Origin of the sequence: Curtobacterium caseinilyticum (assembly GCF_030363035.1) — a bacterium.
Lineage (GTDB): Bacteria > Actinomycetota > Actinomycetes > Actinomycetales > Microbacteriaceae > Curtobacterium > Curtobacterium caseinilyticum.
In genome coordinates, this window is record NZ_JAUCMN010000002.1 from 1 (window position 1) to 461373 (window position 461373).

At 72.3% G+C, this 461373-nt stretch carries 420 protein-coding genes, 7 tRNA genes, 2 pseudogenes and 1 riboswitch (1 of these 430 only partly in view); of the genes and pseudogenes, 237 read left to right on the forward strand and 192 right to left on the reverse strand.

From position 1 onward, the window contains the following. Positions 1-301: 301 nt before the first annotated feature. On the reverse strand, positions 302-1495 hold the full coding sequence (locus QUG93_RS02580; protein ID WP_289472068.1) for a helix-turn-helix transcriptional regulator: 1194 nt from the start codon (positions 1493-1495) through the stop codon (positions 302-304). A 271-nt stretch (positions 1496-1766) separates the two neighbouring features. Here QUG93_RS02580 and QUG93_RS02585 point away from each other — a divergent pair, with 271 nt between their 5' ends. The 4 genes from QUG93_RS02585 (at position 1767) to pgi (ending at position 6406) form a co-directional block, all read left to right on the forward strand. Next, entirely contained in the window at positions 1767-2063 is a 297-nt protein-coding gene (locus tag QUG93_RS02585) for a metal-sensitive transcriptional regulator (protein ID WP_289472069.1), read from the forward strand. Positions 2064-2109: 46 nt separating this feature from the next. Beyond that, positions 2110-2328: a heavy-metal-associated domain-containing protein gene (locus QUG93_RS02590; RefSeq protein ID WP_289472070.1), complete on the forward strand. Its 219-nt coding sequence runs from the start codon at positions 2110-2112 to the stop codon at positions 2326-2328. Next, a complete protein-coding gene (locus tag QUG93_RS02595; protein WP_289472071.1) occupies positions 2325-4580 on the forward strand; it encodes a heavy metal translocating P-type ATPase in 2256 nt (751 codons plus the stop codon). Before QUG93_RS02590 ends, QUG93_RS02595 begins: the two co-directional genes overlap by 4 nt. Before the next feature lie 116 nt (positions 4581-4696). Then, positions 4697-6406, forward strand: coding sequence for a glucose-6-phosphate isomerase (pgi, locus tag QUG93_RS02600; RefSeq protein ID WP_289472072.1), 1710 nt, complete (start codon positions 4697-4699; stop codon positions 6404-6406). A gap of 188 nt (positions 6407-6594) precedes the next feature. Here the strand turns inward: pgi and QUG93_RS02605 are convergent, their stop codons facing one another. Beyond that, complete coding sequence (locus QUG93_RS02605) at positions 6595-7506, reverse strand: LysM domain-containing protein (protein WP_289472073.1); 912 nt, start codon at positions 7504-7506, stop codon at positions 6595-6597. Positions 7507-7616: 110 nt separating this feature from the next. Between QUG93_RS02605 and QUG93_RS02610 the strand changes: the two genes are divergently transcribed. From QUG93_RS02610 to QUG93_RS02620, 3 genes are all read left to right on the forward strand, one after another. Further along, on the forward strand, positions 7617-8126 hold the full coding sequence (locus QUG93_RS02610) for a hypothetical protein (RefSeq protein ID WP_289472074.1): 510 nt from the start codon (positions 7617-7619) through the stop codon (positions 8124-8126). A gap of 201 nt (positions 8127-8327) precedes the next feature. Beyond that, entirely contained in the window at positions 8328-9785 is a 1458-nt protein-coding gene (locus QUG93_RS02615) for a sugar porter family MFS transporter (protein WP_289472075.1), read from the forward strand. A gap of 158 nt (positions 9786-9943) precedes the next feature. Beyond that, on the forward strand, positions 9944-10648 hold the full coding sequence (locus tag QUG93_RS02620; protein ID WP_289472076.1) for a DUF4396 domain-containing protein: 705 nt from the start codon (positions 9944-9946) through the stop codon (positions 10646-10648). A gap of 79 nt (positions 10649-10727) precedes the next feature. Here the strand turns inward: QUG93_RS02620 and QUG93_RS02625 are convergent, their stop codons facing one another. From QUG93_RS02625 to QUG93_RS02640, 4 genes are all read right to left on the reverse strand, one after another. Continuing rightward, entirely contained in the window at positions 10728-11702 is a 975-nt protein-coding gene (locus tag QUG93_RS02625; protein ID WP_289472594.1) for a zinc-binding dehydrogenase, read from the reverse strand. Positions 11703-11729: 27 nt separating this feature from the next. After that, positions 11730-12152: an organic hydroperoxide resistance protein gene (locus QUG93_RS02630; RefSeq protein WP_289472077.1), complete on the reverse strand. Its 423-nt coding sequence runs from the start codon at positions 12150-12152 to the stop codon at positions 11730-11732. Between the two features lie 107 nt (positions 12153-12259). Further along, positions 12260-12724, reverse strand: a complete 465-nt coding sequence (locus QUG93_RS02635) for a MarR family winged helix-turn-helix transcriptional regulator (RefSeq protein ID WP_289472596.1) — start codon at positions 12722-12724, stop codon at positions 12260-12262. A 59-nt stretch (positions 12725-12783) separates the two neighbouring features. Then, complete coding sequence (locus QUG93_RS02640; protein ID WP_434533073.1) at positions 12784-14328, reverse strand: Mur ligase family protein; 1545 nt, start codon at positions 14326-14328, stop codon at positions 12784-12786. Positions 14329-14442: 114 nt separating this feature from the next. Here QUG93_RS02640 and mvk point away from each other — a divergent pair, with 114 nt between their 5' ends. From mvk to QUG93_RS02675, 7 genes are all read left to right on the forward strand, one after another. Further along, the gene (mvk, locus tag QUG93_RS02645) at positions 14443-15444 is read left to right on the forward strand and encodes a mevalonate kinase (protein WP_289472079.1); all 1002 of its coding nucleotides are present in this window, start codon (positions 14443-14445) and stop codon (positions 15442-15444) included. Next, positions 15444-16451: a diphosphomevalonate decarboxylase gene (mvaD, locus tag QUG93_RS02650; protein WP_353067757.1), complete on the forward strand. Its 1008-nt coding sequence runs from the start codon at positions 15444-15446 to the stop codon at positions 16449-16451. Before mvk ends, mvaD begins: the two co-directional genes overlap by 1 nt. Beyond that, a complete protein-coding gene (locus QUG93_RS02655) occupies positions 16448-17527 on the forward strand; it encodes a phosphomevalonate kinase (RefSeq protein WP_289472081.1) in 1080 nt (359 codons plus the stop codon). Before mvaD ends, QUG93_RS02655 begins: the two co-directional genes overlap by 4 nt. Continuing rightward, positions 17524-18588: a hydroxymethylglutaryl-CoA reductase gene (locus QUG93_RS02660; RefSeq protein ID WP_289472082.1), complete on the forward strand. Its 1065-nt coding sequence runs from the start codon at positions 17524-17526 to the stop codon at positions 18586-18588. The genes QUG93_RS02655 and QUG93_RS02660 overlap by 4 nt, the downstream gene beginning before the upstream one ends. Beyond that, positions 18585-19808, forward strand: coding sequence for a hydroxymethylglutaryl-CoA synthase (locus tag QUG93_RS02665; RefSeq protein WP_289472083.1), 1224 nt, complete (start codon positions 18585-18587; stop codon positions 19806-19808). The genes QUG93_RS02660 and QUG93_RS02665 overlap by 4 nt, the downstream gene beginning before the upstream one ends. A gap of 116 nt (positions 19809-19924) precedes the next feature. After that, complete coding sequence (locus QUG93_RS02670; protein WP_289472084.1) at positions 19925-20308, forward strand: DUF7882 family protein; 384 nt, start codon at positions 19925-19927, stop codon at positions 20306-20308. A 131-nt stretch (positions 20309-20439) separates the two neighbouring features. Next, a complete protein-coding gene (locus QUG93_RS02675) occupies positions 20440-20607 on the forward strand; it encodes a hypothetical protein (protein ID WP_289472085.1) in 168 nt (55 codons plus the stop codon). A gap of 187 nt (positions 20608-20794) precedes the next feature. Here the strand turns inward: QUG93_RS02675 and QUG93_RS02680 are convergent, their stop codons facing one another. From QUG93_RS02680 to QUG93_RS02715, 8 genes are all read right to left on the reverse strand, one after another. Further along, on the reverse strand, positions 20795-22597 hold the full coding sequence (locus QUG93_RS02680; protein WP_289472086.1) for a sulfite reductase subunit alpha: 1803 nt from the start codon (positions 22595-22597) through the stop codon (positions 20795-20797). Further along, positions 22594-28209 carry a glutamate synthase-related protein gene (locus QUG93_RS02685; protein ID WP_289472087.1) on the reverse strand — a complete coding sequence of 1872 codons (5616 nt, stop codon included), beginning with the start codon at positions 28207-28209 and terminating at the stop codon, positions 22594-22596. The genes QUG93_RS02680 and QUG93_RS02685 overlap by 4 nt, the downstream gene beginning before the upstream one ends. 314 nt (positions 28210-28523) lie before the next feature. Then, positions 28524-29804, reverse strand: coding sequence for a bifunctional glycosyltransferase family 2/GtrA family protein (locus QUG93_RS02690; RefSeq protein ID WP_289472088.1), 1281 nt, complete (start codon positions 29802-29804; stop codon positions 28524-28526). Positions 29805-29930: 126 nt separating this feature from the next. After that, the gene (locus tag QUG93_RS02695) at positions 29931-30200 is read right to left on the reverse strand and encodes a hypothetical protein (RefSeq protein WP_289472089.1); all 270 of its coding nucleotides are present in this window, start codon (positions 30198-30200) and stop codon (positions 29931-29933) included. Between the two features lie 113 nt (positions 30201-30313). Continuing rightward, positions 30314-31816: a sensor histidine kinase gene (locus tag QUG93_RS02700; RefSeq protein ID WP_289472090.1), complete on the reverse strand. Its 1503-nt coding sequence runs from the start codon at positions 31814-31816 to the stop codon at positions 30314-30316. Positions 31817-31890: 74 nt separating this feature from the next. Beyond that, positions 31891-32613 (reverse strand): response regulator transcription factor, encoded by a 723-nt coding sequence (locus QUG93_RS02705; RefSeq protein WP_289472091.1) that lies wholly within the window; start codon positions 32611-32613, stop codon positions 31891-31893. 38 nt (positions 32614-32651) lie between these two features. Then, positions 32652-34886, reverse strand: a complete 2235-nt coding sequence (locus QUG93_RS02710) for an ArnT family glycosyltransferase (protein ID WP_289472092.1) — start codon at positions 34884-34886, stop codon at positions 32652-32654. 84 nt (positions 34887-34970) lie between these two features. Continuing rightward, complete coding sequence (locus tag QUG93_RS02715; RefSeq protein ID WP_289472093.1) at positions 34971-36836, reverse strand: sugar-binding domain-containing protein; 1866 nt, start codon at positions 36834-36836, stop codon at positions 34971-34973. Positions 36837-36888: 52 nt separating this feature from the next. Here QUG93_RS02715 and QUG93_RS02720 point away from each other — a divergent pair, with 52 nt between their 5' ends. Next, the gene (locus QUG93_RS02720; RefSeq protein WP_289472094.1) at positions 36889-37914 is read left to right on the forward strand and encodes a LacI family DNA-binding transcriptional regulator; all 1026 of its coding nucleotides are present in this window, start codon (positions 36889-36891) and stop codon (positions 37912-37914) included. Here QUG93_RS02720 and QUG93_RS02725 read toward each other — a convergent pair. The 9 genes from QUG93_RS02725 to QUG93_RS02765 all read right to left on the reverse strand — a co-directional run bounded on the left by QUG93_RS02725 (position 37890) and on the right by QUG93_RS02765 (position 48272). Continuing rightward, a complete protein-coding gene (locus tag QUG93_RS02725; protein ID WP_289472095.1) occupies positions 37890-38687 on the reverse strand; it encodes an HAD family hydrolase in 798 nt (265 codons plus the stop codon). The two genes, QUG93_RS02720 and QUG93_RS02725, sit on opposite strands and share 25 nt — an antisense overlap. Before the next feature lie 171 nt (positions 38688-38858). After that, positions 38859-41243, reverse strand: a complete 2385-nt coding sequence (locus QUG93_RS02730; protein ID WP_289472096.1) for a glycoside hydrolase family 31 protein — start codon at positions 41241-41243, stop codon at positions 38859-38861. Positions 41244-41297: 54 nt separating this feature from the next. Further along, on the reverse strand, positions 41298-42188 hold the full coding sequence (locus QUG93_RS02735) for a carbohydrate ABC transporter permease (protein WP_289472097.1): 891 nt from the start codon (positions 42186-42188) through the stop codon (positions 41298-41300). After that, positions 42185-43150, reverse strand: coding sequence for a carbohydrate ABC transporter permease (locus QUG93_RS02740; protein ID WP_289472098.1), 966 nt, complete (start codon positions 43148-43150; stop codon positions 42185-42187). Before QUG93_RS02740 ends, QUG93_RS02735 begins: the two co-directional genes overlap by 4 nt. Positions 43151-43194: 44 nt before the next feature. Continuing rightward, the gene (locus tag QUG93_RS02745; protein ID WP_289472099.1) at positions 43195-44505 is read right to left on the reverse strand and encodes an ABC transporter substrate-binding protein; all 1311 of its coding nucleotides are present in this window, start codon (positions 44503-44505) and stop codon (positions 43195-43197) included. A 99-nt stretch (positions 44506-44604) separates the two neighbouring features. Then, positions 44605-45417, reverse strand: a complete 813-nt coding sequence (locus QUG93_RS02750; protein WP_289472100.1) for a fructosamine kinase family protein — start codon at positions 45415-45417, stop codon at positions 44605-44607. Positions 45418-45450: 33 nt separating this feature from the next. Beyond that, positions 45451-46143, reverse strand: coding sequence for a response regulator transcription factor (locus QUG93_RS02755; RefSeq protein WP_289472101.1), 693 nt, complete (start codon positions 46141-46143; stop codon positions 45451-45453). Beyond that, on the reverse strand, positions 46131-47354 hold the full coding sequence (locus tag QUG93_RS02760; RefSeq protein WP_289472102.1) for a sensor histidine kinase: 1224 nt from the start codon (positions 47352-47354) through the stop codon (positions 46131-46133). Before QUG93_RS02760 ends, QUG93_RS02755 begins: the two co-directional genes overlap by 13 nt. Before the next feature lie 69 nt (positions 47355-47423). Then, a complete protein-coding gene (locus QUG93_RS02765; protein WP_289472103.1) occupies positions 47424-48272 on the reverse strand; it encodes a LysR family transcriptional regulator in 849 nt (282 codons plus the stop codon). A gap of 70 nt (positions 48273-48342) precedes the next feature. Here QUG93_RS02765 and QUG93_RS02770 point away from each other — a divergent pair, with 70 nt between their 5' ends. Then, on the forward strand, positions 48343-49272 hold the full coding sequence (locus QUG93_RS02770) for a DMT family transporter (protein WP_289472104.1): 930 nt from the start codon (positions 48343-48345) through the stop codon (positions 49270-49272). Here the strand turns inward: QUG93_RS02770 and QUG93_RS02775 are convergent. Together QUG93_RS02775 and QUG93_RS02780 are read right to left on the reverse strand one after the other, a co-directional pair. Next, complete coding sequence (locus QUG93_RS02775; protein ID WP_289472105.1) at positions 49259-50107, reverse strand: phosphotransferase; 849 nt, start codon at positions 50105-50107, stop codon at positions 49259-49261. The genes QUG93_RS02770 and QUG93_RS02775 overlap by 14 nt on opposite strands. 40 nt (positions 50108-50147) lie before the next feature. Beyond that, a complete protein-coding gene (locus QUG93_RS02780) occupies positions 50148-51500 on the reverse strand; it encodes an MFS transporter (protein ID WP_289472106.1) in 1353 nt (450 codons plus the stop codon). 159 nt (positions 51501-51659) lie between these two features. Here QUG93_RS02780 and QUG93_RS02785 point away from each other — a divergent pair, with 159 nt between their 5' ends. Beyond that, entirely contained in the window at positions 51660-52529 is an 870-nt protein-coding gene (locus tag QUG93_RS02785) for a UbiA family prenyltransferase (protein WP_289472107.1), read from the forward strand. A 30-nt stretch (positions 52530-52559) separates the two neighbouring features. On the opposite strand, the gene QUG93_RS02790 is transcribed toward QUG93_RS02785, so the two are convergent. The 3 genes from QUG93_RS02790 to QUG93_RS02800 form a co-directional block, all read right to left on the reverse strand. Beyond that, on the reverse strand, positions 52560-53735 hold the full coding sequence (locus QUG93_RS02790; protein ID WP_289472108.1) for an FAD-dependent oxidoreductase: 1176 nt from the start codon (positions 53733-53735) through the stop codon (positions 52560-52562). A gap of 112 nt (positions 53736-53847) precedes the next feature. After that, the gene (locus tag QUG93_RS02795) at positions 53848-55068 is read right to left on the reverse strand and encodes an acyltransferase family protein (RefSeq protein WP_289472109.1); all 1221 of its coding nucleotides are present in this window, start codon (positions 55066-55068) and stop codon (positions 53848-53850) included. A 67-nt stretch (positions 55069-55135) separates the two neighbouring features. After that, positions 55136-55708: a TetR/AcrR family transcriptional regulator gene (locus QUG93_RS02800; RefSeq protein ID WP_289472110.1), complete on the reverse strand. Its 573-nt coding sequence runs from the start codon at positions 55706-55708 to the stop codon at positions 55136-55138. A 94-nt stretch (positions 55709-55802) separates the two neighbouring features. On the opposite strand from QUG93_RS02800, the gene QUG93_RS02805 reads away from it, so the two are divergent. Continuing rightward, positions 55803-56708: an SDR family oxidoreductase gene (locus QUG93_RS02805; protein WP_289472111.1), complete on the forward strand. Its 906-nt coding sequence runs from the start codon at positions 55803-55805 to the stop codon at positions 56706-56708. 105 nt (positions 56709-56813) lie between these two features. Here QUG93_RS02805 and QUG93_RS02810 read toward each other — a convergent pair whose 3' ends face one another. Both QUG93_RS02810 and QUG93_RS02815 read right to left on the reverse strand, forming a co-directional pair. Continuing rightward, positions 56814-58145 (reverse strand): NAD(P)/FAD-dependent oxidoreductase, encoded by a 1332-nt coding sequence (locus QUG93_RS02810; RefSeq protein WP_289472112.1) that lies wholly within the window; start codon positions 58143-58145, stop codon positions 56814-56816. Positions 58146-58293: 148 nt separating this feature from the next. Further along, positions 58294-58842 carry a dihydrofolate reductase family protein gene (locus QUG93_RS02815; RefSeq protein ID WP_289472114.1) on the reverse strand — a complete coding sequence of 183 codons (549 nt, stop codon included), beginning with the start codon at positions 58840-58842 and terminating at the stop codon, positions 58294-58296. A gap of 81 nt (positions 58843-58923) precedes the next feature. On the opposite strand from QUG93_RS02815, the gene QUG93_RS02820 reads away from it, so the two are divergent. Next, a complete protein-coding gene (locus tag QUG93_RS02820) occupies positions 58924-59712 on the forward strand; it encodes an alpha/beta fold hydrolase (protein WP_289472116.1) in 789 nt (262 codons plus the stop codon). Beyond that, positions 59709-60437 carry an esterase/lipase family protein gene (locus QUG93_RS02825; protein ID WP_289472117.1) on the forward strand — a complete coding sequence of 243 codons (729 nt, stop codon included), beginning with the start codon at positions 59709-59711 and terminating at the stop codon, positions 60435-60437. The genes QUG93_RS02820 and QUG93_RS02825 overlap by 4 nt, the downstream gene beginning before the upstream one ends. 119 nt (positions 60438-60556) lie before the next feature. Here QUG93_RS02825 and QUG93_RS02830 read toward each other — a convergent pair whose 3' ends face one another. The 5 genes from QUG93_RS02830 to QUG93_RS02850 all read right to left on the reverse strand — a co-directional run bounded on the left by QUG93_RS02830 (position 60557) and on the right by QUG93_RS02850 (position 65509). Beyond that, positions 60557-60946, reverse strand: a complete 390-nt coding sequence (locus QUG93_RS02830) for a VOC family protein (RefSeq protein WP_289472118.1) — start codon at positions 60944-60946, stop codon at positions 60557-60559. 67 nt (positions 60947-61013) lie between these two features. Beyond that, on the reverse strand, positions 61014-62021 hold the full coding sequence (locus QUG93_RS02835) for a LacI family DNA-binding transcriptional regulator (RefSeq protein WP_289472119.1): 1008 nt from the start codon (positions 62019-62021) through the stop codon (positions 61014-61016). A 230-nt stretch (positions 62022-62251) separates the two neighbouring features. After that, positions 62252-63772, reverse strand: a complete 1521-nt coding sequence (locus QUG93_RS02840; protein ID WP_289472120.1) for a tripartite tricarboxylate transporter permease — start codon at positions 63770-63772, stop codon at positions 62252-62254. A gap of 1 nt (position 63773) precedes the next feature. Further along, entirely contained in the window at positions 63774-64418 is a 645-nt protein-coding gene (locus QUG93_RS02845) for a tripartite tricarboxylate transporter TctB family protein (protein ID WP_289472121.1), read from the reverse strand. Beyond that, positions 64415-65509 (reverse strand): tripartite tricarboxylate transporter substrate binding protein, encoded by a 1095-nt coding sequence (locus QUG93_RS02850; protein WP_289472122.1) that lies wholly within the window; start codon positions 65507-65509, stop codon positions 64415-64417. Before QUG93_RS02850 ends, QUG93_RS02845 begins: the two co-directional genes overlap by 4 nt. Before the next feature lie 135 nt (positions 65510-65644). Here QUG93_RS02850 and QUG93_RS02855 point away from each other — a divergent pair, with 135 nt between their 5' ends. Then, the gene (locus tag QUG93_RS02855) at positions 65645-66922 is read left to right on the forward strand and encodes an ATP-binding protein (protein ID WP_289472123.1); all 1278 of its coding nucleotides are present in this window, start codon (positions 65645-65647) and stop codon (positions 66920-66922) included. Further along, complete coding sequence (locus QUG93_RS02860) at positions 66919-67644, forward strand: response regulator (protein WP_289472124.1); 726 nt, start codon at positions 66919-66921, stop codon at positions 67642-67644. Before QUG93_RS02855 ends, QUG93_RS02860 begins: the two co-directional genes overlap by 4 nt. A gap of 138 nt (positions 67645-67782) precedes the next feature. Here QUG93_RS02860 and QUG93_RS02865 read toward each other — a convergent pair whose 3' ends face one another. Continuing rightward, entirely contained in the window at positions 67783-68433 is a 651-nt protein-coding gene (locus QUG93_RS02865; protein ID WP_289472125.1) for a CatA-like O-acetyltransferase, read from the reverse strand. A gap of 165 nt (positions 68434-68598) precedes the next feature. On the opposite strand from QUG93_RS02865, the gene QUG93_RS02870 reads away from it, so the two are divergent. Beyond that, the gene (locus QUG93_RS02870) at positions 68599-69141 is read left to right on the forward strand and encodes a YbaK/EbsC family protein (RefSeq protein ID WP_289472126.1); all 543 of its coding nucleotides are present in this window, start codon (positions 68599-68601) and stop codon (positions 69139-69141) included. A 40-nt stretch (positions 69142-69181) separates the two neighbouring features. Here the strand turns inward: QUG93_RS02870 and QUG93_RS02875 are convergent, their stop codons facing one another. The 7 genes from QUG93_RS02875 to QUG93_RS02905 all read right to left on the reverse strand — a co-directional run bounded on the left by QUG93_RS02875 (position 69182) and on the right by QUG93_RS02905 (position 81948). Next, entirely contained in the window at positions 69182-71434 is a 2253-nt protein-coding gene (locus QUG93_RS02875; RefSeq protein WP_289472127.1) for an acyltransferase family protein, read from the reverse strand. 90 nt (positions 71435-71524) lie between these two features. Then, positions 71525-75382 carry an ATP-dependent RNA helicase HrpA gene (hrpA, locus tag QUG93_RS02880; protein ID WP_289472128.1) on the reverse strand — a complete coding sequence of 1286 codons (3858 nt, stop codon included), beginning with the start codon at positions 75380-75382 and terminating at the stop codon, positions 71525-71527. Between the two features lie 185 nt (positions 75383-75567). Beyond that, positions 75568-77427 carry a thioredoxin domain-containing protein gene (locus QUG93_RS02885; RefSeq protein WP_289472129.1) on the reverse strand — a complete coding sequence of 620 codons (1860 nt, stop codon included), beginning with the start codon at positions 77425-77427 and terminating at the stop codon, positions 75568-75570. A 79-nt stretch (positions 77428-77506) separates the two neighbouring features. Beyond that, entirely contained in the window at positions 77507-78040 is a 534-nt protein-coding gene (locus tag QUG93_RS02890; protein WP_289472130.1) for a P-loop NTPase family protein, read from the reverse strand. 1 nt (position 78041) lies between these two features. Continuing rightward, positions 78042-79109, reverse strand: a complete 1068-nt coding sequence (locus QUG93_RS02895) for an NAD-dependent epimerase/dehydratase family protein (RefSeq protein ID WP_289472131.1) — start codon at positions 79107-79109, stop codon at positions 78042-78044. Between the two features lie 162 nt (positions 79110-79271). Next, a complete protein-coding gene (locus tag QUG93_RS02900) occupies positions 79272-80132 on the reverse strand; it encodes a sulfurtransferase (RefSeq protein ID WP_289472132.1) in 861 nt (286 codons plus the stop codon). 256 nt (positions 80133-80388) lie between these two features. Then, the gene (locus QUG93_RS02905) at positions 80389-81948 is read right to left on the reverse strand and encodes an MFS transporter (protein ID WP_289472133.1); all 1560 of its coding nucleotides are present in this window, start codon (positions 81946-81948) and stop codon (positions 80389-80391) included. A 163-nt stretch (positions 81949-82111) separates the two neighbouring features. Here QUG93_RS02905 and QUG93_RS02910 point away from each other — a divergent pair, with 163 nt between their 5' ends. Next, entirely contained in the window at positions 82112-82771 is a 660-nt protein-coding gene (locus QUG93_RS02910) for a TetR/AcrR family transcriptional regulator (protein WP_289472134.1), read from the forward strand. A 212-nt stretch (positions 82772-82983) separates the two neighbouring features. Here QUG93_RS02910 and QUG93_RS02915 read toward each other — a convergent pair whose 3' ends face one another. Beyond that, positions 82984-84615, reverse strand: coding sequence for a dolichyl-phosphate-mannose--protein mannosyltransferase (locus QUG93_RS02915; protein WP_289472135.1), 1632 nt, complete (start codon positions 84613-84615; stop codon positions 82984-82986). 53 nt (positions 84616-84668) lie between these two features. On the opposite strand from QUG93_RS02915, the gene rsmI reads away from it, so the two are divergent. The 5 genes from rsmI to QUG93_RS02940 all read left to right on the forward strand — a co-directional run bounded on the left by rsmI (position 84669) and on the right by QUG93_RS02940 (position 89692). Beyond that, positions 84669-85490 (forward strand): 16S rRNA (cytidine(1402)-2'-O)-methyltransferase, encoded by an 822-nt coding sequence (gene rsmI, locus QUG93_RS02920; RefSeq protein ID WP_289472137.1) that lies wholly within the window; start codon positions 84669-84671, stop codon positions 85488-85490. A gap of 120 nt (positions 85491-85610) precedes the next feature. Then, the gene (gene metG / locus QUG93_RS02925) at positions 85611-87191 is read left to right on the forward strand and encodes a methionine--tRNA ligase (protein WP_289472138.1); all 1581 of its coding nucleotides are present in this window, start codon (positions 85611-85613) and stop codon (positions 87189-87191) included. Then, positions 87188-88126, forward strand: a complete 939-nt coding sequence (locus tag QUG93_RS02930; RefSeq protein ID WP_289472139.1) for a TatD family hydrolase — start codon at positions 87188-87190, stop codon at positions 88124-88126. Before metG ends, QUG93_RS02930 begins: the two co-directional genes overlap by 4 nt. A gap of 2 nt (positions 88127-88128) precedes the next feature. Beyond that, positions 88129-88977, forward strand: coding sequence for a 16S rRNA (adenine(1518)-N(6)/adenine(1519)-N(6))-dimethyltransferase RsmA (rsmA, locus tag QUG93_RS02935; RefSeq protein ID WP_289472141.1), 849 nt, complete (start codon positions 88129-88131; stop codon positions 88975-88977). A 292-nt stretch (positions 88978-89269) separates the two neighbouring features. Then, positions 89270-89692 (forward strand): hypothetical protein, encoded by a 423-nt coding sequence (locus QUG93_RS02940; RefSeq protein WP_289472142.1) that lies wholly within the window; start codon positions 89270-89272, stop codon positions 89690-89692. 143 nt (positions 89693-89835) lie between these two features. Here QUG93_RS02940 and QUG93_RS02945 read toward each other — a convergent pair whose 3' ends face one another. Further along, positions 89836-90576, reverse strand: coding sequence for an SDR family oxidoreductase (locus QUG93_RS02945; RefSeq protein WP_289472143.1), 741 nt, complete (start codon positions 90574-90576; stop codon positions 89836-89838). A gap of 101 nt (positions 90577-90677) precedes the next feature. Between QUG93_RS02945 and QUG93_RS02950 the strand changes: the two genes are divergently transcribed. Continuing rightward, positions 90678-91535, forward strand: a complete 858-nt coding sequence (locus tag QUG93_RS02950; protein ID WP_289472144.1) for a helix-turn-helix transcriptional regulator — start codon at positions 90678-90680, stop codon at positions 91533-91535. A gap of 3 nt (positions 91536-91538) precedes the next feature. Here the strand turns inward: QUG93_RS02950 and QUG93_RS02955 are convergent, their stop codons facing one another. Further along, a complete protein-coding gene (locus QUG93_RS02955; protein WP_289472145.1) occupies positions 91539-92039 on the reverse strand; it encodes a hypothetical protein in 501 nt (166 codons plus the stop codon). 115 nt (positions 92040-92154) lie between these two features. Between QUG93_RS02955 and QUG93_RS02960 the strand changes: the two genes are divergently transcribed. From QUG93_RS02960 to QUG93_RS02975, 4 genes are all read left to right on the forward strand, one after another. Further along, positions 92155-93177 (forward strand): ATP-grasp domain-containing protein, encoded by a 1023-nt coding sequence (locus QUG93_RS02960; protein WP_289472146.1) that lies wholly within the window; start codon positions 92155-92157, stop codon positions 93175-93177. A gap of 83 nt (positions 93178-93260) precedes the next feature. Further along, positions 93261-94307: an LLM class flavin-dependent oxidoreductase gene (locus QUG93_RS02965; RefSeq protein ID WP_289472147.1), complete on the forward strand. Its 1047-nt coding sequence runs from the start codon at positions 93261-93263 to the stop codon at positions 94305-94307. Further along, positions 94307-95611, forward strand: coding sequence for an O-acetylhomoserine aminocarboxypropyltransferase/cysteine synthase family protein (locus QUG93_RS02970; protein WP_289472148.1), 1305 nt, complete (start codon positions 94307-94309; stop codon positions 95609-95611). The genes QUG93_RS02965 and QUG93_RS02970 overlap by 1 nt, the downstream gene beginning before the upstream one ends. Positions 95612-95620: 9 nt before the next feature. Then, positions 95621-96553 (forward strand): 4-(cytidine 5'-diphospho)-2-C-methyl-D-erythritol kinase, encoded by a 933-nt coding sequence (locus QUG93_RS02975; RefSeq protein ID WP_289472149.1) that lies wholly within the window; start codon positions 95621-95623, stop codon positions 96551-96553. A gap of 33 nt (positions 96554-96586) precedes the next feature. Here QUG93_RS02975 and QUG93_RS02980 read toward each other — a convergent pair whose 3' ends face one another. After that, positions 96587-98239 carry a glycosyltransferase family 39 protein gene (locus QUG93_RS02980; protein WP_289472150.1) on the reverse strand — a complete coding sequence of 551 codons (1653 nt, stop codon included), beginning with the start codon at positions 98237-98239 and terminating at the stop codon, positions 96587-96589. A gap of 91 nt (positions 98240-98330) precedes the next feature. Between QUG93_RS02980 and QUG93_RS02985 the strand changes: the two genes are divergently transcribed. The 5 genes from QUG93_RS02985 to QUG93_RS03005 are packed head-to-tail and all read left to right on the forward strand — an operon-like array spanning position 98331 to position 102528. After that, complete coding sequence (locus QUG93_RS02985; protein ID WP_289472151.1) at positions 98331-98744, forward strand: TOBE domain-containing protein; 414 nt, start codon at positions 98331-98333, stop codon at positions 98742-98744. After that, positions 98741-99823, forward strand: coding sequence for a ThiF family adenylyltransferase (locus tag QUG93_RS02990; protein ID WP_289472152.1), 1083 nt, complete (start codon positions 98741-98743; stop codon positions 99821-99823). The genes QUG93_RS02985 and QUG93_RS02990 overlap by 4 nt, the downstream gene beginning before the upstream one ends. Before the next feature lie 25 nt (positions 99824-99848). Beyond that, a complete protein-coding gene (gene modA, locus QUG93_RS02995; protein ID WP_289472153.1) occupies positions 99849-100661 on the forward strand; it encodes a molybdate ABC transporter substrate-binding protein in 813 nt (270 codons plus the stop codon). A 2-nt stretch (positions 100662-100663) separates the two neighbouring features. After that, on the forward strand, positions 100664-101503 hold the full coding sequence (locus QUG93_RS03000) for an ABC transporter permease (protein WP_289472154.1): 840 nt from the start codon (positions 100664-100666) through the stop codon (positions 101501-101503). Then, on the forward strand, positions 101500-102528 hold the full coding sequence (locus QUG93_RS03005) for an ABC transporter ATP-binding protein (protein WP_289472155.1): 1029 nt from the start codon (positions 101500-101502) through the stop codon (positions 102526-102528). The genes QUG93_RS03000 and QUG93_RS03005 overlap by 4 nt, the downstream gene beginning before the upstream one ends. 1 nt (position 102529) lies before the next feature. Here the strand turns inward: QUG93_RS03005 and QUG93_RS03010 are convergent, their stop codons facing one another. The 3 genes from QUG93_RS03010 to QUG93_RS03020 are packed head-to-tail and all read right to left on the reverse strand — an operon-like array spanning position 102530 to position 105319. After that, the gene (locus QUG93_RS03010) at positions 102530-102775 is read right to left on the reverse strand and encodes a MoaD/ThiS family protein (protein ID WP_289472156.1); all 246 of its coding nucleotides are present in this window, start codon (positions 102773-102775) and stop codon (positions 102530-102532) included. Continuing rightward, entirely contained in the window at positions 102772-103818 is a 1047-nt protein-coding gene (moaA, locus tag QUG93_RS03015; protein WP_434533076.1) for a GTP 3',8-cyclase MoaA, read from the reverse strand. Before moaA ends, QUG93_RS03010 begins: the two co-directional genes overlap by 4 nt. A gap of 43 nt (positions 103819-103861) precedes the next feature. Then, a complete protein-coding gene (locus QUG93_RS03020) occupies positions 103862-105319 on the reverse strand; it encodes a glycosyltransferase family 87 protein (RefSeq protein WP_289472157.1) in 1458 nt (485 codons plus the stop codon). A gap of 54 nt (positions 105320-105373) precedes the next feature. On the opposite strand from QUG93_RS03020, the gene QUG93_RS03025 reads away from it, so the two are divergent. Genes QUG93_RS03025 through pheA form a run of 4 tightly spaced genes read left to right on the forward strand, consistent with a single transcriptional unit; the run spans position 105374 to position 109297 of the window. Then, positions 105374-106795, forward strand: a complete 1422-nt coding sequence (locus tag QUG93_RS03025) for a molybdopterin-dependent oxidoreductase (protein ID WP_289472158.1) — start codon at positions 105374-105376, stop codon at positions 106793-106795. Further along, the gene (locus QUG93_RS03030) at positions 106792-107247 is read left to right on the forward strand and encodes a hypothetical protein (protein WP_289472159.1); all 456 of its coding nucleotides are present in this window, start codon (positions 106792-106794) and stop codon (positions 107245-107247) included. Before QUG93_RS03025 ends, QUG93_RS03030 begins: the two co-directional genes overlap by 4 nt. Positions 107248-107256: 9 nt before the next feature. Then, a complete protein-coding gene (locus tag QUG93_RS16005) occupies positions 107257-108291 on the forward strand; it encodes a GNAT family N-acetyltransferase (protein WP_353067758.1) in 1035 nt (344 codons plus the stop codon). A 49-nt stretch (positions 108292-108340) separates the two neighbouring features. Then, positions 108341-109297, forward strand: coding sequence for a prephenate dehydratase (gene pheA, locus QUG93_RS03045; RefSeq protein ID WP_289472160.1), 957 nt, complete (start codon positions 108341-108343; stop codon positions 109295-109297). 112 nt (positions 109298-109409) lie between these two features. On the opposite strand, the gene QUG93_RS03050 is transcribed toward pheA, so the two are convergent. After that, entirely contained in the window at positions 109410-110492 is a 1083-nt protein-coding gene (locus QUG93_RS03050; RefSeq protein WP_289472161.1) for a diacylglycerol/lipid kinase family protein, read from the reverse strand. Positions 110493-110595: 103 nt separating this feature from the next. Then, positions 110596-110961 (reverse strand): VOC family protein, encoded by a 366-nt coding sequence (locus tag QUG93_RS03055; protein WP_289472162.1) that lies wholly within the window; start codon positions 110959-110961, stop codon positions 110596-110598. 60 nt (positions 110962-111021) lie between these two features. Here QUG93_RS03055 and QUG93_RS03060 point away from each other — a divergent pair, with 60 nt between their 5' ends. The 5 genes from QUG93_RS03060 to QUG93_RS03080 all read left to right on the forward strand — a co-directional run bounded on the left by QUG93_RS03060 (position 111022) and on the right by QUG93_RS03080 (position 114403). After that, complete coding sequence (locus tag QUG93_RS03060) at positions 111022-111483, forward strand: MarR family winged helix-turn-helix transcriptional regulator (RefSeq protein ID WP_289472163.1); 462 nt, start codon at positions 111022-111024, stop codon at positions 111481-111483. A gap of 88 nt (positions 111484-111571) precedes the next feature. Further along, positions 111572-112840 carry a serine--tRNA ligase gene (gene serS, locus QUG93_RS03065; protein ID WP_289472164.1) on the forward strand — a complete coding sequence of 423 codons (1269 nt, stop codon included), beginning with the start codon at positions 111572-111574 and terminating at the stop codon, positions 112838-112840. Further along, entirely contained in the window at positions 112837-113721 is an 885-nt protein-coding gene (locus tag QUG93_RS03070) for an HAD family hydrolase (protein ID WP_289472165.1), read from the forward strand. Before serS ends, QUG93_RS03070 begins: the two co-directional genes overlap by 4 nt. 62 nt (positions 113722-113783) lie before the next feature. Continuing rightward, a tRNA-Ser gene (locus QUG93_RS03075) sits at positions 113784-113868 on the forward strand. Positions 113869-113872: 4 nt separating this feature from the next. After that, positions 113873-114403, forward strand: coding sequence for a GNAT family N-acetyltransferase (locus tag QUG93_RS03080; protein WP_289472166.1), 531 nt, complete (start codon positions 113873-113875; stop codon positions 114401-114403). Between the two features lie 7 nt (positions 114404-114410). On the opposite strand, the gene QUG93_RS03085 is transcribed toward QUG93_RS03080, so the two are convergent. Next, entirely contained in the window at positions 114411-115238 is an 828-nt protein-coding gene (locus tag QUG93_RS03085) for a helix-turn-helix transcriptional regulator (protein WP_289472167.1), read from the reverse strand. A 111-nt stretch (positions 115239-115349) separates the two neighbouring features. Between QUG93_RS03085 and hxlB the strand changes: the two genes are divergently transcribed. Beyond that, positions 115350-115922: a 6-phospho-3-hexuloisomerase gene (hxlB, locus tag QUG93_RS03090; protein ID WP_289472168.1), complete on the forward strand. Its 573-nt coding sequence runs from the start codon at positions 115350-115352 to the stop codon at positions 115920-115922. A 69-nt stretch (positions 115923-115991) separates the two neighbouring features. Beyond that, positions 115992-116630 (forward strand): 3-hexulose-6-phosphate synthase, encoded by a 639-nt coding sequence (hxlA, locus tag QUG93_RS03095; RefSeq protein ID WP_289472169.1) that lies wholly within the window; start codon positions 115992-115994, stop codon positions 116628-116630. A gap of 66 nt (positions 116631-116696) precedes the next feature. On the opposite strand, the gene QUG93_RS03100 is transcribed toward hxlA, so the two are convergent. Continuing rightward, positions 116697-118094, reverse strand: a complete 1398-nt coding sequence (locus QUG93_RS03100) for a PepSY-associated TM helix domain-containing protein (RefSeq protein WP_289472170.1) — start codon at positions 118092-118094, stop codon at positions 116697-116699. 182 nt (positions 118095-118276) lie between these two features. Between QUG93_RS03100 and QUG93_RS03105 the strand changes: the two genes are divergently transcribed. Continuing rightward, on the forward strand, positions 118277-118747 hold the full coding sequence (locus tag QUG93_RS03105) for a BLUF domain-containing protein (RefSeq protein ID WP_289472171.1): 471 nt from the start codon (positions 118277-118279) through the stop codon (positions 118745-118747). Between the two features lie 70 nt (positions 118748-118817). Further along, a complete protein-coding gene (locus QUG93_RS03110; protein WP_289472172.1) occupies positions 118818-119426 on the forward strand; it encodes a ScbR family autoregulator-binding transcription factor in 609 nt (202 codons plus the stop codon). Positions 119427-119472: 46 nt separating this feature from the next. Here the strand turns inward: QUG93_RS03110 and QUG93_RS03115 are convergent, their stop codons facing one another. Then, a complete protein-coding gene (locus QUG93_RS03115; RefSeq protein WP_289472173.1) occupies positions 119473-119901 on the reverse strand; it encodes a BLUF domain-containing protein in 429 nt (142 codons plus the stop codon). A gap of 89 nt (positions 119902-119990) precedes the next feature. Here QUG93_RS03115 and QUG93_RS03120 point away from each other — a divergent pair, with 89 nt between their 5' ends. The 3 genes from QUG93_RS03120 (at position 119991) to QUG93_RS03130 (ending at position 122104) form a co-directional block, all read left to right on the forward strand. Then, entirely contained in the window at positions 119991-120701 is a 711-nt protein-coding gene (locus tag QUG93_RS03120) for an MSMEG_4193 family putative phosphomutase (protein ID WP_289472174.1), read from the forward strand. 33 nt (positions 120702-120734) lie between these two features. Then, entirely contained in the window at positions 120735-121262 is a 528-nt protein-coding gene (locus QUG93_RS03125; protein WP_289472176.1) for a DUF3090 domain-containing protein, read from the forward strand. A gap of 83 nt (positions 121263-121345) precedes the next feature. After that, positions 121346-122104, forward strand: coding sequence for an SCO1664 family protein (locus QUG93_RS03130; protein ID WP_289472602.1), 759 nt, complete (start codon positions 121346-121348; stop codon positions 122102-122104). Positions 122105-122284: 180 nt separating this feature from the next. Here QUG93_RS03130 and QUG93_RS03135 read toward each other — a convergent pair whose 3' ends face one another. From QUG93_RS03135 to QUG93_RS03145, 3 genes are all read right to left on the reverse strand, one after another. Then, complete coding sequence (locus QUG93_RS03135) at positions 122285-124303, reverse strand: vWA domain-containing protein (RefSeq protein ID WP_289472177.1); 2019 nt, start codon at positions 124301-124303, stop codon at positions 122285-122287. Continuing rightward, entirely contained in the window at positions 124296-125681 is a 1386-nt protein-coding gene (locus QUG93_RS03140; protein ID WP_289472178.1) for a MoxR family ATPase, read from the reverse strand. The genes QUG93_RS03135 and QUG93_RS03140 overlap by 8 nt, the downstream gene beginning before the upstream one ends. 174 nt (positions 125682-125855) lie before the next feature. After that, the gene (locus QUG93_RS03145; RefSeq protein ID WP_289472179.1) at positions 125856-127055 is read right to left on the reverse strand and encodes a cobalamin-independent methionine synthase II family protein; all 1200 of its coding nucleotides are present in this window, start codon (positions 127053-127055) and stop codon (positions 125856-125858) included. Between the two features lie 204 nt (positions 127056-127259). On the opposite strand from QUG93_RS03145, the gene QUG93_RS03150 reads away from it, so the two are divergent. The 3 genes from QUG93_RS03150 to QUG93_RS03160 all read left to right on the forward strand — a co-directional run bounded on the left by QUG93_RS03150 (position 127260) and on the right by QUG93_RS03160 (position 130016). Further along, positions 127260-128708, forward strand: a complete 1449-nt coding sequence (locus tag QUG93_RS03150) for an MFS transporter (protein ID WP_434533074.1) — start codon at positions 127260-127262, stop codon at positions 128706-128708. Positions 128709-128857: 149 nt separating this feature from the next. Then, the gene (locus tag QUG93_RS03155; RefSeq protein WP_289472180.1) at positions 128858-129532 is read left to right on the forward strand and encodes a GntR family transcriptional regulator; all 675 of its coding nucleotides are present in this window, start codon (positions 128858-128860) and stop codon (positions 129530-129532) included. 394 nt (positions 129533-129926) lie between these two features. Beyond that, positions 129927-130016 (forward strand) — tRNA-Ser (locus tag QUG93_RS03160). A 296-nt stretch (positions 130017-130312) separates the two neighbouring features. Here the strand turns inward: QUG93_RS03160 and QUG93_RS03165 are convergent. Together QUG93_RS03165 and QUG93_RS03170 are read right to left on the reverse strand one after the other, a co-directional pair. After that, complete coding sequence (locus QUG93_RS03165) at positions 130313-133117, reverse strand: DNA methyltransferase (protein WP_289472181.1); 2805 nt, start codon at positions 133115-133117, stop codon at positions 130313-130315. Between the two features lie 240 nt (positions 133118-133357). After that, positions 133358-134185 (reverse strand): PIN domain-containing protein, encoded by an 828-nt coding sequence (locus QUG93_RS03170; protein ID WP_289472182.1) that lies wholly within the window; start codon positions 134183-134185, stop codon positions 133358-133360. 437 nt (positions 134186-134622) lie between these two features. Between QUG93_RS03170 and QUG93_RS03175 the strand changes: the two genes are divergently transcribed. From QUG93_RS03175 to QUG93_RS03190, 4 genes are all read left to right on the forward strand, one after another. Further along, complete coding sequence (locus QUG93_RS03175; RefSeq protein ID WP_289472184.1) at positions 134623-135327, forward strand: hypothetical protein; 705 nt, start codon at positions 134623-134625, stop codon at positions 135325-135327. Between the two features lie 381 nt (positions 135328-135708). Next, a complete protein-coding gene (locus QUG93_RS03180) occupies positions 135709-136578 on the forward strand; it encodes a hypothetical protein (protein ID WP_289472185.1) in 870 nt (289 codons plus the stop codon). Beyond that, positions 136578-138308, forward strand: a complete 1731-nt coding sequence (locus QUG93_RS03185) for a hypothetical protein (RefSeq protein ID WP_289472186.1) — start codon at positions 136578-136580, stop codon at positions 138306-138308. Before QUG93_RS03180 ends, QUG93_RS03185 begins: the two co-directional genes overlap by 1 nt. Positions 138309-138531: 223 nt before the next feature. Next, positions 138532-139542 (forward strand): site-specific integrase, encoded by a 1011-nt coding sequence (locus QUG93_RS03190; protein ID WP_289472187.1) that lies wholly within the window; start codon positions 138532-138534, stop codon positions 139540-139542. 31 nt (positions 139543-139573) lie between these two features. Here QUG93_RS03190 and QUG93_RS03195 read toward each other — a convergent pair whose 3' ends face one another. Next, the gene (locus QUG93_RS03195; protein WP_289472188.1) at positions 139574-140455 is read right to left on the reverse strand and encodes a metallophosphoesterase family protein; all 882 of its coding nucleotides are present in this window, start codon (positions 140453-140455) and stop codon (positions 139574-139576) included. Between the two features lie 325 nt (positions 140456-140780). Continuing rightward, positions 140781-141140 carry a hypothetical protein gene (locus tag QUG93_RS03200; RefSeq protein WP_289472189.1) on the reverse strand — a complete coding sequence of 120 codons (360 nt, stop codon included), beginning with the start codon at positions 141138-141140 and terminating at the stop codon, positions 140781-140783. Positions 141141-141344: 204 nt separating this feature from the next. Here QUG93_RS03200 and QUG93_RS16010 point away from each other — a divergent pair, with 204 nt between their 5' ends. The 5 genes from QUG93_RS16010 (at position 141345) to QUG93_RS03220 (ending at position 148310) form a co-directional block, all read left to right on the forward strand. Beyond that, positions 141345-141605 carry a GIY-YIG nuclease family protein gene (locus QUG93_RS16010; RefSeq protein ID WP_353067759.1) on the forward strand — a complete coding sequence of 87 codons (261 nt, stop codon included), beginning with the start codon at positions 141345-141347 and terminating at the stop codon, positions 141603-141605. Between the two features lie 373 nt (positions 141606-141978). Beyond that, entirely contained in the window at positions 141979-145608 is a 3630-nt protein-coding gene (locus QUG93_RS03205; RefSeq protein WP_289472190.1) for a DUF4365 domain-containing protein, read from the forward strand. A 556-nt stretch (positions 145609-146164) separates the two neighbouring features. Beyond that, on the forward strand, positions 146165-146623 hold the full coding sequence (locus QUG93_RS03210; protein ID WP_289472192.1) for a hypothetical protein: 459 nt from the start codon (positions 146165-146167) through the stop codon (positions 146621-146623). Then, on the forward strand, positions 146599-147294 hold the full coding sequence (locus QUG93_RS03215) for a hypothetical protein (RefSeq protein ID WP_289472193.1): 696 nt from the start codon (positions 146599-146601) through the stop codon (positions 147292-147294). The genes QUG93_RS03210 and QUG93_RS03215 overlap by 25 nt, the downstream gene beginning before the upstream one ends. 2 nt (positions 147295-147296) lie before the next feature. Then, positions 147297-148310, forward strand: a complete 1014-nt coding sequence (locus tag QUG93_RS03220) for a hypothetical protein (RefSeq protein WP_289472194.1) — start codon at positions 147297-147299, stop codon at positions 148308-148310. 309 nt (positions 148311-148619) lie between these two features. Here QUG93_RS03220 and QUG93_RS03225 read toward each other — a convergent pair whose 3' ends face one another. From QUG93_RS03225 to QUG93_RS03235, 3 genes are all read right to left on the reverse strand, one after another. Beyond that, positions 148620-149720, reverse strand: a complete 1101-nt coding sequence (locus QUG93_RS03225) for a Rossmann-fold NAD(P)-binding domain-containing protein (protein WP_289472195.1) — start codon at positions 149718-149720, stop codon at positions 148620-148622. Between the two features lie 52 nt (positions 149721-149772). Beyond that, positions 149773-150591 carry a hypothetical protein gene (locus QUG93_RS03230; protein ID WP_289472197.1) on the reverse strand — a complete coding sequence of 273 codons (819 nt, stop codon included), beginning with the start codon at positions 150589-150591 and terminating at the stop codon, positions 149773-149775. 76 nt (positions 150592-150667) lie between these two features. After that, positions 150668-151756 (reverse strand): DUF5677 domain-containing protein, encoded by a 1089-nt coding sequence (locus QUG93_RS03235; RefSeq protein WP_289472198.1) that lies wholly within the window; start codon positions 151754-151756, stop codon positions 150668-150670. Between the two features lie 243 nt (positions 151757-151999). On the opposite strand from QUG93_RS03235, the gene QUG93_RS03240 reads away from it, so the two are divergent. Beyond that, complete coding sequence (locus QUG93_RS03240) at positions 152000-153004, forward strand: glycosyl hydrolase family 18 protein (protein ID WP_289472199.1); 1005 nt, start codon at positions 152000-152002, stop codon at positions 153002-153004. 184 nt (positions 153005-153188) lie between these two features. Here QUG93_RS03240 and QUG93_RS03245 read toward each other — a convergent pair whose 3' ends face one another. Continuing rightward, positions 153189-154190 (reverse strand): LacI family DNA-binding transcriptional regulator, encoded by a 1002-nt coding sequence (locus QUG93_RS03245; protein ID WP_289472200.1) that lies wholly within the window; start codon positions 154188-154190, stop codon positions 153189-153191. A 117-nt stretch (positions 154191-154307) separates the two neighbouring features. On the opposite strand from QUG93_RS03245, the gene QUG93_RS03250 reads away from it, so the two are divergent. From QUG93_RS03250 to QUG93_RS03270, 5 genes are all read left to right on the forward strand, one after another. Next, the gene (locus QUG93_RS03250) at positions 154308-155627 is read left to right on the forward strand and encodes a Gfo/Idh/MocA family protein (RefSeq protein ID WP_289472201.1); all 1320 of its coding nucleotides are present in this window, start codon (positions 154308-154310) and stop codon (positions 155625-155627) included. Then, positions 155624-156658: a sugar phosphate isomerase/epimerase family protein gene (locus tag QUG93_RS03255; RefSeq protein ID WP_289472203.1), complete on the forward strand. Its 1035-nt coding sequence runs from the start codon at positions 155624-155626 to the stop codon at positions 156656-156658. The genes QUG93_RS03250 and QUG93_RS03255 overlap by 4 nt, the downstream gene beginning before the upstream one ends. A 171-nt stretch (positions 156659-156829) precedes the next feature. After that, the gene (locus tag QUG93_RS03260; RefSeq protein ID WP_289472205.1) at positions 156830-157822 is read left to right on the forward strand and encodes an AAA family ATPase; all 993 of its coding nucleotides are present in this window, start codon (positions 156830-156832) and stop codon (positions 157820-157822) included. Further along, positions 157822-159153 carry a DUF58 domain-containing protein gene (locus QUG93_RS03265; protein ID WP_289472206.1) on the forward strand — a complete coding sequence of 444 codons (1332 nt, stop codon included), beginning with the start codon at positions 157822-157824 and terminating at the stop codon, positions 159151-159153. Before QUG93_RS03260 ends, QUG93_RS03265 begins: the two co-directional genes overlap by 1 nt. Beyond that, positions 159150-161501 (forward strand): transglutaminaseTgpA domain-containing protein, encoded by a 2352-nt coding sequence (locus tag QUG93_RS03270; protein WP_289472207.1) that lies wholly within the window; start codon positions 159150-159152, stop codon positions 161499-161501. The genes QUG93_RS03265 and QUG93_RS03270 overlap by 4 nt, the downstream gene beginning before the upstream one ends. Positions 161502-161625: 124 nt before the next feature. Here QUG93_RS03270 and QUG93_RS03275 read toward each other — a convergent pair whose 3' ends face one another. Together QUG93_RS03275 and QUG93_RS03280 are read right to left on the reverse strand one after the other, a co-directional pair. Further along, positions 161626-162234, reverse strand: a complete 609-nt coding sequence (locus tag QUG93_RS03275; protein ID WP_289472208.1) for a TetR/AcrR family transcriptional regulator — start codon at positions 162232-162234, stop codon at positions 161626-161628. 383 nt (positions 162235-162617) lie between these two features. After that, the gene (locus QUG93_RS03280) at positions 162618-163391 is read right to left on the reverse strand and encodes a trimeric intracellular cation channel family protein (RefSeq protein WP_289472209.1); all 774 of its coding nucleotides are present in this window, start codon (positions 163389-163391) and stop codon (positions 162618-162620) included. A 69-nt stretch (positions 163392-163460) separates the two neighbouring features. On the opposite strand from QUG93_RS03280, the gene efeU reads away from it, so the two are divergent. The 3 genes from efeU to QUG93_RS03295 are packed head-to-tail and all read left to right on the forward strand — an operon-like array spanning position 163461 to position 167567. Continuing rightward, positions 163461-165050 carry an iron uptake transporter permease EfeU gene (efeU, locus tag QUG93_RS03285; protein ID WP_289472210.1) on the forward strand — a complete coding sequence of 530 codons (1590 nt, stop codon included), beginning with the start codon at positions 163461-163463 and terminating at the stop codon, positions 165048-165050. Then, positions 165037-166287: an iron uptake system protein EfeO gene (gene efeO / locus QUG93_RS03290; RefSeq protein ID WP_289472211.1), complete on the forward strand. Its 1251-nt coding sequence runs from the start codon at positions 165037-165039 to the stop codon at positions 166285-166287. Before efeU ends, efeO begins: the two co-directional genes overlap by 14 nt. Next, complete coding sequence (locus QUG93_RS03295; protein WP_289472213.1) at positions 166284-167567, forward strand: Dyp-type peroxidase; 1284 nt, start codon at positions 166284-166286, stop codon at positions 167565-167567. Before efeO ends, QUG93_RS03295 begins: the two co-directional genes overlap by 4 nt. Positions 167568-167883: 316 nt before the next feature. Here QUG93_RS03295 and QUG93_RS03300 read toward each other — a convergent pair whose 3' ends face one another. The 4 genes from QUG93_RS03300 to QUG93_RS03315 all read right to left on the reverse strand — a co-directional run bounded on the left by QUG93_RS03300 (position 167884) and on the right by QUG93_RS03315 (position 174345). Next, a complete protein-coding gene (locus QUG93_RS03300; protein ID WP_289472214.1) occupies positions 167884-170292 on the reverse strand; it encodes a bifunctional metallophosphatase/5'-nucleotidase in 2409 nt (802 codons plus the stop codon). Between the two features lie 112 nt (positions 170293-170404). Next, positions 170405-172219 carry a thiamine pyrophosphate-requiring protein gene (locus tag QUG93_RS03305; RefSeq protein WP_289472216.1) on the reverse strand — a complete coding sequence of 605 codons (1815 nt, stop codon included), beginning with the start codon at positions 172217-172219 and terminating at the stop codon, positions 170405-170407. A gap of 33 nt (positions 172220-172252) precedes the next feature. Beyond that, entirely contained in the window at positions 172253-173179 is a 927-nt protein-coding gene (locus QUG93_RS03310; protein WP_289472217.1) for a sugar phosphate isomerase/epimerase family protein, read from the reverse strand. Beyond that, on the reverse strand, positions 173176-174345 hold the full coding sequence (locus QUG93_RS03315) for a Gfo/Idh/MocA family protein (RefSeq protein ID WP_289472218.1): 1170 nt from the start codon (positions 174343-174345) through the stop codon (positions 173176-173178). Before QUG93_RS03315 ends, QUG93_RS03310 begins: the two co-directional genes overlap by 4 nt. An 80-nt stretch (positions 174346-174425) precedes the next feature. Here QUG93_RS03315 and QUG93_RS03320 point away from each other — a divergent pair, with 80 nt between their 5' ends. From QUG93_RS03320 to QUG93_RS03335, 4 genes are all read left to right on the forward strand, one after another. Next, complete coding sequence (locus QUG93_RS03320; RefSeq protein ID WP_289472219.1) at positions 174426-175847, forward strand: glucose-6-phosphate dehydrogenase; 1422 nt, start codon at positions 174426-174428, stop codon at positions 175845-175847. Between the two features lie 135 nt (positions 175848-175982). Further along, a complete protein-coding gene (locus QUG93_RS03325) occupies positions 175983-176768 on the forward strand; it encodes a dienelactone hydrolase family protein (protein WP_289472220.1) in 786 nt (261 codons plus the stop codon). 110 nt (positions 176769-176878) lie between these two features. Next, positions 176879-176951 (forward strand) — tRNA-Arg (locus QUG93_RS03330). A 202-nt stretch (positions 176952-177153) separates the two neighbouring features. Then, positions 177154-177531, forward strand: a complete 378-nt coding sequence (locus tag QUG93_RS03335; RefSeq protein WP_289472221.1) for a hypothetical protein — start codon at positions 177154-177156, stop codon at positions 177529-177531. 146 nt (positions 177532-177677) lie between these two features. On the opposite strand, the gene QUG93_RS03340 is transcribed toward QUG93_RS03335, so the two are convergent. The 7 genes from QUG93_RS03340 to QUG93_RS03370 all read right to left on the reverse strand — a co-directional run bounded on the left by QUG93_RS03340 (position 177678) and on the right by QUG93_RS03370 (position 185165). Beyond that, the gene (locus tag QUG93_RS03340) at positions 177678-178292 is read right to left on the reverse strand and encodes a pyridoxamine 5'-phosphate oxidase family protein (RefSeq protein ID WP_289472222.1); all 615 of its coding nucleotides are present in this window, start codon (positions 178290-178292) and stop codon (positions 177678-177680) included. After that, positions 178289-179212 carry a creatininase family protein gene (locus QUG93_RS03345; RefSeq protein ID WP_289472223.1) on the reverse strand — a complete coding sequence of 308 codons (924 nt, stop codon included), beginning with the start codon at positions 179210-179212 and terminating at the stop codon, positions 178289-178291. The genes QUG93_RS03340 and QUG93_RS03345 overlap by 4 nt, the downstream gene beginning before the upstream one ends. A gap of 53 nt (positions 179213-179265) precedes the next feature. After that, a complete protein-coding gene (locus tag QUG93_RS03350) occupies positions 179266-180651 on the reverse strand; it encodes an FAD-binding oxidoreductase (protein ID WP_289472225.1) in 1386 nt (461 codons plus the stop codon). Positions 180652-180816: 165 nt separating this feature from the next. Then, entirely contained in the window at positions 180817-182013 is a 1197-nt protein-coding gene (locus QUG93_RS03355) for an ABC transporter substrate-binding protein (protein WP_289472226.1), read from the reverse strand. Between the two features lie 165 nt (positions 182014-182178). Continuing rightward, the gene (locus QUG93_RS03360) at positions 182179-183048 is read right to left on the reverse strand and encodes an ABC transporter permease (protein WP_289472227.1); all 870 of its coding nucleotides are present in this window, start codon (positions 183046-183048) and stop codon (positions 182179-182181) included. Beyond that, the gene (locus QUG93_RS03365; protein WP_289472228.1) at positions 183048-183815 is read right to left on the reverse strand and encodes an ABC transporter ATP-binding protein; all 768 of its coding nucleotides are present in this window, start codon (positions 183813-183815) and stop codon (positions 183048-183050) included. Before QUG93_RS03365 ends, QUG93_RS03360 begins: the two co-directional genes overlap by 1 nt. 48 nt (positions 183816-183863) lie before the next feature. Next, positions 183864-185165, reverse strand: a complete 1302-nt coding sequence (locus tag QUG93_RS03370; RefSeq protein WP_289472229.1) for an amidohydrolase family protein — start codon at positions 185163-185165, stop codon at positions 183864-183866. A gap of 210 nt (positions 185166-185375) precedes the next feature. Between QUG93_RS03370 and QUG93_RS03375 the strand changes: the two genes are divergently transcribed. Both QUG93_RS03375 and QUG93_RS03380 read left to right on the forward strand, forming a co-directional pair. Continuing rightward, positions 185376-186029 (forward strand): helix-turn-helix domain-containing protein, encoded by a 654-nt coding sequence (locus tag QUG93_RS03375; protein ID WP_289472230.1) that lies wholly within the window; start codon positions 185376-185378, stop codon positions 186027-186029. A gap of 23 nt (positions 186030-186052) precedes the next feature. Then, complete coding sequence (locus QUG93_RS03380; RefSeq protein WP_289472232.1) at positions 186053-186979, forward strand: PDR/VanB family oxidoreductase; 927 nt, start codon at positions 186053-186055, stop codon at positions 186977-186979. Between the two features lie 98 nt (positions 186980-187077). Here QUG93_RS03380 and QUG93_RS03385 read toward each other — a convergent pair whose 3' ends face one another. Then, on the reverse strand, positions 187078-188475 hold the full coding sequence (locus QUG93_RS03385; protein ID WP_289472233.1) for an amidohydrolase family protein: 1398 nt from the start codon (positions 188473-188475) through the stop codon (positions 187078-187080). Positions 188476-188567: 92 nt separating this feature from the next. On the opposite strand from QUG93_RS03385, the gene QUG93_RS03390 reads away from it, so the two are divergent. Further along, positions 188568-190364, forward strand: a complete 1797-nt coding sequence (locus QUG93_RS03390; protein ID WP_289472235.1) for an endo-1,4-beta-xylanase — start codon at positions 188568-188570, stop codon at positions 190362-190364. 12 nt (positions 190365-190376) lie between these two features. Here the strand turns inward: QUG93_RS03390 and QUG93_RS03395 are convergent, their stop codons facing one another. After that, positions 190377-191822, reverse strand: coding sequence for a glycosyltransferase family 39 protein (locus tag QUG93_RS03395; protein ID WP_289472236.1), 1446 nt, complete (start codon positions 191820-191822; stop codon positions 190377-190379). Positions 191823-191931: 109 nt separating this feature from the next. Between QUG93_RS03395 and QUG93_RS03400 the strand changes: the two genes are divergently transcribed. Continuing rightward, a complete protein-coding gene (locus tag QUG93_RS03400) occupies positions 191932-193227 on the forward strand; it encodes an amidohydrolase family protein (RefSeq protein WP_289472237.1) in 1296 nt (431 codons plus the stop codon). Positions 193228-193392: 165 nt separating this feature from the next. On the opposite strand, the gene QUG93_RS03405 is transcribed toward QUG93_RS03400, so the two are convergent. Genes QUG93_RS03405 through QUG93_RS03415 form a run of 3 tightly spaced genes read right to left on the reverse strand, consistent with a single transcriptional unit; the run spans position 193393 to position 198019 of the window. Then, positions 193393-194397, reverse strand: a complete 1005-nt coding sequence (locus QUG93_RS03405) for an XdhC family protein (protein WP_289472238.1) — start codon at positions 194395-194397, stop codon at positions 193393-193395. Continuing rightward, complete coding sequence (locus QUG93_RS03410) at positions 194397-197198, reverse strand: molybdopterin-dependent oxidoreductase (protein ID WP_289472239.1); 2802 nt, start codon at positions 197196-197198, stop codon at positions 194397-194399. Before QUG93_RS03410 ends, QUG93_RS03405 begins: the two co-directional genes overlap by 1 nt. Beyond that, positions 197195-198019 (reverse strand): FAD binding domain-containing protein, encoded by an 825-nt coding sequence (locus QUG93_RS03415; RefSeq protein ID WP_289472240.1) that lies wholly within the window; start codon positions 198017-198019, stop codon positions 197195-197197. The genes QUG93_RS03410 and QUG93_RS03415 overlap by 4 nt, the downstream gene beginning before the upstream one ends. A gap of 327 nt (positions 198020-198346) precedes the next feature. Between QUG93_RS03415 and pucL the strand changes: the two genes are divergently transcribed. Further along, a complete protein-coding gene (pucL, locus tag QUG93_RS03420; RefSeq protein WP_289472241.1) occupies positions 198347-199291 on the forward strand; it encodes a factor-independent urate hydroxylase in 945 nt (314 codons plus the stop codon). Then, the gene (locus QUG93_RS03425; protein WP_289472242.1) at positions 199264-199905 is read left to right on the forward strand and encodes a nucleotidyltransferase family protein; all 642 of its coding nucleotides are present in this window, start codon (positions 199264-199266) and stop codon (positions 199903-199905) included. The genes pucL and QUG93_RS03425 overlap by 28 nt, the downstream gene beginning before the upstream one ends. A 97-nt stretch (positions 199906-200002) precedes the next feature. On the opposite strand, the gene QUG93_RS03430 is transcribed toward QUG93_RS03425, so the two are convergent. The 6 genes from QUG93_RS03430 to QUG93_RS03455 all read right to left on the reverse strand — a co-directional run bounded on the left by QUG93_RS03430 (position 200003) and on the right by QUG93_RS03455 (position 206945). After that, positions 200003-201232 (reverse strand): mannosyltransferase family protein, encoded by a 1230-nt coding sequence (locus tag QUG93_RS03430; RefSeq protein WP_289472243.1) that lies wholly within the window; start codon positions 201230-201232, stop codon positions 200003-200005. 109 nt (positions 201233-201341) lie between these two features. Further along, on the reverse strand, positions 201342-202436 hold the full coding sequence (locus QUG93_RS03435) for an alkene reductase (protein WP_289472245.1): 1095 nt from the start codon (positions 202434-202436) through the stop codon (positions 201342-201344). Between the two features lie 53 nt (positions 202437-202489). Beyond that, positions 202490-202702, reverse strand: coding sequence for a hypothetical protein (locus QUG93_RS03440; protein WP_289472246.1), 213 nt, complete (start codon positions 202700-202702; stop codon positions 202490-202492). A 49-nt stretch (positions 202703-202751) separates the two neighbouring features. Further along, positions 202752-203198, reverse strand: a complete 447-nt coding sequence (locus QUG93_RS03445) for a MarR family winged helix-turn-helix transcriptional regulator (protein ID WP_289472248.1) — start codon at positions 203196-203198, stop codon at positions 202752-202754. 378 nt (positions 203199-203576) lie between these two features. Then, positions 203577-206237: an MMPL family transporter gene (locus QUG93_RS03450; protein WP_289472249.1), complete on the reverse strand. Its 2661-nt coding sequence runs from the start codon at positions 206235-206237 to the stop codon at positions 203577-203579. 72 nt (positions 206238-206309) lie between these two features. Beyond that, complete coding sequence (locus tag QUG93_RS03455) at positions 206310-206945, reverse strand: TetR/AcrR family transcriptional regulator (protein ID WP_289472250.1); 636 nt, start codon at positions 206943-206945, stop codon at positions 206310-206312. Between the two features lie 171 nt (positions 206946-207116). Here QUG93_RS03455 and QUG93_RS03460 point away from each other — a divergent pair, with 171 nt between their 5' ends. Next, a complete protein-coding gene (locus tag QUG93_RS03460) occupies positions 207117-208598 on the forward strand; it encodes a mannitol dehydrogenase family protein (RefSeq protein WP_289472251.1) in 1482 nt (493 codons plus the stop codon). Positions 208599-208710: 112 nt separating this feature from the next. On the opposite strand, the gene QUG93_RS03465 is transcribed toward QUG93_RS03460, so the two are convergent. Both QUG93_RS03465 and QUG93_RS03470 read right to left on the reverse strand, forming a co-directional pair. Next, positions 208711-209238 (reverse strand): GNAT family N-acetyltransferase, encoded by a 528-nt coding sequence (locus QUG93_RS03465; protein ID WP_289472606.1) that lies wholly within the window; start codon positions 209236-209238, stop codon positions 208711-208713. Between the two features lie 53 nt (positions 209239-209291). Then, complete coding sequence (locus QUG93_RS03470) at positions 209292-210296, reverse strand: alpha/beta hydrolase (protein ID WP_289472252.1); 1005 nt, start codon at positions 210294-210296, stop codon at positions 209292-209294. Positions 210297-210391: 95 nt separating this feature from the next. On the opposite strand from QUG93_RS03470, the gene bla reads away from it, so the two are divergent. Together bla and QUG93_RS03480 are read left to right on the forward strand one after the other, a co-directional pair. Then, on the forward strand, positions 210392-211330 hold the full coding sequence (gene bla / locus QUG93_RS03475; protein ID WP_434533077.1) for a class A beta-lactamase: 939 nt from the start codon (positions 210392-210394) through the stop codon (positions 211328-211330). 223 nt (positions 211331-211553) lie between these two features. Continuing rightward, complete coding sequence (locus QUG93_RS03480; RefSeq protein WP_289472254.1) at positions 211554-213614, forward strand: transglycosylase domain-containing protein; 2061 nt, start codon at positions 211554-211556, stop codon at positions 213612-213614. A 245-nt stretch (positions 213615-213859) separates the two neighbouring features. On the opposite strand, the gene QUG93_RS03485 is transcribed toward QUG93_RS03480, so the two are convergent. The 4 genes from QUG93_RS03485 to QUG93_RS03500 form a co-directional block, all read right to left on the reverse strand. Continuing rightward, the gene (locus QUG93_RS03485) at positions 213860-214885 is read right to left on the reverse strand and encodes an ABC transporter substrate-binding protein (protein ID WP_289472255.1); all 1026 of its coding nucleotides are present in this window, start codon (positions 214883-214885) and stop codon (positions 213860-213862) included. Positions 214886-214962: 77 nt separating this feature from the next. Further along, positions 214963-215871 carry an ABC transporter ATP-binding protein gene (locus QUG93_RS03490; protein ID WP_289472256.1) on the reverse strand — a complete coding sequence of 303 codons (909 nt, stop codon included), beginning with the start codon at positions 215869-215871 and terminating at the stop codon, positions 214963-214965. After that, positions 215868-217007: a FecCD family ABC transporter permease gene (locus tag QUG93_RS03495; protein ID WP_289472257.1), complete on the reverse strand. Its 1140-nt coding sequence runs from the start codon at positions 217005-217007 to the stop codon at positions 215868-215870. The genes QUG93_RS03490 and QUG93_RS03495 overlap by 4 nt, the downstream gene beginning before the upstream one ends. After that, positions 217004-218083 carry a FecCD family ABC transporter permease gene (locus QUG93_RS03500; RefSeq protein ID WP_289472258.1) on the reverse strand — a complete coding sequence of 360 codons (1080 nt, stop codon included), beginning with the start codon at positions 218081-218083 and terminating at the stop codon, positions 217004-217006. The genes QUG93_RS03495 and QUG93_RS03500 overlap by 4 nt, the downstream gene beginning before the upstream one ends. A 28-nt stretch (positions 218084-218111) precedes the next feature. Here QUG93_RS03500 and QUG93_RS03505 point away from each other — a divergent pair, with 28 nt between their 5' ends. Then, complete coding sequence (locus tag QUG93_RS03505) at positions 218112-218939, forward strand: siderophore-interacting protein (protein WP_289472259.1); 828 nt, start codon at positions 218112-218114, stop codon at positions 218937-218939. A 36-nt stretch (positions 218940-218975) separates the two neighbouring features. After that, positions 218976-219353, forward strand: coding sequence for a VOC family protein (locus QUG93_RS03510; protein WP_289472260.1), 378 nt, complete (start codon positions 218976-218978; stop codon positions 219351-219353). Between the two features lie 265 nt (positions 219354-219618). Here QUG93_RS03510 and QUG93_RS03515 read toward each other — a convergent pair whose 3' ends face one another. From QUG93_RS03515 to QUG93_RS03525, 3 genes are read right to left on the reverse strand one after another with little or no spacing between them, the layout of a single operon-like run. Then, positions 219619-220536, reverse strand: a complete 918-nt coding sequence (locus tag QUG93_RS03515) for a carbohydrate ABC transporter permease (protein ID WP_289472261.1) — start codon at positions 220534-220536, stop codon at positions 219619-219621. A gap of 1 nt (position 220537) precedes the next feature. Further along, positions 220538-221503 carry a carbohydrate ABC transporter permease gene (locus QUG93_RS03520; RefSeq protein ID WP_289472263.1) on the reverse strand — a complete coding sequence of 322 codons (966 nt, stop codon included), beginning with the start codon at positions 221501-221503 and terminating at the stop codon, positions 220538-220540. A 54-nt stretch (positions 221504-221557) separates the two neighbouring features. Next, complete coding sequence (locus QUG93_RS03525; protein ID WP_289472264.1) at positions 221558-222928, reverse strand: extracellular solute-binding protein; 1371 nt, start codon at positions 222926-222928, stop codon at positions 221558-221560. 233 nt (positions 222929-223161) lie between these two features. On the opposite strand from QUG93_RS03525, the gene arfA reads away from it, so the two are divergent. Continuing rightward, positions 223162-224664 (forward strand): arabinosylfuranosidase ArfA, encoded by a 1503-nt coding sequence (gene arfA, locus QUG93_RS03530; RefSeq protein WP_289472265.1) that lies wholly within the window; start codon positions 223162-223164, stop codon positions 224662-224664. A 236-nt stretch (positions 224665-224900) separates the two neighbouring features. On the opposite strand, the gene QUG93_RS03535 is transcribed toward arfA, so the two are convergent. From QUG93_RS03535 to QUG93_RS03545, 3 genes are all read right to left on the reverse strand, one after another. Next, positions 224901-226409 (reverse strand): GNAT family N-acetyltransferase, encoded by a 1509-nt coding sequence (locus tag QUG93_RS03535; RefSeq protein ID WP_289472266.1) that lies wholly within the window; start codon positions 226407-226409, stop codon positions 224901-224903. Positions 226410-226433: 24 nt separating this feature from the next. Beyond that, a complete protein-coding gene (locus tag QUG93_RS03540) occupies positions 226434-227291 on the reverse strand; it encodes a 3-hydroxyacyl-CoA dehydrogenase (RefSeq protein WP_289472267.1) in 858 nt (285 codons plus the stop codon). A 526-nt stretch (positions 227292-227817) separates the two neighbouring features. After that, a complete protein-coding gene (locus QUG93_RS03545; protein WP_434533078.1) occupies positions 227818-228801 on the reverse strand; it encodes a LacI family DNA-binding transcriptional regulator in 984 nt (327 codons plus the stop codon). A 239-nt stretch (positions 228802-229040) separates the two neighbouring features. Between QUG93_RS03545 and QUG93_RS03550 the strand changes: the two genes are divergently transcribed. The 4 genes from QUG93_RS03550 to QUG93_RS03565 all read left to right on the forward strand — a co-directional run bounded on the left by QUG93_RS03550 (position 229041) and on the right by QUG93_RS03565 (position 234315). Further along, positions 229041-229976: a carbohydrate ABC transporter permease gene (locus tag QUG93_RS03550; RefSeq protein WP_289472269.1), complete on the forward strand. Its 936-nt coding sequence runs from the start codon at positions 229041-229043 to the stop codon at positions 229974-229976. Beyond that, positions 229973-230950 (forward strand): carbohydrate ABC transporter permease, encoded by a 978-nt coding sequence (locus tag QUG93_RS03555; RefSeq protein WP_289472270.1) that lies wholly within the window; start codon positions 229973-229975, stop codon positions 230948-230950. The genes QUG93_RS03550 and QUG93_RS03555 overlap by 4 nt, the downstream gene beginning before the upstream one ends. Before the next feature lie 134 nt (positions 230951-231084). After that, a complete protein-coding gene (locus QUG93_RS03560; protein ID WP_289472271.1) occupies positions 231085-232419 on the forward strand; it encodes an ABC transporter substrate-binding protein in 1335 nt (444 codons plus the stop codon). A gap of 72 nt (positions 232420-232491) precedes the next feature. Beyond that, complete coding sequence (locus tag QUG93_RS03565) at positions 232492-234315, forward strand: glycoside hydrolase family 35 protein (RefSeq protein ID WP_289472272.1); 1824 nt, start codon at positions 232492-232494, stop codon at positions 234313-234315. A 186-nt stretch (positions 234316-234501) separates the two neighbouring features. Here QUG93_RS03565 and QUG93_RS03570 read toward each other — a convergent pair whose 3' ends face one another. Next, entirely contained in the window at positions 234502-234804 is a 303-nt protein-coding gene (locus QUG93_RS03570; RefSeq protein WP_289472273.1) for a biopolymer transporter Tol, read from the reverse strand. A gap of 45 nt (positions 234805-234849) precedes the next feature. Here QUG93_RS03570 and QUG93_RS03575 point away from each other — a divergent pair, with 45 nt between their 5' ends. Next, on the forward strand, positions 234850-235923 hold the full coding sequence (locus tag QUG93_RS03575; RefSeq protein WP_289472274.1) for a spore photoproduct lyase family protein: 1074 nt from the start codon (positions 234850-234852) through the stop codon (positions 235921-235923). Positions 235924-236076: 153 nt separating this feature from the next. Here the strand turns inward: QUG93_RS03575 and QUG93_RS03580 are convergent, their stop codons facing one another. The 3 genes from QUG93_RS03580 to QUG93_RS03590 all read right to left on the reverse strand — a co-directional run bounded on the left by QUG93_RS03580 (position 236077) and on the right by QUG93_RS03590 (position 237923). Then, on the reverse strand, positions 236077-236253 hold the full coding sequence (locus QUG93_RS03580; RefSeq protein ID WP_152999032.1) for a CsbD family protein: 177 nt from the start codon (positions 236251-236253) through the stop codon (positions 236077-236079). Positions 236254-236394: 141 nt separating this feature from the next. After that, entirely contained in the window at positions 236395-237489 is a 1095-nt protein-coding gene (locus QUG93_RS03585; RefSeq protein ID WP_289472275.1) for an SDR family oxidoreductase, read from the reverse strand. 35 nt (positions 237490-237524) lie between these two features. Beyond that, positions 237525-237923, reverse strand: coding sequence for a DUF3253 domain-containing protein (locus QUG93_RS03590; protein ID WP_289472276.1), 399 nt, complete (start codon positions 237921-237923; stop codon positions 237525-237527). 124 nt (positions 237924-238047) lie between these two features. On the opposite strand from QUG93_RS03590, the gene QUG93_RS03595 reads away from it, so the two are divergent. Continuing rightward, positions 238048-239328, forward strand: a complete 1281-nt coding sequence (locus QUG93_RS03595; RefSeq protein WP_289472608.1) for an alpha-amylase family glycosyl hydrolase — start codon at positions 238048-238050, stop codon at positions 239326-239328. 106 nt (positions 239329-239434) lie between these two features. On the opposite strand, the gene mmsB is transcribed toward QUG93_RS03595, so the two are convergent. The 3 genes from mmsB to chvE form a co-directional block, all read right to left on the reverse strand. Further along, complete coding sequence (mmsB, locus tag QUG93_RS03600; RefSeq protein ID WP_289472277.1) at positions 239435-240616, reverse strand: multiple monosaccharide ABC transporter permease; 1182 nt, start codon at positions 240614-240616, stop codon at positions 239435-239437. Continuing rightward, positions 240603-242156 (reverse strand): multiple monosaccharide ABC transporter ATP-binding protein, encoded by a 1554-nt coding sequence (gene mmsA, locus QUG93_RS03605; protein WP_289472278.1) that lies wholly within the window; start codon positions 242154-242156, stop codon positions 240603-240605. Before mmsA ends, mmsB begins: the two co-directional genes overlap by 14 nt. 149 nt (positions 242157-242305) lie before the next feature. Beyond that, positions 242306-243436: a multiple monosaccharide ABC transporter substrate-binding protein gene (gene chvE, locus QUG93_RS03610; protein ID WP_289472279.1), complete on the reverse strand. Its 1131-nt coding sequence runs from the start codon at positions 243434-243436 to the stop codon at positions 242306-242308. A 181-nt stretch (positions 243437-243617) separates the two neighbouring features. Here chvE and QUG93_RS03615 point away from each other — a divergent pair, with 181 nt between their 5' ends. Next, positions 243618-244667, forward strand: coding sequence for a LacI family DNA-binding transcriptional regulator (locus QUG93_RS03615; RefSeq protein ID WP_289472280.1), 1050 nt, complete (start codon positions 243618-243620; stop codon positions 244665-244667). Positions 244668-244960: 293 nt separating this feature from the next. On the opposite strand, the gene QUG93_RS03620 is transcribed toward QUG93_RS03615, so the two are convergent. Beyond that, positions 244961-246979, reverse strand: coding sequence for a glycoside hydrolase family 127 protein (locus QUG93_RS03620; protein ID WP_289472281.1), 2019 nt, complete (start codon positions 246977-246979; stop codon positions 244961-244963). A 129-nt stretch (positions 246980-247108) separates the two neighbouring features. Here QUG93_RS03620 and QUG93_RS03625 point away from each other — a divergent pair, with 129 nt between their 5' ends. From QUG93_RS03625 to QUG93_RS03650, 6 genes are all read left to right on the forward strand, one after another. After that, complete coding sequence (locus QUG93_RS03625) at positions 247109-248167, forward strand: LacI family DNA-binding transcriptional regulator (RefSeq protein WP_289472282.1); 1059 nt, start codon at positions 247109-247111, stop codon at positions 248165-248167. A 591-nt stretch (positions 248168-248758) separates the two neighbouring features. Further along, positions 248759-250516: a xylulokinase gene (locus tag QUG93_RS03630; RefSeq protein WP_289472283.1), complete on the forward strand. Its 1758-nt coding sequence runs from the start codon at positions 248759-248761 to the stop codon at positions 250514-250516. Next, positions 250513-251256, forward strand: coding sequence for an L-ribulose-5-phosphate 4-epimerase (locus tag QUG93_RS03635; protein ID WP_289472284.1), 744 nt, complete (start codon positions 250513-250515; stop codon positions 251254-251256). Before QUG93_RS03630 ends, QUG93_RS03635 begins: the two co-directional genes overlap by 4 nt. After that, a complete protein-coding gene (araA, locus tag QUG93_RS03640) occupies positions 251253-252770 on the forward strand; it encodes an L-arabinose isomerase (RefSeq protein WP_289472285.1) in 1518 nt (505 codons plus the stop codon). Before QUG93_RS03635 ends, araA begins: the two co-directional genes overlap by 4 nt. A 10-nt stretch (positions 252771-252780) precedes the next feature. Further along, on the forward strand, positions 252781-254040 hold the full coding sequence (locus QUG93_RS03645) for a D-arabinono-1,4-lactone oxidase (protein WP_289472286.1): 1260 nt from the start codon (positions 252781-252783) through the stop codon (positions 254038-254040). A 129-nt stretch (positions 254041-254169) separates the two neighbouring features. Next, on the forward strand, positions 254170-255096 hold the full coding sequence (locus tag QUG93_RS03650) for a hypothetical protein (protein WP_289472287.1): 927 nt from the start codon (positions 254170-254172) through the stop codon (positions 255094-255096). 18 nt (positions 255097-255114) lie between these two features. Here the strand turns inward: QUG93_RS03650 and QUG93_RS03655 are convergent, their stop codons facing one another. Both QUG93_RS03655 and QUG93_RS03660 read right to left on the reverse strand, forming a co-directional pair. Next, positions 255115-255258 carry a hypothetical protein gene (locus QUG93_RS03655; protein ID WP_289472288.1) on the reverse strand — a complete coding sequence of 48 codons (144 nt, stop codon included), beginning with the start codon at positions 255256-255258 and terminating at the stop codon, positions 255115-255117. A 187-nt stretch (positions 255259-255445) separates the two neighbouring features. Continuing rightward, positions 255446-256162 (reverse strand): annotated as a pseudogene (locus QUG93_RS03660) (hypothetical protein); the annotation flags it as partial. On the opposite strand from QUG93_RS03660, the gene QUG93_RS03665 reads away from it, so the two are divergent. From QUG93_RS03665 to QUG93_RS03685, 5 genes are all read left to right on the forward strand, one after another. Then, positions 256125-257405 carry an MFS transporter gene (locus QUG93_RS03665; RefSeq protein ID WP_289472289.1) on the forward strand — a complete coding sequence of 427 codons (1281 nt, stop codon included), beginning with the start codon at positions 256125-256127 and terminating at the stop codon, positions 257403-257405. The pseudogene QUG93_RS03660 and the gene QUG93_RS03665 overlap by 38 nt on opposite strands. Before the next feature lie 290 nt (positions 257406-257695). Then, on the forward strand, positions 257696-259366 hold the full coding sequence (locus QUG93_RS03670; RefSeq protein WP_289472290.1) for an ABC transporter substrate-binding protein: 1671 nt from the start codon (positions 257696-257698) through the stop codon (positions 259364-259366). Further along, positions 259363-261120 carry a dipeptide ABC transporter ATP-binding protein gene (locus QUG93_RS03675; protein WP_289472291.1) on the forward strand — a complete coding sequence of 586 codons (1758 nt, stop codon included), beginning with the start codon at positions 259363-259365 and terminating at the stop codon, positions 261118-261120. Before QUG93_RS03670 ends, QUG93_RS03675 begins: the two co-directional genes overlap by 4 nt. Further along, complete coding sequence (locus tag QUG93_RS03680) at positions 261117-262055, forward strand: ABC transporter permease (protein ID WP_289472292.1); 939 nt, start codon at positions 261117-261119, stop codon at positions 262053-262055. The genes QUG93_RS03675 and QUG93_RS03680 overlap by 4 nt, the downstream gene beginning before the upstream one ends. Further along, on the forward strand, positions 262052-263050 hold the full coding sequence (locus tag QUG93_RS03685; protein ID WP_289472293.1) for an ABC transporter permease: 999 nt from the start codon (positions 262052-262054) through the stop codon (positions 263048-263050). The genes QUG93_RS03680 and QUG93_RS03685 overlap by 4 nt, the downstream gene beginning before the upstream one ends. 42 nt (positions 263051-263092) lie before the next feature. On the opposite strand, the gene QUG93_RS03690 is transcribed toward QUG93_RS03685, so the two are convergent. After that, positions 263093-264289 (reverse strand): glycosyltransferase, encoded by a 1197-nt coding sequence (locus QUG93_RS03690; protein ID WP_289472294.1) that lies wholly within the window; start codon positions 264287-264289, stop codon positions 263093-263095. 61 nt (positions 264290-264350) lie between these two features. Between QUG93_RS03690 and QUG93_RS03695 the strand changes: the two genes are divergently transcribed. After that, complete coding sequence (locus QUG93_RS03695; protein WP_289472295.1) at positions 264351-265247, forward strand: UbiA family prenyltransferase; 897 nt, start codon at positions 264351-264353, stop codon at positions 265245-265247. Then, a complete protein-coding gene (locus QUG93_RS03700; RefSeq protein ID WP_289472296.1) occupies positions 265244-266677 on the forward strand; it encodes a phytoene desaturase family protein in 1434 nt (477 codons plus the stop codon). The genes QUG93_RS03695 and QUG93_RS03700 overlap by 4 nt, the downstream gene beginning before the upstream one ends. Before the next feature lie 11 nt (positions 266678-266688). On the opposite strand, the gene QUG93_RS03705 is transcribed toward QUG93_RS03700, so the two are convergent. From QUG93_RS03705 to QUG93_RS03720, 4 genes are all read right to left on the reverse strand, one after another. Next, a complete protein-coding gene (locus tag QUG93_RS03705; protein ID WP_289472297.1) occupies positions 266689-267171 on the reverse strand; it encodes a DUF2087 domain-containing protein in 483 nt (160 codons plus the stop codon). Then, the gene (locus tag QUG93_RS03710; protein WP_289472298.1) at positions 267171-268499 is read right to left on the reverse strand and encodes a GNAT family N-acetyltransferase; all 1329 of its coding nucleotides are present in this window, start codon (positions 268497-268499) and stop codon (positions 267171-267173) included. Before QUG93_RS03710 ends, QUG93_RS03705 begins: the two co-directional genes overlap by 1 nt. Positions 268500-268710: 211 nt before the next feature. Further along, positions 268711-270201 (reverse strand): cryptochrome/photolyase family protein, encoded by a 1491-nt coding sequence (locus QUG93_RS03715; RefSeq protein ID WP_289472299.1) that lies wholly within the window; start codon positions 270199-270201, stop codon positions 268711-268713. Positions 270202-270410: 209 nt separating this feature from the next. After that, a complete protein-coding gene (locus QUG93_RS03720) occupies positions 270411-272180 on the reverse strand; it encodes a pectate lyase-like domain-containing protein (RefSeq protein WP_289472300.1) in 1770 nt (589 codons plus the stop codon). Between the two features lie 197 nt (positions 272181-272377). On the opposite strand from QUG93_RS03720, the gene QUG93_RS03725 reads away from it, so the two are divergent. Then, positions 272378-273262 (forward strand): aminoglycoside phosphotransferase family protein, encoded by an 885-nt coding sequence (locus QUG93_RS03725; RefSeq protein ID WP_289472301.1) that lies wholly within the window; start codon positions 272378-272380, stop codon positions 273260-273262. A gap of 12 nt (positions 273263-273274) precedes the next feature. On the opposite strand, the gene QUG93_RS03730 is transcribed toward QUG93_RS03725, so the two are convergent. Together QUG93_RS03730 and QUG93_RS03735 are read right to left on the reverse strand one after the other, a co-directional pair. Then, positions 273275-273610 (reverse strand): hypothetical protein, encoded by a 336-nt coding sequence (locus QUG93_RS03730; protein ID WP_289472302.1) that lies wholly within the window; start codon positions 273608-273610, stop codon positions 273275-273277. A gap of 60 nt (positions 273611-273670) precedes the next feature. Then, complete coding sequence (locus QUG93_RS03735) at positions 273671-274534, reverse strand: NAD(P)H-binding protein (protein WP_289472303.1); 864 nt, start codon at positions 274532-274534, stop codon at positions 273671-273673. Positions 274535-274619: 85 nt separating this feature from the next. Here QUG93_RS03735 and QUG93_RS03740 point away from each other — a divergent pair, with 85 nt between their 5' ends. Continuing rightward, the gene (locus QUG93_RS03740) at positions 274620-275375 is read left to right on the forward strand and encodes a TetR/AcrR family transcriptional regulator (protein WP_289472304.1); all 756 of its coding nucleotides are present in this window, start codon (positions 274620-274622) and stop codon (positions 275373-275375) included. Between the two features lie 25 nt (positions 275376-275400). Here the strand turns inward: QUG93_RS03740 and QUG93_RS03745 are convergent, their stop codons facing one another. Further along, positions 275401-275943 (reverse strand): hypothetical protein, encoded by a 543-nt coding sequence (locus QUG93_RS03745; RefSeq protein ID WP_289472305.1) that lies wholly within the window; start codon positions 275941-275943, stop codon positions 275401-275403. Positions 275944-276043: 100 nt separating this feature from the next. Here QUG93_RS03745 and pnuC point away from each other — a divergent pair, with 100 nt between their 5' ends. Next, positions 276044-276709, forward strand: coding sequence for a nicotinamide riboside transporter PnuC (pnuC, locus tag QUG93_RS03750; RefSeq protein WP_289472306.1), 666 nt, complete (start codon positions 276044-276046; stop codon positions 276707-276709). A gap of 73 nt (positions 276710-276782) precedes the next feature. Continuing rightward, entirely contained in the window at positions 276783-277415 is a 633-nt protein-coding gene (locus QUG93_RS03755; protein ID WP_289472307.1) for a hypothetical protein, read from the forward strand. 84 nt (positions 277416-277499) lie between these two features. On the opposite strand, the gene QUG93_RS03760 is transcribed toward QUG93_RS03755, so the two are convergent. From QUG93_RS03760 to QUG93_RS03785, 6 genes are all read right to left on the reverse strand, one after another. After that, the gene (locus tag QUG93_RS03760) at positions 277500-278726 is read right to left on the reverse strand and encodes an ABC transporter permease (protein ID WP_289472308.1); all 1227 of its coding nucleotides are present in this window, start codon (positions 278724-278726) and stop codon (positions 277500-277502) included. Continuing rightward, positions 278723-279691 carry an ABC transporter ATP-binding protein gene (locus QUG93_RS03765; RefSeq protein ID WP_289472309.1) on the reverse strand — a complete coding sequence of 323 codons (969 nt, stop codon included), beginning with the start codon at positions 279689-279691 and terminating at the stop codon, positions 278723-278725. The genes QUG93_RS03760 and QUG93_RS03765 overlap by 4 nt, the downstream gene beginning before the upstream one ends. 292 nt (positions 279692-279983) lie before the next feature. After that, positions 279984-281645 carry a glycoside hydrolase family 13 protein gene (locus QUG93_RS03770; RefSeq protein WP_289472609.1) on the reverse strand — a complete coding sequence of 554 codons (1662 nt, stop codon included), beginning with the start codon at positions 281643-281645 and terminating at the stop codon, positions 279984-279986. A gap of 104 nt (positions 281646-281749) precedes the next feature. Then, the gene (locus QUG93_RS03775) at positions 281750-282655 is read right to left on the reverse strand and encodes a carbohydrate ABC transporter permease (protein ID WP_289472310.1); all 906 of its coding nucleotides are present in this window, start codon (positions 282653-282655) and stop codon (positions 281750-281752) included. Then, on the reverse strand, positions 282655-283605 hold the full coding sequence (locus tag QUG93_RS03780) for a carbohydrate ABC transporter permease (RefSeq protein WP_289472311.1): 951 nt from the start codon (positions 283603-283605) through the stop codon (positions 282655-282657). The genes QUG93_RS03775 and QUG93_RS03780 overlap by 1 nt, the downstream gene beginning before the upstream one ends. A 10-nt stretch (positions 283606-283615) precedes the next feature. Beyond that, positions 283616-284914, reverse strand: coding sequence for an ABC transporter substrate-binding protein (locus QUG93_RS03785; protein ID WP_289472312.1), 1299 nt, complete (start codon positions 284912-284914; stop codon positions 283616-283618). Between the two features lie 134 nt (positions 284915-285048). Here QUG93_RS03785 and QUG93_RS03790 point away from each other — a divergent pair, with 134 nt between their 5' ends. Both QUG93_RS03790 and QUG93_RS03795 read left to right on the forward strand, forming a co-directional pair. Then, positions 285049-286257 (forward strand): ROK family protein, encoded by a 1209-nt coding sequence (locus QUG93_RS03790; protein WP_289472313.1) that lies wholly within the window; start codon positions 285049-285051, stop codon positions 286255-286257. 69 nt (positions 286258-286326) lie between these two features. Continuing rightward, a complete protein-coding gene (locus QUG93_RS03795) occupies positions 286327-286812 on the forward strand; it encodes a hypothetical protein (RefSeq protein WP_289472314.1) in 486 nt (161 codons plus the stop codon). A 17-nt stretch (positions 286813-286829) separates the two neighbouring features. On the opposite strand, the gene QUG93_RS03800 is transcribed toward QUG93_RS03795, so the two are convergent. Together QUG93_RS03800 and QUG93_RS03805 are read right to left on the reverse strand one after the other, a co-directional pair. Further along, entirely contained in the window at positions 286830-287222 is a 393-nt protein-coding gene (locus QUG93_RS03800; RefSeq protein ID WP_289472315.1) for a hypothetical protein, read from the reverse strand. 248 nt (positions 287223-287470) lie between these two features. Next, entirely contained in the window at positions 287471-288481 is a 1011-nt protein-coding gene (locus QUG93_RS03805; protein WP_289472316.1) for a threonine aldolase family protein, read from the reverse strand. Positions 288482-288540: 59 nt separating this feature from the next. Between QUG93_RS03805 and QUG93_RS03810 the strand changes: the two genes are divergently transcribed. Next, entirely contained in the window at positions 288541-289461 is a 921-nt protein-coding gene (locus tag QUG93_RS03810; protein WP_289472317.1) for a metallophosphoesterase, read from the forward strand. Between the two features lie 239 nt (positions 289462-289700). Then, positions 289701-290762 carry an NADP-dependent oxidoreductase gene (locus tag QUG93_RS03815; RefSeq protein WP_289472318.1) on the forward strand — a complete coding sequence of 354 codons (1062 nt, stop codon included), beginning with the start codon at positions 289701-289703 and terminating at the stop codon, positions 290760-290762. 72 nt (positions 290763-290834) lie between these two features. On the opposite strand, the gene QUG93_RS03820 is transcribed toward QUG93_RS03815, so the two are convergent. The 7 genes from QUG93_RS03820 to QUG93_RS03850 all read right to left on the reverse strand — a co-directional run bounded on the left by QUG93_RS03820 (position 290835) and on the right by QUG93_RS03850 (position 298818). After that, a complete protein-coding gene (locus QUG93_RS03820) occupies positions 290835-291677 on the reverse strand; it encodes an ABC transporter permease (RefSeq protein WP_289472319.1) in 843 nt (280 codons plus the stop codon). Further along, positions 291664-292644 carry an ABC transporter ATP-binding protein gene (locus tag QUG93_RS03825; RefSeq protein ID WP_289472320.1) on the reverse strand — a complete coding sequence of 327 codons (981 nt, stop codon included), beginning with the start codon at positions 292642-292644 and terminating at the stop codon, positions 291664-291666. Before QUG93_RS03825 ends, QUG93_RS03820 begins: the two co-directional genes overlap by 14 nt. Next, the gene (locus QUG93_RS03830; RefSeq protein ID WP_289472321.1) at positions 292641-293723 is read right to left on the reverse strand and encodes a LolA family protein; all 1083 of its coding nucleotides are present in this window, start codon (positions 293721-293723) and stop codon (positions 292641-292643) included. Before QUG93_RS03830 ends, QUG93_RS03825 begins: the two co-directional genes overlap by 4 nt. Positions 293724-293815: 92 nt before the next feature. Next, entirely contained in the window at positions 293816-294319 is a 504-nt protein-coding gene (locus QUG93_RS03835; RefSeq protein ID WP_289472322.1) for a ribose-5-phosphate isomerase, read from the reverse strand. Beyond that, positions 294316-296058 carry a dihydroxyacetone kinase family protein gene (locus QUG93_RS03840; protein WP_289472323.1) on the reverse strand — a complete coding sequence of 581 codons (1743 nt, stop codon included), beginning with the start codon at positions 296056-296058 and terminating at the stop codon, positions 294316-294318. The genes QUG93_RS03835 and QUG93_RS03840 overlap by 4 nt, the downstream gene beginning before the upstream one ends. Before the next feature lie 223 nt (positions 296059-296281). Then, positions 296282-297610, reverse strand: a complete 1329-nt coding sequence (locus QUG93_RS03845; RefSeq protein WP_289472324.1) for an RbtT/DalT/CsbX family MFS transporter — start codon at positions 297608-297610, stop codon at positions 296282-296284. A gap of 20 nt (positions 297611-297630) precedes the next feature. Continuing rightward, entirely contained in the window at positions 297631-298818 is a 1188-nt protein-coding gene (locus tag QUG93_RS03850) for a zinc-binding dehydrogenase (RefSeq protein ID WP_353067760.1), read from the reverse strand. A 142-nt stretch (positions 298819-298960) separates the two neighbouring features. Between QUG93_RS03850 and QUG93_RS03855 the strand changes: the two genes are divergently transcribed. Both QUG93_RS03855 and QUG93_RS03860 read left to right on the forward strand, forming a co-directional pair. Beyond that, a complete protein-coding gene (locus tag QUG93_RS03855) occupies positions 298961-299767 on the forward strand; it encodes a GolD/DthD family dehydrogenase (protein ID WP_289472325.1) in 807 nt (268 codons plus the stop codon). 53 nt (positions 299768-299820) lie between these two features. Further along, positions 299821-300786 (forward strand): sugar-binding transcriptional regulator, encoded by a 966-nt coding sequence (locus QUG93_RS03860; protein ID WP_289472326.1) that lies wholly within the window; start codon positions 299821-299823, stop codon positions 300784-300786. Positions 300787-300912: 126 nt separating this feature from the next. Here the strand turns inward: QUG93_RS03860 and QUG93_RS03865 are convergent, their stop codons facing one another. Then, positions 300913-301449: a DinB family protein gene (locus tag QUG93_RS03865; RefSeq protein WP_289472327.1), complete on the reverse strand. Its 537-nt coding sequence runs from the start codon at positions 301447-301449 to the stop codon at positions 300913-300915. Positions 301450-301640: 191 nt separating this feature from the next. Between QUG93_RS03865 and QUG93_RS03870 the strand changes: the two genes are divergently transcribed. Then, a complete protein-coding gene (locus tag QUG93_RS03870) occupies positions 301641-303140 on the forward strand; it encodes an MFS transporter (RefSeq protein ID WP_289472329.1) in 1500 nt (499 codons plus the stop codon). Between the two features lie 155 nt (positions 303141-303295). Here QUG93_RS03870 and QUG93_RS03875 read toward each other — a convergent pair whose 3' ends face one another. After that, on the reverse strand, positions 303296-304339 hold the full coding sequence (locus QUG93_RS03875; RefSeq protein ID WP_289472330.1) for a GTP-binding protein: 1044 nt from the start codon (positions 304337-304339) through the stop codon (positions 303296-303298). A gap of 58 nt (positions 304340-304397) precedes the next feature. Between QUG93_RS03875 and ykgO the strand changes: the two genes are divergently transcribed. Both ykgO and QUG93_RS03885 read left to right on the forward strand, forming a co-directional pair. Further along, the gene (ykgO, locus tag QUG93_RS03880; RefSeq protein ID WP_289472331.1) at positions 304398-304520 is read left to right on the forward strand and encodes a type B 50S ribosomal protein L36; all 123 of its coding nucleotides are present in this window, start codon (positions 304398-304400) and stop codon (positions 304518-304520) included. Between the two features lie 27 nt (positions 304521-304547). Further along, positions 304548-305204, forward strand: a complete 657-nt coding sequence (locus QUG93_RS03885; protein ID WP_289472332.1) for a histidine phosphatase family protein — start codon at positions 304548-304550, stop codon at positions 305202-305204. A gap of 165 nt (positions 305205-305369) precedes the next feature. On the opposite strand, the gene QUG93_RS03890 is transcribed toward QUG93_RS03885, so the two are convergent. Beyond that, entirely contained in the window at positions 305370-307112 is a 1743-nt protein-coding gene (locus QUG93_RS03890; protein ID WP_289472333.1) for a glycerol-3-phosphate dehydrogenase/oxidase, read from the reverse strand. 188 nt (positions 307113-307300) lie between these two features. Here QUG93_RS03890 and QUG93_RS03895 point away from each other — a divergent pair, with 188 nt between their 5' ends. From QUG93_RS03895 to ald, 3 genes are all read left to right on the forward strand, one after another. Continuing rightward, the gene (locus tag QUG93_RS03895; protein WP_289472334.1) at positions 307301-308263 is read left to right on the forward strand and encodes a sugar-binding transcriptional regulator; all 963 of its coding nucleotides are present in this window, start codon (positions 307301-307303) and stop codon (positions 308261-308263) included. Between the two features lie 48 nt (positions 308264-308311). Further along, the gene (locus QUG93_RS03900; protein ID WP_289472335.1) at positions 308312-309325 is read left to right on the forward strand and encodes a helix-turn-helix transcriptional regulator; all 1014 of its coding nucleotides are present in this window, start codon (positions 308312-308314) and stop codon (positions 309323-309325) included. 154 nt (positions 309326-309479) lie between these two features. Next, positions 309480-310580, forward strand: coding sequence for an alanine dehydrogenase (gene ald, locus QUG93_RS03905; RefSeq protein ID WP_289472336.1), 1101 nt, complete (start codon positions 309480-309482; stop codon positions 310578-310580). A 165-nt stretch (positions 310581-310745) separates the two neighbouring features. Here ald and QUG93_RS03910 read toward each other — a convergent pair whose 3' ends face one another. Next, on the reverse strand, positions 310746-311564 hold the full coding sequence (locus QUG93_RS03910; RefSeq protein WP_289472337.1) for a TspO-related membrane protein: 819 nt from the start codon (positions 311562-311564) through the stop codon (positions 310746-310748). A gap of 109 nt (positions 311565-311673) precedes the next feature. Here QUG93_RS03910 and QUG93_RS03915 point away from each other — a divergent pair, with 109 nt between their 5' ends. The 6 genes from QUG93_RS03915 (at position 311674) to sufU (ending at position 318491) form a co-directional block, all read left to right on the forward strand. Further along, positions 311674-312657: a magnesium and cobalt transport protein CorA gene (locus tag QUG93_RS03915; protein ID WP_289472338.1), complete on the forward strand. Its 984-nt coding sequence runs from the start codon at positions 311674-311676 to the stop codon at positions 312655-312657. An 80-nt stretch (positions 312658-312737) separates the two neighbouring features. Then, the gene (locus tag QUG93_RS03920) at positions 312738-314867 is read left to right on the forward strand and encodes an alpha-galactosidase (RefSeq protein ID WP_289472339.1); all 2130 of its coding nucleotides are present in this window, start codon (positions 312738-312740) and stop codon (positions 314865-314867) included. A 120-nt stretch (positions 314868-314987) separates the two neighbouring features. Next, a complete protein-coding gene (locus QUG93_RS03925) occupies positions 314988-316283 on the forward strand; it encodes a chloride channel protein (RefSeq protein ID WP_289472340.1) in 1296 nt (431 codons plus the stop codon). A gap of 182 nt (positions 316284-316465) precedes the next feature. Further along, positions 316466-316678 carry an Rv0909 family putative TA system antitoxin gene (locus QUG93_RS03930; protein ID WP_069713393.1) on the forward strand — a complete coding sequence of 71 codons (213 nt, stop codon included), beginning with the start codon at positions 316466-316468 and terminating at the stop codon, positions 316676-316678. A gap of 62 nt (positions 316679-316740) precedes the next feature. Next, positions 316741-318042, forward strand: coding sequence for a SufS family cysteine desulfurase (locus QUG93_RS03935; protein ID WP_289472342.1), 1302 nt, complete (start codon positions 316741-316743; stop codon positions 318040-318042). Next, complete coding sequence (gene sufU / locus QUG93_RS03940; RefSeq protein ID WP_289472343.1) at positions 318039-318491, forward strand: Fe-S cluster assembly sulfur transfer protein SufU; 453 nt, start codon at positions 318039-318041, stop codon at positions 318489-318491. The genes QUG93_RS03935 and sufU overlap by 4 nt, the downstream gene beginning before the upstream one ends. A gap of 33 nt (positions 318492-318524) precedes the next feature. Here sufU and QUG93_RS03945 read toward each other — a convergent pair whose 3' ends face one another. After that, positions 318525-319013 carry an SRPBCC family protein gene (locus QUG93_RS03945; RefSeq protein WP_289472344.1) on the reverse strand — a complete coding sequence of 163 codons (489 nt, stop codon included), beginning with the start codon at positions 319011-319013 and terminating at the stop codon, positions 318525-318527. Positions 319014-319107: 94 nt separating this feature from the next. Between QUG93_RS03945 and QUG93_RS03950 the strand changes: the two genes are divergently transcribed. The 3 genes from QUG93_RS03950 (at position 319108) to QUG93_RS03960 (ending at position 321880) form a co-directional block, all read left to right on the forward strand. Then, entirely contained in the window at positions 319108-320514 is a 1407-nt protein-coding gene (locus tag QUG93_RS03950) for an LLM class flavin-dependent oxidoreductase (protein ID WP_289472345.1), read from the forward strand. A 34-nt stretch (positions 320515-320548) separates the two neighbouring features. Next, entirely contained in the window at positions 320549-321070 is a 522-nt protein-coding gene (locus QUG93_RS03955) for a GNAT family N-acetyltransferase (RefSeq protein ID WP_289472346.1), read from the forward strand. 87 nt (positions 321071-321157) lie between these two features. Next, the gene (locus tag QUG93_RS03960; RefSeq protein ID WP_289472347.1) at positions 321158-321880 is read left to right on the forward strand and encodes a VIT1/CCC1 transporter family protein; all 723 of its coding nucleotides are present in this window, start codon (positions 321158-321160) and stop codon (positions 321878-321880) included. Here QUG93_RS03960 and QUG93_RS16060 read toward each other — a convergent pair. Both QUG93_RS16060 and QUG93_RS03965 read right to left on the reverse strand, forming a co-directional pair. Next, positions 321831-322694 carry an immunity protein CdiI family protein gene (locus QUG93_RS16060; protein WP_491700595.1) on the reverse strand — a complete coding sequence of 288 codons (864 nt, stop codon included), beginning with the start codon at positions 322692-322694 and terminating at the stop codon, positions 321831-321833. The two genes, QUG93_RS03960 and QUG93_RS16060, sit on opposite strands and share 50 nt — an antisense overlap. A gap of 164 nt (positions 322695-322858) precedes the next feature. Then, entirely contained in the window at positions 322859-323413 is a 555-nt protein-coding gene (locus QUG93_RS03965; RefSeq protein WP_289472348.1) for a VOC family protein, read from the reverse strand. A 235-nt stretch (positions 323414-323648) separates the two neighbouring features. On the opposite strand from QUG93_RS03965, the gene QUG93_RS03970 reads away from it, so the two are divergent. The 6 genes from QUG93_RS03970 (at position 323649) to QUG93_RS03995 (ending at position 330903) form a co-directional block, all read left to right on the forward strand. After that, entirely contained in the window at positions 323649-325211 is a 1563-nt protein-coding gene (locus QUG93_RS03970) for an NCS1 family nucleobase:cation symporter-1 (RefSeq protein ID WP_289472349.1), read from the forward strand. Between the two features lie 122 nt (positions 325212-325333). Next, entirely contained in the window at positions 325334-326113 is a 780-nt protein-coding gene (locus QUG93_RS03975) for an aspartate/glutamate racemase family protein (RefSeq protein WP_289472350.1), read from the forward strand. Continuing rightward, entirely contained in the window at positions 326110-327513 is a 1404-nt protein-coding gene (gene allB / locus QUG93_RS03980) for an allantoinase AllB (protein ID WP_289472351.1), read from the forward strand. Before QUG93_RS03975 ends, allB begins: the two co-directional genes overlap by 4 nt. Beyond that, positions 327510-328769 (forward strand): pyridoxal-phosphate-dependent aminotransferase family protein, encoded by a 1260-nt coding sequence (locus tag QUG93_RS03985; RefSeq protein WP_289472352.1) that lies wholly within the window; start codon positions 327510-327512, stop codon positions 328767-328769. The genes allB and QUG93_RS03985 overlap by 4 nt, the downstream gene beginning before the upstream one ends. Further along, positions 328766-330076 (forward strand): allantoate amidohydrolase, encoded by a 1311-nt coding sequence (locus QUG93_RS03990; RefSeq protein WP_289472353.1) that lies wholly within the window; start codon positions 328766-328768, stop codon positions 330074-330076. Before QUG93_RS03985 ends, QUG93_RS03990 begins: the two co-directional genes overlap by 4 nt. Continuing rightward, positions 330073-330903, forward strand: coding sequence for a MurR/RpiR family transcriptional regulator (locus QUG93_RS03995; protein WP_289472354.1), 831 nt, complete (start codon positions 330073-330075; stop codon positions 330901-330903). Before QUG93_RS03990 ends, QUG93_RS03995 begins: the two co-directional genes overlap by 4 nt. On the opposite strand, the gene QUG93_RS04000 is transcribed toward QUG93_RS03995, so the two are convergent. Together QUG93_RS04000 and QUG93_RS04005 are read right to left on the reverse strand one after the other, a co-directional pair. Further along, positions 330870-331427: an SRPBCC family protein gene (locus QUG93_RS04000; RefSeq protein WP_289472355.1), complete on the reverse strand. Its 558-nt coding sequence runs from the start codon at positions 331425-331427 to the stop codon at positions 330870-330872. The genes QUG93_RS03995 and QUG93_RS04000 overlap by 34 nt on opposite strands. Further along, positions 331424-331999 carry a GNAT family N-acetyltransferase gene (locus QUG93_RS04005; RefSeq protein ID WP_289472356.1) on the reverse strand — a complete coding sequence of 192 codons (576 nt, stop codon included), beginning with the start codon at positions 331997-331999 and terminating at the stop codon, positions 331424-331426. Before QUG93_RS04005 ends, QUG93_RS04000 begins: the two co-directional genes overlap by 4 nt. Positions 332000-332044: 45 nt before the next feature. Between QUG93_RS04005 and QUG93_RS04010 the strand changes: the two genes are divergently transcribed. From QUG93_RS04010 to epsC, 4 genes are all read left to right on the forward strand, one after another. Then, on the forward strand, positions 332045-333079 hold the full coding sequence (locus QUG93_RS04010; protein WP_289472357.1) for a dipeptidase: 1035 nt from the start codon (positions 332045-332047) through the stop codon (positions 333077-333079). Positions 333080-333230: 151 nt separating this feature from the next. Beyond that, positions 333231-334400: a hypothetical protein gene (locus tag QUG93_RS04015; RefSeq protein ID WP_289472358.1), complete on the forward strand. Its 1170-nt coding sequence runs from the start codon at positions 333231-333233 to the stop codon at positions 334398-334400. Positions 334401-334579: 179 nt separating this feature from the next. Beyond that, positions 334580-335518 carry a cysteine synthase A gene (cysK, locus tag QUG93_RS04020; RefSeq protein ID WP_289472359.1) on the forward strand — a complete coding sequence of 313 codons (939 nt, stop codon included), beginning with the start codon at positions 334580-334582 and terminating at the stop codon, positions 335516-335518. Further along, positions 335515-336108, forward strand: coding sequence for a serine O-acetyltransferase EpsC (gene epsC / locus QUG93_RS04025; RefSeq protein WP_289472360.1), 594 nt, complete (start codon positions 335515-335517; stop codon positions 336106-336108). The genes cysK and epsC overlap by 4 nt, the downstream gene beginning before the upstream one ends. Before the next feature lie 8 nt (positions 336109-336116). Here the strand turns inward: epsC and QUG93_RS04030 are convergent, their stop codons facing one another. Continuing rightward, positions 336117-336416, reverse strand: a complete 300-nt coding sequence (locus QUG93_RS04030) for an excalibur calcium-binding domain-containing protein (protein ID WP_289472361.1) — start codon at positions 336414-336416, stop codon at positions 336117-336119. Positions 336417-336547: 131 nt separating this feature from the next. On the opposite strand from QUG93_RS04030, the gene QUG93_RS04035 reads away from it, so the two are divergent. From QUG93_RS04035 to QUG93_RS04055, 5 genes are all read left to right on the forward strand, one after another. After that, positions 336548-336934, forward strand: a complete 387-nt coding sequence (locus QUG93_RS04035) for an MmcQ/YjbR family DNA-binding protein (protein ID WP_289472362.1) — start codon at positions 336548-336550, stop codon at positions 336932-336934. Between the two features lie 86 nt (positions 336935-337020). Further along, the gene (locus QUG93_RS04040) at positions 337021-337179 is read left to right on the forward strand and encodes a hypothetical protein (protein ID WP_289472364.1); all 159 of its coding nucleotides are present in this window, start codon (positions 337021-337023) and stop codon (positions 337177-337179) included. A gap of 16 nt (positions 337180-337195) precedes the next feature. Continuing rightward, complete coding sequence (locus QUG93_RS04045; RefSeq protein WP_289472366.1) at positions 337196-337750, forward strand: RNA polymerase sigma factor; 555 nt, start codon at positions 337196-337198, stop codon at positions 337748-337750. Then, complete coding sequence (locus QUG93_RS04050; protein ID WP_289472368.1) at positions 337741-338394, forward strand: Asp23/Gls24 family envelope stress response protein; 654 nt, start codon at positions 337741-337743, stop codon at positions 338392-338394. The genes QUG93_RS04045 and QUG93_RS04050 overlap by 10 nt, the downstream gene beginning before the upstream one ends. Beyond that, entirely contained in the window at positions 338391-338699 is a 309-nt protein-coding gene (locus QUG93_RS04055; protein ID WP_289472369.1) for a hypothetical protein, read from the forward strand. The genes QUG93_RS04050 and QUG93_RS04055 overlap by 4 nt, the downstream gene beginning before the upstream one ends. A gap of 107 nt (positions 338700-338806) precedes the next feature. Here the strand turns inward: QUG93_RS04055 and QUG93_RS04060 are convergent, their stop codons facing one another. The 7 genes from QUG93_RS04060 to QUG93_RS04090 form a co-directional block, all read right to left on the reverse strand. Then, positions 338807-339700 (reverse strand): aggregation-promoting factor C-terminal-like domain-containing protein, encoded by an 894-nt coding sequence (locus QUG93_RS04060; protein WP_289472370.1) that lies wholly within the window; start codon positions 339698-339700, stop codon positions 338807-338809. A gap of 274 nt (positions 339701-339974) precedes the next feature. Further along, a complete protein-coding gene (locus tag QUG93_RS04065) occupies positions 339975-340436 on the reverse strand; it encodes a MarR family winged helix-turn-helix transcriptional regulator (RefSeq protein ID WP_289472371.1) in 462 nt (153 codons plus the stop codon). A gap of 154 nt (positions 340437-340590) precedes the next feature. Continuing rightward, positions 340591-341253, reverse strand: coding sequence for a GntR family transcriptional regulator (locus QUG93_RS04070; RefSeq protein ID WP_289472372.1), 663 nt, complete (start codon positions 341251-341253; stop codon positions 340591-340593). A 111-nt stretch (positions 341254-341364) separates the two neighbouring features. Beyond that, complete coding sequence (locus QUG93_RS04075; RefSeq protein WP_289472373.1) at positions 341365-341793, reverse strand: DUF1810 domain-containing protein; 429 nt, start codon at positions 341791-341793, stop codon at positions 341365-341367. Further along, the gene (locus QUG93_RS04080; RefSeq protein WP_289472374.1) at positions 341790-342581 is read right to left on the reverse strand and encodes a DUF2071 domain-containing protein; all 792 of its coding nucleotides are present in this window, start codon (positions 342579-342581) and stop codon (positions 341790-341792) included. The genes QUG93_RS04075 and QUG93_RS04080 overlap by 4 nt, the downstream gene beginning before the upstream one ends. Continuing rightward, positions 342578-342976 (reverse strand): DoxX family protein, encoded by a 399-nt coding sequence (locus tag QUG93_RS04085; protein WP_289472375.1) that lies wholly within the window; start codon positions 342974-342976, stop codon positions 342578-342580. The genes QUG93_RS04080 and QUG93_RS04085 overlap by 4 nt, the downstream gene beginning before the upstream one ends. A gap of 55 nt (positions 342977-343031) precedes the next feature. After that, complete coding sequence (locus tag QUG93_RS04090) at positions 343032-344324, reverse strand: bifunctional phosphopantothenoylcysteine decarboxylase/phosphopantothenate synthase (protein ID WP_289472613.1); 1293 nt, start codon at positions 344322-344324, stop codon at positions 343032-343034. 66 nt (positions 344325-344390) lie between these two features. On the opposite strand from QUG93_RS04090, the gene QUG93_RS04095 reads away from it, so the two are divergent. Together QUG93_RS04095 and QUG93_RS04100 are read left to right on the forward strand one after the other, a co-directional pair. Further along, entirely contained in the window at positions 344391-345179 is a 789-nt protein-coding gene (locus tag QUG93_RS04095) for an NRDE family protein (RefSeq protein ID WP_289472376.1), read from the forward strand. Positions 345180-345390: 211 nt separating this feature from the next. Further along, the gene (locus QUG93_RS04100; RefSeq protein WP_289472377.1) at positions 345391-346158 is read left to right on the forward strand and encodes an SGNH/GDSL hydrolase family protein; all 768 of its coding nucleotides are present in this window, start codon (positions 345391-345393) and stop codon (positions 346156-346158) included. Positions 346159-346312: 154 nt separating this feature from the next. Here QUG93_RS04100 and QUG93_RS04105 read toward each other — a convergent pair whose 3' ends face one another. Then, the gene (locus QUG93_RS04105; protein WP_289472378.1) at positions 346313-347239 is read right to left on the reverse strand and encodes an SDR family oxidoreductase; all 927 of its coding nucleotides are present in this window, start codon (positions 347237-347239) and stop codon (positions 346313-346315) included. Between the two features lie 82 nt (positions 347240-347321). On the opposite strand from QUG93_RS04105, the gene QUG93_RS04110 reads away from it, so the two are divergent. From QUG93_RS04110 to QUG93_RS04120, 3 genes are all read left to right on the forward strand, one after another. Further along, positions 347322-348431 (forward strand): LLM class flavin-dependent oxidoreductase, encoded by a 1110-nt coding sequence (locus QUG93_RS04110; RefSeq protein WP_289472379.1) that lies wholly within the window; start codon positions 347322-347324, stop codon positions 348429-348431. Positions 348432-348556: 125 nt separating this feature from the next. Beyond that, a complete protein-coding gene (locus QUG93_RS04115; RefSeq protein WP_289472380.1) occupies positions 348557-349183 on the forward strand; it encodes a hypothetical protein in 627 nt (208 codons plus the stop codon). A 384-nt stretch (positions 349184-349567) separates the two neighbouring features. After that, positions 349568-350059 carry a pyridoxamine 5'-phosphate oxidase family protein gene (locus QUG93_RS04120; RefSeq protein ID WP_289472381.1) on the forward strand — a complete coding sequence of 164 codons (492 nt, stop codon included), beginning with the start codon at positions 349568-349570 and terminating at the stop codon, positions 350057-350059. A gap of 116 nt (positions 350060-350175) precedes the next feature. Here QUG93_RS04120 and QUG93_RS04125 read toward each other — a convergent pair whose 3' ends face one another. After that, positions 350176-351429, reverse strand: a complete 1254-nt coding sequence (locus QUG93_RS04125; RefSeq protein WP_289472382.1) for a glycosyltransferase family protein — start codon at positions 351427-351429, stop codon at positions 350176-350178. Between the two features lie 424 nt (positions 351430-351853). Here QUG93_RS04125 and QUG93_RS04130 point away from each other — a divergent pair, with 424 nt between their 5' ends. Beyond that, positions 351854-353275, forward strand: a complete 1422-nt coding sequence (locus QUG93_RS04130; protein WP_289472383.1) for an MFS transporter — start codon at positions 351854-351856, stop codon at positions 353273-353275. Between the two features lie 127 nt (positions 353276-353402). Continuing rightward, positions 353403-354182, forward strand: a complete 780-nt coding sequence (locus QUG93_RS04135) for an endonuclease/exonuclease/phosphatase family protein (RefSeq protein ID WP_289472384.1) — start codon at positions 353403-353405, stop codon at positions 354180-354182. A gap of 200 nt (positions 354183-354382) precedes the next feature. Here QUG93_RS04135 and QUG93_RS04140 read toward each other — a convergent pair whose 3' ends face one another. The 3 genes from QUG93_RS04140 to QUG93_RS04150 are packed head-to-tail and all read right to left on the reverse strand — an operon-like array spanning position 354383 to position 357044. Further along, positions 354383-355057, reverse strand: coding sequence for a methionine ABC transporter permease (locus QUG93_RS04140; protein WP_289472385.1), 675 nt, complete (start codon positions 355055-355057; stop codon positions 354383-354385). Next, positions 355054-356094, reverse strand: a complete 1041-nt coding sequence (locus QUG93_RS04145) for a methionine ABC transporter ATP-binding protein (protein ID WP_289472386.1) — start codon at positions 356092-356094, stop codon at positions 355054-355056. Before QUG93_RS04145 ends, QUG93_RS04140 begins: the two co-directional genes overlap by 4 nt. Beyond that, complete coding sequence (locus QUG93_RS04150) at positions 356094-357044, reverse strand: MetQ/NlpA family ABC transporter substrate-binding protein (protein ID WP_289472387.1); 951 nt, start codon at positions 357042-357044, stop codon at positions 356094-356096. Before QUG93_RS04150 ends, QUG93_RS04145 begins: the two co-directional genes overlap by 1 nt. 173 nt (positions 357045-357217) lie before the next feature. Between QUG93_RS04150 and QUG93_RS04155 the strand changes: the two genes are divergently transcribed. After that, complete coding sequence (locus QUG93_RS04155) at positions 357218-357709, forward strand: 2'-5' RNA ligase family protein (RefSeq protein ID WP_289472388.1); 492 nt, start codon at positions 357218-357220, stop codon at positions 357707-357709. 124 nt (positions 357710-357833) lie between these two features. Here QUG93_RS04155 and QUG93_RS04160 read toward each other — a convergent pair whose 3' ends face one another. From QUG93_RS04160 to QUG93_RS04170, 3 genes are all read right to left on the reverse strand, one after another. Continuing rightward, positions 357834-359081, reverse strand: a complete 1248-nt coding sequence (locus QUG93_RS04160) for a D-arabinono-1,4-lactone oxidase (RefSeq protein ID WP_289472389.1) — start codon at positions 359079-359081, stop codon at positions 357834-357836. A 70-nt stretch (positions 359082-359151) separates the two neighbouring features. Next, a complete protein-coding gene (locus QUG93_RS04165) occupies positions 359152-360636 on the reverse strand; it encodes an MDR family MFS transporter (RefSeq protein WP_289472390.1) in 1485 nt (494 codons plus the stop codon). Between the two features lie 127 nt (positions 360637-360763). Next, positions 360764-361045, reverse strand: coding sequence for an acylphosphatase (locus tag QUG93_RS04170; protein WP_289472391.1), 282 nt, complete (start codon positions 361043-361045; stop codon positions 360764-360766). Positions 361046-361145: 100 nt separating this feature from the next. On the opposite strand from QUG93_RS04170, the gene QUG93_RS04175 reads away from it, so the two are divergent. The 6 genes from QUG93_RS04175 to QUG93_RS04200 all read left to right on the forward strand — a co-directional run bounded on the left by QUG93_RS04175 (position 361146) and on the right by QUG93_RS04200 (position 367382). Next, on the forward strand, positions 361146-361865 hold the full coding sequence (locus tag QUG93_RS04175) for an NUDIX hydrolase (RefSeq protein WP_289472392.1): 720 nt from the start codon (positions 361146-361148) through the stop codon (positions 361863-361865). Continuing rightward, positions 361850-363121 carry a quinolinate synthase NadA gene (gene nadA, locus QUG93_RS04180; RefSeq protein WP_289472393.1) on the forward strand — a complete coding sequence of 424 codons (1272 nt, stop codon included), beginning with the start codon at positions 361850-361852 and terminating at the stop codon, positions 363119-363121. The genes QUG93_RS04175 and nadA overlap by 16 nt, the downstream gene beginning before the upstream one ends. A 31-nt stretch (positions 363122-363152) precedes the next feature. Further along, on the forward strand, positions 363153-364847 hold the full coding sequence (locus QUG93_RS04185; RefSeq protein WP_289472394.1) for an L-aspartate oxidase: 1695 nt from the start codon (positions 363153-363155) through the stop codon (positions 364845-364847). Beyond that, positions 364844-365764: a carboxylating nicotinate-nucleotide diphosphorylase gene (gene nadC, locus QUG93_RS04190; RefSeq protein ID WP_289472395.1), complete on the forward strand. Its 921-nt coding sequence runs from the start codon at positions 364844-364846 to the stop codon at positions 365762-365764. The genes QUG93_RS04185 and nadC overlap by 4 nt, the downstream gene beginning before the upstream one ends. A 7-nt stretch (positions 365765-365771) precedes the next feature. Beyond that, positions 365772-366986: a cysteine desulfurase family protein gene (locus tag QUG93_RS04195; protein ID WP_289472396.1), complete on the forward strand. Its 1215-nt coding sequence runs from the start codon at positions 365772-365774 to the stop codon at positions 366984-366986. 93 nt (positions 366987-367079) lie between these two features. After that, positions 367080-367382, forward strand: a complete 303-nt coding sequence (locus QUG93_RS04200) for a hypothetical protein (RefSeq protein ID WP_289472397.1) — start codon at positions 367080-367082, stop codon at positions 367380-367382. A gap of 200 nt (positions 367383-367582) precedes the next feature. Here the strand turns inward: QUG93_RS04200 and QUG93_RS04205 are convergent, their stop codons facing one another. Beyond that, positions 367583-368074: an MSMEG_6728 family protein gene (locus QUG93_RS04205; protein WP_289472398.1), complete on the reverse strand. Its 492-nt coding sequence runs from the start codon at positions 368072-368074 to the stop codon at positions 367583-367585. A gap of 86 nt (positions 368075-368160) precedes the next feature. Between QUG93_RS04205 and QUG93_RS04210 the strand changes: the two genes are divergently transcribed. Beyond that, positions 368161-368757 (forward strand): NAD(P)H-dependent oxidoreductase, encoded by a 597-nt coding sequence (locus tag QUG93_RS04210; RefSeq protein WP_289472399.1) that lies wholly within the window; start codon positions 368161-368163, stop codon positions 368755-368757. 36 nt (positions 368758-368793) lie between these two features. On the opposite strand, the gene aroQ is transcribed toward QUG93_RS04210, so the two are convergent. Further along, positions 368794-369279: a type II 3-dehydroquinate dehydratase gene (gene aroQ, locus QUG93_RS04215; RefSeq protein ID WP_289472400.1), complete on the reverse strand. Its 486-nt coding sequence runs from the start codon at positions 369277-369279 to the stop codon at positions 368794-368796. A gap of 134 nt (positions 369280-369413) precedes the next feature. Here aroQ and QUG93_RS04220 point away from each other — a divergent pair, with 134 nt between their 5' ends. The 4 genes from QUG93_RS04220 to QUG93_RS04235 all read left to right on the forward strand — a co-directional run bounded on the left by QUG93_RS04220 (position 369414) and on the right by QUG93_RS04235 (position 372739). Beyond that, positions 369414-371084: a sodium:solute symporter family protein gene (locus tag QUG93_RS04220; RefSeq protein WP_289472401.1), complete on the forward strand. Its 1671-nt coding sequence runs from the start codon at positions 369414-369416 to the stop codon at positions 371082-371084. A gap of 24 nt (positions 371085-371108) precedes the next feature. Beyond that, positions 371109-371435: a hypothetical protein gene (locus QUG93_RS04225; RefSeq protein ID WP_289472402.1), complete on the forward strand. Its 327-nt coding sequence runs from the start codon at positions 371109-371111 to the stop codon at positions 371433-371435. Positions 371436-371680: 245 nt separating this feature from the next. Further along, positions 371681-372088, forward strand: coding sequence for a VOC family protein (locus tag QUG93_RS04230; RefSeq protein WP_289472615.1), 408 nt, complete (start codon positions 371681-371683; stop codon positions 372086-372088). Positions 372089-372124: 36 nt separating this feature from the next. Next, positions 372125-372739 (forward strand): DNA-3-methyladenine glycosylase I, encoded by a 615-nt coding sequence (locus tag QUG93_RS04235; protein WP_289472403.1) that lies wholly within the window; start codon positions 372125-372127, stop codon positions 372737-372739. 12 nt (positions 372740-372751) lie between these two features. Here the strand turns inward: QUG93_RS04235 and QUG93_RS04240 are convergent, their stop codons facing one another. Beyond that, positions 372752-373222: a GNAT family N-acetyltransferase gene (locus QUG93_RS04240; RefSeq protein ID WP_289472404.1), complete on the reverse strand. Its 471-nt coding sequence runs from the start codon at positions 373220-373222 to the stop codon at positions 372752-372754. Further along, entirely contained in the window at positions 373219-373995 is a 777-nt protein-coding gene (locus tag QUG93_RS04245; RefSeq protein ID WP_289472405.1) for a LysR family substrate-binding domain-containing protein, read from the reverse strand. Before QUG93_RS04245 ends, QUG93_RS04240 begins: the two co-directional genes overlap by 4 nt. 33 nt (positions 373996-374028) lie before the next feature. On the opposite strand from QUG93_RS04245, the gene QUG93_RS04250 reads away from it, so the two are divergent. Genes QUG93_RS04250 through QUG93_RS04260 form a run of 3 tightly spaced genes read left to right on the forward strand, consistent with a single transcriptional unit; the run spans position 374029 to position 375542 of the window. Next, positions 374029-374418: a DUF5997 family protein gene (locus QUG93_RS04250; RefSeq protein ID WP_289472406.1), complete on the forward strand. Its 390-nt coding sequence runs from the start codon at positions 374029-374031 to the stop codon at positions 374416-374418. 46 nt (positions 374419-374464) lie between these two features. Further along, positions 374465-374980, forward strand: a complete 516-nt coding sequence (locus tag QUG93_RS04255; RefSeq protein WP_289472407.1) for a hypothetical protein — start codon at positions 374465-374467, stop codon at positions 374978-374980. A gap of 34 nt (positions 374981-375014) precedes the next feature. Beyond that, on the forward strand, positions 375015-375542 hold the full coding sequence (locus tag QUG93_RS04260) for an Lrp/AsnC family transcriptional regulator (protein ID WP_289472408.1): 528 nt from the start codon (positions 375015-375017) through the stop codon (positions 375540-375542). Between the two features lie 61 nt (positions 375543-375603). Here QUG93_RS04260 and QUG93_RS04265 read toward each other — a convergent pair whose 3' ends face one another. After that, positions 375604-376035 carry a GNAT family N-acetyltransferase gene (locus tag QUG93_RS04265; protein ID WP_289472410.1) on the reverse strand — a complete coding sequence of 144 codons (432 nt, stop codon included), beginning with the start codon at positions 376033-376035 and terminating at the stop codon, positions 375604-375606. A 111-nt stretch (positions 376036-376146) separates the two neighbouring features. On the opposite strand from QUG93_RS04265, the gene QUG93_RS04270 reads away from it, so the two are divergent. The 7 genes and pseudogenes from QUG93_RS04270 to ribH all read left to right on the forward strand — a co-directional run bounded on the left by QUG93_RS04270 (position 376147) and on the right by ribH (position 385544). Then, the gene (locus QUG93_RS04270; protein ID WP_289472411.1) at positions 376147-377529 is read left to right on the forward strand and encodes a hypothetical protein; all 1383 of its coding nucleotides are present in this window, start codon (positions 376147-376149) and stop codon (positions 377527-377529) included. An 87-nt stretch (positions 377530-377616) separates the two neighbouring features. Continuing rightward, the gene (locus QUG93_RS04275; protein WP_289472413.1) at positions 377617-379371 is read left to right on the forward strand and encodes a hypothetical protein; all 1755 of its coding nucleotides are present in this window, start codon (positions 377617-377619) and stop codon (positions 379369-379371) included. Positions 379372-379542: 171 nt separating this feature from the next. Further along, on the forward strand, positions 379543-380871 hold the full coding sequence (locus tag QUG93_RS04280) for an alpha/beta hydrolase (protein ID WP_289472415.1): 1329 nt from the start codon (positions 379543-379545) through the stop codon (positions 380869-380871). Then, on the forward strand, positions 380868-383312 hold the full coding sequence (locus tag QUG93_RS04285; RefSeq protein ID WP_289472416.1) for a bifunctional lysylphosphatidylglycerol flippase/synthetase MprF: 2445 nt from the start codon (positions 380868-380870) through the stop codon (positions 383310-383312). The genes QUG93_RS04280 and QUG93_RS04285 overlap by 4 nt, the downstream gene beginning before the upstream one ends. A gap of 192 nt (positions 383313-383504) precedes the next feature. After that, positions 383505-383638: riboswitch (FMN riboswitch) on the forward strand. 96 nt (positions 383639-383734) lie between these two features. Continuing rightward, positions 383735-384376 carry a riboflavin synthase gene (locus tag QUG93_RS04290; protein ID WP_289472417.1) on the forward strand — a complete coding sequence of 214 codons (642 nt, stop codon included), beginning with the start codon at positions 383735-383737 and terminating at the stop codon, positions 384374-384376. Between the two features lie 44 nt (positions 384377-384420). Continuing rightward, positions 384421-385035: pseudogene (gene ribB / locus QUG93_RS04295) on the forward strand (3,4-dihydroxy-2-butanone-4-phosphate synthase); the annotation flags it as partial. Between the two features lie 29 nt (positions 385036-385064). Continuing rightward, positions 385065-385544, forward strand: coding sequence for a 6,7-dimethyl-8-ribityllumazine synthase (gene ribH / locus QUG93_RS04300; protein ID WP_289472419.1), 480 nt, complete (start codon positions 385065-385067; stop codon positions 385542-385544). Between the two features lie 204 nt (positions 385545-385748). Here the strand turns inward: ribH and QUG93_RS04305 are convergent, their stop codons facing one another. Both QUG93_RS04305 and QUG93_RS04310 read right to left on the reverse strand, forming a co-directional pair. Further along, positions 385749-385919: a hypothetical protein gene (locus QUG93_RS04305; RefSeq protein WP_289472420.1), complete on the reverse strand. Its 171-nt coding sequence runs from the start codon at positions 385917-385919 to the stop codon at positions 385749-385751. A 91-nt stretch (positions 385920-386010) separates the two neighbouring features. Beyond that, on the reverse strand, positions 386011-386565 hold the full coding sequence (locus QUG93_RS04310) for a TetR/AcrR family transcriptional regulator (protein ID WP_289472421.1): 555 nt from the start codon (positions 386563-386565) through the stop codon (positions 386011-386013). 136 nt (positions 386566-386701) lie between these two features. Between QUG93_RS04310 and QUG93_RS04315 the strand changes: the two genes are divergently transcribed. From QUG93_RS04315 to QUG93_RS04335, 5 genes are all read left to right on the forward strand, one after another. Then, positions 386702-388735, forward strand: a complete 2034-nt coding sequence (locus QUG93_RS04315) for an aldo/keto reductase (protein ID WP_289472422.1) — start codon at positions 386702-386704, stop codon at positions 388733-388735. Next, positions 388714-389808: a LacI family DNA-binding transcriptional regulator gene (locus QUG93_RS04320; protein ID WP_289472423.1), complete on the forward strand. Its 1095-nt coding sequence runs from the start codon at positions 388714-388716 to the stop codon at positions 389806-389808. The genes QUG93_RS04315 and QUG93_RS04320 overlap by 22 nt, the downstream gene beginning before the upstream one ends. Before the next feature lie 224 nt (positions 389809-390032). Next, positions 390033-391556, forward strand: a complete 1524-nt coding sequence (locus tag QUG93_RS04325) for an MFS transporter (RefSeq protein ID WP_289472424.1) — start codon at positions 390033-390035, stop codon at positions 391554-391556. A 383-nt stretch (positions 391557-391939) separates the two neighbouring features. After that, positions 391940-392449 carry a flavin reductase family protein gene (locus QUG93_RS04330; protein WP_289472425.1) on the forward strand — a complete coding sequence of 170 codons (510 nt, stop codon included), beginning with the start codon at positions 391940-391942 and terminating at the stop codon, positions 392447-392449. A 47-nt stretch (positions 392450-392496) separates the two neighbouring features. Further along, complete coding sequence (locus QUG93_RS04335; RefSeq protein ID WP_058725055.1) at positions 392497-393111, forward strand: superoxide dismutase; 615 nt, start codon at positions 392497-392499, stop codon at positions 393109-393111. A 100-nt stretch (positions 393112-393211) separates the two neighbouring features. On the opposite strand, the gene QUG93_RS04340 is transcribed toward QUG93_RS04335, so the two are convergent. Then, on the reverse strand, positions 393212-393784 hold the full coding sequence (locus tag QUG93_RS04340) for a TetR/AcrR family transcriptional regulator (RefSeq protein WP_289472426.1): 573 nt from the start codon (positions 393782-393784) through the stop codon (positions 393212-393214). A gap of 155 nt (positions 393785-393939) precedes the next feature. Here QUG93_RS04340 and QUG93_RS04345 point away from each other — a divergent pair, with 155 nt between their 5' ends. After that, entirely contained in the window at positions 393940-394914 is a 975-nt protein-coding gene (locus tag QUG93_RS04345; RefSeq protein ID WP_289472427.1) for a carbohydrate kinase family protein, read from the forward strand. Here QUG93_RS04345 and QUG93_RS04350 read toward each other — a convergent pair. The 5 genes from QUG93_RS04350 to upp all read right to left on the reverse strand — a co-directional run bounded on the left by QUG93_RS04350 (position 394911) and on the right by upp (position 400499). Continuing rightward, the gene (locus tag QUG93_RS04350; RefSeq protein WP_289472428.1) at positions 394911-396389 is read right to left on the reverse strand and encodes a serine hydrolase domain-containing protein; all 1479 of its coding nucleotides are present in this window, start codon (positions 396387-396389) and stop codon (positions 394911-394913) included. The two genes, QUG93_RS04345 and QUG93_RS04350, sit on opposite strands and share 4 nt — an antisense overlap. Beyond that, positions 396386-397735 (reverse strand): cryptochrome/photolyase family protein, encoded by a 1350-nt coding sequence (locus QUG93_RS04355; RefSeq protein WP_289472430.1) that lies wholly within the window; start codon positions 397733-397735, stop codon positions 396386-396388. Before QUG93_RS04355 ends, QUG93_RS04350 begins: the two co-directional genes overlap by 4 nt. Next, positions 397732-398247, reverse strand: a complete 516-nt coding sequence (locus QUG93_RS04360; RefSeq protein WP_289472431.1) for a MarR family winged helix-turn-helix transcriptional regulator — start codon at positions 398245-398247, stop codon at positions 397732-397734. The genes QUG93_RS04355 and QUG93_RS04360 overlap by 4 nt, the downstream gene beginning before the upstream one ends. A 297-nt stretch (positions 398248-398544) precedes the next feature. Then, a complete protein-coding gene (locus tag QUG93_RS04365) occupies positions 398545-399315 on the reverse strand; it encodes a winged helix-turn-helix domain-containing protein (RefSeq protein WP_289472433.1) in 771 nt (256 codons plus the stop codon). 548 nt (positions 399316-399863) lie between these two features. Then, positions 399864-400499, reverse strand: coding sequence for a uracil phosphoribosyltransferase (gene upp / locus QUG93_RS04370; RefSeq protein ID WP_289472434.1), 636 nt, complete (start codon positions 400497-400499; stop codon positions 399864-399866). 75 nt (positions 400500-400574) lie between these two features. Between upp and QUG93_RS04375 the strand changes: the two genes are divergently transcribed. Beyond that, on the forward strand, positions 400575-401006 hold the full coding sequence (locus QUG93_RS04375) for a nucleoside deaminase (protein WP_289472617.1): 432 nt from the start codon (positions 400575-400577) through the stop codon (positions 401004-401006). A 23-nt stretch (positions 401007-401029) separates the two neighbouring features. On the opposite strand, the gene QUG93_RS04380 is transcribed toward QUG93_RS04375, so the two are convergent. Beyond that, positions 401030-401986, reverse strand: a complete 957-nt coding sequence (locus QUG93_RS04380) for a cation diffusion facilitator family transporter (protein WP_289472435.1) — start codon at positions 401984-401986, stop codon at positions 401030-401032. A gap of 61 nt (positions 401987-402047) precedes the next feature. On the opposite strand from QUG93_RS04380, the gene proC reads away from it, so the two are divergent. Beyond that, positions 402048-402878, forward strand: a complete 831-nt coding sequence (proC, locus tag QUG93_RS04385; protein ID WP_289472436.1) for a pyrroline-5-carboxylate reductase — start codon at positions 402048-402050, stop codon at positions 402876-402878. Between the two features lie 84 nt (positions 402879-402962). On the opposite strand, the gene QUG93_RS04390 is transcribed toward proC, so the two are convergent. Together QUG93_RS04390 and QUG93_RS04395 are read right to left on the reverse strand one after the other, a co-directional pair. Beyond that, complete coding sequence (locus tag QUG93_RS04390; protein WP_289472619.1) at positions 402963-403619, reverse strand: potassium channel family protein; 657 nt, start codon at positions 403617-403619, stop codon at positions 402963-402965. A 49-nt stretch (positions 403620-403668) separates the two neighbouring features. Further along, on the reverse strand, positions 403669-405108 hold the full coding sequence (locus QUG93_RS04395; protein ID WP_289472437.1) for a TrkH family potassium uptake protein: 1440 nt from the start codon (positions 405106-405108) through the stop codon (positions 403669-403671). A gap of 71 nt (positions 405109-405179) precedes the next feature. Here QUG93_RS04395 and QUG93_RS04400 point away from each other — a divergent pair, with 71 nt between their 5' ends. The 5 genes from QUG93_RS04400 to QUG93_RS04420 all read left to right on the forward strand — a co-directional run bounded on the left by QUG93_RS04400 (position 405180) and on the right by QUG93_RS04420 (position 406851). Further along, entirely contained in the window at positions 405180-405695 is a 516-nt protein-coding gene (locus tag QUG93_RS04400; protein ID WP_289472439.1) for an ArsR/SmtB family transcription factor, read from the forward strand. A gap of 124 nt (positions 405696-405819) precedes the next feature. Beyond that, the gene (locus QUG93_RS04405) at positions 405820-406014 is read left to right on the forward strand and encodes a helix-turn-helix domain-containing protein (RefSeq protein ID WP_058729786.1); all 195 of its coding nucleotides are present in this window, start codon (positions 405820-405822) and stop codon (positions 406012-406014) included. Between the two features lie 110 nt (positions 406015-406124). Then, a complete protein-coding gene (locus tag QUG93_RS04410; RefSeq protein WP_003792170.1) occupies positions 406125-406223 on the forward strand; it encodes a 30S ribosomal protein bS22 in 99 nt (32 codons plus the stop codon). Between the two features lie 83 nt (positions 406224-406306). Next, complete coding sequence (locus QUG93_RS04415) at positions 406307-406561, forward strand: glutaredoxin family protein (protein ID WP_289472440.1); 255 nt, start codon at positions 406307-406309, stop codon at positions 406559-406561. Then, complete coding sequence (locus QUG93_RS04420) at positions 406558-406851, forward strand: Dabb family protein (RefSeq protein WP_289472441.1); 294 nt, start codon at positions 406558-406560, stop codon at positions 406849-406851. The genes QUG93_RS04415 and QUG93_RS04420 overlap by 4 nt, the downstream gene beginning before the upstream one ends. Before the next feature lie 136 nt (positions 406852-406987). On the opposite strand, the gene aspS is transcribed toward QUG93_RS04420, so the two are convergent. Beyond that, positions 406988-408328, reverse strand: a complete 1341-nt coding sequence (gene aspS / locus QUG93_RS04425; RefSeq protein WP_289472442.1) for an aspartate--tRNA(Asn) ligase — start codon at positions 408326-408328, stop codon at positions 406988-406990. Positions 408329-408468: 140 nt separating this feature from the next. Between aspS and QUG93_RS04430 the strand changes: the two genes are divergently transcribed. Both QUG93_RS04430 and QUG93_RS04435 read left to right on the forward strand, forming a co-directional pair. Further along, a complete protein-coding gene (locus QUG93_RS04430) occupies positions 408469-408849 on the forward strand; it encodes a hypothetical protein (protein WP_289472443.1) in 381 nt (126 codons plus the stop codon). Next, positions 408803-409015: a hypothetical protein gene (locus tag QUG93_RS04435; protein WP_289472444.1), complete on the forward strand. Its 213-nt coding sequence runs from the start codon at positions 408803-408805 to the stop codon at positions 409013-409015. Before QUG93_RS04430 ends, QUG93_RS04435 begins: the two co-directional genes overlap by 47 nt. Before the next feature lie 21 nt (positions 409016-409036). Here QUG93_RS04435 and QUG93_RS04440 read toward each other — a convergent pair whose 3' ends face one another. Further along, positions 409037-409411 carry a MerR family transcriptional regulator gene (locus QUG93_RS04440; RefSeq protein WP_289472621.1) on the reverse strand — a complete coding sequence of 125 codons (375 nt, stop codon included), beginning with the start codon at positions 409409-409411 and terminating at the stop codon, positions 409037-409039. Positions 409412-409543: 132 nt separating this feature from the next. Here QUG93_RS04440 and QUG93_RS04445 point away from each other — a divergent pair, with 132 nt between their 5' ends. The 6 genes from QUG93_RS04445 (at position 409544) to ccsB (ending at position 415878) form a co-directional block, all read left to right on the forward strand. Next, positions 409544-411034, forward strand: coding sequence for a SulP family inorganic anion transporter (locus QUG93_RS04445; protein WP_289472445.1), 1491 nt, complete (start codon positions 409544-409546; stop codon positions 411032-411034). Between the two features lie 96 nt (positions 411035-411130). Next, complete coding sequence (locus QUG93_RS04450) at positions 411131-411787, forward strand: histidine phosphatase family protein (protein ID WP_289472446.1); 657 nt, start codon at positions 411131-411133, stop codon at positions 411785-411787. After that, positions 411787-412398, forward strand: coding sequence for a TlpA family protein disulfide reductase (locus QUG93_RS04455; RefSeq protein ID WP_289472447.1), 612 nt, complete (start codon positions 411787-411789; stop codon positions 412396-412398). The genes QUG93_RS04450 and QUG93_RS04455 overlap by 1 nt, the downstream gene beginning before the upstream one ends. A 45-nt stretch (positions 412399-412443) precedes the next feature. Then, positions 412444-413142: a cytochrome c biogenesis CcdA family protein gene (locus QUG93_RS04460; RefSeq protein WP_289472624.1), complete on the forward strand. Its 699-nt coding sequence runs from the start codon at positions 412444-412446 to the stop codon at positions 413140-413142. Between the two features lie 73 nt (positions 413143-413215). Continuing rightward, the gene (gene resB / locus QUG93_RS04465) at positions 413216-414889 is read left to right on the forward strand and encodes a cytochrome c biogenesis protein ResB (RefSeq protein ID WP_289472626.1); all 1674 of its coding nucleotides are present in this window, start codon (positions 413216-413218) and stop codon (positions 414887-414889) included. Positions 414890-414897: 8 nt separating this feature from the next. Next, complete coding sequence (ccsB, locus tag QUG93_RS04470) at positions 414898-415878, forward strand: c-type cytochrome biogenesis protein CcsB (RefSeq protein WP_289472628.1); 981 nt, start codon at positions 414898-414900, stop codon at positions 415876-415878. 306 nt (positions 415879-416184) lie between these two features. Here the strand turns inward: ccsB and QUG93_RS04475 are convergent, their stop codons facing one another. Next, the gene (locus QUG93_RS04475) at positions 416185-417165 is read right to left on the reverse strand and encodes an o-succinylbenzoate synthase (protein ID WP_289472449.1); all 981 of its coding nucleotides are present in this window, start codon (positions 417163-417165) and stop codon (positions 416185-416187) included. Between the two features lie 279 nt (positions 417166-417444). Between QUG93_RS04475 and QUG93_RS04480 the strand changes: the two genes are divergently transcribed. From QUG93_RS04480 to QUG93_RS04495, 4 genes are read left to right on the forward strand one after another with little or no spacing between them, the layout of a single operon-like run. After that, positions 417445-418050: a hypothetical protein gene (locus tag QUG93_RS04480; RefSeq protein ID WP_289472451.1), complete on the forward strand. Its 606-nt coding sequence runs from the start codon at positions 417445-417447 to the stop codon at positions 418048-418050. 21 nt (positions 418051-418071) lie between these two features. Then, complete coding sequence (locus tag QUG93_RS04485; protein ID WP_289472452.1) at positions 418072-419001, forward strand: 1,4-dihydroxy-2-naphthoyl-CoA synthase; 930 nt, start codon at positions 418072-418074, stop codon at positions 418999-419001. 16 nt (positions 419002-419017) lie between these two features. Beyond that, positions 419018-420169, forward strand: a complete 1152-nt coding sequence (locus QUG93_RS04490) for an AMP-binding protein (protein ID WP_289472453.1) — start codon at positions 419018-419020, stop codon at positions 420167-420169. Between the two features lie 24 nt (positions 420170-420193). Beyond that, entirely contained in the window at positions 420194-421189 is a 996-nt protein-coding gene (locus QUG93_RS04495; protein ID WP_289472454.1) for a 1,4-dihydroxy-2-naphthoate polyprenyltransferase, read from the forward strand. A gap of 42 nt (positions 421190-421231) precedes the next feature. On the opposite strand, the gene QUG93_RS04500 is transcribed toward QUG93_RS04495, so the two are convergent. Then, on the reverse strand, positions 421232-421555 hold the full coding sequence (locus QUG93_RS04500) for a DUF4229 domain-containing protein (protein ID WP_289472456.1): 324 nt from the start codon (positions 421553-421555) through the stop codon (positions 421232-421234). Positions 421556-421633: 78 nt separating this feature from the next. Between QUG93_RS04500 and QUG93_RS04505 the strand changes: the two genes are divergently transcribed. Together QUG93_RS04505 and menD are read left to right on the forward strand one after the other, a co-directional pair. Further along, positions 421634-421999 (forward strand): PLDc N-terminal domain-containing protein, encoded by a 366-nt coding sequence (locus QUG93_RS04505; RefSeq protein WP_289472457.1) that lies wholly within the window; start codon positions 421634-421636, stop codon positions 421997-421999. After that, positions 421992-423731 (forward strand): 2-succinyl-5-enolpyruvyl-6-hydroxy-3-cyclohexene-1-carboxylic-acid synthase, encoded by a 1740-nt coding sequence (gene menD / locus QUG93_RS04510; RefSeq protein WP_289472629.1) that lies wholly within the window; start codon positions 421992-421994, stop codon positions 423729-423731. The genes QUG93_RS04505 and menD overlap by 8 nt, the downstream gene beginning before the upstream one ends. Positions 423732-423838: 107 nt before the next feature. Here the strand turns inward: menD and QUG93_RS04515 are convergent, their stop codons facing one another. Next, positions 423839-425098: an isochorismate synthase gene (locus QUG93_RS04515; protein WP_289472458.1), complete on the reverse strand. Its 1260-nt coding sequence runs from the start codon at positions 425096-425098 to the stop codon at positions 423839-423841. Between the two features lie 118 nt (positions 425099-425216). Between QUG93_RS04515 and QUG93_RS04520 the strand changes: the two genes are divergently transcribed. From QUG93_RS04520 to QUG93_RS04535, 4 genes are read left to right on the forward strand one after another with little or no spacing between them, the layout of a single operon-like run. Then, positions 425217-426008, forward strand: a complete 792-nt coding sequence (locus QUG93_RS04520) for a demethylmenaquinone methyltransferase (protein ID WP_289472460.1) — start codon at positions 425217-425219, stop codon at positions 426006-426008. Between the two features lie 32 nt (positions 426009-426040). Continuing rightward, a complete protein-coding gene (locus QUG93_RS04525; protein WP_289472461.1) occupies positions 426041-427117 on the forward strand; it encodes a polyprenyl synthetase family protein in 1077 nt (358 codons plus the stop codon). 40 nt (positions 427118-427157) lie between these two features. Beyond that, entirely contained in the window at positions 427158-428528 is a 1371-nt protein-coding gene (locus QUG93_RS04530) for an FAD-dependent oxidoreductase (RefSeq protein ID WP_289472463.1), read from the forward strand. Between the two features lie 10 nt (positions 428529-428538). Next, the gene (locus QUG93_RS04535) at positions 428539-429657 is read left to right on the forward strand and encodes a heparan-alpha-glucosaminide N-acetyltransferase domain-containing protein (RefSeq protein WP_289472465.1); all 1119 of its coding nucleotides are present in this window, start codon (positions 428539-428541) and stop codon (positions 429655-429657) included. 60 nt (positions 429658-429717) lie between these two features. On the opposite strand, the gene cls is transcribed toward QUG93_RS04535, so the two are convergent. Continuing rightward, the gene (cls, locus tag QUG93_RS04540) at positions 429718-431178 is read right to left on the reverse strand and encodes a cardiolipin synthase (protein ID WP_289472467.1); all 1461 of its coding nucleotides are present in this window, start codon (positions 431176-431178) and stop codon (positions 429718-429720) included. Positions 431179-431189: 11 nt separating this feature from the next. Continuing rightward, the gene (locus QUG93_RS04545) at positions 431190-431678 is read right to left on the reverse strand and encodes a YajQ family cyclic di-GMP-binding protein (protein ID WP_022906448.1); all 489 of its coding nucleotides are present in this window, start codon (positions 431676-431678) and stop codon (positions 431190-431192) included. Positions 431679-431872: 194 nt separating this feature from the next. Here QUG93_RS04545 and QUG93_RS04550 point away from each other — a divergent pair. From QUG93_RS04550 to QUG93_RS04570, 5 genes are all read left to right on the forward strand, one after another. Then, a tRNA-Tyr gene (locus QUG93_RS04550) sits at positions 431873-431954 on the forward strand. Positions 431955-432035: 81 nt separating this feature from the next. Next, on the forward strand, positions 432036-432857 hold the full coding sequence (locus tag QUG93_RS04555) for an inositol monophosphatase family protein (RefSeq protein WP_289472469.1): 822 nt from the start codon (positions 432036-432038) through the stop codon (positions 432855-432857). 167 nt (positions 432858-433024) lie between these two features. Next, entirely contained in the window at positions 433025-434197 is a 1173-nt protein-coding gene (locus QUG93_RS04560; RefSeq protein ID WP_289472471.1) for a M23 family metallopeptidase, read from the forward strand. Positions 434198-434289: 92 nt separating this feature from the next. Further along, a tRNA-Thr gene (locus tag QUG93_RS04565) sits at positions 434290-434361 on the forward strand. A 32-nt stretch (positions 434362-434393) separates the two neighbouring features. Beyond that, positions 434394-434470 (forward strand) — tRNA-Met (locus tag QUG93_RS04570). A 557-nt stretch (positions 434471-435027) separates the two neighbouring features. Here QUG93_RS04570 and QUG93_RS04575 read toward each other — a convergent pair. After that, the gene (locus QUG93_RS04575) at positions 435028-435405 is read right to left on the reverse strand and encodes a hypothetical protein (protein WP_289472472.1); all 378 of its coding nucleotides are present in this window, start codon (positions 435403-435405) and stop codon (positions 435028-435030) included. Between the two features lie 120 nt (positions 435406-435525). Between QUG93_RS04575 and QUG93_RS04580 the strand changes: the two genes are divergently transcribed. From QUG93_RS04580 to QUG93_RS04590, 3 genes are read left to right on the forward strand one after another with little or no spacing between them, the layout of a single operon-like run. Further along, positions 435526-435975: a MaoC family dehydratase N-terminal domain-containing protein gene (locus QUG93_RS04580; RefSeq protein ID WP_289472474.1), complete on the forward strand. Its 450-nt coding sequence runs from the start codon at positions 435526-435528 to the stop codon at positions 435973-435975. Then, positions 435972-436394: a MaoC/PaaZ C-terminal domain-containing protein gene (locus QUG93_RS04585; RefSeq protein ID WP_289472476.1), complete on the forward strand. Its 423-nt coding sequence runs from the start codon at positions 435972-435974 to the stop codon at positions 436392-436394. Before QUG93_RS04580 ends, QUG93_RS04585 begins: the two co-directional genes overlap by 4 nt. A 2-nt stretch (positions 436395-436396) precedes the next feature. Beyond that, a complete protein-coding gene (locus tag QUG93_RS04590; protein WP_289472477.1) occupies positions 436397-437428 on the forward strand; it encodes a UDP-N-acetylmuramate dehydrogenase in 1032 nt (343 codons plus the stop codon). A gap of 135 nt (positions 437429-437563) precedes the next feature. Here QUG93_RS04590 and QUG93_RS04595 read toward each other — a convergent pair whose 3' ends face one another. Further along, positions 437564-438748, reverse strand: a complete 1185-nt coding sequence (locus tag QUG93_RS04595; protein WP_289472631.1) for a pyridoxal phosphate-dependent aminotransferase — start codon at positions 438746-438748, stop codon at positions 437564-437566. A gap of 212 nt (positions 438749-438960) precedes the next feature. Here QUG93_RS04595 and QUG93_RS04600 point away from each other — a divergent pair. The 6 genes from QUG93_RS04600 to QUG93_RS04625 all read left to right on the forward strand — a co-directional run bounded on the left by QUG93_RS04600 (position 438961) and on the right by QUG93_RS04625 (position 442586). Beyond that, positions 438961-439033 (forward strand) — tRNA-Trp (locus QUG93_RS04600). A 14-nt stretch (positions 439034-439047) separates the two neighbouring features. After that, positions 439048-439332, forward strand: a complete 285-nt coding sequence (secE, locus tag QUG93_RS04605) for a preprotein translocase subunit SecE (protein WP_289472479.1) — start codon at positions 439048-439050, stop codon at positions 439330-439332. Positions 439333-439464: 132 nt separating this feature from the next. Next, a complete protein-coding gene (gene nusG, locus QUG93_RS04610) occupies positions 439465-440520 on the forward strand; it encodes a transcription termination/antitermination protein NusG (protein WP_289472481.1) in 1056 nt (351 codons plus the stop codon). A gap of 156 nt (positions 440521-440676) precedes the next feature. Beyond that, positions 440677-441108, forward strand: a complete 432-nt coding sequence (rplK, locus tag QUG93_RS04615) for a 50S ribosomal protein L11 (RefSeq protein WP_017888638.1) — start codon at positions 440677-440679, stop codon at positions 441106-441108. 88 nt (positions 441109-441196) lie between these two features. Continuing rightward, positions 441197-441886, forward strand: a complete 690-nt coding sequence (gene rplA / locus QUG93_RS04620) for a 50S ribosomal protein L1 (protein WP_126891273.1) — start codon at positions 441197-441199, stop codon at positions 441884-441886. Positions 441887-441977: 91 nt separating this feature from the next. Further along, entirely contained in the window at positions 441978-442586 is a 609-nt protein-coding gene (locus QUG93_RS04625; protein WP_289472482.1) for a Pr6Pr family membrane protein, read from the forward strand. Here the strand turns inward: QUG93_RS04625 and QUG93_RS04630 are convergent. Together QUG93_RS04630 and QUG93_RS04635 are read right to left on the reverse strand one after the other, a co-directional pair. Beyond that, the gene (locus QUG93_RS04630) at positions 442583-443161 is read right to left on the reverse strand and encodes a YqaJ viral recombinase family protein (RefSeq protein ID WP_289472633.1); all 579 of its coding nucleotides are present in this window, start codon (positions 443159-443161) and stop codon (positions 442583-442585) included. The two genes, QUG93_RS04625 and QUG93_RS04630, sit on opposite strands and share 4 nt — an antisense overlap. A gap of 286 nt (positions 443162-443447) precedes the next feature. After that, positions 443448-444659 carry an ROK family transcriptional regulator gene (locus QUG93_RS04635; protein ID WP_289472484.1) on the reverse strand — a complete coding sequence of 404 codons (1212 nt, stop codon included), beginning with the start codon at positions 444657-444659 and terminating at the stop codon, positions 443448-443450. 143 nt (positions 444660-444802) lie between these two features. Between QUG93_RS04635 and QUG93_RS04640 the strand changes: the two genes are divergently transcribed. The 6 genes from QUG93_RS04640 (at position 444803) to QUG93_RS04665 (ending at position 451197) form a co-directional block, all read left to right on the forward strand. Next, positions 444803-445549, forward strand: coding sequence for a sugar phosphate isomerase/epimerase family protein (locus QUG93_RS04640; RefSeq protein WP_289472485.1), 747 nt, complete (start codon positions 444803-444805; stop codon positions 445547-445549). Beyond that, positions 445546-446703: a Gfo/Idh/MocA family protein gene (locus tag QUG93_RS04645; RefSeq protein WP_289472487.1), complete on the forward strand. Its 1158-nt coding sequence runs from the start codon at positions 445546-445548 to the stop codon at positions 446701-446703. Before QUG93_RS04640 ends, QUG93_RS04645 begins: the two co-directional genes overlap by 4 nt. Positions 446704-446821: 118 nt before the next feature. Continuing rightward, complete coding sequence (locus tag QUG93_RS04650) at positions 446822-448123, forward strand: ABC transporter substrate-binding protein (RefSeq protein ID WP_289472489.1); 1302 nt, start codon at positions 446822-446824, stop codon at positions 448121-448123. A gap of 173 nt (positions 448124-448296) precedes the next feature. Then, positions 448297-449292, forward strand: a complete 996-nt coding sequence (locus tag QUG93_RS04655; protein WP_289472491.1) for a carbohydrate ABC transporter permease — start codon at positions 448297-448299, stop codon at positions 449290-449292. Further along, positions 449285-450124 (forward strand): carbohydrate ABC transporter permease, encoded by an 840-nt coding sequence (locus QUG93_RS04660; protein WP_289472492.1) that lies wholly within the window; start codon positions 449285-449287, stop codon positions 450122-450124. Before QUG93_RS04655 ends, QUG93_RS04660 begins: the two co-directional genes overlap by 8 nt. 125 nt (positions 450125-450249) lie before the next feature. Continuing rightward, positions 450250-451197 carry a TolB family protein gene (locus QUG93_RS04665; protein ID WP_289472494.1) on the forward strand — a complete coding sequence of 316 codons (948 nt, stop codon included), beginning with the start codon at positions 450250-450252 and terminating at the stop codon, positions 451195-451197. A gap of 9 nt (positions 451198-451206) precedes the next feature. Here QUG93_RS04665 and QUG93_RS04670 read toward each other — a convergent pair whose 3' ends face one another. The 3 genes from QUG93_RS04670 to QUG93_RS04680 are packed head-to-tail and all read right to left on the reverse strand — an operon-like array spanning position 451207 to position 454366. Further along, the gene (locus tag QUG93_RS04670; RefSeq protein ID WP_289472496.1) at positions 451207-451938 is read right to left on the reverse strand and encodes a glycosyltransferase family 2 protein; all 732 of its coding nucleotides are present in this window, start codon (positions 451936-451938) and stop codon (positions 451207-451209) included. Further along, on the reverse strand, positions 451935-453284 hold the full coding sequence (locus QUG93_RS04675; RefSeq protein ID WP_289472498.1) for a bifunctional PIG-L family deacetylase/class I SAM-dependent methyltransferase: 1350 nt from the start codon (positions 453282-453284) through the stop codon (positions 451935-451937). Before QUG93_RS04675 ends, QUG93_RS04670 begins: the two co-directional genes overlap by 4 nt. Then, entirely contained in the window at positions 453281-454366 is a 1086-nt protein-coding gene (locus tag QUG93_RS04680; protein WP_289472499.1) for an acyl-CoA dehydrogenase family protein, read from the reverse strand. The genes QUG93_RS04675 and QUG93_RS04680 overlap by 4 nt, the downstream gene beginning before the upstream one ends. A 111-nt stretch (positions 454367-454477) precedes the next feature. On the opposite strand from QUG93_RS04680, the gene QUG93_RS04685 reads away from it, so the two are divergent. From QUG93_RS04685 to rplL, 4 genes are all read left to right on the forward strand, one after another. Next, the gene (locus QUG93_RS04685; protein WP_491700596.1) at positions 454478-455212 is read left to right on the forward strand and encodes a response regulator transcription factor; all 735 of its coding nucleotides are present in this window, start codon (positions 454478-454480) and stop codon (positions 455210-455212) included. A 10-nt stretch (positions 455213-455222) separates the two neighbouring features. Beyond that, entirely contained in the window at positions 455223-456686 is a 1464-nt protein-coding gene (locus QUG93_RS04690; protein WP_289472502.1) for a sensor histidine kinase, read from the forward strand. Between the two features lie 268 nt (positions 456687-456954). Further along, positions 456955-457470: a 50S ribosomal protein L10 gene (rplJ, locus tag QUG93_RS04695; RefSeq protein WP_022904852.1), complete on the forward strand. Its 516-nt coding sequence runs from the start codon at positions 456955-456957 to the stop codon at positions 457468-457470. Between the two features lie 51 nt (positions 457471-457521). Further along, positions 457522-457905: a 50S ribosomal protein L7/L12 gene (gene rplL, locus QUG93_RS04700; protein WP_066655204.1), complete on the forward strand. Its 384-nt coding sequence runs from the start codon at positions 457522-457524 to the stop codon at positions 457903-457905. A 124-nt stretch (positions 457906-458029) separates the two neighbouring features. On the opposite strand, the gene QUG93_RS04705 is transcribed toward rplL, so the two are convergent. Both QUG93_RS04705 and QUG93_RS04710 read right to left on the reverse strand, forming a co-directional pair. Next, positions 458030-458782: a hypothetical protein gene (locus QUG93_RS04705; RefSeq protein WP_289472504.1), complete on the reverse strand. Its 753-nt coding sequence runs from the start codon at positions 458780-458782 to the stop codon at positions 458030-458032. A gap of 378 nt (positions 458783-459160) precedes the next feature. Then, on the reverse strand, positions 459161-460585 hold the full coding sequence (locus tag QUG93_RS04710) for an APC family permease (protein WP_289472505.1): 1425 nt from the start codon (positions 460583-460585) through the stop codon (positions 459161-459163). A 117-nt stretch (positions 460586-460702) separates the two neighbouring features. On the opposite strand from QUG93_RS04710, the gene QUG93_RS04715 reads away from it, so the two are divergent. Continuing rightward, positions 460703-461373, forward strand: partial view of an ABC transporter ATP-binding protein gene (locus QUG93_RS04715; RefSeq protein ID WP_289472635.1) — the start only. Its footprint extends 1261 nt past the window's final position; 671 of the gene's 1932 nt are visible here — the first part of the coding sequence; its start codon is at positions 460703-460705; its stop codon lies beyond the right edge, outside the window.

A 461373-nucleotide genomic window follows, 5' to 3' on the forward strand; every position in this document is an offset into this window, starting at 1 on the left:
CCGTTGACCTCACGAGCAGCGATGCCCGCGACCTTCGACACGACGGTGTCGTCGATCGTGGTCTTGCCCGCGGTGCCGGAGGCGTGGGTGCCGGTCGAGCGGGTCGATGCCGGGGTGGTCGTGGTGGTGTCAGCCATGGTGTGCTCCCTTCGATGCCCGCCAGGACACGTTCCCAGCGGTTGCTGTTCACGGATGGGACGGGCTGGCACCGAGGTTCGTCACGCCACCGTCACGGGATCCAGCGCACTTCCAGGAAAAATGCCAGAACGCCGGTTCTCCGTGTACCCCGGAGGGACACGGCTCAGGCGCGGCCGCCGATTCCGGCTTCGGTGTTGCGGGGGGCGGCGTCGCGCACGGACCGCACGTAGGCCATCGGGGACTGCCCGCACTCCTCCTGGAACAGCTGCTGCAGCCGACGGGGTCGGACGCCCGCTGCGGCGGCGATGGCCTCCACGGTCAGGTCGGTGCCCGCGTGTTCGGTGATGTACGCGATCGCGCGACGCACCCGCCACGACGTCCGCCCGGCCTCCGGGCGGGCGGCCCGTGACGTCCGGAGCGTCGCCGCCGGGTCCTCGCCGAAGCGGTCCCGGTAGGCCGCGGCGAAGCGGCCCGGGTTCGTGAAGCCCCACCGGCGGGCGATCGGCGTGACGCCGTCATCGCCGGGCGCCCGCAGGAGCTCGCGGCGCACGCAGTCCAGGCGGTGGTCGCGGAGGAACCGGTTCGGGGTCGTTCCGAGCGTCCGCGCGAAGACGTCCTGCAGGCCGCGTTGGCTGAGCCCGCAGGCGGCGGCGATGTCCGGCACCGAGGGGCGGTCCTGCGCGTGCGCCTCGATGTACCGCACGGCGTCGCGGAGTCGGTTCGCGACCGGGACGTCCTCGCCGCGGTTCCGGATCGGGAAGGTGTCGAGGACGACGACCGCCAACCGGCGGTTCAGTGCCGTCCGCATCTTCCCCACGACGCGGTCGTCGAGCAGTGCGGGCGCGAGGTCCTGCACGAGTCGACGGAGGGGTTCCTGCTGGGCGACCGCGGCGTCCTGTTGGTCGAACAGCAGCGGGCCGCTCGGCATGCGGTACCCGAGCTCCTCGCCGACGGAGCGCAGGAACGAGTCGGAGAGGTGCAGGCCGTTGTAGACGGTGTCGGCGGACGCGAACCGGTACGCCTCGGATGCCGAGGCGATGTAGGGACTGCCGGGCTCGATCACCCGCGTGCGGTCCGCGAAGTGCATCTCGAGGCGCCCCCTGGTGAGCCAGAACACGACGTGGTCCGTCCGCGGTCCGATCAGGCCACCACGACGTCCGCCCTCGGAGCGCATCGTGCGGAGCGTGACGTCGTCGTCCCCGACGATCGTGTACTCGTACCGCGTCCCGTCGGTGACGAAGGTGTCGGAGCCGAGGTCGCTGCCGTTGTACTCGGCCGAGAAGATGCGCGCGTAGTCGGTGCCGTCGCCGTCGGTGAACCGCAGTCGGCGGAATCCGTTCGTCGACGAGGTGCTCACCGGGGCATCATCGCAGCCCTGTCCGGGAAGCGCGCTCCTGCGGGACGCGACCGCGGCCGGACGGGAGGCGCAGGGGGACGCACACCGCGCCTCCCGTCCGGTGCGGCACCCGCCGATCCGCGCGCCGGAGCGGATCGCGCGAGCACGGCGGAGGTCTCCGTCGTCCGGCACCAGCGGTGCAGTGTGCTGACACATTCTCAGGGAGCAGTACAGGTTTCGGTGCTCGAAATACCCCAGGGGGGTACCCTGTTGCACGAGGACGGAGGGCACCGTGACGGAACACACGCACGTCGGGTACATCGACGACAAGGACGACCTGCTCAAGCGACTGCGCCGCGCCGAGGGGCAGGTGCGCGGCATCGCGCGCATGGTCGAGGACGAGACCTACTGCATCGACGTCCTCACGCAGATCTCCGCGGCGAACCGAGCGCTCGAGCGTGTGGCGCTCTCGCTGCTCGAGGACCACCTGCGCCACTGCGTCGCCGAAGCCGTCGCCGAGGGCGGCGAGGCCGCCGACGCCAAGGTGCGCGAGGCGAGCGACGCGATCGCCCGGCTCGTCCGCTCCTGACGTGACGCCCGCTCCACACCACCACCACCACCACGAGGAGGACCCCATGACCACCGAGACCGTCGCCGTGACCGGGATGACGTGCGAGCACTGCGTGGCGAGTGTGACCGAGGAGGTCTCCGAGCTCGCCGGCGTCACCGACGTCGCGGTCGCACTCGTGCCGGGCGGCTCGTCGTCCGTCACCGTCACCTCGGACCGTCCGCTGGACGACGAGGCCCTCCGCGGCGCGATCGCCGAGGCAGGGTACGAGGTCGTGGACCGGTGAACGAGAGCGTCGTCGAGCTCGACATCACGGGGATGACCTGCGCCTCGTGCGCGAACCGCATCGAGCGGAAGCTCGGCAAGCTGCCGGGCGTCAGCGCGACCGTGAACTACGCGACCGAGCAGGCGCAGGTCACGGTCACCGAACCCGACTCGGTCGACCCGACGGCGCTCGTCTCCGCCGTCGAGTCGGCCGGCTACGGCGCGACCGTTCGCGTGCAGCGGCCGGAGCCCGACGCGCCCGACGACACCGCTCCCGCCGACCCCACCGCGCCGCTCCGCCAGCGACTCGTGGTCTCGGCGGCCCTCGCCCTGCCGGTCGTCCTGCTGTCGATGGTGACCGCGCTGCAGTTCCCGAACTGGCAGTGGGCGGCCCTGGCACTGGCCGCACCCGTCGCCGTGTGGGGTGCCCTGCCGTTCCACCGGGCCGCGTGGGTGAACGCCCGCCACGGTGCCGCCACGATGGACACCCTGGTGAGCGTCGGCGTCCTCGCTGCGTTCGGGTGGTCGCTGTACGCCCTGTTCCTCGGTGACGCCGGACGTGCCGGCATGCACATGACCTTCTCGTGGTTCGCGACCGACCCCGAGGCGAGCGACCTCTACCTCGAGGTCGCCTCGGCCGTGACGGTCTTCATCCTCGCCGGTCGGTACATGGAGGCCCGGGCGAAGCAGCAGTCCGGTGCCGCACTCCGTGCGCTCCTCGAACTCGGGGCCAAGGACGCCGCGGTGCTCCGCGACGGTCCCACCGGCACGGTCGAGCGCCGGGTGCCGACCGCGTCGCTCGTCGTCGGCGACCTCGTGGTCGTGCGCCCGGGGGAGCGGATCCCCAGCGACGGCGTCGTGCGAGAGGGGTCCTCCGCGGTCGACCTCAGCATGCTCACGGGCGAGTCCGTCCCGGTCGAGGTCCGGCCCGGTGACCGGGTCACCGGAGCGACCATCGACGTCGGCGGCCGGCTCGTGGTCGAGGTGACGGCGGTCGGTGCCGACACCGAACTCGCCCGGATGGGTCGGCTCGTCGAGGAGGCACAGACCGGCAAGGCCGCGGTGCAGCGTCTGGCCGACCGGGTCTCCGGGGTCTTCGTCCCGATCGTGATCGGCCTGGCCGTGCTCGCCTTCGTCGGGTGGCTCGTGGCCGGCGGCTCGCTGACCGCGGCGTTCACCGCGGCCGTCGCGACGCTCATCATCGCCTGCCCCTGCGCGCTCGGCCTCGCGACGCCCACGGCGCTCCTGGTCGGCACCGGGCGGGGGTCGCAGCTCGGCATCCTGATCGGCGGACCGCAGGCGCTCGAGCGCACCCGCACGGTGGACACGATCGTGCTCGACAAGACCGGCACCGTGACCACGGGGGAGATGCGCGTCGCGGCGGTGTCGGTGGTCCCCGACGCCGGTGTCGACGAGGGCGAGCTGCTGACGCTGGCCGCCGCCGTCGAGGACGGGTCCGAACACCCCGTCGCGCGGGCGGTCGTCCTGGCCGCGCAGTCGCGGGACCTCGACGTCCCCACGGCGGAGCAGTTCGCCGCGACGCCCGGCGCGGGGGTGCAGGCCGTGGTCGACGGCGAGGTCGTCGTCGTCGGCACCGCGCGCTGGCTCGCCGGGTCGTGGGCCGTCACCGTGCCCGGGGCGCTGGCGGCACAGGTCGCTGCGGCCGAGGACGGCGGCGGAACCGTGGTCCTCGTCGCTCGGGGCGGGACGGTGCTCGGCGCGGTCGTCGTCGGCGACACCGTGAAGCCCGAGGCGGCGGACGCGGTCCGGCGCTTCGTCTCCCTCGACCTCCGCCCGGTGCTGTTGACCGGCGACAACGAGGGCGCCGCCCGCTCCGTCGCTGCGCAGGTCGGGATCGACGAGGTCCACGCCCGCGCGACCCCCGCTTCGAAGCTCGACACGGTCCGCGGGCTGCAGGCCGAGGGACGGACCGTCGCGATGGTCGGCGACGGCGTGAACGACGCGGCAGCCCTGGCGGCGGCAGACCTCGGCATCGCCATGGGGGCGGGGACGGACGCGGCGATCGCGGCGAGCGACATCACGGTCGTCAGCGGTCGGCTGACCGTCGTGGCCGACGCGGTCCGACTGTCGCGGGCGACCCTGCGGACGATCCGGGGCAACCTGTTCTGGGCGTTCGCGTACAACGTCGCGGCGATCCCGCTCGCGATGGCCGGACTGCTCAACCCCGTGCTGGCCGGCGCGGCGATGGCGTTCTCGTCGGTGTTCGTCGTCACGAACAGCCTGCGACTCCGTCGCTTCGCCCCCACCGCGTGACCCGGTGGCCTGTGCGCGGCGACACCGCGACGGCACTACGCTCGGACGTGGTCCGCGACGCAGCGCTGCGGTGACCCGCGGTCCAGTACGTCTTGAAGGTACCCAGGAGGACCGAAGTGACCGAATCCGCTCCCGTCGACCCCACATCGACCGACGGCTGGAAGACGCTCGCCGGCATCGCCGACGGCTTCACCCCGGACCTGCGCGGCTGGTTCGACAGCGACCCCGGTCGCGCCGAGCGCTACACGTTCCAGGCCGCCGACCTGACCGTCGACCTGTCGAAGGGCCTGGTCGACGACGAGATCCTCGGCGCCCTGCTGCAGGTCGCGAAGGACACGAACGTCGCCGAGCGCTTCCAGGCGATGCTCGCCGGTGAGCACATCAACGTGACCGAGGACCGCGCCGTGCTGCACACCGCGCTCCGTCGTCCGAAGGGCATCGAGCCCGCGCTCGTCGTCGACGGCCAGGACGTCGACGCCGACGTGCACGCCACCCTCGACAAGGTCTACGCCTTCGCGTCGAAGGTGCGGGACGGCTCGTGGACCGGTGTCACCGGCAAGCGCATCGAGACCGTCGTCAACATCGGCATCGGCGGCTCGGACCTCGGCCCGGTCATGGTCTACGAAGCACTCAAGCCGTACGTCCAGCCCGGTCTCGAGGCGCGCTTCGTCTCGAACATCGACCCCGCGGACATCTACGAGAAGACCGCGGACCTCGACCCCGAGACCACGCTGTTCATCGTCGCGTCGAAGACCTTCGGCACGCTCGAGACCCTCACCAACGCCCGCCTGGCCCGCCAGTGGCTGTGGGAGAAGCTGGGCCTGACCGGTGCGAGCGACGACGAGAAGTCCGATGCCGTCGCGAAGCACTTCGTCGCCGTCTCGACCGCGCTCGACAAGGTCGCCGCGTTCGGCATCGACCCGGAGAACGCCTTCGGCTTCTGGGACTGGGTGGGCGGCCGCTACTCGGTCGACTCGGCCATCGGCACGAGCGTCATCATCGCGATCGGCCAGGAGAACTGGGAGCAGTTCCTCGCGGGCTTCCACGCGATCGACGAGCACGTCCGCACCACGCCGCTCGAGCAGAACGTCCCCGTGCTGATGGGTCTGCTCAACGTCTGGTACACGAACTTCCTCGGGGCGCAGAGCCACGCGGTGCTGCCGTACACGCAGTACCTGCACCGCTTCGCCGCGTACCTGCAGCAGCTCACGATGGAGTCGAACGGCAAGCGCGTCCGCTGGGACGGCACCCCGGTCACGACCGACACCGGCGAGGTCTTCTGGGGAGAGCCGGGCACGAACGGCCAGCACGCGTTCTACCAGCTGATCCACCAGGGCACGCGCCTGATCCCGGCGGACTTCATCACCGTCGCGAAGCCGGCCCGCCCGCTGAAGGACGAGTCCGGCGACGGGAAGGCCGTGCAGCCCGGGCAGGACGTCCACGCGCTGTTCCTCGCGAACTTCTTCGCGCAGACCAAGGCGCTGGCGTTCGGCAAGACCGCCGACGAGGTCCGCGCCGAGGGCACCACCGACGAGGGGATCGTCGCGGCCCGCACCTTCACGGGCAACAAGCCGTCGACGTCGATCCTCGCGCCGGAGCTCACCCCGAGCGTGCTCGGCCAGCTCATCGCGCTCTACGAGCACATCGTGTTCACCGAGGGCACCATCTGGGGCATCGACTCGTTCGACCAGTGGGGCGTCGAGCTCGGCAAGCAGCTCGCGCTGCAGATCGCCCCGGCGGTCGACGGCGACCAGGACGCCCTCGCGTCGCAGGACTCGTCCACGAAGGCGCTCATCGCCAAGTACCTGGAGCTGCGCGGCGCGTAGCGACGCATCCACGGGACGGACGGGAGGCGCGGTGCCGGCTGGCACCGCGCCTCCCGTCCGTCCTCGCGCTGGCACCTGAGCGACCCGGCCCCGAGACTCGGCCCCGCGGACGTCTTCGCGGCTCGCGGGCCGCGAACTTGTCCGCCTGCGCGAGACTCGGCAAGCGCGTGCTCGGGCGAGCGCGCGCCTCAGCGGGCGAGCGGGTCGAGGTTGAGCGACGTGCCCTCGTAGAGGTACTGGTCGTCGCCGAAGACCTGCACGCCCTCGTTCAGCCAGACCAACGCCTTCACGCTGATGCCGAAGCGGGCGGCGACGTCGCCGATCAGGTCGTTCCGCGCCACCGTGTAGGAGCGCGGCGCGCCCGATGCCGTCGCGGCGGTCAGCTGTCCCGCGGCGTTCGCCCGGGCACCCCCGTCGACCGGGTGCACGTTCGTCTGCCGCGCCGGGACGGACCACCGCACCGGCGCCACCGCGAGCACCTTGTCCGTCGCGATCTCGACGGGCACGTCCGCCTGGCCGGGCTGTGCGGCCGAGGACACCACGAGTGTGACGAGCCCGGACGGGTCCACCCCGGAACCGTCGAGCGGCACCGACGTCGCCAGGGGTGCCGAGGTCGGACCGCCGAGCACGACGTCGCCGACGCCGTGGTAGGTCAACCCGTCGCCGACCTGGCGTGACCGCTCGAAGAACCCGACGTCGATCGGCACCGGCAGCGTCGACGTGACGCCGCTGTACTGCGCCGTGAAGGTGTCGTCCCCGTCGGCGACGACGCGGTAGTGGAAGTGGATGCTCCCCTTCGGCGAGGCGACGTCGCCCTCGCTCAGGACGGTGCCCGCGGGGATGGCGGTGAGCACCGGGTCGGGGAGCGCGGCCTCGGTGGGGACCGGGGTCGGCGCGACCGGGGTGGCCGACGCCTCGAGCAGGTCGGCGTCGGATCCGCCGTCCGGCGTCGCGGTCGGGGTCGCCTCGGCGGTGCGGGTCGCCGTCGGCGGGTCCGAGGGCGCCGGGAGCGCTCCGTCGGACCCGCGCAACAGCGAGCAACCGGACAGCGCGACGACGGTGACCAGGCAGGCGGCGCCGGTCGCAACGGTTCGGTTCATGATTCCCCCTCGGGTCCCGATGGTACTGCCGGAGACGGAGCGACCGGCTCGTCGGGGGCCGGGATGTGTCCTGAGGTGGAGCTGTCGGTCCGAGCGGCTAGCGTCGAGGCATGGACCGCCACGAGATCCTCGCCGCAGCAGCCGCCGCCCACGCCGCGCGCATCGCCGAAGCAGGAGGGGACGACACCGCCGCCCGGCAGCGAGCGGCAGCGGTCGACGGGCGGCAGCACGGTGGCGACGAGGGCGCGGCGGATGCGGCACGGGCCGTCGAGCGTCGACGCGCCGGCGAGGTCGAGCGGGCGGCCGAGCGCACCGAGGGCGCCCTGTCCGACTGGCACCGCATGGGCACCCGCCGCGGTGTGACGCCGGATGAGCAGCTCCGGAGCGCCTGGACGGTCACGGGGGTGCCGGAGCCGGGGGCCGCCCGCGCCCTGGCGAACGTGCTCCTGTCCACCGCCGGGCACGCCGGTCGCGTGGCGGACGCAGCACGGCGGAACCCGGCCCTCGGCGGTGCCGCGAGTGCGGCTGCGCGCCGGACCGTCCGCCGGTACACCGACCACGGTGCCGGCATGGCCTCCCTGGGGGACGTCCTCGGTGACGGGCCCGGCGGTACGGACTGACGCCCACCGCCACCAGCCCGCGCCCGGTGCTGCGCCATGATGGTGTCGGGCCGTGACACATTGGACCGCTCCCTCGCTGACCAGGTGTTTCGTGGACCGGTCCAAACGTCACATCGACAGAATGTCCAATTGACAGGACATGGATTCGGGTTACGATCGGCTCACGCGAAGACGCGATCACCCGACGAAGGAGTCATCCGAATGGTCGACATCAAGCCGACGCAACCGAGCGTCGCACTGCCCCCGGTCGGCGAGGGGCCGCACCGCCGCCGTCTCGGCGTCCTCGCCCTGGTCGCGACCTTCGGCGGGTTGCTCTTCGGCTACGACACGGGCGTGATCAACGGCGCCCTGCTCCCCATGAAGGAGGAGCTCGGCCTGACGAACCTGACCGAGGGCGTCGTCACGAGTTCGCTGCTCTTCGGCGCGGCGATCGGTGCGATGCTCGGCGGCCGGATCGCCGACGGCTGGGGGCGTCGCAAGACGATCATCCTGCTCGCGGTGGTCTTCTTCGTCGGGACCCTGACCTGCGTCTTCGCGCCGGCCTTCGGCGTCATGGTCGTCGGACGTGTCCTGCTCGGCCTCGCGGTCGGCGGTGCGTCGACGGTGGTCCCGGTGTTCCTCGCCGAGCTCGCCCCGTACGAGATCCGCGGGTCGCTGTCCGGCCGCAACGAGCTCATGATCGTCGTCGGTCAGCTCGCCGCCTTCGTGGTGAACGCGATCATCGGCAACCTCTGGGGCGAGGGCAACGGCGTGTGGCGCGTCATGCTCGCCGTGTGCGCCCTGCCCGCGATCGCGCTCTTCGTCGGCATGCTCCGGGTCCCGGAGTCGCCGCGGTGGCTCGCCTCGAAGGGGCGCTACGGCGAGGCCCTCGGGGTCCTCTCGCAGATCCGCTCGGAGGAGCGCGCGAAGGCCGAGCTCGACGACATCAAGCGGACGAACGAGCTCGAGGCGAAGGTCCAGCGCGAGAGCGGCTGGCGGGTGCTGCTCGGCAACAAGTGGCTCATCCGCATCGTGCTGATCGGCGCGGGCCTCGGCGTCGCGCAGCAGCTCACCGGCATCAACTCGATCATGTACTACGGCCAGACGGTGCTCATCGAGTCCGGGTTCCAGGCGTCGGCGGCCCTCATCGCGAACATCGCCCCCGGTGTCATCGCCGTGATCGGTGGCTTCATCGCGATCTACAACATGGAGAAGATCAACCGCCGCACGACGCTGATCCTCGGGTTCTCGCTCACGACGGTCTGCCACTTCCTCATCGGCATCGCGTCGATGACCCTGGTCGACGGCAACCCGGCTCGTCCGTGGGTGATCCTGTTCCTCGTCGTCGCGTTCGTCGGCTCGATGCAGACCTTCCTCAACATCGCGGTCTGGGTCCTGCTCTCGGAGATCTTCCCGACGCAGATCCGGGCGCTCGGCATGGGCATCGCGGTCTTCTGCCTCTGGATCGCCAACGCGTTCCTCGGCCTGTACTTCCCGACGATCGTCGCGGCGACCGGCATCACCGGCACCTTCTTCGGCTTCGCCGCCGTCGGGGTCCTCGCGCTCCTCTTCATCTGGAAGTTCGTGCCCGAGAGCCGCGGCCGCACCCTGGAGGAGGTCGAGGAGGGCGTCACCACCGGCAACATCTTCACGGTCCCCGCGAAGCAGTCGCGGCGGTAGCAGCCCACACGACGGGACGGGAGGCACGGTGCCAGCGGGCACCGTGCCTCCCGTCGCGTCGTGTGGTGGCCGGGGGACACGTCACTGACCCCGGGCGCTCGCCGGGTCGGTAGCCTGCACGGTCGTCAGGGGACGACGATCACCGGGAGGCGTGCACGATGACGGAACTGCAGGTGGGAGACCTGCCGACGGCGCTGACGGTCGTCTGCGCGGTGCTGCTGGCCGTCGCGATCGGGTGCGCGGTGTTCGTCACGGTCGACGTCCTCCGGCACCCGCCGCACATGCGCGTGATGACCCTGGTCTGGCCGCTGACGATGCTGTTCGGCAGCGTGGTGTGGCTGGTCTTCTACCTGCGCCGGGGCCGTGCGACGGTGGACGGTCACGGGCGCTCGGCGGGGACGGCGATCGACACGAGCCACTGCGGGGCCGGGTGCGCGCTCGGTGACCTCGTGGGCGAGTTCGGGCTCGTCGCCTTCCCGGCACTGGGCACGCTCGTCGGGCTCGGGACGCTCTACCAGGACCGCATCGTCGCGGGGTGGATCATCGACTTCGTCATCGCCTTCGCGGTGGGCATCGCGTTCCAGTACGCGGCGATCGCGCCGATGCGGGGACTGGGCTGGCGCGCCGGGATCGTCGCCGCGCTCAAGGCCGACACGCTCAGCATCACGGCATGGCAGGTCGGCATGTACGGCGCGATGGCCGTGCTGCAGTTCGCGATGCTGCCCGCCCTGCTCGGCGGCCGGGTGGGCGTGCTGACGCCCGAGTACTGGGTCGCCATGCAGGTCGCGATGGTCGCGGGGTTCGTCTGCTCGTACCCGATGAACGCGCTGCTCGTGCGGAAGGGGCTGAAGGAGGCGATGTGACGTCGCCTGCGCGCCCGGTGGCGGACGGGAGGCCCGTGGCGGTGTCGCCACGGGCCTCCCGTCGGTCGTGTGGTCGCGTCTACGGGCGCAGGAGCACCTTGCCGACGCGGCCGGCGGTGTCGCTGGCACGCGCGGCGTCGCGGGCGTCCTCGAAGACGAAGGTCTCGGAGACGGGGAGCGTCAGCGAGCCGTCGAGCACACGGGTGATGAGCTCGCCGAAGAGCTGCCCCTTGGTCTCGGCCGGCATGGTCTTGCTGACGACCGCGCCCCAGAAGCCCTTGATGGTGAGCTGGCCGAAGATGACCTTGCCGGACGGGATCTCGAGCGTCGGCGACGCCATGGCGCCGAAGACGACGAGCGTGCCGTCCTCGCCCATGACCGACGCGATGTCACCCGCGGCCTTGCCGCCGACGGACTCGACGCCCGCGACGATCGGCGCTCCACCGGTGAGCTCGCGGACCTGGTCCTGCCAGCCCTCGGCGTCGGTGGCGACGATGCGGTCGATGCCCTGCTCGCGGAGCTCCTCGACCCCCTCGGCACGACGGACCAGGCCGATCACGTTGATGCCGCGGGCCTTGCCGAGCTGCGCGACCATGCGGCCGACGGCACCGTTCGCGGCGTTCTGGATGATCCAGTCGCCCTCGTGCAGGTCGAGCGAGTGCAGCAGGCTGATCGCGCTGAACGGCATCGAGACGAGCTGCGATGCGGCCTCGTCGGGCATGGCGTCCGGCACGGGGACGAGCCCGGCGGCGTCGGCGACGTAGTACTCGGCCCAGACGCCGAAGGTGCCGCCGGCGACGCGCTGGCCGACCTGGAGCCGGTCGACGCCCTCGCCGAGCGCCTCGACGACGCCGAGCGCCTCGGTGCCGCTGGCGGCGGGGAGCTCGGGCTTGAAGCCGTAGGTGCCGCGGATGGTCCACAGGTCGTGGTTGTGGATCGGGGAGAGGACCGTGCGGACGAGCACCTGGCCGGGGCCGGGCTGCGGGACGGGCCGCTCGGCGACGGTCAGGACGTCGGCCGGCTCGCCGAAGGTCTCGTGCACCACGGCACGCATGGTGGTGGGGACGGAGTCGGTCACGGGTCAGTCCTCCGAGACGACGATGGTGACGTCGATGTTGCCGCGGGTGGCGTTCGAGTACGGGCAGACCTGGTGCGCAGCGTCCGCGAGGGCCTGTGCCTGGTCGTGCTCCATGTCGGGGATGACGACCTCGAGCATGACGGCGAGCTGGTAGCCGCCCTGGCCGTTCGGACCGATCGAGACGCGACCGCCGACGGTCGAGTCGGCGATCTTCACCTTCTGCGCGCGGGCGACGCCCTGCAGTGCGGAGTGGAAGCACGCGGCGTAACCGGCGGCGAACAGCTGCTCGGGGTTCGCGCCGTTGCCGGATCCGCCCATCTCCTTCGGGATGGCGAGGTCGTGCTCGACGCGGCCGTCGCTGGTGGCGACGTGGCCGTTGCGGCCTTCGCCCGTGGCGAGGGCCTCGGCGGTGTAGAGGACGTCCATGTGGGTCCTTCCTTCCTTCGTGGGGTCAGTGGGCCGGCGCGGCCGGGGCCGGGGCCGGGGCCGGGGCCGGGGGTGAGTCTCGGGCTGGGCGACCGGTCTCGCGGCGATCAGCCCGAGGACGGTCGCTGGGCGCGGGACTCGGGGGCGGCGCCCGGGGCAGGTGCCACGGCGGCGTGCATGGTCGCGGTGAGGCGCTGCAGCGTCGCGATGAGCTCGAGGGCGGCCTGCTCGTCGGGCAGGCCCATCCCCGTGGCGATCTGCGCCGGGACGTGGGCGAGTTCGGCGCGGATCGTGCGGCCGCGCTCGCCGAGGGTGACGGTGACGACGCGCTCGTCGGTACTGCGACGTTCGCGACGGACCAGGCCCGCCTGCTCCATCCGGCGGAGCAGCGGCGACAGGGTGCCGGAGTCGAGCTGCAGGTGGTCGCCGAGACCGGACACGGTCTGGTCGCCCTCGATCCAAAGGGTCACGAGGACGAGGTACTGCGGGTACGTCAGCCCCCAGGGCTCGAGCAGGGCCCGGTACGCCTGGGTGGTGGCCCGGGACGCCGCGTAGAGCGAAAAGCACACCATCTCGTCGGTCACCGGCACGTCGCAAGTGTTGCACGCAAGCCGGTTGTGCACAACTCTTCTCAGCGCGCGGCCAGCTCGCACGACTCCTGCGGGTGACCCGCCTCGACCAGGGCACGCTGCGCGTCGCGGAACGACGAGTACGGCACGTGCGCGCCGGCCACGTCCCGGTAGTCGGTGAGTCCCGGTCCGGCCCAGTACACGGCCCCGTCGTCGCCGACCGCTCCGATCGCCAGGCGGATCGCGCGCGCCGGGTCGGGCTCCTCGACGACCACGGCCCCGGTGCTGACCGAGCGTGCTCCGGCGAGGATCGCCGCCCGGATCGGGTCGGGAGCCTCGGTCCGCGGGTGGTGGTCCGCCACGACGACCACGTCCGCCGCCGTCGCCGCGACGACGCCCATCGCGTGTCGCTTGCTCGGGTCACGGTCGCCGTCCGCACCGAGGACGATCGCGACGGTGCCCGGGACGACGGCCCGCACGGCCGCGAGGCTCTTCGCGAACGCGTCGGGCGTGTGCGCGAAGTCGACCCAGACCCGCGGCCCGGTCGGAGCCGAGGCGTCCGCCATCCGCCCGGGCACGTCGACGTCGAGCGGCCGCGCGGTGGCCGCCAGCAGCTCGTCGAACGGCACGCCGGACACCGCGAGCACCACCAGCGCGAGGCCCGTGTCCGCGGCGGCGTGCACCCCGAGCAGCGGTACCGAGAAGCGCAGGACGGAGCCGTCCGGCGCGGTCAGCGTCGCGCTGGTGCCCTCCGCCCGCAGGTCGGTGACGCGGACGGTCCAGTCGGCGGCCGCGTCCGCACGGGTGCTCACGGTCGTCACCGGGACGCCGGCACCCGCGACGATGCGGCGTCCGGCGGGGGAGTCGAGCGAGACGACCGCCGCTCGTGAGCGTTCCGGGGTGAAGAGCTCGGCCTTCGCCGCCAGGTAGGCGTCCATGTCGGCGTAGTCGTCCAGGTGGTCGTGCGACAGGTTCGTGAACGCGGCGACGTCCACCACGACGCCGTCCGTGCGGTGCCGGGTGAGCGCCTGTGCGCTGACCTCCAGCGCGACCCCGCCGACCCCGGCCTCGGCAGCTGCCGCCAGGAACGCGTGCAGTTCGGGCGCCTCGGGCGTGGTCAGGGCGCTCGCCGCGGCGGTGTCGCCGATCCGGCGGTCGACCGTCGAGCTGTGCGCGGTACGGCGTCCGAGGCGCCGCAGCAGGGCGTCCAGGACGTGCACGGTGGTCGTCTTGCCGTTCGTGCCGGTGACGCCGAACACCGGGAAGGGCAGGACGGCCGTGCCGTACACCGTCGCGGCGACCGCCCCGAGCACCGCTCGCGGGTCGGGGACGACGAGCACCGGGAGGCCGGTGCCGCCCGCAGGCGCCGCGCCCTCGGCGTCCGTCAGCACCGCGACGGCACCGGCTGCGACTGCGACGGACACGTGGTCCGCGCCGTGCGCGCGGCGTCCGGGCAGTGCGGCGAAGAGGCCGCCGGGCCGGACGTCGGCGGCCGAGACCGCGACCCCCGTCACCTGCTCGTCGCCGTCGTGGGCGGTGCCCGCGGCGGTCGCCACGACGTGCAGCGGCACGGGGAACGGCCGGCGTGGTTCGAACACGTGCGTCATCGGAGCCTTCCGTCGGGTCCGTCGATGGTGCACCGCGCGAGCCGTGCTCCCGCCCAGCCAGGACGAGCGACGCGACGCGCGACGGACGGTCCGGTTAGGCTGACCCGAGCCACGATGACCAACCACGACACCGACAGCACCGCGGACCACGCCGCGACCCCGGGAGCAGGAACCACCCTCCGCACCGGCACCGCGTCGTCCCACGGCAAGACGATCCTGATCGGCGAGCACGCCGTGGTCTACGGCGTCCCCGCGCTCGTGCTCCCGGTGCTCGACGTCCGTGTGACGGCCACCGCGACACCCGTGGCCCTCGACGCGGGCAGCCGGCTCGAGTCCACCGTGCACACCGGGCCGCTCGACACCGCGCCGGCGGCCGTGCTGCCGACCGTGACCGCGGTGACCGCCACCCTCCGCCACCTCGGTGCCCCCGAGCAGCACCTGCACGTGGTCGTCGACAGCGCGGTCCCGACCGCGCGCGGCATGGGGTCGAGCGCCGCCGTGGCCGCCGCCGTCACGGCAGCCGTCGCGGACGTCTTCGGTCGGACGCTCGACGTCGAGGAGCACCACGAGCTCGTGCAGGAGTGCGAGCGCGTCGCGCACGGTCGCCCGTCCGGACTCGACGCCCGGGGCGTGGTCGCGGACGTCCCGGTCTGGTTCGAGGACGGCGTGGTCGAGCCCGTGCCGCTCGGGGCCGTCTTCACCTTCGTCGTCGCCGACACCGGCGTCCCCGGGCACACGCGGCAGGCAGTGGCCGCCGTCCGTGCCGAGCACGACCGGGACCCGCAGGCGGTCGATGCCGTGATCGCAGCGATCGGCGACCTCGCGCGACGCGCACGGGGGACACTCGTGGATGGCGATGCACAGGCCCTCGGTGCCACCATGGACGCCGCGCACGAACTGCTCACCGCGCTCGACGTGTCGAGCGCGGACCTCGACCGGCTCGTCGACGCCGCACGCCGTGCGGACGCCCTCGGCGCGAAGCTCACCGGAGGTGGGCGCGGCGGATGCGTCCTCGCGCTCGCCGCGGACGGGGAGCACGCCGACCGCGTGGCCGCCGCACTCCGCGCCGCCGGTGCGACGGAGACCTGGACCACCACGATCGGAGCCCGCGCTTGATGACCGCCACCGCCGTCGCGCACCCCAACATCGCGCTCGTGAAGTACTGGGGCAAGGCCGACGCACGGCTCGCCCTGCCGGCGACGGGCAGCGTCTCGATGGGGCTCGACGTGTTCCCGACGACGACCACGGTGACGCTCGACACCGCGGCGGACGCCGACTCGCTCGTGCTGAACGGCGGGGCCGCACCCGACGGCGCCCTGCTGCGGGTCCAGCAGTTCCTCGACCTCGTGCGGGAGCTCGCCGGGTCGCCGGTCCGCGCCACGGTCGACTCCGAGAACACCGTGCCGACCGGCGCCGGCCTGGCGTCGAGCGCCTCGGGCTTCGCGGCGCTCGCGACGGCGGCTTCGGCCGCGTACGGGCTCGACCTGTCCGAGCGCGACCTGTCCCGCCTCGCCCGTCGGGGCTCCGGCTCCGCCACCCGGTCGATCCCGGGCGGCGTGTCCGTCTGGCACGCCGGTGACGACCAGGGCTCGTACGCCGAGCGCATCGCCGCGCCGCCCATGGCCATGGTCGTCGTGACGATCTCCGCCGGCGAGAAGGCGATCGGGTCCCGCGAGGCGATGCGGCGCACGATCGCGACGTCGCCGTTCTACCCCGCGTGGGTGACGAGCACGACCGAGACCGTCGGCGAGATGGTGGACGCCTGTGCCGCCGGCGACTTCACCCGCATCGGTGAGCTCACCGAGAGCAACGCGCTCCGCATGCACGCCACGATCGAGGGTGCGTTCCCGCCCATCCGCTACCTGAACGCCCGCAGCGTCGCCGTGTTCGACGCCGTCGCGGCGCTCCGCGCCGCCGGGACCGAGGCGTACGCCACCGCCGACGCCGGTCCGAACGTCGTCGTGCTCACGAAGCCGGAGGACCGGGCCGCCGTCGCGACCGCGCTCGCCGACCTCGGCGACGTCATCGAGTCGGGCACCGGACCAGGCGCGCGGGTCGTCCGCTCCGAAGGGACGGAGGCGCCCGGAGCGGGCGCCGCCCGACCGGAGGAGACCGCCGAGTGATCGAGTTCCGCGCCCACGGCAAGCTGTTCGTCGCGGGCGAGTACGCCGTCGTGGAGCCCGGGCAGCCGTCCGTGCTCATCGCACTGGACCGTGCGATCACCGCCCGGGTCGCCGAAGGGCACGGAGCCGGCAGCGTGCACTCCGAGGAGTACGGGCACCTGCCGCTCACGTGGACGCGCGACGAGGACGGCCTCGCGCTCGACCGCGAGCACCACCCGTACGACTACGTCATGGCGACGATCGACCTGGTCGAGAAGCTCCGTGCCGAGCGCGGGATCGCCCCGCGGTTCCACGACCTGCGCATCGAGAGCCAGCTCGACGACGCCAGCGGGCGGAAGTTCGGGCTCGGCTCGTCCGCCGCGGTGACCGTGGCGACCGTCGGGGCCCTCGACCGCTTCTACGGCATCGGCCTGTCACAGCGCGACCGGTTCCGCGTCGCCCTCCTCGCGACGGTCCGGGTCAACCCGCGCGCCTCGGGCGGCGACCTCGCGGCGAGCACCTTCGGCGGGTGGCTCCGCTACAGCGCACCCGACCGCGAGCGCCTGGTGGGCATGCTCGACGCCCGCAGCGTGACCGCGATCCTCGACGACGTCGACGCGTGGGCGGGGTTCGACGTGCAGCGTCTGCCCGCTCCGACGGACCTCGAACTGCTCGTCGGCTGGACCGGGTCACCGGCGTCGACGACGAAGCTGGTCAGCGTGGTCCGGAAGCACCGCAACGGCGGGTACCAGGCGTTCCTCGACGACAGCCGCGCCTGCGTCGACGACCTGACCACGGGCCTCCAAACCGGCGACGCGTCGATGACGCTCGACGCGCTCCGTCGCGCGCGCACGCTCCTGCAGCGCCTCGGCGCGTCCGTCGGCTCGAAGATCGAGACCGAGCGTCTCGCCACCCTGTGCGACGTCGTCGAGGCGGCCGGTGGGGCGGCGAAGCCGTCCGGCGCCGGCGGCGGCGACTGCGGCATCGCGCTCGTCCCGGCGGACACCGACCTCGCCGGCATCCACCGCGCCTGGGAGGCGCACGACATCAGACACCTCAGCGTCGCGGTGCAAGCACCCGAAGGGAGCGTCGAATGACCGACCTGCTGACCCCGATCCCCACGAAGTGGGTGGGGCCGATCCGCGTGAGCGGCAACGCCGTCGAGGGCGAGCACGAGGTGCCCCTCGCCACGTACGAGTCGCCGCTGTGGCCGTCCGTCGGTCGCGGAGCCCGCATCTCGCGCATGGTCGAGGGCGGCATCGTCGCGACCGTCGTCGACGAGCGGATGACCCGTTCGGTCGTCGTGAAGGCCGACAGCGCCGCCGCGGCGCACATCGCCGCCGGTCGCATCCTGGCGCGTCAGGACGAGCTCGAGCAGATCGTCGCCGGGCAGAGCCGGTTCGCGAAGCTCATCGAGGTGCACCCCGAGATCGTCGGCGACCTGCTGTTCCTGCGCTTCGCGTTCACCACGGGCGACGCGTCCGGCCACAACATGGTGACGCAGGCGGCGGACAAGCTGCTGCCGGCGATCCTCACCTGGGAGCCGGGCCTGCGGTACGTCAGCGTCTCCGGCAACTTCTGCACGGACAAGAAGGCGACCGCGGTGAACGGCATCCGTGGTCGCGGCCGGAACACCATCGCCGAGATCGTCGTCCCCGGTGAGATCGTCGAGAAGCGCCTGCGCTCGTCCGCCGCACGGATCGCCGAGCTGAACGTCGCGAAGAACCTGGTCGGCTCGACCATCGCCGGTGCCCTGCGCTCCGCGAACGCGCACTACGCGAACATGCTGCTCGGCTTCTACCTCGCGACCGGGCAGGACGCCGCGAACATCGTCGAGGGCTCCCAGGGCATCACGTACGCCGAGGCCCGTGGCGACGACCTGTACTTCTCCACCGCCCTGCCGCACCTGATCGTCGGCACGGTCGGCAACGGCAAGGGTGGCGACCTGCCCGTCGTCGAGGACGCCCTCGTGCGCCTCGGCTGCCGCGAGGACCGCGAGCCCGGTGCGAACGCCCGGCGCCTGGCCGCCCTGTGCGCGGCGACGGTGCTCTGCGGTGAGCTGTCGCTGCTCGCCGCGCAGACCAACCCGGGGGAGCTGATGGCGGCGCACGTCGCCATGGAACGTCGCGGGTCGAAGCCCGCCGGAGGTGCAGCATGACCGCCCAGCAGCAGCCCGCCCAGCAGCAGCCCGCCCAGCAGCAGCCCGCCCAGCAGCAGCCGCTGTCCGTCGGCATCCACGACATCGCGATCGCGACCGGCCACCACGTCCTCGAGCTCGACGACCTGGCCGAACGCCTCGGCGTCGACCCGGCGAAGTACCACGTCGGCATCGGCCAGGACGCCTTCAGCGTGCCCGCCCCCGACGAGGACATCGTCACGATGGGCGCCGCCGCCGCGAAGGAGGTCATCGACCGCCACGGCGTCGAGGGCATCCGCACGGTGCTGTTCGCCACCGAGTCCGGCGTCGACCAGTCGAAGGCCGCGGGCGTCTACGTGCACGGGCTGCTCGGCCTGCCGCAGAACGTCCGCGTCGTCGAGCTGAAGCAGGCCTGCTACGGCGGGACCGCCGCGGTGCAACTCGCCCTCGGCATCATCGCCCGAGCCCCGCACGAGCGCGTGCTCGTCATCGCCGCCGACGTCGCCCGGTACGACGTCGACACCGCCGCTGAGCCCACGCAGGGCGCCGGCGCCGCCGCCATCCTGGTCTCCGCCGACCCCGACCTGGTCGAGATCGAGCCGGCCGCGGGCGTCTTCACCGCCGACGTCGACGACTTCTGGCGGCCGAACGACCGCTCCACCGCGCTCGTCGACGGGCGCTTGTCCGTCAGCGCCTACGTCGACGCCTTCGTCGGTGCGTGGGACGACCTGGCGGCGCAGGGCGGCCCGGCGTACGAGGACATCGTCCGGTTCGTCCACCACCAGCCGTTCACGAAGATGGCGCTCAAGGCCCACCGGAAGCTCACGCAGCACGTCGGTGTGCCCTTCGACGAGTCGGAGCTCGCGACCGGCTTCACGTACAACCGGCAGACGGGCAACACGTACACGGCGTCGCTCTGGATCGGGCTCGCCGCGCTGCTCGACCTCGACGACGACCTCGGGGGCGAGCGGATCGCGCTGTTCAGCTACGGCTCGGGCAGCGTCGGCGAGCTCGTCACCGGCATCGTGCGACCCGACTACCGCGACCACCGTCGGCAGGGCCGGGTCGGCGCCCTGCTCGCGGCGCGCGTGCCGCTGTCGGTCGACGCCTACCGGGAGCTCCACGCCTCGGGCGCGGCGACGAGCGTGGACGTCGAGCGTCCCCGGGTCACCGCTGCGCCGTACCGCTTCGTCGGTGTGCGCGGCGGCGCACGGCACTACGAGGCGACCGGGCAGGACTGAGCGACCCGTCACCGAGGCACGGCCGGTGGCGGACGGGAGGCCCGTGGCGACCCCGCCACGGGCCTCCCGACGGTCTGACCGCGCGACGCCAGCCGGGTCGGTGTAGACGGAGGCTCATGGGTCAGTTCATCTACGACGGCGAGGTGCTCGACCTCCGCGTCGACGACCGCTCGCTCACGCACCTGCAGATCGTCATCGTGAACATGCTGCGGCGCGACCACCGCTTCGTGTTCTCGTGGAAGGACGACGTGCTGCACGGGGACGGCCGGAGCTCCGTCTGGCTGCACCCGAACGTCAGCCTGCGCTTCACGTTCTCGGGCAGCCGCGTGCCCTCGATCAACCGCAGTTGGCTCGAGGACCTCTACGCCACCGCGACGTCGGGATCGGGACTCGTGCTCACCCCGGAGCCGATCGACACGAGCACCGCCGGTGACTCGGCGTGGTCCGACGCGGTGGTCCCTGGCGACGAGGAGTCCTCGACCGCCGGCGACAGGGAGTAGCACAGCCTCCGGCGCGGGTCAACGGGTACCGACGGTTCCGTCGGGCTCCGTACCCTCTCTGTACCGCGGGTCGTGCTCCCCGGGTCGGCGACAGGGCGCCGCCGGGCACGGCCGCGAGGGGAGGGAACCGCATGTCCGCGCCGGAGAGCTCGCACGACGACCGTGTCGGGACGGTCGTCGCCGCGGAGGATCGGCACGAGGTCTGGATCAGGGGCCTCCTCGTCGAGCCGGACGGGTGCACGCTGTACTCGGACTTCTTCGTCGACGGACGTGCGGAAGCGCCGGCCGTCACCGGGTGACGGTGCCCCTCCTGCGCTCCGGCCGTCGTGCCCCCTTCGACGGCCGGAGCGCGTGCACTGCGGGCGCGGCGCGCCCGCCCGGTCCTTCCCGTGCCGGTCGGGACGGGGAGCGGGAACGGGCGTGCCTGGTCGATCGGGTCGATCAGGTACGCCCGTCCTCGTCAGGGACGCCCGCCCGCTCGGCGGCTCAGTACACGTCGCGCACGTAGCGCTTCGCGCGCCGCAGGTCCGCCAGGTACGCCTGTGCGTCGTCCTCGCCGCGACCGCGCCCCGTCCGGATGACCTGCAGGAGCGCCGCCTCGACGTCCTTCGCCATCCGTGATGCGTCACCGCACACGTACACGTGCGCGCCCTCCTCGAGCCAGGCGTACAGCTCCGCCGCCCGCTCGGCCATCCGGGTCTGCACGTACACCTTCTCGGCCTGGTCGCGCGAGAACGCCAGGTCCAGCCGGTCGAGCACGCCCTGCTCCTGCAGCGCGGTCAGCTCGTCCTCGTACACGAAGTCGGTGTCGCGGTGCTGGTCGCCGAAGAACAGCCAGTTCCGCCCGGTCGCTCCCGTCGCCGCCCGCTCGTGCAGGAACCCGCGGAAGGGCGCGACTCCGGTGCCCGGACCGATCATGACCATCGGTGCACCCGGTTCGGACGGCACGCCGAACGCCGCGTTCGGCTGCAGGTACACGCCGACCTCGCCGTCGGCCTGCACGCGGTCCGCCAGGTACGTGGACGCCACACCGCCGTGGGTGCGTCGAGCGTCGCCGTACCGGACGCTCGCGGTCGTCAGGTGCACGCGTCCCGGGTGCGCGGCCGGGCTCGACGAGATCGAGTACTGCCGTGCCTGCAGCCCGCGCAGGTTCGGCAGCAGCTCGTCGAGCGACGGTGCGGCCGGACCGGCGTCCTCGAGCAGGTCGAGCACGTCGCGTCCCCACAGCCAGCGGTCCAGCTCCTGCTTGTCGCCGTGCGCCACGACCGCCGCGAGCTCCGACGCGGGGGCTCGCTGCACGAGGTCGGCGACGAGGTCCTTCGACGGCGTCCGGATCTCGCGGTCGACGCGCAGCACCTCGGCGAGCTGCCGACCGTCGAACTCCTCGGACCCGTCCGCACCGAGGTGTCCGAGCAGCCGGTCGACGAGCACCGGGTCGTTGTGCGGCACGACGGCGAGGGCGTCTCCGGCGGTGTACTCGATGCCCGAGTCGCCGAGGTCGAACTCGAGGTGTCGGATCTCCTTCGCGCTGCGCGGCGACGAGAGCAGTCGGTTCTCGACGAGGCGTGCCGGGTACGGGTTGCGCTTGTTCCACTGCGCACCCGGCCGGGAGGCACGTCCCGCGCCCGCCCCGCCCGTCGCGGTCGCGGACGCGGCCGGGCCGGTGCCGGTGGCACCCGCCGGTGCGGCTCCGGCGACGGGCACGGCTCCGGCCTCGGCCGCGAGCCGGTCGAGCACGGCAGCGGTCCACAGCGCGGCGGGGTCCTCGAAGTCGACGTCGCAGTCCACCCGGTCGTGCACCCGGGTGGCACCGAGCTGCTCGAAGCGCAGGTCGATGAGCTTGCCGGCCTGGCAGAACTCGTCGTAGCTCGTGTCCCCGAGCCCGAGCACCGCGTACTGCAGTCCCTCGAGCCGCGGGACGGTCGTGGCCTGGATCGCGTCCCAGAAGAGGCCGGCGTTGTCGGGCATCTCGCCCTCGCCGTACGTCGAGGTGACGACGAGCACGTGCGACATCGCGGCGAGCTGCTCGGGCGTGACCGCGTCGAGCGGTGTCGCCCGGCCGCCGAGACCGCGGGCCCGCGCACCGGCCACGAGCTCGTCGGCCAGGGCCTCGGCGTTGCCGGTCTGCGTGCCGAACAGCACGTCGACGGTCGTGGTCGGCGCAGGGGCCGTCGCCCGCTTGCCGGCGGCGGCGATGCCCGCGATGAAGCCGGCGAGCCACGACTCCTGCGCGGCGGAGAACGGGGCGTCGACCGGGATCAGCGAGCCGGTCGGGGGCAGGGTGCTCACGCCGTCACCGCCTCGGTCGGCGCCTGCGGGGCGCGGCGGGCGATGTCCTCGAGCGCCGCGGTCGCGAGCAGCTCGTCGAAGCGGGCACGGCGCACGCGGCCGTCGTTCTTGGCGTTCTGGTGCATGATCCACCCGGTGGTGCTCGGTGCTTCCGTGCTGCGGTTGTTCCGCTGCGCGAGCGCACGCTTGTGGTCGCCGAGGCGCTTGACGGCGATGAGGGTCGCGAGCTCGTCGTCGGCGAACCGGTCGAGCGTGCCGCGCAGGTACTTCACGACGCGCTGCTGCACCGCGAAGTCCTCGGTGAGCACCAGGTTGCGGACGGCCTCGGCGACGCGGGGGTCGTCCGCCCCGAGCGCGCCCGGCACCCGCTCGAGCGCGACGTCCTGCGCCACTCCGAGCACGGTGTACGAGGACAGCAGCGAGAACATGTCCTCGCCCTGGTCGCCGAGCGCCGGGGCCCGGCCGTCGAGCACGGTCCGCTGGTCGCGGTACGCCACCTTGAACGAGCGGATCCGGTCCGTCGCGGTCGAGGTCGCGAGCTCGTCGAGGAGCTCGTTCCGGGTCGCGGCGGCGAGGATCTCGTCGGCGTCCTGGGCGAGCAGGAGCGCGCGCGGCATGCCCACGTACACGTGCTCGCGGGCGGTGTCCCAGTCGGCGAGCAGGCGCGCGGCCTCGGCCGAACCCGTCGCCTCGAGGTGCCACTCGAGCAGCAGCCGAGCGCACGCCTCGTGGAAGGCACCACGGTCGGTGTCGGTGACCGGGAACACCAGGAGCGAGTCCGTGCTCGCGCGCCCGGTGACCTGGCCGGTGGGGTCGTACTGGTAGAGGAAACCACCGGACATGCCGTTGCCGAGGCCCTTGCCGAAGGCGCCGAGGTTGAACACGGTGCCGCCGGTCATGTACTCGCAGCCGAAGTCGCCGAGCCCCTCGACCACGGCGGTCGCGCCGGAGTTCCGGACCGCGAAGCGGTCGCCCGCCTCGCCCTCGACGAAGGTGCGGCCGCCGGTCGCGCCGAACAGTGCGAAGTTGCCGACGAGGACGTTGCCGCCCCGCGTGCCGCTCCCGCCGCCGGGTGCACGGACGACGATCCGCCCGCCGCTCTGGCTCTTCCCGACGCCGTCGTTCGCGGTGCCGGTGTGCTCGAGCGTGATGCCGTCGTTCGTGAACACGCCGTACGACTGACCCGCCGACCCCGAGGTGCGGATCGTGACCGCGCCGTCCACGAGTCGCCGGCGGCCGCGGTCGTCCGTGGCGATCGCCGGGTGCGCCGACAGGTCGACGCCGCGCAGCTCGTGGTTGAGCAGCCGCTCGACGTCGATGCCGAGCTGCCCGCCGACCGACTTGTCCGCGTTGCCGAGCACCAGGCCGTCCACGTGCAGGGTGTGGTCGTGCCCGTCGACGAGGGCCGCGCGGACCCGCTCGATCAGGGCGTCGTCGGTGCGGTAGTCCTTCTCCAGGTACTCCGGGTCGGTCACGACCTTCTCCGGCACCTGCGCGAGGAGTGCCCGCACGTCGAGCCGCCCGACGGAGGCCGGGTGGTCGAGGAGCTGGAGCAGGTCCGTGCGGCCCCGCGCCTCGCGGAGCGAGTGCAGACCGAGGCGCGCGAGGATCTGCCGGACGTCGTGCGCGATGTTGAGCAGGTACTGCGCGAGCGCACGCGGGTCGCCCTCGAACGCCTCGGCGTTCGTGGTCAGGCCCGCCGGGCACTTCACGTTGCAGTTCTTCGCCATGACGCAGCCGAGCATCATGAGCGCCGTCGTCCCGAACTCGAACGAGTCGCCGCCGAGCAGCGCGCTCGTCACGACGTCCGAGCCGGTCTGGTGCGCGCCGGAGCAGCGCAGCGTGACCTTCTGGCGCAGGCCGTTCGCGACGAGGGCCTGGTGCACCTCGGCCACGCCGATCTCCGCGGAACGGCCGGCGTACTTCAGGCTCGTGACGGCCGCGGCGCCCGTGCCGCCGGTGTTGCCCGCGACGTTGATGACGTCGGCGCCGGCCTTGGCGACGCCGACCGCGATGGTGCCGATGCCCTCGGAGGACACCAGCTTCACGACCACCCGGACGCGCGCGGCCTTGCAGTCGTGGATGAGCTGCGCGAGGTCCTCGATCGAGTAGGTGTCGTGGTGCGGCGGCGGCGAGATCAGTTCGACCCCGGGGGTGCCGCCTCGGGCCGCGGCGATGTCCACCGTGACCTTCGGCGCGGGCAGCTGCCCGCCCTCGCCGGGCTTGGCGCCCTGGCCGATCTTGATCTCGAGCTCCTCGAGCATCGGGTCGGCGAGGTAGCCCGCCCAGATGCCGAACCGGCCCGATGCGAACTGCTTGATGCGGGAGCCGCGGATCGTGCCGTAGCGGGAGTGGTGCTCGCCGCCCTCGCCGGAGTTCGACATGCCGCCGACCATGTTCGTGCCGTGCGCCACGGCCTCGTGCGCGGTGGCGACGAGGGCACCGTGGCTCATCGCGCCGGACGCCAGCGTGCGGGTGATCTCGTGCGCCGGCTGCACCGTGTCGAGGTCGACGCTGGCGGGCGCGCTCTCGAGCAGGGCGAGCAGTTCCGCGGCGCGGCCGGTGGCGCGGAGCGTCACCCGGGTGTCGTCGACGGCGTCGACGTCGACCTGGCCGGGGTGCAGCAGGGCGAGCCCGTCCGCGAGGGCGCGGTGGCGCTGTGCACCCGTCGCGCCGGTCGAGGTGAGCTGCAGCTCGAAGCGCGTCCCCACCGGCACGGCCGGTCCGCCGCTGGCGCGTCGACCCGGAACCGGCGGCGTGGGCCCTGTCCCTCCCGGCAGACCCTCGGACGACGTCGGACGCGAACCGGACAGGCCGCGCACCGTGATGCTGGCGTTGCCGGAGGTCGCGAAGCGGCCGAGCTCGCGGGCGAAGTCCTCGGCCTCGTCGATGCCGGTGACGTCGGCGGGCAGGGCGAGCACGTCACGGAGCGCCGCGGGGCGACGCGACCGCTCGTCGTGCGTGGTCTGCAGGAACGTCACGTAGCCGGGGGTGATCCGGTGGGCGTCGACCTCGGCGTCGCTCAGCCGGTCGTAGCCGGTGTTCCGGTACGCCGTGTCGGAGATGCCGAAGGCGTCGTCCAGCTGACCGAGCGTGAGCAGGCGCAGCGCCTCGGAGTCGCCCGAGCGCTCGAAGGCCGGGCGCTCCTCGGTCATGCCGCCGAAGCCCCGCACACTCGCGACGCCGAACGAGTGCCCGGCACCGTCCGAGCGCTCCTTGAACAGGCCGAGCAGGGGGATCTGCCCCTCGGTCTGCACGCTGCGGGCGCGCTCGTGCCACTCGGTCGACGCCTGGGCGATGCGCGCGAAGCCGACGCCGCCGACCGGGGCGTCCATGTGCGGGAAGACGCGGGCGAACAGGTCGTCCCGGGTGTCGAGGTAGTTCGGTTCGAAGAACTCGCCGCCGATGTAGCTCTCCGCGGTGCACAGTCCGACCCGACCCATCGTCTTCGCGAGGGCCTTCTCGGCGGCCTTGCGGAAGCGCTTCAGCGCGGCGTCGGTCTCGGTGAGCTGCCCGGCGGGCGCGGGGGCGGCAGGGTACTTCTCCTCCGCACGGAGCCGCGCGGACAAGCTGTACACAGCCGAGGCGCCGAACCCGAGAGCGGTGGCGACGTGGTGTGACGACGGCAGCTGACCGGACTCCGCGACCACGGACACCCGCAGGCGCAGACCGGTCTCGATCAGCCGCTGGTTCACGGCGGCCACGGCGAGGATGACGGGGAGGGGCGCGTGCGTCGACGACACCGAGCGGTCGGTCAGGACCGCGATCCCGCCCTGGCGCTCGGCGAAGGCCGCCACGGCGTCGGCGAGCTGCTCGGTCGCGTCACGCACCGCGGCGGCGTTCGCCTGCTCGTCGCCGAGGACCGGCACGTAGAGCATGTCGAAGCGCTCGAGGGGCACGATCGTCTGGTCGCGCAGGCGGACCATGTCCAGATGGCCGAGGACCGGCGAGTCCACGACGATCTGGCGGCTCGTGCTGCCCGTCCCGTCCGGCTTGGCCCCGAGCGCGACGCGCATCGACATGCCGTCGGCCTCGCGGATCGAGTCGAGCGGCGGGTTCGTCACCTGGGCGAAGCGCTGCGAGAAGTACTTCGCCATGCCGCCCTCGGTGTCGCTGAGCGCGTTGATGGCGTTGCCGTAGCCCATCGCCGAGATCCGCTCGGTCCCGTTCGCGAGCATCGGGTCGAGCATGAACCGGAAGCTCTCCTGGTTCAGTGAGTACGCGACGTAGCGGCCCGCGAGCGACAGGTCGCCGTCGTAGCCGAGGGTGTCCGTGCCGCGGTCGTAGTCGGGCGCGGGCAGGTCGTCGAGGTGCACGCGGGCGGCCTCGAGCAGGTCCGCGTAGGACCGGCGGGCGGCGAGCATCCGCAGGACGTCGTCGGTGCGCATGATCGTGCCGGACCGGTGGTCGACGACGAGCATCCCGCCCGCCTCGATGCGTCCGCGGTGCACGACCTCGTCGGCGGGGAAGGTCACCTGGCCGGCCTCGGACGCCACCATCAGGTACTCGGCGGTCTGCACGGTACGCAGCGGACGCAGACCCAGGCGGTCCAGACGGGCCCCGACGACGTCGCCGTCGCTGAAGATGACCGCGGCGGGTCCGTCGTTCTTCTCCTCGTAGAGCGAGAAGTACTCGAGCATGTCCCGCACGTCCGGCGTCAGCGTGCGGTCGTTCTCCCACGCCGGCGGCATGAGCGAGACGACCGCCTCGACGATCTCGAGCCCGTCGTCGAACACCCGGCTCTGCAGGGTCTGGTCGAGCCGGCTCGAGTCTGACTGGCCGGGCGGCCGGACGATGCTGCGCGTGCGGGCCGCGGCGAGCGCCTCGTCCGACAGCCGGTTCTTCCGGTCGGTGTTGAGCTCGCCGTTGTGCGCCATCAGGCGGAACGGCTGCGCCATCGTCGGGTGCGGCTCGGTGTTCGTCGAGAAGCGGGTGTGGAAGTACAGCGTGCGGACCGAGTGGCGCGGGTCCCGCAGGTCGCGGAAGTACCCGATGACCTCGCCGGAGTTCAGGCGCCCCTTGAGGATCTGCGTGCGGGCGCTGAGCGACAGCGGGTACAGGGCAGCGTGCGCGGCGTGCTGCTCGGCGGCCTGGGCGTACGAGACGGCCTCGACCGCGAGCAGGGCACGGTTCGCCGCCGCGTCGACCTCGGTGCGCGTCCAGTCCTCGGGGGCGCGGAACACCCACTGCATGATCGGCAGCTGGTACTGCTCCGCCTCCGGCCGGGCGACGGAGTGGTCCACGGGCACGTCACGGACGAGCAGGAGCGCGAACCCCTCGTGCTCGATCGCGGTCGTCACGGTCTGCACGGCCGCGGCACGTTCATCGGTGTCGGCCGGCACGAAGCAGTTCGCGACGCCGAAGTGGCCGGCGCGCAGGAGCTCGCCGGTGATCGCGCTGAAGAACTCGACCGACAGGTCGATGCTCACCCCGGCACCGTCGCCGACACCCTCGGCGGACTTGCCGCCGCGGTGGGGGATGGAGCACAGGGCTTCGTCGCCGCGGACGATGACGTCATGGCTCGGGGTGCCGTCGAGTCGGGTGATGAAGCCGACGCCGCAGTCGCTCGACTCGCGGGCAGGGTCGTACAGACCGAAGGGAGAGGGGTTCACGTGCGGGTCCAGTGGGGCGTAGCCAGCAGCGGACGGCCAGGCTGCATCGGTGGAGCGCTCGCCGCGGGCGGACCGGTGGTGGCAGTCGTGGCCCTGTGGGGGTGGTGCGGTGAGCCGATGCTACGGGTTGGTATACCGCGCACGCAACAGACCGACCGGACGGGAGGCGCGTGGCGGCCCCGGCCACGTGCCTCCCGTCCGCCGCGGTGCCGGTGCCGGTTCCGCAAGACGCAACGTCGGCGGCTGCTCGCAGCGGTACTCCGCTGCGAGCAGCCGCCCACGTTGCGTTCTGCGGGGCGGGACGGACAGGGCGATCAGCTCGCGCGTTCCTCGAGGACCGGGCGCCCGTCGGTGGGCGCGGGCGCGGTCGCGGCCGTGGGAGCGGTGGAGTCGCCCGGCCGCACGAGCACGGGGCGACGCCGCGTGCGGAACACCCACGCCTTGAACAGCACGAAGCGGACGCCCGTGGCGACGAGGTTCGCGCCCGTGAGCACCAGGACCTCGGCACCGTGCGAGGCGCCGGGCGTGCTCGTGTGGAGGAGCACGAGGGACCCGGACGTGATCGCCCACGCGATGCCGAACACCACGAGCCCCTGCACGTGGTGTCGTCCCGCGCCGGCCCGACCGCGGACGCCGAACGTGAACCGACGGTTGAGCGCGGTGTTGCCGATCGCCGTCACGAGGAGCGCGAGGAAGTCCGCCGACTGCGCACCGATCGCCGGGCGGAACAGCGCGTAGAGCAGGGCGAACGCGACCGTGCTGAGGACGCCGATCGCGCCGAAGCGCAGGACCTGTCCGACGATGCCCACGTGCGGCGTCGCGAACGGTCGTCGTCCGATCGCGTCGTACACCGGCGTGATCGGGATGCGCCCGCTCGCCAGTCCGCGCGAGACCCGCCACATGCCCTTGAGGTCCTCGGTCGCGGTGGACGCGATGTGCACCGACGAGTTCACGTCGTCCACCCAGTCCACCGGCACCTCGTGGATGCGCAGGCCCGCGTGCTCGGCCAGCACGAGGAGCTCCGTGTCGAAGAACCACGCCTCGTCCTCGCACAGGGGGAGCAGGTGCTCGGCGGCCTCGCGGGTGACGGCCTTGAAGCCGCACTGCGCATCCGAGAACGAGACGCCCATCGTGCTGCGGAGGAGCAGGTTGTACGAGCGGGAGATGAACTCGCGCTTGCCGCCCCGGACGACCCGCGACGAGCCCGCCAACCGGGTGCCGATCGCGACGTCGGAGTGTCCGGACAGCAACGGTGCGACGAGCGGCTCGAGGGCCGCGAGGTCCGTCGACAGGTCCTCGTCCACGTAGACGAGCACGGATGCCGGCGACTCGCCCCACACCGCCTTGAGCGCGCGCCCGCGTCCCTTGAGCGGCAGGTGCACGGCGTGCACCTCGGGGAGCATGGCGGCGAGGTCGTCTGCGATCCGAGCGGTGTCGTCGGTCGAGGCGTTGTCGGCGATCGTGATCCGCCACGAGTGCTGCAACGAGGTCCGGCAGAACTGGTGCAGCCGCCGGACGTGGGCGGCGAGCGTGTCCTGCTCGTTGTAGCAGGGCACGACGATGTCGATGTCGAGGGTCTGGTCCGGTTCCGTCATGCCGCCAAGGCTCGGCAGCGCCCCGATGCGCCCCGCAGCAGGACCCTGTGGTCCCCCTAAGAAGCGCGCGGCGCCGACGCCGACGCCGACGCCGACGCCGCTCCCGCTGCCGACGCGGCCGGTCGGTCAGTCGCCGAGCAGGACCTGCACGACCGCGATCACGGCGAGCGCGGCGATCGGCACCCCGGCGATCCACGCCCCTGCGCGCATCTGCGTCCGCCGGATCGTCGGCGCCGCGTGCGAGGTCTGCGCGATCCGCGTCGCCGCGACGAGCTCCGGCGCGGCCGCCGGCGGCTCGGGTTCGGGCTGGGGGCGGTCGTCCTCGAACGCGGGGACCTCGATGACCAGGTCCTCGGGCCGCGCGCGCTCCGGGAGGTGTCCGTACCGCTGGTCCATGGCGTTCCCCTTCCGCTGGTGTCCGCAGCGTACCGCTGTGCGTCGCGCAGGGCACCGGTGCCGGGATGTGACCGTCCTGGTCACGGAACGCCGGGGGTCGCCGACCCGTACGGTCAGGCGTCGGACGGGGCCGCGGTCTCCGGCAGCTCGACGGTGAACGCGGTCCGGCCGGGCTCCGAGACGACCCGGACCGTGCCGTCGTGCGCCGACACGACCGCCCGGACGATCGCGAGTCCGAGGCCGCTCGTCCCGTGGTCCCGGCTGCGCGACGACGACCCCCGGGTGAAGCGGTCGAACAGGACCGGCAGCACCTCGGGGTCGACCGGCGGCCCGTCGTTCGCCACGACGACCCGAACGGCACCGCGCTGCCCGGCACCGGCGTGCACGGCACCGGCCTGTCCGGCACCGACCGTGGCCGGTACTCGTTGCAGCGACACCACGACGGTCGTCCCGGACGGCGTGTGGGTCCGCGCGTTCACGAGCAGGTTGACGACCGCACGACGGAGCTGGGCGGCGTCGCCGGACACCCGGAGCGGGTGGTCGTCGGCCACCTGCAGCACCCACCTGTGGTCGGGGGTGGTGGTGCGGGCGTCCACCGTCGCCTCGACGACGAGCGCGGTGAGGTCGACGTCCTCGCGCACGGGCTCCGGGCCGGACGCGAGCGCGGTGGCGTCGAGCCGGGCCAGGAGCAGGAGCTCCTCGACCAGGTCGCCCATGCGCAGGGCCTCGCGTTCGATCCGCTCGGCGTTCCGGTGCAGTGCGCCGACGTCGTCGGACGAGCGGGAGAGCTCGGCGTACGCGCGGACGGTCGCGATCGGCGTGCGGAGCTCGTGCGAGGCGTCCGCGACGAAGGTCCGCATGCCCCGCTCGGCGTCGCGGCGGACGGTCAGCGCGCGGGCGACGTGGCCGAGCAGGCGGTTCAGTGCCGTCCCGACCTGCCCGACCTCGCGGTTCGCAGCGAGGTCGGCAGGGTGCACACGGGCGGGGATCTCCGGGTCGCCGCGTTCGAGGTCGAGCGCCGTGACGCCCGACGCGACCGCGGCGACGTGTTCCAGCGGCCGCAGTGCACGACGAACCGTCAGGGTGAGGGCCGATGCAGCGATCAGGAGTCCGAGCAGTGTCACGCCGCCGATCAGCAGGACCAGCCGCACGATCGAGGCCTGCAGGTCGCCGAGCGGCAACGCCGTCACGAAGACGTCGCCGTCCCGCGCGACCGCCTGCGCCCGGTAGGCGCCGAGCCCGCCGAGCGATACCGTCGCCGGGTCGGCGCCGGGGGTGACGTCCGCCAGCACGGCCTGCTGCGTCCGGGTCAGCCGGTGCTGCTCGCCCGCGCTGTCGGTGTACCCGGCGAGGACGGCGTCCCCGTCCCGGAGGATCGCGACGACGGTGTCGGCGGCCTGTCCCGGCGCACCGATGAAGCGGTTCTCCGGATCTTGCGCCGACCCGGACGACCCCGGCGGCGGCCCCGTGGGCGCTCCGCTCGGCGGCTCGCCTCCCGGCGTCCGTCCGGCCGCTGTCGCGAGCTCCGCGTCCAGTCGCCCGACCAGGTACCCGCGGTACGCGACGACGGTCACCGCGCCGACGACGACGTTGGTCGCGACGAGCAGCAGCGCCACGGCCCCGACGATCCGCCACCGCAGCGACGGGGTGCGTACCGGCCGGGAGGCCCGCCCCGCCCGGTCCGGGCGGCTCACGTCGTCGGCCGCAGCACGTAGCCGGCACCGCGGACCGTCTGCACCATCGGCTCGCGTCCGGCGTCGAGCTTCCGCCGCAGGTACGACACGTACATGTCGACGAGGTTCGACGACGTGCCGAAGTCCATGCCCCACACGCTCGCCAGGATCTGCTCGCGGGACAGCACCCGGTTCGCGTTGCGGGCGAGGTGGCGGAGGAGCTCGTACTCGGTCGGTGTGAGCTCGATCGGCTCACCGTCGCGCAGCACCGAGCGGTCCTCCTCGTCGAGCCGGAGGTCGCCGACGACGACCGCGGACGACCCCGGCGCCGCGACCACCTGGGGTGCGGTCCGGGCCAGGATGCGGGCGCGGACGAGCAGCTCGTCGATGCCGAAGGGCTTCGTCAGGTAGTCGTCCCCACCGCCGGTGAGCCCGGCGAGGCGGTCCTCGGGGGCGTCCCGCGCGGTGAGGAACAGCACCCGCACCGGGTTGCGAGCGTCCCGGAGCCGCTCGAGCACCTCGAAGCCGTCGATGTCCGGCAGCATCACGTCGAGCACGACCACGTCCGGCAGGAAGTCCCGCGCCGCGAAGAGCACGTCCCGCCCCTGGTGCACTGCCCGCACGGCCCAGCCGTCGCCCTCGAACGCGAGGGCGACGGCATCGGCCAGGGCGTGCTCGTCGTCGACGACGAGGACACGGGCGGGCGAGCCGTCGGCGCGCTGCAGCGATCGGTCCGACATGTCCCGGAGCCTAGCTGCCGCCGTGTCCTCGTCGTCGGTCACTTCGACGTGCTCAGGTCGTAGACGGTCTGGCCGCCGACGGTCGTCGCCTCGTAGTTCGCGGCCACCCACTCCTGGATGGCGCTCGCGGTGGAGGACCCGCCGCCCATCCCACCGCCGCCGGAGCCCGAGGAGACGTAGTACCCGATGTCACCCGCGGCGACCCAGGCCTGGAACTCGGCCAGGGTCGGGGCGGGGTCGCTCGACCAGCCGCCGATGGCCATCACGGCGGTGTCGGTGTCGAGCTCGAGCTGTGCGGCGGACTGCGAGCCGTTCACCGCGGCGGACCACTTCGCGTCCGAGGCGGCGAGCAGCTTCGTCAGCGCGGACGAGGTCGTCGCACCGCCCATGCCGCCCGTGCCGCGCTCGGAGGTCGAGTCCGAGCCGCTCCCGGTCGAGCCGGTCCCACCCTCGGAGGTCGCGCCGTCCGGCATCGTGGGCATCTCACCGGTCATGCCCTCCGGTACAGAGCCGCTCGGCGGCTGGCCGCCGCTGCCCGGACCCTGCTGGCCGTCCTCGGTACCGCCCTGCTGGGTGCCGTCCGTGCCCCCGAACCCACCGTCCTGAGCCCCGCCGTCCTCGGAACCGTCGGCCGATCCGCCGGGGCCTCCCGCGCCTCCCGGCTGTCCGCCGCCACCGGGGAAGCCGCCCGTCCCGCCGGAACCGCTGCCCGCCGGGCCGACGCTCGGGATGGACCCGGAGTGCGCGACGGTCGTCGTGGCGAGGGCGTAGGCCGTCGTGCCGGCCAGCCCGAACAGGGTGCCGGCGAGGACACCGACCGTGACGGCCTTGCGGAGCGTGGGGACGCTGCCGACGACGATCGCCGCGGCGGACAGGAGCCCGCCGGCCAGCATCACCCAGCGCAGCCACGGCAGCCAGGTCGGGTTCTCGTTCAGCAGGCACCAGCCCCAGAACGCCGTCACCGCGATCATCGCGGCGAGGCCGAGGCGACCGGTGATGCGCTCGCGGGCGTGCCAGAGCAGCGCGCCGCCGGTGCCGACCAGGCCGGCGATCGCCGGAGCGAGGGCGACGGTGTAGTACGGGTGGATCGTGCCGGACATGTACGAGAAGACGAGTCCGGTGACGAGCAGCCAGCCGCCCCAGAGCACCAGGCCGGCGCGGGCGGGGTCCGCCAGGTGCCGACGGCCGACGACGACCAGGCCGAGGACGAGCGCGATGAGCGCGGCGGGCAGGAGCCAGGAGATCTCGAGGCCCATCTCGGACGAGAACAGGCGGTTCAACCCGGTCGAGCCGCCGAAGGACGAGCCCGCGGTGCCGCCGCCCATACCGCCGCCCCCGCCGCCGCCGTTGCCGGAGCCGCCGAAGATCCGGCCGAGCCCGTTGTAGCCGAACACCAGGTCGAGGACGGTGTTGTCCGTCGACCCGCCGATGTACGGACGGGACTCCGCGGGCCAGAGCGCCACGGCGACCACCCACCACCCGGCGGCCACGACGAGCGACACCGCGGCGATGCCGAGGCCGATCGCGCGCCGGCCCCAGCTCGTGCGCGCAGCGAACAGGTAGACCAGGCCGAACGCCGGCAGGACGAGCAGCCCCTGGAGCATCTTCGTCAGGAACGCGAAGCCGAGGGCGACACCGGCGAGGGCGATCCACCGCCAGCTGCCCTTCGGGAGCGCTCGGACGGTGCAGTACGCGCCCGCGGTCATGAGCAGGACGAGGAGCGCGTCCGGGTTGTCGAAGCGGAACATGAGCGCGGCCGCCGGGGTGGCCGCGACGACGAAGCCCGCGAGCAGCGCGCCGACGTTCGCCGTCGTCGCACCGAGGCGCCGGAGGGTCCGGCGGACGGTGCCCCACACGAGGGCGACCGACGCCACGGCCATGAGCGCCTGCGGGAGCAGCAGGCTGGACGACGAGAAGCCGAACACGCGCGCCGACAGCACCATCACCCAGAGCGAGGCCGGTGGCTTGTCGACCGTGATGAAGTTCGAGGAGTCGAGGGATCCGAAGAAGAACGCCTCCCACGACTTCGTGCCGGCCTGCACGGCCGCGGCGTAGAAGCTGTTCGCGTACCCGGACACGCTGAGGTCCCAGAGGTACACGACGGCGGTCAGGACGAGGAGCGCCCAGAACGCCGGGCGGAGCCAGCGGGCGTCCTCGCGCTCACCGGCGAAGAGGCGGAGGAGGGGCGGCCGACGCCCACCCCGCGCGGCGGTGCTGCCGCCGGGGTGGGCGCGGCCCGGACGGTCGGTCACGGGGGTCGGGTACGTGGTCATGCGGCTGAGCATCACGGGCCCGGACCGACACTCCCGATGAGACGGCTTGGCGGTTCCTAAGACCGTGCGGGCCCGACCTCGACGTCAGGCACCCGTGACCGCGCGGCGGATCTGTTCGATCGGGACCTTCGGTGACCGGTCGGCGTGGACCAGGCCGTTCGTCTCCTGCATCGTGTCGGTCAGTTGCGTCCAGCACGACCCGGCGAGGAACGAGCTCGCCCGCACGCCGTCGTAGAGCGCCGTGATCCGCGCCACCCAGTCGTCGCCGTCGGTGGCGGCCGTGTACCCCCAGCCCTCCGTCCGGTGCCCGCTGGCCTGGTAGCGGACGCCGCCGAACTCGGTCAGCATGACCGGCTGGCCGCGGTCGACCGCGCCACCGACGAACTGCGGGTGGCCGGACGGCGCGAGGCCCTCGAGGGCACGGGCGCGCGCGGCGTCGTCGGCGTAGGTGCCGGCGAGCACGGCCCCGTCGCCCTCGTAGTCGTGGATCGTCACGACGTCGGTGTCCTGCTGCTCCCAGCCGTCGTTCCCGATCACCGGTCGGGACGGGTCGAGCGCCCGGGTCAGGTCGACGAGCGCCCGCGCGTACGCCTGCTGCGCCGGGTCGGAGACGACGTGCTGGATGCCCCACGACTCGTTGAACGGGACCCAGGTGACGATCGCCGGGTGCGAGGCGTCCCGTTCGACGGCCGCGGTCCACTCGGCCGTGAAGCGTCGGACGGCCGTCGGGGAGAACTCGTAGGCCGCCGGTGCCTCGCCCCAGACCATGAGTCCGAGGCGGTCGGCCCAGTACAGGAACCGCGGGTCCTCGATCTTCTGGTGCATGCGGGCGGCGTTGAACCCGAGGGACTTGATCAGCTCGACCTCCTGCCGGTGGGCGAGCGGGTGCGGGGCCGCCAGGTGCGACTCGGGCCAGAACGCCTGGTCGAGCACGCTGCGCACCGGGTAGGGCTGTCGGTTGAGCAGGAACCGGCCACCGCCGACCCCGACGCTGCGCATGCCGAGGTAGCTGGCGACGACGTCGAGGACCGAGCCGGACGCGTCGACCAGGGTGAGCACGGCGTCGACCAGTCGCGGGGTCTCCGGTGACCAGGTCAGCTCGTCCTCCGCCTGCCCGTTCCGCTGCCGGGCGACCGGCACCGTGACGTCCAGCGTGGGACGGCTGGCGGTGGCGTCCCACTCGGTCGTGCCGAGGTCCTCGTCGCGTTCGTCGAACCGCAGGGCGACCCGGAGGCGGGCACCGGCGGGGACCCGACCGCGGAAGCGGACGGTCAGGGCCGTCGCAGCAGGGGAGGTGGGCGTCCACCGGAGCGCGTCGATCGCGGTGGTGGGCACGGCCTCCAGCCACACCGGCTGCCAGATGCCGGTCGTGCGCCGGTACCAGATCGCGTGCGCCTCCTCGTGCCAGTCCTGCTTGCCGCGCGGCTGGGTCACGTCGTGGGGGTCGTCCTCCGCCCGCACGACGAGCACGTGCTCGGTCGCTCCGTCCGGGGCGTCGACCAGCAGTGCCGTGACGTCGAAGGTGAAGGGGGTGTGGCCGCCCTCGTGCTCGCCGACGAACCTGCCGTCGATCCAGACCTGAGCGCGGTGGTCGACCGCGCCGAAGTGCAGCAGCAGGCGGGGCCGTCCGGCGCCGTGCCCGGCCGCTGCGAGCTCGGCCCGGCCGATCGTGCGGCTGTACCAGACGACCGGGTGGAATCCGGGCTCGGCGACGCCGGACGCCTCGGACTCGGGCGGGAAGGGCACGGTGATGGTGCGCGGTGCCGGCAGTCCGGCGGGCCAGGCGGCGTCGAGCCCCGTGTCCTCGTCGTCGTGACGGAAGTCCCAGGGTCCGCTGAGGTCGACCCAGTCCGGACGGAGCAGCTGCGGACGCGGGTACCGCCCGTCCTGCCGGCTCGCGAGGGGGACCACGGTGGCGGCAGCGGACGGGGCAGGGGCGACAGTGCTCATGCTCCGGCAATTTACAGCGCTGTAAAGCCCTCGTCAACGATACGGTGAGCGCGTGGACCGGGTCACGCTGCAGGACGTCGCGGAGCACGCGGGTGTCTCGATGAAGACCGTGTCGAACGTCGTCCGCGGGTACCGGCACGTCAGCGACGCCATGCGAACGCGGGTGCAGGCGTCCGTGGACGCACTCGGGTACCGGCCCAACGTGTCCGGGCGACGCCTGGCGACCGGCCGGACGGACATGCTCGCCTTCGCCTTCCCAGACCTCCGCCGGCCCTACTTCGCCGAACTCGCGCACGTGTTCTCCGAGGTGTGCGCCGCCCGCGGATACCAGCTCCTGCTCGAGGAGACCGCCGGGGTGCCGGGCGCTGAGCTCTCGGCCGTGCGTGGGCGCGAGGCAGGGGTCGTGGACGGCGTCGTCATCCACCCGCAGGTGCTGACCCCGGCCGAGATCGACCGCGAACGCGGGGACACCGCCGTCGTGTTCCTCGGCGAGGACGTCCGGCCGGAGGGCGCCGACCTCGTGGCGATCGACAACGTGCGGGCCGCGGCCGAGGCCGTCGCGCACCTCGCGGCCCTCGGGCGGCACCGGATCGGCTTCCTCGGCCACGAGGTGGGCGAGCAGTCCCGCACCTCGGCCTTCCGGACGGAGGGCTACCGCGACGGCCTCTCCGCGGTCGGGCTACCGTTCGACCCGTCGCTCATGGTGGCGCGGGAGATCGGTGACGCCCGCGGGGCGGAGGAGGCCTTCGGCCGTGCCCTCGACGACGGGCTCCGGATCGACGGCCTGCTCTGCCGTGACGACCTGGCCGCGGTCGGTGCCCTGCGGGCGATGCGCCTGCGTGGACTCGAGGCGCCCCGGGACGTGGCGGTGGTCGGGTGGGACGCGATCGGGCTGGCCGCCAGTCTGGTGCCGAGCCTGACCTCGGTCGCGCCGGACACGGTCGCGCTCGCCGAGGCCGCGCTCGACCGGTTGCAGGAGCGCATCGAGGGACGCCCGGGCGAGGGGCGGGCGGTGACGGTCGGCCACCGGCTGCTGGTGGGGGAGAGCGCGCCCTACCCGGACGGCTCGGTCGACTGATCCCCGCGGACCGTCGTCCGGCCGTCGTGCCGGTGGGACGCCTCCGGAGCCTCCCGTCGGACCCGGCGCCGGGCCTCCCTGATGCTCGTGCGCTGCAGTCGCATCGTCGGCCACCCCGCCGCCCGCGCGTGGGCGGCGAGCCCCTGGTCCGGGTCGACCACCACGGGGTTCCCGACGAGCGACAGCAGGGGGATGTCGTGGCGGGAGTCCGAGTACGCCCAGCAGTGCTCGGGGTCCGCGCCGGTCCGGGCCAGGAGCGCACGCGCGGCGACCGCCTCGTGCTCCCCGTGCAGGAACGCCCCGTCGAGGAGGCCCGTGTGTGCGCCGTCCTCCACCTCGAACACGCTGCCCAGCGCGCCGGTCAGGCCGAGGCTGCGTGCGATCACGTCGGCCAGGAACGTCGGTGTCGCCGTGACGAGCCACACCTGGTGGCCCTTCGCGAGGTGCTCCCGCGCGAGGGCGGCGGTCTCCGGCCACACGGACGGCTCGGTGTGGCGGGCCCGGACGTCGTCGGACAGCGCCGCCATGTCGGCGACCGTGATGCCCGTGATCACTTCGAGTCCACGGGTCTGTGCGGCGGCCAGGTGCCGGTCGTCCTCGCCACGGACCGTGAAGCGGGCGTGCTTCCAGCCGGCGCTGACGATGTCGCGCAGGGTGGTGAGGCGGGCGGCGCGGAGGCCGCGCACGAGGTGGAAGGCGCTCGCACCGTGGACGAGGGTGTCGTCCACGTCGAAGAACGCGAGGACCGGGGTGCCCGCCTGCTCGTCCGCCACCGGACCAGGCCAGGCGACGGGGCTGCGGGCCACGACCCGCGGCCGGGGGCGGGCTGCCGGACGGGGTGGGCTGCCGGTCGGGCGGGCTGCCGGTCGGGCGGGCTGCCGGCTCGGCTGCGACGTTCCGCGTGTCGATCGACGCGTGCGATGTCGCACGACGTGCAGCCGCCGTCACCGCTCCCCGGGGTGCACGCTCCCGAGCAGCTCGACCAGGGCGCTCCGCAGCGACCCGGGCAGCGCGACGGTCTCGAGCTCGGCGATCCGGTCGGCGCGGGGTGCGTCGCGGTCGACGACCTCCCACGCGGTGAGCTTCTCCGCATTGCCCGCCTGGGCACCCTCGAGGAGCTCGCGTGCGGCGTCGCGGGCGTCCACACCGATCGTGGGTGCCCCGGCGAGGGTCAGGACCGCGCCGGCGTCCGTCGCGACGTCCAGGTCGACCGAGAACCGGTCGGCCGACACCGCGTCGACCTCCTGCCCGGCCGCGGGCACCCCGAGGAACGTGACGCGCCACCGACGCCGGGCCGGCACGCTGCCGAGGTCGCCCTCGGCCGGGTCGATCCGGAACACGCCGCCGTCGTGGTCCCACGTGAGCGTGGTCCGGCACACGCCGTCCGTGCCCGTGCCCGTACCGACGTCGGTCCGCTCCTCCCGGTCCTCCACGAGGGTGAACGCTCCCGATGCGCCCGGGGCGACGACCACCTCGAGCGCGGCGGGGTTCACCGTCACGTCCGGCTCGTCCGGAGCGGCGAGCGGCAGGATCCCGCCGGCGCGCAGCAGTACGGGGATCGTGTCGAGCGTCCGGTGCAGGTCGACGAACCGGTCGCCGGCGTACGTCGTGCCGGTGAAGACGTCGGTCCAGGTGCCCGGCGGCAGCCACGCCGACGCCCGGCCCCGCAGCGTCACCGGGTCACGCGGCTCGACGATCGGCGCGACGAGCAGCTCCGACCCGAAGGCGTACTCGTTCGGCACCCGGTACGCCTCGTCGCGGTGCGGCTCGAGGTGGTACACCGGCCGGACGAGCGCGGTCCCGGCGGCGGCCCGGTGGTTCATCGTGTGCAGGTAGGGCACGAGCCGGTGGCGGAAGCGCAGGGCGTCGCCCATCGCGGCCCGGGGCTCGGCCGGGAACAGCCACGGCTCCTTCCGGATGAACGGGTTGTTCGCCGAGTGCAGGCGCATGATCGGCGAGAACACGCCGAACTGCACCCAGCGGGTGGCGAGTTCGTCGTCGCGTACCCCGCGCGTGTGGCCGCCGATGTCGTGGCTCCACCAGGGGTACCCGATGTTGGCGGCGGTCGCGGTGAACTCCGGTTGGAAGGCCAGCGAGGCCCACGAGACCACGGCGTCGCCGGAGAACCCCACCGCGTACCGGTGGCTGCCGGGCCCGGCGTAGCGCGAGAACGTCATGCCGGCCCCGCCGTCGCGCGCCGAGTCGAGCAGGTGGAAGTGGTTGAGCACCCAGAGCGGGTCGACTCCGGGGATGCCGGACGTCCGGCCCTGCTGCCAGTCGATCCACCAGAAGTCGACGCCCTGCTCCTCGAGCGGCCGGTGCAGCACCGCGAAGTACGCACGCAGGAAGTCCGGGTCCGTGGGGTCGAACGCGACCGTCTGCTCGGTGTCGGGGTCGATCCCCGTCGCAGCGGCCATCGCCGGGTAGGCGTCCTCGAACGCCCGCACGCCGTCCGCGGGGTGGAGGTTGAGCGTGGTCCGCATCCCGCGCCGGTGCAGCTCGGCCAGGAAGGCCGGCGGGTCCGGGAAGAGCGACGGCTCCCACGAGTACCCCGTCCAGCCGTTGCCGAAGCGCGGAGGGACGGAGTCGACGCGGTGCCAGTCCATGTCGATCACCGCGACGGAGAACGGCAGTCCCTCCTCGTCGAACCGGTCGAGCAGGGCCGTGTACGAGGCGTCCGAGTACGGGTGGTACCGGCTCCACCAGTTCCCGAGCGCCCACCGGGGCAGCAGGGTCGGCGGCCCGGAGACGGCGTGCAGGGCACCGAGCGCGGCGTCGTAGTCGCGTCCGTACGCGAAGACGCTCACGTCGCGCCGCCCGGAGACACGGCTGCCGACCCACCCGTCGTCCTCGAACAGGAACGAGTCGCTGTCGTCGAGCGCCACGATGCCGTCGCGGGCGAGCACCCCGGACTCGAGCGGCATCCGCCCGTCGACGTCGTCGAGGGTCCGACCGGTGCCGCCGAGGTCGCGGGGTTCCTGCCCCCACCGCCACCGGTTCGCGTCGGGACCGGAGGTCTCGACCACGAGCCCGGTGGCGCTGAAGGGGCGACCGTCGTAGCGGAGGGTGGCGCGGTCCGTGGTCACCTCGACGCCGTCGCCCCGCCGCACGACGGTGTACTCGGGCACCGGGAGACGTCGACGGACGGCGAAGGTCGACGCGCGGTCCTCGAAGCCGCCGTCGTCGCTCCACTCGATCCGGAAGAGCCCGTCCTGCAGCACGGTCACCCGCCAGTGGTCGCCCCGCACCACGGCGTCGTCGTCGGCGACGGGGTCGGAACCCGGGAACGGGCGGATGGTCGGCAGCGGGCCGTCGGTGGGGGTGTGCACGTCGGTTCGGTCCTGTCTCGGCCGTTCCGGCCGGTGTCGGTGGGGAGGCTCGGGTCAGCTCTTGACGGCGCCCTGCGTCACACCGCTGATCACCCAGCGCTGTGCGAACAGGTAGACGACGATCGTCGGGGCCATCGCCATGAGGTACGAGGCGAAGGCGACGTTGTAGTTCGTGCCGAACTGGCTCTGGAAGATGTTCTGGACGACGGGGAGGGTCTGCAGACCGGGGTCCGCGGTGATGAGCGACGGCATCATGAAGTCGTTCCAGGAGGCCAGGAACGCGAAGATGCCGACGGTGGCGTTCATCGGCCCGAGCAGCGGCAGGATGACGCGCCAGAAGATCTGCCACGTCGAGGCCCCGTCGATGCGTGCGCTCTCCTCGAGCTCGACCGGGATCGAGCGCAGGAACGCCGAGTAGAGCAGCACGCTGAACGACAGTTGGAACATGGCGTGCAGGATCGCGACGCCGACCGGGCTGTCGAGCGAGATCATCGCGGTGAGCTTGATCTGCGGCAGGGCGACCACCGGGAACGGCAGGAACATCGCCGCCAGCAGGTAGACGAAGGACCAGCGGAAGAAACGGCGGTGCCAGTTCCGCACGATCGCGTACGAGGCGAGCGAGCTGAGGAGCAGCGTCGCGACGACGGTGAGGGCTGCGACGCCGAGCGAGACCGAGAACGACACCGGGAAGCGGGTGAGCGTCCAGGCCTCGGCGAAGCTGGCGGGGTTGAACGGGAACGGCAGGGACAGCGCGTTGCCGTCGACGGCCTGGGCACTCGTCTTGAACGCCATGGCGACGGTGACGTAGAGCGGGACCAGGACGGTGAGGGACGCGATCGCCAGGACGATCGTCAGCGGGACGTCGACACGACCGAGCCGGCGTCGGCGGGGTTGGTCGGGCGTGGTGCGTGCGGCGGCGGGGGACCGGGTGTCGATGGCGCTCATGCGAGTCGGAGGTTCCTTCCGCGGGTCACTGCGAGCTGCAGGACCGAGATGAGGACGGTGATGACGAAGAAGACGGTCGCGTTGGCCATCTGGTAGGCGTAGTCGCCGCTCGTGAAGCCCGTGAAGATGGTCATCGCGACGCTGCTCGTCGCCGAGCCCGGTCCGCCGTTCGTCAGGCCGACGATGACGTCGTAGGCGCCGAGGTAGCCCTTCACGCCGAGCACCGTGTTGATGACGATGAAGCCGCCGATCAGCGGCAGCGTGATCGACCGGAGCTGCTTCCAGGCGCCGGCGCCGTCGAGCGAGCTGGCCTCGTAGACGTCGGTCGGGATGGAGGTGAGTCCGGCGGTGTAGACGAGGAGCGCGCCGGGGATCGTCTGCCAGGCGGACACGACCACGATCGCGAGCCAGGCGAGGTCCGGGTCGCCGAGGATGCTCTGCTCGAGCGGGCCGAAGCCGACCGAGGTCGCCAGGGCCGGCAGGGTGTTCGAGAACAGGAAGTTGAAGACGTAGGCGACGATGATGCCGGAGACGACCATCGGGATGACGAACACGGCGCGGAGCCCGCTCGCGAACCGCACGCGCTTCGTCAGCGCGATGGCCAGTGCCAGGGCGATCACCTGCGTGACGATCACCGTCACCACGGCGAAGCCGAGGGTGAAGCCGTACGAGCCCAGGATCGCCGGGTCGGACACGAGCGCACGGTAGTTCTCGAGCCCGAGGAAGTGCCACTGCCCGAAGCCGAGGTAGTCGGTGAAGCTGTAGAAGACGCCGACGCACGCGGGGGCGACGACGAACGCCGTGAACAGCACGAGGGCGGGCACGAGGAAGAGGTAGTAGACGCCCTCGGTGCGGCGCAGCGAGCCGACGCGACGGTGCACGCGGGACGCGACGGTCGCGGGTCCGGGGCGGGGTCCACCGGTGTCCGGTGTGCCGGGGGTCAGCGGGGTCTGGACGGTCATGAGCGCTCCTGGGGTCCTGGTCGGCGGTGCCGGGGTCGCGGCGGTCAGACCGTCGCCGAGCGGCCGGCGAGGCGTCGCCAGTCGGTGTCGAGCCGCCGCAGCATCGACTCGAAGTCGCCGCTGCGGATCGCCGTCTGCAGGTAGTTGCCGAGGGGGATGGAGGTGGGGATGAAGGTGCCGGCGCCCTGGTAGAAGGCGCCGCTGTCGACGTACTGCTGCAGGCCGGCCACGCGCTCGTCGGTCTGGGGAGCCGCGTCCTCGGTGGTCGCGAACGCGAGGTTGTCGAGGTTGTAGGCGTTGATGACGTCGGGCTGCATGAGGAACTCGACGAGCTCCCGCGCCTCGTCGAGGTGCGTCGTGGTCGTGGGGATCCACAGCCCGAGGTCGATGTTGACGCGTGCCTGCCGGTCGTCGGGGTCGTCGGACACCGGCAGCGCGAAGGTCCCGACGGGCAGCTCCGGATCGACGAGCGCGATCTGGCTGAGCGCCCACGGTCCCTGCAGGTACATCGCGACCTTCCCCTGTCCGAACGCCAGGTTGCCGTCGGCGTAGGAGCGGGTCGCGTGGTCCGGGTTGAAGAACGTCGAGATCGTCTTCGCGCGCTCCATCGGCACGGCGAAGTCGCGCTCGAAGGAGACCTCGGCGTCGGGTCCGACGTCCGTGCCGAGCGCCTTCATCTTGCGGAAGAACGCCCCGGTGTCGACCAGGCTGCCCACGGAGTAGTCGAACAGGCCCTGCCACAGCGTCCAGGTGTCGCGGTCGGTCGCGTACACAGGGGTGACGTCCGTCTTCGAGAGTGCCGTGCAGACGTCGACGAACTCGCTCCAGGTCGTCGGGACCGGGAGGTCCTGCTCGGCGAAGATCCGCTTGTTGTAGATGACGCCCGCGGCGGCGAGCGAGAAGGGCAGGACGCTGGTGCGGTCCTCGAAGGTCGCGTACTGGTTCGTCAGGCCGTCGATGCTCTTCCGGACCCTGCCCGCCGACGGCAGGTCGCCGAGGTCGCGGAGCACCCCGCGCTCGATGTAGCGGGCGAGCTCGAGGTTGTCGTTGAAGCAGCCGACGTCGGCCGGTTCGCCGCGGACGAACTGCGGCGCGATGGCGGTCGTGCTGTCGTGGACGACCCGGAGGCCGCGGTGCTCCCGCTCGAACCGTCGGAGGAGGTCGTCGAAGTAGGCGATCACCTCCTGCTTCTGCTCGTAGAAGCGCAGCGTCGTCCCGCCCGCCGCCGCGGTGCCCGAGGACGGCGCCGAGCAGCCGGTGAGCGCCAGCGCACCGAGGCCGATCCCGCCCGCGGCGCCCGTGAGGAACCCGCGGCGGCTGAGCGCCGCACGTGCCGTCGTCCTGCTGGTGACCATCGTTGCTCCCTCTCGCGCTCCGTCGCGCTCGCTCTGTTTTACAGCGCTGTAAACGCAAAGTCAACGGACGACGAGCAGTGCTCACCCGCAGGAGGGTCCTCAGGCGTAGCGGCGTGCGGCGCGCAGTGCGTGCTCGGTGTACGAGCCGCCGAACAGGAACACGTGCAGCAGCAGCGGCGCGAGCTGGTGGAGCTCGACGCGCTCCTGCCAGCCGTCCGCCAACCGCGACTCGGCGTCGTACCCGGCGAGCACCGTCTCGAGCCGGGGGAGCCCGAACAACGCCAGCAGCGCGAGGTCGGTCTCGGCGTGCCCGCCGTGCGGCGTCGCGTCGATGAGCACGGCGCCCGTCGGCTCCGAGGCGTCCGTCGGCCACAGCACGTTGCCCGCCCAGAGGTCGCCGTGGATCCGCGCCGGTGCGTCACCGACGAGCGCGGGCTGCGGCGAGCCGAGCGTGCCGTCCTCGAGCCGGTCGGCCACGCGGTCGAACACCGCGGCCTCGGCGGCGTCGAAGCCACCGCGGTCGACGATGCGCTGCACGAAGTCCCGGATGCGGTACTCGGCGAAGAACGCGCCCCAGGTCGCCGGTGCGTCGGCGGCGCTCGTGAAGGGCGTCCGCGACCGGCCCATCCGCAGGCCCCCGCGCGTCGGGAACCCGGGTGACGGCGCGCCCCAGTGGGCGGCACCGGCCGCGTGGGTCCGTGCGAGCGACCGTCCGAAGCGCTCGGCCTGGGCCTTCGTCGGGCTGCCGTCACGGATCTGCTCGAGGTGGAGCAGGGTCGGCTCCGGGTGGTCGAGCACACGGGCGATCCGGGTGCCGCCGGTCCCCTCGGCCTCGGCGAGCCAGGCCAGTCCGGCGGCCTCGGCGGTCGCCTCGTCGGGGTCGCGGAACGTCTTCACGTGGATCTCGGGCACGTGCCCATCCTGCCGACGGCGCTCGTCGGGCGTTCAGGCTCCCCGGCGGGCAGCGTGCACGACCAGGGCGAGCTGCACCCGGTTGTCGACGCCGAACTTCTCGTACACGTGCCCGACGTGCGTCTTGACGGTCGCGAGGGTCACGAACAGGTCGGCGGCGATCTGCGCGTTCGAGGCGCCGGCGGCCACGGCGAGCGCGACCTCGGTCTCCCGCTCGGTCAGGGTCGCCAGGAGTCGCCGTTCGTGCGCGCCGTCGGTCGGGGTCGCACCGGCGCCCGGCCCGGAGCCGTTCCCGGCGGCGACCGCGATAACCCGGTCGAGCACGGACGGCGACAGGATCGACCGGCCGGCGGCCACGGCCCGGACCGCCTGGACGAGCTCGTGCGGTGGCGTGTCCTTGAGCAGGAACCCGCGGGCTCCCCGGTGCAGGGCGCCGAGCACCAGCTCGTCGTCCTGGAACGTGGTCAGCACCAGCACGGCGAGCTCCGGACGCCTCCGGAGTTCCCGCTCGGTCGCGACCAGGCCGTCGCACCGGGGCATGCGGATGTCCATCAGCACGACGTCCGGTCCGGCCGCGGCGATGACGTCCTCGGCCTCCAGCCCGTCGCCGGCCTCGCCCACGACCTCGATGCCGTCGCCCCCGCTCAGGAGCAGTCGGAGACCGGCCCGGACGAGCTGGTCGTCGTCGACCAGGACGACGCGCACGGGCGCGGTCACGCCGTCCACGGGAGCACCGCCTCGACGACGTGCGTGCCGGAGGCGTTCCGACCGGCGGAGAAGGACCCGCCGAGGAGCCTCGCCCGCTCGGCCAGCCCGCGCAGGCCGTGCCCCGCCGGAGCCGCGTCGGGCGCCGCCGTGTCGGGCGTCGGCGTGTCGTGCTCGGCAAGCTGCGACGTCGGGTTCGTCACCCGGACCCGGAGCGCCGGCCCGCGCACGACGTCCACCGTGACGGTGACCGGCTGTCCGGTCGCGTGCCGCCGGGCGTTGGTCAGGCCCTCCTGCACGACCCGGTACGCGTGACGGCCGACGGCGTCCGGTGCGTCGGCGCTCGCCGGGTCCGTCGTCGCCGCGACGTCGGCGCCCGAGCGGCGCGCTTCGTCGAGCAGGGCCGGCAGGTCCCGCAGCGTCGGCTGCGGGGGTGCGGTGCCCGTCGTCGCGTCGGCCGGGTCACGCAGGACACCGAGCACGTCGCGGAGCTCGGTCAGCGCGGAGTGCGCCTCGGCACGGACCACGCCGGCGGCCTCGACGGTCTCCTCGGGCGAGAGCGAGCGACCGCGGTACTCGAGCGCCCCGGCGTGCAGGGCGACGAGGGAGAGCCGGTGCCCGAGCACGTCGTGCATCTCCCGAGCGAGGTGCGCGCGCTCCTGTCCGCGGGCTCGGTCCTCGCGGAGCTGTTGGTCCCGCTCGAGCAGGGCGGCACGTTCGCGCAGCCCGTCCAGCAGGGCCCGCCGCTGCCCGATGGCGATGCCGATCGCGACGAGCAGCGCGGTGCACACGACGGCCGCGATCGCGACCTGCCAGAGCGGGGTCGCCTCCTGGTCGGGGAACAGGTCCTCGCCGGCCATCGACGCGGCGACGAGCGCAGCGCTGCCGATCGCGATCTCCACCGGCCGACGACGGGTGACGAGCGACACGAGGGCCAGCGCGGCCGCACCGACCGCGAGCGTCGACACGGTACTGGCGGCGACGACGAGCACGCCGACGAGGAGCGGTGCCCGGTGGCGGAACGGCACGAGGACGACGGCGACGACCCCGACGGCGAAGTCGACGAGCAGGTGGGCGCCGAGGCGGCTGTCGCTGATCGTGCCGACATCCGTCGTCGACCAGACCGTGGCGAACAGGAACAGCCCGACGAGCACGACGACGACGAGCCGCCACGTCTCGGCCCAGACGCGGCGCGCAACGGGCACGGGTGGGCGGATCACGGTCGTCGTCATGCCCTCGAGCCTAGGAACACCCGGGTCGGCGCGGATCGTCCGAAGGTCGTAAGAAGCGAACGGGTGCCGTCAGACCGCGTCGACCAGTGCCTGCGCCAACGGGTGCCACGGACGCGACGCCGGCCCGCTCAGCACCAGCGTCCGCACGTACCGGGGCTCCACCGGCAGCATCACCAGGTCGTCCGGCAGCATCACCCGCCCGAGCGTCGGCACGATCGACACGCCCTCGCCCCGCTGGATCATGCCGAACATCGTGCTCATCTCCCGGACCCGGTGCGCCCACCGGAACGGCTGGCCGGCGAGCTCGTGCATCCGCTGGATCTGGTGCTCGCACCCGCCGCCGCCCGCGACCAGGCCGTCCTCGTGCAGGTCGTCGAGCGTGAGCGCCGCCGTCGCCGCGAGCGGGTGGTCCCGTCGCACGACGGCCCCCATCTCGTCCCGTGCGACGACCACGCCGCCCTCGGGCACGGGCGACGGGTCGACGAGGACGGCGGCGTCGACCGTGCCGCCCTCGAGCCACTCGGACATCTCGTCGTCGTCGCCCTCGTAGACCTGCACGTCGACGTCGGGCAGCGTGACAGTCCACAGCTCGCGGAGCCGCGGCAGCAGGCCCTGGCAGACCGTCGGGACGGCGGCGAGACGCACGGTGCCGCGGGCCGTGGCGGGCCGCACCACTGCCTCCAGTGCGTCGACGGAGGCGAGCACGCTGCGGGCGTGGGCCAGCATGCGGTCGCCGAGCGGCGTGACGAGCGCGGCGCCGCCGCGGCGCAGGACGGGACCGCCGACCTCGCGCTCGAGGCCCGCCACGGCGTGGGACACGGCGGACTGGCCGACGCCGAGCGCGACCGCCGCCCCGGTGAAGGAGCCGGCGTCCGCCGCGGCGACGAACGCGCGGAGCTGGGCGATCGACAGCGGCATGCGTACTCCTCATGGGCTCATGCAGCCCATTCGTTTGCCGCATGGGCCGTCGGTGTCGACACTAGGCGTTGTGAACGCCCTCCTCTACGTCCTGGTCGCCCTCACCTGGGGCTCGAGCTTCTTCTTCGCGAAGATCGGGCTCGAGGGACTCGCGCCACAGCAGGTCGCCACGGTGCGGACCGTGCTCGGGGCGGTCACACTCGTCGTCGTGCTGCTCGTGACCCGGCGCCGGTGGCCGCGGGACCGTCGGGTCTGGGGACACCTCCTCGTCGTCGCGGTGTTCCTCAACGCGGTGCCGTCGTCGCTGATGGCATGGGCGGAGCAGACGGTGCCGTCGGGACTGGCGAGCATCTACAACGCGACGACGCCGATCATGACGCTGCTCGCACTCGCGGTCCTCGTGCCGTCGGAACGACTCGACCGGCGGCAGCTCGGCGGGATCGCGCTCGGGGTGGTCGGCGTGCTCGTGCTCGTCGGGCCGTGGGACCTCGTCGGCGACCCGGCCGTCCTCGCGACCCTACCGGGGCAGCTCGCCCTGCTCGGCATGACGGCCTCGTACGGCATCGGCCTCGCCTGGCTCCGCCGCTTCGGCGTCGGCAGCGGGCAAGACCCGACGACCGTCGCGACGGTGCAGCTCACCCTGGCAGCGGTGCTCATGCTGCTGGTCGCGCCCGTCATCGCGACCGGTCCGGTCCGGCTGGACTGGAGGATCGTGGCCGCGATGGTCGCGCTCGGTGCGGTCGGCACCGGGCTGGCCTACGCCTGGAACACGCGCCTGGTCGGCGCGTGGGGCGCCGGTCGCGCGTCGACCGTGACGTACCTCACGCCCGTCGTCGGGGTGGCACTCGGCGTCCTCGTGCTCGGGGAGCCGCTGCGGTGGAACGAGCCCGTGGGCGGTCTGGTGGTGCTGCTCGGGATCGCGCTCGCGTCCGGGGTGCTCGGCCGCCGGCGCACATCGTCACCTGCCGCGGGAGCGGCCGCGCCGGTCAGAACGCGCTGAGGGCGTCCTGCAGCATCCGCCTGCCCTGCGCCTCGAACGCCCCGTCGCCGACGGTGAACGCCCACACGGCCGTCCCGACCGCCTCGCGCAGCTGCAGCCACCGCCAGTCGTCGGCGTCCCGCGGGTCGTCGCCGTAGCCGTCGAAGAAGGCCCGTTCGAGTCCGGGTGACCGGTCCCAGTGCAGGACCGCCAGCCGGGTCAGGTCGGACGCGGCCGGGCGGAGCGCGAAGCGGCCGAAGTCGATCGCGTGCAGGCGCCCCTCGTGCACGATCCAGTTGCGCGGGTGCCAGTCACCGTGCGTCGGGACGAGCGTGACCGGGTGCGGCTCGGCGGACCGCAGCAGCGCGCGAGCGCGGTCGGCGGTGGCCGGGTCGATCCGGTGCGGCGCGTCCAGCGCGCGGAGGGACTTCGCGGTCTCGGCACGCAGGTGCTCGGCGTCGAGCCGGGCGGTCTGGTCGTGGAAGCGGCGAAGGATCCGCCCGGCCTGCCGGTGCACGTCCGCGGACGTCTCCTCGGTACTGCCCAGGGCGAGGTGGCCGGGAACGCGTCGGAGGACGAGCACCCGGGCGCCGGGGTCCGCCGCCACCAGCGGAGGGGTGTCGCCGTCCCGGACCAGGTCACCGGTCCACTCGCGGTGGGCGAGCAGTTCGCGGGGGAAGTGCGAGTTGTCCGGGCCGGACGCCTTGACGGTGTGGTCCCCGTGTTCGCTCCGGACGTGCAGCACCCGGGTGTCGAGCAGACCCCACGAGTCGTCCGACGCGATCACCGCGCCGGGCAGCGTGCGCGTGATGAACGCGATCTGCGCCGCGTCCAGTCCGCTCTCGTCCCACTCCACGAGGGCATCCTCGCAGGTACCTGCTCGCCCGTCCGGGCGGTCAGCGTGCGGTGGGCACCTTCGCCTGCTGGCGCAATGGCTGGGTGCTCGTGTCGTGCAGACCCTTCCCCGTCGTCTCCGGCGCCATGACCTGCGACAGGACGGCACCGACGACGCAGACCGCGGCGGCGATGAGCATGCAGGGTCCGATGCCGATGGCGTCGATGCCGACCGGCAGCAGGAACGTCCCCGCGGCCGCGCCGATCCGGCTGCACGCCGCCGCGAAGCCGACGCCCGTCGAACGCACCTCGGTCGGCAGCACCTCGATCGGGTAGACCGCCGTCAGGTTGCCCTGCGCGGCGTTCATGAACGAGAACACCGCGAAGCACAGCACGACGACGATGCCGGGTGCCGAGCCCCAGAGCCCGACGACGGCCAGGGCGCCGGCCATGATCCAGAACGGTGGGACGAGCTGTCGGCGTCGGCCGATCCGCTCGATGGTCAGCATGCCGACCAGGGCGCCGATCGCCGCCATGGCGTTGACGATGATCGTGCCCGTCGCCTCGTCGCGCAGCTGCAGGGACTCCAGGACGGTCGGCGCGAACGTGAAGATGGCGAAGTACGGCGCGACGTTGCACGCCCAGAAGAGCGAGATGAACGCCAGGCGCTGCCGGTTCTCCTTCGAGAACAGCACGCGGTACCCGCCGCTGCGTTGTTCCTCGGCCGCGTACTGCTCCTGACGGAAGTAGGCATCCCCGCCGAGGTGCTCGGCGACGATCGCCCGCGCCTCGTCGACGCGGCCGCGGGAGAGCAGCCACCGCGGCGACTCCGGGAAGCCGATCCGGGCGATGGCCGTGACGATCGCCGGGACGCCGCTCACGACCAGGACCCAACGCCAGCTGATGCCCGCCCAGTCGATCATCGCGTACGCCGTCACGACGGCCACGAGGTAGCCGCCGTACCAGCACACGAGCAACCCGGACAGTCGTCGGCCGCGGTCCCGCGAGGGGGCGAACTCGGCGAGCATCGCGGCGCCGATCGCGTACTCCGCACCGATCGCGATGCCGAGGAGCACCCGGACGACGAAGAGCTGCCAGCCGTCGGCCACGAACGCCTGCGCGAACCCGAGCACGATGAAGGCCAGGACGTCGATCGTGAAGACGCGCTTCCTGCCGAACCGGTCGGTCAGCCAGCCCGCGAGCGGGGCGCCGACGAAGATGCCGATGAGCGAGCTCGCCCCGATCAGACCGGCGAGGACGGGGTCGAGACCGAGTGCGATGGTCAGCGACGGCAGCACGACGCTGATCAGCCCGAGGTCGAAGCCGTCGAGGCCCTCGCCCCAGGCGCACGCGAAGGTCATGCGGCGCAGGAACCCGGCGCGGCCCGGGGCCTCGGTGGTCGAGCTGATCGTCATCGTCGTCGCTCCTCCTGCGTCGGCAGGGGTCGGCGCCCGTCGGACCGTAGGCCGGGTGTGCCCGAGCAGGGCACAGGAAGTCCGTCAGGACGCGTCGCCGACGTCCCGAGGGTCTCCGCCCGTCGCGCCCGTGCAGCCGTCCCTCCGTACGCTCGCGGTGTGAGCGACACCCGACGGCCCTCGACCCTCCGCCTGCTGTTCGCCTCGTCGCACCCCGGCCCGACCGTCACCGTGACGGTCCTGGCCGCGGTCGTCGCCGCCGCGGTCCGGCACCCGTGGTGGCTCGTGCTCCTGGTGGCGCTCGCCGTGGTCGCCGGGCAGCTGTCGATCGGTCTGGCGAACGACTGGATCGACGCCGACCGCGACCGCGCCGTCGGCCGGAGCGACAAGCCCGTCGCGCGGGGGCTCGTCGCGGTCTCGACCGTCCGGACCGCGGCGGTCGTCACGGCGGCTGCGGCGGTCGTGCTCAGCGTGTTCCTCGGCCCCGTCGCCGCGGTCGCGCACGTCGTCCTGGTGGCGGCCGGGTGGGCCTACGACGCCGGGCTCAAGCGCACGGTGTGGTCGGTCGTGCCCTTCGTGGTCGCGTTCGGGCTCCTGCCCGTGGTCGCGGTCGCGGCGGGCGGCGACGGTTCGTGGCCGGCGTGGTGGGCGATCGCGACCGGTGCGGTCTTCGGCATCGCGATCCACTGCACGAACGTCCTGCCCGACCTGCTCGACGACGCCGCCACCGGGGTCAGGGGGTTCCCGCACCGCCTGGGGTTGCGGGGAGCGGGCACGCTCGCGTTCGCGTCGCTCGTGGTCGCCGCCGCGCTCGTGCTCGGCGGGCAGCTGCTCGGGGACGACCCGGCGCGGGGGACCGGCGTGGTGCTGGCGGTCGTCGGGGCCGTCGTGGTGGTCGTCCTGGCAGCGGCCGGTGTCCGCCTGGTGTTCGCCGGTCGTCCGACGCGGGCGCTCTTCCGGCTCGTGATCGCGTCGTCGCTCGTGCTCGTCGTGGAGCTCGGTGTGGCCGGCGCGCGACTCGTCGCCTGACCCCCGCCGGTCCGCAGCGCGGGGACCCGCTCAGGCCCACCGCATCGCGTAGACGGCGGCCAGGCCGTGCGCCGCGCTCGGGACCGCCAGGACGGACCGGAGCACCGCCTCCCGCCCGACCGAGCCGAGCACCCCGGTCGGTCGGCCGAGCGCCATGTTCGCCTCCGCCTGCCGCGCCGCCCGCCGCGCGGCCGTCTGCCGTCGTGCGGCGTACTCCGGCCAGGGCCCGGCGACGCCGGTCGCCACCGCGTCCGCGAGCACCGGGGCGAGCTCGGCGACGTCGAGCCAGCCGAGGTTCATGCCCTGCCCGCCGATCGGGCTGATCTCGTGCGCGGCGTCCCCGACGAGCACGACGCGACCGACGCCGATCCGTGCGGCCTGGCGCCGCCGCACCCGGAACCCACTGGTCATCGTGCAGGTCCGGGGGTCCGGTGTCGCGCCCGTACGCTCCGTGACGATCGCGGCGAGCCGCGCCGCCACCTCCTGGTCGGGCGCGCCGCCGCGGGCCGCGGGTGCGACGTCGTCCGGCACGAGCGCGACGTACCGCCGCCGGCCGTCGGGGAGCGGGAACGACTCGACCACGCCGTCCGGCCCGACGTCGACGAGCGCCGTGGACCGGGCACCGACCGGTTCCGGGTCCGCGAAGTCGCCCATCACGTACCGGTCGCGGTAGTCCCGCCCGGTCGCAGCGATGCCGAGCAGGTCCCGCACGGCGCTCCGTGCACCGTCGGCGCCGACGACGAACGCGGCCTCGACGACGACGGGCTCGCCGCCGGGTCCGGTGCCGTGGGCGCGGACGTGCGTCCGGTGCCGGTCCAGACCGGTCAGGCTCGTCCCGGTGCGCAGCACGCCCAGCTCGAGCCGATCGCGCAGCAGCGTCTCGGTGCGGTGCTGGTCGAGCGTCGCGACGTACGGGTGGGTGGCGGACGCCCGGTCGAACGACAGGGTCCCGAGCACCCGTCCGCGGCTCCTGGCGACACCGGTGCGCACGAGCACGGCCTCGGCCAGCACGGCGGTGTCGAGACCGATCGCGGCGAACGCGTCGAGCGACGGCGCGTGGATGCCGATCGCACGCGAGCCGACGGGCGGCGCGTCACGCCGCTCCCACACGGCGACGACGAGCCCCCGCGCGCGCAGCAGGGCGGCAGCGAACAGGCCGACGGGCCCACCGCCGACGACGAGGACGTCGACGCGCTCCGTGGTCACGCAGGCGAGCCTACGGAACGTCGCGATGCGGTCGCCCAGGCGTGCCGTCGGACGGGAGGCACGTGGCGGGACCGCGACGTGCCTCCCGTCCGGTGTCTGGTCCCGCCGTCCGTCAAGTGGTGACGTGGCTGCGTGCCGCGCGGTCCGCGGCCACCAGCCGGCGGGCTTCGCGGAAGCGCTTCTGTGCCTTCTCGACCGGCACCTCGACGGCGTGTGCGGCACCGACGGCGACGACGACGGCGACCCCGAGCAGCCAGACCTTGCCCCAGGGGCCGACCGCGAAGGGGTCGAGCAGCGCGATGACGAGCGGGTGCCACAGGTAGGCGGCGTACGAGACGCGCCGGCCGAACCACGAGACGGGCGACCAGGCGAGCGCGGCGGACAGCGGTGACCGGACCGAGACGAGCCCGCCGATGAGCACGGCGGAGACGACGCCGGTCAGGGGCAGGACGACGCTGAAGGTCCAGGCGTGCTGGGCCCAGTCGTCGCCGATCCAGACCATCACGCCGGCGAGCATCGCGATGCCTGCCCATGTCGCGACGTGACCGGTCAGACCGGCGGCCCAGGTGCGGACGCGCTCGTCGTCGAGGAGCAGCGCGAGCAGGCACCCGGTCGCGAGCGGTACGACCCCGAGCACGGGGGAGAAGTACACGTCGGGCGTCGCGCCGCCGTTCGGCGTGCGGTAGACCAGTCCGGCCACGACCGAGCAGCCGACGACCACGGTGGCGAGACCGGCGATCAGCCACCGTCGACGCGTGCGGAGCAGGAACAGCAGCACGAGGACCGGGGGCCAGACCAGGTAGAACTGCTCCTCCATCGACAGCGACCAGGTGTGTGCGAACACGCCCTGCGTCGTGTCCCAGAACGAGCGGAACAGGTTGCCGGTGTAGGTCAGCGCGATGAACGCGGCCTCGCCGGGGCCGAAGGACGCGCCCTTGTAGTCGCCGACCCAGTTCCACAGCAGCAGGCCGACCACGACGAGGGCGACGAGTGCCGGGTAGAGACGGAGGAGTCGCTTGAGCCAGAAGTTCCCGAGCCGGATCCGGCCGGTCTTCCGGTGCTCGCCGAGCAGCAGCGTCGTGATGAGGAACCCGGACAGCGCGAAGAACACGGTGACGCCGATGAAGCCGCCCTCGAACTGCGGCACGTGCAGGTGGTAGAGGATCACCATGAGGATGGCGATCGTGCGCAGGCCGTCGAGGGCCGGAGCGCGGTGGGTCAGCGGCGGCGGCGGGGTCGTCCGGGCAGCGCCGCCCCCGCGACCGACCGGCGTGCTGCGGTCGGTCGTCCGGGCGGTGCGGGCCTGCTCGGGCGCGAGGGTGTTCGTCGCCACGGTTCCTCCCTGTGAGGATCGTTCGTACGGATGACGACCAGCGTGCCCCCCTCGGGTAAGAGGACGCTCAAGATGCGGGGTGCACGACCTCGGTCAGGGCCTCGAGCCGCTCGTGCACGATGGTCGCGAAGTCGCGGTCCTCGCCGTCCGCGATCCACTGCGCGAAGGACAGGTGGAACACCGTGACCGCCGTCTCCGCGGCGATCGTGGCGGCCGGTTCGCCGATCCCGTGCGTGCGCAGGGAGGTCCCGAGGTGGACCTTCAGGTTCGCGAGCTTGCCGAGTTCGCGCTCACCGAGTGCGGGGACGCCGTCGATCACCCGTTGCCGGCTGCGGGACCACGCGCGGCGGTCGTCGGGGAAGAACCCGGCGGCCGAGTCGAGGGCGCGGCGGACCAGGGTGAACGGCGGCGTGCCGGCGGGGGCGTCGGTGACCGGGCCGGTGAACATGCCGACGAAGTCGTCCTGGCCGGCGAACAGGACCTCGCGTTTGTCGACGAAGTGCCGGAAGAACGTCCGCTCGGTGACGTCGGCGGCCGCGGCGATCTCGGCGACGGTCGTCTCGTCGTACCCGTGCTCGGTGAAGAGCTGCAGCGCGGTCGCCTGCAGTCGCTCCCGGGTCCCCGGTTGCCATCGCACCATGGGTCGAGTCTACTGATGACAGTCGCTGACATCGAGTGCTACGGTGATGTCAGTTCGTGACATCACGCCACGGACACCTGTGAAGGGACAACTCATGCACGTGTTCGTCACCGGGGCCTCCGGTTGGATCGGCTCCCACACCGTCGACGACCTGCTCGCCGCCGGACACGACGTCACCGGCCTCGCCCGGTCCGACGCCTCCGCCGCCGCGCTCGAGGCGAAGGGCGTCACCGTCCTGCGCGGCCACCTCGACGACCTCGACGCGCTCCGCCGGGGCGCGGACGGCTCCGAGGGCGTCCTGCACCTGGCGAACAAGCACGACTGGTCCGACCAAGCGGCGACGAACGCCGCGGAGCGGGCCGCCGTCGAGGCCCTCGGGACGGCGCTGGTGGGCAGCGACCGCCCGCTCGTCGTCGCCTCCGGCATCGCCGCGCTCGCCCCCGACCGCCCCGCCACGGAGCACGACCCGTCGCCGTTCACCGGTGTCGACAGCCCCCGTGGCGGCAGCGAGAACCGCGGCTTCGACTTCGTCGACCAGGGCGTGCGGAGCATCGCGGCGCGGTTCAGCCCCACCACGCACGGGGTCGGCGACCACGGCTTCATCGCGTACCTCGCCGGCGTCGCGCAGGAGCGGGGCGTGTCCGGCTACGTCGGCGAGGGCACGAACCGCTGGGCCGCCGTGCACGTGACGGACGCCGCGCGACTCGTGCGGCTCGGACTCGAGCTGGCTCCCGCCGGCACCCGGTTGCACGCCGTCGCCGAGGAGGGCATCGCGACACGGGACGTCGCGGCCGCGATCGGTGAGGCGCTGGGCGTGCCCGTCGCGAGCATCGACCCGGCTGACGCGGCCGGTCACTTCGGCTTCATCGGCGGGTTCTTCGCGATGGAGATGTCCGGGACCTCCGGGGCCACCCGCGAGCTGCTCGGGTGGGAGCCCACCGGGCCGACGCTGCTCGAGGACATCGCCGCCGGGGCGTACGCGCACGTGGCCGAGCGCTGACGCCGGCGACACCGAGGCTCGGCTCAGCGGACACGTTCGCGACTCGTCGGCCGCGAACGTGTCCGCATGGCCGAGTCTCGGCGGCCGTCGGCCGGGCAGCCGGCGCTACTCGGCCTTCTGCATCTGCCACGGCTCGGGCTCGCGGTCGCCGTTCGGGCGCACGGGCCGGACGTCGCCGACGATCGGGATCGAACGCTTCCGCATGAACCACAGGTAGCGGACGAAGAAGTGGGACAGGGTCGACAGCCGGTTGCCGTTCCCGAGGAGCGACGCGATGTGCACGCCCACCCACGCCAGCCACGCCACCGGCCCGACCATCGTGATGCCGCCGCGCAGCTGGGCGACCGCGGCGTTCGTGCCGATCGTCGCCATCGTGCCCTTGTCGAAGTACCGCAGGTGCTCGGTCGGCTTGCCCTCGAGCTGCCGGACGATCTGTCGGGCGGCGTGCTTGCCGCCCTGCAGCGCGGGCTGGGCGAGCTGGGCGAGCGCGTCGTCCTGCGCGGCGATGTCCCCGGCCGAGAAGATGCGCTCGACGCCCTTCACGCTGAGGTCGTCGTTCACCTGGATGCGCCCGCCGTGGGTCTGCGGCAGGCCCCAGCCCGAGACCTCCTTGTGCGCCGCGACGCCGGTCGCCCAGATCACCTGCGACGCCGGGATGAACTCGCCGGACGCCGTGACGACGCCGTCGGGCTTGACCTCGGCGACACCCGTGTTCAACCGGAGGGTCACCCCGCGCTTCCGGAGGATCTTCGCCGCGTACCGACGCAGGCGCGGGGCGAACGGCTTGAGCAGCTCACCGCTGCGGTGCACGAGCGTGATCGAGATGTTGCCGCGCTCGATCTCGGGGTAGGCGCCGACGAGCGCCTGGTCGCGGAGCTCGGCCAGGGCACCGGCCATCTCGACCCCGGTCGCCCCGCCGCCGACGATCACCACGCGGATCTCGTCGGGCCCCTGCTTCGCCGCGGCCTGCTCGAGCCTGGTGAACAGCTCGTCGCGGATGCGGAGCGCCTGCGAGCGGGAGTACATCGAGTACGCGTACTCGTAGGCGCCGGGTGTCCCGAAGTAGCTCGTGTTGACGCCGTTCGCCAGGATGAGCCAGTCGTAGTGGAGGTGCTCGCCGTCGGACATCTCCGCGACGCGGTGCTCGGTGTCGATGCCGGTCAGCAGCCCGTGCCGGAAGTCGGCGTTGGCCTGCTTGGCGCGGAGGCTCCGCAGGAAGTACGTCACGTCCCCGGCGTTCAGACCACCCGTCGCCACCTGGTACATGAGCGGCTGGAACATGTTGTAGACGTGGCGGTCGACCAGGGTCACCCGGACCGGGGCGTCCGCGAGCTCGCGCATGGCGGCGATGCCCGCGAAGCCACCCCCGACGATGACGACGTGCGGGCGGGTGTCCTCGGACATGGTGTTCTCCAGGGTGGTGCGGTCGACGGCCACCCAGAAGGGTACGCCGGTCCGGCACCCGCTCCGTCCACCTGCCCGTCCCGCTGCCGATGGAGCGGTCCCGCTCCTCCGGACCGGCACCCGGCTCGCCGTCCGTCGCTCGGGTCCCGCTGCGCCGGCCTGGAGGCTCGGCTCGCCTCTGTCAGTCGGCGAACGGCGCGTAGGTGCTCAGCACGTTGCCCTTGCTGGTCACCACGCTCTGCACCAGTCGCAGGCGCGTGGGCGGGTCGGTGGGCTCGAAGAGCTTCCGACCGGCGCCGGCGATCGCCGGGTGCACCATGAGCTGCAGTTCGTCGAGCAGCCCCGCGAACAGCAGGTGGCGCACCAGCGTGACGCTGCCGGTGACCGCGATGTCCCCGCCGTCCCCGGCCTTGAGCTCGCGTACGAAGTCGTCGACGTCGCCCTGGATCCGGTGGGCGTTCTGCCACGTCAGGTCGTCGCCGAGCGTGGTCGACGCGACGTGCTTCTCGATCGGGTTGATCCACTGCCCGAAGGGGTCGTCGGCGTGCGACGGCCACCACTCCGACCACTCCAGGTAGCTCTGCTTGCCGAGCAGGACGGTCGCGGTCCGGTCCATCCACGCCGTCATGGCCGTGCCGAGCTCGGCGTCGAACGAGTCGTACTGGAACGTGTACGGATCCTGCACGACGCCGTCCACCGACGTGAAGAGGCCCGAGGTCACCTTGCGCATGCTGCGGAGCATAGGGCTGCCACGGCTCGGCGTCGAGAGCAGGCTGGTTGCGCGTTGCGGACCGGCGGGTAGGTTCGCAGCGTGCGAGCACGGGTGGAGTCCTTCGAGATCGGCGGCCTGCCCGTGCGGCTGCGCACCCTGGCCCCGGCCGGCCGGCTGCGCGACGCACTCGCGCCGACCGTCGTGCTCGTGCACGGCATCGGGATGTCGCACCGGTCCTTCGCCCGGTCGCAGCAGCACCTCGCGCGGACGCACCGCACGGTCGCGGTGGACCTGCCCGGTTTCGGTGGACTTCCGCCGGCCGGTCGGACGCTGCGGCTCGAGGAGCTCGGCGACCTCGTGGTCGAGGCGGTCCGCTCCCGTGGCGCCGGGGACCTCGTGCTCGTCGGGCAGTCGATGGGGACCCAGGTCGTCGTCGAGGCCGGCCGACGCCACCCCGACGCGGTGACGGCACTGGTGCTCGTCGGACCCGTCGTGGACCCGGCCCGTCGGACGCTCGTGCAGCAGGCGCTCGACCTGGGCCGCGACCTGTTCGCCGAGGACCTCCGGATGAACGCCGTGGTGCTGACCGACTACCTCCGGAGTGCCCGACAGTACGTCCGGCAGCTCCGGCCGATGCTCCGCCACCGGCTCGAGGACGCCGTCCCGACCCTCGGCCAGCCGGTGCTCGTCGTCCGCGGCGACCAGGACCCGATCGGCCGCCGTGACTGGGCAGCGGCGCTCGCCGGCTCGGCCCGGCGCGGTGCGCTCGTCGAGCTGCCGGGCGGCCACCACGTCCAGGAGCGGCAGCCAGCCGCCTTCGCGCGGCTGGTCGACGAGTTCCGACGGGTGCAGACGACGGAGGACGCGATGACGGACGACGCACGGTGACGGAGCCGACCGCTCCGGGGACCGGAGCAGCGCGGGCGACGCGGCACGGGCCTCCCGTCCGGGTGCCGCTGCTCCGGCGCGCGTGGTGGGCCGTCCTGGACTGGTGGTACGCGGCCAGGTGGCAGCTGCGGAGCGCCGGACCGACGACGGCCGAGGACTACCGGACCGGCGACGGGCAGCCCGTCGTCGTCGTGCCGGGCGTCTACGAGACCTGGCACTTCATGCGTCCGCTGATGGACGCCCTGCACGACGCCGGGCACCCGGTGCACGTGCTGCCCGTCCTCCGCCACAACCTGCGGCCCGTGCCGGAGTCGGCTCGCGAGGTGCTCGCCCACCTGGACGAGCACGACCTGCGTGACGTCCTGGTCGTCGCGCACAGCAAGGGCGGCCTGATCGGGAAGTACGCGATGACGCTGCCCGAGGGGGAGCGCATCGACCGGATGGTCGCGGTGTCGACCCCCTTCGGCGGATCGGTCTACGCGCGCCTCGCACCGGTGCCGCACCTGCGGGCCTTCCGGGCGGCGGACCCGGTGCTCGCGGCGCTCGGACGGGACCTGGCGGTGAACGCGCGGATCACCTCGGTGTACGGGGTGTTCGACACGCTCATCCCCGGGGGCAGCGAGCTGGCCGGGGCCACGAACGTGCGGGTCCCCGTCGGCGGGCACTTCCGGATCCTCGGCGCCCAGCAGACCCGTGACGCCGTGCTCGACGCGGCCGCGGGCTGACAGCGCGCGCCGTCGCCGTCGTCGCGAGTCTCGCGCTGGCGGACACTTCCCCGCGCCAGGGCCGCGAGGGTCGTCCGCTCGGCCGAGTCTCGCGCCGCCCACCGGGCACGCTGGTCCGCTCAGGCGCCCGGCAGGAACAGGCAGAACGGGTGCCCGTCCGGGTCGAGCAGCACGCGCACGTCGTCCTGCGGCTGGAACGCGGCCTCCGTCGCACCGAGCTCCACGGCGCGGGCGGTCGCCGCCGCCAGGTCCTCCACCTGCAGGTCGAGGTGCAGCTGCATGCCCTGTGCGCCCGGGGCCGGCGGCCAGGTCGGCGACTCGTAGGCGTCGTCGTACTGCACCGAGAGCCCGACCCCGCCGTCGTCGGGACGCACCCGCAGCCAGGTCGGGCCGTCCTCGTGCACCGTCCAACCGGTCAGCGCGCCCCAGAAGCGCGCGAGGCGCACCGGATCGGGGGACTGCAGGACGGTCGCGGTCAGCACGGGCATCGCGGGGTCGTCGGCACTCATGCGGCGGACCGTACCCGGCTCCGGCGGCGCGACGACCCAGCAGCGCGAGGACCGGACGGACGACGGTTCAGCGGTCGGTGACGCTCGCGCGCTCGACGATCCGGTGCGGCACGACGACGGTCTCGGGCGCCGCGGTCGGGTCGGCGATGCGTCGGGTGAGCAGGTCGAGGGCCGCGTCCGCGAAGGCCCGCCGGTCGAACGACACCGTCGTCAGCGCGGGGATCGCGAAGGCGGCGGCGTCGACGTCGTCGAACCCCACGACGCTGACCTGCTCGGGCACGCGCACACCTCGTGCTGCCAGGACGTGCAGCACGCCGAACGCGATCGAGTCCGTGTACGCGAAGACCGCGTCCGGTAGCGGGTGCTCGTCGAGCCACGCGTCGAAGGTCGTCGCCGCGGCACTCGTCGTCCACGCGGGCAGCGGCACGCGCAGGTCCGGGTCGACGGCGAGCCCTGCCGCCCGCAGTGCCGCTGCGTGCCCCTGGTCGCGGAGCTCGCTCGTGGCGGTGGCGTCCGTCGGACGCGCTGCTCCGACGACGGCGATCCGCCGGTGCCCGCGGCCGTGCAGGTACGTCGTGACCTCGTGGGCGGCGCGACGACTGTCCACGTGCACCTGGTCGACGTGCTCGGGCTCGACCTCACCGATGACGACGGTCGGCGGGAGACCCTCGGTCTCGGCCAGGACGCTCGCGCTGAGGGACACCGGGTTCAGCACGAGTCCGTCCACCAGGTGCGCCCGGGCACGCGAGACGAGGTCGCGTTCCCGGTCGGGATCGTTGCCCGTCTGGTCGAGCTGCACCGTCCAGCCACGCTCGCGCGCCAGCTCGACGAACCACTGCGCGAGCTCCGCGGAGTACGCGTTGCCGAGTTCCGGCAGCGTCAGCGCGATCGCACCCGAGCGTCCGTTGCGCAGGCCGCGCGCGGACAGGTTCGGCACGTAGCCGAGCTCGGCCAGCGCCCGCTCGACGCGGTCCCTGGTCGCAGGTCGCACGGGCACGCCGCCGTTCACCACGTTGGAGACGGTCTTCGGGGAGACCCCGGCGAGGGCCGCCACGTCCCGCACGGTCGCGCGCACCGGTCGAGCGTAGCGCGCCGCCCGTCGACGGGAGGATCCGTGCGGAGCCGCTGCCTGCCCGCTGGCCGGGTACTCCGGACGGGAGGCACGGTGCGGTGCCGCCACGCGCCTCCCGTCCGGTGCGGTGCCGGACGGGAGGCGCGGTGCGGTGCCGCCACGCGCCTCCCGTCCGACGCGGTGCCGCTCGCGGCGGCACCGGACGTCCCGGAGTCGACGCCCGTCGGACGCGTCTACGCGTCGACCAGCTCGCGCCGCGCCGCACGGCGCGCCCGGACGCGCCCGGTCACCGTGACCGCGACCACGACCGCCAGCACGGCGTAGAGCACGATCGGGATCGGTCCGGCCACCAGTACCGAGAAGTCACCGTCAGCGCTCAGCGCCGCGTCACGCAGGCTCGTCTCGGCGAGCGGCCCGAGCACCATGCCGATGATGAGCGGCGCGAGCGGCACGTCGAGCGCCCGCATGAGGAAGCCGACCAGGCCGATCCCGAGCAGCATGAGCAGGTCGAACACCGAGCCGCTCGTGGCGTAGATGCCGAGCCCGCAGAAGACCGCGATGCCCGCGTACAGGTACGCCCGCGGGATGCGGAGCAGCTTCGCCCAGAGCATCGCGAACGGCAGGTTGATGACGAGCAGCACCACCATGGCGATGAAGAACGACGCGAGCAGTGCCCACACGAGGTCGGGCGACCGGTCGAACAGCAGCGGGCCCGGCTGCAGGCCGTACTGGCGGAACGCGGCGAGCATGATCGCGGCGGTCGCCGACACGGGCAGGCCGAGCGAGAGCAGCGCGCCCATCGCCATGCCGGTCGTCGAGTTGCCGGCCGCCTCGGGCGCCGCCAGGCCGCGGATCGCACCCTTGCCGAACTGCGGGTCCTTCCGACGGGCGTCGAGTCGCTTCTCGAGCCCGAAGGCCAGGAAGGTCGGGATCTCGGACCCGCCGGCCGGCACGACGCCGAAGGGCAGGCCGATCGCGGTGCCGCGCAGCCAGGCGGGAGCGGCCTCGCGCAGCTCCTTCCGCGACAACCACGGGCGCCCGGTGGCCTGCACCATCCGTCCGTCCTTCAGGTGGCGGGCGAGGCAGGCGACGTAGATGACCTCGCCGAGCGCGAGGACCGCGACCGTCACGGTGACGAGCGAGATCCCGTCGAACAGCTCCGGCACGCCCATCGTGAAGCGCGGGGCGCCGGAGATGCCGTCGACGCCGATCACCGCGATGCCGAGGCCGAGGCACAGCGACCCGAGTCCCTTCAGCGCGTCGTCGGTCACGACCGACGAGGTCGTCACGAACGCGAAGAGTGCGAGGGCGAAGAACTCCGCCGGACCGAAGCTCGACGAGAACGTGGCGAGCGCGGGCGCGAGGAAGACGACGAGGGCCGACGCGATCATTCCGCCGACGAACGCGCCGATCGCGGCGGTCGCGAGCGCCTGCGCTGCCCGCCCGTTCAGCGCCATCTTGTGGCCCTCGAACGTCGAAGCGATGGCCGAGGCCTGCCCCGGCGTGTTCATCAGGATGCCCATCGTCGAGTCGCCGAAGAGCCCGCCGAAGTACACGCCGGCGAACATGATGAACGCCGCCGTGGGGTCGAGCGAGAACGTCACGGGCAGCAGCAGCGCCACCGCCATCGACGAGCCGAGGCCGGGGAGCACGCCGACGGCGGTGCCGAGGAGGCACCCGACGACGACCCAGAGCAGGTTGGCGGGGGTCAGGGCGCCGGCGAACCCGTCGCCGAGGAGACCGAGCACGTCCACGTCAGAACTCCCATCCGACGATGCCCGAGGGCAGCGACAGGTCGAGCAGCATGTCGAAGGCGATGTAGCTGATCGCGCTCACCGTCAGCCCGACGACGAGCGGACGCAGCCAGCCGGGGGCGCCGAGCCCCTTCGCGACACCGAGGAACAGCAACCCGGCGCCGACGATCCAGCCGAGCACGCCGAGCAGCAGGGCGAAGGCGGCGAAGGACAGGACGACCCAGGCGAGGGAGCGCCAGTCGACGCGGACCGAGCGCTGTTCGACCGAGGTGCCGGTCGTGTCGGCGACGGTGCCGGGACCGGAGTCGGCGGCTGCGGCAGCCGCGTCGAGGGCCTCCGGCAGCGTCCCGACGGACCCGACCCGTCGCCCGCGCGCGGCCCGGACGGACCGCACGACCAGCAGCGCCGCGAGCAGCAGGAGTGCCGCGGCGACGAGCCCGGGGAAGACCGCTGGCCCGGGGAATGCGGTGCCGTCGGGGACCTCCATCGTCACGATGCCGACGACGAGGTAGACCGCGAAGGCGGTGAAGAGCGCGGGGGTGGTCAGCTCCTTCGCGACCGCGGCGATCCGGCCGGGATCCGCCCGCAGCGTGAGCCGCTGCCCGACGACCGCGGAGGACGACGTGGGGTTGCTCGGACGGGTCACCGGCCCAGCTCCTCGTACAGTGCGGTGATGCGCGCGCGCTCCTCGTCGATGAACGCGTCGAGGTCGTCGCCGGTGATGATCCGTTCGGTCCAGTGGTACCGCTCCATCGCGTCCGCCCACTCGGGGGTGTCGAGCGTGTCCAGCACGATGTCGGTGAGCTGCGCCCGTTGCTCGCGGTCGAGTCCGCCGGGGGCGGCGATCTCGCGCCAGTTCGTCAGCGTGACGTCGTGTCCCTGCTCGACGGCCGTGGGGATGTCGATGCCCTCGACCGGTTCCGCTGCGACGAGCGCGAGCGCCCGCAGCCGACCGGACTCGATCTGGTCGATGTTGTCCGGGTAGCCGCCCGAGGCCGCGGCGGCCGTGCCGTTGAGCAACGCCTGGATCGCTTCGCCGCCACCGTCCGAGGGGATGTAGTTCGTGTCCTTCGGGTCGATCCCGGCCGAGACGGCGAGGTCCGTCACGACGAGCTGGTCGAACGACCCGCCGCCCGTCCACGGCACCGACCCGGGACGCTCGCGCCAGGCGCTGACGAGGTCGTCGAGCGTCTCGTAGGGCGAGTCGGCGGGGACGACGATCACGTCGTACTCCTCGACGGTGACCGCGAGCGGCGTGATGTCGTCGTGGGTGACCGCGGAGCCGAACTGGATCTCGGCGGCGAGGAGCCCCGTGCCGCCGACGAGCAGGGTGTCGGTCTGCCCCGCGAGCCGCGCGACGTTGCCGAGCGCGATGGTGCCGCCGGCGCCGGGCATGTTCACGACCTGGACGGAGTTCACGATGCCGTTCGCGCGCTGCGCCTGCTGCATCGACCGTGCGACGCCGTCCCAACCACCGCCGGCCGCGGCGGGCGCGACGAGCGTCACGGAACGGGTGGGGTCGCCGCCGGCGGCGGCCGACGTCACCGAGCCGAACGCGGCGACGGCGATGGACACCGCGGCGACGGCCGCGCCGACTCCGCGGGCGACGGGGCGACGGGCTCGCGGCCGGGCCGACGTGGCCGTCGTCGACTGCCGTGGCACGGACTGCTGTGGCGCTGCCTGCTGTGGCGCTGCCTGCTCGTGCACGGACTGCTGTGGCACTGGCTGCTCTGGCATGGACGACTCCCTCCTGCGCACGTCGTCGTGGCGCAGGTCGAGAAGTACGATGGCAGCCGCCGACCGGACGAGCAGCCGGCGGCGGAGATGTGCTCATTGACGCTCACGGCGTCGCGGCCGGAGGAGGACGCCACGGTGACCAGGGCACGTGCCGGGCGGCTGCGGCGCACCGCGGTGCTCGCGTTGCCGAGCGTCATCGTGCTCGCGGCGACGGGCGTCACGACGGGGGTCGCCGCGGTGGTGCAGGAACGCAGCATCCGCTCCTCCGTGGTCGAGCAGGTGTCCGGCGTCGCATCGAGCCTGGCCGAGCTGCCCGAGGTGCGCGATGCGGTGGCGTCGGTGGTCGACCGGGGCGCTCCCGGCGCGCTCGCCGACGCCGACGACCTCGCCCCGGCCACCACGGCGCTGCAACCGATCGCGACGCTCGTCGAGGGTGCCTCCGGCGTCTCCTACGTCGTGGTCACCGACGACGACGGCGTGCGCATCACCCACCCGGACCCGGCGGAACGCGGCGAGCCCGTGGCGACGACGATCGCACCCGTGCTCCGCGGCGAGCGGTTCGTCGGGACCGAGACGGGCCCGTCCGGGACGACCCTCCGCGCGAAGGTGCCGGTCGTCGACACGGACGGCCGGGTCGTGGGGGTCGTGGCGGTCGGCGTGCTCGAGTCGACGATCGCCGCCGACCGCGAGCGTGCGCTCGGCACCCTGCTGCCGTGGAGCACCGGTGCCCTCGTCGCGGCGACGCTGGCGAGCGTGCTGCTCTCGCTCGTGATCGCCCGTCGGCTGCGCCGCGCCGACGTGGTCGACGCGGAGAGCCGGCAGGTGCGCAGGACGACGGATGCGCTGCGCGAGCAGGCGCACGAGTTCGGCACCCGTCTGCACGTCGTGCGCGGGCTCGTCGCACAGGGGGACGACGAGGACGCCGTGGCGTACATCGACGCGGTGGCGCCGGGCCTGACCAGCGGCGGAGGTGCCGGATCGCCACGGCGCGGTGCCGTGGCGACGGCGTCCGTCGCGGCGGTGCGCTCCGAGCTCGCCGCCGCCGGGACCACGCTCGACCTGCGGGTCGCCGACGACGTCGTGCTCGACGACGCGGTGCTGCTCGTCATCGCCAACCTCTGCCGCAACGCCGCCGAGGCCGGAGCGACGACCGTGGCCTGCACCGTCGCGGTGCACGACGGCTCGGTGGCGATCACGGTCGAGGACGACGGGCCCGGCATCGCCCCGGCGGACGCCCACCGTGTCCTGAACCGCGGATGGTCGTCGAAGACCGACGACACCGGCCTCGGGCGCGGCATCGGGCTGGCCGTCGTCCGACGCACGGCCACCGACCGCGGCGGCTCGGTCGTCGTCGGACGCTCGGCCGCGCTGGGCGGTGCCCGCCTGGACGTCGAGATGGCGGTGGAGCCGTGACCGCGGCGCTCCGCGTCCTCGTGGTCGACGACGACGCCGGCGCGCGGGCCCTGCACACCCGCTGGGTGGCCGCCACCGAGGGCTTCACGGTCGTCGGTGCGGTGGCGTCCGGCGGTGCCGCGCTCGCCTCCGTGGAGCGGGGCGTCGACCTCGTGCTGCTCGACATGCGGCTGCCCGACATCAGCGGCGTCGAGGTGCTGCACCGCATGCACGTCGCCGGTGTCGACGACACCGACGTCCTCGTCGTCAGCTCGTCCCGCGACCAGGTCACCGTCCGGCAGGCGCTCGCGGCGCACCCGGTCGGCTACCTGCTGAAGCCGTTCGACCGTGACGTCCTGCAGGACCGGCTCCGTGCCTACGCTGCCGAGCGTCGGTCCGCGGACGGACCGCAGCACGACGTCCCGATGGGACAGGGCGACGTCGACCGGCTCGTCGCCACGGGGTCGGTGCGGGTCGTCGGGCCGGCACGAGGGACGTCGCGGGACCCGCAGCGGGACCTGCCGAAGGGGGTGAGCGCGACGACGCTCGGCCGGGTCGTGGCCGCGCTCGACCCCGTCGTCGCTCGCTCGGTGGACGAGGTCGCGGCGGCGACGGGCACGTCACGCGCCACTGCTCGGCGGTACCTCGACCACCTCGTCGCGACGGGCGCGATCGACCTGGCCCACCGGTACGGCCGCCGCGGGCGGCCGCAGGTGCTCTACCGACTGACGCCGGCTCCCTGAGACCGGGTCACCGCGGTGGTCGCGCCGTGTGCCGGACGGGAGGCCCGTGGCGGCGCCGCCACGGGCCTCCCGTCCGGTGGTGCTCGCCCTCCTGCTCGCGCGACGCGGCGACGAGGGGACGGTCGGGCACTGCGCGCGTCAGCCGAGCCAGGACGGGTCGGCGAACAGGTCCTCGACCTCGGTGACGAAGCGCGATGCGTGGAAGCCGTCGACCGCGGCGTGGTCGATCCGCAGCGCCAGGGGCATGCGCGTGCGGCCCTCGACCCGGCGGTACCGACCGAGGGTGACGATCGGCAGCAGGTGGTCCTCGGCACCCGTGAGGTGCAGCGCGAAGCCCGTGAACGAGGTGCGGGGGATCGTCGACACGTCGAACGTGTCCGTGCGGCCGGTGCCCTGCGGGAACATCCGGTGGTCGTCGCGGTACCGCTCCGTCGTCGCGACCACGGCGTCGTGGAACGTCCGGGGGTCGGGGTCGTGCTCGACGACGAGCACCGAGAACGTCTCGGTGTCCGCGTGGAAGACGGTGAACGTCGGGTGGACGGTGTCCCACACGGCGGGTCGGCCGTCGTCGGTGAGCTGCATCCGGAACTCGTCGTGCCGGTTGACCACGGTCGAGAGCACCCAGATCTGCGACGGGTAGGTCTTCACGCCCGCCGTCCGGGCGGCGTCGACGAAGGCGGTGACGTCGACGTCGACGGTCATCTCCCAGGCGCAGGGCTCTCGGCGGTAGTGCGCGAAGTGCTCGCGGCGGGGCCATGAGTCGAGGTCGATCGGGCGGAGTTCGTTCACCCCGTCAGTCTCGTCCCCCGGGCGGCCGGTGGCGGACGGCGGGCGGCGGGCGGCGGGCGGCGGGTGGCGGACGGCGGACGGCGGAGCGCGTGCTCGGGCGGATCCGAGGACCGCGGCGGCACGCTCCTGATCGCTCTCGCGAAGCGTCTTCCCTAGGCTCGGGGGATGCCGACGCTCGACCGTTCCCCCGCCCTCGTCGCCACCGGGTTCCTCGCGATCCCCGTCGCCCAGGCCCTCGTCGCGTTGCCCAGCGATGTGCTCGCCGGCATCCAGGCGGCACCCATCGACCCGGAGCTCGCGGACACCGCGGCCTTCTCCGAGGCGTACGGCTACCCGCTCGAGGGCGGCGCGAACTGCATCGTCGTCGCGGGGAAGCGTGGTGACGAGGTGCGGTACGCGGCGTGCGTGGTGCTCGCGTCGACGAAGCTCGACGTGAACCGTGTGGTGAAGCAGCTGCTCGACGTGCGGAAGGCGAGCTTCGCGCCGATGGACCAGGCCGTGGCGCTGACCGGCATGGAGTACGGCGGCATCACGCCGATCGGGTTGCCTGCCGACTGGCCGGTCTACGTGGACGCCCGGGTGCTCGACGCCCCGGAGGTCGTGATCGGTGCCGGGCTGCGCGGCGCGAAGGTGTTCCTGCCCGGTGCGCTCCTGGCGTCGCTGCCCGACGTCACCGTGGTCGAGGGACTCGCCGTCGCAGCAGCCTGAGGACCGCCGTCCCCGGTCAGGACGGCCCGCTGCGGTCGCCTCAGCCGGCCCGGGCGGCGTCGACCGCTGCGACGACCTCCGGCTCGATGAACGGGGCCATCGAGCGCGAGTACGTGCGGGTGACGTGCTGGACCTGCCGGTAGACCACCACACCACCGATGACCGCAGGACAGGTGCCGTCCGCGCAGAACAACGGGGTCGTGTCGAGCAACCGGACGCCCGGAGTGGTGGCGGCCGCGCGTGCCACCGGGTCGTCGAGCAGGCCGGCTGCCTCGCTGACGTCGCACGCGGCACCGTCACCGTGCTGTTCGACGCAGCTCGGGACGTCACCGACACCTGCGAGCCCGGCGTCCGGGTTGTCGCGGATCGCGACGACGGCGGACCCCGCCTGCTGCAGCTGCTTCCAGGCCGCCGAGTACGCGGCAGCGGAGTCGTCACGGACCACCGGGGTGAGCTGCGACGCCTCGTGCACCATGCCGTGCGGCCACGGCGTCCGCGACATCGCGGCGACGAACACCACGTCGTAGCGCTGCCGTTCGAGTTCCTGCAGCGTCGCGTCCTTCCACGTGTTGCACGCTGCGGCGATCGGCGCCGTCGTCAGGGGACACCCGGAGTGCAGGTACGTCGTCAGGCTCCAGTGGTGCGCCTTCGCGATGAGCGAGAGCGCCGGCACGTGGTTCGCGGCGTGCGAGTCGCCCACGACCGCGACGCGGACGGTGCCGTCGGGGTCGCCCGCCTGGCAGGTCGTGACCGAGACGTCGGTGCCCTGGACCTGGCACCCCGTGCCGTCCTGGTCGGCGAAGGAGTCGTCCACCGCCTGCACGGGGCTCGGGGTGATGTCGGCCGCGTCGACCTGCGGGCAGTCCGCCCCCGGCTGCATCGCGGCGGCGCCGTGGCACGCGGCGGTGGTCAGCGTGCCGTCCGCCGCCGTCCGGACGTCGGGCACGGCCGCGGCCGGCGCCGACCGCTCCCGCACCACCGAGCCGTACATCGCCGCGGCGGGCACCGCGACGACGAGCATGCCGGCCACCGCCAGGACCAGGACGCCGCGGTGGCGCGGCCGTGGGGCGCGCATCCGGGTGTCCGCGAAGGCGATGACGGGCAGCTCGACCAGGCGGCGTGAGAAGTGCGCGAGCACCAGGGCGATCGCCAGCACCAGGAGCTTCGCCCACACCGGTGTCGGGTCGCCCGCGGTCAGCCCGATGACGAAGGGCACGACGACGAGCAGCGGCCAGTGCCAGAGGTACAGCGAGTACGAGACGTCACCGAGCCACTGCACGGCCCGCGTCCGGTAGAGCGCAGCCGGACCCCACCGGACCTCGGGCATGCCGCCGGCGATCACCAGCGCGACGCCCGTGACCGGGACGATCGCCGTCCACCCGGGGAACGGCGTCGAGGCGTCGAAGGTCAGCGTGGTCGTGGCGATGAGCGCCAGCCCCGCCCAGCTCATCGCCGCGGCGGTCCGGTCAGCGATGCGGACGAAGTGCAACCCGAGCCAGAGCAACCCACCGGCGGCGAACTCCCACGCTCGCGTCGTGGTCGCGAAGTACGCCGCGGGGGAGAGCTCGGTGAGGACGATCGAGTGCGTCAGGGACAGCAGGAACACCGCGGCCAGGGCGACGGCGATCGCGGGCACGAGCGACCTGCCGCCGCGTCGACGGCGGCCGTACCGCAGCCGCGCGCAGAGCCACAGGGCGACCGGCCAGAACAGGTAGAACTGCTCCTCGGTCGACAGCGACCAGAAGTGCTGCACGATGCTCGAGTCCGATGCCAGCGCGGAGTAGTCCACCGCGTTGCTCGCGAGCGCCCAGTTCTCGACGTAGAGGGACGACGCGATGATCTGCTGGGTGAAGTCCTGCCACAGTGTCTTCGGCACGAACACGGCGGTCAGCACCACGGTCACGAGCAGGGTCGCGAGCGAGGCCGGCAGGAGCCGCCACGCACGCCTGGCGTAGAAGGTCCGGAAGCTGAACCGGCCCGCCGCGAGGGGCTTCGCGATGTGCGCGGTGATCAGGAAGCCGGAGATGACGAAGAAGACGTCGACGCCGACGTAGCCACCGGGCACGAGGTCCGGGAACAGGTGGTACAGGACGACCGAGGCGATCGCGACGGCACGGGCCGCCTGGATCTCCAGTCGCAGGTTCTTCGTGGTGGCTGCGGCGCCGGGGTGGCGGCGGGAGCGGCCGGCGCGGCCGGCGCGGTGACGGGCGATCGGGGAGACGGAGCCGGTGACGGACTCGACGAGGGAGTCGGCGACCCTGCGAGCGCGCGGACGCGACGGCGCGACGGTCACGAGACCCCTCTTCCACTCCCGGAGCGCGGACAGCACGCGCACGACGAACCTACCCCGTCCTGCGGGTCTCCGAGGACACACCGACCGAGGTCAGCGGGCGGCCGCCAGGGCCTTCGTGATGCGCTGCAGTGACACCGTCTCCGCCGTCCCCAGCTCCTGGGCGAACAGGCTGAGGCGGAACTCCTCGAGCATCCACCGGGCGTGCACGAGCGCGGGGTGCGCACCGACCGTCGGCGGGAAGGTCCCACCGGCGTCGGTGTAGCGGTCGGTGGCGACCGTGACCTCGCGCATCCACGTGGCGTCGCGGCCGGGGTTCTGCAGCAGCTTCTGCACGCGGGCGTCGATCCCCTGCAGGGAGACGCGGACGCGTCGGAGCCGGTCGAGACCGGTGACGGCGACGAAGCCCGGGAAGACCAGGCGCTCCACCTGCTGCCGCATGTCGGTCAGCGCAGGCAGCAGTGCCATCGTGTTCGCCTGCTTCATCGCCTTGTCGGCCGCTCGCTGCGCGGTGAGCACGGCGGCGACCTCGGACACGGCGGTGAACATCGTGTCGACGACGGTGGAGGAGACGGCGTCCCGCACCGCCTCGAACTCCGCCTTGGTGAAGACCAGACCGTCCGGGTGCGTCCGACGGATGCCGGCGTCCACGACGGCCGCGAGCACGTCGTCGAACAACGCCGCGGTCGACGGGTAGGGGCTCGCCGCGAGCGCGAGCTTCTCCTGCGCCGTGAGGTGCGACTGGACGTAGGACACCGGTGACGGCACGGCGTGCATGACGAGGCGTCGGACACCCGCGGGCATGCCCACTGCGCGGTCACCGGGAGTCGCCAGGAGCCGGACACCGACGGTGGCCTTCGGGCCCTCGCCCTCCTCGACCAGTGACGGGTAGGCGCGGATCACGCCGCCTGCCTGCTTCGTGTCGAGGACCTGCGGCAGGTCCTGCGGGGGCCACGCGGTGAGGCCCGACCGTTCCACCTGCGCGCCGGAGGACGCCCCGGCGACGCGAGCCGCGCCTCCCGGCCGTGCCGCGCCCTTCGCCGTGGCGGCCGCGACGCTCTCCTGCGTGCGGTCCTTCAGCTTCGTCTGGAGCGCCGACAGGTCCTTACCGGACTCGACCCGGCGGCCCCGCTCGTCCACGACCGCCCAGGTCGGCTGCAGGTGTGCGGGGACGCGGGACAGGTCGAAGTCGGACTCCTCGACCGGCACGTAGGTCAGTCGCTGGATGGCCTTGGCGAGGGTCGCGCGGAACGACTCCGTCGGTTCGGTGGGTGCGTCGTCGGGCAGCTCGGCGACGATCTTCTCGGCCCAGTCGGCAGCGGGGACGACGTTCTTCCGGATCTGCTTCGGCAGCGACTTGATGAGCGCGGTGACGAGCTCCTTCCGCAGGCCGCGGACCTGCCAGTCGAACCCCTCTTCGCGCATGCGGGGGAGCAGTGCCAGCGGCACCTGCACGCTGACGCCGTCGTCCTGTGCGCCCGGCTCGAAGCGGTACTTGATCGCCAGGCGCTGGTCTCCGGAGCGCCACTGCGTCGGGTACTCCTGCTCGTCCTGGGCGGCCTCGGCGGCGTCCTCGTCGAGCAGGTCCTGCCGGCGCATCGTGAGCAGGTCCGGCTGCTCGCGACGGGTCGATCGCCACCAGCCCTCGAAGTCGCGCGTGGTGGCGACGTCGGCGGGGATCCGGGCGTCGTAGAACTCGTACACGCGCTCGTCGTCGAACAGGATGTCGCGCCGTCGGGTGCGTTCCTCGAGCTGTTCGAGCTCGCGCCGCAGCTTCCGGTTCGCCCGGTCGAACGCCTGCTGCGCGTCCCACTCACCCTCGACCAGGGCGTGCCGGATGAACAGCTCACGCGAGTGCTCGGGGTCGACGCGCTTGTACTGCACGCGGCGGCGCTGCACGATCGGGACGCCGAACAGGGTCACGCGCTCGTACGCGACGACCGCACCCTGCTTCTTCTCCCAGTGGGGCTCGCCGTACGTCCGCTTGAGCAGGTCCCCGGCGAGCGGTTCGACCCACGCGGGGTCGATCCGGCCGACGGTGCGGGCGAAGAGCCGGCTCGTCTCGACGAGCTCGGCGGCCATCACGGCGTCCGGCTGCTTCTTCGCCAGGACGCTGCCGGGGAACACCACGAAGCGGACGTTGCGCGCACCGAGGTAGTCGCGCTTCTCCTTGTCCCGCAGTCCGATCTGGCTGAGGAGCCCGGCGAGCAGGGACCGGTGCACGGCGTCCCCGTCCTCGGAGCGGGACTGCCCGACGCGGACGTCGACCTGCTTCGCGGCACGGGACAGCTGGCGGTACAGGTCCTGCCACTCGCGGATCCGGAGGTGGTTGAGGAACTCGGCCTTGCACAGGCGCCGGAACGCGCTCGACGAGAGCTCGTCCTGCTTGTCCTCGAGGTGGTTCCAGAGGTTCAGCAGGGTGAGGAAGTCGCTCGTCGGGTCCGCGAAGCGCGCGTGCAGCTGGTCGGCGTGCGCGCGCTTCTCGAGCGGACGTTCCCGAGGGTCCTGGATGCTCAGGGCGCTGACGATCGCGATGACCTCGCGTCCGACGCCCTGGCGTCCCGCTTCGAGCACCATGCGGCCGAGGCGCGGATCGATCGGCAGCCGGGTGAGTTGCCGTCCGGTCTTCGTGATGCGCCCGTCGCCGTCGACCGCACGGAGCTCGCGGAGCAGGTCGAGTCCGTCCTTCACGCCGCGGGAGTCCGGCGGCTGCAGGAACGGGAAGCGCTCGATGTCGCCGAAGCCGAGCGAGATCATCTGCAGGATCACCGCGGCGAGGTTGGTCCGCAGGATCTCCGGGTCGGTGAACTCGGGGCGGCGGTCGAAGTCGTCCTCGGAGTACAGCCGGATCGCGATGCCCGCACTGGTGCGGCCGGCGCGACCCGATCGCTGGTTCGCGCTCGCCTGGCTGATCGCCTCGATCGGCAGGCGCTGCACCTTCGCCCGAGGGGAGTACCGCGAGATGCGGGCGGTGCCGGTGTCGATCACGTACTTGATGCCCGGCACGGTCAGGCTCGTCTCCGCCACGTTCGTGGCGAGGACGACGCGGCGACGGACGCCCTGGGTGCTGCGCCGCTCGAAGACGCGGTGCTGGTCGGCGGCCGACAGACGGCCGTAGAGCGGCAGGACCTCGGTGCCCGGGTAGCGCTTGCCCTCGATGGCGTCCTGCGCGTCGCGGATCTCGTTCTCGCCGGAGAGGAACACGAGGACGTCGCCCGGGTCCTCGCGCGCCAGTTCGTCGAGCGCGTCGGTGATGCCCTGCACGACGTCACGGTCGTCGGCGGTGCCGCTCCTGCTGCCGCTGTCGTCGGTCCGCGGGTCGGTCTCGTCGGCGTCGTCCGCATCCGCGTCCGCGTCGGCCACGAGCGGACGGTAGCGGACCTCGACCGGGTAGGTGCGACCGGACACCTCGATGATCGGCGCACCGCCGAAGTGCTGCGAGAACGACTCCGGGTCGATCGTCGCACTCGTGATGATCACCTTGAGGTCCGGACGGCGGGGGAGCAGCCGCTTCAGGTACCCGAGCAGGAAGTCGATCGTCAGGGAACGCTCGTGGGCCTCGTCGATGATGATCGTGTCGTAGCGCGTCAGGTCGCGGTCGAAGTGGATCTCGTTGAGGAGGATCCCGTCGGTCATGAGCTTGATCCGGGTGTTGCCCGACACCTTGTCGGTGAACCGCACCTGGTAGCCGACGAGGTCGCCGAGCTCGCTGCCGAGCTCCTCGGACACCCGTTCCGCGATGGTCCGCGCGGCGATCCGGCGGGGCTGGGTGTGCCCGATGGACCCGCGACCGAGCTCGAGGCAGATCTTCGGCAGCTGCGTGGTCTTGCCGGACCCGGTGGCACCCGCGACGATCACGACCTGGTGGTCGCGGATCGCTGCGGCGATGTCGTCCCGCCGCTGCGACACCGGCAGTTCGGGCGGGTACGTGATGACGGGCGTGGCAGACATGAGCATTCCAGGATAGCGGTCCGGGTGGTGGCGGTGCGGCAGTCCGCTTGCGGCGGAACCCAGCCCGCCGACCGGCGAGCAAGGGCGCTGGGTGGTTCGGCCGGGCGAGTGGGGCGGTCGGGCGAGTGGGGCGGTCGGGCGAGTGGGGCGGTCGGGCGAGCGGGGCGGTCGGGCGAGCGGGTCGGTCAGGCGAGCTGGTCGGCGAGCTCGGCTGCCGAGTGCGCGGGCAGTGCGCACACGTGGTCGTGGCACACGAAGGCCGTCGGTGCGGCGCCGTCACGACCGGCGAACAACGAGAAGCCGGCGTCCGCCCACGCTCGGGCCTGTTCGGGCAGGACCGTCGCGATCACCGTGCCGGGCCGCCGGGCGCTGCGCGCGGTCGCGCGCAGCGGGTCCTCCGGTCCGGACACGACGACGATCTCCCGCGACGGACGGTGCAGCGCCAGGGCGATCCCCAGGGCGTCCGCGTGCCCGAGCGGCCGCTCGGTGCCGGTCCGGGCACGGTCGGCGACCAGGGTGGCCGCCGCGCCCCGCAGCTGGTCGTCACCGGTCAGCGCCGCCAGCAGTGCTGCTGCCGCCGCCAGCCCCGCGGTCCCGGAGCGCATCGCGGTCTGCGGTTGCTCCCCGGTCGCGGTCCCCGCCGCCTGCAGCACCGGGTCCGCGTCGAACCGGCCGGCGAGGCCGACCTCGACCAGCGACCGTGCGGTCGTCGCGTACCCGACCTCGCCGGTGACCAGTGCGAGCTCGAGCAGCCCCTCGGCCAGCAGCCCGACGTCCTCGACGGTGGGCGGTGCTGACGACGTGCCGTGGCCGGTGCTCGAGCGCACGACCACCCGGCCGTCCCGCACGTGCGCGGCGAGCACCGCGTCGGCAGCGCTGCGGGCGAGCGCGATCATCTCGTCGTCACCGTGTCGTGCGCCCGCGATCGCGAGCCCGCGGATCGCCAACCCGTTCCACCCGGTCAGCACCTGGTCGTCGAGGGGCGGGGCGTCGAACCGACCGCGCTGGTCGAGCGGCAGCCGGTACCAGTCACCCTCGACCCGGCGACCGTCGATCGTCGACTCGCTGTCCTGCGCTGCCACGAAGGCACCGTCAGGACGCCGCAGGGTGTCGCGGAGGAAGTCCGCGATGCCGCGCGCCTGCTCCGCCCCGGCGACGGCGAGCAGCCCCGCGTTGTCGTAGAGCATGCGCTCGTAGTGCGGGACGCTCCAGTCGCGCTTGGTGGCGTAGCGGAAGACGCCGCCGTCGGCATCGGTCAGCTCGGTCGACCGGATCGCGTGCAGGCTCCGGTCGAGCAGCGCGCGGGCGACGTCGTCGCCGTCCGCACCGACGTCGCCGAGGAACTCCAACAGCGGGGCGCTGGGGAACTTCGGCGCACCACCGAAGCCGCCGTACGTGGTGTCCTCCGCCGAGACCAGCTGCGCGGTCACCGCCCGGATGGCGTCGACGGACGGGAGGCGCGGCTCGCCCCCGTCCGTCGCCGCACCACCCTGAGCCGCACCACCTCGTGCCGTACCACCCTGTGCGGCCGTGTCCGCCTCGGCCCCCTGCCGGATCGCCGTGGCGATCGCACCGGCGTTCGCGTCGACCTCGGCCCGGCGCTGCTGCCAGGCGTCGAGCACCGCCGCCAGGACCTGACGGAAGGACCCGACCTGACCGACCTGGGTGGGCGGGTAGTAGGTGCCCGCGAAGAACACGCGCCCCTCGGGCGTCGTGAACGCCGTCAACGGCCACCCGAGCTGCTGGGTGAACGCACTGGCCGACGCCATCAGGCTGGCGTCCACGTCGGGACGTTCCTCACGGTCGACCTTGATCGCGACGAAGTCCCGCCGCAGCAGTTCGCCGATCTCCGGGTCGGAGAAGCTCTCGCGCGCCATGACGTGGCACCAGTGGCAGGTGGCGTACCCGACGGAGACGAGCACGGGCACGTCGCGCTCACGAGCCTCGGCGAAGGCGTCCGGGCCCCACTCGCGCCAGTCGACGGGGTTGTCGGCGTGCAGTCGGAGGTACGGGCTGACCGCGGTCCCGAGCCGGTTGTCGTCCATGGCTCCAGCGTGCCCCGCCAGGGCTGGGCGGTCCGCCTGGCGGGACGATCAGTGGACAGTTCGCTCCTGTCCACAGCGGTCAGGCGGGGAGCCACCCCGTCAGCGACGCGAGCAGACGTGCGAGGTCCCGCGGCGTCCGCTCGTCGGTGTCCACCCGCGTGACCGCGCTCGCGACGGCCGCGTCGAGCCTCCCTGCCGTCGCCGTGCTGTGCACGAGCTGCGCCTGCGGTACCGGGCCGCCCGCCCGTCGGCCGAGCCGGTCCGCGGTGGTCGTGTCCGAGGCCCGGAGCAGGACGGCGGTGACCAGGGGGTCGTCGCCCATCGCCGCGGCGAGCCGCGCGTGTTCGAGCACGGCCACGGTGTTCGTGGACACCAGCCGGTGGTGCCCGAGTTCCCGGTACGCGGCCCACATCGTCCGCAGGTTCCGTTCCGCGAGCCGCACTCCGGGGTGCGCCACGTGCGGTGCCGGGTGGGCCAGGTCGAGCAGGTCGCCCTCGATGACCGCGTGCGGCACGTCCGCCTCGACGAGCAGGTCGTGCAGTGCCTCGGCGGCGGTCGACTTCCCGACGCCCGAGCGGCCGCCGATGAACAGCACCTCCGACCGCGGGGTCACGTCAGTCGCGGCCGAGGGAGAGCAACGCCAGGGCGGCGTCCTCCGGACCGTAGTCGAACATGCGGTCCCAGAACGGGTCGCCGGCCCACGGGACGTCGCCACCGGCCGGGACGGCGTGCGCGGTCTCGAGCAGCCAGTCGACCGCGGGACGGACCGCCTCGGCGTACTGCGGCGGTTCCCACCCGAGCGCCCGTGCCGCCGAGGTGTCGAGGACGAACGGGGACGGCGAGCTCCACGGGGTGGTGCCCACGAACGCCGGGGCGTCCTGGTCGAGCAGGACCTCGTCGAAGCGGTGGTCGACCAGGCGGGCGAGGGTCCGGACGATCTCGAGGACGCTCGGCGCGGTCTCGTCCGCGACGTTGAGGATGCGGCGGTCCGGGGCGTCGGCGACGAGGTGCACGAGCGACGCGATCCCGCTCGCGGCGGTGGTGTGGTCGACTCCGCGGCCGTGGTCGGCGAGCAGGATGCGCTCCCGACCGTCCAGCGCCCGGCGCACCACGAACCACTCCCGCGGCCGTCCGGCGCCCGGGCCGTGGACCTTCGAGGGACGGAGCACCGTGACGGGTGCGCCGTGGTCGAGCAGGACCTGCTCGGCCGCGACCTTCGCAGCGCCGTAACCGTCACGGGAGGTCGGGTCGCCGTCACCGGCGGTGACGGTCGGCTGCAGCTCGGTGACCGCGCCGCCGAACACCGGGCGGTCGACCGAGTTCGCGTGCCGGCCCCGGTCGTCGACGTACACGGCCTTCGACGACACGAACACCGTCGAGCCGACGTCGTCGAGGAACGGTCGGAGCTGCAGGGCATCGTCGCGGGAGGTGCCCACGGTGTCGACGAGCAGGTCGGCGCCGGGGCGCAGGAGGTCGCGGAGCACACTCGTGTCCCGTCGGTCGCCGGCGACGAAGGTGGCGCCCGTGGCGGTCAGGGTGTCGGCAGCGGGGCCGCCGCGTCGCGCGACGGCGTCCACCTGCCAGTCGTCCCCGCCGCGCCCGGACTGGTCGAGCAGGTGTCGGGCCACCGCCGATCCGATGCCGCCGGTACCGCCGAGGACGACCGCGCGTCTGGTGCTCATGCGCTCACGCTAGCGGTGGTCGTCGCCCGCCTGGGTCGTCGACCGCGTCGAGCGTCGCCGTCCGCCGTCGGCGCCGTTCGTCGCAGCGCCGTTCGACGTCCGAAACCGTTCGTCGCAGCGCCGTTCGTCGCCCGCGCCGTGCACCGACGGCGACGCCGTCCGTCAGGACGCGAGGAGCTCCGGCTCCAGCCGCCACCACTCCGCAAGGGACCCGTCGTAGACCTTGACCCCGTCGTGGCCGAGCACCGTGAGCGCGAGCGCGTCGACGCACGCGGCACTGCCCACCCCGCAGTACGTCACGATCTCGTCGGCGTCGAGCACGGGTGCGAACACCTCGGCCAGGGCGGTACGGCGACGGAGGGTGTTCGAGTCCGGGTCGACGACGTCGTCCGTCGTGATCGCCGTGCTGCCCGGCACGACACCCGGGTGGTCGCTCCCGAGGGCGGACGGCGGGGCGGCGAGCACGACCGCTGCGGGCTCCGTGCCCTGCACGGCACGCAGCACCCGGTCGTGGTCGGCCCAGACCGGTCGTTCCTCGCCCGCCAGGAACGGAGCGGCACCGTCGGACGAGGCCTCGGTGCGCAGGGGACCGACGCGGACGGGCCGTCCCTCGTCGCGCCACTTCGCGAAGCCGCCGTCGAGGACCGCGACCTCGTCGAAGCCGAAGGCACGGAAGATCCACCACAGCCGCGCGGCCCACTCGCCGATGCCGTCGTCGTAGACCACGACCGTGCAGGTGTTGGTGACGCCGAGGGCCCGCGCCGCGGCTTCGAAGCGCTCGGCGCTGGGGCGGGAGAAGGGCAGACCGGTGTCGGGGGCCGAGAAGGCGTCGACGAGGTCTGCGTACCGGGCGCCGGGGACGTGCCCGCGCTGCTCGTACGCGTCGCGGGCGCCCTGCCACTGCATCGCCGTGCCGACCCCGGCCGTGTGCACCGAGGCGTCGAGGACGACGAGCTCGTCGGCACCGATGTGGTCGGCGAGCCACTGCGTCGACACGAGCGGCGAGGTCAGGACGGGGGCCATGGCGCTCACGATAACCGGGTCCCCTGACGCGGCCCACGAGGATCGACACAGTGCGCAACGCCACTGTCCGGACCACGAGGACACCGAACCACGTGGGACGAGAACGGGCTCTCGGAACGCAGTCGTTCGGTGTGCGGGCCCGGCGAGACGACATCCCACGCGTCGATCGACGCGTGGGATGTCGCAGGACCTGCACCGGTCGCTGGCCGGCTGCGTGCTAGTGCGCTGCCGCCGGCGGCCGCCGGCCGGCCGCGTGCTAGTGCGCTGCCGCCGGGATGCTGCCCGTCGTGGCGGACGACGCGTGCTCGAGCTTCGCCAGCCGGACCGACTGCCGGTTGATCAGCAGTCCGCCGGCGAGGGCGACCAGCACGAGCACGCCCGCCGAGATGCCGAAGGCGACGTGGTAGCCGTCGATCACCGCCTGTGCCTGCTGGAGCTTCGTCGGTGCCGTGGACAGCCCCGACAGGCTGTCCTTCACGACGTCCGCGAAGATCGTCGACAGCAGCGCGGTGCCGATCGAGCCACCGATCTGCTGCATGGTGTTCACGGTCGCCGAGGCCACGCCCGCGTCGGCGCGGGCAACGCCGGTCGTCGCGGTGTTCATCGCGGACGAGAAGATCGTGCCCATGCCGAGCCCGATCACGACGAGTGCCGGCAGGACCGTCCCGGCGTAGGTGCTGTCGACGTCCGTGCGGAGGAGGAGCAGGAGCCCGGTCGCCGCGACCAGACCGCCGGCGAAGACGAGCACCTTCGGTCCGACCCGGGGGAGCAGACGCCCGCCGATCTGCGTCGCCGAGATCATGATCGACAGCGGCATCGGCAGGAAGGCCAGGCCCGTCTGCAGCGAGCTGAACCCGAGGGTCTGCTCGAGGTAGTAGGTCAGGAACAGGAAGATCCCGAACATGCCGATCGCCACGAGACCGATCGCGATGAACGCGCCGCCACGGTCACGGTCGAGCACGACGCGCAGGGGGAGCAGCGGGTGCGCGACCCGCGTCTCGATGAACACGAAGGCGGCCACGAGCACGACGCCACCCGCGAGCATCGCGATCGTGAGCGGGGCGTCCCAGCCGTTCGACTCGGCGTTCGAGAAGCCGTAGACGATGCCGACCAGGCCGGCGGTGATCGTGAGGACGCCGGCGACGTCGATGCGGGGGCGTTCGACCTTCGGCGGCTTCGCCATGAAGACGAGCGCACCGATGACGCCGAGGACCGCGAACACGACGTTCACGTACAGGCACCAGCGCCACGAGGCGTACTCCGTGAGCACCCCGCCGAGCAGGAGGCCGATGGCCGCACCCGAGCCGGCGATCGAGCCGAAGATGCCGAACGCGCGGCCGCGCTCCTTCGGGTCGCGGAAGGTCGTCGTCAGCATGCCGAGCGCCGACGGGGCCAGCAGCGCGCCGAACACGCCCTGCAGCGCACGAGCGGCGACGAGCAGGCCGAAGGAGTCGGCGAGACCGCCCAGGACCGACGCCAGCGCGAAGCCGACCAGGCCGATGATGAACGTGTTCTTCCGACCGAAGAGGTCACCGAGTCGTCCGCCCAGCAGGAGCAGCGAGCCGAACGCCAGCGAGTAGGCGGTGACGATCCACTGCCGCTGGTCGGTACCGAAGCCGAGGTCGGACTGGGCCGACGGGAGCGCGATGTTCACGATGGTCGCGTCGAGCACGACCATGAGCTGGGCGAGGGCGATGACCGCCAGGGCGATCCAGCGGTGGTCGGGTCGGCCCGCGGCGGGACCGGTGCCGGCGGTGGGGCCGGTCGTCGTGGGTGCCGACCCGGTCGGGGTCGGCACGGTGTGTTCTGCCGTCACGGCAGCCTCCTTCTTGGGAAGGGTGGAGGTGGCGGAGCACGCGCCGTCGAGCGCTTCGCGAGGAGGTGGAACCGGATGCTCGGCATCCGCTTGTGGTCAGTGTAGACCGAAACGGAGCAGGTGCATCCGTTTGTTCCCAGAATCGTCAACTACCGTCGACCTCGTGAGCACCACCGACTCGGCGTCCGACCTCGAGCGTCCCCTGCGCGCCGATGCCGCGCGCAACCGCGAGCTGATCCTCCAGACCGCACGCAAGTGCTTCGCGGAACGCGGGTTGTCGGTCACGCTCAACGACATCGCGCACGAGGCCGGTGTCGGCGTCGGCACGGTCTACCGCCGCTTCGCCGACAAGGACGCCCTGATCGAGGCGCTGCTCGCCACGAAGTTCGAGGCGATGAACGCCGCCGCCGCCCGTGCCGCGCAGGAGACCGATCCGCGCGAGGCCCTCCGCGTCTACCTGATGGGCGTGTTCGAGTTCCGCGCGCGCGACCGCGCCCTGGCCGACGCCATCGTCCGCGCGGGGAAGGCGCGGCCGTCGATCGTCAGCGAGCGGGACCGGCTCGAGCGCCAGGTCGCGACGATCATCGAGCGCGCCACCGCGGCCGGGGTGGTGCGGGCCGGGTTCAGCTACGCCGACCTCCCGATGCTCACCACCATGGTCGGCGCCGTCGCCGACACCACCCGGGCCACCGACCCCGACGCCTGGCGGCGCTACGCCGAGGTCGTGCTCGAGGGCGTGCTGCCGGGCGGCACCACCGCACCGATGATCGGCAGCCCGCTCGACCGCACCGCCATCGAGCGCGCACTGCACGGTCAGCCCTGAACCGACCGGCAAGCAGTCGTCAGGCCCGACCCGGCGCTGACGGCGCGCGAGCCGGCGACGGACGGGAGGCGCGTGGCGGCACCGCCACGCGCCTCCCGTCCGCCACCGACCGGCGCGACCGTGACCGCGAGCCGGCCCGCCGGCCCGCGCGACAGCCCGCCGGCCCGCGCGACCGCCCGCCGGCCCGCGCGACCGCCCGCCGGCCCGCGCGGCTACAGCCAGCTCGGCAGCCAGTAGTGCGACCGGATGAAGTCCCACGGCATCTGGAGGCCGGTCCACATCGGGTACCAGTACGCCGACGCCAGCACGACCACGCCGAGGTACACGCCGATCCACACGAGCGCCCTCGTCCGGCGCGGCCGCGGGTCGTCACGCGACCCGGCCACGAGCCCGATCGCGGCCGCGAGCGCCATCACCATGTAGGGCTCGAACGCCACCGTGTAGAACTGGAACACCGTCCGGTCCGTGTACATCAGCCACGGCAGGTAGCCACCGGCGACGCCGATCAGGACGAAGCCGTACTCCCACCGCCGGCGCAGCACCCAGAGCACGAGCAGGGCAACCACGGCGATGACCGACGCGTACCAGATGAACGGGTTCGCGATGCCGGTGATCGCCTCGCCGCACCGGCTGGCCGAGCAGCCGTCCTGGCCCGCGTTCGTCCCGACGTAGTACATCGAGGTCGGGCGCTGCATGACGAGCCAGAGCAGCGGGTTCGCCTGGTACGAGTGCGGCGTGTGCAGGCCGATGTTGAAGCCGTAGATCTCGGACTGGTAGTGCCACCAGTTCTGCAACGAGTCCGGCACCCACGCCAGCACGCCCGTCCAGCGTTCCCCGCCGGTGGCGATCCAGTTCCGGTCCCAGCCGCCCGACGTGCGGAACCACCCCGTCCACGACGCCAGGTAGGTCACGGCGGCGATCGGCACGGTGAGCAGGAACGACACGGGTGCCTGCTGCAGGAACGCGCTCGACGACCAGAAGGTCACACCGGCCCGGCGGCGCATCATCATGTCGCTCAGCACGGAGTACAGCGCGAAGAACGCCAGGAAGTACAGCCCGGACCACTTCGTCGCGGACGCCAGCCCGAGGGCGAGCCCCATGGCGAGGAGCCACGGCCGCCACAGCAGCACCGGACCCCAGAGCGTGTCGCGGCCGGCGACCGCGCGACGCTCCACCCACGCGTCGAGCCGTCGTTGCGCCCACCTCCGGTCGAGCAGCAGGGCACCGGCCCCGAGCAGGACGAAGAACGTCACGATGCCGTCGAGCAGCGTCACGCGCGAGAGCACGATCGCCTGCCCGTCGATCGCGAGCAGGAGGCCCGCGAGCGTGCCGATCGCGGTCGACCGGAACAACGAGCGCGCGATCACGGCCGTCAGGAACACCGTCGCGATGCCGAGCACGGCGACGGTGATCCGCCATCCGGACGAGCTGTCCGGGCCCAGCAGCAGCATGCCCAGGCCGATCAGGTACTTGCCGAGCGGCGGGTGCGCGATGAACTCGGCCGCCCGCGAGTACAGGTCGGTCTCACCGTCCGCGAAGCGCTGGTCCGTGGTCGGAGCGCCGTCCTCCGACGAGTTCGCCGGCCACGTGCCCTCGTACCCGAGGTGCACGATCGACCAGCCGTCCTTGACGTAGTACGTCTCGTCGAACACCAGCGTGTGCGGGTGCCCGAGCCCGACCAGCCGCAGCACGGCGGCCAGCAGCGTCACCGCGAGCGGCCCCGTCCAGCGCCACACGGCCACCCGGCGGGACGTCGAGAGCACCCGGCCCCACCAGTCGTCGAGGCGGGAGCCGACCGGTCCGTCGACGAGGGCGGTGCGGTCGTCGGTCAGCTCGCTGGTCATCGGCGTCATCCTACGGATCGCCCCGATGACGGACCTGCCACCAGAATGGGGACGTGATCGTCCTCGCAGCAACGCCCATCGGCAACCTCGGCGACGCGTCGCGCCGACTCGTCGAGACCCTGTCGAACGCGAGCGTCGTCGCCGCCGAGGACACCCGCACCGCGATCCACCTGATGCGGGCGCTCGGCATCGAGAACCGGCCGCGGCTCATCGCGCTGCACGAGCACAACGAGCGGGCGAAGGCGTCCGAGGTCGTCGAACTCGCCCGCGACGAGGACGTGGTCGTCCTCACCGACGCCGGCATGCCCGCGATCAGCGACCCGGGCTTCCCGCTCGTCGAGGCCGCCGCGGCCGCCGGGGTCACCGTCACCGCCCTGCCGGGTCCGTCCGCCGTGCTCATGGCGCTCGCCGTGTCGGGCCTGCCGACGGACCGGTTCAGCTTCGAGGGCTTCCCGACACGGAAGGGCGGCGAGCGTCGTCGGCTGTTCGCGTCCCTCGCCGGGGAGCAGCGCACGATGGTCTTCTTCGAGTCGCCGCACCGGCTCGCCGACACGCTCGCCGACATGGCCGCCGGGTTCGGTGACGACCGCCGCGCGGTCGTCTGCCGGGAGCTCACGAAGCTGCACGAGGAGGTCCGCCGCGACTCGCTCGCCGCGCTCGCCTCGTGGGCGGCCGACGGGGTGCGCGGGGAGATCTGCGTCGTCGTCGAGGGCTCGACCGGCGCGCTCGACGTCACGAGCATCGAGGACGGGGTCCGCCTGGTGCTCGAGCGGGTCGCCGCCGGGTCGCGCATGAAGGAGGCCGCGGCAGCGGTCGCGGACGCGACCGGGCTGTCGAAGCGCGACCTCTACGAGGGCGCGCTGGCGGCCCGGTAGGGCCGACCAGCGTCGGTCTGGAGGCGCGGGGTGGCCCCGTCACGTTCCTCCCGTCCGGTTCTCCACAGGCGGCGCGCGGGGCGCGTCATGCGCCCGCCGCCCGCCCGTAGGATGGTCCGCATGTCCGACGGGTCCTCGTTCAGCATCACCACGCCGATCTTCTACGTGAACGACGTGCCGCACATCGGGCACGCCTACACCGAGGTGGCCGCGGACTTCATGGCGCGTTGGCACCGGCAGCGCGGCGACGACACCTGGTTGCTCACGGGCACCGACGAGCACGGACAGAAGATCCTCCGCACCGCCAGCGCGAACGACGTGTCGCCGAAGGAGTGGGCGGACCGACTGGTCACCGATGCGTGGAAGCCGCTGCTCGACACCGTCGACGTCGCGAACGACGACTTCATCCGCACCACCGACGAACGCCACGAGCGTGGTGTGACCGCGTTCCTGCAGAAGCTGTACGACGACGGCTTCATCTACGCCGGCGAGTTCGAGGGCTTCTACTGCGTCGGGTGCGAGGAGTACAAGCAGCCGAGCGACCTCGTGCCCGGCACCGGCGCGTACGAGGGGCAGCAGGTCTGCGCGATCCACTCGATCCCGGTCGAGGTGCTGGCCGAGCGCAACTACTTCTTCCGCATGAGCGACTTCGAGCAGCGCCTGCTCGACCTGTACGAGTCGAACCCGCAGTTCATCCAGCCCGAGAGCGTCCGCAACGAGATCGTCTCCTTCGTCAAGCAGGGGCTGCGCGACCTGTCGATCTCGCGGTCGAGCTTCGACTGGGGCATCCAGATCCCGTGGGACCACGACCACGTGCTGTACGTGTGGTTCGACGCCCTGCTGAACTACGTGACCGCCCTCGGGTACGGGACCGACGACGACGAGGCCTTCCGGCGCCTCTGGCCGAGCGTGCACATCGTGGGCAAGGACATCGCCCGGTTCCACGCGGTGATCTGGCCCGCGATGCTCATGGCGGCGGACCTGCCGGTCCCGGAGCGCGTCTTCGGCCACGGTTGGCTGCTCGTCGGCGGCGAGAAGATGTCCAAGTCGAAGCTGACCGGCATCGCGCCGTCGGAGATCACCGACACCTTCGGCTCCGATGCGTTCCGGTACTACTTCCTCCGCGCGATCACCTTCGGGCAGGACGGCAACTTCAGCTGGGAGGACATCTCGGCGCGCTACTCGGCCGACCTCGCGAACGGGTTCGGCAACCTGGCATCGCGCCTCGTCGCGATGTTGCAGAAGTACTTCGACGGTGCCGTACCGTCCCGCGGTGCACTGACCGACTCCGACGAGGCGATCGACGCGCTGGCGGTGGCCGTCACCGAGCGCGCCGACGCCGCTGTCCAGGCGTTCGCCCCGCACGAGGCGATCGCCGCCGTGTGGGAGCTCGTCGACGCCCTGAACGGGTACATCACCGAGCAGGAGCCGTGGGCCCTGGCGAAGGACGAGGCGAAGCGCGAGCGCCTCGGGACCGTGCTCGCGACCGCGCTGCGGGGCCTCGGCACCGTGAACGTCCTCGTCTCCCCGGTGATGCCGAAGGCGACGGAGAAGCTCTGGGCGTCCATCGGTGCCGGCGGTTCCGTCACCGAGCAGCGCGTCGACCGGGCGTACGAGTGGCAGGGCGCCGAGACGGTCGTGCCGCTCGGGTCGGGGCTGTTCCCGCGCATCGAGCAGCAGCCCGAGCAGGGCGCGGCGTGACCGACGCGGCCGACGCGTCGCACGTCCGGGCCCGGGGCGAGGGATCGTCCGGCGGCTCGAAGCGCGACCTGAGCTACCCGCCCCTGCCGCAGGCGCTCGTCGTGCCCGTGTACGACAACCACACGCACATGGAGATCGCCGATGGTGTCGGCGAGGGCGGCGACGGTCCGCTCGACTACCGGGAGCACCTCGACCGCGCGTCGAGCGTCGGCGTCCGCGGTGTCGTGCAGGTCGGCACCGACCTGGCGACGTCGGAGTGGTCGGCGCAGATCGCCGCTCGGGAACCCCGCGTGCTGGCCGCGGTCGCGCTGCACCCGAACGAGGCGCCCGTGCTCGACGAGCAGGGGCTCCTCGACGAGCACCTCGCCGGCATCGAGCGGCTGGCGGCGCTGCCCCGCGTCCGGGCGATCGGCGAGACCGGGCTCGACTTCTTCCGCACCGGCGAGGACGGCCGCGCGGCCCAGGTCCGCTCGTTCGAGGAGCACATCCGCATCGCGAAGGAGCACGACCTCGCACTGACGATCCACGACCGTGACGCGCACGACGCCGTGGTCGAGGTCCTCGACCGCGTCGGCGCTCCGGAGCGGACGGTGTTCCACTGCTTCTCCGGCGGGCCGGACCTCGCCCGGCTCTGCGCCGAGCGCGGGTGGTACATGTCGTTCGCCGGTACCGTGACGTTCAAGAACGCCGAGCCCCTGCGCGAGGCACTGCGGGTCGCTCCGCGCCACCTCGTCATGATCGAGACCGACGCACCGTTCCTCACGCCGACGCCGTACCGGGGTCGGCCGAACGCGCCGTACCTCGTCCCGCTCACGCTGCGGTCGATGGCCGAGACCCTGGGCACCGACGCCTCGATGCTCGCGGCGCAGATCGCCTCGACCACCGAGCTCGTCTACGGCGCGTGGGACGCCGAGCCGGTCACGGTGGACCAGTAGTCGTGGGCGCACTGCTCGGCCCGGCGGAGATCCGGGACCTCGCGGCGAAGCTCGACGTCACCCCGACGAAGAAGCTCGGCCAGAACTTCGTGCACGACGCCAACACGGTCCGTCGCATCGTCACGGCCGGCCGGGTCACGTCCGACTCGCGCGTGCTCGAGATCGGTCCCGGCCTCGGCTCGCTCACCCTCGGACTGACCGAGACCGGCGCATCCGTGACCGCGGTCGAGATCGACGGTCGGCTCGCGGCGCAGCTGCCCGCGACCGTCGCGGCGATGCAGCCCGAGGCGCGGCTGCAGGTCGTACACCAGGACGCGCTCGCCGTCACCGCGGACGAGTTGCCCGAGGCCCCGACGCACGTCGTGGCGAACCTGCCGTACAACGTCTCCGTCCCCGTGCTCCTGCACCTGCTCGCGACCTTCCCGACGATCGAGCGCGTGCTCGTGATGGTGCAGGCCGAGGTCGGCTACCGCATCGCCGCCGGGCCGGGCAGCAAGGTCTACGGCGCGCCCAGCGTCAAGGCCGCCTGGTACGGCTCGTGGTCGACCGCGGGGCAGATCAGCCGCCAGGTCTTCTGGCCGGTGCCGAACGTCGACAGTGTGCTCGTGGGCTTCGACCGACGAGAGCGCCCGGGTGACGAGGCCCTGCGGGAACAGGTGTTCGCGCTCGTCGACGGTGCCTTCCAGCAGCGCCGGAAGATGCTCCGGCAGAGCCTGTCCGGTGTGCTCGGGTCCAGCGCCCGTGCGTCGGAGCTGCTGACCGCCGCCGGTCTCGACCCGACCGCCCGGGGCGAGGCGCTGTCGCCGGACGACTTCGTCCAGCTCGGACGGACGGTCCTCGCCGCCGGCTGACGGTGCGCCTGCGGGACACGAAGTGTTGGGCGTTGCGGCACGGCGCGATCGTCGGACGATCACGATCGTTCGACGCTGAGGCGGGCACGCAGGCAATCGGCCGCAGCCGCGTGCTCCGGCAGAGCCTCGCCGTCGACATGAGCTTCGTGGCGAGTTGCCTGGGTCGATCCAGCCACACTTCCCCGCTTCGTCCGGGATCGCGTCCGTCCTCGCTGCACGTTCATCGGCCGTCGTGCGGACGTGCCGCCTTCTGGGGATCGGTCGGCCGCCCAGGGAGCCCTAGGCTGACCGTGTGCACGCTCCGACCTCCCGCCTCGCCCTGGCGATCACGCTCCTCGTCCTTGCGGGCGGTGCGCTCGTCGTGGTCTTCGCCGTCGTCGCCCTCGTCCGTGACGCCGGCGACGATGCCGCCTGGGCAGCCGCACTGTTCGGAGCAGGCCTGGCAGCGTGGGGACTCTGGTTCAACCAGCTCGCGGACGCGGACGAGGGCCGGGCGTCCACCGGGGATGAGCCGCGAGCCGCGAGGAGCTCCATCGGGACCCTCGCGATGGTCGCTGTCCTGGCCGGAGGTGCCTTCTGGGTGCTCCGTGGACCGCTGGACCGGACGCTGGCCGAGTCGCTCCTCGTGACCGCCATCGTGCTGGGGCTCTGGGCACTGAACCGGGGTCTCGACGCTCGGATCCGGCGTCGGCGCGCCGCCGGCGAGGTCGACTGACGGAGCAGCATGCTCCCGCTCGCCCCGACTACGGTCTGGCAGTCGACATGCACACGAGCTCGCCGTCGCCGTCGCTGAGCTGCGGGAGCGCGTCGAGCGGGGGACTTCCCCTGCTCGACGCGCTCCCGCCCGTGGTGCACGGCTCAGTGGCCGCGGCCGGCCATCGCCTCGAGGATCTGCTGGTGCGTCCCGTCACGCTCGGCCCAGCGCAGCGGCTGCACGTTCTGCACGAGGATCTCGGGCGCGGCACCGGACCCGAGCAGGCCCATCACCTCGTCGGTGAACTCGTCGAGGGGCATCCCGCCGAAGTCCGCCCCGCCCATCAGGTCCGTCTGCACGGCCGGCGGCGCGAGTTCCAGCACCTCCACCGAGCTGCCGACGAGCTGCTGCCGGAGCGCCTGCGTGTAGGAGTGCACGGCCGCCTTCGTGGCGCTGTAGGTCGGGGTGGCGGTGAGCGGCACGAAGGCCAGCCCGGACGACACCGTGATGAGCGTGGCCGCGGGGCGCGCGAGCAGGTGCGGCAGGAACGCGTCGATCAGGCGGATCGTGCCGACCAGGTTCGTCTGGACGGTCTCGAGTGCGTCATCGATGTGACCGGGATCGCGGAGGTCCTCGTTCCGCATGATCCCCGACATCGTCACGACCGCGTCGAGCGACGGGAAGCGGTCGACCACGTCGGCTGCGGCAGAGGCGATCGAGTCCGCGTCGGCGACGTCGATCGCCACGGTGCCGAAGCCGTGCTCGGCGGCGAGGGCGTCCAGACGGTCCTGGCGTCGGCCGCCGATCACGACGGTGCTGCCCGCGGCCTGCAGCCGCTGGGCGAGGGCGAGCCCGAGGCCCGATGTGGCGCCGGAGATGAAGACGGTGCTGTTCGTGGTGTCCATGGCGTCCACGATGCTCCCGTGGCGTCCCGGCCACCAGGACGCGTGCATCGGGGGACCGCCGATCCCTGGCTCGCGTGAGCGGTACGCGGCACGATGGGGGCATGGACCGACCTGCCCTCGCCGACTTCCTGCGCCGCCGCCGCGAGTTGCTGCGTCCGGAGGACGTCGGCCTCGGCGCCGGCGCTCGCAGGCGGACGCCGGGCCTCCGGCGCGAGGAGGTCGCCGCGCTCGCCGGGATGAGCGTCGACTACTACACGCGGCTCGAGCAGCAGCGTGGACCCCAGCCGTCCGAGCAGATGGTCGCAGCGATCGCGCGGGCGCTCCGGTGCAGCCTCGACGAACGCGACCACCTGTTCCACCTCGCCGGGCACACCGCCCCGGTCCGGATGCACCGCGCCGACCACGTCGACCCGGCGATCCTGCGCGTGCTCGACCGGCTCGAGGACACCCCGGCCATCGTGGTGAGCCACCTCGGCGAGACCCTCGTGGAGAACCGGCTCGCCCGTGCGCTGCTGGGGGGATCCGTCGACCTGCCGGGGAACGAGCGCTACCAGGCCTGGCGGTGGTTCGTGACCGGCACCGAGCTGGCGAAGTACGCGCCGGAACAGCACGAGCGGCTCGCCCGGGTGGTGGTCGCATCGCTCCGGGCGGCCGTGGGCCTGGCGGGGCCGAAGGACCGCCGGGCGACCGAGCTCGTCACCGAGCTGCAACGCCGCAGCCCGGCCTTCCGCGAGATCTGGGAGCGGCACGAGGTCGCGACCCGCTGGTCGGACAACAAGACGATCGTGCAGCCCGAACTCGGACGGATCACCGTCGACTGCCAGGTGCTGCACACGGACGACCAGACGCAGGCACTCCTGCTCTTCACCGCGCCGCCCGGCAGCGAGGACGCACAGAAGCTCGAGCTGCTCGGCGTCGTCGGCACGCAGCAGTTCGGCGCGGACAGCGTCGCGCGCTGATCCTCAGTCGACCGACGCGCCCCGGGCCCGCAGCGCCTCGACGACGACCTCGGGGTCGTTGCACCGGAACCGCAGCGACCGTGCCCCGGCGACCTCGACCTGCACGCCCGGTCCACCGTCGAGCAGCACGGCGGTCCCGCCCGGCACGAGCCGGATGCCCCACCCGCCCGAGTTCGCGCCGGTCATCTGGACGACGGTCGCCGAGGTGATCTGCGTGGGCGCAATCCGGCGTCGGTACCAGAGCGGGCGCACGCGCACCTCGAGCACCTGGTCGACGCGGACCTGGATGCGCATCAGAGCGGTCCCGACGCCGACCGCGAGGGTGAGGGCGAGCGTCACGACGAGGACGCCCACGTCGGAGGCCGACGGCGGCCACTCCTGCCACCCCGAGGGCGCCGCGACGACGAGCGCCGCGATCGCCAGGACGAGCCCGACGGTGGACAGGCCGATGACGATCATGAAACGTCCGGATCGGACGGTCTCCTGGTGGACGTCGTCGTGCATGCCCTCCACCCTCGCACAGACCACCAGCGCGCTCGACCCTGCCCCCGGGGGCACCGAGCGCAACCCCGCGTCACACACCTGGCACGCCCAGGCTCGGCGTGCCTAGGGTGGCCCGGTGACAACTCAGCGCGTGTACGTCATCCACGAGAACCCCGAGTGGTTCCCGCCGTTCGCCGCTGCCTTCGAGGCGGAGGGCGTCCCGGTCGAGGAACTCCTGCTCACCGACGGTGGCGCCCTGGGCAGCATCGACCTGACCGCCGAGCCCGCTCCCGGCGTCTACTGGTCGCGCATGTCCGCCTCGAGCCACACCCGCGGCAACGAGCACAGCAAGGAGTACGCCCGCGCGCTGCTCGGCTGGCTCGAGCGCGCTGGCCGCACGGTCGTGAACGGCAGCCACGTGCTCGAACTCGAGGTGTCGAAGGTCGCCCAGCACGGGCTGCTCCGCGACGCTGGGTTCGACGTGCCACGGACGACCGCGGTCTTCGGGTCGGCGTCGCTCAAGGCCGCCGCGCGCACCTTCACCGACGGGCAGGACGTCCCCTTCATCACGAAGCACAACCAGGGCGGCAAGGGCCTCGGCGTCCGTCGCTTCGACACCCTCGCCGAGTTCGACGCGTACGTCGACGGCCCCGAGTTCGAGGCCCCGGTCGACGGCATCACCCTGCTGCAGGAGCTGCTCACCGCTCGCGAGCCGTTCATCACCCGCGCCGAGTTCGTCGGCGGCGAGTTCGTCTACGCCGTCCGCGTCGACACGAGCGCCGGCAGCTTCGAGCTCTGCCCGGCGGACGCGTGCGAGGTCCCGCAGGTCATCGCCGGAGCCGTCTGCGACGTGCCCGGTACCGAGACACCGGGCGCACCGGCGGCGTTCAGCATCCGCGACGAGGTCACCGCCGAGCACCCGCTCGTGCAGCAGCTCCGGACGTTCCTCGCCGACCAGCGCATCCAGGTCGCCGGGGTCGAGTTCATGGAGACCACGGACGGCCGCACGGTCGTCTACGACGTGAACACGAACACGAACTACAACCCCGCCGTCGAGGCGGTCGCGCCGGTCTCCGGCCCGCGCGCGATCGCGCGCTTCACCGGCGCGCTCCTCGAGCGCGAGTACGCAGCGTCCGCCGCAGCGGCGACCACGGCCTGAGACGACACCACCCACCGGCCTGGAGGCTCGTGGCGGGCCCGCCCGCGCCTCCAGACCGTCACGACCCACCTGAGGAACCACACGTGCGATTCGGATACTGGACCCCGCTCTTCGGCGGCTGGCTGCGCAACGTCGAGGACGAGGACATGCCCGTCACCTTCGACTACGTGAAGCGGCTCGCACAGCGAGCCGAACGGATCGGCTTCGACCTGACGCTCGTCCCGGAGCTCAACCTCAACGACATCAAGGGCACGGCGGCGCCGAGCCTCGAGGCGTGGTCGCTCGCGGCCGCGCTGGCGGCGACGACCGAGCGCCTCGAGATCATGGCGGCCATGCGGCCCGGCTACCACCTGCCGGCCGTGACGGCGAAGCAGGCGGCGACCATCGACGAGATCTCGTGTGGGCGTTTCACCTTCAACGTGGTGAGCGCCTGGTGGGCGGAGGAGGCGCGCCAGTACGGCGGGATCTTCTCGGAGCACGACGACCGCTACGCGCGGACCGAGGAGTTCGTCGCGATCCTCAAGGGGCTGTGGGCGGAGACGCCGTTCTCGTTCACGGGTGACTACTACGACGTGCAGAACACGCACCTCGAGCCGAAGCCGCGGGTGACGCCGCGCATCTACGCGGGTGGCGAGAGCGAGGCGGGCAAGAGCTCGATCACGCGGTTCGCCGACGCGTACCTGACGCACGGCGGCACGGTGGACGAGCTCCGCACGAAGATCGACGAGATGAAGCGCCGCCGCGAGGACGCCGGTGCGGCCCCGTTCGAGGCGTTCGGGATGGCCGCCTACGTGATCGTCCGCGAGACCGAGGAGGAGGCGCAGGCCGAACTGGCGCGCATCACCGACGTGCAGCACGGGAAGGCGTACGAGTCGTACCAGGACTTCATCTCGAAGTCGCAGCTCGAGCACGTCCCGTCCCTCGAGGACTACTCCGTGTCGAACCGCGGCCTGCGCCCGGGCTTCGTGGGCACGCCGCAGCAGGTCGCGGACCGCATCCGCGAGTTCGAGGACGCCGGGGTCGACACGCTCCTGCTCCAGTTCTCGCCGCAGGCCGAGGAGATGGAGCGCTTCGGCGAGGAGGTCATCCCGCTCGTGCGCTCGTCCGTCCCCGCCGAGCCGGTCGCCTGATGGCCGCCGAGGACGACTGGGCCTTCGAGACCCGGCAGATCCGCGCGGGCTACAAGGCCGACCCGGGCTTCGGCGGCAACGTCCCGCCGATCGCGCAGACCGCCGCGTTCGTCTACCCGTCGGGCGAGGACGCCGCGGCGCGGTTCATGCTCGACGCGCCGGGGCACACCTACTCGCGCGTGAACAACCCGTCGGCGGCGGCGCTGGAGCGACGCATCGCGGACCTCGAGGGTGGCATCGGCGCACTCGCGCTGGCCTCCGGGCAGGCAGCGACGTCGTTGGCCGTGCTCGGCGTCGCCCGCGCAGGTGACCACGTCGTGTCGAGCGCCTCGCTGTACGGGGCGACCTACACCCTCTTCGCGTCGACGCTCCGCGACCTCGGCATCTCCTTCACCTTCGTGCAGGACCCGACCGACCTGGACGAGTGGGCAGCGGCGGTCCGCCCGGAGACGCGCGCGTTCTTCGGGGAGTCGATCCCGAACCCGCGCGGCGACGTGCTCGATTTCGCGGGCGTGGCGGGCGTCGCGCACGAGGCCGGGGTGCCGCTCATCGTCGACAACACCATCGCGACGCCGTACCTGGTCCGGCCGATCGAGCACGGCGCGGACATCGTCGTGCACTCGGCGACGAAGTACCTGGCCGGGCACGGCAGCACGATCGCCGGGCTCGTCGTCGACAGCGGGAACTTCGACTGGGCGGCGCACCCGGAGAAGTACCCGCAGCTGACGACCGTCGAGCAGTCCGGGTTCGCGGGGACGGCCTTCACCGAGAAGTTCGGGCGTCGGGCGTTCATCCAGCGCACCCGGTCGAAGCTGTCCGCCGACCTCGGCCCGGCGATCGCACCGTTCAACGCCTTCCTCGTCCTGCAGGGCATCCAGACCCTGTCGCTCCGCATGGACCGGCACGTGGCGAACGCCGCGACCGTGGCGACGTGGTTGGACGGCCACGACCAGGTGACCGGCGTGCACTACGCCGGGCTGCCGTCCTCGCCGTGGCACCACCTGCAGCAGCGCTACGTGCCGAAGGGGCCGTCCGCGGTGCTGGCGTTCGACCTGGCGGGCGGCGTCGAGGCCGGTCGCCGGTTCGTCGCGGCGCTCGAGCTCTTCGACCACGTGTCGAACATCGGTGACGTGCGCTCGCTCGTCGTCCACCCGGCGTCGACGACGCACGTGCAGATGACACCCGAGGAACGTGCCGCTGCCGGTGTCGGCGAGGGGCTCATCCGCCTGTCGATCGGCCTGGAACACGTCGACGACATCCTCGCCGACCTGGCCCGGGGGTTCGCGGCGGCCGCAGCGGGATAGGTTGGGGGCATGACCTCGCTGGCCGCACCGACCCGCGTGCGGGTGCGCGCTCCCGGCAAGATCAACGTGTTCCTGTCGGTCGGTGCGCTGCAGGACGACGGCTACCACGACGTCGCCACGGCGTACCAGGCGGTCTCGCTGTACGAGGACGTGACGGCCGAGCCGGCCGACGACTTCTCGATCCGGTTCACCGGTCCGATCGACACGAGCGCCGTGCCGACCGACGGCTCGAACCTCGCGATCCGGGCCGCCCGACTCGTCGCCGAGGCCGCGGGGCACCGCGGCGGCGTCCGGTTGACGATCGACAAGCAGGTCCCCGTCGCCGGCGGGATGGGTGGGGGGTCGGCCGACGCCGCTGCCACCCTGCTCGCGTGCGACACGCTCTGGGGCACCGGCCTCGGGCGCGACGAACTCCTGCGCCTCGCCGCCCGGCTCGGTGCGGACGTGCCGTTCGCCTTCGCCGGGGGCACCGCCGTCGGTACGGGTCGCGGCGACGAGCTCAGCCCGGCGTTGGCGAAGGGGGAGTTCCACTGGGTGCTCGCCCTGAGCGACTCGGGCCTGTCGACCCCCGCGGTCTACCGGGCCCTCGACGAGCACCGGGAGCGGTACCGCGCCGACATCCGCCCGGCGCCGACGACGCCCGTGGTCGAGGCCAACGTGCTGCAGGCCCTCCGTGCCGGTGACCCCGACCTGCTCGCGGACTGCCTGCACAACGACCTGCAGGCCCCGGCGATGCGGCTGCAGCCCGGCCTGGCGACGACGCTCGAGATCGGCGAGAAGGCGGGGGCGCTCGCGGGGCTGGTGTCCGGCAGCGGGCCGACGGTGGCGTTCCTGGTCGCCGACCGCGACGCCGCGCTCGAGGTGCAGGTGGAGCTCAGCGCCGCCGGGCTGGTCGCGCTCCGGGCGACGGGCCCGGTGCACGGCGCGCGCGTCGTGCACTGAGGCGAGCACGCACCGGGGTGCGCAGCACGCCCCTCAGCCGCGGACGTACTCCGTGATGACGACGCGACCGGTGCGGAACCGCTGCTCCGCGTGGAACCCGTGCTCGGCGAGGACCGAGGCCGTCTCGGGCTGGATGTTCCGCGCCTTCGGGGTGCCGCCGACGAACCAGACGGTGTCGATCGAGCCGAGGCGGGCCGGGATGGTGCTCGCCAGGTCGCCGTTCTGGTTCCACAGCACGCCGGTCTCCGCGCCGTCCTTCCGGACCCCCAGGTCCGTGAGACCGGTGAACGCCCACGGGTAGGACACCCGGATGATCTCGGCCGTGGCCCCCGGGTGGCCGTAGACGCTGCCGAAGACGACGCCCTCGTTGGCGCCCGGGTTACCGCTGCGCTCGGCGCTGATGATCGACGCGGCATCCGCCCACGTCGACTCCTGCTTCGATCGGGGGGTCTTCACGTCGATCGCACTCGGCACGCTGATCACGAGGAACACCGCGAGGACGACGGCGAGCACCGCCCGTGGGCGCACCATCGTGATCGCAAGGGCGATGAGCAGGGCGACGAACGGCAGGCTGAGCGACGCGTACTTCGGCGAGTACAGGTGCTTCCCGAGCGCCGTGGCGAGGAGCAGCACCGCGGTCGGCAGGACGGCGAGGGGCAGCCCGACCCGGACCGCCTGCGCTCGGAGCACGGACCGGACCGAGGCGGACCGGCGGCGGACGGCGACCAGCGCGCCGACCACGCCGACGACCAGGAGCACCCAGGCGACGGCCGCGAAGGCGTCGATGCCGCCGAACCAGGACGTCGCGAACACCTGGGAGAACGTGCGGGGGCCGATGCCGGAGATCCACGCGACCTGCTTCGACTGCGCGATCACCTCGAGGACGAGCGGTGACGCGACCAGTGCGGCAGCGCCGGCCGCCACGACCCAGCGGACCAGGACCCCACGGGTGACGAGCGGCGCACGGACGTCACGCTCGGACCACTGCTCCGCCCGACGGGCCGACCGCTGGGCGAGCAGCGTCCACGCGAGGGTCACCGCGTGGGCGACGACCGCGAGCGACAGGTAGACGTTGAACGTGACGGCCACGAGCGCCAGCGCGCCGTAGGTGATCCACCACCGCCGACCGGACGACGACCGGGTGCGCCGGACGGCGGTGATTCCGACGAGCGTCAGCGCCACGGCGAGGGCGGTGATCGTGGCGTACGGCCGACCCTCGGAACCAGCCCACTGCACACGGGGGAGTGCGAGGAAGACGAGGCCGGCCGTGACGCCGAGACGACGGCCGCCGAGCCGTCGGCCGAGCGCGACGACGAGTCCGGCGGCGACGCCGATCGCCAGGGCGCTCGGGAAGCGGAGCGTGAACGGCGTGTAGCCGACGAGCCAGAACCAGACGTGGACCAGTGCGTAGTACAGCCCGTGCACGGCGTCGACGTTCTGCAACTCGGCCCAGAGCTGCGGCCAGCTGCGCTGGGCGCTCGTGACCGTTGCTGCCTCGTCGTACCAGACCGACGGCACCCAGGCGAAGAGGGCACCGGAGACGACCCCGAGTGCGCCGACGGTGAGTTCGGGGGTGCGGACGGCAGCGACGCGGACCGCCGACGAGGCGGACCGGAGGCGGGCACGGACCGGCGCGACCCCTGCGGATGCGGGGACGTGGATGGTGCCGGTCTGAGGTGCAGTCACGGTGGCGACGGTAGCGTCCACGGCTGGACGGGTGCCCGGTGCGCGCCGCCCCGTCCTTGAGAGTTCGTGATGCCGTAGGGTCGCGGACACCATGACGACACTCCGCATCCGAGACGCCGCGCGGTACCTCGGCGTCAGCGACGACACCGTCCGACGACTCGTCGACGCCGGGACGCTGCCCCGGTCCGAGGATGCCGGGGGCCGTACCGTCGTCGAGGGGCGGGACCTCGCCGCGTACGTGCGCGGCCGAGACGCCGGACTCGACGACCCCTCCGGTGTGCGCAGTTCGGCGAGGAACCGGTTCGTCGGCATCGTCACCGAACTGGTGGTGGAGGGCGTCGTGGCGCAGGTCGAGCTGCAGGCGGGTCCGAACCGGGTGGTGTCGCTGATGACGGCCGAGGCGGTCCGCGACCTCGGGCTCGAGGTCGGCTCCGTCGCGGTGGCGTCGGTCAAGGCGACGATGGTGACGGTCGAGGTGCCCGAGCACCCGGAGCGGGCACGATGAGCGGGACCACGCCCGTCCAGGCGGCGCACGACGCCGCGGCACGCGACGCCCGCCGCCGGATCACCTCCCGCACCGCTGCGCTCGCCGGTGCGGGGCAGCCCGCGGTCGACGCCCTGGCCGCGGCCCGCGTGCTCGTCGTCGGCGCCGGCGGCCTCGGTGCCCCCGTCCTCACGTACCTGGCCGGGTCGGGACTCGGTCGGATCACGATCGTCGACCACGACGTGGTGGACACGTCGAACCTCGCCCGCCAGACCCTGTTCGCCTCCGGTGACGTCGGCCGACAGAAGGCCGTGGTCGCCGCCGAGCGCGTCCGCGGCGTGGACCCGGTGGTCGAGGTCGTCGCCCTGGCGGAGCGCTTCCGCCCCGAGCACGTCGCCGGGCACGATGTGGTGGTCGACGCCGCAGACAGCGTCGAGGTCACCCGCGCGGTGTCCGACGCCTGCGCCGACGCCGGGTTGCCGTTCGTCTGGGGGACCGCGCTCGGGTACGACGGGCAGGTCTCGGTCTTCCACGACGCCGCCCCGGAGCCGGTCGACTTCCACGACCTGCACCCCGAGGCCCTGCCGGACGAGGGCTCCTGTGCGGCCGACGGCGTGCTGCCGGCGCTGTGCGGTGCCGTCGGTGCCGTGATGGCGGCGCAGGTCACGGCGCTCGTGGCCGGACTCGGCGCCCCGCTGCTCGGCCGGGTGCTCACCGTCGACGCCCGCCGGTGGCGGTGGACCGAGAGCCCGCTCCGCCGCGGCCCCGGTTCCGTCCGTCCGTCGGCCCCGGCGCTCGTCGAGCCCCCGCGGATCGCGCCAGCGGCACTCGACGCCCGCCTCCGTACCGGCGCGCCCGTGGTGCTGGTCGACGTCCGGACCGACCAGGAGCGCGCGTCCGGTGTCGTCCCCGGCTCCCGCACGCCGGACACCGTGGACGTCGCGGGCGAGGACGCCGAGCTCGTGGTCGTCTGCGCGTCCGGGGTGCGTGCCACCGCCTGGGCGCGGACGGTCGCGGCGGCTCGGCCCGACGGTGCGGTACCGCTCGTCCTGGACGGTGGCATCACCGCGTGGCGCAGCGAAGGCCTCCCGACGGTCTGACCGCACCTGCGGCTAGGATCACGGCGTGAAGCCGCTCCTGCGTCCTGCCGTCCTCGCGATCGTCGTCGCGGCGGCGCTGACCCTGGCAGCGTGCTCGACGAGCCCCGCCGGCAACGCTCCTCCGGGCCGGGGGAGCGCGACGAGTGCGACGGGCACCGGGCCGACGGGCTCGATCACCGTCTTCGCAGCCGCCTCGCTGCAACGGACCTTCACCGAGCTCGGCGAGCAGTACGAGCAGGAGCACCCGGGCACGACGATCCGGTTCTCGTTCGCGGGGTCGAGCGACCTCGTGTCGCAGATCGCCAACGGCGCCCCCGCGGACGTGTTCGCCTCGGCCGACCAGGCGAACATGGCGAAGCTCGCGCCGACCGACCTGGCCAGCGGGTGGCCGCGCGACTTCGCCACGAACGTGCTCGAGATCGCCGTCGCGCCGGGCAACCCCGAGCACATCCGCAGCCTGCGGGACCTGACGTCGTCGGGGGTGCAGCTCGTGACGTGTGCCGCTCCGGTGCCGTGCGGTGCCGCCACCGCGGAGGTCGAGCGCGCGGCCGGCATCGACCTCCGCCCGGTGAGCGAGGAGCAGTCCGTCACCGACGTCCTCGGCAAGGTCGAGTCAGGGCAGGCGGACGCCGGACTGGTCTACGTCACGGACGTCCGCGGTGCCGGGGGGAAGGTCGACGGCGTGCCGTTCGACGAGGCGGCGGAGGCCGTCAACACCTACCCGATCGGCGTGCTGGAGGAGTCGGCGGACCCGGAGCTCGCCGCCTCGTTCGCCGCCTTCGTCCGCTCCGACCCGGGTCGCACGGTGCTCACCGACGCCGGCTTCGGCACCCCCTGACGATGCCCACGCAGGACGACACGGCGTACCACCGCGCGGCAGACCACCGCGCGGCACACCACCGCACGCCCGTCCCGTGGTGGCTGCCCGTCCCGGCCGTGGTCGGCGGGCTCTTCGTCGTCGTCCCGGTCCTCGCGATGGTCGGTCGCGTCGACTGGACCTCGTTCGTCGCACTGGTGACGTCGCCCGCGTCGACCACCGCCCTCGGGCTCAGCCTCGGCACCGCCGCCGCAGCGACCGGGGTGGCGTTCGTCCTCGGCTACCCCCTCGCCGTCCTGTTCGCCCGCTCGACGTCGCGCTGGGTCGGCGTGCTCCGCGCGCTCGTCCTGCTGCCGCTCGTGCTCCCGCCCGTCGTCGGCGGCCTCGCGCTCCTGGCGGTCTTCGGGCGGCTCGGCGTGCTCGGTGCGCTCCTCGACGAGCACGGCCTGCGCATCGCGTTCACGACCACCGCGGTCGTGATGGCGCAGGTCTTCGTGTCGATGCCCTTCCTGGTGTCGTCGATCGAGGGCTCGCTCCGCACCGGCGGCGACCGGGCTGAACGCATCGCCGCGACGCTCGGCGCCGGGCCGACGCGCACCTTCCTCACCGTGACGACGCCCCGGGTGCTGCCCGGCATCACCGCGGGCCTGGTGCTCTGCGGCGCACGGGCGCTCGGCGAGTTCGGGGCGACGCTGACCTTCGCCGGCAGCCTGCAGGGCGTCACGCGGACGCTCCCGCTCGAGGTGTACCTGCAGCGCGAGGTCGACCCGGACACCGCCGTCGCCCTGGCGCTGGTGCTGGTCGTGGTCGCGCTGGTCGTCATCGGGACGACGACCCTGCGGACGAGGCCGGTGGTCGCGTGAGCGCCGACACCGGCGGTCTGCGCGCCCACGTCGTCGTCCCGGCACGCGGCGTCGACGTCCGCCTGGCGATCGACCCCGACGAGTGCGTCGCCCTGGTCGGTCCGAACGGCGCCGGCAAGTCGACCGTGGTCGAGGCACTCGCCGGACTCCTCCGGATGCGCGCGGGCAGCGTCGTGCTCGGTGGACGCGACCTGACGGCCGTGCCGACGCACCGCCGACGGGTCGGGCTGGTCGCCCAGCGCCCGGACCTGTTCGCGCACCGGACGGTCGCCGGCAACGTCGCCTTCGGTCCGCGGGCCACGGGCGCGAGCGGACGGGAGGCGCGACACCGGTCCGCCGCGGCCCTCGCCGCCGTCGGTGCGTCCGGTCTCGCCGACCGCTCACCGACGACGTTGTCCGGCGGGCAGGCGCAGCGCGTCGCCGTGGCCCGGGCGCTCGCCACCGCCCCCGCGCTCCTGCTCCTCGACGAGCCCACGACGGCGCTCGACGTCGATGCCCGCGCCGAGGTGCGCGACGCCCTCCGCACGGCCCGGGCCGGCCGGCCGACGCTCCTGGTGACGCACGACCCGCTCGAGGCCGTCGCGCTCGCCGACCGGATCGTCGTGCTGCAGGACGGACGGGTGGTCGAGCAGGGCGCGACCGACGCGGTCCTCCGCCGTCCGTGCACGCCGTTCTCGGCGTCCTTCTCGGGGCTCGTGCTCGTGCCGGGGACCGCCACCGCGACCGGGATCGCGCCCGACGGCGGGGGCGAGCTGGCGTCGGCGACGCACGCCGTGCCTCCCGGCCGTCGCGTCGTCGCTGCGGTGCACCCGACGGCCGCACGCATCAGCGGGGCCGGCGCCGGGCTCGCGCGGATCGTGACCGGGGTGGAGCCGCGGGACGGACTCGTGCGCGTGCGTGCCGGCGACCTGGTGGCGGACGTGACCGTGGCGAGGGCCGCGGCGCTCGGCGTCGCGCCCGGGGTGCCGGTGCGGATCGCGGTCGACCCCGACGAGGTCGCCGTCTACGAGCCCGAGGTCGCCTGACCTAGCCGCCGGCGAAGGGCGGCATCACGTCGACCGTGCCGACCCCGTCGAGCGACGTGGAGCGGTCGCGGGTGGTGACCCCGTCGACCAGGTAGGAGCACCGCTCCTGTAGCGCCGTCCACCGGGCCGGGTCGGCCGCCGTGACGCTCCGCAGGGCGTCGTCGAGCGTCGGGCCGTCGACCGTGACCTCGTCGTGTCCGACGGCCGCGCGGGCCGCCGCGAAGAACCGCATCGACGTCACGGTCACCCTCCGATCGCACTCATGCCGCGGGCCGGGTGCACGATGCCGTCCGCGTCGTCGCCGTGGTCGCGGGGCTTCGCCCACATCGCCTGCCGCCAGGTGTCGAGCAGCACGTCGTCGTCCGCGCCGGCGCGCAGGGGACCGAGCAGGTCGACCTCGTCGTCCGAGAACAGGCAGGACCGGACGTGCCCCTCGGCCGTCAGGCGCGTGCGGGTGCAGTCGGCGCAGAACGACTCGGTGATGCTCGCGATGACCCCGACCGTGCCGAGGGGCTCGCCCGCCGGGGTCGACACCCGGTACCGCTCGGCGGGGGCGCCGTCGCGCGGGGCCTCGTCGGGCTCGAGCCGGTAGTGCTCGCCGAGCAGCGCGCGGGTCTCCTCGGCGGTGACCATCGTCGCGCCGTCCCAGGCGTGACCCGGGTCGAGCGGCATCTGCTCGATGAACCGCAGCTCGTGGCCGCGCTCGAGGCACCAGGCGAGCAGGTCGACCGCCAGGTGGTCGTTCACCCCGCGGAGCAGGACGGCGTTCACCTTCACCCCGAGTCCCGCGTCAGCTGCGGCGGCGATGCCCTCGAGCACGCGGTCGAGGAACGGACGCCGGGTGACCTCGGCGAAGACGTCCGGGTCGACGGTGTCGAGCGAGACGTTGACGCGACGGAGTCCAGCATCGGCGAGGGCCTGTGCGCGGTTCGCGAGCCCGATCGCGTTCGTGGTGATCGAGAGCTCGACGTCGTGCGCGGAGCAGCGACGGACGATGTCGACCAGGTCGGCGCGCAGGAGCGGCTCGCCGCCGGTGAAGCGGACCTTGCGGACGCCGAGCGTCCCCGCGGCGAGGCCGACCAGTCGGTCGATCTCCTCGGCGGTCATGAGCGCGTCCGACGGGATGACCGGCAGGCCCTCCGCCGGCATGCAGTAGGTGCAGCGGAGGTTGCACCGCTCGGTCAGCGACACCCGCAGGTCGACGGCGCGCCGGGCGAACCGGTCGACCAGCCCCGGGTCGTCACCGGGACGCCGGGGCAGGACCGGCGACTCGCTGCGCACCCGGCGCAGCAGGCCGGTCGAGGGCAGGATCCGCGCCGTCACCCGGCCGATGCTACCTCGCGTCGACGGGGCGTCGCGGCTCGGGGTCGGTGCTCCGCCGCCTGCGCGGGTCGAGCCGCCGGCCCCAGCGCCGCCAGTCCTCGCGCCGGGTGCGCACGAGGGTGACGACCAGGATGACGAGGACCGCGGCGAGGAGCCACCAGCGGAACGCGGGTGCCGACGGCCACACCCCGCGCAGGGCGATCGCCAGGTTCAGGGCCATCCACTCCCACCGGCCGGAGAGCACGACGAACGGGATGAGGAGCAGCGCGTACCAGGGGTAGCGCGGGGTCACGGCGAGGAACGTCACGCCGATCATGAGCACCTCGGCCGACCACGGACGTGCCGGGTCCGCGAGCCGCCAGGACACGACGGCGGCGAGGAGCACCACGAGCCCGACGACGACCGTCGCGGCGTCGCCGGGGAACACGAGCGAGACCAGGGCGAAGCGGGAGCCGTCCTCGTAGCCCTCCTCGGACAGGTAGCCGGGCAGGTACCCGAGGACCTTCACCCCGGTCGTGAGCACGTAGGGCACGTAGAGCAGCCCGAACGCGGCGATGCCGACGGGGACCGCCCACCAGTGCCGCCACCGACCGAGCAGCGGCGGGTACACGATCGCGGGGATGAGCTTCGTCGCCGTCGCGGCGCCCAGGGCGATGCCGCCCCAGATCGGTCGACCGAAGGCGACGAGCACGACGCCCGCGGTGGCGAGGGCGGCGCCGACGACGTCGACGTGCGAGTTCGTGACCGCCTCGGACGCGACGAGCGGCGACCAGGCCCAGAGCGCGGCCCACCACGTCGGGCGGCCGGTGCGGCGGAGCACCATCACCAGACCGACGGTGACGCCGAGCGAGACGAGGAGTCCGGCGACCTGGAACGGCAGGTACTGCGCGGTCGCCGGCACGAACGCGCGCACACCGGCGAACCACAGCTGCGCCATCGGCGGGTAGATCGTCACGACGTCCGGCCGGTTGATCGCGACGCAGTGCCCGTCGGCCCCGTCACCGAGCCCCCGCATCCGTGGCTCGAGCGGCTTGCACGTGCCGTCGATCTTGTCCGGGAACAGCCAGTCGGGACGCAGACCGGCCAGTGTGTCCGACTGCGGCGTGTGCGCGTACGGGGAGATGCCCGCGTGCTGCACGATGCCGTCCCAGGCGTACCGGGCAGAGTCGGTGCTGGTGTTCGGCGGACCGACGAGCGCCGCGACCCCGACCACCACTGCGCCGCCGAGGACGATCCGGGTCATCCACTCGCGGGGCACGAAGCGCAACGCGAGGGCCGCTCCGGCGAAGACCGCCCAAGCGATGAGCGTCCATGCAACGAATGGTGCACGATGACCGGCACGGAGGAACCCCAGATGCGTGATGCCGAAGGCGATGACACCCGCCAGCGCCAGCACGCCGACGACGGACAGGACGGTCGACACGACCGCGGTCGTCGGGACGGAGGCGGCGCGCGGTCGTCTGCTCATGGTTCCCCGAGGCTATCCATCGTCCGGCGGCTCCTGCTGGACGCCCGGGCGACGATGGCGTCCCCGAACCGCAACGCCCGCTCCGCCGTCGTCTGGGGTCGCCTGCTCGGCGTCGCGTTCGTCGTCTGCTTCGGCACCGGCGTGTACAGCCACCTGCTGCAGGACCCGCTGCCGTGGATGCGGTTCCCGACCCGGCCGGTGCAGCTGTACCAGTTCACGCAGGGCCTGCACATCACCGCGGGCATCGCGATCATCCCGCTGCTGCTCGCCAAGCTGAACGTCGTCATGCCGGCGCTCGCCCAGGTGCCGCCGGTGCGCGGCGTGCTCCACCTGCTCGAGCGGCTGTCGATCGCGGTGCTCGTGTCGGCGTCGATCGTGCAGGTCGGCACGGGGCTCCTCAACACGTACCAGTGGTACCCGTGGCCCTTCCCGTTCCGGCAGGTCCACTACGCACTGTCGTACCTGATCATCGGATCGCTGATCCTGCACGTCGCGTCGAAGCTGCCCGTGATCGTGCGCTACTGGCGGGCGCGGGACGCCTACGACGCCGAGGGTCGGTTCGTCGCGGACCCGACGGTGGGCAGCGAGCTGCTGCCGGACGGCCGGGAGGCCCGCCCCGCGGTGGGCGAGCGCAGCGCGGCCGCGCAGACGGCCGGCTCCTACCCCCGTGGCCTGACCGGCCGCCTGCTGCGGTGGGTGGACGGCCCGGCCGCGCCGGCTGCTCGCGCGGAGCGCGAGGCTCGCCCTGGCGGACAGGTTCGCGATCTCGGGACCGTGAACGTGTCCGCGGAGCCGAGACTCGGGGACGGCGCCGACGCGGCGGAGGCGGGGCGTGCCTCCCGGCCGGAGCAGGACGACGCGCTCAGCGGGCCGCGCCAGCGGATCGCCCGCCGCGGGTTCGTGGCGGGCGTCACCGCCGCGACCGTCGGCGTCGTCGCGCTCACCGCGGGGCAGTCGAACCGGCTGCTCGAGCCGCTCAACCTCTTCGGGGCGCGACAGCGGCACGTCGGACCGCAGAGCCTGCCGGTGAACCGCACCGCGCGGGCCGCCGGGGTGCTGGCGACCGCGACGGCAGCCGACTGGACGCTCACCGTCGTCGGGAAGGACGTCACGCGGACGTTCTCCCGTGCCGAGCTCGTCGCCCTCGGGACCGCCACGGCGGACCTGCCGATCTCGTGCGTCGAGGGGTGGAGCCAGGTGGCCTCGTGGCGCGGGGTCCGGATGCGCGACCTGCTCGCGTCGGTGCAGGCCGACCCGGCGTCGGCGCTGCGGATCACGAGCCTCGAGAAGAGCGGTGGCTACCGCGTCACCGAGATGGGGGCGGAGTACGCCGCCGACCCGACGACCCTCGTGGCGCTCGAGGTGAACGGCGAGACGCTCGACCTGGACCACGGGTTCCCCGCCCGGGTCATCGCACCCGGACGACCGGGCGTGCTGCAGACCAAGTGGATCGGGAAGATCGAGGTGATCCGATGAGGACCGCGAGGATCGTGCTCGTCGTGCTGGGCGTGCTCGTGATGGCGTTCGGAGCGTACGTGCTCGTCACGACCGTGCGGCCGCAGCGCATCTGGGGCCTGGCGACGTGGTTGCTCGCCGCGGTCGTCCTGCACGACGCGGTGCTCTCGCCGTTCGTGGTCGGCGCCGGACTCCTGCTCCGCCGGACCGGCCGGACACTCGGAGCCGGCGTGCTCGTCGTCGTGCAGACCGCCGTCGTGCTGGGGTGCGTGCTCGCCCTCGTCGTCCTGCCGGAGATCGCCGCGAAGCACCACGGGCAGAAGAACCCGACCGTGCTGCCGTTCGACTACACCACGCGGTTGCTCGTGGTCGAGGGTGTCCTGCTCGCCGTGGTGGTGGTCGCCCTCGTCATCGGCGTCGCGCGGGCCCGTCGATCGCCGCGAACACTGGTTGCATCGACAACCAATGGCTAGCATGGGCGCATGACGGACGACACCCCCTGGCTCACGCGCGACCAGCTGCGCGCGTGGATGAAGCTCGTCGCCGTCATGGAGCTCCTGCCCGCGGCGCTCGACCAGCAGCTGCAGCGCGACGCCGACCTGACGCACTTCGACTACATGGTCGTGGCGATGCTGTCCGAGACCGAGGGGTGGACGCTGCGGATGTCGGCGCTCGCCGCGGCCACGAACGCATCGCTGCCCCGGCTGTCGCACGTCGTGTCGCGGCTCGAGAAGCGCGGGCTGGTCACGCGCTGCCCGTCCGTCGACGACCGCCGCGCCACCGACGTCCGCCTGACGGACGCCGGGTACGACGCCATCGTGACCGCGGCGCCGGAGCACGTGCGGACCGCTCGCCGCTTCGTCATCGACGCGCTGGACGACGAGCAGGTCGGCCAGCTCGACGGGATCACCCGCGCACTGCTCGGACGGCTCGACCCGGAGGGACGCTTCGCCGCGCTGACCTACCCGCGCGACGAGGACGACCAGGTGCTCTGCGAGGACCGCCTGACCGGCGCCGAGGCCGGAGCTGCCGCCCCCGCCGGGGCGCTCTTCCGGGACGTCACCGCGGACGACGCGGCGCTGCTCCGACACGCGACGCTCGCGGCGATGAACTGGCGGACCGAGACCTTCTCGGACGCCGACCTCGACCGTCCCGACTTCGCGCACTACTTCACCGGCTACGACCCGTCGCGCGACGGCGGCCTCGTCGCGGTGGACGGCGAGGGACCGGTCGGCGTCGCCTGGGTGCGGTTCCTGCCGGCCGACGACCCGGGCTACGGGTTCGTGTCCGAGGACGTGCCGGAGCTCACGATGGCCGTGGAGCCCCGCGGCCGTGGGCGGGGCATCGGCACGGCGCTGCTGACACGCCTGCTCGCCGCGGGGCGTTCGGCCGGGTGGCCCGGGGTCAGCCTGAGCGTCGAGGACGGCAACACCGGGGCACGGATCCTGTACGAGCGGGTCGGGTTCCGCACCGTCGGGCGGAACGGCGACTCGGACACGATGCTCACCCGGCTCTGAGGCGCTCGGCACGGAGGGGCCGGCGCTGGTACACCAGTAGGCTCGGCGCATGACCGACCGTGCCACGCCGTCCGACACGTACTCCTACCTCGGACCCGCCGGCACCTTCACCGAGGCCGCGCTCAAGCTCGTCGAGGCGGCGGCCGGCAAGCCGTGGCGCAGCGTCAACAACGTCGGCGAGGCGCTCGACGACGTCGTCACCGGACGGTCCGTCGGCGCGGTGATCGCCATCGAGAACAGCGTCGACGGCGGGGTCAGTGCCACGCAGGACGCGCTCGCGCGGATCCCCGGCGTGCGGATCGTGGGGGAGTACCTGGTCCCCGTCGACTTCGTGCTCGTCGCCCGCCACGGCACCGCCCTGGCCGACGTGCGGACCGTGAACGCGCACCCGGTGGCGTACGCCCAGACCCGCAGGTGGCTCGAGGCGAACGTCCGCGGGCACGGGCACATCCCGGCCTCGTCGAACGTGGCGGCGGCCACCGCCCTCCTCGAGGAACACCCGGTCGCGGACGCGGCCGTCGCGCCGCCCGGTATCACCGACCACCACGACCTGGCGGTGCTCGCGTCGTCCATCGGCGACAACGCCTCGGCGGTCACCCGCTTCGTGCTCGTGTCGCGCACGCTGGCGATCCCGGAGCGCACCGGAGCGGACAAGACGAGCGTCATCGTCGAGCTGCCGAGCGAGCACCCCGGTGCCCTGGTCGACATGCTCGAGCAGTTCGCGACGCGGGGCATCAACATGGGGCTGCTGTCCTCGCGGCCGATCGGCGACGAGCTCGGGCGGTACCGCTTCGTCATCGACCTCGACGGGCACGTGCACGACGAGCGCGTGGCGGACGCGCTGCTGGGTCTGCGCCGCTTCAGCCCGCGCGTGACCTTCCTCGGGTCCTACCCGCGGGCAGACGGTTTCCGCCCCGAGGTCTCGGCGCGCTACTCGGACGAGGCGTTCGTCGAGGCCCGGGACTGGCTCCGCGCGATCGTCTCCGGCGAGCCCGACGCCGGCTGACCCCGGCCCGGCCCCACCCCACCTCCGCAAGACGCAACGTCAGCGACTCGTCGCAGCGGTACAGCGCTGCGCACTGCCGCCGGTGTTGCGTCCCGCGGAGGAGGGCGCCCCGTCAGCTGTGGGCGTTCTCGACCCGGCGCGTGTTCCGGGTCTGGTCCTGCGGGCCGGCCACACGGACGCGCAGGCCGCCGGCGTCGATCTTCGCCTTGAACGCGACGACCTCACCCACGGGGTCGCCGTCGATCTCGAACTCATCCGGACGCTCGAGCCGCGCGACGAACTCCTGCCCGCGGATGTAGCGCAGCGGGCGTTCCTCGCGGGCCTTCGACGTGATGCGTTTCCCGACCTCGGTCTGTCCGGCCCTCGACCGGCGGAACGAGCGCAGGATCGCGTTCTCCCAGAACACCCGGGCTCCGATCCGGACCCAGCCGAGGAAGCCACGCGGCCGCATGACGACGACGTCGAAGACCCCGTCGTCGATCTCGGCGTCGGGCAGCAGGGTCGCGCCGGCCTGCAGCATGCCGCAGTTCCCCACGATCAACGAGTGCGCGCGGGCCGAGTGGTTGCCGTCGTCGTCGAGCCGGTACCGGAACTCGAACGCGTCGGCGTCGCGGACCGAGCGGAAGAGCGAGTCGACGTAGGCGAGCCAGCCGACCTTCTTCTTCAGGTCGTCGTTCGTGTTGACCAGCATCCGTGCGTCGAGCCCGAGCCCCGCCATCACGACGAAGCCGAACTGCTCCCGCTCGCCGTCGGGACGCTCGACCTCGAGCTGCCCGAAGTCGATCGCGCGGTCCTCGCCGCGGAAGATCGTCCGGACGCTCGCGCCGATGTCGTCGATCGGGGCGGGGATGTTGCGGGCGAGCAGGTTGCCCGTGCCGCTCGGCAGCAGGGCGAGGGCGGCGTCGGACCCGTGCACGACCTCGGCGACGGCGCGGACGGTGCCGTCCCCGCCGGCTGCGGCCACGACGTCGGCTCCGGCCTCGAGCGCGGCCTTCGCCATGCCGCCGCCCGGGTCCTCCTCCGAGGTCTCGAACCACAGGGTCTCGGCCCAGCCGGCCTCCTGCTGGTGCTTCGTCACGGTGCTCTTCAAGGTCTCCAGGTGCACCTTGACCGGGTTGTAGACGACCGCGGCCGTCTTCTGCTCGGTCGGGAGGGCGTCCTGGTCCGCGGGCGCGGTCTCCGATGGTGTCGACATGGTCCCGACGTTACCGACGAACGCCTGCGAGCGACCAGCCGCACGGGCCGGCGTCGCACGGACGCTCGCGAGCGATCAGCCGCACGGGCGGCGGCCGACCGGCTCACCGCCGGTCGTGCAGCGTGACGGGGTAGCCGTCCGGGTCGGCGAACGTGAACGTGCGGCCGAACGGCCCGTCGACGGGTGCGGTGACGATGCTGTGGCCGTCGGCGACGAGTGCGTCGTGGATCGCCTGCACGTCGGTGGCGTGGAACCAGAGCGCGACGCCGAGTGCGGGCTGCCCGGCGGACAGGTCCGTCCCGGGCACGAGGTCGCGCAGCGCGAAGGCGATCGGCTCGGTCGCGAACACCACGGCGTGCGGCGGACCCGCGGGGGAGCGGACGAGGCCGAGGTACCGCTCGTAGAACGCCTGCGAGGCGTCGAGGTCGCGGACCTGCAGTGAGGTGAAGTCGATCCCGGTGGCGGGCATGGTGTGCTCCTTCGTACGTGTCAGATGCCTGACACGAGCAGTATGTGTCAGACTCCTGACATGCGTCAAGCGCGGATCGACCTCGACAGCTCGGTCGGCTACGCCCTCAAGGAAGCCGCGAGCGCCCTCCGCGCCGCCATGGAGGACGCCCTCCGGCCCCTCGGCATGACGGTGACGCACTACTCGTGCCTCGAACTGCTCGCTCAGCGCCCCGGCATGTCGAACTCCGAGCTCGCGCGCGGCACCTTCGTCACGAGGCAGTCGATGAACACGCTCCTGCAGCAGCTCGAACGCGACGGCATCGTCAGCCGCCCGTCCGCCCCGACGACGGGCAAGGTGCTCCCCACCACGCTCACCGACGCCGGACGACGACAGCGCGAGGCGGCGAGCGCAGCGGTCCGGCAGGTCGAGCTCCGGATGACCAGGGACCTCGACGACGAGGGCCGCGCCGCGGCCTTCCGCCTGCTCCGCGGGATGGTCGACGCCCTGCGCAACCAGCCGCCGTCGGACGCGACCGCCTGACGGACGGGAGGCGCGGCGCCGCCCCGCCACGGGCCTCCCGTCCGGTGCGGACACCGCTCGCGCAACGGGCGCTGGCTAGGATGAGCCGGTGATCGATCTCCAGCTCCTGCGCGACCACCCGGACGTCATCAAGGCCTCGCAGGAGGCGCGCGGCGCCTCCGTCTCCGTCGTCGACGACGCGGTGTCCGCAGATGCAGCGCGACGCAGCGCGATCACCGCGTTCGAGGCCCTCCGCGCTGAGCAGAACGCCTTCGGCAAGACCGTCGCGAAGGCCCCGAAGGACGAGAAGGCCGCCCTCGTGCAGCAGGCGCAGGCCCTCGCCGCGAAGGTCAAGGAGGCCCAGGCCGAGGTCACCGCGGCCGAGGAGACGTTCGACCGCGTCGTCCGCTCCATCCCGAACGTGGTGCTGCCGGACGTGCCGAAGGGTGGCGAGGACGACTTCGTCACGCTCCGAACCGTCGGCACGAAGCCCGAGTTCGACTTCGAGCCGAAGGACCACGCCGACCTCGGCGAGCACCTCGGCATCATCGACATCCCCCGCGGGGTGAAGGTCTCCGGCTCGCGCTTCTACTTCCTGCGCGGCCTCGGCGCCCGGCTCGAGATCGCGCTCATGAACCTCGGGCTCGACCGTGCGATCGAGCACGGGTTCGAACCGCTCATCACCCCGACCCTCGTGCGTCCGGAGACGATGGCGGGCACCGGGTTCCTCGGCGAGCACGCTGCCGAGGTCTACCGGCTCGAGGCGGACGACCTGTACCTGACGGGCACGAGCGAGGTCGCCCTCGCGGGCTTCCACGCCGACGAGATCCTGTCGTTCCCGGAGTCGGGCGAGGGCATCCGCTACGCCGGCTGGTCCACCTGCTACCGGCGCGAGGCCGGTTCGGCGGGCAAGGACAACCGCGGCATCCTCCGCGTGCACCAGTTCAACAAGCTCGAGATGTTCGCGTACGTCCTGCCCGAGCACGCTGAGGCCGAGCACCAGCGGCTCGTCGCGATGCAGGAGTCGATGATGCAGGACCTCGGGCTGCACTACCGCGTCATCGACGTCGCGGGCGGTGACCTCGGCACGAGTGCCGCGCGCAAGTACGACATCGAGGCGTGGGTCCCGACGCAGGGCACCTTCCGCGAGCTCACGTCGACCTCGAACTGCACGACGTTCCAGGCCCGCCGTCTCGACACCCGGTACCGCACCGAGAGCGGCAAGACCGCTCCGGTCGCGACGCTGAACGGCACCCTCGCCACCACGCGCTGGATCGTCGCGATCCTCGAGACCCACCAGCAGGCCGACGGCTCGGTGGTGGTGCCCGAGGTGCTGCGTCCGTACCTCGGCGGCGTCGAGGTCATCGAGCCCCGATGAGCGCGCACGAGCGGTTCGTCGACGGATCGGCCCAGGGCGGGTCCTCTGCCTCCTCGCAGGACGCCGGCTCGGCACCGGCGCGCGTCAAGCGCTGGCTCGTCGCGCTCGACGTCGACGGCACCACGATGCGCGAGGACGGCGTGATCACCGACACCGTGATCGCGGCGGTGCAGCAGGCGGAGGCCGCCGGGCACGAGGTCATGCTCTCCACCGGCCGCAGCGAGGGCATGACGATCCCGCTGCTCGAACGACTCGGCCTGCGGTCGAAGTACGTCGTCTGCGCGAACGGTGCGTTGACCCTCGCGCGTCGGGACGACGGGTCGTACGAGCGCGTGCACGTCGAGCGCTTCGACCCCACCGAGGTCCTGCAGGTCATCCACGGCGCCCTCACGAACGCGGCCTTCGGCGTCGAGGACGAGACCGGCCACTTCCTGCTGTCCGGCGAGTTCCCCGACGACACCATGACGGTATCGGGCGAACACGTGCCGTTCGAACAGCTGCTCGGTACCGAGGCGACCCGCGTGGTCGTCATCTCGCCCGGCCACGACACCGAGGACTTCCTGCAGGTCGTCGAGCGCATGGGCCTGTCGAAGGTGTCGTACTCGGTCGGCTGGACGTCGTGGCTCGACATCGCCCCCGAGGGCGTCACGAAGGCCACCGCCATGGAGCGCGTCCGCGAGTGGCTCGACATCCCGCGCTCCCGCGTCCTGGCCGCCGGCGACGGTCGGAACGACATCGACATGCTGCGCTGGGCGTCGACCTCCGGGCGCGGCGTCGTCATGGGGCAGGCGCCGGACGACGTGGTCGAGGCCGGCAACGAGCTCACCGGCGGGGTCACCGACGACGGCCTCGCGGCCGCCCTCGACACGCTCCCGCGCTGACGGTCGGGAGGCCCGGTAGACTTCCCGGGACGCGGTCACGTCTCGCCACGTGGTCGCGTCACGGAGGGTTGTCCGAGCGGCCGATGGAGCCTGTCTTGAAAACAGGTGGGCAGAGATGTCTCGTGGGTTCGAATCCCACACCCTCCGCACCATGAGCGCCGGCACCCGCATCCGCCTGGTCGACCTCGCGGACGCCGCCGAGATCGCCGCGATCGTCAGCGCGAGCGCCGAGCACCTGCGGCCGTGGGAGCCGACGCGTCCGCCGGCGTACTTCACCGAGGCGGGCCCGCGTGCCACGCTCGGCGCCGCGCTGGCGTCGGCAGCGAACGAATCCTCGGTGCCGTTCACGATCCTGGGGGACGACGACGAGGTGCTCGGGCGGATCACCCTGAGCGGCGTCACGCGCGGCGCGCTCCAGTCGTGTGCGCTCGGGTACTGGATCCGCGCCGACCGCACCCGCGAGGGACACGCGACCCGGGCGGTCGGCCTCGCGGTGGAGCACGCGTTCCGGGAGCTCGGGCTGCACCGTGTGCAGGCGGAGACCCTGCCGGAGAACGCGGCGTCGCAGCGGGCGCTCGAGCGCAACGGGTTCGAGCGCTACGGCTTCGCGCGGCGGTACATCCAGATCGCCGGGGAGTGGCGGGACCACGTCATGTTCCAGGTGCTCGCGCCGGGCGGCTGACCGCTGGTCAGGCGCGGGCGCCGAGCGCGGCGAGCTCCGCGCGGGTGCGGGCGCCGTGCTTCCGCAGCAGGTTCGCCACGTGGTACTTCACCGTGTTCGGGCTGATCCCGAGCCCCTCGGCGATCTCGCGGTTGCCCACGCCCGTCACGACGAGTCGCAGCACGTCGCGCTCCCGTTCGGTGAGTCCGGTGTCCTCGGGTACCTCGACGACGCCGGGCGCGGGGTCGAGGGGCAGCGAGATGTCGAGCGTCGAGCCCCAGCCGGGCGTCGAGTCGACGTGCACCGTGCCGTCGAGCGCGACGACCCGCTCGGCGATCGGCCGGACCGCGTCGTCGTGGGTGTCGAGCGTGCCGGCACCGTCGTCGCGGAGCTGCATGAGCAGGTTCCGCCCGTCGCAGTCCCACTGGATGCGGACGCGTCGCGCGACGCCGTCGTCGACCAGGGCGAGCACGGCCGTCCGGACGATGGCACGGGCGCTGTGCGCGACGTCGCCGGGGAGCGCACGGCCGGTGGCGGGCGGTTCGACGAACTGCACGTCGAGGTCGCCGAACCGGACGAGCGGCCGGAGGTCCGCGCGGAGCCGTGAGAACGCGCCGGTGACCGGCTCGAGCAGGGTGCTGCGCTGCCGGTCGGTCACGGTCCGGAGTTCGACCAGCGCGGCCGAGGCGATCTCCACGGCCTCGGCCCGGGCGGCAGCGTCGGACAGTCGCGAGGCCCGCAGCGCGGCGAGCACCGACTCGAGCGTCAGGGCGTGCCGGTCGGCCTGCTCGGCGACGGTCCGGGCGTGCTCGGATGCCGCGGTCCGGCTGGCTGGTGCGTCCGGTTCCCTCTCCACGAGGACTGAACGTACCCGTCCCACCCGGACGGGCGGTCCCACCCGATCGGGTGAGCGGACCGCCTGCGTGGGCAGCGGCGCTCGTGACGACGCACGAGGAGCATCGACGACATGGCCACCACGACCACCGCCGACGCCCTCGGGCTGATCGGCGACGAGCTCCAGGACCTGATCGCGACCGTTCGCCGTGCCGACCAGGCACCGTTCGAGCGTGCCATCGGCCTGCTCGCCGACGCCGATCGCGTCTTCGTGCACGGCGCGGGACGCTCCGGTCTCGCGCTGCGGATGACGGCGATGCGCCTCATGCACCTCGGGCTCGACGTGCACGTCGTCGGCGAGGTCACGACCCCGGCCATCCGGCGGGGCGACCTGCTCCTCGTGGCGAGCGGCTCCGGGACCACCGGCGGCATCGTCCAGGCGGCCCGCACCGCGGCGGAGGTCGGCGCGCAGGTCCTCGCCGTGAGCACCACGGACGACTCCCCGCTGGCCGAGACGGCCGCCGCCACGCTCGTGCTCCCCGCTGCGACGAAGACCGACCGCTCCGGCACCGCATCGGCACAGTACGCGGGGAGCCTGTTCGAGCAGGGCGTCGCGTTGCTCGGTGACGCGCTGTTCCACGCGCTCTGGCAGCGCAGCGGGCACTCCGCCGACGACCTGTGGCCGCGGCACGCCAACCTCGAGTGACCCCGAGCGCGCCGTCGAGCGCGTGAACGCCACCGAGACCCCACGAACCACCACCGGAAGGACACCACCATGCAGCTCCAGTTCGCCATGGACACCCTGACCACCGAGGCCGCCCTCGACCTCGCCGGCAAGGCCGCGCCGTACGTCGACGTCATCGAGCTCGGCACGCCCCTCATCAAGAGCGCGGGGCTCTCCGCGATCACCGCGATCAAGGAGGCGCACCCGGACAAGGTCGTGTTCGCCGACCTCAAGACGATGGACGCCGGCGAGCTCGAGGCCGACATCGCCTTCTCGGCCGGCGCCGACCTGGTCACCGTGCTCGGCGTCGCCGGCGACTCGACCATCGCCGGCGCCGTGAAGGCCGCCGAGGCGCACGGCAAGGGCATCGTCGTCGACCTGATCGGCGTGCCGGACAAGGCTGCCCGCGCGAAGGAGGTCGTCGCGCTCGGCGCCGAGTTCGTCGAGATGCACGCCGGCCTCGACGAGCAGGCCGAGGAGGGCTTCACCTTCGAGACGCTCCTGCGCGACGGCGAGGCCTCTGGCGTCCCGTTCTCGGTCGCCGGTGGCATCACCACCGACACGATCGGTTCCGTGCAGGCCTCCGGCGCCCGCATCGCGGTCGCCGGCAGTGCGATCTACAGCGCCGACGACGTGGCTGCCGCCGCGTCCGCGCTCCGCGACGCGATCTCGGAGTCGGCCTCGGCCTGATCTGCACCACACGACGGACGGGAGGCACGGTGCCAGCGGGCACCGCGCCTCCCGTCCGTCACGTGGTCACCGGGTGCGGCGGCCGAACGTGGTGACCAACGCGTCGACCAGCAGGAACCCGAGCAGGGTGACCCCGACGACGGGCAGCAGCAGCGCGAGGCCGACGGCGACGACGACCACGGCGGTGGTGCCCCACCACGGGGCCCGGGCCAGCGCCCCCGCCGCGGGAGCACGACCGACGCGGGCACCGGGGGCCCGACGCTGCCACCACATCAGGTAGCCGAAGACGACCATCGCCGCGATCCCCAGCGCCGCCAGGAGCAGCACGAGCTGGTTCGGCAGCCCGAACAGCGCGCCCATGTGCGTGTTGATGCCGAGCTTCGCGGCCTTCGCCATCAGCGGGTAGTCGGACCACGTGACCTGCGACACCGCGGTCATCGTGCCCGGGTCGACCGCGACGGCGTTCATCGCGACGGGCCAGCTCAGCTTGATCTCCTCGACGGTCCACGCGGTGTCGGTCGTCGCCGGAGGGCGGATCCGGACCTCGGCGGCGTGCACGTCGGCAGTCCGGGCGACCGCCAGCACCTGGTCGAACTGCTCGGGTGTCACGGTCGCCGCAGCCCCGGAGGTCGTCGAGCCGCCGCCGTGGTGCCCCGCGTGCTCCCCGCCCATCGCGGGCATCGCGCCGCCGAGCGCGGTGTCGACGGCGGGCGCCTGCCAGCTGAGCGCCGAGCGGAGCGCGGTCACGTTGTCGCCCGCGAAGTGCGACCACGTGATGCCCGTCGCCGACAGGAACACCGCACCGAGGAGCACCCACGCACCGGTCGCGGCGTGCCACGAGAACGTCCGCCGGTACCCCGTCACCCGGTTGTCCGGCAGCACGAGGTCGCGCTTCCGCCGCGCGCGCCGGATGCGGAACGCCCAGAGGCCGATGCCGGCCAGGGAGACGATGCCGAGCCACGACGCCGCGGTCTCGCTGTAGAGCCGTCCGACGTCGCCGAGGAACAGGCTGCGGTGGAACGTGCTGATCCACGTGCGGAACGGCAGCGATCCCGAGGTGCCGTAGACGGGCAGGTCGCCGCGGACCTCGGTGTCGCCCGGGTCGACGAACACCGCGCGGGTCTGCGACTCGAGCAGCCCGGCCTCGCTGAACATCACGCGTGTGGTCTCGCCGGCGGCGGGAGCGGGGCGGACCTCGACGACGGTGTCGCCGGGGTGGTGCCGGTCGACCCACTGCTGCGCGGCCTCGACCTGGTCGGCCAGGGGGCGTGCGCTCGCGGTCGACGGTGCCGTCAACTCGTGCTGGTACGCGACCCGCTCGATGGTCGGCGCGACGGCGTAGACCGCGCCGGACAGTGCGGCGACCAGGATCAAGGGGCCGACGAAGAGCCCGGCCAGGAAGTGCAGGCGGAGGAGGAGCTGGGCGAACCAGCCCCGAGACGGCGGCGGAGCGGTGCTGGGCATCGGGGCGCGGGTCCTGTCGGGGTCGAGCGCGACAGCGTGTCGCACGAGCCTCGACTCTACAAGACGTAGAAGCACCTGGGTGACGCCGTCCGTCCGGCGCGTCCGTCCGCTCTGCGCACACCGTTGCGGTGTGCGGATGACCGCGTTGACCCGATCGTGGAGCGCGACACAGACTGGCGCCGATGACCCAACTCACCTCACTCGTGTACATGTCCGTCGCCGTCGACGAGATGACCGACGACCAGCTGGTCGCCATGCTCCGTGAAGCCCGCCTGCGCAACGACGCGCTCGGCGTCTCCGGGCTCCTGCTGGCCAAGGGCGGCCGGTTCATGCAGGTGCTCGAGGGTCCGGCCTGGAGCGTCGAGGACCGCTACGCCGCCATCGAACGCGACCCGCGGCACCGGGACGTGAAGTCCCTCTCCCGCGAGTCCATCGAGACGCGACGCTTCGACGGCTGGTCGATGGCGTTCGGCAACCCGTCCGACGCCGACGTCCGCGACGAACCCGGCTTCAACACCTTCCTGACCGGACGCTCCGGGCTCCCCGCGGAGCTCGCCGGCTCGCCCGCCGACTGGCTGCTCCGCTGGTTCCGCGGACGCGACCTGCAGGACGTGCCGGAGGAGCAGATGACCCTGGCGCGTCACGCCGCGTAGACGCGACCGCGTCCGGACGGGAGGGACGGTGCCGGCTGGCACCGTCCCTCCCGTCCGTCACACTGGTGACGTGGAACGACGTGAGCAGATCCTGGTCGCCGCGGCCGAGGAGTTCGACCGTGTCGGCTACGCCGCCACGGCGATCGCCGCGGTGGCCCGCCGCGCCGGCGTCGCGCAGGGCACCCTGCACTTCCACTTCCCGACCAAGCTCGCCCTCGCGCTCGGGGTCATCGACGAGCAGAACGCCCGGACGTTCGCCGTCGTCAGTCACACCGACGCGTCGCCGCTCGCAGCGTTGGTCGGCGCGTCGAAGGGGATCGCGGACCTGCTGCGCACCGACCCGATCGTGCGGGCAGGGATCCGGCTGTCGCTCGAGCGCGGCGAGTTCGCGGGTGCGACGTCGTCGTTCTACGAGCAGTGGATCGGCGGCATCGTCGACGTGTTCCGGCTGGCGCTCGGCTCCGGGGAGCTCAGCACCGACCTGACGGCCGAGGAACTCGGCGGGTCGGTCGTGCCGTACTTCACGGGCGTCCAGCTCGTCGCCGAGGTCCGCAGCGGCCGGGCCGACCTCGACCCCGCCCTCGCCGTGATGTGGCGCATGGTCGTCCACGCGATCGCGGCCCCCGCGCACCGGGAACGGCTGCTCGGCGTGGTCGCGGAGACGTTCCGCACGCGCTGAGCGACAGCGCTCTGCCCGTGTCGGCCGGGTCCGCGGGGTGCGAGCGTCAGCGGTCGAGCAGCTCGCGGTCGCGGAACCACTTCAGCAGCCATGCGGCGCTCGTGCCGTCGAACTCCGGCGCGAAGTCCATCGTGCCGGACAGGAACGGGCTGAAGCCCGCCTCGGTCGCCACGTCGGTCTCGTCGAGCGACCGGTACGCCATCGACCAGCCGTCGAACCGTCGGCGCTCGATGTCCTCACGGACGAGCGACTTGACCTCGTTGTGCCGGGGATCGCGCGCGATCGCCCCGAAGCGGTCGTCGACGCTCCACGCCGGACCCTCGAGCAGCTGCATGAAGCGCCCGCCCTTCGCCACCAGGAGCCCGGACACGCCGAGTGCCTCGTTGCGGAGTCGGGACTCGCGCAGCAGCTCGGCGAGCGCGTCGTCGTCGAAGGGGACGACGGACCGGCTCATGTAGACGATGGAGACGAGCACCGGACCATCCTGGTGCATCGGCCGGGGGACACCGATCCCTGTCCACTATCCGCTCTCCGCGTCCCGGCCCCGCCCGTAGGATCGACCGCATGGCGACCGTCCTCCTCCTCCGGCACGGGCGCACCACGGCCAACGCGACCGGTGTGCTCGCCGGTCGGACCGCCGGGGTCGCACTCGACCGCGTCGGCCGCGACCAGGCTGACCGGGCCGCTGCCCGCATCGCACCGATCCCCCTCGCCGCCCTCGTCACCAGCCCGCTCGAGCGCTGCCGGCAGACCGCCCGCGCGGTGCTCGCGCAGCAGCAGGGGAGCCCGGAGGTCCGTGTCGAGCGCGCCATCACCGAGGCCGACTACGGGCAGTGGCAGGGACGGAAGCTCGCCGACCTGGCGAAGGAGCCGCTCTGGCGGACCGTCCAGGCGAACCCCAGCGCCGTGGTCTTCCCCGGCGGTGAGTCGATGCAGACGATGCAGTCGCGGGCGGTGGCTGCGGTCCGGCGCATCGACGCCGAGGTCGAGGCGGCCCACGGTCCGTCGGCCGTCTGGGTCGCGGTGAGCCACGGCGACATCGTCAAGTCCGTGCTCGCCGACGCCCTCGGGATGCACCTCGACCTGTTCCAGCGGATCGCGGTCGGCCCGGCCTCGGTGTCCGTCGTGCGCTACGGCGAGCACCGGCCCGAGGTCGTCGCGACGAACACCGATTCCGGCGACCTGTCCTGGCTCGCAGCCGCCCCCGCGCCGACGGGCGACGCCGCGGTCGGCGGGGGAGCGGGCCACGACGAGCCAGGGAGCGCCCGAGCCTGAACGGGCGTCGGCAGCCCCTCCTACAATCGGGTCATGCCCACCATCGTGCACGGCTTCGACTGGCCGGAACGTCTCGTCGTCGGGACGGTCGGCCGCCCGGGCGAGCGCGCCTTCTACCTGCAGGCGCGCGACGGCAAGCGGGTGACCAGCGTCGCCCTCGAGAAGGAGCAGTCCGCGGTGCTCGCGGACAAGGTCGCCGAGCTCCTGGACGAGGTCGCGACCGTCGAGGACAACCGGTTCAGCGTCCCCGAGGCGGCACCGTCCGAGCTCCGCGACGCCGCCCCGCTCGACCAGCCGGTGGAACCCGAGTTCCGCGCCGGCGCCCTCAGCCTGGGGTTCGACCCCGCGACCGCCCAGGTCGTCATCGAGGCGTACCCGATCGAGGAAGAGCTCGAGGTCCTGACGGAGACGGACGAGGACGGTGACGAGGTCGAGACGGTGGTCGAGATCCCCGAACCGGCCGAGGTCTTCCAGGTGAAGATCCCCGTCGGCAGCGCTCGCGCGTTCGTCGAGCGCACGCGCGAGGTCGTCGCAGCCGGTCGTCGCCCCGGCGACGCATGAGCGACGCCACAGCGCAGGACGGCGGCGTGGTGCCGGACGGCGGCGCGGTGCAGGACGGCGGCCCGGTCCCGGACGGCGGCGCGGTGCCGGACGGCTCGTTGACGATCCGGGCGCGCATCCGCGAGGCCTCGAACGCCACCTTCTTGGCGGACCTCGACGGCGAGTCCGTCGTCTACAAGCCCGTCGAGGGCGAACGGCCGCTCTGGGACTTCCCCGACGGCACGCTCGCCGGCCGCGAGGTCGCCGCGCACCTGGTGTCCGAGGCGTTCGGCTGGGGGATCGTGCCGCCGACGTGGATCGGCGACGGTCCGTTCGGACCCGGCATGGTGCAGCGCTGGCAGCACGTCGACCCGGAGCAGGACGCCGTCGACCTCGTGCCGACCGAGGACGCCGAGGCCGAGGACACCCCGTGGCTGCCCGTGCTCGAAGCGATCGACGAGCACGACCGGCCCGTCACGCTCGTGCACGAGGACACCGCGGCGCTCCGACGCATGGCGGTGTTCGACGTCGTGGTGAACAACGCGGACCGCAAGGGCGGACACGTGCTCGCCATGCCCGACGGGCACCGGTACGGCGTCGACCACGGGCTGACCTTCCACGTCGAGCACAAGCTCCGGACCGTGCTCTGGGGGTGGATCGGGGAGCCGCTCGACCCGGACGAGCTCGAGGGCCTGGACCGGGTGTCCGAGGCGCTCCGCGGCGACCTCGGCGTCGCGCTGGCCGAGCACCTGACGCGGGCCGAGATCGACAACACCCGGGCGCGCTGCGCAGCCCTGCGCGCCGTCGGGATGTTCCCGCCGCCGCCCGGGAACGGCCCGGCCGTCCCCTGGCCCCTGTTCTGACGGACGTGACGGTCTGACGGACGTGACGGTCTGACGGACGTGACGGTCTGACGGACGGGAGGCACGGTGCGGGCTCCTGCCGCCGGTTCCCTCCGCAAGACGCAACGTTGCCGTCAGCTCGCAGTGGTGTTCTGCTGCGAGCTGCCGCCGACGTTGCGTCTTGCGAGAAGTCCGGTCCCGTCAGCCGGACCAGCCGTCGCTGAACAGGGATGCTCCGCCCCGACGCGCGCCCAGGTACGAGCCGACCACGGCGACCCCGAGGTCGTCGTTCTCCGGTGCCACCACCGAGCCGTCCACGCGCCGGGCCATCGCGTCGATGAACCGTGCCAGGCCCGGGTCGTCCCCGAGCCGGAAGAACGTCGTCTGCGCGCCGAGGCGTCCGGCGTTCTCGAGCTCGCGCACCGTCACCGCGATCGTCACCGGGTCGGGCGGGTAGCCGAACCACACCTGGCCGTTCGGCTCGAGGTGCGACGTCGGCTCGCCGTCGGTCACGATCAGCAGCACGGGCTGCGCCGTCGGGTGCTTCCGGAAGTGCCGGTTCGCCAGGAGCAGGGCGTGGTGCAGGTTCGTGCCCTTGTCCCACATCGCGTCGAGCCCGACGAGCTGCTCGACGTCCATCACCTCGGCCTCGCGGCCGAATGCGATGAGCTGCAGGTCGTCCCCCCGGAACCTCGTGCTCACGAGGGTGTGCAGCGCGAGGGCGGTGCGCTTCATCGGGACCCAGCGGTCCTCCATCGCCATCGAGAACGACGTGTCCACGAGCAGCGCCACGCAGGCCTGCGTCCGCGCCTCGGTCTCCTGCACCTCGACGTCGTCGATCGTCAAGCGGACGCCGGGGCCGGACCGACCGTCGGCGGCGGTGCGCACGAGTGCGTTCGTGATCGACCGGGGGAGGTCCCACGGCTCGGTGTCGCCGAACGCCCAGGGCCGGGTGGCTCCGGACGGCTCACCGGACGCGCCGGACCGGCGCAGGTCACGAGCGCCCTGGCGGCCGGACATCCGCTCGGCCACGTCCTTGAGCAGGCTCTTGCCGAGCTGGCGCATCGCCTTCGGGGTCAGGCGCAGCTGTCCGTCGGTGCCGCGCTTGACGGCACCCGAGTTCCGCAGGGCCTGCTCCAGGCGCTGCAGGGTCCGCGCGTCGACGGTCGCCTCGTCGCCGAGCTGCCGCTGCAGGGCGTCGAGGTCGAGGTCGGCGAGGTCGGAGCCGGGTCCGGACTGCGCGAGCTGCTCGGCGAGGGCGTCGAGGTCGGCGATGCCCTGGAACACGCCCGTGCCGTCGCCGAGCCCGAGCCCCTGCTCGCCGTCCATCCGCTCGGAGCTGCCCCAGTCCTCACCGGGCCGGAGTGCGCGCAGGTTGTCGTCGAGCTGCCCGAGTTGGCCCATCAGGTCCGGCGAGCCGAACGCCTGCTGGGCGAGGGCGTCGAGTTCGTCCCGCTGCTCCTGGGTCATCGAGTTCCGCATCCGCTGGGCTGCGGCGGCCCGGGCGGCGAGGTCGTCGAGCAGTTCCTCGACGTTCTGCGGGTCGGAGGGGAAGTGCTGCCCGTGCTGCGCCATGAACGCGTCGAACTGCTCCGGCGTGTCCGTGCCGCGGCGGTGGTCCTCGAGCAGCTGGTTCAGGTCGCGCATCATCGCCGAGACGGCGGCGCGGTCCTCGTCGCTCGCGTCCTCGAGCGCCTGCTTCATGCCCGCGAACCGCTGGTCGAGCACCTCGCGGCCGAGCAGGTCCTTGATCTCGTCGTACTTCTGCCGCGCGGTCGGGCTCGTCCAGTCGTAGCCGCCGAGTTCCTGCACGGCGGCAGCGGGCGACGGCGGCAGGCTGTCGAGCTGCATCTCGGCGAGGGCACGGTCGCCGTCGTCGAGGTCGACGTTCCGGGCGAGCTCGCCGCGCTCGGCGAGCAGGGCCTGGTCGAGGAGCTCCTTGACCTGCTGCAGGGTGCCGTCGAGGTTGTTCCGGCTGGTGAGCTCGCGACGCCGCTCGGCGACCCGGCGCATCAGGTCGTCGAGCCCGCGTTGGGTCTGGCCGCCGCGGCGGAGGAACTCGCGGAGCGCGCGCTCGGGCGAGGTCCCGCCCATGACGTCCTCGCCGATGGCATCGAGCGCCTCGGACAGGTCGACCGGGGGAGCGAGCGGGTCCGGCCCGCCCTCGTACCTCCCGTACCGGGCGTCGCGGGTCAGGCGGCGGTTCTGCCGACTAGCCATAGACGGCCTCGCCGCCCCCCGACTCCTTGCTGATCCGTCGCGCGAGGAACAGCCCCTCGAGCGCGAGCTCGATCGCGCCGGCCCGCTCGCCGTCGTCGGTCGCCCCGAGTCGCTCGCACACCTGGTCGTAGACGTCGGACTCGCCGATCGAGGGCAGGCCCTCGAGGAACGCCCGAGCGCTGACCTGCTCGCCGGTGGTCACCATCGTGCCGCCGTCGAGCGCCTCGACGAGGACGCCGAAGTCGATCCCGCGGAACCGGGAGCGGACCGTCTCGGCGGTCGCGGTCCGGAGCAGGTGCTCGAGGACCTCGTCGGCACGGTCCTCTTCGCCGTTCTCGAACTCGATCTTGCCGCCGAGCACGTCGACCGCGGTCTCGAGGTCGATCGGGCGGGCGACGGCGTGCTCCTCGCCCTGCCGCGCGGCGCGGTGCACGGCGGCCGCGGAGATGGTCTCGGCACCGGCGATCGCGAACCGCGCGCTGACGCCGCTTCGCTGGTCGACCGCGCTCGACTGCCGGAGCGCACGCGTGAACCGGGCGAGGATCTCGATGAGCGCGTCCGGCACGTCGGCGGTGAGCTGGGCCTCCTGGCGGATGACGGCGATCTCGTCGGCCAGCTCGATCGGGTAGTGCGTGCGGATCTCGGCGCCGAAGCGGTCCTTCAGCGGGGTGATGATCCGGCCGCGGTTCGTGTAGTCCTCGGGGTTGGCGCTCGCGACGACGAGCACGTCGAGCGGCAGGCGCAGCACGTAGCCGCGGATCTGCACGTCGCGCTCCTCCATCACGTTGAGCATCGCGACCTGGATGCGCTCGGCGAGGTCCGGGAGTTCGTTGATCGCGACGATGCCGCGGTGGCCGCGGGGGATCAGGCCGAAGTGGATGGTCTCCGGGTCGCCGAGGCTGCGTCCCTCCGCGACCTTCATCGGGTCGACGTCGCCGATCAGGTCCGCGACGCTGGTGTCCGGCGTCGCCAGCTTCTCGACGTAGCGCTCGTCGCGGTGCACCCACGAGACCGGCAGGGCGTCGCCGAGGTCCTCGGCCCGCCGCTGGCTCGCGGTGGTGATGGGCTCGAACGGGTGCTCGCCGAGCTCGGACCCGGTGATCACCGGGGTCCACTCGTCCATCAGGCCGGTCAGGGTGCGGAGCAGGCGCGTCTTGCCCTGCCCGCGCTCGCCGAGCAGCACGACGTCGTGCCCGGCGATGAGGGCCCGTTCGAGCTGCGGGATGACCGTGGTCTCGAAGCCGTGGAGACCGGGCCACGGGTCGCGGCCCTCGCGGAGGGCCTGGAGGAGGTTGTCGCGGATCTCGGCGCGGACCGACTTCTGGACGTGCCCAGCAGCGCGGAGCTCGCCGACCGTGTGGATGTCTGGTCGGGTCACGGTGCGCACGCTACGCCCGCGCACCGACAGACGGACGGGAGCCGTGCGTCTCCGCGAAACGCAACCCCGGCGGTTCCTCGCAGCGCTGTACCGCTGCGAGGAACCGCCAGGGTTGCGTCTTGCGGAATTGCGTTGCGGAAGGAGCGGGCTGCGACGGACCGGCTGGCGGGAGCGTCAGCCGAACAGGCGGCCCGAGGCGATCTCGGCGCCCTCGACGAGCGAGCGGAGCTTCGCCCAGGCCACGTCCGAGGCCACGAACTCGTAGCTCGCGAAGGTCGCCAGGCCGCAGTCCGTCCCGGCGACGATGCGCGTGGGGTCACCGACGGCCTCGGCGGCCTCGACGATCCGGTTCGCGACGAGCTGCGGGTGCTCGAGGTAGTTCGTCGTGACGTCGATGACCCCGGGGACGAGCACGGCGTCCGCCGGCAGCGGCAGCTCCCGGAACGCCGGGAACTCGTGCGCGTGCCGCGGGTTGCCGAACGGGATGCTGAAGGACCCGACCTCTGCCCGGTACAGGTGCGGGAGCAGCACGTCGACGGGGACGTCGTCCTGGTGCGGGCCCTGCCAGTTGCCGTAGCAGACGTGCAGCCGGGTCTGCTCCTTCGGGATGTTCCGCAGCGCGTGGTTGAGCGCGTCGACGTGCAGGTCGACGGCAGCCAGGAACTCGTCGAGCGACGCGTCGCCGAAGTGGATCACCCGTTCCATCGCCAGGTCCGGGGCGTCGAGCTGCAGGACGTGCCCGCGGGCCACGATCTCCTCGTACTCGACGCGCAGCTGCTCGGCCAGCGCGAAGACGTACTCGCCGTGGTCGGCGTAGTGCGGGTTCTCGTCGTCGAGCAGCAGGGTCGTCGCGACGATCCCGGGCGTCGCAGCCGAGATGAAGGTGCCGGCGGGCGTGCGGCCGGCGGCGGCGTTGCGCGCGAGTTCGCGGTCGAAGCCGTCGAGGTCCTCACGGATGCCGGCGCGCTCCTCGTCGTACTGCAGCAGGCCCTGTGCCACGGGGGTGTCCCAGACCCGGGCGAACTCGGCACCCTCGTCGATCTGGCGCGCCTGGAACGCGGCGTACTCGGGGAACTCCAGCGAGTCGAGGGTGGGCTTGCGGTGTGCGGTCCCGCCGAAGCCGGACAGGCGTTCGCGGATGTAGGTGGAGAAACCGACGCGCGGGACCTCGCCGTCGTTGACGACGTCGATCCCCGCGTCGAGCTGCGCGTCGACGGTCCGGGCGAGCACGGCGGCGATCTCCTCGCGCAGCGACTGCTCGTCGTACGGCTTCCCCTGGTCGCGGGCGACCAGGAGTGCCGTGAGCTCGGGCGTCCGGGGGAGCGACCCGGTGTGGGTGGTCAGGATGCGGTCGGTCGAGCGCTGGAGCGACATCCCGCCACCGTACCGACGCACGGCCCGGCAGCGTGCGGACGTGATCTCGCGGGTCGCGTGGTGAGACAGGAGACGGACGGGAGGCGCGGGACGGGCCGGCACCGCGCCTCCCGTCCGCCTGCACACCTTCCTGAATCTGTGAGGTTGTAAAGCTGCGGCGCTACTGGGAACCTGCCTGGAATCTCCGGAGTACGGTCCGCTCTCGTGAGCAGCACGACGAACGGGGCGATCAAGAGCCTGGTGCCCGCCAGGATGGACCGACTGCCGTGGACGAGGTTCCACTGGAGCGTGGTGGTGGGTCTGGGGGTGTCCTGGATCCTCGACGGCCTCGAGATCCAGATCGTCTCCAATGCCGGTTTCCAGGCGGACCTGGACCTGTCGACCCAGCAGGTGACCACTCTCGGCACCATCTACCTGTTCGGTCAGGTGATCGGTGCACTCGTCTTCGGTCGGATGTCCGACCGGCTGGGTCGGCGCAAGCTGTTCATCCTGACGCTCGCGATCTACCTGATCGGTTCCGGCATCGCCGGGCTCGCGCAGGACTTCTGGTTCCTCGCGGTGTTCCGCTTCGTCGCCGGCCTCGGCATCGGTGGCGAGTACGCGGCGATCAACTCCGCGATCGACGAACTCATCCCGTCGAAGTACCGCGGCCACGTCGACATCGCGATCAACGGCACGTACTGGGGCGGTGCCGCGCTCGGCGCCTTCGCCAACATCTACCTGCTCGACACGTCGATCTTCGCCGAGGACATCGGCTGGCGCATCGGGTTCTTCCTCGGCCCGGTGCTCGGCATCGCGATCATCTTCCTGCGGCGGCACATCCCGGAGAGCCCCCGGTGGCTCATGACCCACGGGCGCGAGGAGGAGGCCGAGCGCACGGTCTCCGAGATCGAGGCCTCGGTCGAGAAGTCGACCGGTCACCGGCTGCCGGAGGTCGACCAGTCGAAGGCCATGACCGTCACGCCGCTGGACAAGGTCGGGTTCCCCACCATCGCCAAGGTGCTGCTGAAGCAGTACCCGACGCGCACCCTGGTCGGCGCGACGATGATGATCACGCAGGCGTTCCTCTACAACGCCATCTTCTTCACGTACGCCCTGGTGCTCACGAACTTCTTCGGGCTGAAGACCGCGGAGACGGCCGTCTACTTCTTCCCGTTCGCGATCGGCAACCTGCTCGGGCCGATCCTGCTCGGCCGGTTCTTCGACACGTGGGGCCGTCGCCAGATGATCTTCCTGACCTACCTGGTGTCGGGGCTGGTGCTCGCGACCTCGGCGTTCCTGTTCCGTGCCGACGCGATCAGCGCAACCGTCCAGGTCGTGTTCTGGTGCGTGTCGTTCTTCTTCGCCTCCGCCGGCGCCTCGAGCGCGTACCTGACGGTGAGCGAGATCTTCCCGCTCGAGCTGCGATCGCAGGCGATCTCGTACTTCTTCGCCCTCGCGCAGGTCTTCGGTGCGATCGCGCCCACCATCTACGGCGCGTTCATCGGCGACGGCTCGTCCCGCGAGCCGCTGTTCTGGGGCTACCTGCTCGGCTCCGGGGTGATGATCATCGGCGGCATCGTCGCCCTGGTGTTCGGGGTGGACGCGGCGCGCAAGGGCCTCGAGGACATCACGCAGCCGCTGTCCGTGCTCACCGGCGAATCGAAGAAGTAGCATTTCGTATACGTGATGTTTAGAGCCGGGGTCCGACCGCTGGGAAGGTCTCGGCATGGCACTCCTCCACATCCCGACACCGACCGGGACGGTCCACCGGTCGACCGCTCCCGGAACCCCCGGCGGACACCGTGCGTGACGCTGGGTGGATGGAACCGTCTTCGTCCTCGGGGAGCGGCCGGGTCCCCGACCCGAGCGGCATCCGTCGCAGCCTGCTGCGCGACGCCGTCTTCCTGAAGCTGCTCGAGAACGTCCTGCGGGGCGTGTACCGGAGGGGGCAGCGGCTCCGACTCGACGACATCGCGAAGGACATGCAGGTGTCGCGGACACCGGTGCGTGAAGCGCTCGTCCCGCTCGAGTCGCTGCGGCTCGTGAGCGTGCAGCGGTACGTCGGGGTCGTCGTGGCGCCGTGGTCGGTCGGGCAGATGGTCGAGCGGCTCCGGGTCGCGCGGGCCATGATCGCCGAACCGGCCGCCTGTGGGCAGGGATCGGGCGAGCCGTTCGACGCACACGTCCTCCGGTCCTGCCTGACCGAGGCCGGCGCGTTCGTCGAGCTCGGGGCGTGGTACCTGCGGCGGCGCGGCGCGGTCGTGAGCGCCGACTGGATGATCGCCCAACGCCCGGTGCTCGACGCCTTCTTCACCGACGACGTCGCCGCGGCGAACGGCATCGACGCGGTCGTGGGGCGCCGTGCCCGGGTGCGGCAGGTCGAACGGGCGGTGGCGGCGGCGGAGCACGACCGGCTCGATGTGTGCGCGAGCGAGCTGGTGGGCCTCGCGGACGACCTCATCGCGTTGCCGGACCGCTTCCGCTCGGCTGCGTGATCGGAGCTGTTCCGGCCCGGTGGCCAGCAGGGCGGGACACGCTGTGCTCGGCACCCAGAGCGGGGGCGCGGACCGGGTCCGCGCCCCCTGGTCGTCCCCGTCCGAGCTCCTCGCGATCGGGCGCGTCGGGCTCGGCAGAAGGGGGGATGACGTCTGGTGCTGTGTCGCGACTGCGGAGGAGGCCCTCCGGAACGTGATCGCCGCGTCCCGTCGATGCTAGGCGTCGGGGTACGACCCGACAACCCCCCTGTGTCCCCACTTCAGGGGACCGCCCGTGCAGACGGTCACCGGTCCGCGTTCCGAGGGCACCACCGCTCCGCGTGTCCAATCTGCCGTGAGGTCGAGACGGGGCTCGTCCTCCTGTATGGTGGGGTGCGCGCTCGCAAGAGCGCACGGAGACGTCGCATAGTCCGGCCGAGTGCACCACCCTGCTAAGGTGGAGTCCCCTTTGAGGGGACCGAGGGTTCAAATCCCTCCGTCTCCGCACTGGGGATGTTAACGACCTCGACCCGTCCGCATTGATGGGTCGAGGCCGCACATCCCTTTGGCTTTGCGGATCTGAGCAGCGCTTTTTGGATGCTTGCGGCGTCCCGTTCATTCGCAGTTCTGGCGCGTGTCACAGAAGTTCCTAGGCCGCGAGCGGAGCCGCGGCTGTGCCTTGCGCCGGCAAGGAGAGCGTTTGATCGCAATCCATCGACGGACAGCGCTGCGTGGCGACCAAAGCGAAGTGCCCGCTGCCTGCCAGGCAGCGGGCACTCTGCTGTCCCGGACGCTCGGTGTCTACGCGGCGAGCTGCCCCTGCTGGGTCATCTGCACGTACCGCTCGAAAAGGCGCTGCGCCCGAGCCTGCTCGGAGGGTACCTTCGCAAATCCGAACAGCCGATCGATGATCTTGTCCAGATGCATGTGCGCCTTCAGCAGCTCGGCGTCCATCGCGATCGGGTTGTACATCTGCGCCAGGGACTGTCCGGCGAGTGACTCTCGGGCGTCGAGCACCGCTTGCCCTGCCGTGATGATCCGTTCGCGCTCGGCCGCGGAGATGCTCGGGAACGGGAACGTGTTCCAGGTGGACGTGTTGCCGAAGCGAAGGTCGGACTTGATGCGGCCCCCGACAAGGCGCTGCCACGCGAGAAACATCTTTGACGAGATGACGGCGAAGAGCAGTCCGTCGGGGTCGACAGCGGTGAAGTTGGCGTTGCTGGCGACGACGTTCGGCTCGAAGCGGGCCACGGTCGCGTAGTCGCGCGCTGCGGTGAAGTGTGCAGGGATGCAGATGTACGGGACGCTCGGCTGCTGGTCGTTCCAGAACAGGTGAGGGGTCTGCGCCATCGCGAGGGTCGAGGGGTAGGTGCTGGCCTCGCGCATCTCGCGCACCTTCGCGAGCCGGTCTGCGATGAACGGGCTGCGCAGTGCTTCCGCGAGGTCCGCGTTGCGGAGCCACAAGCACCACCGCCCCTTGTTGGAGATCAGCTCGTCCGCGCCGACGTATCGCTGGACGTAGGGTGCCGCGATCGGGTCGCGGAGGGCCTCGTCGCGAGCTTCGGCGTCGAGCAGGAGATTTCCTCCGTCGCTCGGCTGCGACCCGACCATCGCGGGGCTCAGCGCCGGGCTCAGCGGGGTCATCCGCTTCGTCACCGGGATTTGAGCACCCTCGGTGAGGTAGGGGCTGATCTCCTGTACCCACTCCTCGCGGTCGCCGGACGCCGTGGCGGTGAAGATGCGGCGGGGGTCGCTCGGGTTGCGGTCGCACCCAATGATGACGCAGTGGACGGCGGCGGCTCCCGCGGCTTCCGATGTCCAGGCGAAGTTCCGGTAGGCGAAGCGGATGTGCCAACCGAGTCTGCGCATGGTTCCGAAGAGAGACTCGACGGGTTCGCCTTGCGTGACCGAGTTCGTTGCCACGAAGGCAAAGTGGCCGCCTCCCTGCGCGCGGGGGTCTTGGAAGTACGTCATCGCGGCCGCGAACCAGGAGGTGACGAAGTCCATCTGCTTGCTGTATTTGCCGTGCTTGGACCAGACGCGGTCCATCGTGTCGCGCTGCGCCGCGGTGCGGACCTTCTTGCCAAGGAAGGGCGGGTTGCCGAACACGTAGACGTGCGGCGAGGGAGTGAACAGGTCGACCCACTCGACGGTCAGGGCGTCAGCGTGGACGATCTTCGGCGCGAGCTTGATCGGCAGACGTTCCGGCGCGGCGCCGAGCGATTCTGCCATGCGCTGGTTCGCCTGGTGGTCGACAAGGAACATGGCCGTTTCAGCGATCTTCGCGGGCCACCAGTTGATTTCGATGCCGCCGAACTGATCGGGGCTGACCTTCAGGTCCCAGGTGCCGTCGAGCGTATAAGCGGTGGTCTCGCCGCGGAGTTCACGGAGCCGTTCGAGGAGCCGCAGCTCGATGTCGCGCATCTCGCGGTAGGCAATGATGATGAAGTTCCCGCAGCCCATCGCCGGGTCCATGTAGCGCATTGCCTCGAAGGAGTCGTGCAGCTTCAGGAGGGCCGCTTCCGATGGCCAGGCAGCCTTCAGCTGCTCTTCAATGGCGTCGAGGAACAGGGGCCGCAGGGTCTTCAGGATGTTCGTCTCGGTCGTGTAGTGCTCGCCCTGCTTCCGGCGCGCCTCACGGCTCGACATGCCCTGGAACAGGGAGCCGAAGATGGCGGGCGAGACGCCGCTCCACTCCTCCCGGCATGCGACCAGGAGGGCGGCACGCATATCGCGGTTGAAGGTGGGGATGTCAACTCGATCCTGGAACAGGCCGCCGTTCACATACGGGAAAGCAAGGTAGATGTCATCGAGGTGCGGGGAGCGACGCTGCTTCGGTGTGTCGAGCACTTGGAAGAGCTGCGTGATGAGTGCGCCGCAGTCGGAGCCGTCTTCGGCGGTGTGGTCGAGGACAAAGCGCTCGAACAGGCCCTGGTCCCAGAGTCCGCCCGCGTCGTCGCCGTAGAGCAAGAACAGCAGGCGGGTCATGAACACCGCTGCCTGCTCGGAGTCATGCCCCTCGGCCATAGCGTCTACATCGCCGAGGAGCGTGTCGTAGAGGGCGCCCATGGTGCGCGCCGCCTGTACCGTGACTGCTTCCTGCTTCTCGATCGCGCGTTTCGGTGCTCGGTAACCGGAGAGGAACGCGAAGTGGCGGATGTTCTTCGTCAGGTCCTGCACCCGGAACTGGATCGGGTCGTCGGAGGGTGATTCGAGGTCGCGGATGCGGATGACGTCGAAGTCCGAGGCGACGACGTAGCGCGGCATCTCAGCCGGGGTGATGTCGCCGGTGGCGAGGTAGTCGAGTGCCTGGTCCTCGGCGGCCTGGAGGTCCTTCCCGAGGCTCTTCGACTCGCCGATCATCACGCCGGGCATGAAGATGTCGATGCGGCCGCGTTCGCCTGTTGAGGCTCGCTTGGCGCGCTGCTCGAAGACGGCGACGGTGCGACGGTCGAGCCCGAACGTCTCAAAGAGGTCGTTCCACCAGGTCTGGGAGTCGGCCTGCTCGCTACTTGCACCCTTCCAGGTCGCGACGAACTTCTGGGCACGGCGGGTCATCTCCGTGGTGGAGAGTACTTTCGGCTTGGCGCTGGGCTTCGATGCCATGGGGTCCGTTCTCGGTCGCGCGGGGCCGAAGCCGGGAACCCCCGCTCGGCAGTGGTCTTACGGTACCGGCAGCGCTGAGTCGTCCGGCGACCTACGCTCCCGTCACCGACTTACCACCAAATCTATAATTTCTATAATCGGGGCGGGACCTTCCGTCACCCATCGGCACTCCTTCTCGATGGGCACCGTGGGGAGAAGGTAGACCTACGGGTCGTCGACACCGAATTGGACGCGCGGCCGTCAGGACTGCCCTTCAGTACGGGCCGGGATGTCTTCTTCTGTGACGAGAACAGCGTCGACACCGTACGCCCTGGCTCGCAGGATCATGCTTTGATCCATTGAAGCGATGACGGTGCGCTTCGTCATCATCGCCAGTTGTTGTGCGCGGTCGATGATGTCGCGGTCAGGTTCAGGCAGCGGAGGCCGGCGGTTGTCGTCCACCCATACTCGGAGGGTTGTGCCTGGGGCCTGGGTCTTGAACGGACGCGGTGTCGGCGAGTCGGCCAGGAGTTGCCGGAGCCACTTCAGAGCGTAGATGGCTCTACCTCGCGTATCCGAACTGCGATTCAACTTGAGCTTGTCGAGTTCTTCCACGGCAACAATCGGGATGGCAAACGCGACGTTGCTCGTCGGATGCCGAAGCAGTGCATCCCAGTCGATTCCTGCGAGTCGGGGTCCAGCATGCATGAGCAGGTTGGTGTCAAGGAGAACGGCAACGGCCTCGTGGCCCCAATACTTCAGCGCGTCCTCAATTTCGGCAGTTGCGTGAGCGATACGACCTCGAAGCTCATCGAGTTCCGAGTCGATGAGGACGGCGAGGCTAGCGCCTTGGACGGCGGGAGCAATCTCATGGAGCATCGCGTACCGAGGACCTCGCACAATCGAATCCACGGTTCTCTGGCTGAGAGCGCTCCCGGCGCGGAGAGCAGCTCGAGGGGACCAACTGCGCCAAGCATCCAGGCGCTCGACTGCTTGCGTGCCATTCGACAGATTCGCCGCTTCGCGAGCAAGGTCTCTGAGAAGGGCACGCGCGGCCGCGAGTGGTACGCCAGGCCTGAGATCGATCATCGGCCCAATCTAAGCCGCGCCGGTTCCTCGGGACTCTGGCTACTCAGCAGACCCCTATCAGCTCGAACGACGTGTGCCGCCTGAACACGATGTTCGCGTGCGCGGGCGGCAGTCCGAAGCATCAAGCCCGCGGGTGAAGGTTGTGATCGCAAGACGCGACACCAGCGCAGATCATCGAGAGCAGAACGCCTTACTGAGTACGACGTCCACGCGCCGCATCCCCTCGGAGATTATTGTTGTAGGCAACAAGGATGCTGTGTCTCTGGGCCACAGCTTGTTGTGACTTGTTGTGGTGTTGCTGACAGACTGGCGTCATGGAACAAGGTGGGTGGCCCTTCGAGGTTGCCCTCCACCACCGGATGCAGTGGCCCTGCGTAGATCCGTGGTGCGAGCGCTGTGAAGCCATCGGGTCGGAGTTCCAGGCGGTCGGGGTCGTAGTGCAATACATCCGCCATGCGGAGCAGCGTCTCAACGTTTCAGGCAGCAGGCACGAGACTGCAGCGCTTCGGGTCGCTCTCCGCCGAGAACTTGGTCTTACCGAAGATCAGTTCAACAACCTGCGCAAGGGCGAACGCTGGTTGCAGCCGTCGGACTACGCCCGGCTCCTCCGCCACAGCATCCTCGGGCTTCGACTACAGGCGGTGCTCTCGGGATCTGTGGTGCTACACAAAGCGGTCCAGGACGTGCGGCTTTCAATCCGCAGCCCCTTCACACAACTGATGCAACAAGCAATCGTGGAGACCGTGAAAGCGCGAACGATGCACGACGTGCACGAGCAGGAGGAACGACTCGGTCATGTGGCCGAGACGATCCGCACGCTCATGAGCGTTGCGGCGGAGTTGCAGCGCGCTGTCACCGAGCAAGGCGGCGACCCGGGGCCCGAGTCCTGGGAAGCAGAACGGCTGCGCTTGGATCGAGGCTCACTCGGAGCCACCTCGCTCGCACGCATGCCACTGCGGCAACGCGTTCTGCGGTTGGTCACCGCAGAAGGCACCGCAACCGGAGCAATCCGGACAACGCTGCACGCGCGAGGAATCGAATGCACCGCCACCCAGATCGCGCAAGCGATCAGCGGACTACGTCGCTCGGGTCTGATCGAACGAACCGACGTCCGCGGCGTTTGGCGGCGCACCAGCCCCTGAAAGGAAGACGCTTCATCTCATGAATCACCGTCGTTACGACGGCGGAACCAGAAAAGCCACCAACCGCCCCCTGGTCGGGAGAGTGACTGATGGCCTTCGAGGAACTGTGGTAAGTCACCTCGATGCTAATGGCGTGCGCCCCTGCACGCAAGAGCTGGTTCCACCGCATCCGCATCTGAGTACCAGCACGTCACCTCCCGGTCCGCTGGCCCCGCCCTGCAATGTGCCTCACCGCACCCGACGCGCACCCCTTCGAGTGCAGCGCCGCCCAGCGGCGCCACGGCCTGCCCGTCGGACGCGGAGGACCTCATGGTGAGCCGCGCTTGGGTGGGCGGAGCTTGGGTCTACTCTGCCGCCGAGGTCATCGATCGGTACCGCTCTGTGCACGCCCATGAACCGACATGGAAGCAGCAGAACGCGTTCGTCCGGCCGCTCGTCGCCGCACTAGGACTGCAGACTCCCACGGCTGCGTACAAGGCCATGGTCGCCGCTTGTGATTACGTGCGTTGGCTGAGTGCCCAGGACGTTCCGCTCGAGGCCGAAGCGGTGTTCACACCGGAAAACGTCGAGTGGTACTGCGCCACACAACTGCAGCGTCTCGGGGAGCACTCTCGCTCCACGAAACGCGGCGCCCTGCGGCAGATTGGGCGCGCCAGCACACGGCGCGCCGCCTGGTCGCCCCCGGACACGCGCTTTAGAAAGCCCCCGGCCGCGGAGCCGTACTGCACCGACGAGCGACGCGGGCTTCGTTGCCTCGTTCCCGTGCAGCCCACTGAAGCGCGGCGTCGCTTCTTCGCTGGCGTTCTCGGACTTGGATTCGGATTCGGGTTGCGTGGCGTCGAGATGCGCTACGTGCATGCCACTGACCTGTTCGAGCACCGCGGGGCGCTCCACCTTCGGGTTCGAGGGGAGTATCCCCGGACCGTGCCTGCGCGCGCTGAGTTGACGCAGTCGATACTGCAGCTCGCCCTGGATTATCCCGAGGGGCCGCTGCTCGGGCCCTACCGGGATGAGCAGAAAGCGCCGATGTCGCGGATGAAAGCGAGGCTGATCATCCCCGACAACGCCCCTGCGCTGTCGCTGCGGCGGCTCCGCATGTCGTGGATGGTCGACGTGCTCAACGACGGCGTTCCCCTCGGCGACTTCGCCCCAGCCGCAGGCGTCACCGACCTGCGCCTTGGGTCTCTACTTCCGCACCTACACCGAGAGGACACCGCGGCTGTCATCGCGCAGCTGACGGGTACCAACTGATGATCGACTCCACGCTCCCAGAGGGCTTCCGACGGATGCCCGGACATCTTCCCCAAGGCGTCATCCCCACTAACGCGGAAGCGATCCGCATCGCTGTCGAGGTACTCGAATGGTCTGGAATGCGACCAGTCCTCGACCGACTACAGCACTCTCGCCCCGGACTGACCGCCACGGTGCCGATGGCCACAGTTCTGCAGCTCGGGATCGCGTTCAAGGTGCAGGACCCCAAGCGGGACTTCCTGCTCTCCGACCTCACCCGGTGGGCGGCAACCTTGAATCGCGCGCAACGACGCCGCATCGGCTTGTCCAACCGATTCACGTACAACCGCTTGCAGGTGCCGTGGCGGCAACTGTGCGCAGCACTCGATCCGGAAGACAGCATCTTCCGCCTCGACGACGACGGAGCACTCCTCACGCCGCGGCTGGGCTGGCTACCGAGCCTCGACGTCTTCGCCAATGCCCTTGTCGGCGCCTCGTGTCGCTTGCCCGGCTGGCGAGAAATCCTCCCACCCACTCCGGTACAGGCGATGGACTCCACCGACGTCGAGACCAGCGCGAAATCTCGGGCATGGACTGCCACCCCGGACGGCCCTGACCCAGTCGCCCCCAACGACGCCGCGCCCAGCAGTGAGTGGACCCACGACGCAGCGATCTGGCCGAAAACCGGAGCCGACGGCCGAGCGATTGTCAGCGCCGACCTGGAGGCCCGCATCGGATGGCGGACCAAGACCATGGAACGCGGAGCAAACTCCTTCAACGGCCGAGACGGGCACCTCATCGTCGACGCCGGCGAACCCGGAAGCCGCTTCTGGGTTCCACTGATCCGCGGTGTCCTGCTGCGCGCAGCCGGCAGCTACAAAGCTGCGGCCGGCATCGCACTGCTGGACTCACTTCTGGGCGGCATCACCTTCAACACCCTCGTCGTCGACCGCGGATACAGCTACGCCGTCCCCGAAGCATGGGCCCAGCAGATCCGCACGCGCGGCCTGCGCATCGTGCATGACCTGCACACCGCACAACGCCGACCACACCCAGCAGACACGCTGCTCGGCGCATTCTGGCTGGACGGATCACTGTTCCCCGCTTCGCTGCCGCAGCGGATGCGAAAGCTCCCCGGCTTCAAAGCGCGCACCTCCGCCGAAAAGCGCGACAAACTCCACGCCGCATACGACGAACGCGCCACCTGGGCCTTCGTTCCCAACCGCCGTTACCCCGACGGCAGCGTCCAACTGAAGGGTCCCGCACGAGCCCTCCACGTCCGCTGCGTCAACTACCCGCCCTCGACTCGATTGGGCAGCGAAATCCCACGCACAGCCTGCGAACCCGGGGCGCCGTGCGTCTGCGCCAAGACAGTCGTCATCTCAGCCACCGAAGCGGAGTGGGAGCGACAGACGTTCGTTTACGGCACCACCAAGTGGGCCGCCCACTACGGACTCCGGAACCTCGTCGAGAGTCAAAACGCTCAGCTCAAGTATTGGCGAGGGTCCATGCGCCGCAACAGCACGGCGATGTTCGGAACCACGGCGAACACGCTCGTGTTCGCGTTGAACAGCATCGCGGTGAACATCAGCATGCTCCGCGACGCCTACGGCGACATCGACCCCACCAGCACCACCTCCACGTCGCACACCGCTCCGCGTCGCCGCCGCACTCCCGCCGTCGTCGCACGCCACCTCCGCAGCACGCCACGACGCCAGCGCACCACCACGAGAACGGACACTCCCGCATGACCGCACCAAGCCACCTGCAGCGCGCTGCTCGCATCCTGCAACGCAGCACCGGCAGCACCACCACCAAGTACACGGCCGCGCTCCGCGAAGCAACCGAACGAGAGGCAGCCGACCCAGGGTGGGCTCGCCGCACGGTCGTCGCACACGCCGCCGCGCGGGACAGTGCGCGGGCACTCGGCGATGACCCCGGCCGCTTCGGTTCGACACCGCCCGGACCAATCGCATGAGCGAACACACGTCACCGCGAAATGCGGCACCGACAACCGCCGAGGAGCCGGAAGAAGCGTCGCCAGTCTACCGGGGCCCGCACTCGGCGACCGTTCTCGCAACCATCGATGGGTTCCCGCGTGTTCAGCAAGCTGTGCTCTGGGAGGCGCAGCACATCGAGTTCGTCCGCAACGCTGTCCGCGCAGTCGACCCCAAGACCCCGAAAACCGCCTACAAGCTCCTCACTGCCCTTGCCGGCTTCACCACCTGGGCGCTGGGGCAGGACCTTCCCCTCGCACCCGATCGCGTCCTCACCCCAGACCGCGTCGACGAGTACCTCTCAACCGGACGCCGACGTGACCTTGCACCAGGCACCCGCGCGACGCTGCGCACGCAGTTACGTCGCGTCGCGCGGGCTACCACCCGCACGGCCCCCTGGCCCGCCGAGACCGATCACGCTTACCTGCGTCCAAACCGCTTCCTTCCGCCATATTCCCCGGCGCAAATTGAGCACTACTGGGACGCTGCATTGCTGCAACCGACCGTACGGCTGCGGCAATACATGATGTGTCTTCTGATCTTCGCGCACGGGGCGGGGCTCCGCAGCATCGAGATTCGGGCACTCACCGCTGCGGACATCACCCCAGGCGCTTCGGAAGAGGTCGGATGGCTGGTTCATGCCCGCCCACGGGGGACTGATCGGGGGAGGACCGTCCCGATCCTCCGCCGCTACGACCGAGCCGTAGCTCAGCTACGGATCGACCGACCGGCGGGAGCTCTCGCAGGACGATACAACGACGACCCAGACGATCCGCTGGCAAAAATCCGGGGGCAACTGCGACTCCCGACTTCCTTGCCGCCGCTGGATCCTCGGCGACTTCGGAACACCTGGTTGTGCGAGCATCTCGACAGAGGTGTGGCGCTCCTCCCGCTCCTTCAAGCAGCGGGAGTGAGAAGCTTGCGTGTCAGCGAGATGCTGCCCTACCTGCGGGAGGTCAACGCAACCGCCCGCCTTGCTGGCAACTAGCTACTGCGACTGAGACCGTCGGTCTAGTCGGTCACGATGAGCCCAGGTCGGTAGTTGGGGACTCAGGCGCTGCGAGCCATCGAACGTTCAGGTCCGAAAGCCTGAGCGCTATGAGATTGCCCGCCTGCTGATTCTGGTTCAACGAGTACACCGAGCGGCCATCACCGTGGTGCCCCTCGGCCTGTAGGTGATGGTGTCCGTGGAATAGCAGTTGTGGGCGGACACCCTCCCACAGCTCGGTGATGCGCTGACGTCCCTGGCCCGTGTACACGTCATCCTCGACGTTTCGGAGTGGGCGGCGCGCAAGCAGCGCGTCAACGCGTTTCGTACCCCCGACCGGTGCTTCATGGGTCAGAACAATGTCGGCGCTGCCACCGAGGACGCTTGCCGCCACCTCGGCGGCGGTCGGCATCTCACGGGGCCACCAGGCGCGCCCCTCCGCCTCGGGCGGTCGCCGAATCGAACCGGCGCCGCCAAAGGAGAGCACGCTGCGCCCTCCGACGCGGAACCGAAAGCCGCGCGGCAGGGCCCACACTTGTTCAGCCAGCTGGGTGGGCGTGCCCGCGGCGAAGTCAGAACGGGAGTCCAAGCGTCCCCAACTGTCGTGATTGCCCGGGGTGATCAAGATGCGGAAACCCCGTACCGCAGCGAGTTCGGCGGCTTTTCGGAGAAACCGCTTGGCGCCTCGCGAACCGGAACCAATGGAAAAGTCACCGAGATGGAGCATCGTCGTCGGTCGAGCAGCATGCGGCGGGAAGTGCGCGTCAAGTACCGCCGGGATCACGCTCGTTATGTGTATGAGGTCGGAATGCCAGTCACCCGCGACCAGGATCAGTTCCTCGGTACTGTCCGCGTCAAATGCATGCGCTGGGCGGTAGATTGGCGCCGAGTCGAATGATCGCCCGTCCGGCATGATGCACCTCCTCCTAAAAGCCATCAAAGCACATCGCTGGTCTGCAAGACAGCCCGCTCCGTTAGAGCTCGTGGAACGCGAGTAACGTACGCGGATAGGCCGCCGGAGAACGCGCGTATACAATACGCAAGTGCGACCCAAGTACGCACACAGCGTAGGCTAGCTATCATCTCTCACGGGCGAATGCACATTGCCTGCTAGTCAAATCTCCGCGGATGGCGGCGATGCCCATGCTCTCGTCGGCGCACCCCACGGGAGAGCGTTGATCTCCTCAACAGCTCATGATGGCGGCCGATGGGAGGCCCCCGCGCCCCAGGATGATTCGTCACATCGCCGTTGCGTCGACCGTCATCGAGATCGGCGCCAGGAAGTAGGGGAGCGACATCGGAAGCGGCAGATCGAACGTCGCCGACGCATCCGATAGAGCCGGAGGCAACCACTCGTCGTAGACCGCCGGGTACATGGTGGCGTTCGAGAAAGGATCCAGTACCTCTGCTCGTACCACGATCCTCAGCCCACGTTCCGCGACCGCAGCCGGAAGCGCATCGAGCACGACACGGAACGCACCGCCGCCCGGCTTCAACCCAGAAACCACCTCCACTCCGCTGACCACGAGATCATCGTGGGCTGCGACATCGACAGGGAAGGGCACCTGAGAGGCAGCAACGAAGCCAGTGAGCATCATGCTTGGACACTAAGGGTCCGCCCCGCGCATCGCTAGGTGAGCCCATCAACACCAGCTGCTTTCGGTGCGCCCAGCCGGCTCCTCAGCTCCCCGGCCGCTACCGTCCAGCCACGAACTCGCCACGCGTGCCTAGGCCGCGCACACGCACTCGACGCGGCAATCCTTCGCCATCACAGCGGCAGAAACTGTCCCCGTAAATTAAGGGTGTACGCCAATTGGGGCGACGAGCCAGCGTGGCGCCAGCTGAGCCTCACCTTTCACGACTCTACACCGCTCTACATTGGCAAAGCCAAACGCACTCTCCGCGGACGAGAGATTAACATTCACTTCGATGCAGGCAGCGGCACGGCCTCAAAGACGGGCTCCTCCACCGTCCGACGATCGTTCGCCGCACTGTTGGCTGCAACACTCGATCTGCGCGGCGTCCCGAGGAACACGCAGCGGCCCAGTCAATTTGCGCACTAGGCGCTGGACCCGCACGATGACGCGAAACTCACCGCCTGGATGCACGAGCACCTGACCCTGTCCGTGTGGCCCTACCCACCGGACGCAACAGCACGGCTCACGGACGTCAAAACTGTGCTCATCCATAAGAGGGATCCCCCATCAACATCGACAAAGCGCCAACCAGCCGAGCAGCCCGCTCCATGCTCGCGGCGCAAGCTGCCCGATGGCAGCGCCACGAGTAACTGCTCCTTATGCGCCTCACGACCGCGCGCGAGTCGCGACCCGGCTGGTCCGTCACAGGCGACGATGTGCGACCGGGTGCGTCCGCGGTCGACGTTAGGCTGCCCACATCCGATCAGGTGCTCTGCACCTTCCCGGCTGGAGGGCAACGATGACGCAGGCAACAGATCTTCTCGCGCAGCGCGGCGTCAATCTGCTTGCGCAAGCGGTCATGAAGCGCGGATGGATCTTCCGAGAGACAAGCGCAATCGACCAGGGCATCGACGGGCAGATCGAGATCGGCACCGACGGCATCGGCGAAGGGCAGCTCATCGCCGTGCAAGTGAAGACGGGACCGTCCTACTTCAGTGAACCAACCGCTAGTGGATGGCGGTATCGGCCCTCACAACGTCACGCCACCTATTGGACGCAGGGAACCCTGCCGGTGATCCTGGTGCTCGTTGACCTCGATCGGGATGAAGCATTCTGGCAAGAAGTCACTCCCGCCGCGTTGCGCGGCACCGGGAAGGGCGTCGCGATCGACGTCCCCGAGACACACTCCGTCCGACACGAGTCAACCTGGAATCGTCTCGAGGAACTCGCGCGCTGGAGCGCCGAGTACAGAACCTTCACTGACGACCTCACGAAGCTTCCGCCGGTTGCCGCTCACCGTCTCCGCGACGCGGAGCAATACGATCGGCGCAGTGCAGAACGACTCACCAGGCTGCTGTCCACAGCCGACAACCCGGCAGCAATCTGCCGGTCCCTCGCCGATCAGCCGCCACATTGGCTCACCGCTCACGCCGCCCCACTGTGGGCAGCGATCGCCGGCTACGCAGAAGAGCACGGCCTGTGGGATGACGCTCGTCGCACGCTCGAACGGATCGGGACGGGCAGCGATCGCGACGCCGCGGACCGCGCCAATATCCGGCTAGCAACCCTCGAGATGGACAACAGTCCAAAGCAAGTAGTCCGCATCCTCGACCGTCTCAGCGCCGCCGCCGCCGATGGGGTGTGGGCTCGGATTCTCCGCCTCTGGGCTGAGGAACCTGAACACGGGGAGCGAGCCTTCGACGCCGTTGATCTCACCACTCCCGAGGCGCTGGAGAACATTCATATCCTCGCGATGCGCGCAGAATTCGCCTACCGCGCCGGCAATGTCAACGACGCAGTGCGATACGCGAACGACGCGCTCCGCCGAGCACCGTTCAGCAGCCCCACGATGCGGATGCTGGCACAATTTCTCCTTGCCCGGTCCCGAACAGTGCACGCCGAACGCACCGACGTAGCGCAGGCAATCGACGCGTTGCAGGCAGCGGTCGATCAACGGCGGTCCTGGCATGGCAGCACCGCCGGCTACCTCGACCTCCTCGCGCGCCTGTACGGGCTGAACGGACGCAACGACGCGGTCCTCCGTCTGTGCTGCCTTCCCCCGGTCGGACAAGCGCACCCTGAAGAAGCAATCCGGCCAGAGGTCGCGCAGATGGCCATGGCGGCGGCGACCAACCTGGGCCGGTGTGATCTTCGGCCAGCGATCATCGGCGCAGTCGGCGATCGTGACGCCGCTCGACGTATCGAACTCACGTTCGAGCCTGCCCCACACGGAAGCGATCAGTACGTGGCGTACTGGGTGGAACAGCTCGACGCTGCTGTCCGCGGCGGTGAAATCGCTCAGGCGTTCGACATTGTTCAAGAGCTGGCCTGGGCCGGACAAAATCACACCCTCGCGTTGCAACCATTCGTCGACGCGGGCCAGATAGAGGCCACCCTCGTCGAGATTGTGGGCGCTGACGCCGACGCGGTAGCAGGGAAGCCCGGCGGTCGAGCGCACCTCCGAAGACTCGCCCGTGAGCGACTGGAAGCAGCCTCCAACCTCGTGATCCTCCACCAGCGCGAAGGCAAGCTGGCTGAGCTGTGTTCGGTGGCACGAGCCGCGGCGGTGCGGTTCGACACAGTCGAGCTGGTCGACCTCGAAGTGAAAGCGCTTCTCCACCTCGGCCGTATCGATGACGCCGCGACCGTGGCTTCGGGCGCGTTGCAGACCGGACGGGTCGTTCCCGAGGTACGTCCGACGTTGCACCGCGCGCTCGCCCAACGCGCTGCCGCCAAGGGACAGTGGGGCGCCGCCGAAGCTCACTATCTCGATTCGCGAGCTGAACAGCCGGTCCTCGCGGTCGAGGACGCTTGGAATCTCGTCCTCGTCCGGCTGCGCCTTTACCGATACGACCGAGCAGCCGAACTCATCGATGAAGAACGCCTTGAGCCCGCCACGGACTACCAGGCTGAACTCTGGCTGTCCGCACGTATGGCATCCGAGTGGCAACTCGCGGACGCGCGCACCGCAATCCGTGCCGCCGAAGCGCATTCCGACCAGCAGATCGCGGCGACGCTCACGTCTAATGTGGTCACTCGAGTCGACCTCAGCGACGCAGGTTGGGACGAAGTCGAACCTGGCGCAGCTTCCTCGTGGCGAGACCGTTTCGTAGCGCTGGTCACGCAGCATGCAACGTCAACGGAAGGAGCACCGCTTCGCCCGGTCCCGAACCTGTCGGAAGAACTTGCTGCGGCCACGGATCAAGCGCAGCAAGATCAGGAACGTCGGCGCCGCGTGCAACGGACGCTCCGACGCGGAGCCCCCATCGGGTTCGTCGCGGACGCCGAACGCGAGCCCTACAGCGCCTACTACGACCGAACATCACTACCGGGGTACCCGGTCGGTGCCGGCGACGACGACACCCACCAAACCGAAGTCACCGTTGCACGCGATGCGCTCGACGAAGCCGTCGTCGTCGACGCCTCAGCGCTGATCATCGGCCACCGACTTGAGCGGTGGGCAGAACTGCGCAGCTTGTTCTCGTCGGCGCTCGTAACCCCGTCCGTAGTCCACGATCTGTTCGCTTCCGCCAACAACCGCCGGCTCGACGCTCATAATGATGGTGTCCTTGCGTACGACCACCGAATCGGCGGAATGATCTGGATCGACAATACGGAGGCGCAGCGGGTCAAGTGCCGTTCTGATGCGAGTCTCTACGCCGGAATCGTGAACGCGCTCGACATCGACTCTCGAGAACTCACCGCCACCCTCAAGCTCCCCACCGACGACCCTGCCCCCTGGTCGGATGCGCTGCTGCTCGCTGCTCAGCGCGATGCGCCGCTGTGGTCTGATGACGCCGGTCAACGGGCCATAGCGCGCCAACTCGGCATCGCCGCATTCGGTACTGACGCCGTTCTCGAAGCCGCAGCCGAAGCACAACCCCACCCAACCACGACCGATCACTACAAACTGGACCGCGACAACCGCCTCTCTCTGATCAGCCTCGGCGCCACCGGCATCGCCCTCAGCCGGGAGGAGTTCAACGAGCTTGGCGAGGCCGAAGCCTGGTCCGGTACGACTGCGGCACCACAGATGTCTCGCCCAGCATGGTGGCTCGCCACCAAGAGACCATTCCAGTGGCTTCAACACGCTCTCACCGGCGCAGCTGCTCACCAGGAACCCGAAGCTCTCGCGCGGTGGGAGTTGTGCGCCAGCGAAGGACTCGCGACCGTCACCATCGGAGGAAACACCTCACCCATCGTCCACATCGCTGTGGTCCTTGTCATGAGTTGGACGGCGAACCCGGACCCGCAGCGGCTGGAAGGAATGCTGCAACGTGCTCGAGCGGTGGCGTGGATCTACGGAGGTGGTGACCCGGCGAAGAAGGTTCTGACGGCCGCAACACTCCTCGGTGGCGCCTCGCTATCCACGGACTACCTTCCGCACGCCACGACTCTCTTCAGCGCCATCACCGCCGCGAAACTCTGACATCGTCAGCACTTCGAGGACTGCGTTCTGTCGCTCGTAGGGGGGATCAAACTGCCGTGGGTACTCGTCAAGGATTGTGGTGGGCGCTGCGGCGTGTGCAGCAGCGCTCATACGGAACATCCCATTATTCAGCGCAATGCGCGCGTGGGCGGCATCGCAGACGCGCGAAGGAGGCCACATCCCGCTCGTCGGATTAGCGTGCCCGCTTGATTGCTACACGAAGAGGCGGGTAAGCGCCTGCAGATTTTCCCAGATGGAGGGTTCTCACCCAGCAGGCGGTCACAGCGCTGCCGGTGCTGCAGGCGACTGTGCCGGCCGGCGGCCACAACGGCCTGCGGTCGATTGATATGTCGTTCACCTACGTCTGAGAATCATCGAAGAAACATAGACCAGGCAATTTTTCTTGTACCGCCCAAAGATTCGAGGGGGACTCTGGACCAGTACGGGCCACTCCACCGCCGGTGTACCGGCCGTCGGGTAACGGACGTGAGGTGAACTTGACACGCGCGGCGCGATCAGGGTTTTCCCCGGGACACTAGGAGATGACAGGGGTTCGATGCAGTATATGTTCGTGGTCAGTCAGGCAGTGCTTCAGCGCGAGGGGGACACCGCTGCTGTTCGCCTGCCGAGGGGCACGGGAGAGCACCCGGGGAGCGCGGAGAGCTTTCACCTTGGGTCCCAGGACCTGATCCGCCTCGCTGGATTCGCTCAGGAAAACGGCTTCCAAGTGTCGCAGTTCTTCGTCGCGGACCCGTACCTTTCTCCGCTCGATAGCGAGGAAGAGCGGTTTATCTCGGAGCGCATGATCCAGCTGCTCAACACCTATGGAGCACGCGAATTACGTAGTGCCATGGAAGATGAGTTCGACGGTTTTTACGTCGTCGGCGTGGCCCTGATTTCCAAGCGTTCTGGCATGCGCATAACGGTTCGTCGACGCGGTTTTGTCGACACATCAATCGTCGAAGAAGCGGAGAGCTTGCTTACTTCGGCGTGGAAAGAGCGAAGTCTGAGGTGAAAACCAGATGGGGGGTCATCGCTTCTGAATCAGCGAAAGTCGCGGTCTTAGTTTGGGTTGTTTCTTTTCTGGACCCGTTTGTAGAGCAGGTTCTACCGAAGCTCGGGCTGGGATTTCGATATCTGCTTAGCGCGCTTGTAAGTGCCTTCGTGTTGGAGGTCGTGCTCCAATTAGTTTTCGGCTGGCCGAAACTCACAATAAGGTGGGTTGAACAAGGTGAGCCCGTAGTTCCCAGGCGTGAACTGATCGCTCGGATGACCTTGCGTAAGAAGGTTACCGGGGTGATGCGTCTGAATGTCACTGCCTCCAGCGATGGATGGTTGGGGCACTTTCTGCTCCGCCTGCTCGTCGGTGGGGAATCTGTTTTGCGTGTTGAGCTGAACGAGTCGTCATTGCGTCCGTTTGTCGACGGTAGCTCTGAGCAAAATGAGGCTGACACTGTGGTCCCCAATGATGGAACTCACGGATTCGATGTTGACCTCGGCTCCGTCCCGAGGCGCGCCGGCGAGTGGCATTGGGCGCGCGTTCGCTGGGAAGCAGACGCAATACCGGATGACGTGCCGTTCAACATATATCTAAGCCTGCATCATGAGTCCCGAGTACGACGGCTGCTGATGATGTTTGTTATCAAATCGTCCAACGTCCGCCTTTTACGCGTCATTAGGAAATAGGTATGCCGACCATTAGTGCATCGTCGGTTAAGGTGCAGCCCGTCATGAGTTCATCAAAGATGAGTCTGTCTGAGATTCGTCAAGAGATGATGGTCCGCCGCCCGGACTTGAGCGCACACGCTGGGGGATGGGCAAGCAACGACGACGCGCAGTCGAATATTGGTCTACCTAACGTAGCCCCGCCGGTGTCGGATCCCGAGATTGTGCAGTCGAACGGCGTTGTGCCCGAAACTCTTCGCGCGCGTTTCTATTATTGGAAACCAGCACCGGCCGGACTGCAACAGCAGCAGTCAAATCTTAGCCAGCATCTCGTCCGGCGTCTCGATGCCATTGATGTGATCCTTCACAAGCCGGACGCCGATCATGTAAGCATACTTGTCACGTCTCGGAGCGCGGTATTGACGCACCGGAAAGATGGCGCAGTGGTATCGCTGCAGAAAATCTTTCAGACCAAGGACTCAGCAGTGAAAGTCGATTGGCGTTCGTCCGCATTCGAGCTGTCTAGTGCTGATGTTTTTCTCTGGCTGGCCGTCCGAGTTCGTGATAATGCGCAAATTGCTCCCGAACTGAGGTTGGATTCGGTGCTTGGTATCAGTGGCACGGATTCCTTTGACCGGGTTGCCGATCTGCGGTCAGGGGTCGATTTCACCCGCCCAAATTTCTTGACGGCGGTCGCCGAATCGGACACGCTGGGACCTATCGAACTGTCGTTTGTACACACCTACGGCTCAGAGCAGAGGACTTATTCACTGAAGCTCTGGCTCGATGGTGGATTCTCGATTTATGACAGTGGTCTCCACTTTGGCGCAGTGCTCGACCTTCGAGACAAGATGATTTTAGCGACAACAGAGTTGGCGTTCCGCCTGATTCCTCGTATGAATGAGCTGTTTAAGCAATACCAAGCCTGGCCTCAGAAGAAGTTTGATGTTATTGAGGCCGCTATGGAGGAACTCGAGGATCGCTATAAGGGCTTGCGCGCCGCCCTGAATAGCAGGAAGCCGAAGTCGCGACCCTAGCTGGCTGAAGTAGCGTTCGGTCGCTTTTCCGTTATACGTTCTACGCCACCCGCCACTCCGCCATGCCCGTACCGCTCGCGTGGTTGTTCTTTCGCCTCACTCGACCATTAGTGCATCACCGATTGCTCCGCGCGAGTGGAGCCCGCGGGGACCTGCGCAAAGAGGAGACCCCGAACAATCTCACTTTCCTGGTCATGCCCCTCCAGGGGGTTCTGCCCCGGATCGGGAAGAGTGGTCATAACTCAGCGCTCGCTCGCTCCTCAGCGTCGAAGTGCCCAGGGATGGAACAGCGACTGCACGCCATCCGACTCAATAGCGCCGCCACGCTCGAAGCGCGTCGGAGAGCTTCGTCAGGAGGTGCACGACGTCTGCTTCGACCTCTGTGTACCTTGATGCACCCGAGGTCGTCGCTTCCACAAGGCCGTACGCAGGTTTGCTTGCAGCGAGTCCAGTCATGGACTTCGGAACACCGTAATGCATGGAGCGGTTGCGCAGGGAGCGCATGTTGAGGACTCGGGTGGCCTGCTCTGATTGCAGGACTGCTCTCACTTGCTGCTGGGCAGTTGAGCCGGCGTCGGCGCCAAAGCGTTCGAAGATTTGGGTGAGCGCACTCAGTGCGTGCGTGGCCACGACGAAGCGGACGCGGAAAAGGCTTGACCGGTGCGTGGTGGCCGTGGGGGCGAACACCCACAGTGCGGCGTTCACCGAGCACTCCACCATCAGTAGGAGGTCCTTCACGGACGTGGATCCGAAGTCGCGATAGGAGGTCGCGTCGAACAGGACGGCTGTCGTGTCGACGAGGCGAGGCTCAGCAACCGTTGGCAACGTGACCTGACGAATGACGGGATCGCCCATGCCGAAGGCGCGTTGAAGCTCAACCGTGCGCTGCCCCATCGTCTGCCCCAGGTTGAACGACCGTGAGTCCTCGTCAGTGGCCCACCGGTCGTTGAGGTTAGCGGCCGCCTGATAGGACGCTAATCGGGTGGAGGCAAGCGCACGCCCGTCGCTTTCCAGCAACGCGAAGTCGTTCAGTGACGAGAACGCCGCCGTGTGCTCGGCGGCAATCGATGCGAACTGGTCGAGCACGGAGTCCACAGATTTCTTGTCGTCATCGAGGAGCTTCACCGTGTGTCGAGCTGTGGCGATGTCCACGTCCCAACCTGCGGTGACGCGGTCGATGGCTCCAGGGTCAACGCGCTTCAGCTGGTCCAGTCCTTCATGGAGAACGCGTGCCACCTGCGGGAGGATTGACAACCCGACCGTCGGTTCCCAGTCCGTGCCGACCGCCGATGTCACCAACGAGGTCCACCAGGACACATCGTCGCGGAGCATCACCGCGTCCAACTCACGCCGCTGCTCAGCTGTCTCCACCACGGACTTTCGCTTGGCCTTGGCCGACTTCCCACTCACAGGTTCCATCTTGCCGCTTCAGGCGCGTCTGATTGAAGAGGTGACCACCACCTCACCCGCGACGGTTCAGCGATCCGCTCGAGAAGAGCTGGACGAGCGTCACCGAGAGGATCACGGCCGTCTCCGCCTCGCCCTGCGATGGCCTGCGGTATCCGTTCCCACCATGGCGGGACTCCTGCCCACTCCAAAGCGCTTCAGCCAAGGGGATCGCGACGTCTGTCGCACGACCCGGAAGGTCGATCGACCAATCTTGCTGAGCCTTCATGTCTCGGATGATGGTGCCGAGCGTCGTCAACGAGTTCTTCGGACTCACCACGGGCGCGGCCGCTTCTTCAACCGCCTTGACGGCCTTCTCGTACGCTTCCTCGGGATCGGGCACCCGGCCGTACGCAGCCGCCCACGCCTCGCCGAGCAGCCTCCCCGATGAGCTGCGCGAGATAGCCGCGTCGACGGCCACCTGCACGCTCTCCGGCATGCGTCGAACGAGTCCATCGCTACGGTTTCGCTTGCCGATCGTCCACGCCGATCCAGCCGCTTCAAGAATGCGGTCGAGACTCTGGGCGACCGCGCGGTTGTTTTGATGCACGACCCAGTCGGCGACGTCGAGAAGCTCTTCCTCCGGCAGCCGGTTGAAGAAGCCTGGCCAGGATGTGCCGTCGAGACGATCGACGTACGACGGCCGAAGGCGCGCAACGAGGTCGAACATCATCAGCGATTCGCGCCGAAAGTACCAAGTGTCTGTGACGCTCGATGCCCTCGCGAAGTGCGGCTTCAGGAACTCCAGGAGAGCGGGTTTCATGTAGGACGGAACACCGTCCACGAGAACCTCGCGCGTGGCGGGATCCTCGCCGCGCGGTATCCACTGCGTCATCGCGTATGCCTCAATAGCCTTCAGTGTTCGGGCGGGACTCGCCGCCGCGCCGCGCCTGGTCGGTCTCGGCTGCAGACTATCGCGAAGCAGACTCTGTGCCGTCTGGCCCCGCCGACCTTTGGCCGAGCGCTGCTTCCGCAGCGAGAATTGCCTCCTCCGCCGTCTTAATTGCTTGCATGCCTATGTCACGGAAGTGCTCGACGCCTGCGAGTAGGAAGGCCCCGGACACGTCAACACGCTGCCCGGTCACGACGCGCGAGGGCACAGTCGCGTCGAGGACGTGCAGCAGCAGGAGGGATGCAACCTCCGCGGGTAGACCAAGCCCAAGATTTGTCATGCCCGCCGAGAAGACGACTTCCTCGCCATCACGCACAATCGCGCTGTGCCATCCGTCCGAATCCGCATGTACTGGATGGCTCGCCATTGAGTAGTAGAACTCGAAGCGTGGAGACACGAGCTTCATCAGCGCGCTTATCGTGATGCGCGTCTTCGGCTTGAAGAGCGGTGCAGCCCAACCGTTCGGCTGTACGAAATCCTTCCCGTACTGCTCCGCCAGCTCATGCCGACGCGCGTCCAAGCCCACCAGCATTTCCTCATCAAGAATGTCGGTAGCTTCGCGCATCCCCGACGCAACGAGCGAGCGCGCGAATCTTGGCACCATCGCCTCGCGGTGGGTTACGAAGCGATCGACAAGCTCCGGGTGCTTGCGACCGGGGCCGCCGTACACGGCGATCACGGTGATGGTCACAGCGATCTCATGGAGCGTCCGAACGCGCGCCGTGGCGCCATCCGGGTAGCCGCCCTTGAGTAGCCACAGCACCTCCCCGAAGGTTTTCAACGCCCGAGCGCATAATCCTTTGATCACTGCGTAGTACTGCTCTTGTTGACCGTCACCAGCGTCTGCATGCAGGCCGTCCATCGCCGAAGACGCCCAATCAGCGGCATCCATCGCCTCGTCGAGCATCCGCTCCAAGAATCGGAATCCGTCCGCGTACCTGCTGCCGAGTCGGTTCCGGAATGCGTCGGCCTGATCCACGCGGTCATCGGCGGAGGCCCACATCGCATCGAGCCTGACCAGGTACGCCCTCAGCTCATCCTGCTCGACCCGCTTCGCGCGGCCCCCGAAGCTCGCCACCGGGAGCTGCTCTTTCCTGCCGTCGGTCACCCCCCGATTCTGCAGGACGCCCGGCCATTCGACGATGCCTGGCTGTTGGCTGCTCGTCGGTTCGGATGGCCACGCTGTGCCAGAAGGGCAAGCAAGGCTGTGCCAGGGACTTCCAAGCAGAGCGGGAAAGTCCCGCAGACACAGCGATCGAAGGCACTCATTAACTACCCGCACTGACCGAGACCCCCGCCGAGTGCGGGGGTCTCGTCGTCGGAGCCTCCGGCGGTCGACTACCGTTGGCGCGTGCTGCGTCGGTCTGTCCTCGTCACCGCCCTCGTCCTGGCCGGCACGGTGCTCGCGGGCTGTGCTGCGACGACCGACGACCGCCCGGTGGTCGAGGCGTACACCGAGACCGGCGACGACGCTGCCACCCGGGTCCGCGCCGCGACCGAGCACGCCGCGACGATCGGCATCGACGGGGTCACCCTGACCGAGGACGGCACCGGGCTGGACGCCCTGCCCGACGGGATCGACTCCCTCGTCCGGACGGCGACCCGCGGCGGAGCGGTACCGGAGCTGCTCGTCAGCAACTACTCCGAGTCGCTCGGTGACTTCTCGCCCGCGATCGGCACGGCGCTGCTCGGCGACGCAGCCACCCGCACGGAGATCGCCCACGAGCTCGCCGCCCTCGCCGCGGCGCACCACCTGGACGGCGTGCAGATCGACCTCGAGTCCCTGCGCGGACGGGACCGTGCCGGACTCGTCGCCTTCGCCGCCGCCCTCGAGACGGCCGTGCACGACGAGCTCGGGGACGACGCACCCGTGTCCATGGCGGTGATGGCGTCCACGTCGGCCTCGGGCTTCCGGGACACCGGTTACGACCTGCGTGCTCTCGGCGAGCACGTCGACCGCTTCGTGCTCATGACCTACGACGAGCACGGCCCGTGGAGCGAGCCGGGCACGATCGGCGCCCTGCCGTGGGCGCAGCGTGTCGTCGAGGCCGCGGAGCACGAGGGGGTGTCGGCCGACCGGATCGACCTCGGCATCGCGGGCTACGGGTACGTGTGGGGCGGTGACGAGCGTTCCGCCGACGTGGGTCAGGTGTCACCCGCCCGTGCTCGCGACCTCGCCGGCGCCGCCGCGCGCTGGTCCGACCACTCGGGGGAGTGGTCCGCGGTCCTCGACGACGGTCGCCAGCTGCACTGGTCGGACGCCCGGTCCTACCGCGCGCGGGTGGCGCTGGCGCGCACGCTCGGGCTCCACGGCGTCGCCTACTGGTCCCTCGGCACGCAGGCCCTGCCCGCCTGACGAGACCGCCCAGCCGCGCCGACGCCCAGACCAGACCCGGGCTCGCGCCGATGCGCAGGCCCGAGTTCGCGCCGTCGAGCAGGCCGGACTCCGCGCCGACGCACAGGGTCGAGGCCGCGTCGACCTGCACGCGGGCCACGCGCGGGCCGGGCCCGGCCTGGCTGCCCGGGTCCGGCGCGCCGTGTCAGCCGCGCGGCGGCGCCGTCGTCGACCGCACGACGAGGGACGGGGCCACGAGGGTCCGCATCGGGGAGGTCCCGCTGGCCGGAACGCCGAGCAACGCGACGAGCCGCTCGGCCGCGAGCCGCCCGACCTCGTCGTTGTGCGGGTCCACCGTCGTCAGGCGGAGCAGTGGCGAGGACGCGAGCGGTGTCTCGTCGTTCCCGACCACGGACACGTCCTCGGGCACGCGGAGACCGGCGTCGCGCACCGCGGCGATCGCACCCATCGCCATGACGTCGTTCGCGGCGAACACCGCCGTCGTCTCGGGGTGCTCGGCCAGTGCGCGGCGGGTGCCCTCGTACCCGGTCGACTCGGCGGTCGGACCGCCGCCGTAGACGAGCGGCGCGGATCCCGACGCGACCATCCGCTCGACGGCGGCTGCGCGCCGGGCGGCAGCCGGGCCTCCCGAGCCGGTGACGTGGACGATGTGCCGGTGACCCAGCGCGAGGAGGTGGTCGGTCGCCAGGCGGCCGCCTGCGGCCTCGTCGGAGGCGACGACGTCGAGGCCCGCGGGCACGGTGACCCGCTCACCGGCGACGACCACGGGGGTGTCCGGCGGGACCACGGAGTCGGCGACGCCCTCGGCGGCGAGGAGGACGCCGTCGACGCGCAGGGCGAGCAGGTCGTCGAGCGGAGAGGTACCGAGGTGTGCGTTCGCCTGCGTGTCCGCCAGGGTGAGCCGCAGCCCGTGCGGTGCCAGCGCCGCCCGGACGCCGTCGAGCATCGGCACGAACCACGGGTTGCGGAAGTCGTCGACGACGATGCCGACCGTGCGGGTCCGGGTGCCGGCGAGGATCGCGGCGGCGCGGTTCGGCCGGTAGCCGAGTTCCTCGGCGGCAGCGAGCACGGCGGCACGGCGCGCGGCCGAGACGCCCGGGTCGTCGCGCATCACCATCGAGACGAGCGACTTCGACACCCCGGCCCGGGCGGCGACGTCGATGATCGTCGGCGGACGGTGCGGCACGGAGGCTCCGATCGTACGGCAGGGCTTGACAGGACATGGTCGCCTGCGGCTACAGTCTAGTGCGCTCTGGAACGTTCCAGAGCAAACACCAACACCACGTCTCGAAGGAGAGCACGCATGGTCGACAGCATCGGTGTCGCCGTCATCGGCGCCGGCATGGCCGGGAAGGCGCACGCAGCAGCGTGGCGCAACGCTCCGTCCCTCTTCGCCCCGACACTGCCGCCCGTGCGGCTCGTCTCGGTGTGCGACGCGTACGAGCCCGTCGCCGAGGAGTCCGCGCGACGCTTCGGCTACGAGCTGCACGACACCGACTGGCGGGCCGTCGCCGCAGCGGACGACGTCGACGTCGTGAGCGTCGTCGTCGCGAACCACCTGCACCGCGAGGTGGTCGCGGGACTGCTCGACGCGGGCAAGCACGTGCTCTGCGAGAAGCCCCTGTCCGACACCCTCGACGACGCCCGGGCGATGGCCGACGCGGCCGGTCGAGCGGCTGCCCGTGGGCTCGTCGCCCGCGTAGGGTTCACCTACCGTCGGGCCCCCGGACTCGCGGCGATCGAGCAGCTCGTCGGCGACGGCACCCTCGGCCGCGTCCTGCACGTCTCGGGTCGGTACTGGACGGACTACGGCGCCTCGCCCGACGTCCCGACCTCGTGGCGCTTCACGGGTGCTCCGGGCACCGGTGCGCTCGCCGACGTCGGCTCGCACCTGACGTACGTCGCGGAGTTCCTCGCCGGTCCGGTCCGGAGCGTCAGCGGCGGGACCTTCACGACGGCGATCACCGAGCGTCCCGTCGCCGCGGGCTTCGCGCTCCGCGGCCAGGACGTCCCGCTGACCGGCGAGCGTGCGGCGGTCGGCAACGACGACTACGCCACGTTCTCGGCGCGGTTCGGCGACGGCTCCGTGGTCGGGTCGCTCGAGGTGTCCCGCGTCGCCGCCGGCCACCCGAACGGTCTCGTCGTCGAGGTCTTCTGCGAGCACGGTGCCGCGCGCTGGGACCAGGAGCGGCCGTCCGAGATCGGCCTCGCGCTGCAGTCCGACGGGCCGCGCACCGGCGGGTACCGGCAGGTCGTGCTCGGGCCGGACCACCCGTACGTCGCCGGCGGCATGGCGATGGACGCCCCGGGCGTCGGGTGGGGCCAGAACCAGATGTTCGAGTACCAGGCGCGCGCCTTCCTCGACGAGGTCGCGGGCGTCGCCGACCCGCTGCCGCGCAACGCCACGTTCGACGACGGCGTGCACAACATGGAGGTCCTCGACGCCGTGGCGCGGTCCGCCGCGGCCGGCGGGGCGACCGTCACCGTCCCCGCCGCGAGCGGCGCGACCGCCACCGTCCCCGCCGCGAGCGGCGCGAAGAGCCGCCCCACGACCGGCGGCACGCCGAACACCCCGGCAACTCCTGCCACGACCACCCCCGACACCCAGGAGCAGCACGCATGAAGCTCGGTCTCTACAACGCGGTCTTCCACGACCGGCCCCTCGCCGACGCGCTCTCCGCGATCGCCGCGAACGGCCTGACCGGCATCGAGTTGAACACCGGCGGGTTCCTGCCCCCGGTGCACGTGCCCGACATCGACGCGATCCTCGAGGACGACGACGCCCGCGACGCCTTCCTCGCGCAGTTCGACGGCACGGGGGTGGCGATCGCCGGGCTCAACTGCAACGGCAACCCGCTCCACCCCGACCCCGCCATCGGTCCCGCGCACGCCGAGGACGTCCGGCGCAGCATCCGACTCGCGGCCCGTCTGGGACAGACGCGCGTGGTCACGATGTCCGGCCTGCCCGCGGGGGAGCCCGGCGGCACGCGGCCGAACTGGATCGTCAACGCGTGGAACTCGGCGGCGCTCGACGTGCTCGAGCACCAGTGGAGCGTGGCCGTGCCGTTCTGGCAGGAGGTCGACGCCCTGGCGCGGGAGCACGGCGTGCACGTCGCGCTCGAGCTGCACCCGCAGAACCTCGTGTTCAACGTCGCCACGATCCGCGAGCTCGTCGAGCGCGGTGGACTGACGAACGTCGGCGTGGAGCTCGACGCATCGCACCTGTTCTGGCAGCAGATGGACCCGGTCGCCGTGGTCCGGGAGCTCGGTCCGCTGGTCCTCCACGCAGCGGCGAAGGACGTCCGGGTGAACCCCGCGGTCGCGCTGAACGGCGTGCTCGACAACTCCTTCCGACGGCTGTCCCCCGAGGAGCCGCGGACGAACCTCGGCGGCGACGAGTGGGCGAACGCATGGCCGTCGCCCTCGTCGTGGGACTTCGTCGCCCTCGGCAAGGGGCACCCGACGGAGTACTGGACGGCGTTCCTGCGGGCGCTCCACGAGGTGGACCCCGACATGCTCGTCAACATCGAGCACGAGGACACCGAGCTGGGGCGCGAGGAGGGGGTCGCGGTCGCTGCGGAGGTCCTCCTCGCCGCCGAGGCGGCGCGCGTCGCGGGTGACGCGCCGGGTGGCACGGAGCGACCCGCGTCCTGAGGTGACCGAGACCGGACGGGAGGCACGGTGCGGGCCCGCACCGCGCCTCCCGTCCGGCCGGTGGTCACGTGGGCACCCGTGCCTCCCGGATGACCGGTGACACATCCTCCGGTGCCTGTCACCGCGCCGTTGTAGCATGCACGACACCTGTCCCGAGACGAGGAGGCCTGCGTGCAGGACCCGACCGACCAAGGCTTCCCGATCGACCACGTGCGAGCGGTCGGCGACGACGTCGTGGCGGCCGTCTCCACCGTCGTCGACGGCAAGGTCGACGTGATCCGCACCGCCTTCACGGTGATGCTCGCCGAGGGGCACCTGCTCGTCGAGGACGTGCCGGGCGTCGGCAAGACCGTCCTGGCCAAGGCCCTCGGCGCGTCGGTCGGTGGATCGGTGAACCGCATCCAGTTCACCTCGGACATGCTGCCGTCCGACGTGACCGGTGTGAACATCTACGACCAGTCGTCCGGCACGTTCCGGTTCTCACCCGGGCCCGTCTTCGCGAACGTCGTCATCGGCGACGAGATCAACCGCACCAGCCCGAAGACCCAGTCCGCCCTGCTCGAGGCGATGGCCGAGTCGCAGGTGACCGTCGACGGGGTCACCCGGCCGCTCGAGTCGCCGTTCATGATCGTCGCGACCCAGAACCCCATCGACATGGAGGGCACCTACCCGCTGCCCGAGGCCCAGCGTGACCGCTTCATGGCTCGCATCACCATGGGGTACCCGAGCGCCGACGCGGAGCGGCAGATGCTCGCCGACCGCGGTGTCCGCGACCCCCTGTCGGCGCTGCGCCCGATCGTCGACGTGCAGACCCTGCGAGCCGTCGTGCAGACCGTGCGCGCGGTGCACGTCGCGCCGGACGTCGAGGCCTACATCGTCGCGATCGTCCGCGCCACACGCTCGCACCCCGACCTCGTGCTCGGCGCGAGCCCGCGTGCGACGCTGCACCTGGCGCAGGCCGCCCGGGCGCACGCCGCGCTGCTCGGCCGACCGTTCGTCACCCCGGACGACGTCGCCCAGCTCGCCCCGGTGATCCTCGCCCACCGCCTGGTGCCGGTGGCCCGCGGGCTCGGCGGTGGGGCCGAGGACACCGCACGCGACGTCGTGGTCCGGATCGTCTCCGACACCGCCGTGCCCTTCACCGCGGCCGCCGTCCGGTCCTGATGGCCGACGATCCGGGCCCCTCGACACTCGCGCTGCGCGCCGGCGCGGTGCGGTCCTGGGCGACCCGGTACGGACGACGGGGCGCGGCGCTCCTGCGTCGGACCCCCTTCCCACGGCCGACGGCCCGCGGCTGGACGGTCCTCGGGTCCGGGGTCGCGCTGGTGGGCGGTGGACTCGTCGCCACGACGAGCATCGCCGTCTCCGCGGGGCTGCTGCTGCTCGTCCTGCTCGTGCTCGGCGTCGTGATGGCGTTCGTGGTCGCAGCGCCGCTCCGCGCCACCCGGGCCAGCGCGCGTGCGGTCGTGCAGGTCGGTGAGGTCTACCGCGAGCGGATCACGCTGCGCGGCACCTCGCTCCCGATCGGGCCGCGGACCACGCTGCTCGTGCGCGAACAGCTCGAGGACGCCTTCGCCAGCGTGACGGACGCCGAGACGTACGCGCTCGTCGGACCCCACGAGCCGCCGGCGGTGCTCGACGTCGAGGCCCTGGCGATGCACCGTGGACGGACCCTCGTCGGCCCGGTGACGATCCGCGTCGAGGACCCCTTCGGCCTGCTGCGCATCGACCGCCCGGTCGTCCCCGCGGAGGAGGTCGTGGTCGTCCCGACGTCGACCACCCTCGGCGCGATCGACACCGGGGCACTGGCCGGCGCGGTGTCCGCCGACGAGGGGCGGGTCGGTCAGGGCGGCTCCGCGGACGACAGCGAACTCCGTCCCTACCGTCAGGGCGACCCGATCCGCCGCGTGCACTGGGGCCAGAGCGCCCGCCGCGGGGAACTCCACGTCCGGCAGACCACCCAGGCGCAGCCGCCGGAGGCCGTCATCGCGATCGACGTCCGGCGCGAGTCGTACCAGGCGCTCGGGCGCGACGACCTGGCCGAGCTGTCCGACCTGGGCGGCGACGCGGCGTTCGAGCACGCCGTCGTGGTGGCCGCGAGCGTCGCCCGCGCCCTGAGCGCGCGGACCTCGCGCGTCGTGCTCGTCAGCGACGACCGGCTCGACGGTCCCCGGCACGCCGGCGACGCGGGCAGCCTGACCGACGTGCTCGTCGGGCTGGCGGACGTCCGGGTGCGTTCCGACGCCCGCCCGGTGACCGAGGTGCTGCCCGACGTCCGCGGCCGCGACGTGCACGGGATGACCGCGGTCGTCACTGGTCGGTGCACCGCGGAGCAGGCCGCCGGACTCGTCGCCGCGACGAGCGGGTCGAGCCGCGGGATCCTGGCCACCATCGTGCCGCCCGACCCGGTCGTCCGCGGGATCCTCGACCGCGCCGGTTGGCGGACCCTCGTCGTGCCGGTGCCCGGCGCGCAGCACCAGGGGAGCACCCGGTGACCGGGACGACGACCACCGACCGCCCCGGCACGTGGCAGCAGCTGCCCGGCGCTGACCGCCCCGCCGAGCGCCCGGACACCCCGAGCGCCTGGGTCGTGGCACTCGCGCCGTTGCCCGTGCTGATCGGCGCGCTCGCGATGCGACCACTCGTGCAGGGGATCGCGTGGTGGGTCTCCGGGGTGGTGTTCGCGGCTGTGCTCGTCTGCGTCGTGCTCGCCGTCCGGCGTCGTGCACCCGGCGTGCGGTTCATCGCCCTCGTGACCACGCTCGTGATCGGGTCCTGCGTCGCCGCGGTCGCGAACGACGTGCACCCGCTCGGCTGGCTCGACCGCGAGGGCGCGCTGGGCGAGGCCCTCGCGGCGATCCGTCTCAACCCGGCGCCACTGCCGCAGACCGATGCGGTCCGGCTCGTCGTGACCATCGCCATCGGCTGGGTCGCGGGCGTGTCGCTCTTCCTGGCCGCGATCGCCCCGACGGTGGCGCTCGCGGCCGTCCCGGCGCTCGTCGTGCTCATCGTGCCGGGCGTCGTCACCGGCGAACCCGCGTCGCCGGTGCTCGTCGTCCTGGTCGGCGCGGCCTTCCTCGGGCTCCTGTGGCTCTCGGTGCGTCCCGTGCAACGAGCCTTCCCGGCAGCCGTCGTCGGGGCCATCGGACTCGTCGTCGCCGTGGGGCTGCCCGCGCTCGTACCGCTCAACGCGAGTTGGCTGTCGGGGGTGACCGGTGCGCTGCAGTCCCCGGTCCAGCCGGGGCGTCCGGGCACGCTGCTCGAGCTCGGCCGTGACCTGCGGCAGCCGAACGAGCTCGAGGTGCTGCGGTACCGCACCGCCGACGGGCAACCCGAGTACCTCAAGCTCGCCGACCTGGACGAGTTCGGTAGCGGCGACTGGGTGCCGACCGTCACCGACGCGAGCACCTCCGACACGGCCGACCGCCCGCAGTGGGCCGTCGGCGTGAACCCCCGACTCGCGAGCCGCGGCGACCTGACCGTGCGGATCACCGGGTTGTCGAGCAACTACCTGCCGGTGCCGGCCGGGGCGGCGTCGCTCGAGTCGCAGTCCACGAACCTCGACCTCGCACAGTGGCGGTGGATGGGGAACTCGAGCACCGTCCGGTCGACCGGACCGACCACGCAGCGCGGATCGACGTACGAGGCGTTCGGCGCCTCGACGTCCTCGGGGGAGTACCTCGACGCCATCGCCGCGAGCGGGCTCCTCGGCCGCGGCGGCGGTCGCGGGTTCCAGCAGCCGAGCGCCGCCCAGCTCCGCACCGACCTGTCGCTCCCCGACGACCTGCCGGAGGACATCGCCGCGGCCGCCCGACGGGTCGCCGGCAGCGGGTCGACCGACTACGAGGAGGCCAGGGCGCTCGAGCAGTGGTTCCGCAGCGACCTGTTCACCTACTCGGAGACGGCTCCCGTCGAGCAGGGCTACGACGGCGACAGCATGGACGTCGTCGACACGTTCCTGCGCGTCCGGCAGGGGTACTGCGTGCACTTCGCGTCGTCGATGGCCGTGATGGCCCGCACGCTCGGTATCCCCTCGCGCATCGCGGTCGGCTACCGGGCCAGCAGCGAGCAGACCGAGGACGGCGAGTACACCGTCTCGAACCGGCAGCTGCACTCGTGGCCGGAGCTGTACATCCGCGGCGCGGGCTGGGTGTCGTTCGAGCCCACCCCCAGCTCGGACGCGGCGGCCCAGGCGGCGGACCAGTCGACGGCGACCCCGGCGCCGGCGCCGACGGAGACGCCGTTGCCCGCTCCCGGCGAGACCGCGACCGACCAGGCGTCGCCGACCCCGACCCCGTCGGCGTCGGCGGAGCCGGGAGCGTCCGCGCCGACGAACGGCTCCGGCACCGGGCCCCTCGGGCTCGTGGTGGGCCTGGTGCTCCTGCTGGCGGTGCTCGTCGCCCCCGGGGCGGTGCGTGCCCTGCGCCGCAGGCAGCGCCTCGCCGCGGTGCGGGCCGGCCGGTCGCCCGCCGTGCACGCCTGGCGTGAGGTGCTCGACGACGTGGCCGACCACGGCTACGCCCCGGGGCTCGCGCCGCCGGGCGACCCAGCGGCAGCGGCGCGCACGGCCCGTGCGGTGCTCGGTCGGCTGGCCGGGACCGTGCCCTCGACGGTGCTCCCGCACCTGAGGGCGGTGGTCGACGCGGTCGACGTGGAGCGCTTCGCGGCGGACGGGGCGGCGCGGGTGGACACGGCCGCGCTGGACCGCGCCGTCCGAGAGGCACGGATCGCCCTCGACGCTTCCGTCCCCCGTGTACGCGTGCTGCGGTCGCGCCTGTTCCCGCCGAGCCTGCTGCCGTCGTCCGCGTGGTCCCACGAGGGCAGGCGCCGCCGCACGGCGTAGCGCGCGGGGCTGCCCGTGCGAGTCGTCCCACGAGGGCAGGCGCCGCCGCACGGAGTAGCGCGCGGGGCTGCCCGCACCACTCGTGGCCGCGCGGTGTGAAGACACCGGCGGACGGCGTGGCACGTCAGCGACGCGGCCGCACCACCGCCTCGACGACGCCGGCGATCACGGCGCCCGGGTCCACCCCGGGCAGGGCCGGGGCGTCGAACACGATGCCCACGTTCGCCCCGACCAGCACCGCCGCGAAGTCCTCCAGCGCCATGCCGGGCTCGACCTCCGGGTGCGCTCCGAACCACAGCCGGACCAGGTCGAGCACGCCGTCGTGCAGCTCCCGCCGCTGCCGCACGAACTCGGGCATGAACTCCGGGTGCCGCATCGCGTACCCGCGGAACTCGGAGACCAGGGCGAACTGGCGGCCCTGGTCGTGCCCGCCGAACGCGGCGCGCACGACGTCGGCGATGCGGTCGGCGTCGACGTCGGCGCGCACGACCTCCTGCAGCGAGGCGAGCACCATGTTCGTCGAGCGCTGCATGACCTGGGCGACGAGGTCCTGCTTGGACGAGAAGTTCGAGTAGACGGCACCCTTGCTGAAGCCCGCCCGAGCGGCGACGTCGTCGAGCCGTGCGCCGTGCACGCCGGACTCGGCGAAGACGTCGGCGCCCGCGACGAGCAACCGTTCACGCACCTCGGCTCGTGGTGTCCTGGGGGTGGGGGCGGAGGCGTCGTCGCTCATGTGGTCCTGATCCCTGGTCGTCGCGGTCGTGCGGTGGTTCGCCGTACTGTCGATCCCCGCTCGTCGGTGGCGTGCGGGTTCCGTCACACCGCGGACGGTGCGTCACCGGGCGGCTGGTCCGACCACGCCGCGAGCGCTGCGACCGTCACACCCGTGGTGCGACCGTCGGGGACCTGCCGTGCCGCGCGCTGTGACCGCGCACGGCACCAGCGAAGCCCCCGCCACGTCGGTCTGTGGACCGGCACGTTCGGGTCGTGTCGGTGCATCGGCTGACGTGGTCGCCGGGTCGATACCCGGCGGTAGCGATCGTACCGCGCGACCTGCTCCGGGCACAGGTCGAGACCACCCCACCAGCCGCAGGGCGCGGGATCCGCACGGCGGCGTCAAACGTCGTCGGGCGTGTCCCGGTTGCTCCGGACACTGCCGCGGCCGGTGCGTCGACCGGGCCGGCGGAGCAGTCGGATCGCGTCCGGCCGCAGGCGGCGTCCGCGTTGCAACAGCGCACCGAGCGTCGACTGCGGCTGCCAGTCGCGCCCGTTCGGCAGTCCCCAGCCGCGCTTGACGGCGCCGTACCGGAGCCCGAGCGACAGCACGATGGCGGCGATGATGCCGATCGTGGGCGAGCCGAGGTGCGAGGCGACGACCATGACCGCCGAGGCCGCGACCGCGACGGTCGCGTAGAGCGCGTTGCCGCCGAACACCGCCGGCACGCGACGGAGCAGCAGGTCGCGCATCGCCCCTCCGCCGACCGCCGTCACCGTGCCCATGATGATCGCGGCCGGCCACCCGAGTCCGGCGTCGAAGGTCCGCTGCACGCCGACCACGGACCAGAACCCGATCACGGCGGCGTCGAGCACGGTGAACAACCGGTCCCAGGTGAGCTCGGAGAACGACACGAGGAACGCGATGAGCGAGCCGGCGATCGCGACGGGCAGGTAGAGCGGGTCGACGAGCGCGACGGGCGGGCCGTTCTGCAGCAGGGTGTCGCGGAGGATGCCGCCACCGAGCCCCGAGACGAACCCGACGACGAGGAAGCCGAACAGGTCGAAGTCCATCGTGCGCGCGAGCGAACCGCCGAGCAGGGCCGAGGCGAACACGCCGGCGAGGTCGAGCACGTTGGTGACCGACGCCAGGCCCTCGGGGGTCAGCAGGTTCATGAGAACAATCAAACCCCACACCGCAGGAGTGGCGGGTCGCGCCGCGGTTAGGTTAGCCTCACCTTCGCCATGATCGCCACACTCGTCATCGGCCTCCGCGAAGGCCTCGAAGCGACGCTCATCGTCGGCATCATCGCCGCGTTCCTGCGTCGCAACCGCGCGCCCCTCGCTCCGATGTGGGCGGGCGTCGGCCTCGCGGTCCTGCTGAGCATCGCCGTCGGCTTCGGTCTGCAGGCCGTCGAGCAGGCCCTGCCGCAGGCGGAGCAGGAGGGGATGGAGACCGTCATCGGCGCCGTCGCCGTGGTCTTCGTCACCGGCATGATCGTCTGGATGCGCACCCACGCGCGCACCCTGTCGCGCGACCTGCAGGCGAGCGCGTCCGCCGCTCTGGGGCGCGGCACGGCGTGGGCCCTCGCCGGCATGGCGTTCCTCGCCGTCCTCAAGGAGGGCTTCGAGACCTCGGTCTTCCTGCTCGCGACCTTCCAGGCGTCGTCGGACACCGGCGCTGCAGCCCTGGGGGCGGTGCTCGGCATCGCCGTGGCGGTCGTCATCGGGTACGGCATCTACACCGGCGGCGTGCGGCTCGACCTCGGCAGGTTCTTCACCGCCACGGGTGTGTTCCTCGTCTTCGTCGCCGGTGGCCTCGTGCTCACCGCCCTCCGCCACGCGCACGAGGCGGGGTGGGTCGTGATCGGCCAGCAGCGCACCGTGGACCTCGGTTGGCTCGCGCCGAACGGGTCCCTGCGCGGTGCACTCGTGACCGGCGTGCTCGGCATCCCCGCCGACCCGCGGGTGATCGAGGTGCTCGGGTGGGTCCTCTACGTCGTCCCCGTCCTGGCCCTCGCCGTCTGGCCGCGCGCCTGGCGACCGGCTCCCGCGCGCGTCCCGACCGTGCGTGCGCTCGTCGCCGGCGGCCTGGCCGTCACCGCCGCGGCACTCGCCGTGGGCGTGCCGACCGGCGGCGCCGACCTGCCCCGGACCGCGACCGTCAGCGGCGACGCCCGGTCCGTCACGGCCACCGTCGACGGCGCGGCCGCTGTCCTGCGCGTGGCCGGCACCGGACGGGAGGCACGGGTCACCCTGCCCGCGTCGGCCCACCGCCGCGTCACCCGCTCCGGCGTCGCGGCCGACCGCTGGCAGGTGACCGAGGACGTCGCGCGTCCGGACCGACCGACCACACTGACGCTCGACGACCTGGTCGACCTGTTCGAACGCGTCCCGGTGGGCATCTCCCCGAGCACGAACCCCGGCCCGTTCACCGCGCGCTGGGTCGTCCGCGACACCGTCGCCCTGACGACCGTCGGTGGGGGAGTCCTGGACGCGACCCGGTCGGAACGCGACGTGCTCACGCTGCGCGGTGGGGGCCTCCCGGCCGCCCGGACGACCACGCTGGAACGCACCGTCTGGGGCGTCCCCGCCGACCGCGCCGACCAGGCGGTCGCGACCGTGGCCGCGGCGCAGGCACGCGCCGCCGAGCTGCGCCTCTGGGACACCTGGCTGCCGATCGCCCTGCTCGTCGTCGCTGCTGCCCAGGCGCTGCTCGCCGTCCGTGACACGCGCCGCAACGCGGCACCCCGTACCACCACCCCCGGAACCGACCCGTCGCGCGGCCCACCCGCCGACGTCCCTGCAAGGAGCCTCGACCATGCCGTTCGGTAGGAACGCCAGCCCCCTGACCGCCCGCCCGCTGTTCGCCCGCCCCCTGTTCGCTCTGGGTGCCGTCACCGCCACCGCCCTCGCCCTGACCGGCTGCTCGGCCGGCGGTCCGCACGCCGACGACGCGTCCGGCCGTGCCGGCAAGGTGTCCCGCGTCACCATCACCCTGACCAACGACGGATCCGACGCCTGCACCGTGTCGACCACGAAGGTCCCCGCTGGTCCCGTCACGTTCACGGTGAAGAACGAGTCGTCCACCGCGATCACCGAGGTGGAGCTGCTGCAGGACCAGCGGATCCTGGGCGAGAAGGAGAACCTCGCACCGGGGCTCGACGCCGTCCGCTTCACCGCGACGCTGACCGGCGGCGACTACCAGGTGTACTGCCCCGGCGCGACGAAGGAGCTCACCGACCTCACGGTGACCGGCAAGGTCGCGTCGACCGCGAACGGCAGTGCCGCGACCCTGCTCGCCGACGGGGCGACGGGCTACGCGACCTACGTCGACGGCCAGGTGACCGACATGGTGGCCGCCGTGCAGCAGCTGCAGCACGACGTCGACGCCGGCGACCTGGACGCGGCGAAGCGCGACTACGCGGCGGCCCGCCCGTTCTACGAGCACGTCGAGAGCGACGTCGACGGCTTCGTCAAGAAGGGCTTCACGGCCACCGACAACGCCGGCAACCTCGACTACCTGATCGACATGCGCGCCTCGAACCTCGACACCGCGGTCGGGTGGAGCGGCTTCCACGCCGTCGAGAAGGACCTGTTCGAGGCCGGCGCGATCACCGCGTCGACGAAGGAGACCGCCGCCGCGCTGACCGCGGACGTGCAGCTGCTCGCACAGCGCGTGCCGTCGATCCGGTACAAGCCCGAGGACCTGGCGAACGGCGCCGCCGGGCTGCTCGAGGAGGTCCAGTCGAACAAGATCACCGGGGAGGAAGAGGCGTACAGCCACATCGACCTCGTCGACCTCGCCGCCAACGTCGAGGGCGCCCGGCAGGCGTTCGCGTACCTCAAGCCGGGACTCACGAAGGTCGACCCGACGCTGACGAAGCAGATCGCCGCGCAGTTCGACGCCACGAACACGCTCATGGACGGCTTCCGCGACGCGGACTCCCTCGGTGGGTTCGCCACGTGGGACGCGGCGGCGAAGGCGGAGGACGCCAACCGGCTCTCGCAGCAGGTCCAGGCGCTGCAGGACCCCCTGTCCCGACTGGCCGAGAAGGTCGCGACGGCGTGAGCGCCTCCCGCTTCTCGCGCCGGGGGCTGATCGGCGCCGGTCTCGCCGCCGCCGGTGCCGGCGTCGGTGCGGTCGCGGGCGTCGCGGGCTCCGCGGTCGCCACCGGCGTCGACCCGTTCACGGCGGCGGCGAACGGCGACGAGTCGATCGACCTGTCGCAGTCGGTGCCCTTCTACGCGACCGCAGCGCGGCAGCCGCAGGGCGGGATCCGCACGACCCCGCAGCGGCACTGCGTGTTCATGGTGTTCGACCTGACCGCGTCGACCGCCACCGAGCTCCAGGTGCTGCTCGCCCGCTGGTCGGCGGCGATCGCGCAGCTGCAGGCCGGTCGCACCGTCGGGAGCGTCGAACCCGCGCACGGGAACGGTGTCGGCCAGGACACCGGCGAGGCGCTCGACCTCGGCCCGGCGTCGCTCACCGTCACGGTCGGCCTCGGCCCGGGCGTCTTCGACGACCGCTTCGGGCTCGCGGCGAAGCGCCCGGCGCACCTGTCGGCGATCCCGTCCCTGCCGAGCGACAACCTCGACGAGCAGCTGACCGGCGGCGACCTGTCGCTGCAGGCCTGCGCGGACGACCCCCAGGTGGCGTACCACGCGGTGCGGGACCTGGCACGGATGGCGCGGGGCACCGCGACCGTCCGGTGGACCGTGATCGGCTTCGGTCGGGCCTCGGCGGGACCGACGCAGTCGACGCCGCGGAACCTGATGGGGTTCAAGGACGGCACCCGCAACGTCACGACCGACGAGGAGTACGACCGGTTCGTCTGGCTCGACCGGAGCGCCGGATGGATGGCGGGCGGCACGTACCAGGTGGTCCGGAAGATCCGGATGAACCTGGAGACCTGGGACGCCGACGTCGTCAGCGACCAGCAGCGCGTGTTCGGCCGGACGAAGGTCGAGGGCGCGCCCCTGTCCGGTGGGTCCGAGCACACCACGCCGGACTTCCACGCGCGCGCGCCGCACGGGGCGGACGGCGACGGCGGGACCGCGATCGACCCGCGCTCGCACATCGCGCTCGCCGCGCACGAGGCGAACGGCGGGGTGAAGATCCTGCGCCGCGGGTACAACTACACGGACGGCCTGAACCAGTACGGCCAGCTCGACGCCGGGCTGCTGTTCGCTGCCTACACGAAGGACCCGGAGCACTTCACGCGCATCCAGCGGCGGCTCGGTGCCTCCGACCGTCTGAACGAGTACGTGTCGCACATCGGGTCCGGGGTGTTCGCGGTGCCGCCCGCGCCCCGGAAGGGCTCGTACGTGGGGGAGCAGCTCTTCCGCTGACACCGAGGCGGTGAGACGGGTGCCCTCCGTCGTTTCCCTGGAGACGGAGAGCACCCGCGCCGCGGGGTCCGACGGGCGGAACCACCGCCCGGCCCTGGGGGCGACCCGGCGCGACGCGTCGCGATGCGACAGGGGGAGCGTACCTCGCAGGGCCGTGCCGCAGCAGGGGCCTTCTGGGAACGGACAGCGAGACGGGCCGCCCCACTGTCGGTGGAGCGGCCCGTCTGCTGCTGCTGGCGCCGTTCGGTGCTGGTCGCGACGTTCGCGCTGGTCGCGCCGTCGGCGCTGGTCGCGTCGTCGGCCTGGAGGCGCGGGGTCAGTCAGTCAGGACGGTCCCGTCCTGCTCGGCGCGCTTCCGGCGAGCCAGCACCAGCGCCACGGCACCGGCGAGCAGCAGGACACCTGCGGCGATGCCCGGGACGACCAGGTCCGCACCGGTGTACGCGAGGTCGCCACCGGCGGTGTCCGGCTGGTCACCGTCCGCGACACCGTTGCCGGTGCCGTCGGAACCGTCGGCGACGCCGTCGCCGTCCGTGTCGCCGGCGCCCGGCACGCCGGCACCCGGGGTGGTCGGGTCGGTCGGGTCACCGGTACCGGGGTCGGCCGGGTCCGTGGGCTCGACCGGGGTGGTGGGGTCGGTCGGGTCCGTCGGCTCGGCGGCGGTCTCGATCGGCACCGTCACCGCGAGGGTGATCGTCTGGCCGCTCGGCAGCGTGACGACGAGGGGCTCGTCGGTCGTCGCGGTCGGGGCGGCCTCGGCGGCGAGCGCGGTGGCACGCAGGGCGTCGCCGGTCGGCTCCGCAGCGGGGGTCTCGTCAGCGGGGGCGCCCGGGACGGTGAACGTCAGGGTCGCGCGACCCTGCTCGTCACGCTTGTCGACGATGGTCGGGTCGATGGCGGACTCGGCCAGGACGACATCGCCGGCACTGACGGACACGGAGCCCGCGGCGGCCGGGTCGTCGCTGCTGAAGACCAGCGAGGACAGCGAGACCGAGACCTCGTCGCCCGGCTGGAAGCCCTCGGCGGGGACCGGGGTGGTCACGACGCCCACGGCGCGCTGGTCGGTCGGCGGGGTGACGACGGGGTTCGCGACGAAGTAGTCCACCTGCGCCTGCAGGTCGACGGTGCCGGAGTCGGCCTTGTTCGTGCCCGAGGCGAACGCGGCGAAGTTGTCGCCGCCGGTCGACAGGAACGAGTTGACCGTCACCTTCACCGTGTCGTCGAGGGCGATCGCGTCGCCGTCGAGCGTCATGGCGGTGATGTGCGAGCCGCGAGCCGCGTCCGGGTCGTAGGTGTAGGCGAACCCGTCGGAGACGCCGAGCTTCAGGAACGGACGCTCGAGGCCGTCCGGCTGCCACTGCTGTTCGAGGGCGTCCTTGATCTGCTGGCCGGTCATGTCCTGCGTCACCAGCGTGTTGGCGAACGGCTGGACGAGGGCGGCTTCCTTGTAGGTCACCTGCCCGTCCGGGTCGTTCGCGCCGCTCGACGCGAACAGCATGTCCGTGCGGAGGCCGCCGGGGTTCATGAAGGCGACCTGCGAGCCCTGTCGGCTCGTCGCGGCGCGCTGCACCTCGGCGATGTAGTTCCCGAGGACGGACTCGCCGCCGCGGTTCTCGGCCTTGCGGTCCGACTGCACGGCTCGGCGCAGGTCGGCGGTGATGTCGCCGAGCTTCTTCGCACCCTCGACGTCGGCCTTCGCCTTCGCGGCCGTGACGATGCCGGACACGGCCTGCACCGAGGACTGGTCGGCGGGTACACGGGACGAGCCGTTCACCGACTGCACCTCGGAGGTGATCGTCTTCAGCTTCTTGTCGGCACCCACGGTGAGCTGCAGGTGTCCGTAGTTGACCCCGTACGACCCGGTCTGGATGACCGGGCGCAGGGTGCCGTCGGGGCCAGCGATCTCGTGGTCGTACGTCGCGTGGGTGTGCGCCGAGACGATCGCGGACACCTTCGACGAGACGCCCGACGTGATCTTGCCGAAGGCGCCGGTGCCGGTCGCGTCGGAGAGCGCACTGGTCGTGGCGCCCTCGTGGACGAGCAGCACGAGCACGTCGGCCTCGCCGTTCTCGGCCTTGCCGTCGGTGAGCTCGTCCGCGTACCGGTTGACCTGGCTGACGATCGGGGCCATCGCGAGGCCCTGCACACCGCCGGGGCTGACCAGCCCGGGGATCAGGTCCTCGGTGGTGGCACCGATGAAGCCGACCTTGACCCCGCCGCGCTCGACGATCGACCACGGCGTGAAGGCCGGGTCCGTCGTGCCGGCCCTCACGATGTTCGACGAGACGTAGGGCCACTCGGCACGGTCCTCGATGCGCCCGGTCAGGTCGTCCTGACCCTTGTCGAGCTCGTGGTTGCCGATGGCGCTGACGTCGAGGTCCATCGCGTTGAGGGCGTCGATCGTCGGGGCGTCCTGCTGGATCAGCGACGTGAAGGTCGAGGCGCCGACGTTGTCGCCGACGCTGGCGAAGATCGTGTTGGGGTTGGCCTCGCGGTAGGACTGCACGACGCCGGCGAGCTTCGCAGCACCGGCGGCCTTGTCGGCGGCGGTGCCCTCGGACTCGATGCGACCGTGGAAGTCGTTGACGTCGATGATGTCGATCGTCGTGTCGCCCTCGGCGGCGAGGGCTGCGGACGGGACGGCGAATGCGGAGAGGACGCCGGCGGCGACCAGGGCGGAGGCCCCGGCCAGGCGCCGGCGGCGTGGGGAAGTGTGAGCGTTCATCGGCGCCGAACCTACGAAACCGCACAGGCGGCGCGCCAGGCGTTGCCGCAACACGTCATGTGTTGTTCACACCACGGGGGACGGTCCTCCCGATCGGGGGACAACCGCCGGGTCAGTCGCGACCGAGCGCGCCCTTGACCCGCTCGACCGCCTCGGCGGCCATCGCCTTGGCCGAGTCCTTGATGACGCCGAGCTCCGCCGGGTCGCCCTTGAGCAGGCTCTTCGCGGTGTTGACGGCGTACTCCGCGGTGATGTGCGGGGGCAGCGGCGGGACGTTGCGGCTGACGTGGGCGTCGATGAGCGTCACGCCCGGGTTCGCGAAGGCTCGCTCGACCGCTGCCTCGACCTCGTCGTCGCTGTGGACGGCGATGCCCTCGAAGCCGAGCAGCCGCGCGTACCCGGCGTAGTCCATCGACTCGACGTCCTGCGACCCGGACCACATCGGGTTGCCGTCCTCGGTCCGCATCTCCCACGAGACCTGACCGAGGTCGTCGTTGTGCATGACGACGATGACGAGCTGCTGGTTCGGCCACTGGGCCATGTACTTCTTCACGGTGATCAGCTCGTTCATGCCGAGCATCTGGAACGCGCCGTCGCCGATCGTGCACACCGCCGGGGCATCCGGGAAGGCGAACTTCGCCGTGACGGCGTAGGGCATCGCCGCGAGCATGGTCGCGAGGCGGCCGGACATGTCGCCGTGCATGCCGCGGCGCAACCGGATGTGGTGGCCGTACCAGTCGGCGGTCGTCCCGGCGTCGCAGGTGACCGTGACCCCTTCGGGCAGTCGCTCGTTCACCGCACGGATCACCCGGCGCGGGTTGACGCCGTCGTCGTAGGCGACCTCGGCCTGGCGGCCCATCTCCGCCTCCCACTCGCGCATCTCGTCGGCGAGCTTGTCCTGCCACGCCGTGTCCTGCTTGTCGCGCAGCAGCGGCAGGACGGCTTCGAGCGTCGCACCGACGTCCCCCCAGAGGTTGAGCTCGGTCGGGTAGCGCAGCCCCATCTGCTCGGGCTTGATGTCGACCTGCACACCGCGGGCCTGGCCGGAGGCGGGCAGGTACTCGCCGTAGGGGTAGTTCGAGCCGAGGAGCACGATCGTGTCGCACTCCTTGATCTGGGTCAGGCTGGGGCGCGATCCGAGCAGCCCGACCTGCTGCGTGTGGTACGGCACGTCTGACGGCACGACGTCCTTGCCGCGCAGCGCGGTGATGATGCCGGCGCCGGTCTTCTCGGCGGCGGCGAGCACGAGGTCCGTCGCTCCACGCGCACCGGCACCCACCAGGAACGTGACGCGCTCACCCGCGTTGAGGATCTCGGCGAACCGGGCGATCTCGTCCTGCGGCGGCACGATCCGGGTCGACGGGGCGGCATCGCTCGACCGCGACACCCAGTGCTCGGCGGCCGGTGCCTCGTACGTCATCGCCTGCACGTCGTGGGGGAGCACGACCACGGCCGGCTGCTTCCGGAGCATCGCCGTGCGGAAGGCCGTGTCGACGACCACGCCGACCGCGTCCGGGGTGGCGACGGTCTCGACGTAGCAGGCGACGTCGGCGAAGACCCGTTCCAGGTTCGACTCCTGCTGCGTGAAGGTGCCGATCGAGGCCAGGCCCTGCTGCCCGACGATCGCGACGACCGGCTGGTTGTCCATCTGCGCGTCGTACAGGCCGTTGAGCAGGTGGAAGGCGCCCGGGCTCGACGTCGCGACGCAGACACCCACCTCGCCGGTGAACTTGGCGTGAGCGGTCGCCATCAGCGCGGCGATCTCCTCGTGCGTCGGCCGGACGTACTCGAGCTCGCGCTCGCTGCCGTCGGCCTTGCCGAGGGCACCGTCGAAGGCGCCGATGCCGTCACCGGGGTAGCCGAACACGCGGGAGACGCCCCACGCCTTGATGCGGTCGATGACGAAGTCGCTCACGGTCGTGCTCATGCGACCACCGTGCTCGGTCGATCCTGTACGCGCTCAGGCTTCCTCGGCGATGAGCGGACGCAGGGTGCGGTGGGCGATCCGGAGGCCCTCGAGGACCTTCTCGTCCGTGCCGCCCCACAGCGGGTCCTCGTGCTCGACGCTCAGCGTGCCGGTGAAGCCCGCCTCGTACAGCCGGTCGACGACGTGCGGCCAGTCGACGACCCCGCGGCCGGGCACCCGGAAGCGCCACCACCCCATGTCCCACGGGTCGCCCTGCTTGTCGACCTTGCCGAAGAACCCGTACTCGTTCCGCTTGCTCGGGAACAGCTCGAGGTCCTTCGCCTGGGCGTGCACGATGTGCTCCGCGAACGGCAGGATCGTCTCGACCGGGTCGATGCCGATCCAGGTCAGGTGCGACGGGTCCCAGTTCAGCCCGAACCCGAGTCCGGTCACCCAGTGCCAGAGCTCCGGCGAGTACGCCAGGTTGCCCGGGTAGCCGTCCGGGTGCCAGCCCTCCATCACGCAGTTCTCGATGATGAGCCGTACGCCGCGTTCGCCGGCGTACTCGACGAGCTCGGGCAGCACCCGGTCGCCGAGTCGCATGTTCTCGCGGACGGAGAGCGTGTTGTCACGGCCGATGAACGTCCCGACGTACGGCACGCCGAGCACCGCGGCGGTGTCGACCGCGCGGAACAGGTGCTCCTTGACGGCGGCGCGGTGCTCGAGATCGTGGTGCAGGTTGTTCTCGTAGTACGCGAGCGCCGAGATCGACAGTCCGTGCCGGTCGAGCAGCTGCTGGGTGGCCTCGGCGTCGGACTCGGTGAACGTGGCGACGGGCAGGTGCGCCGCCTCGAAGTCGCGCGACCCCGTACCGGGCCACACCGCGACCTCGAGCCGCTCGTAGCCCTGCCCGGCCGCGAACGCCGCGATCCGGTCGAGCGACCAACCGGGCAGGCACGCCGTGAGCATCCCGAGCTTCACCGGATCTCCCTCCACGCCCCGTCGGCAGCGCTGCCGACGACGGCCTCGATGACCGACGCGGCGCGCGCCCCGTCGGCGAACGTCGGCAGGCCCTCGGGCCACGACGACGGACCGCCCTCGCTCCGGACCGCCGCGTAGGTGTCGGCGACGAAGGCGGCGAACGCGTCGAGGTACCCCTGCGGGTGCCCGGCCGGCACGACCGCCAGACGACGCTGGTCGGGGAACCCGAGCGAGGGGTCGCGGACGACGATCTGCGCACCCCGCTCGTTGCCGAACCACGCCGACTCGGGCTGCTCCTGGTCGAAGGCCGCGGACCCGAGGGTGCCGTCGACCTCGAACCACAGGCGGTTCTTCCGCCCGGCGGCGACCTGCGAGATGACGACGTTGCCGATCCGGCCGGAGGCGGTGCGGAAGGTCGCGACCGCGGTGTCCTCGGTGGTGACCTCGGACCGCCGCCCGGCGTCCGCCACCGGGTCGGGGTCGGGCGAGCCGGAGAACGACGGGCCCGAGGCCGCCGGACGGGTCGGGTAGACGATGTCGGTCGCCGCGGAGACCGAGGCGAACGGCTGACTGGTGACGAACTCGACCAGGTCGCACCAGTGCGAGCCGATGTCGGCGAACGCCCGCGACGCACCGCCGGCGCCGGCGTCGACGCGCCAGCTCGACGCGTCCTCGTCCAGCATCCAGTCCTGCAGGTAGTGTCCGTGCACCGCGAGCAGGCGACCGAGCTCGCCGGCCCCGATCCGGCCCCGGATCTCCCGCACGACCGGGTGGTAGCGGTACACGAACGGCACGGTCGCGACGACCCCGGCCTCGTCGGCGGCGGCGACGAGCTCGGCGGCCTGCGCGGCGCTGATCGCGAGCGGCTTCTCGCACACGACGTTGATGCCGGCGCGGATCACCGCGAGGGCCTGCGGGTGGTGCTGGTCGTTCGGGGTGCACACGTGCACGACGTCGGGCGCGTCCGCGATCACCTCGTCGAGGGAGGCGTACCCGCGGGGGACGTCGAGCTGCGCCGCGACCTGCTCCGAGCGGGACGGCGTCCGGCCGAGCACGCCGACCACCTCGGCCCCGGCGGCGCGGGCCGCCCGCGCGTGGACGCCGGCGATCATGCCGGTCCCGACCACGGCGACGCGGATGCGTCGCCCTCCGTACCCACTGCTCATGGTGCTCCCTCGCGCCGGACAGCACCACCGTACCGACGCAACCCGGCCACGTGCCGGAACCGATGAGTACGGTCTGGGGCATGTCGAGCCTCCAGACCAGTCTGCTCATCCTCGGTGCCAGCGGTGACCTGTCCAAGCGGCTGCTGCTGCCCGGTCTCGCGACCCTCCTCGACGTCAAGGACGACTGGGACGTCCAGCTCGTCGGCGCCGGAGTCGAGGACATCTCGGACGCGGACTGGAAGGCGCAGGTGCGCGAGTCCTTCGAGAACGCGCAGGCGTCGAAGAACGAGGAGGACGAGGGCGCCGAGGGCGAGAGCCGGATCAGCGCACGGCTGCAGGCGGTCATCGACGCGTCGACCTACCGCAAGGCCGACGTGACCGACGCGGACGACCTGAAGGCCCTGCTCGCTGCATGCGAGCAGGACCCCGCGATCTACTTCGCGCTGCCGCCGGCCGTGACCGAGAAGAGCTGCGCCGTGCTCGAGGACCTCGACCTGCCGGCGGGCACCCGCCTGGCGCTCGAGAAGCCGTTCGGCACCGACGCCGAGAGCGCCGAGCACCTCAACGACGTGCTGCACTCGTTCCTGCCCGAGGAGCGCATCCACCGCGTCGACCACTTCCTCGGGCGCTCGACGGTGCTCAACCTGCTCGGCCTGCGCTTCGCGAACCGCATCATCGAGCCCCTGCTGTCGTCGCAGCACGTCGCCCGCGTCGACATCGTCTACGACGAGACCCTCGGGCTCGAGGGCCGCGCCCGCTACTACGACAAGGCCGGCGCGCTCGTCGACATGATCCAGAGCCATCTGCTCCAGGTGATGGCCGTCGTCGCGATGGAGGCCCCGGCCTCGATCGACGCGGACGACCTCCGCACGCAGAAGGAGCTCGTGCTCCGCGCGGTCCGACCGTGGGGCGGCGACGTCGCGACGGCCGGCAAGCGCGCTCGGTACACGGCGGGGACCGTCGGGGACCGGTCGCTGCCGTCCTACGTCGACGAGGACGGGGTCGACCCCTCGCTCGGCACCGAGACGCTCGCGCAGCTCACGCTCGAGGTCGCGAACTGGCGCTGGGCCGGCGTGCCGTTCACGCTCCGCTCGGGCAAGGCGCTCGAGCAGCAGCGCCGCGAGATCGTGATCACGTTCAAGGACTCACCGCACGTGCCGAACGGGCTGACCGGTGCCGAACGGCCGGACAAGCTGCGGATCTGGATCGCCCCCGACGAGATGCAGCTCGAGCTCAACGTCAACGGCCCCGGCGACCCGTACACGATCGACCACACGGCCCTGTCGACGACCTTCAACCCGGGGCGCCTGAGCGCGTACGGCGAGGTCCTGGCCGGTGTGCTCGAGGGCGACGCGACGCTCTCGGTGCGCGGCGACAGCGCCGTGCAGGGGTGGAGGGTCGTCGAGCCGTTCCTGCAGGCCTGGCGTGACGGGAAGACGCCGCTCGACGAGTACGCGGCGGGCTCCGCCGGTCCCGACAACTGGGACAACATCGACTGCTGACCCCGCGGCGGACGGGAGGCGCGGTGCCAGCTGGCACCGCGCCTCCCGTCCGTCTGCTGGTCGCGCGAGGGACGCGTCCCGGCGGGTGGGCGGCGTCCCGACGCATCGGAGCCCGGCGGCGTAGCGTCCGGTGACGTGAAGACCACCGACGACGTCCTGTCCACCGTCCCCGCACCCGCCGGCTCCGACGTCCGCGTCGAGCCCGTCCGCTACGACCACGAGGGCACGGCATTGCTCGGGGTCCTCGCGAAGGACGACGCCGTGTCCGGCCCGCGCCCGGGGGTGCTCGTGATCCACGACTGGCACGGCGTCAACGAGCACGTCGAGGCCCGCGTCACCATGCTCGCCCGCCTCGGCTACGTCGCGTTCGGCGCCGACGTCTACGGCGAGGGCGTCCGTCCCGGCGACGACACCGCCGGGCAGGTCGCGGGCTCCTACTACCAGGACCTGCCGCTCTTCCGTGCCCGCCTGACCGCCGGACTCGAGCAGCTCCGCGCCGACCCCGACGTCGACCACTCGCGGATCGTCGTCATGGGGTACTGCTTCGGCGGTTCGGGTGCGATCGAGCTCGCGCGCACCGGTGCCGACCTGGCCGGGGCGGTCTCGTTCCACGGTGGGCTGATCGTGCACGAGCCGTCCGATGCGTCCGCGATCCGGGCGAAGCTCCTCGTGCTCACCGGGGGAGCGGACCCGATGGTGCCGGACACGAAGATCGCCGAGTGGCAGGACGAGATGCGGGCCGTGCCGTCCGTCGACTGGCAGGTCGTGACGTACGCGGTCGCCATGCACGCGTTCGCGGTACCGGGCACCGACGCGCCGGACCACGGGGCGCAGTACCAGGAGCGGGCGGACCGTCGGTCGTGGCAGGCGCTGCAGGTGTTCCTGGCCGAGGTGTTCGACGAGGAGCCGACCGTCGCCTGAGGCCGCGACACGCCGAAGGCTCTGGTCGGGCCGGCTCGATTCGCGTTCCCCGCCGCACCTGTTGTAGAGTCTTCCACGGCCGCAAGGCCGGATCGGTCGGAAGACCGGATGCGCTCGTAGCTCAATGGATAGAGCATCTGACTACGGATCAGAAGGTTGGGGGTTCGAGTCCCTTCGAGCGCACATCTGAGAAGGCCCCGTCGCACTGCGGCGGGGCCTTCGTCGTTCCCGGGCAGGGGTCCGCGTGCTCCCGCGTCTGCGTGGTCCTCCGTCGATGGAGCAGTCGTTGTCGGGTCGGCCGCGCGCAGTCGACGTCTTCTGCTCCACCGTCGCGGTTTCGCCGGGCGCTCGGCGGCGACCGGCGTGCGAGGAGCACCATGAGTGCATGAGGACACGCATCGTCGCAGCCACGGCCGCCGCGTTCGTCCTCGTCGCGCTCGCCGGCTGCACCCAGCCGTCCCCGCTGCGGGGCGTCGCGCAGGCGGCGTGCGAGAAGAAGGTCGGACCGGCGATCGTCGTCTGGTGGCGTGACCAGTACGGCGAGACACCGTGGAAGGTGCTCGACGTCCACTCGACCGACGTCGAGCAGGAGTCGGGGAGTCCGAGCGGGGCGGCCGTGTTCTCCGTGTCCGGCGAGTCCTCGGTCCAGCGGGACGAGGACAGGACGGCGACGGAAGCGGTCCGGTGGTCGTGCTCGGCGCAGACCAGGGTCGACGACTCGACGAGCGTGGAGGCGTCGATCCAGGAGGTCGCGTTCCGCTGACCCCGGTGCTCCGTCGACCACCTCCTCGCGAGGTCGAGCGGCGTGGTGCCGCTCGCCCGCGCAGCCGCCGCTCGCTGCGCGCTCTCGGAGCGCCAGGTGGAGATCGCGCCGTCGGCCTGAACCGCCACGACCGAGCCTCGGCAGGGTCAGCCCGGCCAGGACTCCTGCGACCACCCGCCGTCCGGGTGCCGCTCGTAGGCGAGCCGGTTGCTCGCGGCGTCGGTCGAGCCACGCCAGAACAGCATCCGCACCGGCGTCAGCGCGAACCCCACCCACGAGTCCGGCGGCTCGAGCTCCGGACGGTCCTGTTCGAACGCCGCCCACAGCTCCCGTCGCCGGTCGGCCGTGTCGGCGGCGGCCTCGTGATCGTTCACCCAGGCGAGCACCTGCAGGTACCGGGTCCGCGCGGCGTAGGCGGCGCGGGCCTCGGCATCGGTGACGCGTGCCACGTCGCCGACGACCACGAGCTGCCGCGCCACCTCGGGCCAGACGAGGGTGACGGCGGCGCGGGGGAGTGCGGCGAGCTCGGCGGCCTTGCGGCTCCGGCTGTCGGTGTGGAAGTGCAGGCGCTCCCCGTCGAACCGGGAGAGCAGCACGGTCCGGGCAGCCGGGTACCCGTCGAGCCCGAGCGTGGACAGCGTCATGGTCGGACCCGGGCCGTCCTCGGTGGACGGTAACCAGGACGCTGCCAGCACGAGCGGGTCAGCCGGGGCAGCGGCGCCGTCGGTCGATGCCGCCACCTGCCCCGGCAGCACGGTCACGACACCGCCACCGCGTCGGACGCGAGCGCACCCGCGCCGGCGACACTCGCGCCGGCAGCACTCGCGCCGGCAGCACTCGCGCCGGCAGCACCGGCAGCTGGCTTCGCCACCGCGGGGTCGAACCGGGCGATCTCGTGCAGGGACGCCACGGCCTCGTCGAGGGACCGGTCCCACAGCGCCTGCCCGTACGCGGCGGTCGCCCGGCTGGCGTCACCGACGACCCCGGGGGTGCCGAAGTCGTTCGACAACCACCCGAACGACACCGGTCCTCCGTTGAACCGGATCTTCTCGAACTCCGCCAGGTGGTCCGGCACCCAGCGCTCGGCGAGCGACATGTCGACCAGGTCGGGCCGCAGGTGCAGGATCATCGACGTCTCCGCCGCTCCACCGTGGATGCCGAGCCCGCGCTCGTCGGCGTCCTCGCCGTCGGGGCCGGGCATCCGCGCGAGCGTCGGCATCAGGAACGTCTTCAGCCCGTACCGCTTCCGGATCTCCCGGAGCGCCACCTGCAGCAGCGCGACGTTGCCGCCGTGCCCGTTCGCGAAGACGAGCGACCCGGCACCCGTCAGCGCGACGGCCCGGCCGATCTGCACGGCGGTGTCGAACATCGTCGACTCGTCGAGCCACACGGTGCCCGGCGCCCAGCTGTGCTCGTCGGACTTCGTGAACGCCAGCGTGGGCAGCTGCCAGACGTCGAGCCCCTCGGCAGCGGCACGCTCGACGGCCGCGCCGCCGATGCGGTCGGCGAGCAGGAAGTCGGTGACCAACGGCAGGTGCGGACCGTGGTGCTCGACGGCCCCGGTCGGCTGCACGACGATCGAGTCGGGACCGAGCCCGGCGGCGACCGCCGGACCCGACAGCTCGGCGAGCAGACGCGAGCGTCCGGTCGTGCGCGGTCCGGCCGTGCCCGAGCCAGCCACGCCCGAGCCGTCCACGCCCGAGCCGTCCACGCCCGAGCGAGCAGCCCCGCCGCTCACTTGCCGAACCCCGGCACGACAGGCTGCGCCGATGCGGTCGAACCACCGCTGACGACGAGCGACGGATCGATCACGTGCCCCGGGTTGAGCAGCCCGTCCGGGTCGGTGCGCCGCTTGAGCGCCACGAGCTCCTCGACCCCGTGGTCGACGTAGTACTGGTGCGGGCTGTGCACCCGGACGCCCAGGTCGCGGAGCAGCGGGTAGCCGGCGTAGACGTCCTCGGCCCCGGTGTACGGGGCGGTGAGCATGCCGATCGGGCCGACGTGCGCCGCCTCGATGTGCAGCATGCCGCCCGGGTACACCGCCTCGACCTCGGCGATCCGGTCGATCAGCGCCTCGCCACCGACCTCGACGTGGAAGTACTCGGTGTCCGGGGTGTTCCGCTTGAGCCACCAGATCGGGTGGTTGTAGGAGAGCATCGACACCTTGGTGGTCTGCTGGAGTCCCTCGCGGACGTCCGACACGGTCCCGCCGGCCTGCTCGATCAGCATGCGCGCTTCGTCGAGGACGACGTCGTCGATGATCGCGCGGAGGCTCGCCCGGTCGTCCGGGATCGCCGTGTCCGACGGCAGGGTCGCGGCGACCTCGGCCCGGTCGGCGCTGACGAGCCGGGGGACCGGGTCGAGACCGCGGAGGGTGCGCACCGCGACCAGGGCGTCCTCGAAGGTCGGGAAGGACGCGTACACGGCACGCCACTCCTGCAGCGGCTCGAGCCGGACGGTCGCCCGGGCGATGACGCCGGCGGTGCCGTAGGTGTGCACGAAGGGCTGCGCCTCGTCGCCCTCGACGTGCAGCAGCTCGTCGGAGCCGGGCAGTGCGACGTCGAGCGCGGTGACGAAGCCCTGCCAGTTCGACCCGTGCGCGATCGAGCCGGTGCCGCCGGAGCCCCCGGACAGGAAGCCGCCGATGGTGGACTGGGCGGTCGACGGGTACATCCAGAGCTGCTGGCCGGTGGCGGCCGCGGCCTGCTCCATGGCGACCATCGAGGCGCCGGCCTCGGCGGTGACCCAGCCGTCCCCGACCTCGACGACGGCGCGGGCGCGCGAGGTGTCGAGCACCAGGCCGCCGTGCAGCGGGATGCCCTGGCCGTAGTTGCCGGTGCCCTTGCCGCGGGTCGTGACGGGCACGTTGTGCCGGACGGCGGCCTGCAGCGTGGCCGCGATGTCGTCCGCCGACGCCGGGTACGCGACGAGGTCGGCGAGCCCGAGCGGCAGCTGCGCGCTGAGGATCGGGCTCATGGTCGCCTCGTCGACGGAGGCACGGGCGCGGGTGCGCTCGTCGGCGCTCACGCCGCGCTCGCCGAGGAGGTCGACGAGGTCGGCGCGCAGCGCCGCGAGGTTCTCGGGGGCGACGGTGGTGGAGGCGGGGGTGACGGTGGTCATGCTGACTCCTGTGGGGTGGGTGGTGCGGAGACGGAGGACGGGGCCCACGCCGCCGGTTCCGGTGCGACGCGCCAGCGGCGGACCGGCCGTGCCGGTGGGGGGAGGCGCGGGGCGGGCGTGCCCCGCGCCTCCCGTCCGGTGGTCGGTCGGCTCAGCCGACCCGGGTCACTTCCCCAGACCGATGGACTTGTCGAGGAACTCGTTGGTGAACAGGTCGGACGGCTGGAGGTCGCTCTTCACGTCACCGGTACCGGCGAAGACCGGGGTGGCCTTCTCGATGAAGTCCTGCATGCGCTGCTCGTCCATCGAGCCGATGTAGCCGTCGGTGTCCTTCGCGAGCCCGAGCTCGACCAGCTGCTTCGCCGCGAACGCGCCGACCTTCGAGTCGTAGGTCCAGCCGTTGTTGTACTGCTGCACGAGCCGCGTGATGAGGTCGTTCGTGGCCTGCGGCGCCTTCAGGTAGTCGACGTCCGCCTGCTGCATGACGGGCACGAGCTTCTTCAGGCAGGGCGTGAGCTTCGACAGGTCGCCGGTGCGGACCGACATCGCCTCGGGGTACGGGTTCCAGCCGGTGCTCGAGATCGGCTTGTACGCGACCTTCTTGCCCCAGGCCGCGACCTGGTTCTGGTAGATGTACGGCTCCGCGGTGGCGAAGCCCTGCTGGGCGTCCTTGCCGCCGGCGGAGACGAACTTCGACGGGGTGCCGTCGTAGCTGCCGTCGAGGACCTTCTTCGGCAGGATGCCGGACTGCTCGAGGTACGTCATGTACGCGGCGCCGTTGAAGTAGCGGACGACGCCGCCGTTCTTCTCGAGCTCCTTGCCGAGGTCCTCGATGCTGTCGACGTCGGGGTAGGTCTTCGGGTCCCACATGATCGACATCGGCGACGAGTCGTTCTCGGCGAACACCGCGGTGGTGGGCAGGTTGCCGGAGAACTGGACCTGCTCGTCGGTGGACATGTAGCCGAGGGTGATCGACTTGTCCTGGTACATCTGCGAGGCGACCTTCGTGTAGCCGATCGCCGGGCCGCCGGCGCGGATCTCGAGCTTCACGCCCGTGCTCTTGCCGTTGGCGTACAGGTCGCCCGTGACGGTCTTGCCCGAGGCGTCGATGGAGGGGTCCGGGCCGAGCATCTCGTACAGGTGGCCGTGCTCGCCCTCGGGGTTCCAGTCGGTCTGGACGACGACGGTCGACGGGCAGACGCCCGACAGGTCGATCGCGGGGCCGGACGCGGCCTTCGCGGGGGCGCTCGACGCGGCGGTGCCGGCGGACGAGCCGGCGGCGCATCCGGTGAGGGCGAGCGCGGTCGCGGCGAGGGCTGCGGTCGCGACGCCGATCCGCGTCGTGGTTCGGGTGGTGCGCATGGAGGCTCCGTTCGTGGTGCGGGTCTCGTGGTGCTGTCGGGTCGGGATGGGGTGGTGGGACCGGGCACGTCGACGGTGCGGGGCGCTGTGGCCGCGGACGTGCCCGGGGGTCTGGAGGGGGCGACCCGGGCCGCGGCGACCGGGGGGAGGTTGCCGCGACGCGGGTCAGCTGAAGTCGTGCCAGCGACCGACGGCCAGACGGCCGACCAGTCCGAACACGAGGAAGACGGCGACGCCGTAGAGCGAGGCGATGATGATCGTTGCGTAGAGCTCCGGTCCCATCAGGCGCGAGGCGGTCACCTGGATGAGCACGCCGAGGCCGGGGTTGCCGCGCTGGAAGAACTGGTCGCCGACGATGGCGCCGATGACGCTCAGGCCGGCCGAGGTCCGCAGGCCGACGAAGATCGACGGCAGGGCGGCGGGGAACTGGAGCTTCACGAGCTGGGCGAAGCGGCTCGCCCGCTGCAGCCGGAAGAGCTCGCGCTGCGCCCGGTCCGCGGACTGCAGCCCGAACAGGGTGTTCGACACCATCGGGAACAGGGCGATCATCACGGTGACGATGACCCGGCTGGCGAACTCGTACCCGAACAGGGCGCCGATGAGCGGGACGAGCGCCAGGATCGGCACGCACTGCAGCACCACCGCGTACGGGTAGAGCGAGCGCTCGAGCCACTTCGCCTGCGCCATGGCCATCGCCCAGACGACGCCGATCACGATCGCGAAGCCGAGGCCGACCAGGGACACCACGGTGGTGCGGCCGAGGGCGGACCACAGGTCGGACCCGAAGGTCGAGGGGGAGCCGTCCGGCATCGTCGGGGCGACGATCGCCTTCGCCACGAGGTGCGGGTAGGGCACCAGGAACGCGAGCCCGCGGACGTGGTCGTAGTAGGCGGCTGCGGCGTACCAGACGCCGACGAGCGCGGCGAGGACGACGAGCGGCTGCCACCACGACACGGTGCGGCGCGCACGAGGGGTGGAGCGACGGGCAGCGGTCCGGACGGCGCGGGTCTCCGCGACCTCCTGCAGGGTGACCATCAGCGGTGTCCTTCCCGGAGCGCGTGCGAGACCTCGCCGACCAGTTCGGCGAACTCGGGGGTGAAGCGGATGTCGGGGTCGCGGGGCATCGGGAACGGCACCTCGAACCGGCCGACGATGCTGCCCGGGCGGCCGGACATGACGACGACCTCGGTGGACAGGTACACGGCCTCGGACACCGAGTGGGTGATGAACAGCCCGGCGAACTGCTGCTCCACGAAGAGCCGGAGGAGTTCGTCGTTGAGGCGTTCGCGGGTGATCTCGTCGAGGGCACCGAACGGCTCGTCGAACAGGAACAGCTCGGGGTCGAGCGTCAGCGACCGGGCGAGCGAGACGCGCATCCGCATGCCGCCGGACAGCTGCTTCGGCAGGTTCGTCTCGAAGCCGTTCAGCCCGACCAGGTCGATGGCGTGGGCGGCCTTGGCGGCACGCTCGGCCTTCGGCACGTGTCCGAGTTCGGCGAGCAGCTCGACGTTGCCCTGCACCGAGCGCCAGGGCAGCAGGGTGGCGTCCTGGAAGACGTAGCCGATGCGGTCGGCGGCCACCTCGGCGGTGCCGTGCGACGCCGACTCGAGGCCGGAGGCGATCCGGAGCAGGGTCGACTTGCCGCAGCCGGAGGGGCCGACGACCGAGACGAACTGGCCGCGGTCGACGGTCAGGTCGACGCCCTGCAGGGCGACGGTGCCGTTCGGGAAGGTCATCTCGACGTCGCGGAAGTCGAGCAGCGTGTCCGTCGTGGTGACGGGCGGCGGGGCGGTGGTGGTCACGGGCACCTCGGGTTCTCGGGTCACGGGTTCGCGGGGATGGGGCGAGGGTCAGGCGGGGACGGCGGCGGTCGCACGGACGGGCGCCGGGGCGGCGACGGTCGTGCGGACCTCGGTGCGGGCGACGAGCCGCCCGCGGGACAGGACGATGCGGTCGACCGGGGCGTTCGCGACCGCGTCGGTGACGCTGGTCGCGGCGATCGCGAGCAGGTCGGCTCGCCGTCCGGGGACGGGGCCGGCGGCCGGGAGGCCCATCACGCTCCGAGCGGTGTCGCTCACCATCGCGTACGCCTGGTCCGGCGTCACGTGGCCGGCCGTCACGAGCAGGCTCGCGGTCTCCAGGGCGTCGCTCCGCCCCACCGGGTTGAACGGGTCGCGGACGTTGTCCGCGCCCGCGGCGACCCGCACGCCGGCCTCGGTCAGGGCGCGGATCGCGGTGAGTCCCCGCGGGGTGGACACCGGGTGCTGCCACCCCTGCAGGTACAGGTTGGTGATCGGCAGGGTGATGACGCCGAGGTCGGCCGCGGCGACGTCGGCGACGACCTCGGCCAGGCGCTCCGGGCCGAGCGTGCCGAGCCGGACGCAGTGCCCGGCGGAGTACTGGTGCCCGTCGGGCCGTCGGGAGCGCAGGAGGCTGACCGCCCGGGCGTAGTGGTCGAGGGTGACCGGTCCGTCCAGGCTCTCGTCGGTGTGCAGGTCGACGCCGACCCCGTGCCGCTCGGCGATCGCGAGCAGTCGGTCGACGTCGGCGAGCGGGTCCTCGGCGAGGTGCGGAGCGCCCCCGACCAGGTCGACGCCGCAGTCGAGCACGGCCTCGACGTGGGCATCCGGGGCGAGCGGACCGGCGAGGGCGACGAGTTCGATGTCCATGAGGCCGGCGAGTTCCTCGCGGACCTGCACCAGCGCTCGTGCGCCGCGGGTGGCTGCCTCGACCGGGGCGGCGGGGTCGGCCGCGGTCCGACGGCCGCTCAGGACGTCGACGTGGCTGCGGACCGCGGTGGTGCCCGCGGCGAGCAACGTCAGGGCCGCCGTCCGTGTACGGTCGGCGATCTCGTCGACGGTCATCGTGGTGGCGTACGCGGACCACGACGCGATCGCGGCACCGAGGTCCCCGAGCGGCGGCCGGATCGCGTCGGCGCTCAGGGCCTTGTCGAGGTGCGCGTGCGGTTCCGCCGGGGCGGTGAGCAGCAGGCGCCCGTCGAGGTCGAGCACGGCGTCGGCTGGTGCGGTGAGCGTGCCGGCGGGAGCGACGGCGGAAACGGTGTCACCGTCGATGGCGACGTCGACCAGGCGACCGTCCGGCAGCAGCGCGGACCGCAGGAGCCCGACCGGGCGGGGTGCTGACGAGTCCATCCGGAGCCTCTCGGTCGTGTGTGAGAATGTTGATCGCATCAACATCTCCGATGCTAGGGCGGCAGTGTTTCCCTCTCGTTTCGAGGCGGTTGCCGTGTGTGACACCCGTCCCGGTCCGACCCGGGAGCCGGAACGACGGTTCCGGATCGGGCTCGTCGGACCAGCCGCAGACCGCGCCGGAGACCCCGTCCAGGCCGAGAGGAGTGCGCCGTGACCACCGGCACCACCACCGAGACCGACCGCGTCGTCGACGACCAGACCCAGCGCATCGGCGAGCACATCCGCGCCCGCCGCCGCGCCGCACGGCTGACCCTCGTGCAGGTCGCCGAGCAGACCGGACTGTCGCACCCGTTCCTCAGCCAGGTCGAACGAGGGCACTCCCGCGCGAGCATGGTGTCCCTCGAGAAGATCGCCGCGGCCCTCGGGACGACACAGGTCGAGCTGCTCGCCGCCGGTGCCCCGGAACGACCGGACCACGACGTGCGCGCCCCCGAGGTCATCCGCGCCGGGGAGGGTGCCCGCGGCCCGTTCTCGAGCGGCGAGGCCCGGCTGCTCGTGCACGCCGGACCGCACGCCTTCGAGCCGCTCGAGTGGACGGGGGACAACACGGACCTCGGCGACTACTTCGAGCACCGCGAGGACGAGTTCCTCACCGTGCTCGCCGGCGACGTCCTGCTCGACCTGCGCGGGCAGGATCCCCTGCGCCTCGGGCCGGGTGACTCCGCGTACTACCGCGGCGGCACCGGGCACCGCTGGTGCAGCGCGGACGGCAGCCGCTTCCACATGATCGTGGTCAAGGAGACCCCGCGCGCCGTCGCGGTCCCGAACGCCGCAGCGGGCCCGAGCGCCGGAGTGGTCGCGTGACCGCCGCGCCGGAGCGTCGTCGCATGCGGATCGCCGCACGCCACGCGGTCGCCACCGACGTCGTCGCACTCGACCTCGCACCGCTCGACGGCACACCGCTGCCGGACTGGGAGCCCGGGGCGCACGTGGACGTCGAGGTCGTGCCGGGCACCGAGCGGCAGTACTCGCTCGTCACGACCACGCCCGAGGGCAACTGGCGGATCGCCGTGCTCCGGGAGCCGGACGGCCGCGGGGGATCGCTCGCCGTGCACGAGGCTCTCACCGTGGGTGCCGAGGTCGTGGTCGCCGGGCCGCGCAACCACTTCGGCTTCGACCCGACCAGGCCCGCCGTGTTCGTCGCCGGCGGCATCGGGATCACCCCCCTCGTGGCGATGATCGGCGCCGCGGAGCGCGCCGGCACGCCCTGGGAGCTCCACTACGCCGGTCGCAGCCGGAGCCGGATGGCGTTCGTCGACGAGCTCGTGGCGGCACACCCCGAACGGGTCGTCGTCGCCGCGGCGGACGAGCACCCGCGGTTGGACGTGGTCGGCATCCTCGCCGGACCGCGGGACGCCGTCGTGTACTGCTGCGGCCCGCGCGCACTCATGGACGCGGTCGAGACGGCCGCCGCGCACTGGCCCGCTGGGAGCGTCCGGGTCGAGCGGTTCGAACCGGTCGCCGACGTCGACGCCCCCGGCGAACCGTTCGAGGTCGAGCTCGCCGTCACCGGCGTCACCGTGACCGTGCCGTCCGACCGCACGCTGCTCGAGGTCGCCGAGGAGGCCGGTGCCTTCGTCCTGTCGTCGTGCCGTGAGGGCACGTGCGGCACCTGCGAGACCCCCGTCCTCGAGGGCGCGGTGGAGCACCGGGACACCGTGCTCAGCCCCGAGGAACAGGCCGACGACCGCACGATGATGGTGTGCGTCTCGCGCGCCCGGCGCGGCTGCCCGCGCCTGGTGCTGGAACTGTGACGGGTCGCCGCCCGGTGGCGTGACGGACGGGAGGCGGTGCGCACGACGCGCGCACCGCCTCCCGTCCGGACCGTCCCCGACCCGGACCGTGTGCGCCGCTAGGGACGCTCGGTGTCGTCGAGCGCGCCGCCGGTGAGCGCCGACAGACGCTCCAGCCCCGCCTCGGCGACCAGCTGGCGGGCCAGCGGACGCGCCCGCGCGACCGCCTCGCGCACGTCCACCTTCGTGACGTCGCCGTCCGCGACGCTGAGGTCGCCGTCCACCCAGACGTCGCGGACCTCGCGGCTGCCCGCGACGAACACGACCGCCTGGTAGGGGTCGTGCACGTTCGCCAGGGTGGGGGAGTCGCCGTCGAGGACGACCAGGTCCGCACGCTTGCCCGGCTCGAGCGACCCGATCTCGTGCTCCATCCGCAGCGCTCGGGCGCCCCCGATGGTGCCCATCTCGAACGCCTCGCGGGCGCTCATCGCGGTCGCCTGCAGGTCGCGGACGCGGGCGAGCAGCGCCGCGGTCTTCATCGCCTGCAGGAAGTCCTGCGAGTCGTTCGACGCCGGGCCGTCGACGCCGATGCCGACCGGGATCCCCAGCGCACGGAGCTCGGCGACCGGCGCGATGCCGCTCGCCAGGATGCCGTTCGCGACCGGGTTGTGGGCGACGCCGACCCCGTGCGCGGCGTAGCACTCGCGGTCCTCGCGGTCCACCCACACGCTGTGCGCCGCGATCACGGGCACCTGGAACATGCCCGTCGCCTCGGCGTGCCCGATCGCCGTGCGGCCGGTGCGCTGCCGGGCCGCGGTGACCTCCTCGCGGACCTCGTGGAAGTGCACGTGCACGCCGTGCCCGCCCGCGACGGCGTAGTCGACGTGCTCCTGCCAGGTGTCGTCGGTGTACCGGCCGATCGACGAGACCCCGACGCGGAACGTGCTGTACCGGCTGGCGGCGGCGGCCTCGCGCAGGGCCTCGAACTCCTCGAGGATCGGCGTCGCGCCGAAGTCGCGGTCGACGTCCCCGGAGCCGAACGACACGACACCCCGCAGCCCGAGGTCCTCGAGCGCCTGCACCACACCGGGGGTCGCCGGCTCGTCCGGCACCGGGTCGGCGCAGAACATGTCGTTCGCGGTCGTCACCCCGCTCCGCAGCAGCTGGATCCCCTGCAGGACGGTGCCGGCGTACGCCTTGTCGCGGGTCATCACCGGGTTGACGCGACCGATCAGCGCCGTGAGCCACTCCCACAGCGTGTACTGCGAGCCGATGCCGGTGATGAGGCCCTCGCTGAAGTGCCCGTGCGTGTTCACGAAGCCGGGTGTGACGATGTCGTACGCACCCCCGCGGACCGCGGCGTCGGGGTGCGCGGCGGACAGCTCGGCGAAGGTGCCGACGGCGGCGATCCGGTCCCCGTCGAGCAGGACGGCCCCGTCACGGATCGCGGCGGGCGTGGGGGCTTCGTCCGGCGCGGCGGTGAGCACCCAGCCGGCGCGGATCAGGGTCTGCGTCATGGGGTGAACCTAGGGTGCCCGTGTTTCGCGGGTGTCACCGCGGGGTTTCCCGCCGGGGCCGGGCGGGGCGGTCGGAACGCTACGGTCCTCTCATGCGTGATCTCCTCCGCCGTGCGACGGCACCGGTCTCCGCCGCCGGAGCGTCCGGTACCGCGTCCGGTCCCGCCGCGGCGGAGGCGTCCGGTACCGCCGTGGCGGTCCGCGCGGTCCGCGGGGTCGTGTGCGCGACGGTCGTCGGCGTCCTCCTCACCGTCGCGGGGTGCAGCTCGGCGGACCGGCCGCCCGAGCACGGCACCGTCGTCGACCTGGTGCGGCAGGACTGGGCGCACGTCCCCGGGGTCGACGCACGCGACGGGGTCCTGCACGTCACCGCGACCGGACGGCGCATCGTCGAGCAGGACGGCAGCGGTGGCGTGCCGGACCCGCCCGTCGACCTCGCGGGCACGCACCTCGTCGCCCCGGGGGACGTCACGGTCGCCGCATCGTTCCGGGACGTCACCGCCGACGCCACCCTGGCGGTCCTCGACGCTCCGCCGGTGATCGCCGACGAGTTCCGGATCGAGTCTGCGGGGGTGACCCTCACCCTGCGCGGACACGACCTGCGGATCGCGGTCTCGGACGGCGCGGAGGACCAGGACGTGCGCGATCTCGAGCCGGTGCACGAGGAACACGTGCGGGTCGACGACCCCGAGGCGGAGCTGGCCGTGCACCGTTCGGGCGACCGGCTCGAGGTGACGAGCGACGGAGCGACGGTGGCGTCCCTGCCGTCCGGCGACGTCCTCGACCCGGGCACGCTCTGGCTGGGGCTGTCGAGCGAGCGCGGGTCCTTCACCGTCGACTCGTTGCACGCCTCTGCGCCCGTCGGCACCCGTCTGGCGACCGCGGGGCCCGTGGTCGAGCACGCGGAACGCGATCCGGAGGGGCTGCAGGCGCTCGCCGCCCGGTCCCGCCCCGACTTCCTGGTCGGCGCGGCGGTCGCCCTCGGGCCGCTCGCCGCGGACGAGGACCTGGCGCGTGACCTCGTGCGGAACTTCGGCGCCCTCACGCCCGAGAACGCGATGAAGCCGCAGGCGCTCTCCCCGCGGCAGGGCGAGTACACCTTCCAGGAGGCCGATGCGCTCCTCGACGTCGCGGAACGGAAGGGCATGGCGGTGCACGGGCACACCATCGCCTTCTCGGAGGCGATGCCGCGGTGGATGCGCGACCTGCCCACCGGGTCCGAGCAGGAGCGGTCCGCGAGCGCCGATGCGCTGCTCGGCTACGTCTCGACCGTCGTCACGCACTTCCGCGGTCGGCTCGCCTCGCTCGACGTCGTGAACGAGCCCTTCGACGTCGACCAGGGGACCGAGCTGCAGGAGAACGTCTGGTACCGCGTCTTCGGGGCGTCCTACCCCGTGGTCGTCTCGCGGGCGGTCCACGACGCCGATCCGGACGTCCGGCAGTTCGTCAACGAGAACGGCGCCGACGTCCCGGGCCCGCGACAGGACGCCCTGCTCCGGCTCGTCCTCGACACGAACGCGCACGGCGGGCACATCGACGGGGTCGGCCTGCAGACGCACGTCTACGACCTCGACACCGACACGGTGACCGCGGACGACCTCGCGCAGACCCTCGACACCTTCGCCGACGCCGGGCTGCTCGTCCGGATCTCCGAGACCGACGTCGACGACAGCGAGGGGCAGGACGCCCAGGCGGAGCAGTACGCCACGATCCTCGACACCTGCTTCCACTCGGACGCCTGCGTCTCGTGGACGACGTGGGGCGTCGACGACCGGTACGACCGGTGGCTCGACGATGCCGGCGACCTGCACCAGGGGCACGACCTGCTGTTCAGCGACGGCGAGCCCACCCCGGCGTACGACGCCGTGCGCCGCGTGCTCGGCGGGTGATCGGTGGGGGCGTCACCGCGAGACGCCGAGCACCCCGCCCTCGTTGCGGATCTCGCCGTCCTCGGGTGCGTACACCCGCAGCCCGTCGAGGTCGGTCGCCTCGAGCGACCCCCGCTCCTGCCGCAGGAACGTCGTCACGGCGCCGGGCGCGGGGAAACGGACGTCGCTGCCGACGACCACCGCGACGAACGGCCCGGCGCCGGGGTCCATGGTGCCGCGGCCGAGGAAGTACGGGTTGTAGAGCGTCGGCGTCGCCGAGACGAAGAGCACCCTGCCGCCGTTGATGCCCTGCGACCGGAGCCAGCCGTCGACCCGGGCGATCCCCGTCGGTCGTTCCGTCCACGCGACGTGGCTGACCCGCGCGGCGGGCACGACGCTCAGGAGCACGAGCACCGTGGCGAGGGACGACCACCAGACGCGGGGCCGCAACGACGCCAGTCGCGCGTACCCGATCGCGGTGAGGAGCAGGGTGAGCGGCATCCACGCCTCGTAGTACGTCGGCAGCGCGATCCGCGCGACGACCACGTAGAAGACGACGAGCAGCCCGAGCGCGGTGCCGAGGTACGCGACCAACCGGTCCGGCCGGACGACGAAGGCCGCGACGAGTCCGACGACGATCACCACCACCATGACCGCACCGACCCCGTCGCCGAAGAAGCGCAGGTTCGCCCACCAGGGTGCGAACGTGAAGACGTGCCCGTCGATGCTGATCGGGTGCCCGTTCGTGTTCTGCCCGTCCTGGAAGTCGATCATGTAGGTGATGGCCGAGCGGATCCCCATCGGCAGGTAGAGCAGGACGACGACGACGCCGAACGTCAGGGCCCACACGAGCCCTCCGACGACGAGTCGGCGCACGTCGCGGTGCAGGAGCGGGAGCAGCAGGAACGCCGGCAGCAGCACGACCGTCGACACCTTCGACGTCACCGACATCGCCATGAGCGTCGCGGACACCGGGACGAGCCACCACCGCCCCGAGCGGATCCACGCCCACGCGGCACCGAGGGCGAGGAGCGCGAACACCGCCATCACCGGGTCGAGCAGCGCGAGGTGGTCCAGTCGCGGGCCGGGGCCGGCACCGTCGCGGGGGGTCAGGAGCCACAGCCCGGCGGCCGAGAGTCCCGCCCAGAAACCGATGTGCCGGCGCAACCACACGAACATCGCCGCACCCGCGACGAGCACCAGGACGGCGACGACGATGCGGGGCCCGAGGACGCCCTGCCCGAAGACGAGCTGCGCGGCGCCGAACAGGTACTTGGCGAACGGCGGGTGCTCGCGGTTCGCGCTGAGGTCGCCGTGCACGTAGGCCCACCCTGAGCGCACGTAGATCGCCTCGTCACCGGTGACGTTCGCGCCGAGCAGGTTCCAGGTGCACTGGTACAGGCCCCAGATCGCGACGACCACGAAGGCGACGACACGGACCCGCGGATCCGCGGTGAGGGACGTGGGTCGGCGCGGCACCGTACGAGCGTACCGACGACGGGGCGCGACTGGTGCGGACGAGGGCGGACGACGGCGTGCGACACGTCCTCGTCACGACCCGGAAACAGCGCCCTGTCAGCATTCGGTCATGCTGACCGTCACCGGTGCCCTCCGCGTCCTCGTCGACCCTCGGACCGAACGGGACGGCGACGTCGTGGTCGACGACGGCAGCGAGGTCGCGACCACGCTCGACGCCTCCGGGTGCGTCGTCACGCCGGGCTTGGTGAACGCGCACCACCACCTGCTGCAGACCGCCTTCCGCACCCTGCCCGGCACCCGCGGCGTGCCGATGGCCGACTGGCTGCCGACGATGGCGGCGGCGTACGGCCGGGTGGGCCACGACCCCGAGCTCTACGGACTGGCGGCGTCCGCCGGAGCCGCGGAGGGCCTCCTGTCCGGTGTCACGACGATCGCCGACCACCACCTGAACTGGCCCGCCGACGCGACCACCGACGACACCGTGGCGCTCGCCGCGGCCACCGTCGACGCCGTGCGCGGCGTCGGTGGACGACTCGTGTTCGTCCGCGGGTCGGCGCGGGACGACGCCGAGCGGGCCGCCGCGTCGGCGGACGCGATCGCCTCGCGCCTGCTCCACGAGGACGCCGTCGGCGGTGTCGACCCCGACGGCATGCTGCAGGTCGCCGTCGGGCCCGCTGGCGTGCACTCCGACGGCGAGGCCACCTTCCGTGCGCTCGGCGAGGTCGCGGCGCAGCACGGCCTCCGCCGACGGACCCAGGCCAACGAGCAGGTCGACACCGTGATCGCGCTCGAGCGGTACGGGCGGCGGCCGCTCGACCTGCTCGAGGCGTGGGGCTGGCTCGCCCCCGACGTCACGATCGCGCACCTGTGCGACGTCACCGACGACGAGATCGCCCGGCTCGCGGCCGCCGGCGTGTGCGCGACGCACGCCCCGGGGTGCGACGTCCCGATGGGCTGGGGGATTGCACCGGTCGCCCGGCTCGCCGCCGCCGGCGTGCCCGTCGGCCTCGGGACGAGCGGCGGGGGCAGCAACGACGCCGGACACCTGCTGGCCGACGCCCGCCTCGCGATGCAGGTCTCCGCGCTGGTCGGCCCGCAGCTGCCAGCCCGCCAGGTGCTCGGCACGGCGACGGAGGGCTCCGCGGTGGGGCTCGGGCGGCCGGACCTCGGCCACCTCGGCGCGGGCAGCGCGGGCGACCTCTGCGTGTGGGACGTCTCCGGCGTCGCCGACGCCGGCGTGGCGGACCCCGTGGCCGGGCTCCTGTGGGCGTCTCCCGGGCGCCGGCCCCGGCACGTCGTCGTCGGTGGGCGCGTGGTGGTGCGGGACGGGAGGCTCGTCACGGCTGACGAGCGCGAGCTGGCGGCCCGCCTCGGGGAGCGGCTCGCGCGCACTCCCGTCGGTTGACCGGCGCGCTGCGGCCGGGCCGGGGGCGCCGGCGCCGGGCGGTCATGTCGTGTCGTGTCGTGTCGAACCACGTTCCCGACGTCGAACCAGGGCGCGGGGCTGGTTCGACGTCGTGTCCGTGGTTCGATCTCGGCGGCGGCGTCGACCACCGCGCGGGCGGCGCGGTCAGGCGGTGCGGGCCGGGGCCGGCGTGGGACGGCGGTGGATCGGGCCGGAGCCACCGGTGAGCGCGCTGCCGGGGGAGCCCGTCCGGGCTGCGATGACCTCGGCCATGACGGCGACGGCCAGCTCCGACGGGGTGCGGGCTCCGATGTCGAGGCCGATCGGGGAGCGCAGTCGGTGGAGGTCGGGCGTCCCGAGCGCTCGCAGCTCCGCCGAGCGCCGGTCGTGCGTGCTCCGCGATCCCATCGCCCCGACGTAGCCGGCACCCCGGCGGAGCGCCTGGTCGACCACCTCGGCGTCGAACCGGTCGTCGTGCGAGAGCACCACGACCACCGTCGTCGCGTCGACCGGCAGGCCCGCGAGCACCCGGGGCGGCCAGCCCACGATCCGCTCGTCGGCGGCGGGGAAGCGCTCGTCGGTCAGGAACACCGGTCGCGGGTCGACCACGGTCACGGCGTACCCGAGCACCGCGGCGGCGTTCGTCACGGCGACGGCGGTCTCCACGGCTCCGACGACGACGCACCGCGGCCGGTGGTCCGCCCGCTCGACGAAGACGCGACCGCGACAGCCGTCGGGCGCGGTGACGACCGCTCCGAGCGTGACCGCGTCGAGCGAGAGCGCGACCGACGTCGGCACGCCGGCTGCGGCGTCGCGCAGCGCACCGACGAGCACGGCGTCGTGCGGAGTGACCCGCCGGACCAGGACCTCGACCCGGCCTCCGCACCGCAGCGCGGGTGCCCACACGGCGTCCGGGTCGTCCGGGTCGACGTCGAAGCCGAAGCGTTCCAGCACCGGCACACCCGTCTCGAGCACCTGCTCCGCGGTGCCGAACAGCGCCCCCTCGACGCAGCCACCGGAGATCGTCCCGACGACCTGACCGCCGGGCAGCACCGCCATCGAGGTGCCGACCCCGCTGGGCGCACTGCCGGTCATCGAGACGGCGGTGGCCACGACCACCGGGTCGCCGCCGTCGAGGACGGCCAGGAGGCGCGGTGCCAGTTCGAACATCACGCGCCTCCGGCGTCGGTCGGGTCGGTCGGGTCCACCACCGGGTCCTGCAGCAACGCCCAGACCCGGTCACGGGTCATCGGCAACCGGTACGGACGGACCCCGATCGCGTCGCGCACGGCGTTCGCGACGGCCGGCGCGACCGGGTTGTAGGGCGCCTCGCTCATCGACTTCGCGCCGAGGGGGCCGAGCGGGTCGTGGGTCACCGCGAAGCGGACCTCGGTGCGGGGCACGTCGGAGATCTTCGGCAACCGGTACGAGCGGAACGCGTCGGTGGTGACTCGGCCCGTGTCGTCGAGGACGACCTCCTCGTAGAGGGTCGAGCCCATCGCCTGCGCGGCACCGCCCTCGACCTGGCCTCGGAGCTGCTCGGGGTTGAGGACGGTACCGGCGTCGACCGCCTGCACGCTGTGCAGCACGCGGACCTCGCCCGTCGGCCGGTGCACCGCGACGCGGGCGCCGTGCACCGTGAAGGCGAGGGAGCGCGGCGTGCCGTCGTGGCTGGCGTGTGCCACGAGCGGTCCGTCGGCCAGCAGCTCGGCGTGCCCGACCAGTTCGTCGCCGATCCGGACGCCGTCCGGCAGGACCTCGACGGCGGGACCGAGCACCCCGGACGCGGTGCGCGGCGTGCGTGCGGCCACGAGGGTCAGTGCCCGCGCGGTCAGCTGCTCGTGGAGGTCCTGCGCGGCGGCGTACAGGGCCTTGCCCGCGACGACGACGCCCGCCGAGCCGAAGGCGCCCGTGTCGTGGCGGGCGGCGTCGGTGTCCGACTGGTGGACGTCGATCCGGTCCGGTGTGGTGCCGAGCGCGGTGGCGACGAGCTGCGTGTGCACGGTCGTCGTCCCGTTGCCGAACTCGGCGGTGCCGACGCCGATGCGGTACCGGCCGTCGGCGGTGGCCTCGACCGACACGTGCGCGTGGTGTCCGCGGGGCGGCATGGTCGCGATCGCGGCGAGGGCGACCCCGGTACCGAACGCCCAGTCCCCGGAGGTCGGGTCCATCACGGGGCCGTCCATCGCGGGGACCTCGGGGAGCGGTGCGCGCAGGGCGTCCTCCACCAGGTCGAGGCACTGGTCGAGGCCGTAGCTGCCCTCCCACCGTAGGTCGTCCTGCTCGTCGGGGTCGGTCACGACGAGCGGGTCGCCCGGCACGACGACGTTCCGCCGCCGGAGCTCGATCGGGTCGATGCCGACCCGCCGCGCGAGCTCGTCCATCGCCGACTCGATCGCGAACACGACCTGCCCGAGGCCGTAGCCGCGGAACGCCCCCGACGGCAGGTTGTTCGTGTACACGGACTCCGCGTCGACGCGCTTCGACGGGCAGCGGTAGACGGCGACCGACTCGCTCACCGAGTGGAACATGACGCCGACACCGTGGTTGCCGTACGCGCCGGTGTCCATCGTCTGGTCGACGTGCAGCGCGGTCAACCGGCCGTCCGCGTCGGCGCCCAGCCGGACCCGCACGCGCATCGGGTGCCGGGTCGGCGCGATCGTGAACTCGTCACGGCGGGTGTACTCGTACTGCACGCTCCGGCGGGTGCGCAGCACCGCCAGGGTGACGAGGTCCTCGGTGAGGAGCTCCTGCTTGCCGCCGAACCCGCCGCCGACGCGCTTGGCGACCACGCGGACACGTGACGGGTCGAGACCGAAGACGTGCGCGATCTCGTCCCGGACCAGGAACGGGACCTGCGTGGCGGTCCGCAGCACGAGCCTCCCGTCCCGGTCCAGCGAACCGCGCGTTGCGTGCGTCTCGAGCGCGGCGTGCGAGACCCGGCTCGTCGTCCAGGTGCCCTCGACGGTCGCGGCGGACGCTGCCAGCGCGCCCTCGACGTCACCGGTCTCGCCGTGCAGCGCGGCGACCACGTTGCGGTCCGGCTCAGCGATCCGGTGCTCCTCGGTCGTCTTGTCACCGTGCAGGAGCGGAGCGCCCGGCAGCCGGGCGGCGTCGACGTCGTGCACGCTCGGCAGGACCTCGTAGTCGACGCGGAGGAGTGCGCACGCCTGCTCGGCGATCCGGACGCTGTCCGCGACGACGGCCGCGACGCGCTGTCCGCGGAACCGGAGCACCCGGTCGAACACGCGGGTGTCGTCCGGGTCGTCGAGTCGCGACTCGTGCCGCCCGGTCGAGAAGAGCACGCCGGGGTCGTCCCGGTGGGTGAGCACCGCGTGGACGCCCGGGAGCGCCTCGGCGGCGCTGGTGTCGATCGCGGTGACGCGCGCGTGCGGGTGCGGGCTGCCGAGGACGGCGACGTGCAGCAGCGCCTCGGTCGGTCGGACGTCGAGCGTGTACTCCTCCTGCCCGGTCACGATGCGCATCGCGGCCGGTGCGGCGACCGAGGTGCCGACGGCGTCGCCGGCACTCGCGCACGCGGTGTTCCGGACCCCGTCGAGGGCGTCCTCGATCGCGCGGTACCCCGTGCAGCGGCAGAGGTTGCCCTTCAGGGCGCGGTGCCGGTCGGTCAGCTGGTCGTCCTCGAGGGCGGAGGCGGTCACGACGTACCCGGCGGTGCAGAAACCGCACTGGAAGCCGGGCGCCTCGGCGAAGGCGCGTTGCACCGGGTGCGGGTCCTCCGGCGTGCCGAGCCCGGCGGCGGTGGTCACGGACCGGCCGTCCATGCGGTGTGCCGGGGTGATGCAGGAGTGCACGGGCGTGCCGTCGACGAGGACCGAGCAGGCGCCGCAGTCCCCGGCGTCACAGCCCTTCTTGACCGAGGTGACGCCGTGTTCCCGCAGGAGCGTGCGGAGGACCTGGCCGGGCTGCGGGTCCGCGTCCACCGTCGTGCCGTCGACCTCGAACCTCATGCCGCACCCCCTGCACGCACGGCGGCCGACCGCTCCGCCACGAGTTCCGCGGCGAAGCGGCGCGAGACACCCCGGCGCCAGGCCGGCGAGCCGTGCGGGTCGTCGTACCAGTCGTCGTGGGCGGCCAGGCGGGCGTCGACCTCGGCTGCGTCGGGGACCGCGGGCAGCCGGAGGACGAGCGGCCTGGGCGTCCCCCCGGTCACGACGAGCACCGACCCCGCGTCCGACCAACGCGCGGTGACGAGCGTGCCGGTCCGACCGTGCGGGCTGAGCGACACCCGGCGGTACCCGGTGGTCGCGGTGAGCGCGGACTCCGGCAGGTCGAACGCCCGGATGACCTCACCCGGGGTGAGCGTGGTCGTGCGCGGACCGGTGACGAGGTCGGCGACCCGCTCGCGGCGCTCCCCGCCGTCCGGCGTCCAGACGAGCGCGGTCGCGTCGAGCGTGACGAGCAGGGCGGTGAGTGCTCCGGCGGGCAGGGCCGTCGCGACGTTCCCGCCGACGGTGGCCGCGTTCCACACCTTGAACGACGCGAGCAGGGCGTTCGCGCACCGGTCGACGAGCGGCCACGCGTGCCACCCGGGGTCCGGTGTCGCGCGGAGCAGCGCGGCGATCGTGCACGTCGCGGCGACGCGCAGGGCCCCCGGCAGCCGTTCGGTGTCCGGCCAGCCGAGCGTCGTCAGGTCGACGAGGCCGGTGATCCCTGGCTGCTCCTCGGAGTACAGCCAGGTGCCCCCGGCGAGCAGGTGCTCACCGGTGGCGAGGTCGAGGTCGTCGCGGTGCGACGGTGTCCGCACGGTGCGGACGGAGACGAGGTCCATGCAGGGGTCCGATCGGGGTGGCGGGACGGGAGGCGGTGGTGCCGTCGGACCGTCGGCCGTGCGCGATCATCCCGCGGTTCCACGCCGAGCAGGGCCGGGGTGCGGTGGGGTGCGCCACGGGGACCTCCTGTCGTGCTGCGCGTGCGACTGCGAGCGCTGGTGCGGTGTGGAGCGCGTCGGGTGCGCTGTGGCGGCAACGCTAGGGAACGGGTGTTTCGGCGTCGTTTCGGGCGTTCGACGGCCGCGTCACGACCGGACGGGCACCGCGGTGGGAGCTCGTGACCTGTTCGACCCACCCCGGTAACACGCGGCTGTCATCGTCGCCCCATGGAGATCACCGACGCACTGCCCGCCCCCACCACCACGTCCGTCCGCCTCGGTGCGAACCAGTACGGCAAGGCCGAGGTCCGGCTCGTCCGGGTCACCCGCGACAGCGACCGGCACGAGATCGAGGACCTCACCGTCACGACCCAGCTGCGCGGTGTGGCGCTCGCCGACTCGTACACCGAGGGTGACAACGGCAAGGTGGTCGCGACCGACACCCAGAAGAACACCGTCTACGCCTTCGCGAAGGAACACGGCGTCGGCACGCCGGAGGAGTTCCTGCTGCGCCTCGGTCGGCACTTCACGACCGCGTTCGACTGGTACGACGGGGCGACCCTGTCCGCCGAGCAGCACAGCTGGGAGCGGATCGCGGTCGACGGTCGCGAGCACGACCACTCCTTCGTGCGCGCCGGCCGGGGGACCCGCACGGCCGTGGTGCAGGTCGACGGCGAGGACGTGCACGTGCTCGCCGGCGTCACCGACCTGACGGTGCTGAAGTCGACCGGCAGCGAGTTCCACGGGTTCCCGCGCGACGGCTACACGACCCTCGCCGAGACGGACGACCGGATCCTCGCGACCTCGGTGACGGCTCGCTGGCGCTACACGCCCGAGGCCGTGGCGGCGGGCATCGACTACGACGCCGTGTACGCCGGGGTCCTCGACCGGATGCTCGCGACCTTCGCCGACCTGCACTCGCTCGCACTCCAGCAGACCCTGTTCGCGATGGGACGCACGGCGATCGAGGCGTTCCCGGAGATCGCCGAGGTCCGCTTCTCGATGCCGAACAAGCACCACTTCCTGGTCGACCTCGCCCCGTTCGGGCTCGAGAACCCGGGCGAGGTGTTCTTCGCGGCGGACCGCCCGTACGGCCTGATCTCCGGGACCGTCGTCCGCGACGGCGTCGCCGATGCCCCGGCAGCATGGGCCTCGGTGCCGGCGTTCGTCTGACCGCGGCAGCCGTGCCGGTCGGTCCGGTGGCGCGGCCCACGGTCGTCGGCGTCCTGCTCGCGGCCGGGGCGGGCACGCGGATGGGGCGTCCCAAGGCCCTCGTCCGTGACCCGTCTGGCACGCCGTGGGTGGTGCTCGGCGTCGACGCCCTGCTCGACGGCGGGTGCGACGAGGTCGTCGTCGTGCTCGGCGCCGCTGCCGAGGCCGCTCGGGAGCTCGTACCGGCACGGCCGGACGTGCGGATCGTCGTCGCGCCGGACTGGGCGGACGGCCCCGGAGCGTCGCTCGCCGCCGGGCTCCGTGCGCTCCCGGACGGGACCGCCGCGTGCATCTCGCTCGTCGACCTGCCCGGCCTGCCGGCCGAGGTGGTGCGGCGGGTGCTGGCCGGTCCCTGGACCGAGGGCGTCCTGCGTCGGGCCGTGCACGCCGGGCACCCGGGGCACCCGGTGCTGGTCGGACCGGGGCACCGCGCGCGTCTGCTCGCCGCCGTGCTGCGGGAACCGGGGGACCGGAGTGCGGGCGCCTGGCTCCGTGGTGCCGGTGTCGAAGCGGTGCCGTGCGACGACCTGTGGGACGGCGCCGACCAGGACCGACCCGGTTCCGACGTCCCCTGACGCTGCCGGCCGGACCACTCCCGCCAGCCGGACCACTCCCGCCAGCCGGACCACCCGCCGGCCGGACCACCCGGCCGGCCGCACGACCGCGCGGGACTCAGTCGCCCCAGTCGCCGAGCGCGAACCGGTACGACTGGTACGTCGCGTCGACGATGCCGATCCCGAGCACCACCCAGAACACCCACCGGGACCGGCGTCCCCGCAGCGTGGTCGCCACCAGGATCATCAGCGGGAACTGCACGGAGCTCTCGCGGGCCATCGACGTCCACGCGTGACTGGTGCCCATCGAGACGAGCATCAAGCCGGTGTAGACGAGCTCCGGCCACCACCGCTTCGCGACGAGGAACCCGACCGCGACCACGTAGACGGCCACCATCACGATGTCCGACCACTCCTGGAACTGTCCGGACCCCGTCGTCCCGGTGGCGATGCGCAACGTGTTCTGGAAGGTCTCCCACGGCCAGAGCGTCTCGCGCTTCCAGCCGAGCTTCTGCACCAGGAACCAGTGGGTGGGATCGCCGGTCTTGTGCCACAACCACGCCAGGTAGTACGTCAGGCCGAGCGACCCGATCGCCCCGAAGACGACCGCGCGCCACAGCCGGGACGCGAACGGGCGGACGCGCGGGCCGATCAGCTGCGCGACGACGAGCGCCGCCACCAGGTACACGGTCTCGACGCGGATCGCCCCGGCCACGGCGCAGAGCAGCGCCCCGGTGAGCCAGCGACCGCGCTGCACGAGCAGCCACGCCCCGATCGCCAGGGCCAGGTACGGGGAGCCGGCGTACGGCGCGACGAGGAAGTGCGCGTAGGGCCCGGCGACGAGGATCGCGACCGCTCCCGCGGCGACCACGGGGTCGAACCGGTCGCGGACTGTCTTCCACAGCAGCACGGCAGCGACGGCTGCGCCGACCCCGGTGACGAGCCACATCGCCGCCGCGATCTGGGTCGGGTTGGGCGTGACGGTGAAGAACAGCCCCTCGGCGACGAACCGCGACAGGAAGGGGTAGCCGGGCAGGAAGGCCTCTTCGTAGGGCACCTGCCCGAACGTGCGGTACCCGAACTGCGCGACGTGCGCGAACCGCTCGCTGTCCCAGTGGTGCAGCACCGTCGGGAAGGTCGTCAGGCGGAGCTGCCCGGGGCGTTCGACCAGCCAGGCGATGACGGCGGCACCCTCGAGCACGATGCGCGCGGCCGCCCAGATCGCGAGCGCGACCAGCGTGCCGCGGACACCGCGCAGGCGGCGCTCGTCGCGGGCTGCCGCCCGGTCCGACAGCGGGTCGTCACCCGTCCGGTCGAGGATCGTCGGCGGTGCGGTGGCGGTGCTCACCAGGAGATCCTAGGCGGGGTGGGTGGCGGGCCCGGGACGCCTGTGGAGACGGACGGAAGGCGCGGTGCCGGCTGGCACCGCGCCTTCCGTCCGTCAGGAGTCGCGTCGACTAGGCGACGCGCTCGCGCACCTCGGCCAGCGTCGGGTAGTCGGTGTAGCCCTCGGCCGACGCGCCGTAGAACAGCTCCGGACGCGGCTCGTTGAGCTCTGCGTCCTGCTCCCACCGGTCGGCGAGGTCCGGGTTCGCGATCGCCGCGCGGCCCACCGCGACGGCGTCGGCGAGTCCCTCGTCGAGCAGGGTGATGGCCTCGTCGCGCGTCGTCATCGCCGAGAAGCCCGAGTTGGCGATGAACGGCGCACCGGCGGTCCGGCGGATGTGCTGCACGAGCTCGCTGCCCGGCTCGGCGTGCAGGACGTCGACGAAGGCGAGTCCGAGCGGCGCCAGGCCCTCGGCGACGGCGGTGTACGTCGCGCGGACGTCGGCGTCGTCCTCCTCGAGCACGCCCTGGATGTCGTGCTGCGGGGACAGGCGGATGCCGACGCGGTCCGCGCCGATCGCCTCGGCGACGGCCGTGGTGACCTCGACGGCGAAGCGCGCGCGGTTCTCCGGGGAGCCGCCGTACTCGTCGGTGCGGGTGTTCGACACGGGGGAGAGGAACTCGTGCACCAGGTACCCGTTGGCGCCGTGCACCTCGACGCCGTCGAGCCCGGCGGCGATCGCGTTGCGGGCGGCCTGGGCGAAGCCCTGGACGGCCTCGCGGACCTCGGCGGTGGTCAGCTCGTGCGGGACGGGCATGTCGGCCTTGGAGCCGTCCGCCAGGTGGGTCTGGCCGGGGGCGGCGACCGCCGAGGGGCCGACGATGCGCGGGGTCTGGGAGATGTCGGTGTGCGAGACGCGTCCACCGTGCATGATCTGCATGACGATCGTGCCGCCGCGCTCGTGCACGGCGTCGGTCACACGCCGCCAACCGGCGACCTGCTCATCGGTCTCGATGCCGGGCTGACCGGGGTAGGAGCGGCCCTCCTGCACGGGCCAGGTCCCCTCGGTGATGATCATGCCGAGACCGGCGCGCTGCGCGTAGTGCTCGACGAGGAGGTCGTTCGGGATGCCCTGCTCACCGGCGCGCGTCCGGGTGAGGGGCGCCATGACGATGCGGTTGCGGAGGTGGAGTGCGCCGAGGTCGGCGGCTTCGAAGAGCTTCACACCTCCGTTGAACCACGTGTTGCGCGGAGCAATTCCGACTGTGCGGTGGATGCTCAGCGTCCGGGGCACACCAGGGTGCTCGACCGGACCTGTCCCTCGGGCCGGATCACGCGGTGCTGCGAGAGTGGCTGCCGGCAGATCGGGCACGGTCGGTCGACGGTGCGGTCGTCGACGCCCTCGGCGTGCCCGGCACCGATCTGCGACGGGCCCATCTTCTCGATGAGCGTGCGGTTCCAGCGGTCGTACCAGCTGCCGAAGCGACCCACGGTCCGTCCTTTCGTTCGTACACGAATCATTGTGCCACGAAGTACCGCGTCAGTCGAGGGCGTCGACGCGGACGAGCAGCTCGGTGAGCTCGTCCTTCAGGCGCTCGAGGCGCTCGACGGGCCAGCCGAGGCGGTCGGCGACGGCGACCGGGACGGCCCGGGCCTGCTCGCGGAGCGCCCGCCCTGCGGTGGTGAGCGACACCTCGAGCTGGCGTTCGTCGGCGGTGCTCCGCAGTCGGCGGACGTAGCCGGACGCCTCGAGGCGCTTCAGCAGTGGGCTCAGGGTGGCCGAGTCGAGCCGGAGCTCACGGGCGATCGCGCGGACGGATCGCGGATCGTGCTCCCACAGGGCGAGCATGACGAGGTACTGCGGGTGCGTCAGGCCCATGGGGTCGAGCAGGTCGCGGTAGAGCCCGATGACGCTGCGGCTCGTCGCGGCCAACGCGAAGCAGAGCTGCCGGTCGAGGGCGAGGGGGTCGACGTCGGTCGCGGTCATGCCCCCACGGTACTTCGTCCACGAACGATCCGCAGTGCCCGGGTCGCTCCGCGAGTGCTGATGCTCGTGGGGAGCGCCCGATCCTTCCCACAACACCCGCGATGGAAAGTCGGAACGGGCGTACCTGGTCGTTCGGGATGACCAGGCACGCCCGTTCCCGCCCGGTACGCCCGTTCCCGCCCGGTACGCCCGTTCCCGCCCGGTACGCCCGTTCCCACCAGGCACGCCCGTTCCCACCAGGCACGCCCGTTCCCGCCAGGTGCGCCCGTTCCCACCAGGTGCGCCTGGAGCGGCAGGGACGCCTGGAACGGCCGGGAGACCCGGTGCCGGTCTCGTGGACCGGCACCGGGCCTCCAGGCGGTGCCGCGGGGCTGGCGCCTACGCGCGGTGCGTCGGCGTGTGACCCTCGTGCGGGTTCGCGTCCGGCTCCACCGGAGCGGCGTGCGCGCCGTGGTGCCCCGAACCGTCCGCGTGCGCGGCGTCGGCGTGCGTGCCACGGGCGTCGCCGGGGTGCGACCGCTCGAGCTTCGCGCCCTCGACGTCGACGTCCGGCAGGATCCGGTCGAGCCACTTCGGGATCCACCACGCGCTCTTCCCGAGCAGGTGCATGACCGCCGGGATGAGCAGCATCCGGACGACGAAGGCGTCGACGAGGACACCGAACGCCAGGCCGAAGCCGATCGGCTTGATGGTCGAGGACTCCGAGAAGATGAAGCCCGCGAACACCGAGATCATGATGATCGCGGCCGCCGTGACCACCGCGCGTCCGGCGTGCAGACCGCGCTGGACCGCCACCTTCGCCGACGCCCCGTGCGCGTAGGCCTCGCGCATGCCCGACACGAGGAACAGCTGGTAGTCCATCGCGAGCCCGAACAGGATGCCGATCTCGATGATGGGCAGGAAGCTCAGGATCGGCGCCGGGTCGTGCACGCCGAACACCGAACCGAGCCACCCGAACTGGTAGATGGCCGTCAAGCCACCGAACGACGCGAGGACGGACAGGATGAAGCCCGCCGTCGCGGTGATCGGGACGAGGAACGACCGGAACACGATGATCAGGATGATGAGCGACAGGCCGACGACCACCACGAGGTAGAGCGGCAGCACGTTCGCGAGCTTCTCGGACACGTCGATGTTCGCACTCGCGTTGCCGGCGACGCCGAGGGTGACCGTCCCGTCGTCGGTCTGCACGGTCTGCTCGCGCAGGTCCTTGACGAGGTCCTCGGTCGAGACGCTGTCCGGGCCGCCGGCGGGCTTGACCTGGAACGCGATGATGTCGCGGTCCTCCGATGCTCCGATCGGGAGCACGGCCTCCACGTCGTCGTTCTTCGCCAGCGCCTGCCCGATGGTGACCTCGGTCGCCGTGACGTCGTCCTTCGCCACCGACTCCGGCAGGTCGGCCACGACGAGCAGCGGGCCGTTCTGACCGGCACCGAACTCGTCCTCGAGCGCCTTGTACGCCTTGTACTGCGACGAGTCGGTGGCCTCGGACGCACCGGTCGGCAGGCCGAGGCGCATCTGGGTCGCGGGCAGGGCGATCGTGCCGAGCACCGCGACACCGGCGACGAGCGTGATCACGGCGCGCCAGGTCGACATCGGCTTGTTCGGCACCCGCACCGAGCCGGTGTGCCCGATCTGCTGGCGCTCCTTCTTGCGCAGGATCCGCATCCCGAGCAGGGAGAGCAGCGCCGGGGTGAACGACGTCGCGATGAGGATCGCGAACAGCACGGCGACCGCGCCGACCGTGCCCATCAGGCCGAGGAACGGGATGCCGGTGATGTTCAGGGCGAGCAGGGCGACGATGACGGTCGTGCCCGCGAACACCACGGCGTTGCCGGAGGTGCCGTTCGCGAGCCCGATGGACTCGTGCACGCTCATGCCGGCCTTCAGCTGGGTCCGGTGTCGGTTCAGGATGAAGAGCGAGTAGTCGATGCCGACCGCCAGGCCGAGCATCACCCCCAGCACCGGCGTGACCGAGATGAACTCGACCAGGCTCGAGAACGACAGCGAGGCGAGGGTCGCGACGCCGACACCGAGCACGGCGGACAGCAGCGGGATCGCGGCGCCGATGATCGTGCGGAGCATCAGGAAGAGCACGAGCGCGGCGATGATGACGCCGACGATCTCGCCGGGTCCGAGGATCGACGGGACGCCCTGGGCGATGTCGTTCGAGACGTACACCTCGACGCCGTCGATGTCCGCGCTCTCGGCCCGGTCGGAGATGGTCTGCTTCGTCTCCTGGGGGACCTCGTAGGTCGACTTCGTGAACTGCACCGTGCCGATCGCCGCGGAGTCGTTCGACGACACGAAGCGGATGTCCTTCGACAGTTCGAGCAGGTCGGAGCCCTGCTCGAGCTCCTTCGTGCTGTCGTCGATCTTCTGCTGGGCCTGGGCGAGCTGCTGCTCACCCGAGGTGATCTGCTGCTGCTGGGCGTCGATCTGCGCCTGCGCCTGGGCGAGCTGCTGCTGACCCGCCTGGGCCTGCGCCCGGGCTGCTGCGCTCGCGGCGGCTGCCGCCCCGGCTGCCTGTGCCTGTGCCTGTGCCTGGGCCTTCTGCTGGTCGAGCTGCGCCTGGGCTGCCTCGATCTGCTGCTTGCCGGACTCGAGCTCCGCCTTCTGCTGGTCGAGCTGGGCCTGGCCGTCCTCGATCTGCTTGCGTCCGTCGACGATCTTCTGCCGCTGCTCGTCGAGCTGGGCCTGGGTGGTGAAGCCGTCGCGGACCTCCTTCACCCCGTCCAGGTCGGCGATGCCGTCGAGGAACTCCTTGACGTCGTCCTTCTGCGCGCTGGTGAACGCCTTCCCGTCGGTCGTCTCGAACACCAGCGTGCCGTTGCCGCCGTTCGCCGACGGGAACTTGTCGGCGAGCTGGTCCTGCACCTGGCTGGTCTTGGTCCCGGGGATGGTGATGGACGACGAGATCGTGCCGGCGAACAGGCTGTAGGTCAGGCCGGCGATGCCCATGATGACGACCCAGGCGATGATCACCAGCCAGTGGCGTCGTGCGGAGAACCGTCCGAGACGGTAGAGGAGACCGGCCATGCGGTTGCCCCGTCCTTTCGTGTCAGGTGCTGTGGAGGTGCGGGGTGCGCCGGTGGACCCCGAGGGGAGTGGTCAGGAGGTGGGCATGTAGCCCGAGCGGACGCTGTGCACGAGTCTGCTCAGCAGCGCGTCCCAGGCGGCCAGGGTGGTCGGGGTGACCTCGGGTCCGTCGTGCGTGAGCCAGTGGTCGGCGATGACGACGATCCCGCTCATCAGCGAGTCGACGAGCAGCGCGGTGTCGAGGGTGTCTGCCCCCGGGTGCCGCCGGGCGACCTCGTCGCGGAGCCGCTCGGTGACCCGTGAGAACGCCGTCTGGGTGAGGACGGCCGCCTTCGGGTCCTCGTGCCCGGGCTCGCCGATGATCCGGTACATGCCGGAGATCGCCGGGGCGAGGTCGGCACCGCGGGCCGCGGACTCGAGCTCCTCGAACATCGAGGCCCGGCTGCCGTCTCCGACCGGGGTCCGCGCCATGTCGGCCAGGAACCGGTCGATGATCACCGACAGCTCCTGCTCGCACACGGCCAACAGGACCTCGTCGAGCGAGGCGAAGTGGTTGAAGACGGTGCGCCGGGCGACGTCCGCCCGGGTGGCGAGGTCGTCGACGCCGAACCCGCGGCCCCCTCGCTCGTCGACGAGGTCGCGAGCGGCCTGCAGGATCGCCGCACGGTGCTTCGCCTTCAGGGCGGCGCGGCGGTCGGTGGTGGTCACGTGTGCCAACACTAGGTGCATCGATGCACTCGGTGCACCATCTGTGGGTGCTTCCCCAGGTTCGTCCCCCACCCGGAGCGCTCCACCGTGGCGTCCTGGGAACAACGGTTCCGCACAGGCGTTCCGAGTGTCAGACTGGGCACCCGCGACCGTCGTACGAAGGAGTACCCGATGCCCGTCCGCCTCAGCCCGGAGACCCTCGACGAGATCGCCGCGAGCGGTGTCGCCGTCCCCACCTACGACCGGCAGGCGGTGACCACGGGCATCGTGCACTTCGGCGTCGGCGGCTTCCACCGGGCACACCAGGCGATGGTCGTCGACCGGCTCCTGCAGCAGGGCGAGGCACGGTCCTACGGGATCTGCGGCGTGGGCGTGCTCGAGCAGGACCGTCGGATGGCCACCGCGATGGCTGAGCAGGGCGGGCTGTACACGCTCGTCCTCAAGCACCCGGACGGCACGCGCGAGTCCCGCGTCGTCGGCAGCATCGTCGAGTACCTGCTCGCCGTCGACGACGCGGACGCCGTGATCGAGAAGATGGCGCACCCGGACACCCGGATCGTCAGCCTCACCATCACCGAGGGCGGCTACAACTTCGACCACGTCACCGGCGAGTTCGTCGCCGACGAGCCCGGGGTGGCCGCGGACCTCCGTGGGGACGCCTCGCCGCGCACGGTGTTCGGCCTCGTCGTCGAGGCGCTCCGTCGCCGACGGGACCGCGGACTCGCCCCGTTCACGGTGATGTCCTGCGACAACATCCAGGGCAACGGGCACGTCGCCCGGCAGATGTTCACGTCCTACGCCCGGTTGCAGGACCCCGCGTTCGCCGAGTGGATGGACGAGCACGTGTCGTTCCCGAACTCGATGGTCGACCGCATCACGCCGGTCACCACGGACGAGGACCGGGCCTGGGTCCGTGACGAGCTCGGCATCGAGGACGCCTGGCCGGTCGTGGCCGAGCCGTTCTTCCAGTGGGTGCTCGAGGACGACCACCCCGCCGGACGCCCGCCGTACGAGCAGGCCGACGTGCAGCTCGTCGCGGACGTCGAGCCCTACGAGCTGATGAAGCTGCGCCTGCTCAACGCCAGCCACCAGGGCCTGTGCTACTTCGGGTACCTGTCCGGGTACCGGTACGCGCACGAGGCCACGCAGGACGAGGCGATCGCCACCTTCCTCCGCCGCTACATGGACGAGGAGGCGACGCCCACGCTGCACCCCGTGCCCGGCATCGACCTCGACGACTACAAGGCGACGCTCATCGAGCGGTTCCGGAACCCCGAGGTCCGCGACACCCTCGCCAGGCTCTGCGCGGAGTCCAGCGACCGCATCCCGAAGTGGCTGCTCCCGGTCGTGCGCGAGAACCTCGCGTCCGGTGGACCGGTCACGCTGTCCGCCGGCATCGTCGCCTCGTGGGCGCGCTACGCCGAGGGCACCGACGAGGACGGCGCCCCGATCCAGGTCGTCGACCGGCTCGCCGACCGCCTGACCGCGACGGCGCAGCGGCAGCGCGATGACCGGCTCGCCTTCCTGGAGGACCGGCAGGTCTTCGGCGACCTGGTCGACGACGCCCGGTTCGTCGCCGCGTACCGCGACGCCCTCGACGGACTCATCGCCGACGGCGCGCACACGACCGTCACGCGCCTGTCGCGGACCTGAGCCGGCCCACGGTCGGACGGGAGGCGCGGGGCGGCCCCGCCACGCGCCTCCAGACCGCGGACGGTCACTCCGGAGGCACGTTGCCGGCCCGCCACGCGCCTCCAGACCGCGGTCACGCCGTCGTCGGCGGCCACGGCACCGGGGTCGTGGTGCCCGTCTCCCAGTCGCGCCGGAGCATCCCGTAGCCGACGGAACCGACCGGGTCACCGCCCTCGACCGGCCACGCCTCGCGGTAGTGCGCCTCCTGCACCCAGCCGGCGCGGTCGAAGACGCGCCGCATCGCGGTGTTGTCCTCGCGGGTCTGCCCCTCGAACCGCGTGACGGCCGGCATCGTCCCGAAGACGTGCGCGGTCGTCGCGCGGAGCGCCGGGACACCGAGCCCGCGGCCACGGGACCGTCCAGCGATGCGGAGGTCGAACAGCGGGACCGGGTCGGCGAGGTCCTCGAGCCGGACCATGCCGATCCGGCCGGACGTGTCGTGTTCCAGCCACCACGAGTCGTGCTCGTCGTCGCGGAACGCTCCCGCGTCGACCGCGGCGGCGGCGTCCTCGCGGGCGATCGTGCGGCGGACGTGGAACGGGAACTCCTCGGTGGTGAGGAAGGCGAGCAGATCGTCGCGGTCGGCCCCGGTCGGGTCCATCCGCACGAGCCGGACGGTCCCGACGGTCGCGTGACGTCTGGTTCGTCGTCCGGTCACGGCCCGTCCTGTCGTTCGTCGTCGTGGGGGAGTGATCGCGACCAGCGGGCGATCGCGTCGTAGACGTGCTCGCGGACCTCCGGCGCGGAGAGCACCACGTCGTGGACGGCGTCGCGGACCCGGCGGACCGTGACCTCTGAGCCGAGGGAGAGCGCCCGGTGGGCGACGACGTCGACGTTCAGCGCGACGTCCGCCCGGGCCATGCCGTCATCCCACCGCGGCTGCAGCATGCTCTTGTCGCTGAGCAGCACGAGCACCGGCACCGCGATGCCGAGTCCCGCCTCGACCCTGGCCTGCCCGTCGAAGACCGCCGCGAGCCACCCCGGGTGCAGCGGGAAGCCGCGGTCCGGGCGCCAGTGCTGGTCGTAGGTCCACGTCTCCGAGACCGTCCGTGTGTAGAAGCCGGGGTCGACGGCGGGCATCGGCGCGAGGGGGTTCCGCCGCGCCCCGAGCTTGATCACCGGCGCGACCAGGGCCCGGCCGACCGCGCTCGCCTGGAACTCCAGCCACGGACTGTTCAGCACGAGCCCGTCCACCAGCTCCGGGTGGCGAGCCGCCCACAGGGACAGTGTCAGGCCGCCGGTGGAGTGACCCATCGGCACGAGACGTCGGCGCGGGCCACCCCTGTGCTCGGCGAAGATCGCGTCGAGGGCGGCGGCGATGTCCTCGTCGTACACGGTGAGGTCGTCGACGAAGCCGGGGGTCTGGTGCGGGCGGAGGCTGCGGCCGTACTTCCGCAGGTCGAGGGCGTGGAAGCGCGCGCCGAGGGCCTCGACGCGTTCTGCGAGCTCGACCTGGAAGAAGTAGTCGGACCAGCCGTGCACGTAGAGGACGTCGACGCCGTGCAACGGGCCGTGCGCGTGCAGGAGCAGGTCCGTGGGGGATCGACGGCGGCGGACGAGGGTGGCGACGACCTCGCCCTCGCGGTCCGGGGCCAGCGGGAGCTCGAGGCGCTCGAAGGGCGTGCCGAGGACGTCCTCGTGCCACCCCGCGAGCCCCATGCCGGCCACCGTAGTCGGATCACGGACACGGAGCACGGGTGACCACGACGTGCAGGCAGGTCGCGGTCGGACCCGGCATGCTCGTCGTCGTGCGGATGACGAGGACGGTCCTGACCACCACCGCGGTGGCGGTCACGCTGGCCCTCGCCGGGTGCAGCACGAGTGCACCGACGGCGACGGGCACCGCGTCCGGCGGCACCCGTCCATCGACGAGCGCGACGCCGACGACGAGCGCGACGCCGAGCGCCGCGGCGGGGACGACACGAGCGTTCGCCGCCCTCGAGCAGCGGTACGGCGCACGCGTCGGGGTCGTCGCGCTCGACACCGCCGACGGCAGCACGATCGCCTACCGGGCCGACGAACGGTTCGCCTTCGCCTCGACGAACAAGGCGTTCATCGCCGCCGCGGTCCTCGACGCAGCGAGCACCGCGGACCTGGACGAGGTCGTGCACTACGACCGCGGCGACCTGCTCGCGTACGCGCCCGTGACGAGCCGGCACGTGGGCGAGGGGATGACGGTCCGCGCGCTCGTCGACGCCGCGGTGCGGGAGAGCGACAACACGGCGGCGAACCTGCTCGTGGAGCGCCTGGGCGGTGTGGACGGGGTGACCCGGTGCCTCCGGGGCATCGGGGACGACGTCACACGGGTGGACCGGGTCGAACCGGAGCTCAACACGGCCGTGCCCGGCGACCCGCGGGACACCACCACGCCCGCGCAGTCCGCCGCGGACCTCCGGTCGGTGCTCGTCGGGGACGCCCTCGGAGCGGACGACCGGGCGCTGCTCCGCTCGGCGATGGCGGGCACGACGACCGGCGACGGCACGATCCGGGCCGGCGTGCCCGGCGGCTGGTCGGTGGCGGACAAGACCGGGACGGCGTCGTACGGCGTGCGGAACGACATCGCCCTCGTGCGGCCGCCGGGTCGGGATCCGGTCGTGCTCGTCGTCTTCACCACCCACGACCGCGAGGACGCCGAGCCGTCGGACGTGGTCGTGGCGGCGGCGACGCGCTTGGTGGTGCAGCGGCTGGGCTGACGGCAGGACCGGCGGTGGCCCGGTCAGGGTCACGGCCCGGTCACGAGGGGATCACGGCACGGTGACGATCGGGGTGCGGTCGGTAACGATCCGTGCCGACTCGGGCACTTCCCAGCGCTCGTGCCGTTCCTGCACCGGGAACGCGAGGTGGACGTCCCGGGAGCGTTGGGAGGGTCGCCCGGACGCCGCCGGACCACCGGGGCGGGACGACGAGGGGGACGACGTGACGGTACGACGGGTGACGGGGGCCGCGCTGGGCTTCGTGGGCGGCAGTGTGCTGGCAGGGCTGCTGGTGGGGGTCGGTGTGACGCCGGTGCTCGCGGCCGCCGGCGTGGGGACGACGTCGGCGATCGACCTGTTCGACTCGATGCCCGAGTACATCGAGATCGGCGAACTTCCGGCGCGGAACGAGATCTGGGCGTACCAGGATGGGAATCCCGTGCACCTGGTCGACGTGTGGGACCAGAACCGGCAGGAGCTCACCCTCGACCAGATCAGCGACACGCTCGAGCACGCCGCGATCGACGGCGAGGACAAGCGCTTCCGCGAGACCGGCGGTGTCGACGCCACCAGCCTGGTGCGCTCGGTCGTGAGCGTCATCGCCTCGGGCGGGAAGGGCGGCTCCGGCGGGTCGACGCTGACGATGCAGCTCGTGCGGAACATCAAGATCCAGCAGGCCAGCGAGCTCCCCACCGCCGAGGAGCGCGAGGCCGGGTACCGCGAGGCGACGCGGAAGAGCCCCGACCGGAAGCTCGCCGAGGTCAAGCTCGCGATCGGGCTCGCGAAGGAGTACTCGAAGGACGAGATCCTGGCGGCGTACCTCAACATCGCGTACTTCGGCGACCAGACCTACGGCGTGCAGGCGGCGTCCCAGCACTACTACGGCAAGGACGCCACCGACCTGAGCCCGGCCGAGGCGGCGTCGTTGATCGCGATCGTGCAGTGGCCCGAGCGCCGCGACCTGTCGACGCCCGCGCACCACGCCGACAACCAGGCGCGTCGGGACGTCATCCTGCGCTCGATGCACGAGCAGGGGCACCTGAGCGACGCCGACCTCGCCACCGCACTCGCGTCGCGACCGGCCGACCACGTCCGCCTCACCCCGCCGCGGCAGGGCTGCGAGTCGGCGGTGCGCGGTGCCGAGTTCTTCTGCGCGTACGCCGAGCAGGTCGCGCGGGACCTGCCGCAGCTCGGCGCCGACGCGGACGCCCGAGCAGCCGCGTGGCGGACCGGCGGGTACCGCGTGCAGACCACGCTCGACCTCGACCTGAACGCACAGCAGAAGAGCCTGCTCGACCGCCACGACCCGGCATCCGAGTCGCGTCTCGCCCTCGGTGCGACGCTCGACACGGTCGAGGCGGGGACGGGTCGGGTGCTGACGATGGCGCAGAACAAGCACTTCGACCGCTCCGCAGCGGCACCGGCGACGGCGACGTCGTTGAACTACGCCACCGACGAGTCGAACGGCGGCTCGAAGGGGTTCCAGGTCGGGTCGACCTACAAGATGTTCACCCTGCTGCAGTGGCTCGAGTCGGGTCGGAGCGCGGACACGGTCGTCGACGGGACGCGGAAGGCGCGCAGCACGTGGACGCAGTGCGGGGAGCGGATCACGCTCGACGTGCCGTACGACCCGAAGAACGACTCGCCGGGCCAGACCGGTCCGTACTCGGTCCGGTCTGCGACGGCTCAGTCCGTCAACGCCGCCTACGCCGACATGGCGTCGCGACTGGACCTGTGCGACATCCGCGACACGGCTGCGCGGCTCGGGGTGCACCCGGCGACCGGAGGCGACCTGCCCGCCAACCCGGCAGCGATCCTCGGGACGACGAGCATCGCCCCGCTCACCATGGCGGCTGCGTACGCGGGCGTTGCGAACGGCGGTGTGTACTGCGCACCGGTCGTCGTCGACCAGCTGACCGGACCGGACGGCACCGAGCTCGGCGGCCAGGCACGGTCCTGCACCCGAGCGGTCCCGGCGACGGTCGCGGCACAGGCCGTCGAGGTGATGCAGGGAGCCTTCCGCGGCGGCACGGCGACGGGTGGACAGACGCCCGACGGCGCGACGCTCTTCGGCAAGACCGGCACCACTGACGCGGCGGACCAGATCTGGCTCGTCGGCGGGACCTCGCGGGCGGTCACCGCGTACTGGCAGGGCAACACCGACGGTGGGCAGACGAGCCTGCGGACGGTCGGCAGCGGGCAGGGCGGTACGTACGCCGGGTCGCGCGCGGCCGTGTGGCGCGAGGCGCAGACCGCGATCAACGCCGCACTGCCCGCCGGCTGACCGCCGTGCGTGCTGGCCCGCGTGCGTCCGGCTCGCCGTCGTCGGTGGTGCAGAAGACGTCGGGTGCGTGCCCACGACCCGACGTCTTCTGCACCACCGACGTGCGGACGTGGGCGCGCGTGCGGTCGGGCGCGTGCGTGCGGACGGAGGCGGGCGGGCGAGCGCGCGGAGGGCGCGACCCCCGGACGGACGGGAGGCGCGGTGCCAGCTGGCACCGCGCCTCCCGTCCGTCACCCGGTTGCGGGCTACGAGACCTTCTTGCTGTCCTCGAGCCAGCCCGCGAGCTTCGTCATGTAGTCGGCCTGCGACGCGTAGTCGAGGGCCGGGAAGGTCCAGCTGTGGACCTGGCCCGCCTGGAGCGCCGCGTTGTCGGCGAAGGTCGGCTGCTTCTCGAGGTCGGCGACCTGGTAGCCCTGCTGCGACAGCAGGAGGACGTCCCCGGAGATCTGGCCGGCGTTCTCCCACGAGTAGATGCCCCAGTAGAAGCCCTTCGGCTTCGGGGTGACGAAGTCGACCCCGAAGGACGAGTACATCTGCAGGGTCGGCTCGTCGGACGGGCGGGTGACGTACGCACCGGAGCCGTCGGCGAACATCGAGACGACGGAGACCTTGCTCTGCTCGGCGGCCTGCTCGAGGGTCTCCTCGGCGGCGTCGAAGCGCTTCTCGGCCGCCTCGATCGTCGACTCCGGCGCACCGAGCGACTCGGCGAGACCGGCGATCTTCTCGATGACGTCCTCGCCCTTGCCGCCCCACTTCACCTGGACGACCGGGGCGATGGCCTCGATCTGCTGCTGCTGCTCCTTGTCCTTGAAGCCGTAGCCGGGCTGGGTGTCGTCGAGCGTGCCCTGCTCGTCCTTCGGGTAGACCGACGTGACGACGAGGTCGGGCTTGAGCGCAGCCAGCTCCTCGAGGTCGATGTCGCCGTAGGCCTCGCCGAGCTGCGCGATGCCGGACGTGTCGAGGTCCGTGAAGCGCTTGTCCTTGGCCATCGTCAGCTGTCCGAAGGTGCCGACCGGCTTCAGCCCGTACTCGATGAAGGAGATGGCGACGTCGTTGAGGACGACGACGCGCTTCGGCGTGCTGTCCTCCTCGACGGTCTTGCCGGTCGCGTCCGTGTAGGACCAGGGGCCGGACGCAGCCGAGCTGGCACCGGCGGTCTCGCCGGAGCCGGCGGAGCCGTTCGTACCGGAGCAGCCGGTCAGGAGCAGGGCCGAGACGGCCACGGAGGTCACGAGGGCGGCGCGCAGGGAGCCGCGGCGGGGGATCTTCACGTTAGGAGAGGCTAACCTAAGTCTGTGCGTTCCGCCAGCCTGAGACCGCATCGGATGCTCTCGGTCGGCCTTCGGGGTCAGGCGGGCGGGAGCGTCTCGTGCTCGTCGGCCTCGGGCACGATCATCGGCGCGCCGGTCACCGGGTCCGGCACGATGCGGGCGTGCAGGCCGAACGCGGTCTCGAGCACCGCGGGCGTCAGGACGTCGTGCGGCGTCCCGTCCGCGACCACGCCACCGTCGTGCAGCACGACGAGCCGGTCGGAGTACCGCGCGGCGAGCGACAGGTCGTGCAGCACCATCACGACCGTCGACCCCTGCTCGCGGTTCAGGCGCCGGACCAGGCGCAGCACGTCCAGCTGGTGCGCGAGGTCGAGGTACGTCGTCGGCTCGTCGAGCAGCAGCGTCTCGGCCTGCTGCGCCACGACGAGCGCGATCCAGGCGCGCTGCCGCTGCCCGCCGGACAGGCTCGCCACGTCGCGGTGCGCGACCTCGGTCAGGCCGGTCGCGGCGATCGCCTGCTCGGCGACGTCGGCGTCCTCGGCGGTCCACGGCTTCGCCCACGACTGGTGGGGGTTCCGCCCGCGCATCACCAGGTCGAGGACGCTCGTGCCGGCGGGCGCGACGGGGGTCTGCGGCAGGATCGCCAGGCGGCGCGCGACGGCCCGGTTCGGCTCCTTGCGGATCGGCACCCCGTCGAGCAGGACCTCGCCGGCCTGCGGCTTGAGCACGCGTCCGAAGGCCTTCAGGAGCGTCGACTTGCCGCAGCCGTTCGCGCCGAGGAACGTCGTCACGCTGCCGCGCTCGATGCGCAGGTCCAGGTCGCGGAGCACGGGATCGCGGTCGTAGCCGACCGAGAGCCCGCGGGCCTCCAGGACGGGAGGCACGGTGCCGGTCACGCCGTCGGCTCCGGCCCGGTGAGGACCGGCTGCGGTCGCGTCCGTCCCCGGGGTGCGTGCGTCACGTCGGTTCGCGGTGGTGGCGGTCATCGGGACATCTCCTTGCGGTGGCGGACGAGGAGCCAGATCAGGTACGGCGCGCCCACCACGGTGGTCACGATGCCCACGGGCACCTGCCACGGGAAGGCGGAGCGGGCGAGCAGGTCGGCACCGAGCACGAGGACCGTGCCGAGTGCGCCGGCGAGCAGCAGCGGCGGACGGTTCGTGCCGGCCAGCCGCAGGGCGACCTGCGGGACGACGAACGCGACGAAGCCGATCGGCCCGGCGGCGGCGACCGCGGCGGCGGTGAGCACGACGGCGAGGGCGAGCACGAGCAGCCGGTGTCGCTGGACGCCGAGACCGACGCCCGTGGCGACCTCGTCCCCGAGCTGGCCGATGCCGAGTGCGGCGCTCGTGGCGAGGGCGATCGGCACGCAGACGGCGGCGACCACGAGGAGCGGCCAGACGGTCGACCACGACGTGCTCGACAGGCTGCCGACGAGCCACTGCGACGCGGCGGTCGCGACGGTGATCTTCGCGCGGACGAGCAGGTAGCTGGTCAGGGCGTCGAGCGTCGCGCTCACCCCGATGCCGACGAGCACCAACCGGTAGCTCTGCACACCGCCGCGCCACCCGAGGCCGTACACCGCGGCGGCGGCGACGAGGGCACCGATGGTCGCGGCGACCGGGATGCCGCCGCTGAGCACGACGGCGGAGACCGAGTACGTGCCGCCACCGAGCACGATCGCGGCGACCGCGCCGACGCTCGCGCCCGAGGTCACGCCGATGATGTCCGGCGTGCCGAGGGGGTTCCGCGTGACGGTCTGGGTCAGCGCGCCCGCGGTGCCGAGCACCAGTCCCACCAGGGCACCGGTGAGGACGCGGGGGAGGCGGAGCGTCGTGACGATGAAGCCGTCCGGACCGTCCTCGGCGCCGAGGAGCGCACGGACGACGGTGCCCGGCGCGATCCACGTGCTGCCGACCGCGACGCCGAGCACCACGAGGACGAGTGCCAGGGCGACCGTGCCGACGGTGTACCCGAACACGCGGGGGCGCCAGGCGAGGCCGACCGGCCCGACGCGGATGCCGCGCCGGCCCGGGGCCGCGCGGCCGGTCGGGGGTTCGGCGTCGGGGCCGATCGGGCCCTGCGGCTTCACCGCGCGTCCGGTGTCGGTCGCGGCGCTCACAGCGACACCAGCGATCGGCGACGGGCGACGGCGACGAACACCGGGCCGCCGAGCACGGCGAGCACGATGCCGACCTCGACCTCGGAGAACCCGCCGACCAGCCGTCCGACCACGTCGGCGACGAGCACGAGGGCAGCGCCGACGAGGGCGGACACCGGCAGGGTCCACCGGTGTCCGGTGCCCACGAGGGCCCGGGCGACGTGCGGCACGGTGAGCCCGACGAAGCCGATCGGCCCCGCAGCCGCCGTCGCGCCGGCGGCCAGGAGCGTGATGCCGCCGAGTCCGACGAGTCGAGCGACGAGGACGTTCTCACCCACGCCCCGGGCGAGCTCCGCGCCGAGCCCGAGCGCGTCGAGCGCCCGGACGTTCCAGACCGCGAGGGCCGCGCCGACGAGCAGGAACGGTGCCGCGGCGGTGAGCACGTCGAGCTGTCGTGCCGCGAGCGAGCCGACGACCCACAGGCGGTAGGCGTCGAGGGAGTCCTGGTCGGTCAGCACGATGAACGACGTGATCGCACCGAGCAGCGCGGAGACGGCGGCCCCGGCGAGGGCGAGCGGCACCGGGCTCGCGGTCCCGCTGCCCGCGACGGTCACCGAGAAGACGACCACGCTGGCGACGACCGCGCCGGCCAGGGCGAACCACACCGTCGCACCGGTGCTCGTCACGCCGAAGACGTAGACGCCGAGCACGACCGCGAGCCCCGCGCCGGAGGAGACGCCGAACAGGCCGGGGTCGGCGAGCGGGTTGCGCGTGTGTCCCTGCATCAGCAGGCCCGCGACGCCGAGGGCCGCGCCGACGGCTGCGCCGATGAGCGTGCGCGGGATGCGTGAGCCCCACACGACCGCCTCGGCGGTGCTCGACCCCGTGCGGGTCAGTCCCGCGACGACCTGGTCGGCGCCCAGTCGGTTGCTCCCGAACAGCATGCTCGCTACGGCGGCACCGACCAGCGCGACGACGAGCACCACGACGACCAGCAGCCGTCGGCGGACCGCTGCGCGGTGCACACCGTCGGGACGCGCGGAGGCAGCGTCACGGGCGGCCCGAGCGGGCGTCAGGACGGTTTCTGGGGATGGCACGCGGACCAGCTTAGGGTAGCCTTGCCTCATGGCGAAGATCCCGCGGCTGATGCCCGAGGCGCCCCGGCTCTTCCGCGCCCGGGTGCTCCGCTCCGTCCGGCACACGCCGTCGGTGCAACGGGTGACGGTCACGGGCGACGACCTGCACGAGTTCCCCTTCCTCGGGTTCGACCACTGGTTCCGCCTGTTCGTCCCGCGGCCCGACCAGGACGCCTTCCGGATGCCCGACCTGGACGGCCGCCGCTGGTGGCCCTCGTTCCTCGCCATCCCCGAGGCCGTCCGTCCCCACTGCGCGAACTACACGGTCGCGGCCTTCCGTCCCGAGACCGGCGAGCTCGACGTCGACTTCGTCGTGCACTGCGACCACGACGGCGAGCCCGAGGGCCGAGCGGCGATCTGGGCGTGCGGCGCCCGGCCCGGCGACGAGCTCGCGATGCTCGACCAGGGCTGCATCTTCGACTGCCCGGACGATGCCAGCGAGGTCGTCGTCGCCGCCGAGGAGACCGGCCTGCCCGCCGTCGTCGGCATCGCCGCATCGCTGCCCCGGGACGCCGTCGGCCGGATCATCCAGGAGGTCCCGACCGCCGCCGACGTCCGCGTGCTCGACGCCCCGACCGGCGTCACCGTGACGTGGATCGTCCGTGCGGACACCGAGCACGACGTCCCCGGACGCGCGGCGCTCGCCGAACTGCAGCGGTACGTGCCCGCGGACGACCGCGGCTACGCCTTCGTCGTCGGGGAGTCGCGGCTCGCGACCGAGGGTCGACGGCACCTGCACCGCGCCGGGCTCCCGAAGACCCGGATCACGTTCTCGGGCTTCTGGAAGCACGACGCCCGCCAGGCCGTCCCCGCCTGACGACCTCGTCCGGCGCGGACCGCGTAGCGTGCGGGCATGAGCGTCCGACTGAGCGAACTCGTCCTGAACTGCCACGACCCCGAGGAACTGTCCCGGTTCTGGTGCGGCGTGCTCGACTACGTCGAACTCGGCAAGGACGAGGACGGCATCGAGATCGGCCCCGAGTCGGGCTTCGGCGGTGCCACGCCGACGATCATCCTGGCGAAGGTCGAGCACGCGAAGGCGCAGCCCCTGCGCCTGCACATCGATCTGTCCCCGGTCGACCAGGACCAGGACGCGGAGCTCGAACGGCTGCTCACCCTCGGTGCCCGCCCGGCCGACGTCGGGCAGACGGGGGAGGAGTCCTGGCACGTGCTGCAGGACCCCGAGGGCAACGAGTTCTGCCTGCTGCGCAGCCGCGTCGCCCCCCTCTGACCCGCGCGCCGCGGTGCCCGTTCCTTCCCGTCGCGCGTGCAGTGGGAAGCGTTCCCGGGCGTACCAGGTCGTTCGGGCACATCAGGTACGCCCGCTCCGGCCAGGGACGCCCGTTCCGACCAGGGACGCCCGTTTCGACCAGGGACGCCCGCTCCGACCAGGGACGCCCGCTCCGACCAGGGACGCCCGCCTCGACCAGGCGCGGGACGGACGGGAGGCACGGTGCCAGCTGGCACCGTGCCTCCCGTCCGTCGACGCGGAGCGTCTAGCCCTTGAGGCCGGAGCCCGTCACGCCCTCCACGATCTGCCGCTGGAAGACCAGGTAGAGGATGATCAGCGGCAGCGCGGCCAGGATGGCGCCGGCCTGGATGTCGGCGTAGCGCTGACCGAAGCTGCCCTGGACCGTGGCGAGCCCGACCGGGATCGTCATGAGGTCCGGGTTCGACAGCACGAACAGCGGCAGGAGCAGGTTGTTCCAGACGCCCACGAAGGTCAGGATCGTCACCGCGGCGATCACCGGACGTGACAGCGGCAGGATCACCGACCAGTAGATCTTCCACATGCCCGCACCGTCGATGCGCGCGGCCTCCTCGAGCTCCTTCGGGATGCCGTCGAAGAACTGCTTGAAGATGAACACCGCGATGACGGCCGGCACCTGCGGGAAGATCACCGACCAGTAGGTGTTGAGCAGGCCGACGGCGTTCAGCTCCTGGAAGATCGGGATGATCAGGACCTGCGTCGGGATCATGATGCCCAGGATGATCAGCAGGAACGCCACGTTCCGGCCGCGGAACACCAGGCGCGACAGCGCGAAGGCGGCCATCGACGCGAACAGCACGGTCAGGGCGGCGGTCACGAGGCTCGTGATGCCGCTCGCGAGGTACCAGTTCCAGATGTCGCCGGCCTGGAACAGCGACGCGTAGGAGTGCAGCGTCGGGTTCCAGTTCGACAGGATGGCGTTCGCGCCGAGCGCGGCGACGCCGTTGTCGGACAGCGACGTCTTCAGGGCGAACAGGCTCGGGATGAGCCAGATGATCGCGAACACCGTCAGGATGACCGCTGCCACGACGTTGAAGCCCCTGCCGGAGACGCCGATCTTCGCGGCGTTCGCCGGTGCGGCGGCCGAGACGCCGGACCGCTGCTTCCGCGGCCGCGACGTCGTGATGCTCTCGGTGGCGGTCATGTCAGGCCCCGATCTCTCGCTTGGCGGCAGCGCGCTCGACGAGCTGCCGGATGACCGCGATCGCGACGATCACGATGAACAGGAGTACCGACGCGGCGGACGCTGCGCCGAGGCGGTTGTCGGTGAAGCCGACGCCGGTGATGAGCTGCAGTGAGACCTGGGTCGAGATGCCCGGGCCTCCGTTCGTCATCAGGTAGACCTGGTCGAAGATCTTCAGGCTCGCGATGATCTGCAGCAGGATGACGAGCGTCGTCGTCCGGCCGAGCAGCGGGAGCGTGATCGACTTGATCTGCTGCCAGCTCGACGCCCCGTCGACGGCCGCGGCCTCGTAGAGTTCGCGGGGGATCTCCTGCAGGCCGGCCAGGTACAGCACGAAGTTGAAGCCGAGGGTCCACCAGATCGTGGCGATGGCGACGCCGATCATCGCGGTGTTCGGGCTGGACAGCATGCCGGACCCGGGCGTCATGCCGAGCGCGGTCTGCAGGCTCGCCCAGAGGCCGGTCGCCGGCGTGAAGATGAACACCCAGATGAGCGAGATCGTCGCCGACGGCAGGATGAACGGCAGGAAGAACGCCAGGCGGAAGAACCACTGGCCGCGGTTCATCCGGTTCGTCAGCACGGCGAACACGAACGCCAGGACCACGAGCGGCGGGGTCGTGTACAGCGTGAACTGCAGGGTGTGCCAGAGCGACGACCAGAAGTCGCTGCGCCCGAGCATCTCGGCGTAGTTGGCGAACCCGGCGAAGCTGCCGAGCCCGGTGCGCACGGTCGAGGTGTTGAAGAAGCTCGTGACGATCATCCAGACCGTCGGGCCGAGCAGGAAGGCCACGTAGAACAGCCCGAACGGCGCGAGGAAGAGCCAGCCGGAGCGGCCCTGCCCGCGGTTCGTCGAGTTCGCGCGGGGTCGCGCACGACGGGTGACGGTCGCGGCGTCCGTGGGGCGGGTGAGAACTGGTGCAGCGGTCACGTCATCGTGCCTCTCGTGCGGGGTCCACGGGGATCAGGGAGGTGGTGCGGCGGGTCACAGCGGGCTCGGGGTGTTGAGGTACGTCGCGAGCTGGCCCTTGATCGCCGAGAGCGCCTGGGCGGGGGAGCTGCTGCCCTGCTGGACGAGGGCGAGCTGCGCGCCGACGATGCCCTCGAACGTCGAGCCCGAGCCGCCGTACCAGGCCGGGTCGTCGAAGACGGCGGACTCGGCGGCCGACGCGTAGTTCGACTGCGGCTTGAGGTCCTTGTACTGCTTGCTGTCGAAGGTCGGCATGTAGGCCGGCACGTGTCCGCCCTCGGCCCAGGTCAGGCTCTGCTCGAGCATCTGCTTGATGAAGAGCATGTGCGCCTTGCGCTGCTCGGGCGTCCGGGCCTTCTTCGGCAGGATGAAGGTGTGCGAGTCGGCCTGGGTGGCCGGCTTGTCGAAGAGCTGCGGGAGCGGCACCATGCCGAACTCCAGGCCCTTGATCGACTGGGCGGTGCTGATCTCCCACTCGCCCTGCATGAAGAAGCCGGCCTTGCCGTCGAACATCAGCGACTGCGCCGTGGCGTAGTCGAGCGCCTTGTTCAGCCAGCCGTTCTTCACCCACTTCTGGGTCATCTCGGTCACCTTGCCGTAGGCGTCCTCGTTGACCGTGAGCTTCGCTCCGCCGTCGCTGATGAACGGCGTCGCGCCCTCGATCTGGTTGTACATCGACCAGAAGAACCGCCATGGGGTCGCGGTCTCCGGCACGACGTTCGCCACGTTGAGGGCGGTGCCGCCGGTGACCTTCGCGACGGCGGCCATCGCGGCCTCGAAGTTCTCGAGCCCGTTCAGGTCCTTGAGCGTGCCGTCGGCGTCGATCAGCCCCGCCTTCCGGCACACGTCGACGTTGTAGAAGAGCACGAACGGGTGCGTGTCGAGCGGGATGCAGATGTTCTTGCCGTCGGTCTTCTGCGCGGTCCACGCCTTCTGGTTGAAGTCGCTGGCGCTCAGGCCGACGCTCGCCAGGTCGTCCTCGGTGATCGGGTCGAGCAGGTCGCCGTCCCACAGCGGCTTCGCGCGGGTGAGGTGGGCGATGGCGACGTCCGGCGGCTTGTTCCCGACGGTGGCCAGTGTCACCTTCGAGTAGTACGGGTTGCCCCACGCGAACGTGGTGGCCTGCAGCGCGGACGAGCCGCCGTGCTGCTTCGCGTACCCGTCCTCCATCGTCTGCATGCGGACTCCGTCGCCGCCGCCGAACAGGTTCCAGAAGACGAGGGTCTCCGGGTTGAGCGGGGCACCGGCGATGCCGGCGGCGAGCGGGCTCGAGCAGGCCGCGAGCGGCAGGACCGCGGCGCCGGCGGCAGCGCCGGCGAGCAGGGTCCGCCTGGTGAAGGCACCACCGCGGGACTGCGGGGTGGGTACAGCTGGTCGGATCGGCATGGCATCACTCCATCGGGACGGGCCGAGTCGGAGCAGGGTCGGTGCTCCGTGAGCGCTCACATTAGTGCTCGACCGGGGTGACCGCCACCCCTTCCGTGAACGTCACGACACCGGCGCGGTGCCGCTTCCCCAACCGGGCGGAACCCGCTAGCGTTCTCAGGGACGTGAGCGCTCACTCTCGTGACGGGCCGCTCACGACACCGCACGAGCCGCCAGCAGATCGAAGGAGATCCATGCCCCGCACACACCTCGTCCTCGACAGCGCGTTCACCGTGGGGCCGGTGCGTCGTCGCCTGTTCGGCGGCTTCGTCGAGCACCTCGGCCGCCACGTCTACGACGGCATCCACGAGCCCGCGCACGAGACCGCCGACGAGCACGGCTTCCGGAAGGACGTCGTCGAGCTCGTCAAGGAGCTGAACGTCTCCGCCATCCGCTACCCCGGCGGCAACTTCGTCTCCGGCTACAAGTGGGAGGACGGCGTCGGCCCCGTCGAGCAGCGCCCCCGCCGCCTCGACCTCGCGTGGCACTCCACCGAGACGAACGAGGTCGGCCTGCACGAGTTCCAGCACTGGCTCGACCAGGTCGGCTCGGAGCTCATGCTCGCCGTGAACCTCGGCACCCGCGGCACGCAGGAGGCCATCGAGCTCCTCGAGTACGCGAACATCGACGCCGGCACCGCGCTGAGCGAGTACCGCCGGTCGAACGGTCGGCAGGAGCCCTTCGCCGTCAAGATGTGGTGCCTCGGCAACGAGATGGACGGCCCGTGGCAGCTCGGTCACAAGAACGCGGAGGACTACGGCAAGCTCGCCGCGATGACCGCGAAGGCCATGCGCCAGATCCAGCCCGACCTCGAGCTCGTCGCCTGCGGATCGTCCGGCGCGTCGATGCCGACGTTCGGCGAGTGGGAGCGCACCGTCCTCGAGCACACCTACGACGACGTCGACTACATCTCGGCGCACGCGTACTACGAGGAGGACGACGACATGCCGTCGTTCCTGGCCTCCGGTGTCAACATGGACCACTTCATCGACACCGTCACCACGGCTGCCGACCACGTCAAGGCGCACAAGAAGTCGGACAAGCGCATCGACATCTCGTTCGACGAGTGGAACGTCTGGTCGATCAAGCGCTGGGAGGCGCAGGCCAAGACCTTCACCCTCGACGAGTGGCCCGTCGCGCCGCGCCTGCTCGAGGACGTCTACACCGTCGCGGACGCCGTCGTCGTCGGTGGGCTGCTCATCTCGCTGCTCCGGCACGCCGACCGCGTCGCCTCGGCGAGCCTCGCGCAGCTCGTCAACGTGATCGGCCCGATCATGACCGAGCCGGGCGGCCCGGCGTGGCGCCAGACGACGTTCTTCCCGTTCTCGCTCACCTCGCGCCTGGCGAACGGCACGTCCCTGCAGGTCAAGGCCTCGGGCGACACCGTCGACGGCGGCAAGTACGGCGAGGTCCCGGTCGTCGACTCGGCCGCCACGGTCGAGGACGGCAAGGCCGCGGTGTTCCTCGTGAACCGCCACCAGACCGAGTCCACCACCGTGACGATCGACCTCGCCGGCCTGGCCGTCGAGGGCGACGTGCACGCCGAGGGCGTGTGGGACGACGACGTGCACGCCGTGAACGACCTCGGGAACCGTGAGCGCGTCGGTCTCCGCACGAACGAGACCGTCCGCCGCGAGGGCGACACCATCACGATCGAGCTGCCGCCGGTCTCCTGGACCGCGGTGTCGATCGGCTGAACCAGCAGGGGGCAGAGCGCCTCGGCGAGCGCCACGGTGAGCGTCGAGTGAGCACGGAGGGCGTCGGTCCGCGAGAGCGGGCCGGCGCCCTCCGCTCGTGTCCGGACCGTGACGGCGTGGCCGGTCCGTGTCGGACGGGAGGCGCGGTGCGGCGCCACCACGGGCCTCCCGTCCCGAGCAACACCGGACGCACGGCACGGCGCGGTCCGGCCGCGCGCCTCCCGTCCGCCGGTCGGTCAGTCCGCGGACGGCCGCATGTCGTAGGTGATCCACGGGGTCGCCGCGGCGACGCGGTCGTACACCGCCCGCGCGGTCGCGTTGTCCGCGGCGGTGATCCACCGGACGACGCTCGCGCCCTCGGCGGCTGCGGTCGCGGCGACCTCGTGCAGCAGCGCGGTCGCGACACCGCGGCCCCGGGCGTGGGGAGCCGTGAACAGGTCGTCGAGGTACAGGCCGGTCGTCGCCGACGACGGGCGGGCGAACCGGCGCACGTTCGCCAGCCCGAGCAGGCGGCCGTCGGCGTCCTCGGCGACCAGACCGCTCAGCCCGTGCGCACCCGTGGAGATCCACTCCCAGGTGGTGCGGACGGCCTCGGCGTCCTCGGGGAGACGGTGAAACGCACGGTAGCCGTCGTACCGGGCCTGCCAGGCGTCGGCGTCCGTCGACCGGACCGGTCGGACCCGGACCGTCGCGGCACGTGCACGAGCCCTGATGTCCTCGATGACGCCGGTCTTCGCGTCGGCGTACGCGTTCGTGTCGTCCCACGACTGCTCCATGAGCGCACGTTTGGTGTCCTCGTAGCGCTGCCGGTCGGTGTCGTCACGGCGCAGCTGGTCGCGGAGCAGCAGGTAGTGGTCGAGCTCGGGGGCGCCGTGCTCGTAGACGTGCACGTGTGCATCACGCTCGGCCGTGCGGACGAGCCGGTGACCGGGTTCGCGGACCCGGAGCTCGTACCCGGCCTCGAGCAGCGGGGTGAGGTACGCGGCCTCGTCGGTGACGTCCGGTACGGCGACCGCGACGTCGACGATCGGCTTCGCGGCGAGTCCGGGTACGGAGGTCGACCCGATGTGCTCGATCGTGACGTGCTGGCCGTCCAGGGCGTGGGCGATCCGGGCGCGGTGCTCCTCGTAGCGGGTCGGCCAGGCGGGGTCGTACTCGTGGAGCCCGACGGTGAGCGGCTCGGGGCCGCCGACGACGTCCACGTCGGTGACGTCGGGCTGCGCGTGTGCACCGGTGCGGATCCAGTGGTGGAGCAGGGTGTGCCCGTCCGGGTCGACGACCCGGCGTTCGTACCGGCCGCCGGCGTGTTCGATGACCCGGCGGGACGCGGGGTTCGTCGCGTCGCACGTCAGCACCACCTCGGGCATCCCGCGATCGGCTGCGGTGCGGACGACCTCGGCCAGGGCCGCGGACGCCAGGCCCCGGCCCCGGGCGGACGGACGGACGCTGTAGCCCACGTGCCCGCCGTACGAGCGGAGGAAGTCGTTCAGCTCGTGCCGCAGGGCGATGCTGCCGAGGTACTCGTCCCCCTCGACCATCCAGCGGTACGTGCAGGTGACGTGCGCCGGCGAGGCCGGGACGGTCTCCTCCGCCAGCAGCTGGCCGACCCAGCGCTCGAAGCCCGCGCGGTCGGCGAGCTCGGCGGCGTCGCGGATGCCGGCACCGTCCTGGTGCGCGCCGTCCCACTCCTGCAGCGCACGGCGGAAGGACGGGTGGTACTCGGGGGAGGGGGCGACGAGTTCCATCCCGAGATCCTAGGGGTGCTCAGGTCAGCGGTAGCGGTAGAACCCCTCGCCGGACTCCACGCCGTACTTGCCCTGGTCGAGGTACTCGGTGCGCAGGTACTCCGCCCAGGCACGCGCGCCCGGTTCGGGGGAGGCGCTCGCCACGGCGTGCGCCGTGCGGAGACCGATCACGTCGTACATCTGGAACGGACCGACCGGTGCCCCGGTGCCGATGCGCCAGGTCGTGTCGATCGTCTCCGGGTCCGCGACCCCGCGGAGGACCAGCCCGGCGGCGGCGTCGAGGAGCGGGACGAGCAGCGAGTTGAGCACGTACCCCGGCTGCTCCTTGCGCAGGCGGATCGGCACCATGCCGATCTCCTCGGCGAAGGCGACCACGCGGTCGACCACCGCGGGATCGGTCTGCTCGGTGCCCATCACCTCGGCCGTGTTCTGCCGCCAGACGTGGTTCGCGAAGTGCAGCGCGAGGAAGCGGTCCGGGCGGCCGGTGGCGTCGGCGATCGCACTCGGCAGCAGCGTCGAGGAGTTCGTGGCGAACACGGTGTCGGCGGGTGCGACCTCGGCGAGCCGTGCGTACACGTCCCGCTTGAGGTCGAGTCGCTCCGGGACCGCTTCGATCACCAGGTCGGCCTGGGCGACGGCCTCGGCGAGGTCGGTGGCGAAGGAGATCCGGTCGACGGCGGCCTCGGCGTCGGGGCGTGCGTCCTGGCCGGCGTCGCCGAGGTACTGCTCGACGATGCCGGCCAGGCGCTCACGCCCGGCGGCGACGGCGTCGTCACTGATGTCGTACACGACGACGGGGATGCCGTGCCGCGCGGTCTGCAGGGCGATCTGGGTGCCGAGGACACCGGCGCCGAGCACGCTCACGGTGGAGAAGGTGGTCATGCGCCCAGTCTGCTCCGCGGTGGGCGGTGTCCGGCCGGGCGGTGTCCGGCCAGGCGCCAGGCGCCGGGCGCGGGGCGCGGGGCGCGGGGCGCCGGGCGCGGGGCGCGGGGCGGTGTCCGGCCGGGCGCGGGGCGCGGGGCGCGAAGCGCGGGGCGGTGTCCGGCCAGGCGCGGGGCGCGAAGCGCGGGGCGGAGTGATCGGCGCGGTCAGGCGGGCGGGCGGCGACGCGGGCGTGCCGGGCGTGCCGGGCTCACCAGGTGGGATCGGGCGTACCTGGCGGATTCGGGCGTACCTGGTCGTCCTGGAGGACCAGGTACGCCCGGAACGACCCGGTACGCCTGGATCCACCAGGCCGCCGCCGGGCCCGGCCGCGCCCGGAACGACCCGGTACGCCCGGAACGATCTGGTACGCCCGGTTCGGCCGGGCAGCCGCGAGGCCCGGTCTCGCCCGAAAGGAGCTGGTACGCCCGGTTCGACCAGGAAGCCGCGAGTCCGGGCCGCGCCCGGCACCGGGAGCGGGGGATGGTCAGGCAGGCGGCGCCGTGCTCGCGCGCTCCACCAGACGCACCGGCACGAGGTCGGTCGACGGTCCGGCCGGCGCGCCCTCGATCTGCGCCAGGAGCGTCGCGACGGCACGGCGGCCGACCTCGTCGAACGACTGGTGCACGGTGGTGAGCGGCGGCCAGAAGGACTCCGACTCGGGGAAGTCGTCGAAGCCGACCACGCTGAGCGAGCCCGGCACGGACCGACCGGCCTCGTGCGCGGCGCGGAGCACCCCGAGCGCCGTCTGGTCGTTCACCGCGAAGACAGCCGTGACCTCCGGCCGTGCCGCGATCTCCTGCCCTGCCCGGTAGCCGTCCGAGCTCGCCCAGCCGCCGGTGAAGACCGGGGGGACCGCTCGTCCGGCGTGCTCGAGGGTGTCGCGCCAGGCGGCGAGCCGTCGGTCTGCGGAGTACGACCCGACCGGGCCGGCGACGTGCCAGACGGTCTCGTGGCCCAGGTCGAGCAGGTGCTGGGTCGCGAGCCGGGCACCCTCGGCCTGGTCGATGTCGATGGACGGCCGGTCGGTGGTGCCCGTGGAGTCGACGACGACCAGGGGGACGCCGTCGGGCAGCGCGACCTCGGCGGTGTCGATGATGTGCGACTCGATCACGATCACGACACCGTCGACGGCCTGCTCGTGCAGCCGGGACAGTGCCGAGCGGACACCCTCGCCGGTACGGGACGCCATCGGGAGCAGCGTGATGGTGAAGTCCGCGGCGGCCGCTGCGGCGGAGATGGCCTCAAGCGTGCGCATGTTGCCGAAGGACGCGAGCGTGAACATGACCACGCCGATGGTCCGGAATCGTCCGGACCGTAGAGCCCGCGCGGCCCGGTTCGGTCGGTAGCCGAGTTCGGCCATGGCGCGCTGCACCCGGTCGCGCGTCTCCGGGCTGACGTTGTCGAAGCCGCGCGCCACCCGCGAGACGGTCTGCATGGAGACGCCGGCGGCATCGGCGACGGCGGCCATCGACGGAGCGCGTCGCGCAGCGGTCAGCTCGGTGCTCAACGCACGCTCCTCCCCGGTCCGCCGGTCGCGGGGACGACGACCGGGATGCCCGCACGCTAGCGCATGTTGACGTTGCCATGCTACGGTGACGTCGTTCGATGTTGACGTCAACATCGACGTCCCTCCGGATCGCCGCCACCGCGCGGACGAGCGCAGCCGCTCGACCCGGAGGACCCGAACGCAGCAGACAAGGGAGTCACATGAGCACGCTCGCAGCGCGCCCGGCCGAGGCGGCGTCCGCCCCGCGGCCGACCGCACGCCGCCCGAAGCCCCGGGGGCGGTACACCGGCTGGCTCTTCGTCGGTCCCTTCGTCGTGGTCCTCGTGGCGATGCTCATCGTCCCGATCGGGTACGCCCTCTGGCTCAGCCTGTTCCGCGACCAGCTCGTCGGCGGCAACCAGTTCGTCTGGTTCGCCAACTACGTGACGCTCTTCCAGGACAGCAAGTTCTGGGAGGGCCTCGGCCGGGTCACGCTCTTCCTGCTCGTGCAGGTGCCGATCATGCTCGGCCTGGCGCTCGTCGCCGCCCTCGCGCTCGACAGTGCACGTCTGTGGGGCACCGGGTTCTTCCGCATCGCGGTGTTCCTGCCCTACGCGGTCCCCGGCGTCGTCGCAGCGCTGATCTGGGGCTTCATCTACGGCAACCAGTTCGGCCTCACCGGCGCCGCGAACAGTGCGCTCGGCATCGACCTGCTCCAGCCGTTCAGCCCGACCTGGGTGCTCACGTCGATCGGCAACGTGGTCACGTGGGAGTTCCTCGGCTACAACATGCTGATCTTCTACGCGGCCCTCCGCGTCGTCCCCGGCGAGCTGTACGAGGCCGCCGAGCTCGACGGCGCCGGCCCGCTCCGCACCGTCTTCTCGATCAAGCTGCCCGCGCTCCGTGGCCCGATGGTCATCGCCACGATCTTCTCGATCATCGGCAGCTTCCAGCTCTTCAACGAGCCGAACCTGCTGAAGACCCTCGCCCCGAACGTCATCGGCAGCGCCTTCACCCCGAACATGTACGCCTACTCGCTGTCCTTCAGCGGTCAGCAGTTCAACTACTCCGCCACCGTCGCCATCGTCATGGGTGTCATCACCGCCGTGATCGCGTACGTCGTCCAGGTCCGCGGAACCCGCCAGGAGAACCGATGAGCACCCTGCAGCAGCCCGCCGCCGGCGCGACCACCCCGGCCACGGTCACCGAGGCGACCACGACGCAGCGCGACCCGCGCGACCGGTCGCCCCGTGCCTCCAGGAAGAACCGCAAGCCCGTCGACGGACGCAAGGTCAAGCGCTCCGGTCTCCTGACCGCGGTGATGGTCGTCTTCGTCGTCTACTCGTTCGCCCCGCTCTTCTACCTGCTCGTGAACAGCACGAAGACGCAGGCGTCGCTGCTGTCGACGTTCGGCCTGTGGTTCGGCGGCGACTTCACCCTCTGGCAGAACATCGTCGACACCGTCACGTACAACGACGGCATCTTCATGCAGTGGCTCGGCAACACGCTGCTGTACGTGGTCGTCGGTGCCGGCGGCGCGACGCTGCTCGCCACGGTGGCGGGATACGGCATGGCGAAGTTCCAGTTCCCGGGTCGCCGCGCGGTGTTCGCCGTGGTCCTCGGTGCGATCGCCGTCCCCGGCACCGCCCTGGCCGTCCCGACGTTCCTGCTGTTCTCGCAGTTCGGCCTGACGAACACCCCGTGGGCGATCATCCTGCCCTCGCTCATCAGCCCGTTCGGCATGTACCTCATCTGGACGTACGCGATCGACGCGATCCCGACCGAGCTCATCGAGGCCGCCCGCATGGACGGTGCCGGCGAGTTCCGGATCTTCTTCACCATCGCGCTGAAGCTCCTCACCCCCGGTGTCGTCACCGTCCTGCTCTTCGCGGTCGTCGCGACCTGGAACAACTACTTCCTGCCGCTCATCATGCTGAGCGACCCGAAGTGGTACCCCCTGACTGTCGGCCTCAACCAGTGGAACGCGCAGGCCACCGGCTCCGGCGCGCAGCCGATCTACAACCTCGTCGTCACCGGATCGCTCCTCACGATCATCCCGATCGTGGTCGCGTTCCTCTTCCTGCAGCGCTTCTGGCAGTCCGGCCTCGCGGCCGGGTCCGTCAAGGCCTGACCCCGCCGCCCGGCCGCCGGTCCGCCGCCAGGACCGTCCGGCCGGGAGGCACGGTGCGCGTCCGCCACGGACTGCCCGCCGGTCCCACCCCCAGCACCACAGCACACCCCCATCACGAAGAAGTGGAAGGCACCATGCACAAGCGCATCCGGCGCGGGCTCAGCGCCCTCGCCATCGGCGTCACCGCCGCCATCGCCCTCGCGGCCTGCGCCTCCGGCGGCTCGTCCTCCGGCGGCTCGTCCGACGACATCGACAAGGCGCTCAAGGACGGCGGCACGCTGACCTACTGGTCCTGGACCCCGTCCGCCAAGGACCAGATCGCCGCCTTCGAGAAGCAGTACCCGAAGGTCAAGGTCAAGCTCGTGAACGCCGGTACCGGTGCCGACCAGTACACGAAGCTGCAGAACACGATCAAGGCCGGCTCGGGCGCCCCCGACGTCGCCCAGGTCGAGTACTACGCCCTGCCGCAGTTCGCGCTGTCCGACTCGCTCGTCGACCTGTCGTCGTACGGCTTCGACGACCTCGAGAGCAAGTTCTCGAAGGGCACCTGGAGCAACGTCTCGATGGACGGCAAGGTCTACGGCCTGCCGCAGGACTCCGGCCCCATGGCGCTGTTCTACAACAAGAAGGTCTTCGACGAGTACGGCATCGCCGTCCCGAAGACGTGGGACGAGTACATCGCGGCGGCGAAGAAGCTGCACGCCGCAGACCCGTCGAAGTACATCGCGGCGGACTCCGGCGACGCCGGCTTCACCACGAGCATGATCGCCCAGGCCGGTGGCACGCCGTTCACGACCGACGGCGACAAGGTCACGATCAACCTCGCCGACGAGGGCACGAAGAAGTGGACGAAGACCTGGGACCAGCTCGTCGAGGGCGGTCTGCTCTCGAAGACCACCGGCTGGACCGACGACTGGTACAAGCAGCTCGGCAACGGCCAGATCGCCACGATGGTCACCGGTGCCTGGATGCCCGGCAACCTGATGGCCAGCGTGCCGGACGCCGAGGGCGACTGGCGCGTCGCCCCGATGCCGACCTACGACGGCGGCAAGGCCCAGACGGCCAGCAACGGCGGCAGCTCGCAGGTCGTCATGAAGCAGTCGAAGAACCCGGCACTCGCCGCGGGCTTCCTCAAGTGGCTCAACTCGTCGACCGAGTCGACCAAGGTCTTCATGGAGTCCGGTGGCTTCCCGTCGACCACCGCCGACCTCGACTCGAGCGCGTTCCTGCAGGAGAAGCCGGCGTACTTCGGCGGCCAGGAGATCAACGAGGTGCTCGTCGACGCGTCGAAGACCTCGGCCAACGACTTCACCTACCTGCCGTACCAGGTCTACGCGAACAGCGTCTACGCGGACACCGTCGGCCAGTCGTACCAGAACGGCACCTCGCTCGAGAGCGGTCTCGAGGCCTGGCAGAAGGCCCTCGTGAAGTACGGCAACGACCAGGGCTTCACGGTCACCTCGAAGTAGTCGCCCGACTCGTCAACCTCCGGGGCCGTGCGGATCATCCGCACGGCCCCGACCCCTGAAAGGCTCCAGTCCATGCGCTTCGCCATCGGCGACACCGACTTCCTGCTCGACGGCGAGCCGCACCGGGTCCTCTCCGGCGCGATCCACTACTTCCGCGTGCACCCGGACCTCTGGCAGGACCGGATCCGCAAGGCCAAGCTCATGGGCCTGAACACCATCGAGACCTACGTCGCGTGGAACGCGCACGCGCCGTCCCGCGGCGCGTTCAGCTTCGACGGCGGGCTCGACCTCGGCCGCTTCCTCGACCTCGTCGCCGCGGAGGGCATGCACGCCATCGTCCGCCCCGGCCCGTACATCTGCGCCGAGTGGTCGAACGGTGGCCTGCCGTACTGGCTCTTCACCGACGGCACCGTCGGCGTCCGCCGGAACGAGCCGGGCTTCCTCGCCGCCGTCCGCGGCTACCTCGAGCAGCTCGCGCCGGTGCTCGTCCCGCGACAGATCGACCAGGGCGGGCCGATCGTGCTCGTGCAGGTCGAGAACGAGTACGGCGCGTACGGCTCGGACCCGTCGTACCTGCGGGAGCTCGAGCAGATGCACCGCGACATCGGACTCACGGTGCCGTTCACGAGCGTCGACCAGCCGATGGGCACCATGCTCGAGGACGGCTCGCTGCCCTCGCTCCACAAGACCGGCTCGTTCGGGTCCCGCTCCGTCGAGCGCCTCGCGCGCCTCCGCCAGGCGCAGCCGACCGGCCCGCTCATGTGCTCCGAGTTCTGGGACGGCTGGTTCGACAGCTGGGGCGAGCACCACCACACGACGCCGGCCTCGGCCTCGGCTGCGGACCTCGACGACCTGCTCGCCGCCGGTGGCTCCGTCAACATCTACATGTTCCACGGCGGCACGAACTTCGGCTTCACGAACGGCGCGAACGACAAGGGGGTGTACCGGCCCATCTCGACGTCGTACGACTACGACGCCCCGCTCGACGAGGCCGGCCGCCCGACGGAGAAGTTCCACGCGTTCCGGTCGGTGATCGAGCGCTACGCACCGGTCCCGCCGCTGCCTGCTGCGATGCAGCCGGGTGGGTCGGGTCGCCTCGACGTCGCCGTCGACGCAGGCCGGGAGGCACGCCCCGCCCCCGTCGCGGACGTCGCCGTCCGCCTCGACCGGGCCGCGTCGCTGGGATCCCTGCTGCCCGCGCTCACGGACTGGTCGGCGCACGACGAGCCGCCGACCTTCGACGCGCTCGGGGCCGCCAGCGGCTTCGTGCTCTACCGGACCGAGGTCGACCTGCCCTCCGGCGGCGTCCTGACCGTCGGCACCGAGGTCCGCGACCGCGCGGTGGTCTCGGTCGACGGGGTCGTCGTCGGGGTGCTCGAGCGCGAGCACCACGACCGGGCGATCACGCTCCCGCCGGTCACCGGCACGCTCGAGTTGCTCGTCGAGGACCAGGGCCGCGTCGACTACGGCCCCCGTATCGGCGAGCCGAAGGGTCTCATCGGCGCCGTGGCCGTCGACGGTGTCCCGCTCGCCCGGTGGACCGCGTCACCGCTCGCCCTCGACCCGATCGCCCCCGCGGCGCTGTCGGTGCTGGCCGCGACCGAACCGACCGACGGCGACGTGCTGGCCGGTCCGGCGTTCGCGGCGGGGTCGTTCGACCTCGCGGCGCCGGGGGACCGGTACCTGTCGCTCGACGGCTTCCGCAAGGGCGTCGCCTGGGTGAACGGGTTCTGCCTCGGTCGCTACTGGTCGCGCGGGCCGCAGAAGACCCTGGCCGTGCCGGGGCCGGTGCTCCGCGCCGGTCGGAACGAGGTCGTCGTGTTGGAGCTGCACGCGAGTGCATCCCGCACGGTGTGCCTGCTCGTCGAGCCCGACCTCGGCCACACCGAGGCGTAGCCCGCGCCGGGCGCTCGAGGGCGCCGGGTGCTTCCGGGGGTACCGGGCGCTCAGGGGCACCGGGTGCTTCCGGGCGTACCTGGCGAGAACGGGCGTACCTGGTCAGAACTTCTGACCAGGTACGCCCGTTCTCGCTTCCCATCGTGGGCGTTCTGGGAAGGACCGGGTGGGCGACATCGAGCGAGGTCAGGCGTCGAGGGCGTCGAGGTCGGCCAGGGCGCGGCGGGCGTCGGCGATGCGGTCGGCCTCGGGGCGCGTCCACCACTCGGGGCCGCGCTCGCCGAGCCCGTGCTTCGCCAGGCCGTTGCGGTGCCGAGCGTCGGCCAGGGCGTCCTCGTCGCCCGCGCGCTTCGCCTGCCGGGCGCTGCTCCGCCCGCGGCCGAGGTGGGAGCGCAGCGCGGCGGCGAGGTCCTCGGGCAGCGCGGGGTCGGTGCGGCGCCAGCGGCGGCCGTCGACGACGAAGAAGTGGTCGTCGGGTTCGGCGGTCATGCTCCCGAGTCTGCACCGTCGGTGGTCGGCGGTAGACAGGTGCGGATGACCGAAGCGCGCACCCGTCCGATGCTCGACGTCAAGCGGATCTACGCCGAGGACGCCGCCCTCGAGCTCCCGCGGGGGCAGGAGGTGCTCGGGCGCTGGCCGGACGCCGAGATCGTGCCCGTCGCGTCGCACTGGAACATCCCCGAGGTCCACGGCGACGAGCGCAACGTGCAGCGCTGGGTCCGGATCAAGACCGAGGCGCTCGTCCTCGGCGTCAAGAAGTCGCTCGTCACCCGGCCGAACGGGCGGTCGGCGGACTTCATCGCCCCGTCCACCGCGAACGGCTGCGCGATGGCGTGCGCCTACTGCTACGTGCCCCGGCGCAAGGGGTACTCGAACCCGGTCACGGTGTTCGCGAACATCGAGCAGATCACCAAGCACGTGGCGCGGAACATCGCCAAGCAGGGCCCGAAGGCCGAGCCGAACCAGTGCGACCCCGATGCCTGGGTGTACGACATCGGCGAGAACAGCGACTGCTCGGTGGACGCGATGATCAGCGACAACGTGCGCGACCTCTGCGACCTGTTCCGGATGACGCCGACGGCGAAGGCGTCGTTCGCCACGAAGTACGTCAACCGCGACCTGCTCGACTGGGACCCGATGGGGCGCACCCGCATCCGGTTCTCCCTCATGCCGCACGAGACGGCGAAGGTGACGGACATCCGCACGAGTCCGATCGCCGAGCGCATCGCCGCCGTGAACGACTTCGTGGACGCCGGGTACGAGGTCCATCTCAACTTCTCACCGGTCATCCTCACCCCGACGTGGGAGTCCGACTGGGCCGAGCTCCTGCGGCAGGTCGACGACGTCCTGTCGCCGGCGGCCAAGGCACAGCTCGCGGCCGAGGTCATCTTCCTCACGCACAACGAGCCCCTGCACCAGGTGAACCTCGGCTGGCACCCGAAGGCCGAGGACCTGCTGTGGCGTCCGGACCTGCAGGAGCAGAAGGTGTCGCAGAACGGTGCCGTGAACGTGCGCTACCGGTCCGGCATGAAGGGCCAGCTCGTCGAGCGCTTCCGCGAGCTCGTCGCCGAGCACCTGCCGTCCTGCCGCATCCGCTACGCCTTCTGACACGGTCGCGGTCATGACCCCGGCCGCCCGCGAACGACGACCGGCCGCGAACGACGACCGCCGGCGAACGACGACCGCCCACGAACGACGAACGCCCACGAACGACGAACGCCCGCACCGACGGGCGGTGCGGGCGTCAGTGGATCGCGACGATCACTTGCCGTCGAACGCGTCCTTGGCCTTCTCCTTGTCGAGGCGTCCCTCGCCCATGACCTGGTCCTTCTGGCCCTGGTGGGTGAGCTCGGCGTCGTCGGTCTTCTTGCCGACGGCCTCCTCGACCTTGCCGACGACCTTCTGCGTGACGTCCTTGGCCTTGTCTCCGAGCGACATGGTGTCTTCCTTCCTCCGGGAACCGCCGAGGGCTCCCGGCGTCTGTGGCACCGACACAACCAGGGCGCGCACCGCGTTTCGCGGCTGGGGCTGAGGTTCTCGTACCCCGCTCCACTCCGGCGGGGTACGGCCTGCTGCGCCCTACGGGATGAGGCGCTCGGCTCGGTAGCGGTCGAACAGCTCCGTGAACGCCCGCTCCGTCCGTCGGAAGGCGGTGAACCCGGCCTCGCGGCTCTTGCCCATGTCGGTGACGACCTCCATCGCCCGGCCGAGGTCCGCGTCCGTGTGCCACCACGACGCCAGGCGGGTGATGTCCGACTCGGCCAGGCCGTGGCGTTCGGCGATCCCGGCCCACGCGGACTCGTACGGCGCCATCTGCTCCTCGAGCGGCCGTGCGCGGTCCTGGAACCCCACGACGCGCGCCGGGTCGACCCCGAGGTGCGCGGCCAGGCGCGGCCACATCCACCGCCAGCGGAACACGTCGCCGTTCACGACGTTGAAGGGTTCGTCGGCGCCCTCCGGGCTGGTCGCCGCCCAGACCATGTGCTCGGCGAGGATGCCGGCGTCGGTCATGTCGGTGAGCCCGTTCCACTGCGCCTCGCTGCCGGGGAACACGAAGTCGAGGCCGAGCTCCTTCGCGAGGGTGGCCTGCACGGCGATCGTCAGCCCCATGTTCATCGCGTTGCCGACCGCGTGCCCGATGACCGTGTGGGAGCGGTGCACGGACCACGTGAACCCCTGGCGCTCGGCGGCGGCGAAGAGCTCGTCCTCCTGCGCGTAGTAGAAGTTCGGGGTGTCGAGACGGGGCTCCTCCTCGTGGAAGGGCGTGTCCGGCATCTCCCCGGCGGCGTACGCCTCGAACGGCCCGAGGTAGTGCTTGAGCCCGGTGACCAGGGCGACGTGCTCGAGCGGCGCGTGAGCCAGGGCGGCGAGCAGGTCGCGCACCATGCCGCCGTTCACGCGGATGTTCTCGGACTCGGTCTCCTGCCGCTGCCACGCGGTGAAGAACACGTGCGTCGGTCGTTCTCCGGCCAGTGCCACGCGCAGGGACTCCGGGTCACGCAGGTCGGCGGCGACGGTGCGGACGCCGTCGCGGGCGAGGGGTCGTCGGGACAGCGCGGTCACGGACCAGCCGAGCGCGAGCAGGTGGTCGACGAGGGCGGACCCGGTGATGCCGCTGGCACCCACGACGAGGGCTTCGGGACGGGTGGGAGTCGGTTCTGTGGTGGTCGTCATCGTCGGGTGCAACACCCGCGGACGACAGGTGTTCCCTACCGGGGTCGACGGATCCGGATCGGTCCCTTGGCCGTGGACGGGTCGACGACGCTGCCGCCCTGGGTGATCTCGACCTCACCGCGCGCCACCATCCGGCGCGCGGCCCGACGAGCCGGCTCCATGAGCGGACGCCAGTCGTCCGGCGCGATCGACCGGGCGACCTCGGACGGGCAGATGCTCGACGTCCGCGCACGTGCGGCCAGCAGCTCGTCGATCCGCTGCTCGAGTGCCCGGTCGGTGTCGTCGAGGCCGTGCCCGCGGCAGGCGGCGGAGCAGTACTTCGCGTCGGCTGCGGCGGAGGACGGCATCCGTCGACCGCACGAGGCGCAGGTGCGCTCCGCGTGCGCCTGCTCCGATGCCGACGCGTCCACTGCCGTCCTGATCGCTCTGCCCATGGCGTCCATCCTGGTCCCGCTGTCCGGTCCCGCGCACAGCCCAGGCACGGCTGGCAGCATCGGACCGGTGAACCCGGACCCGAACAGCTCCCGCCCGCCCGAGCCCGCCTGGGTCGAGCACGTGATGTGGTGGCACGTCTACCCGCTCGGCGCCGTCGGCGCCGAGGTCCGTCCGACGACACCGGTCGACGAGCGGCCAGTCGAGCACCGGTTGCAGCGGCTCGTGCCGTGGCTCGACCACGTGGTCGCCCTCGGACTGAACGGCCTGCTGCTCGGCCCGGTCTTCGCGAGCTCGACGCACGGCTACGACACGGTCGACCACTTCCGCATCGACCCACGTCTCGGTGACGACGCCGACCTCGACGCGCTCGTCGCCGCCGCCCACGAGCGCGGCGTCCGCGTTGTGCTCGACGGCGTCTTCAACCACGTGGGCAGGGAGCACCCGGCGTTCCGGGCACTCGAGGAACACGGCCGCGAGGCACCGACCGCCGACCTGTTCGCCGTCGACTGGTCCGCTTGGCATCCGGGGCAGCCCGTCCCGGTGGGGGACTTCGAGGGCCACGACATCCTCGTCGCACTCGACCACGGCTCCCCGGCCGCCGAGGACCTGGTCGTCGAGGTGATGACGTACTGGCTCGGCCGGGGCGTCGACGGGTGGCGGCTCGACGCGGCGTACGCGGTCCCGCCGGAGTTCTGGGCCCGGGTGCTGCCCCGCGTGCGCGAGCGGTTCCCGGACGCCTGGTTCAGCGGCGAGGTCATCCACGGCGACGCGGCCGCGATCGTCGGGGCGTCGACGATGGACTCGACGACGCAGTACGAGCTGTGGCAGGCGGTCTGGCACGGGATCGCCGACCGGAACTGCTTCGAGCTCGCGCACGCCGTCGAGCGCCACGACGCCCTGCTCGCCACGTTCGTCCCCACCACGTTCGTCGGCAACCACGACGTCACCCGGATCGCCAGCGCGGTGGGGGAGCGGTTCGCCGGCCACGCCGCCGCGGTGCTGTTCACCGTCGCCGGCACGCCGGTCGTCTACGCGGGCGACGAGTACGGCTGGACGGCGGTCAAGGAGGAGCGCGAGGGCGGCGACGACGCGGTCCGCCCGGAACTCCCGGCGGACCCGCCGGAACCGACCGACCTGACCCACGCGGTCGAGGCGCTCGTCGCCCTGCGGCGGCGCAACCCCTGGCTGCACCGCGCGCACACCGACGTCGCGCACCTGACCAACACGGCGGTGGTCCTGCGCACCGCGACGGCCGACGCTGCGGTGGTGACCGCCCTGAACCTGGCGGACGACCCCGTCGAGGTGCCCGCGGCCGACGCGACGCGGGTGGAGGCGGGCGGGGGCGACCTGCGGGACGGGACCCTGCGCCTCCCGGCCGGCGGGTGGGCCGTCCTGACGGCCTGACCGGACGAGGCCCGACGGAACGAGACTCGGGCTGGGCGACCGTTCTCGCGCCGATCGGCGTGAGATGTGTCGCCCAGCCCGAGTCTCGGGGCAGGGAAGCCGGACGCTACTTGCGCGCGGACGCCGCCCGGCGCTTGTTGAACACGTCGAACGCGACGGCGGCGAGCAGCACCAGGCCCTTGATGAGCGACTGGTACTCGGTGCCGACACCGAGGATCGACATGCCGTTGTTGAGCAGACCGATGATCAGACCACCGATGATCGCGCCCGGCACCGTGCCGATGCCGCCGGTGACCGCTGCGCCACCGATGAACACGGCCGCGATGGCGTCGAGCTCGAAGCCGTTGCCGGCACCCGGAGCGGCGAGGTTGAGCTGGCCGGTAAAGACCACGCCCGCCAGCGCCGCGATGACGCCCATGTTGACGAAGAGCATGAAGGTCACGCGCTTCGTCTTGACACCGGACAGCTGCGCCGCCAGGACGTTGCCGCCGATGGCGTACACGTGGCGGCCGAAGACCGCGCTCCGCATGACGACCGAGTACACGACGACGAGCAGGCCGAGGACGACGAGCACGATCGGGGTGCCGTTGTAGCTGGCGAGCAGCAGGGCCACGTAGACGACGAGCGCGACACCGAAGGCGAGCTTCACGATGAACCAGACGAACGGCTCGCTCTCGAGCTGGTACTTGCGACGGGTGGCACGACCACGGAGCGAGACGACGACCATGATCGCCGCGGCGGCGAGGCCGAGGATCATCGTCAGCGGCTCGTAGCCCGAGGTGCCGAACGACGGCAGGAAGCCCGAGCCGAGCGAGCGGAAGCCGTCCGGGAAGGGCGAGATCTGCTGGTTCTGCAGGACGATCTGCGCGGCACCGCGGAAGGCGAGCATGCCCGCCAGGGTCACGATGAAGGCCGGGATGCCGAAGTAGGCGATCCAGAAGCCCTGCCACGCGCCGACGAGACCGCCGATGACCAGGCAGAGCACGACCGCGATCGGCCACGGGATGCCCCACTGGGTGATCATCACACCGGCCATGGCGCCGGTGAAGGCGACGACCGAACCGACGGACAGGTCGATGTGGCCGGCGATGATCACCATCACCATGCCGATGGCGAGGATCAGGATGTAGCTGTTCTGGACGATCAGGTTCGAGACGTTGATCGGGGCCAGCGTGATGCCGCTCGTCGTCACCTGGAAGAAGATGACGATGACGATCAGCGCGATGAACAGGCCGATCTGTCGGAGCTGCCCGGTGAGGTAGCTGGCGGCGGACTTAAGCGCGTTCATTGACAGGGGTCTCCCGTTCCTGGGTCATGTACTGCATGAGGACCTCTGGGGTGGCCTCGGAGCGGGGCACGTCGGCGGTGATGGTGCCCTCGGAGAGTGTGTAGATGCGGTCGCAGATGCCGAGCAGCTCGGGCAGCTCGGACGAGATCACGATGACGCCCTTGCCCTGGTCGGCCAGGCTGTTGATGAGCGTGTAGATCTCGTACTTCGCGCCGACGTCGATGCCGCGGGTGGGCTCGTCGAGGATGAGCACGTCGGGGTCGGCGTACATCCACTTCGACAGGACGACCTTCTGCTGGTTGCCGCCGGAGAGCTTGCCCGTGACGGCGTTCACCGACGGGGCCTTGATGTTCATGCTCTTCAGGAACGACCCGGCGACCGTGGTCTCCTTCGAGGCGTTCACGAAGCCCCAGTCGGCGAGCTTGCCGAGCGCCGACCCGGAGATGTTCCGCTTGATGTCGTCGATCAGGTTCAAGCCGTAGCGCTTGCGGTCCTCGGTGGCGTAGGCGATGCCGTTGTCGATCGCCCGCGTGACGGTGTTCGTCTTGATCGGGACGCCGCGCTTGTAGACGGTGCCGGAGATCCCGGTGCCGTACGAGTGCCCGAACACGCTCATCGCGAGCTCGGTTCGACCGGCGCCCATGAGCCCGGCGATGCCGACGACCTCGCCCGCGCGGACGTTGAGGTTCGCCTGGTGGATGATCTCGCGCGAGCCGTCGAGCGGGTGGTGGACGGTCCAGTCCTCGATGCGCAGGAGCTCCTCGCCGATGACGGGGTTCTCGCGCTCCGGGTAGCGACTCGACAGGTCGCGGCCGACCATGCCGCGGATGATGCGGTCCTCGGAGACCTCGTCGCCGTGCATGTCGAGCGTCTCGATGGTCTTGCCGTCACGGATGATCGTGACCTTGTCCGCGATCGCCTTGATCTCGTTCAGCTTGTGGCTGATGATGATCGCCGTCATGCCCTCGGCCTGCAGCGAGCGGATGAGCTCGAGCAGGTGCTCGGAGTCGTCGTCGTTCAGCGCGGCGGTCGGCTCGTCGAGGATGAGGAGCTTGACCTCCTTGGAGAGCGCCTTCGCGATCTCGACGAGCTGCTGCTTCCCGACGCCGATGTCGACGATCTTCGTGACGGGGTTGTCCTTGAGGCCGACGCGCTTGAGGAGCGCCGCCGCCTCGAGGTTCGTCTGGTTCCAGTCGATGAGCCCGCCCTTGACGCGCTCGTTGCCGAGGAAGATGTTCTCGGCGATCGACAGGAACGGGCTGAGGGCGAGCTCCTGGTGGATGATGACCACGCCAGCTGCCTCGGAGTCGTTGATGGTGCCGAACTTCACCGGCTGACCGTCGAGCAGGATCTCGCCGTCGAAGGAGCCGTGCGGGTAGACGCCCGACAGCACCTTCATCAGGGTCGACTTGCCTGCGCCGTTCTCGCCGCAGATCGCGTGGACCTGGCCGCGTTCCACCTCGATGGAGACGCCCTGCAGCGCCTTCACACCGGGGAAGGTCTTGGTGATGTCCCGCATCTCGAGGATGGTGTCCGCCATGTGGGACCGCCTTTCCGTCGTCCGCGCGTGCGCGCGGGTGGAGACGGACTGGAGGCGCGGTGCGGGCGTGCACCGCGCCTCCCGTCCTGTGGGTGGTTGCGACCGTGTCGCTCCCGCGGCCGGCGTGCGCCGGCCGCGGGTCGAGGGACCTACTTGAGGTCGGCCTCGGTGTAGTACCCGCTGTCGACGAGGACTTCCTTGTAGTTGTCCTTGGTCACGACGGTGGGCTGGAACAGGTAGGTCGGGACGACCTTGACCTTGTTGTCGTAGCTCTTGGTGTCGTTCACCTCGGGCTTCTTGCCGCTGAGCAGGTCCTCGGCCATCGTGACGGACTGCTTCGCGAGCTTGCGGGTGTCCTTGTAGATGGTGGAGTACTGCTGGCCGGCGATGATCGACTTGACCGAGGCGGCCTCGGCGTCCTGACCGGTGACGATCGGGAGCGGGCGGTCCGAGGTGCCGTAGCCGGCGCCCTGGAGGGCCGAGATGATGCCGATCGAGATGCCGTCGTAGGGCGAGAGCACGCCGTTCAGCGTGGTGCCGCCGGAGTACGACTTCGCGACGAGGTTCTGCATGCGGGCCTTGGCGGTCGCCGGGTCCCACTGCTGCGTCGCGGCCTGCGAGAGCTGGTCCTGGCCGGACTGGATCTTCAGCGTGCCGTCCTCGAGGTACGGCTTGAGGGTGTCCATCGCGCCGTTGAAGAAGAAGCCCGCGTTGTTGTCGTCGAGCGAGCCGGCGAAGACCTCGATGTTGAAGGGGCCCTTCTTGTCGGTCTTCTCGCCCTTGTCGTCGAGGACGCCCAGGCCCGTGAGGAGCGAGGTGGCCTGGTCGACGCCGACCTTGTAGTTGTCGAACGACACGTAGTAGTCGACGTTCTTGTTGCCGGTGAGCAGGCGGTCGTACGAGATGACCTTGATGCCGGCCTTGGCGGCCTGGTCGAGCTGGTCGGACAGGGCCCCGCCGTCGATCGACGCGATGATCAGGACCTTGGCGCCCTTGGTGATCATGTTGGAGACCTGCTGGGCCTGCTGCTGGACCTTGTTGTCGCCGTACTCGAGGTCGACCTTGTAGCCGGCCTTCTCGAGGTCGCTCTTGACGGCGTCGCCGTCCTTGATCCACCGCTCGGAGACCTTGGTCGGCATGGCGACGCCGACGAGGGCGCCCTTGTTGTCGCCGCCGCCGTCACCGCTGCCGGTGGCGCCGCGTCCGCCGGCGGAGCAGCCGGCCAGTGCGATGGCGATGCCGAAGGCTGCGACGCCCGCGACGATCCTGCGCTTCATCATCGAAGTTCCTCTGTTCCTGCGCGTCGACATCGACGCACTCGGGTGCCGGGGCTGCTGTGCCCCGTGGGATTGTGCTCGTGTGAGCGCTCACATACTGAGGGTTCCGTACCGGGGTGTCAACTCGTCGTGACCGTTTCGGGATCTTGCCTCGCCGAGCGACCCGGACGGTACGCTCTGCCACGTGACGACCACGACCGCGCTCGGGGGGCCCGGCGGCAGACGCCGCAAGGCCCCGACGATCTTCGACGTCGCCGAGCGTGCCGGGGTCTCCCACCAGACCGTCTCCCGCGTGATCAACGGCGACCCCACCGTGCGGGAGGCCTACCGGTCGCAGGTGACCGACGCCGTCGCGGCGCTCGGGTACCGCCCGCGCGCAGCCGCCCGGGCGCTCGCCGGCGGCCGGAGCCGGGCACTCGGCATCATCACCGCCGGTGATGCGCTCTACGGTCCGTCGAGCACCGCGGTCGGCTTCGAGCGGGCCGCCCGGTCGGCCGGCTACCACGTGCTGCTCTCGACGCTGCCCGACGACCCCCGCCCGGTCGACCTGTCCGGCGCGCTCACGACACTGCTCGCGCAGGACGTCGCCGCGATCGTCCTGGTCGCCGCGGACAACCGGGTGCTCGAGGCGCTGGCGTCGCTGACGATCCCGGTCAGCGTGCCCGTCGTCGTCGCCAACGCCGTGCAGCGCGACGCCGCCCGCACGCCCGCAGCGACGAGCGTCGCCGCGGTGTCGATCGACCAGGCGGCCGGCACCACCCTCGCGATGGACCACCTGTTCGCTCGCGGCCACCGACGGATCGTGCACATCACCGGGCCGTCGGTCTCGCAGGAGGCCGAGGTCCGTCGCGAGACGTACGCGCGGACGATGCGCGACGCCGGGCTCGAACCGGTGGTGCTCGACGGTGACTGGACCCCGGCCAGCGGCTACGCGGCTGCGCGGTCGCTCGACGTGCACGCGGTCGACGCGGTCCTGGCCGGCAACGACCAGATGGCGCTCGGGGTGCTGCACGCCTTCGCGGAGGAGGGGCTCCGGGTCCCGGACGACATCGCCGTCATCGGGTTCGACGACATCCCGGAGGCCGCGCACTTCACCCCGCCGCTGACCACCGTCCGCCAGGACTTCATGGCGATGGGGCAGCGGGTGCTCGAGGCCGTGCGCGCGCTGGTCGAGGGGGAACCGCGGGACGAGACGCTGCTGCTGCCCGAGCTCGTGGTGCGTCGCTCCGCCTGACCTGCACCCGGCTCGGCGGCCGAGGTTCCGGGACTTCGGCATCTGGGCGGGATGAACGTGCTCCAGTGCGACCTCGACGGACGTGAGCGGCGAGTCGTGGGACCTCCGAGCGCGCCGGACGGGCGTGGGGCGCCCGCCCCGGGCGGGGGGGCCCCCCCCCCGGGGGGGGCGGGGGGGGGTGGCGCCGGCGCCACCCGCCCCGCGCCGCGGGGCGCGGGGGGGCGGGGCCCCCCCCCGCGCCCGGGGGGGGGGGGCCGCTCCGGGGGGGCGTGCCCCCCCACGCCCGTAGGCGGTCAGGCTCGGTGTTCCAGCGGCAGCCAGACGCGCATCGGCGCGGGACCGCGGTTCGCCCAGGCGTAGTAGGGCACGGCGACCGCGGTCACCGCGGTGCTGCCGCCGCCGGACGGGAGGCCCGTGGTCGCGTCGTCGACGTCGGCTGCGGTCGTGGAGCCGGCCCCGTCACGGACGGTGGGTGCGTCGGTGAGGTGAGTCGCGCCTCCCGGCTGGTCCAGCCGACGGTACGGCCAGGCCGGCTGCTCGTGCGTCGCCGGGGCGTGCCCGGACACGCGCAGCGTCACCACGCCGTCGAGCAGGTCGTCGCGGCGCTCCTCGGTGATCGCGGCGTGCGCGTCGACCGTCAGGTCGTCGACGGTGAAACCCTGCTGGTCCGCCTGCTCGACCGCGTACACGAGCGGGCCGCGCTCGACCGCGACCTGGCCGCGGGCCGCGTCGATGCGGGTGTCGGCGACGTACCGGTGCGGGGTGGTGTCGAAGACGAGCTCGATCGTGTCACCCGCCGTCCACACGCGCTCGACGACGTGCAGCGTGCCGGGGGCCGGGCTCGCCGCACCGCCGGCGCCCGTCACCGTCGTGGTGTCCGACCACGCGGGGATGCGCAGGCCGAGCGCGAGCGGACCGTCCTGCGTGACCGTGACGACCACGCGACCGTCGTGCGGGTAGCCGGTCTCGATGGACACCGGCCCGACCTCGGCGGTGGCGTACTGGTGCACCTGCAGGCCGCCGTCGGTCTCGGTCGCCAGGTACCCGTCCAGGCTCGCGAAGGTCCGCATGATGTTCGGCGGGCAGCAGGCGCAGTCGAACCAGCCGCGGCGGCCGTGCGCGGGGGAGCGGTTCTCGTCGCGGTGTGCGCCGTCGCGGTGCTGCAGCGGGTTCACGTAGAAGTACTCCGTGCCCGCGAGGCTCACCCCGGCGAGGAACGCGTTCCACAGCAGGCGCTCGATGGCGTCGGCGTACACCGGCCTGCCGGTCGCGAGCAGCAGGCGCCAGGCCCACTGGATCCCGCCGATCGCCGCACAGGTCTCCGCGTAGCCCCGGTCGGTCGGGAGCTCGTACGGGTCACCGAACGCCTCCCAGTCCCACCGCGCGCCGAGGCCGCCGGTGATGAAGGCCTTCGTCGACATCATGTCCGCGAACTGCCGCTCGCTCGCGGCCAGCAGCTCGGAGTCGCCGGTCTCGATCGCGACGTCCACCGCCCCGGCGGCCAGGTACACGGCGCGGACGGCGTGGCCCTCGACGGTCGTGGCCTCGCGCACCGGCACGCGGTCGGAGAAGTAGGTCGGTTCGCCGCCGGCGCGCTCGATGATGCCGTGCCCGCGGGCGTCGACGAACCAGTGCGCCAGGTCGAGGTAGGCGCGGGTGCCGGTCTCGCGGTACAGCTCGACCAGGCCCATCTCGACCACGGGGTGGCCGTCGATGTCCTGGGTCCGGTCGGCACCGGGGCCGAACGTGCGCACGAGGTGGTCAGCGTTCCGGACGGCGACGTCGAGCAGGGCCGTGTCGCCCGTGGCACGGTGCTGCGCGACGGCTGCCTGGTACAGGTGCCCCGCGCAGTACATCTCGTGGCTCCACTTGAGGTCGGTGTACCGCTCGCCACCACCGCGGACCTGCTGGACCGAGTCGACGTACCCGTCCTCGGCCTGCGCCCGGGCGTACAGGGCGGTGACCTCGCGCTGGAGCTCGAGCAGGTCGTCGGCGGGAGCACGGCCGTACTCCCACGCGACGGCCTCGAGCCACTTCGTCACGTCCGAGTCCATGAAGACCGGGCCGACGGCTTCGCCCTGCTCGTCGCCGGCGGCGATGCGCAGGTTGCGGAAGTTGCCCGCCGCGTCGAGCTGGTGGTGGCCACTGCGGACCGCGTCGCGGCCGTTGCGCTCCTGGCGCAGTGCCCAGGTGCCACCCGTGATCCGTGCTGCTCCCGTCGGCAGCGGACGGAACGCCACGTGGGCGTCGCCGGTCGGGAGGACCGGGGTCGCGGTGCGTGCGCGGCTGTCGGTCGCGGTGGTGGTGGTCATGGCGCCTCCTTGCGTCTGACTGGCCTTGCGGTGTGGCTGGCGCCCATCGGTACGGAAAGCGCTTTCCGATTCAGACGCTACGGCAGGGTGCGGGACTGCGCAACCCCCGGTGTGCGTATGCTCGTACCGGTGCCGACCACCGGAAAGGACGTTGCCGTGCCGCACGCGCGCAGTGGCCGCCCCGTCCGCATCACCGACGTCGCCGCGCTCGCCGGGGTGTCGATCGGGACGGCCTCGAAGGCACTCAACGACACCGGGCAGCTGCGGGACGAGACCCGTGCACGGGTGAAGGACGCCGCCGAGAAGCTCGGGTTCGTCGGGGACGCCCGGGCTCGTGCGCTGTCGTCCGGGCGCACGTACACGGTGGGCATGATCACCACGGACTCGTTCGGGCGGTTCACGATGCCGGTGCTCCTCGGTGCGGAGGACGCCCTGTCTGCCGGCGAGGTCATGGTCCTGGTCTGCGACACCCGCGACGACCACGTGCGCGAGGCCCACTACCTCCGCTCGCTCGTCGCCCGCGGCGTCGACGGGATCATCGTCACCGGGCGTTCGGCCGACGCGAGGCCGCCCATCGACGTGCCCGTGCCCGTGCCGGTCGTCTACGCGCTGACCCCCTCGACCGCGGCGTCCGACGTGTCGGTCACCCTCGACGACGCCGGGGGTGCCGCCGCGGCAGCGTCGCACCTGGTCGCGCTCGGGCGGCGGCGCGTGGCCGTCGTCACCGGTCCGACCGGGGCCCGCTCCGCCGTGAGTCGGGCGGAGGGAGCGCGCGTGGCGCTCGGCGACCGGATGGTGGGCGAGCCGATGCACGGCGAGTGGTCGGAGCGGTGGGGGCGGCAGGTAGTCGACCTGCTCGACCAGGGTCCCGGGGTCGGTGCTGGTGCTGCTGCTGGTGGTGCCGTCGACGCCGTCCTGTGCGGGAACGACCAGATCGCCCGCGGGGTGTGCGACCGGCTGCGGGAGACCGGGCGGAGCGTTCCCGGCGACGTCGCCGTCACCGGGTACGACGACTGGGACGTCGTGGCGCTCGCGAGCCGACCACCCCTGACGACGGTCGACATGCGGCTCGACGAGCTCGGCCGGATCGCCGGGAGGGCACTGCTCGAGCTCGTCGCCGGCGGACACCCCGCGTCGGTGTCGGTCACGCCGTCGCTGGTGGTGCGCGAGAGCACCCTCGGCGCGTAGCCCGGCCAGCGTCCTCGCCCTCCAGGTTCCGCAATTGCGGCATCTCGGCGACGCGCGCGCCCCTCCTCGGAACCTCGACGTCGCGCGAGCGGCGAGTCGCGGGACCTCGGCGAGCAGGACCCGGACGTGTCGGGCGAGGGCGAGGGCGAGGGCGAGGCGATCGTCGAGCGGTCGGGACGTGCCGCGAGGCGATCGGCGGGCGGGCGGGACGTGCGGCATGCCGATCGTCGAGCGGGCAGGACGTGCCGCATGCCGATGGTCGAGCGGGCGGGAGCCGTCGTCGCGCGGCGCCGGGCGTGACGAGAACGGCCCGCTCGACGGGGGTTCGGCCGTCGCACCGACGGTCCCGGACGTACGTGCGGCGATCGGCGAGCGGGCAGGACACGCCACGCGCGGGTCGTGTGCGGGTGGGATCGGGCACCCTGCCGTGTCGAGCGTGACGGAACCGGCCCGCTCGACGCGGTGCACAGCCGCCCCGTCGACCGCGACCGCGACCCCGCACGGCACGGCACGCCGCCGCGTTGCACGCGTGAGCGCTCACCTGCCATGATGTGAGCGCTCACGCAGGACGACGAGGTCTCGGGAGGACACATGAGCGACGACCGCCGACAGCAGGTCGAACACGGCCGCACCACCCTCGGCATCGAGCTCGGCTCGACCCGGATCAAGGCCGTCCTGGTCGACGAGGACCTCCGCCCGATCGCGAGCGGTTCCCACGAGTGGGAGAACGAGTACGTCGACGGGCGCTGGACCTACCCGCTGCTGGCCGTCGAGACCGGCGTCCGCGCGGCCTACGCCGACCTGGTCGCCGACGTCGAGCGGCAGTTCGGCGTCCGCCCCACGACCTTCCGCGCCGCCGGCGTCTCGGCGATGATGCACGGGTACCTGGCGTTCGACGCCGACGGTGACCTGCTCGTGCCGTTCCGGACCTGGCGCAACACCTCGACCGGCCCGGCAGCGGAGCAGCTCAGCGCCGCGCTCGACTTCAACGTCCCGCAGCGGTGGTCGATCGCGCACCTCGCGCAGGCCGTCCTGGACGACGAGCCGCACGTGGCGCAGGTCGCCGGGATCACCACGCTCGCGGGGTACGTGCACCGCATGCTCACCGGTCGCGACGTCCTCGGCGTCGGCGACGCGAGCGGGATGTTCCCGATCGACTCGTCGCCGGTCGACAGCGCCCCGGGGGAGCCCGGCCGACGCGACTACGACGCCGGGATGCTCGCCACGACGCAGGACCTGCTCGGCAAGCGCGTCCCCGACCTGCGCGCCCTGCTGCCCGAGGTGCTCGTCGCCGGCGAGGACGCCGGTGCGCTCACCGCCGAGGGGGCCGCGTGGCTCGACCCGACCGGCACCCTGCAGCCCGGTGTCGCGTTCTGCCCGCCCGAGGGCGACGCGGGTACCGGCATGGTGGCGACGAACGCCGTCGCTCCCCGGACCGGCAACGTCAGTGTCGGCACGAGCATCTTCGCGATGGTCGTGCTCGAACGCGCGCTCGGCACCGCGCACGAGGAACTCGACGTGGTCACGACCCCCGCCGGTGACGCCGTCGCGATGGTGCACTGCAACAACGGCGCGAGCGAGATCGCCGCGTGGGCCCGCGTGTTCGGCCGCTTCGCCGAGGCGGCGGGCGAGCGCGCCGGCACGACCCCGCCGAGCATCGACGACGTCTACGCCACGCTCCTGGCCGAGGCGGCAGACGCCGACCCGGACGCCGGTGGCCTGCTGTCCTTCAACTACCTGGCGGGTGAGCCGGTGACCGGCGTCGTCGACGGCCGACCCCTGCTGCTCCGCACCCCCGGTGCCCGGTTCACCCTCGGCAACCTCGTCCGCTCCGAGGTGCACGGGGCGTTCGCCACGCTCGCGATCGGCATGGACGTCCTGCACGGCGAGCACGTCGCCGTCGACCGGATGACCGCGCACGGCGGGCTCTTCCGCACCCCCGGCGCACCCCAGCGCCTGCTCGCCGCCGCGCTCCGGGTGCCGGTGGCGCTCGAGGAGACCGCGGGTGAGGGCGGTGCCTGGGGCATCGCGGTGCTCGCGGCCTACCTGGAGCACACCGACCGTTCCCTCGCCGACTTCCTCGCCGAGACGGTGTTCGGCGGCGACGCCGTCCACGTCGCCGAGCCCGAGGAGCGCGACGTCGAGGGCTTCCAGGACTACCTCGCCCGGTACCGCGCGGCCCTGCCCGTGCAGGACGTGGCGGCAGCGGCGACCCGGACCGGCGCGCCCGCCGAGCAGGACGCCGACACCGACCAGGACGCACCGGACCCGGCGGTACCGACCGACCAGGGCGAGCCGAGCGACGAGGCCGAGCCGAGCCTCCAGACCGAGAAGGAGCCGACCGCATGACGGACGCGACCGCATCCGCGAACCCAGCCACCCCGGACGGGACGACCGACGAGACGGCGGCCGCCGTCGCCCGGGCCCGCGAGCGCGTCGCGTCCCTGCACGGCGAGCTCGTCCGCTACGGCCTGGTGATCTGGACCGGCGGCAACGTCTCCGAGCGCGTCCCCGGCACCGACCTGTTCGTCATCAAGCCGAGCGGGGTCTCGAGCGACGACCTGACGCCGGCGAACCAGGTCGTCTGCACCCTCGACGGCGTGCCCGCCGAGGGCTGGGGCAACGCCCACGGCCCGTCGAGCGACACCGCCGCGCACGCCTACGTGTACCGGAACATGCCCGAGGTGAACGGCGTCGTGCACACGCACTCGACCTACGCGACCGCGTGGGCGGCCCGTGCCGAGGAGATCCCGTGCGTCATCACCGCGATGGCGGACGAGTTCGGCGGGCCGATCCCGGTCGGCCCGTTCGCGATCATCGGCGACGACACCATCGGCCGCGGCATCGTCGAGACGCTGTCCGGCCACCGATCGCGTGCGGTGCTCATGCAGAACCACGGCGTCTTCACGATCGGCAAGGACGCGAAGGACGCCGTGAAGGCCGCGGTGATGTGCGAGGACGTCGCGCGCACCGTGCACATCGCGAAGCAGGGCGGCGAGCTCGTGCCGATCGCGCCCGAGAACATCGATCGACTCTTCGATCGCTACCAGAACGTCTACGGACAGAACCCCGAAGGAGCCATGCGATGACGCAGGTGAACCCCCAGGCCACCCTCGACAGCTACGAGGTCTGGTTCCTCACCGGCTCCCAGGGCCTGTACGGCGAGGAGACCCTCCGCCAGGTCGAGGAGCAGTCGCGTGCCGTGCACGCCGAACTCGCACCGCACGTGCCGGTGAAGCTCGTCTGGAAGCCCGTCCTCACGGACGCCGACGGCATCCGCCGCGCGCTCATCGAGGCCAGCGCCGACGACCGGGTCATCGGCGTCACGACGTGGATGCACACGTTCAGCCCGGCCAAGATGTGGATCGGCGGCCTCCAGGCGCTGACGAAGCCGCTGCTGCACCTGCACACGCAGGCCAACGTGGCGCTGCCGTGGGGCGACATCGACTTCGACTTCATGAACCTCAACCAGGCCGCGCACGGCGACCGCGAGTTCGGGTACGCCCTGGCCCGCCTGGGCGTGCGGCACGCGACGGCCGTCGGGCACGTGTCCGACGAGCGGGTGCAGCAGCGGGTCGCGAACTGGACCCGCGCGGCAGCCGGCGCCGCGGCCGTCCGCGAGCTCAAGCTGACCCGTTTCGGCGACAACATGCGCTACGTCGCCGTCACCGAGGGCGACAAGACCGAGGCCGAGATCGAGCTCGGCGTGCAGGTGAACACCTGGGCGGTGAACGAGCTGGCCGAGGCCGTGTCCGCCGCGACCGAGCAGGACGTCGACGCGCTCGTCGCCGTCTACGACGAGTCGTACGACCTCGTCCCGGAACTGCAGGACGGTGGCGCGCGGCGCAGCGCGCTCCGCGACGGCGCCGCGATCGAGCTCGGTCTCCGCGCCCTGCTCGAGCAGAACGGGTCCGCTGCGTTCACCACGAACTTCGAGGACCTCGGCACGCTCAAGCAGCTGCCCGGCCTCGCGGTCCAGCGGCTGATGGCCGACGGCTACGGCTTCGGCGCGGAGGGCGACTGGAAGACCGCCGTGCTCGTCCGGGCGATGAACGTCGCCGGCGCGGGCCTGCCCGGTGGCGCCTCCCTGATGGAGGACTACACGTACGACCTCACCCCGGGGGCCGAGAAGATCCTCGGTGCGCACATGCTCGAGGTCTCGCCGACGCTCACCACCACGAAGCCGACGCTCGAGATCCACCCGCTCGGCATCGGCGGCAAGGACGACCCGGTCCGCCTGGTCTTCACCGCCGACGCCGGCGAGGCCGTGGTCGTCGCGCTCTCCGACACCCGCGACGGCTTCCGCCTCACGGCGAACGTCGTCGACGTGGTGCCGCCGACCGAGGCGCTCCCGAAGCTCCCCGTCGGCCGTGCCGTCTGGGAGCCGCGTCCGTCGTTCCCGGTCGCCGCGGAGGCCTGGCTCACCGCCGGTGCCGCGCACCACACCGTGATGACGACGGCTGTCGGCCTGCAGGTCGTCGAGGACCTCGCGACCATGGTCGGCACCGAGTTCCTCGTCATCGACGAGCACACCACGGCTCGTGGGTTCCGCGACGAGCTGCGCCTGCAGCAGGCGTGGCACCGTCTCGACCGCGGGTTCTAGGACCGTGACCGTGGCCGCGACGACCCGCACCAACTGGGCGGGGAACGTCACCTACCGTGCCTCCGCGCTGGAACGTCCCACCTCGGTGGACCATCTGCAGCAGCTCGTCGCGGCCACGCCGCGCCTGACGGCGCTCGGGTCGACGCACTCGTTCAACGAGATCGCCGACACCGACGCCGTCCAGGTCACCCTGGCCGGCCTGCCCCCGGTGCTCGAGGTCGACGAGACGCGTCGGGTCGTGCGGGTCGCCGCCGGCATGACGCACAGTCAGGTCGCGGCCGGACTGGAGGCCCGTGGCTGGGCCCTCGCGAACCTCGCCTCCCTGCCGCACATCTCCGTCGCCGGCGCGGTCGCGACCGGCACGCACGGTTCCGGTGTGCGGAACCCGTCCCTCGCGCAGGCGGTGGTCGGTCTGGAGGTCGTCCGCGCATCCGGCGACCTGGCGTCGGTCGACGCGTCCACGCCCGATGGCGCCCTCGACGCGCACCGCGTGGCACTCGGAGCGTTGGGCGTCGTGACCGCCGTCGAGCTCGCGATCGAGCCGACGTTCCAGGTCGCGACGACCGTGCACCTCGACCTGCCGTGGGACGCGGTGTCCGCACGCTTCGACGAGGTGATGTCCGACGCGTACTCGGTGTCGATGTTCACCTCGTTCGACGACCGCGGCGCCCGCCAGGTCTGGACGAAGCACCGGGTGGACGAAGCAGCACCCACCGTCGACCTGGTCGCACTCGGTGCGCGTACCGCCGACGGCCCCGTGCACCCGGGCGAGAACGACGCGGCGAGCGTCACCGAGCAGGGCGGCGTGCCCGGTCCCTGGGCCGAACGGCTGCCGCACTTCCGGTCGACCTTCACGCCGTCGACGGGCGCGGAGATCCAGGCGGAGTACCTGATCCCGGCGGGGCACGCCGTCGCGGCGCTCCAGGCGCTCCGACCCCTCGCCGACGTGTTCGCCCCGCTGCTCATCGCGGCCGAGGTACGCACGATCGCGGCCGACACTGCGTGGCTGGCGCCCTCCGCCGGACGGCAGTCGGTCGGCATCCACTTCACCTTCCGGCGGGACCCCGCGGCCGTCGCGGCGGCGGTCGAGCGGATCGAGGAGGTCCTCGCACCGTTCGACCCCCGGCCGCACTGGGGCAAGGTGTCGGCGGCGAGCGTCGAGCGGCTGCACGAGGCGTACCCGCGGCTCGACGACTTCGCGGCGCTGGCACGGGACCTCGACCCGGCGGGGCGGTTCCGGAACGCGTTCCTGGCGCGGCTGCTCGCCTGACCGACGGGGTGCCCCTCGCCGCCGGCTGCGACGAGGGCACCCGCGTTCCCAGGGTTCTCGGACGTGATCGACGGCTGGCGTCGTGCTGCGTCGCTGAGTGCTCACATGTGTGATCACAAAGGTTGGTGCATGGCGAACCTCAACCGGATCCTCGGCATGGCCTCGAAGGTCATCGACAAGCAGATGCAGAAGCAGCGCGGGCAGGGGAACGCCGCCGCTGGGAACCAGCAGCCGTCGGGTGGGAGCGACTGGCGGGACATCGTGCGCACCGCGGCGGACAAGCTGACCGGCGACGATCGGTCGCGATCGCAACAGCCCGGACAGCAGCCACAGCAGCAGTACGGTCAGCCGGGCCAGCAGCAGTACGGTCAGCCGGGCCAGCAGCAGTACGGGCAGCAGCAGTACGGCGGGCCGCAGGCGCACCAGCGCGGACCGGCCGACCCGGACAAGGTCGCCCTGGCGAAGTACGACTACCTGCTCCGCACGTCGAACCCCGACCAGCTCGAGCAGGTCCACCACGACGCCTTCGCTCGACTGACCCCGGCGCAGCGACAGCAGGTCCGCGACCGCCTGAACTCCGAGCTGCCGCCGCACGAGCACGTGCGCGACGACTCGTCCGGCGGCATGGCCCGGGCGATGACGCGCGGGGAGATGTCGCGTCCGGGGCTCATCCGGCGTGTGCTCGGTGGATCGGGCCGGTCGGGGAGCGGTCGCGCGGGCTCGTTCGCCGGCGGGGCCGCGGTGGGTGCCGGCGCGATGGCCGTCGGCGGGCTCGCGGTCGCGGTGGCCGGTGGCGCGGTCGTCAGCGCTGCCGCTGCACCGGTCCTGGCCGGGGCAGCCGACCTCGGCGTCGACTTCGAGGGGATCGCCTCGGGCATCGGCGACCTCGGACTGGCCGACCTGGGCGGTGGTGTCGAGGGCTTCGCGGCCGAGGGCGAGCAGTTCCTCGGCGGCCTGGGCGAGCAGGCGAGCGGGCTGAGCGAGCAGGCGAGCGGGTTGGGCGAGCAAGCCTCGAACCTCGGCAACGACTTCCTCGGCGGGCTGTTCGACCGCTGACCGGAGCCGGCGACGCGCTCACTCCCGACGGACGAGCGCGTCGCCGACCGTGCTGCGGTAGTAGAGCACCGATCGCCCGTACCGCGTGCGGTTCAGCAGGCCGCCGCGCTCCATCACCCGCAGGTGCTGGTTGACGGCGGACGTCGACACCCCGAACCGCATCGCCAGGTCCGTCGACGACGACGGTTCGCCGAGTGCCTCGAGCAGCGGCCCGCGTCCGGCCGAGCAGGTCCTGGACCGCGCCGATGTCCGGGTGCGACGCCGTCGACCACATCGCGCCCTGGCCGCGAGCCGGGTACATCACGGTCGGCGGCAGGTCGTCGTCGATCGGGGTGGATGCCCGCACCACGAACACCGACGGCACGAGCGTCACCCCTTCGCCCTGCACGGGCCGGTCGCGGGCGATCGGGCTGTGCAACCGGACGTCGAGGTGCCGACCGTCGAACCGCACCGACTCCGACAGCCCGCCGAGCACCGCACCGACGCCCTCGTGTGCGGCGATCCGGCCGCGGTGGGTCACGTCGGCCTGCAGCACGCGACGCATCCGGGGCCAGTACGGCGCGAAGCAGAGTTCCCACGTCGTCGCGAGGGCACGCTGCAGGCGCCCGACCACGTCCTCGTGCCGACCGAGGAAGGCGTCCGGCACGGTGCCGTGCACCCGCTCCAGGTCGTCGCGCAGCCGTGACGGCGTGATCCGGCCGAGCACGCGGAGTTCGTGGTCGAACGAGGTCAACGGTGACTCCGGTCGCGGGTTCACGAAGTCGGCGACCCACCGACGCTCGTCGACCAGGCCCGCGAGGACCGGACGGTCGAGCACGGGCAGCGCGCCCGCGATCCGCTCGAGCCAGGGCTGCTGCAGGGGGTAGCGCTCGGGGGCGCGGAACGCGCGGAGCCCGAGACCCAGCTCGGACAGCGGCGAGATGCCGAAACGGACGGCGGAGACGTCGCCTGGCTCCAGTCGGTACCGGATCATGAAGCCAGAACCTACATCCGTTCGCTCCGACGCCGTGTGCTGGGAGAACGGTGTGGTGAGCACCACCGCGCAGCAGACGTCGATCCGCACCATGGTCCGGCAGGACGTGACCCTCCGCAGGCTCCTCACGGTGACGCTCGTGGACACGCTCGGGCGTGGCGCGTTCTTCACCCTGACGTCGCTGTACCTCATCACGATCGTCGGCATCCCCGCGGTCGCCGTCGGGCTCGGCCTCACGGTCGCCGGGGCCGTCGGCGTGGCTGCGTCACTGGTGTTCGGGCACCTGGCCGACCGGTACAGCGCCCGCCGAATGCTCGTCGCGCTGCACGTCGTCCAGGGACTCGCACTCGTCGCGTACGTGCTCGTGCACGACCTGCCGACGCTGATCGTCACCGCCTCGGTCGTCACCCTCGCGCAGCAGGGCGGCGGATCCGTGCGGAGCGCCGCGATCGGACGCGCCTTCCCCGGCCCCGACCGCGTGCGGGTGCGGGCGACCATGCGGACCGTGACCAACGTCGGCATCGGCGTCGGCACCGCGCTCGCCGCGATCCCGCTCGCCGTCGGCACCGGGGACGCCTACCGGGTGACGATGGTGCTCTCCGGGCTGCTCTTCGTCTCCTCGGCGTTCCTGGTGGCCGGACTGTCGGGTGCCCGCGTCGACCCGGCCCCCGCCGACCGGACGGACACCGGCACGATCGTGCGCCGGGAGCCCGCGGGTCGGAGCCCCTACCGCGACCTGCGCTTCCTGGCGGTCTCGGCGCTGACCGGCGTGTTCGGCATGCAGTTCGGGCTCTTCGAGGTCGCCGTGCCCCTCTGGGTCGTCCAGCACACCGTCGCACCGGACGTGCTCGTGTCCCCGCTCCTCCTCGTCAACACGGTCGTGGTCGTCCTGCTCCAGGTGCGGATGAGCCGGGGCACCGACACGGTCGCCGGAGCCGCGCGGGTGATGCGCCACGCGGGGTGGGTGATGGCACTGGCCTGCGCGCTGTGGGCGGCTGCGGGCTGGGTGCGCGGCGACGACTGGGTCCCCGCTGCCGTCGCCACGGTCGTCCTGGTGCTCGCCGCGGTCGCGCACTCGCTCGCCGAGATCACCTCGAGCGCCGCGGGGTGGGCGCTGAGCTTCGAGCTGGCGCCGGCCGACCGGATCGGCGCGTACCAGGGCGTGTACGGCACGGGCTACGCGGTCGCCGCCATGCTCGCGCCCGCCGTGGTCACGCTGACGGCGATCGACCTCGGCACCCCCGGTTGGGCGGTCCTCGCCGTGGTGTTCCTGGGCGCCGCACTCGGGACGGCGGCGATCGCCGGGAGGGTGGCGCGCACGACCGCGGCCGCCTGACGGGCGCGGGTCGTGCCTCCATCCCGGGTCCCGGGACGCACCGCGGGAATACGCTCGGGCTGCAGGCGTTGTCCTGCTCCGGCACGCACGGTTGCACCATGCAATGTTGCGCCGCGTGTCATCCGGACCCCGCGGGCGTTCGGACCCGCGGGCCGACCGGTGCCACGATGGACCGCCCGGCCACCCGCGCCGGCTCGACCGCCGGGCGGACCGGCGACGGTCCGGATGCCGACCGGTCGTCCGCGGACCACGCACGACACCACCACCCCCCCCACGAGGAGCAGCACGCCATGCACCGCCCCAAGCGCCTGACCATCACCGCGGCCGCCGTCGCTGCCGCCGCAGCACTCGTGCTGACCGGCTGCTCGGGTGGCGGAGCGTCGGACGACGCCTCGTCGGGCACGAGCAAGGGCGGCACGCTCAACATCCTCACGCCGCAGACCGCGCTGCACTTCGACCCGGCGACGAGCCAGAGCCTCGGGATCACGTCGATGGGCCTGGTCGCCCGTCGCCTCACCACCTGGGACGTCGAGCCCGGCAAGACGGCGAAGGTCGTCCCCGACCTGGCGACCACCACGGGCGAGTCGAGCGACGGCGGCAAGACCTGGACGTACACGCTCAAGGACGGCCTGAAGTTCCAGGACGGCACCCCGATCACCACGAAGGACATCAAGTGGGGGATCGAGCGCTCGTTCGCACCGAACCTCACCGGTGGCCTGAGCTACCACAAGTCGCTGCTCGTCGGCGGCTCCGACTACCAGGGACCGTTCGAGGGGAAGACGCTCGACAGCATCGAGACGCCGGACGACAAGACGATCGTCTTCAAGCTCGACGCCCCCTACGGCGACTGGCCGTGGCTCGCCTCGATGCCGGCCTTCGCGCCGGTCCCCGAGGGCGACGGCAAGGACACCGGCGCGTACGACGCGAAGCCCGTGTCCTCCGGCCCGTACCAGGTCGAGTCGAACACGCAGGGCTCGCAGGTGACGCTCGTCCGGAACAAGGAGTGGTCCGCGAAGACCGACGCGATCCGCACCGCCGGCCCGTCGAAGATCGTCTTCAAGGAGAGCCAGGACGCGTCGACCACGACGCAGAGCCTGATCGCCGACAACGGCGACGCGAAGGACTCCTTCGGCGCCATCTACCTCGGTGCCGCCGAGCTCAACCAGGTGCGCGCGAACCCGTCCGCCCAGGACCGCCTCGCGACGAGCAAGGCCGGCCCGATCACGTACATGGCCATCAACACCCAGCGCGGCCAACTCAAGGACCTCAAGGTCCGCCAGGCCCTGCAGTACGCCGTCGACCGCAAGTCCTTCCGCATCGCGGCGGGCGGCGCGCTCGCCGGTGAGTACGCCTCCACCCTGATCACGCCCGGCATCGCGGGGCGCCAGGACTACGACCTGTACGAGACGAGCGCCACCGGTGACGTCGACAAGGCGAAGGCGCTCCTGAAGGAGGCCGGGGCCGAGGACCTGAAGCTCACGCTGGTCACCCAGAACGACCCGACGTACCTGTCCCAGGCGCAGGCCCTGCAGGCCGGCCTGAAGCGTGCCGGCATCACGGTCACGCTCAAGCCGCTCGACTACGACTCGTTCACCCAGGCCACGACGAACGGCACCGACTTCGACCTGTCGCTGTCGAGCTGGCAGCCGGACTTCCCGAGCGCGAACGCGAACCTGCAGCCGCTGTACGACTCGTCGCAGATCGGCGGGGGCGGCTACAACGTCTCGAAGTACAGCAACCCCGAGGTGGACGCGCTGATCGCGAAGGCCACCGGCACCGTCGACCAGTCCGAGGCGCAGAAGGTCTGGGCGCAGGCCGACCGCCGCATCATGGAGGACGCCCCCGTCGTCCCGCTGATCTACGCGAAGCAGTCGTTCCTGGCCGGCTCGAACGTCGAGAACTTCCGGATCGCGGACTTCCCGGCGTACCCGAACTACCTCAAGGTCTCGCTCGCCCAGTGAGTGCACCGCTGCTCGAGGTCGAGGGGCTCCGCGTCGCGTTCGGCGACGCGGAGCCCGTCGTCCGTGACGTCTCCTTCAGTCTGACGCCCGGCCGGGTGCTCGCCCTCGTGGGCGAGTCCGGGTCGGGCAAGTCGGTCAGCGCCATGAGCGTGCTCGGGCTCCTGCCGCCGGGCGCGCAGGTGTCCGGCAGCGCACGGTTCCAGGGCACCGAGCTCATCGGTGCGTCCGCTGACGTCCTGCGTGCGGTCCGCGGGGCCGGTATCGGCGTGGTGTTCCAGGAGCCGATGAACTCCTTCACCCCCGTGCTCTCGATCGGCACGCAGGTGGCCGAGGCCGTGCGGGCGCACCCCACGGACCTCGACCGCGCCGGCGTCTCGGCGCGCGTCGACGAGCTGCTGCGCGCCGCGGGCCTGACCGATCCGGCACGGATCCGGAAGGCGTACCCGCACGAGCTGTCCGGCGGGCAGCTCCAGCGGGCCATGATCGCGATGGCGCTCGCCGGCGACCCGGTCGCCCTGATGGCGGACGAGCCGACGACCGCGCTCGACGTGACCGTGCAGGCCGGGATCCTCGACCTGCTGCGTCGGCTCGGGCGTGAGCGCGGGCTGGCCGTGCTCCTCATCACCCACGACATGGGCGTGGTCGCGGACGTCGCGGACGAGGTCCTGGTCATGCGCCGCGGCGACCCCGTCGAGCACGGGGCCGTCGCCGAGGTCTTCGCCCACCCGGGCGCCGACTACACGCGCGAGCTCCTGGCAGCGGTCCCCGCACTGGAGGCGCGACCCGCCCCCGCCACGCAGCCTGCGGTCGCCGACGGCGCGGCCGGGGACGAGTCGCGGTCCGAGCGACGGTCCTCGCGCTCCGGGACGCGAGCGGCGTCGCCCAGCACGGGCCCCGCGGCCGCAGCGGGCGCGGACGACGCGAGCCGCGCCTCCCGGCCGGTGGTCGCGCGCCTGCGCGACGTCGCCGTGCGGTACGCGCGCCGCGGTGACCCGACGGTGTCCGGCGTCGACCTCGAGCTGCACGCGGGGGAGACCCTGGGTCTGGTGGGGGAGTCGGGCTCCGGCAAGTCCACCATCGGGCGTGCGCTCGCCGGCCTCGTCCCCGTCGTCGCGGGCACGGTCGAGGTGGACGGCAGCGACCTCCGCACCGCGCGCGGGAGACGCCTCCGTGAGCTCCGCAGCCGCGTCGGGATCGTGTTCCAGGACCCCGCGTCGTCGCTCAACCCGCGGCAGACCATCGGCTGGAGCATCGCCGAACCGCTGCTCGTGCACGGCGAGGGCGACGCTGCCTCGCGCGCAGCCCGCGCCCGCGAGCTCCTGACCGCCGTGCAGCTCGACCCGACGTGGGCCGAGCGGTTCCCGCACCAGCTCTCCGGTGGGCAGCGCCAGCGGGTCGCGGTCGCCCGTGCCCTGGCGCTCCGGCCCGCCCTGGTGATCGCCGACGAGCCGACGAGTGCCCTCGACGTCACCGTGCAGGCCGCCGTGCTCGACCTCCTCGCAGACCTGCAGGACGAGTTCGGGTTCGGCATGCTGCTCATCAGCCACGACCTCGCCGTCGTCCGGCAGCTCGCGGACGCCGTCGTCGTCCTGCACGAGGGCCGCATCGTCGAGCGCGGTGCCACGTCCGCGGTGCTCGACGACCCGCAGCAGGACTACACGCGCATGCTGCTCGCGGCGGCGCCCGTCGCCGACCCGACACGACAGGCGGAACGCCGAGCCGCGTGGCGGGCCTGGGAAGGAGTCGCACCGTGACCGCGAACGTCGTCGACCGTCCGGTGCCGGCCGCGGCCGGCCGGACCACCGGGTTCCGCGCCGTCGTGCGCCGCGTCCGGCAGGACCGCTGGGCCGTGGCCGCCGCGGTCGTCATCGCCGTGTTCGTCGTCGTGGCGATCGGCGCACCGCTCATCGCCGCGGTGACCGGGCAGGACCCGTACGGTTACAACGTCGACGCGTTGAACGACTTCGGTGCACCGCGCGGTGCCGCCGGTGGCGTCAGCGCCGAGCACTGGTTCGGGGTCGAGCCGCTGACCGGCCGCGACCTGTTCGCCATCGTGACGTACGGTGCGCGGACCTCGCTCGGCATCGGCCTCGCCGCCACCGTCCTGTCCATCGTGATCGGCGTGCTCGTCGGCGTGACGACCGGGTTCCTCGGCGGCTGGTACGACCGGGTGCTCTCGCGCGTGGTCGACGTGATCTTCGGGTTCCCGTCCCTGGTCTTCATGATCGCGCTCACCGCGGTCGTGCCGACGTCGTTCCCGAAGCCGGTGCTCGTCGTGCTGGTCATCGGGTTCTTCGGGTGGCCGGCGGTCGCCCGTGTCGTGCGCGGTCAGACGCTCTCGCTGGTCAGCCGGAACTACGTCGTGGCGTCGACCGCGATGGGCGCGGGACGCTGGCACGTCATCCGGAAGCAGCTCCTGCCGAACCTCGCCGCGACCATCACCGTCTACGCGACCATCTCGATCCCGTCGATGATCGGCGCCGAGGCGGCGCTGTCCTTCCTGGCCGTCGGGGTGAACCCGCCGACGCCCTCGTGGGGCCGCAGCATCGGCGACGCGATCGGCTGGGTGCAGACCGACCCGATGTACCTCGTCTTCCCCGGAGCCGCACTGTTCCTCATCACCCTGGCCTTCAACGTGCTCGGTGACGCCCTGCGCGACGCACTCGACCCGCGGGGGAGCGACCGGTGAACACCTTCCGCTTCCTGGCCGTCCGCATCGTCGGTGCGGTCGTCGTGCTGTTCGTCGTCGCGGCCATCACGTACGCACTGTTCATGCTGCTCCCGACGAACCCGGCCCGGGCGATCTGCGACAAGCCGTGCACTCCGGAGCGGCTGGCCGACGTGCAGGCGTTCCTCGGTACGGACAAGCCCTGGTTCGCGCAGTTCGGCGCGTACCTCGCGGGCATCTTCACCGGGCGCACGTTCGGTTCCGGTGCCTCGACCGTGACGTGCGCAGCGCCGTGCTTCGGGTACTCGTTCCAGCTCCACGACAGCGTGACGAACCTGATCGTCTCGCGCCTGCCCGTCACTGCGTCCATCGCGGTCGGCGCCGCCCTGCTCTGGCTCGTCACCGGGGTCGCCGGCGGAGCCGCGTCCGCTCTCAGGCGCGGGACGCTCGTCGACCGGGCCGTGATGACGGTGGCGGTCGCGGGTGTGTCCTCGCCGGCGTACCTGATCGGGCTGCTGGCGATCCTGCTGTTCGGGTTCACGCTCGGCTGGCTGCCGACGAGCGGCTACGTGCCGTTCGCCGAGGACCCGGTCGGCTGGGTGACCCACCTGGTGCTGCCGTGGTGCGTGCTCGCCTTCATCAGCGCGGCGATCTACGCGCGTCTGACCCGGGGCGAGATGCTCGAGTCGATGTCGCAGGACTTCGTGCGGACCGCCCGCGCGAAGGGCCTGCGTGAACGCCAGGTCGTCGTGCGGCACGGGCTGCGGACGGCGATCCTGCCGGTGGTCACCCTGTTCGGGCTCGACCTCGGGTCGCTGCTCGGCGGTGCGGTCATCACCGAGAAGGTGTTCTCCATGCAGGGCCTCGGCGCACTGCTCATCGACGCGGTGCACACGCTCGACCTGCAGGTGGTCGTCGGGTTCACGGTGTTCTCGGCGCTGCTCATCGTCACGGCGAACGTGGTGGTGGACATCGTCTACGCGTTCGTCGACCCGCGGGTGCGCCGCCGGGCGTAGCCGTCGGTCGTCGTCGGGAGAGCGGCTGCCCCGACGGTCGCCTCAGAGCGACTCGAGCACGTCGACCGCCCGCCGCACCCCGTGCTCACGCCGTACCAGCCGACCCACCTCGGACGCCCGCTCGCGACGGGACAGGGCGTCGCCCATCGCGGACGCCAGCGCGCCGCCGGACGCGCGGCGCAGCGGGACCGGGGCGGCGGCCACCCCCTGTCGGTGCAGCCGGGCGGCCCAGAACGGCTGGTCCGCGGTGACGGGCACGACGACGGCGGGTACGCCGGCTCGCGCCACCGCGTGTGCGGTGCCGGCCCCACCGTGGTGCACCGCGATGGTCGCGCTCGGCAGCACGGCGTCGAAGGGCACCGACCGCACCGCCAGGACGTCCGGACCGCGGCACTCCGCGGGCAGCGCGAGCCCGCCCCATCCGGTGACGAGCAGGACCCGCAGGCCGTGGGAGCGCGCGGCCGTGACGACCGCGCGCCCACGGCCGTCAGCGTCCCCGGCGGACATCGAGCCGAACGAGGCGACCACGAAGGGGCCGTCGTCGAGGAACCCGGCGACGGCGGGGTCGAGGGACGCTGCCGGCGACTCCCCGTACCAGGCCCCGGTCTGGTGCACCCGCTCGGGCCAGTCGTCGGGCCGCGGCAGCAGCGCAGGGCTCACGGCCATGAGCGTCGCGCTCGACGGCGACCGCCGCGCGGGACGACGACCGCCCGGCAGCTCGGCAGCGGCACGTCCGACGTCGCCGTCGAAGCAGCGTGCGACGGCGCGCGGGACGGCGTAGGTGAACCGGTTGGCCGAGCCGAGGTCGCGGGTCGCTGTCGGACCGCCGGCGGCGGGGAAGCGCTCGCTCGGCGTCGCGACCGGCGCGAACTCCGCCAGGACGCGGGGGACTCCGAGTGCTCCTGCGGCCATCGGCGCGCTGAGGACCAGCGGGTGGTGCACCACCACGTCGGGATCGAAGGCGACGGTCTCCCGGACCGCGGAGGCCAACATGCGTCGCATCGCGGGCCGTACCTCGGTGCGCAGGTGACGAGCGAGCGCCAGCGGGGTGCGCCCTGCGGGCGACGACATCCGCCGGACGTCGAGTCCGAGCGGCACGGTGTCCACCCCGTCGAGTGGCTCCGCGTCGTCGGGAAGCGCCAGCCGGACGTCGTGACCACGCGACGCGGCGTGTCGCGCGAGGGCTGCGAACGGCTCGACGTCGCCCCGGGTGCCGGCGGTGAGCAGCATCAGGCGCATCGATCCAGTCTGACCGGGGAAGATCACCCGACGCCCATCGGCGGCGGGTACTGTCGGCGTGGTGACCGACGGTGCCGAGCGGATGTCGAGCGTCGCGCCGTCGGGAGTGGGTGTCTCCCTGCGTCGCCTCGTGCTCGTCTCGCGCCCGGTGCTCTGGATCAACACCATCGGCTCCGGTCTCGTCGCCGTCTGGCTGACCGGCACGCTGTTCGACCTGCGGGCGCTGCCGGTCCTGCTGTGGCTGACCCTGCCGTTCAACCTGCTCATCTACGGCGTGAACGACATCTACGACCAGGACACCGACGCGACGAACCCGCGGAAGGGCTCGATCGAGGGTGCCAGGATCCACCGGTCCGAGGTGCGGCTCATCGCCTGGGCGGTCGCAGCCGTCAACGCCCCGTTCCTCGTCGTCTTCCTCATGGTGCTGCCGCCGCTCGCGAACGCCGCGATCCTGCTCTACGTCGGTGTCTTCGTCTTCTACTCCGCACCACCGCTGCGGTTCAAGGCCCGGCCGTTCCTCGATTCGCTGAGCAACGCGGCCTACGCGCTGCCGCTGGTCATCGTGCCCGCGGCCCTGTCGGTGACGCCGGTCTGGCCCGCCGCCCTCGGCCTGATGGCCTGGAGCGTGGCCAAGCACGCGTTCGATGCGGTGCAGGACATCGTCGAGGACCGGGACGCGGGCATCACCACGACGGCGGTGCGACTCGGTGCGCGCGGGACGGCGCTGTGGAGCGGTGCCTGGTGGGTCGTGTCCGCGGCCTCGTTCGCGGTGGTGAGCGTGCCGGTCGCGGTCGTCGACCTGCTGATCGCCGGCGTCCTCGTGGTACGCCTGCTGCGGGACCCGACACCGGAGACCGGTCACCGTCTGTACCGGCTGTCCGTCGCCTTCCCGTACATCGCCGGAACGTTCGCCGGGGTGCTGCTCATGGTCTCGATCGTGCTGGGGGACGCCCGGTGAGCCGCATCGTCGTGGTCGGTGGCGGGATCGGCGGGCTCGCCGCCGCCGCGCTGCTCGCGAACGCGGGCCACCGGGTCACCCTGCTCGAGGCCGGTGCCGAGCTCGGCGGCAAGAGCCGTCGCATCCTCCTGGGGTCGGACCGCATCGACACCGGCCCGTCGCTGGTGACGTTCCCGGCGGTGTGGGACGAGCTGCTGCGGCGGCTCGGCGACGGCGCGCGGACCCCGGGACGTCCCGACGACGACGGCCACCTCGACCTGGTGCGGATGCCCGAGGTCGGTCGCTACTACCACCGCGGCGAGGAGACGTCCCTGCCGGTGGCGCCCGACCACCCCTGGTACCCCGCGTGGCGACGGTTCTCCGACCTGCACGCGCCCCTCGCCGACGACGTGACCGAGCTGCTGCTCGCGGACCCGCTCGACCGGGCCGCCCTGCCGGCACTCCGCCGCATGCTGGCCGTCTACGGCTCACGCCTCACCACGCGCGCGTACCTCGACGGCCTGGCCTGGCTGCCGGACGGCCTGCGCGAGGTCATCGCGATCCACACCCTGAACGCGGGCGTCTCGCCGGCCCGCACCCCCGCGCTCTACGCGAGCATGCCGGCGATCATGGCGGAGACCGGTGCCTGGGTCCCGCGTGGCGGCGTGTACGAGGTCGTGCTCGCGCTCGGCCGACTGGCCGAGGCGGCCGGGGTCGAGGTGCGCACCAGCGAGGCCGTCACCCGCATCGAGCGCGGCTCGGTCACGACCGACGTCGGACACCACCACGCCGACATCGTCGTCAGCGCCGTCGACGCCGATCGGCTCACCGCACTGACGGGGCCGTCACGGCTCCCGGCGGTCCCGCGTCGGCGCCCGCGCACCCTGTCCTGCTCGGCCGTCGCGGTCTACGGCGTGCTGCGCGAGGAGCTGCCGGCGCACCTGTCGGCGCACAGCGTGGTCCTCCCGACGAAGCCCGATGCGCTCCACCGCAGCCTCGAGGCGGGCGACGAACCGGCGGACACCATGGTGTTCGTCAACCAGTACCGCGCGGGCGAGGTCTACCCGAACGCGCGCAGCACCGCGGGCATCCTGCTCACGGCGCCCGCCGACGGCGAGCACTACACGGTCGAGCACCCGTTCGTGCGTCGTGAGGTCGACCGCGTCTCGCGGGCGATGGGACTCGACGGGCCCCTCACGGACCTCCTCGACGAGCAGGTGGTGCTCGATCCGCAGTACTACGGGGCCGGCGGCGAACCGCACGGCGCGCTGTACGGTGCAGCGCGGCCGCCGTGGCTGAGCGGGCCCTTCCACCGACCGTCGTACAACGACCCCTGGCGCCCCTGGCTGTGGCGGGTCGGCGCTTCGGTGCACCCCGGTGGCGGCGTCCCCGCGGTGGTGGGCGGCGCCATGATCGCCGTGCGGCGGCTGCTGCGGTCGAACCCGGTCTGACCCGGGATCGGTCAGCGGGCAGCCCCCCGCTCCTCCACGAACCGGTACGCGGAGCCGTCGTCCGTGCGTTCGAGCACGCCGAGGTCGACCGCGTCACGCCGCACGATCGCGACGTCCGCGCAGACCATCGCGATCGCCGCGTTCAGCTCACGCTCCGACACCGGCCGCGAGCGCCCGAGCCGTTCGGCGACGATGCGCACGATCCGGACCGAGAGCGGGTGCCGCTGGTCCTCCGGCACGGGCATCCGCTCGATCCGGTCGAACTCCAGGAGCGCGGCTGCGCCCTGCAGGCGCCGGAGGTCCTCCGCGGTCCGTCCGAGCGCCGCGCTGTCCGGACCGTCGTCGCCCAGCCAGTCGAACGCCGCCAGCGACGCCCGGGTGCGGTCGTCGAGCTCCGCACCGCCGATGAGGGCCGCACGGAGCGTCGGAGCGGCCAGGACGGCGACGGCCTGCCGCGCCCGCCCGACCGAGGTGCGCAGTCCCTCTGCGGACATCAGAAGTACGTGATGCCGTGCGGCGTCCGTGCCGGCGTCAGCATCGCCCGGAGCAGCGCGGGTGCCGCCGGGTCCGCCGCACGCACGAGGCCCGCCGCCGCGAGCGTCACCGGCGACACCGACCCGATGAGCACCGCGCCGAGGTCCGCCACGTCGAGCCGGAGGTCGGCCTCGCCGCCGTCGTCCGCAGCGGTCCGGGTCACGGTGCCCTGCCCGTCGACGACGTCGAGCCGGTAGGTGCCCGTCGCGAAGCCCATCGCGTCGGACACCGCGAGGACGATCGAGCCGTCGACCGCGTACGGGCGCGAGGTCAGCACCGCCGCCACGTCCAGCACCCGGAGCCAGACGTGGTCCTCCTCGTGGTCGACGTCGTACGCGCGGTTGTCGCCGAGCGCCGCGACGATCGGGTCGTCCAGTCGCGACCGGTTGTACGTGACCACGTCGTTCAGGTCGATCGAGAGCAGGAACTCCCACAGGGACAGGTACGCCTCGTCGGTCGCGTACACGAGGTCGACGATCTCGAGCACGGTGTCGCTCTTGCCCTCCTTCATCCGCCAGGTCACGTAGCCGTCGACCTCGTCGGAGCCGGACCCGGCGCCCTCGGGACGGTGCACCGCGGCACGGACGTCCTTCGCCGGCTTGCCCTCGCCGTCGCGGAGCCCGAACACGATCGGCCACGTACCGGCGTTCCGGACCATGGAACCGGGGGTGCGGGCATCGAACCGGTCGAAGACGGCGCGCCCGGTGCCCTCGGCGAGCCACTCGGGCGTGACGATCGTGACGGTGCCGGTGGTCGGCGCGAGGAACGGCAGCGCGCGCTCGCGACGGACCCGCACCGCGCGCTCGCGGATCGCGCAGCCGAAGCCGAAGCGGCGGTAGATCGTGCCCTCGGAGGCGGTGAGCGACGCGACGGCGTACCCCTCGGCGACGCCGCGCTCGAGGGCGTGGGTCATCATCCGACGGAGGATCCCACGTCGGCGTTCGGTCGGTCGCACGGTCACGGCGGAGATCGCCTGCGTGTCGATCGTCGCTCCGTCACCCCAGCTGAGCCGCTTGCGGAACCACGTGAAGGTGCCGGCCGGCCACGTCTCGTCGACGGAGCCGGGGAGCGGGTCGCGCAGGTACACGCCGAGGAACGTCTCCTGGTCCTCGAGGAAGTGCGCCGCCATCCGCGCCGCGCCCTCGGCATCGGGGTGGGGCTCGTGGAAGCCGAACCCGACGGAGCGCATCCACGCCTCGGTCTCCGGCGTCGGTGCCCCCTCGGCATCGGTCGTCGGCGCGAACTCGCGCAGGTCGTAGCGGTCGTCGAATGCGTCGTTGCTGCCCACGAGCCGACCCTACCGGTGCGCCCCGGGTGGCCGCCTCCCTCGGTCGGTGGAGCAGGAACCGTCGGGTGGACGGGGGCGACCCGACGTCTGCTGCGCCGTGGACGCACGCGGGTTGCGAGCGCGGTGGTGACGGGCGGCGGACGGGAGGCGCGTGGCGGCGCCGCCACGCGCCTCCCGTCCGACGCCTGGTCACGACGGGACGCGTGAGCGGTCATGGCGTGCCGCGTCGCGCCTCCTGCGCCACCACCTCGTCCAGGTCCGCGAGCCGGCGCATCTGCTGGAGCGGTCGCACCATCCGGTTGTTGTCCCGCAGCGCGGGCTCGGCACGGGACAGGAACGCCCAGTAGCCCGCGGTGAACGGGCAGGCGTCCGCACCGACGCGCTTGGTCGGGTCGTACCGGCACCCACCGCAGTGGTCCGACATCCGGTCGATGTACCGGCCGCCGGACGCGTAGGGCTTGGTCGCGACCAAGCCGCCGTCGGCGTGCTGGGACATCCCGATGATGTTCGCGGGCATCACCCAGTCGGTGCCGTCGACGAACACGTCGGTGAACCACTCGGTGAGGTGCACCGGGTCGTAGCCGCGCTGCAACGCCCAGTTGCCGAGCACCATGAGCCGCTGGATGTGGTGCAGCCAGCCGTGGTCGTGCAGCCCCTCGATGGCGGTGGACAGGCAGACCGCGTCGATGTCGGACGCATCGAGCTCCTGCCACCAGCGGGGGAGTCGCTCGTGCGCGCCGAGTGCGTTCTCGGACGCACCGTAGTCGTCGCCGAACCACCAGTAGAGGTGCCAGACGTAGTCGCGCCAGCCGGCCACCTGGCGGACGAAGCCCTCGACGCTCGCGAGCGGGGCGTCGTGGTCGCGGTGTGCGGTCAGCGCTGCCTCGACGACCTCGAACGGGTCGAGCACGCCGAGGTTCATCGGCACGCTGAGCAGCGAGTGCGCCATCGTCCAGTCGTTCGTGAGCGTGGCGTCCTCGAACGGGCCGAAGTCTCCGAGCCGGACCTGCACGAAGTCGTCGAGGGCCTGCCGGGCCTCGTCGGCGGTGACCGCGAAGCGGCGAGTGTCGTCGCGCCCCACGAACCGAGCCGTGCCGTCGCGCTCCCAGCGGTCGAGGTCGTGTCGGACCTCGTCGTCGATGTCGTCCTCGGTGGGCCACCAGGGTTCCGGCAGGCCGAGGGTCGTCGCCCCCTTGGGTGGCGGCTCGCGGTTCTGGTGGTCGAGGCTGAACGTCCCGCCGATCGGCTGCTCGGACTGCATCAGCCAGCCCTCGCGACGGCGGACCCGCTCGTAGTGGGTCTCCATCCGGAAGCGTCCGGTGCCCTGCGCCGCCCACTCGGCGAACTCGGCCTCGTCGGTGATGAAGCCGCGGCTCGGCAGGATCTCGGTCCCGCGTCCCCAGTGCCGGACCTGCGCGCGGAGGGTCCGGGAGGGCGGGTCGACCACGTCGAGGTCGTCGCGGCCGACCAGGGCGTCCTGCAGGGAGTCGACCTGCACGTGCTCGGCCCGGTCGCCGAGCTCGCGCACCCGGTGCCGCAGGGCGCTCAGCCAGAGGTGGGCCTTGGCGCGGTGCACCGGGCGGGCGGTGAAGAACTCGCGGGCCTCGACGACGAGGGCGGGGCCGCCGTCGTCGAACAGCGGGCCGTACTGACCGGGCAGGACGAGCCTGGTGCGTCCGGTGCTGCCGCGGTCGGGTGTCATGCCCGGACGCTACCGGCGACGCGTGTCGACCGGCTGACGGAGCGTGTGCCCCGACGACCAGCTGCCGGCGCCCGGTGGTGCGCCCGGCGTCCTGGTCGCACGACGTGCGGCGCGTCGTGCGACCGGAACGTCCGCGGACGGCAGGTCCTGCGACCGGGGCCGCCGACGACCGGTGTCGTCGACGGCCCCGCTGCGGCCGGACGACCCGCTCAGTTGTAGGACACGAGCCGGTTCGGCGCGGTGTTGCCGGCCGGTGTCGGCACCGATCCACCGACCCCGTTGATGACGCTCGAGATCGTGCCGGTGTCACCGAGCGAGACCGTCACGAGCCCGTGCGCCCGGATGCCCGAGGTGATCGGCGTCTCGAAGGCCCGGTCGGCGTGCACGGCCGGGTTGGTGTTGAAGAAGCAGTACACGCCACCGCCCCAGATCTCGTGGTTCGTCACACCCGACGCCACCTTGTACGCCGCGTACCCGGCCCCGGTCGGGCTCTGCCACGAGGCGTTGTCCGGCACGTCGTACGGCATCTCGTTCTGGAAGAAGATCGTCCGACCGCGGTTGCCGTTCCAGAGCACCTCGTACTTCTGGTAGTGCTCGACGAACAGCCCGGTGGCCAGGACGTCGTCGCCGTTCACCTCGACGCCGGTCGCACCGGTGTTGACCGTCCAGCCCGTGGCCGCTCCGCCGTGGTCGGCGCGCCAGGCCCAGATGTGGTCGATCAGGGTGTCGTCGGCGTTGACCTGCAGCGTCGTCGACGCCTTGCCCTGGATGCTCGACCCCACCCGGAAGAACACGTCCTGGATGCTCTGCGGGTCGGCCGCGTGGTCGACGTGCGAGCCGCTCGTGCCGAGGCGGACGAGCTGCGCGCTGTTCTGCGTGCCCGCGTCGACGACGAGGTTCGACACGTTGACGCCGGCGACGTCGTTCGACGTGATGACCGCGTTGCCGGCCGTCGGCACGAGCGTCGGGAAGCCGATCCCGGTCACGACGGTGTCGGCCCGCGTCACGTTGAGCGCCGCGTTCAACTGGTAGGTGCCCGGCGTGAAGAACAGGTTGAGCCCCTGCGCGAGCGCGCTGTTGATCGTGGCCGCCGAGTCACCCGGGTGCGCGACGTAGAAGTTCCGCATCGGGATGTCGGTGCCGGCGGTGTTCGGCCACGTGACCCCGGCGGAGTTCGTCCGCAGCGACGGGACGAACACGTGGTACTTGTTCGACGAGTCGACGTACAGGTAGGGCTTCTCGCGGGTGACCGGCGTGCTCGCCAGCGTGGTGTAGCTCTTCGAGAAGTCGTTCGCCGGGGCGCCCTGCACGCCCGAGAACGTCATGTTCCAGTTGCCGCCCTGCCACGAACCGAGCGTCGAGTTGCGGGTGTACCACTGCTGCTGCGACCCGGAGGTGACGGTGCCGTCGACCTTCGTGTCGGCGATGTAGCCACCGGACGAGTAGCCCTGACCGCCGTCCTGGTTCGACGGCCCCATCGTCAGGTTGCCCTTGACGTGCACGCGCCGCATCGGCGCGGCCTGCGACACGGCCCAGCGGTCGGTGCCGCCCTCGGGCACGATCGCCAGGTTCTCGACCGACCGCCAGAAGTTCTGCGTCGCGTTCTTCTCGTCGCCGGCGTTCCAGCCCGAGTCGACGTTGACCGCGCCGTTGATCGTGACGTCGTCCGGGTTCTTCCCGAGGCCGGCGACCGACGTGTAGAACCCGAGGTTCGCCCAGACGCGTCCGTAGCTCCCGGGCTTGAACAGGAACGCGTACCGCTGGGACCCGAACTGCGCGGTGGTGCTGCGGAGCTGCGCGGTGAACGCCGCGTCGACGTCGGCCTGGATGGTCGAGGTCGGTGTCGACGGGCTGTAGACCTTGACGTTGCTGCCGAGGTCCGGGGTGTCGCTGGTCGGCAGGGCCGCCTGGGCCTGCAGTGCCGGCGCGAGGGCGCCGACCAGGCCGACCGCCGTGATCGTCGCGAGGAGCGTGCTCATCCGTCGTTGCATGATGCTCGATTCGTCGTCGGGCGGCCCCGTTGCCGCCCGCAACAGACGGTAGACCCGAGTCCGGGTCGCGGCAGTCGGTGCTCGGGTGGACAAGTCCGTACCCCGAACGGAGGGGGCGACACGGTCGGGAGGCGCGGTGCGGCTCCGTCCCGCGGCTCGCTCTCCGCCATCGGTACGCTCACCGCATGTGGCCGACCGAGCAGGACTGGCGTGCGTCCGTCCCGCGGCTGCTCCGGCGTGCGGTGGACCGCTGGGACCTGCGGCCGAGCGCACCGTACCCGGGTGGCAGCGTCTCGCACGTCGTTCCCGTGCGGCTGCCCGACGGCGACGACGCCGTGCTCAAGCTCTCGTACCCGCACCGCGAGGCCGAGCACGAGGCAGCGGCCCTCGCGTGGTGGGACGGTGCCGGATCCGTCCGCCTGCTCGACGTCGGTCCGGACGACCCCTTCGTGCTCCTGCTCGAGCACTGCCGCCCCGGCACTCCGCTCGTCGACCGGGACGACCTGCCGGCGGCCGAGCGCCTGCGCACCGCATCCGGCCTGCTCACCCGGCTCTGGGCGACGGGTGTGCCGTCCGAGGCCCCCTTCGAGTCCGTCGCCGACGTCACGGCCGAGTGGGCGGCGCTCGCCGAGGTCCGGATGCACGAGCTCGCACCGCCGTTCGACCCCGGACTCGTCCGCCGCGGCGTCGACCTGCTCCGTGCCCTGCCGCGCGACGCCGCGCGATCGGTCGTCGTGCACGGCGACGCGAACCCCGGCAACGTGCTCGCCGCGGCGCGGGCACCGTGGCTCGTCATCGACCCGAAACCGATGGTCGGCGACCCGGCGTACGACCTGTGCCCGTTGCTCGCGCAGGTCGACCACCCGTTCCGTGCGGACGACCCCCTGCGCGTCGTCCGGCACCGGCTCGCCGTGCTCGCGGACGCGACCGGCGAACCCGCGGACCGGGTCGCCGCCTGGTGCACGGCGCGGCTGGTCGAGTCGGCGCTGTGGTCAGCGAGCAGGGGAGCGATGGGTGACGGTCTCGATGCGATGGCCCGTGCGGCGGTGGTCGATCGTCACGTTGGCTGACCCCCTCGGGGTTCACCTCCGCGGGAGCCCGGCGACGTAGGCCGTGAGCACCGCGGTCGGATCGACGGCCGCGACCGCGCCGACCGAGTGGAGCAGCAGGGCGCCGACGGTCCCGACGAGGTCCTGTGCGGAGCCGTCCGGGTCCACCACACCGATGCTGTCGAGCAGGCACCGTGCGGCCCGGACGAGGTCGTCACGCACGGGGTCGGCGCCGGTCAGGGGAGCGCGGAGCTCGGTGTCGTCCCGCAGCTCGACGAGGAGTGCGAGCCGGGCGCGCTCCTGCCGGACGTGGGCACGGAGCTGGTCGGACCGTCCTTCGACGAGTGGCTCTCCGCTCGGCCGCGTCACTGATGCCCCTCGGCCGGGGCGTCGCGCGCGCGGCAGGCCGACCGGTACGGCGGCGTCCGCTCAACGGGTGGCGGCGACGACGGCGTCGAGCGCGTCGTCCGCGGGCCGCGGTTCGCGACCGAGCAGCGTCCGCAGTGTCGGGTCGGTGCCCGCGAACCACCCGTCGCCCGCCGCCTGGTACATGCCGAGCAGGAAGCGGACCATCCGCTCGTCCTGCCCGGCCCCGACGGCGCGCTCGACCCAGCGCTCGGGGTCCACGAGCGTGAAGCCGACGTCGCGTCCGACGCGCTCGGCCAGCCGGTCCGTCAGCTCGGCGAAGGTCGGCGCCGCGGACGCGGTGATGGTCAGCGGACCCTCGGCCGGCGCTTCCTGCAACAGCAGGGCGGCGGCAGCCTCGGCTGCGTCCTCGCGAGCGGTCCACGAGACCGGTCCGTCAGCGGGCAGGGCGACCATCCCGGTCGCTGCCCACGGCCCGAGCAGCCACTGCAGGCTGTGCGCGTAGAAGCCGTTCCGGAGCGAGGTCCAGCGGAGGCCGGACGCGGCGAGCACGGACTCGGTGGCAGCGTGGTGCTGCGCGGGGACGAACGGTGATCCCGCTCCTGCGCCCTGGTGGCTCGTGTAGAAGACGTGGCCGACGCCCGCGTCCGTCGCTGCCTGCACGGCGTTCCGGTGCTGCGCGACGGTGTCCCCGGCGGGGTCGTTCGACGAGACGAGCAGCAGGCGGTCCGTGCCCGCGAAGGCTGTGGTCAGACCCGCCGGATCGTCGTAGTCGCCCTGTCGGACCGTCGCACCGCGCTCGGCGAAACGAGCCGCGCGGGCGGGATCCCGGGTCACGACGACGAGCTCGGAGGCCGGGAGTCGTCGGAGGAGGTGGTCGGCGGTCGCGCCGTTGAGGGCGCCGGTCGCCCCGGTGATCGTGATCATGGCTCGCTCATTCCTGTTATCGGTGGAAACACTTGAACCGTAGCGCTGGTTTCCGGCGGAAGCAAGCGCCTGTTAGCGTTGCTCCGTGAGCAGTACTGCCCCGAAACCCGACGGTCGTCAGGACGTCCGCGACCGCGTCGTGCTCGCCGCTGCCGACCTCCTGCACGACGACGGCGTCGACGCGGTCACGACTCGAGCGGTCGCCGCGCGGGCAGGCGTGCAGGCGCCCACGATCTACCGGCTCTTCGGCGACAAGGACGGACTGCTCGACGCGGTCGCCGAACACGTCATGGCGGTGTTCAGCACCGAGAAGGCTGCGATGGTCGATGCCGCCGGTGCGAACGGCACCGATCCGGTCGAAGCGCTCCGCGCGGGGTGGGATGCGACCATCGCCTTCGGGCTCGCCAATCCCGACCTGTTCGTCATCATGAGCGACCCGCGTCGCGGACGAGGGTCGCCCGCTGTGGCAGCCGGGCTGCGTGTGCTCGCGGAACGGTTGCGACGGGTCGCGGCGGCCGGACGCCTCCTCGTCCGTGAGTCCGATGCGATCCGGCTGGTGCATGCGGCCGGTACCGGTGCCGTGCTCGCGATCCTCGGGGAACCGGAGGGCGCACGCGACCCTGCGTTGGCCGACGCGGTGTGGGCGGCGGTCGAGGCGCAGGTCCTCGTCCCCGAGCGCGACGACGTCCCCGGTGCCGACCGGGCGCTCCGCACGGCGGCGTTGACCCTGCGGGCCGGCGTCGAGGAACTCCACCGACTGACGGCAGCCGAGCGCGCCGTCCTCGCGGAGTGGCTGGACCGCGTGGTGGAGGCACCGGCCCCCGTGCCCGGACAGGCCTGACGCACCGTCGAGCCGGTCCGGAGCGTCAGTCGGTCGCGCCCCGCGGCGGGTCGACCAGCAGGGCGATGCGGTCGCGCAGGTACGCCTCGAGCGGCACCGTCGCGCCGGCGACGGGGGACCAGCGGACGACCGGCTCGTCGTCCACCACGGCGAGCACCCCGTCGGCCCCGACGAGCGAGGCGTCGAGGGGGATCGGCACCGTGCCGTGGTTGACCGTGTCGCCGTCGCGGAAGTGCCCCTTCGTCGCGGCCGCCCGGTAGGCGCGACGCACCTCGGCGGACACCGACACGAACTGCTGGCGCCCCGGATCGGTGACCCGCGTGATCCGTCCGGTCGCCCAGACCCGGCCGGACGTCTCCGGCGAGGACCCGAGGAGCAGGGCCCCGACGCGCCAGACACGACCGAGGGACCGGATCGTCGGCTCACGCCGGATCCCGAGGACGGCGCGCGGCTCGACGTACTCGCCGAGCGCCTCGTCGCGGACGCTCGCGTCCCGGAGCCGTGCCGCCGCCGCGTCGAGCAGCTCCCGCGTCCGCCGCACCGCGTCCGCCACGACCTCGTCCGTCACGACCCCCGAGCCTAGACCGCGGTGTCACACAGGGTCGTCGGGTCGGCGGAATGCCGGGCGGGGCCCTACCGTTGCACCGTCGCGGAACGAGGAGGACCCCATGGGGATCGTGCGCTGGCTGTTCGACGCGCAGCTCGTCATCGGCGACCAGACCGTGCTCTGGCGCGAGGTGATCGGCAACGTCTTCGGCCTGCTCAGCGCCCTGGGTGGCATGCGTCGCCGGGTGTGGGCGTGGCCGGTGGGCATCCTCGGCAACGCGCTGCTCTTCACCGTCTTCATGGGTGTGCTCTTCGACACCCCGAACCCGGTCAACCTGCTCGGCCAGGCGGGCCGGCAGGTCATGTTCATCGTGGTGAGCGTCTACGGCTGGTACCGGTGGACGCACCGCGCCGACGAGGCGACGACCGTGATCGAGCCGAGGTGGGCCTCCTGGCCGACCCGCGGACTGCTGGTGCTCGCCCTGGTCGGTGGCACCGCCGTCCTGACCCCGCTGTTCCGCGCCCTCGGGTCCTACGAGCCGGTGTGGAGCGACGCGTGGATCTTCGTCGGGTCGGTCCTGGCGACGTACGGGATGGCGAAGGGCTGGGTCGAGTTCTGGCTGATCTGGGTCGCGGTCGACCTGGTCGGCGTGCCGCTGCTGTTCTCGGCCGGGTACTACGCGTCCGGGCTGATGTACGTGTTCTACGGTGCGTTCACCCTGACCGGGTTCTTCGTGTGGATGCTGCAGGGCCGGAAGCCCGCCGCCGCCCCGGTGACCGTCGGCTGACCTGCTCGACAGGTGTCGCTTGCCCCCCACACGGGGTGGAGACACCTGACCGTCGATCCTGTGGACTGTGGTGGTGACTGACACGCGTGGCGGGATGGTCGAGGACGACGCCTCCCTTGCAGAGCGCATCGTCCGGGGGGCGATCCGCGCCTACCGGCTGCACCCGTACCACGAGGTCGACGGGCCGGTGGTGGCGGAGACGTGCGGACTCGCACCGGAGGTCGTCGACCGGCTCTTCCCCACCTGGGACGCACTGCTCCTCGTCACCTACGACCGGTGGACGCAGCTGCGCGGGACGCGCCGGGCCGCCGTGCCGACCTGCACCGTCGACCACGTGCGGATGACCCTGGCGGAGGACGTCGCCGACCCGGGGCTCGTGCGGGTCCTCGCCGGCGTCGTCACCATCGCCGCGTCGGAGCGTGACTTCGCGGAGCTGTTCCGGAAGCGCTTCGAGGAGCACGTCGAGGAGATCACCGTCGGGCTGCAGCGTGACGTCGACGCCGGGACCGAGCACATCGGCATCCCGACGTACCAGGCGGCGACCCAGCTGCTGGCGGTCCAGGAGGGGCTGCAGGTGCAGATGCTCGTCCGGCCGTACATCGACGTCCTGGTGGAGTTCGACCGCACCGTGCGGACGCTCCGGCAGGGCTGGCGCGAGCCGGAGCACGCGTCGTGGGACCTCGACGCGGCGCTCGCCCGGGGCTGACGGCCGGACGAGGACGGCCGCGGCCGGACGGCGCAGGCGGTCTGCTGCGGTGGCCGCGCCAGGGTGCCCGCCGCGGCCTCCGTGTCAGCGTGCCCGTGACCGTCCGCGGCGCCACCCGGCGACCTGCCGCAGCGTGACCTTCGACCCGTACTGGGCGACGGAGTGCCGGAACAGGTACTCCGCGAACCACAGCAGGACGGCGGCGGTCACGAAGACCTCGACGATGCAGACCACCGACTCCGTCACGCTCAGCGTGCCGACGGCGTTCCGGACCATCGCCGTGATCGGGGTGAAGGTCGGGAAGTACGTGAAGAACGCCGCCACCGGCGAGGAGGGCGTCGTCATCACGAAGAACGCCGCGTAGAGCGGGATGATCAGGGCGAAGATCGCTGCCGACTGCAGCGTCGAGGCGTCCTTGATCGACGGCACCGCCGCCCCGACCGCGACGAACAGGCCGCAGGCGAGGAGGACCCCGCCGACCAGCAGGAGCGCGCCCACCACCATGCGCCACGGGTCGACCGCCAGACCACCGAGTCGCGACGCCACCAACGGCAACGCCGCCAGCGCGACGGCGAGCCCGGGGACGAGGACCACGCCGACCTGCACGAGCCCGACGAGCAGCATCGCGAGCACCTTGCCGCGGATGAGGTCGCCGGCCGTCACGGTCGTCAGGATCATCTCGGAGATGCGGTTCTCCTTCTCCTCGACCACCACCGTCACCATGCGGGTGGCGAGCAGGATCACGATCCCGAAGAAGGCGGCGACGTAGAGGAAGGGCGGCAGGATCGACAGCCATCCCGGGGCGATCCGCCCGTCGGCGTACGCGGTGAGCTCGGTCGACGGCGGGGAGCGGAGGAGGGCGACCGCCTCGTCGTCGTCGACCGATGCCGCGACGCTCCGTTCGAGCACCCGTTCGGCCAGCGACGAGTACCCGCCGTTCTCGAAGAGCCCCCGGTCCGCGGCGTCGATGCGGATGGTCTGGTTCGACGGCTTCGCCGGGTACTCGACGAACGCCTCGAGCGTCCCGGCTCGGACGGCGGCACGGTCGGCGGAAGGGTCCTGTGAGGGGGAGCCGCCCCACTGCGCGGCGACCGAGGCGGAGACCAGCCCCGAGTGGTCGACGTAGCGGAACGGGGTCTTCGCCGCCGAGGTGCTCGACGAGATCGAGTCCGACCCGGCGGCCTGTCCGACGCCGACGAGCACCGAGACGAGGACCACCACGATCGGCAGCGCGAGGGTGCCGATCCAGAACGCGGGCTTCTTGACGGCGCGCACGAACTCGAAGCGCACGACCGTCCCGAGGCGGCTCATGCGGCGGCCCCGGCGCGGGTCGGTCCCGGCACCCGGACGGGCCCGGGCGTGCCGTCGTCGGCGCCGGCATCGTGGCCGTACACCTGCACGAAGATCTCGTCGAGGGGGATGCGGCGCATCTCGAACCCGGTGACGTGCACGCCGGCGGACACGAGCGAGGCCAGGATGTCGGACCCGTCCGCGGCCGCAGCAGGCGTGGGCACGAGGTAGGCGACGTGCCCTTCGTGCCGGGCCAGGCGGTACAGCTCGGACCGGGGGACGCTGCCGTCCAGCAGGACCCGGGCGACGGCGCCGCCGAAGGCCTCCTGCACGTCGGGGATCGTGCCGTAGGCGGCGGACCGTCCGTCCTTGAGCAGGAGGATCCGGTCGCACAGCCGCTCGACCTCGTCCATGTGGTGCGTCACCAGGACCACGGTCGCGCCGTCGGCCTTCCGCTCGTCCACCAGGTCGAGCAGCAACCGCCGGTTCACCGGGTCGAGGCCCTTCGTCGGTTCGTCGAGGATCAGCAGCCGCGGGCGGTCCATGATCGTGATGCCGAGCTGCACCTTCTGCTGCTGGCCGCCGGAGAGCTTGTCGACGCGGAGCTTCGCACGGTCGGCGAGCCCGACCCGCGCCAAGTACTCCGTGCTCCACGCCGTGGCCTCGGATCGGCGCAGCCCGCGGAGCATCCCGAAGTACGTCATCACGTCGACGACGGACTCCTTGCGGTAGAGCCCGCGCTCCTCGGGCAGGTACCCGATGCCCCCGGTGGCCGGCCGGTACGGCACCCCGTCGATCGTCAGGGTGCCCGCGGTCGGCGTCGTGATGCCGAGCAGGGCACGGATCGTGGTGGTCTTGCCCGAGCCGTTGCTGCCGAGCAGCCCGAAGGTCTCGCCGGGAGCGACGTCGAAGGAGAGTCCGTCGACGACGTCGCGGTCGCCGAAGCGCATCACGAAGTCCCGCACGCTGATGCTGGCACCGCTCATGCCGCCGACCCTACCGGCGGCGGCAGCGAGTTCCGCCTGCCCGTTCCTTCCCATCCCGTCCGCGGTGGGAAGCGAGAACGGGCGTACCTGGTCGTTTCGTTCGACCAGGTACGCCCGTTCCCACCTGGTACGCCCGGTTCCGCCCGGCGCGCGAGGGCCGACGGGACCCCACGACGGACGGGAGGCGCGGTGCCTGCCCGCACCGTCCTCCCTCGCAGGCTCGGTCGGCGCGCCCGGCACGACGCTCCGCGTCGCCACCCAGCCGGGCGCGCCCGTCCGCCAGCCGCTTGCGTCAGGAACGCAACCAGGCGGTCCCCACACCCGACAGTGCGCCGTCTGCCACCGGCGCGGAGGCGAGCAGGAGCTCGCCGGCGGGGAGTGCGTACGGCTCGTCACCGAACACCGTCACGCTCGTCCAACCGTTCGGCCGACGGAAGGCGAGCACGTCGTCGCGACCGGTCTCGAGCCACTCGAGGTGCTCCTCGGACTGCAGCTGGCCGCGCAGCCCGAGGGCCTTGCGGTACAGGTTGAGCGTCGAGTCCGGGTCGGCGTCCTCCGCCTCGACCGAGACTTGCGCGAACCACGACGGCTGCGGCAGGTGCGACCCGCCGGGGCCGAACCCGAAGCTCTCGCCGGTCCTGGTCCACGGGATCGGGACGCGGCAGCCGTCACGGCCGACGTCGACGCCCGGGTTCCGGAAGAACGCGGGGTCCTGGCGCTCGGCCTCGGGGATGTCGCCGACCTCGTGGAGGCCGAGCTCCTCGCCCTGGTACAGGTAGGCGGACCCGGGCAGTGCGAGCTCGAGCAGTGTCGCGGCCTGCGCACGCCGGAGACCGAGCGCGCGGTCGAGGTCGTCCTGCGACCCGCCGGCGAGCAGCCACGCGGCGCCCTGCTTCTGCTCCGACCCGTTGCGCGCGGGCAGCGCGTAGCGGGTGGCGTGCCGGACGACGTCGTGGTTGGAGAAGACCCACGTGGTCGACGAGCCGGACTGTTCCGCCAGGCCGAGGTTGAACTCGATGATGGTGCGGAACTGCTGCGCGTCGAAGTCGGCCTCGAGCAGGTCGAAGTTGAACGCCTGGCCGAGCCCCTCGGCGCTGGCGTAGCGGGCACGACGATCGGCGGCCACCCATGCCTCGGCGACGGCGGTGCGGGCGGGGGTGTACTCGTCGAAGACCTGCCGCCACTCGGCGTAGATCTCGTGCACGTCGTCGCGGTCCCAGAGGATGTGCGTCCCGTCCTTCGGCGCGGCGAGCACCTCGGCCCAGCTCGGCAGGGGCCCGTCGGGCAGGCCCTTCGCCAGACCGTGCGCGACGTCGATGCGGAACCCGTCGACCCCGCGGTCGGACCAGAAGCGCAGCGTGTGCAGGAAGTCGTCGCGGACCTCGCGGTTCGCCCAGTTCAGGTCGGGCTGCTCCTTCGCGAAGTTGTGCAGGTACCACTGGCCGTCGCCGACCGCCGTCCACGCCGGGCCGCCGAAGATCGACACCCAGTCCGCGGGCGGCTCGGAACCGTCGGGGCCGGTACCGTCGCGGAAGACGTAGCGGTTGCGGGCCGCGCTGCCCTTCGGGGACGCCAGGGCCTCCTGGAACCAGGCGTGCCGGTCGCTCGTGTGGTTCGGCACGATGTCGACGATCACGCGGATGCCGGCGCCGTGCAGGGCCTCGACCATGGCGTCGAAGTCGTCCAGGGTGCCGAGGCGCGGGTCGACGTCACGGTAGTCGTCCACGTCGTAGCCGCCGTCGGCGAGGGCGGACGGGTAGAACGGGCTGAGCCAGACCGCCTCGATGCCGAGCGAGGCGAGGTACGGCACGCGGGACGTGACGCCGGGCAGGTCGCCGATGCCGTCGCCGTCCGCGTCCGCGAAGGAGCGGGGGTAGACCTGGTAGACGCTCGCCTGGCGCCACCAGGTCTCGGCGTCGGTGGGTGCTGCGGGCTGGACGAGCGTGTCGGTCACGTCGGGCCTTTCGTTGGTCGTGCGGGTGGTGATGGTCGTGGTGGTGTCGGACGTGCCGGTCGCGGTGGCGGCCGCGGTTTCGCTCGTGGCCGCGGTGGCGGGAATCACTTGATGGCGCCCTGGGTCACACCGGCCATCACCCATCGCTGGGTGACCAGGTAGACGATGATCGCGGGGGCCATCGCCATCAGGTACGAGGCGAACGACACGTTGTAGTTGTTGCTGAACTGCGTCTGGAACATCTGCTGCAGCACCGGCAGGGTCTGCAGCGCCGGGTCGGAGGTGATCAGCGACGGCATCACGAAGTCGTTCCAGGACGCCAGGAACGCGAAGATGCCGACGGTGGCGCTCATCGGTGCGAGGAGCGGGAACACCAGTCGCCAGAACACCTGCCCCGTGCTCGCACCGTCGATGCGTGCACTCTCCTCCAGCTCGGCCGGGATCGACCGCAGGAAGGCGGTGAAGAGCAGCACGCTGAACGACAGCTGGAACATGACGTGCAGGATCGCGACGCCGAACGGGTTGTCGAGTCCGGCCAGACCGGTGAGCTTCACCTGCGACAGTGCGAGCACCGGGAACGGCAGGAACATCGCCGCGAGCAGGTAGAAGAACGACCAGCGGAAGAACCGGCGGTCCCAGTTCCGGGCGATGGCGTACGCGGTGAACGAGGCGAGCAGGATCGTGCCGACGACCGTGATCGCGGCGACGAGCACGGAGACGCCGAAGGCCCGCGGGAAGTCCGTCAGCTCCCAGGCCTGCACGAAGCCGTCGACGCTGAACGGCGCCGGCAGTGAGAAGGCGTTGCCGTCGACCGCCTGCGAGGTCGTCTTGAACGCCATCGTCACGGTGACGTACAGCGGGACCAGGACGGACAGCGTGCACAGCGTCAGGACGATCGTGACCGGCCAGTTGGAGCGCTCGCCGCGGCGCCCGGCGGTGCGGTCGGCGTCGACCGACCGGATGGTGCCCGTGGCGGTCGTGCCCGGGCGGAGGGGTGCTTGCATGGTCATCAGAGCGCTGCCTTCCCGCGGGTCGCCCGCAGCTGGATCACGGCGATGACCACGGCGATCACGAAGAAGATCGTCGCGTTCGCCATCTGGTACGCGTAGTCGCCGCCGCTGAAGCCCTTGAAGATCGACATCGCGACCGACGTGGTCGAGGTGCCCGGGCCGCCGTCGGTCAGGCCGACGATGATGTCGTAGGAGTTCAGGAAGTTCTTGAACCCGATGACGAGGTTGATGAGGATGTAGCCCGCCGTCAGCGGCGCGGTGATCGAGACCAGCTGCCGCCACGCGCTGGCACCGTCGAGTGACGCGGCCTCGTAGACCTCGCCCGGGATCGACAGCACGCCGGCGATGTAGATGAGGAGCGTCGAGGGGATCGCCTGCCACGCGGTCACGACGACGATCGCGACCCACGCCAGGTCGGGGTTCGCCAGGATGCTCTGCTCGAGCGGGGCGAAGCCGAGTGTGGTCGCCAGTGCCGGCAGGGAGTTCGCGAACAGGAACGAGAACACGTAGGCGATGACGATGCCGGAGATGACCATCGGCAGCACGAAGACCGCGCGGAGCGCGATCTTGCCGCGGATCTTCGACGTCAGCGCGATCGCGAGCAGGAACGCGACCGCGTTCACCAGGAGCACGGTGACGAGCGAGAACCCGATCGTGAACAGGTACGCCTGCAGGATCGCGGGATCGGAGAACACCGCGACGTAGTTCGTCAGGCCGGTGAACCGGAACTCGCCGAAGCCGACGGAGTTCGTGAAGCTCAGCACGATGCCCATCACCGCGGGGAGCGTGATGGCGAGCGTGAAGAGCACGAGCGTGGGGACGAGGAACACGAGGAAGAGCGGGTCGACGCGCTTCCCGCGTCCGCGGCTGCCGGCCTGGAGGCGCGGTGCGGCTCCGCCCCGTCGGCGGCGGTCCGCCGTCGTGATCGATTCGGTGGTCGTGGTGGCCAAGGTCGTCTCCTTACGCGGCCGACCGGAGCGCGAGTCGCGCCCAGTCGCCGTCGAGGGTGCGGAGTTGCGGTTCGGGCGCACCGCCGAAGGCGATGGACTGCAGGTAGTTCGCCACCGGGATCTCGGCGGGGATGAGCTGCGAGGCGCCGAGGTAGAAGGCGGCGCGGTCGTACGAGTCCTGCATGCCGCGGAGTGCGGGGTTCGACACCGGCGGCGAGTCCTTGCGGACACCGAAGCCGTTGTTGTCGGCGTTGTACTGGTCGCTGACCGCCGGGCTCATCAGGAACGACAGGAACTCGCGCGCCGCCTCCTGCTTGCGGGACGCCTCGGGGATCCACAGCCCGAGGTCGACGTTCACGCGGACCTTGTTGTCGGCGGCGTCGTCGGTCGCCGGGAACGGGAAGGTGCCGAGGTCGGCCTCCGGGTTCGTCTTCGCGATCTCACCGAGTGCCCACGGCCCCTGCAGGTACATCGCGGCCTTGCCCTGCGCGAACGCCAGGTTGCCGTCGCCGTACGCGCGGCTCGCGGCACCGGGCTGGTGCCACTGCAGCAGGTCCACCATCCGGTCGACCGGTGCGGCGAAGTCCTGCTCGAACGAGACCTCCGAGCCCCGACCGACCGAGGTGCCCTCGCGGTCGAGGGCGGCGAAGGTGGCCGGAACGTCGAGCATGCCGCCGACCGAGTAGTCGAACATGCCCTGGGCGATCGTCCAGTTGTCCTTGTAGGTGCCGTACATCGGCGTGATGCCGGCTGCGACGAGCCGTTCGCAGACGGCCCGGAACTCGCTCCACGTGGTCGGCACCTCGAGCCCCTGCCGGGCGAACACGGTCTTGTCGTAGATCACCGACGCGGCGGTCACCGAGTACGGCAGGACGCTCGTGCGACCCGGGTACTCGGCGGTCTGCCGCATGAGCGGCCACAGGTCCGGGTTGATCGTGTCCTTCTCGGGCATGTCCGACAGGTCGGTGAGTGCCCCGTGCTCGACGAACGACACCATCGCGTAGTTGTAGTTCAGGCACCCGAGGTCCGGCGGCCGGTTCCGGACGAAGTTCGCGGACATGTTCGACGTCGAGTCGCGGACGACCCGGATCTTCGACTGGCTGTCGTGGAACTTCGCGATGACGTCGTCGAAGTACCCGATGACCTCGGGCTTCGACACGTAGAAGGTGATGGTCTCGGGTCGGCTGCTCGATCCTCCGAGCGGGGCGCACCCGGCGAGTGCCAGGCCGGCGCCGATGCCGCCCGCACCGAGCAGGAACCCGCGGCGGGTGACCCCGGCCGTGCCCCTGGTAATGGCGTGTGCTTGCACGTCGTCTCCGTCCGTCCGGACCCGGCGTCCCTGCCGTTCCGGTCCGCGTGCCGGCGTCTGTGTCGGCTCGCGGGACTAAATGTACTCAGAAAATCTAATCGCGCAAGCAAGTCGGTGCGCGGTAGGGTCACCGCATGCCACAGCGCCGTGAGACCACCCGCGCGACCAGCGCCGAGACGGTCCTGGCCTTCGCGTTCGACACTGCCGCGTCCGGCGCCGGGGCCTTCACCGCGACCGAGGCGATCGACGCGACGGGCCTGACCCGGTCGACCGTGCTCGCCGCCTGCACCGAGCTCACCCGGCTCGGGTGGCTGCGTGACCTCGACGACGCCCGCGCCGCGGGGGAGTACCGGAAGGGCCGCCCTGCACGCCGCTACGAGCTCGACGCGCGCGCCGGGTTCGTCGTCGGCGTCGACGCGGGGCAGCACCGCGTCACGGCGCTCGTCGCCGACCTGCGCGGCCGGGTGCTCGGTCGGAGCGAGGGCGCGCTCGGCGAGTCGGGCCTCGACGTCCCCGTCCGGCTCCGGACCACGGCGGAGACCATCGCGTCGGCGCTCGCCGCGGCCGCCGTCGACCCGGAGCGCGTGCTCGTCACCGTCGTCGGGATCCCGGCGCCCGTGGACGCCGCAGGGATCTCGCCCGACGACGGCGGCTTCTGGGACAGCATGAACCCCGGCTTCGCGGACGTCGTGCCGCACGGGCTCGTCGTGGTGGAGAACGACGCGAACGCCGCCGCGCTCGCCGAACGGCCGTCCTCGGGGGACGCGTCGTTCGCCGCGCTCCTGTCCGGCGAGCGGTTCGGAGCCGGCCTGGTCGTCGACGGCGTGCTGCTCCGCGGCGCCCGTGGTGGTGCCGGGGAGCTCCGCGTGCTCGACCTGGTCGACGGCGTGTCGTCGTCCGACGGCATCGGGCGCACGGCCCGCACGCTCGTCCGCGAGGCACGCGCCGAGGGGCGCGTCGACGCGGGGTCCCTGCTCGGTGGTGACGAGGAGCCCGGGGCCGAGGCGGTGTTCGCCGCAGCGGCGCTGCTCGACCCGGTCGCGCTCGAGGTCGTCGACCGCCTGGGCGACCGCCTCGCCCGCGTCTGCGTGCTGCTCGCGAGCCTGCTCGACATCGACCGCGTGGTCGTGGCCGGAGCGATCGCGGATGCCGCGGCCCCCGTGATCGAGCGCGCCCGCGAGCAGCTGGCCACGGGCGGGTACGACCCGACGCCCGAGGTCGTGGCCTCCCGGCTCGGCGGCGACGTCGTCGTGCTCGGCACCGTCACCCGGGCGCTCGACGTCGTGCACGCCGACCCGTTCGCGTTCCCGCTCCCGGTGGCCCGCTCGACCGTTCCCGCCTGAGCGTCCCTCGGGTGATCCTGGCGGGCTGAGCCGGTGCGTCCTCGCCCTGATCACTCGACCGTCCGCACGATGCTCCTGTCGGGTCTCCTGTTCGGCCTGCCGTGGTTCGTCGCCGTGCGGCTGGTGCTGCCCGACGTCCCCACGCTGCAGCTCGCGCTCGGTACGGTCGTCGCGGCGGTGTTCTTCGGCGTGGTGTTCGGCGGCTGGACCGCCGGACAGCGACGTGCCGCCGGTCCTGCGGCGGGTGACCGGTCGCTCCGCCGTGCGCTGCGCACCGGAGTGTTGCCGCCGGACGTCGACGTGGTCGCTTGGCGTCGCGCGGTCGAGCACCGTCGCACGGTCACCCTCCGACAGCGGTGGTCCGCACCCCTCTCCTTCGGCGCCGCGACCGTGCTGTACGTGGTGCTGGCGGTGACCTCGCACCCGCTCTGGTGGCTCGCCGCGGTGGCGTTCTGCGGGCTCCTCGTGGCCGTGCTCGTCCTGACACCGAGGACCCTGCGCACGACCTCGACCCTGCTCGACGAGCTCGATCGTCGTCAGTCGGTCACTGCCTGACGCCGGTCCGCTCCTGCTCAGCGGATCGTGACCGGCACATCGGCACCCGAGCCGTCGCCGTCGTGGGAGTGCACGCCCAGGACCGCCTCGCCGCGTGCCAGGTCCGCGGGCAGGGCGAAGCGGCCCGACACCGTGAAGGCGGGTCCCTCCGGTCTCGGTCGGCCGAGCAACACGCTGCGACCCGTGGCCGCGGGGGTGATCGTCACGGTCACGTCGTCCGAGGCGCGGGCGGTCCCACCGGTGTCCTCGCACGTCCGGTACAGCCAGTCCACCGTCAGCTGCACGGAGCCTCCTGGCCGCAGGTCCGAGTCGCCGAGCTCGACCTCGTTCGCCGCGCAGGACCCGGCGGAACTGCTCGCCTCGGTGCACCCCGTCAGGAGCAGCGCCGTCGTCGCGAGGGCCGAAGCCACGGCCGCCACCGCTCTCCGTCGTCGCCGCATGCGTCCAGTCGAGCACGACCCGAGTCCGTCCGGCGTCTCGATCCGGTGACGATCCTTCCCCGGACGCGTGCGATGGAAGGCGGATCCGGGCACACCCGACGGAACAGTTCGACCAGGCAAGCCCGGTTCGACCGAGTTCGCCCGGTTCGACCCGGTACGCCCGTTTCGACCAGGTACGCCCGGTCCGCCGCGGCCCTGCCCGCCTGACCCACCCGGCGTCAGCGGGGGAGCGCCGCCAGGACCTCGGCGGCGCGGGCGGCGTCCTCGGCGGAGACGTCGAGGTGCGTCACGAGCCGGACGCTGCGCGGCCCGAGCTGCATCACGCGGACGCCCCGCTCGGCAGCAGCGGTGACGAACGCCGCCGGGTCGGACACCTCGGCGAACACGATGTTCGTGTCCACCGTCGCCGGGTCGACGTCGAGCGCGGCGGCGAGCACGCGGGCGTTCGCGTGGTCCTCGGCGAGCCGGTCGACGTGGTGCCGGAGCGCGTACCGCCCGGCCGCCGCCAGGAAGCCCGTCTGCCGCATGCCGCCGCCGTAGCGCTTCCGCCAGATCCGGGCCGCCGCGACGTGCTCACGGGAGCCGACCAGCACCGAGCCCACCGGCGCGCCGAGCCCCTTCGACAGGCAGACGGACACCGTGTCGAAGCCGGCGGCGAGCTCGCGGAGCGGGGTGCCCGACGCGACGTGCGCGTTCCACAGCCGGGCGCCGTCGAGGTGGACCGCGATGCCCTGCTCGCGCGCGAAGGACTGCACCGCACGGACCTCGTCGACCGGCTGGACGGTCCCGCCGCCGAAGTTGTGCGTGTTCTCGATCGCGATCGCCGTCGTCGACACGCTGTAGGCACCGGCGTTCGGTTCCGCGACCTCGGCGACCGCGGCCGCGACGAGCCGTCCGCGCTCCGACGGCCACGTGCGCGTCGTGATGCCTGAGAACACCGCGGCCGCACCGAGTTCGGCACGGACCACGTGCGCGCGGACGTCAGCGAGCAGCTCCTCGCCGGGGGCGACGTGCAGCCGCAGCCCGAGCTGGTTGGCCATCGACCCGGTGGGGGTGAACAGGCCGGCCTCGTGCCCGAGCAGGTCGGCGACCTCGCGCTCGAGAGCGTTCGTCTCCGGGTCCTCGCCGAAGACGTCGTCGCCGACCTCGGCCTCGGCCATCGCCCGGCGCATCGCGGGCGTGGGGCGGGTGACGGTGTCGGAGCGCAGGTCGATCGTGGCGTCGGTCACCAGGCAACGCTAACGCGCCGCCCAGACCGCTGGTGACCGGCGTCGCTAGCGTGTGCCGCATGCAGCCGCCAGCAGCCGGGACCCTCCGCATCCTCCACCTGTCCGACACGCACCTGACCGGTGACGGCGCCCTGCACCAGGGGTCGGTCGACACGACCGCTGCGCTCGACGCCGTGCTCGCCCACGTCGACGGCGTGCCCGGCGTCGGACTCGTCGTCGTCTCGGGCGACGTGTCCGAGGACGGCAGCCCCGAGTCCTACCGGTCCGTGCGCGAGCGCGTCGGCGGTTGGGCCGAGCGGCACGGGGCCGCGTTCGTCGTGGTGCCGGGCAACCACGACCAGCGCGAGGGGTTCCGACAGGTGTTCGCGAACGGCCACGTGCTCGGCGAGGGCGGTCACCCGCTCGCCCACACGATGGAGTACCTGCCGCCGAGCGTCCCGGTGTCCGGCCGGACGACGGTCGCGGGCTTCCGTGTCGTCACGGTGGACACGAGCGTCCCCGGGGCGGGCTACGGCGAGGTCAGCGAGACCGCCCTCGAACGCCTGCGCGCGGCCCTGACGGGCGACCCCGTCCCGAACGGCACGATCGTGGTGCTCCACCACCCGCCGCTGCCGTCCCCGACGCTGCTGCACGAGGCGCTCCGGTTGCAGAACCCGGAGGACCTCGCCGAGGTGCTCGCGGGATCGGACGTCCGGGTCGTGCTCGGCGGTCACCAGCACCACCACGCAGCGGGCACCCTGGCCGGCGTCCCGGTGCTGGTCGCGCCGGCCGTCGCGAACGACACCGACGTGGTCGGACCGTACGACGAGGAGTCCGCGCACGTCGCCGCGGGCGCCCTCGTGGTCGACGTCGCGGCGGACGGTTCGGTCTGGTCGACGCCGGTCCGCGTGCCGCGGCCCGACTCGGACCCGCTCGCGTTCGTGCTCGACGCCGAGACGGTGGCGCGCATCGCGCGGCAGGCCGGACCCGGCTTGCGCTGACCGCGCGCCGACCGGCGGGCGGTCGACGACCGGAGGACGCTCGGTGACCGGCGCGCGGCGAGGACCCACCACCTGACGGACGGGAGGCGCGGTGTCGGCCCGCACCGTGCCTCCCGTCCGTCCTCCGCACCGGTCGCACCGCGACCGGTGCCGCGCGTCCCGGAGCAGTACCCCTGCTTCACGGACGCCGCCCCGGAGCCGCGAGTACACCGGAGCCATGCCCACGGAAGGAGTCACCCATGCGCATCGGTAGTGCAGTGCAGTACGACCGGTACGGCGGGTTCGACGTCGTCGACCTCGTCCCGCAGGAACGTCCCGAACCCGGACCCGGCGACGTCGTCGTCGAGGTCGTCGCGGCCGGTCTCAACCACGTCGAACGCTTCCTCCGTGAGGGGAAGCTGCGCGACCACATCGACCTCGAGTTCCCGGCCCACCAGGGCGTCGACTTCGCCGGCATCGTCCGTGCGCGCGGCGCCGAGGTCCGCGACCTCAAGGTCGGCGACGAGGTCATGGGCCACGCCCCGGACGGCGGCGCGCACGCGACGTGGGTCCGCGTGCCGCGCGGAGCGGTCGTGAAGAAGCCCGAACACGTCGGGTGGGAGGTCGCCGGTGGGCTGTACCTGGCCGGTGCGACGGCGGTGACGGTCGTCCGCGGCCTGCGGCTGGGACCGGACGACACGGTCGTGGTCTCCGCGGCGGCGGGCGGCGTCGGGCACATCGAGTGCCAGCTCGCCCACGACGCCGGCGCGACCGTCATCGCACTCGGCAGCCCGCGGAACCACGACTACCTGCGTCAGATCGGCACGCTGCCGGTGGCGTACGGCGACGGCGAGGAGGACCGCATCCGTCAGATCGCGGGCGGTCGACCGATCACCGCCTTCATCGACAACCACGGCGGCGGCGGTGCGGCGGACCTCGCCGCGCGGCTCGGCGTGCCCTCGGACCGCCTCGTGACCTCCGAGGAACGGCGGGACATCGAGATCCGCTTCCTCCGAGCACCGGCGGAGGACGAGGAGGCCCGCGACCTGCTCACCATGCTCGCGAAGGCCGTGCAGGACCGCCGCGTCCAGGTGCTGATCTCGGGCTTCTACCCGTTCGAGTACATCGTCGACGCGTACGAGGACCTGGCGGAGATGCGCTCGCGCGGCAAGGTCGTCATCGGCATGCAGACGGTGGAGACCGGCGCGCGGCTCGACTGGTACCGGTCGGAGAAGGCCCGCGACCTGCGGGACCGCTACGCCGACCAGCGCGGCGCGGACACGGAGACGATGGCCGGCGGGTCGGCGAGCCCGCAGGCCTGAGCCAGCCCCCCGCACGATCGGGCCCGGTCTCCTGCAGGAGGCCGGGCCCGATCCGTGCGCGGACGGCGGTGGTCAGCTGAGGACGTCCTTGGTGGCGAACCGGCCGTACGCCAGCGCACCGAAGACCGCGACGTACCCGAGCTGCAGCAGCGCGTTCGCGCCGAACGAGTCGAACGAGACCGGGTCGCGGAGCAGGTCGCCGAACCCGAGCCACAGGTGCGAGAACAGGAACGGGTGCAACCAGTCGAGCTGGGGGAGCTGGTCGAGCACCTGCGACACCCCGGCGAGCACGACCGTCGCTGCCATCGCACCGACGGGCACCGTCGTGAGGCTCGAGGCGAACAGCCCGATCGCGGACAGGCCGAGCATCGACAGGGTCACGTAGAGCGCGAGCAGCACCGCCCGGCCGGCGTACGACCACCCGTCGACCTGCGTACCGGAGAGCAGGGTCACCGGACCGATCGGGAACAGGAGGGCCCCGACCGCGGCGCCCACGAGCACGATCAGGAGCGTCGCTGCCAGGCAGAACGCGACCGCGCCGGCGTACTTGACCAGGATGAAGCGCAGGCGACCGGTCGGGGCGACGAGCAGGTAGCGGATGGTGCCGTGCGAGGCCTCGCCCGCGACGGTGTCGCCGGACACCACGCCCACGACGAGCGGCAGGAACAGCGGGATCGACACGGTGAGCGCGGTGAAGGAGACGAACAACCCGTTGTTCGTGATGTCCCCGAGGAACGCCGGACCACCGGAGTCGCGGTCGGTCGTGAGCCGCACCGCGATCGCGATGAGCACCGGCACCAGGGCCAGCGCCGCGAGCATCGCCCAGGTCCGTCGACGCCGGAACACGAGCGCGAGCTCGGACCCGAGCAGCGCGAACGGGCGCGTCCGGCGGCGGACCGCCTCAGGCTGCGACATCGAACCCCTCCCCGGTGAGCGCGACGAACAGGTCCTCGAGCGTGCCCCCGCCGACCGCCACGCCCCGGACGCGGACGTCGGCGCGGACGAGCTCGGCGGTGACCGCCTCGGGCAGGACGTCGGCGGGCAGGTCGGCGACCAGGGTGTCCGCGCCGACGTCGCGCCGCGGTTCGAGCCCGAGCCGGACGAGCACGGTACCGGCCTGGCCGACGTCCGGGGTGCGGATCGTCAGCGTGCGTCCGCCGGTGGCCCGCAGGTCGTCGAGCGAGCCCTGGGCGACGAGCCGACCGCTCCGCATCACGGCGGCGTGCGTGCAGACCTGCTCGATCTCGGCGAGCAGGTGGCTCGAGACGAACACCGTCGTGCCGTCGTCGGCGAGCGACCGGATGAGGTTCCGGACCTCGCGGGTGCCCTGCGGGTCGAGGCCGTTCGTCGGCTCGTCCAGCACGAGCAGGTCCCGCGGCGCGAGCAGGGCGTTCGCCAGGCCCAGGCGCTGCTTCATCCCGAGCGAGTACGCGTGCGCCTTCTTGTCCGCCGCGTGCGTCAGCCCGACGCGGTCGAGCGCCGCCGCGACGCGGTCCCGCCGGGTGCGCGGATCGGACGCCGGGTCGGCGGCGTCGAAGCGCTGCAGGTTGGCACGGCCGGACAGGTACGGGTAGGCGGCGGGCCCCTCGACGAGCGCACCGACGCGGGGGAGCACCTCGCGCAGGGCGCCGGGGACCGGCCGTCCGAGCAGCTCGATCGAGCCGCTCGTCGCCGACGACAGGCCGAGCAGCATCCGGATCGTCGTGGTCTTGCCGGACCCGTTCGGCCCGAGGAAGCCGAACACGGAACCGCGGGGCACGGCGAGGTCGATGCCGTCGACCGCCCGCTGCTTCCGGAACACCTTCACGAGCGCCTCGGTGCGCACCGCGAGCGGCGGGTCGGGGTGCTCGGCCTGCTCGTCCGGGACGGTTCCTGACGTCACTTGGCGGCGGCGACCAGGGCGGACACCGGAACGGCACCGGTCAGGACCCGCCCGTCGTCGGTCAGGTAGACCGACACGAGCGAGGTCTGCACGGCACGACCCCCGTCGACCGGCTTCGTCAGCTGGTCGAGGAGCGCCGAGGCCTCACCGTCCTCGGACGACCGGGCCGTGCCGCCCGCGGGCAGTTCGACCACGGTGTCCCAGCCGGACCCGGTGACGGTCGGCTCGGCACCGCGGTCGCCGGTGTCCCCGTGCCCGCCCGAGCGGTGCCTGTCGGCGTCGGACAGGTCCTTCGTGGTCACGTCGGCACCGGTCGGTGGCGTGAAGTCGAACAGGCGTGCGGCCGGCGCGCCGTAGTCGAGGCTGGTGAACCCGACCTGGAACGCCGGGTCGTCCTGTCCGGCGGCGGTCACGGTGACCCGCAGCGGCAGGCCGGTCTGCTGGTCGACCGCGAGCCGGACCGTCCCGACCAGGGTGTCCGAGGACCTCGGCGTCAGCGTGACCTGCCACGCGGCGTGCCCGGCGACGCGGACCGCGGTCGGGTCGGACACGCGCGTGCTCGGCGTGACGGCCGCGATCGCACGGTCGGCGACCTCGGCCGGCGTCGTCGTGCCGGCGGAGGGAGCGCCGGTCGACGTCCCGCCGCTGCCGTCGGGGAGCGTGACGTGGACCGCCGCGCGCTCGGCCGAGTCCCACGTCCACACGTCGGAACCGTTGCGGACGACGTCCTGTTCGGCGAGCTGCTGCGTCAGCTGGAACCGCTGCTTGTCCGGGCCGTCGACGTACACACGGGCGGTGTGCGACGCGGTGAGGAGCCCGAGCGCGTCGGATGCGTCACCCTGCAGCGAGGACCCGCCGCTGCCGGCGGGGAGCTCGGGCAGCCCGAGGTCGCTCGTCTGCGACAGCTTCCCCGAGTACTGCGCGTCCCGTGACGCGGCGACGCTGGCCAGGACGTCCGCGGCGCTCGGGTCACTGCCCGCGACGGGGTCGGCGGCGGCGTTCGCGATCATCGGCGCGGCGACGGCGCCGGCGACGACGACCGGTGCGATGACGGCGGGCAGCCAGGCTGACTTCTTCATCGGATCTCCCTCGGTCGAGCCGTGCTCGCGGTCGAGTGGTGGCTCGCGAGAACGGTACGTCCGGTGACCGACAACCGGCTGGGGATCCGCCGTCAGCGCACCGGACCGCCGCCCACCGCCGTGGCATCGGTGCCGACGGGTGCCGAGCCGTCGTAGCCGCAGATCGCCGCGACCTTCTCGGCGCTCGCGCTCGCCGTGTCGAACTCGTAGCCGAGCCACTCCTTCGCCAGACGCCGTGCGAGCTCGATCCCGACGACGCGCTGCCCGAGGCAGAGCACCTGCGCGTCGTTCGACAGCACCGAGCGCTCGACGCTGAACGAGTCGTGCGCGGTGACCGCCCGGATCCCCGGCACCTTGTTCGCGCTGATCGCCACCCCGAGTCCGGTGCCACAGACCAGGATCGCCCGGTCTGCCTCGCCGTCGGCGACCATCCGTGCCGCGTCCACCGCGACGTGCGGGTACGCGGTGTGCCCGTCGGCACCGACCCCGACGTCGACCACGCTCACCACGCGGTCGTCCGCCTCGAGGTCACGCTTGAGGACCTCCTTGTAGTCGAACCCGGCGTCGTCCGAGCCGATCACGAGACGGAACGTCATGCCGCCACTCCTTCGTGCTGGTGCGCGCGCGCGGCGAGCACCTCGCCCACGCGCGTGAGGACCATCCCCATCGAGGTCGCCCCGGCGTCAGGGGTGCCGACGCTCTTCTCGGCGAGCGGCCGGGCACGCCCGACCCGTGGCCGCAGGTCCGCCGTCGCCGCGGCCTGCTCGACCGCGACCCCTGCCGCCGCCTGCCACGCCTCGGCCAGGTCGGCGCCGTCGTCGACCGAGGACCGCAGCGCCTCGACGAAGGGGAGCAACGCGTCGAGCAGCGTCTTGTCGCCGCGGGACGCGCCGCCGAGGTGCACGATCGAGTCCGCGAACGCCTGCGCCGCCGCGACGACCTCGGACGCGCCCACGTGCTCGGCGTCGTCGCCGAGCGCGCGCCCGAAGGCCTCGAGGGCCGCACCCCACAGCACGCCGGACGTGCCGCCCGCCGACTCGGCCCACGCCGCACCGGCGCGGCCGAGGACGAAGGCGACCCCGGCCTCCCCGTCGGTCTGCTCGACCGCCCGACGGGCCGCGCCGATCCCCTTCACCATGCCGCGTCCGTGGTCACCGTCCCCGGCGACCGCGTCGATGCGCCCCAGTGTCTCCTCCTGGGCACGGAGCAGCACGTCCATCGCCGCGACGGCGACGCGCGCCGTGTCGGCGGCCCGCCGGGAGGCACCGGTCGCCACCGGCACGACCGTCACCTCCGCCGCGGCCTCGGCGACCGCCGTGGCCGGCACGAGCGCCGCGACCGGCGCCGCGACCTTGCGGTACGCCGGTGTGTAGGCGTCTGCGCGCCAGTGGCGCTCGAGCTCGTCGTCGAGGAACTGCAGCGTGAGGGAGCAGCCGCCCATGTCGAGGCTGGTGACCAGTTCGCCGACCTCCGGCTCGACGACCTCGAGCCCGGCGTCCTCGAGGAGGGGCAGCACCCGGCCCCAGAGCAGGAAGAGCTCCTCGTACTTGGTGTCGCCGAGGCCGTTGAGGATCGGTGCGACCCGCGGTCCGGCCCCCTCGGGGCGTTCGGCGAGCAGCCTGCCGACGAGCAGCGTCGCGAGCTCCCGGGCGGGCAGCACCGGGACGTCCTGGATGCCCGGCTCGCCGTGGATGCCCAGGCCGAGACCGAGGTGCCCGTCGGGGACGGAGAAGAGCGGCTCGGTGGTGCCGGGCATCGTGCAGCCGGAGAACGCGACGCCGATCGTGCGGGTCGCGGCGTTCGCGGCGGTGCCGACCCGCTCGACCTCGTCCAGGTCGGCGCCGGTGGCTGCAGCTGCGCCCATCGCCTTGAAGACCGAGAAGTCGCCGGCGATGCCCCGCCGCTTCGCGACCTCGTCGGCGCTCGCCACGTCGTCGGTGACGACGACGATCCGGGTGTCGATGCCATCGGCGCGGAGTCGCTCGGCGGCGAGGCCGAAGTTCATCGTGTCGCCGGCGTAGTTGCCGAACGACAGCACCACGCCGCGCCCCTGGTCGGCGGCCTTCGCGACCGAGTAGACCTGCGCCGCCGACGGCGAGGTGAAGACGTTGCCGACCACGGCGCCGGTGGCGAAGCCCGGGCCGACGACACCGCAGAACGCGGGGTAGTGCCCGGAGCCACCGCCGACGACGACGGCGACCTGCGGGTCGGCGCCCTCGGTCGGGAGGGCGACCACCCCGCCGTGCACGCCGCGTACCCGGTCGGCGTAGAGGGCGAGCCAGCCGGCGAGCTGGTCGTCGGCGAAGTCCTCGGGGTCGTCGTGGATCGTGGTCATGGCAGTGCGTTCCTGTCGTCTGGTGGATCAGGGTGGAAGGGGACGGGATCGGGTCGGGCGACCGGGTGCGTCGGTCGGGGTCGGAGGGGTCGTGTCGGGCTGGTCTCGTCGAGCTGGTCTCGTCGGGCTGGTCTCGTCGGGCTGGTCTCGTCCGGCTGGTCTCGTCGGGGGGACCGGGCGGCGGTGGGACGGCCACCGCCGCCCGGGGTCGGGTCGACGTGCGTCAGCGGGCGCCGCCGTGCGGGCGTCCCTGGGGAACGTCGAGGAAGTGGATCATCACGAAGGCGCAGGCGTAGAGGCCGACGAAGGTCCAGGTCACGGCTTGACCGCCGCCGCCGAGCGCGAAGACCGCTGCGACGACGCCGGTGCCGAGGAAGGCCGCGCCGCCGGCCGCCGTGGTGTACATCGCCATCGCGGCGCCCTTGTGCTCCGGAGCGAGCGCCGGCATGATCGCGCCCATCGGCACGAAGCCGGCGAGCAGGCACCCGAAGACGCAACCCGCGGCGACGGAGAGGACGTAGCCCCAGTCCGAGCCGGCGGGCACGAGCTGCGGCACGTACCACCAGGCGACGAGCCCGGTCGCGGAGCCGACGATGCCGAACCACTTGACGGTGCGCTGCCAGCCGATCCGGTCGCCCACCCAGCCGAACAGGGCGTTGACGAGGATGTTCGTCGCGTAGACGCAGACGGTCATGAGCAGCCAGCGGCCCTGGCCCCACCCGCGGTCGTTCGCGATGATCGCGGGGAGCACGACGAACATGCCGAACTCGGGTGCGGTGTTGATCAGGCGGACGAGGAAGCCCATCAGGATCTTCGGCCGCGTCGCCGTCAGGCGGATGCCGCTGGTGAGGACCCGCCAGGCGCTCTCTCCCGCCGGCGCGATCCGGGTGAAGCCGTTGGGCAGGCGGACGCCGAACAGCATGATCAGGAACCCGGCGACCACCAGGCCGATCGATGCGACCATCGCACCGGTCTCGCCGGCCGTGCCGCCCCCGAACACCGGGATGGCCCCGATGGCGAACAGCGAACCGAGGGTGGGCAGGCCGCCGGTGAACGCGACGTAGAACCAGCCGACCGCGGCACCGTTGCGCTCGACCGGCGTGGTGATGTTCACCCAGACCAGGAACGCGAACGCGAAGAGCGGGTAGCCGAAGCCGCGCACCGCGTAGGCGACGGCGGCGAACGGCACGCTCCGGGCGTCCAGCGCGAGCAGGAACATCACCTCGGGGACGACCCAGACGGCGAACCCGAGGATCATCACCCGGCGCGGACCGACCAGGTCGGACAGGGCGCCGGAGACGTAACTGCCGATCAGCGCGGCGAGGCTGTAGAACGTCACGATCGTGGCGACGGTGGCCTCGGGGCTGCCGAGGACCGCGACCATGTGCGGGGTGACGAAGTTCGACTCGACCCCGTTGCCGGTCATGAAGACCAGCACGGCGACGAAGCCGAGGGCGAGCGGACGGGGGATGCCCATCCGGTCGAGCCGGCCCTCGGGCCGGGTCGGGGTGGACGTGGGCGCCGTGGTGGCGCGTGCTGCCGTGGTCGACATCGCGGGGACTCCTCGCTGTGTCAGGCCCGCGCGGCGGACGTGGTCGACCCGGACGTGGTCGGCGCGCTCAGCGACGGGACGATCGAGACCTTCACCGATGCGCCGGCCGAGTCGCCGACCAGGTCGAGTGCCTGCTGGAAGTCCTCGAGCGGGAACTGGTGCGTGCAGATCTCGTCCATCGGCAGCGTGCCCGACTCGAGCAGCTTGATGGCGGCCGGCCACGTGTGCGGCCCGAGGTGGGCACCGCGGACGTCGAGCTCCTTGTCGTCGGAGATGATCGACCAGTCGACGGAGACGTCGTCCTTGAAGACCGAGTACTCCACGAACGTGCCGAGCTTGCGGAGCAGGGCGAGACCCTGCGGGACGGCCGAGGGGTGGCCGGTCGCCTCGATGTACACGTCCGCGCCGTAGCCGTCGGTGAGTTCCCGCACGCGGGCGACCGCGTCCTCCCGCGCGATGTTGATCGTCACGTCGGCGCCGACCTTGCGGGCGAGGGCGAGCTTCTCGTCGACGACGTCGAGCGCGACGACCCGCAGCGGGTTCTTCTGGCGGGCGCCGGCGATCGCGGACAGGCCGATCGGGCCGGCACCGGCGATCACCACGGTGTCGCCGAACCCGACGTCGCCGCGCTCGACCGCGTGGAAGGCGCAGGACAGCGGCTCCGCGAAGGCGGCGACCTGGCCCGGCAGCGTTCGGTCGACCGGGTGGGTCAGGGCCCTCGACGGGACGAGCACGTACTCGGCCATGGCGCCGTCGAAGCCCTTGAACCCGAACATGTCGTGCACGGCGCACATCCAGTAGGCGCCCTCGAGGCAGTAGCGGCACTCCCGGCACGGGACGATCTGCTCGCACGCGATGCGGTCGCCGAGGGACACGGCGCGCTTGCCGAGGGCCTCGTCGTCGCCGGCGACGACGGTGCCGACGAACTCGTGCCCGGGGACCCGGTCGGCCTCCGCCCACGCGGGGCGGTGCTCGTCACCCCAGAACTTCGCGGCGCCGTGGTAGCACTTCAGGTCGCTCGCGCAGATGCCGACGGCGTCCGTGCGGAGCAGCAGTTCACCGGGTCCGGGCACGGGCACGGGGCGTTCCTCGAGCCGGTAGTCACCGGGGCCGTGCACCACCACGGCTCGCATCGTGCTCGGCAGGGCGTCGTGTCCGGGGAGGTGCCCCGGGGTGGTCGTCGTCGTCTCGGTCGTCGTCGTCGACATGCGCTGGTCCTCCGTTGGTCAGCCGGGCGGGTGCCCGTTCCGATGGGTCGGCGACGACTGTACACGAGGCAGAACAGATGTCCAGAACACAATTTCTGCTAGCGTTCCGATCCGCACGACCACGACGCGCAAGGGAGCGAACATGACCACCGACCTCGACACGGCCCTCCGACCGGGCCCGCAGACCGTCGACCTGACCAACGACCTGACGGGCCGGACGGCCGTCGTCACGGGTGGCGCGTCCGGCATCGGCAACGCGATCGCCCGCGCCTTCGCGACCCGTGGGGCACGTGTCGCGATCCTCGACGTCCGCGCCGACGGGGCGTCGTCCGCCGCGGCGGACCTGCCGACGGTCGCGAGCGGCGCGCACCTCGGGCTCGCGTGCGACGTCACCGACGACGTGTCCGTGGCCGAGACGGTGCAGGCGGTCGTCGACGCGGCCGGGTCGATCGAGGTGCTCGTCAACTGCGCCGGCATCGTCGCGCTCGACGCCGCCGAGGACCTCGACGCCGGCGCCTGGGCCCGGACGCTCGACGTCAACCTCACCGGCACCTTCCGGCTCGCCCAGGCCGTCGGTCGGCACATGCTCGCCGCCGGCACCGGGCGGATCGTGAACATCGCCTCGCAGGCGGCGCACGTCGGACTCGACCGGCACGCGGCCTACTGCGCGTCGAAGGCCGGCGTCCTGGGGCTGACCCGGGTGCTGGCGCTCGAGTGGGGCGGGCGCGGGGTCACGGTCAACACGGTCTCGCCGACCGTCGTGCTCACCGACCTCGGGCGCGCGGCCTGGGCGAACGAGGCGGGCATCCGTCACCAGCGCGAGATCCCGACCGGCCGCTTCGCGACGCCCGCCGAGATCGCCGCAGCGGTGCTGTTCCTGGCGAGCGACGGCGCGGCGATGGTGAACGGCGCCGACCTCCGCGTGGACGGCGGGTTCACGATCCGGTGATCCGCGGTCGGACTACGATCCCAGTGTCCGACCGATCCGAAGGGTCCCGCAGCATGTCCTCCGAGAGCACCACCGGCGCCGAGGGGTCCCGGGCCCGCTTCCCGCTCGACACCGTCTACCAGGCGGCGCGGATGTACTACCTCGAGGACGCCACCCAGGTCGAGATCGCTTCGCGCCTCGGGGTCTCCCGGCCGACGGTGAGCCGGCTGGTCGCCGAGGCCCGGCGTGCCGGGCTCGTCCGCATCGAGGTCGTCGACCCCTTCCAGGACGAGACCGTCGCGCTCGCCGAACGGCTGCAGGTCGTGCTCGGCCTGCGCGCCGTGCACCTGGCGGCCGTCACACACCAGGCGACCCTCGGCGCCGACCTCGCCGGCCCGATCGCGACCGCGGTCGAGGGGATGGGCCTGGTCCCCGGGGACGCCGTCCTGATGTCCTCGGGCCGGACCGTGTACGACGTCGCGCACGCGGGCATGCCACCGCTCGCCGGGGTCCAGCTCGTGCCGACGGTGGGCGGGCAGGCGGACCCGATGCCGTGGTTCCAGACCAACGAGATCACGCGCACCGCGGCCGAGCACTCCGGCGCGATCCCCGCGTTCCTCTTCGCCCAGGCGCTGCCGTCCCACGCCATGCGGGCCACCCTCGACGAGGACCCGGCGTTCCAGCACGTGGTCGGGCTCTGGGGGCGGGCAAAGGGCGCGATCCTCGGCGTCGGCGCCCCGACCCCGACGCGGGACGCGCTGGCTCGGGGCATCCCCGTGGAGGACGCGGCCTTCGACCAGGCAGCCGGCGACGTCTGCCTCAACTTCTTCGCTGCCGACGGCTCGCCGATCGAGTTCCCCGGAAGCGAACGGATGGTCCGCACCTCGCGCGAGGTCCTGGCCGGGGTGCCCCACGCCGTCGGTGTCGCCGTGGGGGCGGCGAAGGTGCCGAGCATCACCGGTGCGGTCCGCGCCGGGATGATCAACGAGCTCGTGACCGACGCCGCCACGGCGCGAGCCCTGCTCGACGCGCTCGCCTGAGCGCGTCGGTCGCGCTGCCCGCCGTGTCGTCGACGTGCCTGCTGCGCGGGTGACGACACCACGGACGGACGGGAGGCGCGGTCCGGGCCGGCACCGTGCCTCCCGTCCGGCCGTGGGTCGCGACCGTCAGGCCGTGCCGTCGGCGGTGCGGCGCACGTCCCACAGGTGGTGGACCGGGTCGTGCGCGTAGTAGGTGGCCAGGGTCGCGACCGTGAAGACGCTGCCGTCCGACCGGCGACCGGTCCGTGTCATCGCCGCGTCCGGCACGGCGGCGAAGGCGGTGGCGGCGACCTCGGCCGCCTCGGCGAGTCCGCGGGACACGAGCGCCGGGTCCTGCTCGCCGTACCGTTCCTCGACGGCGGTGGCGTCCTGGTCCCAGTTCGGGAACGCCGGGTCGTCCTCGGACAGCACGAGCCGGAGGCGTTCCGTCATCTTCCGGTGGACGTCGCGCACGTGCGCGCCGTACTCGAGCGGCGACCACGTGTGGTCGTCGGGGCGGTCGCGCACGTCGGGCCGGCCGAGCTGCTCCGGCCAGGCCGCGGCGTTCTCGGCGATGACCGTCGGGACGTCCCGGAAGGCCAGGGCGGCGCCGTCGAAGCCGCAGTCAGGGCACGCGGCCTCGATGACCCAGGTCCAGTTCTTCGTGTCCGGTTCGATCGCCACGGGGCAGACGTTACCGCCTCGTGACCTCCGGGCACATCGGCGCGGGCGTAGGGATCGAGCGTGGCCCCCGTCCGGGTGACACGCCGCTACCTGAGAATCACCTGCCGATGACATTTCGGTTGCTCGGTACCGTTGCTGGCTGTTCCGGGCCGGTACGGATCGGCCCGCCCCCCACCACGAGGAGATCGCGCATGGGTTCCGACCCCAGCAGTACCACTCGACCGCCACGACGCCTGCGGGTCAGCGACGTCACGGTGGTCGACAAGAGCATGATGCGCCGTGCCGTCAGTGGCATGGTCGTCGGCAACACCATGGAGTGGTACGACGTCGGCGTCTACGGGTACCTGGCGGTCACGATGGGCAAGGTGTTCCTGCCCACGGCCGAACCGTCGGTGCAGATCCTGTTCAGCCTCGGGGTGTTCGCGGCGACCTACGTCGCGCGGCCCCTGGGCGGCATCGTGTTCGGGCGGCTCGGGGACCGGCTGGGTCGGCAGAAGGTGCTCGCCACGACGCTGATCCTGATGGCGTCCTCGACCTTCCTGATCGGGGTCCTGCCCGCGTGGTCGACGATCGGCGCGGTCGCCCCGGTCGTCCTCGTCGTGCTGAAACTCGCACAGGGGTTCTCGACCGGAGGTGAGTACGCCGGCGCCACGACGTTCGTGACGGAGTACGCCCCCGACCGCCGGCGGGGCTTCTTCGCGAGCATCCTCGACTTCGGCAGCTACATGGGCTTCGCGCTCGGCGCCACGGTGGTGACCGCGCTGCAGGTCGCCCTCGGAGACGAGACCATGACCGCGTGGGGCTGGCGGATTCCGTTCCTGCTCGCCGGCGTGATCGGCGTGGTCGCGATCTGGTTCCGCCTGCGCATCGAGGAGTCGCCGGTGTTCCAGGCGACCCAGGCCGCGCAGGAGGCCGCGGCGTCCTCCCGCGAGGACGCCGAAGGCGGTCGTCCGGCGAACGTGCTCGTCATGGTGCGTGACCACTGGCGTCCCATCGTCATCGCGATCATGCTCGTCGGTGCGTCGAACACCGTCGGGTACGCCCTGACCTCGTACATGCCGACGTACCTGACCGACTCGCTCGGCTACTCGGCGATCGACGGCACGCTCCTCACCATCCCGGTGCTCGTGCTGCTCGCCGTCATGCTCCCGGTCGCCGGACGGCTGTCGGACCGCATCGGTCGCCGGACCGTGATGTGGATCGGCGCCGGCACGACGGTCGTGCTCGCCGTGCCCGCCTTCCTGCTCATCGGGCACGGCGCGCAGTGGTCGACCCTCGCCGGACTGGGACTGCTGGCGCTGATGACCGCGCTGTGGGTGTCGAACCAGGCGGCCTCGCTGCCCGCGCTCTTCCCGACGTCGACCCGGTACGGCGGGATGGGCTTCGCGTACAACATCGCCATCGCGGTGTTCGGCGGGACGACGCCGCTCATCGTGCAGGCGCTCCTGACCACCACGGGGGACCAGCTCGCGCCTGCGTACTTCCTCGTGGCGATGAGCGTCGTCGGGGCGATCGGTGTGTTCTGCATGCGGGAGTCGTCGCAGCGGCCGCTCCCCGGGTCGATGCCCGCCGTGGAGTCCCTGGACGAGGCACGCGAACTCGTGCTCACCCAGGACACCAACCCGAACCTCGACCTGGGAGACCTGCCGTTCGCGGCGCAGGACCAGACGGAGGTGGCCGCTCGACGCTGAACCGGAACGGTCCGCCCGGGTGACCGGCGCTCGGCGCTCGGCGCTCGGCAGCCGGTCTGCGACGTCGCGCGTGTCGATCGACGCGTGCGACGGCGCAGTCCGCGCTGCGCCCCGGTCGGCGCGCGGCCCTCGCGTGCCGGTCGCACCGGTCGGCGTCAGGGTCGGTCGTGCCGCTGCTCGTGCGACGCGTCGAGCGCCGGCCACACCGGGAACGGGTCCGGCCACCGCCGCCACGCATCCGGGCCGGCGAGCAGTTCGTCCGGCGTGAGCAGCGCGCCGTCGAGGGCCCGTTCGACCGCGTGCACGTCGAGCCGCTCGCCGACGAACCAGATCGCCTGACCGACCGGGGCGTCCTCGTCCCACGACGGGTTCGCGGTCGGGTCGAGCGCGAGCATCGCCCCGAAGCTCGACCACGACCCGACGTGGTCCGGTCGTGACGCGAGCCGGAAGAACCCCTTCGAGCGCAGGACCCGGCCGTTCGCCCCCGCCGCGAGGTCGTGCGCGATGACGTCGGCGAGGCGTCCCGGGTGGAACGGCAGCGGTTCCCGGTACCGCAGGGTCACCAGCTCGTCCCGCGGACCGCGCGCCGTGTCCTCCCGGCCCGCGTCGGACGAGAGCGCGCGCATCCCTCCCGCGCCCGAGGCCAGCAGGCGGGCGGCGCCGCCGTTCGACGCCGGCAGGTCGAGCGGGCCTCGCAGCGCTGGCGCCGCGACGATCACCGCGTGCGGCGCCATGCGGTGGAGCAGGGACACGAGGGCACGACGCCGTCGGCCGGACAGCGGCTCGACCCGGTCGAGCGCAATCACCGTGGCGTACTCGACGGCGGCGACCACCCGTTCCGCCGCGACGAAGGCGTCGTCCACGTCGGACCAGAGCAGGTGGGCGACGTCGTCGGCGCGCAGCACGGCGACGACGTGGCGCAGGATCCGGTCGTCCCCGGTCTCCGAGCGGGCGGCGTTCGCGAGCATCATGCCGACCGCGCGGACGTCGACCTCGGGCGCGAGCGTCACGACGAGGTCGTGGTCGGCGTCCGGGCCGCAAACGCGGTCGAACTGGTCACGCCGCGCGGCGATGCCCCGGGCGGCGGCGAGGGCGTGGCCGGTGACGTGCATGCGATGGCCGGCGCTGATCCGGGCGGCGACGCGGACGGCGTCGGCGTCGTGCAGGGCGGTGACGAGGGTGGTGGCGGCGGGACGCATGTCGGGTACCCTACATGACAACCGTTCTCAACAAGGAGGCGGTGGAGGAGGAAGTCCCGTGAAGGTCCGCAACTCGCTCAAGGCGCTCAAGAAGATCCCCGGCTCGCAGATCGTGCGACGCCGTGGTCGCGTGTACGTCATCAACAAGCAGGACCCCCGCTGGAAGGCCCGCCAGGGGTAGCCCACCGGGCGTCCGTACGCTGGGGCCATGCGACTCCTGCTCATCCGTCACGGCCAGACCCCCGCGAACGTCACCGGTGTCCTCGACGCCGAGGTGCCCGGCCCCGGGCTCACCGAGCTCGGGCAGCAGCAGGCGGACGCGCTGCCGGCGGCCCTGGCCGACCGGGGCATCGAGCGGCTGTTCGTGTCGTCGATGGTCCGGACGCACGTCACCGCCGCGCCGCTCGCCGCGGCGCTCGGGCTCGAGCCGGTCGAGCTGCCGGGGCTCCGCGAGATCGAGGCCGGTGACCTGCAGGGCCAGCGCGACCGGACCTCGGTGCAGCTGTACATCTCGACCGTGCACGGGTGGTCGGCGGGGGACCGCGCGAGCCGGATGCCCGGTGGCGAGAGCGGGGACGACTTCTTCGCGCGCTACGACGACGCGGTGCAGCAGATCCTGGCGACCGGTGTCGAGGTCGCTGCTGCGTTCAGCCACGGTGCCGCGATCCGGACGTGGGCGAGTGCGGTGTCGCAGAACACGCCGGACGAGTTCGGCACCCAGCGCCACCTGGAGAACACGGGGATCGTCGAGGTCGAGGGCTCCTTCGAGGACGGCTGGCGCCTGGTGGACTGGGAGGGCGAGCCGGTCGGCGGCGAGCAGCTCGTCGACCGGACGGCGCAGGACCCGACCGGCGACGCGTTCTGAGGCGCCCACACGACGGACGGGAGGCGCGGTGCCGACCGGCACCGCGCCTCCCGTCCGTTGCGTGGTCGCGTTCCCGTCCGCAGAACGCAACGTCGGCGGCTCCCCGCAGCGGTACTTCGCTGCGGGGAGCCGCCGACGTTGCGTCCTGCGGAACCGTCCTGGGGACTACGCGGGCTGCGCCGCCGAGTGCAGCGGCACGACCACGCCGTGCGACTCACGCAGGACGTCGAGCGTGCGCTGGACCTCGTCCGCGCGCTCCTCGGTCGTCCAGCCGAGCGCCTCGGCGAGCACGTCGGCCAGCTCGTCGAGCAGGTCGATCGTGACGCCGCCCACGAAGGCGAGGTTCGTGCGACGGAGCACCACGTCGACCAGGTGCACGGCCTGCTCGTGCTGGGCGAAGTACGCGACCTCGGCGCGGGTGAGCGACGGGTCGGACTCGAGTGGCTCGACCGGGCCGTCGATCAGCACGTCGACGACCTCTGCGGCGCGGGTGCCGTAGCGCTCGAGCAGACCCTCGACGACGGACTCGTCGAGACCGTCCCGGTGCGCCGTGATCCAGAGCGCACGCTGCGCGTCGGTCGTCGGGAAGTCCTTGCCACCGCCGATCGGCATGCCGGTCGTGTCGACCTTGCGGGCCACCCCGAGCTTCTGCGTGGCCTCGGTCGACAGGTGTGCGGCGAGGGCGCGGAAGGTCGTCCACTTGCCGCCGACGAGCGACAGGACCGTGCTGTCCGGCAGCCCGGCGATCGGGGTGTCGACGATCCGGTAGTCGCGGGACACGAAGCCGGGGGCGGTGTCCTCGTGGCGGGGGAGCGGTCGGATGCCCGAGTAGCTGTAGACGATGTGGTCGCGGGTGACCTCGATCTGCGGGAAGACGTGCTTCACCAGGCCGAAGAAGTAGTCGATCTCCTCCTCGGTCGTCGTGACCGGCTTCGAGGGGTCGGCGTCGATGTCCGTCGTGCCGATGAGCACCCGGCCCTTGAGCGGGTAGATGAGCACGATGCGGCCGTCGTTGTTCTCGAAGAACAGCTCGCGACCCTTGGTCGCCTCGAGCAGCTCGTCGTTGTGCACGACGATGTGCGACCCCTTCGTGCCGCCCATGAACTTCGTCTCGCCGCCGAAGGCCTGGTTCGTCAGGTCGGTCCAGGGACCGGAAGCGTTGATGACGACGTCGGCGTGGAACGCGAACTCCTCGCCGGTCTCGCGGTCGCGCAGGAGCACGCCGCCGTCGCGGGTGCCGGCGGCCTCGACGTAGTTGGTCGCACGCGCGGTGCTGGCCGACCCGGTGCCGGTGCCGGCGGCGATGCCGTCCTTGAGCACGTCGAGCGCCAGCCGCTCCGGCTCGTGCACGGAGGCGTCGTAGTAGGTGCCCGTGTACTTCAGGTCCTCGTTGAGCGCCGGCATGTCCTCGAGCGCTGCCTTCTTGGTGCGGAAGACGTGCTTCGGGACGGAGCCGCCGTCGCGCGAGAAGGAGTCGTAGATCGTCATGCCGATCTTGATGAGCATCGCGCCGCGCTCCTTGGTGGAGCGCTGCTTGTGCGTGAGCATGCGCAGCGGGGCGTTCATGATGCCGGAGAACGTCGAGAAGATCGGCATGGTGGTCTGCAGCGGCTTGACGTAGTGCGGCGCGATACGGATGAGGCCGTTGCGCTCCTGGACGCTCTCGCGCACCAGGCGGAACTCGCCGTTCTCGAGGTAGCGGATGCCGCCGTGGATCATGTGGCTCGAGGCGGCCGATGCACCGCCGGCGTAGTCGCCGCGCTCGACGAGCACGACGTCGACGCCCTGCAGGGCGAGGTCGCGGAAGGTGGCGATGCCGTTGATACCGCCACCGACGATGAGGACCTGTGCGTTGGGGCGCTCGGTGAGCGCGGTCACCGTGTTCCGGGGCTGCGTCTTCTTCGACATTGGTGCGTCGCTTCCTTGGGTCGGTTCCGTGGGACGACTCCGATGGTGCGCCTGTGTGAGAGGTCGGGCAACTCGTGTGCACGAACGTGCAGCACACGTGTCGTGCGGCTCGCAGGCGGCCGGGGCGGCGGCCGGGAGGCGCGACAGGGGTTGCAGAGGCCGTGCACGTCCGTGCATGCTCGGTTCCCATGAGCGACGCAGCGCAGCCCATGCGCACGCAGCAGGCGCTGCGCGCAGCGCACCTGTACTACCTGCAGGACCTGACGATGGACGCGATCGCCGACGAGCTCGGGACGTCGCGCTCGTCGGTCTCGCGCCTGCTCAAGTACGCCAGGGACACCGGGCTCGTCGACATCCAGATCCGCTCGCCGCTCGACCAGGCGGCAGCGCTCAGCCGGAACATCCGCGCCCGCTTCGGCGTGCACGCGCACGTCGTGCCGGTGCCGGACCACACGAGCGACGTCGACCGGCTCGAGCGGGTCGCCCTGTCTGCCGCCCGCATCCTGACCCAGTACGTCGAGTCGAACATGGTGATCGGGATCTCGTGGGGGTCGACCGTCAGCGCGGTCAGCCGGTACCTCGTCCCGAAGACCACGCACGGGTCCACGGTCGTGCAGATCAACGGCGCCGCGAACACCCGCACCACCGGCATCGTCTACGCCTCGGAGATCCTGCGGCGCTTCGGCGAGGCCTACGGTGCGTTCGTGCAGCAGTTCCCCGTGCCGGCGTTCTTCGACGACCCGGCGACGAAGGAGATGCTCTTCCGCGAGCGGTCGATCCGCCGCGTCCTCGACCTGCACGAGCGGATGGACCTGGTCGTCTTCGGCGTCGGTGCACCGCAGGCCCCGGTGCCGTCGCACGTCTACTCCGGCGGGTACCTCGACCCGGAGGACCGCGACGAACTGACCGAGGCCGGTGTGGTCGGCGACGTGTCGACGGTGTTCTACCGCGCGGACGGGTCGTGGAAGGACATCGGGGTGAACGCCCGGGCCGGAGCGCCGGACCTCGACACGATCAAGCGTGCGCCGAGACGGGTGTGCGTCGTGGCGGGACGGTCCAAGGCGGCATCGCTCAAGGGCGCACTGGCCGCGGGGCTCGTCACCGACCTCATCCTGGACGAGAGCGTGGGGCAGGCCATCCTGCAGCCCTGAGTCAGGCGCTGACCTACTTTGTCGGTGGCGTCTCGTACGTTCTGGTGCATGGTGTCTTCCCTCGGTTCCCGCGGACAAGCGGAGCCCGACCGCTCCGCCCCGTCGACCCAGGACCCCCAGGACGCGCGCCGTGGCGGGCGCGCCTTCCGACGGCTCGTCGGGACCGATGTCGACGAGGCGCTCTCGTTCTTCGGCGGCGACTACGACTTCCGCGCACCCCGGGTCCGCCGGACACGGCAGCGGCCCCAGTGGGACTTCGCGGGTGTGGGCGACGACCGCATGTCGCTGCGGTCGTCGCGCTTCTACGTCGACCTGCGCACCGAGAGCGTGGTCGACGACCAGTTCATCGTGGCGTGGCTCCGGTCCGGGTCGAGCACGATCACGTTCGGCGGCCGGTCCGTCCAGCTCGAGCCGGGCGTGCCCGTGGTGCTGCCCGACGCCTACGAGCTCCACCACCGGGACATCGGCCTCAACCTCGTCCAACTCGACCGCGCGCACGTGCGGGCCGTCGTCGGCGACCCCGAGTTCACGTTCGACCCGATGCGGCGTCCGACCGCCGAGGGCATCAGGGTCTGGCAGGCCGCCGTCCGTGCGCACACCTCCACCTGGCTCGACGTCGAGCACGAGCTCGGACCGGCAGCAGAGCGGACCATCACGGACGCGTTCGTCACGGCTGCGGTCGAGGCGTTCCCGCGTCGCGACCGGTGGCAGTCGGCCGTCCGGGGGAGCGGACCCGAACACGACCGCCTGCGCCGGGCGCTCGAGTTCGTGCACGCGCACGCACGCGATCCGATCGGCACGCCGGAGATCGCGGCCGCGGCCGGGCTGAGCGCGCGCGGACTCCAGCAGTCGCTGCGGCGGCACCTCGACCAGACCCCGGGCGACCTGTTGCGCGGCGTCCGGCTCGACGGTGCGCGGGCAGACCTGCTGCGCGGCGACCGGGACGCGACGAGTGTGGCGGACATCGCCCGCTCGTGGGGCTTCGGGCACCTCGGCCGGTTCTCGGCGACCTACCGCGAGCGGTTCGGCGAACTCCCCAGCGAGTCCCTCCGCGCACGCTGACCCCACGTTCGGCCGACCGTGCGTCCGGGCTGTCCGTGACGAACGTCGTCGCATCGAATACCGTCCTGCTGCGCAGATGTTCGGTGGGACGGGTGCGCGGGCGAACGAGGGCGCATCGTGAGCGGTACCTGCACCGCCCACGAAGGAGTCCGTGATGCTGATCGGCGTCCCCACCGAGGTCAAGAACAACGAGTACCGCGTCGCCGCGACACCAGCCGGCGTGGGCGAGCTGACGCTGCACGGGCACCAGGTGCTCGTGCAGGCCGGAGCCGGGGCGGGGTCGTCCTTCTCCGACGACGAGTACCGTGCTGCGGGCGCGACCGTCGTGGACGAGGCTGCCGAGGTCTGGGAACGGGCCGACCTCGTGCTCAAGGTCAAGGAGCCGGTGGCGTCCGAGTACGCGTCGATCCGCCCCGGGCAGGTGCTCTTCACCTACCTGCACCTCGCCGCCGACCGGCCGCTGACCGATGCCCTGGTCGCGTCCGGCGCGACGGCGATCGCCTACGAGACCGTGCAGCTGGCGGACCGCTCCCTGCCCCTGCTGTCACCGATGTCCGAGATCGCCGGGCGGCTGTCCGTGCAGGTCGGCGCCCACCAGCTCATGCGGACGAACGGTGGACGTGGGCTCCTGCTCGGCGGCGTACCGGGGACACCGCGCGGGCGTGTGGTCGTGATCGGCGGCGGCGTGGCCGGCGAGCACGCCGCGACGATGGCGCTCGGCCTCGGTGCCGAGGTCACGGTGTTCGACATCAGCCTGCCCCGACTCCGGGCACTCGACGCCCGGTTCGACGGACGCATCACGACGCTGCGGTCCTCGTCCCACGCCATCGCCGACGCCCTGCGCGACGCCGATCTGGTGATCGGGTCGGTGCTCATCCCCGGGGCGTCAGCGCCGAAGCTCGTCACCGACGCGATGGTCGCCGACATGCGGCAGGGGTCCGTGCTCGTGGACATCGCGATCGACCAGGGCGGCTGCTTCGAGGGCTCCCGGCCGACCACGCACGACGACCCGACCTTCCGCGTGCACGATGCCGTGTACTACTGCGTCGCGAACATGCCCGGAGCGGTTCCGCGCACGAGCACCATCTCGCTGACGAACGCGACGCTGCCCTACGCGCTCGCGATCGCCGACCAGGGCTGGGAGCAGGCGATCGCGGCGGACCCGGCGCTCGCGGCGGGCGTGAACGTGCACGCCGGCGGGGTCGTCAACGCGGCCGTCGCCACCGCGCACGGCCTGGTGCCCGCCGAACGCTGACGCGCGCCGCACCGCCGCCGCTGGGCGCGAGACTCGTCGCCACGGACGGTTTCGCGGCGCCCGTGCCGCGAGACTGTCCGCCAGGCCGAGGCTCGGCATCGCCGGCGGGCGCTGGGCGGGGCCGGGGCGGGCGCGGGGCCGGCGCGCGGCCGGGGCCGGCGGCCGTCACGCGGCGTGCGGCACCACCCGTGCGCGGGACCATCCGGTGCGGGCGCGCACCGCGAGCGTGACGACCACCACTGCCGCGACGGCGACCACCGCGGTCACGGCGGTCGGCACGGACACGAGCGGGCCGTCGAGCCGCGCGACCGCGACCCACGCCAGACCCCAGCCGAGCGCAGCGGTCGGGGCGAGGCGCCCGCGGCCCCACACCGCGAGCAGCACGCCGACGAAGCCGGCGACCGCCGCGACGAGGACGCCCCAGACGTCCTGCCCCAGGCCGAAGCCGCGGAAGCCCGCGGCGGTCAGCACCGCGGCCGTGTTCGCCGCGGTCGCGACGCACACCCACCCGAGGTAGAGCCCGAAGGTGCCGTCCGTGACGACCGCCTCGACCGTGCCGGACGGCCGGGTGCGCCGCAGCACGACGAACGCCCACACCAGCACGGCGAGCAGCGCGACGATGACGGGCTCGCTGGCCCACAGGAACCCGAACTGCACGGACAGGATCCACGCGGCGTTGAGCAGCAGGGACAGCACGGCCGGCACGAACAGGCGCTCGTGGCGCTCGTCGTCCGCGGTGCGGAAGAACTGCCGCACCGCGTACGCGATGAGCCCGACGTAGACCACGCTCCAGATCGAGAACGCGGGGCCGCCCGGTGCGATGGCCGTCGAGGACGCCGAGAGGGCGCCGCCGGCCGCTTCGGCGATCGGGGTCCCACCGGCAGCTCCCGAGCCGACGAACGCGCCGACCACCGCCACGACGGCGCTCACGGCGACCGCGATGCGCTTCCAGGTCTTCTTCATGTCCGCTCCGTTCGTCAGCATGCTGATGACCTGCACGCTAGGCCCGGGGGGTCGCGCGGCGCGCAGCCCGCATCCAGGTGGCAGGGGGACGGCGGGCGCGGCAGACCCCGCCGGTGCGTACGGTGGCGTCGTGACCGTCGAGCTGAACACCGTCTACGTCGACCGCATCGCACCGATCGTGTGCCCGTCCCTCGACGACACCTTCCGCATGGTGGGCGAGCAGGGTGCGAGCGCGTGCATCGTCCTGAACGAGCCGGACGCCACCGAGCTCGGTGACGTGGCGGTCGCGCTCGGCCTGCACGAGCTCGCGGTCGAGGACGCAGCCGAGGGGCACCAGCGGCCGAAGCTCGAGCGCTACGGCTCCACGCTGTTCGCGGTCCTCAAGCCCGCGGTCTACCACGACGGCGCCGAGGAGGTCGAGTTCGGCGAGGTGCACGCCTTCGTCGGACAGGACTTCTTCCTGGCCGTGGTGGCGGCGGACCCGCGCGGGCGACAGGCGGTGCCGCGCGCACTGCAGCGGATGAGCGGCAAGCCCGGCCTGGTCACCGCGGGACCGCAGGCCCAGCTCTGGGCGCTGATGGACTCGATCGTCGACGGGTACGCGCCGGTGATCGACGGGCTCGAGGAGGACATCAACCAGATCGAGGACCAGCTGTTCGCGGGGGTCGCCGGGGTGTCCCGACGCATCTACGAGCTGTTCGGCGAGGTCGTCGACTTCCAGCGCGCAGCCCGTCCGCTCATCGGCATGATCGAGAACCTGCACCGCGGTGCGGACAAGTACCACCTGCCCGTGGAGCTGCAGCGCCGGTTCCGCGACGTCCTCGACCACGTCATCCGCACGGTCGAGCGCCTCGACACCTTCCGGCAGCTGCTGCAGAACGCGCTGACGGTCGACTCGACGTTGGCGGCACAGAAGCAGAACGACGACACGAAGCGCATCTCCGGTTGGGCTGCGATCCTGTTCGCGCCGACGCTCATCGCCGCGATCTACGGCATGAACTTCACCCACATGCCCGAACTGTCGTGGACGTGGGGCTACCCCCTGTCGATCCTCGCGATGATCGCGTTCGCCGCGGCGCTCTTCGTCGTCTTCAAGGTGAAGCGCTGGTTCTGATCCCGGCATGCGCGTCGGGTTGCGGGAGCGCTCCCGGACCGGAAGGCTCGACACCGCCAACGACGCCGACCGGAGCAACGATGCCGACCACCACCCCGCCCGCGCACGACCTCGTCCACCTGTCCGCCGGGGGTGTGTCGCTCGTCCTCGACTGCCGCGACCGGGCGCTGCCCGCCGTGGTGCACTGGGGTGCGGCCCTCGGCGAGCTCACCGACGCGGAACTCGCCGCCCTCGCCGACGCCGACGTGGCCGTGGTCGCGAACAACGAGGCCGACGTCCCCGTCCGCCTCGCCCTGCTGCCGGAACCCCACCGGGGATGGACCGGTCGACCGGGCCTGTCCGGCCACCGCGACGGCCGCGACTGGTCACCCGCCTTCACCGTGACCGCGCTCGAGGTCGACGTCGACCGCATCGTCGCCGAGGCCGAGGACACCACGGCGGGGCTCGCGGTCCGGCTCACCGTCGAGGTGCTGGTCTCCGGGCTCGTCCGTGCCCGCGCCGCCGTCACGAACACCGCCGACGGCGTCTACACCGTCGACGACCTCACGATCGCGTTCCCGGTGCCCTCCCGCGCCCGCGAGGTCCTCGACTTCGCCGGCCACTGGGGCAAGGAGCGCACTCCGCAGCGCCGTGCGCTCGTCGTCGGCACCCACGAGCGCGACGGCCGCAAGGGCCGCACCGGTGCCGACGCCGCCACCGTGCTGACGGTGGGGGAACCGGGCTTCGGTTTCGCCCGCGGCGAGGTCTGGGGCGTGCACACCGCCTGGAGCGGCAACCACCGGCACTTCGCCGAGCGGCTCGCGACCGGACGGCAGGTCGCGGGCGGCGGCGAACTCCTGCTGCCGGGCGAGGTCCGCCTCGGCACGGGGGAGACGTACGAGGGGCCCTGGGTGTACGGCGCGTGGGGCGACGGCCTCGACGACCAGGCCCGCCGGTTCCACCGCTGGCTCCGCAGCCGACCGCAGCACCCGTCGACGCCGCGCCCGGTGACGATCAACGTGTGGGAGGCCGTCTACTTCGACCACGACCTCGCACGCCTGACCGACCTCGCCGAGCGCGCCGCCCGGCTCGGGGTCGAGCGGTACGTGCTCGACGACGGCTGGTTCCGCGGCCGCCGTGACGACCACGCCGGCCTCGGCGACTGGTACGTCGACGAGGACGTCTGGCCGGACGGCCTCGGTCCGATCGTCGACCGCGTCCGGGCCCTCGGCATGGAGTTCGGCCTGTGGTTCGAGCCGGAGATGGTGAACGAGGACAGCGACCTCGCCCGCGCCCACCCGGAGTGGATCATGCAGGCCGACGGCCGGCTCCCCGTCCGGTCCCGCGACCAGCAGGTGCTCAACCTCGCGGTGCCCGAGGCCTTCGCCCACGTGCTCGAGCGGATGACGGCGATCATCGGCGAGTACGGCATCGAGTACGTCAAGTGGGACCACAACCGCGACCTCGTCGAGGCGGGGCACCCGGGCGGCGGTGCGGCCGTGCACGAGCAGACCCTGGCCACGTACCGGCTGATGGCGACGCTCAAGGAACGCTTCCCGGCGCTCGAGATCGAGTCGTGCTCGTCGGGTGGGGCCCGCGTCGACCTCGCGGTCCTCGAGCACACCGACCGCGTGTGGGTGTCCGACGACATCGACCCGTCCGAACGCCAGCAGATGCACCGGTGGACGCAGCAGCTCCTGCCACCGGAGCTCCTCGGCGCGCACGTCGCGAGCGGCGTGAACCACACGACCGGTCGCTCCCACGACGTCTCGTTCCGTGCGGGCACCGCGCTGATCGGGCACTTCGGCATCGAGTGGGACCTCGCGCAGGCCACCGAGGACGAGGAACGCACCCTCGCGTCCTGGATCGCCCTGCACAAGGAGTGGCGCGCGCTCCTGCACGGCGGCCTGCTCGTCCGCGTCGACGAGGTCGACCCGACCCGCCTGGTGTACGGCGTCGTCGCCGAGGACCGTCGGCAGGCCGCGTTCTTCGTCGCCAGTACCGGCCGCTCCGAGGTGTCGGGCGTCGGCCGCGTGGTCTTCCGCGACCTCGACCCCGAGACGCGGTACCGGGTCGACCCGGTCGTCGTCGGCGAGGGCCACGACGTCCGGCCACCGACGTGGTGGTCCGGTGACCGCGTCTTCACCGGGCGGACGCTCGAGCAGGTCGGTCTGCAGCCGCCGCTCGTGCCGGCCGACTGGGTGGTGCCGTTCCGCGTGACGGCCGTCTGACCGGGGGTGACCAGCGGACGGACGGGAGGCCCGTGGCGGCGTCGCCACGCGCCTCCCGTCCGTCCACCGGTCGCGTCGGCGGTCCGTGGCCCGCCCCGGCGGCCCGCTAGGCTTCCCGTCATGCCGCAGACCGGGAACGCGACACGCACGACCACGCCGGTCTGGGCCCTGAAGCTCGCCGTCATCACCGCGCTCGTCGGCGTCGCCGGCGGTGTCGCCGGGATCTCGGTCTGGCTCGCGCTGCAGGCCATCCAGTACGTCGCCTTCGGCTACCCGTTCGGCGGCCACCGCGAGGCAGCCGACGCGCCGTCCGGCATGAACCGCTTCCTCGCGCTGACCGCGGCAGGCGTGCTGACCGGCGTCGCGTGGTGGGCGATCCGCCGCTGGGCGAAGCCCGTCGTGTCGGTGACCGCCGCCGTCGGCGGGAAGCGGATGCCCGCGCTCGCGACGGTCGCGAACGCGGCCGTGCAGATCCTGGCCGTCGGGCTCGGCGCCTCGATCGGCAAGGAGGTCGCGCCGCGCGAGATCGGTGCCTGGTTGTCGCAGGTCGTCACCGCCCGGGCCGGACTCACCGGCCGCGAGACGCGGATCCTCGTCGCCTGCGGAGCAGCAGCGGGTCTCGCGGCGGTGTACGACGTACCGCTCGGCGGTGCGCTGTTCGCCGTCGAGGTCCTGCTCGGCGAGCTGACCTTCGCGACCGCGCTGCCCGCCTTCGCGACGAGTGCGATCGCGGCCTTCACCGCGCGACTCGTCATCCCCGACGAGGTGCTGTACCACGTCCCCGCGATGCACATGTCGCCGTCGCTGGTCGTCTGGGCGCTCGTCGTCGGACCGTTGCTCGGCTTCGCGGGCGTCGGCTTCGTGAAGCTGACGAACCGGCTGCAGGGCATGGCGCCGAAGGGGTGGCACCTGCTCGTCGTGCTGCCCGTCGTGTTCGCGATGGTCGGACTCATCGCCGTGCCGTTCCCGGAGATCCTCGGCAACGGGCGCGCCCTCGGGCTCGTCGCGATGAACGCCACGACGGCGTCCCCCGAGTTCGCCGGCCTGTCGCCGATCGTGTTCCTGCTGCTGCTCGCCGTCATCCGCACGATCACCACCTCGGCGACCATCGGTGCCGGTGCGGTCGGCGGCACGCTGACCCCGTCCATCGCGATCGGCTCGGCCGCCGGCGCCGCGCTCGGCGGCCTGTGGGTGCTGCTCTGGCCCGCCGACGGGTCGAGCCTGGCGGCGTTCGCGTTCGTCGGTGCCGCGGCGTTCCTCGCGACGACGATGCGGGCGCCGTTCACCGCCCTCGTGCTGGTCGTCGAGTTCACCCAGGAGGGAACGGACATCCTCATCCCGTCGCTGCTGGCGATCACCGGATCGGTGGCCGTCGGCTACCTGCTCGCCCGACGTCGCAGCGCGCAGATGGCCTGAACGGCCGACCGGACCCCGACGGCCGGGGCCGGTCCGGGGTCGTGCGGCGGGCCTGGTCCGGGGTCGTGCGGCGGGTCTGGTCCGGGGTCGTGCGACCGGCGTCCGCGGACACCGGCGACGGCCGCGCCTACCATCGGCGGCAGGACGGGGCGACGGGCCCCGCACGAGGTGAGGAGCCGCCCATGGCGGGGTTCGACGACATCACGAAGAAGGCGCAGGAGTTCCTGAAGGACGGCAAGGTCCAGGACGCCCTGAAGAGCGAGAAGGCCGAGGGTGTCAGCGACAAGATCCTCGGCGGCGTGGCCGACGCGGTGAAGAAGGCCACCGGCGGCAAGTACGACGACAAGATCGACGGCGCCCGCGAGCAGGCCGACAAGCGCATCGGGAACGAGTAGTCCCGACGCCTGTCCGCTCTGGGCGATTGGACGCGGTGGGCGTCACGGACCACGATTGTGGGGTGACCGTCCTCGCTCCGAACCAGCCGCTGACCGAGTCCGAGGTCGCCGCGATCAAGCGGGACTTCCCGATCCTCCAGCAGGAGGTCGCCGGGCAGCCGCTCGCCTACCTCGACTCCGGCGCCACCGCCGAGCGGCCGCGCCAGGTGCTCGACGCCGAGCGACGGTTCCTGGAGCACGACAACGCGGCCGTGCACCGTGGCGCGCACACCCTGGCGGCCCTGAGCACCGACGCCTACGAGGACGCGCGCGCCACGGTCGCCGGCTTCGTCGGCGCAGCGTCGCCGTCCGAGGTCGTGTGGACGGCGAACGCCACCGACGCCCTCAACCTGGTGGCGTACGGCATCGCGAACGCCAGCCGGGGGCGCGGGGGAGCGGCCGCGGAGCGCTTCCGCATCGGCCCGGGCGGCGAGGTCCTGGTCACCGAGGCCGAGCACCACGCGAACCTCGTGCCGTGGCAGGAGCTCGCGGCGCTGACCGGGGCGACGCTGCGCTGGGTCCCGGTCGCCGACGACGGCACGTGGACCGCCGAGGAAGCCGTCGCACACATCACCGACCGGACGAAGGTCGTCGCGTTCGCGCACGTCTCGAACGTCACCGGCATGGTCGCGCCCGTCTCCGCCGTGGTCGCCGCGGCCCGGGCACACGGAGCCCTCGTCGTGCTCGACGCGTGCCAGTCGGCGCCCCACCGCCCCCTCGACGTGCAGCAGCTCGGCGTCGACTTCGCCGCGTTCTCCGGGCACAAGATGCTCGGTCCGAACGGCATCGGCGTGCTGTGGGGCCGCGGCGAGCTCCTCGACGCCCTGCCGCCGTTCCGCACCGGCGGGTCGATGATCACGACCGTGACGATGGAGTCGTCCGAGTACATGCCCGCCCCGGAGCGCTTCGAGGCCGGCACCCAGCCGGTGTCCCAGGCCGTGGCGCTCGCCGAGGCGGTGCGCTACCTGCAGGGCATCGGCATGGAGCGGGTCCGCGCGCACGAGGAGCACCTCGCGCAGCGCATGCTCGACGGCCTGGCCGCCGTGCCGGGCATCCGCGTCGTCGGGTCGCCTGCCGGTGTCCCGCGCTCCGGACTGGTGTCGTTCGACGTCGACGGCGTGCACGCACACGACGTGTCGCAGTACCTCGACGCCCAGGGCATCGCCGTCCGGTCCGGGCACCACTGCGCCCAGCCGCTGCACCGCCGTCTCGGGCTCACGGCGACGAGCCGCGCGAGCACGTACGTGTACACCACCGAGGACGACGTCGACCGCTTCGTCCGGGCCGTCGGCGAGGTCCGCGGCTACTTCGGGGCGACCTCGTGAGCGGCCTCGACTCGCTGTACCAGCAGGTCATCCTCGACCACGCGAAGGCCCGGCACGGTGACGGCGTGCTCGACGACGCCGACGCGTCGCACTTCGAGCGCAACCCGACCTGCGGCGACGAGATCACCGTCAGCGTCCGGCTCGAGCCCGGTACGGACCGCATCGCCGCGATCGGCTGGCAGGGCGACGGCTGCTCGATCTCGATGGCCTCGGCGTCGGTGCTCACCGACATGGCCGGCGGCCGGACCGTCCCGGAGCTGCTCCAGCTGACCGACGCCTTCCGCGACATGATGCGCTCTCGCGGCGCGGGGGAGCCCGACGAGGACGTCCTCGAGGACCTCGTCGCCTTCCACGGCGTCTCGAAGTTCGTCATGCGGGTGAAGTGCGGGATGCTCGCGTGGGTGGCCGCCGAGGCCGCTGCGCGCGAGGCGGCGGCCGCCCGGTCCTGACCCAGCCGTCACCCGCCCGGTCCTGACCCGCGGTCAGCCGGCCGGCGCGGCTCCGACGTGTGCGAGCACGACCGGGTCGCTGCACCCTCGGGCGAACCCGGCGATGCGGCGGTCGATGTCGCGCTGCAGGACGAACACGCCGATGCGTTCGGCCAGCGGCGCGAGCCATGCCGGGCGGCAGGTGAAGTTGTACCGCCAGACGGCGAGCGTGCGGTCGGGGTGTCCGTCGACGGGCGTGAACCGCCAGCCGCCGCCCATCTTCTCGAAGAACCACGAGCCCTTCGTCATCCTCATCCCGACGTTCGACGGCGGGTTGTACGAGACGTACTCGCTCTCCATCCGCAGACCCGTGCGCTGCACCGTGAACGTGCGGACGCCCTTCGCCGGGACGTCGGCCCCGATCAGGTGCTGGCGACGGATGAACGGGTCCCAGCGCTTCCGCACCGGTCCCTGCACCTGGGACACGGCGAAGGCGACCTCGACCGGCACGGTGACGACGCAGCGGGACTCGACGACGGGCACGTCGCCATGCTGCCACGCCCACGCCGCGGAGGACCGCGCGTCACACGACGTCACCGTGCGTGACGCCGTGGAGCGACCGACGTAGCTTCGGCGCGTGACCCAGCAGCAGAACGGCGAGCCCCGGCAGATCCGCTTCAACGCGTTCGACATGAACTGCGTCGCGCACCAGTCCTCCGGCCTGTGGCGACACCCCCGCGACCGCTCGCGGCACTACAACGACCTGTCCTACTGGACCGACCTCGCGCAGCTGCTCGAGCGCGGGCGCTTCGACGGCATCTTCATCGCCGACGTCCTCGGGACGTACGACGTGTACGGCGGGACGAACGAGGCCGCGCTGCGCACCGGGTCGCAGGTGCCGGTGAACGACCCGATCCTGCTCGTCTCGGCGATGGCATCGGTGACCGAGCACCTCGGCTTCGGGATCACCGCGGGCACCGCCTACGAGCACCCGTACCCGTTCGCCCGGCGCATCTCGACGCTGGACCACCTGACCAAGGGCCGCATCGGCTGGAACGTCGTCACGGGCTACCTGCCGAGCGCGGCCCGGAACATGGGCCAGACCGACCAGCTGAGCCACGACGACCGGTACGACGTCGCCGACGAGTACCTCGAGGTCCTCTACAAGCTGTGGGAGGGCTCGTGGGAGGACGACGCCGTCGTCGAGGACCGCGAGACCGGCGTCTTCACCGACCCCGCGAAGGTGCACCCCATCGAGCACCACGGTGCGCACTTCGACGTCCCGGGCATCCACCTGTCCGAGCCCTCGGTCCAGCGGAGCCCCGTCGTCTACCAGGCCGGGGCGTCGCCCCGTGGCATCCGGTTCGCGGCGGAGAACGCCGAGGCGGTCTTCGTCGGGGCACCGACCCTGCCGCAGCTGGCGGCGACCGTCACGAAGATCCGCGACGCCCTGGAGGCTGCTGGTCGCGACCGGTACGCCGCCCGCGTCTACACGCTGCTCACCGTCATCACGGACGCCACCGACGAGGCGGCGCAGGCCAAGTACCGCGACTACCTGTCGTACGCCTCGGCAGAGGGAGCGCTCGTGCTCAACTCCGGCTGGATGGGCGTCGACCTGTCGCAGTACGACCTCGACGAGCCGCTCGGCAACATCGAGTCGAACGCGATCCAGTCGGCGGCCGCGAACCTGTCCGCGGCGACGGGGGAGGACGGCGCGAACTGGACGGTCGGCGACATCGCGAAGCACACCGCGATCGGCGGCCTCGGCCCCGTCGCCGTCGGATCGGGAGCGTCGATCGCCCAGCAGCTGCTCGACATCCAGGAGCAGACCGACGTCGACGGCTTCAACCTGGCGTACGCGGTGACCCCCGGCACGTGGGAGGACGTCATCGAGTTCGTCGTCCCGGAGCTCCGGGCGCGCGGTGCCTACCCCGAGGAGTACGTCGAAGGGTCGCTGCGGCACAAGCTGCTCGGTCGCGGCGACCGGTTGCCCGACGAGCACCGCGGTGCGCGCTACCGCGTCGACGCGCGGGCGACCGTCTGAGCCGCTCGCTCCGGCCGCGACGTAGGGTGGTCCGGTGATCGGGTCGTCCTTCGTCGTGCGGACCGCGGACGACGAGACGACCGCGGCAGCCTGCGTCGACCTGTGGGTGGCCGCCGTGGCGGACCGCGACGGCGTGTCCGCGTCCGGAGCCGTGCGTGACCGGGCCCGCGCCAAGTTCGCGGCGGAACGCGTCGCGCTCGTGGTCGCCGACGACGGCACCGCTCCCGGTGTCGTCACCGGGTTCGCCCTGGTCAGTGCCCCGGGGACCGGCGGTGGGCCCACAGCCGGTGCTGCCTCGAGCGGTGTCGCGTACCTGAGCCTGCTCGCCGTCGCTCCGGCTGCCCAGGGCCACGGGCTCGGCCGCCGGCTGCTCGCCGCCGCGGTGTCCGCTGCCGCCGAGGCCGGCTTCGGGCACTGCGAACTGCACGCACTCGAAGACAACGCCCCGGCACTCGCGCTCTACGCCAGCGCCGGGTTCCACCCGGTCGGTGACCCGTTCCCGCACGCGCTGAACGGTCGCCCGACCCGTGTCTGGAGAGCGGACGCCCGCGGGTGAGGTGAGGCAAACCTCACCCGAAAAGCCCAGGTCAGGCCTGCCTCACCTTGCTGGCGCGGTCGGCTGTGGAGTGGTTCGATGGCGGACATGTCGACCGCATCGGACCTCTCGCTCCCCGTCTCCGAGCACGACGACGCCACGAGCGCCGCGCGGCTCAACTGGCTCCGTGCCGGACTGCTCGGCGCGAACGACGGCATCGTGTCCGTCGCCGCCGTGCTCGTCGGCGTCGCGGGCGCCGGAGCGGGCACGGGGCCCGTCGTGGCCGCCGGCACCGCAGCCCTGGTGGGCGGCGCGATCTCGATGGCGCTCGGCGAGTACATCTCGGTGAGCGGCGCGCGCGACGCGCAGCGCACCGGGCAGGCGGCGGAGCAGGCGAAGCTCCAGGCCGACGCCGAGGACGCCCCGGCGCTCGCCGCGCACTACCGGTCGCTCGGGGTCGACGACTCGGTCGCCGACGCCGTCGCCCGTGAGCTCACCCGCCCGGAGGTCCGACGCCGTCGCGCCGAGGCGGCCCTGCAGGACGCCGAGGACGAGGTCGTCAGTCCCTGGCGCGCGGCCTGGGTCTCAGCGGCGACCTTCACCGTGGGCGCGCTGTTGCCGTTCCTCGCGATGTTGCTCGCACCCGAGGCCCTCCGCGTCCCCGTGACCGTGGTCGCGTCGCTCGTCGCGCTCGCGCTGACCGGGACGACCGGTGCCGTGCTCGGCGGTGCCCGTCGCGGGCGTGCGGCGATCCGGGTCGTCGTGGGCGGGGCGCTCGCGCTCACCGCGACGTTCGTGGCGGGGGCACTGCTCGGGACGCACGCGCTCTGACGGGCGAAGGTCGAGGGCGTCGTCGGCTCCTCCTCGTCGAACGAGAACTGCCCGAGGGAGACGATGTCGTGCTCGGCTCCTGGGAGACCGACAAGCGCAGGGGGCTGTAGGTCGGAGTACCGACCCGCCCGTGGCGCATCGTCCAGGACGACACGATCCGCTTCCGGGCAGTGTCGATGTCGACCTCAGTCGAACCCGTCGGGTCGGTACGGGGCTGACGCGCCAGCGTAGAAGACGACCTGAGCGTGCGGCCCGACGTCGCTCTGCAGGCGCCCGGCTGTCCGGAGCCCGAGAGCGCGGGCCTCAGCGTCGCCGAACGGCGTTCCGAGTCGTCCAGTGAGGGAACGCCAGTGCACGACGGCTCTGGCTGTTCCCGCACGGGCGCCCGCTGCGCGCGCTGATCTGACGTCGCGCTCCCCGTCACGCAGGAACTCGACATCCGTCCTGTTCTCCTGCTCGGCAGCACCACGGCCGTCCCCGACTCGGTCACCAGGTCGATGCCTTCGCCCGCGCCGCACCAGACGTGCACGTCGTCACCGAGCTCGAGCTGGACGCGGCTCGCGAGCGTGAACGCCTCGACCCTGTGCGCAGCCACCGCGGCAGGGGGAACCGAGGGCGACGGGACAGGGCGGGACTGGTCACGGTCGTCGAAGACGTCGTCCCACGTCTGCTCGAAGACGTCGTTCCACGCCTGGAGATCTCGCCGGAGGGACGCGCTCAGCCCGAGCTCCGTGGCCTCTGCGGCGCCGGAGTGCTCACCGGACCGCGATCCCCGGTACCAGAGCGGGGAGTCGCCGACCATGTACTCGGCCATCACGAGGACGATCACGCTCACCACCAGGATGTCGTACGACGGCGTCCAGCGAGCAAGGCACCCTGCGCAGCTGTCCACCGCCGGGGCGCGACCAGGCGCCCACGGCCAGCGGCGAGGCGGACGCGAGCCGCGCCTCCCGGCTGGCGGGGAAGGGGAGGACCCCGTCAGGCCGGGTCGAACTGCCGGAGCTGGTCGACGTCCGGCCACGGCGCCCACTTCGCTCGCGGCGCGTGCAGCAGGTAGGGCTGCGGCGTCGGGTAGGTGACGAGCTCGAGCGTCGACCCCCACGGCGTCCGCGTGTAGACGAAGCGGTTGCCCTCGCCGGCCTCCTCGCCACGCAGCGGGCGCGGGTCGGAGTTCCGGACCGCACCGGCCGCCTCGACCCGTGCGAGGGCGTCGTCGAGGTCGTCGACGTACAGGGCCAGGTGCTGCCAGCCGAGGTCGGACGGGTGAGCGGCGTCGCGCTGGTCCGGCCCGCGGTACTCGAAGAGCTCCAGACCGGGGCCCTCGGGCAGTGCGAGCATGCGGATCGCCCCCTGCGCCATCGAGGACGGGATGCCGAGGTAGCGGTGTGCCTCCGGCGTGCCGTTGGGCTCGTCGGTGGTGCGGCGCACGTCGTACAGCACGACGGCGTCGAAGGCGGCGACGAAGAACGCCGTCGCCGATCCCATGTCCGGCACGGTCACGCCGACATGGTCGATCCGGATGCCCCTGTTCATGGATCGATCATGCGGCCGCCGGGGAACGCCCGACCGCGAGGACGGCGGAGGCTGCGCCATTCCCTGCGGCATCCCGCACAGCCTGTGCCGCTGTTCAGGCCCGCGTCGGAACGTCCGTTCCAGCGTCCGTGTCGTGTCACACGACCGTTACACGAGGGAAACGGGCGGCGCGAAGAGCCTCCATAGCGTCGTCCACGAGCGGGGACCCCCGCCGCCCACTCCCACGGAGGACGCCTTGGTCACAGAGATCGCGACCCCGGTCGCCGCGCCCCACGCCCCCCGAACGACGTCGTCGGCAGCCGCCGGCGCGGGCGTCGTCAAGCCCGGGTACGACCCGGCGCTCACCAACGCGGACCTCGCCCCCCTGCGCGAACAGCGCTGGACGAGCTACAACATCTTCGCGTTCTGGATGTCCGACGTGCACTCGGTCGGCGGGTACGTCACCGCCGGGTCGCTCTTCGCGCTCGGCATCGCGAGCTGGCAGGTGCTCGTCGCCCTCGTCGTCGGCATCCTCATCGTGCAGGTGTTCGCGAACCTCGTGGCGAAGCCGTCCCAGCGCACCGGCGTGCCGTACCCGGTCATCAACCGCGCCGTGTTCGGCGTGATCGGGGCGAACGTCCCCGCCGTCATCCGCGGCTTGATCGCGACCGCCTGGTACGGCGTGCAGACCTTCCTCGCCGCGCAGTCGCTCAACATCGTCTTCCTCAAGTTCCTGCCGGGCTCGGCCGCGCTGCTCGACCACTCCTTCCTCGGGCTCTCCGCGCTCGGGTGGATCTCGTACGGCATCCTCTGGGTCGCGCAGGCCGCGCTGTTCTCGATGGGCATGGAGGCGATCCGCCGCTTCATCGACTTCGCCGGCCCGGCCGTCTACGTCGTGATGATCGCGCTCGCCGTGTACCTGGTCGCGAAGGCCGGCATCGGCAACATCTCGTTGACCCTCCACACCGGTGCGCCGATGTCGTTCGGTGCCTCGATCCCGGTGATGCTCTCGGCGGTGGCGATCGTCGTCAGCTACTTCTCCGGCCCGATGCTGAACTTCGGTGACTTCTCGCGCTACGGTCGCTCGTTCCGGTCGGTGAAGCGCGGCAACCTCTGGGGACTGCCGGTCAACTTCCTGTTCTTCTCGGTCCTCACCGTGCTCTGCGCGAGCGCGACGGTGCCGGTCTTCGGCAAGCTCATCACCGACCCGATCGAGACCGTCCAGGCCATCGACGCCCCCTTCGCGATCCTGCTCGGCGGTCTGACGTTCGTCACCGCGACCGTCGGCATCAACATCGTCGCGAACTTCATCAGCCCCGCGTTCGACTTCTCGAACGTCGCCCCGCGGAAGATCAGCTGGCGGACGGGCGGCATGATCGCGGCGGTCGGCTCGGTCCTCCTGACGCCGTGGAACTGGTACGGCAACGACCAGGCGATCCTGTACACGCTCGGCATCCTCGGCGCGCTGATCGGTCCGCTGTTCGGCATCCTGATCGCCGGCTACTACCTGGTCGCGAAGCAGCGCGTGGCGGTCGACGACATGTACACGAAGGAGCCCACCGCCCGGTACTGGTACCGCGCGGGCTGGAACCCGAATGCGATGTGGACCCTGCTGGCCGCCGGCGCCGTGTCGGTCGCGAGCGCGGTGCTGCCGCCGGCCACGGGCGTGCTGCCCTGGCTGAGCAACTACAGCTGGTTCATCGGCTGCGGGCTCGGGCTGGTCGTCTTCTGGGCGCTCGAGCGTCGGTCGCCGCGCATGCCGCTGCTGGCCGCGGACGACCCGACGGTCGACGACGGCGCAGCCGTCGGACGCGACTGAGCGGTCCGACACACCCCGTACACCGTCACCGGCCGGGAGGCGCGACCCGCCTCCCGGCCGGATCGTCGCCTTCCCGACCCCCACGCTCCACGCCCGTCCCAGCCCCGCCCGAGAGGTCCCGCTTGCGCATCCGCATCGTCAACCCCAACACCACCGCGTCGATGACGGCCACGATCGGCCGTGCGGCGGCCGCCGTCGCCGGCCCCGGCACCGTCGTCGAGGCGGTCACGCCCACCACCGGTCCGGCCTCGATCGAGAGCCACTACGAGGAGGCCCTGGCGGTCCCGGGCCTCCTGGAGCAGATCGCGCTCGGTGAGCAGGAGGGCGTGGACGCGTACGTCGTCGCGTGCTTCGGCGACCCGGGGCTCGACGCGGCACGGGAGCTCGCCGCCGGTCCGGTGATCGGCATCGCGGAGGCCGGGTTCCACGCCGCCGCGATGCTCGGGCGACGGTTCGGTGTCGTCACGACGCTGGCCCGCACGACCGGCAGGGCTCACGAGCTGGCGGAGCGCTACGGGTTCGCGTCCCTGGTGACCGAGATCCGGGCGTGCGAGGTGCCCGTGCTGCAGCTCGACGACCCGGCGTCGGGGGCGCGTGCGCTCGTCGTCGAGGAGTGCCGTGCCGTCCTCGCCGGCGGTGCCGACGCCGTCGTGCTCGGCTGTGCGGGCATGGCGGACTTCTGCGCCGAGGTCTCGCGGGAGATCGGTGCGCCCGTGGTCGACGGGGTGGCCGCGGCGACGGTGCTCGCGGAGTCGCTCGTCCGGCTCGGGCTCCGGACGGGCAAGACCGGCGAGTACGCCCCACCGCCGCCGAAGCCGGTGACGGGACTGCTGTCCGGCTTCACGCTGCCGTCGTCCGACGTGACCCCCGCGCCGCTCGACCTCGCCGGGGTGTCGGCATGAGCGCCGCGGTGGTCGCCGACCTGGTGCTCCGCGCTCGGCGGGCCTGGGTCGACGGCGTCCTCCGGCCGGCCGCGGTGGTCGTCCGCGACGGCGTGGTCGACGCGGTCCTGCCGTTCGACGCCGAGGTCGCGGCGGCCGTCGACCGGACCGTCCCGGTCGAGCACGTGCTGCTGCCGGGGCTCGTCGACACCCACGTGCACGTCAACGAACCCGGCCGCACCGAGTGGGAGGGGTTCGCCTCCGCCACCCGGGCGGCGGCACTCGGCGGCGTGACCACGATCATCGACATGCCGTTGAACTCGATCCCGGCGACGGTGGACGTCGACGCCCTCGCAGTGAAGCGGGCGAGCGCCGAGGGTCGCGTTGCAGTGGACGTCGGGTTCTGGGGCGGGGCGGTCCCCGCCAACGCCGGGGCTCGCGGTCCGCTGCACGACGCCGGGGTGTTCGGGTTCAAGTGCTTCACCGCCCCGAGCGGCGTCGACGAGTTCCCGCACCTCGACCCGGCGCAGCTGCGCGCTGCGATCGAGGAGGTCGCCGAGCTCGACGCCCTGCTCATCGTGCACGCCGAGGACCCCGACCTCCTGGTACCGCACGAGGACCTCGGCGGCCAGTACGCCGACTTCCTGGCCACCCGTCCGGGCAGCGCCGAGCAGTCGGCCGTCGCCCGGGTCCTCGACGGCGCCCGGGCGACCGGCGCCCGCGTGCACGTCCTCCACCTGTCCGACGCGGGGGTCCTCCCGATGATCCGGGCCGCCAGGGCCGACGGCGTCCGGGTGACCGTCGAGACGTGTCCGCACTACCTGGCGTTCGAGGCCGGGTCGATCCCGGACGGAGCGACCGAGTACAAGTGCTGCCCGCCGATCCGTGACGACGCGAACCGCGACGCGCTGTGGGCCGGACTGCTCGACGGCACGATCGACTGCGTCGTGTCCGACCACTCGCCCTCGACCGCCGACCTGAAGACCGACGACTGGGGGTCGGCGTGGGGCGGCATCGCCGGACTCCAGGTCGGCTTCCGGGCGGTGTGGACCGAGGCCGTGCGCCGGGGGATCCCGCTCGAGGCAGTCCTGCCGTGGTTCACGACCGGCCCCGCCGAGCTCGTCGGGTTCACCGACCGCGGGCGGATCGCGCCGGGCGCGGTCGCGCACCTCGCGGTCCTCGACCCGGCGGCGGAGGGCGTCGTCGAGGTCGCCGCCCTCGCGCACCGCAACCCGGTCTCCGCCTACGCCGGTCTGCACACGGTCGGGGTCGTCACCGAGACCTGGCTCCGCGGACGGCTCGTGGCGACCGTCGACGGGGTCACCGCCGTCGAGGGGCTTCTGGTCGACCGCTCGGTGGCGCCGCAACACGCACGAAACGGACGTTCCGCTACAGTCCTGAACGGAACGGAGGCACCATGACCCAGCCAGTGAACCCGCCCGCCCGTCTCCTCATGGGACCCGGGCCGATCGACGCCGATCCCCGGGTGCTCCGGGCGCTGTCGACGCCGCTCGTCGGGCAGTACGACCCGTGGATGACCGCCACGATGACCGCGACGCAGGAGCTCTACCGGCAGGTCTTCGGCACGCGGAACGACGCCACCGTGCTCGTCGACGGCACCTCCCGCGCGGGCATCGAGGCGGCCCTGGTGTCGCTGCTGGCCCCGGGGGACCGGGTCCTCGTGCCGGTCTTCGGACGCTTCGGACACCTGCTCGCCGAGATCGCCACGCGTGCCGGCGCCGAGGTGCACACCATCGAGACCGAGTGGGGGCAGGTGTTCCCGCCATCGGTGATCGAGGAGGCGGTGCGCCGGGTCCGGCCGAAGGTCCTGGCGGTCGTGCAGGGCGACACCTCGACGACGATGAACCAGCCGCTCGACGAGCTCGGGGCGATCTGCGAGCGGCACGGCGTGCTGCTCTACACCGACGCCACGGCGAGCATCGGCGGCAACCCGCTCGAGACCGACGCCTGGGGGATCGACGTCGTGAGCGCGGGTCTGCAGAAGTGCCTGGGCGGACCGTCCGGCAGCGCACCGATCACCCTGTCACCGCGCGCCGTGGCGGTGCTCGACGGCCGTCGCAGCATCGAGGCCGGCATCCGCGAGGCCGACGACGTCGTGTCCGAGCACCCGATCCGCTCGAACTACCTCGACCTCGCGATGATCCTCGACTACTGGGGCCCCCGACGTCTCAACCACCACACCGAGGCCGCGTCGATGCTCTACGCCGCGAACGAGTGCGCCCGCATCCTGCTCGAGGAGGGGCGCGAGGCCGTGGTCGAGCGCCACGCGACCGCCGGGCGGGCGATGCTCGCCGGGGTCGAGGCGCTCGGGCTGCGGGTCTTCGGTGACGTCGCGCACAAGATGCACAACGTCGTCGCCGTCGAGATCCCCGACGACGTCGTGGGGGACCAGGTCCGGGGCGCGATGCTCGAGGACCACGGCATCGAGATCGGGACGTCCTTCGGGCCGCTGCACGGACGGGTCTGGCGCATCGGGACGATGGGCTACAACGCCCGGAAGGACACGGTCGTTCGGACCCTCGCCGCGCTCGAGCACTGCCTGCGCCGCGCCGAGCACGCCGTCCCGCAGGGCGCCGGGGTCGACGCCGCGCTCGACGTGCACGCCGGACTCGACGTCGAGACCGGTCGCACCGCACCGGTCGGAGCACCGGCGTGACGCCGACGACCGGGCCCTCGACGGCCGAGGCGCCGGCAGCACCGGCTGCGCCGACGGCGAGCGCCCGCGCGATCGCCGACGCCGCGACGATCGTCCGGTGGTGCGACACGCTCGCCGGGATCTCGCAGGACGACGGCCGCACCACGCGCGTCTACCTGTCGCCCGAGCACGCCCGGGTGAACGCCGTGGTCGCGGAGTGGATGCAGGACGCCGGGCTCCGCACGTGGCAGGACGCGGCGGGGAACCTGCACGGCATCGTCGACGGCGCGACGCCGGACGCACCCGTGCTGCTGCTCGGTTCGCACCTCGACACCGTGGTCGACGCCGGCCGCTACGACGGCGTCGTCGGGGTCCTCATGGCGATCCGGACGGCAGCCCGGCTCGCCGCGTCCGGGCCGCTGCCCTTCGCGCTGCAGGTGATCGCGTTCTCCGACGAAGAGGGCACGCGCTTCGGCAAGGCCCTGCTGGGCTCGTCCGCCGTCGCCGGGGTCTGGGACGAGTCGTGGTGGGACCTCGAGGACGCTGACGGCACCACGCTCCGCCGGGCCTTCACCGACTTCGGGCTCGACCCCGAGCGCGTGGCCGAGGCCGCACTGCCGCCGGACCGCCTCGTCGGCTACCTCGAGGCGCACATCGAGCAGGGCCCCTACCTCGAGCAGGCCGGACAGGCTCTCGGCGTCGTGACGAGCATCGCGAGCGCCCGACGGTTCTCCGTCGAGGCGGTCGGCGAGGCCCGGCACGCCGGGGGCACGCCGTACGAGCGGCGCCACGACGCGCTCCTCGCCGCGGCCGAGGCGGCGCTCGCCGTCGAGCGGGTCTGCCGCGCCGAGCAGCACGTCGGCACGGTCGGCACGATGTCGGTCGAGCCCGGCGCCGTGAACGTCGTCCCGGGGCTCGCCCGGTTCAGCGTGGACCTGCGCGGGGAGTTCGACGAGGGGCGCGACCGCGTCTGGGAGTCGATCACCGCGGCCTTCGAGGAGATCGGGACCCGACGGGGGGTGGCGGTCACACCGACCGAGGTGCACCGCGCTCCTGCGGTGTTCTGCGCACCGGCGCTGATGGACGCGGTCCGTGCCGGGATCGCCGCGACCGGTGAGGCCGCACCGGCTGAGCTGTTCTCGCGTGCCGGGCACGACGCGATGTCCCTCGGGCTCGTCACCGACGTCGCGATGCTGTTCCTCCGGAACCCGGACGGCATCAGCCACCACCCCGACGAGTTCGTCTCGGCGGACGACGTCGCCCTCGGCCTCGACGCGCTCGCGGTGGCGGTCGAGCGGATCGCCGACGACCGGGCGGTGACCGCGTGACCGCCGTGCCCGACGTGCGCGCGCGGGTCGACGCCGTCTGGGACCGGCTGTCGCCCGCGGAGCGCCGGGTCGCCGCGATGGTCCGGCACGACCCCGAGCTGCTGCTCGTCGGTACCTCCGCCGAGCTCGCGGCGGAGTCGGGCACGTCGAAGGCCACGGTGTCCCGGCTCGTGCGTTCCCTGGGGTTCCAGGACGCCGCCGAGGTCCGGCAGGAGCTCATGTCCGCACGCGGCAGCGGTCTGCCGTGGGCCGCCGAGGACGCTGCGCACGTCGACCAGCGCGCCGTCGAGGCGCGGAACCTCGACGCGGCGTTCGCCTCGCTCGCCCGTGCGGACCGCGTCCGGCTCGCCCGACGCATCGTCCGGGCGCGGCGCGTGCTCGTGTTCGGGGAGCGCGGCGCGCACCCGGTGGCGATGCAGCTCCGGTCGCAGCTCGCGCAGGTGCGCCCGGACGTCCGCATCGGGCCGGCGCCCGGGCAGCGTCTCGGTGAGGAGGTCGCGGACCTCGACCGCCGCGACCTCGTCGTGCTCGTCACGGTGCGCCGACACGCAGCCGGGGCCGAACGACTCGTGCGGCACTGTGTCGCGACCGGGGCCGACGTCGTCGTGCTCGGGGACCCGACCGCCGCCGTGATCGCGGCTCCCGCAGCGACCGCGGTGCTCTGTCCGGTGGACTCACCGTCGGCGTTCGACTCGATGGCGGCGCTCTTCGCGGTCGTCGCGGCGATCGCGAACGACGTGTACGAGGCCTCCGGTCCCGCCGGGCGTGCCCGGGTGGACGCCGTGGCGGCGGCCTACGACGTGCTCGGCGAGCTCGCTGCGCCCTGACCGCCGTCGGCACCGGCAGCGTCGGGACCGCCGCTGCCGGGGCGACCGCCGTCGTGGCCGCGGCCGGGACCGCCGCCCTCGAGCTCGTCGCGCAGCGACGCGTTGCGGGCCGCGATGAGCCGCGGCAGGTAGCGCGCGAGCGCGACCCGCTCCGCGACCCACCCCAGCGGACCGAGCGGAGCCCGGAAGGTGATGTCGTCCACCATCCGCGTGCCGCCGGCCGACGGCTCGAAGCGGTGCTCGTGTCGGAAGCGGGCGAACGGACCACGCACCTGCTCGTCGACGAAGCGACCCGGTGCCTCCAGTGCGGTGATCCGGCTCGTCATCCGCCACACGACCCCGAAGTGCCGTGCGCGCCACGTGACGGTCTCGCCCAGGCCGATCGTGCCGGACGTCGTGCCGGCGACCGCGCGTTCGCCGGTGCCCGCCATCGAGCGCTCGTGCGCGCCGATGTCGAGCGACAGCGCGAACACGCGCTCCGGCGGCACCACGATCCCGGTGACCACGCGGAAGGTGACGGTCACGACGTCGGCCAGGCGGGTGTGGTCGACCGGTCGTCGTCCCGCAGCACCGCGGCGAGCAGCTGGTCGTGCCGCACACCACGGTGCAGGACGGACGAGCGCGCTCGGCCCTCGTACCGCATGCCGATGCGGCGGGCGGTGGCCGCCGACGCTGCGTTGGTCGCGATCGCGCGCCACTGCACGCGGACCAGCCCGAGGCCGGACGGGGGCTCCGCGAAGGCCCACCGCAGCACCCGGTCGGCGGCCTCGGTCACCAGCCCGTCCCCGCGCCCGTCCGGGTGCAGCGCGTACCCGATCTCCGCGGCGCCGTCCGTGATGCCGAACAGGCCGACCGTGCCGAGCAGGCGCATGTCGGCAGCGCGGCGGACGCCGAACTCGTACCGGGTGTCGTCGCGCCAGCCGGCGGCGACGACCTCCTCGGTCCAGCGCCGCGCCTCGGCGTGCCCGTACGGCACGGGCACCGGGGTGAACGCGATCACGTCCGGGTCGTTCGCGTACGCGACGACGTCCTCGGCGTCGGCGGCCGTGGGCGGGGAGAGCACGAGCCGTTCGGTGCGGAGCGTCACGGGGTGCACACCCGCGAGCCTAGCGACGGGGGAGCGGCGCGGTAGCGTCGGGACATGACGTTCGACGCGCTCGCCTTCCCGGTCATCGACGGCCACAACGACCTGCCGTGGGAGCGCCGCGAGTCCCACGACTCCGGTGTCGAGGGGATCGACACCGAGGACGGCACCCTGCACACCGACCTGCCGAAGCTCCGCGCCGGCGGGGTCGTCGGGCAGTTCTGGTCCGTGTTCGTGCCGTCCGACGACCCCGACCCGGTGCGCACGACGCTGCAGCAGATCGACACCGCGCACCGGATCATCGCGCGGTACCCCGACGACCTGGCCTTCGTCCGGACCGCGGCGGAGCTCCGCGACGCGGTGGATGCCGGACGGATCGCGTCGATGCTCGGCGCCGAGGGCGGGCACGCGATCGGGGACGACCTGGCCGTGCTGCGGTCCTTCGCCCGGCTCGGCGTCCGGTACATGACGCTGACGCACAACGACGACACCACCTGGGCGGACTCGGCGACCGGTGCGCGGGCGCACGGGGGCCTGACCGACCGTGGGCGCGAGGTCGTCGCGGAGATGGAGCGGATCGGCATGCTCGTCGACCTGTCGCACACCGCACCGGCGACGATGCGGGACACGCTCGACGTCGCCACGCAGCCGGTGGTGTTCAGCCACTCGTCCACGGTCGCGATCGACGACCACCCGAGGAACGTCCCCGACGACGTGCTCGCACGCCTCGCCGACAACGGCGGCGTCGTGATGATCACCTTCGTGCCGAAGTTCGTGTCGCGCGCGTGGGCGGACTGGGAGGAGTCGGGTTCCGAGGGGGAGCCGCCGCTCGTCACGGTCGCCGACGTCGCCGACCACGTCGAGCACGCGCGCGCGGTCGCGGGCGTTCGGCACCTCGGGCTCGGCGGCGACTACGACGGCACGCCGGTGCTGCCGCCGGACCTGCGCGACGTGTCGCGGTACCCGGTGCTCGCGGAGGAACTGCGGCGCCGCGGCTGGGGCGACGAGGACCTGCGGGCGCTGGCCGGTGGGAACGTGCTGCGCGTGCTCGAGGCGACGGACGAGCGGTACGCGCGGAGCGCAATGCGCTGACGAGCGCGATGCCCGACACCTGATATGTGAACATCACATTCCTCCTGTACACTCGTGCGGCGGCTCGGACGGGCTGCGCCCTGTTCTGGAGGAACCGATGACTGTCAGTTCGTGCGAACGTCGAGCGACGACGAGGGCCCGAGGTCGAGGCGTGGCGACCTTCGCGGCAGGACTGCCGCCGACCGTCATCGTGCTCACGCTCTACGCACTCTCGAGGCTCTGGTCCTCGCTGCTGCTCACCGCCGGACTCGCCCTCGCGCCGCGCCCGCCAGGGATCGCCCGAGACGGCGTCGCCCTCGACGGCTTCTTCGACCTGACCGGGTCGGTGTGGGATGCCTGGTACTACCGCGACATCGCGCAGCACGGGTACGGCACCGAACTCCCGCACGACGCCGACGGTGCCGTCACCGGGAACTCGTGGGCGTTCCTGCCGGTGTTCGCCGTGCTGGCGCGAACGGCGGCCACACTCCTCGCGAGTGACTACAGCGTCGGCGCCGTCGTCGTGGCCACGCTCGCCGGCGGAGCCGCCTCGCTCGTGCTCTTCATGTTGCTCGAGCCCTCGATCGGGCGAACGCGATCGCTCTGGGCGGTCGCGGCCTTCGCCTTCGGACCGATGGGGTTCGTCCTGCAGGTCGGTTACGCGGAGAGCCTGTTCCTCTTCTCGTTCTTCGCCGGCGCCCTCGCCATGCGCAGGCACCGGTACTGGGTGATGCTGCCCTTCATGCTCCTCGGGGCGTTCACCCGGCCCGGGATGGTCGCGCTCACGCTCGCGCTCGCGCTCCACGGACTCCTCCGACTCGTCCGTCGTGACGGGATCCGTGTACCGGACGTCGTCGCGATCGCGGTCGTCGGATGCACGAGCGCCGCTGCGGGTCTCGCCTGGCCGGTCGTCGTCGGGGCCGTCACCGGTGATCCGGACGGCTACCTCCAGACCGAGATGGCCTGGTGGCGGCAAGTCGTCCCGGGTGTCGACCACTTCGTTCCGCTCTCTCCGTGGTTCCTGATGGGATCGAAGGTCGCGGGACCGGCTGGGATCGTCCTCGTGCTCGCCGGAGTGGCGATCGCTTGCTGGTTCCTCCTCGGGCGCGGTCGGCGCGAGCTGGGGAGCGACGTGCTCGCGACGGTCTCCTCGTACGCGCTCTACCTGTTCGCCGTGTTCCTCCCGCAGCAGTCGACCCTGCGGTTGCTGCTCCCCGTGTCACCGCTGCTCGGCGCACGGATGTTCACCGCGTCCCGCGCTCGACGGGTCCTGACGGTGTCGTCCGGCGCGCTCCTGCAGCCGGTGACGATCACGCTGTTGTGGGTCGTGAGCTACCCGTGAGCACAGCGGTTCCTCATCCGCGAGGCGATCGCCGATCGTCAGGTTCGGCGGCACGATCGGGCCCTCGTACGTCAGCGGGCGTCATCGACAGGGGACCGCCGGGCGCCGTCGCTAGGATCGCGGGGAACCGCAGCGCCTCCACCGTCGGTGGCGCGCCCCGACCCGGAGGACGACAACGGATGACCGGCACCATCTACGACAACATCTCGCAGGCGTTCGGCAACACCCCGCTCGTCCGCCTCAACCGCCTGCCGAAGGCCGACGGCGCCGAGGTCCTGGCGAAGCTCGAGTTCTACAACCCCGGGTCCAGCGTCAAGGACCGTCTCGGGGTCGCGATCATCGACGCGGCCGAGCAGTCCGGTGAGCTCCGTCCGGGCGGCACCGTCGTCGAGGGGTCGTCGGGCAACACCGGCATCGCGCTCGCCCTCGTCGGCGCCGCCCGCGGGTACCGCGTCGTCATCACGATGCCCGAGACCATGAGCGTCGAACGCCGCGCCCTGATCCGTGCCTTCGGTGCCGAGATCGTCCTGACCCCGGGGCCGGAGGGCATGAAGGGCGCCGTCGCACGCGCGGAGCAGATCGTCGAGGAGACGCCCGGCGCGATCCTGGCGCACCAGTTCGAGACCGCCGCCAACGCGGCGATCCACCGCAGGACCACCGCGGAGGAGATCCTCCGCGACACCGAGGGCCACGTCGACGTGTTCGTCGCGGGCGTCGGGACCGGCGGCACGATCACCGGTGTCGGCCAGGTCCTCAAGGAGCGCGTCCCCGGTGTGCAGATCGTGGCCGTCGAGCCGAAGGACTCCCCGCTCCTGACCGAGGGCAAGGCCGGCCCGCACAAGATCCAGGGCATCGGCGCGAACTTCGTGCCGGAGGTCCTCGACCGTGACGTCATCGACGAGGTGTTCGACGTCGAACTCGACGACGCACTGCGTCTCGCCCGCGCGCTCGGTACCGAGGAGGGCATCCTCGCCGGCATCTCGTCCGGTGCGATCATCCACGCCGCGGTCGAGATCGCCGCGCGACCCGAGAACGCTGGCAAGCGCGTCGTCGCGATCGTCTGCGACACCGGTGAGCGCTACCTGTCGACGCCGCTGTTCGAGGGACTCACTGCGTGACGCGAGCCGTCCGTCGCGGCGTGCTGCGGACGGTCCGGGAGGACCTCGCCGCAGCACGTCGCGGTGACCCCGCCGCTCGGAGCGACCTGGAAAACGCCGTGGTCTACTCCGGGTTGCACGCGATCTGGACGTACCGACTGACGCACCGGCTCTGGCTCGCCGAGGGCCTGCCGGGGTCGCGGTTCGCCGCGCGGTTGATCGCGCAACTGGCGCGGACGGTGACGGGCATCGAGATCCACCCGGGCGCCCGGATCGGCCGTCGGTTCTTCATCGACCACGGGATGGGCGTCGTGATCGGCGAGACGGCCGTGATCGGTGACGACGTGCTCGTGTTCCACGGCGTGACGCTCGGCGGGCGGGGCAACCACGGCGGCGAGCACGGTCCCGGAGGTCGTCGGCACCCGGCCGTCGGCGACCGGGTGGTGCTCGGTGCGGGGTCGTCGCTCATCGGCGCCATCACGGTGGGGGCGGACTCCGTCGTGGGCGCGAACACCGTGGTGACGAAGGACGTCCCCGCCGGCTCGGTCGTCACCGGCGTGGCGGGGACGTCGAGGCCGAGGTCGGGACACGAGGGCGTCCCGACGCTCTGACCGGGGCGTCAGCTCTTCTCGCAGGCGATCCCGTCGCCGTCGCGGTCCATCTTCTTGTTCGCGTTGTAGAGCGCGTCGTCCTTCTTGACGGTGCCCTTCAGTGGGCGGTAGGTGGTCTTGCCACCGGAGGTCACGCGGTTCTTCGTGACGGACTTCTTCGCGATGCCGCCGGACCAGACCTTCTGCACGGCGGTGCAGTTCGCGTAGACCTTCGGCGCGGCGGAGGCGGAGGTGACCCCGCCGAGCACGACGGAGGCTGCGAGGGCGGTGGTGGCGGCGGCGACGCCGAGGGTACGGATGGTGCGCACGGGTTCTTCCCCCTGGGGACGAGCGTGGCCGCGGGTGCGGCCGCCGCGTCGGGTGCGCGGCGGCTCGATCGTACCCGAGCAGGGCTCATCCTCGGGTACCCCCGATCGGGTCGGTGCGGCATGCTGGGACGGTGGACGGCGCGACACTGCACGAGGTGACGGTCCGGACGGCCCTGGCGCTGCCCGCGGTCGAGGAGACCCAGCCGTTCGGCGCGGACTCCGTGGTCTACAAGGTGGTCGGCCGGATGTTCGTGCTCGCGACCGAGCTGCGCGGCGTGCCGATCGTCAACCTCAAGTGCGCCCCACCGCACGGCGCCGCACTGGTCCGTGACCTCGCGGAGGTCTCGCCGGGGTGGCACATGGACAAACGGCACTGGATCACGCTCGCACCGGGCGACGGACTCGACGAGACGATGGTCGAGGACCTCGTGGCGAACTCCTGGGAACTCGTCGTGGCCGGCCTCCCGCGGGCTCGCCGGCCGCTCGACGCGGCACGACGCAGCAACCCCGGGGCCTGACCACAGCCCGTCGAGGAAGTCCGCGCCGCCGTGTGACGATCGAGCCGCTCGACACGTCACACCGGTGGACGAAGGAGCGACCGACCATGACCGACACCACCGCTGCACGACGACCCCCGCGCACCACACCGGCCCACGGCCTCGCGCAGGTGCGGATCCGCACGCTCGGGACCCGCCCGGTCGGCCCGTTGCGGGTGCGGACGGCGACCCCCTCGCCGTCGCGTCCAGCCTTCCCCGAGTCCTGACCAGTAGAAGGAACCCGTGCAGCACCAGCCCCTCGCAGACCTCGACGACGCCGTCCTCGCCGGCCGGTCGTCGGACGGCGACGTCCGGGCGTTCGAGGTCCTGATCCGGCGGTACACGCCGCTGCTCCGCGCGTACGCACGACGCACGCTCGGCTCGACCGACGAGCTCGACGACGTCGTGCAGGAGACGTTCATCACCGCGTGGAGCCGCCTCGACGGCCTCGACGACGGCGCGAAGGTCAAGTCGTGGCTCATGCGCATCCTCAGCCGGAAGTGCATCGACCGCATCCGTGCCCGCCGTGAGCACCTCGACGTCACCGAGATCGAGGTGGCTGCGCCCCGCGACGACGCTCCGGAGCGCGTGGCCGAGGCGCGGTCGCGCGAGGAGGCCGTCGAGACCGCGCTCGCCGAGCTGCCGGAGGCCCAGCGGCGCTGCTGGGTGATGAAGGAGGTGCTCGAGTACCGCTACGAGGACATCGCCGAGCAGCTCGACCTGCCGGTGTCGACGGTGCGGGGCCTGCTGTCCCGGGCCAGGAAGAACATGATCCGTCTCATGGAGGCATGGCGATGACCGGACCCGACGACGTGCGGCTCGACGCGCTCGAGCCCGACGACCTCGACGGTCACACGATCGACGAGCTCGCCGACTACCTGGACGCGGGCATGCTGCCGGCCGACCCGTCCATCGACGACTCGGCAGCCTGCCAGAACGCGCTCGCCGCGCTCGTGCGCCTGCGGCAGTCGTCGCTCGGTTCGCTCGATGCGGCGGCGGCGCAGGAGGAGCCTGCCGACGAGTCGTGGATCGGCGGTGTGCTGGCCAACATCTCGCTCGAGGCGCGGGCCGGCCGGGACGTCCCGCTGCGCCCGGTCGCGCCGACCGAGCGTCCGGTGATGACCGAAGGTGCGATCCGCTCCCTCGTCCGCACCGCGGGCGACGTCGTGCCCGGGGTGGTGATCGCCCGGTGCTCGCTGGAGGGTGACGTCACGGAGCTCGACGCACCCGTCCGTGTCCTCGTGGAGCTGGCGGTGCGCTCCGGCGTGCCGATCCACGCGGTGGCCGAGCAGGTCCGGCAGACCGTGGTCGGGGTCCTCGCCGAGCAGACCGACCTGCACGTCGCCGCGGTGGACGTCCGCGTCCGCGACCTGCTGCCCGCCACCGCCGTGGACGCGGGCGTGTACGACGCACACGAGACCGCCGAGGAGGACCGCGCATGAGCCTGGACGACACCACCGTCGCCGCGATCGAGGCTGCCGTCGCGGCGGTGCCCGGCGTCGCCGAGCTGTACCGGGCGAGGCCGACCCTCGGCAGCGCGCTCGAGTCCGCCAGGCGGATCGCCACGCGTGCTCCGCTCGCCCGCGTCGTGCTCGACGACGACGTCCTGCGGATCGTCATCGGCACCGACGGATCCGTGCCCGCCCCGGCGACGGCGCGAGCCGCACACGCTGCGGCGCTCGAGGCCGCGACGGCGCACGGCGTCGCGGTCAGCCGGGTCGACGTGCGCGTCGCGCGCGTCGGCTGACGGTGTCGACCGCGGTCCCGCGCACCACGTGACGGACGGGAGGCGCGGTACCGTCCGGTCCCGCGCCTCCCGTCCGGTGGGTGGTGACGACCGTCACCGTGGTCGGCTCAGTAGAAGTCGTTCGCCTGCGAGTGGGCCCATGCCGCGCACGGCGTGCCGTAGGCGGCGCTGATGTACTGCAGGCCCCAGGTGACCTGCGTGGTGGCGTTCGTCCGCCAGTCGGCGGCGACGGTCGCCATCTTCGAGCCCGGGAGCGCCTGCGGGATGCCCGTCGCGCCGCCGTTCGGGTTGACGGCCTGGTAGTTCCAGCCCGACTCCTTCGTCCACAGGTTGTCGAGGCACTGGAACTCGCCGGATCCCCAGCCGTACCGGGACGACGCCATCGAGGACGCGGTGGCCTTCGCCCCGGCGACCGTGTTGGCGGCTGCCTGTCGTTCGGCTGCGGCTGCTGCTTCGGCTGCGGCGGCGGCCTTCGCTGCGGCGGCGGCCTTCGCTGCCGCGGCAGCCTTCGCGTCAGCCGCTGCCTTCGCGGCGGCGTCCGCGTCCGCCTTGTCCTGGGACGCACTGGCCTCGGCGACCTCGGCGGTCGCGTCGACGGTCGAGGCGATGCGCGAGGTGATCGCGGCACCGGACAGCTGCCGGTAGTCGGACAGCGCGTCGACCCGGCGTTCGAGCGCCGTGGTGTCGGTCTTGTCGTTCGCGTCGGCGAGGACGGTGCGAGCGGTCGCGATCGTCGCCGCGGCCTGGGCGCGGTCGAGCGAGGCACCGTGCAGGGCGGGCACGCTCGACGCGCTGGCGGAGGGGATGCCGATGGCCTCGCCGATCGCCGGCTGCGTGCCGACGGTGGCGACGCCGCCGACGAGCGCCACGGCGGCGGCACCCCCGACGACGAGGGCGGAGCGTCCGCGGAGTGCACGGCGGAAGCGGCGGCCGGGGGTGTCGAGCGCCTGGCGTCGGGTGGTCGCAGTGGTGGTGTGGGGTTCGGGGGTGGTGCGCGTCATCGGTTCCGGTGGTCGGCCGGCTGCTGCTGCGGTCCCGGGGCACGGCGCACCTGCGGGCACGCGGGTGGGGGAGCGTGCACGGGTCGTCGTGGGGGAGCGCGAGCCGGGGGAGGACCGGACGGTGGTGTGGGGCCCGTCCGTCCGCCACTGGGCGACCGGTCGGCCGCCTGCTCGGGCGAAGCCGACACGATGACGCGTCAGCCTGGACGACCTGTCCAGGACCGCTGGCAGAACCGTCCGTCCACCCCCTGGTAACGGTTCGGTAACGGTCCGTTCAGCGGTCGCCGGTGGGAACTTCCTGGGTGCGATCGCCCTGCCCGATCCGCTCCAGGGCGCCGAGGGCCGCGGCGATCGCGGCGACGTCCTCCGCAGGCAGGTCGGCGATGAGCCCGGCGACGATGCCGGTGCGGTCCGAGCGCGCGCGTTCGACCGCGGCGATGCCCTCCGGCGTGGCCGAGACCATGAAGGCCCGGCCGTCGCGGGGGTCGGCCTCGCGTTCGATGAACCCGCGCTGCTCGAGCTCGGTGAGGATGCGGGTCATGGTCGGCTTCGTGACCACCTCGATCCGCGACAGGTCGCCGGGGCGCAGGGGTCCGTCGGTCTGGATCGTCGCGAGTGCGGAGACGAGTCCGTAGCCCAGTGCGGCCGAGTCGGTGCGGGCCCGGCGGTTGATCCGGCCGACCGCTGCGGCGAGGCGTGCTGCGATCTCGGTGCGGTCCGGCTGACGGTGGCTCATGCGGTGCTCCCGGGCGTCGGGTCGAGGCGGGTCGGAGCGATGCTACCGGTCATCAGAGCCCTGTGACGGCGAGCCGCGCGTGGCCCGTGGTGCGACGACGGACGCCCGCCCCGAGCGGCGGGACGGGCGTTCCTGTGCGTCAGTACAGGGCGGCTCAGCTCCGGACGTGCTGCTTCTCGCCGGGGAGCAGGTGGATGGCCTCGGTCGCGAGCTCGGCCGCGACGTTGTCGCCCGACTCGGTCGCCTGACGCAGACGCCGGAAGTCGGCGGTGAGCTGGTCCCAGTCGATGAGCTCGTCGAGGTTCGGCAGGCGCAGGCGGAACGCGAGTCCGTCCATCGTGTCGCGGCAGACGCGCTGCAGGTTCTCGTTGCCGCACGCGTCGACGTAGCGACCGAACACGTCGAGTGCGTCGTGGTTCACCGCGGAGACGTCGTGCGCCTCGAGCTCGCCGATGGTCCGGTCGAGCTGCGCGAGGATCTTCTTCCTGCTCGACGCGGTCAGCCGGGGGACCGCCAGGCGGACGACTCCGCCGAACAGGACGCCGAGGGTCTGCATCGCCTCGACCACCTCCTCGGGCTTCGGCGTGGTCACCCGCGTGTACCGGTTCGGTGCCATCTCGATCAGTCCGGCGCGCGCGAGCTGGCTCAGGGCCTCGCGGATCGGCGTGCGGGAGACACCGAGCCACGCGATGAGCTCGTCGTCGTTGAGGCGCTCGCCGGGCTCGAGGGTGCCGTCCATGATGGCGGCGTGGATCTTGTGGCGGACGGTGTCGCGGAGCAGCTGGTGCTCGGTGGGGGCGCTGCTGGGGACCGGCATGCGGGTGTCCTCGTGGTCGGTGGACGATCGTGACTGCGCCGGACCGCTCGGTGCGGACGCGTCACAACCGTACCTGATATGTGAGCGGTCGTCCGCCGGTGTGGCCGGCGGTCAGTCGTCGTGCTCGAGCAGGCGGACCGTGAGCGGGTCCTCGGTGCCGTGGAACCAGCGGTCGAGCACCGCGTGGAACGGGGCCGGGTCCTCGGCGGCGCGCGCGAAGAGCGTCATCGACGACCGGGCCTTCATCGCGTCGATGCCCCCGAACAGGTCGTCGGCGCTCCGTGCCGGTGCGGTTGCCGCCACCCGTGCGGCCTCGAGCAGGCGGGGGCCGAGCACCGGGTGTGCCAGGTACGCACGGGCCTCGTCGAGTCCGTCGATGGCGTAGCGCTGTGCGGTGGTGCTCCGACCGAGCCCGGCGACCTGCGGGAAGACGAACCACATCCAGTGCGACCGCTTCCGCCCGTCGCGGAGTTCGGCGAGCGCCTGCTCGTGCACGCCGTCCTGCGCGCGGACGAACCGGTCGAGGTCGTCGCCGCTCACCGGACCACGTCTCCCCACGCGTACCGCACGGTGGTGCCGTCGACGACGAGCACCGAGTCGGGGTCGTGGTCGAACAGCCCGGGCAGGCCCACGGCGTCGGGCAGGTCGCCCTCGAGCCGCTCCAGCGTCGCCGAGCGGATCGTGAGCGGCGGGTGCTGGCGCTGCCAGAACAGCGTCTGCGCGAGGTGTCGCGCGTGGATGCCGGCGCGCGTCGTGAGGTCGACGGCGAGCGGGGAGTCGACCACGTCACCCGCGGTGACGCGGACCACGGTGTCGTGTCGCGGCCGCGCGGTCCTCGGTCGTCGGGAGCGCACCAGGTCCCGCACCCACCGCACCGGGTGCGCCGCACGGGCCGGGTGGCGCACCGACCGGTGGTCGAGCGTGTCCCCGCGGCGGGTCGCCCGGACGTGCGCGAACGTGTACGGCACGCCGAGGAGCGTGTTCGCGGCGACGATGGCGGGCACGTGGCCGGTGTCGACCGTGCGGTACACGATGCCCCGCCGGCCCCGGGTGTCCACGGTCGGGATCTCGATGGTCACCTCGGTCATCGAACCGAGTCGTCGTGACGGCGGGAACGGCGGGAGCGCCGTCTCACGGAAGACGTACGCGGTCAGTCCGACCCAGGCGCTCCCGTCGACGACGTCCGGACGGGTCCCGCGTGGGACGAGTCGCGCGAGGGCGCCGGGCTCGCGCCGCCAGTGCGCGAAGACGATGTCCTCCCATGCGTGCACCGCCACCGGTCGGTGCACCAGGGGGACCGCGGCGCGCTCCCGTGCCACCTCGGTCACCGCTTCGGCGCGTGTCGGCCGACGCGCACGGCCCAGGCCACGAGCGGTGCCTGCAGGGGCAGTCGCAGCACCGAGACGAGCCGTGCCGTCCGGGTCGAGCGCGGGCTGTCGAGCAGGTCGCCGGCCATCTTCACGTTCGCGGGGAAGACCGCCGTGAACAGCGTGGCCGCGGCCCACCCGGACGCGCGGCGGGTCGCCGGGACGAGCAGCCCCGTGGCGACGACGAGCTCGGCGATGCCGGACGCGACGGTCGTGAGACGGGGCGGCAGGCCCTCCGGCACGATCCGGTCGTAGCCGCGGGGGCGGAGGAAGTGGGTGACGCCGGCTCCGGCCAGGAGCACGGCGAGCATCGTGGCCGTCCGGGTGGCGCGCCGGGCACGCTCGCGTCGTCGCATGCCCCCATCGTGCCCGCCGCAGCCCGAGCGGGCACCGAGGACCGCCCCGGTGTGCTCAGGTGAGCGCGGTCGCGACGAGGTCGAGCACCGCGGTCGCGACGTCCGCCTTGCTGCCCGACGTCTCGCGCACCACCTCCCCGCCGGGCACCAGCACCTCGATCGCGTTCTCCTCGCGCTCGAAGCCCGCGTCCCACCCGACGTGGTTCACGACGAGCAGGTCGGCCGGCTTGCGGGCGATCTTGGCCCGGCCGAGGGCGATGCGCGCCTCGCGGTCGGGCTCGGTCTCCGCCGCGAACCCCACGACGATCTGCCCGGTGCGGCGCGCGGCGACCAGTTCGGCGAGCACGTCGGGGTTGCGGACGAGCTCGAGCGTCATGGTGTCGCCCTGCTCGTCCTTCTTGAGCTTGTCGGGCCGGACCTCCGCCGGTCGGTAGTCCGCCACGGCAGCGGTCATCACGACGACGTCGGCGTCGGCCGCGGCCGCGTGCACGGCCTCGGCGAGCTCCTGGGTCGAGCCGACGGGCACGACCGTGGCACCGAGGCCGTCGGTCAGCCCGGCGTCGACGTTCGCGGCCACCAGCGTGACGGTGGCACCGCGACGGACGGCGTCCGCCGCGATCGCGACGCCCTGACGACCACTCGAGCGGTTGCCGACGAAGCGCACCGGGTCGAACGGTTCGCGTGTGCCGCCGGCGCTCACGACCACCCGTACCCCGGCCAGGTCACCCTGGTCGCCGCGTGCGCCGGTCGCAGCGGACCCGGTCGCGGTCGTGCCGGCCGGGAGGCGCGGCTCGCTCCGGTCGTGCCGCCCTGCCTCCGCCGTCGGCTCGAGCACCGCCAGCGCGGCGGTCACGATGTCCTCGGGCTCCGCCATCCGGCCGATGCCGGCGTCGTCCCCGGTCAGCGCACCGACCACGGGCCCCACGAAGCGGACGCCGCGGCCCTGCAGGGTCCGGACGTTGGCGCGGGTGGCGGGGTGCTCCCACATCTGCGGGTGCATCGCGGGGGCGACCACCACTGGGGCCTCGGTCGCGAGCAGGGTGGTGCCGAGCAGGTCTCCGGCCAGTCCGCCGGCCATCCGGGCGAGCGAGTCGGCGGTCGCGGGGGCGACGACGACCAGGTCCGCTCGGCGACCGAGGGCGACGTGACGCACCTCGGCGACGTCGTCCCAGACGCTCGTCGTCACCGGGTTCCGGCTGAGGGCCTCGAGGGTGGGCAGCCCGACGAAGCGGAGCGCGCCCTCCGTCGGCACGACGTGGACGTCGTGGCCGCGCTTGACCAGGTCGCGGACGACCCCGACGGCCTTGTAGGCGGCGATGCCCCCGGTGATCCCGACGACGACGGACAGACGGCGACCTGCTGCAGCATCCACGTCGGTCACGCTACCCGGACGCCGCGTGCGAGGATCGAGCCCATGTGCACCGTCGTCGTCCGCGTCGACCCCAGCGGCGCGTGGCCGGTCACCGTGCTCGCGCTCCGCGACGAGTCCCCCGAGCGTCCGTGGGACCCGCCGGCCGCGTGGTGGCCGGACCTCGACCCGACCGTCCGGGGTGTCCGCGACCGCTCGGCCGGGGGCGCGTGGCTCGCCGTGTCCGACCGCGCCGGGCTCGCCGTGGTGCTCAACCGTGCCGAACCCGTGCCGAGCGAGGACGGCACGTGGACGACCCGCGGGGTGCTGCCGCTCGACGCCGTGACCGGGACCGTGCCGGGCGCGGGCGGAGCGCTGCCGACGACGCGGGCGTTCAACCTCGTCCGGGCCAGTGCACAGGGCGTCACGGTCGACACGTGGGACGGTGCGACGGTGCACAGCGAGACCCTCGGTCCCGGCGTGCACATGATCACGCACGGTGCCCCGGACGACCCCTCGGCGCCCCGCATCGGCCGGTGGCTGGACGCCTTCCGCGACGCCCCCGCCCCGACCGGCCCGCCCGCGCTCGGACCGTTCGACGAGCTCCGCGCCGCCGGTGCGGGTGCCGACCCCGGCGACGGCTGGGCCGGCTGGTTCGGCGTCCTCGCCGCGTCCTCCTCGCTGCCCGCGGACGACCCCGACGCGATCCTGCGGGACGCCGTCGAGCCGGACGGACACGTCGCCACGCTCTCGGTCGTCGCCGCGGCCGTCGGGCACGACCGGACCGTGCTGCAGCACGCACGGCTCGCGCACCCCGGACGGCTCGACGGCTCCGTGGAGCTGCACCGCGCCTGACCGCCCGGCCGGGCCGCGCCGGGTGACCAGCCGCACCGAGCGGCCGGCCGTGCCGAGCGACCGGCCGCGCCGAGCGACAGGCCGCGCCGGGCGACCGGCCGCGCCGGGCCGCACCCGCTCCGGGTGAGGTTCCTGACGCGTCCTCGATGCTGTGAGGAGCAGCAGCGCCAGGGGCGGTCCGGACGTGGTCGAGCGGCGTACGGTCCCGGTCGTGACCCCGAGCACCCTGCCGACCGCGGGCCCCGTGACCGCCAGCGGCACCAGCACGCCGCGACACCCTCGCCTGGCCCGCACCGTCCTCGCGACGGCGCTCGCCGGCCTGACCGCGTTCGCCCTCGTCGCCTGCAGCGAGGACTCCTCCGTCGCCGCCGCGCCCACCCCGACGCCCACGGGCCGCGCGTGGGACCACGCTCCCGGCGAGCGGATCGTCGTCATCGGTGACTCGGTGAGCGGCGGACACGGTCTGACGCCCGAGCAGGCGTGGCCGGCGCTCCTCGCCCGGACCGAGCGGTGGCAGCTCACGAACCTGTCCTGTGACGGCGCGGGCGTCATCGCCGAGGGCGACGCGGACGAGTGCGCGAGCGCCTACCCCGGCCTCGTGGAGCGCGCGGTGGGGCTGCGGCCCCGGGTCGTCCTCGTGCAGGCCAGCTCGAACGACCTGGGGGAGGACGACGCCCAGGTCGCGAGCGCGACCGACCAGCTCGTCGCGCTCGTCCACCGCGACCTGCCAGCGGCCCGGGTGATCGGCCTCAGCGCGGTCTGGAACGAGCAGTCGCCGCCGGCGCAGCTCACGACCATCTCGCACGCGCTCCGTCAGGCGGTCCGGCGGGACGGCGGGACCTACGTGGACGTCGGGCAGCCGCTGTCCGGCCACCGCGACTGGATGCAGTCCGACGACGTCCACCCGACCGCCCGGGGGCAGCGCGCCCTCGAGGCGGGGGTGATCGACGCCTTCGCGCGCGACCACCTGCGGTTCTGACGGCGGCGGGGCAGAGCGGGCGCGCCTCCCGGCCGGAGCACCCACCGGACGCGGGGACGGACCACCCGCTGGATGCCGGGCTGGACGAGCAGCTGCGCGCTCCGCCGGCCGGACCGGCCGCACGGCGAGCGGCTCGTCGGAGTGAACTCCCGGGTCAGGCCGGTGCGCGCGTGTCCGTCAGGTCCTCGGCGACCGTCCAGAGCGACCGGGCGAGGTCCGCACTCCGCGCCGAGCGGGGCACCGACACCGCGGTGGTCGGTCCGGTGAGCCCACCGAACCCGGACGGCCCGTAGTAGGCCCCGCCGGCCGCCGCCGGACCGACCGCGGCGTACAGCAGCGGCTCCGCGCCCTGCTCCACGGCCTGCGTGAAGGGCAGCGCGCGGTCGCTGGACCGGACCGGGCGTGCGCGGCCGAGCGAGCGCCCGGCCGACTGCAGGTTCGTCCGCGTGTACCCGGGGTGCGCTGCCGTGCTGACGAGCGGCCAGTCCCGCTCGACGGACAGTCGGTGCAGGTGCAGGGCGAGGAGCAGGTCGGCGAGCTTCGACTGGGCGTACGCACGCCAGCCGTTGTAGCCGTGCTCCCACTGCAGGTCGGCGAACCGGATGCTGCCGGGGATCGCGGCCAGGCTCGACATGGTCGCGACCCGCGGCGCCGGACGTGCACCGTCCTGACCGGCGCGCAGCAGCGAGGGCAGCAGCAGGTTCGTCAGCGCGAGGTGCCCGAGGAAGTTCGTGCCGAACTGCAGCTCGAAGCCGTCGGCCGTCTCGAAGCGCTGCGGGGGTGCCATCACCCCGGCGTTGTTCACGAGGACGTCGAGCGGGCGGTCGTCGTCCGCGATGCCCGCGGCGAAGCGACGCACGCTCGCGAGGTCGGCGAGGTCGAGCTCGCGCACCTCGACCTCGGCGTCCGGGTGCTCGCGGCGGATGCGGTCCGCCGCGGCGTCGCCCTTCGACGGGGTCCGGACCGCGAGCACGACGTGCGCGCCGGCGCCGGCCAGGCGCTTCGCGGTCTCCTCGCCGGTGCCGCTGTTGGCGCCGGTCACGACGATGCGACGGCCGGTCTGGTCGGGGATGTTCGGCATGCGCGGGACGGTACGCGGCAGGTCTGGCACGCCGCCGAGCGCCGTGCTAGATTCATGCGAACGCATTCAAATGGAGGACGCGATGAGCAACGCATTCGGTACCGGCCGCCCCTCGGACGTCCCGCCGCCCGCACCCGAGCGGATCGGTCCGGTGCAGCTCGGTCTCGACACCTTCGGCGACGTCACCGAGCGCCCCGACGGGTCCCTCCGGTCGGACGCGCAGAGCATCCGCGACGTGATCGACCAGGCGGTCCTGGCGGACGAGGTCGGCATCGACTTCATCGGCGTCGGTGAGCACCACCGCGAGGACTTCGTGGTGAGCGCGCCCGAGGTCGTCCTCGCCGCCATCGCCGCCCGGACCTCGCGCATCCGGATGGGCAGCGCCGTCACCGTGCTGTCCTCGGACGACCCGGTCCGGGTCTACGAGCGCTTCGCCACCGTCGACGCGCTGTCCGACGGTCGCGCCGAGGTCATCCTCGGTCGTGGGTCGTTCACCGAGTCCTTCCCGCTGTTCGGCTACGACCTGTCCGACTACGAGGTCCTGTTCGAGGAGAAGCTCCAGCTCTGGAACGCCCTCCGCGCCGGGGACCCCGTCACGTGGTCCGGCACGAAGCGCGCCTCGCTCACCGACCAGGACGTCTTCCCGAAGCTCGAGCACGGCCCGATCCCGACGTGGATCGGCGTGGGCGGCTCGCCGCAGTCGGTCATCCGTGCGGCGTCGTACGGCCTGCCGCTCTTCCTCGCGATCATCGGTGGACAGCCCGCGCAGTTCGCGCCGTTCTCGCGGCTGTACCGCCAGGCCCTCGACCAGCTCGAGATCCCGCAGCAGCCGATCGCGATGCACTCGCCGGGCTTCGTCGCCGAGACCGACGAGGAAGCTGCAGAGCGCTACTGGCCGTACCACAAGGCCGTCACCGACCGACTCGGCCGTGAGCGCGGCTGGCCCCCGCTCGACACCGCCCAGTACCAGGCCGGACTCTCCGCCGGCGGGTCACTGTACGTCGGGTCGCCGGAGACCGTGGCGCGCAAGATCGCGCGCAACATGCGGATCCTCGGCGTCTCCCGGTTCGACATGCGGTACGCGACGGGTCGGCTGCCGCACGAGGACATGATGCGGTCCATCGAGCTCTACGGCACGCGGGTCGCCCCGCGGGTGCGGGAGCTGCTCGCGGAGCCGGTGCCGGTGCCGTAGGGCGCTCGGTCGGTCGTGCGGCCGGGTCGGCCGGCCGTTCGGCTCGACCGTTCGTCGGTCCGGTCGGGAGGCTCGTCCCGCCCTCGCCACGTCGGCTCACGGCGGCGCCGGGTACGGTCCAGGGCATGTCGCCCCGCACCAACACCGTCGAGCGTCGCTTCCGAGGTCGGATCACCGGCGTCGGGAGCACCTCCGGCGTCCGGTTCGTCATCGGGATGTGGGAGCAGTCGCCCTTCGGTGCGTTCACCGACGTGTTCGTCGAGCTGCCGGACGGATCGAGCGTGTTGCTCGCGCCAGACGAGATCGTGGCCGCGTACGTCTCCGGCACCTACCGGTTCGACACCGTGTCGGTCGTGGACGTCACCGCCCGACGGACGGCGCGGGGCATCGAGCTCGATGCCGGGCCGCTCCGCGCGACCATCGACGTCGGCGCGATCTCCCCGCTCGGGCGGGTCCTGCGCATCGTGCCGAAGCCGGTGGCGCGCGACCCCCGGTGGCTCACGGTGATCGACCCGATCGCCCGGCTCGTCGCGCCCGGTGCGGGGACTGCGGGCACGGCCGGTGGCGGTCGCCGCGAGTACTACGGCGTGACCGGTGCCCACGACGTCACCGCGGTGCAGGGGTCGTGGGCGGGGGAGTCACTCGGGACACTGGCCCCGCTCGACCCGCCCGTGGCGTTCGGCTTCGCCTCGATGCCGAAGGTGCCCCAGGTCGTCGACGTCGAGACGACGATCCGCGAACCCGCTGCCTGACGCGTCGCCCTCAGTCGGGGTCCTGCGAGGTGCTCGCGCCCGTTCCTTCCCAGAACGCCCGCGATGCCTGGTTCTTCCGGGCGTACCTCCCGTTCTCGGAGGGCCAGGTACGCCCGTTCCTGCCCGGTACGCCCGTTCCCGCGAGGTACGCCCGTTCGCGCGAGGTACGCCCGTTCCTGCCCGGTACGCCCGTTCCCGCCAGGTACGCCCGTTCCTGCGCCAAGCACGCCCGTCGCCGCCAGGCCTGGATGCGGCGCCACCGACGGCGTCGGCGGCAACGGGCGGGTCCCAGCGTCGAGGGGCACACTGGCCGGAACGGAACGCGCCCGGGCAGTGCCCGGCCGGACGTCGAGCACAACGGGGCGCACGACGAACAGGAGCATCATGACCGACACGCAGGCAGACCACCGCGCAGCCATCTCGGACATCGTCCACGGCGCCCGAACCGCCCTGCTCACCACCGTCAGCGACGACGGACAGCTGCACGCCCGACCGTTGGCCGTGCAGGACAAGGCGTTCAACGGGACGCTCCGCTTCCTGGTGCAGGACGGGAGCGAGAAGGTGGAGGACATCGCGCGCAACCCGCACGTGAACGTCGCCATCGAGTCGCAGGGCGGGTACCTGTCGATCGCCGGCACCGCGACCGTGACCCGCGACGAATCCGTCATCGACGAGCTGTGGTCACCGTTCGCCGAGGCCTGGTTCCCGGACGGCCGACAGGACCCGACGATCCGACTCCTCACCGTCGAGGGGGACTCGGTCGAGTACTGGACGCAGGACACCGGCCCGGTCGGGAGCCTCGTGCAGACGCTCAAGGCCGCGCTCGGCAAGCAGAGCCAGCCCGACACCGGTCACCACGGCACCGTCGAGCTCTGACCCCGAGCCCCTGTCGCAACACGCAACGTCGGCGGTTCCTCGCAGCGCAGTACCGCTGCGAGGAACCGCCGACGTTGCGTTTCGCGGGGCGGCGTTCGGCGGGGTGTGGTCCGGCGTCAGGGCGGGCCGAGCAGCCAGAGCACGGCGACGAGCACCGGCTGGCCCAGCAGCGCACAGCTGACGAACGTCCACCGCATCCAGGGGCGGGCGACGAGCTCGGGCGACCCGAACAGCGGCGCGAGCGGCATGAGCAGCCGGGGTGTCGAGGCCATCGGCAGCGACACCGCGAAGATGTACAGCGCGTAGGCCGCGGAGTACAGCACCGTCGTCGAGCCGAGCGCGCGGGTCGACCGTCGGAGCAGCCAGACCGGGTAGGCCACGAGCAGGAACACCACGATGAGGACGCCGCCCACGCCGAGCCACCGCCCGGCGATGAGGAACCACGGGGTCATCGGCGTGAACTCCACCCGGCCGATGAAGTTCACCCACCACGACATCTCCGTCTCGAGGTAGGCGTCAGGTCGCCCGGTGACGTGCGACGCGATCACGGGCCACGCGAGCCCGGCCGCGGCCATCGCCAGGCCCGCGGCCACGACGCGCAGGCGCTCTGCGACGGGGAAGGCGTCGAGCGACCGCACCCCGGTGCCCGCGGCCGCGCGTCGGGCGCGTACCCAGCGGACGAGTGCGACGACGCCGAGCAGCAGCGGCAACGCGAGCGCTCCGGGTCGCGTGAAGGCCGCGACGACGCCGAGCAGCGTCAGCAGCCCGTAGCGCCGGCGTTCCAGCGCGAGCAGGGCCCCGAAGCTCAGCGCGAGGAAGGTGCTCTCCGCGTAGCCGACCTGGAGCAGGAAGGACAGCGGGCCGCACGTGAAGAAGAAGACCGCCCACATGCCCGCCGCGCGACCGGCGTGATCGCTGACGAGCCGGTGCAGCAGGAACGCCGCGACGAGCCCTGAGACGAGGGCGACGAGCGGTGCGCCGAGCTCGAAGGGCACCCCGGTCGAGGCCGTGAGCATGCGGATCGCGAACGGGAACGCGGGCAGGAACGCCCACGCGTTCTGCGCGACGTGGCCACCGGCGTCGAGCGGGAGCGTCGTCGGGTACCCGTGCACCGAGATCTGCTCGTAGTACTGGCCGTCCCATGCCGTCAGGAACGCGAGGAAGCCGTGCTCGTTGCCCCAGATCGCGTTGTCCGGCATCGCGCGTCCCATCAGCGGGTACGCGAGCGCGAGCCAGGACGTCGAGACGACGCGGCCACCGCCCCAGACGAGCAGCACGGCCGCCCAGACCGGCAGGCTCGTCGCGAGGTCGACGATCCGACGGCGACCGTTCGCGAGCGACCCGGTGACGGCGCCGTCGGTCCGGCTCACCGGCCCGCTCCGACGCGCGCGAGGCTCATGGTGGGCACCCCACGAGGGTACCCAGCCCGACCTGACATCCACCGCACCGGCCGGGAGGCGCGTCCCGCCACCCGGACGACCGCTCGGCCTGCACGGGTGCCCGGCCGACCTCGCGTGGCCGGCGCCGCCGTCCCGCTCCGCCAGCGGGGTGGAGCCGGCGGGGTGGAGCCGGCCGGGTGGAGCCGGCGGGGCCGAGCCGGCGGGGTGGAGCCGGCCGTGCCGCGGGTGGGTCGCACCGCCGGGGACGACCCGCGCCTCCCGGCCGACCACGTCCCGCCCTTCCTGAACGGAACCTCACCGGGGCTGCCCGACGGGCGCCGTCCTGGTCGGGCGGCGCGGTCGCCCCGCTGTCCCGCGCGGCCGGGGACCGAGCGGGCATAGCATTCGACGTGACATGGCGACGATGACGACGACACGGCGACGGGGGAGCACGGCGGTGGCCGTGCTCGTCGCGGGCACCTTCTTCATGGAGCTCCTGGACGGCACGATCCTGGCCACCGCGGCACCGGCGATGGGCCGCGACCTCGGCGTGGACTCGGCGGCGATCGGCGTCGCGATCACCGCCTACCTCGTCACGCTCGCGGTGTTCATCCCGGTGAGCGGGTGGTTGACCGACCGGATCGGCTCACGGACGGTGTTCGCCGGGGCGATCGCGCTCTTCACCGTGGCCTCGGCGCTGTGCGCTGCCTCCACCGGGCTCGTCGAGCTGACGCTCTGGCGGATCCTGCAGGGCCTCGGCGGAGCGCTCATGGTGCCGGTCGGGCGGCTCGTGGTGCTCCGCAGCGCCGGTCGCGACCAGCTCGTCACCGCGATCGCGATCCTGACCTGGCCGGCGCTCGCGGCGCCGATCATCGCGCCCTTCGTCGGTGGCGTGCTCGTCGACACCCTCAGCTGGCACTGGATCTTCCTGGTCAACATCCCGCTCGGCGTCGTCGCGTTCGTCGCGGCCCTCGTGCTCGTGCCCCAGGAACGCGCGCCGGAGCGGGTGCCGTTCGACTGGCTCGGGTCCCTGCTGGCGTGCTTCGGGTTCGGGTCCCTCGTGGTGATGGCCTCGCTCCTCGCCCTCGACACGATCCCGCTCGTCACGGTCGTCGTCTCCGGGGCCGTGGGGGCCGTGTGCTGCTGGCTCGCGGTCCGGCACTTCCGCCGGGCACCGCACCCGATCATGGGGCTCGACTCCTTCCGCCTCGAGACCTTCCGGGTGTCGCACGCCGGCGGCAGCCTGTTCCGGCTCGCGGTGTCGGCGGTGCCGTTCGTGCTGCCCCTGCTGTTCCAGGACGCCTGGGGCTGGAGCGCCGTGCTCGCCGGGTCCGCGGTGCTCTGGGTCTTCGTCGGCAACCTCGGGATCAAGCCGATGACGACGCCGTTCCTCCGCTGGTTCGGCTACCGGCCCGTGATCGTCGTGTCGAGCGCGGTCGCGGCGTTGAGCGTCGTCGCGATGGTGTTCCTGACCGAGGACACCCCGTTCTGGTTGCTCGCCGTGCTGCTCGTGGTGAGCGGTGCCGCGCGGTCGGTCGGCTTCACGGCGTACAACACCATCGCCTTCGCCGACGTCGAGCAGGCGGACATGACCCCCGCGAACACGCTGTCCTCGACGCTGCAGCAGGTCGCGGCCGGGTTCGGCGTCGCGGTCGCCGCCGTCGCGATCCGCGCTGCGGCCGGGCTCGGCGGCACCGGGCCCTACGACGTGGCGTTCGGGGTCATCGTCGTGCTGCTCGTGGTGGCCTGCGTCGAGGGGCTCCTGATGAGCCGCACGGCGGGGGACACCGTCCGACCGGCGCCACGGGTGCGGCCCGTCCGCCGTGCCCGGACCTGACGACGCCCGTTCCCGCCACGGTCACACGCAGGAAACCCGGGGTGCGCTACGGTCACAGCAACTGCCCGCGACGCCCGAGTACGGTTGCCGCGGCAGGGTGACCGAGACACCCAGGACGGAAGGCAGCATGGCCGGGCCACAGCAGCAGGGGACCATCGCAGGCGAGACCGCCGTGCAGCCCACCGAGCTGCGCGTCGTCAGCTACAACCTCCGCGAGCACACCGCGAACGGTGAGCTCGCCGCCCTCGCGGAAGCGTCCCAGGCGGACGTGGTCTGCGTCCAGGAGTGCGACAGCAACGACCTCGCTCCGTCGGTCGCCGGGCTGTCCCTGGCCGCCTCGACGAAGGCGAACCGGCTCGGGCTCGCGATCTACAAGCGGGACGACCGGTTCGAGGTCCAGGACTTCAGCATCCACTCGCTGCAGAAGTCGCTGCACGACCGCGTCCTCGCACCGGCGCACGAGCGCCTCATCGCCATGCGCCTGCGGGACACCGAGGCCGACGCCGACGTGATCGTCGCGTCCTTCCACGCCTCGCCGCTCACCGCCACCAACTCCCTGCGCCGCAAGCAGATCGAGGCCGCGCACCAGTTCGTCCGCGACCTGTCGGACGAGGCCCCGGCGATCATGGTCGGCGACTTCAACTACCCGTGGTTCCAGACGAACCTGCGCCGGAAGATCGAGCAGCACGGCTTCGCGCTGTCGCTCTCGGACCAGCCGACGTACCTGCGGTACCGGAAGTTCACGGGGCACTTCGACTTCGCGACGAGCGCCGGCCTGCACATCGCCGGCGTGGAGACACTGCCCGCGGGCATCTCCGACCACCGCCCGATCCTCGTGCGTGCCCACTACGAGCACCCGGGCACGGCGACGGCCGCCGTCGAGGTCCCGGAGACCCCGGCCGCCTGACCCACGCGGGCCACGTCCCGCTCAGCGGGCAGGACACGCCGTCGACGTGTCGCAGCGTGCGCAGGAGGCGTCGCCGAGGTGCGCCGAGCGTGACGGAGACGGCCAGCTCGGCACGCCCGCCCCGCGGCCGACGCACCCCGTGACGGACGGGAGGTGCGGTGCCAGCCGGCACCGCGCCTCCCGTCCGTCCCCCGGTCGCGTCAGCGACGCAGCGTGGCCCGCGCCAACCGGTTGCCGATGAACTGGCCGAGCTGCACGATCACCACGATCGCGGCCACCGACACGTAGACGATCCACCAGTCGTACCGCTGCGAGCCGTAGGTGATCGCGTACTCGCCGAGGCCGCCGCCACCGACCAGGGCGCCCTGGGCGGTCATGTCGACGATGCCGATGTAGATGAAGGTGTAACCGAGGATGAGCGGCCCGAGGCCCTCGGGGATGAGCACCGTCAGCAGGATCGACAGCGGGTGGGCGCCGGACGCGCGTGCCGCCTCGACCACGCCCGGGTCCACCGCGAGCAGGTTCTGCTCGACGATGCGCGACACCGCGAACGCCGCCGCCAACGAGATCGCGAAGGTCACCGCGGGCACGCCGATGGTGGTCTGCACGACGACGCGCGACAGCGGGGCGATCGCGGCGAGGAATATCACGAACGGGATCGGCCGGACGATGTTCACGACCAGGTTGATGATCGTGTACGCGGCGCGGTTGCCGAGCAGGTTGCCCGGCCGGGTGGCGTAGAGCGCCAGGCCGAGCGCGAGCCCGATGATGCCCGCGATGACGAGCGACACGAGCGACATGACGATCGTGTCGCGCACCGACGCCAGGAACACGTCGAAGGTGTCGATCACGCTCTGGAAGCTGCCGTTGTTCACGCTGCCACCTCCTCGTCGACGGTGATCCGTCCGTCGCGCAGGGCGCCGACGGCCCGGTCGACCGCGGCGGGGTCGTCGGCCGTGAGCTCGTAGGTCAGCGAGCCGATGCGGCGCTCGCGGATCTCGCCGACGCCGCCGAAGACGAGCTCCGCGGACACGCCCGCAGCGCGGAAGGCCGCGTCGATCCGGTTCTGCAGGCCGACCTCGTCGGTGATCTGCACCGTCACGAGTCGTCCGCGGTGGTGCTCGCGGAGCCGGGTGAGCTGCTCCGCCGAGGGACGGTCGTGCAGGGCGGTGCGGACGAACCGCTGCGCCGCGCCGGTCCCCGGGTGCGCGAACACGTCGTAGACGTCGCCGACCTCGACGACGCGTCCCTGCTCCATGACGGCGACCCGGTCGGCGATCTGCCGGACGGCGTCCATCTCGTGCGTGATGACGACGATGGTGACGCCGAGCTCGCGGTTCACCCGACGCAGCAGCGCGAGGACCTCGGACGTCGTGTCCGGGTCGAGGGCGCTCGTGGCCTCGTCGGCGAGCAGGAGCTCGGGGTTCGACGCGAGCGCCCGGGCGATGCCGACGCGCTGCTTCTGGCCGCCGGAGAGCTGCTCCGGGTAAGCGTGCGCGCGGTCGAGCAGGCCGACGAAGTCCAGGAGCTCGGCGACCCGGCGGTCCCGTTCCGCCTTCGCGACGCCGGCGACCTTCAGCGGGTACGCGACGTTCCCGGCGATGGTGCGCGAGCGGAACAGGTTGAACTGCTGGAAGATCATGCCGATCTTCCGACGCGCCAGACGGCGGTCCCGCTCGGGGATCGCCGTCAGGACCTGACCGCCGACGGTGACGCTGCCCGACGAGGGCAGCTCGAGCGCGTTGACGAGACGGACCAGGGTGGACTTGCCGGCGCCGGAGTACCCGATGACGCCGAGGACCTCTCCCTGGTGCACGTCCAGGGAGACGTCCTCGACGGCCACCACGGTCTCGCCGGTGTCGGCGCGGCGGTAGTGCTTCGAGACGCCGCGGAGTTCGACGAGGGCGGGCACTACTGCTTGGCCGCCTTCGCGTCCTGCTCGACCTTCGCGAGCTCCGCCTGGAGCTCCGAGGCGCTCTCGTCGCGGGCGACGGCCTCGGGCAGGTCCTTCTCGAAGGCTTCCTGCACGGCCGTGTCCTGGAAGAGCTTCGCCAGGTCGAGGTACGTCTCGTTGTGCTTGTCGGCGTCCCGCACCGCGAACACGTTGACGTACGGGGCTGCGCTGGCGCTCGACGGGTCGTCCTGGTAGATGATGTCGCTCGTCGGCAGCTTCGCGGCGGTGGCGAAGTTGTTGTTCACGACGGCGGCGGCGACGGAGCCCTGCTGCAGCGCGTTCGCGGTCTGCGACGCGTCGAGCGGCTGGACGTCGACCTTCGACGACTCGATGTCGGTGGCCGTGGAGAACGCCGATCCACCGTCCTTCAGCTCGAGGAGCCCGGCAGCCTGCAGGATGAGGAGCGCGCGCGCCTGGTTGATCGAGTCGTTCGGGATCGCGACCTTCGCGTCCGCCGGCAGTTCGCTCGTCTTGTCGTACTCCGTCGCGTAGAGCGGCAGCGGGTACACGGCGGTCGAGCCGATCGGCTGCAGGTCGTCGTTCGACGTGACGTTGTAGTCCGCCAGGTACTGGATGTGCTGGAACTGGTTGATGTCCAGCTGGCCGTCCTTGAGCGCGGGGTTCGGCAGCGAGTAGTCGGAGAAGTTCGTCAGCTCCACGGTGACGCCGAGCTCGTCCTTCGCGAGCTTCGTGTACGTGCTCCAGTAGCCGAGCGACTTGTCGGCGACGCCGATGGTCACGGTCTTGTCGGCACCACCACCGGCCGCTGCGTCGTCGGACCCGCCGGAGCGCACGGCGGCCACGACGACGGCGACGACGATCGCCACGACGACCACCGCCGCGGCGATGATCCAGCCGATCGGGCGCTTGCCCTTCGGCTTCTGGGGCAGGACGGGTGCTGCGGACATGGGTGCTCCTCGTGGGCCGTGCTGTGGGGGTCGCGGTGGTCCGCGGTGCATCCGAGTGTGACGGGCATCGGCGAGCGGGGGCCAATCCGTTCCGCCGTGTTACATCGCGCGGACTCGTCCACAGGCGCTGCCCGGGAAGCCACGGACGCAGCACCGCTTGGTTGACTCGGACCGTGCGCAGCATCGAACTCGTCCTGGACCCCGACTCCGACGCGGCCGTCCGTGCGGCCTGGGACGCCCTGACCGCCGCCGACCTGCCGAGCCTCGGTCGCTCGGGGACGAACAGTCCGCACGTCACACTGGCCGCGGGGGACGAGCTCCCCGTGCCCGAGGGCTTCGACGCGCCGGTCCCGACGTCGCTGCGGCTCGGCGGCCTCCTGCTGTTCCCCGCTGGTCCGGAACGGTCGGTGCTCGTCCGCGCGGTCGTCGTCGACCCCGCGCTGGCCGCGTTCCACGACGCGGTGCTCCGGAACGCACCGGGCGCGGTCGAGACCTCCCTGCCCGGCGCGTGGTCGCCACACGTGACCTTCGCACGCCGCGTCCGCGACGCCGACCTGCCCGCGGCGGTCGCCGCGCTCCGCTCGGTGCCGCTCCCGGACTCGCTGGCCGTCGGTGGCGTGCGTCACTGGGACGGGGAGACGAAGACCGTCACGCCCGTGGCCTGACGGCGTCGGGCGTCGGGCGTCGGGCGTCGGGCGTCGGGCGTCGGTGTCGCGGCCGCGTGGCGCGTGCCGCGTGCCGCGTGCCGCGTGCCGCGTGCCGCGTGCCGCGTCGGCCTGGAGGCCCGGGTCAGGTCCGCAGGACCCGCTCGCCGAACGCCGACGCGAACGTCCGGTCCGGGTCGGCCGCGGCGACGAGGCGGCGGAAGTCCGGCAGCCTGGGCCAGAGCGCCTCGACGGCGTCGGCGTCGAGCGAGCTCATCTTGCCCCAGTGCGGTCGGCCGTCGAAGGGGGCCAGGCGCGCCTCGAGGTCGGGGAGCAGCGCCGCGACCTCGACGGGGTGCTTGCGCCACGTAAACGCGATGCACAGGACGTCCTCGCCCTGCGTCGGGCTGAGCCAGGACGGGTCCGCCGCCATCGTCCGGAGCTCGCACACGTGCAGGTGCGGCTGGATCCGCTCCGCGAGCCCGCGCACCGCCTCGAGTGCGGCGGCCGCGTGCCGCAGGGGGACGAAGTGCTCGCTCTGCACCTCGGACCCGACGCTCGGGACGGCGTCGATGGGGAAGTGCGGAAGACGGTCCCACCAGGGGCCGACCGAGCCGTCCCGAGCGGTGTGGTGGCCGTCCGCGGGGCGTCCCGGCAGCCGTGGCGCACCGAGCAGGGCGTCGGGGACGGCGACGTCGTCCGCTCCCTCCGGGACGCGGGACTTCAGCAGCACCTCGCTCACCTCGTCCCCGAAGACCGTGTACGAGCAGACCGAGTACGCGGCCGCGTGCACCTCGGCGACGTCCGCCACGAACCGGTCCCACGGGATCGGCCCGTACGTGTCCTGCCGCATCCGGTAGGTCGGTTCGACGTCGACCTCGACGCGCGTCACGATCCCGAGCAGGCCGAGGTGCAGGACGGCACCCTCGAAGCCGTCGTCGCCGCGCGCCACGGTCCGCCGCTCGCCGTCCGGTCCGAGCACCTCGAACGCACGCACCGCCGTGCTGAGCGAACCGAGTGCGGTGCCGGAGCCGTGGGTCCCGGTGGCGATCGCGCCGCCGAGCGAGATGTGCGGGAGCGACCCGGTGTTGTGCAGGGCGACGCCCGCCGCCTCGAGGTCGGGGGCGACGACGCCGTACCGCGTCCCGGCGCCCATCGTCGCGCTGTCGGCGGCGGTGTCCACGACGAGGTCGGTCGGGATGCCCGTCAGGTCGAGCAGCACACCGGGACCGTCGGCGACGTCGTTGAACGAGTGCCGGGTGCCGAGTCCGTGCACGCGGGGCGACCGTGCGACCAGCTCGGCGGCCTCGTCGATCGTCCGCGGACGTTCGACCCGTTCGGCCGAGTACGTCACCGTGCCGGACCAGTTGAGCTCGCGCATCGTCGCCCGCATGCGGCCACGATGCCACGTCCGGGTCGTCGGGGTGCGGCGCCGTCACCGACGCGGCACCCCGCGGCCGGGGTCAGTGCATCGCGGGCGCACCGGCCGGGGCACCCTCGGGCGTCTCCAGGCGGCGCACCATCGCCGAGGTCGCGATCCCGAAGAGCGAGATCACGGCACCGACGAGGAACGCGGTCTGCACGCCGGAGGCCGTCGCCGCCGCCACACCGGACGCATCCGCACCGGCACCGGCCGAGGCCGCACCGATCGTGAGCAGCGTCACGAAGAGCGCGGTGCCGGCCGCGCCCGCGAGCTGCTGCGCCGTCCCGAGCACCGCGCTGCCGTGCGAGTAGAGCTTCGGCGGCAGACCGCCCAGCGCGGCGGTGAAGAGCGGCGTGAAGGTCAGGGCCAGGCCGATGCTCAGCACGACGTGGGCGCCGAGGACGAACCAGACGCTGGTGCCGACGCCGACGGTGGACAGCGCCCAGAGCACCGCGCTGATGATGATCGAGCCGGGCACCAGCAGGACGCGGGGGCCGCGACGGTCGTAGATCCGTCCGACGACGGGGGAGAGCAGACCCATGATCAGGCCGCCGGGCAGCAGCAGGAGGCCGACGGTCAGGACCTCGAGGCCGAGCACGCGCTCCAGGTAGATCGGCAGCAGGATGAGCGTGCCGAACATCGCCATGAAGCTGAGTCCCATCGCCACGATCGGGACGGTGAAGCCCTTCGTGCGGAAGGTGCGGAGGTCGAGCAGGGCGCTGTCGGTGCGCTGGAGGCGCGTCTGTCGGACCACGAAGACCGCCAGGGCCGCGAAGCCGACGACCAGCGCGAGGACGGGGACGAGGGGTCCGGTCGAACCGGCTTCGCCGAAGCTCGACAGGCCGAACACGATGCCGCCGAACGCGACCGCGGAGAGCACGACCGAGAGCACGTCGAGCGGTGCCCTGCGGGGCGTGGTGACGTTCCGGACCTTGAGCGCGCCGAGCACGAGCGCGGCGACGGCGATCGGCAGGACGAAGCCGAACAGCCAGCGCCAGGTGAATGCGTTGAGGATCAGGCCGGAGATCGTCGGTCCGACGGCGGGGGCGACCGAGATGACGATCGAGATGTTGCCCATGATCCGTCCGCGGTGCGCGGGCTCGACCAGGTTGAGGACCGTCGTCATGAGCAGCGGCATCATGATCGCGGTGCCGCTCGCCTGCACGATGCGGCCGACGAGGAGCACGGGGAAGCCGGGGGCTGCGAGGGCGACGGCGGTGCCGACCGAGAACAGCGCCATGGCGGTGATGAACACCTGACGGGTGCTGAAGCGCTGCAGCAGGAAGCCCGTGATCGGGATGACCACCGCCATCGTCAGCAGGAAGCCCGTGGTGAGCCACTGCCCGGTCGCGGCGGAGATGTCGAGGTCCTCCATGAGCCGCGGCAGGGCGACGCCCATGATCGTCTCGTTGAGGATGACGACGAACGCGGAGACGAGCAGCAGCCCGATCACGAGTCGGGTCTCACCGGCGGAGGGCTGCGAGACGCTCCCGGTGCGCGGGGCGGAATCGACGGCCTGGGTCATGCGGGGCTCCTGGGGAGTGACGGCGTGCGGGGAGGCGCGGACTGCGCAGACGAGGCAACAGCCTGAACGGATCCGAGTATTCCGCTTCCGTGTGTCGTCCTCGTGAACGGATCGATCCCGCGCGTGGTCAGCGCAGGATCGCGAACCCGTCGCCGTCGCCGTGCGGCACGACGTCACGCCGGGCGACCTCGGTCACGGTGGCGGTCGGCGGGCCGGTGCGCAGGAACGCCATGAGCGCCTCGACCGACTCGGACGGCCCCTCGGCCTCGACCTCGACCGTCCCGTCGAACAGGTTCCTGGCGTACCCGTCGAGCTCCAGCCCGTCTGCCTTGCGTGCGGTCCAGTACCGGAAGCCGACCCCCTGCACCGAGCCGGACACCACGGCGTGCACCCTCGTCACCGTCGTCATGCCGTCAATCTAGGCACGAGCGGTCCCTGACGCGTTACAGGACTGTTCCGGTCTCGTGAACGGTGATAGTGTCATCGCAACCCGAACACTTCGAGTCAAGATGACACAAACAGACCCCACCAGCATCCGCGTCGCGGTGTCCACCGTGATCGTCGCCCTGCGCCCGCACCCCGACACGGGGGCGCCGGCGCTGTGGATGCCCCTGGTGCGTCGCGTGACCGCCCCGTTCGAGGGCTCCTGGGCGCTGCCGGGCGGCTGGGTCGGCCCGGACGAGGGGCTCGAGGACTCCGCCGCGGCACGACTGCGCGAGACGACGAACGTGCAGCCCCGCTACCTCGAGCAGCTCTACGCGTTCGGCGACGTCGACCGGTCGCCGAGCCGGGTCGTGTCGATCGTGTACTGGGCGCTCGTGCACCCGGACGAGGCCGACTCCGTGCCCGACGACTGGAACGTCCGGTGGTTCCTGGCCGACGAGCACCCGCAGCTCGCCTTCGACCACGACCGCATCGTCGAGTACGCGCTCTGGCGCCTGCGGAACAAGGTGTCGTACTCCCGGATCGCGCAGGCCTTCCTCGGCGACCGGTTCACCCTCGCGGAACTCCGCGGCGTGTACGAGGCCGTGCTCGGGCGGACGCTCGACCCCGCGAACTTCCGCCGCCAGGTCGCCCAGGGCGACGCCGTGCTGGCCACCGACGAGACCACGAGCGGCGACCGGCACCGTCCGGCCCGGCTCTACCGCTCGAACCCCGACCTGGCGTACGCCGACAACGGCCCGCTCACGCCCCCGACCCGACAGGAACGACCGTGTCCATCGCGCTGACCATCGACCGCATCTCGAACGGGAAGGTCGCGGGGAGCACCTGCACGCCCGACCTCGCGATGCCCACCTGGGACGTCGACGCCCTGCCCGGGTACGGCCCGGGTTCGTCGATGTCCGACGTCATCCCGACCGCCGCGCCCCGCCAGGGCGTCATCCCCGACGAGTACCGCCGGGCGAGCGACGACGAGCTGCACGAGCGCATCGAACGGGCGAAGGCGACGCTGGGGGACCGTGTCGTCGTGCTCGGCCACTTCTACCAGCGCGACGAGGTCGTCCGGCACGCGGACTTCGTCGGCGACTCGTTCCAGCTCGCCAACGCGGCGCTGACCAAGCCCGACGCCGAGGCGATCGTCTTCTGCGGCGTGCACTTCATGGCGGAGACCGCCGACGTCCTCGCCCGCGACGACCAGCACGTGATCCTGCCGAACCTCGCCGCCGGGTGCTCGATGGCCGACATGGCGGACATCGACAGCGTCGAGGCGGCGTGGGCCGAGCTGACCGCGGTGTACGGCACCGAGCCCGACGCCGACGGCCGGGTCCCCGTGATCCCCGTCACGTACATGAACTCCGCTGCCGACCTCAAGGCGTTCTGCGGCCGGAACGGCGGGATCGTCTGCACGTCGTCGAACGCGGCCACCGTGCTCGAGTGGGCGTTCGAGCGCGGCCAGCGCGTCCTGTTCTTCCCCGACCAGCACCTCGGCCGGAACACCGCGAAGGCGATGGGGATCAGCACCGACCTGATGCCCATGTGGAACCCGCGGAAGCCTCTCGGTGGCAACACGGCCGCCGACCTCGAGGCGGCGCGCGTCGTGCTCTGGCACGGCTTCTGCTCGGTGCACCGGCGGTTCACCGTCGAGCAGATCGCCGAGGCGCGGCAGGCACACCCCGGCGTGCAGGTCGTCGTCCACCCGGAGTGCCCGGCTGACGTCGTCGACGCCGCCGACGCTGCCGGCAGCACCGACCTCATCCGCAGGACCGTCGCCGCCGCGACCGAGCCGACCACGTTCGCGATCGGCACCGAGGTCAACATGGTGAACCGGCTCGCCGCCGAGTACCCGCAGCACACGATCTTCTGCCTCGACCCGGTCGTCTGCCCCTGCTCGACGATGTACCGCATCCACCCCGGCTACCTCGCCTGGGTGCTCGAGGCGCTCGTCCGTGGCGAGGTCCTCAACGAGATCGTGGTCCCCGCCGCCGTGCAGACCGACGCCCGCGTCGCGCTCGAGCGCATGCTCGCCGCGAAGCCGCGGGGCTGACGGCCGCGGCCCGGACGACGAGGAGCGCACCGTGCACGTCGTCATCGTCGGGTCCGGCATCGCCGGACTCACCGCCGCGATCCGCGCGAGCGCCCGCCACGACGTCACCGTGGTGACGAAGGGCGCGATCACCGACGGCGCCACCCGGTACGCCCAGGGCGGTGTCGCGGTGGCCCTCGGCGCGGACGACTCGGCGCTGCTGCACGCCGCCGACACGCACGCCGCCGCGGCAGCGTCGGCCGACCGACGCGCCGTCGACGTCCTCTGCACGGACGGCCCGGCCCGCGTCCGCGACCTGCTGACGCTCGGGGTGCCGTTCGACCGGACGAGCGACCTCGCGAGCCTGGAGCGCCACGGCGACGACCTGGCCCGCGGGCGCGAGGCGGCGCACGGTCGCTGGCGTGTGCTCCACGCCGACGGGGACGCGACCGGTGCCGCGATCGAGGCGGCCCTCGTCGCCGCACTGCACCGGCGGCACGTCACGATCCTCGAACGCACCTGCCTGACCGACCTGGTCGTCCGCGCCGATGCCGTCGTCGGGGTCGACGTGCTCGACCTGTTCGGCGAGCCGCAGCGCATCGACGCGGACGCCGTCGTGCTCGCGTCCGGGGGAGCGGGTCACCTGTACCGCGAGACGACGAACCCGCTCGTCGCCACCGGGGACGGCACGGCGGCGGCGTGGCGCGCCGGCGCGGTCGTCGCCGACCTCGAGTTCGTGCAGTTCCACCCGACACGCCTGGCCGTGCCCGGCGGCGGTCTCGTCTCCGAGGCGGTCCGGGGCGAGGGCGCCGTGCTCCGCGACGGGAGCGGCCGACGCTTCATGACCGCGGTGCACCCGGACGCCGAGCTCGCGCCGCGGGACGTCGTCGCCCGCGGCATCGCGGCAGCGGTCCGCGCGCAGGGCGGTGCCCCCGTGCTGCTCGACGCCACCGGGCTCGGTGCCGAGCGCCTGGTCGCGCGCTTCCCGGGGCTCACGCGCGCCACGAGGGCGGCCGGCCTGGACTGGACCCGGGAGGGCGTGCCCGTCGCCCCGGCCGCGCACTACGCCATGGGCGGCGTCGTCACCGACGCCGAGGGGCGCACGAGTCTTCCCGGGCTCCTCGCCGTCGGCGAGGCCGCCTGCACCGGCGTGCACGGCGCCAACCGGCTCGCCTCGAACTCGCTGCTCGAGGGGCTGGTCTTCGGCGTGCGGGCCGCGGACGCGCTCGGCGCGCCGCGCCCCGCGCACCTGCGCCTCCGCGGCGACCCCGACCTGCCCGTCCACCGGGTGCCGGCCGAGGTCGCGACCGACGTGCGCGACGAGGCGGGGGTGACCCGTGCCTCCCGTCCGGACCCGACCCGGCCGGGAGGCGCGGCGCACCCCGTCGGCGCCGTCGACGTCCGGCGGGTGGTCCAGACCGAGATGACGGAACGGGTCGGCCTGCTGCGTGACGCGGCAGGACTGGCCGTCGCGCGGCGCGCGCTCGCGGCGCTGCGGCCGCCCGTCCCGCGGAGCGTCCGCGACCACGAGGACCGGGCGCTGCTCGACCTCGCCCGGATCACCGCCGTCGCTGCCGAGGCACGCGCCGAGTCCCGCGGCGCGCACGCCCGGACCGACCACCCCGCCACGGATCCGACCGCACCCGTGAGCACCGCCTGGGTCCGGGTGACGCGACCGGGCGACGCGACCCGACGGGGCGCAGCCGGCACCACGACCACGACCACCCCGCAGGGAGTCCTCGCATGACCACCACCAGCACGACCGAGCCCGTCGTCACGGCGACCACCGACCCCGGGACGATCCCACCGCACGCGCTGCGCCGGGTCGTCGAGGCCGCCCTCGAGGAGGACGCGCCGTGGGGCGACGTCACGAGCGAGACCCTCATCCCCGCCGAGGCCACGGCGACCGCCGTCCTCGCGGCGCGCGAGCCGGGCGTGCTGAGCGGCGGCGGCGTCTTCGCGGCCGTCGTGCACGCCGTCGACCCGGCGGTCCGGACCGAGGTGCACCTGGCGGACGGCGCGACGTTCGCCGCCGGAGCGGTCCTCGCGACCGTGCACGGGTCGGCGCGGTCGGTGCTGCGGGCCGAGCGGGTCGCGCTCAACCTGGTGCAGCGGCTGTCCGGCATCGCGACCGTGACCGCCCGCTACGTCGAGGCGGTCGCCGGTACCGGCACGCGCATTGCCGACACCCGGAAGACCACACCGGGGCTCCGCGCGCTCGAGCGGTACGCGGTGCGCTGCGGCGGCGGGCACAACCACCGGAACTCGCTCTCCGACGCCGTCCTCGCCAAGGACAACCACCTGGCGGTGCTGCTCGCCGGCGGCACGTCGATCGGGGACGCGATCACCGACGCCAGGAGCCGGCTCGGGCACACCGTGCACGTGGAGGTCGAGGTGGACCGACTCGACCAGGTCGAGCCCGTGGTCGCCGCCGGGGTCGACACGATCATGCTCGACAACTTCACCCCCGAGCAGCTCGTCGAGGGCGTGCGGCTCGTCGCAGGGCGGGCGCTCGTCGAGGCCTCCGGGGGCGTGTCCCTCGACACCGTCGGCCGGATCGCCCGCACCGGGGTCGACGTGGTCTCGGTCGGCGCGCTCACGCACTCGGCGCGCGCACTCGACCTCGGGCTCGACGTCGACGTGGCCGTCGGCACCCCGTCCTGACCGGCGCGTGTTCTACCTGGACCGTGCCGCGACCACCCCGGTGCGTCGCGAGGTGCTCGAGGCGATGTGGCCGTACCTGACCGGCGTCTTCGGCAACCCCTCGTCGACGCACGGCGTGGGGGACGCGGCGGCGAGGGGCCTCGCCGACGCCCGGGCGGCGGTGGCGTCGTTCCTCGGCTGCCGACCGGGGGAGGTCGTGTTCACCACCGGGGGCACCGAGGGAGCGAACACCGCGGTCAAGGGCATCGCGCTCGCCGCACCCCGCGGTCGGCACGTCGTCACGAGCGCGATCGAGCACGAGGCGGTGCTCGAGAGCTGCCGGTACCTCGAACGGCACCACGGCTTCAGCCTGACGGTCGTGCCGGTGGACCACGACGGGCTCGTGGCGCCCGACGTCCTGGCTGCGGCCCTGCGTCCGGACACGACCCTCGTGTCGATCGCGCACGCCGACAACGAGATCGGCACCGTGCAGGACGTGCCGGCGCTCGCCCGGGTCGCGCACGCCGTCGGGGCGCGCTTCCACACCGACGCCGTGCAGAGCGCGCCGTGGCTGCCCGTCGGCCTCGACCGGCTCGGCGTCGACGCACTCTCGTTCTCCGGCCACAAGCTCGGGGCGCCGAAGGGCACCGGTGCGCTCGCCGTGCGGGGCGGCGTCCCCCTCGAGCCGCTGCTGCACGGTGGCGGACAGGAGCGGGGGAGACGTTCGGGCACCGAGGACGTCGCCGGAGCGGTGGCGCTGGCGACCGCCGTCGGGCTCGTCGCCCGGACGCGGGATGCCGACGCCCGGCGTGCGAGCGTGACGCGGGACGCCCTGGTCGACGGCGTGCTCGCGTCCGTGCCGGGCGCGCTGCTCACGGGCTCGCGGGACCGACGGTTGCCCGGGCACGCGTCGTTCTGCTTCCCGGCGGTGTCGTCCGGCGGGGCCGGGGCTCCAGGGGCCGGGGCGTCGGGGTCCGGGGCGTCGGGGGCGGCGGTGCCGGCCGTCAACGGCGAGACCGTCCTGCTCGAGCTGGAGCAGCGCGACGTCGTGTCCTCGTCGGGGAGCGCGTGCGCCGCCGGGAGCACCGAGGCGTCGCACGTCCTGACGGCGCTCGGCCTGTCGGAGACGACCGCACGGACCGCGCTCCGGCTCACCTTCGACGCGGCGCTGAGCGACGGTGACGTCCGCGTGGTCGTCGAGGCCGTGGCCGCGTCCGTCGACGCGGTGCGCTCGCTCGGGTGAGCGCACTGCGCGAAGGTGTACTAGACGTTCTACTCCATAGTTGGGGTCGTGTCCCCCCTTCTGCGGACAGCCGGTGTCCGCCACGATGGGTGCATGGCGAACGTGATCACGACCCGGGTCCGGCAGGAGGACCACTTCCGAGCGGTCCAGCTCCTCCCGGCACCCGCGACCGTCGTCGCGCTCGCCCTCGCCGCGCAGCACGACCTCGGCAGTGCCCCCCTGGGGGTCATCGCGACCGTCGGTGCGGTCGCGACCGTCGCGAGCGCCCTGCTCCCGATGGTGCTGCCCGCGGCGGGACGCCGGACGATGCCCGCGCCACAGGAGTCGGACCGCTACCGCGAGTCGGACCAGCGCCGTGCGGCGACCCGGGACCGACGGGACACCGAACACCCCTGAGGAACCAGCCCGAGGAACCACCCGAGGACCAGCACCGCGCGGTCCCGTCCCCCTGCGGGACCCGCGGTGCGCTGACCGGACGCGGGATCCCCTGACCGTGTCCGGAGCAGGGCGCGGCACCCCCTGTCGCCGTGCCCTGCGTCGACGCCGCGCCCGTCGTGGACGCGGTGCCGCACCCTGAGCGGCGCCGCACCCCCCTGTCAGTCCACGACGGGCTGCGGTGTCGTCGACCGTGGTGCCGGCGGCTCCGGGACCCCGGGCCAGACGTAGTCCAGGTCGTCGGGCACGTCGGGGAAGAGCGGCCGGTAGTGCTCCGGCGCCTTCTGCACGAGCTTCGAGCGGTGCGAGCGGTGCACGGCGGGATCGTCGTTCCACGCCGGTACCGCGAAGTCGCCGCGCTCGTACGCTGCCAGGTCCTCCGGCACCCGGCCGAGGTCGAAGAGGGTCTTCTCCAGACAGGTGTCCGCGTGGCCGCGCTCGAGCCACACCCGGCACGTGGCGTCCTGGTAGGCCATGAGGGCCGGCCGGTAGCCGCGCCACATCGCGGTGACGGGGTGGTGCTGCCAGCCGTAGTCCGGCAGGGTCAGGGCCCGCATGACCTGGAGGGTCTCGACGCGCTGCTTGCCCAGCCGCTTGTCGTCGAGCACCTCGGCGGAGGCGCGGAAGTCGGCGTACGGCAGGAACGTCTGCATCACCCGGACGCTACCCGCGACCGCTGGCACGTGACACAAGTCGTCACACCCGGGCGCGGTCCCGAGCACCGTGTGAGCATCGGGGCATGGACGGAGCACTCGTCGTCGGCGTCAGCGGCAGCCCATCGGACCCCTCTCGCACCTCGACCCTCGTCGCCGCGACGGTGGCCCGGCTGGCCGAGGACCTCCCGGACGCCCGGACCGCGACCGTCGAGATCGGTCCGCTGCTGGCCGACCTCGGCGCCGCCGGATCGCGCGAGGCCATGTCCGCCGAGACCCGGTACGCCCTCGAGACCGTCGAGGCCGCGGACGTCCTGGTCGTCGGGAGCCCCGCGTTCCGTGCTGCGTACTCGGGCGCCTTCAAGCTGTTCTTCGACTGGGTCGGTCAGTACGACCTCGTCGACACCCCGGTCCTGCTGACGGCCACGGGCGGGAGCGACCGACACGCCCTGCTCGTCGAGCACCAGATGCGCCCGCTGTTCGGGTTCTTCCAGTCGACGACGCTGCCGCTCGGGGTGTTCGGCAACGAGCGTGACTTCACGAAGCGCGACGGCGGGTACGACATCGCGAACGTCGACCTCGAGCTCCGCATCGACCAGGCCGTGCGCCGGGCGCTGCCGATCGTCCGCGGTGGCTTCGCCGCCGTCGGGGCGGCCGACGTCCGGCGTCCCGCCGACTTCTGACGCACCCCGGCCCTGTCGGACGGCCGTCGTCGTGCCTCAGTCTGCTTGCGTGTCGGTGGTCAGCAGCGACGCGACGTGCGCGACCGCCAGCCGGTAGCCGTCGGCGCCCGCGCCGGCGATCACCGCCGTCGCGGCCGTCGCGACGTGGTCGACGTGCCGGAACGGCTCGCGCTTCCACGTGTTCGACAGGTGCACCTCGACGACGGGGACGCTGAGTGCCTCGACCGCGTCGTGCAGCGCGATCGAGGTGTGCGCGTAGGCGGCGGGGTTGATGACGACGGCCGCGAAGTCGTCGAGCGCCTCGTGCAGCCACTCGACCAGTTCGCCCTCGCGGTTGGTCTGGCGGAAGTCCGCCTCGAGGTCGTGCACCGCCGCCTCCGTGTGCACGATCGCCTCGATCTCGGCGAGCGTCACGGTGCCGTACTGCGCCGGGTCGCGACGCCCGAGGACGTCGAGGTTCGGCCCGTTCAGGACGAGGATCCGCCGCGGGCGTGTCGTGGTGTCGGTGGCCGGCTCGCTCATGGGGGAGAGCCTACCGAGCGGGGTCGACACGTCGGTGATGCATGCCCTGGCTATGTGAACGGTCACATCGCGGTGTAACGTTCCCGTCCGGGTCGGCGCAGTTGCCGACTGCAACACAGGGATGTGGAGATCGCATGGTTCTCGCTGCGGCGACCAACGGGATCCGGCTCGAACTGGGCTGGGTCGACTACTTGATGATCATCGTGTACTTCGCGGTGGTCATCGGCATCGGGTTCACCGCCCGCAAGCAGGTCCGGACGAGCATGGACTTCTTCCTGTCCGGGCGCTCCATGCCGGCCTGGATCACGGGTCTGGCCTTCGTGTCCGCGAACCTCGGGGCGACCGAGATCCTCGGCATGGCGGCGAACGGCGCGCAGATCGGCATGGCGACGCTGCACTACTACCTCATCGGTGCGGTGCCCGCGATGGTGTTCCTCGGCCTCGTGATGATGCCGTTCTACTACGGCTCGAAGGTCCGCTCGGTGCCGGAGTTCATGCTCCGCCGCTTCGGCAAGGCGCCGCACCTGGTGAACGCGATCGCGTTCGCGGTGTCGAACGTCCTGATCGCCGGCATCAACCTCTACGCGATGGCGATCGTCATCGAGGCCATGCTCGGCTGGCCGGAGTGGCTCGCCATCCTGGTGTCCGCAGCGTTCGTGCTCGCCTACATCACCCTCGGCGGCCTGAGCAGCGCGATCTACAACGAGGTCATGCAGTTCTTCGTGATCATCGCCGGTCTCGTGCCGCTGACGATCGTCGGCCTGCACCGCGTCGGCGGCTGGGGCGGTCTGACCGAGGCGATCAAGCAGACCCAGGGCGTGCAGCACCTGCAGACCTGGGCCGGCACCGGCATCGGCGACGTCACGAACCCGATCGGCGCGAACTGGCTCGCGATCGTGCTCGGGCTCGGCTTCGTGCTCTCCTTCGGCTACTGGACGACGAACTTCACCGAGGTGCAGCGCGCGTTCTCGGCGAAGAACATGTCGGCAGCCCGCCGCACCCCGCTCATCGCGGCGATCCCGAAGCTCTTCATCCCGTTCATCGTCGTCGTGCCCGGTCTCATCGCGGCCGCCGTCGTCGGCAACCAGTTCGCCTCGGGGGAGCTGACCTACAACGACGCCATCCCGAAGCTCATCCAGATGTACCTGCCGACCGGCGTGCTCGGCATCGCGGTGACCGGCCTGCTCGCCTCGTTCATGGCGGGCATGGCGGCGAACGTGTCGTCCTTCAACACCGTCTTCACGTACGACATCTGGCAGCGCTACATCAAGCCGAACATGCCCGACCTGCACTACCTGAAGACGGGTCGTTGGGTCACCGTCGTCGGCGTGCTCGTCGGCATCGGCACGGCGTTCCTGGCCGCGCAGGCCGGCAACATCATGACGTACATGCAGACGCTGTTCTCGTTCTTCAACGCACCGCTGTTCGGCGTCTTCATCCTCGGTCTGCTCTGGAAGCGGATGACCACGCAGGGTGCGCTGTGGGGCTACGTGCTCGGCATCGTCACGCCGACGATCACCTGGATCGCCTACCTGGTGAACCCGTCGCTGTTCTCGACGGCGACCGCGGAGACGATGTACGGCGCGATCATCTCGTTCGTCACGGTGCTCGTCGTGGGCGTGCTCGTCTCGCTCGCCACGAAGCCGAAGGACGTCTCCGAGCTCGGCGGCCTGGTCTACGGCGTCGGCAGGATCGACATGTCCGCGGGGGCCGTCGCGACAGACACCGCCTGGTACCGCTCGCCCGCGCTGCTCGGCACCGTCGCGCTCGTGCTGTGCGTCGCCCTCTACCTGCCGTTCCTCTAGGCCCGGATCCGAAGGAGTACTCCCATGCGTGAGGACACCACGAAGCTCACCGCGGAGCAGGCGGCCCTCGTCCGCTCCACCCGTCGACTCGACCTGCGCCGCATCCTCGGCGGGCTGTTCGTGCTCTACGGCGTGATCACCACGATCGTCGGCATCGTCCACTGGGACACCGACCCGCAGAAGACCGGCGGCATCCACATCAACCTGTGGGTCGGGCTCTCGCTGCTCGTCGGCGGTCTGCTCTTCTTCCTGTGGGACCGGCTGAACCCGGTGCCGGCGGAGGACATCGTCGGTCAGGCCGAGGCCGAGGCCGACCAGCGCGCCGCCGGCGAGGGGCGCGAGCGGGTCTGACCTGCCGCTGGGCGCGGCGGGCGCTCGCCCGGCAGGAACGGGCGTACCTGGTGAGAACGGGCGTACCCGGTCGGACGATCCGACCGGGTACGCCCGTTCTCACTCTCCGTCGCACCTGTTCTGGGAACGAACGGGCGCGAGCGGACGGGAGGCACGGGGTGGTTCCGGCACAGAACGGTTGCGCTCGGCGTGTGGCTGCGCCAGGTTGGTCCCACCAGGAGCAGGAGGGAACTGCAGTGGAACAGATGGTCTTCATCAACCTGCCCGTCGCCGACCTCGACCGGGCGGTCGGCTTCTACGAGGCCCTCGGCTACTCGGTCAACCCGGAGTTCACCGACGAGACCGCCGCGTGCATCGTGGTGAGCAGCGCCGTGTACGTGATGCTCCTCACGCACGCGAAGTTCCGTGAGTTCACCGACAAGCCGATCGCCGACCCGAGCACGATCGAGGTGATCAACTCCCTCAGCGCCGCGTCGAAGGACGAGGTGCACCGGATCGTCGACGCCGCTGTGCGCAACGGCGGGAACGAGGACCGCCCGCAGATGGACCTCGGCTTCATGTTCCAGCGGAGCTTCACGGACCCGGACGGGCACCGCTGGGAGTACGTGTGGATGGACCAGGCTGCGATGACGGGCGACGACACCGAGGGGTGACCCTGCGTCGTCGGTGCGTTCCGCCAGGATGGACCGGTGAGCGACGACCCGACGACGATCCCCGACGGCCTGGTCACCGGCGACGACGGCCTCGCGCGCCCCGCCTGGGCCGCGGCGGACCCGATGTTGCGCGAGTACTACGACACCGAGTGGGGCATGCCGGTCCACGGCGAGCGCGGCGTGTTCGAGCGGCTGTCGCTCGAAGCGTTCCAGTCGGGGCTGTCCTGGCGCACGATCCTGGCGAAGCGCCCGGCGTTCCGTGCGGCCTTCGCCGGTTTCGACCCGGACGTGGTGGCAGCCTTCGGGGACGACGACGTCGAACGCCTGATGGCGGACGCCGGCATCGTCCGGAACCGGGCGAAGATCACCGCGACGATCACGAACGCGAACGCGACGATCGCCCTGCGCGCCGACGGCGGCCTCGCCGACCTCGTGTGGTCCTTCAAGCCGGACGTGACACCGGCGCCACGGACGATCGCCGAGGTCCCGACGACGAGCGAGGCGTCCGTCGCACTGTCGAAGGCGCTCCGGAAGCGCGGGTTCGCCTTCGTGGGACCCACGACGATGCACGCGCTCATGGAGGCGCTGGGCATCGTCGACACGCACCTCGTCGGCAGCCACCGGCGCGGCACGTCCGGCGTCTGGGGCTGACTCGGTCCGGGCTCAGTCGAGCGGGAGCTGCATCTGCGTCGCCGTGACGCGGTAGCCGAGCGAGGCGTACAGGTCCTGTGCGCCGGTGTTGTAGCCGAACACGTTCAGGCCGATGCTTGCCGCGCCGTGCTCGCGGGCGACCCGCTGCCCGGCCTCGAGCGCCCGTCGTGCGTGGCCGCGACGGCGGTGGCCCTCGTCGACCTCGACGTCGAAGACCCACCACTCGGTGCTGCCCGACGAGAAGGGCCCGATCCAGAGGTACCCCACGACGGTGTCCTCGTCGTCGACCAGGTCCCAGACGAAGTGGTCGGGCAGCGGCACCCCGTCCGGGAACCACTGGTCGAGCGACTTCTGCTTGTTCGCCTCGGCCTGCTCGCGGGTCTCACCGGCGCGCATGCGCGATCCGACGTACTCCGCCATCGTACGGTCCAGCCAGGCCGGGAGGCGCGTGGCCGGCATCGGGACGAGCCGCGTGTCGGTCACCGGTTGCCCTTCGAGCCGCGCTTCGGCTTGCCGTTGCCGAGCCGCTGCGTGCCGGGTCGTCCGGACCCTCGGGGCTTGCGGGCGCCCTTGCCGCCCGCCTTGCCGCCGGAGGCCTGCTTCGCGGTGGCCTTGCCGCCACCGCCGGAGCGGGCGCCGCCGCCGCCGGAGCCGCCACGCGCGCCGCGCGAGCCGTCGTCGTCGGCGCTCGTCGTGCCTCCCGGTCGGTCCGCGGTGTTCCGCGAACTGTTGGCGGTGCGGCCACGCACGACGCCGATGAACTCCTCGGTCGTGTCCGAGGCGTCGGCGTCACGCCAGACGAGCGCGATCCGGGTGCCGGCGGCGCCCTCGAGGGGCCGGGCGACCAGGTCCTTACGGCTCGCGGCGCGGAACAGCGACTGGGGGAGCACGACCACACCGACGTTCGCCTCGACCAGGTCGAGCGCACCGGAGACGTCCGCCGGGACGGGCCCGGCGTCGACGACGTGGACCTCGTCGAGGTCGGCGTCCGTCACCGTGTCACGGTCGGCGAGGGGGGAGTCCTTCGGCATCGCCACGACGGCGGTCTCGGTCCAGAGCGGGATCGCGTTGAGGTGGGTGCCGACGGGCATCCGCGCGAAGGCCATGTCCGCTTCGCCGGTGAGTGCCTGGTCGACGTCGTCGGGACCGATCGGCAGCAGGCCGAGCTCGGCGTCCGGGAAGCGTTCCCGCCAGACCCGGACCCACTTCGCGGGGGAGACCCCCGGGACGAAGGCGATGGTGAGGGCCACGGTCATGCAACCGAGTGTAGGGGCCGTACCCTTGTACCCATGGCGCAGGAACAGACGATGAAGCCCGAGACGGCTGCGAAGAAGCTCGGCATCCTGCTGGCGGCGGCTCCGGAGTCGTTCCGCGCCGAGCCGGTCACGCGGACCGCGTTCGACGAGCTCCGCACCCAGCCGCCGACGTGGCTCGAGGAGATCCGTCGTGACGGACCGCACCCGCGTCCGGTGGTCGCGCAGAAGCTCGGCGTGTCGATCTCGGGCCTGGTCCGCGCCGGGGTCGAGGAGCCCCTGACCACGGCCGAGATCAAGGCCCTGCTGCAGGAGATGCCCGAGTGGCTCGTCCGCGAGCGTGCGACGCAGGCCGAGGTGCACGCCGAGAACGCCCGCGTGAAGCAGGAGCGGGCCGACAAGGCCGCCGCGCGCGCCCAGGACTGACCGACCGGACCCACTCCGACCGGATCCCGCACCGACCCCTCCAGCCGTGACCGCCGTGCACCAGACCGTCGCCGACGCGATGCTCGTCGTGCCGCAGTTCGCGTCGGTCTGCTGCATCGTCGGTGACCGCTACCGTCCCCGGCCGGGCGTGATCGTGCCCGCGACGGTGATGCTCGTGGCGATGGTGCTGCCCGTCGTGCAGGTCGGAGCGTCGTGGACGCTGCTGGCCGCGGCCGCGCTGCTGCTCCTCGCGCCGCTCCCGGTGATGCGCCGACGACGACCCGACGGGCGTCGGGCCGAACCGATGGACGTGCACCGCGCGCTGTCCGCGGTCGTCATGGCCGGCATGCTCCTGATGGGGCACGCATCCGGGTTGACCGACGGGCACGCCGGACACGGCATCGCCCTGTCGGCGGTGCTCGGGGCCGGCGTGATCGGGTACTGCGCGTTCAGCGGCTGGCTGCTCCGCCACGAGTGGGCGCGCGAGGACCGCCGTGCCGTGCGCAGCGGCGAGGTGTTCGCGATGACCGTCGCCGTGGTCGGGATGACCCTGGCGATGTAGCGCCGGCGGTGGCGTGCGGCGGTACCGTCGGAGCGTGTCCGATCGCCCAGCCCGCCGCCCCGACCCCGCCCCGCGTCTCGACGAGGTCGACGAACGCATCCTCTGGACGCTCGCCGGCGACGCTCGCATGCCGAACAACCGCCTGGCCGCCGCGGTGGGCGTCGCCCCGTCGACGTGCCTGACCCGGGTCCGGGCGCTCGAGGACGCGGGGCTCATCCGCGGCTACCGCGCGGACGTCGACGTCGCGAAGCTCGGGTTCGCGATCGAGGCGATGGTGTCCGTGCGGGTCCACGCGGCGGCCCGTCACGAGCTCCGGGACTTCGCGAAGCGGCTGCTCCGCGTGCCGGTGGTGCAGGACGTGTCGTTCCTGGCCGGTGACAAGGACTTCCTCGTGCACATCGCGTGCACGTCGACCGAGCAGCTGCGGGACTTCGTGGCCGACGAGTTGAGCGGGGACCCTGCCGTCGCGACGACCCAGACGAACATCGTGTTCGAGCGCCTCGTCGCCGACCGCGCGCACCAGGGGCGCTCGTTCGACGAGCTCCGGCGCTGGCGGGCCTGACCGGCCGCTGACGCGACGAGCCGGTCCCGACGAGTCGGCACCGGCTCGGGAGCGGGACGTCCTAGCGCGTCCGCGTCATCGGGACGTGCGGGATGGCGTCCTCGAGGAAGTCGTCGCCCGAACGGACGAAGCCGAACCGGCCGTACCACTGCTCGAGGTGCGCCTGCGCGTTGATCGCGATCGAGGGCGAGCGTGACTCGGCGATCGCGGCCTCCATCAGCTGCGCCCCGAGGCCCTGGGACCGGGCGTGGCGGGCGGTGGCGACCCGGCCGATGCGCTCAGTGCCGTCGTCCTCACGGAGCAGGCGCAACGTGGCGTCGACGGAGCCCTGTCCTGCCCAGAACTGCACGGTGCCGGGTTCGAGGTCGCGGCCGTCGATGTCCGGGTAGGCGCACTCCTGCTCGACGACGAACACGTCCTGCCGCAGCCGGAGGATCTCGTGCAGCGTCACGATGTCGAGGTTGCGCGTCGGGGCGGAGAAGATCGAGACCACGTGCGGCCTTTCCTGAGAATTCCTGCCAGAACCGGTTCCGGTCCGGGGTCGATCGGCGTACAGTGCCGGTCAACCACTCTACGTGCGCAGCCGAGATCAGGAGGTGAGCGCATGGACCAGCCGTTGCGCGACCCCTGGCGCGCGCTGCTCCGGTACGCCGTCGCCGGCGTCGGGGTCGCTGCTGCCCTCGTGCTGCTCACGCTCGTGCTCGGTGCCCGCCCGGCCTCCGCGGTCGAGGGTTCCTCGCAGCACCGCGGGCTGGTCGGTGGTCTGGTCCAGGACGTCGGGCAGACCGTCCAGGGCACCACGAGCACCGTCGGACGGACACTCGGTGCCGTGACGGCTCCCGCCGCGCCGCCGGCAGCGCCCGTCGCGCCGGCAGCGCCCGTCGCCCCGGCAGCGCCGGCACCCGCTCCGGCGCCGGTGCACGTCGCTCCCGCCCCGGCCCGTCCGGCGCCCGCGCCGGTCCGGCCCGCGCCTGCTCGCCCCGCGCCGGTCACCGCACCGGCGCCGCACACTGCGCCCGCCGCCCCGCAGCACGCCGCGCCCGCACCGCACGTGTCGGCCCCCGCGCCGGCAGCTGCCGCCGCCCCCGCGACGCACGCGACCACCCCGACGGCGAGCGGTGCCGCGCACGGGGCGACCACCGCCTCCCGGCCGGTCACCGACACCGTCACCGGCGTCCTCCGCCCCGTCACCAGCGCCGTGCAGTCGCTCACCGACGCACGTCCCGTCACCACCGTCGTCGACACCGTCGACGGCGTCGTCGGTGCGCTGCCCGTCGCGGGTGACCTGCTCGGCGACGACACGATCGGCACGGTCACCGCACCGGTGACCGGACTGGTCGACGACGTCGTCGGCAGCGTCGGCGGCACGGTCGGCACCCTTCCCGGCGCGGTCGAGCAGGTGCTCCCGCCCGTCGAGGCGATCCTCCCCGTGACGGTCCCGCCGGTGCTGCCCGCCCCGCTGCCCCCGCTCCTGCCGGGAGGCGCGACCCCCGTCCCCGGGATCCTGCCGACCCCGGTGGGTGGCCCGGTCGCACCGCCCGTGGGGACCGCTCCGGTCACGGGTGCGTCCGGCGCCGCTCCGGTCGCCGACCGGCCGTCGACCACGGTCGTCGCCGGCGTGACCGCTGGCCCCGTGGCCGCACGGGAGACCGCGGTCGCGTCCACGACCATCGGCCGCACCGTGACCGTGCCCGCCGCAGCGGGGACCACCGGGGCCGTCGTCGGCGCGGCGCCCGCAGCGGCGACGCTGGGCGGGGACGCCCTGCTCGTGCCGGCGGACGGGAACGGCCGACCCGGCCTCCCGGTCGGCCCCGAAGCCACCGGCACCGCCGGCGGCACCTCCTCCGGTTCCGCGGGCGCAGCGCCCGTCGGCGTCGATGGTGCCTCCGTGGTCCGGTTCTCCCTCGCCGCGGGGTCTCGCGGCACCCTCGCCGACGTCGTGGTCCCCGCGTCCGTCGTCGGCGACCACGACGTCGCTCCTGACTGAGGTCGGTGCGCCTGTCCTGCTCGGCAGGCACGCACCACCCGACCGCGATCGCGGTCGGAGACAGATCTCGATCAGTGAGGAACGACCATGAACAAGTACGTCTCGAGAGGGCTGTGGTTCACCCTCTTCGTCGGCGGCCTGACCCTCGGAGGGACCGCGGCCGCGAACGCCGCGACCACCTCCGGGGCCGACGGCCTCGTCTCCGGCACCCAGGTGGCTCCGGCCGTCAACGCGCCGGTGTCCGTCTCCGGGAACGCCCTCGGGGTGCTCGGTGACGCCGTCTCCGCGGGGTCCGCTCCGGCACCGGCCGCTTCGCCGGCTCCGGCACCTGCCCCTGCCCCTGCACCGGCGGCTGCTCCGGTGACCTCGGGCTCGGAGGGCGTCGCCTCCGGCACGCAGGTCGCACCGGTCGTGACCGCTCCGGTGCAGGCCGCCGGCAACGCGGTCGCGGTGGGCGGCGACGCCGTCTCGACCGCCCCGGCTCCCGCTCCTGCACCGGTGCCCGCGCCCGCTCCGGCGACCGCTCCGGCGGCCGCTGCTCCGGTCACGTCCGGCTCGGACGGCATCGCCTCGGGCACGCAGGTGGTCGGCAACGTGACCGCCCCGGTGACGGCCACGGGCAACGCGGTCGCCGTCGTCGGCGACGCGGACGCCACCGCCCCGGCGGCCCCGGCGTCGAGCGCTCCGGCACCGGCGGCGTCGGCGCCGGCCGCTCCGACCACGTCCGGTTCGGACGGTGTGCTCTCGGGCACGCAGGTGTCCCCGGTCCTGAACGTGCCGGTGACCATCGGTGGGAACGGGATCGGCCTGCTCGGTGACGGTACGGCTGCGGGCTCGACGCCTGCTGCCGGCTCCGGCACCGGTTCGACGACCCCGACGGCGGGTGGGACGACGTCCGGTTCGGACGGGATCGGTTCGGGCACGCAGGTGTCCCCGGTCCTCAACGTGCCGGTCACGGTCGGTGGGAACGGGATCGGCCTGCTCGGTGACGGCACGGCTGCGGGCTCGACGCCTGCTGCCGGCTCCGGCACCGGTTCGACGACCCCGACGGCCGGTGGGACGACCTCCGGTTCGGACGGGATCGGTTCGGGCACGCAGGTTGCCCCGGTCATCAGCCTCCCGATCTCGGTCGGTGGCAACGGCATCGGTGTCGTCGGTGACGGTACGGCCACGGGCTCGACGCCTGCTGCCGGCTCCGGCTCCTCGGCCCCGACGACCGGTGGGACGACCTCCGGCTCCGGTGGGATCGGTTCGGGCACGCAGGTGACCCCGGTCATCAGCATCCCGATCTCGGTCGGCGGCAACGGCATCGGCATCGTCGGCGACGGCACCGGCACCACGCCCGGCACCGGCACGAACCCCGGCACCGACCCGGGCACGAACCCCGGCACCGACCCGGGCGCGGACCCCGGCGCGGACCCGGGCACGAACCCCGGCACGGACCCGGGCGCGGACCCGGGCACGAACCCCGGCACGGACCCGGGCGCGGACCCGGGGACGAACCCCGGCACCGGCACGGACCCTGGCACCGACCCGGTCACCACGCCGGGCACCGGCACTCCCGGTGACAGCACCGGCGGGACCGACACGGTCCTGCCGGGGGTGACCACGGTGCCCGTGGCGACCACCGGCACCACCGCCGCCGGCGCGGTCGTGGCGACCGGCGCCTCCCGGCCGGCCGTGACGGACGTCGCTGCCGCCACCACGACGGGGACCGCCTCGGGGACGCAGCCCACGCTCGCGTACACCGGTGCGGGATCCCAGACGACGCCCGCGGGCATCGCGCTCCTGCTCCTGCTCCTGGGAGCCGGGGCACTGGTGCTCCGCAAGCGCATCGCCTGATCCTCGGAGGTCTGAGGGGCACCGTCCGCGGTGCCCCTCAGACCCGTGCCCGGCGGTCGCGCTTGCCTGAGGGCGACCCGACCGCTTCCTGGGAGCGCTCGGTACCCAACCTGTGCGCAGTGGAAGCGCTTCCGAGGCTGTGGAGCGGTGGTGCAGGGCCACGATGAAGCCGTGCTCCACGAACTCCTGCGCATCCCCATCACCGGGACGAGGCTCCTCGTCCCGGTGTACCTCCTCGCTGCCGCGCTGGCGGCCTGGGTCGTCTTCGGACCCGTGCACGAGCGACACCGCCTGCGTCGCGCCGCCGTCCGGGTGGGAGCGGTGCTGGTCGGTGCCGGCGTCGGGCTCGGAGTCGTGTGGTGGACCGGCGACGTGCAGGACGACTTCGGGGTGCAGTTCACCCCGGTGACCCGCATGTGGGTCGCCCTCGCGTTCGCCGGGGTCGCGCTCCTGCTCGTCGTGGTGGTCCAGGGCGGATGGCTCGCCCGCATCCTCGCCGTCGCCGCGGCCGGCGCGCTGGTGCTGTCGGCGGGGCTCGGTGTGAACGTCGACTTCGGGTTCTACAAGGACGTCGAGCAGGCCGTCGCGACGAACCCCTACGCGTCGCGGACCTTGCCGGTCACGGCGCGGCCGGTGTCGGGCCACGAGGTGACCGCGGCGCACTGGCACGCGCCGGTCGGCATGCCGAAGGACGGCGAGACGCTCAGCGTGCGGATCCCCGGGACGGTGTCGCACTTCCGGGCGCGCAAGGCTGTCGTCTGGCTGCCGCCGGCGGCCCGGGTGGCCCACCCGCCGCGTCTGCCCGTCCTCATCGCCCTCTCCGGCCAACCCGGCCAGCCCGCCGACCTGTTCCAGACCGGTGACCTCGGCAGCTTCCTCGACCGGTACGCCGCTGCGCACGACGGCCTCGCCCCGGTCGTGGTGTCCCCGGACCAGCTCGGGGCCCCGAACCGCAACCCGATGTGCGTGGACTCGCGGCGGCTCGGCCGCAGCGCGACGTACGTGATGACGGACACCGTGCAGTGGATCGAGCACCACCTGCCCGTGGCGACCGGCCCGAGCGCGTGGGGGATCGTCGGCTTCTCGCAGGGCGCCACGTGCACCATGCAGTTCTCCACCGAGCACCCGGACGTGTTCGGCACGGCGCTGGCGATCTCGAGCGAGCTCGCGCCCGTGACCGGCAACGCGCAGACGAGCACCGCACTGGCCTTCGGCGGTTCGGCCGCCGCGTACCGTGCCGCCGCACCCGTCGCGGTCATGGCGGCCCACGGGCAGTACCACGACCACCTCACCGTCTTCGGCTACGGTCAGGACGACGCCCCGTACCGGGTGTCGACCGAGACCCTGCACGCCGCCGCGGTCCGGGCGGGCATGCAGACGCAGGTCATCGTGTCGCCGGGGTCGGCGCACGACTGGAACACCGTGCGCTACGTGCTCGCGAACGGGTTGCCGGCGGTCCTGGCACACCTCGGTCTCCCGCTGGCGAAGGGCGCACTGTGAGCAGGTCGGGCGGGCCGCTGGCGGCGGTCTGGTCGCGGAGCGCGCGGGCAGTCCGGCGGTACCCGGTCACCGCCGTGGTCGCGGTCCTGGTGCTCGCCACGACGGTGACCGGACTGGTCGTCCGCATCGTCGGCCGCACCGGATCGGTGGACGCCGTGCACTTCGGGCCCTTCCGCGTGTTCGCCGTCACCACGGGTGCGGTGGCGCTCGTCCTCACCGTCGCCGGGGTCGTCGTGCTCGTGGGGGCCTCGGAGCGGCTGATGGGCAGCCGACGCACCGCCCTGGCGTTCGTCGTGACCACGGTCGTCGGCACGGGCCTCGGCGCGCTCACCGCCTTCGCCGACCAGGACGGCCGCGAGGTCGGGCCGCTCCTGCTCGGCCGCGCCACCAGCTTCGACCCCTGGACGGCCCTGGTCGGCACCATCGTCACCGCGAGCGCGTTCGCCGGTCCGCTCTGGCGACGCCGGATCCGGGTCAACGCCGTCGCGGTCGTCGCCGCCCTGCTGCTCTACGCCGGGCACGCGTCCGACCTCTACGCGGCGCTCGCCGCGGCGGCCGGGTGGCTGCTCGGCGACCTGCTCCGACGTGGTCCGGCGCGCCTCGGCTGGACCAGGAGCTCGCACCGTGAGACCCGCGTGCTGCTCGGCACCGTGGTGCTGGTGTCGGCCGTCGGACCCGTCATCGCGCTCGTGTCGCGGGCGCGCGTCGGGCTGCTCGCCCCGATCGCCGCCGTCGTCGGTTCCGGACCGGTCACGCCGGTCCACGGGTGTCGCGCCGACGGGGTGTCGGGGGAGTGCCTGCGGGGCCTGCTGTCCTTCCGTGCGACCGACCCCTGGACGCTCGTGCTCGCGATCGCGCCGCTGCTCGTGCTCGTCGTCGCCGGGCTCGGGCTCTTCCGCGGCAGTCGGTTCGCGGTGTGGCTCGCCGTGGTCGTCGACGTGGCGCTGGCCGTGGCCGCGGCCGTGACCTACGGTGTGCTGCCGTCGCGCGTGGCCGAGCTGCACGGCGCCGAGGACCGCTTCGTGGTCACGGTGTCGGTGATCGCGTCGATCGTCGTCCCGCTCGCGACCGCGCTCGTGCTCGTGCTCCTCCGGCGGTCGTTCACCGTGCTGCCCGCTCGGCGTCGGGTCGTGACCTTCGCCGTCGTGGTTGTCGTGACCTTCGCCGTCGTCGCGACGGTGGTGCTCGTGACCGCTGCCTCGGCACCCGACCCGGTGCCCGATCCCCTCCGGCTCGTCGTGGCCGCACTCGGGCCGCTGTCACCCGTCGTCCTGTGGGACCACCTGCCGGCGCTCGACCCCGCGCTCCGGTTCGTGCTCGGCGCCGCGGGGCCGGTGCTCTGGCTCGTGGTCGCGGTCGCCGCGATCCGACCGACCGGCGCGGTCGAACCCGACGCCGACGCCGACGGGCTGCGGGAGGCCCGGCTCCGTGCCCGCACCCTGCTCGAGGCGGCCGGCGGCGACACCTTCGGGTGGATGACGACGTGGCAGGGCAACGCCTACTGGTTCGCCGAGGACGGTCGCGCCGGCGTCGCGTTCCGCCGCAACGGCCGGGTCGCGGTCACGGTGGGTGGGCCGTTCGGGTGGCCCGACGCCCGGGACGCGGCCATGACCGGCTTCGCCCGGTGGTGCGACGACAACGGGTGGACCGCGGTCTTCTACGGGATCGGCACCGAGGCGGCGGCGACCCTGACCGCGCAGGGCTGGGACACGCTCCCCGTCGCCGAGGACGCCGACCTCGACCCGCGCACGTGGACCACGACCGGCAAGAAGAAACAGGACGTCCGGACCGCCGTCAACAAGGCCGGCCGTGAGGGGATCACGGCCCGCTGGTCGTCGTGGCAGGACCTCCCGGCGTCGACGGTGCGGCAGATCGAGGCGATCTCCGAGGAGTGGGTGTCGCAGCGCGAGCTGCCCGAGATGGGCTTCACCCTCGGCGGCGTCGACGAGATGCGGGACCCCGCGGTGCGCACCCTGGTCGCACTCGACCCGGAGGGCACGGTCCTCGCCGTGACCAGCTGGCTCCCGAGCCACCGGGCCGGTCGGGTCGTCGGCTGGACGCTCGACGTGATGCGTCGGACGAGCGCCGCGCCGAACGGCGTGATGGAGTTCCTGGTCGCGAGCGCGGCGGACCGGATGCGCGAGGACGGCGTCGAACGGCTCAGCCTGTCGGCCGCCCCGCTCGCGCAGTCCGTCGAGGGCGCGCCCGCCGCCGAGGGTGTGCAGGACCTGCTCGACCTGGTGGGCGGGGTGCTCGAGCCGGTCTACGGCTTCCGGTCGCTGCTGCGGTTCAAGGCGAAGTTCGGGCCCGACCTGCACCCGCTCGTGCTCGCGTACCCGGACCCGGTGGCACTGCCGGCGATCGGCGTCGCGGTGGTGCGGGCGTACCTGCCGGACCTGTCGCTGCGCCAGGCCGTGTCGCTGGTGCGCGGCCGGAGCTGAGCGACGGCCCGTAGCGGACCGGCCGCGTCGGTGCCGGTCCCACCGGGTCAGCGGACGCGCGGACGGGCGGACGGGCGGACGGGAGGGGCGTGACGGCGCCGCCACGCGCCTCCCGTCCGGTCCGTGGTCGGCGTCACGCGGGGCAACAGCCCCGGACGGCCCCCGGCGTCTGGGGTATCATTTCAGGTACGCAAGCGCTCCGGGGTCGGTGCAAGTCCGAACCGGTGGTGACAGTCCACGAGCTGACGCAGGGTGCGAACCCCGCCGATGTTGACCCGGCGGAACTCCGGGACCGACGGTGAGAGTCCGGACGGGAGGAAGCGCTGGCGGACAGGACGTGTCCTCGTACGCGGGGTGCCACGACCCGTCCGTCGATGCCGACGATCGTCGAACGCCCCCGGAGTCCCGTTGAGAGGACACCAGTGTTCACCGGCATCATCGAGGAACTCGGCACCGTCACCGCCGTCGAGCAGCACGGCGACTCCGTCGCGCTCACCGTGCGCGGCCCGAAGGTCGTCGCCGACGCCCGCCACGGCGACTCCATCGCCACGAGCGGCGTCTGCCTGACCGTGGTCGAGCAGACCGACGAGACCTTCACCGCCTTCGTCATGAAGCAGACGCTCGACATGAGCGCCCACGGCACACTCGTCGTGGGGGACCGGTTGAACCTCGAGCGCGCGGCCTCGGTCGGCGACCGCCTCGGTGGCCACATCGTGCAGGGGCACGTGGACGGCACGGCGACCGTGCTCGAGACCGCCGACGGCGACGGCTGGCGACGCGTGCGGTTCTCGCTCGCGCCCGACCTCAGCCCGCTCGTCGTCGACAAGGGCTCCGTCGCGATCGACGGCGTCTCCCTCACGGTCAGCGCCGTCTCTGACGAGGACACCGCACCCGCCGACGCCTGGTTCGAGGTGAGCCTGATCCCGGAGACGCTCGAGGCGACCACGCTCGGCAGCCGCACCCCGGGCGACCGCGTCAACATCGAGACCGACGTCCTCGCACGGCACGTGCGCCGCATGCTGCGGCTCGACGCCCCGACGGCGCCCGTCCTGGAGGCACGGTGACCGCCGTCGGGTCCGCGCACGCGGCGCAGGCGGTCGGCCCGGTCCTGTCCACCGTCGACGACGCGGTCGCCGCGATCGCTGCGGGTCGCCCCGTCATCGTCGCCGATGACGAACACCGCGAGAACGAGGGCGACGTCATCCTGTCCGCCGAGCTCGCGACGCCGGAGTGGGTCGCCTGGACGGTCGCCCACTCGTCCGGGTTCATCTGCGCGCCGGTGAGCGCGGAGATCGCCGACGCCCTCGACCTGCCCCCGATGGTCGCGCACAACGAGGACGTCCGCGGGACCGCCTACACCGTGACGGTCGACGCGGCGGTCGGCGTCACGACGGGCATCAGTGCGCACGACCGGGCGCGCACACTGCGGGTCCTCGCCGACCCGGCGTCCGTGCGGGACGACCTGCACCGACCCGGACACGTGGTCCCCCTGCGGGCACGACCCGGGGGCGTCCGTGAGCGCGCCGGGCACACCGAAGCCGCGATCGAGCTCGTCACCGCAGCCGGGCTCCGGCCCGCCGCGGCGATCTGCGAGATCGTCGGCGAGGACGGCGAGATGATGCGTCTGCCGGGCCTCGTCGAACTCGGGGCACGCGAGGGCGTGCCCGTCATCACCATCGCCGCACTCGTCGACTGGCTCGACGCGGCCGACCGGGCAGCGGCAGGGTCCGTGCCCACGGAAGGAACGACACGATGAGCGGAGCAGGAGCAGCGGAGCGCGACCACGTCGACGGCTCGGGCATCCGGGTGGCGATCGTCACCGGGCAGTGGCACGAGACGATCGCCGGGGGACTCCTCGCCGGGGCGCAGCGCGAGGTCCAGCGCCTCGGGGCGACGGCGCAGGTCGTCCCCGTGCCGGGGAGCTTCGAGCTGCCGGTCGTGGCGAAGGCCGCCCTGGAGTCGGGCTTCGACGCGGTGGTGGCCCTCGGGGTCATCATCCGCGGCGGCACCCCGCACTTCGAGTACGTGTCGAGCGCGGCGACGAGCGGACTGACGACGGTCGCCATCGAGACCGGCAAGCCCGTCGGCTTCGGTGTCCTCACCCTCGACGACGAGCAGCAGGGACTCGACCGTGCCGGGCTGCCGGGGTCGAAGGAGGACAAGGGGGCCGAGGCCGCGCACGCCGCGATCGCGACGGCCGTGTCCCTGCGGAGCCTCCGCCAGCTCGGCTGACGCTCCCGCCCGCGCCGGCGCCGGCGCCGGCCCGCGCCCGCCGGCGCCCGCCGCGTCGAACCTCGGAACCGACGTCGAACCAGTCACCCCGGCCGGTTCGACGTCGGTTTCCTGGTTCGAACCGACACGAGCGCCCGCGCCGGAGACGACGAACGGCCCCGCTCCTCTCGAGGAGGTGCGGGGCCGTTCGTCGTGGAGCTGCGGTTACTTCTTGCCGAAGACGTGGATCGGCAGGAAGAACGAGATGCTCATGAGGAGCAGGCCGCCCATGAAGACGAAGGCCTGACCGGACTCCACCTGGAACGCGAACCCGAACAGGTACATCGACACCAGCAGCAGCAGGATCGAGAAGAAAGCGGCGATGACGCGGCCCACAGTGGTACCTCCGGTTCGAGCGGGTGGATCGGGACCAGTCTATCCCCAGGACGGACGCGACCGGTTCACCCGCGACGGGCCGGGCGCCGGATCACGCACCCGGACGGGTCGCGATGAGCCGGTCGACCACCGCGAGCAGGGCGTCCATGTCGACGGTGCCGCGGTTCGGGCGGAGGTCCGTCGCGATCGCCGCGCCGAGCGACGCCTGGTGGTAGAGCCCGTCACCGAGCAGCTTGACGGCCTGGGCGGTCGGGACGTCGCCGAGCGCGTGCACGAGGGTCTCCAGCCACGCGTTCTCGGTCTCGTCGAGGGTGCGTCCGGCCTCCTCGTACCCGGCCTGCTGCAGCCGGCTGGCCGCGAGCAGGGCGAGGTCGAGCTCGCTGCCGACGTAGAGGCAGTTGCGGACGAAGTACCGCGCCGCACCGTCCTCGGCGTCCCGCATGCGGTCGACGTCGATCGCCGACAGGTCCGACAGTCGCTCGCACAGCCCCTCGACCAGCGCGGCCTTCGACCCGAAGTGGTACAGGAGTCCACCCTTCGAGACCCCGGCCCGCGCGGCGACGGCGTCGAGGGTCGCCGGACGCTCGCCTTCCTCGCACACGATGGCGACGAAGCTGTCCAGGACGCGGTCGCGGGCACTTGCCATGCGCACGAGTCTAGGGAACCGTCCGGACCGTGACGAACACCGGGTTCCGTGAACGTTCACGAACGCCTTGTCCCGCAGGAGCGCCCCGGCTAGCGTCGCCGTGACCGTGAAGGTTCACGACAGGAACAGGATCCGCATGTCAGCGCAGACCGCGACCCCCTCGACCACGCCGCCCGACGGCGCCCCGACCCCTGGCTGGGCGGTGCTCGGCCCCGGGGGCATCGCCCGCCGGTTCCTCTCCCAGCTCTCCGCGAGCACGGGGACGCTCGTCGCCGCGGGCAGCTCCGCGACGGAGCGCGCGCAGGCCTTCGCCGACGAGGCCGCCGACCACGGCTTCGCCGACGTGCGTGCCGGCGGGTACGACGCCGTGCTCGCCGACGACGCGGTCGACGCGGTGTACGTCTCGACCGTGCACACCGGGCACGCCGACCTGGTGCTCCGGGCGCTCGCGGCGGGCAAGGCCGTGCTCTGCGAGAAGCCGCTCGCCCCGAACCACGGCACCGCGATGGCCCTGGTCGACGCCGCGCGCCAGGCGGGCCTGCCCCTCGTCGAGGCGTTCATGTACCGCTTCCACCCGCAGACCGCCGCGCTGCTCGACCTGGTCCGCGACGGTGCGGTCGGCGAGGTCACGCACGTCGACGCCTCGTTCGCGTTCCGCTCCGGGGAGCGCACCGGTCGGCTGTTCGACGTCGCCACGGCCGGCGGCGGCATCCTGGACGTCGGCGGGTACCCGGTCACCATGGCGGCAGCGATCGTGCAGGCAGCGACCGGGGTGGCCGTCGCCGAGCCCGTGGAGCTCACCGCGACGGGCACCCTCGGCCCGACCGGCGTCGACGAGTGGACGGTCGCGCACCTGACCTACCGTGACGGCACGACCGCGAGCGTCCGCACGGGCGTCCGGGTCGAGGACGAGAACACGGTCACCGTGCACGGCACGCGCGGTCGGATCGTCCTGACCGACCCGTGGACGCTGTCCGACGACCCGACGATCCGGATCCACTCGGTGGACGGGGACCCGCGCACGCTGTCCTTCGCGGGCGCGGAGCCCTACGCGCTCGAGGCCGACGCCACCACGGCGGCCCTCGCAGCCGGTGGTGTCGAAGCGGCGCAGATGACGCTCGACGAGACCCTCGCCACCGCCCGCACGCTCGACCGCTGGCGCGCTGCGATCGGTCTGCGCTACCCGTTCGAGGCGGAGACGGCCGACGTCCCGACGGTGAGCGGTCGGACCCTGCGCGTCCGCGACGACGCCCCGATGCGCTACGGCGAGGTCCCCGGCGTCGGCAAGCGGATGTCCCGCCTGGTCATGGGCGTCGACAACCAGCCCGACCTGGCGCACGCGAGCGCCCTCTTCGACATGTTCGTCGAGCAGGGCGGCAACGTCTTCGACACCGGGTACATCTACGGGGGTGGGGTGCTCGAGGGGCGGCTCGGGAAGTGGATCCAGAACCGCGGCATCCGTGACGACGTCGTCGTCATCACGAAGGGCGCGCACACCCCGTACTGCGACCCGGAGTCGTTGACCCGGCAGCTGCTCGAGAGCCTCGAGCGCCAGGGGACCGACCACGCGGACGTCTACATGATGCACCGGGACAACCCGGACGTACCGGTGGGGGAGTTCGTCGACGTCCTCGACGAGCACCGTCGTGCCGGTCGCATCCGGGTGTTCGGCGGATCGAACTGGACGCCGGCACGCTTCGACGAGGCGAACGCCTACGCCGCGGCCAACGGCAGGCACGGCTTCGAGGTCCTGAGCAACCACTTCGGGCTCGCCGAGGCGTACGACGTGCCGTGGGACGGTTGCGAGCACGCCACGGACCCGGCGTCGAAGCGGTGGCTCGAGGAGCGCCAGGTCCCGCTGCTGCCCTGGTCCTCGCAGGCGCGGGGCTTCTTCACCGGTCGCGCCGCCCCGGAGGACACGAGCGACGCCGAGCTCGTGCGCTGCTACTACTCGGACGCCAACTTCGAACGGCTGCGTCGTGCGCGCGAGCTCGGTGAGCAGTACGGCGTGCCGGCGACCGCGATCGCCCTGGCGTACGTCCTGCACCAGCCGTTCCCGACGTTCCCGTTGTTCGGACCGCGGACCATCGCCGAGGCCCGGTCCTCGATGACGGGCCTGTCGGTCGAGCTCAGCCCGGAGCAGGTCGCGTGGCTGGACCTGCGCGCCTGACGCGCGTCGCCGGTGCGGGCGAGGAGGCGGGCGCGGCCGGACCGGCCGCGCCCGCCTCGCTCCGCGGCGCTCCCCGGACGGTGGGGCCCTCGTCCACGCGCGCGACCATCCACGACGTGGCCGCGGCTGCGGGGGTCTCACGCCAGACGGTGACCCGGGCGATGAACGGCCTGTACGGCATCAGCACGGCGACGAAGGAACGCGTGCTGGCGGCGGCCGCGGCCCTCGACTACCGGCCGTCCCGGTTCGGTCGCGGGCTCGTCACGGGTGGTGACCGCCAGCTCGGCCTCGTCGTCAACGACCTCCGCAACCCCTACTCACCCGAGCTCGCCGCTGCGGTGCTCGGGCTGGCGGCCGGTCGCGGGTGGGACGTGATGCTCGCCGACGTGGGGCTCGCCGGTGACTCGGACCGGGCCGTCCAGGCGCTCGGGCAGCAGACGGACGTGGTCGTGGGCTACCTCGGCGCCCGGGCACCGGAGTGGATCGAACGGCTCGGCAGCGTCCCGGTGGTGGAGCTCGACCCCGCGGGCGAGGTGCTGCGGGCCGCGGTCCGGATCGACCCGAGCACGGCGATCGAGGAACTCGCCGACCACCTGGTGCGGACGGGCGTGCGGCACCCGGTCATCGTCGACGCATCGGACACCGGGCGGCCGAGCAGTCGCGGACGGCTGATGCTCGACGCCCTCCGCCGCCGCGGATACCTCCCCGAGGTCGCCATCGCCGACGCCCCCACCTCGGAGCACGGCGCGGCGATGACCGCTCGCGCGCTCGAACGGTTCCGTCGGGTCGACGCCGTGCTCGCGTTCAACGACCTGATGGCCCTCGGCGTGCTCGCCGCGTGCCGCCGGGCGGGCAGGGACGTGCCCGGTGACGTCCGGGTGGTCGGGGTGGACGGCCTCGCACTCGGCACGCTCGTCGCCCCGGCGTTGACGACGCTCGCGGTCGACCTCGACGCCGTCGCGCGGGAGGCGCTCGACCTGGCGCTCGGCATGCTGAGCGGCGGCCTGCCGCGCTCCGGCGCGGCCGTGCAGCGCACGGTCCGCCACCGGCTGCTGCTGCGCGAGTCCGCCTGACCGACACCGCGGGACGGGGCGACCGGAGGGCGGACGGGAGGCCCGTGGCGGACCGGGCCACGAGCCTCCGGTCCGGCATTGGTTGCGTTTGCAACCATGACCGTCCAGACGGTACACTTACGGAGTCCTGACGGGGCGCGTGACCACTTCCGCGCCCCGTCTCGTCTGCCCGTTCCGAAGTGTCCGCCGTCGACCTGGTCCGGCTCGTTCCCCAGGGAGTCACCGTGTCCGCACTGCTCACCAGCCCCGTCGCCACCGCCGTCACCGGCAGCCGCGCCCGACGGTTCGCGGCCCTCGCCGTGCTGATGCTCCCGGTGTTGCTCATCTCCGTGGACAACACCGTGCTGAGCTTCGCGCTGCCGACCATCGCGCGCGCCCTCGACCCGAGCGCCACGACCCAGCTGTGGATCGTCGACGCCTACCCGCTCGTGCTCGCCGGCCTGCTCGTCGTGATGGGCAGCATCGGTGACCGCATCGGCCGCCGGAGGATCCTCGTCATCGGCGCCACCGGCTTCGCGCTGCTCTCCGTCGCCGCGGCCTTCGCGACCGAGGCGTGGATGCTCGTCGCCGCCCGCGCCGTGATGGGCGTCTTCGGGGCGATGCTCATGCCCGCGACCCTGTCGATCATCCGCAACGTCTTCGTCGACGCGGGGGAGCGGCGGATGGCGCTCGCCGTCTGGTCCACGATGTTCGCCGCGGGCAACGCGCTCGGCCCGCTCGTCGGCGGCGTCCTGCTCGCGCACTTCCACTGGGGGGCGGTGTTCCTCGTCGCCGTCCCGATCCTCGTGCTCATGCTCGTCGGCGTCCCCTTCTTCGTGCCCGAGTCGCGCGACCCCGCGCCCGGGCCGGTCGACGTGCCGAGCATGCTCCTGTCGCTCGGGACGCTCGCGCCGGTGGCCTGGGCGATCAAGTCGCTCGTGCACCCGGAGGAGCGTGGCCTCGCGATCGCGGTGCTCGCGGTCGGCGTCCTCTGCGGCGTCGCCTTCGTCCGACGCCAGCTCCGGTCACGCACCCCGATGCTCGACCTCCGGCTCTTCCGGAGCACGGCCTTCACCGGCAGCGTGCTCATGAACATGGCAGCGATGTTCTCGCTGACCGGCTTCCTCTTCTTCATCGCGCAGCACCTGCAGCTCGTGGCCGGGCTCGACCCGTTCGCCTCGGGCCTGGTGCTCGTCCCCGGATCGGTGCTGACGATCGTGGCCGGACTCGTCGTCGTGCCGATCGTCGCCCGCGTGGCTCCGCGGTGGGTCGTCGCCGTGTCCCTCACCTTCTCGGCCGCGGCGTACGCCATGGTCTCGGTGCTCGGGCACCACGCGTCGATCGTGGCACTGGCGTTCGCGTTCGTGCTGCTCGGCATCGGGATCGGTGCGTCCGAGACGGTGACGAACGACCTGATCATCTCGACGGCCCCGGCGGCCAAGGCCGGAGCGGCGTCGGCGGTGTCCGAGACCGCGTACGAGATCGGCGCCGTGCTCGGGACGGCCGTGCTCGGGACGATCCTCGCGACCGCGTACCGGGCGCACGTCGTGGTGCCGGACGAGCTCGGTGGCGCCGCCCACACCGCGGCGCAGGAGACCCTCGGCGGTGCGGTGTCGGCGGCTGCCGACCTCGGCGGGACGGCGGGGCAGGCGCTGCTCGAGAGCGCCCGCGCGGCGTTCGACTCCGGCGTGACGATCACGGGCGCGGTGGCCGCCGTGCTCATGCTCGTCGCGGCCGCGGCGTCCGTGGTCATGCTCAAGCGCGACTGAGCCCGCCCCGACTCCGGCGGGCACGCGTCCGGCCCCGTCCGTGGACCCCGTCCACGCGCGCGCCACGTCCGCGCACCCCGTCCACGCGCGCGCCACGTCCATGGAGCAGAAGACGTCGGGTCGCCCGCGCGTACTCGACGTCTTCTGCTCCACCGACGGCACGGGCGGCACGGCGGCACGGCGGCACGGCGGCACGAGCGGCACGGGCGGCACGGCGGCACGGGTGGCACGGGCGGCCCGGCGGGCGGCCCGGAGAGCGCGTCCGGCGCGCCCGGGATCGGACGAACCTGGGAATCGTTGACCTCAACCACGGTTGAGGTCCTACGTTGGGACGTGGCCGCGCAGCCGCGGCCCACCCACCCCGGAGGAACGCCACGACTGCCATGCCCGACGAAGCACCGGCCACCATCGCCGACGCGTACAAGGCCGCCTTCCGCGGACACCCCGCCGGTGTCGCGGTCATCACCGCCGAGGGGCCGGACGGTCCCACCGGCCTCACCGCGTCCAGTGTCGCGAGCGTCGCGGTCGACCCGCCCGTGCTCGTCTTCTCCCTGTCCACGAACTCCGGCTCGGCCGGCGTCGTCCTCGGTGCGCCGTTGTTCGTCGTGCACCTCGTCGACTCGCTCGGGGTCGGACTCGCCAAGCGCTTCGCAGCGACCGGCAGCCCCGCGGCCGACGACCCGATCTGGGGCACGCTCCCGTCGGGGGACCGGTACCTGCCCGGAGCCGCCAGCGCCCTCCGCTGCCGCCCGCTGTCGACCACGCCCATCGGCTCGTCGACCGTCGTGGTCGCCGAGGTGCTCGACATCGTCGTGGGCACGGACCGCGGCGAGCCGCTGGTCTACCACAACCGGGAGTTCCACTCCCTGACCGATCGTTCCCGGCTCTCCTGAGCGCCGCGGAGCCCATCACGACCACCACCGATCGAAAGGACCTCGTCATGGCCGAGTACACCCTGCCCGAACTGCCGTACGACTACGCCGCACTCGAGCCGCACATCAGCGGCAAGATCATGCAGTTGCACCACGACAAGCACCACCAGACCTACGTGACCGGTGCGAACACCGCCCTCGAGCAGCTCGCCGAGGCCCGTGAGTCGGGCAACCTCGCCAACGTCAACAAGCTCGAGAAGGACCTCGCCTTCAACCTCGGCGGCCACGTCAACCACTCGATCTTCTGGACCAACCTCGGCCCGGACACGAAGGTCCCCGAGGGCGAGCTCGCCGCGGCGATCGACGAGTTCTTCGGCTCGTTCGAGAAGTTCCAGGCGCAGTTCACCGCCGTCGCGACGGGCATCCAGGGCTCCGGCTGGTCGGTGCTCGCGTGGGACCAGGTCGGCCAGAAGCTCACCACGTTCCAGCTGTTCGACCAGCAGGCCAACGTGCCGCTGGGCGTCGTCCCGATCTTCATGCTCGACATGTGGGAGCACGCCTTCTACCTCGACTACCTCAACGTCAAGGCGGACTACGTCAAGGCCGTGTGGAACATCGTCGACTGGGAGAACGTGGCCGCTCGCTTCGCGAACGCCAAGTCGCAGTCGTTCGTCACGCTCTGAGGTGACGTGACGTCGGTCGCCACCGCGACCGGCTGACGGACGGGAGGCGCGGTGCCGGTCGGCACCGCGCCTCCCGTCCGTCGTCGGTGCGGGTCCGACGTCAGGCGGCCGCCAGGCGGACGCCCGCAGCAAGCTGTCCGGCGATCGCGCGGAGCGCGCCGTCGACGTCGGTGCGCTCCGGGTCGACCAGGGCGCCCCACTGCGCACCACGAGCAGCCGCGACCGCTGCGCGTGCCATCCGGTCGGCCTCGACGTCGCAGTGCCCGTGCGCACGGCACCAGGCCGCGAGCTCGGCCACGTGTCGGCGGTGGGTGCGCTGCTGGCGGTCGCGACCGTCGAGGGACTCGACGCAGCCGATCTCGAACGTCAGGCGTGCTGCGAGTCGGCGGTCGGGGCTGCCGAGCCCGCCGAAGACCGCGACGAGGTGCTCCGCGAGGGCGCACGGGTCCGCGTCCGGAGCGAGCGTCCGGTGCTCGTCGCCGCACAGGTGGTCGACGACGGCGTCGATCAGTGCCTCGCGCGTGCCGAAGTGGTAGACGATCGGGTAGGCGCTCGTACCGAGGACCCGGCCGAGGCTCCGGACGGAGGCGTCCTCGAGCTTGGTGTGCTGCAGGTGGCGGGCGACCTTCGCGACGATCGCGGGCTTGAGGGTCGGGTCGGGTCTCCTGGGCATGGTCCCTCCGGCGGGGTCTCGAGCGGGCGGCGGTCGTGCTGGCGGACGAGGGTCATCTGAAATGTTAGCGGATCATGCCGGGAAGCGGACACTCTTCCGCGCGCCGTTCGACGATCGAAGGGGAGCAATGCTCGCTTCCTCGTAGGATGGCGGACGTGTCACCTCCTCCCGAGCCGGTCCCGGCGGCCCCAGCGCACCGAGAGCCGCGCCCCGTGCGGCAGGACGCGGGGCGTCGCCGCGGCGTCGGCAAGCGTTTCCTGGTCGTCGGCGACGTGCTCGACGGTGTGCTCGTCCAGACCACCGCCGCGACCACGGGCGTGCACGACCCTGCGGCCGTGATCCGGCACCGTGCGGTGGGAGCTGCCGGCAACACCGCGACCTGGCTCGGGTGGTTGGGTGCTGACGTCGACGTCGTCACGCGGGTCGGCGTGGACGACGTCCACCGTCACGAGCGGACGCTGACGGACGCCGGGGTGCGCGCGCACGTCCGGTACGACCCGTGCGTCGTGACCGGTGCGCTCGTGTCCGTGCGGAGTGCCGAGGGACGCACGACCATGTCCGACCCTGCGGCGAGCGGCACGCTGTCCGCGGACGACCTGACCGACGACCTGGTCGAGCGGGCGGACGTCGTGCACCTGACCGGGGCCGCGATGCTCGGCGGTGGCGGCGCCGACCGCGTCGCCGGGCTCGTCGCGCGGGCGGGGTCCGGAGGCGCACGGGTGTCGCTCGACCCGTCCTCGGTCGCCGTCGTCCGCGATCTCGGGGTGGAGGCGTGGGCGCGGGTGCTCACCGGGGTGGACCTGCTCCTGCCGAACGTCGCCGAGGCGCTCGCCCTGAGCGGGACGGACCGGGTGACCGAGGCCGTCCGCCGACTGACCGAGGTCGTCCCGCTCGTGGTCGTCACGACCGGGGCCGAGGGTGCCGTCGTCGGTCGTCCCGGTCGCCCCCCGCTCCGTGTCGCGGCGACCGCGACGACCGTGGTCGACACGATCGGTGTCGGCGATGCCTTCGCCGCCGGGTTCCTCCGGGCGTGGGCGACCGATCCCGTGCGGGTGGGGGCGGCGGCTCGTGAGGGGACGCGGGTCGCCTCGCGCGCCCTCGGGTTCGTCGGCGGGCGGCCGCCGGTCTAGTGTTCCGCGGGCTCGGGCGTGATCGTCAGGGTCTGCACCCGACCAGCGGCCAGCGGGGCCAGCCGGATCTCGACCCGGAGCCGTCCCGCGCTGCCGGGCAGCCACCACCGCAGCTGCGACGGCACGGTCGACGACTCCTCGACGGGATCGGCTCCGAGGTCCGCGCCGACGGCCTGCAGGGCTCCGAGCAGCGCCCGTCGTCGTGCTTCCCACGGCCGGTCCATCGGGACGTTCGGCGTGCACACCGCAGCCCCGCGCTCCGCTGCCGCGTCGTCGTCGAGGCCGTCCGTCGCCCACGCGCGGAGCAGTCCGGTCACGGCGACCTGCGCTGCCCGGGTGGCCTCGACGGTCCGTCGCACCCCCGGTGCAGCGGCGCTGGTCGACCGGACGGCTGGGCCGCTCCGGCCGCCCAGGACGTCGGCGAGCAGTGCGTCGAGCGCCTGCTCCGCCGGCACCGAGACCTTCGCCTGCGTGGCGTTCTCGAACGCCACGACACCGAGCCCGTGCTCGACGGACCACCGCACGTGCGCCGAGAACCCCGGGTAGCCACCCGAGTGGGAGGCGATCTCGCCGAAGCGCGTGTCCTGCTCGACGAAGAGCCCGAAGCCGTACGCGGTCGGACGCGCGGCGGTGGGGACGACCGACGGCGGCACGACACGCATCGCCTGCTGCATCAGCCGGCGGTCGGCGGGGGACAACGGACCGGGCTCGGGTGCACCGGAGGCCGCGGAGGCCAGGTGCCGGCCCCAGCGGGCCAGGTCGCGCACGGTCGAGAACAACCCGCCGATCGGCGAGAAGGCGCCGGGACCGGTCATCGGCTGCGGTGTCCAGGAGCCGTCGTCGTCGCGCTGCCCGGTCACGACGTACCCGCGGGCCTGCTCGGCGCTGAAGACGGTGTCGTCCAGCCCGAGCGGACGGAGCACCCGCTCGGTCACCGCCTGCGGGTAGGGCACGCCCGCGGCCCGGGCCACCGCCCGGCCGAGCAGCGCGTACCCGGTGTTCGAGTAGGCGAACCGCGTGCCGGGGACCGAGTCGAAGAGCAGGCCCGCACGGAGCACGGCGTCGAGGTCCTCGTCGCTGATCGACTCCTGCCGGTCGGCCCACGGGTCGTCGGTGGGCAGGCCGCCGGCCATCGTCAGGAGCATCCGGAGCGTCGGGACGGGGGAGTCCACCGAGGGCAGCTCGACCGCGGCGAAGGCAGGGACCGTGTCGGAGACGGGCGCGTCGAGGTCGACCGCCCCCTCGGCGACCAGGGTGAGCAGCGTGGCCGCGGTGATGCTCTTCGTGCACGACGCGATCCGGTAGACCGTGTCGGCGTCGGGCGCCCGTCCGTCCCCGCGGTCGCCGTGCCCGCCCGATGCGACGAGGCCCTGCCGGTCGAACACACCCCAGACGCTGCTCGGAGCCGTGCCTGCCGTGACCCGGTCGCGGAACCGGGCGTCGACCGCGTCGAGCACCGCCGTCGACGGGGTCACGCGCGGCGCATCTCGGCGTAGGCGTCCAGTGCGCGCTGCCGCGAGGCCTTGAGGTCGACCATCGGCTCCGGACGGTCCTCGTCCGCGGGCACCCAGCGGTGGACGTACTCGCGGTGCGGGTCGAACCGTTCGAGCTGCCGGTCGGGGTTGAAGACGCGGAAGTACGGCGCCGCGTCGAAGCCCGAGCCCGCGACCCACTGCCAGTTGCCGGCGTTGTTCGCCGGGTCGGCGTCGACCAGGGTGTCCCAGAACCACTGCTCGCCGATGCGCCAGTCGACCAGCAGGTTCTTGACGAGGAAGCTCGCCGCCGCCAGCCGTACGCGGTTGTGCATGGCGCCGGAGCTCCAGAGCTCCCGCATGCCCGCGTCGACCAGGTCGAAGCCGGTCCGGCCGTGCCGCCAGCGGTCGAGCTCGTCCTCGTCGACCTGGCGCCAGGGGAACGCGTCGAACTCGCGCCGGACGTTCACCGTCGCCAGGTGATCGCAGTGGAAGTACTCGTTCCAGTTGAACTCGCGCCACGCGAGCTGCCGGAGGAAGGCCGGAGCCTGCCGCCGCTGTGCGGGCTCGAGCTCGCCGTGCAGCCGGTGCCAGACCTGGTACGGGCTGACCTCGCCCCACCGCAGGTGCGGCGAGAGGTCGCTCGTCGCGGCCATCGCCGGTTCGTCGCGCTTGTCGTAGTCCTCGAGCGCGTCGTGCACGAACTGCTCGAGCTTCCGGTGGGCCCCGGCCTCGCCCGGCTCCCACGCGTCGCGCAGTCCACCCGCCCAGTCGGGCGCCGTGGGCAGGAACGCCCAGTCGTCGAGGTCGTCGGACGCGACGTCGGCCGGACCGGGCAGGTCGTCCGGCGCCGGCAGCGGGTGTCGGGGCTCGGGCATCGCCTGGGCCGCGCGCCAGAAGGGCGTGAACACCTTGAACGGTTCGCCCTGCCCGGTGAGCACCGTCCACGGTTCCCAGAGCAGGTTGGCGGCGAAGCTGTGGGCCTCGGTCCCGCCCTCGGTCAGCGCGGTCTTGATGCCGGCGTCCAGGTCCCGTTCGACACGGCCGTACCGGCGGTTCCAGTACACGGCGTCGGCGCCGGACTCGGCGACGAGTTCCGGGATCACCCGCGCCGCGGGCCCGCGACGAAGGACGAGCCGCGAGTGCCGGTCGCGCAGGTCGGCGTCGAGCGCGCTCAGGGAGTGGTGCAGCCACCAGCGGCTCGCGGCACCGACCGGCCGGACACCCGGGGTGTCCTCGTCGAGCACGACGACGACCGTAACCGTGCCGCCGTGGTCGATCGCCGCGCGGAGCGCAGGGTTGTCGCCGAGACGCAGGTCCTCGCGCAGCCAGACGATCGCGCCGCTCACGCGGACACCGCCTCGGTCGGGCGGTCGCGGCGCGTCCGGCCGTCGGTCCCGCTGCCCGCAGTCGTCCGGATCTTCGTGCAGAGCTCGGTGAGCGTGCGGAGTTCGTCGTCGTCGAGCCCGGCGCCCACCTGCTCCGCGATGGTCTGCGCGTGCTGCACCGCCACGGACCGGTAGACGTCGAAGCCGTGCGGGGTGAGCGCGACGATGACCCCGCGTGCGTCGCTCGGATCGGGCTGTTTCTCGACGATCCCACGCGAGGCGAGCCGCTCGACCAGGCGGCTCACGCTGGGCTGCGTCAGGAGCAGGTGGCCCGTCAGGTCGCGCATCCGGCACCGGCGTCCGGGCTGCGTCGACAGGTTGAAGCAGACGTCGTACTCGTTGAACGAGATCTCCCCGCCGGGGAAGTCCGCGTTGAGTGCGCGCATCACGGTCACCTGCGCCCGGAAGAGTGCCTCCCAGGCCGCGACAGCCGTCGCCTTGTCACTGCGGCGTGCGTCGTCCACGGTCGCCATCCCTCCGGTCGTGCGTCGGTCCACACTACCGACGCGCCGCGACGGCGGACGGAGGCCCGACGGCACCCGGGGGACGGTGTGACGAGAAGACGAGGGTGGCCCGGACAGGACGGAGGCCGGTCGCCTTCTGAGCGACCGGCCTCCTCCCTTGCACCAAGAGTGTCCTGCAATCACATTCCGCAGACGGTGCCACAGCAAACACTGCCTGCACCACCGACTGTATAACGGCGAGGTAACGGTGCGCCAGCGTGTCCCGGTGCTGTTCCCTGCGAGTTCACCGAGTGCCCGCGGAGTGGATCAGAAGAGGTCGGGCGACGGCGTCGAGGCGTAGCGCACCGCCACGTCCGCATGCCGGTCGAAGCGGTACCCGACCCCGCGCACGGTCCGGACGATCTCCTCGAACGCGCCGAGCTTCGAACGGAGCCGACGCACGTGCACGTCGATGGTGCGCTCGTTCGGGGTCTCGTCCTCGCCGTCGGACCACAGGCCGTCGATGATGGCCGCGCGGTCCACCGTCTGGCCCTCGCGCAGCACGAGGAACTGGAGGAGCTCGAACTCCTTGTAGGTCAGGGGAGCGGCCTCACCGTCGAGCGTCACGCGCTTCCGCGAGATGTCGATCACGACGCCCGTCTCCTCGGGCTCGGGCTTCTCGGCCTGCTTGCGTGCCGCGACGGCGGAGCGGTCCTGCAGCGCGAGCCGGACGACGTCGACGTCACGCCCGCCGGAGCCCTCGGCCGCGACCGCGACCGCGGCGTACGTCTCCGACGACGGGACCAGCTGGGCGGTCAGGGCCTTCAGCTGCTCGACCACCGCGGCGAGGGTGGTGCCGGCCGCAGCGGCAGCGGCCTCGTCGATGCCGACGTAGAGCGCGAAGCCGCGGGCCTCGGTGCCCTCGGGCAGTGCGCGGTTCCGCTGGGGCGCGACCACGGGGCTGGTCGGCACGCCGCTCGGGACCGGAGGGGCGACCGGCTGGCGCCGCGGGCGGATCGGCGTGACGGTGCCGAGGTCGGTCGGGGCCGGGGCAGCGGTCCGGTGTGCGGTACGGGGCTGGGCGATGGTGAGCGACATGGCGGTTCCTCGGGCGGGTGGCTGCGGTGTGGTGCACCGCGGCGGTGTCGAATGCGTCGGTCCGGGTACGGCGGATCGCCGTGTCGCCCAGCGGTCCTGCGGTGGACCGGGGCCTCCCGGGAGGTACGGGTGTCGACCGCCTCGAGCGCTGGAGTGGCTGCGCGTCGTCGAGGTGGCGTCACCCGGGGATCACACGCGCGCGACCGGGGTGGTGTCGCGGGGGATCCGGCTGGAACGGGTACCGATCAGGCACACATTCGACAACGCATGACCGCCGTCGCCGGCATCATCGTGCCGGCGGTCCCCAGGGCCTCGCAGAGGACTCGGGTGGACACGGTTGCAGTCATGGGACGAGTATCGGCGGTATACCAACGTGCTGTCAACCGTCCGCCCGGACGGTGACGAGAGCGGACAGGCGCCGCGTCCCGCCGGGCAGGTGGGACGCCGGCGTCGCACAGGGGCCCCGCCCTGCCCGCGGACACGAGACGCCCCCGTCGGCGCGGTCCCGGTGGGGTCCGCGCCGACGGGGGCGTCGGGCAGCGGGGCTGTTACTCGGCCAGGCCGTACAGGCGGTCCCCGGCGTCGCCGAGGCCCGGGACGATGTAGCCGTTCTCGTCGAGCTTCTCGTCGAGGGCGCCGAGGACGATGCTCACGTTGCGGTCGCCGACGGCCTGCTCGACGGCGGCGAGGCCCTCGGGCGCACCGAGGATGCACACGCAGGTGACCTCCTCTGCTCCGCGGTCGAACAGGAAGTCGATCGCGGCGGCGAGGGTGCCACCGGTGGCGAGCATCGGGTCGAGCACGAAGCACTGCCGGCCGGACAGGTCGTCCGGCAGACGCTCGGCGTAGGTCTGCGGCTCGAGGGTCTCCTCGTTGCGCGCCATGCCGAGGAACCCGACCTCGGCCGTGGGGACGAGCTTGACCATGCCCTCGAGCATGCCGAGACCCGCCCGGAGGATCGGGACCACCAGCGGGCGGGGCTTCGCGATCGCGACGCCCGTCGTGCGCGCGACCGGCGTGTCGATCGGCGTCGCCGTCACGCGGACGTTCCGGGTGGCCTCGTAGGCCAGGAGCGTGACGAGCTCCTCGGTGAGGGCGCGGAAGGTGGGGGAGGGTGTGGTCCGGTCGCGGAGCACCGAGAGCTTGTGGGTGATGAGCGGGTGGTCGGCGACGTGGACACGCATGGGGTCGAGCGTACCGTGCCGATGGGGCAGGATCGATGCGTGGAACACCCTGCCGGCCGCCCCTTCACCGCCGCGATGGACCGTGCGCTGGACGAGGCGCGGGCATGCCTGGCGACCGGTGACGTCCCGGTCGGCGCGGTGGTGCTCGACGCCGGCGGCGCGGTCGTCGCCGTCGGGCGGAACGAGCGCGAGGCACGGCAGGACCCCACCGCCCACGCCGAGGTGCTCGCGCTGCGCGCCGCTGCCGAGGTCACCGGCGACTGGCACCTCGCCGAGCACACCCTGGTGGTGACGCTCGAGCCGTGCCCGATGTGCGCCGGTGCCGCCCTCGCCGCCCGGGTACCGCGGATCGTGTTCGGTGCGTGGGACCCGAAGGCCGGGGCGAGCGGCAGCCTGTACGACATCGCGCGGGACCGGCGGTTGCCGCACCGGGCCGAGGTCGTCGCGGGGGTGCGCGAGCAGGCGTGTGCCGGACTGCTCGACGACTTCTTCCGCGGACGGCGCTGACCCGCCCCGTCGGACGGCGCGCCTCAGTCGGCGGCGCGGATGACGATCGCCTCGGTGGGCGGCCGCGGACCGGTCCGGAGCACGTCCGGCTCGACGTAGATGACCCGGGCGATCGGGACGGCCGCTCGGATGCGCTGCTCCACGACGTCGATGCCCGCCGCGACGTCGCCGAGTCGTCGGTCGCCGTCGACCGCGACCTTCATGCCGACCATCAGCTCGTCCGGCCCGAGGTACAGCGTCTTGAGGTGCACGATCGACTCGACCTCGGGGCCGTCGAGCACGGCTGCCCGGATCCGCTCGACGTCGGCGGCGCTCGCCCCCTCGCCCACGAGCAGGCTCTTCGTCTCGATGCCGAGCACGACGGCCACCGCGATGAGCAGCAGGGCGATCAGGATCGTGCCGATGGCGTCGAAGACCCCGTTGCCGGTGAGCACGGTCAGGCCGACACCGAACAGGGCGAGGACGAGGCCGGTCAACGCGGCGGTGTCCTCGAGCATGACCACGGGGAGCTCGGGTGCCTTCGCACGGCGGACGAACTGCACCCACGACTGCGACCCCTTCTGCGGGCGGGCCTCGCGCAGGGCGGTGCGGAGCGAGAAGCCCTCGAGCCCGATCGCCACGACGAGCACGGCGACGGGGAGCCACCAGTTCGTCAGGGGGTGCGGCTCGCGCAGCTTCTCGAGGCCCTCGTAGAGCGAGAACACCCCGCCGATGCTGAACAGGATGATCGAGACGACGAAGGCGTACACGTAGCGCTCGCGACCGTGGCCGAACGGGTGCTCCTGGTCCGCTGCGCGACGGGCACGGCGTCCGCCGAGCAGGAGCAGCAGCTGGTTGGCCGAGTCCGCCAGGGAGTGGACGCCCTCGGCGAGCATCGCCGCCGATCCGCTGATCGCTGCCGCGACGAACTTGACGATCGCGATGCCGACGTTCGCGGCGAGGGCGGCGAGGATCGCCTTCGTGCCTCCCGAAGCGCTCACAGGGGTCCCTTCTCCCGACCTGTCCCGATCCTAGGCGTGGGCGCTGGGTAGGGTCGGGAGCATGACGATCGAACTGCCCCGCACCGCCATGCTCGGCGTCGGCTCCATGTCCGGCAGCGTCCTCCAGGGACTCCTCGCGGCCGGTCTCGACCCCGCGACCGTGGCGCTCACGACGCGGTCCGAGGCCTCGGCGGCGGCGTGGCGGGAGCGCGGTCTCGCCGCCACGGCGACCGACACCGACCCGGAGGCGAACCGGGCCGCCGTCCGCGGCGCCGGGCTCGTCGTGCTCGGCGTCAAGCCGTACCTGGTCGGCGAGGTCCTCGACGAGGTCGCCGCGTCCCTGCACCCGGGCGCGGTCGTCGTGAGCGTCGCGGTCGGCACCACCCTGGCGTCGATGGAGGCCCGTGTGCCCGCCGGCGTCCGGGTCGTCCGCGCGCTGCCGAACACCCCGATCGGCGTCGGCCACGGCGTCACCGGCGTCAGCGCGGGCTCCACCGCCGACGCGGACGCGGTCGCGCTGGCCTCCTCGGTGTTCGCCGTCTCCGGGCAGGTGCTCGAGGTGCCCGAGCACCAGCTCGACGCACTGTCCGCCGTCTCCGGGTCCGGGCCCGCCTACGTCTTCCTGCTCGTCGAGCAGTGGCAGCAGGCGGCCGAGGGCCTCGGCTTCACCCCCGAGCAGGCCGCCACCATGGTGCAGGGCACGCTGCGGGGCGCCGTCGAACTGCTGGCCGCCTCGGGTCGCGGTCCCGCCGAACTCCGTCGTGCGGTCACCAGCCCGAAGGGCACCACCGAGCGGGCGGTCGCGGTGCTGCAGGAGGCCGACCTGGCCGACACCTTCACGCGCGCGTCGCGCGCGGCGATCGCGCGGGCCGAGGAGATCGCGGCGTCGTGACGCTGCGGCTGTCGGGGTGACCGAGCGGCGGACGGGAGGCTCGTGGCGGACGCCGCCACGGGCCTCCCGTCCGTCTCGGGGCCGCTACTCGAGCGCGGCGAAGCGCTCCAGGTCCGTCTCGGTGCCCGAGACGATGATGACGTCGTCCTCGCCGATGACGCTGTCCGGCGTCGCCGGCACGAACGCCTTGCCCGGCGACTTGATGCCGAGCACGGTCAGGCCGTGCCGCGTGCGGATCACCGTCGTCGCGAGGTCCTTGCCGCGCACCGCGCGCGGCGGGAACATCTTCACGACGGCGAAGTCGTCGTCGAACTCGATGAAGTCGAGCATCCGACCGGAGACGAGGTGTGCCGTCCGCTCGCCGGCCTCGCGTTCCGGGTAGACGACGTGGTTCGCACCGATGCGGGACAGGATCGTGCCGTGCGAGCGGCTGACGGCCTTCGCCCAGATCTGCGGGATGCCGAGGTCGACGAGGTTCGACGTGATGAGCACGCTCGACTCCAGGTGCGACCCGACGGCCACGACCGCGATCGCGAAGTCCTGGGCACCGATCTGGCGCAGGGCGTCGATGTCCGTCGCGTCGGCCTGCACGGCGTGCGTCACGCGGTCGGACCACTTCTGCACCAGGCCGGCGTCGGTGTCGACGACGAGGACCTCGCGGTGCTGGCGTTCGAGCTGCCCGGCGGTGGCGGCGCCGAAGCGACCGAGGCCCAGGACGAGCACGGGCGCGTCGTGGCTCACGGCCCCGGTGACGGGGTGGGGTGCGCGGCGGTCGGCGCGGGGGCGGCGGTCAGCCAACGATCGGCCTCTCCTCGGGGCGGCGGAACAACTGCCGGCTCTGGCTGGCGGCCAGCGCGGCGGCGATGGTCACTGTACCGACCCGGCCCAGGAACATCGTGGCGGCGAGGACGTACTTGCCGGCTTCGGGGAGCTCGGCGGAGATCCCGGAGCTCAGCCCGCAGGTCGCGAAGGCGGAGATGACCTCGAAGAGCACGCGGTCGAGCGAGTCGCCGGTGATCTGCAGCAGGACGACCGTCATGACGGCGACGATCGTCGCTCCCCAGAGCACGACCGCGACGGCCACGCGCAGGACGTCGCCCGGGATGCGTCGCCCGAACGCCTCCATGCCCTGGCGCCCGCGGGCCTCGGCGACCGCGGCGAGGAAGAGCACCGCCAGGGTCGTCACCTTGATGCCGCCCGCCGTCGACGCCGACCCGCCACCGATGAACATGAGCATGTCGGTGACGAGCAGGCTGGCGCCGTGCATCTGCTCGACGTCGATCGTGGCGAAGCCGCCGGAGCGCGTCATCGTCGAGAAGAACAGCGCCTGGAACGCCGTGTGCCCGGCACCGGCGTCCCCGAGTGTGCGGGGGTTCGAGGCCTCGAGCGCCGTGTAGACGACCGCGCCGAGGACGAGCAGCACCGCGCTCGTGGCCAGGGTCAGCTTGACGTGGATCGGCCACCGGCGCGGGGTGCGGAACTGCTTCGTCACCGCGCGGATGACCGGGAACCCGATCGACCCGGCGACGACCGCGACCATGAGGAGTGACAGGAACCAGTAGTCGTTCGCGAAGGGGGTCAGCCCCTCGGCGTTGGGGGAGAACCCGGTGTTCGTGAAGGCCATCGCCGAGTAGTAGAAGGCGTCCCCGACGGCGGTCCAGAAGGGGTAGCCCGCGGCGAGCACCGACGGCAGCAGGAGCACACCGATCGCGATCTCGATCGTCAGGGTGCTGACCGCCACGGTGAGCAGGAGCGTGCCGACCTCGCCGAGCCGGACCGCCTGCCCCTCGGGCACGGCACCGGAGTGCGTGCGGAGCGGGTTCGAGTCGCCGGCGGCGATGAGCTTCGCACGGAGCCCCAGCCGCCGTGTGACGACCAGGCCGAGGATCGAGGCGAAGGTGAGGACGCCGACGGCGCCGATCTGGGTCCCCACGACGATGAGCACCTTGCCGAACACCGACCAGTGCGTGGCCATGTCCACCGTCGACAGCCCCGTGACGCAGACGACCGACGCCGCGGTGAACAGGGCGTCGGCGAAGTGCGTCGGGGTCCGGTCGGCGGCGGCCCACGGCGTCGTGAACAGGGCCGTGAAGATGAGGATCAGCGCGACGAAGACGAGGATCGCGAGCCGGGACGGCGACGACCGGAGGACGCCGAGCGCGCCGTCGAGACGCCGTCTCGCCCCGCTCGTCGGCGTGTGCCGGTTGAGCGGCTCGGTGCGGTCGAGCATCCTGTGCCTCCGGAGCCGTGGGCAGGTCAGCGGTCATCGTACATGCGCGTGGGTCCGGCTAGCCTTGCCGCATGGCCGACATCTTCACCGTCGTGGCGGACCCGACCCGGCGCGAGCTGCTCGGGGCGCTGCTCACGGCCTACGGGTCCGACGTGACCGGCGGGGAGCTCAGCGTCGGGCAGCTGGTCGAGAAGATCGGCGTCAGCCAGCCGACCGTGTCGAAGCACCTGAGGGTCCTCCGTGACCACGGCCTGGTGACGAGCCGCGAGGAGGGGCAGCACCGCTACTACCGGCTCGACCCGGAGCCACTCGTCCGGCTCGAGGACTGGGTCGTCCCGTTCACCGGTGCGGTCGACGCCGACGGCACCCCGGCGACGACGGCGTGGACGCCGGACGGGCAGCCGGTCTCGGTCCGTCGCTCGGGCAACGGAGGGCGTTCGACCGTGGAGGTCGGCACCGAGCTCGGTCGCGTGATGGCCGAGGCGTCGCACCGTGCAACCGCGGCGTTCACGGGCGCGCAGCAGGGCTGGGAGCGGGTCGTCGACCGGGGCCGGAAGCGCTTCACGCGGCGCGGCGAGGACGACTGACGAGGTCGGCCGTGTGCGTGCTCGGAGTCTCCTGGACACGCGGTCCCACGCGCCCCTACACTCGCCACTGACCACACAGGTCACACCACTTCCGTGCACCAGCACGGCCACCCGAAGGCGGACCATGACCGGCAGTTTCGACGACGTGCGCTTCCTCACCGTCGCTGAGGTGGCCGAGATGATGCGCGTGTCGAAGATGACGGTCTACCGGATGGTGCACGCCGGGGAGCTCCCGGCGATCCGCTTCGGTCGCTCGTTCCGCGTCCCGGAGTCGGCCGTCGCCGAGCTCCTGCGCGGCGGGATCGCCGACGTCGGCTGACGCTCGTTCGACAGGACCGCTGCGCTCCGCTAGACTCGGCCGGGTTGATTTTCCGCGGTCTCTTCGGGCCCGGTGTCCACACATCAGCATCGTTCCGAGCGAGGTCCACTATGGGTTCTGTCATCAAGAAGCGTCGCAAGCGCATGGCGAAGAAGAAGCACCGCAAGCTCCTTCGCAAGACGCGTCACCAGCGTCGCAACAAGAAGTAAGTCCAGTACTTGCACCCGAAGCCCCGGTCCGCCGGGGCTTTCGTGTTCCCGGGGGTGGGCCCGGCGCGCGTTAGTGTGGGTCCATGCCCGCCGTGACGTTCCTGACGAAGCCCGGCTGCCACCTCTGCGACGACGCACGTCCGGTCGTCGAGCAGGTCGTGGCGGCCCATCCCGGTGCGACCCTCGAGGAGCGGTCGATCCTCGACGACGACGCGCTGCGCGAGGAGTACGCGGAGGACATCCCCGTCGTGCTCGTCGACGGGCGGGTCCACAGCAACTGGCACGTCGACGCCGACCGGCTGCACCGCGCCCTCGAGCAGGCCGAGGCCCGCGCATGATCCACCACGTCGTCTCCTGGACCGTCCGCGAGGACCTCGACCGTGACACGGTCGTCACGCACATCCGCGAGCTGCTCACCGGCCTGGTCGGCAGGATCGACTCGATCCGCTCGCTCGAGGTCGTCGAGAACGTCGCCTACCCGGGGAAGAACCAGGACGTCGCCGTCGTGGCGACGTTCGAGGACCTGACGGGGCTCGACGAGTACCAGGTCCACCCAGAGCACCAGGCAGCCGCGGCCGAGATCCGCGGACTGGTCACGGGGCGGGCGGCCATCGACTGGGAGAGCTGAGCCGCGCCTCCCGACCGGCCGTCCGCCCGATCGCCGTCCGGTCGTCTCCGTGGAGCAGAAGACGTCGCCTCCCAGACCGGGAGGCGACGTCTTCTGCTCCATGAACGACGCGGCGCGTGTACGCCTCCTGCCGTGCCTACGGGGTGAGGCGCGTCGGTCCGCGGAACAGGTAGGTGACCTCGCGGATGGAGGGCTCGTGCAGCGCGAGCATGAGCACGCGCGCCAGGCCCATGCCGAACCCGCCGTGCGGCGGCACGCCGTAGCGGAAGAAGTCGAGGTACCAGCCGAGCTCCTCGGGGGCGAGGCCCTTCTCGACGGCCTGCGCCTCGAGCACGTCGACGCGGTGCTCGCGCTGGGCGCCGGTGGAGATCTCGGCGCCGTTGAACAGCAGGTCGTAGCTGTTCGTGAGCGTCGGGTCGTCGGCGTGACGCATGTGGTAGTACGGGCGGATCGAGGCGTCGTAGTCGGTGACGAACACGAACTCGGAGCCGTGCGTCTCCTTGGCCCAGGCGCTCACGCGGCGCTCGCCCTCGGGGTCGAGGTCACCGTCGGCACGCACGACCTCGTAGCCGCTGTCGGCGACGATCTTCCGGGCCTCGGCCAGGGTCACGCGGGGGAACGGAGCGGTCGGCACGGCGAACTCGAAGCCGAAGACCTCCTCGATCTCCTTGCCGTACTTCTCCTTGACGGCGGTGAAGCCCGCGACGAGGAGCTCCTCGTGCATCGCCATGACGTCGGCGTGCGACTCGACCCACGAGATCTCGGCGTCGACGCTCGTGAACTCGGTGGCGTGACGGCTGGTGAAGGACGGGTCCGCACGGAAGGCGTCGGCGATCTCGAACACCGCGCCGAAGCCGGCCGGCTGCGCCATCTGCTTGAAGTTCTGCGGCGACTGCGCCAGGTACGCGGTGGTCTCGAAGTACTCGAGCTGGAAGAGCTCGGCACGCGACTCGGACGCCGACGCCATCAGCTTCGGCGTGTGGATCTCGATGTAGTCCCGCTCGACCCAGTAGGTGCGGAACGCGTGCTCCAGCGTGGTCTGGATGCGGAAGATCAGGTTCTGCTTGCGGTTGCGCAGGTCGAGGAAGCGCCAGTCGAGCCGCTTGTCGAGCGACGAGTCGTCGGCGATGGGCGTCTCCGGCTTCGCGGCGCTGACCACCTCGAGCGAGCCGACCCTGACCTCGAGCCCGCCGAGCTTGACGCGCTCGTCGTGCTTGAGCGTCCCGCGGACGTGCACGAAGGTGCCGTGCGCCAGTCCGGAGATCTCGTTCGTGATGGCGAGACGCGCCTGGGCGTCGTCGTCGCCGTCCTCGGCCTCGCGCGTCGCCGGGTTCACCAGCTGCGCGGCGCCGGTCTCGTCGCGGAGGACGACGAACTGGACCTTCTTCTGGTCGCGGACGGTCTCCACCCAGCCGGCGACGGCAACGGGGCCGTCGGGGAGGGCGGCGAGGTCGGCGATGCGGGTGCGTTCGATCACGGTCGTCGAGTCTACGGCCTCCTCCACAGGTGGGGTCGCGGCGCGTCCTCTCCACAACTCCGGCCGGGAGGCACGACCCGGCTCCGGCGGCTCCGTAGCGTCGTCCGTGTGGTCGGGTCGCGAGTCGAGAGGGGTCCCCGATGACGGCAACGGGGGCGGGGCTCGCGGCCTGGCCGCCCGTCGCGGTGGCGGCGGTCGTCGCCGCGGCGGTCGGGTCGGGGATGACGATGGTCGGCGCCCTGGTCGGCGGGCTCTGGGCCGTGCTGCGGTGGCGGCGGGACGTGGTGCGGGAGGAGCGCGACCGGGCCTGGGCGCGGTTCGTGTGGACGGTCGACCACGCGAGCGACGACGACGTCGGGCGGGCAGAGATCGGTCGCCTCAGTGCGCAAGCGATGTCCGACATGCAGATCCTTCGCGACGAGCATGCCGCGGTCGGCAAGATCGTGCTCGACCTCATCACGGAAGGAGACGGAGATGACGGTGGAAGACCCGGTGCAGGTGTTCATCGAGCGCGACCGTGAGCGGTGGCGGCAGCAGATCCGACGGCAGTACCGCTTCCGCCCCTGGAAGGCCCGGCGGATCATCCGGCTCCACGACGACCTGCTCCGCTGGCGTGAAGAGCTGCGAGAGGCGCGGCGCGAGCGGGCGCGGCTCATCGAGGCTGGCGAACTGCAGGTCGACCGGTGACGGTGCTGGGTCCTCCGCCGTTCAGGGGAGCGCGGCGCGCAGGGTGCTGAGCGTGCCGATGAACTCCTCGGCCATGCCGGCCCGTTCGACGAGCTTGGCGTGCCGGGCGCGGGCGTCCTCGAGGGATGCGTCGAGCCGGGCGGCGAGTGCCGCCTGGTCCGCGGGCGCGGCACCGGCCAGGGCATCGACGACCCGGAGCAGCTCGGCCATCTCGTCGAGCGTGAAGCCGAGCGGCTTCATGCGGCGGATGACGAGCAGTCGTTCGAGGTCCTGCGCGGTGTACACGCGGAAGCCCCCGGCGGTCCGGCCGCTCGGCACGAGGAGGCCGACCTCGTCGTAGTGCCGGATCGTGCGCAGTGACATCCCGGCGCGCTCGGCGAGCTCGCCGATGTGCATCGTGTCGCTTGCCGTCCGGTCGTCGGGCGTCGGAGAGGAGGGGCTCACGGTCGTCATGGTGGCAGACCTCCTTCCGTCGTCGCTCGGTGCCGGGTACAACCCTACCCTCACGTCAGGGTAGGGTTGCGGACGATGTCCCTCGCACCCCACGCTCCCACGGCGCCCAGCGTCGTCAGCGCGCTCCGATCGCCCCGTCTGCTCACCCGTGAGGTCCTGGCCGGCGTGGTCACCGCGCTCGCCCTGATCCCCGAGGCGATCTCGTTCTCGGTCGTCGCGGGCGTCGACCCCGCCGTCGGTCTGTTCTCGAGCGTGGTCATCGCGGTCGTGATCTCGATCGTCGGCGGCCGCCCCGCCATGATCTCCGCCGCCGCGGGTTCGGTCGCGCTCGTGATCGCGCCGCTCGTGCGGGACCACGGCGTCGCCTACCTCGTGCCGGCGGTGGTGCTCGGCGGGGTGTTCCAGCTCGTCCTCGGGTTCCTCGGCGTGGCCCGGTTGATGCGGTTCATCCCGCGGAGCGTCAACGTGGCCTTCGTCAACGCGCTCGCGATCCTCATCTTCACCGCGCAGCTGCCGAACCTGTTCGGCGACGACGTACCGCTCGTGGTGTGGCCGCTCACGGCGCTCGGCGTCGGCATCATCGTGGCGTTCCCGTTCCTCACCAAGGCGGTCCCCGCGCCGCTCATCGCGGTCGTGGTGGTCACGGCGATCACGATGGTGTTCGGGGTCGCGGTCCCGACGGTCGGCGACGAGGGCGCCCTGCCGACCGCGTTGCCCGGATTCGGCGGCATCACCGTGCCGCTGACGCTCGAGACCCTGCAGATCGTCGCGCCGTACGCGTTCGGCGTCGCGATCGTCGGGCTCATCGAGACGCTCCTGACCGCGCAGCTCGTCGACTCGCTCACCGAGACGCGATCGAGTGCGTGGCGTGAGTCGTGGGGGCAGGGCATCGCCAACATCGCGTCCGCGTTCTTCGGCGGCACCGGCGGTTGCGCGATGATCGGGCAGACCGTCATCAACGTCAAGACCGCGGGTGCGCGGACACGGGTGTCGACCTTCGCCGCAGGGGCCTCGGTGCTCGTCCTGACGATCGTGCTCCACGACCTCGTCGCCCAGATCCCGATGGCCGCGTTGACCGCCGTGATGCTCATGGTGTGCGTGGCGACGTTCGACTGGCACAGCGTCCGACCCCGTACCCTCGGTCGGATGCCGCTCGGCGAGACCGCGGTCATGGTCATCACGGTCGTGGTCGTGGTGGCGACCGACAACCTCGCCACCGGGGTCCTGGTCGGGGTCGTCGTCGCGGCGCTCGTGTTCGCCCGTCGGGCCGCGCACGTCGTCTCGGTCGTCCGTGAACCCGTCGACGAGCACACGGTGCGGTACCGGGTCCGCGGTGCGCTGTTCTTCGCCTCGTCCAACGACCTCGTGACGCGGTTCTCGTACGCCGAGGACCCGGAGCGGGTCATCGTCGACATGTCGGATGCCCACGTCTTCGACGCCAGCACGGTGGCGGCGCTCGACGGCGTGGAGCAGCGGTACGCACGGCACGGCTCGTCGGTCGAGGTCGTGAACCTCAACACAGGGTCGGTGGCGCTGCACGGGCGACTCACCGGACGGCTGGGCTGACCGCTCGGGGCTGACGGGGCGGGGCTGAACGGTCGCACATCCGGTGAATCCCCTGTGGGGCGGGTGGTGACGGTGGAGCGACCTAGACTGGAACCCATGCCCGCGACACGGATCCACCTCGTCCGGCACGGCGAGGTCCACAACCCGGGGCGAGTGCTCTACGGCCGTCTGCCCGGCTTCGGCCTGAGCGACCTCGGCGCCCGGATGGCCGCCGCGTCGGCGACCGCGTGGCACGACGCCGGGGTCGACGTCCGTCGGATCGTCGCGTCGCCGCTCCAGCGCACGCAGGAGTCCGCCGCGCCGTGGTCCGCCGCGTACGGGCTCGACGTCTCGCTCGACGAGCGGCTCATCGAGCCGACGAACCGCTACGAGGGACAGCGCCCCGGCTTCACGAAGCGCTCGATCACCCGCCCGGGCGAGTGGCCGTGGATCGCGAACCCCTTCCGACCGAGCTGGGGCGAGGCGTACGAGTCGATCGCGAACCGCATGCTCGCCGCGGTGGCGTCCGCGTGGGAGAGCGTCGACGACGGCGACGTCGTCCTGGTCAGCCACCAGCTGCCCATCTGGACCGTGCACCGCAAGCTCGCGGGGGAGCCGCTCTGGCACGACCCGCGCAAGCGTCGCTGCGACCTCTCCAGCATCACCACCCTCGAGCGTGTGCCCGCCACCTCGTCCGGTCGGTTCACCGAGGTCGGGTACGCGGACCCCGCGCAGTCACTGCGTGCGTCCGCCGTCGACGAAGGAGCAGTCTGATGACCACCCGGACCCGGATCGCAGCCACCGCGGCCACGGTGGTGATCGCAGCCCTGGCGCTCGCCGGGTGCTCGTCCTCGAACGACGACCTGTCGCGACAGTACGGCAGCGGTACGACCCAGAACTACATCTCCGGCACCGGCGCGGTGACCGAGGTCGCCGCCGACAAGCGTGCCGACCCGGTCGACTTCACGACGAAGGACACTAACGGCGACACCGTCTCGGCGAAGGCCCTGCGCGGCAAGGTCGTCGTCCTCAACTTCTGGTACGCCGGCTGCCCGCCGTGCCGTGCCGAGGCGAAGTACCTGAACCAGGTCCACGACCAGTACGCCGACGACGACGTCGCCTTCGTGGGCGTCAACGTCCGCGACGAGGAAGGCACCGCCGCCGCGTTCGAGCGCACCTTCGGTGTCGACTACCCGACCGTGCTCGACGCCCGCGACGGCACGGTGCAGCTCGCGCTGTCCGGGCAGATCGCCCCGAACGCGGTCCCCGCGACCATCGTGCTCGACAAGCAGGGCCGTGTCGCCGCCCGCGTCCTCGGCGCGATCGACGGGAAGAGCATCCTGCAGACCCTCGTCGGGGACGAGCTCGACGGCAAGGCGTCCTGACCCGTGCCCGGCAACCCCTTCGCCGACGCGATCCTGAGCGGGCAGATGCTGGTGGCGCTGCCCGTCGCCGCCCTGGCCGGGCTCGTGTCGTTCCTGTCCCCGTGCGTGCTGCCGCTCGTGCCCGGCTACCTGGGCTACGTCGGGGGCATCGCCGAGGGCGGGCAGCGTCGGGGTCGTGTCGTGCTCGGCGTGGTGCTGTTCGTGCTCGGCTTCACGGCCGTGTTCGTCGCGTACACGACGGTCTTCGGCGCGCTCGGCTTCTGGCTCGTCCGCTGGCGGGACCTCATCACCCAGGTGCTCGGTGTCGTCGTGATCGCGATGGGGCTCGTCTTCATCGGACGGTTCACGTTCCTGCAGCGCACGATCAAGCCGTCGTGGACCCCCGCGACCGGCCTCGTCGGCGCGCCGCTGCTCGGCATCGTGTTCGGTCTGGGCTGGACCCCGTGCCTCGGGCCGACCCTCGCCGCGATCAACCTGCTCAGCGTCCAGTCGGGCAGTGCGTGGCAGGGCATGTGGCTCGGCGTCGCGTACTGCCTCGGCCTCGGCATCCCGTTCGTGCTCGTGGCGCTCGGCGCCGGCTGGGCGACCGGCGCGATCCGCGCCGTCAAGCGCCACATGCGCACCGTCAACATCATCGGAGGAGCGATCCTGATCGTCATCGGTCTGCTCATGGTCACCGGCATCTGGTCGGCCGTCATGTCGAGCGTCGGGGCGGTGATCCAGAGCTTTGTCCCCGCGGTCTGAGCACGACGCCACCCCCGAGCATCCGGACGCCGGACGAGCACCCGTGGACGACACGACCTCGGGCGCCGACCCGATGCGTCCGTCCGACCACGTCGACAGCGCCGTGCCGACGGCCGGCGGAGACGACGGCCCGACGCAGCCGAAGCTCGGGTTCACCGGCTACGTCCGCTTCTTCTGGCGCCAGCTGACGAGCATGCGCACCGCGCTCTTCCTGCTCATGCTCCTGGCGCTGGCCGCGATCCCCGGCTCGCTCGTGCCGCAGCGCACCGCCGACCCCAACGGCGTGGTGCAGTACAAGGCGGACCACCCGCAGCTCTTCCCGGTGCTCGACACCCTGCAGGTCTTCGACACCTACACCTCGGTGTGGTTCTCCGCGATCTACCTGCTGCTCTTCGTGTCGCTCATCGGCTGCATCGTCCCGCGCACGAAGCACCACTGGCAGGCGCTCCGGACGCGACCTCCGAGGACGCCGGTGCGCCTCGGCCGACTGGCCGGCTACCGGTCCGTCCCGGTGGACGCCGACGCACTGTCCGGGACCAGCACGACGGGCGTGACCGTCGCGGCGGACGCGACCACGAGCCTCCCGTCCGTCGATGACGCCGTGACCCGCGCGGCGACCGTGCTCAAGCGCTCCGGGTACCGCGTCGAGCGGTTCGGCGACTCGGTGAGCGCGGAGCGCGGGTACCTGCGCGAGACCGGCAACCTCGTCTTCCACGCCGCGCTCGTCGGCGTGCTCGTAGCCGTCGGGCTCGGCGGCGGCTTCAGCTACACCGGGCAGCGGCTGCTCGTCGAGGGACAGACGTTCTCGAACGTGCTCGGCTCGTACGACTCGTTCAACCCGGGTCGGTGGTTCGAGCAGTCGGACCTGAAGGGCTACAACCTCACGCTCGACAAGTTCACGACGACCTACGAGGAGAAGAACCTCGACGCGCTCGGGCAGGCGCTCGACTACTCCGCCACGGTCACGAGCCGCGAGAAGGGTGGGCCGGCGAAGACCAGCCGCATCGGCGTGAACGACCCACTGTCCGTCGGCGGGACGAACGTCTACCTGCTCGGCAACGGGTACGCGATGCAGGTCACCGTGCGGGACGGCAAGGGCGACGTGGCGTTCCAGGACGTCGTCCCGTTCCTGCCCGAGGACGCGAACTACACCTCGACCGGCGTCATCAAGGTGCCGGACGCGTCGCCGTCGCAGCTCGGCCTGGTCGGCTTCTTCTACCCGACCGCCTCGAAGCTGTCGACCGGCGCGTTCGCGAGCGCCTACCCCGACGCGCAGAACCCGCTGCTGACGCTGCAGGTCTACCGCGGCGACCTCGGACTCGACAGCGGCGTCCCGCAGAGCGTCTACTCGCTGGACACCAGCGGTCTCGAGCAGATCGCCGGTCGGCAGTCGAAGACGGCGAGCATCGAGCTCGAGCCCGGTCAGACCAAGACGCTCCCGGACGGCACGGGGTCGATCACCTTCGACGGCGTGAAGCGGTACGTCTCCCTCGACGTGCACCACGACCCGTCGCAGCTCTTCGTCGCCGGGTTCGCCGTGCTGGCGGTGCTCGGCCTGCTCACGTCGCTGTTCGTCCCGCGCCGTCGCGTGTGGGTGAAGGCCGTCCCTCGTCGGGGCGCGGAGCACGGCGAGTACGACCTGGAGTACGCCGGCCTGGCGCGCGGCGAGGACCCCAACCTCGAGCGCGCCGTCGACGACATCGCCCGCCGGCACCTGTCGGACCTCGGAGTTAGGATTCCTGCGTGAACCCGGACATGACGACCAACCTCGCGACCTACTCGGTCGTCCTGACGTACTCCGCGATGGCGGTCTACGTCGTCGCGTTCATCTCGTTCGCACTCGACATGGCGAAGCGCTCGGGTCAGGTGACCGCAGCAGCCGGGGGCGCGGCGGCTGCGCCCGAGGAGCGCACCGTCGCGACGGTGCAGGGCGGGACGGTCGTGCTCGAGAAGGTGGCCACGACGTCCGGCCGGTCGGGCGGTGGCGGGACCAAGTTCGAGCGCGTCGGCATGGCCATGACGATCCTCGCGCTCGTGCTGCACGTCGGCGCCACCGTGCTCCGGGGCATCGCGGCCGATCGCGTGCCGTGGGGCAACATGTTCGAGTTCTCGCTGACCGGCACGGCGCTCATCACGCTGATCTTCCTGCTCGTGCAGTTCTGGCAGAACCTGAAGTTCCTCGGTGTCTTCATCACCGGCCTGACGATCATCCTGCTCGGCATCGCAACGGTGAACTACTGGGTGCCCGTCGTCCCGCTGCAGCCCGCGCTGCAGTCCTACTGGCTCGTCATCCACGTCTTCGTGGCGATCGCCGGCACGGGCTTCTTCGCCCTGGGCGCGGGCCTCGCGGTCGCGCAGCTCGTGCAGACGTACCGCCAGGGTCGTCCGGTCTCGAAGCAGCTCCGCTTCATGGAGACCCTGCCCGACGCCGACCGGCTCGAGGTCCTGACCTACCGCGTCCTGCTCGTCGGCTTCGTGCTCTGGACCTTCACGCTCATCGCGGGTGCGATCTGGGCCGAGCGGGCCTGGGGTCGGTACTGGGGGTGGGACACCAAGGAGGTCTGGACCTTCATCATCTGGGTCGTCTACGCCGGGTACATCCACGCGCGTGCGACCCGCGGCTGGCGTGGTGCCCGCTCGTCGTGGTTGGCGCTCATCGGCTTCGCGGCCGTGATGTTCAACTTCTCCGTCGTGAACGTGTTCTTCAAGGGCCTGCACAGCTACTCGGGCCTGTGAACCCCTGACCGGTCGCGTCGTCGACGCGACCGCGTCCGGACGGGAGGCACGGTGCCAGCTGGCACCGTGCCTCCCGTCCGGTCCGGCGCTCGGTGGCGGTTGCCGGGGCGCTGTCGTCGGGCTGTGGCACTTGCTGTGTCCCTGGCTGAGGCCCTGGCTGTGGCCGGTCGGGCGCAGCGAGTGCGCACGATCCGTCACGCTCGGCGCTCCGCGCCGACGGTTCCCGCCCGCTGCGCGGACGTGAGCGGCAGGTCCTGCCCGTTCGCGCCCGTCCGGCGCTGTCGAGCCGAGCGCCAGGCGGTGTCGTCAGGCTGCGGCGAGCAGCGCGTGCACGCGCTCCAGGCGGGCGAGCCACCACGCCCTGCGCTCCGGCGACGCCGCGTTCCGTTCGAGCAGGTCCCGTGCGACCTCGACGCGCCGCACCCGCACGCGCCCGTCCTCCGGCAGCAGGGGTGACGTGGTCACGTCGGCCGTGAACATCGCCGCCGTGCCGAGGCCCGCCGCGTACCCGGGGCTCATCGCCGCCGCGGCCAGGAACGCTCCCATGCCGAGTCCCACCGAGGTGTCGAGCGCGCTGGACACCACGCACGGCAGACCGGCCCCGGCGACGACGGCCTGTGCCGCGGTCACGCCACCGAGCGGCTGCGCCTTGACGACGAGCACGTCCGCAGCACCCGCGCGGGCGACCGCGAGCGGTTCCGAGGCCTTCCGGACGCTCTCGTCCGCGGCGATCGCCACGCCGAGGCCCGCGATCCGGGTGCGCAGCGCCGCGAGCTCCGGCACCGTCCGGCACGGCTGCTCGGCGTACTGCAGCCCGTGGGGTGCCAGGCGTTCCAGGGCGACGGTGGCCTGGTCGACCGACCACAGCCCGTTCGCGTCGACACGGACGGCTGCCTCCGCTCCCATCACCCGGCGCACCTCGGCGACCCGTGCGACGTCGTCGTCGATGGTAGTGCCGGGCTCGGCGACCTTGACCTTCGCGGTCGTGCAGCCCGGGTAGCGCGCCAGGAGGGCGGCGACGTCGTCGGGCGCGACCGCCGGGACCGTCGCGTTCACCGGGACCGAGTCCACGGTCGGTTCGTGGTCGGTCCAGCCGAAGTCGACAGCGGCCCGGAGCCAGGCGACCGACTCGGCGTCGTCGTACTCGACGAACGGCGAGAACTCGGTCCAGCCCGCCGGGCCGCGGAGCACGAGGGCCTCACGGACGGTGATGCCGCGGAACCGGACGCGCATCGGCAGGGCGACGACGTGGGCGTCGGCGGTCAGGTCGTCGAGATCGGGGAGCACACCCCATCCTCCCGCAGGTGAGCCGACGGCGGGGCGACGGTGCGCCGACGCCGGGCCGACGGTGCGCCGACGGCGACCTGGCGCGCAGCGCGCCGCGGCCGAGACGACCCGGCCGAGCCGCGGCCGGGTCGTGCCGGCCCGACGTGCCCAGCGCACGCGCTGGTTCCTCGGAGCCGACCGCCAGCGCCGGGCACTAGCATGCACCGGTCGGCGCAGCGTCGGCTCCGCCGTGGGGGACCTCGCGGCACGACCGTGGACGACCGAGGAGAGGGAGGGCCGGTGGCGTCGGATCCGCAGCAGCGCGGCCAGCGAACGGGCGGCCCCTCCTCGAACGAGGTCCAGCGGGCAGCAGCAGCGCAACGCGCAGCGGCGCAGCGCCAGGCCGCCCAGCGTCAGGCCGCCCAGCGCGCCGCGGCGCAGCGGTCGACGGCACAGCGTCCGGCGCCCGGCTCGGCAGCGCAGCGCGCGGCATCCCCGTCGACGGCGCGGGCCCGCACCGCGGGCTCCGGGACCAGCTCGACGGGTGACTTCGAACGCCTGATGGAACGCGGCACGGTCGACACCCGGACGCTCCGACAGGCCGAACGCCGGCGCCGGAACCCGATCACGGGCAAGATCGCCCTCGGCCTCGCGGTGGTCTCCGCCGCGGTCGACGCCAGCGCGTTCGCCGTCTTCATGGGCGGGGACACGACCTTCGCGTTCGGCATCTGCTTCGTCGTCGTCTTCCTCACCCTGATCGCGGCGGTGCTCGGCTTCATCGCGGCGGTCGGCTCGTTCGGCCGCTGGTACGGCGCGGCCGGCGTCGTCCTGGCGTTCTTCGCGAACCCGGTCATCCTCATCGTGCTGCTCGTGGTCGTCGCCCCGGAGGCCCTGACCGGCATGTAGCCGAGCGGTACGGTGGGGGGCATGGCTGCTCCCGTCTCCGACCTGTTCGACCCCGACGTGTGGACCGCGGCCCCGGTCGCGGAGCAGTTCACCGACATCACGTACCACAAGCACGTGTCGCAGGGCATCGTCCGGGTCGCGTTCGACCGCCCCGAGGTGCGCAACGCGTTCCGTCCCCGCACCGTCGACGAGCTGTACCGTGCCCTCGACGACGCCCGTCAGGACCCCCGCGTCGGCGTCGTCCTGCTCACCGGCAACGGCCCGAGCCCGAAGGACGGCGGATGGGCGTTCTGCTCCGGCGGCGACCAGCGCATCCGCGGCCGCAGCGGCTACCAGTACGTCGGCGACGAGGGTGCCCCGCCCGAGGGGGTCGACCCGGCCGCCGCCCAGGCGTCGATGGGCCGCCTGCACATCCTCGAGGTCCAGCGGCTCATCCGCATGATGCCCAAGGTCGTCATCGCGGTGGTGCCGGGCTGGGCGGCCGGCGGCGGGCACTCCCTGCACGCCATCTGCGACCTCACCATCGCGAGCGCCGAGCACGGCCGCTTCAAGCAGACCGACGCCGACGTGGGCTCCTTCGACGGCGGCTACGGCAGTGCGTACTACGCGCGGCAGATCGGGCAGAAGCTGGCGCGCGAGGTCTTCTTCCTCGCCGAGGAGTACTCCGCCCAGCGCGCGTACGAGATGGGGGCCGTCAACAAGGTGGTGCCGCACGCCGACCTCGAGCGCGAGGCACTCCGCTGGGGCGAGACGATCCTCGGCAAGTCGCCGACCGCGATCCGGATGCTCAAGTACGCCTTCAACGCGGTCGACGACGGCATGGTCGGCCAGCAGGTCTTCGCGGGCGAGGCGACCCGCCTCGCCTACGGCACCGACGAGGCCGTCGAGGGCCGTGACTCCTTCCTGCAGAAGCGCGACCCCGACTGGACCGCGTTCCCGTGGCACTACTGACGACCGAGCGCTCCCGGTGACCCGCCCCCTGGTCGCGCTGGGCGCGTCCGACCCGATGGTCGTGCTGCGCGGCCTGGAGGCTGCGCTCGCCGGCGGCCCCGCGCTCCTGCCCGTCGCCGAGGGGGCTCCCGCCCTGCCGTCGCCCGCTCCGGCGCACGTCGCGCAGCGGGTCGCCCTGGTGGTCGAGACGAGCGGGTCCACCGGCACCGGCAAGCGCGTGGCCCTGTCCGCCGACGCGCTCCTCGCCGGAGCGGCGGCGGCCGACGCCGCGCTCGGCGGTGCCGGCCGCTGGGTCCTCGCGCTGCCGACGCACTACATCGCCGGCATCAACGTCCTGACGCGGTCGATCACCTCGGGCACGACGCCCGTCGTCGTGCCGCCGGGACACTTCGACGCGCGGGCACTCGCCGAGGCGGTCGACCGGCTCGACGTCGGCCCCGAGGCCCCGAGGCGGTACACCTCGCTCGTCCCCGTCCAGCTGGCCCGCGTGCTCGACGACCCCGTCGCGACGGCGGCCGCCACTCGGTTCGACGCCGTCCTGGTCGGAGGGCAGGCGACCCCGGCCCCGCTCCGGCGCCGTGCCCTCGATGCCGGCGTCCGCGTCGTCACCACCTACGGCGCGAGCGAGACGAGCGGCGGGTGCGTCTACGACGGCACGCCGTTCGGCACCGTGCGCACGGCGCTCGTCGACGGTGCGCTCGAACTCGCCGGACCGATGCTCGCCGAGGGCTACCTCGACGACCCGGAGCGCACCGCCCGGACCTTCACGGAACGCGACGGGCACCGCTGGTACCGCACCGGCGACGCCGCGACCACCGGTGCGGACGGACGACTCCAGGTGCTCGGACGCCTCGACGACGTCATCGTGTCCGGCGGTGAGAAGGTGCCGCTCGGTGCCGTGGAACGCCTGGTGCGCGAGCTGCCCGGACAGGACGCCGCCGTGGTGACGCGTCGGGCCTCGGGGGAGTGGGGCGAGGTGCCGGTCGTCGTCACCGAGCGCGCGCTCGACCTCGACACGGTCCGTGCGCACGTCGGCGGGGCACTGGGCCGTGCCGCGCGCCCGGCCGACGTCCTGGTCGTCGACGCGCTGCCCGTGCTCGCCTCGGGCAAACCCGACCGCCGGGCCGTCCGCACCATCGCCGACCCGGACGGCGCACCGACCGCGTAGCCAGCGCGGATACGATGGTCGGCCGTGGCACGTACGAAGAACACGACCCCGGTGAAGGGCCGCAGCGGCAACCCGGCGAAGGCCGCTGCACCGCAGCGCACGAGGCAGCGGGCGACCGCCCGTGACTGGATCGGCGGTGCCCGGCTCCGCACGCTCACCCTCGGTGTCGTGCCGGTCGTGCTCGGCACGGGGGTGGCCTTCGTCGACTCCGGCGAGCCGGGCGACCTCGGTTCGTACCTGGCGCGTGACCACCACCTGGCGGTCGCGCTCCTCGCCCTCGCCGTGGCGCTGTTCCTGCAGATCGGCGTCAACTACAGCAACGACTACTCCGACGGGGTCCGTGGCACCGACGAGTTCCGCGTCGGTCCCGCCCGCCTGACCGGTGCCGGCCGGGCGAAGCCCCGCACGGTGCTCACCGTCGCGCTCGCGTTCTTCGGCCTCGCGGCCGTCGCCGGTCTCGTGATCGTCCTGCTCACCGGGCTGTGGTGGTTGCTCCTGGTCGGCGCAGCGGCGATCGTCGCCGCCTGGTACTACACCGGCGGCAGGAAGCCCTACGGGTACAACGCGCTCGGCGAGGTGTTCGTCTTCGTGTTCTTCGGCCTGGTGGCCGTGCTCGGCACCCAGTACGTGCAGATCCGCGAGGTCACGCCGAGCGGCTGGGCCGCCGCGGTGGCGGCCGGCTTCTTCGCCTGCGCCGTGCTCATGGTGAACAACATCCGCGACGTCGACGAGGACCGACAGGCGGGCAAGCGCACGCTGGCCGTCGTGGTCGGGCGTCCGGTCGCGCGGGTGCTCTTCGCGCTCTTCCTGATGCTGCCGTACGTCGTGCTGCTCTGGTTCGTGCTGTTGTACTTCCGCACGGGCTTCGCCTACTTCTCGCTGCTGCTGGCGCTGCCCGCGCTCGCGATCGGCGTGTCGTCGAGCAAGCCGCGCGAGCTCATCACCGCGCTGCAGCTGTCGTCGTTCGCGTCGCTCGCCTACGGCGTCGTGCTCGGGCTCACCCTGGTGCTCCTGCCGTAGGAGCACGGTCGACGGTCGTCCGGCGCCGGCGCCGGCGCCGGCTCAGTCGTTGTCGGGCTCGGTCCGGGCGCGGTGTCGGTCGGCGTCGGAGACCGGCTGCTCACCTGCCGCGTCCGTGTCGGCGGCGTCGACGAAGTCGTCCTCGAAGTCGGAGTCCGTGTCCTGCTCCGGACGAGCCCGCCGCGCGGCGATGTCCGACGTCACCCGACCGCGCAGCCCCGGCAGGGCGATGTACGAGACGAGCAGGCCGATGAGGGCGGCGCCGATCGCGGCCCAGTACCACCGCAGGCCGATCACGAGCAGGACGGCGAGCGCCGCGGCGAAGATGCCGAGTCGGGCAAGGGTGTAGACGAGCCACGCTTTCACCCGATGAGTCTACGGAACGTCGGTCGTGCGTCGGCTGACGAGCAGGTCGGTCACAGGCGCAGTACCTAGGCTCTGGGGATGGTCCGTCTGTGGTTGATCGTCGTCGTCGCCGCCGTGGCCTTCACGGTCTACGCGGTCATCGACTGCGCGACCATGCCGCGCCAGCGCATCCGCTCCCTGCGTCGCGGGTGGTGGGTCCTCCTGGTGGTCGTCCTGCCCGTGCTCGGCGGGGTGCTCTGGTTCCTGCTGGGTCGTGCACCGGCGACCCCCGGCCCCGGGCCCCGGTACCGTGGACCCGAAGACGACCCGGACTTCCTCGGCGGACCCCGTGCCGCCGGGTCACCCCGAACCGGAACGGACCAGGACGACGCAATCCTCCGAGACCTCGAAGACCGGTTCCGCGACCGGGACGAACGAGACGACGACCGCCCCGCCGATCGCTGACGGGCCCGCGGGCTCCGGCAGTCCGGCGACCGACCACGCACTCGCCCTGCTGCGGCACCTGGCGCGCGCGGGGGTGACCGACGTCGTGGTGAGCCCCGGCTCCCGGTCCCAGGCGCTCGCCCTCGCGGCGGTCGCCCTCGAACGGGCAGGCGGCCTCACCGTGCACGTCCGCCTCGACGAGCGGACCGCGGGCTTCTTCGCGCTCGGGCTCGCGGTCGAGTCCGGCCGGCCGGCCGCAGTGGTGACGACGTCCGGCACGGCCGTCGCGAACCTGCACCCGGCGGTGCTCGAGGCGCACCACTCCGGCGTGCCGATGGTCGTCCTCAGCGCAGACCGGCCCGACGAACTCCGGGGGATCGGCAGCAACCAGACCACCGTCCAGCCGGGCATCTTCGGCCCCGCGGTCGCGTTCGTCCGCGACGTCCAGGCCCCGACGGCCGGCGGCATCGACGAGGACACCCTCCGGCAGCTCGCGCGCGAAGCCGTGGCGGTCGCCGCGGGGCACACCGGCCAGCCGGGCCCCGTCCAGCTCAACGTCGCGTTCCGCGAACCGCTCTCGGCCGGACTGCGCGCCGAGGACGTCGCAGGCGTCCCCGACGACGAGGTCGACCTGGGACACGCCCGACGTCGGGTGCACTCCGGGCTGCCGGTCGCCGAGCTCGCACCGGACGACGCACCCGCGACGGTCGTCGTCGCCGGACACGACGCCGGCGAGGACGCCGAGCGCATCGCGTGGGAGCTCGGCGCACCGCTGCTGGCGGAGGTCTCGAGCGGAGCGCGCTTCGGCCGGAACCTGGTCGTCGCCTACCGCGAGCTGCTCCGCGACCCCGAGCTCGGCGGCGCGGTCCGCCGCGCCGTCGTGCTCGGGCACCCCACGCTCAGCCGCGAGGTCCCGGCGCTCCTGCAGCGGCCCGACGTCGAGACGATCGTGGTGCGCGGACCGGGAGCCGACCCGTACGACCCGGCCCGTGCCTCCCGTCCGGACGCCGCGACCACCTTCGTGTCCGACGTCCGGGTGACGGGCCGGACCACCCCCGCACACCGCGCCTGGGTGGGACGCTGGGTGACGACGAGCCGCGCGCTCCTCGGCGGGGGAGACGCCGGGCCGGACCTCGACGCGAAGCGGTCCGGGGACCGCGCCGAGCGGAACCGGTTCCTGCGGGACGAGGTCGCGCTCCGCCGTCGAGCGGTGGACCGCACCATGCTCGTCGACGCGGTCTGGGGTGCGACGTGGCCGCACGACCGGCTCGTGCTCGGCGCCTCGCAGCTCATCCGGGTCGCCGACGCGCACGTGCCGGGCAAGAAGCTGCGCGTGCACGCGAACCGGGGGCTCGCGGGCATCGACGGCACCGTGTCGACGGCACTCGGCATCGCGGCGGCGCTCGAGCGGACGCCGGACTCGGTCGGCACGACGCGGGTGCTCGTCGGGGACCTGACGTTCCTGCACGACCTCGGCGCGTTCGTCACCGGGTCCGAGGAGCGGACGCACCGCGTGCAGGTGGTCGTCGGCAACGACGACGGCGGGGCGATCTTCCGCGGCCTCGAGGTCGCGGCGACCACCCCGGACGCCGACATGCGCCGGATGATGACGACACCCCAGCACGTCGACGTCGAGCGGGTCGTCACGGGGCTCGGCTGGGAGTACCGGCGTGCGGCCACCTGGGGCGACCTGGAGGCCGTGCTCACCGATCCGGCGCAGCGACTCGTCGTCGAGGTGCCGCTGACCGACTGACGGGCGTCCTGCGGCCTGGGCGTCCTGCTGCCCCGGCCCGGACGCCCGGGCCTGGCCCGGGCGTCTGGCTCGAGCCAGGGCGTCCGGCTCGAGCCAGGGCGTCCGGCTCAGGCCAGGGCGTCGCGGATCGGTCGGAACTTCAGGGCGGTCTCGGCGACCTCGCGCGCCGGGTCCGACCCGCCGACGATGCCGGCTCCGGCCCATGCCCGCACCGAGCCGTCGGCGTCGATCCGGGCGCTGCGGAGCGCGAGCATCCACTCGCCGTCCCCGTTCGCGCCGAGCCAGCCGACGGGACCGGCGTAGCGACCCCGGTCGACGCCCTCGAGCTCGGCGACCAGGCGCACCGCCACGTCGGTGGGGGTGCCCGCCACCGCAGCCGTGGGGTGCAGCGCGTCGGCCACGTCCAGCGAGGTGGTCCCGACCGGCAGGGTCGCGCGGACGTCGGTGGCGAGGTGCCACAGGTTCGGCAGCTGCAGGCGGAACGGCTCCGGGTCGGCCCGCAGGTCGCTCGCGATCGGGCGCAGCGCCTCGAGCAGGCTCGCGATCGCGAAGCCGTGCTCCTCGACGTCCTTCGCACTCGACGCCAGGGCCTCGGCCGCCGCCCGGTCGGACACCGGGTCGGAGCCGCGGGCGGCGCTGCCGGCGAGCACCCGCGCCGACAGCTCGGTGCCGTCGGTGCGGGCGAGGGTCTCGGGGGTCGCCCCGACCAGTCCGTCCACGGCGAAGGTGACGCACTGCGGGTACGCGGCGGCGAGGTCCAGCAACACCGCACGGCGGTCCGACCCGGCCGGGAGCGTGCCGACCAGGTCACGGGCGAGGACGACCTTCTCGGCCTCTCCCGCAGCGATCCGGCGCACGGCGTCCGCGACCGCAGCGGCGTACGCGTCCTCGTCGATGCTGCCGGGCGCGAGGGCGACCGAGACGTGTCCGCCGACCGCCGGCACCGGCACCGACGTGCGCGAGAACGCGAGCGGTTCCGGGTCGGGCGTCGTGTCGACGGCGGTGAGCCAGGCGCGGCCACGACGCTTGCCGATCACGACCCGCGGGACCACGAGCACGCTCTCCTCCGCCGAGTCGTCGGCGAACGCGAACGACCCGAACGCGACGAGCCCCGTGCCGCGGACCTGCACCGGGTCGTCCACGACGGCGTCGCGGACCAGGTCGCGCCACACCGCCGACGCCTCGCGCATCCGGTCGGGCCCCGTGAAGGTGAACCGGAGCGCCTCACCGATCCCGACGATCCCGTCACCGTTCCGCACGAACGCCAGCGGCGTGTCCCGCAGGGTGTGGCGGAGGACGTCCCCCGGGTCGTCGAGGATCCGGGTCGAGACCGTGAGCGATGGGGCCGCCGTGGTGGTTCGGGTCACGGACCGATCGTACGCGCGCGGTCGGACGGCGGACCCCGGGCGAGTCCGTGCCACCCCTCCGTCGCCGGACCGGCCGGGCGTCCGGTCACCCCGGAGCCCGGCCCTCTAGGATGGTGCGGTGAGCAGAGCGGACCTGAGCAAGCGGCCGGACGAGGTGGCGGCCATGTTCGACGACGTCGCCGCGAAGTACGACCTCACGAACGACATCCTCTCGGCGGGCAACGCCCCGCTGTGGCGCGTCGCGACGGTCCGTGCGGTCGACCCCCAGCCGGGGGAGCGGGTGCTCGACATCGCCGCCGGCACCGGGACGAGCGCGGCGGCGCTGGCGAAGAAGGGTGCGGAGGTGACGGCGCTGGACCTGTCGGCGGGCATGATCGCCGTCGGTCGCGAGCGGCACCCCGAGATCACCTTCGTCGAGGGTGACGCAGAGCACCTGCCGTTCGACGACGACACGTTCGACGCGGTGACGATCTCCTTCGGGCTGCGCAACGTCAACGACCCGATGCAGGCGATCACCGAGATGCTCCGCGTGCTGAAGCCCGGTGGCCGCGTGGTCATCTGCGAGTTCTCGACCCCGCCGATGGCGCTCCTGCGGTTCGGCTACGGCGCGTACCTCAAGCGCGTGCTCCCCGGCATCGCGCGGCTGTCCAGCAGCAACCCGGCGGCCTACCGCTACCTGGCCGAGTCGATCGAGGCCTGGCCGGACCAGCAGGTCCTCAGTCAGTGGCTCCGCGGCGTCGGCTTCACGATGGTGGCGCACCGCAACCTCACCGCCGGCATCGTGGCGCTGCACCGTGGCCGGAAGCCCGTCGCGGGCGAGGTCCGCGAGTCCGTCGCCCGTCGCGCGAAGGCACGCCGCGAGCACCAGCAGACCGGCGAGCAGCCGAGCGTCGACGCCGCCGACGCCTGACCGGTCCCTCGACCCCGAACACGGAGCACCACTTGAACCCGAGCGTCCCGGTCGCACGTCGCGCACCGAGCCTCCGCGCCTCGCTGGGCATCGGCGAGCGGTTGTTCGCCACGCCGTCCGAGCGACGCTTCATCACCGCGGTCGACGACGGGCTGGAGCTCGTCGAACAGGGCCTCGAAGAGGCGATGCGCTCCACCGACACCCTGGCCGACACCACGAGCCGGTACCTGCTGTCCGCGGGCGGCAAGCGGATCCGGCCGACGCTGACGCTGCTCATCGCGCAGCTCGGCAACGGTGTGACGGACGCGGTCGTCAAGGCCGCCGTCAGCATCGAGACGACGCACCTCGCCTCCCTGTACCACGACGACGTCATGGACGAGGCGCCGGTGCGGCGCGGGGTGCCGGCCGCGCACGTGACCTACGGCAACAACGTCGCGATCCTGACCGGTGACCTGCTGTTCGCACGAGCCAGCCTCATCACGGCCGACCTCGGGACCGAGGGCATCCGCATGCAGGCCGAGACCTTCCAGCGGCTCTGCATGGGGCAGTTGCACGAGACGACGGGCCCCCAGCCGGACGACGACCCGGTCGAGCACTACATCCAGGTGCTCAGCGACAAGACCGGCTCGCTCATCGCCACCGCTGCCCGCGCCGGCGTGATGTTCTCCGGGGCCGACCGGGCCTACCTCGACGCCGTCGGCACGTTCGGCGAGAAGGTCGGCGTCGCCTTCCAGCTCGTCGACGACGTGATCGACCTGGCACCGGCGAAGGACCGCACCGGGAAGATCGCGGGCAACGACCTGCGCGCCGGCGTCGACACGCTCCCGCTCCTGCAGCTCCGTCGCCTCGCTGCCCGTGACGAGGGTGCAGCGGCGCTGCTCGCCCGGATCGAGCACGACGTGAAGGACGCCGACGACGACGCCGTCGCGTCGGCTCCGTACCAGTCCGCCGTGGCCGCACTGCGTGACCACGAGGCGACCACCGCCACACGGGCCGTCGCCGTCCGCTGGGCGGAGGAAGCCGTCGCAGCCCTCGAACCGCTGCCGGACGGCACCGTGAAGCGCGCGCTGACCCGGTTCGCCGAGTCCGTCGTCGAGCGCAGCCGCTGAACCACCGGGAGCACCCCGCCCGAACGAACTGGAGACATCAGTGCCCACCCTCCGACTCGCCATCGTCGGCGCCGGACCCGCCGGCATCTACGCCGCCGACATCCTGCTGCGCGAGGCCCACGGCACCGACGTGTCGATCGACCTCTTCGAGCAGCTCCCCGCGCCGTACGGCCTGGTCCGCTACGGCGTCGCGCCCGACCACCCGCGCATCAAGGGGATCGTGAACGCCCTGCGCGACGTGCTCGACCGCGGCGTCGTGCGGCTGTTCGGCAACGTGCGCTTCGGCGAGGACATCACCCTCGACGACCTCAAGCAGCACTACAACGCGGTCCTGTTCTCGACCGGCGCGATCAAGGACGCCGACCTCGACCTGCCCGGCATCGAGCTCGACGGCTCGTACGGTGCCGCCGACTTCGTCAGCTGGTTCGACGGCCACCCCGACGTCCCGCGCACCTGGCCGCTCGCCGCGTCGAGCGTGGCGGTCATCGGCAACGGCAACGTCGCGCTCGACGTGTCGCGCATCCTCGCCAAGCACGCCGACGACCTGCTGTCGACCGAGATCCCGGCCAACGTGTACGAGGGCCTCAAGGCGTCCCCCGTCACGGACGTGCACGTCTTCGGCCGTCGGGGCCCGGCGCAGGTGAAGTTCACCCCGCTCGAGCTGCGCGAGCTCGGCGAGCTCCGCGACGTGGACATGGTCGTGTACGACGAGGACTTCGACCACGACGAGGCCTCGCTCACCGCGATCCGCACGAACAAGCAGGTCATGGTGATGAACCGGGTCCTGGAGCAGTGGCGCACCCGCGATGTCGGCCAGGCGAGCCGCCGTCTGCACCTGCACTTCTACGCGAAGCCCCTCGAGCTCGTCGGCGAGGACGGCCGCGTCGCGGCGATCCGGTACGAGCGGACCCGGCCGAACGGCGAGGGCGGCGTCGAGGGCACCGGTGAGGTCCGCGAGCTCGCCGTGCAGGCCGTGTACCGCGCGGTCGGCTACTTCGGATCGCCGCTGCCCGGCGTCCCGTTCGACGAGCGCACGGGCGTGATCCCGAACCGTGAGGGGCAGGTGCTCGACGAGGACGGCTCGCCGGTCCCGGGCGTCTACGCCACCGGCTGGATCAAGCGCGGACCCGTCGGCCTGATCGGACACACGAAGTCCGACGCCATGGAGACGGTGCAGCACATCGTCAACGACCAGGCCTCCTGGTGGACCCCGGCGGACCCGTCCCCCGAGGCGGTGCCGGCCCTGCTCCGCGAACGCGGTGTGGACTACACCGACCTCGACGGCTGGCACGCGCTCGACGAGCACGAGCAGGGGCTCGGTGCCGCGGAGGGTCGCGAACGCGTCAAGGTCGTCCCGCGCGACGAGATGGTCGACGTCTCGCTCCGCCGCGCCGGCTCGACGACGAGCTGAGCGCCGACCGATGAGCACGGCACGCCCCGCACCGCCGACCGCGATGCGGGGCGTGCTCGTCGCGCCCGGCAGGCTGCAGGGGGTCGACGTCGCCCGCGCGCTCGCGCTCCTGGGGATGATGGCCGCGCACATCGGCGGGATCGCCGACGAGCTCGACTGGGCAGACCCGGCGACGTGGTCCGCGGTCGCGCACGGGCGCCCGTCGACGCTCTTCGCGGTGCTCGCCGGCGTCTCCATCGGGTTGACGAGCGGCCGGACGTCCCCTCCCGGTCCTCCGGCGATCGGTCGTGTGCGGGCCCGGCTCGCGGTGCGCGCGGTCGTCGTCATCGCCGTCGGTCTGGTCCTGATGGCGCTGGAGACGCCCGTCTACGTGATCCTGCCGACGTACGGCGCGCTCTTCCTGCTCGTCGTGCCGGTGCTGCGCCTGCGGTCCGCCTGGCTGCTCCTGCTGGCGGGTGCGTGCGCCCTGGCGTCCCCGACGGTCGCGCTCGCGACCGCGCCGCTCTACGCCGGCGCGGGCACGTGGGAGGTCCAGCTCGGACTCGTCTACCCCGTGGTCACCTTCCTGGCGTACGTGCTGGTCGGTCTCGCGGTCGCCCGGGCCGGACTGGAGGCGCGGCGCACCCAGGTCGCGCTCCTCGCGTCCGGCGCGGTGGCCGCCGCGGCCGCGTACGCCGTCGGGAACGCCCTGGCGCCCGTGCCCGCCGACGCCGCGTTGGCCTTCCCCGGCGTCCCCTGGGCTCCGCTCGGCAGCTCGGAGTCCGTCGCCCTCGCGCAGCTGTTCCTGTCCCCGCGGGACCACTCGTCGTCGGTGGTCGACGTCGTCGGCACGGCCGGGGTCGCGGTCGCGGTGATCGCCCTCTGCACGCTGCTCGTCGACCGGCGTGGGCGGGCAGTCGCCCGGATCGCGTACCCCCTGGCCGCGGTGGGCTCGATGCCGTTGACCGTCTACGCGGGGCACATCGTCGTCATCGCGTTCCTGCCCGAGTACCCGGAGTCGACGACCGCGTGGGCGGCGTTCGCCCTCGGCTCGGTGCTGTTCGCGATGCTCTGGCGCGCGTTCCTCGGCCGTGGACCGCTCGAACGTCTGGTCGCCCGGCTGACGGGGCTGGTGCCGGCGCCGCGCTGAGTCACGGGGATCGGGCGGGGTCGTCGTCGTGCGCCGGTTCCGGGCTCGTCCGACGGTCCGCTACTGCAGGGCCGCGGTGAGTCGCGCGACGTTGTCCAGCACCTGTGACCGGCGCGGGCGCTCGAGCCACGCGTCGAGCGTCAACTCGAAGGACGCGTCCTTGTACGCGGCCTGCACCTCGCGCAGCGCGTCCACGAACCGTCGACCACGCACCATCACCGACACCTCGAGGTTCAGGCTGAACGAGCGCATGTCCATGTTGCTCGACCCGATGACGGAGACGTCGTCGTCGATCGTGAAGTGCTTGGCGTGCAGGATCGTCGGTGCCCGGTACAGCCAGATGCGCACACCGGCGCGGAGGAGTTCCTCGTAGTAGGAGCGCTGCGCGTGCCACGTCATCGCGTGGTCGCCCATCTCGCCGACGAACAGCTCGACCTCGACCCCGCGCTGCGCCGTCGTGGTGATGGCGTAGAGCATCGAGTCGTCCGGTACGAAGTACGGCGAGGTGATCGACACCTTGTCCTGCGCGGCGTAGAGCAGCGCGTTGAAGAGCCGGAGGTTGTTCTCACCGTCGAACCCGGGTCCGGACGGCACGACCTGGCAGTCGAGGGCGTCACCGCGGTCCGCCCGCTGCACCGGGTCGCTCTCGCGGAGCAGGAGCTCGTCGGTCTCGCTGTACCAGTCGGTCACGAACAGGGCGTTGAGGCCGGCGACGACCGGGCCCTCGAAGCGTGCGAACAGGTCCTTGTAGACCATGCCCTTCTCGATGTGCGACTTCAGGTCGTACGACGGGTCGATCAGGTTCTGCGAGCCGGTGAACGCCACGGACCCGTCGACCACCATGATCTTGCGGTGGTTGCGGAGGTCTGGGCGCTGGAACTTCCCCTGGAGGGGCTGGAGCGGCAGCATGAGGTGCCACTCGATGCCGGCGCGGTCGAGGAACGCGAGGGTGTCCTTGTAGCCCGGGTACCCGCGGCTGGCCCAGTGGTCGAGCAGGAAGCGGACGGTCACGCCACGGGCCTGTGCCCGTGCCAGGGCCTCGAAGTACGGCCGCGTGGTGTCGTCGAGCGTGGCGATGTAGAACTCGACGTGCACGAAGCGCCGCGCCCGGTCGATCTCCCCGGCCATCTCCTGCACCGACTCGTACGAGTCGGGGTAGAGCTCCGCGGAGTTCCCGCCGACCAGGGGCATCGCGCCGAGCTCGCGGTTGAGCTTCGTGATGCTCTCGAGCCACGGCGGCCAGGGGTGGTCGCGGCGCACCCGCTCGATGCCCTCGGTCTGTTCGAGGATGTACGCGTTGATCTCGGTCTGCTTCTCGCGTCGCGCCCTCGGCAGCTTCGTCGACCCGATGACCAGGAAGACGATGAACCCGATGTACGGGATGAGGAAGATCGCGAGCAGCCAGGCCGTGGCGGTCTGCGGCTTCCGGTTGTACGGGACGTAGATGATCGAGAAGACGCGGATCGCCAGGTCCAGCAGGACCAGGAGGATCGTGACCGCGACGCCGAGCCAGTGCTCCACGGGGTCCGGCGCTAGCGGAAGTTGATGAACTGCAGCGGCACGTCGAACTCTTCACCCTTGAGGAGCTGGATCGTGTTCTGCAGGTCGTCGCGGCTCTTCGAGGAGACGCGGAGCTCGTCACCCTGGATCTGGTTCTTGACGCTCTTGGGTGCGTTCGCCCGGAGGAACGCGCCGATCTTCTTCGCCACGTCCTGTTCGATGCCGTTCTTGAACTTCACCTCGATGCGGTACTCCTTGCCCGACGGGTACGGGTCACCGGCGTCGAGGCTCTTGAGCGAGATGTTGCGCTTGATCGCCTTGCTCTGCAGCACGTCGAGGACGGCCTTCGCGCGCTCCTCGGAGTTCGCCTTGATGAGGACGTCCTCGCCGCTGAAGGCGATCGAGGCGTCGGCACCCTTGAAGTCGTACCGCTGCTCGATCTCCTTGGCGGCCTGGTTGAGGGCGTTCTCCGCCTCCATCTTGTCGACCTTGCTGACCACGTCGAAGGAACTGTCTGCCATGCCGGACAGCCTAACGGCGGACGGGAGGCGCGGTTCCGGTCCCGCAGGCGGGGTGGGGACGGGCGCGTGGTCGCGACCGCTCGTGCAGGAACGACCAGCCGACGATGCGGTCGGTGGTCACGAGCACCCTCCGGTATCCGCTATGCTCTTCAGCGCGCCTTCGGTTGGTGATCACACCGGCCGGGTGCGCACACGGCAAGTTACCCAAGCGGCCAAAGGGATCTGACTGTAAATCAGCCGGCGTAGCCTTCGGGGGTTCGAATCCCTCACTTGCCACGGTGTCCACCGGACACGCGATCGCCGAGAACAGCCCCGTCCCTGCGGACGGGGCCGTTCTCGTTGCGGCAGGCTGGTGTCATGCCCGCCACCCTCACCCCCGCCCAGTTCGCCGACCTCGCCGAGTCGATCGCGCGCGAGGCCGCCGCTCTCGCCGCCAGGCGCCGCAGCGAGGGGGTCGAGGTCGCTGACCGCAAGTCGAGCATCGCCGACGTCGTCACGGCCGCCGACCGCGAGGTCGAGGCGCTCATCCGCGCCCGGATCGCGACGGCACGTCCGGACGACGGCTTCCACGGCGAGGAGTCCGGCTCGGGCGCGGGCTCGACCGGCATCACGTGGGTGGTGGACCCCATCGACGGCACGGTCAACTACCTGTACGGCAGCGAGCAGTACGGCGTGAGCATCGGCGTCGTCCAGGGCAGCGCCGACCCGACGACGTGGGAGCCGGTTGCCGGGGTCGTGGTCGCACCCGCGACGGGGACCGTGTACCGCGCCGTCGTGGGGGAGGGCGCCACGCGCGACGGCGACCCACTGCGCGTCGCGACGCCGGCATCGCTCGCCGAGACCCTCGTCGCCACCGGGTTCGGGTACACCGCCGACCGTCGTCGGGAACAGGTCGCGGTGCTCGCCGGACTGATCGGTGAGGTCCGTGACGTGCGCCGTGCGGGGGCGGCCTCGCTCGACTGCTGTGCGGTGGGTGCCGGGACCGTCGACGCCTACTACGAGCGGGGCATCAACCCGTGGGACATGGCTGCCGGCGCCGTCGTCGCAGCGGAGGCCGGCGCAACCGTCCGCATCTGGGAAGCGGGCGGGACGCGCTCGTTCCTGTTCGCCGCGCCCGCGATCGCCGACGAGCTCGAGACGCTGCTGCGTCGACTCGAGGGCGACGTCCTGCCCGACTGAGCGCCCGCGAGTCCGCGGCCAGCACGCCGGTTCCACGCTCCCGGAGCACTGCACGGTCGTGCACGCGACTGGCGGAGGGCGACTGCCCCTGCTAGCGTTCTGCAGTCCCGTTACCTGCTCGTTACCAACGAGCGCCCCGTGCCCCGATCAGGATCAGCCCCGAACACATGCCCCACGCCTCCCAGTCGACAGTGCCCACCCGGACCGACACCACGACCGCTCCCGAGCCGGTCGTGCACCTCACCCGACGCGCACGCATCGAGGCGGAGCGCCGCGCAGCCGCGGTACGCGACGGCTTCCCGGTCCACAGCGGGACGCCGTCCTTCGACGACCTCGTGACGCCGGCGACGCCTGCGGCGCCGATGTCACCGGTCGACCTGGCGCCGGCGTCGCCCGTGCTGCCGGCGGCCACGTCCGGGGTGGTCACGCCGCCGGCTCCGGTGTCGCCGGACGTCGCACCCGTCGTCGAGGCCGAGCGTGCGCCGACGCTGCCCGCCGCGTCGCCGCGACGTGTGCTCGGTCAGGTCCCGCCCGCGCGCCGACCGGCCCGTGCTGCTGGTGCCGCCGCGCCCGCGCACGTGGACCGGGCGACCCGGCACCTCGGTGCCGTGCCGACGGCGACGTCCCGTCCCCAGGCCCACCACGGTGCGTCCTTCCGTCGTGCTGCGTCGCGCGTCACGGCCGTCGGTGCGCTGCTGTTCGCGGCCGGCCTGGTCGTGTCGACCTCCCTGCCCGCGCAGGCCCTCTGGGTACCGCCGGCGGACACCACCTCGGCCCGGTCCGCCGACGGTGCGGCGCAGTCGCTGAGCGTGGGTGCCGCCGCGGGGGACGCCGAGACCGCCCGCGACCAGTACTCGGTCACCGCGGCCACGCAGTACCGGAACGTCGACTCCTCGTCGTTCTCGAACGACCCGAACGGGACCATCCAGTGGCCGTTCCTGACCGGCGTCCCGATCACGTCCGGCTTCGGTGGCCGTCAGGTCGAGGGCTGCTCGTTCTGCTCGACGAACCACATGGGCGTCGACTTCGCCCCCGGTGAGGGCACGCCGATCCGCTCGGTCGCCGCGGGCACGGTCATCAAGGTGCAGGCGCACGACGGCGGCTTCGGCAACGACGTCTGGGTGCAGCACGACGTGGACGGCAAGCAGTTCACGAGCGTCTACGGCCACATGAAGGACGGCACCTTCAAGGTCGTCACCGGTCAGCAGGTCGCCGTCGGCGACGAGCTCGGCGAGGTCGGTTCCACCGGCAACTCGACGGGTCCGCACCTGCACCTGGAGATCCACGTCGGCGGCGTCCCGGTGGACCCGCTGGCCTGGCTCCGAGCCAACGCGAACTAGCGGAGGGGCGGCGGCACGCCCGGGCGTCACGTCCGGTTCCTGACCACCGCCGCACGTCTGCTACTCTCGTGTGGTGCCGCCGAGCGGCACTCGCCCCGATAGCTCAGTGGTAGAGCACTTCCATGGTAAGGAAGGGGTCGTCAGTTCAATCCTGACTCGGGGCTCCGACCCGGAGCCGTTGGCGCTCCGGATCTCTGGCGGGGTAGCTCAGTTGGTTAGAGCACACGACTCATAATCGTGGGGTCACGGGTTCAAGTCCCGTCCTCGCTACCACAGGCCCGGCGGCCAGATCGCCGGGCTTTCGTCGTTCCCGGTCTGCCCCGACTGCTGCTGCACCGACTGCGGCCCGCGCTGGCTGCTGCACCGACTGCTGGTGCTCGTCGTGCCGACCTGATGCGCCCATGCAGACCAGGTACGCGCGTTCCGATCAGGTACGCCCGATCCTTCCCATCACATGTGCCATGCCTGGTGGGATCGGGCATGCCAGGTCGAACCGACAGACCAGGTACGCCCGTTCTGCCGAGGTATGCCCGTCCCTTCTAGGTACGCCCGTTCCGATGAGGTACGCCCGTTCCTTCCCATCACAGGTGCTGTGCCTGGTGGGATCGGGCATGCCAGGTCGAACCGACAGACCAGGTACGCCCGATTCGACCAGGTACGCCCGATCTGACCAGGTACGCCCGGTCTGACCAGGGACGCCCGATCTGACGAGGGACGCCCGATCTGACGAGGGACGCCCGATCTGACCAGGCACGCCCGCGCTCGTCAGGACCTCCGCGCTGGCCAGGTACGTCCGACCCGACTCGGCACGCCCGGCCCGGGACGCCCGTTCAGCGCGGGGGAGCGGTGAGCACGCCCGCGGCGCGGAGGGCGCGCTCGAGCGTCGCCTCGACCTGCTGCCAGGCGCTCCGCCGACGTCCGGCGCCGATGCCCCCGCCCGCCACCGCCGTCCCGTGCCGCGCGTGCCGGAGCGTGATCGTGGTCGACGTCCCCGTCACGGTCGTCGACAGCTCGTAGCGTCGGAACTCGCGCGACGGGTGCACCAGGGCGCCGAGCAGGATCGTCAGCAGCCGGTTGCCGGTGGTCGCGGTGATCGTGCCCCCTGTCGACTCGACCCGGTGACCGCTCTGCCGGAGGGCCGCGCCGGCGACCTCCATGGCCGTGCACCGGTCTCCCGTGTGCACCGCGTACTGCGCTGTGTGCTCCATGCGTTCCTCCCCGACCCCGGAGTCGTCCTCACGGCCTCCCCCCGGAAGCCGTGCAACGAGCATAGCCGATGCAACCTCATCATCCGGGACGTGTCGCGGGTGCTCGGTAGACTCACACCCGTGTCAGTGAACCCCGAGCTCGTCGGCAGGACGTTCCCGCCGGCCCAGCCCTACCTGGTCGGTCGCGAGAAGGTGCGCGAGTTCTCACGCGCCGTGTTCGCGACGAACCCGATCCACCACGAGCCCGATGCCGCTCGCGCCGCCGGCTACGCCGACGTCGTCGCGCCGCCGACCTTCGCCGTCGTCGTGCAGGAGGCCACGCTCGCCCAGCTCCTGGCCGAGCCCGACGCCGGGATCGACTTCTCGCGCGTGGTCCACGGCGAGCAGTCCTTCACGTACGACCGGCCGATCGTCGCCGGGGACGAGCTCACCGCGACGCTGACCGTCACGAGCGTGAAGACCCTCGGCGGCAACGCCATGGTGACGGCCGAGAGCACGATGGACGACGCCACGGGGGAGCACGTCGTCACGGCGACCTCCACCCTCGTGGTCCGAGGAGACGACGCATGACCACCGCACCCACCACGCTCGAGGTCGGCACGGTCGTCGCCGAGCGCGAGGTCCACCTGACCCGCGACGCGCTCGTCCGCTACGCCGGCGCTTCGGGCGACTTCAACCCGATCCATTACCGCGACGACGTCGCCGCGTCCGTCGGGCTGCCGGGCGTCCTCGCGCACGGCATGCTGACGATGGGCCTCGCCGTCCAGCCCGTCGCCGAGTGGCTCGGCGACCGCGGCTGGGTCCAACGCTACGGTGTGCGCTTCACCCGTCCCGTCGTCGTCGATCCGGAAGAGGGCGCGACCGTCGGTGTGGTCGCCAAGGTCGGCACGGTCGACGACCAGGGCCGTCCGCAGCGCATCGACCTCACCGTCACCGCCGCCGGGCAGACCGTGCTCGGCAAGGCGCAGGTCACGGTGGTGTTCCGCTGAGCGTGTCGAACCGCCTGGCCGACCTCACGACGTTCCGCGTCGGGGGTCCTGCGGCGACCCTCCTGGTCGCGGACACGACCGACGAGCTCGTCGCGCACGCACAGACCGCGTGGCAGGACGACGAGTGGCTCGTCGTCGGTGGCGGCAGCAACCTGCTCGTCGCCGACGAGGGCTTCGCCGGCACCGTCGTGCTCGTCCGGACGCGCGGCGTGGACGCCGATCCGGACGCGGACGGCGTCACCGTCCGCGTCGCGGCCGGTGAACCCTGGGACCGGTTCGTCGCGACGACCGTCGAGAACGGGTGGACCGGTCTGGAGGCCCTCAGCGGCATCCCGGGCACGGTCGGGGCCGCCCCCGTGCAGAACATCGGCGCCTACGGGGTCGAGCTCTCCGACGTGCTCACCCGCATCGAGTTCCTCGACGCGTCGACGGGGGAGCGCGCGTGGGTGGACGCGGCCGAGCTGGCGCTCGGCTACCGCACCTCGACGCTCAAGCACGGACGCAGGGGCGTGGTCCTGACGGTCGAGTTCCGGCTCGGGGCCGCTCCGGAGGCCGGGGTCCCGGTCCGCTACGCCCAGCTGGCCGGCTCGCTCGGGGTCGACCTCGGCGCGCCCGTCGCACCCGGGACGATCCGTGCGACGGTCCTCCGCCTCCGTTCCTCGAAGGGCATGGTGCTCGACGACGTCGACCCGGACACCTGGAGCGCAGGCTCCTTCTTCACGAACCCGATCGTGTCGGCCGACTTCGCCGAGACACTGCCCGCCGACGCCCCACGCTGGCCGGCGGGCGACGACGTGAAGCTCAGCGCCGCCTGGCTGATCGAGCACGCGGGGGTCCACCGCGGGTACGCGGTCCCCGGTTCCCGCGCGGCGATCTCGTCGAAGCACACCCTGGCCCTGACGAACCGGGGCGGCGCGACCGCGGCGCAGGTCGCTGAGCTCGCGCGGTACGTGCAGGTGACCGTCCTGAACCGCTTCGGGGTCTCCCTGGTCCCGGAGCCCGTCGTGGTGGGGGACCTGCTCAGCGTGAGCTGACCGCCGGACGCACGCCGTGCCTCCCGGCCATCGCGGTCTCGCGGCCTCGCGGCCTTGCGAAACGCAACGTGGGCGGCTCGGCGCAGCGGTACTGCGCCGTGAGGAACCGCCCACGTTGCGTGTTGCGGAGGGGGCCTACGCGGAGAAGAACTCCGTCAGGCGGCGGACGCCCTCGGCGATGTCGTCGTCGCCCAGCGCGTACGACATGCGGATGTAGCCGGAGGGCCCGAAGGCCTCGCCCGGCACGACCGCGACCTCGGCGTGCTCGAGGATCAGGTCCGCCAGTTCGAGGGTCGTGGTCGGCGTGGATCCCGCCCACGCGCGTCCGAGCAGGGCGGTGACGTCCGGGTACACGTAGAAGGCGCCCTTCGGCGTCGGCGTGACGAAGCCCGGGATGGCGTTCAGGCCCTCGACGATCGCACGGCGTCGGCGGTTGAACGCCTGGCGCATCGCCTCGACGGGCTCCTGGGGGCCGGTGAGCGCGGCGATCGCGGCACGCTGCGAGACGTTGGCGACGTTGGACGACAGGTGGGACTGCAGGTTCGACGCGGCCTTGACAGCGTCCGCCGGGCCGATGAACCACCCGACGCGCCAGCCCGTCATGGCGTAGGTCTTCGCGACGCCGTTCACCAGGATCGTGGTGTCGGCGAGGGCGGGGACCGCCTCGAGGATGCCGGTGAAGCGGACGTCGTCGTAGACGAGGTCCTGGTAGATCTCGTCGCTGATCACCCAGATGCCGTGCTCGAGGGCCCACTCGCCGATGGCCTTCGTCTGCTCGGCGGAGTACACCGAGCCGGTGGGGTTCGAGGGCGAGCAGAACAGCAGCGCCTTGGTCTGCGGGGTGCGGGCGGCCTCGAGCTGCTCGACGGTGACGAGGTAGTCCTGGTCACTGCCCGCGAACACCTCGACGGGGGTGCCGCCGGCCAGGCGGATCGCCTCCGGGTAGGTGGTCCAGTACGGAGCGGGGAGCAGGACCTCGTCACCGGCGTCGACGATCGTCTGGAACGCCTGGTACACGGCCTGCTTGCCACCGTTGGTGATGATCACCTGCGACGGGTCGACGGTCACGCCGGACTCCCGCGCGGTCTTCTCGGCGACGGCGCGCTTCAGCTCCGGGAGGCCGGTCGCCGGGGTGTAGCGGTGGTTCGCGGGGTCCTGCACGGCGAGCACGGCAGCCTCGACCACGTGCTGGGGCGTCGCGAAGTCGGGCTCGCCGGCGGCGAACGAGACGACGGGACGACCAGCGGCCTTGAGTGCCTTGGCCTTCGCATCGACCTTGAGCGTCGCGGACTCGGCGATCGCCGCGATGCGCGAGGCGATGCGCGCGTGGTCGGACGTCGCGTCGGCGGGGCTGCGGACGGACTCGGGGGCGGTGGACTCGGGGCCGGGGGCTGCGGTGCTCACGGGCGCCAGCCTACCGGCGCGGCACGCCGGGGAGCCGGTCAAGTGGACAGCGTGTGACGGACTCCCGTACACTCGACCACCGGTGCACGGAACGGTGACGGGACGTGCCCGGGGGTTCAACCCCTCCTAGGGCGGTGGCTCAATTGGTAGAGCAGCGGTCTCCAAAACCGCAGGTTGCAGGTTCGAGTCCTGTCCGCCCTGCAAGTCTGGAAGGTGTGAAGTTGGCGAGCAAGGACATGGAAACGACGGCGGACGACGTCGTCGCGAAGGCGAAGGCCGATCGCGCCCAGCGCGGCGGTCCGTTCGCTGCCATCGCCCTCTTCATCCGCCAGGTCATCGGCGAACTCCGCAAGGTCGTCACGCCGACGCGCAAGGAGCTCTTCAGCTACACGGGCGTCGTGCTCGTCTTCGTGGTCGTCATGATGATCCTGGTGTCGATCCTCGACTTCGTCTTCGGTCTCGGCGTCGGCTACGTCTTCGGCAACGGTCCCACGGTCTGATCCGACACGGCCGGGCCGTCGTCCTCCGACCTGGGCTGATGCCGACAGGAGTACGGTCGCCCCGAGACGGCGACGGATGCGCAACGCTCCGGCCGCACACCCGATCCGCACCACCGAACGGAAAGAACCGCAGTGTCTGACTACTCCCGCGACGACATCGACCTCGCCACGGCTGCCGAGCAGTCCTCCGAGGTCGAGGAGAACCAGGAAGGCGACGTCGAGACCGCCGAGGGCCGTTCGGTCGAGTCCGCCGAGGAGCGTGCGATCTCCGTCGAGGACGAGGACGACGAGTCCCTCGGCCTGAGCGACGAGCCCGACGACGGCACGGTCGACACCTCCATCGACGAGGCCCTCACGGCGCTGGCCGAGTCCCGCGACCCCGAGGCCGACGCCGTCGTGGACGACGCGCTCGAGATCGACTCCGTCGACGAGGCCGAGGCGGCCGTCGAGGCGGTCGAGGACGAAGAGGAGTCCGAGCTCGAGGACGCCACCGCCGCGGAGGCGAACGAGACGCTCGCCGCGGACGAGGCGCTCGACGACGACGAGGCAGCCGAGGACGAGCCGGCGGAGGTCGACCCGTACGAGGCGTTCAAGGCCGAGCTCCGGATGAAGCCCGGCAAGTGGTACGTCATCCACTCCTACGCGGGCTTCGAGCGCCGCGTGAAGTCGAACATCGAGAACCGCATGGTGTCGATGTCGATGGAGGACGACATCTACCAGGTCGAGGTCCCGATGGAGGACGTCGTCGAGATCAAGAACGGGCAGCGCAAGCTGGTCACCCGCGTCCGGATCCCCTCGTACGTGCTCGTCCGCATGGACCTGAACGAGGACTCGTGGTCCGTCGTCCGGCACACGCCGGGTGTCACCGGCTTCGTCGGCAACGCGCACAACCCGACCCCACTCCGCTTCGACGAGGCGTTCGGCATGCTGAAGTCCCTCGTGCAGGTCGCCGAGGCCGCTCCGACCAAGGGTGGCGCGAAGTCCGGCGGCGCCGCACAGGCGCAGCCGCAGGCCGAGGTCGACTTCGAGATCGGCGAGACCATCACCATCAAGGAAGGCTCGTTCGCGGGCCTGCCGGGTTCGATCTCCGAGATCAAGCCGGAGAGCGGCAAGCTCACGGTCCTCGTCTCGCTGTTCGAGCGCGAGACCCCGGTCGAGCTCAGCTTCGACCAGGTCACGAAGCTCTAGCCGTCCCACACACTGCCCGGCCCCCACGGATCGGGTAGACTACTGAGGTTTGGCCCCGCGCGCCCGGCGTGCGGGGCTTCACCGCGGTCCGGATCCGCCGGGCCAGCGGGAGAGTGCACGGATCCCCGTGCGTTCGATTCCAGGAGGAAGCACAACATGGCACCGAAGAAGAAGGTCACGGGCCTGATCAAGCTGCAGATCAACGCGGGCGCCGCCAACCCGGCCCCGCCGATCGGTCCGGCGCTCGGTCAGCACGGCGTGAACATCATGGAGTTCTGCAAGGCGTACAACGCCGCGACCGAGTCGCAGCGCGGCAACGTCGTCCCGGTCGAGATCACCGTCTATGAGGACCGTTCGTTCACGTTCGTCCTGAAGACCCCGCCAGCCGCGGAGCTCATCAAGAAGGCCGCGGGTGTGCAGAAGGGGTCCTCGACCCCGCACACGGTCAAGGTCGCGAAGATCTCGATGGACCAGGTCCGTCAGATCGCCGAGACCAAGCAGGCCGACCTGAACGCGAACGACATCGAGCAGGCCGCGAAGATCATCGCCGGCACCGCGCGCTCGATGGGCATCACGGTCGAGGCCTGAGCCTCGCCGCTTCAGGCACACACCCCATCACCCTTCCGTGGGAGAGCCTCGCCGGCTCGCCAACCACGTAGCTCCTGAGGAGAACACCATGGCGAAGAAGTCCAAGGCCTACCAGGCCGCGGCCGCGAAGATCGAGGCCGACAAGTTCTACACCCCGACCGAGGCCGTCGCCCTCGCGAAGGAGACCGGCTCGGCGAAGACCGACTCCACCGTCGAGGTCGCGCTGAAGCTCGGCGTCGACCCGCGCAAGGCGGACCAGATGGTGCGCGGCACCGTCATCCTCCCGCACGGCACGGGCAAGACCGCCCGCGTGATCGTCTTCGCCGTCGGCGCTGCGGCCGAGGCCGCCATCGCCGCCGGTGCCGACGAGGTCGGTGGCGACGAGCTCATCGCGAAGGTGGCCGAGGGCTACACCGCGTTCGACTCCGCCGTCGCGACGCCCGAGCTCATGGGCAAGGTCGGTCGTCTCGGCAAGGTGCTCGGCCCGCGTGGCCTCATGCCGAACCCGAAGACCGGCACCGTCACCCCGAACGTGGCGCAGGCCGTCAACGACATCAAGGGCGGCAAGATCGAGTTCCGCGTCGACAAGCACGCCAACGTGCACTTCGTCGTCGGCAAGGCCTCGTTCACGCCGGAGCAGCTCGACGAGAACATCTCGACCGCGCTCGAGGAGATCGTCCGCCTCAAGCCGAGCGCCTCGAAGGGCCGCTACATCATGAAGGGCGCCGTCTCGACGACCTTCGGCCCCGGCATCCCGCTGGACGTCAACGCCATCTGAGCCTGATCGGCTGATCGCGACAGGAAGGCCCGCACCGGAACCGGTGCGGGCCTTCCTGCACGTCCGGGAGCAGCCTCGGTAGCGTTGCTCCGTGCGGACCTTCGTCAACTGCCTCCGACTCGTCGCCGTCATCGCGGTCGCGGCCGCCGTGCTCGGCCAGTGGCTCGAGAGCGCACGGACCCCGGACTACCTGTCCTGGAACTTCTTCGGGTACTTCACGATCCAGTCGAACATCGCCGTCGGCGTCGCGCTCGCGCTGACCCTGGTCGCCGCAGCCCGGCGGAAGCGCACCGACGTGCTGGTCAGCGGGTTCCGCGGCGCTGCGACGGTGTACATCGCCACGACCGGCGTGGTCTACAACACCCTGCTCGTCGGTGTGGGGGTCGCGAACTCCGTCCCGTGGTCGAACGACCTGCTGCACCGGTGGGTCCCGCTGTACGCCGTGCTCGACTGGCTGCTGTTCTCGGATCGTGCGCGGCTGCTGCTCCGACACGTGTGGTGGTTCCTGCTCTACCCCGCGGTGTGGCTCGTGGTGGTCCTGGTGCGTGGTGCCACCGACGGCTGGGTGCCGTACCCGTTCCTCGCCCCCGCGCAGGGCTACGGCGTGGTGGCGCTGTACTGCTGCGGCGTCGCGGTGTTCATCGCGCTGACGGGGATCCTGGTGGTCGGGATGAGCCGACTCCGCCTGGTGCGGGTCTAGACCCGGTACGCCCGCAGCTTGTCGAGCACGCGGTCGGCGAGCTGCACGAGGCCGCGGATCTGGTCGTCGTCGCGGTCGACCCAGCGGCACTCGGGTTCGTCGGCGACGGGCACGAAGTCGTCGTGGCGCTCCCAGACGAACAGCGTGCGGTCGGCGCCCAGCACGTACTGCTGCCACCAGACCTGCCGCAGGTAGTGCCGCGGGATGCTGCGCCACCCCTTGCCCGTGGTCTTGATCTCGGCGAGCACGAGCCGCTGCGACGCGTCGTACCCCACGCCGTCCGGGGTCGCGAGATGCGCGCGGTTGGTGCTGGCGTGGAACAGGTGGGCGGATGGTTCGATGCCGTGCGTGGCGGCGACCCAGGCGGCGATGACCGGCTCGCGGTCCTTGCCGTGCTCCGTCCAGGCGTTGCCGGAGAACCGTGATCCGTAGCGCTTCTCGGCGACGACGGCCTCGACCGCGCGGAGAGAGGCGAGTCGGGCGACGTCGGTCGCGGTGATGCCCATCGCGCGGGCACGGAGCCACGCGACGCGGTCCGAGGAGTGCGCGACGATGCGTTCGGTGTGCCCGCGCAGCGCCGTGAAGGCGTCGTGCGCGCTGGCCGCGGCGGACCGCGCGCCGGACGCGGTGGCAGACGGCGACGCTGCGGCGGACCGCCCGCCGGACGCCAGGGCGGATCGTCCGCCCGACGCGGGGCGGGGCGCAGCCGACCGTGCGTCGGACGCGACCGACGCGGAGGACGCGGGGCGTTCCTCCAGGCCGGGGTCAAGGTCGCCCCACAGGGTGGGCTGCACGATCGTCACCCGACGATTCTCACCCCGCGCGCCGACACGGCGGTAACCGACGCGCGCGAGCGCGTGGTCAGGAGACGAGCGCGCGCCCCTCGGCGGGCGCGACGAGCTGGTCGACCCCGGCGGGGGAGAGCGCGTAGCCGATCGCGAGCGCGGCGGCCCCCTGGAGCGCGGCGACCGAACCGGCACGGGACTGCGCGATGACGAGGTGCTCCGTCGCGAGCGGCATCGAGCGGGAGTACACGACCTCGCGGACGCCGGCGAGCAGGTGTTCCCCGGCACGGGTGATCGAGCCGCCGAGGGTGATGACGGACGGGTTCACGAGCGAGACACAGGTGGCGAGGACCTCGCCGATGTCCCGCCCGGCCTGGCGGACTGCTCCGATCGCGTCGAGCTCGGACCGGTTCACCAGGTCGATGACGTCACCGCTCGTGTGCACGTCGTGGCCCTTGGCGCGGAGGGCACGGGCGATCGCAGGTCCGGAGGCGACCGCTTCGAGGCAGCCGGTGTTGCCGCAGTGGCAGGGGACGTCGCCCGCGCGGGACACCCGCACGTGCCCGATGTCACCGGCGGTGCCCTGCGCCCCCCGGCGGAGCTGCCCGTCCGAGACGATCCCGGAGCCGATGCCCGTCGCCACCTTCACGAACAGCAGGTGGTCGACCCCCGGCCAGCCGTGCTCGCGTTCGCCGAGGGCCGCGATGTTGACGTCGTTGTCGAGCAGGACGTGCGCGGCGACGTGGCCACGGAGCCACCCGGGCACGTCGAAGCCGTCCCAGCCGGGCATGATCGGGGGGTTCGCGGGGCGTCCGGTGGAGAACTCGACCGGTCCGGGGACGCCGATGCCGATCGCGACGACGTCGTCACGGGTGCGTCCGACCTCGGCGAGCAGGTCGTCGATCGTCTCGACGAGCCACGTCAGCGTGGGTACGGGACCGGCGGCGATGTCGATCCGTGCCTCGCGGGTGGCCAGCGACGCCGCGACGAGGTCGGTGACGGCCACGCGGCCGTGCGAGGCGCCGAGGTCGGCGGCGATCACGAGCCGCGCCCGAGGGACCAGTGCGACCTGCGCGGGCGGACGGCCGCCGGTGGACGCGGCGGTCTCGACGGGACCGACGAGCCCGACGTCGATGAGGGCGTCGAGGCGCACGGCGATCGTCGAGCGTGCGAGTCCGGTCAGGGCGGCCAGCTCCGCCCGGGTCCGCGGCACGCCGTCGCGGAGGATCTGGAAGAGCTCGCTCGTGCCGACCGGGGGCGACGCTGCCGTCCGGGTGAAGTCGACCATGTCGGGAGTGAAGCACACATCGAACGCTCCACGCAACGAAGGCTGTCGAGAAGTCGACAACTTTTGCTTGACCGGCGACAGAAGCGTCCGTAGTGTGACGCTCGATCACTGACGATCCACCATCTCGACGAGGAGAACCCCTGGTGACGCAACCCCTGTCGGTCCAGCTCTACACGGTGCGGGACGCCCTCTCGGCGGACCTGCCCGGCACGCTCCAGCGCATCGCATCCATCGGCTATACGAACGTCGAGGCCTTCGGCTACGTCGAGCGCGCCGAGGAGCTGCGGGACGCACTGGTTGCCGCCGGCCTGCAGGCGCCGAGCGGTCACGCCCGCCTGCTGGACGCCGGTGAGCAGGACCTCGAGCGCATCATGCGGGCGAGCACCACCCTGGGCATGGGCACGCTCATCGACCCGCACATCGACGAAGCCCGCTGGACCACCCGCGAGGACGTCGAGGCCGTCGCCCGCGAACTGAGCGCCCTCGCCCCGCGTGCCGCCGACCACGGGCTCGTGCTCGGCTACCACAACCACGCGTTCGAGTTCTCGAACCGCATCGACGGCGTGAGCGCCTACGAGGTCTTCGCGGACGCCCTGTCCGACGACGTCGTGCTCGAGCTCGACACCTACTGGGTGACCGTCGGTGGCGACGACCCGGTCGCGATCATCGGCAAGTACGGCGACAAGGTGCAGTTCCTGCACGTCAAGGACGGCGACGGTTCGCACGACGACACGAAGCAGGTCGCGGTCGGCAACGGCGTGATGCCGATCACCGACATCGTCGCCGCCGCTCCCGACGCCCAGCACGTCGTCGAGCTCGACGACCACGAGGGTGACGTCTTCCAGGCCGTCGCCGACTCCTACACGTTCCTCCAGGGGGCCCGCGCATGACCGACACCAGCACCGCGACCGGCACGCAGCAGGCCGGCGACACCACCCGCCGCACCGGCCCGGTCGGCGTCGGCGTCATCGGCGCCGGGGTCATCTCCGACCAGTACCTCTCGAACCTCACGGTGTTCCCGGACGTCGAGGTCCGCTTCATCGCCGACATCGACGAGCCGCGTGCGGCCGCGCAGGCCGAGAAGTGGGGCGTCGCCGGATCCGGCTCGGTGGAGCAGCTCCTCGCGGACGACGACATCGAGATCGTCGTCAACCTCACGATCCCCGCCGCCCACGTCGAGGTCGCCCTGCAGGCCCTCGCCGCCGGCAAGCACGTCTGGGGTGAGAAGCCCTACGCGCTGGACCGCGAGAGCGCCGCGCAGCTCCGCGATGCCGCCGCCGCGGCCGACAGGACCGTCAGCGTCGCGCCGGACACCTTCCTCGGTGCCGGTCTGCAGACCGCGCTCCGGACGATCCGTGACGGTCGGATCGGCACCCCGCTCAACGGCCTGACGCTCTTCCAGAGCCCCGGCCCGGAGTCGTGGCACCCGAGCCCCGAGTTCCTGTTCGCGTACGGCGCCGGCCCGCTGTTCGACATCGGCCCGTACTACATCACCACGCTCGTGCAGGTCTTCGGCCCGGTCGCGAAGGTAACGGCGACCGCGTCGACGTCCCGCGCCACCCGCACGATCGGCTCCGGCCCGAAGGCGGGCACCGAGTTCCCCGTCGAGGTCCCGACGAACCACTCCGCGCTGATCCAGTTCGAGTCCGGCGCGAGCGCGCAGAGCGTGTTCTCGTTCGAGTCCGACCGCGGCCGCACCGGCTTCGTCGAGATCGCGGGGGAGCAGGGGACCGTCGTGTTCCCGGACCCGAACGAGTTCGACGGCGACACCGAGCTCTACTCGCACGGCGCCGAGGAGCCCGAGACGATCCCCGCCGTCGGCTCCACCTACTCGCGTGGTACCGGCGTGGTCGACCTCGCCCGTGCGTTGCGCGCCGGCGAGGAGAACCGGGTCCCCGGTGCCCTCGCCTTCCACGTCCTCGACGTGATGGTCTCCATCGCCGAGGCAGCCGAACGTGGTGAGACCGTGCTCGTGGAGAGCACCGTCGCACCCTCCCCGACCCTCCCGGAGGGCTGGGACCCCGCAGCGTCCACCCTGGCCTGACGGCCAGGGTCCCCGGTCGCTGCCGACCGGGGGCGGGACACCGCACCACACAGCAGCACCCGACAGCACGACCAGCACCACCTCCTGCACCACCTCAACGACGAGAAAGTAGAGAGTCATGCGCACTGCCATCCGCGCACTGGCCATCACCGCGGCCGCGGCACTCACCGTGACCGGCCTCGCAGCCTGCTCCTCGGGATCGTCCGGTTCGTCCGGCGACTCGAAGACGCTCACCTACTGGGCGTCCAACCAGGGCACGTCCCTCCAGAACGACAAGGAGGTGCTCACCCCCGTCCTCGAGAAGTTCACGAAGGAGACCGGGATCAAGGTGGACCTCCAGGTCATCGGCTGGAACGACCTGCAGAACAAGATCCAGACCGCCGTCACCTCGGGCCAGGGCCCGGACGTGGTCAACATCGGCAACACCTGGGCCACCTCGCTCCAGGCGACGGGCGCCTTCCAGGAGTTCGGCGACGCCGAGATGAAGGCCATCGGCGGCGCCGACAAGTTCGGCAAGGTCGCGCTCTCCACGGGCGGCGCCCCCGGCGAGACCGTCACGAGCGTCCCGCTCTACGGCCTCGCCTACGGCCTCTACTACAACAAGCAGATGCTCGCCGACGCCGGCATCACGCCCCCCACCACGTGGGAGGACATGGTCGCCGACGCCGAGAAGCTGACGGCCGACGGCAAGTACGGCTTCAGCCTCGCGGGCGGTTCCTACACCGAGAACTCGCACTTCGCGTTCATCAACTCGGCGCAGAACGGCGGCGAGTGGTTCGACAAGGACGGCAAGCCGACCTTCACGTCGAAGGCGAACGTCGACGGCATCAAGCGCTACCTCGACCTCATGCAGGACGCGAAGGTCGCGAACCCGTCGAACGCGCAGTACGACAACGCGACGCAGTCGACCACCGACTTCGCCAAGAAGAAGGCCGCGTTCATCCTCAACCAGAACAACGCCAACGCGACGATCGAGTCCCTCGGGATGAAGTCGGACGAGTACGGCGTCGTGGCGCTCCCGGCTCCCGAGGGTGGCGAGCAGATCGCCAGCTTCCCGGCCGGCATCAACCTGTCGATCTTCAAGAACACGAAGAACAAGGACGGCGCGCTCAAGTTCGTCAAGTACATGACGAGCATGGACACGCAGACGACGCTGGACAAGCCGTACTCGGCGCTGCCGGTGCTCGCCGAGGCTGCTGACTCCGTGACGGACGAGCAGACCAAGACGTTCCTCGACATCTACAACAACAAGGCGAAGCCGCTCCCGCTGGTGCCCGCCGAGGACCAGTTCGAGTCGACGGTCGGCAAGGCGATGAACGACATGTTCGCCAAGATCGCCACCGGCTCGAAGGTGTCCGAGAGCGACATCAAGTCGGCGCTGCAGACCGCGCAGGACCAGGTCTCCCAGGCCGCCGGTTGATCCGCCGGGAGGCCCGGGTCGCGTCCGTCAGGACGCGCCCGGGCCTCCACCTCCCGCACCCGGCCACGCGCCGGGGGTGAGCGCATCGGCTCACGCATGCCGCGCCTCCCGGCCGCTGCCACGGTCACCGGACGCGAAGCCCCGATCCTCCTCCTGCCGAAAGGCCACCACCCATGTCCACCTCGGTCCTGCCCGACTCCGAGCGCATCGACCTGACCCACACGAAGGCACCGACCCTGTCGGGGCCGCAGCCGGGTCGGAAGCCGAAGCGCCACTGGCTGCCGTACGCGCTGGTCGCGCCGGCCATCCTGTTCGAGCTGCTCATCCACATCGTGCCGATGCTCGTCGGCATCTGGATCTCGTTCATCCAGCTCACCAAGTACTTCATCGCGAACTGGGGCGCGGCCCCCTTCGCCGGGTTCCGGAACTACTCCGTCGTGGTCGACTTCGACCAGGCGATCGGCAAGGGCGTCCTCAACTCGTTCCTCATCACCTGCGCCTTCACGGTGCTCGTGGTCGGGCTCTCCTGGACCCTCGGCATGGCCGCCGCGGTCGCGCTGCAGAAGCCGTTCGCCGGTCGCGGCCTCTTCCGCACGCTGTTCCTCGTGCCGTACGCGCTCCCGATGTACGCGGGCGTGATCACCTGGAAGTTCATGTTCCAGCGCGACACGGGTGCGCTGAACCACCTGCTGGTCGACCAGCTCGGCATGTTCGGCGGGAACGCGCCGTTCTGGCTGATCGGCAACAACGCGTTCGTCGCGGTCGTCGTCGTGGCGATCTGGAAGACCTGGCCGTTCGCGTTCCTGATGCTCATGGCCGGCCTGCAGTCCGTGCCGAACGACGTGTACGAGGCAGCGTCCGTCGACGGCGCGAAGCCCTTCCGGCAGTGGCGTTCGATCACGCTGCCGATGGTCCGCCCGGTCAACGTGACGCTCGTGCTCGTGATGTTCCTCTGGACGTTCAACGACTTCAACACGCCGTTCGTGCTCTTCGGTTCGACCGCGCAGCCGCCGGCCGCCGACCTGCTCAGCTTCCACATCTACAACGCGTCGTTCATCACCTGGAACTTCGGTTCCGGTGCCGCGATGAGCGTCCTGCTCCTCATCTTCCTGCTCATCGTCACCGGCATCTACCTCGCCGTGACCAACCGGAGGTCCGTCCGTGCGTGAGACAGTCGGCGCCAAGTCCTTCAAGATCGTCACCCTGGTCGTCCTGACCCTGTTCACGGTCGTCCCGCTCTACGTGATGGTCACCACCGCGATGAAGCCGCTCGGCGACGTGCAGGACAACTTCACGTGGATCCCGACGAACATTACCTTCCAGCCGTTCGTCGACATGTGGTCGACGGTGCCGCTCGGGCGGTACTTCATCAACTCGCTCGTGGTGTGCACGGTCGCGACGGTGTTCTCGCTCATCATCGCGACGTTCGCCGCCTACGGCGTCTCGCGCTGGAACTTCAAGGGCAAGAGCGCCTTCACCACCGCGGTGCTCTCCACGCAGATGTTCCCGGGCGTGCTGTTCCTGCTCCCGCTGTTCCTGATCTTCACGAACCTCGGGAACGCGATCGGCGTCCAGCTCGTCGGGTCGTGGCTCGGCCTGATCATCACCTACCTGACCTTCACGCTGCCGTTCTCGATCTGGATGCTCGCGGGCTACTTCGAGACCATCCCGCGTGAGCTCGACGAGGCCGCCATGGTGGACGGCTCCGGCCCGATGGGCGCACTGTTCCGGGTCATCCTGCCGTCGGCCCGTCCGGGGCTCGTGGCGGTCGGCATCTACTCGTTCATGACGGCGTGGGGCGAGGTCCTCTTCGCCTCGGTCATGACGAACGGACTCGGCTCCACCCTGGCGGTCGGTCTGCAGCAGTACTCGACGCAGACCAACGTGTACTGGAACCAGGTCATGGCGGCGTCCCTCGTGGTGTCGATCCCCGTGGTGCTGGCGTTCCTCATCGTGCAGCGGCAGTTCGTGGCCGGCCTGACCGCGGGTGCGGTGAAGTAGGGCGCTCCGCCAGCCGACCCGAGACTCGGGCTGGGCGACGTTCCTCGCGGCCTCCGGGCCGAGAGTCGTCGCTCAGCCCGAGTCTCGTTCCGTGTACAGCGAGACCGATCAGACAGGATGGATGCATGACAGGGACGCGCGGGCGACAGCTGCTGCCCGGACAGACCAGCCGGGTGCACGTGTACGACGTGGACACCCGGACGAGCCGGCTCGTCTTCGAGTCGCGCTCGGTGCTCGTGGAGGCGCCGAACGTGCGTGCGGACGGCACGCTCGTGCTGAACGGTGACGGGGACCTCTGGCTCCTGACACCACCGGCGCCGGGCAGTGACACCGTGCTCGACGAGACCGCCCTGGTCCGCGTGCCGATGCCCGGCGTCGACGAGATCAACAACGACCACGTGCTCGACCCGTCGGGTGACTCCGTCGTGGTGAGCGCCCGCGACGGCGAGCTGTACCGGGTGCCCCTGCCCGACGGCGGCTCGGCGACGCGGATCACCGACACGGCGGCCGTGCTGCCGGTCGTCCGCAAGTACTACCTGCACGGCATCGCGCCGGACGGCTCGGCGCTCGCCGCGATCGTGGGGGAGCGGACCCCCGACGGCGTCTGGACGACCGACGTCGCCCTCGTCGACCCGGCCTCGGGCGAGACGACGTTCCTGACCCGTGACGAGCACCCCGACGACGGCTGCGCGATCACGCCCGACGGCGGCACGGTGCTCTTCAACACCGAGCGGTTCACCCCGGGGACCGCGCAGCTCGCCGCCCTCCGGCTCGGTGGCGGCGACCCCGTGCAGATCACGAACGACGAGCGGGTGGACTGGTTCCCGCACCTGTCGCCGGACGGCGCCCACCTGCTCCACCTGTCCTACGAGCCCGGGGTCCAGGGACACCCGGCCGACCACCGCGTGGAGCTCCGGCTGCTCCCCGGCGCTCTGGCGCGCGGCGCACGGATCGCCGCCGTGCCGGAGACACTCGTCGTGCTCGACGGCGGACAGGGGACGGTGAACGTCCCGCCGTGGTCCCCGGACTCCCGCTGGTTCGCGTACTGCGACTACCCGGTCACCGCGGACTGACGGCGACGCTCACCCCGCGTCCCCGTACGTGCGCCGGAGGTGCTCCGCGTAGCCGCCGGGGGTCCGGCCGGCGAAGCGGCCGCTCGTGACGACCGGGAGCTCGGTCGTCGCGCGGACGTCCAGCCCGAGCGCCCGAGCCCGCTCGACCAGGCGGACGTCCTCGTGCTCGCGCACCGGGTCGAAGCCGCCGAGCGCTGTGTACGCGTCGGCCCGGACGCCGAGGTTCGCGCCGTGGACGTGCCCGAGCGTCGCCCCGGGCGGGTGTGCGCGGCGCCAGCGGTCGAGCACGGCGGGCGCGAGGTCGTCCGGGTCGGGGACGACTGCGCCCACGAGCAGGTGCGCCCCGGCGAGCAGTGCGTCGACCTGCTGCACGAGCCACTCGCGGTGCACGCGGGAGTCCGCTTCGGTGTGGGCGAGCCAGTGCCGCGTCGGGACGGTGTCCGCTGCGCGGCCGCGAGCGTGCGCGGCGCCGATCGCACGGGCGCGTCCGACCCCGACGTGCGCCGACGTCCGCACGTGCAGCGCGCCGCCCGACCAGGTCACGTCGGTGTGCCGGACGGACTCGACCACGTCGGCGGTGCCGTCGGTGCAGCCGTCGAGCACGAACGTCACGCCGACCGGCACGGCGGGGTGCGCCCACCCGAGCGCCTCGACCGCCGCGGACAGCGCCTCGAGCGACCCGCCGACGGACGCCTCCTCGTCGTGGACCGGCACCACGACGTCGATCCGCGCGCCGCTCACCGCACGAGGCCCTGCGCGCGGGCCACGGAGGTGACGGCAGGGCCGGGCAGGACGCTGAGCACGAAGTCCTCCTCGAGGTGCCGCACGAGCGCCGGTCTCGGCCACCGTGCGGCGACGCGGGCGTCGACGGTGTCGCCGTCGGTCACCGCCTCGTCGTCGGGGTGCCGCCAGTGACACGTGACGAGCACGCCGTCGTCGTCGAGCGAGTCGAGCACACGGTCCACGGTCCGGTCGAGGTCGTCCGGCGACAGGTAGTACCCGACCTCGGACAGCACCACGAGGTCCCAGCGTCCCGCCGGCCACTCGCCGGGGAAGGCCGCCCGCTCGAAGCGCGCCGACGGAGCCCGGCGCCTGGCCTGCTCGATCGCGGCCTCGGCGAGGTCGGTGCCCGTCACGGTGTCGGCGCGCTCGGTGAGGGCGGCCGTGAGCACACCGGTCGCACAGCCGAGCTCGAGCGCGGAGCGGTAGCGCGCCCGGGGCAGCGCCGCCAGGGTGACGGCGCGCTTCCGCTGCTCGTACCAGGAGCCGTCGAAGTCCCACCCCTCGGGCTTCCTGGCGTAGTGCGCGTCGAACGACGCACGCGACCGCGAGCGGAGCGGGGCGAACAGCCACTCCTCGGCGCGCAGGTGGTGCGCGGCGTGCCGGCCGTCCACGATCGGTTCGTCACCGGGCGCGTCGGAGAGCGGCATCGTCTGGGACGGGTAGGCGGCCAGCGCCCTCGCCTTGCGGTCCCGGACGTCCGGGCCGAGGGGCAGCCTGCGCGCACGGTCCCAGGGCGCTGTCGGCACGGACGGGTCGTCCCAGTGCCAGGCCCAGATCGGGTACGCGAGCAGCTCGGTCCCCGGTGTCGCCGCGACCACCTGCTCGGTGACCTCGCCTGCGACCCGGTGGTCCCGGTGCCCGTCGCCCCGCCAGGGCGCCACGACCAGGGTGGGCCGCGCCGCGCCCGCGAGCCGGTGTCCGAGGGCGGTGCGCAGGACGTCGGCGTGCTCCCGGACCGCGCCGTCGGGCACGTCGAGCTCGGTGGCGCTCGCCGTGGGGTGCAGCACGCGCAGGGCGTGCCGGAACTCCTCGGACCGGCGCGGGGCGAGCTGCTCCGGTGTCACGGTGGGGGAACCGGGGTGCGAGCGCTCGCCGCGGGTGAGGAGCAGCACGTGCACGGGCACCTGCGCGTCGGCCGCCGTGGCGATCAGCCCGCCCGCGCCCAGGGTCTCGTCGTCCGGGTGCGGCGCGACGACCACGACCGAGCCGACCCCGCGCAGGTCGACCGCCGGTGCGGACACCGTCTCGAGGAAGGCCGTCCACGCCGCGGGGTCCGTCCCGGCGTCACGGTGGTCGAAGCTCACCACGCGACACCCCCGCGCTCCGTGACGATCCGGCCGACCCGGGCGAGGTCGCGCTCCCCGTGGTCCTGCAGGACGTAGAGCCCGAGGTCGGCGACCCGGGCGGCGACGGCCGGGTCGCTCGTCAGCGGCCCGGGACCGATCGTCGCGACGACCCCGTGCAGGACCGCGTCCACCGCCCGGCGCACCCGCGACCGGGTCACCTGGGCGATCAGGCGCCAGTCGGTGCTCCCGTCGGACGCCCCGTCCCGGGGGTCGCCGTCGCCCGGTCCGCTGTCGACGGGCAGGGGTGTGTCGATCCGTGCGGCCGCGGTGGCCAGGGCGTCCTCGGCGTCGGCGAGGTCGAGGACGGTCGCGCCGAGGGCTGCCTGCAGCAGCTCGGACTCCGGGTGCGCTGCAGCCGTCCGGCGGAGCACCCGCGCGAGCCCGACGGCTCCGCCCCACCAGCACGCAGCGACGCCGATGCCGCCCCACGCGAAGCCCGGCCGGGTGAGGTACCAGCCGGGAGCACCGACCGGTGTCGCGCGCACCCCGTCGAGGTCCACCGGACCACTCGGGACGTCGGGCATCCCGCGGGCGACCCATGCACCGTCGTGCACGGTGACCCCGTCCTGGTCGAGATCGACGGCGAACAGCTGCCGGCCGTCCCCGACGTGTGCGGTGATGAGCGCGTGCGAGAGCGACGATGCGAGCGAGCACCACGGCTTCGTTCCGGCGAGCCGGAAGGCGTCCGGCCCGGCGTCCGGGTCGGGGGTCGCGGTCAGCACGGTGCCGGGGGCCTCAGCGGCGAAGACGCCCCAGGTCGACCCGGGCGGGGCCGGCACGCCGGCCTGCTCGAGGATCCCGAGCGCGTCGAGGTGCGGCTCGACCGTGCGGGCGAGGGCCACGTCCCTCGCCGCGACGGCCGCGAGGGCGGCGAACGCACCGCCGGCCGAACCTGCGGACAGGAGCGGGGCGGTGGACGCGAGCCACCGCGCGAACGCGAGGCGGTCCTGCGGGGCCGAGCCGGTCCTCCCGGCCGTCCGGTCGATGTCGGTGGTGTCGACATCGCGAGCCGATGCGGGCCACGCGGTACTGCTGAGCATGCCTCCGAACGTACGGGAACCGCGCGGATCGGATCACGATGATCCCCAGACCGCACCAGGGTCAGGCACAGGCGGCTCATAGGAATCGCACCGATCCTCGATGACGTGACCATCTCGCAGCCCGCCGCAGCCCCTCGTCTCACCCGCGCCGACGGCACCCCGTTGCGCATCCTCGTCGTGGACGACGAGGCCAGCCTCACCGACCTGCTCTCGATGGCGCTGCGCTACGAGGGCTGGGACGTCAAGAGCGCCAACGGCGGCCAGGAGGCCCTGGCGACGGCACGCGAGTGGAAGCCCGACGCGATGGTGCTCGACGTGATGATGCCGGACCTCGACGGGCTGCAGGTGCTCGGCCGGCTCCGGCAGAACAACGACGACACCCCGGTGCTGTTCCTCACCGCGAAGGACTCCGTCGAGGACCGCGTCACCGGTCTCACCGCGGGCGGCGACGACTACGTCACGAAGCCCTTCTCGCTGGAGGAGGTCGTGGCACGGCTCCGCGGACTCATCCGCCGCTCGCAGATCTCGATCTCCGAGGCGGGGGACTCCCGCATCGTCGTCGGGGACCTCGTGCTCGACGAGGAGTCGTACGAGGTGTCCCGTGCCGGCCGTCCGATCGAGCTGACCGCGACCGAGTTCGAACTCCTCCGCTTCCTCATGCGCAACCCGCGGCGTGTGCTCAGCAAGGCACAGATCCTCGACCGGGTGTGGTCGTACGACTTCGGCGGCAAGTCCAGCGTCGTGGAGATCTACATCTCCTACCTCCGCAAGAAGATCGACGCCGGCGAGACCCCGATGATCCACACGGTGCGCGGCGTCGGGTACGTCATCAAGCCGACCTCGTGAGGGCTGCCGCGTGACACTCCGCCGACGACTCGTCCTGAGCATCGTCGCGCTCGTCGTCGCCGTGAGCGCGGTGATCGGGGCGGGCAGCATCGTCGCGCTGTTCTCGATCCAGCGATCGGCGATCGACCAGCAGCTGCAGTACGCCACGAGCCGCGCACAGAAGTCACTGCAGGACCAGGGTCCGAACGGCCCGAGCCTCGAGATCGGCCGGCCCTCCGGGCAGGCCGCCGGGACCCTGACGGTCTACTTCCTCGACGGCACCGCGGCGGTGGGCAGCGTGCTCGACAACGCCGGCGACATCGACCGCCTCACCGGGTCCTCGGTGCGTCCGCTCGGTGGCGTCGCGATCGACGGCGCCGCGCACACGGTCGACCTCGGGCACGACCTCGGTCGCTACCGGGTCACCGCAGCGCCCGTCGGGCCCGCCGTGCTCGTCGTCGGTCTCCCGATGGCGCCCGTGTACGAGAGCGTGTGGAAGCTGTTCGGATGGGTGCTCGTGGTCACCGCACTCGCACTGCTCGCTGCCACCGGGGTCGCCGCGGTCGTCGTCCGTCGCTCGCTGCGCCCGCTCGAGCGCGTCGCCGAGACCGCTTCGTCCGTCGCGCGGATGCCACTGGAGCGGAGCGACGCCCTCGACGGCGTGCGGGTCCCGGACGCCGATCCGCGCACCGAGGTCGGCCGCGTCGGCACCGCGTTCAACCGGATGCTCGGGCACATCGCCGGCGCGATGCAGGCCCGGGAGCGCTCCGAGCAGAAGGTGCGACAGTTCGTCGCCGACGCCTCGCACGAGCTCCGGACACCGCTCGCGTCGGTCCGCGGGTACGCCGAGCTCACGCGGCGGATGGGCGCGGACCTGCCGCAGGACGTCGTCTACGCGATGAGCCGCATCGAGTCGGAGTCGAAGCGCATGACGAGCATGGTCGAGGACCTGCTGCTGCTCGCCCGGCTCGACGAGGGCCGCGAGGTCCAGTTCGCCGACGTCGACCTCACCGGTCTCGTGCTCGACGCGGTGAACGACGCCCACGCAGCCTCGCCCGACCACCCGATCGAGGTCGACGTGCCCGACGTCCCCGTCGAGGTGCAGGGCGACGCAGCCCGACTCCACCAGGTCGTCGTGAACCTCGTCACCAACGCGCGGACGCACACCCCGGACGGCACCCGCATCACGGTGGGCCTCGCGCCGTCCCCGAACGGGGTCGACCTGACGGTGCGCGACACCGGTCAGGGGATCGACCCGGAGTTCCTGCCGAAGCTGTTCGAACGGTTCGCCCGGGCGGACAGCTCGCGGTCGCGCACCGCCGGGTCGACGGGCCTCGGGCTCGCGATCGTCGACGCGGTCGTGCAGGCGCACGGCGGGAGTGTCGAGGTCGCGAGCGTGCCGGGGGACACCGTGTTCACGGTGCACCTGCCGACCTCGCGCCCGGCGGCGGCAGCCGGTGCGGGCGCAGCCGGCGCGGTGGCGGCGACCGCCTGACGGACTGGAGGCGCGGGGCGGGGCCCGCCCCGTTCCTCCCGTCCGGCGGTTGGTCGCGGTCCCGATCCTGTGGTACCTTCTTCGAAGCCAAAGACCGCCGGTCGTCTGTGCGCTCGCGCACAGACCGAAGGTCCTCACTCGTGGGGCAGCCAGCGCAGGTGTTCAGAACAACTCCTCCCGTTCGCGGGGGAGCAGCTCCGAGCCTCTGCGCCGGAGCTTTTTTCGTGTGGTGACCAGGGGCTAGCCGGCAAGAACCCCAAGGAGAACCATGGCGAACAAGGAAGCTGCGGTCGCCGAGCTCACGGAAGCATTCCAGAGCTCGAACGCCGTCCTGCTCACCGAGTACCGCGGTCTCACGGTGGCGCAGCTCAAGGAGCTCCGCAACTCGATCCGTGAGCACGCCACGTACGCCGTGGTGAAGAACACGCTGACCAAGATCGCGGCGAACAACGCCGGCATCTCGTCGTTCGACGACGAGCTCGCCGGTCCGTCCGCTCTCGCCTTCGTCCACGGTGACACCGTCGCCGTCGCGAAGTCGCTGCGTGCATTCGCCAAGGCGAACCCCCAGCTCGTGGTGAAGGGCGGTTACTTCGACGGTAACCCGCTCACCGCGACCGAGGTGGACAAGCTCGCCGACCTCGAGTCCCGTGAAGTCCTGCTCGGCAAGCTCGCCGGCGCCTTCAAGGCCTCGCTGTTCGGTGCTGCGTACCTGTTCCAGGCACCCCTCTCGCAGGCCGTCCGCACCGTGGACGCCCTCCGCGAGAAGCAGGAGTCCGCGGCCTGACCAGGCACGCGTTCATCAACCACACGTACTAGCTAGTAGTAGGAGAAAATCATGGCGAAGCTTTCGCAGGACGAGCTCATCGAGGCCTTCAAGGAGCTCACGCTCATCGAGCTCTCGGACTTCGTGAAGAAGTTCGAGGAGGTCTTCGAGGTCACCGCTGCTGCCCCCGTCGCGGTCGCCGCGGCCGGTGGCGCTGCTGCCCCCGCCGAGGAGGTCGAGGAGAAGACCGAGTTCGACGTCGTGCTCAAGTCGGCCGGTGACAAGAAGATCCAGGTCATCAAGGAGGTCCGTGGCCTCACGTCGCTCGGCCTGGGCGAGGCCAAGGCCCTCGTCGAGACCGCCGACGCCAAGATCCTCGAGGGTGTCAACAAGGAGACGGCCGACAAGGCGAAGGAGGCCCTCGAGGCCGCCGGCGCCACGATCGAGCTCGCGTAGTCTCGACCTCTGGTCACGAAGGCCGCTGCCCCTCGGGGCGGCGGCCTTCGTCGTGCGCGGCGGGCGGCCGGGGCGGCCGGGGCGGCCGGGGCGCGAGACTCGGTTCTGCGGACACTTTCGCGTGTCAGGCATTGCGAATGTGTCCGCCCGGCCGAGTCTCGCCGCCCACGTGCAGGTCGTGCGAGCGGAAGAGGGCCTGGAAGCGGTCGAGTCGTTCGAGGTGCCACCAGGTGACGCGGACCACCGTCCGGACCTCTCGGCGACGACGGAGACGGTCCTCCCGACGCTTCTCCGTCCAGACGACGTCGCCCGGGTGCCGCCCTGCGAGCATCGCCGGGTCCGTGTACTTCTGCTTGCCGTCGAACTCGACCACGACCCGGATGTCGGGCAGCCAGAAGTCGACCCGATCCGTGAAGCCGTCGTGGCGGAACTCGTGTTGCGGCACGACCTGCCCGACGCCGATCTGGACGAGCCGGATCGCCGTGTAGGACTCGCCGGCGGTCTCGTGGCGGGCGTCGAGGGCAGCGAGGACCGTGCGCGCACGACGCGACCCTCGTCCCGGGCCCGCAGGCAGAGCGTCGGCCAGCTGTGCGGCGGTGAGGCTGCCGTCCCGTACTGCCGCGTCGATCGCCACCGCCGCGACGTGCACGGGCTCCGTCCGCGCGACGAGGGACGCGGTCGTCGCTCGGTCGCCGACGGGCACGCCGTCGAGGCGGGCCGCCGCGAGGTGCAGCGCTCCGGCGCCGGGAGCGTGCAGGATCACGCCGGCTCGGTGGACCGTCTGCTCGATCGTCGGGACGGTGACGTGGACCCGGTCGGGCGCGGGACCGATCAGCGGCCACCCGTGGATGAGCGCGGCCGTGAGGTGTGTGAACACCCCACCGGCGGGTACCACCGGCGCGACGGCCCACACCCGAGCGAGGTGTCGGTCGGCTGGGTCGAGTCCTTCCCAGATGCTCCGGGGGAGGTAGACGCCGTTGTGCAGCCGCACCACCTCTCCCGCGCGGTGGCGTCGCCGGAGTGTGCGCGCTCGTGAGTCGTCGTCTGCGCGGAGCAGTGCAGGGCGTTCCCGGTGGTACCGCATGCACCCACGCTGGCGGCCGAGCGATCCGGTTGAGCGGCAGCGTGCCGACCTGTGGAGGAGCGGGTCCAGTGCACAGCCTGTGGGCGGAACGCGAGACTCGCGTCAGCGGACACTTTCGCGTTCGAGCGGCCACAAAAGTGTCCGCTGGGCCGAGCCTCGGCAGCGCGCGCGTCAGCGCAGGGTGCTGTGGCGGCGGCCGTAGGCCAGGTAGAGCACGGCGCCGGCGACCATCCACAGGCCGAACGCGATCCACGTGCCGGCGCCGAGGAACACCGCGAGCAGGACGCAGCACAGCGTTCCGAGCACCGGGACGACGGGGAACAGCGGCACGCGGTAGGAGCGCTCGAGGTCCGGACGGGTGCGGCGCAGCACGATGACGGAGACGTTCACCAGGGCGAACGCGACCAGGGTGCCGATGCTGGTCGCGTCGGCGAGCTCGCCGAGGGGCACGAGCGCGGCGCCGACCGCGACGACGATGCCCACGATGAGGGTGTTCGGCACGGGGGTCCCGGTGCGGCGCGAGACCGTGCCGAAGACCTTCGGCACCATGCCGTCGCGGGCCATGGTCAGCAGGATGCGCGTCTGGCCGTACAGCACGGTGAGCACGACGCTGGCGATCGCGATCACGGCCCCCACCGAGAAGACCAGGGCGACCACCGGCTGACCGGTCACGTCGACGACGATGCGGACGAGCGATGCCTCGTCGGAGGAGAACGACGTCCACGGGCGGGCCCCGATCGCGGCGACCGCGACCAGGATGTAGAGCGTCGTGACGATCACGATCGACGCGATGATCGCGCGCGGGAGGTCGCGCCGGGGGTCCTTCGCTTCCTCTCCGGCGGTCGACGCGGCGTCGAACCCGATGTACGAGAAGAACAGGCGGGACGCGGCGGCGGTGACACCAGCTGCTCCCATCGGCGCGAGCGGCGCGAAGTTGCCGGACCGGAACGCCGTGAAGGCGACGACGACGAAGAAGACCAGGAGGGCGATCTTCACGACGACCATGAGCGTGTTCGCCCAGGCGCTCTCACGGGCACCGGGCAGCAGGACGGCCGTCGCCAGGAGCACGAGCACCGCCGCGGGGAGGTTCACGACGCCGCCGTCACCGGGTGGGGCGGCGATCGCCGCCGGCAGGTGCAGACCGAACACGCGGAGTGTCTCGTCGACGTACTCGCTTGCTCCCACCGCGACCGCGGCCACGGAGACGGCGTACTCGAGGACGAGGCACCAGCCGCAGACCCAGGCGATGCCCTCGCCCATCGTGGCGTAGGTGTACGAGTAGCTCGAGCCCGAGGTCGGCACGGCCCCGGCCATCTCGGCGTACGACAGCGCGGAGAGCAGGGCGGCGACGCCGGCCAGGACGAACGAGATCCAGACCGCCGGCCCGGCCAGCGGGACCGCCGTGCCGAGCACCACGAGGATGCCCGTGCCGAGGGTCGCGCCGACGCTGATCATCGTCAGGTGCCAGACCCCGAGCGACCGCCGGAGCGGTACCCCGTCCACCCCCGCCGCGGCCTCGGCCTGCAGCTGGTCGATCGGCTTCCGGCGTGCGAGCTGCTGGCGGAGCGACGTGGGGCGGGGGGACGCGGACGTCATGGGACCTCTGGTGGTGCGGGGGACGCGGACGGACGATCGTTGCACGGCCCCTGAACGGGGTCAAATACTGCGCATCCCGCCGGTGTCCCCAGCCGGGGATAGGTTGGCCACATGAGCATGGGCCACGGGATGCGACCGGGCGCGGCGGGCGGGCTGCGCGGCGGCGGGCGGATCTCGAGCGGGGACGTCGCGGCGCAGCGGGCCGCCAACGCCGAGGCGCCGCGGATCCCGCACCTGCTCCGCCGTATCGCCGGGCTGTTCGCACCGCACCGGCGCGCCATCGTGCTGACCGTGACGCTCGTGCTGGTCGGAGCGGCACTGTCGGTGATCCCGCCGCTCCTCACGCAGCAGGCCTTCGACCGCGGGCTCTTCCCGCCGTCCGGGCGGCCTGACGTCCCGGTGCTCCTCGAGCTCGTCGGCGGCATGGTCGCGCTCTGGATCGCGAGCGCGGGCATCGGCATCTGGCAGACGTACCTGACTGCGACCGTCGGCAACAAGGTGATGGGCGCGATGCGCATGCGGCTCTTCGCGCACCTGCAGCGCATGGAGCTGGCGTTCTTCACGCGCACGAAGACGGGTGTCATCCAGTCGCGCCTGCAGAACGACGTCGGCGGCGTCGCCAGCGTGCTCAACAACACGATCTCGTCGGTGCTCGGCAACACCGTGACGGTGATCGCAGCGGTCGTCGCGATGCTCCTGCTGAGCTGGCAGATGACGCTCGTCGCCGTGGTGCTGCTCCCGCTGCTCGTCGTCGCCCAGCGTCGCGTCGGTCAGGTGCGTGCCCGGAT

Coding starts and splice junctions, on each gene's coding strand:
- QUG93_RS02590 (WP_289472070.1), top strand. CDS start 2,110: ATGACCACCGAGACCGTCGCCGTGACCGGGATGACGTGCGAGCACTGC.
- QUG93_RS02605 (WP_289472073.1), bottom strand. CDS start 7,506: ATGAACCGAACCGTTGCGACCGGCGCCGCCTGCCTGGTCACCGTCGTC.
- QUG93_RS02610 (WP_289472074.1), top strand. CDS start 7,617: ATGGACCGCCACGAGATCCTCGCCGCAGCAGCCGCCGCCCACGCCGCG.
- QUG93_RS02615 (WP_289472075.1), top strand. CDS start 8,328: ATGGTCGACATCAAGCCGACGCAACCGAGCGTCGCACTGCCCCCGGTC.
- QUG93_RS02620 (WP_289472076.1), top strand. CDS start 9,944: ATGACGGAACTGCAGGTGGGAGACCTGCCGACGGCGCTGACGGTCGTC.
- QUG93_RS02625 (WP_289472594.1), bottom strand. CDS start 11,702: ATGCGTGCCGTGGTGCACGAGACCTTCGGCGAGCCGGCCGACGTCCTG.
- QUG93_RS02630 (WP_289472077.1), bottom strand. CDS start 12,152: ATGGACGTCCTCTACACCGCCGAGGCCCTCGCCACGGGCGAAGGCCGC.
- QUG93_RS02635 (WP_289472596.1), bottom strand. CDS start 12,724: ATGGTGTGCTTTTCGCTCTACGCGGCGTCCCGGGCCACCACCCAGGCG.
- QUG93_RS02640 (WP_434533073.1), bottom strand. CDS start 14,328: ATGACGCACGTGTTCGAACCACGCCGGCCGTTCCCCGTGCCGCTGCAC.
- mvk (WP_289472079.1), top strand. CDS start 14,443: ATGACCAACCACGACACCGACAGCACCGCGGACCACGCCGCGACCCCG.
- mvaD (WP_353067757.1), top strand. CDS start 15,444: ATGACCGCCACCGCCGTCGCGCACCCCAACATCGCGCTCGTGAAGTAC.
- QUG93_RS02660 (WP_289472082.1), top strand. CDS start 17,524: ATGACCGACCTGCTGACCCCGATCCCCACGAAGTGGGTGGGGCCGATC.
- QUG93_RS02665 (WP_289472083.1), top strand. CDS start 18,585: ATGACCGCCCAGCAGCAGCCCGCCCAGCAGCAGCCCGCCCAGCAGCAG.
- QUG93_RS02670 (WP_289472084.1), top strand. CDS start 19,925: ATGGGTCAGTTCATCTACGACGGCGAGGTGCTCGACCTCCGCGTCGAC.
- QUG93_RS02675 (WP_289472085.1), top strand. CDS start 20,440: ATGTCCGCGCCGGAGAGCTCGCACGACGACCGTGTCGGGACGGTCGTC.
- QUG93_RS02690 (WP_289472088.1), bottom strand. CDS start 29,804: ATGACGGAACCGGACCAGACCCTCGACATCGACATCGTCGTGCCCTGC.
- QUG93_RS02695 (WP_289472089.1), bottom strand. CDS start 30,200: ATGGACCAGCGGTACGGACACCTCCCGGAGCGCGCGCGGCCCGAGGAC.
- QUG93_RS02705 (WP_289472091.1), bottom strand. CDS start 32,613: ATGTCGGACCGATCGCTGCAGCGCGCCGACGGCTCGCCCGCCCGTGTC.
- QUG93_RS02710 (WP_289472092.1), bottom strand. CDS start 34,886: ATGACCACGTACCCGACCCCCGTGACCGACCGTCCGGGCCGCGCCCAC.
- QUG93_RS02715 (WP_289472093.1), bottom strand. CDS start 36,836: ATGAGCACTGTCGCCCCTGCCCCGTCCGCTGCCGCCACCGTGGTCCCC.
- QUG93_RS02735 (WP_289472097.1), bottom strand. CDS start 42,188: ATGAGCGCCATCGACACCCGGTCCCCCGCCGCCGCACGCACCACGCCC.
- QUG93_RS02740 (WP_289472098.1), bottom strand. CDS start 43,150: ATGACCGTCCAGACCCCGCTGACCCCCGGCACACCGGACACCGGTGGA.
- QUG93_RS02745 (WP_289472099.1), bottom strand. CDS start 44,505: ATGGTCACCAGCAGGACGACGGCACGTGCGGCGCTCAGCCGCCGCGGG.
- QUG93_RS02760 (WP_289472102.1), bottom strand. CDS start 47,354: ATGACGACGACCGTGATCCGCCCACCCGTGCCCGTTGCGCGCCGCGTC.
- QUG93_RS02765 (WP_289472103.1), bottom strand. CDS start 48,272: ATGCCGCTGTCGATCGCCCAGCTCCGCGCGTTCGTCGCCGCGGCGGAC.
- QUG93_RS02780 (WP_289472106.1), bottom strand. CDS start 51,500: ATGACGATCAGCTCGACCACCGAGGCCCCGGGCCGCGCCGGGTTCCTG.
- QUG93_RS02800 (WP_289472110.1), bottom strand. CDS start 55,708: ATGGTGCGATGGCAACCGGGGACCCGGGAGCGACTGCAGGCGACCGCG.
- QUG93_RS02805 (WP_289472111.1), top strand. CDS start 55,803: ATGCACGTGTTCGTCACCGGGGCCTCCGGTTGGATCGGCTCCCACACC.
- QUG93_RS02815 (WP_289472114.1), bottom strand. CDS start 58,842: ATGCGCAAGGTGACCTCGGGCCTCTTCACGTCGGTGGACGGCGTCGTG.
- QUG93_RS02830 (WP_289472118.1), bottom strand. CDS start 60,946: ATGAGTGCCGACGACCCCGCGATGCCCGTGCTGACCGCGACCGTCCTG.
- QUG93_RS02850 (WP_289472122.1), bottom strand. CDS start 65,509: ATGCCAGAGCAGCCAGTGCCACAGCAGTCCGTGCACGAGCAGGCAGCG.
- QUG93_RS02870 (WP_289472126.1), top strand. CDS start 68,599: ATGCCGACGCTCGACCGTTCCCCCGCCCTCGTCGCCACCGGGTTCCTC.
- hrpA (WP_289472128.1), bottom strand. CDS start 75,382: ATGTCTGCCACGCCCGTCATCACGTACCCGCCCGAACTGCCGGTGTCG.
- QUG93_RS02885 (WP_289472129.1), bottom strand. CDS start 77,427: ATGGACGACAACCGGCTCGGGACCGCGGTCAGCCCGTACCTCCGACTG.
- QUG93_RS02895 (WP_289472131.1), bottom strand. CDS start 79,109: ATGAGCACCAGACGCGCGGTCGTCCTCGGCGGTACCGGCGGCATCGGA.
- QUG93_RS02900 (WP_289472132.1), bottom strand. CDS start 80,132: ATGGCCCCCGTCCTGACCTCGCCGCTCGTGTCGACGCAGTGGCTCGCC.
- QUG93_RS02915 (WP_289472135.1), bottom strand. CDS start 84,615: ATGACCAGCGAGCTGACCGACGACCGCACCGCCCTCGTCGACGGACCG.
- metG (WP_289472138.1), top strand. CDS start 85,611: ATGTCCGACGGGTCCTCGTTCAGCATCACCACGCCGATCTTCTACGTG.
- QUG93_RS02945 (WP_289472143.1), bottom strand. CDS start 90,576: ATGGACACCACGAACAGCACCGTCTTCATCTCCGGCGCCACATCGGGC.
- QUG93_RS02950 (WP_289472144.1), top strand. CDS start 90,678: ATGGACCGACCTGCCCTCGCCGACTTCCTGCGCCGCCGCCGCGAGTTG.
- QUG93_RS02955 (WP_289472145.1), bottom strand. CDS start 92,039: ATGCACGACGACGTCCACCAGGAGACCGTCCGATCCGGACGTTTCATG.
- QUG93_RS02970 (WP_289472148.1), top strand. CDS start 94,307: ATGGCCGCCGAGGACGACTGGGCCTTCGAGACCCGGCAGATCCGCGCG.
- QUG93_RS02975 (WP_289472149.1), top strand. CDS start 95,621: ATGACCTCGCTGGCCGCACCGACCCGCGTGCGGGTGCGCGCTCCCGGC.
- QUG93_RS02985 (WP_289472151.1), top strand. CDS start 98,331: ATGACGACACTCCGCATCCGAGACGCCGCGCGGTACCTCGGCGTCAGC.
- QUG93_RS02990 (WP_289472152.1), top strand. CDS start 98,741: ATGAGCGGGACCACGCCCGTCCAGGCGGCGCACGACGCCGCGGCACGC.
- QUG93_RS03000 (WP_289472154.1), top strand. CDS start 100,664: ATGCCCACGCAGGACGACACGGCGTACCACCGCGCGGCAGACCACCGC.
- QUG93_RS03020 (WP_289472157.1), bottom strand. CDS start 105,319: ATGAGCAGACGACCGCGCGCCGCCTCCGTCCCGACGACCGCGGTCGTG.
- QUG93_RS03025 (WP_289472158.1), top strand. CDS start 105,374: ATGGCGTCCCCGAACCGCAACGCCCGCTCCGCCGTCGTCTGGGGTCGC.
- QUG93_RS03030 (WP_289472159.1), top strand. CDS start 106,792: ATGAGGACCGCGAGGATCGTGCTCGTCGTGCTGGGCGTGCTCGTGATG.
- QUG93_RS16005 (WP_353067758.1), top strand. CDS start 107,257: ATGACGGACGACACCCCCTGGCTCACGCGCGACCAGCTGCGCGCGTGG.
- pheA (WP_289472160.1), top strand. CDS start 108,341: ATGACCGACCGTGCCACGCCGTCCGACACGTACTCCTACCTCGGACCC.
- QUG93_RS03050 (WP_289472161.1), bottom strand. CDS start 110,492: ATGTCGACACCATCGGAGACCGCGCCCGCGGACCAGGACGCCCTCCCG.
- QUG93_RS03055 (WP_289472162.1), bottom strand. CDS start 110,961: ATGCCCGCCACCGGGATCGACTTCACCTCACTGCAGGTCCGCGACCTC.
- QUG93_RS03060 (WP_289472163.1), top strand. CDS start 111,022: ATGCGTCAAGCGCGGATCGACCTCGACAGCTCGGTCGGCTACGCCCTC.
- QUG93_RS03070 (WP_289472165.1), top strand. CDS start 112,837: ATGAGCGCGCACGAGCGGTTCGTCGACGGATCGGCCCAGGGCGGGTCC.
- QUG93_RS03080 (WP_289472166.1), top strand. CDS start 113,873: ATGAGCGCCGGCACCCGCATCCGCCTGGTCGACCTCGCGGACGCCGCC.
- hxlB (WP_289472168.1), top strand. CDS start 115,350: ATGGCCACCACGACCACCGCCGACGCCCTCGGGCTGATCGGCGACGAG.
- hxlA (WP_289472169.1), top strand. CDS start 115,992: ATGCAGCTCCAGTTCGCCATGGACACCCTGACCACCGAGGCCGCCCTC.
- QUG93_RS03100 (WP_289472170.1), bottom strand. CDS start 118,094: ATGCCCAGCACCGCTCCGCCGCCGTCTCGGGGCTGGTTCGCCCAGCTC.
- QUG93_RS03105 (WP_289472171.1), top strand. CDS start 118,277: ATGACCCAACTCACCTCACTCGTGTACATGTCCGTCGCCGTCGACGAG.
- QUG93_RS03120 (WP_289472174.1), top strand. CDS start 119,991: ATGGCGACCGTCCTCCTCCTCCGGCACGGGCGCACCACGGCCAACGCG.
- QUG93_RS03125 (WP_289472176.1), top strand. CDS start 120,735: ATGCCCACCATCGTGCACGGCTTCGACTGGCCGGAACGTCTCGTCGTC.
- QUG93_RS03135 (WP_289472177.1), bottom strand. CDS start 124,303: ATGGCTAGTCGGCAGAACCGCCGCCTGACCCGCGACGCCCGGTACGGG.
- QUG93_RS03145 (WP_289472179.1), bottom strand. CDS start 127,055: ATGTCGCTCCAGCGCTCGACCGACCGCATCCTGACCACCCACACCGGG.
- QUG93_RS03155 (WP_289472180.1), top strand. CDS start 128,858: ATGGAACCGTCTTCGTCCTCGGGGAGCGGCCGGGTCCCCGACCCGAGC.
- QUG93_RS03165 (WP_289472181.1), bottom strand. CDS start 133,117: ATGGCATCGAAGCCCAGCGCCAAGCCGAAAGTACTCTCCACCACGGAG.
- QUG93_RS03170 (WP_289472182.1), bottom strand. CDS start 134,185: ATGATCGATCTCAGGCCTGGCGTACCACTCGCGGCCGCGCGTGCCCTT.
- QUG93_RS03185 (WP_289472186.1), top strand. CDS start 136,578: ATGATCGACTCCACGCTCCCAGAGGGCTTCCGACGGATGCCCGGACAT.
- QUG93_RS03190 (WP_289472187.1), top strand. CDS start 138,532: ATGAGCGAACACACGTCACCGCGAAATGCGGCACCGACAACCGCCGAG.
- QUG93_RS03195 (WP_289472188.1), bottom strand. CDS start 140,455: ATGCCGGACGGGCGATCATTCGACTCGGCGCCAATCTACCGCCCAGCG.
- QUG93_RS03200 (WP_289472189.1), bottom strand. CDS start 141,140: ATGATGCTCACTGGCTTCGTTGCTGCCTCTCAGGTGCCCTTCCCTGTC.
- QUG93_RS03205 (WP_289472190.1), top strand. CDS start 141,979: ATGACGCAGGCAACAGATCTTCTCGCGCAGCGCGGCGTCAATCTGCTT.
- QUG93_RS03210 (WP_289472192.1), top strand. CDS start 146,165: ATGCAGTATATGTTCGTGGTCAGTCAGGCAGTGCTTCAGCGCGAGGGG.
- QUG93_RS03220 (WP_289472194.1), top strand. CDS start 147,297: ATGCCGACCATTAGTGCATCGTCGGTTAAGGTGCAGCCCGTCATGAGT.
- QUG93_RS03230 (WP_289472197.1), bottom strand. CDS start 150,591: ATGACGCAGTGGATACCGCGCGGCGAGGATCCCGCCACGCGCGAGGTT.
- QUG93_RS03250 (WP_289472201.1), top strand. CDS start 154,308: ATGGTCGACAGCATCGGTGTCGCCGTCATCGGCGCCGGCATGGCCGGG.
- QUG93_RS03255 (WP_289472203.1), top strand. CDS start 155,624: ATGAAGCTCGGTCTCTACAACGCGGTCTTCCACGACCGGCCCCTCGCC.
- QUG93_RS03265 (WP_289472206.1), top strand. CDS start 157,822: ATGGCCGACGATCCGGGCCCCTCGACACTCGCGCTGCGCGCCGGCGCG.
- QUG93_RS03275 (WP_289472208.1), bottom strand. CDS start 162,234: ATGAGCGACGACGCCTCCGCCCCCACCCCCAGGACACCACGAGCCGAG.
- QUG93_RS03280 (WP_289472209.1), bottom strand. CDS start 163,391: ATGAACCTGCTGACCCCCGAGGGCCTGGCGTCGGTCACCAACGTGCTC.
- efeU (WP_289472210.1), top strand. CDS start 163,461: ATGATCGCCACACTCGTCATCGGCCTCCGCGAAGGCCTCGAAGCGACG.
- efeO (WP_289472211.1), top strand. CDS start 165,037: ATGCCGTTCGGTAGGAACGCCAGCCCCCTGACCGCCCGCCCGCTGTTC.
- QUG93_RS03300 (WP_289472214.1), bottom strand. CDS start 170,292: ATGAACGCTCACACTTCCCCACGCCGCCGGCGCCTGGCCGGGGCCTCC.
- QUG93_RS03305 (WP_289472216.1), bottom strand. CDS start 172,219: ATGAGCACGACCGTGAGCGACTTCGTCATCGACCGCATCAAGGCGTGG.
- QUG93_RS03315 (WP_289472218.1), bottom strand. CDS start 174,345: ATGAGCAGTGGGTACGGAGGGCGACGCATCCGCGTCGCCGTGGTCGGG.
- QUG93_RS03320 (WP_289472219.1), top strand. CDS start 174,426: ATGTCGAGCCTCCAGACCAGTCTGCTCATCCTCGGTGCCAGCGGTGAC.
- QUG93_RS03335 (WP_289472221.1), top strand. CDS start 177,154: ATGAGGACACGCATCGTCGCAGCCACGGCCGCCGCGTTCGTCCTCGTC.
- QUG93_RS03350 (WP_289472225.1), bottom strand. CDS start 180,651: ATGACCACCGTCACCCCCGCCTCCACCACCGTCGCCCCCGAGAACCTC.
- QUG93_RS03355 (WP_289472226.1), bottom strand. CDS start 182,013: ATGCGCACCACCCGAACCACGACGCGGATCGGCGTCGCGACCGCAGCC.
- QUG93_RS03360 (WP_289472227.1), bottom strand. CDS start 183,048: ATGGTCACCCTGCAGGAGGTCGCGGAGACCCGCGCCGTCCGGACCGCT.
- QUG93_RS03370 (WP_289472229.1), bottom strand. CDS start 185,165: ATGGACTCGTCAGCACCCCGCCCGGTCGGGCTCCTGCGGTCCGCGCTG.
- QUG93_RS03380 (WP_289472232.1), top strand. CDS start 186,053: ATGCGGATCGCCGCACGCCACGCGGTCGCCACCGACGTCGTCGCACTC.
- QUG93_RS03385 (WP_289472233.1), bottom strand. CDS start 188,475: ATGACGCAGACCCTGATCCGCGCCGGCTGGGTGCTCACCGCCGCGCCG.
- QUG93_RS03390 (WP_289472235.1), top strand. CDS start 188,568: ATGCGTGATCTCCTCCGCCGTGCGACGGCACCGGTCTCCGCCGCCGGA.
- QUG93_RS03400 (WP_289472237.1), top strand. CDS start 191,932: ATGCTGACCGTCACCGGTGCCCTCCGCGTCCTCGTCGACCCTCGGACC.
- QUG93_RS03405 (WP_289472238.1), bottom strand. CDS start 194,397: ATGTTCGAACTGGCACCGCGCCTCCTGGCCGTCCTCGACGGCGGCGAC.
- QUG93_RS03410 (WP_289472239.1), bottom strand. CDS start 197,198: ATGAGGTTCGAGGTCGACGGCACGACGGTGGACGCGGACCCGCAGCCC.
- QUG93_RS03415 (WP_289472240.1), bottom strand. CDS start 198,019: ATGGACCTCGTCTCCGTCCGCACCGTGCGGACACCGTCGCACCGCGAC.
- pucL (WP_289472241.1), top strand. CDS start 198,347: ATGGAGATCACCGACGCACTGCCCGCCCCCACCACCACGTCCGTCCGC.
- QUG93_RS03425 (WP_289472242.1), top strand. CDS start 199,264: ATGGGCCTCGGTGCCGGCGTTCGTCTGACCGCGGCAGCCGTGCCGGTC.
- QUG93_RS03445 (WP_289472248.1), bottom strand. CDS start 203,198: ATGACCGCGACCGACGTCGACCCCCTCGCCCTCGACCGGCAGCTCTGC.
- QUG93_RS03450 (WP_289472249.1), bottom strand. CDS start 206,237: ATGGCCGGTCTCCTCTACCGTCTCGGACGGTTCTCCGCACGACGCCAC.
- QUG93_RS03460 (WP_289472251.1), top strand. CDS start 207,117: ATGCCCGTCCGCCTCAGCCCGGAGACCCTCGACGAGATCGCCGCGAGC.
- QUG93_RS03465 (WP_289472606.1), bottom strand. CDS start 209,238: ATGGACCCGACCGGGGCCGACCGCGACGATCTGCTCGCCTTCCTCACC.
- QUG93_RS03470 (WP_289472252.1), bottom strand. CDS start 210,296: ATGGGGCTCGCGGGGTGGCACGAGGACGTCCTCGGCACGCCCTTCGAG.
- bla (WP_434533077.1), top strand. CDS start 210,392: ATGACGAGGACGGTCCTGACCACCACCGCGGTGGCGGTCACGCTGGCC.
- QUG93_RS03490 (WP_289472256.1), bottom strand. CDS start 215,871: ATGACCGCCACCACCGCGAACCGACGTGACGCACGCACCCCGGGGACG.
- QUG93_RS03505 (WP_289472259.1), top strand. CDS start 218,112: ATGGCGAAGATCCCGCGGCTGATGCCCGAGGCGCCCCGGCTCTTCCGC.
- QUG93_RS03510 (WP_289472260.1), top strand. CDS start 218,976: ATGAGCGTCCGACTGAGCGAACTCGTCCTGAACTGCCACGACCCCGAG.
- QUG93_RS03515 (WP_289472261.1), bottom strand. CDS start 220,536: ATGACCGCCACCGAGAGCATCACGACGTCGCGGCCGCGGAAGCAGCGG.
- QUG93_RS03525 (WP_289472264.1), bottom strand. CDS start 222,928: ATGCCGATCCGACCAGCTGTACCCACCCCGCAGTCCCGCGGTGGTGCC.
- arfA (WP_289472265.1), top strand. CDS start 223,162: ATGCCCCGCACACACCTCGTCCTCGACAGCGCGTTCACCGTGGGGCCG.
- QUG93_RS03535 (WP_289472266.1), bottom strand. CDS start 226,409: ATGGAACTCGTCGCCCCCTCCCCCGAGTACCACCCGTCCTTCCGCCGT.
- QUG93_RS03540 (WP_289472267.1), bottom strand. CDS start 227,291: ATGACCACCTTCTCCACCGTGAGCGTGCTCGGCGCCGGTGTCCTCGGC.
- QUG93_RS03545 (WP_434533078.1), bottom strand. CDS start 228,801: ATGGCCGCCGTCGCCGATGCCGCCGGCGTCTCCATGCAGACCGTCTCG.
- QUG93_RS03550 (WP_289472269.1), top strand. CDS start 229,041: ATGAGCACGCTCGCAGCGCGCCCGGCCGAGGCGGCGTCCGCCCCGCGG.
- QUG93_RS03555 (WP_289472270.1), top strand. CDS start 229,973: ATGAGCACCCTGCAGCAGCCCGCCGCCGGCGCGACCACCCCGGCCACG.
- QUG93_RS03560 (WP_289472271.1), top strand. CDS start 231,085: ATGCACAAGCGCATCCGGCGCGGGCTCAGCGCCCTCGCCATCGGCGTC.
- QUG93_RS03565 (WP_289472272.1), top strand. CDS start 232,492: ATGCGCTTCGCCATCGGCGACACCGACTTCCTGCTCGACGGCGAGCCG.
- QUG93_RS03570 (WP_289472273.1), bottom strand. CDS start 234,804: ATGACCGCCGAACCCGACGACCACTTCTTCGTCGTCGACGGCCGCCGC.
- QUG93_RS03575 (WP_289472274.1), top strand. CDS start 234,850: ATGACCGAAGCGCGCACCCGTCCGATGCTCGACGTCAAGCGGATCTAC.
- QUG93_RS03580 (WP_152999032.1), bottom strand. CDS start 236,253: ATGTCGCTCGGAGACAAGGCCAAGGACGTCACGCAGAAGGTCGTCGGC.
- QUG93_RS03585 (WP_289472275.1), bottom strand. CDS start 237,489: ATGACGACCACCACAGAACCGACTCCCACCCGTCCCGAAGCCCTCGTC.
- QUG93_RS03590 (WP_289472276.1), bottom strand. CDS start 237,923: ATGGGCAGAGCGATCAGGACGGCAGTGGACGCGTCGGCATCGGAGCAG.
- QUG93_RS03595 (WP_289472608.1), top strand. CDS start 238,048: ATGTGGTGGCACGTCTACCCGCTCGGCGCCGTCGGCGCCGAGGTCCGT.
- mmsB (WP_289472277.1), bottom strand. CDS start 240,616: ATGAACGCGCTTAAGTCCGCCGCCAGCTACCTCACCGGGCAGCTCCGA.
- mmsA (WP_289472278.1), bottom strand. CDS start 242,156: ATGGCGGACACCATCCTCGAGATGCGGGACATCACCAAGACCTTCCCC.
- chvE (WP_289472279.1), bottom strand. CDS start 243,436: ATGATGAAGCGCAGGATCGTCGCGGGCGTCGCAGCCTTCGGCATCGCC.
- QUG93_RS03620 (WP_289472281.1), bottom strand. CDS start 246,979: ATGACCACCACCACCGCGACCGACAGCCGCGCACGCACCGCGACCCCG.
- QUG93_RS03630 (WP_289472283.1), top strand. CDS start 248,759: ATGAGCGACGACCGCCGACAGCAGGTCGAACACGGCCGCACCACCCTC.
- QUG93_RS03635 (WP_289472284.1), top strand. CDS start 250,513: ATGACGGACGCGACCGCATCCGCGAACCCAGCCACCCCGGACGGGACG.
- araA (WP_289472285.1), top strand. CDS start 251,253: ATGACGCAGGTGAACCCCCAGGCCACCCTCGACAGCTACGAGGTCTGG.
- QUG93_RS03650 (WP_289472287.1), top strand. CDS start 254,170: ATGGCGAACCTCAACCGGATCCTCGGCATGGCCTCGAAGGTCATCGAC.
- QUG93_RS03655 (WP_289472288.1), bottom strand. CDS start 255,258: ATGCGGTTCGGGGTGTCGACGTCCGCCGTCAACCAGCACCTGCGGGTG.
- QUG93_RS03670 (WP_289472290.1), top strand. CDS start 257,696: ATGCACCGCCCCAAGCGCCTGACCATCACCGCGGCCGCCGTCGCTGCC.
- QUG93_RS03690 (WP_289472294.1), bottom strand. CDS start 264,289: ATGCGCCTGATGCTGCTCACCGCCGGCACCCGGGGCGACGTCGAGCCG.
- QUG93_RS03705 (WP_289472297.1), bottom strand. CDS start 267,171: ATGTCCGCAGAGGGACTGCGCACCTCGGTCGGGCGGGCGCGGCAGGCC.
- QUG93_RS03715 (WP_289472299.1), bottom strand. CDS start 270,201: ATGACACCCGACCGCGGCAGCACCGGACGCACCAGGCTCGTCCTGCCC.
- QUG93_RS03720 (WP_289472300.1), bottom strand. CDS start 272,180: ATGAGCACGCTCCTCGCGACGATCACGGCGGTCGGCCTGGTCGGCGCC.
- QUG93_RS03725 (WP_289472301.1), top strand. CDS start 272,378: ATGTGGCCGACCGAGCAGGACTGGCGTGCGTCCGTCCCGCGGCTGCTC.
- QUG93_RS03735 (WP_289472303.1), bottom strand. CDS start 274,534: ATGATCACGATCACCGGGGCGACCGGCGCCCTCAACGGCGCGACCGCC.
- pnuC (WP_289472306.1), top strand. CDS start 276,044: ATGGGGATCGTGCGCTGGCTGTTCGACGCGCAGCTCGTCATCGGCGAC.
- QUG93_RS03760 (WP_289472308.1), bottom strand. CDS start 278,726: ATGAGCCGCCTCGGGACGGTCGTGCGCTTCGAGTTCGTGCGCGCCGTC.
- QUG93_RS03765 (WP_289472309.1), bottom strand. CDS start 279,691: ATGAGCGGTGCCAGCATCAGCGTGCGGGACTTCGTGATGCGCTTCGGC.
- QUG93_RS03775 (WP_289472310.1), bottom strand. CDS start 282,655: ATGACCATGCAAGCACCCCTCCGCCCGGGCACGACCGCCACGGGCACC.
- QUG93_RS03790 (WP_289472313.1), top strand. CDS start 285,049: ATGCCACAGCGCCGTGAGACCACCCGCGCGACCAGCGCCGAGACGGTC.
- QUG93_RS03795 (WP_289472314.1), top strand. CDS start 286,327: ATGCTCCTGTCGGGTCTCCTGTTCGGCCTGCCGTGGTTCGTCGCCGTG.
- QUG93_RS03810 (WP_289472317.1), top strand. CDS start 288,541: ATGCAGCCGCCAGCAGCCGGGACCCTCCGCATCCTCCACCTGTCCGAC.
- QUG93_RS03815 (WP_289472318.1), top strand. CDS start 289,701: ATGCGCATCGGTAGTGCAGTGCAGTACGACCGGTACGGCGGGTTCGAC.
- QUG93_RS03820 (WP_289472319.1), bottom strand. CDS start 291,677: ATGTCGCAGCCTGAGGCGGTCCGCCGCCGGACGCGCCCGTTCGCGCTG.
- QUG93_RS03830 (WP_289472321.1), bottom strand. CDS start 293,723: ATGAAGAAGTCAGCCTGGCTGCCCGCCGTCATCGCACCGGTCGTCGTC.
- QUG93_RS03835 (WP_289472322.1), bottom strand. CDS start 294,319: ATGACGTTCCGTCTCGTGATCGGCTCGGACGACGCCGGGTTCGACTAC.
- QUG93_RS03840 (WP_289472323.1), bottom strand. CDS start 296,058: ATGACCACGATCCACGACGACCCCGAGGACTTCGCCGACGACCAGCTC.
- QUG93_RS03845 (WP_289472324.1), bottom strand. CDS start 297,610: ATGTCGACCACGGCAGCACGCGCCACCACGGCGCCCACGTCCACCCCG.
- QUG93_RS03850 (WP_353067760.1), bottom strand. CDS start 298,818: ATGTCGACGACGACGACCGAGACGACGACGACCACCCCGGGGCACCTC.
- QUG93_RS03855 (WP_289472325.1), top strand. CDS start 298,961: ATGACCACCGACCTCGACACGGCCCTCCGACCGGGCCCGCAGACCGTC.
- QUG93_RS03860 (WP_289472326.1), top strand. CDS start 299,821: ATGTCCTCCGAGAGCACCACCGGCGCCGAGGGGTCCCGGGCCCGCTTC.
- QUG93_RS03870 (WP_289472329.1), top strand. CDS start 301,641: ATGGGTTCCGACCCCAGCAGTACCACTCGACCGCCACGACGCCTGCGG.
- QUG93_RS03875 (WP_289472330.1), bottom strand. CDS start 304,339: ATGCGTCCCGCCGCCACCACCCTCGTCACCGCCCTGCACGACGCCGAC.
- QUG93_RS03885 (WP_289472332.1), top strand. CDS start 304,548: ATGCGACTCCTGCTCATCCGTCACGGCCAGACCCCCGCGAACGTCACC.
- QUG93_RS03890 (WP_289472333.1), bottom strand. CDS start 307,112: ATGTCGAAGAAGACGCAGCCCCGGAACACGGTGACCGCGCTCACCGAG.
- QUG93_RS03895 (WP_289472334.1), top strand. CDS start 307,301: ATGAGCGACGCAGCGCAGCCCATGCGCACGCAGCAGGCGCTGCGCGCA.
- QUG93_RS03900 (WP_289472335.1), top strand. CDS start 308,312: ATGGTGTCTTCCCTCGGTTCCCGCGGACAAGCGGAGCCCGACCGCTCC.
- ald (WP_289472336.1), top strand. CDS start 309,480: ATGCTGATCGGCGTCCCCACCGAGGTCAAGAACAACGAGTACCGCGTC.
- QUG93_RS03910 (WP_289472337.1), bottom strand. CDS start 311,564: ATGCTGACGAACGGAGCGGACATGAAGAAGACCTGGAAGCGCATCGCG.
- QUG93_RS03920 (WP_289472339.1), top strand. CDS start 312,738: ATGCCGACCACCACCCCGCCCGCGCACGACCTCGTCCACCTGTCCGCC.
- QUG93_RS03925 (WP_289472340.1), top strand. CDS start 314,988: ATGCCGCAGACCGGGAACGCGACACGCACGACCACGCCGGTCTGGGCC.
- QUG93_RS03930 (WP_069713393.1), top strand. CDS start 316,466: ATGGCGGGGTTCGACGACATCACGAAGAAGGCGCAGGAGTTCCTGAAG.
- QUG93_RS03960 (WP_289472347.1), top strand. CDS start 321,158: ATGTCGACCGCATCGGACCTCTCGCTCCCCGTCTCCGAGCACGACGAC.
- QUG93_RS16060 (WP_491700595.1), bottom strand. CDS start 322,694: ATGGCCGAGTACATGGTCGGCGACTCCCCGCTCTGGTACCGGGGATCG.
- QUG93_RS03965 (WP_289472348.1), bottom strand. CDS start 323,413: ATGAACAGGGGCATCCGGATCGACCATGTCGGCGTGACCGTGCCGGAC.
- allB (WP_289472351.1), top strand. CDS start 326,110: ATGAGCGCCGCGGTGGTCGCCGACCTGGTGCTCCGCGCTCGGCGGGCC.
- QUG93_RS03985 (WP_289472352.1), top strand. CDS start 327,510: ATGACCCAGCCAGTGAACCCGCCCGCCCGTCTCCTCATGGGACCCGGG.
- QUG93_RS04010 (WP_289472357.1), top strand. CDS start 332,045: ATGACGTTCGACGCGCTCGCCTTCCCGGTCATCGACGGCCACAACGAC.
- cysK (WP_289472359.1), top strand. CDS start 334,580: ATGACCGGCACCATCTACGACAACATCTCGCAGGCGTTCGGCAACACC.
- QUG93_RS04040 (WP_289472364.1), top strand. CDS start 337,021: ATGACCGACACCACCGCTGCACGACGACCCCCGCGCACCACACCGGCC.
- QUG93_RS04050 (WP_289472368.1), top strand. CDS start 337,741: ATGGCGATGACCGGACCCGACGACGTGCGGCTCGACGCGCTCGAGCCC.
- QUG93_RS04055 (WP_289472369.1), top strand. CDS start 338,391: ATGAGCCTGGACGACACCACCGTCGCCGCGATCGAGGCTGCCGTCGCG.
- QUG93_RS04060 (WP_289472370.1), bottom strand. CDS start 339,700: ATGACGCGCACCACCCCCGAACCCCACACCACCACTGCGACCACCCGA.
- QUG93_RS04065 (WP_289472371.1), bottom strand. CDS start 340,436: ATGAGCCACCGTCAGCCGGACCGCACCGAGATCGCAGCACGCCTCGCC.
- QUG93_RS04070 (WP_289472372.1), bottom strand. CDS start 341,253: ATGCCGGTCCCCAGCAGCGCCCCCACCGAGCACCAGCTGCTCCGCGAC.
- QUG93_RS04085 (WP_289472375.1), bottom strand. CDS start 342,976: ATGCGACGACGCGAGCGTGCCCGGCGCGCCACCCGGACGGCCACGATG.
- QUG93_RS04095 (WP_289472376.1), top strand. CDS start 344,391: ATGTGCACCGTCGTCGTCCGCGTCGACCCCAGCGGCGCGTGGCCGGTC.
- QUG93_RS04105 (WP_289472378.1), bottom strand. CDS start 347,239: ATGCCGAACATCCCCGACCAGACCGGCCGTCGCATCGTCGTGACCGGC.
- QUG93_RS04110 (WP_289472379.1), top strand. CDS start 347,322: ATGAGCAACGCATTCGGTACCGGCCGCCCCTCGGACGTCCCGCCGCCC.
- QUG93_RS04115 (WP_289472380.1), top strand. CDS start 348,557: ATGTCGCCCCGCACCAACACCGTCGAGCGTCGCTTCCGAGGTCGGATC.
- QUG93_RS04120 (WP_289472381.1), top strand. CDS start 349,568: ATGACCGACACGCAGGCAGACCACCGCGCAGCCATCTCGGACATCGTC.
- QUG93_RS04130 (WP_289472383.1), top strand. CDS start 351,854: ATGGCGACGATGACGACGACACGGCGACGGGGGAGCACGGCGGTGGCC.
- QUG93_RS04135 (WP_289472384.1), top strand. CDS start 353,403: ATGGCCGGGCCACAGCAGCAGGGGACCATCGCAGGCGAGACCGCCGTG.
- QUG93_RS04150 (WP_289472387.1), bottom strand. CDS start 357,044: ATGTCCGCAGCACCCGTCCTGCCCCAGAAGCCGAAGGGCAAGCGCCCG.
- QUG93_RS04160 (WP_289472389.1), bottom strand. CDS start 359,081: ATGCGGGCGACGATGCGCGAGCTCAACTGGTCCGGCACGGTGACGTAC.
- QUG93_RS04165 (WP_289472390.1), bottom strand. CDS start 360,636: ATGACCCAGGCCGTCGATTCCGCCCCGCGCACCGGGAGCGTCTCGCAG.
- QUG93_RS04170 (WP_289472391.1), bottom strand. CDS start 361,045: ATGACGACGGTGACGAGGGTGCACGCCGTGGTGTCCGGCTCGGTGCAG.
- QUG93_RS04175 (WP_289472392.1), top strand. CDS start 361,146: ATGACACAAACAGACCCCACCAGCATCCGCGTCGCGGTGTCCACCGTG.
- nadC (WP_289472395.1), top strand. CDS start 364,844: ATGACCACCACCAGCACGACCGAGCCCGTCGTCACGGCGACCACCGAC.
- QUG93_RS04200 (WP_289472397.1), top strand. CDS start 367,080: ATGGCGAACGTGATCACGACCCGGGTCCGGCAGGAGGACCACTTCCGA.
- QUG93_RS04205 (WP_289472398.1), bottom strand. CDS start 368,074: ATGCAGACGTTCCTGCCGTACGCCGACTTCCGCGCCTCCGCCGAGGTG.
- QUG93_RS04210 (WP_289472399.1), top strand. CDS start 368,161: ATGGACGGAGCACTCGTCGTCGGCGTCAGCGGCAGCCCATCGGACCCC.
- aroQ (WP_289472400.1), bottom strand. CDS start 369,279: ATGAGCGAGCCGGCCACCGACACCACGACACGCCCGCGGCGGATCCTC.
- QUG93_RS04220 (WP_289472401.1), top strand. CDS start 369,414: ATGGTTCTCGCTGCGGCGACCAACGGGATCCGGCTCGAACTGGGCTGG.
- QUG93_RS04225 (WP_289472402.1), top strand. CDS start 371,109: ATGCGTGAGGACACCACGAAGCTCACCGCGGAGCAGGCGGCCCTCGTC.
- QUG93_RS04230 (WP_289472615.1), top strand. CDS start 371,681: ATGGTCTTCATCAACCTGCCCGTCGCCGACCTCGACCGGGCGGTCGGC.
- QUG93_RS04245 (WP_289472405.1), bottom strand. CDS start 373,995: ATGACCGTGGCCCTCACCATCGCCTTCGTCCCGGGGGTCTCCCCCGCG.
- QUG93_RS04250 (WP_289472406.1), top strand. CDS start 374,029: ATGGCGCAGGAACAGACGATGAAGCCCGAGACGGCTGCGAAGAAGCTC.
- QUG93_RS04270 (WP_289472411.1), top strand. CDS start 376,147: ATGGACCAGCCGTTGCGCGACCCCTGGCGCGCGCTGCTCCGGTACGCC.
- QUG93_RS04275 (WP_289472413.1), top strand. CDS start 377,617: ATGAACAAGTACGTCTCGAGAGGGCTGTGGTTCACCCTCTTCGTCGGC.
- ribH (WP_289472419.1), top strand. CDS start 385,065: ATGAGCGGAGCAGGAGCAGCGGAGCGCGACCACGTCGACGGCTCGGGC.
- QUG93_RS04310 (WP_289472421.1), bottom strand. CDS start 386,565: ATGGCAAGTGCCCGCGACCGCGTCCTGGACAGCTTCGTCGCCATCGTG.
- QUG93_RS04315 (WP_289472422.1), top strand. CDS start 386,702: ATGTCAGCGCAGACCGCGACCCCCTCGACCACGCCGCCCGACGGCGCC.
- QUG93_RS04330 (WP_289472425.1), top strand. CDS start 391,940: ATGCCCGACGAAGCACCGGCCACCATCGCCGACGCGTACAAGGCCGCC.
- QUG93_RS04335 (WP_058725055.1), top strand. CDS start 392,497: ATGGCCGAGTACACCCTGCCCGAACTGCCGTACGACTACGCCGCACTC.
- QUG93_RS04340 (WP_289472426.1), bottom strand. CDS start 393,784: ATGCCCAGGAGACCCGACCCGACCCTCAAGCCCGCGATCGTCGCGAAG.
- QUG93_RS04360 (WP_289472431.1), bottom strand. CDS start 398,247: ATGGCGACCGTGGACGACGCACGCCGCAGTGACAAGGCGACGGCTGTC.
- QUG93_RS04365 (WP_289472433.1), bottom strand. CDS start 399,315: ATGTCGCTCACCATCGCCCAGCCCCGTACCGCACACCGGACCGCTGCC.
- upp (WP_289472434.1), bottom strand. CDS start 400,499: ATGCGTGTCCACGTCGCCGACCACCCGCTCATCACCCACAAGCTCTCG.
- QUG93_RS04375 (WP_289472617.1), top strand. CDS start 400,575: ATGGACCGTGCGCTGGACGAGGCGCGGGCATGCCTGGCGACCGGTGAC.
- proC (WP_289472436.1), top strand. CDS start 402,048: ATGACGATCGAACTGCCCCGCACCGCCATGCTCGGCGTCGGCTCCATG.
- QUG93_RS04395 (WP_289472437.1), bottom strand. CDS start 405,108: ATGCTCGACCGCACCGAGCCGCTCAACCGGCACACGCCGACGAGCGGG.
- QUG93_RS04400 (WP_289472439.1), top strand. CDS start 405,180: ATGGCCGACATCTTCACCGTCGTGGCGGACCCGACCCGGCGCGAGCTG.
- QUG93_RS04405 (WP_058729786.1), top strand. CDS start 405,820: ATGACCGGCAGTTTCGACGACGTGCGCTTCCTCACCGTCGCTGAGGTG.
- QUG93_RS04410 (WP_003792170.1), top strand. CDS start 406,125: ATGGGTTCTGTCATCAAGAAGCGTCGCAAGCGCATGGCGAAGAAGAAG.
- QUG93_RS04415 (WP_289472440.1), top strand. CDS start 406,307: ATGCCCGCCGTGACGTTCCTGACGAAGCCCGGCTGCCACCTCTGCGAC.
- QUG93_RS04420 (WP_289472441.1), top strand. CDS start 406,558: ATGATCCACCACGTCGTCTCCTGGACCGTCCGCGAGGACCTCGACCGT.
- QUG93_RS04430 (WP_289472443.1), top strand. CDS start 408,469: ATGACGGCAACGGGGGCGGGGCTCGCGGCCTGGCCGCCCGTCGCGGTG.
- QUG93_RS04435 (WP_289472444.1), top strand. CDS start 408,803: ATGACGGTGGAAGACCCGGTGCAGGTGTTCATCGAGCGCGACCGTGAG.
- QUG93_RS04440 (WP_289472621.1), bottom strand. CDS start 409,411: ATGCACATCGGCGAGCTCGCCGAGCGCGCCGGGATGTCACTGCGCACG.
- QUG93_RS04445 (WP_289472445.1), top strand. CDS start 409,544: ATGTCCCTCGCACCCCACGCTCCCACGGCGCCCAGCGTCGTCAGCGCG.
- QUG93_RS04450 (WP_289472446.1), top strand. CDS start 411,131: ATGCCCGCGACACGGATCCACCTCGTCCGGCACGGCGAGGTCCACAAC.
- QUG93_RS04455 (WP_289472447.1), top strand. CDS start 411,787: ATGACCACCCGGACCCGGATCGCAGCCACCGCGGCCACGGTGGTGATC.
- QUG93_RS04460 (WP_289472624.1), top strand. CDS start 412,444: ATGCTGGTGGCGCTGCCCGTCGCCGCCCTGGCCGGGCTCGTGTCGTTC.
- resB (WP_289472626.1), top strand. CDS start 413,216: ATGCGTCCGTCCGACCACGTCGACAGCGCCGTGCCGACGGCCGGCGGA.
- ccsB (WP_289472628.1), top strand. CDS start 414,898: ATGACGACCAACCTCGCGACCTACTCGGTCGTCCTGACGTACTCCGCG.
- QUG93_RS04485 (WP_289472452.1), top strand. CDS start 418,072: ATGGCTGCTCCCGTCTCCGACCTGTTCGACCCCGACGTGTGGACCGCG.
- QUG93_RS04505 (WP_289472457.1), top strand. CDS start 421,634: ATGGTCCGTCTGTGGTTGATCGTCGTCGTCGCCGCCGTGGCCTTCACG.
- QUG93_RS04535 (WP_289472465.1), top strand. CDS start 428,539: ATGAGCACGGCACGCCCCGCACCGCCGACCGCGATGCGGGGCGTGCTC.
- QUG93_RS04545 (WP_022906448.1), bottom strand. CDS start 431,678: ATGGCAGACAGTTCCTTCGACGTGGTCAGCAAGGTCGACAAGATGGAG.
- QUG93_RS04555 (WP_289472469.1), top strand. CDS start 432,036: ATGCCCGCCACCCTCACCCCCGCCCAGTTCGCCGACCTCGCCGAGTCG.
- QUG93_RS04560 (WP_289472471.1), top strand. CDS start 433,025: ATGCCCCACGCCTCCCAGTCGACAGTGCCCACCCGGACCGACACCACG.
- QUG93_RS04575 (WP_289472472.1), bottom strand. CDS start 435,405: ATGGAGCACACAGCGCAGTACGCGGTGCACACGGGAGACCGGTGCACG.
- QUG93_RS04585 (WP_289472476.1), top strand. CDS start 435,972: ATGACCACCGCACCCACCACGCTCGAGGTCGGCACGGTCGTCGCCGAG.
- rplK (WP_017888638.1), top strand. CDS start 440,677: ATGGCACCGAAGAAGAAGGTCACGGGCCTGATCAAGCTGCAGATCAAC.
- rplA (WP_126891273.1), top strand. CDS start 441,197: ATGGCGAAGAAGTCCAAGGCCTACCAGGCCGCGGCCGCGAAGATCGAG.
- QUG93_RS04635 (WP_289472484.1), bottom strand. CDS start 444,659: ATGGTCGACTTCACCCGGACGGCAGCGTCGCCCCCGGTCGGCACGAGC.
- QUG93_RS04645 (WP_289472487.1), top strand. CDS start 445,546: ATGACCGACACCAGCACCGCGACCGGCACGCAGCAGGCCGGCGACACC.
- QUG93_RS04650 (WP_289472489.1), top strand. CDS start 446,822: ATGCGCACTGCCATCCGCGCACTGGCCATCACCGCGGCCGCGGCACTC.
- QUG93_RS04655 (WP_289472491.1), top strand. CDS start 448,297: ATGTCCACCTCGGTCCTGCCCGACTCCGAGCGCATCGACCTGACCCAC.
- QUG93_RS04665 (WP_289472494.1), top strand. CDS start 450,250: ATGACAGGGACGCGCGGGCGACAGCTGCTGCCCGGACAGACCAGCCGG.
- QUG93_RS04680 (WP_289472499.1), bottom strand. CDS start 454,366: ATGCTCAGCAGTACCGCGTGGCCCGCATCGGCTCGCGATGTCGACACC.
- rplJ (WP_022904852.1), top strand. CDS start 456,955: ATGGCGAACAAGGAAGCTGCGGTCGCCGAGCTCACGGAAGCATTCCAG.
- rplL (WP_066655204.1), top strand. CDS start 457,522: ATGGCGAAGCTTTCGCAGGACGAGCTCATCGAGGCCTTCAAGGAGCTC.
- QUG93_RS04710 (WP_289472505.1), bottom strand. CDS start 460,585: ATGACGTCCGCGTCCCCCCGCCCCACGTCGCTCCGCCAGCAGCTCGCA.